This is a genomic window from Saccharothrix sp. DSM 118769 (assembly GCF_052936295.1).
In genome coordinates, this window is record NZ_CP193627.1 from 6,696,837 (window position 1) to 7,158,209 (window position 461,373).

The following is a 461,373-nucleotide window of genomic DNA, read 5'->3' on the forward strand; positions in this document are numbered from 1 at the left end:
CCGTCCACGTCGGCAGCGCGGCGGTGAGGCCGATGAGCGCCGACGCCACCAGCAGCGCGCCGCCCGCCCACCGCATCCGCTGCCCCGCCGAGCGCGGGTCGACCACGCCCCGGCTGAGGCGGACCTGGAACGCGACGATCAGCACGCCGTTGACGAGGATCACCGCGGTGATCGCCCAGCGCGGCACGGACGTGCTGTCCACGATCCACAGCGGCAGCGCGAAGCTGGGGATGGCCAGGTGCACGGACATCGCGCCGTTGACCAGCGTGATGGCCAGGTACGGCCGGTCGGTGAGCGCCACCCACCGCCGCTGGGTGGCCTCCACCGGCAGCGGCACGACGTGCGCGAGCCTGGTCAGGATCGCGCCGGACAGCAGGAACGTGGCCGCGCTGCCCAGGATCATGGCGACGTACACCGGCCCGGTGTCGAGCTGGATGCCGATGGTGGCGATCAGGATGCCCAGCATGACGCCGACGTTGGACACCGCGCGCTGGTAGGACAGGAACCACGTGGTGCGGTCGCCCGCCACCGCCCGGATCAGCGGTGCCCGGCTCGCCGAGCCGGCCGCGCCGACGAGCGCGGTCAGCAGCGACACCAGGGCCAGCGCCCAGAACGACCGCACGAACACGAACCCGGCGGTGGCCGCCGCGCCGCACAGCATCGTGGCGATGTGCACCTCGCGGGGCCCGCGGCGGTCGGCCGCGTGCCCGACCAGCGGTCCGGCGGCCAGCCCGACCGCCGCGCCGGCGGTGAGGCCGAACCCGACCTCGACCGGCGACATGCCGATGATCCGGGTCAGGTACAGGGTGCTGCTGCCCAGCAGCATCCCGCCGCCGGCGGTGACCGCGAAGACCGATCCCAGCAGGGCCCGCTGCGGCCCCGGTGGGGGCAGCACGCGCAGGACCGCCCGCCGGGCGCGGCCGAGCGGTCCCCCGCCCGGCCGCTCCCCGGTACCGGGTACCGGGTCGACGTCCTCCCGGTCGCTCATTCGCCGTCGTAGAGCCAGTCGCGGTACTCGCGCTCCGGCGCGCGCCTGCGCTCCAGCGCCCAGCGCTCACCGCTGGTGAGCCACGGCTCGGCCACCACGAGGCGCTCGGCGAACCACGCGCGCAGCTCCTTGACGCGCGCCTGGAACCGGTCGACGTCCTCCGTGACGAGCAGCAGCGCGCCGAGCATGTCGGCCGACGCGGAGAACTTGTCGGCCAGGGTGTGGCCCGGCGGCACGTACATCTGCGCGAACGCCACGTCGGGCTGGGCGATCAGCTCGTCGGCGGTCGGGTAGCCGATGACCGTTCCGGGCGGGCCGAACAGGCCGGCGCAGCCGACGACGTTCGGGTTGACCTTGACCTCGATCTCGGGCTGGCGGCCGATGGCGCACAGCAGGGCGGCCTCGCCGAGGTCGACGTTGAACTTCGCGAGCACCTGCTCCTGCGTCAGCGCGCCGCCGCGGCGGGCGGCGCACTCGCTGAACACGATCCGCCCGGTGCCCTCCTCCCGGAACATCTCCATGTGGAACACGCCGTCCCGCAGGCCCAGCACCTTGATCGCCTCGCGCACGACCGGGTCGGCGGCCTCGTACGCCTCCGGCTCCTGCACGGGGTCGAGCCGCCGCAGCGAGATCGGCTCCTGGCCGGTGATGGCGTCGAGGCAGGGCTGGGTGTAGGCGCCCAGGCCGAAGAACAGCACCTCGCCGTCGAAGGCCACGCCCTCGGCCATCCACTCGTCGCCCTCGACGAACTCCTCCAGCAGGAACGTCCGGCTGGTCTCCTTGGCCAGGCGGGCGGCCCGGCTCGCCGCCTCCAGGTCCTCGCGACCGCGCACCACGCTGGTGGACGTGGTCCCGCCGCCGGCGATGGGCTTGAGCACGGCGCGCTCGAACTCCAGCGGCACGTCGGCGACGTTGAACAGGTCCTCGACGACCTGGGTGCGGGTGACGGGCACGCCTGCCGCCCGCAACGCCGCCTTCTGCAGCGACTTGTCGCGGAAGAGCAGCGCGGTGCCCGGGTCGATCGTCCGGGTGCCCAGGGCGCGCCCGAGCACGGCCGCGGTCACCACGGCGTACTCCCAGGTGGTCTGCACGGCGAGGAACTCCCGGTCGCCCAGGCCCGCCCGGTGCAGGGCCGCCAGGCAGTCCTCCACGTTGGTCACGTCGTCGACGCGGATCAGCGTGCCGCCCGGCGGCAGCTGGACGCGGCCGGAGTCGTACGCCGACGAATTGCACAGCAGCACCGGCTCGATGTCGTGGCGCTGGCACGCCCGCAACACGTAAGGATCGGCACCGATCAACAGAACAGATGGCCTGCTCAAAGTCCCCTCCAGCATCCCCAGTTTCTCCGCTTCCGCGCGGAGCGACGCAACCGTAGCCCATTGCCCGCCGATTGACAGGATTTTTTCACATAACGAACTCGAATGGCCCCCATTGTCCGGACAAATGCGCAGGCTGACGCCGCGCCGAGCAGGCCGGCACCTCGCAGTATTCCACGTCTTCGCAGGTCAGCAAGGGGTTGACAGGGGGGCGTGCAGTCGCTCCGGGAAAGATTTCGCCGCGAATCGACCATTTTGGCAAGATTTTCCCCCGACCGCCCGGAGCGTCGTCGGCGATTTGGAATGCATTTCCAGCCTTTTCGGGGTCCCGATGCGCGATCACCGGCGCGTGCACGTGCAGATTCACGGGCAACCGCCGGAGAGCGCGGCGCGGCACCCAGGAAAACGACCGGCGGCGCGCCGGGCGCGGTTCAGGCGGGCAGTTCCGCGAACCCGGGCCCGCGGCTGTCGAGCGGCGCCGACCCGAGCGCGGTCAGCGCGTGCAGCGCCGTGCCGCCGCGGCGGGTGGTGACGACCAGGCCGGCCACCACCCGCAGCCGCCCCGGGTCCCCACCGTGAAGCGAACGCGCAACACCACGACCCCCGCACCACGTCGCGACCGCGGTGCGGCACACCCCCGGCGCACCCGGACCCCACCGCCGTCCACCCGGCACCACGTCCGGCGGCACGTCCCCCGTTACCGCTCCGCGGCCGGCGCCCCCGCCCCGGCGCCGGACGACGACCGGAAAGGGCTGCTCCGTCCGGCGGCGCACACCCGGGAGGACGACACCCGTCGCACCATCGGCCCACGTCACCCCGCACTCGCTACTCGATGTGGGGAATTCAGCTCCGATCAATACTCCGTTGTGCCACGATTGACCCGTTCGCGGCACGAGGGGGCCGTCGGACTGACTCAGCGAAGTCGGTTGAGTCGTTGCTCGATGGACTGGACAAGATCATTCAGGGGAGGAAGATCTCTTTGTCTACGACCACGGAGACCGAGTTCTTGGGGGAGGACGTCCCACAGGGCGTCACCACGCTGACGGACGTGCCGGAACAGCACGGCGAGCAGCAGGAACAGCAGAGCGGCACCGAGCAGTCGGAGGAGGGCGCGTCCACCGCCGAGTGCATCGGCGGCGGGTGCGTGGAAAAGGTCCCGGCCACCCAGCCCTGACCGTGAAAGGTGACAGCGCCCGCCGACCGGACCCCTGGTCGGCGGGCGTTGTCCCGTTCGGTCCTGTGATCTCATGGACGAGTGCCTGTGACCGCATTCCCGGCCGAGATCGCAGTGATCGACAAAGCGCGCGGACTGCACCGCGACGGAGTCGACGCGTCGTGCTCCGGGAGGCACCGGGAAGCGGTGAGACTGCTCCGCCGGGGGCAGAGCCTGACCGAGACGATCGACCCCGTCGACCCGGCCACCCGGTCCGAGTGGCTGGTGACCCGCATCCGGCTGTCGTCCACGCTGGCGACGCTCGCCGCGGAGAAGGCGGGACCCGCCGCGGGGCTCGACGGGCTGGCCGAGGTGCGCCGACTGGTCGACGAGGTGGTGGACCCCGAGGTCAAGGCGGAGCTGGACGGCACGATCGCGCACAACCGCGGCCTGCTGCTGCTCAACGCGGGGCTGATCGAGACCGCCGTCGCCGTGTTCGACTCGGTGATCGAGCACAAGGAACGCCGGCTCGCGGAGGGCACGCCCGAACCGCCGCTGGTCGAGTCGATCGTGAAGACGCTGTGGAGCAGGGGCACGGCGCACACCAGGCTCGGCGCGATCGGCGCGGCCCGGCACGACCTGACCAGGGCCGTCGCCCTGGCGACCGAGCACGGCCTGTCGGCCAGGGCGACCGACGCGAGCCACGCGCTGGGCGTGCTGGAGCTGCGCGTGGGCGACGTCCCGGCGGCCCTGCGCCGCTACGAGGACAGCGAGCGCTCCGCCCGGGGCCAGGGTCCCGACCTGCCGGTGCTGCTCGGCGTGGACCGGGCGCAGGCGCTGATGGCCGCCGGTCTCGCCGACGAGGCGGGCACCCAGCTCGACGGCGTGCTGGAGGTGCTGCGCGCCGAGCACGGCACCACCCGGTACCTGGCCAACGCGGAGCTGTACCGGGCGGCGGCGGCGTACCTGACCGGCGACCTGGACCTGGCCCGCCGGATGGCGAGCGCGGCCCGGCAGCGGATGCGCCGGTGGGGCTGCGAGAACTGCGTGGCCAACGCGACCCTGCTGGGCCTGCGGGTGGACACCGCGGTGGCCCTGCGCGCCGGCCGGGCGCCCCGGCCGCTCGTCAAGCGGACGCTGGCCTTCGCCGACGGGCTGCCCGTGCCCCGGCTGGCCGAGCAGGCGGCCGTGGCCCGGCTGCTGGCCGTGCGGCTGGAGGTCCGGCGCGGTGACCTCGACGCGGCGCGGCGCGTCCTCGACCGGGTGCCCCGGCCGGGCAGGCTCACCCCGGTCGAGCACCGGATGCTGCGCCGGCTGTGCCGCGCCGAGCTGGCCGTGGCCCTCGGCGACCGGTCGGGCGCGCTCGCCGAGATCAGGGCGGGGCTGACCGACCTCGGGCACGTGCGGGACCGGATGAGCGGCCTGGAGCTGCTGTCCGGGACGGCGCTGCACGGTCAGGACCTGGCCGAACTGGCCGTCACCCTGGTCCTGGAGGGCGGCGACGCCCGCCGGCTGTTCTCGTGGCTGGAGCGGACCCGGGCGCAGACGTACCGCTACGAACAGCTGACCCGCGTGGACGACCCCGAGCTGGCCGAGCGGATCGCCGAGGTCCGCAGCCTCGCGCAGTCGATCCACCAGGCCGAGCACGAGGGCCACCCGACGTCCGCGCTGCGCGGCCGGTACGCCGAGCGCCTCCGCGAGGCCAACCGGCTGGGCTGGCACGCCGGCAAGTGGGGCAGGCCGCGCCCGGTCGTCGGGTCGGAGGAGGTGCTGGCGCGGCTGGGCGACCGGGCGCTGGTCAGCTACGCGTCGTCCGGTGACGTCCTGGTCGCGGTCGTCGTGGTGGGCTCCGCCGTCCGGCTGGTCCGGCTCGGGTCGGCCGGCGCGGCGTCGGAGAGCGCCCGGATGCTCAACGCCGACCTCAACGCCCTGGCCCCCGACCGCCTGCCGGACCCGCTGGTGCGGGTGCTCGCGGCGTCGGCGCACAGGCAGGCGGACCGGCTCGACGCGCAGCTCGTCCGGCCGCTGGCGGAGCTGGTCGGAAACCGGGAGCTGGTGGTCGTGCCGACCGGCGCGCTCTACGCGGTCCCGTGGGGCGTGCTGCCGTCGCTGCGCGGGCGACCCGCGGTCGTGGCGCCCTCGGCGACCGCGTGGCTGGCCGCCGACCGCGCCGGGACCGGGGCGGACGGCCGGACCGTGCTGGTCCGCGGCCCCGAACTGCCCGCCGCGGTCGGCGAGATCGACCGGCTGGGCGCGCACCACCGCACCGCGTCGCTGCTGCACGGCGAACCGGCGACGGCGTCGGCGGTGCTGGCCGCGCTGGACGGCGCGGAGATCGCGCACCTGGCCGCGCACGGCGTCCACGAGCCGGAGAACGCCCTGTTCTCCCGCCTCCAGCTCAGCGACGGGCCGCTCTACGCGTACGAGCTGGCCGGCCTGGACCGCCCGCCGCGCCAGGTGGTGCTGGCCGCATGCGAACTGGCCCTCAACCGCATCCGCCAGGGTGACGAGCCGCTGGGGTTCGCCAGCGCGCTGCTGGCCGGCGGTTCGCGCACGGTGATCGCACCGCTGAGCCGGGTGGGCGACCAGGCGTGCGCCGCCGCGATGGACGACTACCACCGCAGCCTGGCCGCCGGCGCGCGACCGGCCGTGGCGCTGGCCGACGCGATCGCCGTGGACCCGCTGCGGCGGCCGTTCGTCTGCCTGGGCACCGGCTGACCGGGGCCGCGGGCCGTCACGGGTGGGAGAACACGGCCACCAGGTCGTCCAGGCGGGTGACGACCAGCACGCCGACGGCGGCCACGAGCAGCGCGACGAGCACGCCGCCGAGGTCGGCGGGCGGCGGCGTCGAGGCGACCGGGACGAGCAGCCCGGCGCAGGCCAGCACGAGGTTGCGCACCACGTGCGCCCGGCCGGGCGGCGTGGCCGAGGCGCCGAAGCACCGGCACGGCACCCGGCGACCACCGCGCACCGCCCGTGCGATCCCCACCCCGAACACCACCAGCAGCGCCGCCGCCGCCGCGAACCCGGCGGGCACCGTCGAGGGCACGGCCAGCAGCACCAGGACGGCGCCCTCCCCCGCCACCACGGCGGCGGCCACCACCCCGGAGGCGCGCCGGGAGGTCCCCAGCAGCCCGGCGACCGACCCCGAGAACGCCCCGGGGCCGCGCACCTTGCCGACCAGGGCGACCAGGAACACGCCGAAGAGCAGCGCCCGGCAGACGAGCACGAGGTGGGCCGCGGTCATCCCGTCCACCCCCGTCCCCCTCCGCCGCCGGTCCCCGGGACGGTAGCGGCACCGCCCGTCCCGGTGCGACTCACCGACCGAAGCTGCCGACCAGCACCTCGGGCGCGGCCCGCTCGGCGTGCAGCCGCCAGTAGTGGTCGGCGAAGACCTCGGGGGCCAGAACCTCCGGCTCGTACCCCGGGGGGCTCGCGGTGATCGCGCGGTGCGGGACGCTGCCCTCGATCAGCGCGCCGATGTTCACCGCGCCGACGTAGACGCCCTTCCCGGCGAGGGTGGCGTTGAGGTTGTGGACGTAGTTGCGCAGTGCGGCCTGGGCCATGCCGATGTTGCCCAGGAACGGGGTCGGGTGGAGGCCGGACTGACCGGCGGTGAACAGGACCGCGCCGTCGCCGCGCGCCTCCATGGCCGGCAGCACGGCGCGCACCAGGGCGACGGCGGGGACCACGAAGCGGTCCAGGACGAGGCGGAGGTTCTCCGGGGTGACGTCGAGCGCGGGCGCGATGCCCTCACCGAGATTCCCACCGCCCGGGTTGAAGGACACGACGTCGATCCGGCCGAAGCGCTCGGTGACGGCGGCGGCGGTGACGGCGATCTGGTCGTTGTCCTGGACGTCGGCGGTGAACCCGGCCGCCTCGACGCCGTCGGCCGCGAGTTCGGCGACGAGGCGGTCCAGGTTCGCCCTGGTCCGGGCGACGAGGGCGATCCGGAAGCCCTCGCGCCCGAAGCGGCGGGCGATGGCCAGGCCGAGGACGGGACCTGCTCCGAAGATGGCGAGGGTCTTGGCCATGTGCGCCGTCAGCTCCTTCGTGGTGCCAGAAGTTGAGGTCATCCTCAACTTCATTCGAGCATACACAAATCGAGGGGCACCTCAACTTCATTAGGATGGCCGCGTGACCACGCGACCCAAGCCGCTGCGCAAGGACGCCCGACGCAACCGGGAGCTGCTGGTCGGGGCGGCCCGCGAGCTGTTCGCCCGGCACGGGCTCGACGTGCCGCTGGAGGAGGTCGCCCGCACCGCCGGGGTGAGCATCGGCACGCTCTACAACCACTTCCCGCAGCGCGCCGACCTGGTCGACGAGGTGTTCGCCGACCGGGCGGAGACGGTCGTGCGGATCGCGGAGCACGCGCTGTCGCTCGCCGACCCGTGGGACGGCCTGGTGCACTTCCTGGAGCGCGTCTGCGAGCAGCAGGCGGCCGACCGCGGCTACAACGACCTGGTGTCGCGCCGGGTGCCGCAGGCCACGCCGACCGAGGAGTACCGGCGCGGGTACGAGTTGATGGTGAGGATCGTTGAACGAGCCCAGGAGAGCGGGGCGCTCCGGGCGGACGTCACCCTGGAGGACCTGGCGTTCGTGACCTGGGGGACGGCGCGCACGGTCGAGGCGGCGGGCGCGATCCGGTCCTCGCTGTGGCGCCGCCACCTGGCGATCCTGCTCGACGGGATGCGCGCCGACGCCGCCCACCCGCTGCCCGAACCGCCACTGCGGCCCGAGGAGCTGGCGCGGGCGATGAACCCGGACTGCTGACGGGTGCTCACCGCACCGGGCGCGCTCACCGGGCACCAGCCGGCGACGCGGGTCAGGGACCGAACGGCGACGCGGGTCAGGGACCGGACGGTGACGCGGGTCAGGGGCCGAACGGCGACGCGGGTCAGGGACCGGACGGCGACGCGGGTCGGGGGCCGAACGGCGACCCGGCGTTGACCGAGGCCACGTCGAAACCGCAGGCCACCGCGTAGCCGTCGACCAGCTCCCGCAGCTCGCGGCGGGAGAACGGCGGGTCCTGCTCGTCGAAGCCGTCCGGCGCGGCCCGGTGCGCCAGGTTCACCACGGCCTCCGGGCCGTACTCCCGGTTGGCGCGCTGGATGCGGGTCGTCACCGGGCGGCGGAGGCGTTCGTAGGCGGCGAGCCCGGCCGCCGGGTCGTCGGCGGTCAGGTGGTGGGCCAGGGCGCGGGCGTCGACGATCGACTGCGCGGCGCCGTTGGAACCCATGGGCACCATGGCGTGCGCCGCGTCGCCCACGAGCGTCGCGGTGGACACCGACCAGCCCTCGACCGGGTCGATGTCGGCCATCGGGTACTCCAGGACCACGTCGCTGCCGTTGATCAGGTCCGCCACGTCCACGTCGGCGAAGCACCACCCGGCGAACTGGTCGACGAACACCGACGCGGGCACCGGCCGGTTCCAGTCGACGACCCCGTCGCCGTGCGGGGACGGGGCGACCACCGCCCAGTTGACCACCGCGGTGCCGCCGGGCGCGGCCGTCGTCAGCGGGTACACGACGGCCTTGCGCTCCTCGTCGCCGCCGACGAGCATGGTGCGCCCGCCGGAGAACGGCGCGCGGTTCGCGGTGCCCCGGTAGATGGTCATGCCCAGCCGCCGCCGGGGGCCGGGGTGCTCCGGGTGCAGGATCTCCCGCACGGCGGACCGGATGCCGTCCGCGCCGACGAGGACGTCGGCCTCCAGCACCTCCCGCTCACCCGAGGGGCGCACGGCCACCACGCGCCACCGCCCGTCGCCGCGCTGGTCGAGGTCCGCCAGCCGCAGCCCGGTCGTGACGGCGCCGGGACCGAGCCGCGCCCGCACCGCGCCGAGCAGCACCGCCTGCAACGGCCCCCGGTGCAGGGACAGCTGCGGCCACCGGTACCCCGCCTCGACGCCGCGCGGCTCGCGCAGGACCAGACCGCCGCCCCGGTGGTGGTAGCGCAGCTCGGCGGTGGAGACGGAGACCCGCAGCAGCTCCTCCAGCAGGCCGAGCGCGGCCAGCTCCCGCACCGCGTTGGGCAGCACGTTGAGCCCGGCCCCGACCGGCCGCAGCTCCGCCGCCGCGTCGATCACGCGGACGTCGCGCCACCCGGCCCCGTGCAGGCTCAGCGCCGTGGTCAGCCCCGCTATCCCCGCACCCACGACCAGCACCCCGGGCACCGGCGACCTCCTCGCCTCGACACCTCCCGTCCTACCACTTCCGACGGACGGACGGAGACGGGACGGGAACAGGTGGTCGGGGGCGCGGCAGCGGTGGGCCCGCCCCCTGGGAGAGCGGGGGCGGGCCACCTCGGGGTACCGGTCCCCGACGCGGTTCAGCCCGCGTCGAGCGCGATGGCGACGTCGCTGATCCCCAGCGGGAACCGGCCCAGGCTCGTGGTGGCCCCGGTGAACGGGTTGACGCCGTAGAACGTCGACGAACCGCCCGCCGGGGTGAGGGTGGCGAAGAACGACACCGAGGTCGTCCTGCCGCCGGTCAGGTCGCTGTAGATGTCCAGGCCGGCGTTGGCCTGGGCGTCGAAGCCAAGTGAGCCGACCGCGGCCAGGGTGCCGTTGTTGGCCGGGGACTGGATGACGAGCTGGTCGGTGGCGGTGTTGATGTCGAACAGCGTGGTCGCGGTGCTCGCGTCCAGGTCGTTGTTGGTGTACGCGGCGGCCGAGACGCCCCGGGCCGGGCCGAGCGCGGGCGGCGTGGTGAGGACGGCGTCCTCGTCGGTGGCGTGGGTGGCGAGGTTGTGCCGCAGGTTCTGGCCGGTGTTGGCGACCACCCGCAGCCGGTCGGCGGCGGGGTTGAAGTCGACGCCGAAGTTGGTGCCGTACAACGCGACGCCCAGCTGCGAGACCTTCGTGACGACCACGTCGTCCGTCTGGGGCGGGGTGGTGATCGTGTAGATGCCGCCCTGGTCGCCCACGCCGTACATCAGGCCGTTCTGGACGCGGAAGTCGATGCCGATCAACGAGGTGTCGCCGCTGAGCCCCGTGATCTCCCTGACCCAGTCGAGCACGGTGGGCCGGTCCGTGGTGAACATGGTCATCACCTTGCCGTCCGTGCTGATCCCGAACGCCCGCAAGGCCAAGGGCTGTGCCCAGCCCGAGCCCGCCGTCCCCACCAGCGCCGCCGCGGTGGTGGCCACGACCGCCGCCGCGGCGATCCCTCTCGTGAACCGCGTTGTCATCAGTTCTCCCCCTCAGGAAGCGTCCTGCGCGGAATTCCCGGGCCGAAGCTAGGGGCGGTGACTGGACATCGGTTGGACATCGACTGGACCTCGGGCGCGGGCGCTTGCCGTCGTCGGAGCGGCGGCGGAAGAGTGGCCCCACGCGACGAGGGGGACGAAGGGGGACGACACGATGAGGACCGGGGTTCTGCTCGGGGTGCTCGTGATCTGCGGAACGGTGTCCGGCCCGGCGGCCGGTGCGGCGGTGTTCGGCGGGGCGGGGTTCGGTGCGGCGGTGGCCGATGCGGCGGTGGCCGGTGCGGTAACCGGTGGGGCGGTGGCCGGTGGGGCGGTGGCCGGTGCGGTAACCGTTGCGGCAGTGGGCGGTGCGGCACCGTCGACCGCCGCCCCCGCCGGGACCCCGGCGTGCGAGGGGGCGCTCGCGACCGCCGACCCGGTGGTCGTCCTGGACTACGAGGACCTGTGGACCTACCGCTACTCCCTCTCCTGGTGCGTGGTGGACGGGGGGATCACCTGGGTCGTCCCGCGGGTGACCCCGCTGGGGGTCGACCCCCGCTGCACGTGGGTGGGCAGCATGGAGGAGAAGGTGGCGCCGAGGCCGGGCACGAGCAGCTGGACCGCGTTCAACATGAGCGAGTTCTCGTGCCGCGTCGACGACCTGGGCACGGTCATGGGCGTGAACCCGTGGGCGGACGTCGTGGTCCACGCGGACCGCGCGCCGGAGGTGGTGGGCGAGGGCGTCACGGTCCAGCGGTAGCCCGGCGCGACGCCCGCCGCAGCACGGCCAGGGCCTGCGCCTCGCCGAGGCGGTGACCGGTCTCGCGGTGCACGGCGAGCGCCTGGCGGGCGTGCTCGGCGGCGTCCCCGGGGTGGTCCTGGAGCAGGCGGATGTCGGCCAGCACGCCCATGGCCTGCCCCACCAGCGCCCGGTAGCCGGCGTGCCGGGCCAGGGCGAGGGCGTGCCGGGCGTCGCCGATGCCCGCGGTGGCCGTCGCCAGGCCGATGAGGGCGTCCACCTCGGGGTAGCGGTCGCCGGTCTCGCGGATCAGGTCGAGCGCCTGGCGGTACCGGCGGACCGCGTCCGGCCGGTGGCCCAGTCGCCGGTGGACGGTGGCCAGCGCGGTGAGCGCCTCCGCCTCGGTCCGGGGGTCGCCCGCCTCCCGGGCCAGGGCCAGGCCGGCGCGCGCGTGCTCCAGCGCCTCGGCCGGGAGGTCGAGGTCGCAGCACGTCACGGCCAGCCGGCCGTGCGCCTCGGCCTCGCTGCCGCGGTCGCCCGCCTCGTGGTGCAGGTCGAGCGCCGAGGACAGCAGCTCGGCGGCCTCGGTGGGCAGCCCGCGGACGCGCTGCACCTGGCCCAGGTTGGCGAGGTTGATCGCCTCGCCGTGGCGGGACCCGATCCGCCGGTACCGGCTCAACGCCCGCGCGTAGTGCTCGGCGGCCCGCGCCAGCCGGCCCATCTCCCAGTGGACGAGGCCCAGGTTGCCCAGGGCGGCGGCCTCGCCCGCGGGTTGGCCGATGCCGCGGCTCAGCGCCAGCGCGCGGTCGAACCGGGCCGCGGCGGCGGTGAGCCGCCCGGCCTGCCAGTACACGCAGCCGAGGTTGCCGAGCACGGCGGCCTCGCCCTCGACCCACCCGGCCCGCCTGGACAGCAGCAGCCCGTGCGCGTGGTGCCGCACGGCCTGCCGGTAGCGGCCCTGCCGGAAGTGCAGGTCGGCGAGGCTGAGCCGGGCGGCGGCGGGTGCCCTCGGCTCGTCCGCGCCCTCGGCGGCGGCCAGTCCCGCCTCCGCCACCGCCAGCCACTCGACCCGGCGCGTGCTCATCCAGAAGTAGCCCCGCAGGGAGTCCGCGAGCAGCCACGCCACGCGGCGCGGTCCGGCCCGCGCCGCGTGCCGGACCACCGCGACGAGGTTGCCCAGCTCGGCGTCCAGCCAGTACGCCGCACCGACCCCGTCGGTGAGGCCCGAGGGCGTGCGGGCCCCGGTCGGGGGCACCGGCAGGCGCAGCAGGTGCGACGACAGCAGGCCGGCCGCGACGTCCACGGCGTTGAGGTGCCAGTCGTGCAGCCGCCGCAGCGCCGCGGCGCGCTCCTCCGCCGGTTCCCACCGCTCCGCCTGCTCGGCCGCGTAGCGGCGCAGCAGGTCGTGGAAGCGGTGGCGGCCGGGCGCGTGGTGCTCGACCAGGTGCGCGCCCGCCAACCGGTCCAGCAGCCGCGCCGCCCGCTCCGGCGTCACGTCGGCCAGCGCCGCCACCGCCTCGGTGCCGACGTCCGCGCCGGGCACCAGGCTCAGCAGCCGGAACAGCCGGCGCGCCGCGGGCGGCAGCGCCGCGCAGGACAGGTCGAAGGCGGTCCGCACCGCGGCCTGCTCGTCGCCCCGCATCGCCAGCGCGGCCAGCAGGTTGCCCGCCCGCAGCTCGGCGACGTGGTCCGCGATGCCCGCGCCGGGGTGCTCGGCGAGGTCGGCCGCCGCGATCCGCAGCGCCAGCGGCAGGTGCACGCACAGCTCGACCAGCTCGACCGCCGCCCCGGGTTCGGCGCGCACCCGCCGCTCCCCCAGCACGCGGGTCAGCAGCTCCAGCGCGTCGGCGCGGCCGAGCACGCCCAGGGTGAGCGGGCGGGCGCCGTGCACCGCGACCAGACCGCCCAGCCGGTCGCGACCGGTCACCACCACCAGGCACCCCGGGGCGGCGGACAGCAGCGGCCTCACCTGGTCGGGGTCGGCGGCGTTGTCCAGCAGCACCAACACCTTCCGGTCCGTCAGCAGGGAGCGGTACAGGTCCGACGCGCCCCCCACGTCGACGGGCACGCGCTCGGCGGGCACCCCCAGCGCGACCAGGAACCGGGCGAGGACCTCGATCGGCGTGGCCGGCGGGCCGTGGGCGTGCCCGCGCAGGTTCGCGTAGAGCTGCCCGTCCGGGAACCGGTCGCGCACCCGGTGCGCCCAGTGCACGGCCAGCGCGGTCTTGCCCACGCCCGCGGTGCCCGAGATCGCGACGACCCGCACCGCGCCGCCCGGTCCCCCGCCGTCCGCTTCCCCGCCCTGCTCCCCACCCTGTTCCCTGCCGGCCGCTCCCCCGCCGTTTGCTTCACCATCGGCCGCTCCACCACCGGCCGCTCCACCGCCGGCCGGCAGCAGGGCGTCCAGTTCGGACAGTGCCGCGGCCCGGCCGGTGAACCCGCCCGGGTCGGCCGGGAGCTGCCCCGGCGCACGCGGCGCACGCGGCGCGGGGCCGCCCACCGCGGGACCGGCCCGCGCCGGACCCGACCCGGTGACCGGGTCGTCGCGCAGCAGCGCCGCGTGCGCCGCGACCAGCTCCGGCCCGGGGTCCACGCCCAGCTCCTCGACCAGCCGGTCGCGCACCTCGTGGTAGACCTGGAAGGCCCTGGCCCGCTGCCCGACCGCGTGGTAGGCGCGGATCAGCCGGGCCTGGGCCGGTTCGTCCAACGGCTGCTCGGCGACGTCCGCGGCGACCTCGGGCAGCACCTCCGCCGCCGCGCCGACCTGGATCATCGCGTCGCCGTACCGGGCGAGCAGCTCCCGCCGCTCCGCGACCAGCGCCAGCACGCCCGGGTGCTTGGCCAGCACCGGGACGTTGGCGAGCGGGCGACCCCGCCACCACCGCAACGCCTCGCCCAGCAGCGACGCCACCCGCGCCGTGTCGCCGTCGCGGTGCGCGTCCTGCGCCTCGGCGACCAGGCGGCGGACGTGCAGCAGGTCCACGTCCACGACGTGGACCCGCACGGCGTAGCCACCGCCGACGTGCGGCAGCACCCCGCTGCCCGCGCGCGGCGGCCGGTCGGGCTCCAGGAGCCGGCGCAGGTGCTTGACGTGCGTCTGGAGCACGTTCAGCGCGCTGCGCGGCGGCCGGTCGCCCCACAGCGCGTCCACCAGCTCGCGGGTGGTCACCGCCTCGCCGCCGGCGAGCACGAGCAGCCCCAGCACCGCCCGCCGGCCCGGCGGTCCGAGGTCCAGCTCGTCGCGGTCGTGCCACGCCCGCAGCGAACCGAGCACCTGGATGCGCACGGACTTCAGCGCCACGGCGGGCTCCACGGTCGACGTATAGGCGGCGAACCTAGTCCACGGGCCGGTGGGGCACAAGAACGTTGCGCGCGAAGGAAATTACCGCACGCGGGGGGTTGGTCCGCTCAGCCCAGCGCCCGCTCGGCGTGCGCCCAGGCCGTCCAGCAGCCCCTGGATGCGGGCGGTGTCGTCGGGGCGGTCCTGGGCCTCGTAGGACTCCAGCGCCTCCTGCCACGCCGCGCGGGCCTCGTCCACCTGCCCCAGGGCGGCGTGCGGGTGGCCGAGGTGTTCGAGGGTGTCGGCGACCTGGTAGGTGTTGCCGATCTCGCGGAACAGCACCAGCGCCCGCCGGTAGTGCTCCACGGCCGGCGCGTGGTCCCCGGTGTGGTGGTCGATGTAGCCGAGGCTGTCGAGGGTGTCCGCCTCGCCCTCCGGGTTGCCGTGCCGCCGGTGCAGGTCCAGGGCGGCGCGGCAGTGCTCGCGGGCGCGGTCGTGCTGCCCCAGCTGCGCCGCGTACCAGCCGACCATGTTCAGCGCGTTCGCCTCCCACGCCGGGTTGCCGAGCGTGCGGTACAGGTCGAGCGCGCGGGTGGCGTGCTCCAGCGCCTTGCCGTCGTCGCCGCCGCGCGACCACGTCCAGGCCAGCACCTGGTGGACGTGCGCGTGGTTGACCGGGTCGTGCTCCTCGGCCAGGGCGAGCGCCACGTGCAGGTGGCGGACCGCGTCCTCGTGCTGCCGCAGGGCGGCGTGCGCGCGGCCGAGGTTGCGGTGCACCCGGATGCCGGCGGTCGGGTCGTCGAACCGCTCGGCGGCGGTCAGCCCGGCGTGCCACACGGCCAGCTGCTCGTCCAGGTGCCCGCGCCGGTTGTGGAACGTGGTCAGGTTCCACGCGAGCTGCCACACGACCCGGTGCAGGCCGTGGGACGCGGCGGCCTGCTGGGCGGCGAGCAGGCACGCGTGCTCGGTGTCCAGCCAGGCCAGCGCCTCGGCGGTGTCGGCCAGGGGCTGCGGTTCGCCGCCCGGTTCGGCCTCTTCCGGCTCGACCAGCTCGCGGTGCGGGTCCAGGAGGCGGTCCGCGGCGTGCGCGGTGCGCAGGTAGAAGTCGACGACCCGGCGCAGCGCGCGGCGGCGGACGGCCTCCGGCAGGCCGCGGGCGGTGTCGGCGGCGTAGGCGCGGATCAGGTCGTGCATCGCGTACCGGCCGCGGTCGTCGCGGGTGAGCAGCGACGCCTGCTCCAGCCCGCGCAGCGCCGCCGCCGCGCGGGCGGGCGGCAGGCCGGTGAGGGCCGCCGCGGCGGGCAGCGCGGTGTCCGGGCCCGGGGCGATGCCGAGCAGGCCGAACACCTCCCGCTCCTCCGGGGTCAGCGCCTGGTGGGACCAGGACAGCACGGTGGGCAGGCTGGCCGCGGGGTCGCTGTCGGCCAGCGCGTCCAGGCCCAGGTCGCGCAGCTCGGCGGCGAACGTGGCCAGCGGCATGCGGGGGTGCGCGCAGGCGCGGGCGGCGATGACGCCGAGGGCGAGCGGGAACCCCTTGCACAGGGCGATCAGCTCGTCCACGGCCCGCGCCTCGGCCTCGACCCGGGCCGCGCCCAGGCGGCGGGCCAGCAGGTCGCGCGACTCCTCGTTGGACAGCACGTCGAGGTTCAGGTGGCCGGCGCCGTGCGCGGTGGTCAGGCTGAGCAGCCTGCTGCGGCTGGTGACGAGCACGGTGCACGAGCGACCGCCGGGCAGCAGCGGCACGACCTGCGCCGCGCCGGCGGCGTTGTCCAGCACGATCAGCATCCGCCGGTCGGCGACCACGCCGCGCAGCAGCGCCGCCTGCGCGTCCGGGCCCGCCGGCATCCGGCCGGGCTCCACGCCCAGCGCGTCGAGGAACCCGCGCACCGCCACCGCGGGCGGCATGGGCTCGCTCTCCGGGCTGAACCCGCGCAGGTCCACGAACAGCTGGCCGTCGGGGAACCGGTGGACGTGCTGGTGCGCCCAGTGCAGCGCCAACCAGGTCTTGCCGATGCCGCCGGTGCCGCCGATCGCGGAGATCACCACGGTGCCGGCGTCGACGTCGTCCAGCGCGGCCGTGAGGGCGGCCAGCTCGTCGGCGCGGCCGATGAACGAGCGGGGCGGTGCGGGGAGCTGGCGCGGCACGACGGCCACCTGCCGCGGGGCGGGCGCGGCGGGCGCGGCGGGTCCCGCCGCCCCGACCGGTTCGGCCGCGAGCAGCCGCCGGTGCAGGTCGCGCAGCGCGGCGCCGGGGTCGGTGCCCAGCTCCCCGGCCAGCCGCGCGCGGACCCGCTCGTAGTGGGCGAGCGCCTCGGCCTGCCGACCGCCGAGGGCCAGGGCGAGCAGGTGCTGGGCGGCGACGCGCTCGTCCAGCGGGTGCTCGGCGGCGCGGGCGGCCAGCTCGGGCAGCAGGTCGGTGTGCCGCCCGAGGCGCAGCGCCAGGTCGGTGCGCTCCAGCTCGGCCGTCCACCGCTCGCCGTCGAGCATCTCCCGCGCCGCGACGACCCAGGGCGTGTCCAGCCCGCTGAACGCCTCGCCGTGCCACAGCCCGAGCGCCTCGTCGACGGCGGCCAGCCCCCGCGCGGGGTCGGGTGCCGAGCGGGCCCGGGAGAGCAGGGCGCGGAACCGGTGCAGGTCCACCCGCTCCGGGTCCACCTCCAGCACCCAGCCGCCGGAGCGGTGCACGATCGCCACGTCGCCCAGGTCGGCCAGGGCGGTGCGCAGGCGCGACACGTACGAGTGGAGGTTGCCCTTGCCGCGGTGCGGCACCCGGTCGCCCCACACGCGGTCGAGCAGCTGGTCCGCGGTCACCACGCGGTTGGCGTCGACCAGCAGCGCCGCCAGCACGCACTGCCGGCGGGCGTGGCCCACGTCCAGCCGCCGCCCCGCGGTCCACGCCTCGACCGGGCCCAGCACTCTCAGCTCTCCCACGACCGACCTCTCAGCGGTGATTACGCGCGTGCGCGTCAAGGCATATCAGGTCCCGGAGTTCCGGCGCGGGTCAGGCGGGCGGCAGGGCCCGCGATTCCTGCGAGAACACCGGACACCGGCCGAGTGTTCGAAAAATTTCGACTACTTTATCGCAATAGTTTCGACGGCCTCACTACGCCGATCGCACTATCCCCACACCACTCAAGAGTTAATCCCCAATCATCGAACACTACGTCTCAACTGGGCATACACGCAGCATCTCACTCTGGGAGCGATCCCGGACGCGCACCGGCAAACACCACGTAGAACACGATCCAGATCGGGTGCCGAGCCTTCTTGATCCGCAAAATACGGCTGGATCGACGCTTGCAAGACCTTGATGTTTCGGTCAATACTGCTAAAAGTTTCAGGGACTGGGCTGTCAATCCCCGACCAACCCACCTGGTGAACCAGCAGGTGCTCCCCCAGAAGGTGCCAATCATGAAGCTGACATCGAGGTCAGTGCTACGAGCCGCGCTCGTGTCGACCCTCGTCGCCGCCACGACCGGCGCGACGGTGCTCCTGGCCACGTCCGCCAGCGGCGCCGCCTCCACGCTCGCCGCGGCGGCGCAGCAGAGCGGCCGGTACTTCGGCACGGCCGTGGCGGCGAACAAGCTCTCGGACTCGACCTACGTGGGCATCCTGAACCGCGAGTTCGACATGGTCACGGCCGAGAACGAGATGAAGATGGACGCGACGGAACCCCAGCGCGGCCAGTTCAGCTACGCCAGCGGCGACCGGATCGTCAACCACGCCCGCAACCAGGGCATGCGCGTGCGCGGGCACGCCCTGGCGTGGCACTCGCAGCAGCCCGGCTGGATGCAGTCCATGGAGGGCTCCACGCTGCGCCAGGCGATGCTCAACCACGTCACCCAGGTCGCCACGTACTACCGCGGCAAGATCTACGCCTGGGACGTCGTCAACGAGGCGTTCGCGGACGGCAGCTCCGGCGGCCGGCGCGACTCCAACCTCCAGCGCACCGGCAACGACTGGATCGAGGCCGCGTTCCGCGCGGCGCGCGCCGCCGACCCGGGCGCGAAGCTCTGCTACAACGACTACAACACGGACGACTGGACCCACGCCAAGACCCAGGGCGTCTACCGCATGGTGCAGGACTTCAAGTCGCGCGGCGTGCCCATCGACTGCGTCGGCCTCCAGTCGCACTTCAACAGCCAGAGCCCGGTGCCGTCGAACTACCAGACCACGCTCCAGAACTTCGCCAACCTCGGCGTGGACGTGCAGATCACCGAGCTGGACATCGAGGGCTCCGGCAGCGCCCAGGCGGACAACTTCCGCCGGGTGACGCAGGCGTGCCTGGCCGTGGCCCGCTGCACCGGCATCACCGTCTGGGGCATCCGCGACACCGACTCGTGGCGCGCCTCCGGCACCCCGCTGCTGTTCGACGGCAGCGGCAACAAGAAGGCCGCGTACACGTCGACGCTCAACGCCCTCAACGCGGTCACCCCGACGGACACGACCACCACCACGACCACGACCACGACGACCACCACCACGACGACCACGACGACCACGACTCCCGACCCCGTGCCCGGCGGCTGCACCGCCTCGGTGTCGTTGAACTCGTGGAACGGCGGCTTCGTCGCCACGGTGAAGGTCACCGCGGGGTCCAGCGCCATCAGCGGCTGGACGGTGACGACCGCCCTGCCCTCCGGCGCCGCGGTCACCAACTCGTGGAACGCGCAGCGCAGCGGCACCTCCGGCAACGTCAACTGGACGAACGTCGCCTACAACGGCCGGGTCGCGGCCGGGCAGTCGACCGAGTTCGGCTTCCAGGGCACCGGCTCCGCCACCGGCCTGACGCCGACGTGCAGCGCCAGCTGATCCACCCCGCATGACCGAGGCCCGGCGCGGTCCCCCCGCGCCGGGCCTCCGCGTTCGACGCCGGGCGCGCCACCCCGACACGCCACCCCCGGCAGGCCACCACCGACACGCCACCCCCGGCACGCCACTCCCGACACGCCACCCCCGACGCACCGCACCGCACCGGGCGGCGGAGCGCGGGCGTGATCACTACGGTGTGGGGCAGGCGATCGACGAGGAGGCCGGAACCCATGCCCCGTGCGAAGTCCAACGGCATCGAGCTGGAGCACGACACCTTCGGTGACCCGTCCGACCCGACCCTCGTGCTGGTCATGGGCCTGCGGGCGCAGATGACCGCGTGGGACGAGCGGCTGTGCGGGCTGCTGGCCGCGGAGGGCTTCCACGTCGTCCGGTTCGACAACCGGGACTCGGGGCTGTCCACCCAGCTCGACCACCTGCCGGTGCCCGACTTCGCCGCCATCGCGGGCGGCGACCGGAGCACGGTGCCGTACCTGCTGTCCGACATGGCGGACGACCTCGTGGGCCTGCTCGACCACCTCGGCGTGGAGCGCGCGCACGTGGTGGGCGCGTCGATGGGCGGCATGATCGCCCAGCAGGCCGCGATCGGCCACCCGGAGCGGCTGCTCAGCCTCACCTCGATCATGTCGACCACGGGCAACCCGGCGGTCGGCCAGGCCACGCCGGAGGCGCGGGCGGTGCTGGTGCGCCCGCCCGCGACCAGCCGGGAGGAGGCGATCGAGAACGCGGTGGCGGGCTGGCGCGTCTTCGGCTCACCGGGCGCGGAGGGCGACGAGGAGGCCGTCCGCGCGAGGGCCGCCGCCGCGTTCGACCGCGCGTTCCGCCCGGCCGGCGGGGCGCGGCAGATGGCCGCCATCATCGCCTCGCCGGACCGGACCGCCGGTCTCCAGGGCGTCCGGCTGCCCACCCTGGTCGTGCACGGCATGGACGACGCGCTGGTGGGCCCCAGCGGCGGTCAGGCGACCGCCGCCGCCGTCCCCGACTCCGAGCTGCTGCTGGTCGACGGCATGGGCCACGACCTGCCCCCGGCGATCTGGCCGACGCTGGTCCGGGGTGTCCGGCGCAACGCCGACCGGGCCGCCGAGCGGGACCAGCCGGTCTAGCCGAGGTCGTGGACCGGCCGGCCGTCCCGATCGGGACGACCGGCCGGGGAACGCCCCGGTTACAGGGTGCGCTGGAGGTGGTCCGACAGCACGCGCACGAAGTGCGCCGGGTCCGGCAGGTCGCCGCCCTCGGCCAGCAGGGCCATGCCGTGCAGCAGCTCCACGGTGCCCTCCAGCCCGCTGTGGTCCTCGTTCCCGGCGAACGCCTGCTGCAGGCCGGTGACCAGCGGGTGCCCCGGGTTGATCTCCAGGATGCGCTTGACCGGCGGCAGCTCCTGCCCCATCGCCCGGTACATCTTCTCCAGGGTCGGGGTCAGGTCGTGGGCGTCGCCGACCACGCAGGCGGGCGACGTGGTCAGGCGCGAGGACAGCCGCACCTCCTTGACCCGCTCAGCCAGGGTGGTGGTCATCCAGGACAGCAGGTCGGCGAAGTCCTTGCGGCGCTCCTCGGCCTCCGCCTTCTCCTCCTCGGTCTCCAGGTCCACCTGGCCCTTGGCGATCGACTGGAACTGCTTGCCCTGGAAGCCGGGGACGGCGTCGACCCACATCTCGTCGATCGGGTCGGTCAGCACCAGCACCTCGAAGCCCTTGGCGCGCAGCGCCTCCAGGTGCGGCGAGTTCTCCACGGTGGCCCGCGAGTCGCCGGTCATGTAGTAGATGTGCTGCTGGTCGTCCTTCATCCGCTCCACGTACTGCGCGAGCGTGGTCTTCCCCTCGGCGTCGTGCGTGGAGTCGAACGAGCAGATCGCCAGGATCGAGTCGCGGTTCTCGGCGTCGGCGACCAGTCCCTCCTTGACCGCCGCGCCGAACTCGCGCCAGAACGTCGCGTACGACTCGGGCTTGTCCGCCATCATGGTCTTGACGGTGGACAGCACCTTCTTGACCAGGCGGCGGCGCATCAGCGCGATCTGCCGGTCCTGCTGGAGGATCTCCCGGGACACGTTGAGCGACAGGTCCTGGGCGTCCACGACGCCCTTGACGAACCGGAGGTACTCCGGCATCAGCTCTTCGCAGTCGTCCATGATGAACACGCGCTTGACGTAGAGCTGCACGCCGCGCTTGCGCTCGCGCATGAACAGGTCCATCGGGGCCTGGGACGGCAGGAACAGCAGCGCCTGGTACTCGAAGGTGCCCTCCGCCTGCATGCGGATGGTCTCCAGCGGCTTGTTCCAGTCGTGGCTGACGTGCCGGTAGAACTCGGCGTACTCGTCCTCGCTCACCTCGCTGGACGGCCGCGCCCACAGCGCCTTGCGCGAGTTGATCGTGGTCGGCTCGCCGCCCTCCTCCTCGGGCGCGAGCCTGACCGGCCAGGTGATGAAGTCGGCGTACCGCTTGACGATCTCGCGGACCTTCGCGGTCGCGGTGTAGTCCGCCAGGTTGTCCTCGGCGTCGGCGGGCTTGAGGTGCAGGGTCACCGCGGTGCCCTGCGGGACGTCGTCGACGTCCTCGATCGTGTAGGTGCTCTCGCCGCCGGACTCCCAGCGGACGCCCTTCTCCGAGCGCGGGTGCTTCGTCACCAGCGTCACCCGGTCGGCGACCATGAACGTGGAGTAGAAGCCCACGCCGAACTGGCCGATGAGGTCCTGCGGGGCGGCGGCCTCCTGCGACTCCCGCACCTTGCGCAGGAACTCGGCGGTGCCCGACTTCGCGATCGTGCCGATCAGGCCGATCACCTCGTCGCGGGTCATGCCGATGCCGTTGTCCCGGACGGTCAGCGTGCGCTGCTCGCGGTCGACCTCGATGTCGATGTGCAGGTCGGACGTGTCGACGACCAGGTCCTTGTCGCGGAACCCCTCCAAGCGCAGCTTGTCCAGCGCGTCGGAGGCGTTGGACACCAGTTCGCGCAGGAACGTGTCCTTGTTCGAGTAGATCGAGTGGATCATCAGCTGGAGCAGCTGACGCGCCTCTGACTGGAACTCGAGCGTTTCCACGTTCTCCCCTTCGTGTGCGGCATCCGTCGACCCCACATCGTATCGGGGCGGGGCGGGGTCACCCACCACCCGCGCACACCACCGCCCGGTGCCCGCGACCGCCCCGCCCCGCCCCGCCCGACGTGCCGACCACCCGGCCGACGTGCCGCCCCCGCCCGACGTGCCGACCACCCCGGCCGGCCGGCGGCGACGCGGGGACCGCTACCCGCAGTGCAGGCGCGCGTCGGCCCAGTCGGCGTGGTCGAAGTTCCGGCCGTCGCCGGCGTCGGTCGCCCGCAGGGTCAGCGTCCGCACGCCCGCCACGTCCACCGCGACGGCCCGCCCCGGCTCGCCGGAGCGCACGACACCGCTGTCGTGCAGCACCCGGCCGTCGCCGACCACCTGGAACACCACCGACCCCGGCGAGGTCGTCTCGTCGTCGAGCCCCAGCACCGCGCCGAACGACCGGCACGCGCCGCCGAGGTGCACGGTCACCTCGGACGGGGCGTGCGTGCCGAGCCCCTTGGCGTGCACGACGCCGCCGATGGTCAGCGGCCCGCCGTCGCCGGCCGGGTTCTCGCCGTTGGACCGGTCGCGCTCGACCGGCCCCCAGCCGTTGGCCTGGGTGAACGGCAGGTCGCTGACGTGCGGCGCGCCGGTCGGCGCGACGAACACCCGCACCGCCCGCTCGACGTGCACCACCGGGTGGCCGGGGACGCGGAACTCCGCCACCACCGGCACGTCGTGCGCGCCGACCGCCCCCGCCGCCGGGCGCACGGTCCACGTGCCGCCGATCGCCTCGCCCGCCCGCAGCGCGGCCCGCCGGACGGTCGGGCCGGTGACCTCCCAGCCGGCGGGCGCGGTCGCGGTGAGGGTGACGTCCGCGGTGTCGGCGGTGGCGGTGAAGCCGCCGGTCACCTCCACCGGCGTGCCCGGGAGGGCGTCGGCCTCGGCCGGGGTGGTGGTCAGGGTGCTGCCGGGCACCGGCACGACCGGTTCGTCGCACGTCGTGCGCCCCGGCCGGTGGGGGCAGGCCACCGCGGCGAACCCGCCGTGGCGCGGCACCGCCACCTCCAGCGCGTCCGAGGACCGGGCGACCCGGCTCTCCCGCAGCACGTCGCCGCGCACGGCGGCCGGGTCGTCGCGCAGCACCTCGACCAGCCACCGGCCGTCGCCCAGGAAGTCCAGCGACGCGCGCAGCGTGCGCGGGTCGCCCGTCGACACCGCGCCGACGAACCACCGCTCGCCCGACCGGCGCGCCACCACCGCGTGGTCCGCCGGGTCGCCGCCGAGCAGCCGGGTGTCGTCCCACACCGCCGGCACCTGGTCGAGGTGGCGCAGGGCGCGCGGGAACCGCTCGTACGCCTCGGGCTTGTCGGCGAAGTGCGTCCACCCCGACTCGTAGAGCACCGGCAGCGCGACCTCGTGCGCGACGGACGCCTCCCGCGTGCCGACCTCCAGCGACACCGGCGTGTAGTCCATCGAGCCGACCGCGTTGCGGGTGAAGAACTGCACCGGGTTGTTCGCGGCGGGCGGGGAGTTCTCCGCGCCGCGCACGGCCTCCATCGTCATCACGTGCGGCCAGGTGCGGGCCAGGCCGTGCGGGATGGTCGACCCGTGGAAGTTGACCATCAGCCGCAGCTCGGCGGTCTTCGCCAGGACCTCGTCGTACCACTGGTACCGGGCCCGCGAGTCGGACTCCATGAAGTCCAGCTTCACGCCCTTCACGCCCCAGTCGCGCACCCTCGGCAGCACGGTGTCCCGCTCGGCGGCGGTGTCCAGGTCGCTCCACCGGAACCACAGCAGCACCTCGACGCCCCGGGCACGGGCGTAGCGCACCAGGTCGGGCACCCACGCCTCCTGCCAGCCCTCGTCGACCAGGACGTACTCCCAGCCGTGCGCGGCGGCGAAGTCCACGTACCGCCGCTGCCGCTCGGGGTCGCCGGGGCTGGCGTGCTCGCTCAGCCACGACCAGGCGACCTTGCCGGGCCGCACCCACGAGGTGTCGGCGAGCCGGGACGGCGGCGCGAGGTCGTCCACGAGGGTGGACGCGCTCACGGTGGCCAGGTCGCCGACGATCGCCGTCCGCCACGGCGTGCGCAGCTCGCCCGCCGAGTCGGTGCGCTCGTCGGCGAGCACGACGTCGTAGCGCCCCGCCCCGGCGTGCCGCAGCCGCGCGCCGGGGTACCGCCCGTCCACGTCGGACTCGGTCAGCAGCGCCCAGTCCGCGCCGACCCGGAACAGCGACGGGTTGCCGTAGTCGCCGACCGCCGCGCCGCCGGCCGTGGTGCGCACGCGGTTCGCCTCGTACCAGGCGTTGTAGGGCAGCAGGTGGGCCGGCGCGTCGGCGGGCAGGGCGAAGGACGACGCCTCGCCGGTCACCACGACGGGTCCGGGCACCACGTACCGGTAGGCGACGCCGTCCGGCGCGGCGCGCACCACGAGGTCCAACCGCGCGTCGCCGGCACCCGCGAACGACAGCCGCGCCTCGGTCATCCGGTTGTCGCGGTGGAGCCGCTTGCCGGTGGTCGTGGTGTACCGCTCCCGCACGACCCGGTCGACGCGCCCGAGCGGGCGCAGCCCGGTGGTCAGGTCGGCGGCCTCGGTGCGCAGCCCGACGGGCGCGGGCGCCAGCACCGTGCGCCCGCCGCGCGTCACGGCGAGGGTGAGGGCGCCGCCCTCCAGGGCGACCCGCGCCGCCACGCCGCCCGAGGGGGCGGTGACCACCCACCGGTCGGGCGGTGCGGCGGTCGCCGGGGCGGGCAGCACCGCCACCAGGACCGCGGTCAGGGCCAGGACGAGCGGGCGAACCGATGACATCGTTGTCAAACCCCCGTGGTGCCGGTGCGGGCGGTGCGGCGGTCCTCCGATCATGGTCACCCCCGGGAGCGGCGGTCAAGGGCCCCGGCCTTCCCCCGACCGGCATGATGAGGTGTGGCACCGATCACACCCTGCCCCGGAGGTCGCCATGAACGCACGCCTGCGCCGCGCCCTGTCCACCGCCGCGGGGGTGGTCGCCGCCGCGGCGGTGGTCTTACCGGTGTCGCCGGTCGCGGCGGCCGGACCGCCGGCCTACGTCGCGCTCGGCGACTCCATGCCCTCCGGACCGCTGATCCCCACCCCGACCGGTCCCCTGGCCTGCGGCCGGTCCACGCACAACTACCCGCACGAGCTGGCGGCCCGGCTCGGCGCGGTGCTGACCGACGTGACGTGCGGCGGCGCGTCGAGCAGGCACCTGGCCGAGCCGCAGGAGCTGTCGCTGCTCGACCTCCCGGCCGGGACCGCGCCGCCGCAGTTCGACGCGCTGCGCCCGGACACCGACCTGGTCACGCTGACCATCGGCGGCAACGACGTCGGCCTGGTCGGCATCGCGCAGGACTGCGTGCGGCTCGACCCCGCCGCCGCGCCGTGCGCGGGCGAGCACGAGGCGCGCCTCGCCCAGCGGCTGGCCGAGTTCGCGCCGAAGCTGGCCGCCGCGCTGGACGCCGTGCACGCCAGGTCGCCGCGGGCGCGCGTCGTCACCACCGGCTACGGGCTCTACATCAAGGCGGGCGGGTGCTGGCCGGTCCAGCCGGTGCTGCCGGCGGACGCGGACTTCCTCCAGGGCGGCGTCGACCGGCTCAACGCGGTCATCGCCGAGCAGAGCGCGGCGCACGGCGCGGAGTACGTCGACCTGCGCACGCCCAGCGCCGGCCACGACGCCTGCCGGCTGCCGTGGGACAAGTGGGTGGAGGGGTACGTGCCCACCGACCTGGCCGCGCCGCTGCACCCCAACGGGCGCGGCGAGGCGAACTACGCGCGGATCGTCGCCGCCCACGTGCTGGGGGCCTGACATGAGGTTGCCCCTGGTCGTCCTGCTCGTCGCGGCGTCGCTCACCGTCGCCGCACCCGTCCGGGCGGTCGCCGCGCCCGCCGGCGGCTGCGACCCGCTCGGCGGCGGCGCGGAGTGCCTGCTGCCGTTCCCCAGCGACTGGCACACCCGGCCGGACCCGACCACCGGCACGGGTCGGCGGGTCGCGTTCGACTCCCGCGTCCTGCCGCGCAACGCGCTGGGCAGCGCGCCGTCCGCGACCGCGTGGAACCGGGCGGACGGCTTCTCCCCCGGCTCCGCGCTCGTCGCCCACGTGCCGGGCCTCGACCCGGTGGCCAGCGGGATGGCGCCGGTCACCGACATCGGCCGTTCGCTCGACGCCGACTCGCCCGTGGTGCTGCTGGACGCGGCGACCGGCGAGCGGTGGCCGCACTGGGCGGAGATCGACTCCAACGACCCGCTGCGGCGGGCGCTGCTGGTCCACCCGGCCCGCAACTTCCGCGACGGGCACCACTACGTCGTGGCGCTGCGCGGCCTGCGCGACGCGGCGGGCGGCGACCTCGCGCCGAACGCGGCCTTCGCCCGGGTCGCCGGGCCGGACCTGCCGGCGGACGACCCGCTGCACGCCCGGCAGCGGCAGCTGCGCCCCGCCCTGGACGCCCTCGCCGCGCACGGCGTCGCCCCCGGCACGCTCGACCTGGCCTGGGACTTCACCGTGGCGAGCACGCGCGGCCTGACCGGCGACCTGACCGCCATCCGGGACGACGCCCTGCGCTCCCTCGGCGCGCGGGCACCCGCGTCGACCGTCACCGGCGTCACCGACCTCACCCCCGAGCAGGACCCGCGCATCGCCCGCGAGATCACCGGCCGGGTCACCGTGCCGAGCTACCTGACGCTGCCCGGCGGCCTGCCCGGTTCGGTGCTGCGCCGCGCGGCGGACGGCACGCCGCGCCGCTCGCTGTTCGGCGACGTCGAGGCGGGGTTCCGCTGCGAGGTGCCCCGGTCGGCGTTCACCCGGCCCTCCTGGCCCGCCCTGTACGGGCACGGGTTGCTGGGCTCGCGGTCGGAGGTGGGCGCGGGCAACGTGAAGGCGATGGCGGCCGAGCACGGGTTCACCTTCTGCGCCACCGACTGGATCGGCATGGCGCGGGACGACATCCCGGTCGTGCTGGCCGCGCTCGCCGACATCGGCCTGTTCCCGGCCATCCCGGAGCGCTCGCAGCAGGGCGTCCTGAACGCGATCTTCGTGGGCCGCGCGCTGGCGCACCCGCAGGGGTTCACGTCGCACCCGGCGTTCCGCACCGACGACGGCCGCCCGCTGGTCGACACCACCCGTCCCCTGGTCTTCGACGGCAACAGCCAGGGCGGCATCCTGGGCGGCGCGCTGGTGGCCGCGTCGCCGGACATCCGCACCGCGGTCCTCGGCGTCACCGGGATGAACTACGGCCTGCTGCTCAACCGCAGCAGCGACTTCGCGCGGTTCCACCAGGTGCTCGACCTGTCCTACCCGGACCGGCTGCGCCAGCAGGTGGTGCTGCAACTGCTCCAAGTGCTGTGGGACCGGGGTGAGACCAACGGCTACGCCAACCACCTCACGGCGGGCGGGCGGCGCGTGCTCCTGCACATCGCGTTCGGCGACCACCAGGTCGCCAACGTCGCGGCGGACGTGCAGGCCCGCACGATCGGGGCCCACGTGGTGACGCCGGCGCTCGCGCCCGGCCGCAGCCCGGACCGGGTCCCGTTCGCGGGGATCGAGCCGGCGGTACCGCCGCACGCGGGGTCGGCGATGGTCGTGTGGGACAGCGGGACGCCCGCGCCGCCGACGACCAACACGCCGCCCACGGGACCGGAGTACGGGCGCGACCCGCACGCGGACCCGCGTTCCTCGGTCGACGCACGGCGACAAAAAGCCGTGTTCCTGACCACCGGGGTGGTGGTGGACGTGTGCGGCGGAGCGCCGTGCACCGCCCCGCCGGCGTAATTCGCCGACAACGGGAAAACCCCCGGCGGGCCGTTCGGGAGAACGACCCGCCGGGGCGGTGCGGTGGATCAGGTCATCAGGACACGGTGAACTCGTACAGCTTGGTCACCTGACCCGGCTTGAGCGTGCAGGCCGACGTGAAGGTGCCCAGGCCGGTGGTCGAGCCGTCGGCCTTCTTCGGGGTGAGCGTGGTGCTGAAGTTGCCCACCGTGATCGTGGTCTTGCCCGCCTTGGTCAGCGTGAGCGCCGGGGTACCGCCGGTGGCGACCGTGTTGAACGCGCCGGAGGTGGGCACGCTCGTCTTGGCCACGGTCAGGTTCGCCGTCACCGGCACCACGGTGCCCGCGTTGTCCACGCTGGTCGACGCGACCGCCGTGCCCTCCACCGTCTTGGCCCCGACCAGGGACAGGCCCATGGTCGCGGTGGCCGGCACGGTCGCGACGGCGGTCACGCCGGTGGGCGGGAGCGGCACGCCGACGGTGCCGGACGCGGGCAGGTTGGTGACGGTGATCTTCACCGACATGTCCTGCGCCCCGATCAGCGGGAACGGGCAGTTGTAGACGAGCGTCAACTGGGCTGACGCAGCGTGACCGATGCCCGTGCCGCCGAGGACGGCGGTGGTCGCGACCGCGGCACCGACCGCGAGCCCCTGGACGATCTTCCTGGACAGGGAGGTGCGCATGGACAATCTCCTCGTTGAGACCGGTGGGAATACGCGTCAGCGGCGGCGGCAACTCCTGACTACTTGTCAGTAATATACGGATCGCCAAAGACCCCTACAAGTACCGGATTCACATTTGCCGTAATTCCTGACGTCGGCGACAGAAAGTCCGAACGGGGTTGTGAGTGGTGTGACAAAAGTCGTTCACCCGAACGTGTCCGGGCGGGTGGGTGACGGCGCTTGGTACGGTGGCGGGGCAGTGATCGACCGGTGAGGGGACCAGCCGTGGCGGGTGAGGACGACATCTCCGGGTGAGCCCCGGGGTGCCGGCCACCGGTGGGCGTTCGCACGTCCCGCCGAGGTGGCCATGTCGTCGTCCCCCCAGTCATGCCGCGGCGTCGCGTCGACGCGCCCGCGCCACCCCCTCACGAGGTCCCCACCATGTCCGACGCCCCCGTCGTCTGCTCGGCCCTGTCCTTCTCCTGGCCGGACGACTCCCCTTTGTTCACCGACCTGTCCTTCAGCGTCGGCACCGGCCGCACCGGGCTGGTCGCCCCCAACGGCGCGGGCAAGAGCACGCTGCTCAGGCTGATCGCCGGCGAGCTGACCCCCACCTCCGGCAGCGTGACCGTCGACGGCACCGTCGGCTACCTGCCGCAGACCCTGCCCCTGACCGCCGACCTGACCGTCGCGGAGGTCCTGGGCGTCGCGCCCGCGCTGCGCGCGCTGCGGGCCCTGGAGTCCGGCGACGCCGCCGAGGAGCACTTCACCGCCATCGGCACCGACTGGGACGTCGAGGAGCGCACCCGCGCCCAGCTCGACCGCCTCGGGCTCGGCGACGTCGACCTGGACCGACCGCTCGGCACGTTCAGCGGCGGGCAGGTCGTGCGGCTCGGGCTGGCCGCCCAGCTGCTCAAGCGCCCCGACGTGCTGCTGCTCGACGAGCCGACCAACAACCTCGACCTCGACGCCCGGCGCGGGCTGCACGACGTGATCGACGGCTGGACCGGCTGCCTGCTGGTGGTCAGCCACGACCGCGTGCTGCTCGACCGGGTGGACCGCGTCGCCGAGGTCGAGCGCGGCTCGATCCGCTTCCACGGCGGGAACTTCACCGCCTACGAGGAGGCCGTCGCCGTCGAGCGGGAGGCCGCCGAACGCGGCGTGCGCCACGCGGAGCAGGAGGTCAAGCGGGAGAAGCGGGAGATGCAGCAGGCCCGCGAGCGCGCCGCCCGCCGCGCCGGGAACGCCGCGCGCACCCTCGGCAGCGCCGGGCTGCCGAGGATCTTCGCCGGGACCATGAAGCGCAACGCCCAGGAGTCGGCGGGCCGGGCGAACGAGGCGCACGCCGCCCGCGTCGACGGGGCGAGGGCGCGGCTGGACGAGGCGAGCCGCGCCCTGCGCGACGACCGGAGGATCGCGCTGGAACTGCCGGGCACCGCCGTGCCCGCCGGCCGCACGCTGTTCCTCGGCGAAGGGCTGCGGGTGCGGGTGGGCGGGCGCGACCTGCTCGCGGGCGTGGACCTGGCGATCCGCGGCCCGGAGCGGATCGCGCTGACCGGCCCCAACGGCGTCGGGAAGTCCACGCTGCTGCGCGTGCTCGACGGCGACCTGGAGCCGGCGGCGGGCGTGGTGAAGCGCGCCGAGGGCCGGGTGGCCCACTTGTCGCAGCGGCTGGACCTGCTCGACCTCGACCGCACGGTCGCGCAGAACCTCGCCGCCGCCGCGCCCGGCCTGCCCGAGGCCCGGCGGCTGACCCTGCTGGCCCGCTTCCTGTTCCGGGGCGCGCGGGCGCACCTGCCGGTCGGCGCGCTGTCCGGCGGCGAGCGGCTGCGGGCGACGCTGGCGTGCGTGCTGTTCGCCGAACCGGCGCCGCAGCTGCTGCTGCTCGACGAGCCGACGAACAACCTCGACCTGGTCAGCGTCGGCCAGTTGGAGAGCGCGCTGACCGCCTACCGGGGCGCGTTCGTGGTGGTGAGCCACGACGAGCGGTTCCTGACCGGGATCGGCGTGGACCGCCGGCTGCGGCTGGCCGACGGGCGGCTGTCGGGCGCGTGACGCACCCGGGCGCTACGGCAGCGGCAGCCACTCGGTCGACGTGGTCACCTCGGCCAGCGCGTCGGGCAGCGGCTCGACGCCCAGGCCGGGGCCGGTGGGCACGGGCAGGTGGCCGTCCCGCAGCACGAACGGCTCGGTGATGTCGGCCCGGTAGTAGCGGTCGGAGGCGGAGGTGTCGCCGGGCAGGGTGAAGCCGGGCAGCGCGGCCAGCGCGACGTTGGCCGCGCGGCCCAGGCCGCTCTCCAGCATCCCGCCGCACCACACCGGCACGCCGTGCGCGGCGCACACGTCGTGCACGCGGCGGGCCTCCAGGTAGCCGCCGACCCGGCCGGGCTTGACGTTGACCACCGAGCACGCGCCGAGCCGGATCGCGTCGGCGGCGGCGCGGGCCGAGGTGATCGACTCGTCCAGGCACACCGGGGTGCGGATCGCGCGGGCCAGGTCGGCGTGCCCCAGCAGGTCCTCCTCGTCGAACGGCTGCTCGACCAGCAGCAGGCCGAACGGGTCGAGGCGGGCCAGGTGCCCGGTGTCGGCGCGGGTGTAGGCGGTGTTGGCGTCGACCTGGAGCAGCACGCCGTCGCCGAACCGCTCGCGCACCGCGCGCACCGGCTCGACGTCCCAGCCGGGCCGGACCTTCAGCTTGATCCGGACGTAGCCGGCGTCGAGGTAGCGGGTCACCTCGTCGAGCAGCTCCGGCACGGAGTCGGCGATGCCCACCGACACCCCGCACGGCACGCGGTCGCGCACGGCGCCCAGCTCGCGCGCGAACGACCGGCCCGCGGCGCGCAGCTCGGCGTCCAGCACCGCCGTCTCCAGCGCCGCCTTCGCCATCCGGTGCCCCTTGAACGCGGCCAGCGCGGGCGCGACGGCGGTCGCGTCGGCCACCCGCGCGGCGGCGGGCACGAGGTAGGTCCTGAGCACGTGCTGCGCCGCCTCGACGTACTCCGACGAGTAGAGCGGGTCGGCCAGCGCGACGCACTCGCCCCACCCCTCCGCCTCGTCCGTGACGGCCCGCACCAGCAGGATGTCGCGGGTCGTCTCGCTGCCGAACGAGGTCCGGAACGGCGCCACCAGCGGCATCCGGACCCGGCGCAGCTCCACCCCGGTCAGCTTCACGGCCCCTCCACCAGGTACCCGTCGGCGCGGTCGAACCCGACCACCCGGCCGCCGGCCGCCAGCAGCGGCGCGAGGGCCGCGCGCACCGCCCGCCGCCAGTCCCCGGCCGCCTCCGGGGTGGCGGCGCGCAGGGCGGCCACGTCCGGCGGCACGGGCACCCGGGCGGTGCCCGCGGGCGGGGCGGCCGGTCCGGGCAGCGGCGCGCGGACGTCCCAGCGGACCAGCACCCGGTCGCTCTCGTCGTCGGCGTTGATGCCGTCGCGCATGGAGCCGTAGAAGTCGGGCAGGTACTCCACGACCTCCGCGCCGAGCTTGGTGAGGTTGAAGTGGGCGTTGCGGCTGACCAGCGGGTCGAACGTCCAGGTGATCGCGGCGACGCCGCGCGCCGCCGCCCACGCCCGCTGGTGCAGCTTCAGCGCGTACCCGACGCCGCGGCCCAGGGCGGTGGGCGCCACACCGGTGATGTGGCTGTGCAGGACGGCCTCGGCGGGCGGGCCGAAGAACCCGGCGGCGGCGCCGACGAGCGCGGTGCCGTCGTACGCGCCCGCCACGTAGTTCCCGGCCTTGGTCAGGGCGCGCATCAGCTCGGTGGTGATCGGCGGGTTCGCCGGGTCGGGCCGCCAGACGCCGTCGAACAGCCGCTGCACGGCGGCGAGGTCGGCCAGGTCGGTCAGCGCGCGGACCCGCACCCCGGCCGCGCGGGCGGCGGCCTCCGCCTCGGCGACGGGACCGGTCGCCACGTCGCGGGTCCCCGGACCGGTCGCCAGGCCGGTCCTCATGCCGATCACCGCGCCGGTCGCCGGGTCGTGCCCCGCGCCGGTTCCCGGACCGGTCACCACGCCGGTCCGGGAACCGGTTGCCGGGTCGGTCACCCCTCCGCCAGCAGGTCGGCGATCAGGGCCGCCACCAGGGCCGCGCGCGGGGCCAGTTCGTCCACCAGGACGTGCTCGTCGTCGGCGTGCGCGCCGCCGCCCACCGCGCCGAGGCCGTCGAGGGTGGGTGTGCCGACGCCGGCGGTGAAGTTGCCGTCCGAGCCGCCGCCGACGGCCACGCCCTCCAGCGGGGGCAGGCCGAGGCCGGCGGCCACCCGGGACGCGCGGTCGAACAGGGCCGCGGAGGCGGTGCGCGGCAGCGGCGGGCGGTTCGGGCCGCCGACGACCTCCAGGACCGCGCCGTCGAGCACCGGGCGCAGGGCGCGCACCGCGGCGTCCACGCGCTGCTGCTCGGCCGCGTCGCGGGCGCGCACGTCCACCTCGAACTCCCCCGCCGCGGGCACCGTGTTGGCCGAGCTGCCGGCGGAGAGCAGGGTCGGCGTGACCGTCGTGCCGCGCTCCGGGTCGCCCAGCGCGGCCACCGCGAGCACCTGGTGGGCCAGCTCCACGCTCGCGTTGACGCCGCGCTCGGGCTCCAGGCCGGCGTGCGCGGCCCGGCCGGCCACCCGCACCAGGTACCGGGACACGCCCTTGCGCTCGACCTTGAGCGCGCCGCCGGACGCGGACGCCTCCAGCACCAGGGCCGCCGCGCAGCCCGCCGCCTCGGCCTGGATCAGCTCCCGCGAGGACGGCGAGCCGATCTCCTCGTCCCCGGTGACCAGCAGCGTCACGCCGGTGCGGTCGGGCAGGGCGGCGAGCGCGTGGAACGCGGCCACCAGGCCGGCCTTCATGTCGAAGGAGCCGGGGCCGCGCAGCACGCCGTCGCGCACGGTGGCGGGGTGGGTGGCGAGCGAGCCGATCGGCCACACCGTGTCGTGGTGGCCGAGCACCAGCACGCGCGCCGGCCCGTCGCCGAACCGCCAGCGCAGGTGCGTGCGGCCGTCCAGCACGATCCGCTCGGGCTCGACGCCCAACCGCCCGGTCCCGATCCCGGTCACGAGGTCGGCGCTCGCGGCCACGGCCGCCAGGTCGCCCGACGGCGACTCGCAGGCCACCAGTTCCCCGATGTCGGCCAGCATCGCGGGCAGCGCGGCCCGCAGGTGTGCGACGAAGTCCACCCGAGGCAGCCTAGGGGTTCGCCACCCCCTCGCGGTCGGCTTCGCGGCGACTCCCGGGCCCGGCCGATGCCGTCACGCCCCGGCGAGGCGCCCGACCGGCCGCAGGGGAGGCAGCGACCGGTGCGTGTGCCGCCGCGCCGCCAACCGGTAGACGTGCTCGTAGCGGGCGGCCATCCGGTCGACGTCGAACCGCTGCTCGGCGGCGGCGCGGCAGGCGGCGGGGTCCAGCTCGCCCACCCGGCTCAGCGCGGCCACCAGCCCGTCGTGGTCGTCGCAGACGAACCCGGTCACGCCGTGCGCGACGACCTCCGGCACCGAACCCCGGCGCAGCGCGACGACCGGCGTGCCGCACGCCATCGCCTCCGCCATCACCATCCCGAACGGCTCGTCCCACTGGATCGGGAACAGCAGGCAGCGGGCCGCGCCGAGCAGCGCGAGCTTCTCCTCCCGGTCCACCTCGCCCAGCCACTCGACGTCGCCGGACCCCAGCAGCGGCTCGACCACCCGGTCGAAGTACTCCCGCTCCTCCGGGTCGCGGCACTTGGCCGCGATGCGCAGCCGCACGCCCGCCGCCGAGGCCGCCGCGACCGCCTCGGCGATGCCCTTGTCCGGGCTCACCCGCCCGAGGAACAGCGCGAAGTCCTCCTTGTCCCGCCGGCACGGCACGGTCCGCACGGGGATCGCGTTGTGCACGGTGCCCGTCCAGTCCAGGTGCGGCGCCAGGGCGCGCTGCGCGTCGGAGATGGCGACGAGGTGCACGCTGCCGCCCAGCCGCCGGTAGTACTCGCCCAGGTCGCCGGTGACGAGGCCGTGCACGGTGACCACGGTCGGCACCGGCCGCGCGCGGGCCTGGAGCGGGCCGGCCAGGCTGTGGTCGTGCACGACGTCGACGTCGAGGTCGGCGAGGATCTCGGGCAGCGCGGCGGCGTGCACCACCTCCGGGACGGCCTGCCCCAGGCGCTCGTGCTGCGGGTGCGGCGTGGTGGCCACGAAGTCGGCGGCCGTGCCGTTGCGGCCCACGCCGATCAGCGTGACCGCGTTGCCGCGGGCGACCAGCCGGTCCACGAGGTCGGCGCACACCGACTCGATGCCGCCGTAGGCGGCGGGCGGCAGCTCGAACCACGGCGGGGCGACCACGGCGACGCGCACGGTGTCCATCAGTCCCGCCTCCCGCCGGCCGGTTCGCGGATCAGCTCGACGTCGTCGGGCAGGCCGGAGACCTCCACCTCGTCGCCGTCGACGCGCAGCGACACGCGGGTGCCCGCGATCGGCACGCCGTCGAGGACCAGCGGCCCGACCGACGCCGGCAGCACGGGCGCCAGCCACACCCGGCGGCGCGGCGCGTGCGGCTCCACGCGCAGCAGCACGCGCAGCAGGTGCACCGGGGTGGCCGCCGCCCACGCCTGCGGCGAGCACGAGGTCGGGTACGGGACGGGCCGGCTGAACTCGGCGCGGTCGAAGCCGCACAGCAGCTCGGGCAGCCGCCCGTCGAACGCCCGCGCCGCGTCCAGCACGGCGGTGGCGACGCGCTGGGCGTGCTCGACGAAGCCGTACCGCATCAGCCCGGCCGCCACGAGCGCGTTGTCGTGCGGCCACACCGACCCGTTGTGGTAGCTCATCGGGTTGTAGGCGCCCATGCCGGTGGCGAGCGTGCGCACGCCCCAGCCGGAGAACATCTCCGGCGACAGCAGGGAGTCTGCGACCCGCTCGGCCTTGTCGTCGTCGACGATGCCGCTCCACAGGCAGTGGCCCTGGTTGGAGGCGAGGGCGTCCACGGGCCGCTTGTCGCCGTCCAGGGCGATCGCGAAGCGGCCCAGGTCGGGCAGCCAGAAGCGCTCGTTGAACGCCTCCTTCAACCCTGCCGCGCGGTCGCGCCACCGGCGTGCGCCGTCCGGGTCGCCGAAGTCGTCGCACAGGCAGGCCCGCGCCAGGTAGGCGGCGTAGGCGTAGCCCTGCACCTCGCACAGCGCGATCGGGCCGCGGGCGATGCTGCCGTCGGCGAAGTTCACCCCGTCCCACGAGTCCTTCCAGCCCTGGTTCACCAGGCCGCGCCCGGTGGCCCGCTGGTACTCCACGAACCCGTCGCCGTCGCGGTCGCCGTACCGCTCGACCCACTCCAGGGCGCGGTCGGCGTGCGGGAGCACCGCCTCCACCTGCTCGCGGCCGACGCCCCACCGGGACAGCTCGCCCAGCAGCACGACGAACAGCGGCGTGGCGTCCGCCGTGCCGTAGTAGACGTTGCCGCCGCCCAGGGCCAGCGAGGCGTCCGCGCCGAAGCGCATCTCGTGCAGGATGCGCCCCGGCTCCTCCTCGCTCTCCGGCTCGACCGCGGCCCCCTGGTGGTGGGCCAGGGTGCGCACGGTGCCCAGCGCCAGGTTCGGGTCGATCGGCAGGGCCATCAGGGAGGCCAGGATCGAGTCGCGGCCGAACAGCGTCATGAACCACGGCGCGCCCGCCGCGACGGCGGTGTCCTCGGGGCGCTCGGGGTCGAAGATGCGCAGCGCGCCCAGGTCCTGACCGCTGCGCCGGAGGGTCGCGACGAGGCTCGGGTTGCCCGCGTAGCGCAGCAGCGGGCCGACCTCGCGCCACCGCCGGGCGCGCTGGACGGGCAGCGACTCGTCGATGGGCCTGCCCGGCGGGAACATCGGCTCGACCGGCTCGCCGTCCACGACCGGCTGCACGGTCACGCACGTCGACCACTCGCCCTTGGGCGGGATCACCACCCGGAACGCGAGCGCGGACCGCGAGTACTCGGCGCCGTCCGCCCGCACCCGCACGCCCCGGCACCGGCCGTCGAGCAGCCGGTGCAGGCGCAGCCCGTCGTCGGAGACCTCCGCGCGGTGCTCGCCGCGCTCGCGCACCCGGCCCTCCTTGACCTCGAAGAGGTCGGCGAAGTCGGCCGCGACCGCGAGCGTCACCACGTGCGTCGCGGTCTCGCGGCCGAAGTTGCGCAGGACGAGGTCCTCCCGCATCCCCGAGCCGACGTAGCGCTCGCGGCGCACGAGCAGGGTGCTCTCCGCGCCCTGCCGCGCCGACCGGCCGCGACCGACGAACGTGGCCCGGAACGGGTCGGGGTCGAGGGTGGTGATGTGCTCGACCGGGACGCCGTCCACGCGCAGCCGCCACCCGGACACGATGCGGGTGTCCTGGAAGAACGCGCCCTGCGCCGCCGCGCCGTCCACCTCGCCGTCGCCGCCGCACACGCAGAACGACGTGCCGTGCACGAGCGTGACCGTGCTGGGGGCCAGGGTGACCGGCTCGCCGTCGAAGGTCCAACCGCCCTCCGCCATGCGCGCCTCCTCGGGGCTGGGCAACGGGGTCCGGCCCAGGTCGGGTGCCACCCGGGCCGATCGCCAAACACCACCCATCCCGCCGGGGGATGCCACGGACGGCGCAACGCGCGTTCACTCGGACGGCCGATCAAGATCGGCCGTCGGGCCGTCGATGATCGGGGTGGACGACGCGGTACCGCTGCGGTGAGCACCGGAGCGTCGTTCCCACTCCCCCTCGAACCGCGCCGCCGCGCTCCTGTGTCCCCCGTGCCCGGGTCACGCCCGGCGAGCCCCTGCGGCGGGTGCGCCTGCGCCGGGAACCGTCGTCACGCGTCGTGCGCGTCGAGGCGGACGACCGGTCACCCGACCCGCCGGTGCCGGGCGCGTCCAGGCACGGCGCGTCGCGCGGTCGGAGGGGTCGTGGCGGTCGCCGCCCTGGCCACGGCCCGGGATGCGCGCCGCGACCGCGGGGCGGCACGGTGTGGGCCGGTGTCGACCGCACGACCGGGTGACCCACCTTTCGGGTGACGCGGAGTAGTTGCACGGTGCCGGCCGGGGCCGTACGGTCGAGGTGGGTCGACGTCCACACGTCCGTTCGCGCGGAGCGACGATACGGGTTGAAACACGAGCTCGGTTGCCGGTTCTCGTGGCTTGCCGAGAGGTGCCCCATGTCCGATGCCCACCCCGTGACCGCCCCCACCCTCCGCACCCTCGAACACGACGACATCCCGGTCGTCGCCGTGGCCGGCGAGATCGACGCCTCCACCGCGCACCCCGTCCGGGCCCGGTTGGCCGCCCTGCTCGACCGCCGGCCGTCCGGTCTCGTCGTGGACCTGTCCGACGTCGGCTTCATCGGCTCCACGGGCCTGCAACTGCTGCTGGAGGCCGTCCTGCGCTCCCGGCGGCAGGGCACCGCGCTGGTGCTGGTCGCCGCCCACCGCGCGGTGCTGCGCCCGCTGGAGATCACCGACCTGCACCACGCGGTCGCCGTGCACCCGTCGGTCGAGCAGGCCCTGGCGGCGGTGCGCGACCGGCTCGCCGGCGGTGGCGCGCAGCTCCCGCCGCCGCGCCACCGGCAGCGGTGACGGCCCGGCGGGCGTGACCGCTCGGGGCTGAGCGCCCGGGGCCGCCGGCTCAGCCCTCCAGCAGTTCGCCGACCTGCACGCGGAAGTGGAACGTGGACGTGCGGCCGTCCACGACCACCACGTACGAGTCCTCACCCACCCGGATGACCTGACGCGAGCGCACCGACCACGGGTAGGCGGGCACGTGCTCGCGCGCCAGCCTCAGCGCCTCGGCGCGGGCCGCCTCGCGGTCCGCCGAGGCCCAGGTGTGGGACAGCTTCCACTCCCGGCCCTCCCCCATGCCCCGCGCTTCCTCCAGGAGCACCCACCACCGCGTGTCGTCCACGTCACTGGGACGCCCACCGGTCGGGCCGGGTTCCGTCAACGCGGCGTCAAGGTCCCGGTCACGGGTGTCAAGGAGGCGTCAGGCCGCCCGGCGCGGCCCCCGTCCCGATGCACTCTTCCGGGCGTCGCGGTCCCGCGAACGGGGGACCGCCCGAGGCGTCTGGAAGGAGCACGCCCATGGCCGACCTGGCCTACGCGTCGCTGCTGATCGGGGTGTTCGCGCTGCTGGCGCTGACCGTGCGCGGACTGGAGCGGTTGTGAGCGGCACCGGGGTGGTGGCGAACGCCGTCGGCGGCGTGCTCGCCCTGCTGCTGCTCGGGTACCTGTTCGTCGCCCTCGTCCGGCCGGAGAGGTTCTGATGTCCCCGACCGCGGCCGGCCTGCTCCAGGTCGGCCTCCTGCTCCTCGCCCTGGCGGTCGCGCACCGCCCCTTCGGCGACCACCTCGCCCGCACCTACACCGACCGGGAGCACCTGCGGGTCGAGCGGGTCGTCTACCGCGCGGCCCGCGTCGACCCCGACTCCGAGCAGCGGTGGGGCACCTACGCCCGGGCCGTGATCGGGTTCTCGTTCGTCGGTGTGGTGCTGCTCTACGCGTTGCAGCGCGCGCAGTCGCTGCTGCCGTGGGACTTCGGGCGCGGGGACGTGCCGCCGGCGACGGCGTTCAACACCGCGGTCAGCTTCGTGACGAACACGAACTGGCAGTCCTACGTGCCCGAGACCACCCTGGGGCACGCCGTGCAGGTGGTCGGCCTGACGGTGCAGAACTTCGTGTCCGCCGCCGTGGGCATGGCCGTCGCGGTCGCGCTGGTGCGCGGGTTCACCCGCGAGCGCACCGACCGGTTGGGCAACTTCTGGGTCGACCTGACCCGCGGCGTCGTGCGCGTCCTGCTGCCGGTGTCGTTCGCGTTCGCGGTCGTGCTGGTGGCGGCGGGCGTGGTGATGAGCCTGCGGTCCGGGGTGGACGTGGACGGGCAGGTCGTCGCCACCGCGCCGGTCGCGAGCCAGGAGGCGGTCAAGCTGTTGGGCACCAACGGCGGCGGCGTGCTCAACGCCAACTCCGCCCACCCGTTCGAGAACCCGAGCGGCTGGTCCAACCTCGTGCAGGTCTTCCTGGTCCTGCTGATCCCCGTGTCGCTCACCCGCGCGTTCGGCACGATGGTCGGCGACCGCCGGCAGGGGCACGTGCTGCTCGGCGTGGCCGGCGCGCTGTGGGGCGCGGTGCTGGCGCTGGTCTGGGCGGCGGAGGCGAACGGCCTGCGGCCCCTGGAGGGCAAGGAACTGCGCTTCGGCATCCCGTCGAGCGCGTTGTTCGCCAACACCACCACGGCGACGTCGACCGGCGCGGTGAACTCGATGCACGACAGCTTCACCGGCCTGGGCGGCGGCGGTCTGCTGCTGAACATGCTGTTCGGCGAGCTGACGCCCGGCGGCGTGGGCACCGGCCTCTACAGCATCCTCGTGATGGCCGTGATCGCGATGTTCCTGGCGGGCCTCATGGTCGGCCGCACGCCGGAGTACCTGGGCAAGAAGCTGGGCCGCCGCGAGGTGACGGCCGCCGCGGTGTCGATCCTGGCCGTGCCGACCGTGCTGCTCCTCGGCGCGGGCGTGACCGCGGTCCTGCCGTCCACGCCGGGCGCGCTGGCCAACCCGGGCGAGCACGGCCTGTCCGAGATCCTCTACGCCTACGCGTCGGCGGCGAACAACAACGGCAGCGCGTTCGCCGGGCTCACCGCCACGAGCGACTGGTTCCAGGCGTCGCTGGGCGTGTGCACGGCCCTCGGCCGGTTCGTGCCGATCGCCGCCGTGCTGTGCCTGGCCGGTTCGCTGGCCGCGCAGCGGCGGGTCCCGGCCACCGCGGGCACGGTGCCCACGACCGGTCCGCTGTTCGCGACGCTGCTGGCCGGGGCGATCGTCCTGGTCGCCGCGCTCACCCACGTCCCCGCCCTCGCCCTCGGTCCCGTCGCGGAGGCCCTGCTGTGACCACCACCAGAGACCGTCCACTCCGGACGGTTCACCCGACGTCCCCCCGCCCGGTCGCGGCCGGCGCGTTCCGCCCGCGGCAGCTCCTCGCGGCGTTCCCCGACGCGCTGCGCAAGCTCGACCCGCGCCACCAGCTGCGCAACCCGGTGGTGTTCGTGGTCTGGGTCGGCTCGGCCCTCGTCACGGTGTTCGCCGCGACCGACCCGAGCGCCTTCACCGTCTCCGTGGCGGTGTGGCTGTGGCTGACCGTGCTGTTCGCGAACCTGGCCGAGGCGGTCGCCGAGGGGCGCGGCAAGGCACAGGCCGACTCGCTCCGGCGGGCCAAGACCGACGCGGTCGCCCGGTTGACCGACGGCCGCACCGTGCCGGGGACCGACCTGCGGGTCGGCGACCTGGTGGTCGTCGAGGCGGGCGAGGTGGTGCCGGGCGACGGCGACGTCGTCGAGGGCGTCGCCACCGTGGACGAGTCGGCCATCACCGGCGAGTCCGCGCCCGTGGTCCGCGAGTCCGGCGGCGACCGGTCCGCGGTGACCGGCGGCACGACCGTGCTGTCGGACCGGGTCGTCGTGCGCATCACCGCCGAGCCGGGCGAGACGTTCGTGGACCGGATGATCGCCCTGGTCGAGGGCGCGCGGCGGCGCAGGACGCCGAACGAGGTCGCGTTGACGATCCTGCTGTCCACGCTGACGATCACCTTCCTGCTCGCGGTCGTGGCGCTGCAACCGTTCGCGGTGTACTCGGGGGGCGAGCAGTCGGTGGTCGTGCTGACCGCCCTGCTGGTGTGCCTGATCCCCACCACGATCGGCGCGCTGCTGTCCGCCATCGGCATCGCGGGCATGGACCGGCTCGTGCAGCGCAACGTGCTGGCCACCTCCGGCCGGGCCGTGGAGGCGGCCGGCGACGTGGACACGCTGCTGCTGGACAAGACCGGCACCGTCACGTGGGGCAACCGGCGCGCCACCGGGCTGGTCCCCGCGCCCGGCGTGCCGCTCGACGTCCTGGTCGACGCGGCCCGGCTGTCGTCGCTGGCCGACGACACGCCCGAGGGCCGCAGCGTGGTCGAGCTGTGCGCCGCCGAGCACGGCCGGTCGCCCGGGGCCACCGCGCACGAGAGGACCGGCGAGTTCGTGCCGTTCAGCGCGCAGACCCGGGTGAGCGGCGTCGACCTCGACGGCCGCCGCACCCGCAAGGGGGCGGCGAGCGCGTTCACCCTGGACGAGCCGGTGAGGGCGGTGGTCGACGGGATCAGCGCGGCCGGCGGCACCCCGCTGGTGGTCGCCGAGGACGACGTGGTGCTGGGCGTCGTCCGGCTCTCCGACGTGGTCAAGCCCGGCGTGGCGGAGCGGTTCGGGCAGCTGCGCGCGATGGGCATCCGCACCGTGATGGTCACCGGCGACAACCCGCTCACCGCCCGCGCCATCGCCGCCGAGGCCGGGGTCGACGACGTCCTCGCCGAGGCCAGGCCCGAGGACAAGGTGGCGCTGATCCGGCGCGAGCAGGAGGGCGGCCGGCTCGTCGCGATGACCGGCGACGGCACCAACGACGCGCCCGCGCTGGCCCAGGCCGACGTCGGCGTCGCGATGAACACCGGCACCTCGGCCGCCAAGGAGGCCGGGAACATGGTGGACCTCGACTCCGACCCCACCAAGCTCATCGAGGTCGTGGAGATCGGCAAGCAGCTGCTGGTCACGCGGGGCGCGCTGACCACGTTCTCGCTGGCCAACGACCTGGCCAAGTACTTCGCGATCCTGCCCGCGATGTTCGCCTCGGTGCACCCCCAGCTCGGCCGGCTCGACGTCATGCACCTGGCCTCGCCGCAGTCCGCGATCCTGTCCGCGGTGATCTTCAACGCGCTGGTGATCGTGGCGCTGATCCCGCTGGCGCTGCGGGGCGTGCGCTACCGGCCGTCCGGCGCCGCCGCGCTGCTGCGGCGCAACCTGCTCGTCTACGGGCTGGGCGGCGTGGTCACGCCGTTCGCCGGCATCTGGTTGATCGACCTCCTCGTCCGCCTCGTCCCCGGGATCGCCTGAGATGACCTCGTTCGCCAAGCAGGCACTGGCCGGACTGCGCGTCCTGCTCGTGCTCACCGTGATCACCGGCGTGCTCTACCCGGCCGCGGTGTGGGGGGTGTCGCGCCTGCCGGGCCTGCACGACCGGGCCGAGGCGGTGGGCACGACCCTCGTCGCCGTGGACCGCGGGGACGACCGGTACTTCGCCCCCCGCCCCTCGGCCGCCGTGCCGCCCGCCTCGGGCGGCTCCAACAAGGGCGAGCGCAACGCCGAGCAGGACGCCGTCGTCGCCGGGCGCCGCACCGCCGTCGCGACGCGCGAGGGCGTGGGCGAGGACCGGGTGCCGCAGGACGCCGTCACCGCGTCGGCGTCGGGCCTGGACCCGCACATCAGCACGGCCTACGCCCAGCTCCAGGCGCCCCGCGTGGCGCGGCGGAACGGGCTGACCGAGGAGCGCGTGCGCGACCTGGTCGCCGAGCACACCGACGGCCGGTCGCTGGGCTTCCTCGGCGAGCCGGGCGTCAACGTCACCGCGCTGAACCGGGCGCTCGACGAGGCGCGCTGACACCGGCCGCACCACCAGGCCGCACCACCACCGGCCTCGCTGCCGGCAGCCGCAAGGCAGCAGCCTCGCCGGCACCGGCCGCGCCGCCGGTCCGCGTCACCTCGACCCCCGCGTCGGCCTCGCCGGCGCGGGGGTCACGCGCGGGAGGGTAGCGGGACATATCACCCCGGCACGCGTCACCGTTTCGTGGACAGGACCCACTCAGAGTGTCCTACGATGGCTCATACCCACCCGGACGGAGGACGTCGTGCTGAGTGCCGCCGCCGGGAGCGAGGTCGGGCAGCGCTACCGGGCCAACTACGACGCCTTCTCGCTCTCCACCGACCCGTTGCTGGCCGTCGTCGCGGACGGCATGGGCGACGGACCGGGGAGCGCGGTGGCGAGCCGCACGGCGGTCGACCTCGTGGTGCGGCGGGCGGCGGCGGGCAAGGAGGCCCTGCTGGACGCGGTGGCCGAGGCGCACCGGCTCGTCTTCGACTTCGGGCGCGAGCACGGGGTCCTCGCCGGGTGCACGCTGACCGCGCTGGCCGAGTGCCCCGACGGGTTCTGGCTCGTGCAGATCGGCGACTCGCGGCTGTACCGGTCGCGCGGCGAACTGCTGGAGCTGCTGACCGTGGACCACACGATGGCCTGGCTCGGCGCGGTGCACGGCTGGTACCCGTTCGACTCGGCCGAGGCCCGCGCGGCGCGGTACCACCTGACCCGGTTCGTCGGCCACGTCGACGCGCCGGCGCCGGACCTCGTCAAGGTGGAGGTGCGGCCCGGCGACGTGCTGCTGCTGTGCACCGACGGGGTCGCCGAACAGGTGCCGCACCACCGGGTGTCCGACGTCCTCGGGCGGGACGCGCCGCCGGGGGACGCGGTGCGCGACCTGCTCGCCGCCGCGGGGGCGGCCGGGGGACGGGACAACGCCACGGCGATCGTGGTGCGTTCGGCCTAACCCCCTTGGCCTCAGGGGGTTCGGAGGTTCCCCCGACTGCCGGGGTTTCTATATCGTCGCGCTTCGTGGTCACCACGCAGCGCAGTGGGGAGGAGACGTCCGGTGATCGGGCAGCCCGACGGACGTGACGTGCAGCGCTGGCGGACCTCGGACCGAACCTCGTCGCGGGAGGAGCTGGAGGTCGCCCTGAGCGCGTCGTCACCCTCGATCCGGTCGGTGTCCTCGGCCAGGTCGACACCCTCGGCCAGGTCGACGTCCTCGGCCCGGTTCTCGCCGAGGCCGCCCTCGGACGCCGAGCTGATCGACGCCGTGCGGGGCGGTGAACTGCGCGCCTACGGGCAGCTCTACGAGCGGCACGCGACGGCGGCGCGGACGTTCGCCCGGCAGCTGTCGCGGTCGGCGGTGGAGGCCGACGACCTGGTGTCCGAGGCGTTCGCCCGGGTGCTCGACGTGCTGCGGGACGGGCGCGGGCCGGACTCGGCGTTCCGCGCCTACCTGTTCACCGCGATCCGGCACACCGCCTACGACCGGCACCGGCGGGAGAAGCGGGTCGAGCTGGCCGACGACGTGTCCGCCGTCGCGCCCGAGGCGACCGTCGTGCCGTTCCACGACCCGGCGGTGGCGACGCTGGAGCGGTCGCTGGCCACGCGGGCGTTCGCGAGCCTGCCCGAGCGGTGGCAGACGGTGCTGTGGCAGACCGTGATCGAGGGCCAGTCGCACGCCGAGGTGGCCCCGCTGCTCGGGTTGACCGCCAACGGCGTGTCCGCGCTGGCCTACCGGGCGCGCGAGGGCCTCAAGAAGGCGTACCTCCAGGCGCACCTGGAGGACGTGCCGACCACCCGCTGCCGGGCGACCGTCGACCGGCTCGGCGCGTGGACCCGCCGGGGGCTGAAGGGCCGGGAGGCCGCGCAGGTCGAGACGCACCTCGACGGCTGCGTGCGGTGCCGGGCCCTGGCGGAGGAGCTGGCGGACGTCAACGGCGCGCTGCGCGCGGTCGTCGCGCCGCTGGTGCTGGGCGCCGGGGCGGCCGGTTACCTGGCGACCACGGCGGGCGCGGCGGAAGCGGCGGTCGGCGCGGCGGGCGCGGGCACGGCGGCGGTCGGCGCGGGTGCGGCGACGGGTCCGGCGGGCGGTACGGCCGTCTCGGTCCCGCAGTGGCTGGGCGCCGCGGCCTCCACCACGGCGCTGGTGGTCGCGGTCGTGTGGGGGGTGGGGTCGAGCGGGCTGGAGGCCGTGCCGCCGCCCGAGGCCCTGCCGCCCACGCTGAGCGCCGACCCGGGGCAGCCGGCGACGACGACGCCCGGCAACGCGGCGCCGCGGGTGACCGCGGCCCCCTCCGGCAGCGCGACGGCGGCGACGCCCACCGACCCGGGCGGGTCCTCCGGGGTCGTCACGACGCAGCCGGGGACGTCGACGTCCGACGAGCCGCCACCCGGGTCCGCGCCGGACGCGCTGGTGCCGCAGGTGCCGACGGACTTCTCGCTGGGCAGCGGCGGCCCGCCGGTCGACCTGCCGATCACCGTCCGCAACACCGGTTCGACACCCGCGGCGGCGCCCGCGCTCGTGCTGGCGCTGCCCGAGGGCTTCCAGGTGGTCGGTCCCGGCAACGGGCTGCGCGGCGCGCCGGTGGTGGCGTTCGACGGCGCGCGGGCGCAGGAGACCGTCCCCTGCCCGGCGGGCAGGGGCAGGGTGACGTGCACGGCCTCCGGGGAGCTGGCCCCGGGCGACTCGGTGCGGTTCGTGTTCCGGCTGCTCGCGGGTCCGAAGTCGAGCAGCGGCACGGCCACCGGCACGGTGACCGCCGCTCCCCTCCCCCAGGTGACCATCGGGTTCCCGGTGGCGGTGACGCCGAAGAAGTAGCGGGGCGGCCCGGACGCACGACTCGCCGCCGCCACCGCGCCGCGGCGACCCCTACGGCGTGGAGGCGGGAACGTGGAGCTGGAACTGACCGACCAGGGGTGGCACGCGCTGCGCGGCGCGCTCGCCGACGCGGCCGACCGGTTCGCGCGGCTCATCACCGACCGCTGGGAGCCGGGGCGGCGGGCGGTCGGCACGTGGTCGGTCGCCGAGACCGCCGCGCACACCGCGATCGTGGCGCACCTCGACGCGGGCCTGCTGGTCGACCCCGAGGCGGCCACGGGCGTGCCGGAGGTGGACGGGCTCGTCCCGGGCACCACGCTCGCCACCCTCGCGGACCTCAACGCCGCGGCGCTGGAGCGGTTCCCGGACCGGTCGCCGGACGGGATCGCGGACCACCTGCTCACCGGCGTGGCGACGCTGCTGGAGCGCAGCGCCGACCTCGACCCGCTCGCGCCCGCGACCTGGCTCGGCCGCTCGCGGCTCACCGTCGCGTCCCTGCTCGCCCACCAGCTCAACGAGATCCTGCTGCACGGGTTCGACATCGCCGGTCCGGGGTCGCGGGCGTGGCGCGTCCCCCCGGAGGAGGCGGCGCTCGCGTTCGACGTGTTCCTCATGCGGCTGCTCGGCACCGACGACCAGGGCGTGCTGTTCGGGCCGGGCGTGGGCGGCGGGCGGCGGGTGTCCGTGGAGCTGCGCTCCGACCGCACGACACCCGTCGTGCTCACCACCGGCGGGGGCGGGCGCACCACCGTCGAGCCGCCGGACGGCCGCGCCGACGCCCGCATCCGCTTCGAACCGGCGGCGTTCATGCTGACGACCTTCCGGCGCACCCGCCTCACCCGCGCCCTCGCCACCGGCCGGCTCGTCGTCTCCGGGCGACGCCCGTGGGTCGCGGTGGAGTACCTCAGGCGGACCCGGACCCCCTGACGGTGGTCAGGCGGCGCGGGCGGCGGCCACGAAGGCGCGCATCAGGCCGTGGTCCTTGACGCCCCGGCTCGACTCGATGCCGCTGGACACGTCCACGCCCCACGGCCGGGCCCGCCCGATCGCCTCGGCGACGTCGTCCACGCCGAGGCCGCCGGCGAGCAGCCACCGGCCCTCCGGGCGGGCGCCGTCCAGCGCGGCGAGGTCCCAGCGGTGCCCGGAACCGGCCTCGGGCGAGTCGAGCAGGAGCATCTCCTCGCCGAACGCGCCGACCCGCACGTCGGTGCCGGGGGTGAGCGAGACGGCGCGCAGCAGCACCAGGCCCGACCCGGCCAGCTCGTCGAACGCGGCGCGCGGGTAGTCGCCGTGCAGCTGCACGGCGCGCACGCCGGCCCGCTCGGCGACCCGGCGCACCTCGGCCGGCTCGACGTCCTTGAACACGCCGACCGCGAGCACGTGCGGCGGGACGCCGGCCACCAGCTCCCGCGCCGCGTCGGGGTCCACCCGGCGCGCGCTGGCGCTGAAGACGAACCCGACCGCGTCCGCACCCGCGTCGACCGCGACCGCCACGTCGTCCCCGGTGCGCAGGCCGCACAGCTTCACGTACATGCGGCAAACCCTAACGGCGGTGGCGGGCGGGGGCCGGCCCACCCACCACCGCCCCGGCTCACCGCGCGGCCGTGGCCCCGGTGGCGCTCCGGGTGGGCGCGGGGCCCGTGCCCACGAAGGACGTCGCGACGAGGCCCTGCGGGGTGCGCCAGGTGAAGATCGGCTTCCCGTCCGCCAGCACGGTGCCGGCCGGGTCGGTCGCGGTCTCCTCGAAGTAGCGCACCCGCCACTCGCCGAAGCCCGCGGCCGGCGCGAGCTGGCTCGCCTGGCGCACGTAGCCGTCGTCACCGCGCACGGCCAGCTCCACCAGGCCGCCGCCGGTCAGGACGGCGTCCGGCGCGCCGGGCGCGGTCAGCTCGCCCACCTGTTGCCACGTGCCGCCGAACGCGCCGCCGGCCTCCCGCTGGGTGAGCACCCGCCCGTCCGCGCCGCGCGCGAACACCTGGAGCTGCCCGTTGGGGTGCGCGACGGCCGAGGGCCGCGCGGTGGTGCCCGCGCCGACCACCCGCCACGCGCCGGGCGTGCCGTCGACCACGCGCAGCACCCGCGCCGAGCCGTCGGTGAACCGGGCCACCACGTCCAGCGCGGTCCCGTTGCGCAGCACCGCGAAGTCGGCGGTGACGCCGCCGGTCGCGATCCGCCGCCACGCCTCGTACCCGCCGTCCGCCGCGACCTGGCGGCTCTGCCACAGCCCGCCCGCGCCGTCGGCCGCGAACAGCGCCAGCGCGCCGGACGCCTCGGTGCCGACCACCGGGTCACCCGCCATCCAGCCCTCGTGGGCGGTCAGGCCGGTCCCCCACACGCCGTTGCGGACCTGCTGCACCTTGCCGCGCAGCCCCGCGTCGTCCGAGCTGTTGGCCAGCACCTCCAGCCGCCCGTCGCCGCGCACGCCCGCGCCCGGCCGGCCGGTGTGCAGGTGGTACTCGGGGAACGTGGCGTAGTCGAGCAGCCCGTAGTCGCCCGCGTAGCGCTGCTTGGCGGCGGTGAGGCCGCCGGCCGGGTTGACGTAGAAGAACGTCACCAGGCCGTCGGGTCCCTGCACCGGCGTGGTCGGCGCGTCGTAGCGCTGCGGCACCGCCGGGCGCTGCGGCACGGCGGCCCCCGTGACGCGGCACGCGTCGGACTGGCCCTCGACCTGCCAGTCGGGGAGCCAGCCGCCGTCGCCGACGATGCTGCCGGACGCCGCCGCCCACGTCCCGTCGCCCGTGTAGCGGTACCACTTCAGCTGCTGCGTGCCGCCGTTCAGGGCGTAGAACACGCCGCCGCCGACCGAGGCCACGTCGGTGAACTGGTTCCAGCCGGCCGCGCCGACCTGGGGGCCCTCGACCAGCCAGCGCCGGCTCTCCGCGTGGTAGGTGTACTGGTGCAGCGCGCCGGCGTGGGTGCGGGCGAACAGCACGCCGTCGCCCGAGGCCCACAGCATGGTGAAGCGCGACGCCCAGCCGACCGCCAGCGTGCGGTCGAGCGTCGTCCACGCGCCGTTGACCTTGGTGTGGCGGTACCAGTGCAGGTTGCCGTCCGGGGCGATGCCGTAGAAGTCGCCCTTGGCGTCGACCACGAGGGTGTCGCGCGACCACCCCGTCCAGCCGGTGCGCACGGTGTCGCCGACGCCGCCGTTCTCCCAGCCGGAGCCCAGCCAGCGGAACCGGCTGAGCGTCCCGTCGGGCGCCAGCTCGTACACGACGCCGTCCGGGCCGCCCAGGGTGATGCCGTCCCAGGCGAAGCCGTGGCTGAACTGCGTCCGCCAGCTCGGGTTCCCGTTCTCGGGCTCGTCGTGCTGGTAGAGGGTCAGGCTGGTGTCGGGCTTGCGCACGTGCAGGGGCGCGCTCGTGCTGCACTGGAAGGTCTCCGCCGCGCCGGCGGAGCCGGTGGCCAGGGGCGTGAGCGCGGTCGCCACGAGCACCGCGGCCAGGAGACCCGCGGCCCGGTTCACCGCCGCACCGCCGTGGTGCCTGCGTGGGTGGTCTGGGCGGCCGGGCTCTGGACGTACGAGGTGGCCACGAGGCCGCCGGGCGTGCGCCAGGTGAAGATCGGCTTGCCGTCCGCCAGGACCAGGCCCGTCGGGTCGGTCGCGGTCTCCTCGAAGTACCGCACGCCCCACTGGCCGAACCCGGCGGCGGGCGCCCCCTGGTCGGCCTGGTGCACGAACCCGTCCGCGCCGCGCGCGGCGAGCGCCATCAGGCCGTTGCCCTTCAGCACGGCCGCGGGCGAGCCGGTGGTGGCCAGGTCGCCGATCGCGGACCACGTGCCGGGGAACGCGCCCGCGCTCTCGCGCTGGGTGTGGACCAGGCCGTCGGCGCGGCGGGCGAACACCTGGAGGTCGCCGTTGCCGTGCGCGACGGCGGCGGGCCTGCCGGTCACCCCCGCGCCGACGGTGCGCCACGCGCCCACGACGCCGCCGGTGACGCGCGCCGCCCGTGCCGTGCCGTCGGTGAAGCGGGCCACCACGTCCACGGCCGTGCCGTTGCGCAGCACGGTGAGGTCGGTGCTCAGGCCGCCGGCGGCGATCGCGCGCCACGCGGCGTACGGGCCGTTGGGCGCGATCTGGGCGCGCCGCCACAGCGCGCCGGCCCCGTCGACCGCGAACTGGCTCAGCGCGCCGTCCGCCCCGGCGACGACGACGGGGTCGCCGAGCAGCCAGCCGCGGTCGGCGGTGACGGGCGCCGGGCCCCACACGCCGTTCTTGAGCTGCTGCACCTTGCCGCGGTACTCGCCGTCGTCGTGGCTGTTGGCCAGGGTCTCGAACCGGCCGTCCTGGCGCAGGCCCGCGCCCGGCTGCCCGGTGAAGTCGAAGTGCCCGGTGAACGTGCTGTAGTCCAGCAGGCCGTAGTCGCCCGCGGTGCGCTGCGCGGCGAGGCTCAGGCCGCCCTCGCCGTTGACGTAGAAGTACGACACCCGGCCGTCCGGCGCCTGGAGCACGGTGGTCGGCGCGTCGAAGCGCTGCGGCACGGCAGGTCTGGTCGGGAGGGCGTTGCCGGTCAGCCGGCAGCCGTCGGTGTCGGCGACCACGTCCAGCTCGCCGTACCAGCCCCAGCCGACGAGCTTGCCGACGTCGCGGCCGGTGTCCGCCCACGTGTCGGTGTCCTCGTGGTAGCGGTACCACAGCAGCTCGCCGCCGTTGTCGGCGCGCGTGGCGTACAGCACGTCACCGCCGGGCGAGAAGATGCGGTTGAACATGTTCCAGCCGAACCCCGCCGGCCGCGCGTGGTGCACGAAGCGGTCGGACGCGGCGTGGTAGCGGTACCGGAAGAGCTCGCCGCCCGGCTTGCGGGCGTACAGGACGCCGTCACCGGCGGCCACGACGAGGTCGTACTGGTCCCACCCGGTGTCGATGACCTTGCCGCTGCCGGTTTCCCCGCTCCACCAGCCGGTCGCGTCGTCGCCCTCCCAGACGAACACCTCCAGGTTCCCCTCGGGGGTGATCTCGTACAGGCGGCCCTTTTCGTCGACCGTCACCTTGTTGCGGTGCTCGGCCTGGCCGTAGCGGCCCCAGCCGCTGCCCACGACGCGGAAATGCGCGCCGTTCCACGAGTCCCAGTTCCCGGTGGTGTCGTTCCAGCGGAACCTGCGCAGGTCACCGGTGGCCGCGACCATGCTGTAGAGGACGCCGTCCGGCCCGGCCAGGGTGCGCCCGACGTCCCAGCCGCCCCCCACGGTCCGCTTCGTCCCCCAGTCGAAGTTCCCGTTCTCCGGGTCGTTGTGCGGGTAGGTGAAGATACTTCCTCCGGGCGTCACCCCGTACACCTTGACAGCGGTGTCGCAGACGAGTGCGGCGGCCGATGCGGAAATTTCCCCGTGCGCCGCCGGAACAGAAATCCCGGCCATCCCGAAAACCAGGGCGAGCACTGCTCCGGAACTGTTTTTGAGCAGGCTCGCGCTCACTCTTGACATGCACTTCCCCCTGGTCGAACTCGACGGTCGAGGGGACCGTAACGGACACCCGGCACACCGGCCAACCCCTTCACAGTTATCCCCACCAGCGGTAACGAGGTGACGGACGGTATCGCTGGGCGGGGTCCGCTAGGCCGAGCGAGTTAACCGGTGGTCTGCACCACGTCATGTGACGAACAGTCACTTGCCTTTTTTCGATCCGGGCTGGATGCTTCAGCCCGACACGGCCTAGGGGGGCCTGCGGTGGCACGACGGCACCGCGCCTGTCGACACGGGGGGATTCCGGACAATGACCGCTGGGCGTATTCGGCGTGCGCGCTCCAGGCTGCCGCGCTCACCGCGCGGGAGAATTCTGGCCGCGCTCGGCCTGGTGCTCGTGGTGTTCTTCGGCGCGGTCGCGCCGGACGCCGTGGAGCTCCTGCCGCGGTGGGGGTCCACCTCGTCGGACCCGGCCGCCGAGGCGGGCGCGCTCGCGCCCGACCAGCCGTGGGGGTCGGCCGAGGGGCAGGAGCACGAGGTGCGGGGGGAGGCGCCCAACCGCGCCCTGCCCCGCTCGGAGCTGGCCAAGCACCCGCAGCCGGACTTCCCCTCAGACGCGACGAAGCCCAACGAGGTCCGCGAGGTCGCGACCTCCTCGGACCCGACCGGGTTCGACCCGGCCACCAGCCGCGAGGACGAGGGCGCGCGGCAGGCGTTCTCCCGCACGTTCGTCAACGCCGACGGGACGCGGACCACCGAGTTCAGCCAGGCACCGGTCAACCACCGGCGCGACGACGGCTCGTGGCACCCGGTGGACACCGCGCTCGTGGCCGACGGCGACGGGTGGCGCAACGCCGCCGACCAGGTCGACACCCGGTTCGGCGCGACCGCCTCCGAGTCCCCCTTCGTGCGCGTGGCGCTGTCCGACGAGCACGAGATGGCGTTCGGCCTGGCCGGCACGGCCGCCGCGCGCGGTGCCGCGCAGGGCAGCCGGGTCACCTACCCCGGCGTGGCCGCGCACACCGACCTGCGGCTGGACGTGCTGCCCGGCGGGGTCAAGGAGACCCTGGTGCTGGCGTCGCCGGACGCGCCGCGCAGCTGGGTGTTCCCGCTGCGGCTCAAGGGCCTCACCGCGAAGCTGAACGAGGGCCAGGTCGAGCTGGTCGACGGCGACGGCCGCGTCCGGGGCGTCGTCCCGGCCGGGTTCATGACCGACTCGCACGCCGAGAACCCCGTCACCTCCCACGACGTGCGCTACGACCTGGTCGACCACGCGGGCGGCCCGGCGCTGCGCGTGTCCGTCGACGACGCGTGGCTGCGCGACCCGGCCCGCACCTACCCGGTGCTGGTCGACCCGTCGGTGCACGGCGCGACCGCGAACGCCGCCGTCGTCACCTCGGGCGGCACGCGCACCGGCGGCACGGAGCTGCACGTCGGCGGCGGCAGCGCGATGTACCTGAAGTTCGACGGCGTCTCCCAGGCGCTGGCCAACCACCGCGTCTTCGGCGCGCAGCTCTACCTGACCAGCTTCGACGCGCCCTCGTGCCGGCCCGAGCCGATCGTGGTGCAGCCGATCACCGCGGGGTGGACCGCGTCCGGCTCCGGCCACCCGCCGACCGGCGGCACCATCGGCACCGCGTCGTTCGCGCACGGCTACGTGGCGCTGGGCCAGTCGCACTCCGCCTGCCCGACCGCGGCCCACTCGATCGACCTCGGCGACGCGGGCCGCGACCTGGTGCACGGCTGGACGCACGGCCAGGCCAACAACGGGCTCGCGGTGAAGGCCGTCAGCGGCTGGAAGAAGTTCACCGGCGTGGGCACGGCCAACCCGCCGCGCCTGTTCGTCACGCACACCCCGTACGACGCGGGCTACCGCATCGAGCGCGGCGTGCCGGAACCGCCGGTGCTGCGCACCCAGGACGGCAAGGTCCGCATCGCGGTGACCAACCGCGGCTCCCAGCCGTGGACGCCGGGCGCCTACAAGCTGGCCTACCGGCTGTTCACCGCCGAGGGCAGGGCGGTGGACTCGCGGGAGTCCGCCGCGCTGGACCGCGTCGTGCCGGTGGGCGACACGATCACCCTGGACGCCACGGTGCACCGGGCCAACCCGGGCGACTACCTGCTCGACTTCAGCATGGTGCACAACAGCACCTACTTCACCGACGAGCAGATCCCGCCGGCACGGCTGTCGATGACCGTGTTCGAGGTCCCGCCGATCGTCAAGGCGCAGTACCCGCCGGCGGGACACTCCGCGCCGACGCTGACCCCGCAGCTGTGGGCCGACGCGGTGGACGTGGACGCGCCGCCGAACACGAACGTGCTCTACGAGTTCGAGGTGTGCGGCAGCACGGCGGACGGCACGCCCGACACCGGTTCGTGCCGGCTGTCGCCGCGCGGGGCGAGCCGGACGTGGACCGTGCCCAGGACGTGGTTGCAGTGGAGCGAGGCGTACCACTGGCGGGCGTTCGCGATCGACCCGAGCGGGACGCGCAGCGAGGCGCTGCCGTTCAGCGCGATCCTCACCGCGGTGCCGCAGCCGGACATCACCTCGCACCTGGGCGGCGCGCCGTACAGCGCGGGCGACCTGGACTTCGACCCGCAGATCGGCAACTACACCACCGGCGCGGTCGACGCGGCGATCGGCGTCACCGGCCCCGAGCTGAACGTCGCGCGCACCTACAACAGCCTCGACCCGCGCAAGGACCTGACCTTCGGCGCGGGCTGGTCCACCCGCTACGACATGCGCGTGGTGCCCGACCAGGACGGCTCGGGCAACGTCGTGGTCACCTACCCCGACGGGCAGCAGGTGCGGTTCGGCCGCAACGCCGCCGACGGCAGCTTCGACCCGCCCGCCGGCCGGTTCGCGACGTTCTACCAGGACTTCGGCCTGCCCACCCGCCCGTACGTGCTGGTGGACAAGTCCAACTCGGTCTACCGCTTCCGCGAGTTCGACGGCCGGCTGGTCACCGTGCACGACAACGCGGGCCGCGCCGTCGAGATGGACTACGGCCCGGACGGCAAGATCAAGAGGGCGATCAGCAGGCTCGTCCAGGACAACGCCGCCGCCGACCGCACGCTGTACTTCACCTGGACCGGCAACCACGTCACCGAGGTCCGCACGGACGCGCCGGTGGCCGGCGGCACGCCGATCAAGTGGACGTACAAGTACCTCGGGGACCGCCTCACCGAGGTGTGCGACCCCAAGGGCGGGTGCACGAAGTACGACTACGCCAACGGCTCGCACTACCGCAGCGCCGTCATGGACTCGCGCCCCGACTCCTACTGGCGGCTCGGCGAGGGCGCCGGCTCGTCCGACGCGGTCAGCCAGGTCGCCACGAACCTCGGCAAGGACGCGGGCGCGCACCGCGCCACCACGCTCGGCGCGCCGGGCGCGCTGGACGGCAGCCCGGACGCCTCGACGTCGTTCAACGGCACCGGCTCGTACGTGAAACTGCCCGACGGGGCGATCAAGAAGAGCCGCGACCTGTCGATCGAGCTGTGGTTCAGGACCACGAGCGGCGGCCCGCTGGTCGGCTTCCAGCACGCGCCGTTCGACCGCGCCCAGACCGGCGCGGTGCCGGTGCTCTACGTGGACCGCGACGGCAGGCTGCGCGGCCAGTTCTGGCACGGCCGGGTCGCGCCCATCACCAGCGCGGGCGCGGTGGACGACGGCGGGTGGCACCACGTGGTGCTGTCCGGTTCGCTGGCGACGCAGACCCTGTTCCTCGACGGCGCCAAGGTCGGCACGACCGAGGGCGAGATCGACGACAGCCTGCTCACCCACGGCCAGATCGGCGCCGCGCACGCCGTCGGCCCCGCCGACTGGGCGCCGCACGGCTGGTGGCCGGGCGAGGGCGTCAAGCACTTCTCCGGGCAGGTCGACGAGGTCGCGATCTACCAGCACCCGCTGGGCGAGGAGGCGGCCCGCGCCCACTTCCGGGCCCGCGAGCACGCCGACCAGCTGACCAAGGTCACCATGCCCAGCGGCCGCGTCGCCGCCGAGCTGACCCACGACACCACCAACGACCGGGTCAGCGAGTACACCGACGCCGACGGCGGCCACTGGGAGCTCGGCCTGCCGCAGGTCAGCGGCACCGAGGAGCAGGACGCGCAGGGCCGCACGGTCCGCAACCTGGTCCGCTCGATCCAGGTCACCGACCCGGGCAACCGGTCGCACTTCTTCGACTACGACCCGGTGCGCGGCCGGATCATCCGGTTCGTCGCGCCCCTCGGCACCGGCGTGCGGCTGGAGGACCGGCCCGACCCGTCGGTCGTGCCGACCACGCCGACGACCGCGCCGCCGTGCACCGCCGCCCCGACGCCCAACCCGGACGGCACGCCGTCGTACTGCGGCGGCACGGGCGTGAGCAACCCGGACTGGCAGGGCGGCCCGGTGCAGGGCGTGGGCGTGCGCACCTACGACTACGACGCCTCCGGGTTCCAGCAGACCATCACCGACGAGAACGGCCACCAGGTCGAGCTGCGCAACGACGAGCGCGGCAACGTGCTGTCGCGCAGGACGTGCCGCGACCCCGCGGTGTGCGACACCGAGCACTTCACGTACCACAAGCCCGCGCCGGGCAAGGTCAACGACACCGACCCGCGCATCGACAAGCAGCTCACCTCCCGCGACGGCCGCTCCTCCGGCCCGACCGACGACCGCTACCTGACGACGTCGGAGTACGACGCGCGCGGCGAGCTGGTCAAGCAGACGATGCCCGACGGCACCACCGTCCGGCACACCTACACCGACGGCACCACCGCGGCCGACGGCGGCGGCAACGAGCGCGCCGGCCTGCTCAAGACCACCACGGACGCGCGCGGCAAGGTCACCACCTACCGGTACTACGCCAACGGCGACCTGGCCTCCACCACCGAGCCGGGGCGCACCGACGCCGAGCCCGAGGGCCGCGTCACGAAGTACCGCTACGACCTGCTGGGCCGCAAGGTGTCCGAGACGGAGTTCTCCGACACCTACCCGCAGGGCCTGGAGACGAAGTTCGCCCACGACGAGATGAACCGGCCCGCCGAGGTCACCGACGCGCCGGTCACCAACGCCGTCACCGGCGTCCGGCACACCAAGTTCACCAGGACCACCTACAGCGCCGACGGCCAGCCCGAGAAGGTCGAGGTCTCCGACCTGGCCGGCGGCGACTCGACGCGCACCACGTCGTACACCTACGACGACCGGGGGCGGCAGGACTCCGTCACCGACGCCGAGGGCGCGAGGACCAGCTACGGCTACGACGCGTTCGGCAACCGCACGTGGACCGTGGACGCGAACGGCACGAAGGTCGAGTACGCCTACACGGCGCGCAACAAGGTCGCCGAGGTGCGGCTGCGCGGCTGGCACGGCAAGCCGGTGTCCGGCGGCGTGGGCGACGGCGAGACGCCGTCCGGCGGGTCCCTGCTGGTGCTGGAGGCCAACACCTACGACCTCGGCGGCCGGCTCGTGCGCAAGGTCGACGCCATGGGCCGCAAGACGCTCTACGAGTACACGCCGAGCGGCCTGGTGTTCCGGGTGCTGGCCGAGGTGGCGGCGACGGGCGGCGGCACCCGCCGGGTCGTGCTGGAGCGCAACGACTACGACGGCGCGGGCAACCTGGTCAAGCGCACCGGGCCCAACGGCAAGGTCACCCAGTACACCCACAACGAGGTCGGCCGCGTCACCGAGGTGCTGGCCGACCCGACCGGCCTGGCCCGGCGCACCAGCTACCGCTACGACGCCAACGGCAACGTCACCCAGGTCGCCCGTTCGGGCCAGGGCTCGAACACGCCGGGCGTGCAGTCGTCGGCCGGCTCGGTCGTCGACTACGCCTACGACAACGCGGGCAACCAGGTCAGCGAGACGGTCCAGCAGGTCAACCCGCCGCTGACGACGACCCGCCGGTACGACAAGCGCGGCCTGCTGGTCGCCGAGACCGACCCGCGCGGCAACGTGGCGGGCGCGAACGCGGCCGCGTTCACCACCGAGTTCCGCAACGACGAGAGCGAGCGGCAGGTCGCCGTGACGCTGCCCGCCGTGCAGGTGGAGACCGCGGGCGGCACGCCGGCGACCGCGCGGCCGGAGACCCTCGTCGGGTTCGACACCTTCGGCGACCAGGTCGAGGTGCGCGACGAGAACGGCCGGGTCACCCGGACGACCCACGACCGGGTCGGCCGCCCGGTGCGGGTGGAGACGCCCGAGTACACCGCGCCCGGCGGCACCGCGCCGGTCAAGGGCACCACGGTCACCGAGTACGACGCCGTCGGCAACGCGATCGCGGTGACCGGCGCGCGCGGCGCGGTCACCCGGTTCCGCTACGACCAGCTGGGCAGGCTCGTCGAGCGGCAGGACCCGAAGGCCGACGCCCCGACCGCGGTCGGCGGCGTGTGGCGGTACGCGTACACGCACAACGGCGAGCAGCTGTCCGCGACCGACCCGACGGGCGCGCGGGTGGAGTCCACCTACGACGAGCTGGGCCGCCAGGTGACCAGCACGCGCCTGGAGCGCAGGCCCACCGCGGCCGCGCACACCACGCGCCTGGAGTACAACGACGCGGGCGAGCTGCTGACGTCCACGTCCCCCTCCAACGACGTCACCCGGTACGGCTACGACGCGCTGGGCCAGCGGACCAGCGCGACCGACCCGGCCGGCGTCACCCTGCAACTGGGCTACGACGGCCTGGGCCGCTCGGTGTGGCAGCGCGACGCCCTGGGGCGCACCAGCTACCTGCGCTACGACGCCGCGAACCGGCTCACCGGCCAGTTCAGCCTCAACGGGACGGGCGGCGTGCTGCGCCGCACCTCCTACGCGCACGACCCGGTGGGCAACGTGCTCACCGCGACCGACGCGCTCAACCGCACCGCGCGTTACACCTACGACGCGGCGAGCAGGCTCACCCAGCAGGTCGAGCCGGTGTCGGACACCGAGTCGATCACGACGTCGTTCGGCTACGACGCGCGCGGCAACCGCACCCGCTACACCGACGGGCGCGGCAACAGGTTCGTCACCACCTTCAACGCGTGGTCGCTGCCCGAGTCGGTGGTCGAGCCTTCGACCACCGCGCACCCGGCCGCCGCCGACCGGACGTGGACCTCGGTCTACGACGTGGCCGGCAACGCGGTGAAGCTGACCGCGCCCGGCGGGGTGGTCCGCGACCGGCGGTACGACGCGCTCGACCGGCTGGTGTCCGAGACGGGTTCGGGCGCGGCGACGACGTCCGAGCGCGTGCGGTCCTACGACCTCGCGGGCCGGCTCACCGAGGTCGACGCGCCGGGTGGCCGCAACACCTACGCCTACGACGACCGGGGCGGCCTGCTGACCGCCACCGGCCCGTCCGGCGCCTCGTCGTTCGCCTACGACGGCGAGGGCCGCGTCACCAGCCGCACCGACGCCGCCGGCACCGCCGCGTTCGGCTACGACAAGGGCCGGCTCAAGACCGTCACCGACGGCGTGACCGGCGTCGCCCTGACCCACGACTACAACGAGGCCGGGCAGCTCAAGACGCTGAAGTACGGCACGTCCCGCACCCGCGCGTTCGACTACGACGCCCTGGGGCGGCAGAAGTCCGACGTGCTCACCGACGCCGCCGGCGCCACCGTGTCGTCGCTGGCCTACGAGTACGACAACAACGACCGGCTGACCCGGAAGGTCACCGCCGGCCTGGCGGGCGCTGGCGACCACACCTACACCTACGACCACGCCAACCGCCTCACGTCGTGGACGGTCGGCGGGACGACCACCGGGTACGCGTGGGACGCCTCGGGCAACCGCACGCGCAACGGCGCCAAGACCGCGACGTACGACGAGCGCAACCGGCTGCTGTCCGACGGCGACTACACCTACGCCCACACCGCGCGCGGCACGATGGCGTCGCGCACGTCGTCCGGTTTCACCGAGAACTTCTCGTTCGACGCGTTCGACCGGCTCGTGCAGGTCGGCGGCACGACCTACGCCTACGACGGCGCGGACCGGCTCGTCTCCCGGGGCTCCCGCGCGTTCTCCTACGCGGGCTTCGACATCGACCCGGTGTCCGACGGCGAGACGACGTACGGGCGCGGCGCGGCGGGCGAACTGCTGTCGCTGTCCTCCGGCGGCGCCCGTCGCCTGACCCTGTCGGACAAGCACGGCGACGTCGTCGGCGGCTTCGACCCGGCGGGCACCGGCATCGCGGACTCCACGTCCTTCGACCCGTTCGGCTCCGTGACCGCCTCCACGGGCGCGGCGCGCCGGGTCGGCTTCCAGGGCGACTGGACCGACCCGGACACCAAGCAGGTCAACATGGGGGCCCGCTGGTACCAGCCGGGCACCGGGTCGTTCGCCTCGCGCGACACGACGTCCGCCGCCTCCGGCCCGTCGGCCGCCTTCAACCGCTACGCCTACGGCGCGGGCCGCCCGCTCGACCTGGTCGACCCCGACGGCCACTGGCCCAACTGGGGCGCGGTGTGGAACGGCGTGAAGAAGGCGGCGTCGGTCGCGGTCGAGGTGGTCAAGGAGGTCTCCGGCTACAACGACATCGCGAACTTCATCCGCGAGCCGAGCTGGGGCAACTTCTTCTGGGCCGCGTCGAACTTCATCCCGTTCGGCAAGCTCGCGAAGGGCGCCAAGTACCTCTACAAGTACGGCGACGACCTGCTGGGCGGCGCGCGGCGCTACGGCGACGACGTGGCCTCGGGCGCCAGGCGCTACGGCGACGACGTGGCGGGCGGCGCGCGGAAGTACGGCGACGACGTGGCGGGGGCGGCCCGGCGCAACGTGGCCGACTTCGCCAAGACCGCCGGGCGTTCGGCGGCCCAGGTGGCGGCCCAGCGCGCCGCCGCGGCGGCCGCGGCGGCGGCGGCCCGACGTGCCGCGATGGAGGCGGTGACGAAGCGGGCGAAGGCGGCCATCGCGCACGCGGCGAAGAACAACCCCCTGCCGGTGCTGCAGGCCGCCCTGAAGCCGCGGATCGCGATGAAGGACCTGGTGTCGTCGGCGGCCAACGTGCCGGCGCGCAAGGTCGCGGCGGTGGCCGAGAACGTGCAGGACGTCAACAAGGTCTGGGAGACGGTCAAGGCGACCGTCATCAAGCCGGGGACGAGCGTCGTCCAGTCCGTCGGCGAGCAGGTCGTCTCGGACTTCGCGAACAGCCAGGTGCCGGGCCTGGGCGACCTGCTCAGCCTCGCGTCACCGTCCCGCAAGCGCGGCAACGGCGCGGCCCGCGACGCGGGCGACAGCTCGCGCGGCGAGGCGAGCGGCTCGTGCCCGATCTCGTTCGACCGGAACAGCTTCTCCGGCGAGACCCCGGTGCTCATGGCGGACGGGTCGCGCAAGCCCATCTCGGAGGTCGAGGTCGGCGACGAGGTCGTGGCCACCGACCCGACCACCGGCGAAACCGGCACCAGGACCGTCACCGACACCCGCTCGCACCAGGCGGAACGCCTGCTCTACGAGATCACGGTGGACACGGGCGGCACGGTGGTGGCGACCGACGAGCACCCGTTCTGGGTCGAGTCGTTGCAGAAGTGGGTGAACGCCGAGGACCTGGAGCCCGGCTACACCTTCGAGACGGCCGACCACCGGCCGGTCACCGTCACCGGCGTCCGGCCCCTCTCCCCCGACCGCGAGGTCCACAACCTCACGGTCGACGGGCTGCACACGTACTTCGTGGGTGTCGGTGCGGTCGCGGTACTGACGCACAACTCCGGCCCGAACACCGCGCCCGCCGGTTGTCCTGTCGGCACCTTCCAGGCGCTCAACGACTTCCGCGACGCCGAGACCGCCAAGATGGGGTCGAAGACCCAGCGGAGGAAGGTCTCCGTCGTCGTCGCCGGGATGGTCCCGGGCGGTGAGCCCGTGTTCGGCCGCTCCGACTGGGGCGACGGGTGCGCCGAGGACGACGTGTACAACAAGCTGTGCGCGGTCAACCCCGGCCTGGACCGCAAGGACGTGCTGTACTCCACCCCGATCAGGCCGAGGGACTACCAGCCCGCCGAGGTGTGCGCGGCGAACTGCCAGGAGAAGCTGGACCCGAACCAGTTCCCCCCTGGTACGACGCCCCAGGAAGGCGGCCGTTGGAAGGGGAAGAAGTCATGGGGGTGACGGAGACGGCCGACAGCGTCCTGCGGAACACCGCGTGGAGCGCGTTGCGCGGCCCCTCGCTGCCGGAGGGGGCCATGTCGGTGCCCGACGGGTTGAGGGCGCTCGGCTCGGCGGCGGACCGTGACGGGGCAGCTCGGGCGCGCACCGCCCTGAGCCACGCCGTCGTGCACCAGGGCAAGCTGTTCGAGATCACCTACCCCGCGGTCCGCGTGCTCGCCGAGTTCCTGACCGTGCCCGGCGACTGCGGTCGGGCGGAGGTGTACGACCTGCTGGAGGAGATCACGTACGGCTGGCCCAAGCCGGGGCAGGACGACTGGCGCAGGCCCGCGGACGAGATGCCGCACCTGGGGGACGCCTGTCGCCGGGTCGTCGGCGAGTACGTGGACGTCATCAGGCGGGACTGCCTGTCCGAGGACGTCCACGTCCGCGACTCGGCCATCGGGGTGCTGATCGCCACGTCGCCGGACCGGGACGCCCTGCCGGCGGAACTGGAGCGGTTCATCCGGCGCGAGCCGTCGGACGAACTGCGCGCGGACCTCGAAGAGACGCTGGACGACTTCGGCGCCGAGCCACTGATCCTCACGTCGTTCCGCGAATGGCTCGACCACCCGGCCTGACCACGCGGGCCGCACCACCGACCACGTCCTCCCGAACGAAAGTGACCCCGGGAACATGAGCACGAAGAACTCGTCGACCGCCTGTCTCGTCGCGGCAGTGGCGAGTGCCGCACTGCTGGTCCCGACCGGCACGGCGACCGCCGCCGACGAGGTGTTGCGGTGCGACACCTCCGTCTCCGTCTTCGCCGCCGCGCCCGACGGGACGCTGCGCCTCTACCAGCACGACGAGCCCGAGCTCGGCGAGCACCTGCGCGCCGGGTCCTCGATGATCGGCGGCGGGTGGACGGTGCCGATGGCGGTCGGCCAGGACGGGTACGTCTACCAGGTCCTCGACGGCGGCAACCTGCACCGCTTCCGGTGGACCGGGAGCGACTGGGAGCGGCCGGGGGGTGCGTGGTCGGTCAGGATCGCCGAGGACTGGGACGACTGGACGTCCGTGGCCTCGCGCAAGCGCGTGGCGGTCGACTCGAACGGGAACTTCTTCAAGTTCACCGCGAACGGCGAGCTGACCTGGGAGCGGTACGACGGGACGGCCTGGACGCGGCGCGTGCTGGAGACCGGGGCGGCGAACCGGTACGACATGGTGGTCGCGGCCGGGGACGGGGTGTTCTACGTGCGCGACCCCCACGTGCTCAACGGGGTGTTCTACCGCTACGAGTACCACGCCGCCTCGCAGCGGTTCCTCAAGCCGAGGCAGCTGGTGGCCCACAGCGGTGACGCGAACCTGCTCGACTCCGCGTTCTCCGCGGGCGGCGACGTGCTGTACGGCGTCGAGGGCGCCTGGATGTGGTGGTACCGCTACGACCCCGCCACCGGCGGCTTCGCGCCGCGCCGCCTGGTCGACACCGGCATCACGCCGGGCACGCAGTACGGCGCGACGACCGACTCGTGCGAACTGCTCGGCCGCGCCGCCCCCACCCGGCCGGTCGTGCCGGTGCGCCAGGACCAGCCGAACACCGCCGTCGTCACCACCGACGGGCTGGTCGACTACTTCTACGTCAACACCGCGGGCAACCTGACGTCGGCCAAGCAGCGCTACCGCGACGACTTCACGCTGCTGACCTACCAGTCGTTCGACGACACGACGACGCGCACGGGCGTCCCCGGCGCGGGGCTGCGCGCGGACGGCCGGGTCGAGGTGCTGGCCAACAGCCCGGACGACGCGGTGCTGCGCGGCAAGTCGCAGGCCGTGCGCAACGGCGTGTGGGGCACCGGGAAGGCCGTGCACGACGGCTGGCTCGTCGGCGACCCGGTGGTGGTCGCGGACTCGACCGGCGTCCTGGCGGTCTTCGGCGTCGACGCGCAGGGGTCGCTGTGGCGACGGCCGCAGGCCGCGCCGAACGGCGAGTTCCTGCCCTGGCAGCGGATCGGCGCGGCCGGCGCCACGGCGGACTTCACCGCCGTGCGCAACGGGTCGGCGGTCGACGTGGTGGCGCGCTTCGCCGACGGTTCGGCGCGGGTCGCCAGGTTCGCGAACGGCGCGCTCGGCGCGTGGCGCACGATCGGCGGCGGCTCCGACGTGGTCGGCGAACCGGCCGTCGTGGCGCACGGCGACGGCACGCTCCAGGTCGCGGTCCGCCGCGCCGGCGGCGGCGTGCACACGCAGCGCGAGGCGGCGGGCGCGTTCCCCGGCACGTGGCAGCGCGTCGGCGACGTGGTCGCGGACGGCGCCCCCGCGCTGGCCCTGGGCGCGGACGGCATGGTGCACGTGGCCGCCCGGGTGGGCGACCAGGTGTGGCGGGCGGGCCAGCTCGCCCCGGCGGGTCCGTTCGGGCCGTGGACGGCGGTCCTCTTCGAGGACACCGCGACCGACCCGAACGGGTACACCCTGGCCGACGGCGGCCCGGCCTTCGCGTGGCGCACGCCGGCCGGCCTGGTCGCGACCCTCTACACGGTGCCCGCGGCGGCGCGGTCGGCGGGCACGTCGTTCACCGGCGCGGTGGGGAAGGGCTGACGTGCCCGGTCGCCGGACGCGACAGGTGGCGGCGCTGGTGACCGCGGTGCTGGTGGCGACCGCGGCGCCGGCCCCCGCCGTGCCCGAGCCCGCGCGCACCACGCTCAGCTTCGTCGCCCACCAGGACGACGACCTGCTGTTCATGAACCCGGACGTCCTGTCCGACGTGCAGGCCGGGCACGCGGTGTGGGTCGTCTACCTCACCGCGGGCGAGCTGCCGTGCGGCGAGGGCTTCCCCGCCTGCGGCGCGGACTACGCGGACATGCGCGTGCACGGGGAGCGGGCCGCGTACGCGCGGGCCGCGAAGGTGCCGGACGACTGGGTGTACGAGGCCCTGTGGTTCAACGGCCACGAGGTGCCCACCAACCGGCTGGTGGGCACGGACGTCCGCCTCGTCTTCACCTTCGTCCACGCCGCCGGCGGCAGCGACCAGTGCGGCGACCTCTACCGGCTGGTGCACCAGCCCGGCTACGCGGCCCGGCCGATCGACGGGCGCGCGGCCTACACCAGAGCGTCGTTCGTGGGGATGCTGCGCGACGTCATCCGCACCGCGCGGCCCGACCTGATCCGCTCGCAGAGCAGCATCGGCCACCGCCAACCCGACCCGGACCACGTGGACCACGTCGCCGGCGCGGTCCTCGCCGCCGAGGCCGACACCGACGCGGCGGGGAACACGCTCGTCCGCCGGGACGAGTACGACGGCTACGTGATCAGGCAGTACCCGGACAACGTGTCCGGGTACTGGCGGGACGAGAAGACGGCCGTGTGGGACCGGTACTGGCCGCACGACCCGGCGCTGGGGCCGACCAGCTGGCGCGAGGTGATGGGCAGGCAGTACAGCCCCGACGGGCGCGTCTTCCACCCCGGCGTGCCGTGGGTGCCGCCCGGCGACATCCGCTGCTGACCGGGCCCCTCGGCGGGCGGCGTCCGCCGAGGGGCCCGGAGACCTGGCCACCGGACATCGTTGACACCCCGGGCGGGGCCGTGCCAGCGTGATCCGGCGTGGTCCCGCCGCCACGTCGTGACAACGTTGTCAGGAGGTCCCTGCCGCATGTCCCCGCCCCGCACGACCCGCCGCACCCGCGTGACCAGCCCGTTCCTCGTCGCCCTGCTCGCCGCCGGGCTGGTCACCGCCACCCCCGCCGCGGCGCAGGCCCAGGCCCAAGCGCCGGAAGACCCGACCACCCTGGTCAACCCGTTCGTCGGCACGCAGAACTTCGGCAACACCTTCCCCGGCGCGAGCGCGCCGTTCGGCATGGTCCAGGTCAGCCCGGACACCGGCGGCCAGGGCGGGTACGACTACCTCCAGGACCAGATCCACGGGTTCAGCCAGACGCACCTGTCCGGCGTCGGCTGCGGCGTCATGGGCGAGCTGCCGGTCATGCCGACCACCGGCCCCGTCGACAACGTTGACACCAACGGCTACCGGTCGGCCTTCTCGCACGACGACGAGGAGGCGAGCCCCGGCTACTACCGCGTGGGCCTGTCCCGCTACGGCGTCCAGGCGGAGCTGACCGCGACCGAGCGGACCGGCTGGCAGCGCTACTCGTTCCCGGCGACGGGCGAGGCGAACGTGCTGTTCAACACCGGCAAGGCCAACCAGCAGGTGCTCGACTCCGAGGTCCACGTGGTCGGCGACCGCACGATCGAGGGACGGGTGAAGGCCGGCCGGTTCTGCGCGGGCCACGACGAGCACACCGTGTACTTCACCGCGACGTTCGACCGCCCGTTCGCGCGCTTCGGCACGTGGCGCGGCAGCACGCGGTCACCGGGCGTGCCGGACGCGGCGGGCACCGGCGGCAACGGCGCGTGGGTCACCTTCGACGCGACCGCGGACCGGGACGTGGTGCTCAAGGTCGGCCTGTCCTACACCGGCGTCGAGGGCGCGCGGAAGAACCTCGCGGCCGAGACCGCCGACTCCTACGACTTCGACGCCACCCGCGCGGCCCTGCACGCGAAGTGGGTGGAGGCGCTGGGCTCCATCGCGATCGGGGGCGGCACGACCGAGCGCCGCACGGCGTTCTACACGTCGCTCTACCACTCGCTGCTGCACCCGAACCTGGCGGGCGACGTGGACGGCCGCTACGTCGGGTTCGACGGCGCGCCGCACGTGGCGGAGGGCTACACGCCCTACCAGAACCTGTCGCTGTGGGACACCTACCGACCGCAGAACCAGCTGCTGGAGCTGCTGCGCCCGCAGGTGGCGCGGGACGTCGCGCTGTCCGTGGTGGCGAGCGGTCGCGACGGCGGGTGGCTGCCCCGGTGGGCGCTGGCCAACAGCGAGACCAACATCATGACCGGCGACCCGGTGACCCCGTTCCTGGTCGAGGCGTGGTCCAAGGGCCTCCTCCAAGGCCACGAGCAGGAGGCGTACGAGCTGCTCAGGCGCAACGCCACCAGCACGCCGCCCGCCGACTCGCCGTACAACGGCCGGTCGGGCCAGGGGTTCTACGCCGAGCGCGGCTACGTCCCGTCCGGCCTGGTCCTGGGCACGGACTGCGCGCACAAGGGCGGTGACAACGACTGCGTGCACCCGGCGTCGGCGACCCTGGAGTACGCGGCGGCCGACGCGTCGCTCGCGCTGATGGCCAAGGGCCTCGGGCACGACGCGGACGCGAAGCTGTTCGCCGCGCGCGGGCAGTGGTACCGCAACCTGTGGGACGGCGAGCACTTCCGGCCGCGCACCGCCGAGGGCACGTGGGTGACGCCGTACAACCCGGTCGACGCCGGGCACCAGTTCCACGAGGGCGGCGCGTACCAGTACCAGTGGCTGGTGCCGCAGGACCCGAACGGCCTGGTCGAGCTGATGGGCGGGCGCAGGGCCACCGAGGAGCGGCTGGACGCGTTCTTCGCCTACGACAAGCTGCTCGCCGACCCGGTGGGCACGGTGCGCACCGACTGGATCACGCAGCCCTACGACTACTACGGCAAGCCCACGTACAACCCGAACAACGAGCCCGACCTGCTCGCGCCGTACTTCTACCTGTCGGTGGGCGCGCCGGCGAAGACGGCGACCGTGGTGCGCGCGGCGATGACGCTGTTCACCACCGGCCCGGACGGCATGACCGGCAACGACGACCTGGGCACGATGTCGGCGTGGTACGTGTTCTCCTCGCTCGGGCTGTACCCGACGATGAGCGGCGGCGACTTCCTCGCCCTGTCCAGCCCGCAGTTCCCGTCCGCCACCGTCCACACCGGACAGGGCCGGGCGCTCACCATCAGCGCGCCGGGCGCGAGCGACGCGAACCGGTACGTGCAGCGGGTGTCGCTCAACGGCCGCGACGTGCGGGACACGTGGCTGGACTGGGACGACGTGGCGCGCGGCGGCACGCTGGCGCACCGGCTGGGCACGACCCCGTCGAGCTGGGGCACCCGGCCCGGCGCCGAACCGCCCTCGGTGAACCGGGCCCGGCCGGACGACCGCAGGCACGTCGACGCGGCGCTGCGCGAGTCCTCGGCGGTGGTGCCGGCGAACGCGGCCGACCAGACGGTGGCGCTCACCCTGGACGTGCTGGCGCAGGCGCCCGGCGCGGTGCCGGTCACGTTCCGGCCGACCGCCCCGGCGGGGTGGGGGGTGACCGCGTCGCCCCGGTCCCCCGTGGTGATCCGCTCGAACCGAGCCCCGGTGCAGGAGACGGTCACGCTGACCGTGACCGTGCCCGGTGGCACGCCGGTCGGCTCGTACCCGGTGCGGGTGGCGGTGCGCGGGCCGAACGAGGTGGTCCGGGACGCCGTGGTGGAGGTCCGCGCGGCGGCCGAGTGCGCCGCCGTCGTGGGCGGGCAGTGCGCGGTGGACCTGGCGCGGGAGCTGAACCACGACGGCGCGGCCACCCCGGAGCGGTCCACCGAGGGGAACTTCGACGGCCAGGGCTGGAGCTACGACGCCGCGCTGCTGCCCACCGGCACGGTGACGTGGGGCGACACGGCGTTCGTCGCGCCCGACGCGTCGGGGACCGCGCCGAACTTCGTGGAGGCGCGCGGCCAGGCCGTGCTGCTGCCCGCCGGGTCCTACCGGGGCCTGCGGTGGGTGGCGGCGTCGCACAACGGCCCGGTGACCGCCGGCGTGCTCGTGCGCTACGCCGACGGCAGCACGGCGCAGGTGCCGGTGACCGTGCCGGACTGGGCGGGGTCGGGCGGCGCGGTCGCGCTCGACATGCCGCACCGCGTCAAGGCCGGGCAGGGCGTGGACGGCCCGCCGGTGCGCCTGTTCACCGGCTCGGTGCAGCTGGACCCGGCCAAGGCGGTGCACTCGGTGACGCTGCCCGACGACGCGCGGGTCGAGTTCTACGCGGTGACGCTCGTGTGACCGGAGGGGCGGCCGGTCCACCGGCCGCCCCTCCCCCCGACCCCGGTCAGGAGCCCGTCAGGAGCCCGGTCAGGACAGGGCGCGGAACACCATCGGCCGGGTGGACACCGGCTTGTACTGGTCGACGACGTTCTCGTTGGCGCCCCACCAGTGGCCGGTCGGGACATCGGCGGCGGTGGTGCTGATGAAGATCCAACCGCGGCCGACGCCGCTGTACTCGGTGGTGCCGACCGCCCGGGTGTCCGGGTAGGACTGGTACGGCGAGGAGGTGTTGGTGCTCGCGACGCCGTGCGGGTTGCTGGTGCTGTCGATCACGCGCACGGCCCACTCGCGGGTGGCGGCGTTGCCGTCGCGGTCGTACAGGTGCGGCGCGGCGGTGACGACCGCGACGTGCCCGGTGGCGTCGCCGGTGCCGCCCGCCGAGTCGGTGTACTTGACGGCGATGACGTCGCCGGGGACCAGCGAGGACACCGTCGTCTTGGCGGTGAAGTGCTCCGCGCCGGAGACGAACCCGTCGTAGTACTTGGCGGCGGTCGGGCTCTCGCTGGTGAACTCGGTGGTCAGGTAGGAGTCGGTGGCCCAGGAGAAGGTGTGCTTGAGCGCCTGCGTGAGCAGGGGGGCGCACTTGGCCTTGTTCTCGTAGGTCGTCGGGCTGCCCGGCGTGCCCCAGACGACGCTGGTGGCGACGTCGGCGTGCCCCTTCGCGCCGGGGTAGAAGTTGTAGGTGTCCTGCCCCGGCCACGCCAGGGAGTTGAGGTTGTCGGCCAGCTCGGCCAGCTCGGTGTGCAGCGCGGCCGACGTCGCGTGCGCGGGTGCGGCGGTGGCCAGCACGGCGACCGCCGCGACGGCGGAGGCGATCAGGGCGCGGAACGTGCGCATGGGTGCTCCCTCTCGAACGCGGTGCGGCGGCGGGGCCTCGTCGTCCGGCCGCCGGTGTTCCCGAGAATGGGGAGCGCCGTCGGCGTGCCCTGATACGGGTGCGGGCATGAGATTCGGTTCACGCTGACGCCGCCGCGTGTGGCACGTTGGTGGGGTGACCCTGGACATCCGGGTGCTGGGCGGGGTGGGCGCGGTGGCGGACGGCCGCCCGCTCGACGTCGGCGCGCCCCGGCAGCGGTGCGTGCTGGCGGCGCTCGCGGTGGACGCGGGCCGGGTCGTGCCGGTCGACCGGTTGGCGGAGCGGGTGTGGGGGGAGGCGCCGCCGTACCGGGCGCGGACGCTGCTCGTCGGGTACGTGTCGCGGCTGCGGCGGGTGCTGCGGCCCGCCGGCGCGGACGTCGTGCGGCAGGCGGGCGGGTACGCGCTCGTGGTCGAGGCGTCCGAGGTGGACCTGCACCGGTTCCGCGCGCGGCGGGCGCGGGCCAGGGGGCGGGACGACCGCACCGCGGCCGTGCTGCTGGCGGAGGCGGCGGCGCAGTGGCGGGGCGACGCGCTGGCGGGCGTGCGCGGCGCGTGGGCGGACGCCGAGCGCGACCGGCTGCACCGGGAGCGGCGCGAGGTCGAGCGCGCGCTGGCCGACGTGCGCCTGCGGCTGGGGCAGCGGTTCCGGCACGGCTTCGGGCTCGACGGGGAGCTGGTGGCCGAACCGGAGCCCGAACCCGGACCGGCCGCCGACGTGGACCTGTCCCGCCTGGACGAGGTCGCGCTGCGCCGCCTGGTCGACGCGCACCTGGGCACCGCGCTCGCCGCCGACCGCGTGCTGGACCCGCACCGCCCGCCGGTCGGCGTCCCCGCCGAGCCGCCGGCCGACCCGCACGCCTGGTTCGCCGGGGAGCACGCCGTGCTGCTGGCCGCGCAGCGCCTGGCGGTCGAGCGCGGGTGGCACGAACCGGCGTGGCGGCTCGCGTGGGCGATGGACACCTTCCACGCCCGGCAGGGCCACGACGCGGCGGACGACCTCGCCCGCACGCTGGTCCTCGCCGAACGCGCCGGCGACGACACCGCCCAGGCCCACCTGCGCCTGCTGCTCGCCCGCGCGTGGCAGGAGCGCGGGCACCCCGAGGTGGCGCTGGAGCACGCCACCGAGGCGCTGCAACGGGCCGGGTCGCCGCTGTGCCACGCGTACGCGCTGGTCGCCGTCGGAGTCGCCGAGGCGGGCGCGGGCCGCTTCGACCGGGCCCAGGTGCACTGCGAGGCCGCGCTCGCCCTGGCGCACGAGCACCCCGGCGTGGCGGCGGTGGCGCACGACGGGTTGGGCCGCACCGCCGACCTGGCCGGCGACCACGCCGCCGCCGTGCGCCACCACGAGCACGCCGCGTCCCTGCACCGGGACTCGTGCTGGGCGCCGGTCGCGCTGGAGCGCCTGGCGCACGCCCACCGCGCCGCCGGCCACCTCAACCAGGCGCGGGCGGCGTGGCGGCGGGCGGTCGACCTCTACCAGGCCCAGAAGCGCGACCGCGACGCCCTGCGCGCGCGGCAGCGGCTGGCCGCGCTCGGCTGAGCGGGCCGCTCCCGGGCGACCCCGGTCAGCCGGGGAGACCGGGCAGGGACGGCCCGAGGTCGAGGGGACCGCGGAGTCCCGCGACGGGTGGGTGTCGGTCGCCGCGGGGGCGGACGGCCGGGTGCGCGCCCTGCGGCTGGACCCCCGGATCTACCGCGCCCCCGGCGCCGCGCGGCTCGCGGACACCATCCGCGACACCGTGGCGGACGCCGTCGGGCAGGCGCGGCGGCGGGCGTTCGAGCTGCTGGCCCCGTTGCTCCCGCCGGGTTCCCGGGCCGAGGACGCCGACCTGGCGTTCGGCCCGGTCCTGCACGACCTCGCGACGCGGAGAGGGGCGACGGCCGACGCGATGGGCCGGCCGGCCGCCGCCGGGGCGCGGAAGGGCGCGGACCGGGGCGCGGTCAGCGCCGAACTGGACGGCCTGGCGGGACAGCTCGGGCGGGGCGAGCCGGGTGCGGCGTTCCTGGCGGGCTACCAGCGGCCGGCGGTCACCACGGCGGAGGCGGTCGAGGGCTGCTGCCGCGTGCCCGGCCTGCCGGCCGGGGCGGGTGACCGGTCGGTCGACGAGTACGCGTCCACCGACCAGCGCAACCGGGACCGCCTGGCCTCGGTCGACGCGCCCCCGTGACCGGCGCGCTCAGGCACCGCCCTCCGAACCCGTCACCTCCGGACCCGCCGCCTCCCGACCCGCCGCCTTCCGGTCGCTGTGCCCGAGGTCGCGGCCGGGTGCGACCCGGTCGCGCACGAGCTGCTTGAGCGCGGCCATCTCCGGGAACCCGCCCTCGGCCTTGCGCGACCACAGCAGCTCCCCGTCGAGCCGCACGTCGAACACCCCGCCGGTACCGGGCACGAGCGCCACCTCGCCCAGCTCGGTGGTGAACGTCGTCAGCAGCTCCTGCGCCGTCCACCCGGCGCGCAGCAGCCACCGGCACTGCGTGCAGTACTCCACCTCGACCCGGGGTCGCCTCGTCGTCACGGGGCCAGTATCACCACCGCGGGCAGGTCCCGGCCACGCGGGGAGTTCGCAGCGGAACCGGGTGGGCGACAGGTCCCCCTCCCCGGCCGCCGGTCCTGCCACAGGCGGAACGCGCCGCCCGAGGTGCGGTAACCGCCGCCGGGTCCCGGCGCGACCGCCGGTCCGCGTGACGCTCCGCGAGCGGTCAGCTCGTGCCGTCCCGCGCGACCACCTCCCGCGCGACCACCTCCCGCGCGACGCGGACCAGGTGGTCGCGCAGCTCCACCGGCGACACCACCTCGACGTCGGTGCCGAACGCGAGCAGCGGCTGGGCGGCGGCGAACGAGCTGAAGGCCAGTTCCAGCCGGTCGCCGTCCTCCGGCGGCGGGCACGTCAGGTCCGCGCGGTGCACGCGCACGAACCGCTCGAACGACCGCCGCCGCACGCGGACCACCACGCGGACGGCGGCGGTCGCGTCGTCGAACCGGCGGCTCAGGGTCTCCCAGACCTGGGCCAGTTCCACGTCGCGCCGCCGCACCGGCTCGTCGAGCACCGACCGCGCCACCACCCGGTCGGCGCGGAACATGCGCGGCGCGCCGCGGTGGTCGGCGACCAGGTACCAGACGCCCGCCTTGTTGACCAGGCCGTACGGGTCGACGGTGCGGGTGCGCACGTCGCCGTCCCCGTGCCGGTAGCGCAACCTGAGCCGCCGGTCGGTGAACACGGCGTCCTGGAGCGCGTCGAGGTCCGCGGTGGACCGGCCGCGCCACCGCACCGGGTCGACCAGGACGCGCCTGCTGACCCGGTCCGCGCCCTCCCGGTGCGGTGCGGGCAGGGCCGCCATCACCTTGCGCAGCGCCGAACCCAGGGCGCGCCCCAGTCCCAGGTCCGCGTGGGCGTGCCCGGTGATCAGCACGAACAGCGCGCGGGACTCGTCCGCGGTCAGGCCGGTCACGTCGGTGCGGTAGCCGGGCAGCAGCGCGATCCCGCCGTGCCGCCCGCGTTCGGTGTAGACGGGCACGCCCGCCGAGGACAGCGCCTCGACGTCGCGCAGGACGGTGCGCACCGACACCTCCAGGCGCTCGGCGAGCTTCGCCGCGGGCACCCGCCCGTGCGTCTGGAGGAGCAGGAGGATCGACAGCAACCGGTCGGCCTTCACCCGCTCAGGATGCCCGGGAAAACCTGACAGCAGGTGTCTTGTTCCCGGTGCACGCTCCTCCTCGCAAGGACATCCACGGAGAGGCACGAGCACATGACCGGCACCACCAGCCCAGCCCTGACGACGGCCCTGGCCCACCACCGCGCGTGGACCTCGGGCGACCTCGACGCCACCATGGCCCTCGTCGCGGACGACGTCGTCTGCGAGAACCCCAACGGCGTGCTGCGGGGCGCCGGGGCGTACCGGCGGTTCACCGAGGGCTTCACCGGGATGCTCACCGGTTCCGCCCTGGTCGCCGCGTTCGGCGACGACGGCACGGCCCTGCTCATGTACACCACGGACACCCCGAAGGCACCGGGTGCGACGGCCGCCGAGCACCTGACCGTCGTGGACGGTCGGATCACCGGCATCCGCATGGTCTTCGACCGGGCGCCCCACGCGTGAGCGGGAGCGGGGCGGGACCACGCCGGTCCCGCCCCGCGCGCGGTCAGCGCTTCCAGAACGGCGTGCGCCCGCGCGGCGCGGCCAGTGCCGCGAGCGTCGCCCCGGCGTGCCGGAACCGGCGGTCCAGCTCGGCGCGGTCGGCGGTCGGCACGGCCAGTTCCGCGGCCAGGTCGCGCAGCGCGCGGAGGGTGTCGGCCGGTTCGCCCGCCGCGCCCCAGGCCGCCTCGTGCCGGGTGATCGCCTCGTGCAGCCGGGTCAGGGCCGCCGCGTGGTCGGTCGCGGCGCGCAGCGCGGCCAGTTCGTCGGCCACGAACCGCGCCAGGTCCGGGGCGACCTGCTTCTTCGGCAGGTCGGGGCGGGCGCCGCGCAACCGCGGCGGGGCCCCCGCCGGCGCGGCCATCATCGGCGCGGCCATCGGGGCGGGCATGGGGGCCGGCATCGGGGCGTCGGCCATCGGGGCGGGCATCGCGCCGGCCGGGCGGACGGCGGCCCGGGGCGCCGCGCCACCCCCGCCGAACCCGCCGGCACCGGCCGCCCGGGGTGCCGCCCAGCCGTCCGGCGGCTCGACGGGCTGGGTGACGCGGTGCAGCTCCCCGGACTCGGTGACCACGCGCTGGTCCACCGCCACGAACGCGGTGAACCGGGACAGGACGCCGAACGCCAGCGACGTGTCGACGATCCGCCGCTCCAGCGCGTCGCGGTCGCCCGAGCCGACGACGTAGCGGTCCTCCAGGTCGCGCACCCGCGCCCGCGCCCACAGCGCCGACAGGCTCGGGTTGTCGCTCGGCACGGCGGTCACCCGCTGCCGCCAGCCACCGTCGCCGACCGCCTCGACCGCGCCCGACGCGGGACCGGTGAAGCGGCCGGTGACCACGACCGGCGCGCCGGGGAACAGGTCGGGCAGCGGCGCGGGGGCGAGGGAGTCCTGGTCCACCGCCAGGCCGTCCGGGCGCAGGGCGAGGCCGGTGAGCACGGGCGTGCCGATGCGCCGGTGGACCTGCCGCATGGCCTCGTCGAGCCGGTCCTCGGACTCGACGAGCTCGAACCGGCCAGTCGACCCGGCCAGCCGCTGGAGGAACGCCTCGTTCACGGCCCGGTCGACGCCCACGGTGTGCACCCGCACGCCCGCCAGTTCCGGGCCGAGTTCGCGCAGCAACCGGTCCTCGTCGCCGACCTGGCCGTCGGTCACCAGCACCAGCACCCGCTCGCGGTCGCCGGCGGCGCCGAGGGACCGGGCGGCGGCGCGCAGCGGCTCCAGCATCTCGGTGCCGCCGCGCGCGGCCAGGCCGGCCAGGAACTCCACGGCGCGGAAGCGGTTGCGGTCGGTCGCCTCGACCAGGTCCGGGCCCAGGCCCGGCGCGGTGTCCACGGAGTTGTCGAACGCCAGCACGGTGAACCGGTCCGCGGTGTCGAGCGAGTCGACGATGCGGGCCGCGGCACGGCGCGCGGCGACCATCTTCCAGCCGTTCATCGACCCCGAGCGGTCCAGCACCAGGACGACGTCGCGGCCCCGGGCCGGGACCGCCGCGCGGGGCGGCAGCACGGTCAGCGCGAACGTGCCGCCCCGCCCGTCGTCGTCCGGCCGCACGGCCAGGGACGTGCGGACCGCGTCCTCCTCGGCGAACCGCAGGCGCAGCAGGAAGTCCCGGTCCACGCGGGCGCCGGGCTCGACCCGGACCCGGAACCCGGTCGCGGTCTCCTCGGTGACGGTGGCGTGCAGGGTGGACGACGCGGTCGCGGGCGGCAGGCCCGCCGTGTCCACGTCGACCACGACCGACAGCCGCACGGGGTGCGCGAAGCCGGGCAGCAGCACGGGCGGGCTGATCCGGGAGGCGTCCGGCACCGCGTCGGTGTCCGCGGCGGTGCCGTCGCCGACCTGGTCGCCGGGCAGCGGCGCGCCGGGGACGTAGCGGGGCGCGACGACCAGCGGCAGCCGGTAGGTGGCCGCGTCGTCCTCGTAGGCCAGCGCACCGGCCAGGGTGAGGCGCACGGTGACCCGCTCCCCCGGCACGACGTTGCCGACGCGCGTGGTGAACACGCCGGGCCGCTCCTCCTCGGCGATGGCGGCCCGCCTGCCGGACGTGATGGCCCGGTCGTAGTCGGCGCGGGCCTGGCCGCGCTCCTTGAGCACGCCCTCCACCACGCGGCCGTCGGCCTCCACGCGCAGCGCCGTCACGGCCGAGCGCGAGGGCAGCGGGAAGACGTAGGTCGCCTCCAGCGGCACGTCGTGCGGGTTGTGGAACACCTGGGTGAGGACGGTGCGCGAGGCCAGGCCGGTGATCGCGGCCTCGACCTCGACCGCCTCTAGCGGCAGGTTGCCGCGTTCCGTGCGCAGGCAGCCGAGGCCGTCGTCCTCGGTGGGCGCGGTCACGCCGCCGACGGCCTCGATGACCTCGATGCGGGTGCTCATCCCTCGTCCTCTCCGGTGGTGGGGGCCAGGCCCATGCGGCCGAGCAGGTCGAGCAGCGGCGCCGCGGCGGCCTGGATGGCCGCCAGCTCGGCGTCGTCGGGCGCGCGGTCGGCGGCGTCGAGCACCACCGTGACGCCGTCACCGAGGCGCAGTCCCTGGACGGACCGCACGGTGACCGCGGCGGCGGGGGGTGGGGGCGCGGGCACCGCGGGTCGTTCCCGCCAGAACCCCTCCCGTCCCCGCCCCCGCGCCGGCGGCCGGGACGGGGCGACCTCGGGCAGCCCGGCCAGCTCGGCGAGCCCCCGGTCGGACGCGCCGACCGTCATGCCCTGGATCTCGGCGAGCGTGTGCCCGGCCGCCTGGAGCTTCTTGATCGCGACGACCTGGAGCAGGTGGCGCTGCCCGTACAGCGCCGTGCGCCCCCGGAACCCGGCGGGCCGGTCGACCAGGCCGATGGTGGTGTACCACCGGATGGCCCGCCCGTTCGGCAGCTCCCGCACCCGACCGTTGCGCTGCCCGTCGTAGTTCTCGGCCAGCAGCGCGGCGACCCGCTCCGGGAGCTGCTCGATGGTCCACAGCTCGTCGTCCACGCCGCCATCGTGCACTGCCACCGTGACACTGTCAATGTTGCAGTGTCACGGTGGCAGTGGAGGCGGTGGCGGCGTGGACGACGACAGTCGAGGCGATCCGGTCGGACAGCGGGCCGTTCGGGCTCAGCGGCCCAGGGCGGCGCGGACCCTGGTCACCGCGGCGTGCTCGTCGCGGCCCACGTGGCCGTCCGCGCGGGCGACTTCCGCGCACATCGCGACCACGGCCTCGGCGAAGGCGTCGGCCTCGGCGGCGGAGCGGTCGGCGAGGAAGGTCACCGAGGCGCGCAGGGCGGCGAGGACGCCGTGCTCCACGTCGGCCATGCCGCCGGCGGGCAGCTCGGGCGCGCCCGCGTCGACCGCCTCGCGCACCGCGGGCGGCAGGGCGGCCATCGCCCTGATGCCGGCGTGGCTCTCCCGGTCGAGCGAGCCCTCCTCCGCGACCGACACCAGCACCATGGCGCCGTAGACGGCGGTGCGGAGCGTGCGGCTTTCCTGGTCCGTGTAAGCGATCACGACCGCAACCCTAGAGGCGGCCACCGGCGGGGGCGCGCGGTCCGCCCTAGGATCGGTCGCGACCACCCCCGCGCTCCCCGCACCAGGAAGCAGGGCATGCCGCACCCACCGGACGCAGCCGACCCGTTCTCCCCGGACCCGTTCGCCGCGGTGCCCGACCCGGGTGGCGCCGGATCGCTGGACGACCTCGTGGAACGCCTGCGGCTGCTGAAGGTCTGGGCCGGCGACCCGTCCTACGAGGTGGTCAAGGACCGGGTCAACGCCGGGTGGGCGGCGACCGGGCGGCCCGCGTCGGACCTGGCGCGCAAGACGACCGTCGCGGACTGCTTCAAGCTCGGCAGGCGGCGGGTGAACACCGACCTCGTGCTGGCCGTCGTGCACGCCCTGCACCCGGACGTCGGGTACGTCGCGCAGTGGCGGCAGGCGCTGCGGGTGGTGGGCGGCGAGGCCGCGGCGGCGTCCCAGGTCCGCGTGCAGGACGTGCTGCCCGCCGACCCCGCCGGGTTCACCGGTCGCACGGCCGAGTCGGCGGCCCTGCGGCGCGCCCTGGAGGAGGGCGCGGTCACCGTGCTCGCCGGGATGGCGGGCGTCGGCAAGACGCGGCTCGCCGTGCGCGCCGCGCACCTGGCCCGGCGGGACGGCGTGGTCGACCGGGTGCTGTTCGTGGACCTGCGCGGGTTCCACCCCGACCCGGCGCAGCCGCCCGCGGACCCGGCGGCGGTGCTGGACGGGTTCCTGCGGCTGCTCGGCGTGCCCGGTCACGAGGTGCCGCACGACCTGCCGGGCCGCACGGCCGCCTACCGCGACCGACTCGCGGGCACCCGCACGCTGGTCGTGCTGGACAACGCCGCCACCACCGACCAGGTCCGGCCGCTGCTGCCCGCCACCCCGGGCTGCCCGGCGCTGGTCACCAGCCGGCGCGACCTGCCGGGCCCGGGGTTCGGGCACCTGGCCGTGGACGTGTTCGCCGCCGAGGAGGCCGCGTGCTTCCTCGGCGACGCGGTGCGCGGCGTCCCGGTCGGCGCCGACCCGCGGGCCGCCGCGCGCGTCGCCGACCGCTGCGGCCACCTGCCGCTGGCGCTGGACCTGGTCGTCGGGCACGTCCGCGCCACGCCCGGCTGGACCCTGACCGACCACGCGGACCGCCTCGACGAGCGCCACCGCGACCGCCGCCTGGACTCCGGCGTCGAACTCGCCCTGGACCTGTCGTACCGGCACCTGCCCGGGGACCGGCGGCGGCTGCTGAGGCTGCTCGCGCTGCACCCCGGGCCGGACGTCGACGGGCACGCCGCCGCGGCGCTCGCGGGCACGGACCTCGCCACCGCCCGGCGGCTGCTGGACGACCTGTGCGGCGACCACCTGCTCCAGCGGCCCGCGCCCGGCCGGTACGGCTTCCACGACCTGGTCCGCGCGCACGCCTCGGGCCGCGCGGTGGACGAGGACCGGCCCGCCGAGCGCCGGGCCGCGCTGACCCGGCTGTTCGACCACTACCTGGCCACGTCGGCGGCGGCGATGGACGTGCTGTCCCCGGCGGAGGCCGACCTGCGGCCCAGGGTCGGGCCGCCGTCGTCACCGGTGCCCGCCCTGGAGGACCGCGAGGCCGCGCGCGACTGGCTGGACGCCGAACGGCCCACGCTGGTCGCGGTGGCGGCGCACACGGCCGCGCACGGCTGGCCCGAGCACACCACGCGGCTGTCCACCACGCTGTACCGCTACCTGACCGGCGGGCACTGCGGGGACGCGCTGGCCGTCCACGGCCACGCCCACCGCGCCGCGGTGGACCTCGCCGACCCCACCGCGCAGGCCAACGCGCTGAGCAACCTGGGTACCGCGCACATGCAGCGGGGCAGCCACGAGTCGGCCGCCGACCACTTCCGCCGCGCCCTCGTCCTGTTCGAGCGGGTGGACGACCTGGTGGGGCAGGGCCGCGTGCTGCACAACCTGGGCATCGTGGAGGAGCGGCTCGGCCGCTGCGCCGCCGCCGTGGGGCACGCCCGGCGGGCGCTCGCGCTGTGCCGCCGCACCGGCGACCGCCTCGGCGAGGCGCACGGCCTCAACATCATCGCGCACCTGCTGGCCAAGCAGGGCGACCGGGCCGAGGCCGCCGAGCGCCACCGCGAGGCGTGGGCGCTGTTCCGCAGCACGGGCGACCGCACCGGCGAGGCGAACACGCTGCTCAACCTCGGCGAGGTCGAGTCGGCCCTCGGCCGGCTCGACGCGGCGGGCGAGCACCTGGGCCGAGCCCTGGAGCTGTACCGGGAGGTGGGCGACCACGACGGCGTCGCGTGGGTGCTCGACGGGCTGGGCACGCTGCACGTCCGCCTCGGCCGCCCGGACGAGGCGGCGGGGCACTACGGGCGGGCGCTGGACGCGCACCGCGACATGGGCAACCGGGACGGTCAGGCGTGGGCGCTCGCGGGTCTCGGCGAGGCGGCGCTGGCCGCCGGGCGACCGGCCGAGGCCGTGGCGCACCACGAGGCCGCCGAGGCCATCGCCGCCGACATCGGGGCGCGCGACCAGCGGGCCCGCGCGCACGCCGGTCTCGGGCACGCCCAGCGCGCCCTCGGCGACGAGGCCGGCGCGCGCGAGCACTTCGCCCGCGCGGCCGGGATGTACGCCGAGCTGGGCATGCCCGAGGCCGGGGAGGTCCGCGCCCACCTCACCGCCGGTGGTGCGTGATGGCGGTGGCCCGGCCGGTGCGTGCCCGGTCGGGCCACCGCCATCACCCCCCAGTCCACCTGGTGCGCGGGCGCGGCCCCCGAACGGCGGACCGCTCGTCGTCCGAGTGGCCCCACCGCGCCACCGATCCTGCGTGAACCGAGGAACGCTCGGGGAAATCCCGGACGATCCCGGACGCCGCCCGACGAGAGGGTCCCGGGACCCGGGAAATCCCGGCCCCGGGCCCCGTCTCAGCCGACGACCACGTCGGCGACGACGCAGACCACGTTGTCCGGACCGCCCGCCCCGTCGGCCGGCTCGACCTCCCCACCGGTCAGGGCGCGCACGAGCATCGACCGCTGCGGGTGGGTGAGCGCCTCCTCCCCGGTGAGCCCGCCCTCCGCGATCAGCGACCGCACGGCGGTGTGGTCGTGCGTGATGCGGAACAGCTCGCCGCCGCGCAGCGGGTACGCCCGCGCGTCGCCCACGTGCACCAGGCCCAGCCGCGAGCCGGACAGCACGAGCGCGGTGAGCGCGGTGCCGCTGCACTCGTCGACCGGGTCGGCCGACAGGTGGTCGCCGACGGCGCCCGCCGCCCGCCGCACGGCGTCGGACAGGGCGTTGAGCAGCTCCCCCGCCGGCACGGGGGCGTCCAGCGCGGCCGGCGCCCCGATCGCGGCCGTGCTGAGCGGTTCGCCCCTGGCGCCGAAGCCGTCGGCCACGGCGAGCAGCCGCTCGCCCGCGTAGCCGGATGCCGAGCCGGCGCAGCCACGCGACCAGGCGGGGCCGGTCGAGCTGGTCCGGCGAGTACAGCCGGTAGCCCGACAGCGGGTCCACCCTGGCGGGCGTGAGCAGCCCCGGCTCGTCGTAGAGCCGCAGCGCCTTGGGCGTCAGGCGGCAGGCCCGCGCGAACGCCCCGATGGTCAGCAGCTCCACGGCCCGCCCCTCCCCGGACCGGGCGCCTCGCCCGGTCCGCACCACCGTGGGGCTTCACCCGGGGTGAAGGTCAAACCCTCGGCAGCGCCTCGACCCGCGTCCAGGCCGGGTGCTTGCCGGCCCGGTCGTCGCCGGAGGAGCGCCCGCGCAGCCGGCGGGTGAGCCAGGGCAGCACGTGCTCGCGGTAGTACCTGGCCTCGGCGAGCGGGCCGCGCCGGGCGGGCGGGTCGGGGTCGAGGACCTCCGCCTCGGTGGCGTGGCCGAGGGCGGACAGCACGAGCGCGGCGACGCGCCGGTGACCGGCGGCGTTGAGGTGCAGCCGGTCCGGCGACCAGTAGCCGGGCCGGCGGATCTCCACGTCGTTGAACACGTCGACGAACGTCAGGTCGTGGCGGGACGCCAGCTCCGCGACGGCGGCGGTCAGCGCCACGCCCCGGCGGTGGACCGTGCGGCCGAACGGCAGCCGCTCCGACGGGTCGGCCCCGCTGAGCAGGACCAGGCGCACGCCCGCGTCGAGGCAGCGGCGCACGGCGCGCCCGGTCAGCTCCACGAGCTGCCCCTCGTCGACGCCGGGGCGCATCATGTCGTTGCCGCCGCCGTTGAGGGTGATCATCGTGGGCGGCGGGTCCAGCGCGAGGGCCGCGTCGAGCTGCTCGCCGACGATCGGCGCGAGCAGCCTGCCCCGGACGGCCAGGTTGGCGTACTCCACCGCCTCACCGCGCGCGGCGGCCAACCCGGTGGCCACGAGGTCCGCCCACCCGCGCGAGGACCCGTCGGGCAGGTCGTCCCCGAGCCCCTCCGTGAAGCTGTCGCCGATCGCCGCGTACCGCACCCGTCCCCGCCTCCCTGTAAGCCAACCCACCCAGCATATGAGGTGTCCTCGGCGGACCGGCGGGAGCACGTCCCCGCCGGTCGGCCACTCCACTGTGGACCGTCGCGGTGGTGGTGCGGAGCACAACCGGGCCACCGGGCGAAATCCCCCTTACGTGCGGTTTGCGGTCATCCGGTCGGAGCGCCGGGAACACCGCTCCCAGGAGTGCCGCGAGGGGAGAGGAACCCACGATGAAGACCCTGATCACCGCCGTTGCGACAGCGCTCGCCTGCACCGCCGCCGTCCCGGCCGCGGCGCAGGTCGCGATCCGCGAGGCGGCCGCCTGCGACACGTACGCGGCCGACCGCGCCACGTCCCGCAGCGAGGCCCAGGCGAGGGCGCAGTCGTGGATCGACGAGCGGGCGCCCTACGGCCAGGGCCGCTGCCACGGCAACCAGCACGGCAGCTACCGGTCGGACTGCTCGGGCTTCCTGTCCATGGCGTGGGGCCTGGCCGTGTCGCGCAACACGTCCTCGCTGGGCGAGGTGTCCACGCAGATCCGGCACGCCGACCTGCGACCGGGCGACGCGCTCAACCGCAGCACGCACGTCGCCCTGTTCATCCGCTGGGCCGACGCCGCGCGGACGCAGCCCGTCGTGCGCGAGCACACCGGCCCGGACGGCACGGCGCCCGTGGAGCGCACGTGGTCGGCGGAGACGGCGAGCGGCTACACGCCGATCCGCTACCGCAACATCGTCGAGGGCTAGCCGGGCGGGTCCTGACGGGGCGGGTCCTGGTGGGGTGGGTCCTGGTGGGGCGGGTCCCGGTCGGGCAGGCCCTGGTCGGCCAGGTCGATGCGCAGCGACGCGGCGCCGCGCAGGTCCAGCCACACCGCGCCCGGGCTCCGGTTGACCCGCAGCACGACCTCCTCGCAACCGGGGCACCGGGCGACCAGCGCCGGCGGTTGGCCGTACACCCTCAGGGCCGTCACCGGCCCCGTCGCGCCGCACGCGCCGCAGCGGGCCCGCGCGGCCGTCAGGTCGACCGCGAACACCTCCGCCAGCGGGCCCGCGAGCGCGTTGCCGTCCCCCACCTGGTCCACATCAGCCTCCGCTGGGTCCGAAGCGCCCGGTCCCGACCCGCCGGGTCGTGGTCGAGCGCGACGAGGATGTCCACCACCGCACCCACTGCCCCTCAGGGTGACTTCAGGGTAGCTCTGGGTGACACTCCCGATACGAGGGGTGCTCCCGTTCCCTAGCGTTGCCCTCATGCCGACGAACACCAGCTCGCTCACCCAGGTCCCCCGCCCGAGGCCGGCGGCGGGCGCGGCGAGGGTCACGACCGGCCTGCCCGCGCCCACCGGACCGCACCCCGTCGGCGTGACCGACCTGCACCTCGCGGACCAGGGGCGACCGGACCCTCGGGTGGCCGGCGCGCCGCGCGAGCTGGTCGTCAGCGTCCACTACCCGGCGCGCCCCAGCCTCGCCCCGCTCGCCCGGCTCACGGCGACGGCCGCCGCCGAGGCGCTGGGCGCCGCCGGGTCCGCCCCGGGGGCACCGACCCGCGGCCTCACCACCAACTCGCGCACGGACGCGCCGGCCGCCGGGGGGCGCTACCCCGTGGTGCTGTTCTCGCCCGGCGCGGGGCGGTCGCGCGCCGAGGGCACGCCGGTCGCCGAGGAGCTGGCCAGCCGCGGGTACGTCGTCGTCTCGGTGGACCACGTCTCGGTGGACCACGTCTCGGTGGACCACGCGCCCGAGCCGGCCGGGGTGCCGGCCGCGGTGCTCGCCACCAGGGTCGCGGACCTCCGCTCGGTGCTCGACCACCTGGCCGGCCTGACCCACCGGCTGCCGGTGGACCTGGCTCGGGTGGGCGTCCTCGGGCGCGCGGCGGGCGGCGTCGCGGCGGCCCGGACCGCGGGGACCGACCCGCGCGTCGGCGCGGGCGCGGGCCTGGACGACGGCACCGCGTGCGCGCGCACGGCCCGCAGCATCGCCACCACCTGCCCGGACCGGCCGTTCCTGCTGGTGAGCGCCGGTACCTGCGGCGGTGACGCCGACCTGTCCTGGCGCGAGCCGGGACGCCACGACCACCTGCGCCACGTGCACGTCGGGACGGACCCGGTGCGCGCGGCCACCGCGCGGCGCACCCACGTGGCGGCGTTCTTCGACCGGCACCTGAAGGGCTGAGCGCGGCCGTTGCCGGTCGGTGCGCCGCGCCCGCCGAAATCCAGGCGGGTCCGGCGCGCCGGCGCTGCTAGCGTCAGCCGACCGAGGAGGTGGGCGGTGGCGCGCGTGTACGTCACGACGAGCACCGGCCGACGCCTGCCGGACCTCGGGTACGCCCTGGGCGCCGTGCAGGCCGACGTGCTGGCCCGGCACCACCGGATGCGCGGCGACAAGGTCCGCTTCCTGACCGGCACCGTCGGCGCGGGCGGCGCGTTCGCGGCGCTGCGCGAGCCGCTGGCGCTGTCCACCACCGACTTCCTCGACGGCGACGACCCCCGGCACGCGGCGGGCGTCGAGCGGTTGCGGCGCGCGACGGGCGACGCGTCGCGGCACGTCGAACGGGTGCGCGGCCTCGCCGCGTCCGGCGCGCTGCGGATCGCGCCCACCGGTCCCCCGCCCGCCGGACCCGACACGCCCGGCGACCCCGACGACCCCGGCGAGGGCCACTGGGGGCCGCTGACCAGCCTCGGGTACGCCGCCGACGGGCCGAACTTCCGGCGCTGGTGGCTGGACGGCGACCGGCGCGTCCACGTGGTGGGCCGGGCCGAACTCGGGTTCCACGCCCTCACCTGGCCCGCGCTGCTGCTGTCGGCCGGCCTGCCGACGCCCACCGACGTGCTGGTGCACGACGACCTGGCCGGCTCGCCGCTCGACCCGCTCGACCTGGCCGCGCGGTACGGCGCGGACGCGGTGCGGTGGTGGCTGCTGCGCGAGGCGTCCGCCGACCCGGCGGCCTCCCGGCTCGTCACCGCCGCGAACCGGGACCTGGCGGGCACGCTCGGCAAGACCGTCGACCGGGCCGTGACGATGGTCCACCGCTACCGCGACGGCCGCCCGCCCGCGTCCACCACCGCCGCGCCGGGCGCGGACCGGCTCACCGCCGCCTGCCGCGACGCGCCCGACCTCGTGCACGAGGCGTTGACGGACTTCGACTTCCCGCGCGCGATCGCGGCGGTGTGGCGGGTCGTCGAGGAGTCCGACCGGTTCGCCGCCGAGCAGCACCCGTGGGACCTGGCCCGCGCCGAACGGGCCGGGGACCGGGGCGCGGGCGCGCGGCTGGACGCGGTGCTCGCCGCGCTCCTGACGGCCTGCCGCACCCTGGCCACCCAGCTGACCCCGTTCGTCCCGGCGCTGGCGGACCGCATCGCCGGGCAGTCGTCGGGCCTGTCCGGCGCCCTCGCCCTGCCGCAGGTGCTGTTCCCGCGACGGTGAACGACCACCCGAATCCACTGTGGACGAGCGAACACCCTTCCACCGAAGGGGAAAACGGGTGGCGGTCCCGCCCGGACCGCGTCAGGCTGAGGGGCATGACTTTCGACGACCTGGTGGCCGAGGGCGAGTCCGTCCCGGTCGAGGGCTGGGACTTCTCCTGGTTCGAGGGCCGCGCCACCGAGCAGCGGCCGTCGTGGGGCTACGCGCGGCTCCTCGCGGCGCGCACCGCCGAGGCGGGTGCCGTGCTGGACGTGCAGACGGGCGGGGGTGAGGTGCTGGCGACCGTTCCGCGCCCGCCGCGCGTGCTGGCGGCGACCGAGTCGTGGCCGCCGAACCTGGCCGTGGCGCAGCGGAACCTGGCCCCGCTGGGCGGGGTGGTCGTGTCCGCGCCGGACGACGGTCCGCTGCCGTTCGCCGACGCGGCGTTCGACCTGGTGGTCAGCCGCCACCCGGTGGTGACGCCGTGGGCCGAGGTCGCCCGGGTGCTCGCACCCGGCGGCACGTACCTGTCCCAGCAGGTCGGTCCGGGCTCGGTGCACGAGCTGACCGACTTCATCATGGGGCCACAGCCGATCGGCGACGACCGCGACCCCGACCGCACCGCCGAGGAGGCCCGCGGGGCCGGCCTGACCGTGGTGGACCTGCGCCCGGAGACGCTGCGCGTGGAGTTCTTCGACATCGCCGCCGTGGTCCACTTCCTGCGCAAGGTGATCTGGATCGTCCCGGGCTTCACCGCCGCCGCCCACCGCTCGCGCCTGGCCGACCTGCACGAGCACATCGTGCGCGAGGGCTCGTTCGTCGCCCACTCGACCCGGTTCCTGATCGAGGCGAAGCGCTGAGGCGTGCGCCGGGAACCGGCACGGCGCCCGCCACCGGGGTGGGTGCGGGCGCCGTGCCGGGATCAGGCGAGCTGGCGCACCGCGTCGATCGCGAGCCAGACGCCGAACAGGAAGAACAGGGCCGCCGCGCCGTAGCGGATCGCCTTCTCCGGCAGGTTGCGGCCCAGGGCGCGGCCCACCACGATCGCCAGCGCGTCCGCCGCCACCATGCCCAGGGTCGAGCCGACCCACACGCCGAACCAGCCGTGGTCGGTGGCCAGGGTGATGGTGGCGAGCATCGTCTTGTCCCCCAGCTCCGCGAGGAAGAACGCGGTGCCGACGGCGATCACCGCGGACTTCGTCACGCGCTGCGCCTTGGACTTCTCCTCCTCGGTGAGCGTGTCACCGCGCAGGGTCCAGAACCCGAAGCCGATGAACGCCAACGCCGCCACCAGGGCGATCCACCCGGTCGGCAACGCCGCTCCCAGGCCGTGGCCGATGCCGACCGACGCGAGGTGCACGAGCGCGGTGGCCAGCGTGATGCCGAGCAGCACGGGCCACACCTTGAAGCGGGTGGCGAACGTCAGGGCCATGAGCTGGGACTTGTCGCCCAGCTCCGCGACGAAGATCACCCAGAACGACAGCGTCGTGCCGACTAGCACTGCATCCATTGGAACCGGTCCCTCATCCTGCGGCCGGACCGGGGCGCGACGTGGGCGACCTCGACCCGGCACGTGTTGTGCCTGGATCGAAGGTCTCGCCCGCCCCGGTGACCGAGGCCGCCCGACCGGACCCGTGAACGGGTCAGTGTGTCGACCGGGACGTTGGGGGCTACTCCCCTTCGCTTGCGCCACGAAGCCTAGACGACGGGTCCTTCCGGGCCAAACCGTTGTGCGCCCGCTCACGCCCGGCGGTTTCGCGAACGCCGCGCGTGGGCACGCCCAGGGGTGATCAACCCTGAGGAGGGGACGTGGCGCGCGGTCGTCCGGGTGTGCTGGTGGCAGAGCGGTTCGCCGCGTCCCTCGTGGTGGCCGCGTTGGGGGGCACCGGTTTCGCCCTGGTGTTCCTGCTGGTGCGGTGGTCGCCGGCGGGCGGGGTGGACCAGTTGGTCGCCGACTGGGCGACCCGGGTCGTGGCGGCCGACGACGGGGTCGTCGGCGTGCTGGAGGCGCTGACGCGGCTCGGCGACACCTCGACGCTGATGTTCGTCGGCGGCCTCGGGGTGCTGTGGCTGCTGGTGCGCGGGCGGCGGCGGGAGGCGGTGTACGTCGCGGTGACCGCCCTGGGGGCCGGGGTGCTCGGCGTGGCGGTGAAGGAGGCCGTGGGGCGGTTGCGGCCGCTGGTCGAGGTGGTGGTGGCGTCCGCCCCCGGGCCGAGCTTCCCCAGCGGGCACGCGCTGGGCTCGCTCACCACGTACGGCGTGCTGCTGCTGGTCTTCGGGTCGGTGCGCCGGGTGCGGGTGGTGGCGGGCCCGGTCGTCGTGGCCGCGGTCGTGGTGGTCGGCGTGACGCGGGTGGCGCTGGGCGTGCACTTCGTGACCGACGTGCTGGCGGGCTGGCTGCTGGGCCTGCTGTGGCTGGGGTTGACGGCGGAGGCGTTCCGGCGGTGGCGGCGCGACGTCGGGCTGCCCGACGCGCCGCCCGTGCACGGCGTGGCACCGGACGCCGCCGACGACCTGAGGCCGGTGCCGCGCGGGCACGTGCCCGCGGTGGCGCACCCGTGGCGGGTGGCCGCCGAACTGCTGGTCGTGTGGGCGCTGCTGCTGTGCGCGCTGTTCGGCCTGGGCCGCCTGCTCACGGCGGCGGGACCGGACGCGCCGCCCGCGTTCGACCGGGCGGTGTCGGCGTGGTTCGCCGAACGCCGCACCCCGTTCTGGGACGCCGTGCTGATGCCGTTCGGCACGGTGGGCGGCACGTCGGCGGTGGTCGCCGCGGCGGTCGTGGTGTGCGTGACGTCGTTGGCCGTGGCCCGGGCGTGGCGGCCGGCGGTGGTCGTCGTGACGGGCATGACCGGTGAGATCACGCTGTTCCTGCTGACCACGGCGATCGTGGACCGGGCGCGGCCGGCCACCCGGTCGACCGACGACCTGCCGCCCACGTCGAGCTTCCCGTCCGGGCACGTGGCCGCGACGCTCGTGCTGGGCGCGCTGACGGCGTACCTGGCGGTGCGCGGCACGCGGCACTGGTGGCGGTGGGTGGTGGTGGCGCTCTGCGTCGCCGTGCCGGTCCTGGTCGCCCTGCAACGCCTCTACTCGGGCCTGCACCACCCGACCGACGTGCTCGGCAGCGCGCTGCTGGCCGCGGTGTGGGTGACCGCGACGATCGCGCTCACCGCGAACGGCACCCGCCGCGCGGCGGTGCCGGACCGCGACGCGCGAAGCCCGCGCTGAGCGCCGACCGCGGTCAGCACGGCCCAGTCGACACCGCCTGGTCAGCGCGGCCCGATCGACACCGCCCGGTCAGCGCGGCCTGGTCACCAGGGTCATCGCGACGCCGACCGCGGTCACCGCGCAGCCGATGCCGAGGGCGTTCGCCAGCGGCACGACCTCGGTCTGCCGGATGCCGTTCAGCCACGGGTTCGCGGCGATCCACCAGCCGGACAGGACGAGCACGGGCCCGGCCCAGCGGGCGTCCAGGGGCGCCATCATGCACACCAGGGACACCACCACCACGACCGCGCCCGCCACCACGGCGTCGCGGATGCCGTTGCGCTGGTCGGTGAAGCCCAGGCCGACCGCCACCGGGGACATGAGCTGCCACAGCCCCAGCAGGAACGCGGTCACCCCGAGCCACGACGCGAGCCGCCGCTTCACGCGCGCACCCCGCGGTCGGGGCGCAGGCCACAGATCGACACTTCCCAGCTTCCCATCGCCCGACCGCTCGCGGTACCGGTTCCCGCTGGGTGGTACTACGGCCGGCGCCCCCACCCGGTTCACCGCGAGGTGGAGATCCGCGCCAGCGCGCCGGTCTCCAGCGCCGCCCACAGCGCGCCGTCCGGGCCGAGCGCGATGCCGTGCGGCTCGGAACCGGGCGACGGCAGGTCGTGCGTCGTGACGACGCCGTCCGCGGTGACCGACCCGATCCGGTTGCCGCCCCACTCGGTGAACCAGCACGTGCCGCCGACCGCGGTGATCGCGTGCGGGCGGGCGGCCCGGTCGGGCAGCGGGAACTCGGTGACCTCGCCGTCGACGGTGATCCGCCCGACCTGCCCGGCGGCGATCTCGACGAACCACAGCGCGTCGGGCCCGGCCGTGATGCCGACCGGCGCGGCGGCGTCGGTGGGCAGGGGGTGGAGGGTGGTGTCGCCGTCGACGGTGATCCGGCCGATGGCGTTCGCCTGGTTCAGGGTGAACCACAGCGCGCCGTCCGGCCCGGCCGTGATGGCGGACGGGAACGCCCCCGCGACCGGCAGCGGGAACCCGGTGACCTCGCCGTCGACGGTGACGCGCCCGACGCGGTCGGCCGCCGACTCGGTGAACCACAGCGCGCCGTCCGGTCCGACCGCGAGCCCGAACGGCCCGCAGCCGTCCGCCAGCGGGAACCCGGTGACCTCGCCGTCGACGGTGACGCGCCCGATGCGGTGCGCGCCGTACTCGGTGAACCACAGGGCGCCGTCCGGCCCGGTGACCACGATCGTCGGCGCGCTGCCGGGTTCGAGCGGGAACCCCGCCACCTCGCCGCCCGGCACGAGCCGCCCGATGCGCGCGGCGTGCACCAGGGTGAACCACAGCGCGCCGTCCGGGCCGGCGGTCAGCGCGTACGGCCCGTCCCCGGCGCCTGCCACGACGTGCTCCTCGATCACGACCCGGTCCGCCACGCTCTCCCCCTCCGGACTGGCGATGATCAAGCAGGGTAACGGTTCGCCCCGACCGCCCGCACCGCCCCGGCGCGACCGGGGTGACCCGGGACGGGGTCGGGGGCGGGACAGGGCGGTGTCCGCGCCCGGCCGGCTCGTCCGGGTCGAGCGGCCGGCCGGTGAGCGGGCGGGGGCGGCGCTCACGTCGCCGGCGCGCGGGCGGAGGACAGGGTGGACCCGACGCTCGCCAGCACGACCAGGCCGATCGCGGCGACCGCGAGCGGACCGACGTGCTGGGACAGCGCGAGCGCGCCCACGAGCGTGGCGACGACCGGTTCGAGGCTCAGCAGCACGCCGAACACGGGGCGCGGCAGGCGGCGCAGCGCGGCCAGCTCCAGCGTGTACGGGATCACCGACGCCAGCACCGCCGTGCCCAGCGCCACGGCCAGCAGTCGCGGGTCACCCACCGCGCGCCCCGCGCCGCCGACGCCGAGGGGCAGCAGCACGGCGGCGGCGACCGCCAGGCCGACGACGAGCCCGCCCTGCCCCGGCACCACCGCGCCCAGCCGCGCGCCGGCCAGGATGTAGCCGGCCCAGAACACGCCCGCGACCAGCGCGAACACCACGCCGAGCGGGTCGAGGCCGCTCGCCGCGCCGTCCCCGGTCCAGCCGAGCGCCACCACGCCCACCGCGGCCAGGCCCACCCACGCCAGGTCGCGCGGGCGGCGGGACAGCGCGGCGGCCAGCGCGAGCGGGCCGAGGAACTCGACGGTGACCGCGACGCCCAGCGGGACGCGGGCGATCGAGGCGTAGAAGAAACCGTTCATGCCGGCCAGGGAGAGGCCGAACAGGACCGCCGCGAGCCAGTGCCGCCGGTCCCAGCCGCGCAGCGACGGCCGCACGACGGCGCACAGCACGGCGGCGGCCAGCGCGAGGCGCAGGAACGTGGCGCCCGCCGGACCGGCCACCGGGAACAGCTCGGCCGCCAGCGCCGCCCCGACCTGGAGCGACGCGCAGGAGCCCAGCACCATCAGCACCGCGGCGGCACGCCGTTCGGTGGGCGCGAGGGCGGTCACGCGGTGACCTGTGGCTCGAAGATCATGCGTCCACCCTCGGTCACCCGCACCCGTCGGTCCAGCGAACCTTCCTGCGCGATACTCGTCAGCAGAACCGCACGATCGCGGAGGTCCGGGTGCTCGACGTCCACCGGTTGCGGCTGCTGCGCGAGGTGCACCGGCTGGGCACGCTCGCCGCCGTCGCCCGCGCCCTGTCCTACAGCCCGTCCGCGATCTCCCAGCAGCTGGCCCAACTGGAGGCCGAGGCGGGGGTGCGGCTGCTGGAGCCGGTGGGGCGCGGCGTGCGGCTGACCGAGCAGGCCCGCGTCCTCGTCCGGCACACCGAGGTGATCCTGCACCGGCTGGAGCTGGCGCGGTCCGAGCTGGCGGCGTCGCTGGACGAGGTCACCGGCACCCTGCGGGTGGCGTCGTTCCAGACGGTCGTGCTCGCCCTCGTGCCCCGGGCGCTGACCCTGGTCGCCGAACGGCACCCCCACCTGCGCGTGGAGATCACGCACCGCGAGCCGGACGCCGCGTACGCCGGACTGCTGACCCGCGACCACGACCTCGTGCTGGGCGAGGAGTACCCCGGCCTGCCGGCGCCACCCGACCCGGGCGTGGAGACCGAGGACCTCGTCCACGACGAGCTGCGGATGGCCCTGCCCGCGCGCGGGCCGCACCGCCGCGCCACCACCAGGCCCGCCGACCTGGCTTCGGTCCCGTGGGTCCTCGAACCCGCCGGCACGGCGGCGGGCCGCTGGGCGCGGGCCGCGTGCCGCGCGCTCGGCTTCGAGCCCGACGTCCGCTTCGAGAGCCCCGACGCGCTGCTCCAGGTCCACCTCGTGGAGACCGGCCTGGCCGCGGCCCTGCTGCCGGACCTGCTGTGGACCGACCGCGCCCACGGCGTGCGCCTGCGGCACCTGCCGAGCCGCCCGCACCGCCGCCTGTTCACCGCGGTCCGCTCCGGCGCGACGACGCACCCGGCCGTGCGCGCCTTCCGCGAGGCCCTGCACCGGGCGCGCACCGGGTAGGCGGGCGCCGGGCGGGGCGGGCGCCGGCGGAAGCCGGCGTCAGCGGTGGCGCGTCAGCCGAGGCGGACGTCAGCGGTGGCGGGCCAGCCAGGTGCGCAGGGCCCACCACCAGCGCAGCGCGTCGAGCACCGCCGAACGGCCGCCGAACGCCGGGTGGTCGGTCGAGGTGCCGGTGACCTCCTCCAGCCGGTCGAGGCGGTAGCGGACCGTGTTGGGGTGGACGTGCAGGAACGCGGCGGTGCGGCTGAGCCGCCGGTCGTGGTCGAGGTAGGCCAGGGCGGTGCAGACCAGCTCGCGGTGGAACTCGTCGTCGTGGTCCAGCGCGGCGAGCAGGGTGTCGCCGAGCAGGCCGGCGAGCACGGGGTGGGCGGCCAGCGCCGTCTCGCCGGCCAGCTCGGTCAGGTCGCGGACGCCGCGCAGGCCGAGGTCCGCCGCGACGCGCAGGGCCGCCGCGCACAGGTGGTGGACGTCGTGCAGCGCGTCGAGGGGCACCGCGGGGGCGGCGACGACCAGGGTGTCCAGCGCGGCGGGCGGGTGCGGCGCGAGGCCGGTCAGGCGGCCCTCGACGATGCCGCAGACGCCGCCGTGCGCGAGCAGCCGCTCCTCCAGGGCACGGGCCTGGACGGGGTCGGTCACCGCGGACACCAGGCAGTGGTACCGGCCGTCGGGGCGCAGCCCGGCGCGGCGCAGCTCGTCGTCGGCGGGCGGTGGCGCGCCGTCGCGCAGCAGCAGCCGGCGCAGCAGCAGGGTCCGGGTGTCGCGGGTCGTGCGGGACAGCTCCAGCTCCGCGGTGTGGTAGCCGCTGATGACGTGCCGCTCCAGCGCGCCGGTGTAGCGGTCCAGGTCGAGGATCGCCTCCAGGATCACGTCGTCGGGCACGCCCGCCTCGCGGCAGCGGGAGATGGCGATCGCGGTGGCGCGGGTGCGGCCCGCCTGGACGCCGCGCAGCAGGCCGGCGATCGGCACGCCCTGCGCGGCCCGGTCGGAGCCGAGCGCCTCGGCCGCGGTGAAGTCCTGCTCGTCGGGGTCGCGCGCGCTGGTGAACGAGTCGAGCCCGGCGGCGAGCATGACGGCCACGTGCCGCCGGTTCTCCGCCTCGGGCAGCCTGGCGACGTCCGGCGCGTGGCTGCGCGCCTCCCGGACGAGCTGGTCGACGACGTCCTCGTCCGCGGCCATCCCCTTGAGGACGCGACCGATCACGCCGAGGCCGTGCACCGCGCCCATGCGGCCCTCCCCACCGGCGTTGTCGACGGGCCACAACGGGCCGGCCGCGCGTTGGTGCCGCGCCCCTACCCGGTGTGCGCCGTCTGTTGGTTACCTGTGGCTACCGCACGGTAACAGCACGACCGGCCCGCCGGGAGCCGCCGATCCCGGTCCACCCGCTCCGCGCCGTGCGCGTTCCCGCGTCCCGCCCGCGGTTCCCGCACGCGCGTGATGAACCCCTGCGTCCGGATTGGAGCCCCCGTGACAACGACGACACCCGCTCCGCGCCGAAGGCGACGTGCCCGACTCCTCGCGGTGCTCGGCGCGGGCGCGCTCCTCGCCGGGCTCGCACCCGCGAGCACGGCGGCGGCCGACCCCCGTGCCCTGCGCCAGGTCATGTTCGTCGGCAACAACTGGGAGGGCACCGCGGACGTCATCGCGCCCTCCGGCGACTTCGCGCGGATCGGCCGGCTGGACGTGGTGCCCGACCGCGACCAGCGGTTGGCGGAGATCTACCTCAACCCGATCAAGCTCGGCTTCTTCCTGGGCATCCGGCTCGGCCCCGGCGAGGGCCACGACCAGCTGATCGACGACATGTACACCACGCCGGACGGCTCCGCGCTCGTCGTGTCGCGCCCCAGCTTCGCCGACGTCGTGTCGATCGACCTGACCACCGGCGGCGTCCGCTGGCGGTTCCCGGTGTCGGGCTTCCGGGCCGACCACATGGCGGTGTCGCCGGACGGCACGCGCGTCGCCGTGTCGGCCTCGACGTCGAACACCGTGCACGTGCTGGACATCGCGACCGGGCGGCAGGTCGGCTCGTTCACGACCGGCGACAAGCCGCACGAGAACGTCTTCAGCGCCGACGGGCGGTACCTGTGGAACATGTCGATCGGCGAGGTGTTCACCGACCTCGACGACCCGTTCTGGGACTTCACCAAGGGGGACCGGAAGATCACCGTGGTGGACGCGACGACGTTCCGCGACGCCCGGGTGATCGACATGCGGCAGCGCCTCGACGCGGCCGGCCGACCGGACCTGTCGGACGCCGTGCGCCCGGTGTCGTTCACGCCGGACGGGTCGAAGATGTACTTCCAGGTCTCGTTCTTCCACGGCTTCCTGGAGTACGACGTCGCCGCCGACCGGATCACCCGGGTCAAGGAGCTGCCGAAGAACCCGGCGACGACCGACGACCGCACCGCGTACGTGAACGACTCGCGCCACCACGGCGTGTCGATGTCGCCGGCCGGGGACAAGCTGTGCGTCGCCGGGACGATGGACGAGTACGCCACCGTGGTGGACCGCGCCACCCTGGCCCAGGGTCCCCTGGTGCCGGCCGCCAAGCCGTACTGGGCCACGGTGAGCGGTGACGGCCGGGCGTGCGTCATCTCGGAGAGCAACGCCGACCGGGTGACCGCGATCGACTTCGCGACGGGCCGCAAGATCGTCTCGGTGCCGGTGGGCGACCACCCGCAGCGGGTGCGCGTCGGTCACGTGCCGGCGGGGTGGACCGGCCCGACCGGCCGCTGACCGACCCTTCCGCGGGAACACCCCCGCCTCGCGCGGGACCACCCCCGTCCCCCGTCCGGTTCGCGGAGCGCCCCCTCCGCGAACCGGGCGGGGGACGAGGTGTTCCGGGACCGCTTCCCGCCGGCCGCACCACCCGCTCCGGCCCGACCTGTCGCGGCCGGCGCGCCCGAGCGGGTCGGGTCGGTCCCGTCCCTCCCGGTGGTCCTCCGGACGTCGGCAACGGCTTGATGCCTCGTTGCGGTGAACCCGCCGGCAGCCCGCACGCCCTCGCACCAGGGGTGCGGGTCCCCCGTGGCGGTCACGCCACCACCGCCGCGGACCACGCACCGTCGCCACCGGCCGCGTCGGACCACACGTTGGTGGGGTCCGACGCCCGCGACCTGTCGGCACCGCCGTCGCGGTGCCACGATGCAATCAGCTCCCGATCCCGCGTGGCGCACAGTCCTGAGTGGACTGTCCTCCCGGCGCCGCCCGCACATCCACGGGAAGGACCCCCATGACCGCGGTCACCTCCGAGCAGGGCTCGCACGACCGGGTGCGCGCCCTCGTGGGCGAGTACTGGCAGACGCTGATGGACCTGGTGAGGCACAGGTCCACGGCCGAGCAGCCGGACCCGCCCCTGCTCACCACCGCCGAGAAGATCGCCGGGCTGTTCCGGGCGGTCGGCCTGGACGGGGCCACCGTCACCACCATCACCCACAACGGCAGGACCTCCGCGCCCCTGGTGCACGCCGACCAGCCCGCGCGGACCGGCGGCGCGCGGACGGTCCTGCTGTACGCGCACTACGACGTGCAACCCGCCGACGAGGCCAAGTGGAAGGTGACGAAGCCGTTCGTGCCCAAGGAGGTCGCGGTGGGCGGCGACACCCGGCTCTACGGGCGCGGCTCGGCCGACGACAAGTCCGGGGTCGTGATGCACCTGGGCGCGCTCAAGGCGCTGCGGGAGAAGTGGTCCGGGCTGCCGGTCAACGTCAAGGTCGTCGTCGAGGGCGAGGAGGAGAGCGGCAGCGTCCTGGACTCCTACCTGGCCGCCCACCCGGAGGACCCCCGGTTCAAGGCCGACCTGGTCATCGTCGCCGACACCGGGAACCTGGCGGTCGGCGTGCCCGCGCTCACCTCCACCCTGCGCGGCGTCCTGTCGGTGGACGTGACCGTCAGGACGCTCGCCAAGGAGGTCCACAGCGGCATGTACGGCGGGCCGGCGCCCGACGCGTTCATGGTGCTGGCGCGGCTGCTGTCGACGCTGCACGACGCGAACGGCGACGTGGCCGTGCCCGGCCTGACCCGCTTCGACCACGACTGGCCGGCCGTGCCGGAGGACGAGTACCGCAGGAACGCGGGCGTGGAGCCCGGGGTGGACCTGGTCGGCACCGGCACGCTCGCCCAGCGCCTGTTCGGCCGCCCCTCCGTCACCGTCGTCGGCCTGCGGAACGCGCCGAGCATGGACCGGCCCGCGAACGTGCTGCACCCGGAGGTGACCGCCCGGATCAGCGTGCGGCTCGCGCCGGACCAGGACCCGGACGCGGCGTTCAAGGCCCTCGACGCCCACCTCAGGGCCAAGGCCCCGAAGGGGGTCGTGCGCGGCATCACCCCGGTGAGCCTCGGCCAGGGCTTCGCCGCCCACGAGGGCCCGTACCACGCCGCCGTCGAGAGCGCGCTCAAAACCGCCTACGGGACCGGCTCGGTCGCGCACGCCGGCCAGGGCGGCTCCATCCCGCTGGTCTCCGCGCTGCACGCCGCCAACCCCGGCGCGGACATCGTGCTGTGGGGCTGCGAGGAACCGCTGGCCAACATCCACGGGGACGACGAGAGCGTCAGCAGGTCCGAGCTGGAGCACATGACGCTCGCCGAGGCGCTGCTGCTCGACGCGCTCGCCGGGCCCCACCGCTGAACGGCTCCCCGACCGGGGGGCGGACCACCACAGGAAGGCGACCATGACCATCGCAGACCACGCACTGGACCAGGCGCGCACGTCGGGCGCGGACTCCCCGCCGAGCCCGACGGACCAGGACTTCGCGCTCCCGGCCGAAGGCGTGCCCGAGCCGCAGCGCAAGGCGGTGCTGGACAAGCTGGAGAACTACTTCGCCGACCTCCAGGGCAGGTTCCTCGGCTACCAGACCAACGAGGACCTCAAGCTGCGCGAGCCGATGGCCCGGTTCCTCGACTACCACTTCAACAACGTCGGCGACCCGTTCGAGGACTCGCACTTCACGCTGCACACCCGCTGGGCCGAGCGCGCCGTCCTGGACTACTACGCCAAGCTGTGGCACGGCAAGCTGCGCACCCCCGTCGACGGCGAGGTGCCGAAGGACGCCTACTGGGGCTACGTGCTCACCATGGGGTCCTCCGAGGGCAACAACTACGCCCTGTGGAACGCCCGCGACTACCTCTCCGGCAAGACCCTCATGCGCGAACCGGCCAAGGACGGCGGCGCGCAGTACGTCTGGGTGCAGGACACCGCGCCCTCCGACAACCAGAACGCCTACTCCCCCGTGGGCTTCTACTCGCACGACACGCACTACTCGGTGGCCAAGGCGCTGCGGGTGCTGAACATCCCGAACTTCTACGAGGTCGGCACCAAGATGTACCCGTACGCCAACCCGCTGAACCCGGGGCAGCCGTGGGACCACGAGGTCCCGTCCACCGGCGGTGACGGCGGACCGGGCAGCATCGACGTGGACAAGCTGGCGAAGCTGGTGGAGTTCTTCGCGAGCATGGGTCACCCCGTGGTGATCAACCTCAACTACGGCAGCACGTTCAAGGGCGCCTACGACGACGTGGCGGGCATCTGCGACCGGCTGCGGCCGATCTTCGCCCGGTACGGGCTGGACAAGCGCAAGGTCCGCTACGGCCGCGACGAGAACGGCAACGAGCTGGTCGACGAGCGCACCGGCCACTGGATCCACGTCGACGGCGCGCTCGCCGCGACCTACGCGCCGTTCATCGAGAAGCTCGTCGACGCGGGCGAGATCACCCCGCCCGCCCCGCTGCCGAAGTTCGACTTCCGCATCCCGGAGGTCGCTTCGATCGTCACCAGCGGGCACAAGTACCCCGGCGCGCCCTGGCCGTGCGGCATCTTCATGACCAAGGCGAACCTCCAGATGCAGCCGCCCGATCAGCCCGCCGTGATCGGGTCGCCGGACACCACGTTCGGCGGGTCGCGCAACGCGTTCTCGCCGCTGGTCATGTGGCACTTCCTGGCCAAGCACTCCGAGCGCGACCAGATGACGATGATCCGCACCGCCCTGGAGGTCACCGACCACGCGGTGGAGAAGCTCAAGGCGGTGGGCGGCGCGTGGGAGGTCGCGCGCACACCACTGGCGCTCACCGTGCGGTTCAAGCAGCCGCCGGCCGACATCGTGCACAAGTACTCGCTGGCCACGATCCCGCTCAAGACGGAGAGCGGCACCGTCAACTACGCCCACCTGTACGTGATGCCGCACGTCACGAAGGAGGTGATCGACGCCCTGGCGGCCGACCTGGCCGAGACCGCCCCGACGAGCCTGCCGGTGCAGCGCGGCGGCGTGGACATGTCGGCGTACGTGGACGGCTCGGCCGACACCGGCGACATCGCCCGCCTGGCGCTGGTGCGCTTCTCCGACAACGCCTTCTGAGGAGGACCCGGTCATGACGAAGTCCCACGACGAGGAGCACCCGAGCACCCACGGTTTCGTGCTGATGGGCGAGGATGTCGTGCACGGCGGTCACCTGGCGATGTTCACCATGGCGGAGCACCGCTACCAGGTGGTCGCGACCTTCGGGTTCAGCGCCGAGGTCAAGAAGCGCTACGTCGACGCCCTGAGCGCCGCGCGGTCGGCGACGTTCGTCGTCGTCAACGACGAGGAGCTGCTGCTCCAGAAGATGGTCGGCGACCGGCGGTTCACCGGCTCGATCATCAAGGTGGTGGGCAACGACCTCGGGAAGCCCACGGTGATCGTGTCGGGCGTCCCGGTCGAGATCACGGCCGTGCTGCACAACCGGCCGTTCCGGGACACCGACGAGTACCCGCCGAAACCCCGGTACCTGCTGCTCGGGCAGGGCTCGGCGGCGCACGTCACGCACTACATGACCAGGAAGCCCGACTACCAGCTGCTGGCCGACGTGACCCTGGTCGAGTCGGAGCTCACGGCCGCGGAACTCGCGGCCGGCGTGCTCGTGGACCTCCAGGGCGTGGAGGAGGAGCACAGCCCCGCCACCACCCCGATCCCGCCGGGCACGACCGTGCAGGCCCTCAGCGCGCAGGGGAAGAAGGTCACCCTGAAGGTCGACGAGACCCGCTGGTTCGACACCAAGGAGCTCAACGGCTCGACCGACTACTCCGCCCGCCTGCTCGAAGCGCTGGCGGCGGCCGGCGTCTGACCGCGTGACGGGGTGGCGCCGGGTCGGCCGACCCGGCGCCACCCCGTCGTGCCATCACCTCATCGGGGCAGCGGTGCGGCGCGGACCGACCACCGGGGTCTGGCATGATGCCGTGCACCCCCCGCGCCGCCGAGAGAAGTTGGCCGACAGATGAGTTCCGACAGCGCGCACGACAAGCTGATCGCCCTGCTGGACGAGCACGACGCCACCTACCGGGTGATCGAGCACGCGCCGGAGGCCGTGACCGAGGTCGTCAGTCAACTGGCGGGGTACGACCAGCGGCAGGCCGCGAAGTGCATCGTCGTGATGGTCAAGGTGGGCAAGAAGGTCACCCGCTACGCGGCGGCCGTCATCCCGGGCCACAAGCGCGTCGACTTCACCAGGGTGAAGGCGCTGTTCGGCGGGACCTACGCCGGGTTCGCCTCGCCGGAGGCCGCCGAGGAGCTGGCCGGCACCCCGGTCGGGACGATCCCCCCGTTCTCGTTCGACGAGCGGATGGAGCTGTTCGTGGACCCCGAGGTGCTCCAGCACCCCGAGGTGTTCTTCAACGCCGCCCGGTTCGACCGCTCGATCGCGCTGGCGACGAAGGACTACGAGTCCATCGCCAAGCCCCGGGTCGAGCCCATCGCCCAGGTCTGAGCCGGCGCGTCCCGGAGCATTCCCGCAGCTTCGGGATCACGCACGGTCATCGTGCCACCGCGTCACCGGTCGCCCTTGTCAAGGGCACCCCTATGGCGCCCCCAAGACTTCTTGAATGCGCCGGGGTCCGGACAGCCGCTTGACGCGGCCGGGGCACGCTGCTACTTTCATTTATCGCGACATATATTCACATTTAAATACCGCAAGAGCTTTCTGACAGACATTTGTCAGCAGTCGGCGGCACATCGGGACAGCGGTGTCCTGGCGATTAACGGACACCCGCTCCGGTGCAGTGACCTTGAATTCGGTGCCCGACTTTTCCGCACGGGAAGAGGCCCGTCGATTTCGCGAGGGAGCTGTTGCTTGCTGCACGCCACGACAGGACCCAGCGCCACGAGCGGCGTCGAGGCCGTCGTCCTCGCCCGGCGCGAGGGCGCGGCACTGCGCCTGTTCGCGTTCCCGCACGCCGGCGGCGGCCACCAGGGCTTCGCCGACTGGCCGGACGGGCTCGCCGAGGACGTCGAGGTCGTCTCGTACACCCTGCCCGGCCGCGGCCGTGACCAGGGCGGACGACCCCACACCTCGTGGGCTTCCCTGGTCGGGGACCTCGCCGACCTCGTGACCCGGCACCACGACGGCGCGCCGTTCGCGTTCTTCGGCCACAGCTTCGGCGCGCTGGTCGCGTTCGAGGTGTGCCGCCGCCTGGCCGACGAGGGCCTGCGCACGCCCGAGGTGCTGTTCCTGTCCGCGCACCGAGCGCCGCACCTGTCGTGGGCGGGCCCGGAACGGCATTCCTTACCCGAGGCCGCGTTCCCGGACCTCGTGCGGGAATGGGGACTCGTGCCGGCGGACCTCCTGGCCGACGACGACCTGCTCCGGCTGATCCTGCCGCCCCTGCGGGCCGACCTGCGGCTGGACGAGGAGCACGTCTGCGGGACCGGCGACGCGACCGGTCGCCGGCTGCCCGTCCGGTGCGTCGTGTACGGCGGTTCCGAGGACCGCACGGTGACCGCCGGAGAACTCCGGGCGTGGCGGCAGCACTTCGACGGCGCGGCCGACTTCGACGTCGAGGTCCTTCCCGGTGGTCATTTTTTCACGATTGACTCGCGGGCCGCCCTGCTGGGCAGCGTCAACGCGCATCTCGATCAGGTTAAAAACAACCTCGGCCCGTCGGTCGCCATCACGGGAACGGCCTACCCGAACCCCGATCGGACGATCTGGGCGCGTTTCCAAGAACACGTGGCGTCACGTCCGGACGCACTCGCCCTCATTGATCACCCGAGGCAGTGGTCCTACCGCGAACTCGACGCGGACGCGACCGCCCTCGCCGCCGACCTGCGCGCCGCCGGGATCACGCGCGGTGACGTCGTCGGCCTGCTCCTCCCCCACTCGGCGGAGTACTGCGTCGGCCTGCTCACCTGCTTCGGCCTCGGCGCGCCGGCCTGCCTGCTGGAGAAGAACTGGCCGGCCTCCCTGCTGGCGCAGTTCCTGGAGAGCGCCGACGTCCGGGTCGTGCTGACCACCCCGGAGCTGGTGGAGCTGCTGCCGGCCGCGTTCCGGGAACCCGGGCGGGTGCTCGTGCTCGACCGGGACCGCCCGCCCGCGCGCGAACCGGTCGCCCCGGTGGGGTTCCCCGACGTCGCGCCGTCCGACATCGCCCTGATCTCGATGACCTCCGGCACGTCCGGCACGCCGAAGGCCGTGCTCAACAACCACCTGGGCTGCCTGTACTGCTTCGACGCGCGCTACGAGCTGTACCCCTACCGGGAGGACTCGCGCGAGGGCCTGAACGCGTTCTTCGCCTGGGAGTGCCTCCGGCCGCTGCTGGAGGGCAGGTCGGCGGTCGTCGTCCCGGACGACCACATCTTCGACCCGGTGCGGCTCGTGGACACGCTGGAGGGCTTCGGCATCACCCGCGCCGTGGTGCCGCCCTCGCTGTTCGAGAGCCTGCTCGACCACCCCGTCGTGGGCCCGACGCTGGTGGACCGGTTGGCGCACATGGAAGCCTGGTTCCTGATGGGCGAGGTCGTGCCCGCCCGGGTCGTCGACAAGGCCGCCGCCCTGCTGCCGCCGCACGTGCGGCTGGTCAACTCCTACAGCACGTGGGAGTGCCTGGACGTCTCCTTCGCCGACCTGCTCCCCCGGCCGGCGGGTGCCGTCCCGCGCTCCGCGTTCGCGCCGGTCGGGCGCGTCCTCGACGGCAGCGCGGCGGTCCTGCTCGGCGCCGACGGCGAACCGGTGCCCCTCGGCGCGGTCGGCGAGCTGCACTTCGCCGGTCCCGGTGTCGCGGACGGCTACCTCGACGACCCGGTGAAGACCGCCGAGCGCTTCGTGCCGTGCCCGCCCGCGCTCGCCGGCACGGCCTTCGCCGGGAGCACCTTCTACCGCACGGGCGACCGCGCGCGGTTCCTGCCGACCGGCGACCTGGAGATCCTCGGCCGCACCGGCGACCAGGTGAAGGTGCGCGGGTTCAAGGTGTCGCTGCGCTCCGTGGAGCACGTCCTGGAGGGCGAGGACGGCGTCTCGCGGGTGATCGTGCGCCCCCTGCTGGACAGCCGCACGAACCAGCCGACGGGCCTGCTGGCCTACGTCCTGGGCGAGGGGGGCCGCCCCTCGGAGACCGTGCTGGCCCGGACCCGGCGCAGGGCCGGGCGCGACCTGCCCGAGTACGCGCGGCCCCGGCACTTCATCGGCCTCGACTCGCTGCCGATCGGCAAGGGCGACTCGCGCAAGCTCGACCTGTCCGCCCTGCCCCCGCCGCCGGCGGAGGAGGACGCCGGGCCCGCCACCGGTGCCGCGCCCACCTCGATGGAGCAGCGCGTCGCGCGGGCGTGGCAGGAGGTGCTGGGCGTGCCGCGGGCCGAGCCGGACGACAACTTCTTCGACCTGGGCGGCGACTCGCTCAGCGCGGCCCGGCTGTCGGGCGTGCTGGCCGAGCGGTTCGGCATCACCCTGCCCGTCATCGACGTCTTCCAGCACAGCACCGTGCGCGCCATGGCGGAGCACTGCTCGCGGAGCGCGGCCGGCGTCGCCACCGCGCCCCGGCGCGCACCCCGCCCGGAGACCACCAGGCTGGCCGTCGTGGGCGTGGCGGGGCGCTTCCCCGGCGCGGCGGACGTGGACGCGTTCTGGGAGAACCTCAAGAACGGCGTCGACTCGCTGACCACGTTCCCCGCGCGGCGGTTGCGGGACAAGGGCGTCCCGGAGGACGTCCTGGCGCACCCGGAGTGGGTGCCGGTCGGCCAGGTGATCGACGACGCGGACAAGTTCGACGCGGGCTTCTGGGGCATCGGGCGGCGCGAGGCCGTCGTGATGGACCCGCAGCACCGGGTGTTCGTCGAGACGGCGTGGGCCGCGCTCGAACAGGCGGGCTACGCGCGGCGCGGCAACCCCTACGCGCGGCGCACCGGCGTGTTCGCGGCGTGCGGCATCGACGGGTACCTCATCCACCACCTGGAGGGCGGCGGCCTCAAGGACCCGCTGGACCCGGCCGGGCTGTTCCTCACCGAGATCGGCAACGAGAAGGACTACATCGCCACCAGGGTGGCCTACCTGCTCGACCTCGGCGGCCCGGCGGTGACCGTGACGTCGGCGTGCAGCAGCGCGCTGGTCGCGGTGGCCCAGGCCGCGCAGTCGATCACGTCCGGCCAGTGCGACATGGCGGTGGCGGGCGGGTCGTCGATCACCTTCCCGAACTTCGGCTACCGCTACGAGGACGGCCTGGTGGGCAGCGCGGACGGCCGCGTCCGGCCGTTCGACGACGCGGCGAGCGGCACCCTCTTCGGCGACTCGGTCGGCGCGGTCGTGCTCAAGCGGCTCGACCTGGCCGTCGAGGACGGCGACCACGTCTGGGCCGTGCTCACCGGCTTCGGCGTGTCCAACGACGGCCGGATGAAGGCCGGGTACGCCGCGCCGAGCGCGCGGGCGCAGGCCCAGTGCATCTCGGACGCGATCACCATGGCGGGCATCGGCTCCGAGCAGGTCTCCTACGTGGAGTGCCACGCGACCGCCACGCACGTCGGCGACGCCATCGAGGTCAAAGGGCTGCACGACGCGTTCGCCGAGCACCGGGGCGCCGACGTGCCCCCGGGCGCGCGCACCGCGCTGGGCAGCGTCAAGGGCAACATCGGCCACGCGAACTGCGCGGCGGGCATCACCGGGTTCATCAAGGCGGTGCTGTGCCTGCACCACCGGACGCTGGTGCCCACCGTCAACCACGAGACGCTCAACCCGAAGCTGGTCGACTTCGTGGACGCCGACGGGTCGCCGTTCACCGTGCAGCGGGAGCTGGCGGAGTGGACCGTGGCCGACCCGGCGACGCAGCTGCCCCGGCGCGCCGGGGTGTCGAGCTTCGGCATCGGCGGCACGAACGCCCACGTCGTCCTGGAGGAGGCGCCGCCCACCGGACCGGCGGGGACGCCCGACCGGCGCGCTCTGCACCTGGTCACGGTGTCCGCGCAGGCCGAGGGCGCGTTCCGGCGCAACGCCGACGCGCTGGCGCGGTTCCTGGGCGGGCTGCCCGCCGACGAGGTGGGCCCCGCGGTCCGGTCCCTGCACCTGCGCCGCGAGTCGCACCCGCTGCGCGCCACCGCCGTGGTCGCGGCGGACGACCTCGGGGCGCTGCGCCGGCTGCGCGACGAGCCGCTCGGCGCGCCCGTGCCGCCGGGGCGCGCGGCCACCGTGGCGTTCACGTTCTCCGGCCAGGGGTCGCAGACCGCCGGGATGGCGCGCGGCCTGTACCGGGGCGGGGCGGACGGCGGGCGGTTCCGCCGCCACTTCGACGCGGCCTGCGCGGAGCTGGGGCGCCACCTGCCCGACGACCCGGCCGCGCTGGTCCTCGGCGCGGATGACGCGTCGGTGGCGCGGCCGACGACGACGCAGTGCGGCCTGTTCGCGGTGGAGTACGCGCTCGCGAGCACCCTGGTGGACGTCGGCGTCACGCCGGTCGCCGTCGCCGGGCACAGCATCGGCGAGTACGCGGCGGCGGTGGTGGCGGGCGTGCTGGCGCTGGAGGAGGCGGCCGAGCTGGTGGCCGTGCGGGCGCTGGCCACCGAGTCCCTCGTCGGCGCGGGCGGCGGGCGCCTCGGTGGGATGCTCAGCGCGGTCGGCGACGAGGAGCGGATGCTGGACCTGGTCGACAGCCGGGAGGGCGTGTGGCTCGCCGCGGTCAACGCGCCCGGTCGGATTGTTCTGTCGGGGACAGAGCCCGCCATCCGGGAGATCGCGGAAGCGCTTGCGCGAATCGGCGCGACGTGCAGGGCGGTGCCCGTGTCGCACCCCTTCCACAGCGACCTGATGACCCCGGTCGCCGACCGGGTCGCCGCCGCGGCGGAGCGGTTCGACGCGCGCGTGCCCGCCGTGCCGCTGGCCGCCAACCTGACCGGCACCTGGCTCGACCCCCGCTACCGGCCCGGCGCGCACTGGGGCGCGCACGTGACGTCGACCGTGCGGTGGCGCGACGACGTGGCCGCGCTGCTGAAGTGGGAGCCCGACGTCGTCCTGGAGATCGGTCCGGGCGCGGTGCTCACCTCGTTCACGCACAAGCTGCTCAAGCACCGCGGCGACGCGTCGACGACGCCCGTCGCGACCCTGCCGGGGGCGAAGGACCCCGACGCGGACGACGAGGTGGCGTTCCTGGAGGCCCTCGGGCAGCTGTGGCGGCACGGCGTCGAGCTGGACTTCGCCGCGTTCCACGACCACCCGGGGGCGGGGCGGCCGACGCACCGCCCGCTGCCGACCTACAGCTTCGAGCGGACCAGCTTCTGGGTGAAGCCGGAGGCGTCGATCCACGTCGACGCCGAGGTGCCCGCGGCGGTGGCCGGGGACGCGCCGGGTCCGCTCGTCCGGTACGCCGCCAAGCCGGACGCGCGGGTCACCCTGTACTGCTTCCCCTACGCGGGCGGGGGCGCGACCGCGTTCCGGTCGTGGGCGGGGTCCGCGCCGGCGTGGCTGGACGTGGTCGCGGTCGAGCCGCCCCGGTCGGGCGACGACACCGCGGACCTGGCCGGGCTGGCCGCCGCGCTGCGGGCGGACGCGGGCCCGCGCGCGGTCGCGTTCTGCGGCCTGAGCTTCGGCGCGTCGCTCGTGCTGGACCTGCTGGGCGGGCCGCTCGCCGACTGGCGCGACCGGGTGCTGGCCGTCTCCGTCGTCGGCCGCGCGCCGATCACCGGCGAGGCGGGCGGGACGGACGCGGTGGACTCGGCGGACGTCGGGTCGTTCCTGATGGTCCCCGACGAGCTGCGCGAGGACGCCCGGTGGCGGCGGGAGGTCCTGCCGCTGCTGCGCGCCGACCTGGGGGCCGACGCCCGCGCGGCGCGGCGGGTGGCCGGGCGGCCCGGTCCGGTGCTCGACTGCCCGCTCCAGGTGCAGTGCGGGACGGACGACCCGTCGTTCCCCGCCGCGTCGGCGCACGGGTGGGCGAGCGCCACGACCAGCCCGGTCGTGGACGTGCGCCTGCACGAGGGCTCGCACGACTTCATGCTGCACCGGCGCGACCGCGTCCTGGCGGCGCTCGTCGCCTTCCTGGACCGCCTCGACCCGGTGGACACCACCTCCGGCGGGCTGCACGAGGTGCGCTGGACGCCCGTCGCGCCGACGGCCACCCCGACGACGACCACCCCGACGACGATCCCGTGGACCGACCTCGACCGCACGGGGACGGCCGCGACCACCCGGTTCCTGCTCGACGCCCTGACCGGCCCCGACGCCGGGGCGGCCGTGCTGCTGCGGCTCGCGCCGGACGTGCCGGCGGGGCGGCACTGCGCGCGGCTGCTGGACCTCGCGCGATCCCTGGTCACCGGCGGGGCCCGCGGCCGGCTGGTCCTGGTCGTGCCCGCGGAGCCGCACAGCGGCCTGGTGGCCGGCCTGACCCGGTCGCTCGTGCTGGAGGAGCCCGGCCTGGTCGTGCAGCGGGTCCACGTGCGCGGGTGGCCGGGGGACGACGACGTCCCCGCGCTGCTGCGCGCCGCGAGCCGGCACCCGGCGGAGACCGACCTGCTCACGGGCGGCGGCCACCTCGGCGGCCCCCTGCTGGGCCGACGCCTGCTGCCCGCCCCGCTGCCGGACCTGCCGCGCGGCGCGCTGGGCGCGACCGGGGGCGGCTACCTGGTCACCGGCGGCTCGGGCGGCATCGGCCGGGTCGTCGTGGACTGGCTGCTGCACCACCAGGGCGTCAGCCCCGACCGGGTGGTCGTGACCGGCCGCGCGGAACCCGACGACCTGCGCCGGGGCGTCCGGTTCGTCGAGGCCGACCTCACCGGGCCGCTCGACGCGGTGGCCGACGCGGTCGGGCCGCTGGCCGGGGTCGTGCACCTCGCGGGAGCGCTGGACGACGGCGTGCTGACCAACCTGGACGCCTCCCGGTTCGACGCCGTGCTCGCGCCCAAGCTCGCGCTGTCCGCGCTGGTCGACCTGGGCCGCGCGTGCGGCGCGCCGTGGATCGCCGCGTTCTCGTCCACCAGCGCCCTGCTCGGCTCGGCCGGCCAGGCCAACTACGCGGCGGCCAACGCCTGGCTGGACGCCCGCGCCGCGTGGCCGCCACCGGACGGCGGTCCGACCGTCGTGTCCGTCGCCTGGGGCACCTGGGGCGAGGTCGGCATGGCCACGCGCAGCGCCAGGGCCCTCGACGCGGCCCGGGACGGCGGCGAGGCGCCGTTGGGCACGGGCAGCGCGCTGGCCCTGTTCGGCCGGGTCGTCGGCTCGCTGCTGTCCGGCGCGCCCGCCGGCCGCTGCTTCGCGGCCTGCGACGTGGACTGGGACCGCACGCCGTGGGCGGGCACGCCGCTGCTGTCCGCCCTGCCCGCCGCGCGACCGGCCGCCCGGCCGCGCGCGTCCGGGGTCGTGCTCGGCGCGCCGAAGTCGCCCGCGCCGGTCGACGACCCCGTGCACGCGTTCCTCACCGGCTACGTCCACCAGTGGGACGAGTCGAAGCAGCTCGTCGACCTGGGACTGGACTCGCTGGACTTCGTCCGGATGCGCGGCGACTTCGCCCGCCGGTTCGGCAAGGACGTGCCGCTGACCGCGATAGCCAAGCCCGACCAGCGCCTCGGCGAGCTGCGCTCGCTCCTCTCGGACTACTGATCACGCGTACCCGCTTGCTGGGGGAAGGGGGCAGTTCATGCCCGTGAGCGACACGGAGCACCGGACCACGACGCGCGCCGCCGACGTGGCCCGCGCCTACGACGCCGCCGTGCGCCGATTACCGGACGCGGAGTTCGAGCGCCTCGCGGCGGCCTCGGCGCGCTACCGGTCGGCCGTCGGGGAGCACCTGTCCCTCGCGCTGCGGGACCTCGCCACGGACGGGGCGGTGGACCCCCGGCGGTTGCGCGCGCTGGCCGCGACGACGGCCCTCGACCCGCTGCACCGGGCGTTCGCCCCGGCGGACCCGCCGGCCGCGGAGGACGACGTGCTGGAGCGGCTGCGGCTGGTGCAGCGCGTGTGGGAACCGTTCGCGGACTGGTGGAGCGGCTACTTCGCCGACCGCGACGGCGCGACCGTGCCGCTGGTGGACCTGTGGCAGCTCTACCTGCCGTTCGCCCGGTGGATCGTGCGGGAGAAGCGCGAGCGCCGCCCCGACGGGCTGTTCGTGGTCGGCTTCAACGGCAGCCCCGGCGCGGGCAAGACGGTGCTCACGACGGCCCTGTCGGTCGTGCTCAACCAGCTCCTGGACCCCCGCGCCGAGGGACGGGCGGTCGCCCGCAGCGGCGACGACTGGTACCTCCGCCGGGCCGACCGGGAACCGCTGCGCGCCCTCGGCTACGACGCGGGCGTGCCGGGCGTGTCGAACCGGTCCCTGCCCGGGACGCACGACCTCGACTGGTTCCTGCGCAACCTGGCGGAGATGGAGCGCAGCGGCCACGACTCGGTCATCCGGATGGGCAACTTCGACAAGGGGACCGATGACCAGCCCACCGGGCCGGACGGGTGCTTCGAGGTGTGCGGCAAGGTCGGCGTCTTCCTGTTCGACCTGTGGTTCGCCGGCGCCGCGACCGACGTGGACCCGCTGGAGCTGCCCGAGGGCCTGCGCCGCCGGGTCGCGGAGCACCTGCGGCGCTGGGCGCCCGCCTTCGACCGGGTGGACGCGCTGTGGGCCTACGGGTGGGACTCCTACGAGCGGCTGCTGGCCGACCGCGAGGCGCAGGAGCGCCTGGTCGAGCAGCGGCGCGGCAGGCGCGGCATGAGCCGCGAGGACGTGCGCACGTTCATGGCCTACATGGTCGAGCGGGCCTGGGACTGGCGGACGACGTCCCCGCTCCCGGCGGAGGACGGGATCACCTTTCGCGCCTGGCGCGACACCAACCACCGCGTGATCGCGGTGCACCGAGGAGGTCGGGCTTCGTGACGCAGTCGTCTTCGCACCCGCCGGCGGGGCGGACGTTCGCCATGCCGGACGTGGTCCGCCAGTTCCGCGAGCTGGTCGAGGAGCAGTCGCGCGGGGACCGCGTCCACGACACCGTCGTCATCGGCGGCGGGGCGGCCGGCGCGGGCGTGCTGCGCGACATCGCCTCCCGCGGCAACGGCAGCGCCGTGCTGGTCGACCGCGGCCCGTTCGGCGGCGAGACGTCGAGCAAGACGGGCAAGGCGATCCACCCCGGCATCCGCTACCTGCGGATGTGCTTCCACCGCCTGCTGCTGGCGTTCGGCCTGCGCCGCGACCCGAAGATCAAGCAGACGCCGGTGCAGAACCTCCGCTCGGCCTGGCTGGACCTCAAGCTGGTCTGGTACGGCACGCGGGAGCGCAAGATCCTGCTGGACACGACCCCGGACACCGTCCAGGAGATCCCCAACGTCGTGTTCGTGCTGCCGGACAGCCCGGAGAAGAAGTGGGCGGTCTTCTTCGGCATCTCGCTCTACGACCTGTTCACCGCGCTGTGGGCGTGGGTGGGCCGCACACCCCGGGGCAGCCGGGTGAAGCTGTTCTTCGACAAGCGCGCGCTGCACCGCGAGCTGCCGCACCTGGCGGCCGACTCCCCCGCCCTGGCGGGCATCCAGTACTGGGACGGCAAGGCCAGCAACGACAAGGTGCTGGTGCTCAAGGCGATCCGCGACGCCTACTACCGGGGCACGGCGGCCAACCCGATCCGGGCGCTGAGCTTCGTCGAGGTCGAGCACTACGAGTGGCGGCCGGACGGCGGGCACTTCCTGGTGACCCTCGTGCGGCGCTTCGAGCACGACGAGCTGCCCGAGCGGGTCACCGTGAAGGCGCACACGATCACCAACGCCGCCGGCCCGTGGCTGGACCGGGCGCGCAACCGGACGACGGAGCCCGACGGCCGCACGTCCGTCGTGTACTCCCGGGGCTCGCACCTGGAGGCGACGAACCGGTTCATCCACGAGAGCCTGTCGGCGGACCCGAAGCTCCAGGTGGGCCTGGTGCCGCTGAACGCCGAGCGCCAGCACTACCTGCGCCCGTTCCACCAGAACGGCATCTGGTACGTCCAGTGCACGACCACCGACCGGCCGCACGCGGACCCGGACCTGGTCGTGCCGATGGAGGACGAGATCGAGGAGCTGCTGCACTCCTACAACGAGCTGGTCGACGACCGCTGGAAGATCACCCGCCGCGACGTCTTCCACGTGTTCTGCGGCATCCGGCCGCTGGCGGCGGCGGCCGGCGGCGAGATCGCGGTCAAGGACCTGACGCGCATGTTCCGCATCACCCGGCACGACCGGGGCGGCCCGGTGTTCGACATGGTCAACATCAAGCTGACCGAGTTCCGCTGGGCCGGCCGCGAGGTGGTCGGGCTGATCGCGAAGGAGCTGCGCCGCAAGGGCGTCAAGGCGCTCGGCGCGTCCACCACGCACCGGCTGCCGTTCCTCACCCTGGAGGGCGAGGGCAGGTTCGCGATCCACCGCGCCGACCACCCGCGCGGCGACCGGGAGTTCCTGCGGGAGAAGGTCGCGCACCACGTGGACCACCAGATGGTCAACAGCTACGAGGACTACCTGATGAACTCCGGCGGCATCCGGGACGCGGTGGTGTTCGACGAGGACGGTCGCTGCGACCTGGACCTCGGCGTGCTCGACCTCGTGCTGGCGGAGATGGCGGACCGGCTCGGCTGGGGCGCCGCGCGGCGCGACCGCGAGTGGGACCGGTTCGCCGAGGTCTACACCCGCAACATGGCGCACTGCGACCTGCGGGTCCGCGTGCGCGACCACCGGCGTCCCCGGGACGTCGCCGAGATGCAGGACGCCAACGCCGGCGCGGTCGACTGAGGAGCGGGCATGTACTTCGAGAAGGACGCGAGTCTGCACCACGTCGAGGAGGAGGTCGTGGCCGTCGTCGGCTACGGCATCCAGGGCAAGGCGTTCGCCGCGAACCTCCGCGACAGCGGGGTGCGGGTCGTCGTCGGCAACCGGGAGGACGAGTACCGGGAGGCCGCGGTCGCGGACGGCTTCGACACGCGGTCGATCGCCGAGGCCGCCGCCGCCGCGTCGATCGTGCTGCTGCTGATCCCGGACGACGCGCACCCGGCGGTGTTCGCCGAGGACGTCGCGCCGAACCTGCGCGACGGCGACCTGTTCGTCCTCGCGCACGGCTTCTCCATCCGGTTCGGCCGGATCACGCCGCCGGCGGGCGTGGACGTGGCGCTGCTGGCGCCGAAGATGTTCGGCAAGCCCATCCGGCAGCACTACCTCGACGGCTCCGGCGTGCTGGCGTTCCTCGACGTCGTGCGGGACGTGACGGGGTCGGCGCTGGCGCGGACCCTGTCCGTGGCCAAGGCCGTCGGCTTCACCCGCTACGGCGTGATGCCGGTGTCGCTGGCCACCGAGACCGAGCTGGACCTGTTCCAGGAGCAGTTCCTCACGCCGCTGCTGATCGACGCGGTCCGGATCGCCTACGAGGTGCTGGTCGAGTCCGGGTGCGAGCGCGTGCCGTCGCTGCTGGACATGCACGCCTCGGGCGAGATGGCCGAGATGCTCGTGGAGGCGATGTCGGCGGGCCTGTACGAGGTGATCGAGCAGCAGGGGTCGCCGACGTGCCGGTTCGGCGTGCAGCGGTACCTGGGCAAGCTGGTCGGCGACGACCTCAAGGCCAAGGGCCGGGAGATCCTCGCCGACATCAGGGACGGCGGTTTCGTCGCGGCGCTGGACGAGGAGGCCGGGGCCGGCTACCCGAGCCTCGACGACTACCGGGCGGCCTACCTGGCGAGTGACGTGACCAAGGCGCACGACGAGCTGCGGGCGATGCTCCGCTCCTCCTGAGGGAAGGCCAGGGACTTGTTACCAGACGTCCAGCACATCGGGCACGCCCTGCCCGACCACGAATCACTGGTGGCGCGGGACACCCGCCACGTGCTGCACCCGTGGGCCGACCTGTCGACCCTGGGCACGCAGGAGTCGCTGATCATCACCGAGGCGCACGGCATCGAGGTGTCCGACAGCAAGGGGAAGACGTACCTCGACGCCATCGGCGGCATGTGGTGCGTCACGGTGGGCTACGGCCACCCGGAGCTGGTCGGGGCGATGGCCGCCCAGGCGCGGAAGATGGCGTACTTCACGCCGTTCGGGGACGTCTCCAGCGAACCCGCCGCGCGGCTGGCCGCGATGCTCGCGGACCTCTCCCCCGGCGACCTCAACCGGGTGCAGTTCACCACCGGCGGCTCGACCGCGGTGGAGTCCGCGGTCCGGATCGCGCACTACTACTTCGCCTCGCGCGGGCAGGCGTCCAAGCGGCACGTGCTGTCCCGGGTGAACGCCTACCACGGCGGCACGTACCTGACGGCGTCGCTGTCCGGGAAGTCCGCGGACCGCACGCTGTTCCACTACGAGAGCGACTGGGTGCACCACCTGGAGAGCCCCGGCTACGACCCGGACACCTCGCCGGTGTCCGCGGCGGAGCGGCTCGACGGCCTCGTCTCCGGCATGGAGCGGGCCATCGCCGAGATCGGCGCGGAGAACATCGCGTGCTTCGTCGCCGAGCCGGTCCTCGCCTCCGGCGGCGTGCTCGTGCCCCCGCCCGGCTATCACGAGGCGACGCTGGAGCTGTGCCGCCGCAACGACATCCTCTACGTCTCCGACGAGGTGGTCACCGGCTTCGGCCGGCTGGGGCACTTCTTCTCGTCCGAGGCGCGGTTCGGCGTCGTGCCGGACATGATCGTCACGGCGAAGGGCCTGACCTCCGGCTACCAGCCGCTGGGCGCGGTGCTCGTGTCCGACCGCGTCGCCGAGTCCCTGGCCGCGCACGCCGACCGGGACAAGCCCGTGTTCTCCAACGGGTTCACCTACTCCGGGCACCCGGTCGCCTGCGCCACGGCCGTCGCGAACATCGAGGTGATGCGGCGCGACGACGTGTGCGGCCACGTGCGCGAGGTGGGCCCGTACTTCATCCAGCGGCTGCGCGAGCTGCGCTCCTCCCCGATCGTCGCCGCCGTGCGGGGCGACCACCTGATGGCGTGCGTCGAGTGCCACGTGCCGGGCGAGGTCGGCCCCACCGCCCGCAACCAGGCGCTGGCGCGCCGCGTCGACGCGCACTGCGAGGAGGCGGGCCTGCTCGTGCGGCCCTACGAGAACCTCTGCATCATGTCGCCGCCGCTGGTCATCACCCGCGGCGAGGTCGACCGGATCGTGGACATCATGGCCGACTCGCTGGCCCGCGCCGAGCACGACCTGCGGACCGGCGCGGTCGAGTAGCACCGGAACTCCCCCGACGAGACACCGGAAGACCTGGAAGTGGTGCCATGGAAGCATCCTCACCGACCCTCGACTGCCGCGGCCTGACCCCGGCGCTGACGGTGCTGCGGATCAAGCAGGCCATCTCCTCGGGCCGCGACGCGCACGCGCCCGTGCGGGTCGTGCTCGACTCGGGGTGCGGGCGCGACCACGTGTCCGGGGCCCTCGGCGAAGCCGCCGGGCGCCTCCGGTACGCCGACGACGACCCGGTCGCCGACCCGGCGCGGCCGTGGTGGCAGCGGCCCGACCTGCGCTACCGGGACGGCCGCCTGCACCTGGGCGGCACCGACGTGGAGGAGCTGGCCGAGCAGGTGGGCACGCCCGCCTACGTGCTGCGGGCCGACCGCGTGCGGGAGAACGTCGAGCGCCTGTCCGGCGCGATGGCCGCCGCCGGCCTGGACCACCGCGTCTACTACGCGATCAAGGCCAACCGGTCGCCCGGCCTGCTGTCCTACCTGCGCACCACGGGGCTGGTGGGCGTCGACGTCTGCTCCACCGGCGAGCTGCTGCACGTGCTCGGCGCCGGGTTCCCGCCCGACGCGGTCTCGTTCACCGGCACGTCCCTGTCCCGCCAGGAGGTCGAGGCGCTGGCCCGCTTCCGCGGCCTGCGCGTCAACTTCGACTCCGTGTCCTCCTTGGACGCCTACGGCCGGCTGCGGCCCGGGTCCGCGGTCGGGCTGCGGATCAACCCCGGCATCGGCGTCGGCTACCAGGGCAACGAGCGGCTGAACTACAGCGGCGCCCCGACCACCAAGTTCGGGATCTACCGCGAGCACGTGGACGAGGCGAAGGCCGTCGCCCAGCGGTGGGGCCTGGACGTCGTCCGGCTGCACTTCCACGTCGGGTGCGGTTTCCTGGACGCGGAGCTGTCCCAGTTGGAGGAGGCGCTCGACGCCGCCGACGCGTTCACCGCGCACTTCCCCGGCCTGCGCGAGATCAACCTGGGCGGCGGGCTCGGCGTGCCGCACACCGCGACCGACCGCGCGCTCGACCTCGACCGGTGGGCGGGCGCGGTGGCCCGCAGGTTCGCCGGGCGCGGCCTGCGGGTCGCGGTCGAACCCGGCGACCACCTCGTGAAGGACGCGGGGCTGCTGCTCACCACCGTCACCTACGTGGAGCAGCGCCGCGACGTGCTGTTCGCCGGCCTCGACGCGGGCTTCAACCTCGCCGTGGAACCGGCTTTCTACGGGTTGCCCTGCGAACCGGTCGCGGTCGTGCCGCGCCGGGACGAGGGCACCGAGACCTACACCGTCGTGGGCAACGTGAACGAGGCCCTCGACAAGTGGGCGTCCGACCACCGGATGACGCGGCTGCGGGAGGGCGACCACGTGGCGCTCATCAACTCCGGCGGCTACGCGGCGTCGATGCGCTCGGACCACTGCCTCCGCGGACAGGCCCGCGAAGTGCTGCTGATCGACTGAATCCACGACGGTCCCGCCGGCCGTCCGGCTCACTTGGGGGTCTACCAATGCGATCAGAGAGCATGCTGTCGGCGCGGGCGCACACTCCCGACGCCGCCGGTGACGTCGTGCCCAGTTTCGCCTTCAACCCGACCGACCCGTGGACGACGACGTTCCAGGCGGCCCTCGAACGCGCCGACCTCGCCGGCCGCCGCGTCTACGAGGTCGGGGTGGGCACCGGCACGAACATCGCGTTCATGCTTCAGAAGTGCGGCGCGTCCATGGTGCTGGGCAGCGACCTGGACCCGCGGTTACCGCTGCTCGCCCAGCGCCTCATCGGGGAGATCGCCCCCGACCTGCTGGAGCGGTTCCGCCCGATCGAGGGCTCGGTCAACCTCATCGACACGCCCGACGCGCGGGCGGAGGTGGCCCTCGCCGACGTCGTCGTGGGCTGCCTCCCCCAGGTGCCCGACCCGGACGACGCGATGTACCTGGACTTCCACGACGCCCAGCTGAAGAGGGCGGCGCTGGTGGGCGGGCGCACGGACGACCACATCGCGCACTACTACCCGTGGTCGGCGTTCAACGACTACCCGTTCAACGCGGTGGGCCTCGGGCTGATCGAGGCGCTGCTGCGGCGGGTCAGGGCGGCCTCGCCGACCGCCCAGGTCGTGCTGACCTTCGGGTGCCGGATCGGCCGGGCGCCCATCCTCCAGCTGTTCCGGGCCAACGGGTACCGGCCCGAGGAGCTGGTCTCGCGCGTGGTGCGGCAGAACGAGCGCACCGACATCTCGTTCTTCGTCGCCCTGGAGGCCGCCCTGCGGGGCACCGCCTACGAGGGCGACTTCACCTGCGAGTTCTACGCCGACCCCGACGGCCGGGTGCCCCTGTCGGCCCGCGAGGCCAAGGAGCGGCTGGACACCGACCCCGCGCTGCCGGTGTTCCACGAGATCTGCGTCCTGCGGGGCCACCCGGGGCTCGCCGCGGACTGACCAGTTGGAGGTATAGCTGTGGACACCAGATCAGGTAGCGGCGCGCCGGCCTTCCGCCTCGTCGAGCCCGGCCCGGCCTTCACCGTCCCGGTGCGCGGGCGCGCGTTCCTGGCCGGCTCGGCGCACCGGAACTTCCCGGAGACCGTGCCCGACGTGGGCCCGGTGCTGCCGACGCTCGCCGCCGACGGCGCCGGCCACCCGCCCGACGCGCTCGCCGCGGCGGTGCGGGACGTGGTGGACGAGGCGCTGCCGAAGTCCGGCGGGGTGCTGCTGCGCGGCCTGCCGCTGACCGACAAGGCCGGTTTCGAGGGGCTCATCGGCGGCCTGGGCTACGACCGCGCCGGGTACGAGGGCGGCATCGCCGTGCGCAAGCAGGACTCGGGCGCGGCGCTCAACGCCAGCCAGGAGGACCGCCGGATCACGCTGTCCCCGCACAACGAGATGGCCTACCTGCCCACGTACCCGCGGAAGATCTTCTTCTTCTGCGAGAGCGAGGCCACGTCGGGCGGCGAGGTGCCGGTCAACGACGTCCGGGAGACGGCCGCGATCATCCCGGACGACGTGAAGGACGCGTTCCGGGAGAAGGGCGTGCGGTACCACCGCAACCTCGCGAAGGAGTCCGGCAACGGCGAGATGGGCTGGGTCGACACGTTCCGCACCGAGGACCGGGCGGCCGTCGAGGAGCACCTGGTCGCCTCGGGGTACGAGTTCGCCTGGGACGCCGACGAGGGGCTGCGGTACCACTACGCGCGCGACGCGTTCACCGCCCACCCCGACACCGGCGAGGAGCTGTGGTTCAACCAGGTCACCGAGCTGCACTGCTCGTACTGGCGCTCCCACCCCGGTTTCCCACCCGACCTGCCCGACGACGCGTACCCGGCGACGACCACCTACGGCGACGGGTCCCCGATCGACGAGGACCTGATCTCGTACCTGCGCGGCGCGCTGTGGCGCACGGCGCGGGCGGTGCGGATGCGGCGGGGCGACGTGCTGGTGCTGGACAACCAGGTCTACCAGCACGGCCGCTTCGCGTTCGAGGGCCCGCGGCGGCACTTCGTCAGCCTCGCGCGGTAGCCGTCACGGGGTGCGCCACCGGCGGTCGTCCGGCGGCGCACCCCCTCCCGACCGCGCACACGACACCCTGGGGAAGACCTTGCAGTTGGCGAAACCGGCGCTCAAGCCCGCCCGGCCGTGGTTCTCGGCCGGGCCCTGCGCGAAGCGACCCGGCTGGGACCTCGACGCCCTGAAGGGGGCGTTCGTCGGCCGTTCGTTCCGCGGCCCGGAGGGTCGGGCCAGGCTCGCCGAGGTGATCGGGAAGTCCAAGGAGGTGCTGCGCCTCCCGGCGGACTACGAGGTCGCGATCGTGCCCGGCTCGGACACCGGCGCGGTCGAGATGGCGATGTGGAACCTGCTGGGGCACACCGGGGTCGAGGTGTGCTGCTGGGAGAACTTCGGCTTCACCTGGCTCGCGGACGTCGTGGACCAGCTGCGGCTGCCCGACGTGACCGTGCACCGCGCGGACCGGTACGGCGCGCTGCCCGACCTGTCCCGGGTGGACTTCGACCACGACGTCGTCTTCACCTGGAACGGCACCACGTCCGGCGTGTGCGTGCCCGACGGCGACTGGATACCCGCCGACCGCCGGGGACTGACGATCTGCGACGCCACGTCCGCGGTGTTCGGCATGGACGTCGACGTGGCCAAGCTGGACGTGATCACCTGGTCCTGGCAGAAGGCGCTGGGCGGTGAGGGCGCGCACGGCATGATCGCCCTGTCGCCCGCCGCCGTCGAGCGCCTGGCGGTGTTCCGGCCCGACCGGCCGCTGCCCAAGGTGTTCCGGCTGGCCAGGGACGGCCGGCCGCTCGACGGGCTGTTCGGCGGCTTCACCATCAACACCCCGTCCATGCTGGCCGTGGAGGACGCGCTCGACGCGCTGGACTGGTGCGCCGGGGTGGGCGGGCTGCCCGAGCTGGTCGCCCGTTCGCGCCGCACGCTCGACGTCGTCGCGCGGTGGGTCGGGGCGAGCCCGCACGTGGAGTTCCTCGCCGAGGACCGCCGCTCGACCTCGTCGACGAGCATCTGCCTGCGGTTCACCGACCCGTTCCTGGACGGGCTGCCCCCGGCGCGCACGGCGGCGTTCGTGGCGCGCCTGCTGGCCAGGATCGAGGAGAACGGCGCCGGTCACGACCTGGCCGCGCACCGGGAGGCGCCGCCCGGCATCCGGATCTGGGGCGGGCCCACGGTCGACACCGAGGACGTGGCGGCGCTGCTGCCCTGGGTCGACTGGGCGTTCGCGGAGACCCTGCACGAGTTCACCACCACCACGAGCACGAGGACCGGATGACCGACGCGCTCACCTCCGAGCTGACCCGCTTCGCCGAGCACCTCGCCGACGAGGCGCGCCTGCTGCTCTCCCGCGCGGCTGCGGAGCCCACCTCGGTGGACGTCAAGGCCGACAACAGCTTCGTCACCGCCACCGACCGGGCCGTCGAGGCGCGGTTGCGCGACCTGATCGGCGCCGCCTACCCCGACCACGGGATCGTGGGCGAGGAGTACGGCTCGTCGAACGCGGACGCGGAGGTGGTCTGGGTGCTGGACCCGCTGGACGGCACCGCGCCGTTCATCGCGGGCATCCCGGTCTACGGCACGCTGATCGGCGTGAGCAGGCGCGGCAGGCCGTGGATCGGGGTGATGGACTACCCGGCGACCGACGACCGGTGGGTGGGCGTGAGCGGGGCGTTCGCCGAGCGGAACGGGGTGAAGGTGGGTGCGCGGCGCTGCGCCGACCTCGCCTCCGCGCTGCTGACCTGCTCGAACCCGGACTTCTTCGGCCCGGAGGACCACGCGGCGCTGACCCGCGTCCGCGACCGCGCCCGGTACACCCTCTACGGGGGCAGCTCGTTCGCCTTCGGGGCGCTGGCGAGCGGCCGGACGGACCTCGCCGTCGACAGCGGGCTCAAGGTCTACGACGTGTTCGCGCCGGCGGCCGTGATCAGCGGGGCGGGCGGTGTCGTGACCGAGTGGTCGGGCGCCGAGCTGACCCTGACCTCGGGGACCCGGGTCGTCGCGGCGGGCGACCCCGGGCTGCACGCGCTGGCGCTGGCGCTGCTGGCCTGAGCCGTCACCGCTGGGGGCCGCCCGGCACCGGGCGGCTCTCCACGACCTGCTTCATGACCAGGGTGGACGTCAGGCGCTGGATGCCGGGCAGCGCGGCCAGGTGGTCGTCCTCCAGGCGCTGGTAGGCGGCGAGGTCCGCGGTGAGCACGCGCAGCAGGTAGTCCGGGTCGCCGAACAGGCGCTGCGCCTGGACCACCTGCGGTATGCCCGCGACGGCCTCCTCGAAGCGCAGCAGCGTGTCGCGGTCCTCTTGGCGCATGGTGACGAACACCAGCGCCTCGAAGGTCAGGCCGACCGCCTCCGGGGCCACGATCGCCCGGTAGCCGCGGATCGTGCCGCTGCGCTCCAGCTCGCGCAGCCGGCGGTGGCAGGGCGACACGCTGAGCCCGACCCGCGACGCGAGGTCGGTGACGGTCAGCCGCCCGTCGGCCTGGAGCTCGGCAATGATTTTCCGGTCGATCACGTCCACGTGGAAGATACTTCTGGTCGGCGGTCGGGATCACAACCACCGGTGACCGATCAGGCGTCGTACGCGCTCATCACGTGCTTGATGCGGGTGTAGTCCTCGAAGCCGTACACCGACAGGTCCTTGCCGTACCCGGAGTGCTTGAAGCCCCCGTGCGGCATCTCGGCGGCGAACGGGATGTGCGTGTTGATCCAGACGGCCCCGAAGTCGAGCCGGGCGGACAGCCGCACCGCCCGGCCGTGGTCGCGGGTCCACACCGAGGAGGCCAGCCCGTAGCGCACGTCGTTGGCGCAGGTCAGCGCGTCGGCCTCGTCGGTGAAGGTCTGCACGGTGATCACCGGCCCGAAGATCTCGGTCTGGCTGGCCTCGTCGCGCTGGCGCAGGCCGGAGACGACGGTGGGCGCGTAGAAGTACCCGCGGTCGCCGACGCGGGTGCCGCCGTGGTGCACGGTGGCGTGCTCGGGCAGCCGGTCGACGAAGCCCGCCACCCGGGCGAGCTGCTCGGCGTTGTTGAGCGGGCCGTAGGCGACGTCGGGGTCGTCCGGGCCGCCGGTGCGGGTGGCCCGCGCCTCCTCGGTGAGCGCGGCGACGAACTCGTCGTGCACCTCGGCGGCGACCAGGACGCGGCTCGCGGCCGTGCAGTCCTGGCCCGCGTTGAAGTAGCCCGCGGCGGCGATGCCCCGGGCCGCGGCGGCGAGGTCGGCGTCGGCGAAGACGAGGACGGGCGCCTTGCCGCCCAGTTCGAGGTGGGTGCGCTTGAGGTCGGCCGCGGCGGCGCCGGCGACCTCCATGCCGGCGCGGACCGAGCCGGTGATGGACACCATGTCGGGCCGGGGGTGCGCGACCAGCGCGCGGCCGGTGCCGCGGTCGCCGCAGACCACGTTGAACACGCCGGGCGGGAGGAACTCGGCGCACAGCTCGGCCAGCAGGGCGGTCGAGGCGGGCGTGGTGTCGGACGGCTTGAGCACGACGGTGTTGCCCGCCGCCAGCGCCGGCGCGATCTTCCACACGGCCATCATCAGCGGGTAGTTCCAGGGCGTGACCTGCCCGCACACGCCGACCGGCTCGCGCCGCACGTACGAGGTGAGGCCGGGCAGGTACTCCCCCGCCGAACGCCCTTCGAGGACGCGCGCCGCACCGGCGAAGAACCGGATGTGGTCGGTGCACGGCGGGACCTCCTCGGCGGCGGTCAGCGCGCGCGGCTTGCCGGTGTCGAGGCACTCGGCGTCGACCAGGTCGCCGGCCCGCGCGTCCATCGCGTCGGCGATCCGCAGCAGGGCGCGCTGCCGCTCGGCGGGCGTGGTCCAGCGCCAGGTCTCGAAGGCCCGCGCCGCGGCGTCCACGGCGGCGTCCACGTCGACCTGCCCGGACAGCGGCGACGTCGCGTAGACCTCGCCCGTGGTGGGGTCGACGACGTCCAGCTCCCGCCCGTCGGCCGCCGGGCGCTGCTTGCCGTCCACGAAGTTGGCGAACGCGGTCATGGGTTCCCCCTGCTGCCTCGGGTCCTGCTGCCTCGGGTCCTGCGCCGCGTCCGATTCCACCAGAGCGCCCGGCCCGGCGGTATCCGCGGATCAGCTCCGACCCGAAGGCTCGGGCGCTTCGGGCGCCCCGGCAGCTCCCGGTGCCCCGGCCGCCTCGGGTTCGCCGGCCGCTCCCGGTTCCCCGGCCGCTCCTGGTTTCCCGGCCGACCGGCCGCCGCGCCGGGCGCGGACCGCGTTGGCCGCCGCGAGCAGCGCGCCCAGGCCGAGCAGGACCAGGCCGCGCACCCACACCGCGCCGTCGATCTGCGTGAACAGCAGCAGGCACGAGGCCAGCGCCAGCCACGGGACGACGACCGGCACCCGGAAGTGGTCGGCCTCGCCGCCCTCCCGGCGGCGCAGCACCAGCACGGCGGCGTTGACGGCGGTGAACACGATCAGCAGCAGGAGCACCAGCGTCTCGGCCAGCGCGGCGACCTCGCCGGTCAGCGCCAGCACCAGGGACAGCGCCGAGGTCGTCGCGATCGCCACCCACGGCGTGCGCCGGCGGGGCAGGACGCGCGCCAGCGGCGCGGGCAGCAGGCCGTCGCGGGCCATGCCGTAGGCCAGCCGCGAGGACATGATGCCGGTGAGCAGCGCGCCGTTCGCCACCGCCACCAGCGCGACCACGCCGAACAGCCAGTCCGGCACGCCGCCGGCCAGCCGCACCACCTCCAGCAGCGGCCCGCTGGACCCGGCCAGCTCCTCCGTCGGCACGGACGCGCTGGTCACCAGCCCGATCAGCAGGTAGACCGCGCCCGCCGTGAGCAGCGCGCCGAACAGCGCCCTCGGGTAGGAGCGGCGCGGGTCCTCGACCTCCTCGGCCAGGTTCACCGACGTCTCGAACCCGACGAACGAGTAGTAGGCCAGCACCGTGCCCGCGAGCGTCGCCCCGACCAGGCCGTGCTCGGCCGTGCCCACCTGGCCGAGCCTGCCCAGGTCGGCGTCGCCGCGCAGCACCACCCAGGCGCCCAGGCCGATGACCAGCAGCAGCCCGCCGACCTCGATCGCCGTGGCCACCGCGTTCGCGCCCAACGACTCCTTCACGCCGCGCGCGTTGAGCAGCGCGAGGACGGCCAGGAACACGACCACCACCAGCAGCGTCGGCAGGGACACCAGCGCGCGCAGGTAGTCGCCCGCGAACGCGAGCGCCAGCGCGCCCACCGACACCACGCCCGCCGCGAGCATGCAGAACCCGACCAGCGAGCCCGCCGCCGGGCCGAACGCCGTGGTCGCGTAGTGCGCCGAACCGCCCGCGCGCGGGTAGCGGGTGGCCAGCTCGGCGTACGCCCCGGCGGTGAGCGCGGCCAGCACGAGCGCGGTCAGCAGCGGCAGCCACACCGCGCCGCCGGACTGCGAGGCGACCTCCCCCACCAGCACGTAGACGCCCGCGCCGAGGATGTCGCCCAGGATGAAGAGGTAGAGCAGGGGCGTGCCCACCGCCCGCCGCAACGAGGTCGCCATGCCCGCCCCTGTACCCACCGGGGACGGCGGCGAAGCGCGATCAGGCGGGTTGGCCGACCCGGTCGGCGGAGGTCCAGGTCAGGGCCTCGGTGAGGGTCGGGAACACCCGCAGCACCTGGGACACGCCGGTGATCTCCAGCGGCCTGAGCACGGCGCGGCCGGTGGCCACGAGCACCAGCTCGCCGCCCGAGCGCCGGACGTGCCGGTCGGCCTCCAGCAGCAGCGCCAGGCCGGACGAGCCGAAGAACCGCACCGCGGTCAGGTCCAGGACGACCACGGGCGGGGGCGGCGCGAGCAGCGCCTCCCGCACGCGCGGGGCGGTATCCAGGTCCAGTTCACCCGAAACGGTGACAACGACAACCCCGTCGGCGTGAACCACGTCGACGTCCAGGACGGGTGACGGGTGCTCGATCGGCTCGGCCACGGCGGCTCCTCGAGGTGCGTGCGGTCGTACAAGGCATTTATACCAACATCGGCAGGCCACGACCGCCGCTCAAGCCCGGTCACCCCGTCGGTCGACCCAGTCGGCGGACGGCGGCCACGATGTCGCTGTTGGGCACCCCCTTGAGGAGGTACTCCACCACGCCCGCGCGCCGGACCTCGCCGACGGCCGCCGAGTCGGCGTGCGCCGACAGCGCGAGGATGCCGGTGCGCGGCGAGCGGAGCCCGATCTCCCGGGCGGCGCGGCCACCGCCGCCGCCGGGCATCCGCACGTCGAGCACCACGACGGCCGGCTCGTGCCGCGCGGTCAGCTCGATGGCCTCGTCCGCGTCCCGGGCGACGGCGACGACCTCCAGGTCGGGTTCGGCGTCGAGCACCTCGCGCAGCGCGTCGCGGATCATCGGGTCGTCGTCCGAGATCACCACGGCGATCCTCGGTGCCCCGGTCACGGTTCCACCCGGACGTCGGGCGTGGGCACCCAGAACCGCACGACCGCGCCGCCGCCGGGGCGCTCGCCCAGGGTCCACCAGCCGCCGGAGGTCTCCGCGCGCTCGCGCATCTCGATGGTGCCGAAGTGCTCGGACGCGCGCCGCCCGGCGGGCGCGACGCCGCCGATGTCGTCGGGCGCCACGCCGCCGAGGCCCACGCCGTCGTCCGCGACCTCGACCAGGGTGCCCCGGTCCGCGGTGGTCAGCGAGACCTCGACGGCGGTGGCGCGGGCGTGCTTGCGGACGTTGGTCAGCGCCTCCTGGCAGATGCGGAAGATCGTGATGGCCACGTCGGCGGGCAGCTCGTGCGCCAGGTCGTGCCGCAGCCGGTAGGTCATGCCCCACTGCGCGGTGACGTCGGTGAGGTAGTGCTCCAGGGCCTCGCCCAGGCCGTGCCGGTCCAGTTCGGGCGGGCGCAGCCGGAACACCAGGTCGCGCAGCCGGCCGATGGACGTGCGCACCGCGTCGTCCAGCATGCGCACGGTGCCCACGTGCTCGTCGGGCACGCGGCTCGCGAGCAGCTGCAACCTCATGCCGACCGCGACCATGGCCTGGATGGAGTCGTCGTGCACGTCCCAGGCGATGCGGCGCCGTTCCAGCTCCTGCGCCTCGACGAGGTGGCCGACGAGCCTGCGCTGCTCGACCAGGGTCCGCTCGACGCGCCGGTGCTCGGTCATGTCCCGGGTCACCTTCGCGAAGCCCCGCAGCTCACCCGACTCGCCGAACAGCGCCGTGATCACCACGTTCGCCCAGAACCGCGACCCGTCGGCCCGCAGGCGCCACCCCTCGTCCTCGAACCGGCCGACCTCCGCCGCCACCTCCAGCTCACGCCACGGCTTCCGCGCCGCCAGGTCCTCCGGCGGGTAGAACACCGAGAAGTGCCGCCCCACCACCTCGTCCGCCGAATAGCCCTTGATCCGCTCCGCACCCGCGTTCCAGCTGATCACGCGACCACCCGGGTCCAGCATGAAGATCGCGTAGTCCACGACGCTCTGGACGAGCAGGCGGTAGGCGTCCTCGGGGGGAGGCGCGACGCCGCTGGCGGGGTCGACGGGCATGGCGCCACTGTGCACCACGAGCCCGGACCGGGCCGTGGGCGGTCGGTCAGGCCGCCGGGTCATCCTCCGCGCCCACCTCGGCGTCCACCTCGCACCACACGACCTTGCCGCCCGGCAGCGCGTCGACGCCCCAGCGCGCGGCGAGCCGGTCCACGACGACCAGGCCCCAGCCGCCGGCCGGCCCCGACTCGCGGGCGCGCGGCAGCAGCGGGCTGGCGTCGGGGGCCTCGACGCGCACCCCGCGCGCGTCGCAGACCAGCCGGAGGACCGGGTCGGAGGCGGTGTGCCGCAGGACGTTGGCGACCAGTTCGGAGGCGAGGAGCACGACGGCCTCGTGGTCACCGCGGAAGAGCCACTCGACGAGGGTCGTGCGGACGAACTCGCGCGCCCTGGCCGCGGCCCCGCCCCCGCGGGGCACGCCGAAGCCGGCCACCCGCGAAGACAAGGAGAGGTCCACGGTCACACCGTGGCGGAAGCGGCGTCGTCTGCCCAGACGCACCCACACCGGTCGGGCTGGTGCAGGTGCATCAGTCGAGCAGCCCGTCGCGCCGGGCGATGGCCACGGCCTCCAGCTTGGACCGCGCGCCCAGCTTCTCCAGCACCCGCTGCACGTGGTTGCGCACGGTGTTGCGGGCGACACCCATCCGCTCGCCGATCTCGTCGGTGCCGGCGCCCTCCGCGAGCAGCCCCAACGCCTCGCGCTCGCGCGCGGTGAGCGCGCCCCGGCCGCCCGGCACGCGCCCGGTCAGCTTGCCCAGCACGCCCGCCAGCACCCCGCCGTCGTACACGACCTCCCCCGCGGCCACCCGCAGCACGGCGTCGGTCAGCTCGTCCAGCCGCGCGGACTTCGACACCAGGCCGGCCGCGCCGCACTCCGCCGCCCGCACCGCCACGGACACGGTGACCTCGCCGGTCAGCACGAGCACGCGCGCGCCCGACTCGCCGAACTCCCCGATGGCGTCCAGCCCGTCCCCGTCGGGCAGGTGCCGGTCCAGCAGCACCACGTCGGGCCGCAGCCGCCGCACGTCGGCCACCGCGTCGGCCACCGACCCGGCGGTGGCGACGACCTCCACGACCTCGGCGCCCGACCAGGCCAGGCCGAGCGCCTCGGCCACCAGCCGGTGGTCCTCGACGAGGACCACGCGGACGGGTGCGGGCGGGGGCGTCATGCCGGGTGGTTCCTCGTCTGTGGACAGGCCCTCAACCCTAGTCGCCGTTACCAGACCCCTTCACCCGACCGGCTCCCCGCGCTGGGCCGATCGGCCGCCCGCACCGCCCGCCCGCGCCGTCGGCACCGTTCGCTCACCCGGACCGGTGATCATCCCGAGCGCCGCCACCGCGTCCACGTGCGGCGATGTCGCGGTCGCCCCGGGCACGTCCCCCGAAGGGGTGACCGGTGCGCGTCGACCGTGTTGGAACGGGCACCGGGTCGGGTGGACCCTGGTGCGCGGAGGTGGGCCGTGCGGGCGGTGGTCACGAGGCTGGTCCGGGGCGCGTTCCACCCCGGCAACGAACTGGCCGGGCGCGGTGACCGGCTCGAAGGGCTGACGCTGCTCCTGCTGGTGCTCTGCGCGGTGCTGGCGGTGCCGGTCGCGGCGGCGATCGGGTCCGAGCGGTGGGCGTCGGGGCGGGCGGAGGCCGAACGGCAGCTCGACGAGCACCGGACAGTGCTCGCCACCCTGGTCGAGGACGCGCCCGCGCCGCGGGTGAGCGACCGGGGCGTGGCGGCGGAGCTGCGCGCACCCGTGCGCGCCACGTGGTCCGCGCCCGGCGGCGGCGCGCGCGAGGGGCTGGTGCCCGCGTCGGCGGGGGTGCGGGCGGGCGGCTCGGTGCCGGTCCGGGTGGACGCGGACGGCTCCGTCGTGCGGACCCCGCTGACCCGCGAGGGCGCGGCGGTCGACGCGGTGGCGCTCGCGCTGGGCGTGTGGACGGCGGTCGTCGCGGTCACCGGCCTGCCGCACCTGCTGGTCCGCGGCGCGCACCGCGCCCTGCGCCGCCGGCGCTGGGAGCGCGAGTGGGCGCAGGTCGCGGCCGAGTGGAAGACCTGACGCCTCAGAACGCGTAGGTGACGACGAACGCCGGGTGGTCCGTGCGGTACATGGCGTGGGACGCCGTGGAGACGAAGGTCAGCGAGCGCGCGGTGACGTGCTGCACGTCGCCGTCCCCCTTGCGGAACCAGCCGGACGGCACGCAGTTCTGTGCGCTGGTGGACGAACCGGGGCTGTAGCGCAGGTTCAGGTCGCCCGCGACGACGTGCCGGGTGGTCGCCGAGCCGGTCGGGTCGAACGACAGCGGCATGGCCGGCAGCAGTTCCCGGCACTGCGCCAGCGCGGTGGTCGCCGAGGTGCTCAGGTGCGTGGTGCACGCGGTGAAGCCGCGCACGGCGCTGAGCGCACACCCCCACGCGCGCATCTCGGTGCCGCCGTCCTGCGCCGAGTAGACCCCGTTGCCCCCGGCGGCGATGCCCTCCTCGACGATGATCCCGCTCCCGTACGCCCCGCGCCCCGCCGTGCACTGGTAGTCCGAGCCGGTGGACCGGTTGCGCGCGGGCGCGAACCGGAACCCCGCCGCCGCACCGACGGCGGCCGTGAGGCGGGACATGTCGGACAGGCACACCTCGTTGACGGAGACCACGTCCGGCACCCGCCGCCCGATCACCACCACCGCCTCGTCCACCGCCCGACCGCCCTGGTAGCACCCCGCGACCCCGCTGTTGCACAGGTTCATCTGCACCACGACGAACGGCGTGGCGGCAGCGGCCGTGCCGGTGCCGGTGCCGGTGCCGGTGCCGGTGCCGGTGAGCAGACCGCAGAACAACAACGCGGCCACGACGAGCGACGTTCGGCGCGGGGTCCCCATGCGGCCATCGTCACGGCGGCGGGGTGCCGGGACAACCCCGGCACCCCACTGCTCCCGCTCAGAGCACCCCGCGCCGAACCCCGAGCACGAGGAGCGCGCCGAGCACGAACGCGACCAACCCACCCAACGCGAGCCACGTGACGTCGACCCCGGTGGCGGCCAGCCCGGCAGCCGAACCACCCGCCGTCCCGCTGGCCGCCGGACCCACCGGCGGGTTCGGCGGCCCCGCCGCGGGCGGTAGCGGTGGGTCCGGGTCGGGCTGGTGCTCGCCGGCCTCGACGTGCACGTCTCGCGGCCAGTCCTCCCGCCAACCGGCGGTGACCGTGAACTCGTCGCCGCCGAACACCGGCACCCATGGTCCGACGACACCGAAGTCGTGCAGACCGACGGGCACGTCGTAGAACGCGAACCACCCCGACGCACCGGTCGTCGCCCGTGCGATGACCGCACCGGTCACCTGATCCCGCAGGTACACCTTCACCCACGGGATCGGTCTCGTCGGGAAGACGCCGCCCTTGTGCGGCCTCACCAGGTAGCTCACCAGGGTCCCGGCCGCTTTCGCCACCCTGAGGCCGGGCACGCGTGCGATGGCCTCGCCCGACGCTTGCCCGGTGGTCCCCGGGCTCACGGCCAGGATGCATTTCACCCGCATGTACCCCTGTCGGGCGATCATGGCGTCCACCGGGAACGGCACCCGGAAGACCCGCGTGGAGCCCGGCGGCAGGATCGCCCCCCGCCCCTCGGGCGACAGGTCGCCCAGGTCGAGCGGGACCTGGCCGGCGCAGAACGCCCTCACGTCGGAGAGCAGCCTCTCCCCACCGTTGGTCAGGGTGATCGTCAGGCGCGCGACGTCCCCCTGCCCGTAGGTGGCGCGGTCGAAGGCCACCGCGGCGGTGACCGAACGGCCGAACGGAGCGATGCCGCGGACGAGCACGTCGGGGTCGTCGACGCCGGCGAAGTACCACCGGACCGCGGAGGGGAAGTGCCACTGTTCGGAGTGGACGTCGAGGGCGTAATCCCCGCTCGGCGCCCTCTCGAACACGAATCGCCCGTTCGCGTCCGTCACGGTGCCCAGCCTCATGTACGGCAGGTCGCGCCTGCTCCACGTGACCGAGACGTAGATCCCGACGAGCCCTTCCCCGGCGTCGACCGCCCCGTTCCCATCGGCGTCCCCGTAGACGGTGCCCGCCAAGGTGCCGCGGACGATCGTCATCAGGACGGAGGCGGTGGCCGTGTTGTCAGCCGGGTTCGCGTCCTCCACCTCGGTGCCCACGGTGACGACGATGGTCTGCACGTCGTCGGGGGCGGACAGGCTGCCGACGAGGTGCCCCTCGGAGGTCTCCCCCGGACCGATCGGTACGCCGACGGGGTCCCAGGTGCCCGCGTTCCACGACAAGCTGCCGGACAGCTCCAGCCGCGCGGGGCTCGCGGTCGTGGCGCCGGCGTTGGTGATCGAAACGGATGCCGTGATCGTCTCGTCGAGCGTGTAGGAGGTCTTGTCGAACGCGACGGCGACCCGGAGGTCCACGCTCGGTCGGCCGGGTTCCGGCGCCGTCGACGTGGTGGGCACCGGGTCGGGCACGGGAGCGACCGGTTCGGCAACGGCGGTCCCGGTGGTCGTGGCCGTCGGCTCGGTGGATGTGGCCGGCTCGGTGGGTACGAGGACCGGCTCGGTGGGCTCGGCGGTGGGCTCGACTTCCGGCTCAGCACTCGGAGGAGTCGGTTCGGTGCTCGTGATCGCGGGCTCGGTGGTCGTGATGGGTCCGGTGTCGTCGGCGGTGGCCGGGCCGGTGGACGTCGTCAAGCACAGGACGGTGGTCAGCAGCAACGCACCGGCGGACCTCGGTAATCGGTACATGACATCGCTTCTCTCGGTCTCCGTTCACGGCAGGACTGCGATCGTGGAATGCCGGGACAACCCCGGCACACCACCGCTCCAGGTCAGACCACCCCGCGCCGCACTCCGAGCACGAGGACCGCGCCGAGCACGAACGCGGCCAACCCACCCAGCGCGAGCCACGTGACGTCGACCCCGGTGGCGGCCAGTTCACCGGCCGCCCCCGCCGGCGGGTCCACCCCGCCCGGCCCCGACGCGGGCGGTGGCGGCAGCGGGGTTCGGGGGTCGGGTTGGTAGGGGCCCGGTTCGACGAACACCATCCGCAGCGGCGGTTGGTCGTCGTTCGCGCTCACCTCGAAGGTGGTCGAGAACATGATCTTCCACGGTCCGACGACGCCGATGTCGTGCCGACCGACGGGTACGTCGTGGAACGAGAACCTGCCCGTGTCCGCGGTCGTGGCCCGCGCGAGGACCGCACCGGTCGTCCGGTCCCGCAGGTACACCTCGCCCCCTGGCACCGGGGGCAGCGGGGACACCGGCCACGGTGGTGAGACGAAGAGGTGCCGCAGGGCGATTCCGTCGACCTTCTCCACCCTCATCCCGGGAACGCGTGCGAAGGCCGACGCGAACGCCGACCCGTTGTGGTGGGGCGGCGACCCGAACGTGCAAGCCACCTCCGTGTAGCCGCGGTGGGACGTGGCGGAACCGATCACGTACGGCACCTCGAAGATCCGCGTCGTCCCCGGCGGCAGGGTCACACCGGGGCCACCGAGCGCGAGAGCGCCGAGTTCGGACCCCGTCGGGCCGAGGTGCCCGCAGTTCGACGTGACGGCGGTGATCTGCACGGCGCCGCTGTTGGTCAGGGACAGGGTGAGGTGCGCGAGGTCGCCCAAGCGGTAGGTCTGCCGGTCGAGCACCGCCGACGCCGTCAGCTCTTCGCGGATCGGGTGGGCTCCGCGCACCACGACGTCCGGGTCGTCCACGCCGTCGACGGCGGTGTACCCGGAGAGGAAGACCCAGGGTTCCAGCACCGACCGGGTCCAGTAGTCGCCGCGGGGCAGGTCGTCGAACCGGAAGCGACCGCTGCCGTCGGTCACGGCGGCATGCGTGGTGAGCGGCCGGCCACCCCCTGTGGACACCTGGACCCCGGCGAGGGCCTCGCCGGGGTCCATCACCGCGTTGCCGTTCCCGTCGCCGTACACCGTGCCCGCGTACGTGCCGAGGACGACCGTGATCGAGGCGGCGGCGGTGGCGGAGTTGTCGGCCGGGTTCGCGTCGACCACGTTCGCGTGAGCCGTGACGACGATGGTGAGAACGGCGTCGGTCGTCGTCACGTAGTCGTTGAAGGTGCCCTCGTGGGTCTGCCCCGGATCGATCGGTCCGGGCACCCGCGGCAGGTGGACCGGGAACCCCTGGACCTCCAGCCACGCGTGGTCCGCGGTCGCGGTCCCGGCGTTGGTCAGCGTGACGGACCCGGTGACCTGTTCGTCGGCGAAGTAACCGGCCTTGTCGAAGGCGACGGTGACCCGCAGGTCGACCGTGCCCTCGGCGGGTTCGGCCGCGGCCGAGGAGGAGGGCGACACCGGGGTTGAGGTCACCGAAGTCGGCTCGGTGCTGGTGGGCGGGGACTCGGTGGTGTCCGCTGCGGCCGGGCCGGTGGACGTCACCAGGCAGAGGGCCGCGGTCAGCAGCAGTGCGCCGGCCGACCGCTGTAATCGGGACATGGGTCGCTTCTCTCAGGTCTCCGTTCACGGAGGAGCTGTGCCCCTGCCATCGCGGTGACCTTGAGGTTCGTTTCCCCGAGCCCCTACCCCGGACGGCGACCGGCAGTCCGGTCCGGCCGGCGGCGGTCAGGGCGTACGCGGTGCGCTGGGGCCGCGAGCCCTCGTGCGAGGTGCCCGACCACCGTGCGGAGCGAGCCGTGGGTGGACTCGGCGCTGCGCGCGTCCCCGTGTTCGCGCGTCCCGGCTCGGCTCGCGGGGGTGCGGCGCCCGCCCGGCCCGCTGTCCGCACGAGTGCGGTTGACGAGCGGCCGATCTGCTTAACATGGGTGTGGTGACCTCGGTGCGCGGCCGTTACGACTACACCGTCGAGTTGGTGTTCCACGACGCCGAGGCGGTCGCGCAGTACCGCCGCGACCGGTCGACCGTCCGGGCGGCCCTCGGTGGCCTGGACCACGAGGTCGAGCCGATCGGCAGCCGGCTCGTCCCCGGCATCTGGTCGAAGCCGATCATGGACCTGATGGTCCGCGTCGAGGAGCACGACCTCCTCCGCGCCGCCGTCCTGATGGCCGCGGAGGGCTTCCAGGCCATCACCATCGCCGAGCTGTCGCGCACCATGCTGCGCCGCTGCCGCCCCGGCACGACCGCACCGGACCTGCACGTCCACCTGGTCACCCCGGACGCGTGGTCGTCCAGCCCGGAACGCGCCTTCCACCGGATGCTGCACGAGCGCCCGGCCGTCGCCACCGCCTACTCCGCGGTCAAGCACCTGGCCCTGGAGCTGAGCGGTGGCGACCCGCAGCGCTACGGCACCGTCAAGGGCCGGTTCATCGAGTGGCTGGCGGAGGCCGACCACCCCTGACCGGCCGGACGGCGCACGCGCGCCGCTAGCCGAGCAGGTCCCACACCTGGTGGTCCGAGGAACCGACGGGCTGCTGCACGACGGGCGCGCCCGCCTCCCCGTCCACCGACAGCGCGAGCCCCGAGTGGGCGAACACGAGCCGGTAGCCGGCGGCGGGCGTGCCGCGCAGCCGGAGCGACTGGTTGACGTTGCCGGTGCGCTGGAACTGGATGGCCTGCACGTCCGGGTCGAGGCTGGAGGACGGCAGGTCGACCGCCTTCCCGCTCAGCTCCGACACCAGCTCCCAGCCCTGCGGGTTGGCCTCGAACCGCCACAGGTGGTCCCCGGTCCCGCCCGGTGGCAGGCCGACCAGCGGCGCCTCGTCGGCGGTCGACGCGTCCAGCACGGCCAGCTCCAGGCCCGTGGCCCGGTTGCGGACGGCGTGGTGGCTGCCCATCACCGGCCACGCCTCGGGCGCGTCGGCCACCGGCAGCGGCACGGCCAGGTCGCCGCGCCACCGCCGGTCCGCGCGGTACTGGCGGCTGAGCAGCTCGTCGTAGAACCCGCCCGGCGGCGGGCAGTCGACGCCACCGCCGGGGCAGATGTCCACGTCGTGCGCGGCGTAGGCGCGGAACGCGCGCCGCTTCAGGGCCGCGTCGCGGGGCCCGAGGTTCGGCGGCTCGTCGCGGATCGTGTAGTCGCGGTAGGCCACCAGCTCCGGTGCGGGCGAGTGCCCGACCAGGGCGGCCCTGGTCAGGCGCGCGGCGGCGACGTGGTCGCGGTGGAAGTAGAAGTCCTCCAGCGGCAGGTCGGCGGTGTGCTGCCGCTGGAGGTCGGCGGTCGGGTCGGTGGTGCGCACGACGTCCGGCGCGAAGTCCGCGACCACGGCGCGCAGGTGGTCGACGAGCAGTTCGCGGTCGACGGTCTGCGCGGGCGCGTGGTCGAGCGGCCGGCCGGTGACGGCCGCGTCGCGCGCGTAGAGCCGCCACAGGCGGTTGGCGGGCGCGGTCGCGTTGTCCGGTAACCGGTTCTCCAGGATCGACACCCGGTCGCCCAGCGTCCACAGCGTCGACGCGACCCCGCCGAACGACACCGCCCACGACCGCCACGGCGTGCCCGCCAGACCCGCCGCCTGCGCGTACGCCTCGCGCACGCCCAGCTCCCGGGCCAGCATGTAGTCCGGGTAGCCGTGGTAGTCCGACGCGACGAGGAAGACCGTGCGCACGACGGCCCGGTCGCGCAGGTCTCTCAGCAGGTCCGGGCTCAGGAACAGCAGGTCGTCGTCGTGGTGCGCGACGACGTTGAGCACCCTGGTCATCTCATCCCCCTCGGAAGTCCCCCAGTGCGGATGTCGTCCGCACGGCGCCCGACGTTAAGGGCCCGCGGCCCGCGGCGCGGGGGTGTTGGCGATGTCCACGCGGATGGTGTCCGTACCCCGCAGCGGGGTGGAGGTCAGCCGTCCGACCGGTGATCACCGATCACCGGTCGTCGGCGCAGGCGAACAGCCGCAGCGCGTCGTAGCGGTAGTGCGTACCGTTCACCCCTCGTCCACCGCGCTGCGCGGCAACCCACGTGTCAGGACCGAAGTGCCTGGACAGCGGCGAAGCGGTTCTTGACGTTGTCGGTGAGCCGCTTCAGGCCGAGCAGTTCCAGCACGGCACGCTGCAACGCCTCCTCACCGGTGCTGCCGTTCCGCCGCGCGACGTGGTCGAGGAGTGCGGCCAACTCGCTCGGGGGCACTTCTTCGAAAGATCGCGGTCCCAACTGGCGCATCCGCACCTCCGCCTGGTCGGGCAGACGGTACGTGCGCGGCTTGACCCCGCTCTCGCCGAGCGGGTTGTCCTCGACGAGCCGGCCTTCGCGCACCGCTTGGGCGATCGCCTTGTTCAACTCGCCCGCGATCGACTTGGTGACCCTGATGGAGCCCGAAGTCCGGACGTAGGCGGTGTGCAGCCGGCCGCCCAGCACAGGTCCCTCGGCCTCGACGAGGCGCACCAGGCCGTCGAGCAGCTCCCGCCGCGACGCCTCGGAGACCTGGACCACGGTTCCGTTGAACTGGCCGTACGCACCGAGCACGGAGGCCGGGGCGGGTGACGCCTGCTCCACGACCACCGCGGGAGACGGCTCGTCGAGGTGCTCCGCGACCACCGGCGCGTGCACGACCTGCTCCGGGACGACCGGCCCGGTGACGACCGGTTCGGGCGTCACCGGTTCGGGCACGACCGGTTCGGGCACCACGATCACCGGCGCAGGCTCGACGACGGGCACCACCCGGCCCTCCGCTGCTGTCGGCCGGTCGTCGACCTCCGACGTCCACCCGGAGGGGTGAACCTCCAGTTCGTGCAACGCGTCCCACAACCGAGCCATGACTGCGGGCCGGTCGGCGTAGAACTCCGACTCGCGGATGCGGAAGAACCTCCAGCCGCACCGCTCCAGGTCGCGCTGCCGTGCCATGTCGCGCTCGTACGCGTCGGGTCCGTGCCACGCGTCACCGTCGCACTCCACCGCGAGCCTGGCCTTGGCGCCCACGACCACCAGGTCGATCCGGTAGCCCTCGGCCGGGAACTGCGGCACGACGCTGTAGCCGCGGTCGACGAGGCGGTTGAACACCCGCTGCTCGAACAGCGAGTCGAAGGGCTCGACACGACGGTCCTCGGGCACGGCCGTGTGCCTGGCGTCGTCCACGCCGTCCACGCGCCCGGACAGCGCGTAGCAGTAGTCGAGCAATTGGAACCGCATGTCCTCGGGGTTGCCGAGGTCGGACAGGCGCAGGGAGTGGAACACCCACATCTGGTCCTTGGCGCGGGACGCGGCGACGTTGAAGCGCTGGACGTACAGGTCCTGGGTCAGCGCACCGATCCGCTTGCCGGGTTCAGCGGCCTTGACCATGGACAGGAACATCACGTCGCGCTCGGAGCCCTGGAAGTCCGCCGAATCGCCGCACCGCAGGTCGCGCGCCTTCCACTCCTCTGGCGGGATGCGCTCCAGCAGGCGCTTCTCGATCCTCTTCGCCTGGGCACGCCCGAGCAGCGACACGACGCCGAACGTCAGGCCGTCGTACCGCGGATCGGCGATGCACTTCTCGATCTGGTCGACGACGGCGTCCGCCTCGACCGGGTTGACCTTGTCGGTCACGCCGCGCTCGTAGCCGTTGTCGAGGAACACCGGCTTGATGGGCTCCAAGCGGTCCGCGCCGTACTGGCGCACGGGCACCAGCCGGATGCCGTCGGGCTCGTAGGCGATCCGGTTCGAGAAGCCGATGATCTCGGGCACGCAGCGCCGGTGCTCGACGAGCGTGGTCATGCCCTCGAAGCGCATCTTCGCCTCGTCGAACAGGCTGCGCTTGGGGTCCTGCCACGACGCGCGGTACGGGTCGTCCCACAGGTACTGCTCGGCGAGGTCGCGCAACTGCTGCTGGTCGGTACCCACAGCCGTGGGCGAGACCTGCTTGTCGTCGCCGATGACCACGATCTTGGGCGCGAGGTACTGGAGGAACGTCGCCTCCAGCCCCGCCTGGGACGCCTCGTCGACGATCACGACGTCGAACATGTCCGGCTGGACGCGGAACTGCTCGGCGATCCGGTAGACGGGCATGATCCACACCGGCACCGCCGGGCGGCAACGGTCCATGGCCGCCTTGATGTCGGCCCTGCGCTGGTTCGCGTAGACGCCGGTGCCCTTGCCGAGCAGCTTGACCAGCTGGGCGTACTGGAGCAGGTCGGCGCGGGCCTTGCCGGACAGCCGCTCCGGCGACACGGCGTGGCCCCAGGCGCGTTCGGCGGCCAGTCGTTCGACACGGCCGCGCACCTGCTCCTCGACGTGCAGCACCTCGGCTTGGAGGGCGTTGACGTCCTCGTGACCACGCCCGAGCACCCACGCCCGCACCACGGCCCACGCCCACGCGGCGTCCCAGTCGGCCAGCCGGGTCGCCCAGACCGGGTCGCGCGGGTTCGCGGACACCGCCTCGTGCACGCCGGGCAGCGCTTGGACCAGCGTCGCCGCGATCTCGTCCCGGCGACGCGCCAGCGCGGCAACCCCGGTCAGGCGAACCAACCTGTGGTGGGCTACCGCGTACGACTCGTGGTCGCGCTCCTCGGCGGCCCGGGCCAGGTGCTTCACGCACGGCGCGGCGTCCGCCCACCGCGCCACCTCGGCGATGGTCCCCACGACCTCCAGCAGCGGCACGGTCGCGGCGGTGCGCGCGTCGGACGCGGCGGCGGCGTCGACGAGCCGGGCGTAGGTCTGGACGGCGTCGAGGTCGGTCCAGTTCGGACGTGGGAGGCCGAGCCCCGCCAGGCCGCGCTCCTCCCCTTCGAGGGCCTCGCCCAACGCCAGCACGCGGCGCAGCTGCTCCAACTCGGTCACGTGCCACTGGAGCCGTTCGCTCAGCGTGTCCTCGGCCGGGACGTGCACGGAGTCGGGCCACGCCCGGTCCAGCGCGTCCAGCGTCCTGGTGGCGTCGGCCCACATGAGGAACGCGTCGAGCTGGTCGGCGCCGGTGGGCGGGACGCCGTTGACCCGCACCGCCTGGAACAGGGGGTGGGCCTGCTTCACGGCCTTCGGGGCGAACGCCCCCGTCTTGGGCGAGCCGTCCGGGTTGGTCTTGAGCTTGCCGCCGTCGCCGACGTGCGCGCGGAGCGCCCCGGCCAGGGCGACGAGCGCGCCCATGTCGGCCGGGCCGACGCGCACCTCGGTGAGCGGGCCGAGGCGATCGACGAGAGGACTGACGCGCCCGATGAGCCGGCCGATCTGCTGCCCGCGCGACCGCCAGTGGTTCGCCCGCCCGGCGAGCACGTCGGACAGCGCGTCGTTCATCCACTGCTCGCGCCGCCGCGACAGGTCCTCGGCCTCCCGCGCGAACTTGTTGAGCCGCTGCCGCAGCACCGTGCGCGTGGACTGGTCCAAGCGCCGGACGGCGTCGAAAGCTGTGTGCCGGGTCAGGCTGCTGTGCCCCTCCTCGGCCGCGATGGCTTGGCGCTCCGCGGTCACGAGGGCGAAGAACACCTCGGGAGCGGGCACGTCGGCGAGCGGCACGAGCTTGAGCCGCGATTCGGGCTCGTCGGCGTTCAACGCGTCGTCCACGACGCTCCGGTGCCACTCGACGATGTCACCAGCGGGCACCGGGGACGGGGCGACACCGATCACGGTGCTCAGGTCGGCCACCCAACCGAAGCGCTCCCGCTCCGCTTCCACGCGCTGCGCGAGGACGGCGAGCGTGCCCCGGTAGTCACCGACCGCGTGCTCGGCCACCTCTTCGCCACGCGCGTCGAGCAGGCGCCGGTACAGCCCCGCCCGTCGTAGGCGGAGTCCTTCGATCGCCGTGACGTGGTCCTCGACGGCCCGCCGCGCGGCCTCGGCGTCGTACTCACTGGCCACATGGCTGATCCGCTCCACGGCGACCTTGAGGTCGGCCAGGTCCGAGCGCGAGGAGCCGACGACCGAGACGGCCAGCGGCGCGATGGCCTCGGGCAGCTTCGCCCGCACCTCCTTCAGTGCCCGGTCGGTGTGCGCGGTGACGAGCACGCGCTTGCCCTGCGCGAGGAGGTGGGACAGCAGGGCTGCGACGGTGTGGGTCTTGCCCGTTCCGGGCGGACCTTGGACGAGGGTCTGGGCCTTCGCGTCGACCTGCGTGAGCACGCGCAACTGCCGGTCGTTGACCGGCAGTGGCAGGAAGAGGTCGTCGTCGAGCTCGACCAGGGCGCCGGCCTCGGGCGAGCGTTCCGCGGTCGGCCGGTGGTCCGGGTCGACGAGCGGGAGCAGCCCGTCCGGGACGACACCGGACTCGCCGAGTTGCACGGCGACCGAATCGAGGATGTCGACGATCCCCTGCCGCGAACGCCTGCGCAGGACGACGGCCGGTGCGAACGCCGCCACGGCGTGCGCACCGGGCTTCTGCGCGTTGTCCTCGTCCAGGTAGGCGGCCTCGCCGTCCAGGGCGTGCACCAGGCGGCGCAGCACGCCGCCCACCACGTCGCGGTCCAGGACGGCGGAGGTGACCTCGCGAGCCTCGTTCCTGATCTGCACGACGTGCTGCGGGTTGGCCACGCGACCCGGGTCGAGCATGTCCAGTTCGACGTTCAGACCATCCGCGACCTCGGCCTGCTGAAGGGTCAGCCGCCCGGTGGCGTCGTCGAAGTGGATCACGGCGGGCACGGTGGCGAGGTGCCGGCGCACGACGTAGTGGCCGGGCGGTGACCACGACAGGCAACCGACGCCGACGACGAGTTCGAGTTCCTCGGCGTGCCCGGCCGCGGTGACGTAGGCGGAGAACAACTCGTTGTAGACGTTCCGCGCCGGTCGATCGCGCAGTTCGCGCTCGGCCCACTCCGACCAGCGCGCCTCCCACCCGACGTGGGCCTCACGGATCTCGGGCGCGTCGTCGAGTGCGGTGCGCTGCTCACCCTCGCCGATCGACTCGCGCAGACGCGGAGGAACGCTCGGGTCGTCCCACTCCCCCTCCAGCCAGGGCCGCAGTTCGGCCTCCGGGTCGGGGGCCTCTTGGTGCGCGACCCGTTCGACCGTGAGCAGGGCCGTGCCGGGCTCAGGCGCGTCCTCTCGGTGCGCGGACCGGATGAAGGGGTGTTCGGGCAGCTGCCCGAACCACAGCACCGAGTCGTAGCTGTCGGTGGTGCGGGGTGGGTTCGACTTGAGCTGCTGGCTCCGCGCGAGGAACTCGAAAAGCCGTACCGCTCGATCAACCGCCGTACCCCGCGGATTCGGAGCAGCGCTGTTGTCCGCCACAGCCGTCCCCCCTTCTTCGCCACCACCGAACTGATCACGATGCTCATCGCCGGCGGGGCGTGCGGCGATACAGCCGACACCACACCGTTACGAAACCAGTCCGCACTTTTGCGGACAACTATCTTCGATGAGGGCCCGGACGCCAGGGAAACTGGTCCCACCGGCCTACCCGAAGAGCCCTTCGGCGTAGGGCGGGCACGACCTGATGCGGTGCCGAAAATATCGACGAACCATTTCACGACGGTCAACGCACGAATCACCCGACATTTCCCGCCGTACTCGTTCCCGAAGGGCAGGACCACGATCGGCCCACCGGGGCGGCAAGGATTTCCCCCGCCCGTGGTGACCTGTTCGCGCAGGACGACCGATCAGGCGTCCGCCGCCGACGCCTGCGCGCGCAGGCCCTGTCGGTAGCGCAGGGGGGACAGGCCGACCTCGCGCTTGAACGCGGTGCTGAACGCGCTCTCGGACGAGTACCCGAGCCTCGCGGCGAGGGCGCCGACCCGGACGTCGTCGTCGCGCAGCGCCCGTTGCGCGAGCAGCATCCGCCAGCGGCCGAGGTAGGTCAGGGGCGGGACGCCGGCCGCGGTCCGGAAGCGCTCGGCGAACGAGGTGCGCGACATCGCCGCGGCGCGGGCCAGTTCGTCCAGGCCCCAGGACCTGCCGGGGTCGGCGTGCATGAGCCCGATCGCCGGGCGCAGCCGCTCGTCGGTCAGCACCCGGAGCCACCCCGGGGGCGGTTCGGCCTGGTCGACGTAGGCGCGCACCACCTCCAGCACCAGGAGCTGCACCTGTTGGCGGATGGCGAACGCCGCGCCGATCCGGCGCGACCTCACCTCCTCGAACACCCGGTGGACGGTGCCGCGCAGGGCGCTCGTCCTGGCGGCCGACCCCCGGACGTGCGCGACCGGCGGGAGCGCCCGCGCCAGCAGCGCCCGGCCGGCCGGGTTGAGGTCGACCCGGCCGCCGACCAGGACGTCGTCGGTGGCGAAGTCGACGCCGGCGAGGTCGACGGCGGGGTCGTCGCCGGGCACGACCTCCCGGCGCGGCCCGTCGCCCGTGCCGCCCTCCAGCTCCAACCACGACCGGTCGTTCAGCACGACCACGTCGCCCGGTTCGAGTTCGACGGGCCGGTCGAGGCCGTCCGCGCTCAACCGCGCGCGACCGCTGACCAGGGCGAAGAACTTCAGCGGGGTGGTGACCTCCCCGCGCGAGACCCATGGGCCGCGCACCGCGAACCCGCCGGAGAGCACGCCGCGGACCTCGACGAGGTCGAACACCTCGGAAAGCTGGTCACCGTCCACCTCCGTACTATCGCGAAGGAAAAGCGGACTGACAACTATTCAGAGTCCGCACGGCGCGGAGCAGGCTGGACGCATGACGCCAAGCACCACGCACCGCCAACACCCCGTCGGGTCCGGCTTCACCGCCGCGTCGACGGTCGACGACGTCCTGGAGGGCATCGACCTCACCGGCCGGAACGTGGTCGTCACCGGCGGCCACTCCGGCCTCGGGCTGGTGACCACCCGCGCGCTGGCCGGGGCCGGGGCCTCGGTCACCGTCGGCTCCCGCGACACCGACCGCGCCGAACGGGCCCTCGCCGGGATCGAGGGGGTCGAGGTGCACCGGCTGGACCTGCTCGACCCGGCGTCCGTCGACGCCTTCGCCGACCACTACCTCGACACCGGCCGACCGCTGCACGTCCTGGTCAACAACGCGGCCTTCGCCTCCCCCGGCGGGCTCACCCGCGACGCGCGCGGCTACGAGGCGCAGTTCGCGGCCAACCACCTCGGCCACTTCCAGCTGACCCTGCGCCTGCACCCCGCCCTGCGCGCGGCGGGCGGCGCCCGGGTCGTCACCACCACCTCGGGCGCGCAGCGGGCGACCGACATCCTGTGGGACGACCCGCACTTCACCACCGGCCGGCACGACCCCGGCCTCGCCTACGCCCAGTCCAAGACCGCGAACGTGCTGTTCAGCGTCGAGCTGGACCGCCGCTGGGCCGCCGACGGCATCCGCGCCTACGCGCCGCACCCCGGCATCGTGCCCGCCACGGCGTTCAACAGGTCGGTGGGCGTGGAGGCTCAGCGGGCCATGGGCCTCGTCGACGAGGCGGGCCGGCCGGTCATCGACCCCCGCCGCGGGCAGAAGACGCCGGAGCAGGGTGCCGCGACGATCGTGTTCGCGGCCACCAGCCCGCTGCTCGCCGACGTCGGTGGCGTGTACCTCAACAACAGCGACGTCACGCCGCTGGACGAGGACCCGGCGCCGCTCGACCCGTTCGACCCCGGTCCGGACGGGATGCCGGTCGACGCCGTGCCGCACTCCGTCGACCCCGCGTCGGCCCGGCGGCTGTGGGAGCTGAGCGAGCGGCTGATCGGCGGGTCCGCGGGCTGACCCGCCGGGGCGGGGGTCAGGTCGAGTCGCGGACCACCAGCTCGGTCGGCAGGATCGCCGCCGCCGGCGGCTCGCCGTTCATCTGGTCCAGCAGCAGCCGGACCATCTCCCGGGTGATCCGGTCGAACGGCTGGCGCACGGTGGTCAGGGTGGGGCGGGTGGAGGTGGCGATGGCGGAGTCGTCGAACCCGCCCACCGCCACGTCCTCCGGTACCCGCCTGCCCGCGTCCTGGAGGGCGGTGAGCGCGCCCGCCGCCATCAGGTCCGAGGCCACGAACACGGCGTCCAGGTCCGGCGCCCTGGCCAGCAGCTCCGCCATGGCCGCCTCGCCGCCCGCCCGGCTGTAGTCGCCGTGCGCGATCAGCGCGGGGTCGGCGTCGTGGCCGACCACGTCGCGGTAGCCGGCCAGCCGCTCCACGCCGCCGGGGGTGTCGGTCGGGCCGGTGATGGTGGCGATCCGGGTCCGGCCCCGGGAGCGGAGGTGCTCGACGACCACCCGCGCGCCGGAGCGGTCGTCGGCCGCCGCATAGGCCACCGCGTTCTCGTGGCCCAGGGGCTTGCCGCAGGTCACCACCGGCACGCCCGACTCGCGCAGCTCCTCCAGCAGCGGGTTGCCGCTGTGCGAGGACACCAGCAGCACGCCGCCCACGTGGCCGGCCGCGATGAACCGGCTCGTCCGCTTGCGCTCCACGTCGGTGCCCGCGGTCATGAGCAGCAGCGGCACGTCGTGCTCGGCCAGCTCCTGCGTGCAGCCCTGGAGCAGGATGCTGAAGTTGGGGTCCTCGAACAGGCGGCTCTGCGGCTCGGTGAGCACGAACGCCACCGACGACGTGCGCTGGGTGACCAGGCTGCGGGCCGCCGGGTTGGCGACGTAGCCGGTCGTGCGCACCGCCTTGAGCACCGCCTCCAGCGCCGACGGGCTGACGTTGCGCCCGCCGTTGAGGGCGCGCGACACCGTGCCCCGGGACACCCCGGCCACGGCCGCCACGTCGTGGATGGTCGGCCGGGGTCGGGGCTTGCCGCGTTCGGTGCTCATAGGCCCTTCATGCTTTCACGGCCCCGGAGAGCAGGTCGATCCGCCAGTACCGCTGGAGGGTGAGGAAGAGCACGACCAGCGGCACCACGGACACCAGCGACCCGGTGATCGCCAGCGAGTACAGCGCCGGGACGGTGTTGCCCTGGTTGAGCAGCGTGTAGAGGCCGAGCGTGACCGGGAACTTCGTGTCGTCGCCGAGCATGATGAACGGCAGCAGGAAGTTGTTCCAGATGGAGACGAACTGGAACAGGAACACGGTGACCAGGCCGGGCAGCATCATCGGCAGGGCGATCGAGCCGAGGATGCGCCCCTCCCCCGCGCCGTCGGTGCGGGCGGCCTCCACCACGTCGTCGGGCACGGCCGCCGCCGCGTAGACGCGGGCCAGGTAGATGCCGTACGGGCTGACCACGCTGGGGATCAGCACGGACAGGTAGCCGTCGGTCAGCCCCACCTCCGACAGCAGCAGGTACTGCGGCACGGCCAGCACCACGGCGGGCACGAGCACGCCCGCGATGAGCGCGTTGAACAGCACCGACTTGCCGCGGAACTCGTACTTGGCCAGCGCGTACCCGGTAACGCCGGACAGCGCCGCCGACAGCAGCGCGCCGACGCCCGCGTACAGCGCGGAGTTGGCCATCCACGTCCAGAACAGGCCGTCGCGGTGGGCGAACAGCTCGCCGAGGTTGTCCGGGAGCGACCCGCCGACGGAGAACGTCGAGGTGGAGAACAGCTCGTCGCTGCTCTTGGTCGCCGCGACCAGCACCCACGCCACGGGGAACAGGCAGTAGGCCGCGCCGAGCAGCAGCACGGCGGTGGGGGCGCGCCTCACCGCAGCCCCCCGAACCGGCGGGTGACCCGCAGCAGGCCGAACGAGATCGCGAACATCACGGCGGCGATCACCACGGACGTGGCCGCCGCCGAGTGCGTGTCGCCGCGCGCGAACGCGTCCTGGTAGACCTTCATCAGCGGCGTCCACGTCCTCGACAGCGAGTTGGTCAGCGGCGCGAGCGTCGTCGGCTCGGCGAACACCTGGAGCGTCGCGATCACCGAGAACAGCCCGGTGAGCACGAGCGCGGGCGCGAGCAGCGGGACCTTGATGCGCACCGCCACCTGCCACGGCGAGCAGCCGTCGATGCGCGCCGCCTCGTACAGCTCGCGCGGGATGGACCGCAGCGCCGTGTGCAGGACGACCGCGTTGTAGCCGACCCCGCCCCAGACGGCGATGTTGGCCAGCGCGAAGTAGATGCCGGTCGGCGACAGGAGGTCCACGCCGGGCAGCGACAGCTCGCGCAGCAGCTGGTTGAGCGGGCTGGTGGCGGGCAGGTACAGGAAGCCCCACAGCAGGGTCGCGATGACGCCGGGGACCGCGTACGGCAGGAAGATCGCGAGGCGGGAGAACCCGCGCGCCCGCACCCGCTCCTCGTCCAGCAGCAGCGCGAACACCAGGGCCAGGCCGAGCATGGTGGGCACGAGCAGCGCGCCGTAGGCGAGCACCCGCAACGCGCCCGCGCCCAGCTCGGGGTCGGTGAGCGCGCGGGCGTAGTTGTCCAGCCCGGCGAAGACCTCGCCGCGGCTGCCCCTGCCCAGCCCGAGGCCCTTCACCTCGGTGCGGAACAGGCTCGTCCAGACCGTGTAGCCGATCGGCAGGGCGAAGACCAGCAGGAACAGCACGACGGCGGGCGCGACGAAGGCGTACGGCGCCACCCGGGGCGCCGTGCGTCGACCGGTCGGGGCCATGCCTCAGCCCACGACCGCGAAGCCGTTGGCCTTCAGGTCGCCCACGGTGGCCTCCTGCATCGCCGCCAGGGCGGGCACGAGGTCGCCGCCCGCCGTGATGGCCTCGCCGAAGGCGTTCTTGTAGGCGGTGTAGGCGACGTTGACGTTCGGGCCCCAGCTGAAGCCCGACGAGGTGGCCGCGATGTCGGCGGCGGTGGCGTAGAAGTCCGGCTGGTTGGGGAAGAACGCGGGCGGGGCGGCCAGCGCGGTCTGCGCGGCCTTCGACGCCGGGTAGACGCCGCTGGTGCCGACCAGGTCGGCCACCGCCGCCGGGTCGGTGTTGAGCCACAGGGCGAACTCGGTGGCCGCGTCCCGCTTGGCGGAACCGGCGGTCACGGCGGTGGTGGAGCCGCCCCAGTTGCCGGTCCTCGGCGAGGACGCGTCCCACTGCGGCAGCGGCGCCATGGCCCACTTGCCCCGCGTGGCCGCCGCGTTGCCCGCGAGCACGCCGGGCGCCCACACGGCGCTGACCCAGCCGATCTGGGTGCCGTCGTTGAGGGCCTTGTTCCACTCCGGGGTGTACATCGGGGACTTGTCGACCGCGCCCTCGGCGACCAGGCCGCTCCAGTACCCGGCGACCTTCCTGGTGGCCTCGTCGTCGATGGCGACCTTCCACGCCTCGCCCTCGACGGACCACCACTGGCCGCCGGCCTGCTGCACGAGGCCCGCGAACCAGCCCGGGTCGTTGGAGGAGAACGTGCCGAGGTACCTGTCCGGCGCCTTGGCGCGCAGGTCGCGGGCGGTCCGCGCGTACTCGTCCCAGGTCGTCGGCACGGTCAGGCCGTACTGCTCGAACAGGTCGGCGCGGTAGTAGAACATCATCGGTCCGGAGTCCTGGGGCACCGCGTACACGCCGCTGCCGCCCAGCGTGACCTGGTCCCACACGCCCGGCGCGAACTGGTCGCGCACGCCGGCGGCGGCCCCGGAGACGTCGGCCAGCACGTCGTTGCCGACCAGGGTGGGCAGCGCCTGGTACTCGACCTGCGCGAGGTCCGGTGGGTTGCCGCCCTTCGCGCTGGTCAGCAACTTGGTGACCAGGTCGTCGCCCTGCGCCTGCCCGCTCACCACGACCCTGGTGTCGGGGTGGGTCGCGTTCCACTTTTCCACTACCCGGTCGATGTTCGGCGCCCACGCCCAGAAGGACAGCTCGACGGGGCCGCCCTCCTCCTCCGCGCCGCTGCCGCAGCCGGCGAGCAGGGCGAGACCGAGTCCGACCGCAAGGGCTTTCCTGGCCAGGTCGAGTCGCATTGGTATCTCCGGGGGGGGTTCGCGTCGCTGACGCCGCTGCCAGCGGTAACCGCACTGTGAACGTGCACAGTAGTTGTGCGCATCAGTCGGCTGTCAACCACTTGATACCTGCTTTTATCTGCGCCGTAATCTCCATCGAGACCGTGCACGTTCACAGCGCAGGAGCTTCCATGACCTTCGTGGCACCACAGCCCGCCGACCTGGCCGATCCGTTCTGGCCGGTCGGCGTGGCCGGGGTGGTCTACGGCGGGGACTACAACCCCGAGCAGTGGCCCGAAGAGGTGTGGGCGGAGGACGCGGAGCTGATGCGGCGGGCCGGGGTGAACCTGGTCAGCGTCGCCATCCACTCGTGGGTGCTGCTGGAACCCCGGCCGGGCGGGTTCGACTTCGGCTGGCTGGACCGCCTGCTCGACCTGCTGCACGCCCACGGCGTCGCGGTCAACCTGGCCACGCCCACCGTCGTGCCGCCCGCCTGGCTGTACCGGGCGCACCCGGAGATCCGGCCCGTCACGCGCGAGGGCGTGGTGCTCGAACGCGGTTCGCGGGCCACGTTCTGCCCGTCGGCCCCCGCCTACCGCGAGGCCGCCGCGCGCATCGCCCGCGCGATCGGCGAGCGCTACGCCGCGCACCCGGCGCTGGCGATGTGGCACGTGCACAACGAGTACGGCGCGCCGGTCGGCGCGTGCTACTGCCCCGAGTCGGCCAGGGCGTTCCGCGACTGGCTGCGCGAGCGGCACGGGTCGCCGGAGGCGCTCAACGCGGCGTGGGGCACCAGCTTCTGGGGCCAGCGCTACGGCGACTGGGACGAGGTCGAACCGCCGCGCGCCACCGGCACGGCGGGCAACCCGGCGCAGGAGCTGGACTTCCTGCGGTTCTGCTCCGACGAGCTGCTGGCCTGCTACCGGGCCGAGCGGGACGTGCTGCGCGCCCGCTCGTCCGCGCCGGTGACCACGAACTTCATGACCACCAACTGCCGGTCCATCGACTACTGGCGCTGGGGCCGCGAGGTGGACGTGGTCGCCAACGACCACTACCTGACCGCCGAGGCGGACCGGAACCACATCGACCTGGCCATGTCGGCCGACCTGACCCGCGCGGTGGCGGGCGGGCGGCCGTGGATGCTCATGGAGCACTCGACGGGCGCGGTGAACTGGCAGCCCCGCAACATCGCCAAGCGGCCCGGCGAGCTGGCCCGCAACAGCCTCGCGCACGTGGCGCGCGGCGCGGACGCGGTGATGTTCTTCCAGTGGCGGGCCTCGCGCTTCGGCGCGGAGAAGTTCCACTCGGCGATGCTGCCGCACTCGGGCACCCGCAGCCGGGTGTGGCGCGACGTCGTGCGGCTGGGCGCGGACCTCGGGTCGCTGGCGGAGCTGCGCGGCAGCCTGGTGCGCGCGGACGTGGCCGTGGTGTGGGACTGGGAGTCGTGGTGGGCGCTGGAGCTGGCGTGGCGCCCGTCGGTGGACCTGGACTACCGCGAACGCGTCGCCGCGTTCTACGAGCAGCTCTGGGACGCCCACTTGACCTGCGACTTCGTCGCGCCCGGCCAGGACCTCGCCGGGTACCGGCTGGTCGTCGTGCCCTCGCTGTACCTGACCGCGCCCGGCACGGCGGCGGTGTTCGAGCGGTACGTGCGCGACGGCGGCACGCTCGTCGTGTCGTACTTCTCCGGCATCGTCGACGGCAACGACACCGTGCACCCGGGCGGTCACCCCGGCGCGCTGCGCGCGGTGCTCGGCCTGGAGGTCGAGGAGTTCCTGCCGCTGCGCGCCGACCAGCGCGTGACGCTGACCGGGGGTGCGACGCCGACCGGGGGCGCGACGGGCGACGTGTGGGCGGAGGACGTCCGCCTGCACGGCGCGGGGACCGTGCTGTCCTACGCCGACGGCCCGGCCGCGGGCGGTCCCGCCGTGACCAGGCACGCGTTCGGCGGCGGCAGCGCCTGGTACCTGTCGACCCGGCTGCGCGGCGACGACCTGGCGGGCGTGCTGCGCGAGGTCTACCGGGACGCGGGCGTCGAACCCGCCGACCTGCCCCGCGACGTGGAGGTCGTGCGGCGGCACGGCCCCGACGCCGAGTACCTGTTCGTGCTCAACCACACCGACGCCGACGCGCGGGTCGAGGCGTCGGGCACCGAACTGCTCACCGGCGAGCGCTGCGACGGGTGGCTGACCGTGCCCGCGGGCGCGGTGGCCGTGCTGCGCACCGGCTGAGCGGACCCACCCATCGCGTTCTCGACGAGGAGGACGAACGAATGTCCGCATCCCCCAAGCTGTTCGCCGTCGCGGTGCTCGCCGCGGCGGCGGTGGCCCTGCCACCCCAGGCGGTCGCCGCGAGCACGCTCACCAACCCCGGGTTCGAGTCCGGCGCGTCCGGCTGGACCAGCACCGGCGGCGCGTCGTTCACCGAGGCGGGCGGGCGCGGCGGCGGCACCCGGCTGACCCACTGGGCGTCCGGCGCCTACCAGGTCGAGACCAGGCAGACCCTGACCGGCCTGGGCAACGGCTGGTACACCGCGCGCGCCTGGGTGCGGTCGTCCGGGTGGCAGAACACCGCGCACCTGGCCCTGCGCGACTGCGGCGGCGCGGAGCAGCGCGTGCCGCTGCCGGTCAGCGCGGACGGCCTGTGGACGCGGGTCGCGGTGTCCGCCCAGGTGTCCGGCGGCCGGTGCACGGTCGCGGTGGTGTCCGACGCGCGGGCGGGCAACTGGGTCAACGTCGACGACCTGGAGTTCGTCGGTGGGCGGGCCGCCGTGGCGGTGCGCGGCGGCGACACCTCGACGTTGCCCAGGGCGGAGGCCAACGGCGGCGTGTACCGCACCACGTCCGGGCAGGCGCAGGACGCGTTGCAGGTCCTGAAGGCCAACGGCATGAACCTGGTGCGGCTCAAGGTGTGGGTCGACCCGGCCGACGGCTGGAACACCAAGGCCCGCGTGCTGGCCATGGCCAAGCGGGTCAAGGCGCTGGGCCTCCAGCTGATGATCGACTTCCACTACTCCGACGCGTGGGCCGACCCCGGTCAGCAGCGCAAGCCGGCCGCGTGGGCGGGGTACTCGTTCGCGCAGCTCACGAAAGCGGTCTACGACCACACCTACGACGTGCTCAACGCGCTCAAGGCGCAGGGCACGACGGCCGACTACGCGCAGGTCGGCAACGAGACCAACCCCGGGATGCTGCTGCCCGACGGGTCGTCGGACAACTGGGCCAACCTGTCCGCGCTGCTCAAGAGCGGGGTGTCGGCGGTGCGGGCGGTGTCGTCGTCGACCAGGGTGATGCTGCACCTGGCCAACGGCGCGGACCAGGGCACGGTGCGCTGGTGGTTCGACAACGCGGTGAGCCGCGGCGTGCCGTTCGACGTCGTGGGCCTGTCCTTCTACGGCTACTGGCACGGCACGCTCGGCGAGCTGCAACGCACCCTCTTCGACGTGCCCGCGCGGTACGGCAAGGACGTGATGGTGGTGGAGACCGCCTACCCGTTCACGATGGCCGACGCGGACTTCGAGCCGAACGCGTTCAGCGACCCCTCGAAGCTGCTGCCCGGCTACCCGGCGACCTCGGAGGGCCAACTGGCGCACTTCCGCGACGTGATCAGCGTCGTGCAGGCCGTGCCGCGCGCGCTGGGCGTCGTGTACTGGGAGCCCACCTGGTACGCGGTGCCCGGCAACGGCTGGGACCCGGACAACCCGGACTCGGGTGACGGCTGGGACAACCAGGCGCTGTTCGACTGGTCGGGCAGGGCGCTCCCGGCGATCACCGCGTTCCACCGCTGAGGCGGTGCCGCCGGTCCACGGGCGTGGACCGGCGGCCCGTTCGACACCGTGTCGTGCGCAGGACCCGATCACCGCGCGGGAGTGCGGTCCAGGTCACGCCGCCTTCCGGCACACAGGTTATAAGCTATGACCTGTCGTCGTCCGACCGGGAGGAGCGCCACCCCGTGCTGCCGGAACCAGCGCCCGTGTTCCAGACCAAGGCCGAGTTCGCCTACAACGAGGTGCGCCGGCGCGTGCTCTCCGGCGAGCTGGCGCCGGGTTCGGTGATCAACCAGGGGCCGCTCGCGCAGGAGATCGGGATCAGCACCACGCCGCTGCGCGAGGCGTTGAAGCGGCTCAAGGCCGAGGGCCTCGTGGAGCTGGGCGCGCACCGCGACGCGCGGGTGGCGGAGCTGCGCGCCGAGGAGGCGCGCGACCTGGTGGAGCTGCGCCGGGCGCTCGACCCGGTGGCCGTCGACCTGGCCGCGCGGCGGCGCACCGCCGACGACGTCCGCGAGATGCGCGAGGCGGCCGAGGGGCTGCGCGCGCTCACCGCCGACTCCGGCCTCGACGAGCTGGCCGTGCACCGGCGGTTCCACGCGGCGCTCTACCGCGCCTCGCACAACGCGCTGCTGGTCGAGGCGCTCGACGGGCTCTGGGACAAGACCGACCGCTACCGGCGGCTCGCGCTGGAGGTCGAGCGCGCCGAGGACGAGCGGGCCCGGAAGGACCGCGAGCACGCGGCGCTGCTGGAACTGGTGATCGCGGGCGACGGCGACGGCGCGGCGGCCGCGATGCGGGAGCACGTCGACACCAGCCTGACCGCGCACGCGGCGTGGCGGCTGTCGAAGCGGCCGTGAGGCGCACCGCGACCGTCGCCCTGTTCGGCCACGCGGTCCTCACCCAGGTCGTCACGTTCGTGCTGCGGCCCACCGCGTCCTACCGGGCGCTGGAGCTGGACGTGCCCGCGTCGTGGCTGGGCGCGCTGTCGGCGTGCTTCGCGCTCGTGCCGCTGGTGCTGGCGCTGCCCGCCGGGCACCTGGTGGACCGGGTCGGCGAACGGCGCGTGCTGGTCGCGGGCAGCGTGCTGATGACCGGGGCCACGGCGGTGTTCGTGCTCCTCGACGACGGCCTGCCCGGTCTGCTGGCGGGCAGCGTCCTGCTCGGCACGGCGCACCTGTGCTGCGTGGTGGGCCAGCAGGCGCTGGTGGCCAACGCCGCCTCGGGCGGCAGCCTGGACTCCGCGTTCGGCTACTACACGTTCGCCGCCTCGCTCGGCCAGCTGCTCGGGCCGCTGCTGATCCCGCTGTTCGGCGGCGGCGGGTCCATCCCGGACACCGGGCCGATCTTCCTGGGCACGTGCCTGGTCAGCACGCTGCTGGTGGTGTGCGCGGTGCCGCTGCGGAGCAGCCGGACCACCCGCGACCGGTCGTCGGGCGAGGCGGTGGGCCTCGGGGCGCTGCTGCGCCTGCCGGGCCTGGCCAGGGCGCTGACCACGAGCTGCGTGGTGATCGCCGCGGTGGACATCTCGCTGGTCTACCTGCCGGCGCTGGGCGCGGAGCGCGAGCTGTCCGCGGGCCTGGTCAGCGCGCTGCTGGCGCTGCGGGCCGCCGCGTCGATGGTGTCGCGCGTCCTGCTGGGCAGGCTCAGCGCGGCCCTGGGCCGCAAGCGGCTGCTGATCGGCGGCGTCGCGACGGCCGCGGTGGGCCTGGCGTGCTGCGCCGCGCCCGTGCCGGTGTGGGCGCTGGTGGCGGCGGTGACGGTGGCCGGGCTCGGCCTGGGCGTCGGCCAGCCGCTGACGATGTCGTGGCTGGCGGGATCGGCCCCGCCGGGCGCGCGCGGCCGGGCGATGTCGCTGCGCCTGACCGGCAACCGCGCGGGGCAGGTCGTGGTGCCCGCCGCGGTGGGCGCGGTGGCCGCGGGCCTGGGTGCGGCGGGCGTGCTGGGCCTGACCGCCGTCACCCTGGCCTGGACCGGTTACCTGGCCCGCAAACTGTCCGTCGACTGACAGCGGCGGGCCAGGTCCCCCGGGATCGGCGCCTTCCCCGGCGCGGTCGGACCACTACCCGACCGGCATGCCGACCACGTCCTCCACCCCGGGACCCGCCACCCCGGCGATGTCCGCCCCGGCGGCGTCCGGCCCGGTCCGGCACAGCACGCGGTCGAGCGCGGCGTGCAGCGAGCCCGGGTCCGTGCCCCGCCACGCGGCGAACCCGTCCGGCCGCACCAGCACCGCCCCGTCCGCCGCGACGAGGTCCGGCGCGGACCGGCAGGTGATCGGCACGACGGCCCGCGCCGCGGCCTCCTCCCAGCCCCGCGCCGCCGCGCCGGTCAGCAGCGCCCAGCCGCCGAGCAGGTCCGCCGCCCCGGCCACCCGGGTCGAGCGGGGGTGGTCCGGGTCCGGGACGAACGCGCCCTCGGCGTAGGCGCACTCGAACATCAGCCGCCCGCGCCGGGCGCCGTTCGCCGCGGCGTCGCCGGGACCGCCGTTGAGCACCCGGTACCGCTCGACGCACAGCGTCGTCGTCGCCCACGCCACGGGCAGCCGCTCGGCCTCGTAGCTGGCCATCAGCTCCTCCCCCGCCACGCCGCGGTGCACCAGGCCGAGCTTCCAGGCCAGGTTGAACGCGTCCTGCACGCCCGTGGCCACGCCGAACGACCCGACCGGCGGCATGGTGTGCGCCGCGTCCCCGGCCAGCAGCACGCGGCCCACGCGCATCCGGTCCGCGACGCGGCCAGCGACGTCCCACGTGGTGCCGGCGACGCGGTCCACGGTCACCGGCAGCCCGTCCACGCCGATCGCGGCCCGCACCAGGTCGGCGCACCGCCGCTCGGTGAAGTCCGCGGCGGTCTGACCCGGTTCGAGGGAGATCGCGAACCGCCACCGCCGCGCGCCGTCCACCGAGGTGAGGAAGCCGCGCACGGCCGCGTTGGCGACGGTCAGCGCGACGACCCTGCGCCCGGCCAGCGGTGCGCTCAGGTCGGCGGTGAAGCGCACGTCGAGCTTGCGCGCGACCGTGCCGGGCCCGCTGTGCCCGATGTCGAGCAGGCGGCGCAGCGGGCTGTGCGCCCCGTCCGCGACCACCAGGTGCCCGGCGTGCACCCGCACGTCGCCATCGCCGTCGCCGCCCGAGCGCAGCGTCACGAGCACCCCGTCGGGCACCTGCTCGACCGCGACGACCTCGGTGCCGTAGCGCACGTCCGCGCCGCTCGCGCGGGCGTGGTCGCGCAGCACCGGTTCGAGCTGGTCCTGGTCGATGGGCGCCCACTCGCCGGGGCCGCCCGCCGTGCCCCGCTCGGGCAGCCGCACCCGCTCGGGCCCGGCCACGCTCTCCGCGTGCGCGACGACGGTGTGGTCGGCGATGGGCGAGCGGACGGCGCGGATCGCCCGCTCCAGGCCGACCGCCCGGTACAGCTCCACCGTGGGCGGGTTGAGGGAGCGGGCCCGGGGCTCGGCGAGCGGCCCGGACCGGCGTTCGGCGAGCAGGCAGGGCACGCCGGCGTGGGCGAGGAACACCGCGGCGGACAGGCCGACCACGCCGCCGCCCGCGATCAGCGCCGGGACGCGCAGCGGCTCAGGCACGACGCTCCCAGTGGTAGAACTCCTCCGCCATCGCGTCCTTCGGCTCCCGCCACGCCTGCGGGTCGTAGGGCGAGACGAACGGCCGCAGGTCCTCGCTGATCCGCCGGAACTCCGGGTGGTAGCGGTGCGCGGACACGGCCTCCTCCAGCGGGCGCTCGCCCTCGATGAGGTGCAGGTACAGCTCGCCGAACCGGAACAGGGTGCGGGAGCGGACGCCGATCACCTCGGCGAGGTCCGTGCGGTGGTCGGACTCGGAGAACACGCGCGCCACCTGGTCGGCGGCGTCGGGGGCCATCCTGGCCACGATCAGGGTGCGGTGCACGCGACCTCCTCGACCTTCCGCTTGATCAGGGCCATCTGCACGGGCGTGTTCTCGTCGATGCGCCGCGCCATCCCGGCGTCGTCGAGGGGCGCGCCCGGTTTCATCGCGAAGTCCTGCACCCACCGCATGAGCACGCCGCCGTCGACCTGCTCGTAGGTCCAGCGGATGTCCATGCGCTCGAACGGCCCGGTCTCGACGCGGCGCGCGGTGACGGTCCGGGTGACCGGGTCGGCGACCCGCTCGGACACCCAGCTCCAGACCTTCCCGTCCGGGTCGGGGTGCGTGGTGAGGCGGAACAGCACGCGGTCGCCGTCGCGCTCCAGCACCTCCGCCGACGCGTACTCGCTGAACAGCCCGGGCCAGCGCTCGACGTCGTTGGTGCGCTCCCACACCACGTCCATCGGCGCGTCGATCAGGACCTCGTTCTCGGTGTGCCCGGCCATGCTCACGCCCTCCCGGTCAGCGCCGTCAGCAGCTCGCCGGTCGGCTGCTCGGCGTCCAGGTCCACGTCCTGGGGCAGGCCGTGGTGGCGCTTGAGCTCGGCGAGCACGCCCATCAGGCCCAGCGAGTCCACGCCGAGGTCGGCGAACGTCGCGCGCCCGTCGGTGAGCTGGTCCCCGGTGACGGCCACCCCCGTGCAGCGGCTGATCAGCGCCGCCAGGTCGGTGGGCGAAGGTGTGGTGTCCACGTCAACTGCCTCCTCGGGTCGGTTCGGGACGTCGCAGGACCAGGGCCGAGTTGCCGCCGTGCAGACCTCGGGCCAGGACCAGCGCGGTGCGGGTGTCGAGCGGGCGGGCCTCGCCGGTGACCAGGTCGAGGTCGAACCGCCAGTCGCGGACGCCGGGCGTGGGCGGCACGGCGCCGTGCTCGACGGCCAGGACGGCGGTCGCGACGTCGAGCGGCGCGGCGCCCGCGTAGCAGCGGCCGTACCCGGTCTTGGGCGCGGTGACCGGGACGGCGCGGTCACCGAAGAGCAGGTGCAGCGCCCGCGCCTCGGCCTCGTCGGCGCGCGGGTCGCCCAGCGCGTCGAGGAACACCGCGTCGACCTCCGCCGGGTCGACACCGGCCTGCGCCAGCGCGGTCCGGGCCGCCCGCGCCAGGCCCTCGGCGGAGTCGCCGAAGCGCTGCGGGCCGGTGAACGTCGCGCCGTGCCCGGCGATGACGGCCCGCGCGGCGGCACCCCGGTCGCGGGCGGCGTCGGCGTCCTCGACGACGAGCACCGCGCCGCCCTCGCCGGGCGCGAACCCGGCGGCCCGCGCGGTGAAGGGCAGGTAGGCCGTGCCGGGGTCCTCGCCGGTGCTGAGCAGGCCCAGGCCGAGCTGGCAGCACATCGCGTAGGGGCAGAACGGCGCCTCCGCGCCGCCCGCGAGCATCGCCCGCGCGCCCCGGGCCAGCTCGTCGCGCGCGGTGGCGAACGCGTCCAGGCCGCCCGCCTCGTCCGCGACCAGCACGCACGACGGGCCGCGCAGGCCGCGGCCGATGGACACCTGGCCGGTGCTCGCCGCGTAGAACCAGGCGATCGACTGGTAGGGGCCGACGTGCTGGGGGCCGTGCCGCCACAGCGCCTCGATCTCGCGCTGGCCGAACTCGACGCCGCCGGAGTAGCTCGCGGTCACCACGCCGAACCCGAAGTCGGGCACGGTCGCCGGGTCCAGGTCGGCGTCGCGCAGCGCCAGGTCGGCGGCGGCGAGCGCGAAGTGCGTGAACCGGTCGGTCTGCACGGCGACGCGCGGGTCGACCCACCCGTCCGGCCCGAACCCGTCGACCTCGCCCGCCACGACCACCGGGTACGGGTGGGGCCCGAAGCGGCGCAGCGGGCCCAGCGCGCGGCGGCCCGCGCGCACGGCGGGCCAGAAGTCCGCGCCGGTGCCGCTCGGGGCGACCGCGCCGACGCCCGTCACCACGGCGGTGCTCACGACCGCCCTCGCGCGGCGTGGGTGAGCACGACCGCGGACTGGAACCCGCCGAACCCGCTGCCCACCGACAGCACGGCGCGCAGGTCGAGCTCCCGGGCGGTGTGCGGCACGTAGTCCAGGTCGCACTCCGGGTCGGGGGTGTCGAGGTTGGCCGTGGGCGGCACGACGCCGTGGACGAGCGCGAGCACGCAGGCGGCCAGCTCGATCGAGCCGATCGCGCCCAGCGAGTGGCCGACCATGGACTTGATGGAGCTGACCGGCACCGCGCGCGCGTGCTCGCCCAGGACCCGCTTGAACGCGGCCGTCTCGTGCCGGTCGTTCTGCCTCGTGCCGGAGCCGTGGGCGTTGACGTAGTCGACGTCGGCGGGCGCGACGCGGGCCTGGTCCAGGGCGAGGCGGGCGGCCTCCGCCATCTCCACGCCGTCGGGGCGCAGGCCGGTCATGTGGAAGGCGTTGCTGCGGGTCGCGAAGCCCGCGACCTCGGCGAGCACCACGGCGCCCCGGCGGCGGGCGTGCTCGCGCTCCTCCAGCACCAGCACGGCGGCGCCCTCGCCGAGCACGAACCCGTCCCGGTCCAGGTCGAACGGCCGCGCGGCGTGCTCCGGGTCGTCGTTGCGGGCCGTGGTGGCGCGGATGGCGTCGAAGCAGGACACCGCGATCGGCGAGATCGGCGACTCCGCCCCGCCCGCGAGCACCACGTCGACCACGCCGTCCTCGACCAGCCGGGCGGCGTGCCCGACCGCGTCGAGACCGGCCGTGCAGCCGGTGGAGACGGTGCGCACCGGTCCGCGCGCCCCCACCCGGTCAGCGACCTCGGCGGCCAGCATCGCGGGCGACAGGGCGTGGTGCAGGAACGGCGACGCGGCGGCCGGGTCGACCAGCCACCGCGCGCCCCGGTCGGAGGTGGCCGCGTAGTCGCGTTCCAGCAGGGTCGTGCCGCCGACGGCCGAGCCCATCGACACGCCCACCCGCCACGGGTCGGCGACGTCCAGCTGGGCCTGCGCCCACGCCTCGTCGGCGGCCACCGCGGCGAACTGGGCGTAGCGGTCCATCCGGGCGACCTCGGCCGCGCTCAGCCCGGCCTCGGCGGGGTCGAAGTCGCACTCGGCGGCCACCCGCGACCGGAACCCCGACGCGTCGAACAGCGAGATCGCGCGGGTGGCGGTGCGGCCCGCGGTCAGCAGCTCCCAGAACGCCTTCACGCCGGTGCCGCCGGGCGCCACCACGCCGATGCCGGTCACCGCCACCCGGCGGGTCACGGCGTCGGCTCCGTGTCCACGTGGCCCAGTTCGGGGCGGGGCGCGAGCGGGCACAGGTGGAAGACCAGGCGCGCGGGCGCGGCGGAGGTGTTGCGGACCCGGTGCCGCACGCCCTTCGGGACCAGGATCGCCCGGTCGGCGGCCAACGGGTGCGGCACGTCGTCGAGGTCCAGCTCCACCTCGCCCTCGACCACGTACAGGTACTCGTCGGAGTAGGGGTGGTAGTGCTCGGTGACCCGCTCGCCGGGCGCGAGCGCCAGCACGCCGAGGAACCCGCTGGTCGAGCCGACGGTCGCCGGGCCGAGCAGGACGCGGACGTCGCCGCCGCGGTGCAGCAGGGGCGTGACGTCGGCCGGGCCCACCGCCCGGTGCAGCTGCCCGGTCACGCCACCGCCTCCGCCACCCGGTCGGTCACCAGCGCCATCGGCCGCGCGAGCCGCACGAGCGGGGCGAGCAGGCCCGCCAGCGGCACCGGCGGCGAGTCGGCCGCCCCCGGCCCGGACTCGGCCAGCCGCACCACGAGGTCGTGCCGGCGGAACACGGTGGCGCCGCCGTCGGTGGGCGCCGCGGCGAGCAGCCTGGCCACCTCGCGGCCCCTTCCCGGCAGCGCCAGGTAGAGCGCCGCGGTCCGGGGCGCGCCGCGCTCGACCGCACCGCGCCGACCGGCCACCCGCATCGCGGACGTGGCCAGGAAGCGGCGGCGGTCGCCCTCGTCGGACAGGTCGCGGGGGTGCGCGAGGTACGGCCGCAACCGATCCTCCACGGCCCTGACCTGCGGTTGACCGGCCAGGTGCCGGACGGCCTCGGCGGGCGGGCAGGTGATGTCGACGACCCGGACGACGGTCGCGCCGGCCATGAACACCGAGGTGCGGTCGAGCAGGGTGCGCGGCGGGCCGCCGGCCGACGTGCCCGGCGGGGGCCGGTGGTAGTCGGACAGGATGGCGGCGACGGCGTCCTCGGACCCCGGCCGCACGGCGAACGTCAAGGCGTAGCGGTTCACGGCGTGCCTCCCACTTCCTGTCGTCGTGGTGCGCGGGTGGTCGCCCGGACGAGGTAGCGCCGGGACTCGCGCTCGGTCACGCAGGCCATCAGCGGCGCGGCGAGGGCGCGGTGCCCGGCGGTGGCCTCCCAGGTGGCGAAGTGCCCGGGGCTCTCCCACTCGCTGGTGATGACCCACTCGTCCGGGTCGTGCGCGGACTGGCACAGCTGGTCGCCGAGGTAGCCCTCGACGCGGGCGACCTCGTGGCGGATGCGCTCGTAGGCGTCGCGCAGGCGTTGCCCGGCGCCCGGCGCGGCGCGCAGCCGGAAGATCACCCGCAGGGCGTCGGTGTGCTCCACCGCTACTCCTCCGGGTAGGAGGCGATGCGGCACGCGTGCCGGGCGACGTCGCCCTCCACGCCCTCGCGGTGGAGGATGCCCCGGCACTTCCGGACGTCGTCCGGGAGACCGGTCTTGGCGATCTTGCAGGCGCGCAGCACCGCGTCGGTGGCCTCGTGGCCGTGCTCCATGACGTGGTCGATGCAGATGCCGGGGTCGGCGCGGGCGGGTTCGGCGAAGAGGACCGCGGTCACGAGGGCCGCGGCGGTCAGCGCGGCGGCGCGGAGTGTGCTCGACATCGGTGGTCGCTCCCTGACGGCGGGGTTGGTCGCGGTCGGGTTCCCCACGTTCCGGGTCGGACCCCGCGCTGTCCACCGCACAACCACCCCGGGGGTGCGGACCACTCGAACGGGTAAAACGCTTGTCGCACTTCGTGTTCCCGTTCCCCGCGTGGCGCGGTACCGCACTCCACTGTGGAGCGAACGCCGCCGGCGGGGCCGGGCCGGTTTCGCGAACGGCGGCTCGTGGCATAGAACAGAACCCGACAGCGGGCATCGAGGAGGATCTACGTGGCTCAGACGGTTCGCGGTGTGGTCGCACGGGGCAGGGGTGCCGCGGTCGAGGTGGTGGACGTCGTGGTGCCCGATCCGGGGCCCGGTGAGGCCGTGGTGGCGGTGCGGGCCTGCGGGGTCTGCCACACCGACCTGCACTACCGGGAGGGCGGCATCAACGACGAGTTCCCGTTCCTGCTCGGGCACGAGGCCGCCGGCGTGGTCGAGGCGGTCGGGGAGGGCGTGGTCGACGTCGCGCCCGGCGACTTCGTCGTGCTCAACTGGCGCGCGGTCTGCGGCCGCTGCCGGGCCTGCCTGCGCGGCCGGCCCTGGTACTGCTTCGACACCCACAACGCCGCGCAGCCGATGACCCTGGCCGACGGCACCCCGCTCTCCCCCGCCCTGGGCATCGGCGCGTTCGCCGAGAAGACCCTCGTGCACGCCGGCCAGTGCACCAAGGTCGACCCGCAGGCCTCCCCCGCCGTCGCCGGGCTGCTCGGCTGCGGCGTGATGGCCGGCTTCGGCGCCGCGGTCAACACCGGCAACGTCACCCGCGGCGACTCCGTCGCGGTCATCGGCTGCGGCGGCGTCGGCGCCGCCGCGGTCGCCGGCGCGCGCGTCGCCGGCGCGACGACGATCGTCGCCGTGGACCTCGACCCCCGCAAGCTGGAGTGGGCCACCGGGCTGGGCGCCACGCACACCGTGCACGCAGGCTCCGAGGACGTCGTGGCGCGGGTGCGCGAGCTGACCGGCGGGTTCGGCGCCGACGTCGTCATCGACGCCGTGGGCCGACCGGAGACCTGGGAGCAGGCGTTCTACGCCCGCGACCTCGCCGGCACCGTCGTGCTCGTCGGCGTGCCCACCCCGGAGATGCGGCTGGAGATGCCGCTGATCGACCTGTTCTCCCGCGGCGGCGCGCTCAAGTCGTCGTGGTACGGCGACTGCCTGCCCTCCCGCGACTTCCCCTACATGATCGACCTGTACCGGCAGGGCCGCCTGGACCTCGACGCGTTCGTCACCGAGACCATCGCCCTCGACCAGGTCGAGGACGCCTTCGCCAGGATGCACCACGGCGACGTGCTCCGCTCGGTGGTGGTCTTCTGATGACCCGCGTCGACCACACCACCACCCGGGGCACGTTCAGCCTCGACGGCCAGACCTTCGACGTCGACAACAACGTCTGGGTGATCGGCGACGACACCGAGTGCGTCGTCGTCGACGCGCCGCACGACGTGGACAGGATCATGGGGGTGGTGGGCGACCGCGCGGTGAAGGCGATCCTGGCCACGCACGCCCACGACGACCACGTCCGCGTCGCGCCGGAGCTGTCGCGGCTCACCGGCGCGCCCGTGCTGCTGCACCCGGACGACCTGGTCGTCTGGCGGCTCACCCACCCGGACACCGACCCCGGCGGCGACCTCGCCGACGGCCGGGTCATCGAGGTCGCGGGCACCGCGCTGCACGTCCTGCACACCCCCGGCCACGCGCCGGGCGCGGTCTGCTTCCACGCCCCCGACCTGGGCGCGGTGTTCACCGGCGACACCCTGTTCCACGGCGGACCGGGCGCCACCGGGCGGTCCTACTCGGACTTCGCCACGATCATCGAGTCGATCCGGACCCGGCTGCTCACCCTGCCGCCGGACACGGTCGTGCACACCGGCCACGGCGACGACACCACCATCGGCACCGAGGCGCCGCACCTCGCGGACTGGATCGCCCGGGCCGGCTGACGGGTGCGGGCGGGCCACCGGCGGTGACCCGCCCGCACGCCGCTACCCGATGTGCTGGTCGGTGCCCGGCACGTCCGCGCCCGCCGTCACCGCGACCGGCGTGGCGGCGTCGAACGAGGCGGCGTCCCGGTACCAGACCTCCCGGCGGGGGTCCCGCTCGACGACCCGGAAGTGGAGCTTGACCTCCTGGGTGTTGAGGCCCGGCACGATGTAGCCGAAGCCGTAGTTGGTGGTGGCGACACCGGCGACGTCACCGGTCCGGGCGTTCACCGGCGTCACCTCGACCCAGCCGAACTCGTCGCCGTCCACGGACGTCGCGCCGCTCACGCTGCCCGCCGGCACGAGGGACTCGTCGTGCGCGACCTCGCGCCCGGCGCGCACCGCGACCGGCGCGGCACCGAAGCGGTCCGCCGCGCCGCCCGACCACTGCCAGGCGTACTCGCCCGGGGCGTGCGCGAACTCCAACGGCCAGCGGTACGGGCCCAGGCCGGTGAGCCGGTAGGCGCCGTTCCCGTCGGTGCACGCGTCGCCGTAGGCGCTCGTCGTGGCGTACGCGAAGACGCACGCGCCCTCGACCCCGGCGCCGGTGGCCCCGTCCCGCACCACACCGGTCACGGTGCCCGCGCGGTCCAGGCGGATCGGCGGCAGGTCCGTCCACCGCCCCGGCGTCGCGTCGAGCACCCGCGCCCGGCGCTGGTCGCCGGTGCCGCCGAGCCACCCGACCCACTGGAGGCCGTGCGGTTCGGCGGGCCGGGCCAGCAGTCGGTAGGCCGCGGGCGCCAGCGGGCCGAGGGTGACCGCGCCGGAGGCGTCGCTGCACCAGTCGGACGCGAACTCGCCGGACACGCCGTGCCCGGCGACCGCGACCGGTTGCACGCAGGTCCCGGCCACGGGCGCGCCGGTGCGCGCGTCCCGGACGGTCGTGCGGATCGCGACCCCGGGCTTCACCCGGGCCACCACCCGCGTGGTCTCACCGGAGCGGACCACCACATCGCGGTGGTCGACCCCGAAGTGGGTCCTGCCCGGCGTGACGTGGAGCGTGTACGTGCCCCGGTTGAGCGGGTACGAGACCCGCCCGTCCGTCGTGCACGGGCGGTCCGCGCCCACGCCCGGCGTGAAGACGCAGAAGTCCCGGACCGGCGCGCCGGACACCTCGTCCACCACGGTCAGGTCGACCGTGCCCGGCGGGAGGGTCCGCTCGTCGACGACGGTCTCGACGTCGCCGGCCACGACGACCGCCTCGGCCCCGCTGTTCGCCTCCTGCCGGGGGTACCACTGCTCGCCGTCGTGGGGCGAGCGGAACTGGATCTTGTAGTGGCCGGGCCACAGCCCGGTGAACCGGTAGGTCCCGTCGGCCGCCGTGCTGGTCGACGGACCCCAGTGGCCGCCGTCGACGTCGACGACCTGCACCGACGCGTACTCGATCGGCGCGCCGGCCGAGGTGGTCAGCGTCCCGCGCAGCACGCCGACGCCCGGCGGTCGCAGCCCCAGCTCGTGCCGGGGGTCGCCGGTGTAGACCGGGTCGGCCGACGCGAAGTCGCGCGCGTCCACCCCGGAGTGCCGGGCGTACCAGGTCTCGGCGTACCCCTCGGCGGTCGTGCGCAGCTTGAACGGCCCCCACGAGCCGGTCGGGACGCTCACCGAGTAGTGGCCGGCGGCGTCGGCGCAGTCCTGGGCGACCTGGACCTGGTTCGCGTCGAAGGCGGTCACGCACGCGCCGGGCACCGGCTGACCGGTGAACCGGGCCGTGACGATGCCCTCGGACAGCACCGGATCGGCGCTCGCCGTGCCCGCGAACGGCACGAGCACCGCGCACGCCGCGACCAGCGCCGCAAGACGACGTCTCATTCTTCCCCTCCACGTGGGCGTGCGGGCGCGCGAGGACGAGGCGGGTGAGCCCACCGGATTTCCCCCCGAGCGTGCCCCGGCACGCTATTCCACGCGGAATGTACTGACCGCCGGTGGCGCTGTCACCGGCTTTGTCCCTCGGTGAGCCGGCGGTCACGGGCCGGGGCCGGACCGCAGAACTGCGTGCGCCGCCCGCCGGGGTGCCCGCATCATTCGCTCATTCCTCCGGCGCGAGGGGACGGGATGGACATCCGGCGCGGGCGTCGGCCCCGGCGGGCGTTTTTGATCACGTCGGCGTTCGACCAGAAGTACTGGGTCGCGGAGTTCGTGCAGCGGCTGCACGGCGTGCTGGACCGGGGCGGCATCGACCTGGTGCTCAAGGTGCCCGACCGGGACTACGACTCGGCGGCGCAGGCCCACCACCTGCGGCGGGTCCTGGCGAGGCGGCAGGACTACCTGGGCGGGTTCGTGGCGGCCACCGAGGTGCACCGGCTCCAGCCGGACCTGGTGGCGTTCTGCGCCGAGCTGGCGCGGCCCGTGGTGTTCATGGACATAGAGCCGTTCGACGAGAACCGGTACCCGCGCGGCTCGGCGTTCGTCGGCTACCTCAGCTCGGACATCGGGGCGCTCGCGGGCCGGTGGCTGGTCGGGTGGCTGGAGCGGTCGGGACGGCCGGCGCACGTGCTGGTCGTGGCCAGTCGCGAGCACCGCGCTCGGCAGGTGTGGTGCGCGCAGGTGCTGCGGGCCGGGTTGGCCGGGGTGTCGATCGAGGTGAACGACCGCTGCGCGTTCCAGCGGGTGCGCGCGTTCGACGCGGTGCGGGCGCACGTCCGCGAACTCGACGGGCGGACGGCGCTGGACGCCGTGTTCTGCACCAACGACGAGATGGCGCTGGGCGCGGTGGACGCGTTGCGGGCCACGCCCTCGCCGTCGACCGGGGGCACGGTGGTGGTCGGCGTGGACGGCATCGCGGAGGCGCGGACCCTCGTCGACCGGGGCACCAGCCCGCTGCGCGCGACCGTGGTGCAGGACTCGCACCGCCTCGCGCAGAGCGCCGTGCACGCGCTCGTGAAGCTGCACGAGGGGCGCGAGCAGGTGACCCGGACGATCCTGCACCCCGAGGTGCGCGAGACCCGGTGACGCCGTGCCGCTCGTGCCGCCCGCCGCCGTCAGTCCGCCGCCGTCAGTCCGCCGGCGGCCGGTCCAGGCGGTCCAGGCGGGCGAGGTGGGTGGTGTCCAGGCGCAGGGCCGCCGCGGCCACGTTCTCCTCCAGGTGCTCGATCCGGGAGGTGCCCGGGATCGGCACGACCACGGGCGAACGGTGCAGCAGCCAGGACAGGGCGACCTGTGCCGGTGTGGCGCCGAGTTCCGCGGCCACCTCGGCGATCACCGCGGGGGCGCCGGCCGCGCCCGCCACCGGTCGCCAGGGCAGGAAGGCGATCCCGGCGGCCTCGCACGCCCGCAGCACCGGCTCGTGGCCGCGTTCCAGGAGGCTGTAGCGGTTCTGCACGCTCGCGACGTCCACGACCTCGCGGGCCCGGGCCAGGTCGTCGGTGGTGACCTCGGACAGGCCGACGTGGCGGACCTTGCCCTCCGCGCGCAGGTCCCGCAGCGCCCCGAACTGGTCGGCCGGCGGCACGTCGGGGTCCACGCGGTGCAGTTGCAGCAGGTCGACGCGGTCGACGCGCAGCCGCCGCAGGGCCTCGTCGACCTGGCGGCGCAGCGAGTCGGGACGGCCGTCGCACCGCCACTCGTCGCCCGCCCGCCGGATGCCGACCTTGGTGGCGACGACCAGGCCCTCCGGGTACGGGTGGAGGGCCTCGGCCAGCAGTTCCTCGTTCGCGCCCCAGCCGTACATGTGGGCGGTGTCGACCAGCGCCACGCCGAGTTCGACCGCGCGCCGCGCGACCGCGATCGACGCCTCGCGCGCCGGGCCGGGAGCGGTCGGCAGCCGCATGGCGCCGAACCCGAGCCGGCCCACCTCCAGGTCTCCGCCGATGCGGAAGGTCGTGATCACGGGACCGACCCTAGCGCCGGGTGAGCGACCCCAGGGCGATCCGGGCGATCGGCAGGTAGGCCAGCACGACCGGAGCCGGTCCGCGCACGACCAGCCAGGTCGCCCCGTCCGGTTCGACGCCGTGGCGCAGGTGCAGCCGGAGCGGTCCCAGCCGCGCGTCCCACGCCCAGGTGCGGGCGACCGGGTCCACCTCGGTCACGGTGAACGCGACCCGCACGCCCAGCGGGCCGCGGACGCGACCCGTGACGCCGGGCGCGATGCGCGGTGCCGACGCCTCGACGCCGGTGATCTGCGGCGCCCAGCCCGGCCACCGCGCCGGCTCGGCGTAGCGCTCCCACACCACCGCCGCCGGCGCCCGGCCCGGTGCGCTCGTCCTGCCCTCCACTCCCCCATCGTCGCCGAGGAGCCGCGCGAGCGCCGGGTGGCGAGCGCCGGGCGGCGGGCGGCGGTCCCCGGTCGGTGTCCGGTCCGGTCACGCGGCGCGCGGCGTGCCGCTGCGCAGCAGGTGCATCGCGCGGTGGGTGCGGGACTTGACCGTGCCGGCCGGGATGTCCAGCGCGGACGCCGCCTCGGCGACCGTGTCGCCCCGCAGGTAGACCAGCTCCAGGACGCGGCGCAGCTCGGTGGGCAGCCGCAGCAGGGCCTCGCCCACGACGACGTCGGCGACCACCCGGTCCGCGTGGTCGGTGGTCACCGCGGGCGCGGTGCGCGCGTCGTCCACCTCGACCGGTCGCACCCGCCGCGCCCGCGCCCGGTCGAGGACGATGTTGCGCACCACGGTCAACAGCCACCCCCGGACCGGGCCGCCGTCGTCGAGCAGCTGGTCCGCGTGCCGCCACGTGCGGATCATCGCCTCCTGCACGACGTCCTCGGCGGCGTGGTGGTCGCCGGTCAGCCGCCTGGCGTGGGCCAGCAGCAGCAGCCGGTGCTCCAGGAACACCGATCGCGTGAACTCGTCACCGGCCGCGGACGTCACGGCCCCGACGCTAGGAACCCGAAGTGCACAACAAGTGAACGTCCCGGGGAGCCGTCGTCAGGGGGTGAGCTTGGCGCGCAGGTCGTCGGCCCTGGGCAGGCCCAGCTCCTCGAACACGGCCAGCGAGGCGCGCCAGTGGTGGGCGGCGAGGTCCGGGCGGCCGGCGGCGGCCTCGGCGTCGCCCAGCCGTTCGCCGGTGTCGGCCAGGGCGTAGCGGATGCCCAGCTTCCCGTAGCCGGCGAGCGCCGCGCGGTAGTGCTCGACCGCCTCGTCCAGCCGGCCCAGGTTGGCCAGGGCCAGGCCGATGCTGTCCCGCAGGTCGGCCAGGCCGTAGTCGTCGTCGGGCGAGGTCAGCGCGAGGCCCTCGCGGCAGTGGGCCAGGGCCTCCTCGTGCCGGCCGAGCAGGCCGAGGTACCAGCCCACGGCGTTGAGGGCGCGGGCCAGGCGGGCGTTGTCCGTGCCGAGGCGTTGCAGCCGCAGCGCCTCGCTCGCGTGGTCGAGCGCCCGCACGTGGTCGCCCGCGCCCTCGTACAGCCACCCGGCGAACCGGTGCACGTCGGCGAGCAGCCGCGGCTCGGCCACGTCGGCGAGCACGGTCAGCGCCTGCTCGCCGGTCGCGCACGCCACGTCGACGCGCCCCAGGTCGGCCTCGGCCCGCGCCAGGCCGACCAGCCCGTGCCCCTCGCCCAACCGGTCGCCGACGCGGCGCGCCGAGGCGATGGCCACCCGGCTGGTGGTCACCAGGTCGTCCCAGTGGCCCGCCCGGTCGAGGTGGTGCGCCAGGGACCAGCCCAGCCGCCAGGCGACGTCGTGCCGCCCCCGCTCGGCGGCCCGCGCCTGGGCGGCCAGGAGCACGCGGCGCTCGGCGGCGAACCAGGCGGCGGCCCGGGCCCCGTCGGCGAAGGCGAGCGGGCGCGCCGCCGCCGGGGGCGGGTCGAGCGGGATCGGCACCCGTTCCGGGGAGAGGGCCAGGGCCGCCGCGCACGCGGTGTGCAGGTGGTGGTCCAGCACCGCGTCGACCACCGCGTCCCGCTCCGCCGCGCTCTCGTGCTCGTGGACCAGCTCGGTGGCGTACGCGCGCAGCAGGTCGTGCGGCGAGTACCGGCCGGGCGCGTGCTCGGTGAGCAGGTGCGCGGCGCACAGCTCGGCGAGCAGGCGGCGCGCGCGGGACGGCTGCTCGCCCAGGGCGGCGGCCACCGCCGGCACGCCGACGTCGTCGCCGGGCAGCAGCGCGAGCAGCCGGAACAGCCTGGCCGCGGCGGGGCTCAGCGCGTCGCAGGACCAGGAGAACACCGCCCGCACGTCGAGCGCGACGTCACCGGTGGACAGCGCGTCCAGGCCGCCTCGGGTGTCCGCCAGGTCGTCGGCCAGCGTCGCGAGGCTGAACGAGGGCCGGGTCGCGGCGCGGGCGGCCACCACGGCGAGCGCCAGCGGCAGCCGCGCGCAGGCGGCCAGGATCGCGCCCACCACGTGCTCCTCGGCCCCGACGCGCCGCTTGCCGAGCCGGCGGACCAGCACCTCCCGGGCCGCGCCCTCGTCGAGGACGTCCAGCCGCACGGCGTGGGCGTTGTGCGAGGCGACGAGGCCCGCCAGGTCGTCGCGGCTGGTGATCACGGCCAGGCTGCCCGCGCCGGGCAGCAGCGGCCGGACCTGCTCGGCGTCCCGGGCGTTGTCCAGCAGCACGAGCGCGCGGCGGCCGGCGAGCAGGCTGCGGAACAGCCCGGACCGCGCCTGCTCGCCGTCCGGCACGTCCGCCGGCCGCACGCCCAGCGCGTGCAGGAAGTCGCCCAGCTGCGCGGCCGGGTCCACCGCTTTGTCGTCCGGGTGGAAACCGCGCAGGTCGGCGTGCAGCAGGCCGTCCGGGAAGTGCCCGGACACCTGGTGGGCCAAGTGGACGGCGAGGGTGGTCTTGCCGATCCCGGCCATGCCCGTCACGGCGATCAGCCCGGCCCCGTCGGCGGCGGCCGTCGACAGCGCCTCCACCTCGTCCTGCCTGCCCACGAACGCGTCGAGCGGGCGCGGCAGCTGCGCGGGCCGCACCACGGGCTCGGTGGCGTGCGCGACGAGCACGGCCCGGTGCGCCGCCCGCAGCGCCTCGCCCGGGTCGAGCCCCAGCTCGTCGGCCAACCGGGCGCGCACCGCCTCGTAGGCGTCGAGCGCCTCGGCCTGGGACCCGGTGGCGGCCAGCACCCGCACCAGGTCGGCGTGCAGCGCCTCGTCCAGCGGGTGGCCGTGCGCCACGCGCCGCAGCGCGGGCAGCACGGCCCCCGGTTCGCCGCAGTCGAACGCGAGCCGCACGGCCCGGCGCACGGCGGCCACCCGCTCGTGCTCGACCGCCACGAACTGCGCGCCGGACCGGATCTCCTCGGCGATCCCGGACGCCACCGGCCCGCGCCACAGCTCCAGCGCGGCGAGCAGCGAGGCGAGCCCGGCGCGCGGGTCCGCGTCGTCCGCCGCGCGCACCAGCTCGCGGAACCGCAGCAGGTCCAGGACCTCCGCGTCGAGCACCGGCTGGTAGCCGCCCGGCACGGGCAGCAGCCAGCGACCGGTGGCGCGGCGCGGCAGGTCCGGTTCGACGACCCGGCGCAGCGCGCCGACGTACCGGTGCACGACGTTGGCCGCGCTCGGCGGCGGGTCGGCGGGCCACAGCGCGTCGACGACGGCGGACATCGGCACGGGTTCGCCCCCGGCCACGACCAGCAGCGCGAGCACCGCCTGCTGCTGCGGAGGCCCGAGGGCCACCTCCGCGCCGTCGACCCGTGCGCGCAGTGGTCCCAGGACGGACAGCCGGACGTTCTTGCCGATCAGGGCGGCCCCTCGATCACTGGTCGGTGGGCCGGCCAGTCTACCGCCGACCGGCCCCGCGCGCGGATCACCGATCGGTGGGCACCGCGATCTCGCCGTCCTCGCCGATGAGGCGGTCCAGGACGTCGTCGGGCAGCCACACGCGCAGCGGGTAGCCGGTGCCCCACGAGTTGAGCACCGGCACGGCGCCCAGCTCGTCGGCGCGCTCGTTGCCCAGCAGGGCGTGCACCTCGTCGACCGTCCTGGCCCAGCGGAACGCGGCGAGGCCGTGCCCGCCGTCCGGCGCGTACCCGGAGCGCGTGCGCCAGTCGTGGGCGGCGTACTCGTCCTGCCAGGGCACGTGCCCCAGCTCGACCAGCGCCTCGGCCGCCGCGCGCACCGACGTGCCCTCGTTGTCGCCGGGGTTGGTCTCGGACCACTCGTCGCGCTCCTTGGCCCGCGACCACAGCCAGCGCGCCGAGTAGAGCCCGCCGTTGAGGATCGACATGGCGCGCGACCAGCCGAACCCGACGCACGCGCCTTCGGTGCCCTGGTCGTAGAACGCGCGCCACGCCTCCTGGTCCGGGCCGCCGCCCGGTTCCAGGCACACGCAGTGCCCGCCGCGGATGCGGGTCAGCGACCTCGCCCCGCCGCGCGCGATGAAGTGCTCGCCGCTGGTCTCGTCGCGCACCGGGCCGTCCATCTCCCGGTACCAGTTCACGCCGATCACGACGGGCCGCCGCGAGGGCTGCTCCGCCAGCGCGGTCAGCGGGTAGTTCTCGACGTGCCGCCAGTCGTCCGGCACGAACCGGCCCAACCTCGGGTCCTCCGGCTCACCGTCCATCGGTCGATAGCGCATGGCGTCCCCTTGCCTCGACTGCTACCCGTGGGGTCGTCCGGCGCGGCACCCGGGTTAGCGGTCGCCGCCGAACGTCCCACGGACGGCGCAACGGGGTCAGGCGGGGGCGCGCACGACGTCGGCCAGCGCGGTGGCGGGGTGCCCGGTGAGGCGGCGCACGTGGTCGGTGACGCCGGCCAGCTCGCCGCGCGCGACGGCGGTGTAGGTGGAGACCCAGGCGTCGAGCTGCCAGTCGGGCGCGACGTGGTGGGCGCGCGACCGGTACGCCTCCTCCACGGTCTCGGGGTGGTAGGTGACCTCGCGACCGGTGACGCGGGTGAGCACCTCGGCGACCTCGGCGAAGGTGAGGGCCTCGGGGCCGGTGAGGTCGTAGGTCGCGCCCGCGTGGTCGGCGGCGGCGGTGAGCACGGCGGTGGCGGCGTCGGCGATGTCGTCCTGGGCGACCACCGCGACCCGCCCGTCGCCGGCCGGGCCCCGGATGACCCCGTCGTCGCCGACGAGGCCGGGGGTGAAGTCGGCGTACAGGTTGTCCCGCAGGAAGGTGAACGGGAGTCCGCTCGCGCGGACGTGCCGCTCGGTGGCCCAGTGGTCGCGGGCCAGCGTGAACGCCGCGTCGGGGGCCGCGCCGCAGAACGAGGTGTAGACCAGGTGCCCGACCCCGGCCTCGGCGGCGGCGTCCACGAACGCCCGGTGCAGGTCGACCCGGTCGGGGGTCTCCGAGGCCGAGACCATCAGGACGACGTCGACGCCGCGCAGGGCGTCGCGGACGGCGTCGCGGTCGGTGAACGCGGCCCGGACCACGTGCGCGCCGGGCAGCCCGGGGGCGCGGGCCGGGGCGCGCACCAGCAGGGTCTGCGGCAGGCCCGCGGCGGCCAGGCGCCGGGCGACGCGCCCGCCCAACCGGCCGGTGGCCCCGGTGACGGCGATGGCGGGGGTGGTGCTGCCGGTCATGGGCGGCTCCTGTCGTGGGTGATCACGGCGCACAGCATCGCCCACGCCCGCGCCGCCCGCCCGCGCTGCCCGCACTGCCCGCCCGCGCTACCGCGAGGACGGCGGGCCGGACTGGGGTGCGCCCGACTGGGGCGGGCTGGGCTGAGGTGCGCCCGACTGGGGCGCACCGGATTGGGGCGCGCCGGACGGCTGCCCGTCGCTGCCCGGCCGGGTGCCGCCGCCGGTCGGGGTGGTCGTGGTGTCGACACCGACCGCGAGGGTCACCTGGAACCCGCCGGACACGTCGCCGGTCACGGTGGCCAACTGGGTGACGCCGCCGTCGTCGCCGAAGACGTTGTCGCCGTCGAGCGTGACCTTCTTCAGGTTGTCCACGGACGCCTCGTAGCCCTTCTCCGCGTAGACCTTCTCGCAGGCGTCCTGGGGCAGCGCGACCTGCGAGGTGGCGATGACCTTGGTGACGTCGGCGATGCTCGCCAGGTCCGGGTAGACCTCGAAGTGGACGTGCGGCCAGCGCCCCGCGTAGCAGGCGGGGAAGACGCTGGTGAAGCTCACCTTCCCGGAGCTGTCCGCGACCTGCACGCCGCGCAGGTAGTTCTCCTGCTCGATGCCCTCGCTGTAGAGCGAGTAGCCGCCCTCGCGGGTGCAGTGCCACACGTACACCGCGGCGCCCTCGAACGGCTCGCCGCCCTTGGCGAGGTCGCTGACCACCAGGTCCAGCGTCATCGGCACGCCCTCGGCCCTGCCGGTCGGTCCGCCGAAGCTGGTCCGGATGTCGCCGCGCACCACCTCGCCCCGGTCGAGCACGTCCGGTCCGTTGGAGCCGTCGCCCGGGTACGGCCCGGCGGTCTCGTCGGGGATCTCCTGGAGCAGCTGCGCGGTCGACGTCGCGGTCGAGCCGGACGTCGCCGTCGTGCCGGACGACCCGGACGAGCCGCCCGAGCACGCGGCCAGCCCCAGCGCCGCCGCGCCCAGGCCGAACGCGCGCAGCGCCAGCCGCCTGCTCAGCAGGGTGCCGAGGTCGAAGCCCAAACCCTGGTCCACCGGTTCCTCGTCCGGGCGCGGCAGCGGGCGCCCCTCGTAGGACGGCACCCCGTCGTTGCTCATGCGACCTCCAGCCGTGCGGTTCCGGGCCACGCTAGGGCGGCCCCTCCCCGGTCGCACGCCGGTTCGCGCGCGGTCACCCGATCCGGTCGAGCCGCACCGGCAGGCCGTCGCGGGGCACCGGCAGGGCGGAGAAGTCGAACGCGGTCTCGTAGCCGGGTTCGACGCTGATCCGGAAGCGCTGGAGCAGCTGGTGCAGCAGCGCTTTGACGTGCACGTCGGCGAACCGCTCCCCCGCGCACTTGTGCACCCCGCCACCGAACGGCGCCCACGCGTAGCGGTCCACCCGCGCCGGCCCGGCGAACCGCAGGGGGTCGAACCGCTCCGGGTCCGGCCAGAGCTCCGCGAGGTGGTGGTTGACCAGCGGCGTCACCGTCACCAGGGTGCCCCGGGGCAGGTGGTGGCCCAGGACCTCGGTGTCGCGCGCGGTCCAGCGCGGGTAGACCGGGATGGGGGTGACGAGCCGCAGCGCCTCCTTCGCCACGAGGTCGAGGGCGCGCAGGCGGGGCAGGTCGTCCCAGCCGGCGAACCGAGTGCCCAGCGCCCGCGACTCCGCCCGCGCCCGGTCCTGCCACTCCGGGTGCTTGGCCAGCCGGTACAGCGCCGAGTTCAGCGCGACGGTGGTCGTGTCGTGCGCGGCGAGCAGCAGGCCGATGACGTGGTCGACGACCTCGGTGTCGGTGAACCGCCGCCCGTCCTCGTCGCCGGCGCGGCAGAGCAGGCCGAACAGGTCGGTGTCGTCGCCCGCGCGCTTGGCGGGCAGCCGGTCGAGGCAGAACCGCTCCAGCACGCGCCTGCCGGCCAGGCCGCGCGCCCACCGGGTGCCCGGCGCGCCGACGCGCACGTAGGCGGTGACGGCCCTGGTCATGTCGACGAACGCCGCGCCGACCGCGTCGGCGGTGCGGCCCAGCGCGAGCCCCAGGAACACGTCCGCGGCCAGGTTCAGCGTCAACCGCCTCACGGCGGGCAGCAGCGGGAACGGGTCCGCCGGCCGCCACCCGCGCAGCCCGGCGTCGATCACGCGGTTCATCCGGTCCAGGTAGCCGCGCAGGCGGTTCGGCGTGAACGCCTGCTGCACGACCCGCCGCTGCCGCAGGTGCTCCTCGCCGTCCAGGGTCAGCAGCCCGCCGCGGAAGAACGGCCCCAGGAAGAACTCCCACGCCTGGCGGTTGGCGAACGCCCGGTCCCGGTTGACCAGCACCACCTCGGCGGCCTCCGGGCCCACCAGCGACACGATGCGCCGCCCGAACCCGCAGGACCAGCTCACCGGGCCGTACCGCGCCAGTCGGCGCGCACCCCACTCGACCGGGTCACGGATCGCCGCGAACGTGTGACCCACCACCGGGCAGCCCGCGTTCCCCGGCACGGTCCGCAACCCGCTGCCGGGCGGCGCGGCGGGGAACGGACCGGGCACCGCGAGCAGCTCCCGCGCCCGTGCGAGCCGACCGCCGGACGGCACGTGCGCCTCGGCGACCACGGACGGCCCACCCCCCTTCCCTCTGGTCCGTCCAGTGTGGACCCGGGGTGGGCACGGCGACCAGTGCGCGGACAGGTGACGCGCGGAGCGCGGGGGCGCGTCCCGGGACGCGCCCCCGCGCGGCTCAGCCGCCGATCGCGTCGAGTTCGGCGACCACGTCGGCGGGCAGCTCCAGCGCGCCCGCGGCGACGTTCTCGCGCAGGTGCGCCACCGACGACGTGCCGGGGATCAGCAGGACGTTCGGCGACCGCTGGAGCAGCCACGCCAGGGCGACGGCCATCGGGGTCTCGCCCAGCCGCCCCGCCACCGCGTCCAGGGCCCCGGACTGGAGGGGGCTGAACCCGCCCAGCGGGAAGTACGGGACGTAGGCGATGCCCTGGGCCGCGGTCAGCTCCACGAGGGCGTCGTCCTCGCGCCGGGCGATGTTGTACATGTTCTGCACGCACACGACGGGCGCGATCGACTGCGCCTCGGCGAGCTGGTCGGCGTCGACGGTGCTCAGGCCCAGGTGCCGGATCAACCCCTGCTCCCGCAGCTCGGCGAGCGCGCCGAACTGCTCGGCGATCGAGCCCGGCTCGGGCGTTTCGAGGCCGCCGACGCGCAGGTTCACCACGTCGAGCGCGTCGAGCCCGAGCCGCCGCAGGTTGTCGTGGACCTGCTCGCGCAGCTCGTCGGGCGTGCGGGCGGGCGGCCACCCGCCCTGCTCGTCGCGGCGGGCGCCCACCTTCGTGACGACGTGCAGGTCGTCCGGGTACGGGTGCAGCGCCTCGCGGATGATCTCGTTGGTGACGTGCGGCCCGTAGAAGTCGGCCGTGTCGATGTGCCGGATGCCCAGGTCGACCGCGGTGCGCAGCACCTCGACCGCGGCCGCGCGGTCCTTCGGCGGCCCGAACACACCGGGGCCGGCCAGCTGCATGGCGCCGTAGCCGACCCTGGTGAGGTCCAGGTCGCCGACGCGGTACGCGCCACCGGGCAGATCGTGGAGAGCCATCGTTCCCTTCCCGCTCGCCCGCGTCCGCGGCGAGCTGCGTCCACTGTGCACCCGTCCGGCCGGCGCGGTCAGCACCCCGTCGTCCCCGGGGGTGGCAGGACCAGGACCGGACCGGGCCGCCGACGTACGATGGTGGCGTGACCAGGTCGAACGCGCTGGGCGAGTACCTGCGTGCGCGGCGGGAGCTGGTGGACCCCGCGGACGCCGGGCTGCGCGTCGTCGGTGTCCGGCGGACCCCGGGGCTGCGCCGCGAGGAGGTCGCCACCCTCGCCGGCATCAGCGCCGACTACTACCTGCGCCTGGAGCAGGGCCGGGACCGCAACCCGTCGCCGCAGGTGCTGGAGGCGCTGGCCCGCGTCTTCGGGCTCGACGCGAGCGCGACGGCCTACCTGCTGGGCCTGTCCCCCGCCCGGCCCGCGCCGGCCAGGAGGCCGCGGCGCGAGGTCGTGCCCGACGGCATCCGCCAGTTGCTCCACACGATCGGGCTGCCCGCGTTCGTCGAGAGCCGCGCGTTCGAGGTGCTCGCCGCCAACCGGCTCGCGACCGCGCTGTCGCCGGGCATCCGGCCGGGGGACAACCGGCTGCGGTCGGTGTTCCTCGACGAGGCCGAGCGCGAGCTGAACCCCGACTGGGAGCAGCAGGTCGGCGGCATGGTCGCCGCGTTCCGCGCCTCGATCGGCACCGACGTGGACGACCCGCGCACCGCCCAGCTGGTCGGTGAGCTGTCGCTGGCCAGCGAGCTTTTCCGGCGGCTGTGGGCGCGGCACGACGTCAAGCCGCTCGCCGGGGGCGCGACCCGGCTGCGCCACCCCGTGCTGGGGATGCTGGAGCTGCGCCGGGAGAAGCTGCCGATCGGCGACTCCGGCGGCCAGCTGCTGGTCGTCTACCACGCCGAACCGGGCTCGGCGAGCGCCGAGGCGCTCACCCGGCTCGGCGAGATCGCCGGCGACGGCGACACCCCCGGCGGCGACACCGGCGGAGGGGACGCGCGCCGGCCGGCCTCCCACCGCCGGTAGCGGGGCGTCGGCCCGGTCAGGGGGCGACGCGCAGCACGACCTTGCCCCGCACGCGGCCGGTCTCCAGCAGCTCGTGCGCCCGCGCGGCCTGCTCCAGCGGGAACACCGCGGCCACCTCGACCTCGACGACGCCCTTGTCGATCAGCTCCGCCAGGCGGGTGAGGGCGGTGCCGTCCGGCTCGACCAGGAACGAGCGGGCCCGCACGCCCCGGTCGTGCGCCGCCCGGGCCAGCTCGGGCGACACGCCGCTGGGGACGGCGACCAGCAGCCCGCCGGGGACCAGCGTCGACAGCGACCGCGTGCTCGTGCCGTCGACCTCGTCGCCGACCAGGTCCACCACCACGTCGACGTCGCGCACGGCGGTCTCGAAGCGGGTGGTGGTGTAGTCGACGACCTCGTCCGCGCCGAGCCCGCGCAGCCAGTCGTGCTTGTCGGCGCGGGCGGTGCCCACGACGTGCGCGCCCAGGTGCTTGGCGACCTGCACGGCGAAGTGCCCCACGCCACCGGCGGCGGCGTGCACCAGCACCCGCTGACCGGCGCGGAGCCCGGCCGCGTCCACCAGGACCTGCCACGCGGTCAGCGCGGCCAGCGGCACGGCCGCCGCCGCGTCGTGGTCGAGGCTCGCGGGCTTGCGGGCGAACTGCCGGGCGGGCGCGGTGACGTACTCGGCGTAGCCGCCCGCGGCGCGCGGGAACCACGGCATCCCGTAGACCTCGTCGCCGACCTCCAGCGTGTGCACGCCGAAGCCGACCTCCTCCACCACGCCGGAGACGTCCCAGCCGACGGTGAACGGCGGCTCGCCCAGCACACCGGCCATCCCGCCGCCCGCCCTGGTCTTGTGGTCGACCGGGTTCACCCCGGCGGACACGACGCGGACCAGCACCTCCGTCGGCAGCGGCGCCGGCTTCGGCACCTCGGCCACCCGCAGGACCCCCGGACCGCCGAGGACGTCCTGGACGACGGCGCGCATGGTGCTCATCTGCTTCCTCCCACCCGGCCGGGCCCCGCGCCCGGCGACGGGCCGAACGCTACGCCGAAGGGAGTAGTAACCCGCAAGGGAGTCTACTATCCATCGGGAAGCATGCAGTTCAGAGCGACGAGGAGAGCGGTTGTGACGGCGACCTGCGCCACCGGGCAGCACGACAAGCACGACGTGTACGCCGCCCAGTGCCCCTGCCGGGACGTGCTGGACCTGCTGGCCAACAAGTGGGCGGCGCTGGCCATCGGCGCGCTGGAGGACGGGCCGCGGCGCTTCGGCGCGGTGCAGCGGCAGTTGGAGGGCGTGAGCCCCAAGGTGCTGACGAACACGCTGCGCAGGCTGGAGGAGGGCGGGTTCGTCGACCGCACGGTCTACCCGGCCGTGCCCCTGCACGTCGAGTACGCGCTGACCCCGCTGGGCCGCGGCGTCGCCCGGCCGCTGGGCGCGCTGCGCGACTGGGTCGAGGAGCACCTGCACGAGATCGGCCCCGCCTGAGGCCGGCCGGGTCCGACCGACTCGGGCTGGGCAGGGCAGGCCGGGTCGGGTCGGGCAGGTCGGGTCGGGTCGGGTCGGGCAGGCCGGGTCGGGCAGGCCGGGCGATCGTCCGCGGGCGACACCCGCTCCGGGGCCCTTCCGCAGGTGGGAGCCCCGGCGCCGGGCGGGGAGGCTACCCTGGGCGCATGCGGAGATCCGGGCTGGTGACGCGCACGCGTGGGCTGGGTGCCCACGACCACGTGTGCTGGCGCTACGACGACCCGCGCGACTTCCACGGGCACGTCCGCGAGTTCCTCGCCGAGGGCATGGCCGAGGGGCAGCGGGTCTGCTACGTCGGCACCGGCGACGTCGCCGACCTCGTCGGGCACCTGCGCGGCGTCGAGGGGGTCGACGAGGCCCTGCGCTCCGGCGCGGCCGCGGTCGCCTCGTTGGACGCCACCTACCCCGTGGACGCGGTGATCGAGCCCTCCGCGCAGGTCAGGACCTACGCCGAGGCCACCCGGGCCGCCCTGGCCGCGGGGTTCACCGGCCTGCGCGTCGCCGCCGACTGCACCTCCCTGGTGCGCACCCCCGAGCAGCTGGCGGCCTTCGCCCGCTACGAGCACCTGATCGACCGGTACATGACCGGGCACCCGTTCTCGGCGATGTGCGCCTACTCCGGCGCGGAGCTGGAGGACCGGGCGATCGCGGAACTGGCCTGCATGCACCCGAACACCAACAGCTCCTCCGCCGGTTTCCGGCTGCACGCCGCCGAGGGCGGGGTGGTCGTCCTGGGCGGCGAGGTGGACCTGTCCAACGGCGACCTGTTCACCCTCGCCCTGACGCGGGCCGCGCTGCGCCCCGACGGGGGGCGGCTCGTGGTCGACGCGAGCGAGCTGGCGTTCCTGGACCACCGCGCCCTGCTGCACCTGGCGGACCACGTCGCCGACCTGGGCGCGACCGCCGTGCTGCGCGCGCCGTGGCCCGGGATCGACACGCTCGTGGACCTGCTCGACATCACCGGCGTCCGGGTGGAGCGCGCCGCATGACGGTCACCGAGCTGCCGCCGGCGGGCGACTTCGTGCACCCTGCCCTGTTCTACGGGTCCGACGAGGAGTACCTGCGGGTGCTCGTGCCCTTCGTCACCGACGGCCTGGCGCTGGGCCACCCGGTCGCCGCGGCGGTCCCCGGCGAGCGGGTGGCGCTGCTGCGCGAGGCCCTGGCCGACGCCGCCGACGACGTGCTGCTGCTCGACATGGAGGTCGAGGGCCGCAACCCCGGCCGGATCATCCCGGGCGTGCTGCGCCGGTTCGCCGACGGCCACCCCGACGCGCACGTGCGGATCATCGGCGAGCCGATCTGGGCGGGGCGCTCCGCCGACGAGTACCCCGCCTGCGCCCAGCACGAGGCCCTCATCAACCTCGCGTTCGCCGGGCGCGACGTCAGCATCGTGTGCCCCTACGACACCACCGCGCTCGACGAGCGCGTGCTGACCGACGCGCTGGCCACCCACCCCGAGGTGTGGGAGGCGACCCGGCGGTACGGCAGCGGCCACTACGCCCCCGACGCCGTCGTCGGCCGCTACAACGAGCCCCTCGACACCCCCGCGGACGCCGCGGCGCTCGACGCGGCCACGACCGCCGACATCCGCGGCGCGCGGCGGTTCGCCACGGCGGAGGCGCAGCGCCTCGGCCTGACCGCCGAACGGGTCGCCCAGGTCGCGCTGATCGTCACCGAGCTGGTGACCAACAGCCTCCGGCACACCGGCGGCGGCTGCCGGCTGACCGTCTGGCGCGACCCCGGGCACGTCGTCTGCGCGGTTCGCGACGGCGGTCACCTCACCGACCCACTGGCGGGCCGCCGACCGGCCGGCGCCGACCGGTCCGGCGGGCGCGGCCTGCTGGTCGTCAACCACCTGGCGGACCTGGTTCGCACGTACACCACCCCGCACGGCACGACCGTGCGCGCCTACCTGCGCACGACCCCCTGACGGGACGCGACCGCCGGGTCAGGCCGGCCGGACGCGGCGCAGGGCGTCGAGGTACTCGGTGATCGCGTCGCGGTTGCGCACGAGGCTGCGGATGCGCCGGTCCATCTGGTCGCGCTCGTGCTCCAGCTGGGCGATCATCTCCGGCGTGGTCTCGGGGTCCGCGAACGAGTGGATGTCCCGGGGCGTGGTCAGGCACGGCAGGATCTGCTTGATGATGCGGGTCGGCAGGCCGGCGGCGAGCAGCTCGCGGATCTGGAGGACGCGGTCGACGTCGCCCTCGGCGTAGTCGCGGTACCCGTTGGGGTTGCGCGCGGCCTTGATGAGGCCCTGCTCCTCGTAGTAGCGCAGCAGCCGGCGGGACGTGCCCGTGCGCTCCGACAGGCACCCGATGCGCATGTGACCCACCCCATGTCGTGCCGGCTTGACCCTCACACCGGTGTGAGGGTTCGAGCATACGATCATGGCGAACCCCCGCACCGCACCACCGGGCCGCACCACCGCGGCACGGGGTGGCGAACTGCCCCTGTCGGCCCTGACCGCCCTGTCCACGGCGGCCTTCCTGGCGATCCTGACCGAGGCCCTGCCCGCCGGCGTGCTGCCGGCGCTGAGCCGCGACCTGTCCGTCGGCGAGCCGGCCGCGGGGCAGGCGCTGACGGTCTACGCGGTCGCGACCGCCCTGTCCGCGATCCCCCTGTCCGCGCTCACCGCGACGTGGCGGCGCAAGCCGCTGGTGCTGGGCGCCGTGGCCGGGTTCGCGGTCGCCAACACGGTCACCGCCCTGTCCTCCGACTACGCCCTCACCCTGGTGTTCCGCTTCGCCGCCGGGGTGGCCGCCGGGCTGGTCTGGGCGCTGCTCGTCGAGTACGCCCGCGGCATGGCACCACCGCACCTGCAGGGCCGCGCCATCGCGGTGACCATGGCGGGCGTGCCGCTCGCGCTGTCGCTGGGCATCCCCCTGGGCACGTTCCTCGGCGAGGTGTTCGGCTGGCGGCTCGCGTTCCACCTGGTGACCGCGACCGCGGTCCTGCTGCTCGGGTGGATCGCGCTCGTCGTGCCCGACCTGCCGGGGCGCGGGCGCGGGACGCGGGCGCCGTTCCGGCAGGTCCTCGCGCGCCCCGGCGTGGCGGCGGTGCTCTTCGTGGTGGCCGCGTGGGTGTTGGCGCACAACGTGCTCTACACCTACGTCGCCACGTTCCTCGCCGACCGGGGCATGGGCGACGCGGTCGACGTCGTGCTGCTGGTCTTCGGCGTCGCCTCCCTGGTCTCCATCTGGGTCACCGGCGCGGGGGTGGACCGCCGGCTGCGGCACCTGACGATCGCGAGCGCCTGCCTGGTCGCGGCGGCGGCCTCGCTCCTGGCGGTCCTCGCGGACGTGCCCGCCCTCGTGCACGTCGCGGCGGCGCTGTGGGGCCTGGGCTGGGGCGGCGTCACGACCCTGCTCCAGACCGCGGTGACCGACGCGGGCGGTGACGAGGCGCAGGCCCTGCTGGTCACGACGTGGAACGCCGCCATGGCCGCGGGCGGCGCGGTCGGCGGCGTCCTGCTCGACGCGCTCGGCCCGCGCTCGTTCCCGTGGAGCGTGCTCGCGCTGGTGCTGCCGGTGCTGCTGGTCGTCGTGCTGGGACGCGCGCACGCCTTCCCGCCGCACCGGCCGGGGACCGCCGCCGGGCCGGTCAGCGCACGCTGACCGAGCCGTCGCCGGAGCGGGCGCACGCCACCGAGCGGGTGGTCGCGGTGGCCGCCCCGGCGAGGCACCGGCCGAGCACCTCGTGACCGGACGCGTTGGGGTGCCAGGACTCCTGGCAGGTCTGGAAGTGCTGCACGCAGGTCTGGGCGATCCGCTGGACGGCGATCTTGTCGCGGCCGGCGAGGCTGGTGACGAACACCCCGCTCGGGCCGTCCTGCAACCGGATGGGCGTGGCCAGGGCGTTCGCCGGGCTGCCGGGCTGCTCGCACAGCCGCGCGCCGTCGAAGGCCCGCTGCACGTCGAGGTGCACCAGGTCGGCGCCGGGGAACTCGGCGGACAGCGCGGTGTGCGCGGACCGGACCACGGTGCCCAGCCCGGCGGAGAACACGTGCCCCGGCGCGAGGCTCGCGCGGTGCACGGGGCAGCCCGCCGCGTACCGCTCGGCGCCGAGGTCGCGGAACTTGTCCCGGGTGTCGCTGCGCCCGTCCTCCTCGTGGTACTGGGCGGCGATGTCGAGCGGGAGCGGGTTGGTGTAGTCCTGGAGGACGACCCGGTGCCGCCCGTCGGCGTCGACCTGCGCCAGGGTGGTCAGCAGCAGGCGCAGCGCCGCGGTGGTCTCGGCCGTCGCCGCCGCGATCTCGGCGTCGGTGGCCAGGTCGGACACCGCGCACGGCTCCTGCGGCACGTCGCCCGCCCAGAACTCCCACCAGCCGGTCCAGGCGTCGGCGATGAAGCGGTTGGCGCACAGCGAGGCGACGTCGCCGAAGGTGAACGCGCTGTTGTTCGAGCCGAGCCCGACCAGGACCAGGTCCACGTCGTGCGTGCTCGCGACGGCGCGGAGCTGGTCGAGCTGGGAGGCGACGGACCGGCCCTTGGCCCGGTTCGCGGAGGGGTTGGCGATGTCGTGCGGCTGCCCGCCGGAGCACGCCAGGTTGACCCTGGCCTGGATGCCGGGCAGGTCGGCGCGGTGCAGGGAGGCGTTGGCCGAGCGGTGGCAGAAGAACGCGTTGGCGTTGGGCGCGGACCAGCCGGGGAAGCCCTGCGGCACGCCGTCGACGTCGGTCACCGGCAGGTAGTCGCCCGCGCCCTCGCCGCTGACGAAGCTGTCGCCCAGCGCGACGGCCGCGGTCGGCAGGGCGGCGGCCCCGACGTCCGGGGTGGCGGGGGCGGCGGTGGCGCCCTGGGCGCCGGACCAGGCGAGCGCGACGGCCAGGACCGCCGCGGTCGCGGAGCAGCGGAGCAGGGACACCACGGCCTCCTCGATGACACCGCGCTGACGTGAAAAGATTTCGAGTCGCATGGCAGCACAGGGCGGTGCGACCGTCAAGGCGGCGCGGGGCCGTCGCCGGCCGTTCCCGCCGGGTGGACGCGCAGACCTTCGGCAACCCGTCCGGCGGCGCGGGCGAACGCGGCGGTGGCGCGGCTGCGGGACCCCTCCGGCCAGGCCACCGCGATCGTCGTGAGCGGACCGTCCGGCACCGGGACGGCGACCACGCCCTCGACCAGGTGCCGCCGCGCCGACGCGGGCAGCACGGCCGCGGTCCGGCCCAGCGCGATCAGCTGCATGAGCTGCCCGGCGTCGCGCACCACCGGCCCGCTCCCCCGCGCACCGGGGTGCCCCCCGCCGGCGGCCCCCTCCGCCCCCGCCCAGCGGGGCAGGCGCTCCCCCGCCAGGTCGGCCGGCGTGACCGCGGACCGACCGGCCAGCGGGTGGGTCGCGGGCAGCACCGCGACCGCGGGCTCCACGAGCAGCGGTTCGGTGTCGAACCCGGTGACGTCCTCGTGCGGCAGGTGCAGGATGCCGACGTCGGCCCGCCCGTCGCGCAGGATGCCCGCCGCCTCGCCGATGCCGCACACCAGCACGTCGACCGGGAGGGCGTCCGGCTCGGTCGCGTAGGCGTCCAGCAGCGGGCCGAGCAGACCTCCGTCGCCGCCCGGTTTCGTCACCAGCACCAGCTCGGGTCGCGGCTGCCCGGCCCGGGTGGCCCGCCTGCCCGCCGCCGCCACCGCGTCCAGCGCCCGGCGCGCGCCGTCCAGCAGCACCTCGCCCGCGGCGGTCAGCTCCACCCTCCGGCTGGTCCGCTCGAACAGCGCCACGCCCAGCCGGTGCTCCAGCCGCCGGATCGCGCGGGACAGCGGCGGCTGCGCGAGCCCGAGGCGGCCGGCGGCGCGGCCGAAGTGCAGTTCCTCGGCCACCGCGACGAAGTAGGCCAGCTCCCGGGTCTCCAGGTCCACACCCCCAGGGTATTGATCGAGACCGGAGTCGTCATCGCCCCGACCGGGCCGCCCGTGGTGGGGTCGGTGGCATGACCGACAACAGGATCGCGCTCGTCACCGGCGCCAACAAGGGCATCGGCTACCGGATCGCCGAGCAGCTCGCCGGGCTCGGCCTGACCGTGCTGCTCGCCGCCAGGGACCGGCGGCGGGGCGAGGAGGCCGCCGCCGCGCTCGGCGTCCACCCGATCGTCCTCGACGTGACCGTCCCCGCCACCGCCACCGCCGCGGCGGCCGAGGTGGAGCGGCGGTTCGGCCGGTTGGACGTCCTGGTCAACAACGCCGGGATCACCGGCCCGCACGGGCAGGCGCCGGGCGCGGTCGGCCTCGACGTGGTGCGGGAGGTGTTCGAGACGAACGTCTTCGGCGTCATCGCGGTCACCGACGCGATGCTGCCGCTGCTGCTGCGCTCACCGGCCGCGCGCGTCGTGAACGTCTCCAGCGGGGTGGGGTCGCTGACCGCCCTGGGCGATCCCGGGCACCCGCTGGCCGCCCTGCCGGCGGGCCTCGCCTACCCGCCGTCGAAGACCGCGCTCAACGCCGTCACCGTGCAGTACGCCAAGGCACTCGCCGACCGGGGTGTCCTGGTCAACGCCGTGGACCCCGGCTACTGCGCCACGGACCTCAACGGCCACCGCGGCTCCCGCCCGGCGTCTTTGGGCGCGGCGGTCGCCGTGCGCCTGGCGACCCTGGGCCCGGACGGCCCCACCGGCGGTTTCCACGACGAGGACGGACCGGTCGCCTGGTGAGGTGACGCCGAGCGGGTCGGCGTCACCTCGGCGGGGTCGCGTCGGCGGGGTCGCGTCGGCGGGGTCGCGTCGGCAGGGGCGCGTCAGCAGGGGCGCGTCAGCAGAGGCGCGTCAGCAGGGTCGCGTCGGTGGGGTCGCGTCGGTGGGGTCGCGTCGGTGGGGTCGCGTCGGTGGGGTCGCGTCGGTGGGGTCGCGTCGGTGGGGTCGCGTCGGTGGGGTCGCGTCGGTGGGGTCGCGTCGGTGGGGTCGCGTCGGTGGGGTCGCGTCGGTGGGGTCGCGTCGGTGGGGTCGGGTCGGTGGGGTCGCGGCCCGCGCGCCGGCCTGGGTCCCGCGCCGGTCACACCCCGACCGGGTCGAGGTAGCCCACGAGCCGCTCGGCCAGTTCGACCGGGTGGCTGGTGGCGACGCAGTGCGCGCCGTCGATCTCGTCCGGCTCCAGCCCGAGCCGCTCGCGCGCCACGCGGCGCTGGAAGTCCGGCGTGAAGAACCGGTCGTCCCGGCACAGCAGCACGCGCGTCGGCACGTCGGGCAGCGCGTCCAGCGGCCACGGCTCGCCGTACTCGGCGCTGACCTGCGGGCGGCCGTGGGCGAGTGCCCGTGCCGCCACGTCGGCCGGGACGCCGGTGAAGAACGTCTCGGCGTCGCTGAGCCCCTCCGGTCCGGCGAAGCCGGTGTTCGCCCACCAGTCGCCCGGCGCCTCCCCCGGCGACGGGATCATCCCGGCGAGGAACACCAGCAGCCGCGCGGGCAGCTCCGCGCACACCAGCGGCGCGGTGAAGCCGCCGTAGGAGTGGCCGACGACGACCAGGTCCCGGCGGTCGCCGATCGCGTCGACCGCGGTCCGGGTGAACTCCGCGAACCCGGCCGCCGGGTCCTCGATCGGCAGGTCGGGCGCGACCACGTCGTGCCCGCGGCGGCGCAGCTCCGGTTCGAGGAGCTCGAAGTCGTGACGGCTGCCGCCCCCACCGTGGACCAACACGAAGGTGCTCATGGGGCACAGCGTGCCAAAGGGGTCCGACAGCGGACCGGAAACGGCGGGAACGCTCGGCCCGGCCGCCGCTGGGCGGCAGCCGGACCGGGCCTCGCAGGCCCCCTCGCGGGAGGCGGGCTACAGGGGCGCGGGACCGCGCACCGGCCGGGAAAGCGGGAGCCGCCCGGATCGGTTCCCCGATGGGCGGCTCCCGTCGACACGACCTGGTGCGGGTCAGGGCGGGGAGACCGCGCAGGTTCGCGGGCACCGGCGCACGACGACCGGGTGGCAGCGCCGCGCGCCCCGCTCCCGCGTTCCCGTCATGACCGGCTCCTCGTCCCCGTTCCTTCGCACGGCGAAGTATGCGCGACGCCGGAACGGCCTCGCAATCGCATTTCCGTCCCGGGTGGACCGGTGGACGGGGCAGGTGGGGTGAGCGGGGTGGACGGGTGGTCCGGTGACGCCGTCGCGATGACCGCGCACTCCCGACGCCCTCGCTGCGCCGGGACGCACCGCGCCGCCCGTGCCGCTCCGGCACGGGCACCGCCGGTCACGCCGCCGACCGGGCGACACCGGACCACCCTCTCCCACTCCCCGCCCGCTCCCGGCCAGTCGGGAGCGGACACCCGCACGGCACGTGACCGGCCCGGCGCACCACAGGTACCGCGGGAAGATCAGTTCTAAGCGCACCGCCCACCGCGACCACCCGATCGTGTCCACCTCGCCGGCGGTGACGCGGAGCGCCCCCTGCCCCTACGCTCGCCCCCACGACCGACCGCCCGGCCACCCCACCAGGAGGGGACGGGCCCGGAAGGAGGCGGGCACCACGTCCACCCCACCCGGCGCACCGCGCGACGACCCCGACCTCACCGTGCCCTCGGCCGCCCGCGCCTACGACTACTTCCTCGGCGGCGCGCACAACTTCGCCGTCGACCGCGCGTTCGCCGAGGGGGTGCTCCGGATCGCGCCCTCGGTGCCCGCCGTCACCCGGCTCAACCGCTCCTTCCTGCGCCGCGCGGTCACGTTCTGCCTGGACCAGGGCATCCGCCAGTTCCTCGACCTCGGCTCGGGCATCCCGACCGTCGGCAACGTGCACGAGATCGCCCGGCAGGTGGACCGGCTGTCCCGCGTCGTCTACGTCGACCACGAGCCGGTGGCCTGCGTCCACGCCCGGCGGCTGCTGGCCGGCGACCCGCTCGCCACGATCGTCAAGGCCGACATCCGCGACCCCGCCGCCGTGCTCGACCACCCGGACACCCGACGGCTCCTCGACTTCACCGAGCCGATGGCGCTGCTGATGGTCGGCGTGCTGCTGTTCGTCGCCGACGAGGACCGCCCCGGCGACCTGGTCGCCACCTACCGGGAGCGGTTGGCGCCCGGCAGCCTCCTGGCCATCTCGCACATCGCCGACGAGCACGCCGCGCCGGAGCTGCGGGCCGAGGTGGCGCGCCTGGTCGACGCCTACGCGGCGGCCGACGAGTACGTCCACGTCCGCACCCGCGCGGAGGTCCTGGCGTGGTTCGGCGGCGCGGACCTGGTCGAGCCCGGCCTGGTGTTCCTGCCGGACTGGCGGCCCGACACCCCGTCGGAGCTGGACAGCCCCGCCAGGGCGCTCGGGTACGGCGGCGTGGCCCGGATCGGTCACCCGGCCGGTCGGGAGCGCCGGTAACCGGGGCGGACTCAGCGAGCGCGGCGGACGCGGCGAGCGCGGCGGACGGCTCAACGTTGAAACGTACCAGCGCGGAACCGCACCGCGGGAACACCTCCCACTACGGTGCCGCAACGATGAACTCCGCATCTCGGGGAAGTTGCCGGAGGACCGTTGACGCTCACGCGAACTGCACCTAACCTCGCGCTTCATCACCTCTTTGAAACATTTCAGCGCGGGAGGTCGCGGATGGGCCCGGAGCGGGCGGCTCCACTGCTGGAGGTGCGCGACGTCGCCAAGTCGTTCGGTGCGGTCGCGGCGGTCCGCGGCGTGTCGTTCCCGCTGTTCGGCGGTGAGGCGCACGCGCTCGTCGGGGAGAACGGGGCGGGCAAGTCGACCGTCGTGAAGGTGCTGGCCGGCGTGCACGAGCCCGACTCGGGCGCGGTCGTGCTCGACGGCGAGGAACTGCGGCTGACCGGACCCGCGTCCGCGCGGGAGGCGGGCATCGCGGTGATCTACCAGGAGCCGACGCTGTTCCCGGACCTGTCGGTGGCCGAGAACATCTTCATGGGCCGCCAGCCGCTGGGCGGGTTCGGCCGGATCGACCGGGCGGCGGTCAGGGCGGGGGCGGTGCGGCTGTTCGAGCGGCTCGGCGTGCGCCTCGACCCGGACCGCCCCGCGCGCGGCCTGTCCATCGCCGACCAGCAGCTGGTGGAGATCGCCAAGGCGCTGTCGCTGGACGCCCGGGTGCTGGTGATGGACGAGCCGACCGCCGCGCTGTCCGGGGTCGAGGCGGAGCGGCTGTTCGCCGTCGTCCGGGCGCTGTGCGCGCAGGGCGCGGCGGTGCTGTTCATCTCCCACCGGTTCGACGAGGTGTTCGCGCTGTGCGAGCGGATCACCGTGGTGCGGGACGGCGCGTGGGTGTCGACCGACCGGGTCGCCGACGTGACCGTGGACCAGGTGGTGCGGCGCATGGTCGGCCGCGACGTCTCCGCGCTGTTCCCCAAGGAGGACGTCGAGCCCGGTGACGTCGTGCTGGAGGTCGACGGGCTGACCCGGCACGGCGTGTTCGCCGACGTCTCCTTCTCCGTGCGGGCGGGCGAGATCGTCGCGCTGGCGGGCCTGGTGGGCGCCGGGCGCAGCGAGATCGTGCGCGCGGTGTTCGGGGTCGACCGCTACGACGCGGGCGAGGCGCGGGTGGACGGGAAGAAGCTGCCGGTCGGCTCCCCCGCCGCCGTGGTCGCCGCCGGTGTCGCGCTGGTCCCGGAGGACCGCCGCCAGCAGGGCCTGGTGGTGGAGATGTCGATCGAGCGCAACGCGACGCTCACCCGGCTCGGGCCGCTGGCGCGGCTGGGCCTGCTGGGCGGGCGCGCCGAACGCCGTGCCGCGCGCGAGTGGACCGAGCGGCTGCGGGTGAAGTACGGGCGGCTGTCGGACGCCGTCGGCACCCTGTCGGGCGGCAACCAGCAGAAGGTGGTGCTGGCCAAGTGGCTGGCGACCGGCCCTCGGGTGCTGATCGTCGACGAGCCGACCCGCGGCATCGACGTGGGCACGAAGGCCGAGGTGCACCGGCTGCTGTCGCGCCTGGCCGCCGACGGCGTCGCCGTCCTCATGGTGTCCTCGGAACTGCCCGAGGTGCTCGGCATGGCCGACCGGGTGCTGGTCGTGCACGAGGGGCGGATCACCGCCGAGCTGTCCCGCGCGGAGGCGACCGAGGAGTCCGTCATGTTCGCGGCGACCGGGCAGGTGGCCGCGTGAGCACCGCGCGGGGCGGGGACGTGCCGCGCGACGGGGCCGCGCGGTTCGCGCGCCGGCTGTGGGCCGTGCGCGAGGTCGGCATCGTGGTGGCCCTCGGGCTGCTGGTGCTGGTCACCACCCTGGACAACCCGGGTTTCCTGTCGCCGCAGAGCCTGCGGGACCTGCTGCTGGGCGCGGCGGTCCTGGTGGTGCTCGCGGTCGGGCAGACCGCGGTGGTCGTGTCCCGCAACATCGACCTGTCGGTGGGCGCGGTGCTGGGGCTGTCCGCGTTCGCCACCGGCACGCTGCTCAGCTCCGCGCCCGGCACGCCGATCGTGCTCGTCGTGCTGGTGGGGCTCGGGCTCGGCGCGCTGTGCGGCGTGGTCAACGGCGTGCTGGTGGCCGCCGCGCGGGTGCCCGCGCTGGTGATCACGCTGGGCACCCTCTACGTCTTCCGCGGCGTGGCCCACTCGTGGGCCGGGGGCCGGCAGGTCAACGCCTCCGACATGCCCCGCGACTTCCTGCGCCTGGGCACGTCGACCGTGCTCGGCGTGCCGGTGCTGGCGCTCGTCGCGCTGGTCGTGGTGGTCGTCGTCGGGTACTACCTGCGCTCCTACCGCGGCGGGCGGGAGCTGTACGCGATCGGCTCCGAACCGGCCGCCGCCCGGCTGTCCGGCATCCCGGTGGGCCGGCGGGTGTTCGGCGCGTTCGTCGCCTGCGGCGCGCTGGCCGGGCTCGCCGGGGTGCTGTACGCGGCGCGCTTCGGCACCCTCGACGCCACCGTGGGCACCGGCATCGAGCTCCAGGTCGTCGCCGCGGCCGTGGTCGGCGGGGTGGCGATCTTCGGCGGCAGCGGGAGCGTCTACGGGGCGGCGCTCGGCGCGCTGCTGCTCACCACCATCGGCAGCTCGCTCGCGGTGCTGCGGATCAACCCGTTCTGGCAGCAGGCGGTGGTCGGCGCGCTGATCCTGGCCGCCATCGGCATCGACCGGTTGCTCGCGCTGCGCGCGGCGAACCGCCTGCGGGGGAGGTCTTCCCATGGCGCCTGACACCGGGCGGCGGGACGTGCTGCGCTCCGCCCTGGCCCGCTGGGACGTGCTGCTGCTCGTGGTGCTGGCCCTCGTCGCGGTGGTGGCCGGGCTGCTGGTGGACGGCTTCGCCAGTGGCCGGAACCTCCAGTTCCTGCTGCTCGACGTGGTCGCCGTCGCGCTGATCGCCCTGCCGCTGACGCTCATCGTCGTCACCGGCGAGATCGACCTGTCGGTGGCCAGCACGCTCGGCCTGTGCAGCGCCGTGATGGGGCGGCTGTGGGTGGCGGGCCTGTCGCTGGAGGTCGTCGTCGTGCTCACCGTGCTGCTGGGCGCGGTGCTCGGCGCGGTGAACGCCGTGTTCGTCACCCGGTTCGCGCTGCCCTCGCTCGCGGTCACGATCGGCACGCTCGCCGCCTACCGCGGCCTGGCGTTCGTCGTGCTGGGCGACCAGGCGGTGGCGGACTTCCCGTTCAGCTGGACCGGCGCGGCGAGCAGCACGGTCGGCGGCGGCGCCGTGCCGTGGGCGGTGGTGGTGGCGCTGGTGCTCGCGGTCGTGTTCGGCGTCGTGCTGCACGCGACCCCGTTCGGCCGGTCGCTGTACGCGATGGGCAACAACGCCGAGGCGGCCTCGTTCGCGGGCATCCGGGTGGCCAGGGCGAAGTTCCTGCTGTTCGTCGTGTCCGGCGCGGTGTCCGGCCTCGCGGGTGTCTACTGGACGCTGCGGTTCGCCAGCGCGCGGGCGGACAACGCCGCCGGCCTGGAGCTGGCGGTGGTGGCCGCCGTGCTGCTCGGCGGCGTCTCGATCTTCGGCGGGCGCGGCACCCTGCTCGGGGTGCTGGCCGGGGTGCTGCTGCTCGGCGCCGTCCGCAACGCCCTCCAGCTCGCCGACGTCGCCGCCGACACGCTCAACGTGGTCACCGGCGGCCTGCTGATCGCCTCGGTCGTGGTGCCCAACGCGGTCGGCCTCGGCCGCGCCCGGTGGCGGCGACGACGGCGCACGGCCTGACCCGGCCCTGCCCTGCACCACCTCCGCCCTGCACCACCTCTGCTCAGCGCCACCTCTGCTCAGCACCACCTCTCTCCGCACCACCTCTCTCTCCGCACCGACGACGAAGTCACCTGCCGAGAAAGGACAGCCGATGTCACAGCCCAAGCGCACCCCGCGCCTCGGCATGATCGCGACCGCGCTGGCGGTCGTGCTGGTCACCGCCGCGTGCGGCGGCACGACCCGGGGCTCCGAGGAGGACGCCCCCGCGGGCAACCGGGCCACCGGGCAGGCCGACCCGGACGCGCCGCTGACCGAGGGCCTGGACGTGGCGTTCCTGCCCAAGCAGGTGAACAACCCGTACTTCACCGTCTCCGACGGGGGCGGCAAGTCGGCCGTCGAGGAGTTCAAGGGCTCCTACAAGGAGGTCGGCCCCTCCGAGGCGAGCGCCTCGTCCCAGGTCAGCTACATCAACACGCTGACGCAGCAGGGCACGGACGTCATCGTGACCTCCGCGAACGACCCGAACGCGATCTGCGGCGCGCTCAACGGCGCGCGCCAGGCGGGGGCCAAGGTCGTCACGTTCGACTCCGACACCAAGCCCGAGTGCCGCGACGTGTTCGTCAACCAGGTGACCGGCGAGGGCATCGCCAAGACCCAGGTCGAGCTGATCTCGGAGCAGATCGGCGGCGAGGGCAAGATCGCGATCCTGTCGGCCACGCCGAACGCGACCAACCAGAACGCCTGGATCGAGCTGATGCGCGCGGAGCTGGGCAAGCCCGAGCACAGCGGGATCGAGCTGGTCACCGTCGCCTACGGCAACGACGAGGACCAGAAGTCGTTCCAGGAGACGCAGGGCCTGCTGCGGTCCTACCCGGACCTGAAGGGCATCGTCTCCCCCACCACGGTCGGCGTCGCCGCGGCGGCCCGCTACCTGTCCGGCTCGGAGTACCGGGGCAAGGTCGCGCTGACCGGGCTCGGCACGCCGAACCAGATGCGCGAGTTCGTCAAGGACGGCACGGTGCGGTCCTTCGCGCTGTGGAAGCCCGCCGACCTGGGCTACCTGGCCGCCTACGCGGGCGCGGCGCTCGCGTCCGGGCAGATCACCGGCAAGGAGGGCGAGAAGTTCAAGGCGGGCAGGCTCGGCGAGTACACCGTGGGGGCGGACGGCGTGGTCGTGCTCGGCCCGCCGACCGTGTTCGACGCGGCCAACATCGACGAGTTCCGGTTCTGAGCGGGCGGGGGACGTCGGTGCACCGCGTGTGCTTCACGCTCCGGGTGGACCCGGAGCGGCTGGACGAGTACCGGGCCCGGCACGCCGAGGTGTGGCCGGAGATGCTGGCCGCGCTGCGGGACGCCGGGTGGCGCTCCTACACGCTGCACCTGGCCGACGACGGCCTGCTGGTGGGCGTGCTGGAGACCGACGACTTCGCGGCGGCGCGGGCTGCGATGGAGGCCACCGACGTGAACCGGCGGTGGCAGGCGGAGATGGCGGGGTTCTTCCCGGACCTCGCGGACGGCCGCGCGGACCGCGGGGTGCGGGTGCTGGACGAGGTGTTCGACCTGGACGCGCAGCTCGCCCGGCACGGCGGGGCGACGACGTCGTGACGACGCGGCCGGTCGGCGTGCCGAGGTGCGCCGACCGGCCGCGGTCGACCGGCCGCGGGCCGGGCGATGGCGAGCCGGGTGGTCGCGGATCGACCGGGAGAGGACCGATCGCCGGCGGGTCAGCCGATGGCGCTCGCCGGGCGGGTGCGGGTGGACTCGCGCATGACCAGCTCCGGTTCGAACACCCGCCGCTGGTGGACGTGCCCGCCCGGGTTGCGCGCCTCGTCCAGCAGCAGTTCGGCCGCCGTGCGCCCGAGGAGCTGCCGGGGCTGGGCCACCGAGGTCAGCGGCACCGCCGCCGCGGCGGCGAACTCGATGTCGTCGTAGCCCACGATGGCCAGGTCGTCGGGCACCCGCAGGCCGAGCCGCACGGCCTGCTGGAGCAGCCCGAGCGCGAGCATGTCGTTGGCGCAGAAGGCCGCCGTGGGACGCCGCGCGGTGGGCAGCCCGGCCAGGCGCTGACCGGCGCGCCTGCCCTCGGCCACGTCCAGCCGGTCCGTCTCCAGCACGGTGAGCGGTTCCGCGCCCGCGCGGGCGAGGGCCTGCTCGGCGCCCGCCACCCGGTCGGCGACCTGGCCGATGGAGCGCGGGCCGCCGACGAAGGCGATCCGGCGGTGGCCGGTGTCGAGCAGGTGGGAGACGGCGAGGTCGCCGCCGAGCACGTCGTCGACCGACACCGAGCACCGGTCGGGCCCCGCGCCCCGGTCGACGAGCACGACGGGCGTGCCCCGCGCCGCCAGCGCCGCGATGCGCGGGTCGTCCTCCTGGACGGGGGTGATCAGGATGCCCTCCACCCGCTGCTGCTCCAGCAGGTCCAGGTAGTGCACCTGGCGGTCGCGGTCCTCGCCGCCGTCGCACAGGAACAGCGCGAGCCCGGCCTCGTCGGCCACCCGCTGCGCGCCCGCGGCCACGTCGGTGAAGAACGGGTTGCGGGTGTCCAGCACGACGTAGGCGAGGGTGCGGCTGGTGCCGCCGCGCAGCTGCCGGGCGGACTCGTTGCGCACGAACCCCAGTTCGGCGATCGCGTCCAGCACCCGCCTGCGGGTCCGGTCGGACACCATCTCGGGGCGGTTGAGGACGTTCGACACCGTGCCCAGCGCGACCCCGGCGCGCGCGGCGACGTCCTTCATGCTCGGTGCCGACACCGCGTTCCCTGCCCCTCCGGACGACGTGGGTGCGGGCTGAAACGTCCAGGCACCCGGTGGTCACAGGAGCCTAGCAGGCGAAACGCACCGCGCTCGGCCACACGGGGATCTTCGGGTGACACTGTTGTGAAACGTTCCAAAAACAGCTACCGTCCGGGTGGCCGGAACCCCACCGCGGTCGAGAGGAACGACGTGTGATGTCCCCACAGGAGGTCCCACCGGAGGCCCTGTCCGGCCTCGACGGGTTCACGATCGAGGTGCCCAGCTGGGCGTACGGGAACTCCGGCACCCGCTTCAAGGTGTTCACCACGCCGGGCACGCCGCGCGACCCGTTCGAGAAGATCGCCGACGCCGCGCGGGTGCACGCGCTGACCGGCCTGGCGCCGCGGGTGTCGCTGCACGTCCCGTGGGACCGGGTCGAGGACTTCGACCGGCTGCGCGCGCACGCCGAGGGCCTGGGCGTGCGGATCGGCGGCATCAACTCGAACCTGTTCCAGGACGACGACTACAAGCTCGGCTCGCTGACCCACGTCGACCCCCGCGTGCGGGCCAAGGCGGTCGCGCACCACCTCGACTGCGTCGACGTGATGCGCGCGACCGGCTCGACCGACCTCAAGCTGTGGCTGCCCGACGGCACGAACTACGCGGGCCAGGACTCGTTGCGCGGCAGGCAGGACCGCCTGGCCGAGTCGCTGCGCGAGATCTACGCGGCGCTCGACCCCGAGCACCGGCTGCTGGTGGAGTACAAGTTCTTCGAGCCGTACTTCTACTCGATGGACATCCCCGACTGGGGGACCGCGCTGCTGCACTGCCAGGCGCTGGGCGAACGGGCGCAGGTCGTGCTGGACACCGGGCACCACGCGCCGGGCACCAACATCGAGTTCATCGTGATGCAGCTGCTGCGGGCCGGGCGGCTGGGCGCGTTCGACTTCAACTCCCGCTACTACGCCGACGACGACCTGGTCGTGGGCTCGGCCGACCCGTTCCAGCTGTTCCGGATCATGGTCGAGATCGTCGCGCAGGGCGCGCACCGCCCGGAGTCGGGCGTCAACTTCATGCTCGACCAGTGCCACAACATCGAGGACAAGATCGCGGGCCAGGTCCGGTCCGTCCTCAACGTGGAGCAGGCGCTGGCCAAGGCACTGCTGGTGGACGCGGAGGCGCTGGCCGCGGCGCAGGGGGCGGGCGACGTGATCGGCGCGCACGACGTGCTGATGGACGCCTTCGACACCGACGTGCGCGGCGCGCTCGCCGACCGCCGCGAGGCCAGGGGCCTCCCCCGCGACCCGATGGCCGCCTACCGCGCCTCCGGCTACGCCGCGGAGATCGCCGCCGAACGCGTCGGCGGCACCCAGGCCGGCTGGTCCTGACCACCTCCCCCTCCCCGAGGAGCTCCACCGCATGACCGACAACACGACCGCGCCCGACGACACCGCGGCGCGGCTGGTCGAGCGCTCGAACCGGCTGGGCGCCGACCCGCGCACCACCAACTACGCCGGGGGCAACACCTCCGCCAAGGGCACGGGGACCGACCCGGTGACCGGCGGGCCGGTCGACCTGCTGTGGGTGAAGGGCTCGGGCGGCGACCTGGGCACGCTCACCACCGACGGGCTGGCCGTGCTGCGCCTGGACCGGCTGCGCGCGCTGGCGGGCGCCTACCCCGGCGTGGACCGCGAGGACGAGATGGTCGCCGCGTTCGACCACTGCCTGCACGGCAGGGGCGGTGCCGCGCCGTCGATCGACACCGCCATGCACGGCCTGGTCGACGCGCCGCACGTCGACCACCTGCACCCGGACTCCGGCATCGCGCTGGCCACCGCCGCCGACGGCGAGGAGCTGACCGGGCGGTGCTTCGGCGGCCGGGTCGTCTGGGTGCCGTGGCGGCGTCCCGGTTTCCAGCTGGGCCTGGACATCGCGGAGGTCGCGCGGGCCAACCCGGACGCGATCGGCTGCGTCCTGGGCGGGCACGGCATCACCGCGTGGGGCGCCACCTCCGAGGAGTGCGAGGCCAACTCGCTGGAGATCATCCGCACGGCGGAGGAGTTCCTGGCCGAGCACGGGAGCCCGGAGCCGTTCGGCGCGGTCGTGCCGGGCAACGAGCCGCTGCCCGAGGCCGAGCGCCGGGCCAGGGCCGCCGCGATCCTGCCGACCGTGCGCGGCCTGGCCTCCACCGACCACCCGCAGGTGGGGCACTACACCGACTCCGACGTGGTGCTGGACTTCCTGTCCCAGGAGAAGCTCGGGGCGCTCGCCGGGCTGGGCACGTCGTGCCCCGACCACTTCCTGCGCACCAAGGTCAAGCCGCTGGTGGTCGACCTGCCCGGCACGGCCACCGTCGAGGAGGTGGTGGCGCGGCTCAAGGAGCTGCACGCCGCCTACCGCGAGGACTACCGCGCCTACTACGAGCGGCACGCCGACGCCGACTCGCCGGCGATGCGCGGCGCGGACCCGGCGATCGTGCTGGTGCCCGGCGTGGGCATGTTCTCCTTCGGCCGCACCAAGCAGACCGCGCGGGTCGCGGGCGAGTTCTACGTCAACGCCGTCAACGTCATGCGCGGCGCGGAGTCGGTGTCGACCTACCGGCCGATCCCGGAGTCGGAGAAGTTCCGCATCGAGTACTGGGAGCTGGAGGAGGCGAAGCTGCGGCGGATGCCGAAGCCGAAGCCGCTGGCCGCGCGGGTCGCGCTGGTGACGGGCGCGGCCTCGGGCATCGGCCGGGCCATCGCCGAGCGGCTGGCCGCCGAGGGCGCGTGCGTGGTCGTGGCCGACCTGGACGCGGCGAGGGCGGCCGAGGTCGCCGCCGCGATCGGGAACGCCGACGTGGCGATCGGCGTGGGCGCGGACGTGTCCGACGAGGACGCGGTCGAGCGGGCGTTCGCCGAGGCCGTGCTCGCCTTCGGCGGCGTGGACCTGGTGGTGAACAACGCCGGGCTGTCGATCTCCAAGCCGCTGCTGGAGACCACCGTGCGCGACTGGGACCTCCAGCACGACGTGATGGCGAAGGGCTCGTTCCTGGTGTCGCGGGCCGCCGCGCGGGTGATGGTCGAGCAGGGCACGGGCGGCGACGTCGTCTACATCTCCAGCAAGAACGGCGTGTTCGCCGGGCCCAACAACGTCGCCTACGGCGCGACCAAGGCCGACCAGGCCCACCAGGTCCGCCTGCTGGCCGCCGAACTGGGCCCGCACGGCATCCGCGTCAACGGCGTCAACCCGGACGGCGTGGTGCGCGGCTCGGGCATCTTCGCCGGCGGTTGGGGCGCGCAGCGGGCGGCCGTCTACGGGGTGAAGGAGGAGGAGCTGGGCGCCTACTACGCCAAGCGCACCCTGCTGGGCCGCGAGGTGCTGCCCGAGCACGTCGCCGCCGCGGTGTTCGCGCTGACCGGCGGCGACCTGTCCCAGACCACCGGGCTGCACGTCCCGGTCGACTCCGGCGTCGCCGCCGCCTTCCTGCGCTGATGGACGGGGGTGCGGTCCGGGTCGCGGCGGTCGACCTCGGCGCGTCCAGCGGGCGCGTCATGGCCTTCGACGTGGCGCCCGACCGGGTCACGTCCACCGAGGTGCACCGGTTCCCCAACGGGCCGGTGCGCCTCGGCGGCACGCTGCACTGGGACGTGCTGGGCCTGTACCGGGGCGTGCTGGACGGGCTGCGGGCGGCCGGCCCGGCGCTGGACGCGGTGGGCGTCGACTCGTGGGCGGTGGACTACGGCCTGCTCGACGCCACCGGGGCGCTGCTGGGCAACCCGGTGCACTACCGGGACGGCCGCACCGACGGGGTGCCCGAGGCCGTGCACGCGCGTGTCCCGGCGGCCGAGCTGTACGGCGTCACCGGCTTGCAGGTGCTGCCGTTCAACACCGTGTACCAGCTCGCCGCGGCCTCGGGGACGCCGCAGCTGGCGGTGGCGCACCAGCTGCTGCTGATCCCCGACCTCCTCGGCCACTGGCTGACCGGGGCGCGGGTCGCGGAGGTCACCAACGCCTCCACCACCGGCCTGCTCGACGCGCGGTCCCGGACGTGGTCGGCGCACCTGATGACGCGGCTGGGCCTCGACGCCGGGCTGTTCCCGCCCCTGGTGGAGCCGGGCGCGGTGGTCGGCGAGCTGCTGCCGCACGTGCTGGCCGGCACCGGCCTGACCGGGCCGGTGCCGGTGGTGGCGGTCGGGTCGCACGACACCGCGTCCGCCGTGGTCGGGGTGCCGGCCGCCGGGCCCGGCTTCGCCTACGTGGCCACCGGGACGTGGTCGCTGGTGGGGGTGGAGCTGGACGCGCCGGTGCTGACCGGGGCGGGCCGCCGGGCCAACTTCTCCAACGAGCTGGGCGTCGACGGCACGGTGCGCTACCTGCGCAACGTGATGGGCCTGTGGCTGCTCCAGGAGTGCCTGCGCGAGTGGGGCGACCCGGAGCTGGGTCCCCTGCTGGCCGCCGCGGCCGGCGAACCCGCCCTGGCCGCCGTGGTCGACGCGGGCGACCCGGCGTTCATCCCGCCCGGGGACATGCCGGCCCGCATCGCCGCGGCGTGCGCCCGGACCGGACAGGAACCGCCGCGCACGCCCGCCGCCGTGGTGCGTTGCGTGCTCGACAGCCTCGCCCTGGCCCACCGCCGCGCCGTGCGGCAGGCCGCCGAGCTGTCCGGCACCCCGGTCGAGGTGGTCCACGTCGTCGGCGGCGGCGCGCGCAACGCACTGCTGTGCCGGCTGACGGCGGACGCCTGCGGCCTGCCCGTCCTGGCCGGCCCGGTCGAGGCGGCGGCGTTCGGCAACGCCCTGGTCCAGGCCCGCGCGCTCGGCGTCGTCACGGGCGGGCTCACCGAGCTGCGCGAGCTGGTGCGCGCCTCCACCGACGTGGTCCGCTACGAGCCGACCGGCTCCCCCGCCGCGTGGGACGAGGCGGAGGGCCGCCTCTGAGGCGGGTCACCGCGCGCGGCCGGCGAGCAGGGCCCGGGTGTTGGCGAACACCACGTACAGCAGCGGGGCGCAGGCCACCAGCAGGCCCGCTACGGGTTGGAGCAGCACGGCGAGCGCGGCCAGGCCCAGCACTGCCGCGTTGACCGCGGCCAGGTACCAGCGGCGGGCCACCAGGACCAGGCACGGCCACAGCAGGTCGCGCAGCCGGGCGGTCCCGGTGGACGCGGCCACGAGCACCGCCACCACCGTGCCCACGACGAGCACGGCCGCGGTGGCGAACAGCGGCACGACCGCCGGCCCCCACGCCGTGCGCGACACGACGACCGCGTCCACCCCGAGCACGACCAGCAGGGCCGCGCCGCCGTACCACGCCGCCAGCGCGCGCCCGGCGGCCCGCCGGTAGGCGGCGGCGAACGGCCGCCACACCGCGCCGTCGTCGAGCGCGGCGAAGCAGCCGAACACCCCGGCCAGCGCCGGGGCGCAGCACCCGGACAGCACGGCGAAGAACGGCCACGACGCCACCGGGTCGCGCACGACCGCCAGCGCCAGCAGCAGCGGCGAGCAGGCGAGCGCGAGCAGGACGTTCGCCACCAGGGCCGCGTGGACGAGCCCGAACACCCTCTCGTAGGTCTGCTGGGAGGCCGGGCGCAGCAGCCGGGCGACCACCGCGCTCACCCCTTCAGCCCGGTCGTGGCGATGCCGCGGATGAAGTACCGCTGGCCCAGCAGGAACACCGCGAGGATCGGCAGCACCGACAGCACCGCGCCGGTCATGATCATGGCGTACTCGGCGTCGTACTGGCCGACGAACGAGCGCAGTCCCAGTTGGACGGTCCACAGGTCGTTGCTCGTCAGGTAGATGAACGGCCCCATGTAGTCGTTCCAGGTGTTGACGAACGTCAGCAGCGCCAGGCTCGCCAGCGCGGGCCTGGACAGCGGCAGCACGATCCGCCGGTAGATGCCGTACTCGCTCAGGCCGTCGATCCGCGCGGCCTCGCACAGCTCGTCGGGGATGGACGCGTAGTACTGGCGCATCAGGAACACGCCGAACGCGCCGAACGCCTGGAGCAGGATGATCGACCAGTAGGTGTTCGTCAGCTCCAGCCGCTGCATCATGATGTACTGCGGCACCATGTACGCCTGCCACGGCACGGCGATCGTGGCGATGTAGGCCAGGAACAGCGCGTCGCGGCCGGGGAACCGCACCTTGGCGAACCCGTAGGCGGCGAAGCTGCCGGTCAGCACCTGGAGCGCGGTGATCGACACCGACAGCAGCAGCGAGTTGCCGAGGTAGGCCGCCAGCGGGACGCGGTCCCAGATCTCGACGAAGTTCGACCAGCGCAGCTCGTCGGGTATCCACTGGACGGGCACGGTGAACACCTCGTTGTCGCGCTTGAGCGAGGCGGACACCATCCAGGCGAACGGCACGAGCACCAGCAGGGCGACGGCGGTCAGCGCGGCGTAGGCCACGACCGGGCGGAGCAGGCCGGGACGGCGCCGGGGCCCCGCCCGCGGCGGGTCGACCGGGTGGGCGGCGGGCGGCGCCGGGTGCAGCGCGGTCATCGGGCGTTCCTCCGCTCGTTGAACCGGAACTGGGCGACGGTGACGGTCAGCACGACGACGAACAGCACCAGCGCGATGGCCGACGAGTAGCCGAAGTGGCCCTGGACGATGCCCTCCCGGTACACGAGCTGGGCGAGCACCAGCGTGCTGCGGCCCGGACCGCCGTCGGTCATCACGACGATCAGGTCGAGCACCTTGAAGCTCTGGATGGTCAGCATCACCAGCACGAAGAACGTCGTCGGCCGCAGGCACGGCAGGGTGATGTGCCGGAACCGGTGCCACGCGTTCGCGCCGTCGACCCGCGCCGCCTCGTAGTACTCCTCCGGGATGGCCTGGAGGCCCGCGAGGTAGAGCACCATGTAGTAGCCCATGTCCCGCCACACGCTGGTCACGATCACCGCGGGCATCGCCCAGTCCGTGCTGGCCACCCAGCCCGGCGGGTCGTCGACGCCGAGCGCGCCGAGGAACTGGTTGACCGGCCCGGACGTGGGGTTGAACAGCATGTTCCACACCACCGCCACGGCCACCAGCGACGTGACGTAGGGGAAGAACGCCGCCGTGCGGAAGAAGCCGACGCCGCGGAGCTTGCCGTTGAGCACGACCGCCAGGCCGAGCGCGGCGACCAGCGTGAGCGGGATGTGCCCGGCCGCGTAGTACAGCGTGTTGCCCAGGGCGACCCGGACGTTCTCGTCCTCCAGCATTTCGGCGAAGTTGTCCAGGCCGACCCACTCGGGTGCCCGGTAGGAGTCCCACTCGGTGAACGCCAGGGCGAACGCCGCGAGCACCGGCACGAGGGTGAACAGGGCGAAGCCGAGGAAGTTCGGCAGGATGAAGCTCCACCCGACGAGGGCGTCGCGCCGCGCGCGCCGCCGCCGGGCCGGGGTGCGGGGCGGCACGACCGGTGCCCGCCGCGTCGCTGCGTCGGCCACGCGCGTCAGTCGACGACGTCGCGGACGCGGTCGCGCATGGACCGGATGCCGTCCTCGACCGACTTGTCACCCACCATGATCAGCTCGTGCTCCTCCTCCAGGATCGCGTCCACGTCGGAGGTGTGCTCGCTGACCGGCATCTCCAGGGCGATCTCGTCGGGCTTCAGTGCCTTGGCGGTCAGCTCGTCGGTGGGCATCCCCTCCAGCGAGGCGTACCGCCGGGTGATCTCGGGGCTCTGGAGGGCGGGCACGACGCCGACCCCGGTGATGGCCTCGGCGCCCTCCGCGCTCGCGGCGAACTCGACGAACCGGCGCGCGGTGGCGCTGTGCCGGGCGTTCCCGTTGACCGCGAACGCGGTCGGCGACCCGAACGTGGTGACGCCGGACGCGCCGGGCCGCTGCGGCAGGGGCGCCAGGCCCCACTCCACCCGGGTGTCGCCCTTGGCCTTCGCGGCGAGGACGCCCGCCACGTACCAGGTGCCCATGGGCATCATCGCGGTCTTGCCGCTCTCGAACGCGGTGCGGTAGCTCGCCTGCTGCGAGGTGGCGGTGCCGAAGTCGAGCGCGGCCCCGGCGCCCTGGACGTCCAGCGCGGTGCGGTACTGGTCGGCGAAGAACCCGAAGTCGCCGTTGACCTGGTCGCCGCCGGTCTGCGCCGCCGCGACGGCCTGCACGACCGAGCGCCACGTGTGGTGGTAGGTGCCGTGGACCTTGTCCGCGCCCTCGCCGCCGGTCAGCTCCTTGGCCAGCTCGGCGTACCGGTCCCAGGTCAGGTTCTCCGGGTGGGGCACGCCGGCCTGGTCGAAGAGGGTCTTGTTGTAGTAGAGCACCCAGAAGTCGTGCCGGTAGGGCAGGGCGAAGAACCTGCCGTCCACGTCGAACGCGTCCAGGCCGGCGAGGGCGGCGGCGTCCTTGCCGCGCGCGGCGTCGGTGAGGTCGGCGAGCTGGCCGCGACCGGCGTAGCGGGCGTAGTCGGTGACGTTCTTCATGGTGATCACGTCGGTCTCGTCGCCGCCGGCGAGCATCGTCGTGACCTTCTCGGGGTAGTCGTCGGCGAGGATGTCGACCGGCTCCACCGTCACGTCGGGGTTGGCCCGCTCGAAGGCGTCGAACAGCGCCTGGAACTCGGGCGTGCCGGCGAGGTTCCACACCGACACGCTCAGCGTGACCGGTCCGCTCTCGTCGACCGCGCCCCCGGAGCCGCAGCCGGTCGCGGCGAGCGACAGCGCCGCGAGGACGGTCAGCACGCCGCGGAACCGGCCGCGCCGGTTCCCGGGTCGGAGTGTTCTCGGAGTCACCGTTGATCCCCTCTCCTGTGCTTGGTCAGTCGTGCGGCAGGTCGACCGCGGTGGGGGTCCCGTCGGGCCAGCGGACCACCACCCGGCCGGCTCGCGGGTCGAGCGCGACGTCCGGGGCGTCGCCGGGGAGCGCGTCGCCGTGCAGCCCGATCGCGGCGACCACCCACCGGCCGGGTGCCACGGGGCCCTCGGCGAACGGCGTGGCGGTGTGCGGTCCGAGCGGGCCGGCGTCGTCCTCGCGGTGCACGCCGACGCGGTAGAGGCCGTGGGCCGCGACGACCACCGAGCGCAGGCCGCCGGCACGCGCTTCGGCGCGGTCGGGTGCGGTGGCCGTGACCGGGCCGGTAGTGGCGGGGTCGGTGGCGGGGTTGGTCGCGGCGGGGCCGGTCGTGGTCGGGGCGGTCGTGGTCGGGGCGGTCGCCAGTGGCCAGCCGCCGAGGCGCAGGGAGGTCGCGTCCAGGGGCACGCCGGGCAGCGGGTCGACGCGCGCGCACCGCACCTCCCACGCGCCGCGCACGGCGGACAGCGTCGTGACCAGGGCGACGTCGCGCGCCGTGCCCCGGCGTCCGGAGCCGTGGTCGCGCTGGCCCGGGTCCGGGTCCAGCCGGTGCGCGCGGGCGACCGAGGCGCCGACCAGGACGTCCCCGGCGTCCCGCACGAACAGCGTGCGCATCCCCGCCCGGTGGGTGGCGGCACCCGCCTCGTCCAGCAGCACCACCGACTGGTCCACCGGCGAGGTCCAGGCCCGCTCCGACAGCAGCGGGGCCGTGGCGGTCGAGTAGCCCAGGCGGGCGTAGAGCGGGGAGTCGCCGGCGGACGAGCCCTCGACCTCGTGGTCGGTGCCGTGGTTGACCACCCGGACGACGCCGTCGGCGCGGGTGGCCGAGACCAGCCAGCCCGGCGCGGCGGCGACCCACGTCCGGTCGCCCCGCTCGACGGGCAGCGGCTCCTCGACCGCCGTCCACACCGGGTGGTCGGCCGGGAGCGCCAGGCCGAGCAGCCCCTTGGCCGCCCAGTACGGCGAGGACGGCCCCGAGTAGTCCTGCGCCAGCCGCGGCCACTCGTGGTGCCAGCCCAGCGTGAGCAGGCCGCGGTGGTCGGGCGCGCCCCGGTCGGCGAAGTGCGCGACGATCCCGGACGCGGCGCGGCGCAGCAGGCCGGGCCCGGTGGAGGTGACGCCCGCCAGCGCGCCCACCCACAGCGGCGCCGCCGCCGCGAACCGGTAGACGAGGCTGCGGCCCTGGACCAGCGGCCCGCCGTCCGCGCCGATCAGCCGCACGTGGTCGGTCAGGTAGCGGTCCAGCCTGGCCGTGTCGAGCGCGGTCCGGTCGGCGAGGTCGGCGGCGCCGCGCATCCGCGCCCACAGCACCGGGTACAGGTGCAGCGCCCAGCCGCCGTAGTGGTCGAACGAGCGCTCGTCGCCGTCGGCGAACCAGCCGCCGCCCCGGTGGAACGAGTCGTGCGCGGCCAGGTCGGCCTCGACGTCCTCGGCCCGCCACGGCCCGCCGACCGACCGCAGGAAGGTCTCCACGACGACCCGGAACCACACCCAGTTGCAGCGCGGGTAGGTGTCGTCGCCGACCACGGCGGACAGGTAGTCGACGACGCGGTCGCGCACGGCGTCGTCCAGGCGGTCCCACAGCCACGGCCGCGTCAGGTCCAGGACCAGGGCGATGGACGCGGCCTCGACCTTGGCCTGCGCGTGCTCCTCCGGGCGCGGCCAGCGCTCGGCGGAGGCCGGGTCGGTGCCCGCCGCCAGCCCCTCGGCGTACCAGCCGGCGAGGCCGAGCGGGTCGCGGCCGTCCTCGCCGGCGAGCCGGAAGCCCGCCGCGAGGAACGTGCGGGCGAAGCCCTCCAGCCCGTCCACGTCCGCGCCGTAGCCGCCCGCCGGGCCGGGTGGCGCGATGCGGGCGCGGTGCGGCGAGGCGTGCGGGCGGACGGCGAGCAGCAGCCGGTCGGCCAGCGCGGCCCAGTGCTCCCGGGTCCAGCCGGTGATCGGCGAGGCGTTCACGCGCTCATCCCGAACGTGTCGGGCGTGACGGCGGCGCGCGGCGGCAGGCCGGTCAGGTGGCGTTCCAGCTCGTCGATCGCGCTGTCGCTCATCCGCCGGGCCTCCGGGCCGAGCGACCCCGCGACGTGCGGGGTGATCATCACGTTGGGCAGGTCGTAGAGCACCGAGTCGGCGGGCAGCGGTTCGGGGTCGGTGACGTCGAGGATCGCGTCGAGCCGGCCGGCGGCGCACTCGCGCTCCAGGGCGGCGGTGTCCACGACCGCGCCGCGCGCGGTGTTCACGACCGTCGCGCCGTCGCGCAGCAGCGCCAGTTCGGCGGCCCCGATCAGGTGGTGGGTGGAGCGCAGGGCGGGCACGTGCAGGCTCAGCACGTCGCTGGCGCGCAGCAGGTCGGGCAGCTCGACCAGCCGCGCGCCGGCGGCGGCCACCCGGACCGGGTCGGCGTAGGGGTCGGCCACCAGGACGCGCACGTCGAGCGTGCGCAGCCGGTCCACCACGCGGCGGCCGACGCGGGAGAAGCCGACGACGCCGATGGTGCGGTCCCGGTTGGACAGCTCGCCGCGCGCGGTGGCGTAGGACCAGTCGTCGCGGTGCCGGCGGGCGTCCTGGGCGAGGAAGGGCGCCTTCTTGCCGGCGAAGACGATCGCGGCGAGGGTGAACTCGGCGACCGGGATGGCGTTCTCGTCGGCGGCGTTGGTGACCAGGATGCGCCGCCGCCACACCTCGTCGGTGACGAACGGGCGGACCGTGCCGGCGCAGTGGAAGACCGCGCGCAGCTCCGGGGCGGCGGCGAGGCGCTCGGCGGTCAGCGGCGGGCAGCCCCACGAGGTCAGCAGGACGTCGACGTCGCGCAGCCTGCGGCGCACGGCGGGCGAGTCGAGCTCGGCGGTGCAGGTCGGGTCGCCCAGGTCGACGAGCCGGGCGAGCCGGTCCAGCTGCGGTCGCTGGAACTGGGAGCGGAAGTGCTCCGGTGCCATGACCAGGAGCGCCTGCGGTCGTCGTGGTCGGTCGGTCACGAGGAATCCTCCTCAGCCGGCACGCGCGGGCAATCCGATCGATCATGTGTGCTCGGAGTTGAACAAGTCAAGACCGGATTTGTTCGGTTATGATCAGTTCGATCATCACGGCGGAGCGTGGAGGCAAGCGCGTGACGACCCCCGAACCGCCGGCCCCGCTGCCCTCGGAGCGGCGCGCCCGGCTCGTCGAACTGCTGCGCAGGCGCGGCACCGTGCGCGTGCGCGACCTCGCCGACGAGCTGGACGTCTCGGCGATCACCGTGCGCCGCGACATCACCCTGCTCGCCGGGGAGGGCCTGGTCCGGCGCGTCCGCGGCGGCGCGGCGAGCGCGCCCACCGCGGCGAACGGCGTGCCGCGCGTCGCCGAGCCCCTCGCGGCCGACCCCCGGACCCGGCTCACCGTCGGCATGGTCGTGCCGTCGCTGGACTACTACTGGCCGGACGTGGTCAGGGGCGTGCGCGAGGCGGCAGCCGGGGCGGACGTGCGGGTCGTGCTGCGCGGCGCCACCTACGAGGCCGCCGACGAGCGCCGCCAACTCGCCCGGCTGGTGGAGGCGGTCGGCGTGGACGGCCTGCTGGTGGCACCCACCACCACCGGCGACGAGGGCGAGGCCCTGGTGCGCTGGCTGCGGTCGGTCGACGTGCCGGTGGTGCTGATCGAGCGCACGCCCGCCGACAGCCACCGCGAGCCGGTCGAGTCCGTGGTCAGCGACCACCCGCGCGGTGCCGCGATGGCCGTGCGGCACCTGGCCGAGCGCGGCCACCGCCGGATCGGCGTGAGCACCACCGTGACCAGCCCGACCTCGCCGCACGTCCGGCGGGGCTGGCGGGAGGCGTGCGAGCAGCTCGGGCTGCCGGTGGAGGGCGTGCCGGACGTCGGCACGGTGGACCGGCGCGACACCGCCTGGCCCGCCGCCCTCGACGACCTGCTCGACGCGTGCGTCGCGTCCGGCACGACGGCGCTGCTCGTGCACTCCGACCCGGAGGCGATCTCGCTGGTGGAGCGCTGCCAGGAACGCGGGATCGGGGTGCCGGGGGACCTGGCCGTCGTCACCTACGACGACGAGGTGGCCGAGCTGTCCGACCCGCCGCTGACCGCGGTCCGGCCGCCGAAGGCCGCCGTGGGGCGCGCCGCCGTGGCGCTGCTGGCCGCGCGGCTGCGCGACCCCGACCCGGACCGACCGGCGCACCGGGTCGTGGTCGAGCCGAGGTTGATCGTGCGCTCCTCGTCCTGACCGGCACCGATCAGGACCGATCACCCGGTTCACCCTCCCGGTACGGCCACGCCGTCGGCGGTGCCGCGGGCCGGTGACGTAGGGTTCGCGAGCAACCCTCGCTTTGACCCGTGACTGGAGTGCCCGTGGCCAGGTCCGCCGCCGTTGACGCGCAACGACTCGACCGCGAGGCGCACGAGCTGTTCAAGCAGCTCGGCGTGGTCCCGACGACGGGCCAGGACAAGGACGGCCGCACGATCACCATCACGCCCGGTGAGCGGTTCACCGAGATCAACCGCCGGGCGCGGCTCATCGCCGTGAGCGACACCCTCGCCCAGGCCGTCGCCCACCTCCTGACCACCCGGGGCGTGCGGGCCGAGGTGGACCAGGTCCGGGTGGACCCGGCCGCCGAGGGCGACGAGCAGGTCATGGCCCTGCGGGTGACCGCGGCCGGCGCCGACGCGGTGATCCCCCTCCGCCCGGCCACCACCCGGCTCCGCGCCTACCCGCCCGCGCCGGACATCGACCTGACCGGCCACACCCCGCTGGCCGAGTTCGACCTGGCCCCGGGCGCGGACGGCTGGGTGACGGCGGACGCCATCGCCGACGCCCTCCTCCCCCACCTGGCCGGGGCGGCGGCCCCCGCCGATACGGCACCCGCCGACGCCGCGCCCGCCGACGCGACGCTCGCCGACGCGGCACCCGTCACGGCCTGAGGCGGGCCGCGCCGACCGCGCGCCGGCCCGCGTCAGGTGGTCGCGGCCGCCCTCCGCTGCCACAGCAGCTGGATCTTCGACCCCATGAGCGCGGCCATCTCCGGCCTGCGCTCGTCGATGAAGAAGTGCCCGCCGTCGAACTCGGTGGTGTCCACGCGGTGCTCGGTGTAGCGCTGCCACCCGTCCGTGACGACCCGGTCGTCACGGCCCTCCATCAGCACGACCGGGCACCGCAGCCGCTCGAACGCCGACTCCTCGTAGCCCCCCAGCAGCCTCAGGTCCGCCGCGATGACCGGGGCGAAGTAGTCCATGAAGTCCCGGTCGGCGAGGTTCTCCTCGCCGAGCCCGCCGTAGTCGCGCAGGACCTGCTTGAGGCCTTCCGGCGTGTCGAGGTCGGCCACCGCCCCGAACCTGCTGTCGCACGGCGCGGCCGACCCGGAGCTGAAGAACACCAGCGGCGGGTTGTCCAGGCGTTCCTGGCAGAGCTTGGCGACCTCGTAGCCGACGACGCTGCCCATGCTGTGCCCCCAGATGGCGTACGTCCCCCGGAAGGAGTCGACCAGCTCCGTGAAGATGTCCCGGGCGAGCAGGCGCAGCGACGACGGCATCGGCGTGGTCGTCCGCTGCTCGCGCAGCGGGTACCGGGCGATCCGGACGTCGATGCCGTCGCCGAACGCGGTCTTCCACTTGCTGTAGTACAGCGACCCCGCGCCCGCGTGCGGGAAGCACACGAGCGGGAGCCCGCCGTCCAGGACGCCCACCGGCCTCACGCCCTTTCCAGGAACCGCACGGCGCCGAAGAAGCCGACCACGGTCCACGCGCCGAGGATGATGTAGCTGATCGGCTGCGCCTCGAACGTCGTGTGGGCCAACGACGCCCTCATCACCTCCGCCATGTGGTAGATCGGCAACACCTCGTGCACGGCCTGGACCCAGCCGGGCAGCCGCTCGATCGGGAAGTTGATCGGCGAGAACATCAGCGAGATGAACGCGATCAGCTGCGACAGCGCCATCGCCGGCTCGGCCGGGATGACGAACGAGTAGCCGTAGCCGATGGCGAAGCAGGACAGCACCATGAGCACGAACGCGGGGATGATCGTCCACGAGATCGCGTAGCCGGGCTCGAAGATCAGGTGCGCGACGAAGACCGAGATGGCGATGGCCGGGACGGTCACCATCGCCCAGATGCCGACGTCGGCGATCAGGAACAGCTTGCGGCTCACCGGCAGCGACTTCACGAAGTCCATGTAGCCGGTCATCTTCGCGCCCGCGTTCTGCATGGGCACGGTCACCAGGGCCGTCATGATCAGCACGATCGTCGGCGCGCCGGTCGCCAGGTACAGCATGCCGCCGCCCTCCGGCGACGCCATGAGGTAGGAGAAGCCGATCGCCACGCCGAGGGCGATCACGACCATGATGATCGAGAAGACGACCAGGTAGCTGCCCTGCTTGCGGGCCTGGAGTTCGATCACGTACTTGAGCTTGCTACCGGTGGGCACCTTCGACCGCTCCCCTGGTTCCGACGAGTTCGATGTACATGTCTTCGAGGGTGATCTCGGTGAGGGAGTACTCCGCCAGCAGGCCGCGGTCGCGCTGCTCGGCGGCCCACTTCAGGGCGTCGGAGGCGAGTTCGCGCTCGAACGTGAGGGTCAGCTCCGCGTGCGAGACCTTCAGGTTCTCGCCCCACGCGGGCTTCTCGAACTGCTCCTCGGACGCCTTGGCGACGGCTTCCAGCTTCATCAGGTTGCCGGCCGCCTCGCCCCTGATCCGGCGCGCGTTGCCCTGCTTGAGCACCTTGCCCTCGTTGAGCACGGCCATGGTGTCGACCGTGTTCTCGGCCTCCCGGATGTTGTGCGTCACCACCACGACGGCCGTGCCGTCCTTGGCCAGGTCGCGGATCGCGCTCCACAGGAAGCGCCGGCGGACCGGGTCGACGTCGTTCGTCGGCTCGTCCAGGATCACCGCGCGACCGGGCGCGACGGCGGCCATGCAGAACCCGGTGAGGCGCAGGACGCCGCCGGAGAGCTTGGTGCCCTGCACGTCCGCCCACTGCATGATGTCGAGCTTCTCGAACAGCTCCGTCGTGCGCCGGTCCACCTCCTCGGGGCTGATGCCGCGGAGCTGGCCCATGACGCGGGTGACCGACCGGGGGGTCAGCTCACCGAGCGGCGTCTTGGACTGGGGCTGCACCGAGCAGAGGTAGCGCCCCAGGTTCCGGTTCTTCACGATGTCCTGGCCGGCGATGACGATCGACCCCGAGTCGGGCTTGAGCAGCCCGAGCAGTTGGTTCACGATCGTCGTCTTGCCCGCGCCGTTGTGGCCGAACAGGCCGAACACCTCGCCCTCGTCGACGTGCAGGCTCACGTCGTCGTTGGCCAGTGTCCGACGACCCCTGGACTTGTACGATTTCGTTACGTGGTCCAACTCGATCACAGCCATTGTCAACCTCCTTCGAAAAATTAACGTATCACCCTGCGTCGACACGCCTGGTCAAATACTCGACTTCGTCATCCAGAATTCGCACGATATCGTCCGGATCGTCCACCCACTTGCTCAGGACGAGCAGGTCCAATCGCCCGTTGCCGACTTTCGACACGCCGTAGCAGTCCGCGTAGTCCAGCTTCCCCTGGTCGTCGGACAATTGCGCGAGCGTCATGTCCCAAATCGCGTCGTACTCGTCCTCGACGTTTCCGACGAAGTTCAGCAGGCATGTCGGCCGGAGCGTCTTGCCCATCACCGAGAGGACTTTCCGGTGCTTGACGATCGACCGGAAGCTCTGGACCAGGTTGAGGAAGCTGACGTTGTTCTTGTTCATCATGCGGACCTTGTCGGTGATGATCCCGTCGAGGTCGCGCATCGTGTCGCGCTCCCCGGGCACCAGCACGGGCAGGCTGCCGAGGACCATCCCCATGACCTCGGAGTAGTCCTCGTCCTCGAACACGCGCGACTGGAACAGCATGATCAGCGCCACCTTGTCGATGCCGAGCAGGCGGGAGACCACTCGGGCGTAGAGGTGCACGACCAGGTAGAACAGGTCGACCTCCGTGCCGTCGGCGGCCCGGAGCCGGTCCAGGTCGAGGGAGTAGCGGACGTCCCGGATGCGGCTGTTCGCGAACCGGGCGGACTTCTCCTGAATGATCTTCGCATACCGGACGTAGTCGACAAGGTCGAACTTCTCGATCAGTTCGTCCGGGGTGATGCCGACCGGGCCCTTGGCGATCTGGTCCTGGAGGTGCCGGTAGCTCTTGGCGATCGGCATCGCCCGCCCCGTGCCCGCCGTCAGCTCCTCGTAGCGCTTGAGCAGGTCGCCCCGGAACAGCTGGCCGGACGCCGCGTCGAAGATCGAGTGGTCGAACTGGAAGAGCAGGTCGTGCGAGCGGTCGTTGTACTTGATCAGGACGACCTGGTACATCGGCTTGTCGACGACCTTGAAGTCCATGTTCCACTCGCGCTTGACCAGCTCCGCCCGCAGCTCCTCCTGCTCGCGGGGCTCCAGGCCGGACAGGTCCAGCCGCGGCAGGGCGATGGTCTCCGGCGCCTCGAACTCCTTCCACCGGAAGCGCCCGAACGATCGGCTCAGGAAGCTGCGCATGAGCCCGTGCCGCCCGATGACGTCGCACAGCGCCTGCTGGAGGACGTCGAGGTCGACGAGGTCGTGGAACTGGATCAGGTAGAGCTGGAGGCGCGACTCGGTGGCGAAGTGCTGCTTCTGCATCGCGCTGATCGGGTACGTCCACTTCACCGGCCGGGCCCCGATGGACCGGCGCAGCTCCTCCTGCCGGCGGTCGATCTCGTCGAAGACCTCCGAGTAGCCGCCGTCGTGGGACGGCAGGCCCGCGCTCGCCTTCAGCGTGGCGAAGTCCAACGCCGTCCCGAGTTCCTCCCCGCCGGCCGGGACGACGTAGTGGGGCACGAACTCCGCGGGCACCCGCAGTTCGCCGAACTCCCGGACGACCCTCTTCTTCAGCGCGTCGTCCAGCCCGGTCACGAAGAGCACGACGAGCGCGTCCTCGTCCCGCCCCGACTTCACCTCGCGGAAGGCGCAGGGCGTGCCGAGGCGTTGTTCCAGCACCGCCGCGAGGCCGTCGAACGACAGGTCCTCCGCACCGCCGCGCCTGGCCGTCCGCTCGATGAAGGCGGCGAGCCCGGCGACCGTCGGGTGGTTGTAGACCTCGTTGGCGAGGACCTTGTAGCCGTTCTTCTCCAGGGCGTTGGTGAACTGCACCAGCTTCACCGAGTCGAGGCCGATGTCGAAGATGTCGGCGCGCTCGTCGATCTCGCTGAAGCCCAGCAGCGTCCGGACCTCGCGCTCGACCACGGCCGCGATCGCCTGCCGCTCGTCGCCGCGGTCCGGCTCGTCCTCGACGTCGACGACCTTGGCCGCCGCCTGCGCCCGCAGGGGGTCGAGCCCGTGGTAGGCCGTGCCGATGCCCGCTTCGCGCACCCGGGGCAGCAGGTCCAGCACCGACCGGCCGTCCTCCTGCACCGCCGCGAACGAGTAGAGCCGGGTGAGGCCGGCGCTCGCGCCGTCGTCCTCGTTCCCGGCGAACCAGGTGGTGACGTCGCTGTCCCACCCACCGCGGTCCAGCCCCGGCCGGGACAGCACGTGGCACGGGACGCGCCGCTCGCGGCCCAGTCCCGCCACCAGGCCCAGCAGGGCGCGCCGGTCCACGCCGTCGGGGCCGGCCCCCCGGGCGGGCGCGTCCCACAGCACGACCTCGTCGACCCCCGGCAGCGCGCGCACGCCCGCCGACAGCCGGGCGGACAACGCCTCCCAGGTCGACCCGACGACCGCGGGCAGCACGGTGACGCGCTCGTCCACCGGCCCGACCCGCGTCGGCGGGCCGTCCGCGCCCAGGTCGAACGGCAGCACGTCGAAGGTCCGGGCGGTGTGCGCGCCCGCCAGGTCCCGCACCACGCCCTCGACGTCGCGGGTGCGGCTCAGGACGACCGTCCGCGCGGGCCGACCGGGCGCCGGGTGGCCGCCGTCCAGCGGTACCGCCCTGGGCACGAGCCGCCGGCCCCGTTCGTAGCGGACCGCGACGTCGTCGGGCCGGTGCGCCTCCAGCTCCGCGCGCAGGCACTCGCGCCACACCTCCCCGCCGCGGCGGTCGGCGAGGGGCGCGTCGCACCGGACGGCCCTGACCCGGAACCCCGGGTGCTCGTGGTTGACGCCGATGAGCAGCGGCAGGAAGTCGCCGCGGGTGGCCAGGAAGTCGCCGGTGTCCAGCACCACGACGTCCTTCACGCACCGCTCCCGCATGTCGGGGACGGCCGCGCAGAGCCCGCGCAGGGTCGCCACCGCCGACGCGTGGTCCGCGCGGTCGACCACGATCGTGTCGCCCGCGAGGGCGTGCCGCTCCAGGTCGTCCAGCAGCCGCCGGAGGTCGTCCTCGTGGCCGGGACGGACCACCGCGCCGGACTGCCGGTCGAACCGGTACGCCGGACCGGACGAGACGTAGAGCGCCCGCCAGTGCGCGACCCCGTCCAGCACGCGCTTGAGCCGGCGGCGGTCGTCGGTGAGCACGACCAGGACCCTCGGCTGCTCCTTGCCGGTCGAGGAGGGGCGCACGGATCGCGACCAGGTCAGCCACGAGGCCGGCGCCGGCGCGTGGACGACGGTCCCCGTGACGGCCTGCCGCGCGGGCCGCACGGCGACGGCGCGCGTGCCGCCCCCGGACGGGCCGTCCAGCAGCCGCTGGAACTCCTCGACGTCGACCGGGTACTCGACCCTCTCGAACGGGTACAGCGGGAGCTTCACCTTGCGCGGCTCGCGGCCCCGGTGGAACGCCTTCCAGTCCAGCGGGACGCCGTTCTCCCACAGCTTCCCGACCGCGCGCGCCAGGTGCTCGTCGTCCCCGACCGCCTCCAACCGGTGGCGCAGCGCGTTGATCGCGGTGACGCCGGCGTCGCGGCCGATGGCGCGCACGAACGACGACAGCGACTTCCCCGGCCCCACCTCGACGAACAGGGTTCCGCCCCGCTCCAGGACCGCTTCGACGCCGTCCTTGAACCGGACCGTCTCGCGGGCGTGCGAGCAGTAGTAGTCGCGATCGGTGGCCTGCGCGGTGGTGATCCACGCCCCGGTCACGTTCGACGCGTACGGGATCTTCGGCGGGTGCAGGGTCACCCCCTCCAGCACCTCGCGGAACCGGCCGAGCATGGAATCCATGTACTGCGAGTGGTAGGCGTGGTCGGCCTCGACGTGCGCGAACTCGACGCCCCGCTCGGCGCACCGCCGCTCCAGCTCGGCGACGGCCGCCGGGGTGCCGGACACGGTGCAGTCCGCCGGGCCGTTCACCGCGGCGACGGCCAGCTCGTCGGTCAGCATGGACCGGACGACGTCCTCGGGCGCCCGCACGGAGGTCAGCGCGCCCTCGACCGTGGTGTCCATCAGGCTGCCCCGCGCCTGGACGAGGCGGATGCCGTCCTCCAGCGAGAACACGCCGGCCACGCACGCCGCCGCCAGCTCACCGGTGCTGTGCCCGACCATGCCCTTGGGCTTGAGGCCCCACCCGATGAGCGTGCGCGCCATCGAGGTCTCCAGCATGAACAGCAGGACCTGCGTGGTCTCGATGTTGTTCAGCCGCGCCCCGGTCTCCGGGGAGTCGCCGAAGAAGACCTCGCGGGGCACCTCGCTGCCCAGGGCGGTGCTGATCGTGAAGCACTCGTCCAGGTGCGCCCGGAAGGCGGGCTCCTTCTCGTAGAGGTCGCGGGCCATGCGCGGGTGCTGCGCGCCCAGGCCGCTGAAGAGGAAGTGGACGTCGCCGCGCGCGTTCTTGTGGACGCGCGCGGACGGCTCCTCCGCGTCCAGCGACTCCTGGAGGCGCTCGCGGAGCTGCCCGACGTCCCCGAACGCCACGGCGTAGCGGTGGGCGAGGCGGCGCTGGCGGTTCTGGAGCGTCCACGCCAGGTCCGCGCCGTCGACGTCCGGGTGCGCCGCCAGGTGGTCCACGAGGTTCCGCTTGATCCGCCGGACCGCGTCCTCGGACGTGCCCGACACGACGAGCGTGTTGTGCGCCCGGCCCTTGCCCGAGACCGGCCGCGCCGGGGGCGCCTCCTCCAGCACCACGTGGGCGTTGGTGCCGCCGATGCCGAACGAGCTGACGCCCGCGCGCAGCGGCAGGACCTCGTCGTCCGCCGACCGCTTCGGCCGCAGCTCCTGCTTCTCCGCCACGACGTAGAACGGGCTGCCGTCGAGGTCGATGTTCGGGTTGAGCTCGGTGAAGTGCAGGCTCCGCGGCACGGTCCGGTGTTCGAGGATCTTGCAGGTCTTGATCAGGGAGGCGACGCCCGCGCCGGTGTCGAGGTGGCCGATGTTCGCCTTGAGCGAGCCGATGCCCGTCGAGCCCGGCGACCCCGCCCCGAACGCCTTGCGCAGCGCCTCGACCTCGATCGGGTCGCCGAGGGCGGTGCCGGTGCCGTGGGTCTCGACGTAGGACACCTCGGCGGTGGGCACGTTGGCGACGCGGTACGCCTTGCGGATGACCTCGGCCTGTCCCTCGATGCTCGGCGCGGTGTAGCCGACCTTGCGGTTGCCGTCGTTGTTGACCGCCGAGCCCTTGATCACCGCGTGGACGTGGTCGCCGTCCCGGAGCGCGGTCTCCAGGCGCTTGAGCACCACGACGCCGACGCCGTTGCCCTCGACGGTGCCGCCCGCGTCCTTGTCGAACGGGCGGCAGCTCCCGTCCGGCGAGTGGATCATGTTCTCCTGGTGGCGGTACCCGTTCTTGTGCGGCAGCGTCAGCCCGCTCCCGCCCGCCAGCGCGATCTGGCACGCCCCGGTCCACAGGTTGCGGCACGCCACGTCGATGGCGACCAGCGACGTCGAGCACGCGGTGTGCAGGGTGAACGCGGGGCCCTTGAGGTCCAGGGCGTACGCGATCCGGGTGGCGGCGAAGTCCTTGTCGTTGAGCTGCATGCCGGTGAACGTCATCCCCGACTCCAGGATGTGCCTGGTCAGGGTGTGCGTCTCCCACGCGAGGTTGTTCGTCGCGCCGAGGAAGAGGCCGATGGCCTCGGGCCGCCCCTCCGCCGAGTAGCCCGCGTCCTCCAGGGCGTGGAAGACCTCCTCGTGCAGGGCGCGGACCTGGGGGTCGATCAACGTCGCGTCGGCGGGGGCGTAGCTGAAGAACTCCGCGTCGAAGTGCTCGACGTGCGGGAACACCCCCTTGGCCCGGACGTAGTTCGCGTCGTCCAGCGCCGCCCGGGTCACGCCCGCGTCGAGCAGTTCGTCGTCGGTGAAGCGGGAGACGGCCTCGACGCCCTCGACCAGGTTGGCCCAGAACCGGTCGACGTCCTCGGCCTGCGGGAACCGGCCGGCCATGCCGATGACGGCGATCTCCAGCCCGGTCTCCCGGCGCTTGACGGCCTTGTTGTCCGGCATGGTCAGAACTCCTCTCCCAGCTCGGCGGCCAGCTCCTCGGCCAGTTCCTCGGCGAGTTCGTCCGCGATCTCCCGCAGCAGCGCGCCGGCGCTGAAGGCCCGCTCTTCCTCCTCCTGCTCGGCGAAGGCGTCCTCGGGTCCGGTCTCGTCGGGTCGGACCCCGGGTTCGTCGGCGCCGGTCCTGCCGTCGAGGTAGGCGGCGAGCGAGGCGATCGACGTGTGCTGGAAGAACTGCACCAGCGGCACGTTGCGGTCCAGCGCCTTGCGCAGCCGGTTGTTGATCGTGAGCAGGTTGAGCGAGTTGATGCCCAGGTCGAAGAAGTTGCGGTCGACGTCGATGGACTCGGCGGGGACCAGGTCGGCGATGATGTCGAAGAGGACCCGCGCCGCGCCGGACGCCGGGCCGAGGTCCGGCGCCTCCCGGCGGGCTTCCGGCTCGGGGCGGATCTCCGCCAGCCGCGCCCGGTCGACCTTGCCGCTCTTGTTCAGCGGGATGCGGTCGAGCCGCACCAGGGCCGCGGGCACCACGTACGGGGCGACCAGCTTGACCATCGCCTGCCGCACCGCGTCCGGCGCGACCGGCTCGCGGGAGACGTAGTAGCCGCGCAGGCTCTTCTCCCCGTCCACCTCGACGCAGACGACGGCGGCGTCCTCGACGTGGTCGAGGGACCTCAGCACGCTCTCGACCTCGCCCAGCTCGACCCGGAAGCCGCTGATCTTGACCTGGTCGTCGACGCGGCCGAGGTAGTCGAGCGTGCCGTCGGGCAGCTCGCGGACCAGGTCGCCGGTCCGGTAGAGCCGGCGACCGGGCAGCGCGGGCACCGTGACGAAGCTCGTGAGGTCGAGGTCCGGCCGGTTGTGGTAGCCGGTCGACACGCCGTCGCCGCCCACGCACAGCTCGCCGACCGCGCCGGGCGGCAGGGGGTTCAGGCCCCGGTCCAGCACGTGGGCCGAGGAGTGCGCCAGCGGTCGCCCGATGGGGACGCGCTCGCGGCGCAGGTCCTCGGCGCGGATCTCGTGCGTCGTGGAGAACGTCGTGTTCTCGGTGGGGCCGTAGCCGTTGGTGATCCGCAGGTCCGGGCAGGCGTCGCGGACCCGCTCCAGGTGCCGGACGGACAGCGCGCTGCCGCCGACGAGGAGGTGGTCGAGCCGGTCGAAGATCGCCGGGTCGTAGGCGCACAGCTGGTTGAACAGCGGCGACGTGAGCCACATGCCCGTCACCTGGTGGCGCTTGACCATGTCGCGCATCAGGTCGCCGTCGAGCACGTCGAGTTCGTCGGCCAGCACCAGGGTCGCCCCGAACAGCATCGTCCCCCAGATCTCGAACGTGCTGGCGTCGAACGCGGGCGAGCCGGTGAACATGACGACCTGGCGGTCGTGGAAGTCGAAGAACTCCTGGTCGGCGACCAGCCGCAGGATGTTGCGGTGGGTGATGCGGCAGCCCTTGGGGTTGCCGGTGGAACCCGACGTGTACATGAGGTAGGCGGTGGCGGCGTTGAGGTTGCGCCGCCGCGGGAACGGCGGCACGTCGGCCGGAGGGAGCTGCGCGACCAGCAGCACCCGGGACGACGCCGGCGCCTTGTCGGCGTGCTCCGGCACCGTGCAGAGGTGCTCCACGCCCGCGTCGGCGACGATGTGCCCGATCCTGGGCCCGGCGTCCTTGGTGTCGATCGGGACGTAGGAGTTGCCGTTCTTGAGCAGGCCGAGGATCGCCGCGAGCAGCTCCGGGCGGCGGTCCACGAGCACGCCGACCGCCGTGCCGGGGACGACGCCCCGTTCCCCCAGCTCCCAGGCGACCGAGTCGGACCAGCGGTCCAGCTCCGCGTAGCTGTACTCCCTGCCCCGCCACACGAGGGCGGTCTTGTCGCCGTGGGTCGCGACGACGCCGGCGAACACGTCCACCACGGACGAGTCCAGGATGGACGGACCCGCTGCCGCCGAACCCGGTGCGGTGGAACCCGGCGCGGTCGAGCCCGGCACCGCCGAACCGGACTCGGCCGGGGCGTCCTCCGCCCGGCCGACACCGAGCGCGAGGTCCGCGACCAGCACCCGCGGGTCGGCCGCGACCGCCGTGAACACGCGCACGAGGCAGCGCTCCAGCTCCCGGACCAGCTCCGGCGCGTAGTGGTTCGCGTTGTAGGCGAACGTGACCGCGAAGTCGCGGCCGGGGTTGACCACGACGTGCAGGTCGTAGCTGGTCCGCTCGAAGACCTCGACGCCCTCGAACGCGATCCCCTCGCCCGTGTCGCCGCCGAAGTCGCGCAGCTGCTCGGACAGCGGGTAGTTCTCGAAGGCGACCACGTGGTCGAGGAGCTTGTTCTTCAGCGGGGTGACGCCCTGCACGTCGTGCAGGGCGTAGTCCTCGAAGGCGCTGGCCCGCAGGTAGGACTCCTGCACGTCGCGGCACAGCCCGGCGAAGTCCTGGTCCGCCGCGGTCGTCACGCGGACCGGCTGCGTGTTCGCGAACAACCCCACCGCGTCGCCGATGCCGGCCAGCTCGGAGCCGCGACCGGACACGACGCTGCCGAAGACGACGTCGTCGGCGTAGTTGAACTTCTGCAGCACGACGCCCCAGGCGGCCTGGAAGACGGCGCTCTGCGTCACGCCGGTCTCCTGCGCGAACCGCTTCAGCCCGTCGTGCAGCCCGGCGGGGAGGGTGAACCGGTGCGCGGCCCCCCGGTAGCCGCCGGGGCGCGGGTCGGCGGGCAGGACGGCCGCGTCCTCGTAGCCGTCGAGCACCTCCGCCCAGTACCGCCGGGCGTCCTCGCCGCGCCGCCGCTCGTGCCACGCGATGTAGTCGCGGTACGGCAGCGCCTCGGTCCTCGGCCGGAACGAGCCGGTGCCGGTCAGCTCCTCGTAGTACCCCATCAGCGTCGCGAACAGCGGGCCGAGGGACCAGCCGTCCAGGATGATGTGGTGGAACGTGAACACCAGGCGCCAGCGCCGGTCGCCGACCCGGATCAGGGTCGCCCGCAGCAGCACGTCCGCGCTGAGGTCGAACCCCTTCGCGCGGTCGGCGACCTTGAACTCCTCGACGTCGCGGTCGAGGTCGGGCCGGTCGCGGTAGTCGCGGACGTCGAGGTCCGGCGCCCACTCCTTCAGCACGACCTGGTACGGCTCGTCGGTGTTGCGGTAGGAGAAGATCGTGCGCAGGGCGCTGTAGGTCCGGGACACGCCCGCGAGCGCCGCGCGCATGTGCCCGGCGTCCACCTCGCCCGCGATCGCGAAGTCGAACTGCTCCACGTAGGCGTCCGAGCCCGTGTCCACCGCGTGGCTGAAGAGCATGCCCTCCTGCATCGCGGCCAGACCGGAGATGGACTCGATGTTGTCTTTGTCAATCATGAACCAGGCTCTCTGCTTCGCCCTGACGCGGTGATCGGGTCGTGGTGGCCGGCGGGCCCGTGCTGGGGTGCGGTGGTCGTCATGGCGCCGATCGGTCCCCGCCCGCGACGTCCAGCAGGATGTCGGCGAGCACGTCCCGGTGGATCGGCGACGACACCCGGAAGCCGCGCGGCGCGGCGGACCGCAGGGCGTCGCGGACCTCGTGGAACGACCTGTCCACGGCCGCCGCGACCCGCCCGGCCACGCCGCTCCGCTCCCACGTGCGCGGGTGGCGCACCTCGACCAGGAGGTCCCGGCCGCTGCGGGACGCGACGACGTCGAGGACGTGGGGTGAGCGCAGCTCCGCGTCGGTGGTGATGTCCGCCGGGAGGTGGGTGACGGCGATGCCGTCGGTGCCGTCCTGGCCACCCAGGTAGTTGAAGCAGACCCGCGGTCGGACCGCGGCCAGCGCGTCCCGGTCCCCGCCCAGGCCGGTGTCGAACCGGAGCAGGGGGCCGAACCCGGCGCCCTTGTCCGGCAGCCGCTCGAACGAGCGCCGCACGGCGTCCAGGGTGTCCTCGACGGTGGGCGCGACCTCGACCAGGTGCGGGAACGTGCTGGTGAACCAGCCCACCGTCCGGCTGAGGTCGTGGTCGCCCGCGATGGGCTCGCGGCCGTGCCCCTCCAGGGTGAACAGCACCCGGTCCCGGCCGGTCACCGAGGCCAGCGCGCGCGCCACGACGGCGAGGACGGTCTCGGCGGCGCTCGCGCCGTGGGCCTCCCGGGCGGCGTCGAGGAACGAGAAGTCGTCGGTCTCGGCCAGCCGGACGACCGTCGCGGCGGTCTCGGACCGCTTCAGGCCGCCCTCCTCGAACACCTCGCCCGCGTCGCCGGCGGCGCGGGCCAGGTCGAGCCAGTAGGGCAGCTGCGGGCGGAAGGCGCCGTCCCGCGCGCGCCGCTCCACCTCGGCGGTCCACGCCGGGAACGGCATGGTCTTGGCCGGCAGCACGGCGTCGGGGTGCGCGAGGCAGGTGAGCAGGTCCTCCAGCAGGACGCCCCACGACACGACGTCCACGGCCAGGTGGTGGATGGCGACTGCGAACTGCCGGCGCCCCTCCCCCAGCCCGGCGGCCAGGCCGACGACCGGGCCGCCCCGCACGCCCACCCGGGCCTGCACCGTCCTCAGGTACTCCGCGAGGTCCGCCCCGGACAGCCCGTCCGGCGCCTCCTCGCCGTGCACGAGCGACGGCGCGTCGACGTCCCGCAGGCTCAGCCCGCCCCGGTCGTCCACCTCGACGCGCAGCAGGTCGTGGTGGCGCGCGAGCCGTTCGGCGGCCCGCACCAGCAGGTCGAGCGTCGTCGGCTCGGTCGGCGTGACCAGCAGGCACTGGGTGAACACCCGGTCGAGGTCGGCCGGGTCGTCGAGGAACGCCCGCTGGACCGCGCTCGGCGTGATCGGGCCGGACAGCGGCGCCGGGTCGTACGCACCCGGCCCGGACCCGGCGTCGGCGGCCCCGGCCAGCTTCTCGTCCAGCGTCCGGAGGGTCGCGTTGCCGAGCAGGTCCGCGACCCGGACCGGGACGTCCCGCTCCTTGAGCCGGGCCACGATCTGGATCGCCTTGATCGAGTCGCCGCCCAGCGCGAAGAAGTTCGCGTCGATGTCGTCCACCGGGACGCCCAGCACGTGCCGCCACGCGTCGGCGAGCACCCGCAGCGAGTCGGTCGCCGGCATCGCGGCCGACGCGCCGGCCGTGAAGTCGGGCTTCGGCAGCGCCGCCACGTCGACCTTGCCGCTGGCGTTCAGCGGCAGCTCGTCCGCCCGGACGATGAAGGACGGCACCATGTAGTCGGGCAGTCGCCGCGCCAACGCCGCGCGCAGCACCGGCTCGTCGTGCTCCCGGCCCTCCTGGTAGCCCACCCAGAGGCACAGGCTCCGGCCGCCCCCCGCGGTCTCGTGCAGGCCGGCGTGCGCCCAGCGGACGTAGGGCTCGTCGAGGGCGACCTGGATGACCTCGGCCAGCTCGATGCGGTAGCCCCTGAGCTTGACCTGCTGGTCGACGCGCCCGGTGTAGTAGAGCAGCCCGTTGCTCTTGAAGGTGACGATGTCGCCGGTCCGGTAGAGCCGCTCGCCCGGCACCGCCGGCACGTGCACGAACCGCTCGGCGGTCAGCTCGGGCTTGTTGAGGTACCCGTCGGCCACGCCCGCGCCGCCGATGTACAGCTCGCCGCTGACGCCGATCGGCACCGGCCGCCGCTGCTCGTCGAGCACCCACAGCGAGGTGTCGTTGACGGGCCTGCCGATCGGGACGGCGTCGTCGGGGTCCAGCGCGTCGAGCGTGTGCACGGTGGCGAAGACCGTGGTCTCCGTCGGGCCGTAGGCGTGGCCGATCCGGCCGGGCCCCAGCAGGTCGAACGCCCGCTTCACGTGCACCGGCGAGGCGATCTCCCCGCCGAAGACGACCTTGCGGACGCTGCCGAGCGAGCCCGGCACGTGGTCGACCACCGCGTTGAACATCGCCGTGGTGATGAAGAAGCGGGTGACCCCGTGCCGCTCGATCGCGGCGCCGAGCCGGTCGAGGTCCAGCACGGACTCCTTGTCCAGCAGCACGAGCGCCGCGCCGTTGGTCAGCGCGCCGAACAGGTCGTAGACGGAGCCGTCGAACGAGTAGTCCGAGATCATGAGGAACACGTCGCTCGGGTCGGCGGCGTGGAAGACGGACCGGTGGACCACGCGCAGCACGCTCCGCTGCCGGATCACCGACCCCTTCGGCACGCCGGTGGTGCCCGAGGTGTACATGACGTAGACCTCGTCGGCGCTGCTGCCCGGCAGGTCCGGGTCGTGGCTGCCGGCGTTCGACCCGGCGAGCGCCCCGACGTCCGCGACGCGGAGCCGCTCGGAGATCAGCTCCGCGGCCTGCTCGCTGCGCGCGGCGGTCGTGAGGAGGGTGCCGGCGCCCGCGTCCTCCACCATCACCCGCAGGCGTTCGACGGGGAAGTCGGTGTTCAGCGGCACGTAGTAGCACCGCGCCTTCAGCACGCCGAGGACGGCGACGACCAGGTCGGCCGAGCGGTCCACGAGCAGCGCCACCGGCGAGCCTGGCGTCACCCCCAGCCGGAGCAGGCCGTGCGCGACCCGGTTGGCCCTGGCGTTCAGCTCCCCGTAGGACAGGCGCTGGTCGTCGGTGATCAGCGCCGTCCGGTCCGGGTCGGCCGCGACGTGCTCCTCGAACAGCCGGGCGATGCCCCGGTCGTCCACCGGCGGCGCCTCGACCGTCGCGAACGCCCGGATCAGCTCGGCCTCCCGGGCGGGCAGCAGGTCGAGCGCGCCCACCGGGTCGTCGTCCGCGGCGGTGACGAACGAGGCGAGCAGCGTCGCGTAGCGCTCCGCGTAGAGCGCCACGGTCTCCTCGCGGAACAGCGCGGTGGAGTACTCCCACTCCAGCAGCAGCGCGCCGTCGGCCTCCCTGGTGCTGAGCGTGATGTCGTACTTGGCGCTGCCGTCGTCGAACGGGACGACCCGCTCGTCGTCGGGCTCCAGCCCCATGTCGGTGTTCTGGTGCACGAAGCAGACGTCGAACAGCGGGCGGCGGCCGGGAACGCGCGGTGGGTCGAGCTCCTCGACCAGGGACTCCAGCGGGTACTCCTGGTGCTCGAAGGCCTCCAGCACGGTCGTGCGCAGACCGGCGACGAAATCGCCGACCCGGGTCGTGGGCGCGGCGGTGACCCGGATGGGCAGCGTGGTGACGAACATGCCCACGAGGTCCTGGTAGGACAGGTCGGGCCGACCCATCACCGGCGCGCCGACCACCACGTCGCCCTGCCCGCTCAGCCGGGACAGCAGCTGCTGGAAGACGCCCAGCAGCACCACGTAGAGGGTGACGTCGTGCTCGCGCGCCCAGCGCTTGGCGGCCTCCAGCAGCTCCCCGTCGACGGACGCGAACAGCGTCGCCCCCGCCGCGGTGACCGCCTCCGACCGCTGCCGGTCCGTGGTGAGCTGGAGCGTCGGCGCGCCGTCGGCGAACCGGGAGACCCAGTAGTCGCGGTGCGGGCGCATGGCGGGGCCGCCCTGCCGCTCCAGCAGGCCGCGGACCGCCGAGCGGTGGTCCCGGCGCAGCGGCGGCAGCGGCGTCCCCGCGGCGATCGCGGCGAGGTCGCGGAACAGGATGCCCATCGAGGTGCCGTCGGTGACGATGTGGTGGATGTCGATCGCCACGCAGGACACGCCGTCGTCGAACTCGAAGCAGCCGACGCGGAACAGCGGCGCGGTGTCGAGCCGGAACGGCCGGACGAACCGCGCCATCTCCCGGCGGGCCGCGCCCTCGTGGTTCTCGCCCGCCGCGGGCGCGCCGAGCCGCCGGTGCTCGACGGCGACCGGCACCTCCTCGTGCACGCGCTGGAACGGCACCCCGTCGCGCAGGTGGAACGTCGAGCGGAGGCCGGCGTGCCGCCGCACCAGCGTGCGCAGCCACCCCTCCAGCTCGGCGACGTCGGGCGCGCCGGCGCGGATCGTCAGGCCGCTGACGTTGTACGCCACCGAGTCCTCGTCCACCTGGCCGGAGACGAACATGCCGCGCTGCGACGCGGTCAGCGGCAGCTCGTAGGACTCGACGACCTCGGCCGCCGGGACCGGGCGGGCGGCGGCCAGCCGCGACCGGACCAGCCGCTCGTCCAGCCGGAAGTCGCCGATCACCGCGTCCGCGAACTCGTCGAACGACGGTGTCGCCAGCAGCGTGGTCGGCGGGATGTCGAGGTCGAGCACCGCGTTGAGCAGCTGCGTGATCTTCACCGACGAGACGGAGTCGCCGCCGAGGGCGAAGAAGTCGTCCGCGCCGCGGATGACCGGGTAGCCGAGGACCTCGGACCACACGCCGGCGATCACCGTGCGGGGCACCGCGTCCTCGGCCGACTCGTCGAGCCCGTCGAGGTGCGCGGGACGCGCCAGGATCGCGCGGAGCAGGTCGACCGGGTCGGTCGACGCCCGCTGCTCGACGCCGGCCGCCGGCCGCGCCCGGACGGTCTCGTCCCACAGCCGCACGTGGTGGAACAGCTGGGGCGGCAGCGGCACCCGCCGCACGCCCGCGTCCCGGTCGAGGCCGGCGAACGGCCGCGCGCGGCCCGCGAGGAAGGCGGTGGCGGCGTCGCCGAGGTGCCGGGAGCCGCCGAGCGGGGACGACGGCGGCTCGCGCAGCACGAGGCCGCCGTCCACCAGGGGCGAGTCGTCCGCCCGCGCCGGGTCCAGCAGCCGCCGCAGCCCGTCGCGCAGGCCCTCCCGGGTCTCGCACAGGACGACCGCGCGGACCGCCTGGTGCTCGCGGCCCACCTGCATGGTGAAGCACACGTCGGCCAGGTCGTGCCCGGGGTGGCGGTCGAGGTGCGCCAGCTGCGCCGCGGCGGTCCGGGCCAGCAGCTCCTCGGTGCGCGCCGAGATCGGGTAGAGCCGGGGCGCGCGGTCGGCCGCCGTCCGGTCGGCCGCCGCGCGGGCGGGTGCCTCCTCCAGCACCACGTGGCAGTTCGTCCCGCTGAGGCTGAAGCTGCTCACGCCCGCCCGGCGCGGGGTGTCGGCGGCCTCCCACGGGGTGAGGCGGTCGGCGACGTAGACCGGCGCGGTGACCAGGTCGAGGAGCTGGTTCGGCACGTCGAAGTGGATCGACGGCGGGATGGTCCGGTGCTCCAGGCACAGCAGGGTCTTGATCAGCGACGCCAGGCCCGCGGCGCCGACCGCGTGCCCGATGTTCGTCTTCACCGAGCCGAGCGCGCAGAACTGCCTGCGGTCGGTGAACTCGGCGAACGCGCTGGTCAACCCCTTGATCTCGATCGGGTCGCCCAGGGTCGTGCCGGTGCCGTGCGCCTCGATGTAGGACACCGACTCCGGCGCGATGCCGGCCCGCTTCCACGCGCTGACCAGCAGGTTCTTCTGCGCCTGCGCGTTCGGGGCGGTGAGGCCGTTGCTGCGGCCGTCGTTGTTGACCGCGCTGCCGAGGAGCACGCCGTAGACGTGGTCGCCGTCGGCGAGCGCGCGCGACAGCGGCTTGAGGTAGACCCCGGCCACCCCCTCGCTCCACACCGTGCCGTCGGCCGCGGCGTCGAACGCCCGCACCCGGTGGTCGGCGGACTCGGTCTCGTTGCCGAGGCTGGACGGCGACAGGAACAGGTTGATCGCGGCGACGAACGCGGTGTCGCAGTCGCCGTCGCGCAGCGCCTTGATCGCCGCGTCCACCGCGACCAGGCCGGACGAGCACCCGGTGTCGATGACGGAGGCGGGTCCGCGGAAGTCGAGCAGGTACGACAGGCGGCTGGCCAGGATGCCCGACCACGAGCCGGTGATGGCCGAGAAGTCCAGCTCCGAGAGGAACGGCAGGTAGGACGTGATCAGCCGGTGCGTGTGGTCGTTGCCGACGAACACGCCGGTGTTGGACCCGTACAACGCGCTCTTGGCGTACCCGGCGTCCTCCATCGTCTCGACCAGCACTTCGAGGAGGTTGCGGTGGTACGGGTCGAGCTGCGTCGCCACGTGCGGCGGGATGCCGAAGTACTCGGCGTCGAACAGGTCGACCCGGTCGAGGTAGCCGCCCTTGCGGACGGCCGAGGTGCCGCCCTCGACCCGCCGCAGGTCGTCCAGCCGCAGCGGCGGGAAGTCGCCGATCGACTCGCGGCCGTCGACCAGGTTGCGCCAGAACTGCTCCTTGTCCGGCGCGCCGGGGAACCGGCAGGCCATGCCGATGACGGCGACGCGGTCGTCGTCCCGGCCGGAGTCCCCGATCGCGCGGATGAACTCCTTCGCCCGGTCGACGTCCAGCGCCTCCTGCTTCACCTGCATGAGCAGGTACCGCAGCAGGTCCTTCTTCAGCTCCGCGGTCGGCTTCATGCCTGCGCCCTCCCGGCACCGTCGGCGTCGGCGGCGAACATGGTCATCAGCTCGGCGTCGCCGATCTCCTCCAGCACGTCCTGGAGCGACCGGTCCACGCCGGGGTCCGCCACCCCGGCACCGGCCGCCTTGGACCCCGCCGCCTTGGACCCCGCTGCCCCGGACTCCGCCGCGATGCGCTCGTCGACGTAGTCGGCGAGGCTGGTGACGGTCGCGTAGGAGTACAGGTCGGCGATGTCGATGCGGCCGGGGTAGACGTCCTCGACCTTCTGGAGCAGCTGCGCCGTCATCAGCGAGTTGCCGCCCAGGTCCTGGAAGCTGGCGTGGACGTCGACCTCCGCCAGGCCGAGCACCGCGCCGTAGACGGCGCCGATCCTCAGCTGGGTCTCGCTCGGGTCGGACAGGCCGACGAGGCGCACCTCGGTCACCCCGTCACCGGTCGCCGGGGCGCCCGTGCCCGCCCGCGCGACGGCGTCGGCGACGGCGTCCTCCACCAGGAAGGGCATCTCGCCCAGGCGTTCCCGCAGCACCCCGAGGTCGAACGCGGCCGGGACGACGCCGTCCGCCGGGTGGCGCAGGAAGTGCGCCAGCCAGGCCAGGCCGTCCTTCACGGTGAGCGCGCGGAACGGCGCGTCGCCGTCGCCGACCCCGTACCGCACGGCCATGCCGACCTCGGACCACGTCGGCCAGTTGACCGACAGCGCGCGGACCCCCTCGGCCCGCGCCCGCACGGCCAGGGAGTCCGTGAACGCGTTGGCGGCGCAGTAGTCGCCCTGCCCCTGCCCGCCCGTGATGGCGGTGATGGACGAGAAGAACACCAGGAACGCGCCGGGGTGCTCCTTCGCCAGCTCCACCAGGGCCAGGCTCCCGTCGACCTTCGGGGCCAGCACGGCGTCGAAGGTCGAGCGGGACTTGCCGGCCAGGAACCCGTCGCCCGCCACGCCCGCCGCGTGGACGATGCCGTCGAGGGTGACGTCCTCCTCCCGCAGCCGCTCGGCCAGCCCGCGCACGTCGGCCTCCCGCGACACGTCGCACACGACGTGCTCGGCGGCGGCGATGCCCGCGACGCGCCGGGCGGTCGTCTCGTCCAGGGGCCTGCGGCCGAGCAGGATGATCCGCTCGGCGCCCTCGCGGGCCATCTCCTCGGCGACGGCGAGCCCGAGCCCGCCCGCGCCACCGGTGACCACGAACGTCCCGCCCGCGTACAGCGGCCCGGCCGCCTCCTCCCCCTCCGGGTCCACCCCTTCCGGGTCCACCCCTTCCGGGTCCACCCCTTCCGGGTCCACCTCGGCGTACCGCAGGCGCCGCAGGTGGGTCTCCTCGCCCCGGACGGCCCGCGGCACGCCGCCGGCCCCGCTCAGGGCCTCGGGGAGGAGGAAGCCGAGGTCCGCGTCCGCGCTCGCGTCCACCACGTCCACCAGCAGGTGCCGGTGCTCCTGCCCGACCACCAGCGCGAGCGCCTCGGTGGCGGCGGAGTGCGGGTCGGTGGCGCCGTCGCCCGGCACGACCCGCCAGGCGTCCCGGCCCAGCACCTTCAGGCCGTGCGGGAGCTTGACCCGGTGCGACACGAAGGCGCGGTACAGCTCGAACAGGGCGTCCACGCCGGTGGCCCGCCGCCGGTCGGTCGGCCCGTCGGGCGCGGTGGAGTCGGGCGAGGTGAAGTCGGTCGCGAACAGCACGCCCTCGACCCCCTCCTGCCGCAGCCGCTCGGCGAGCAGGCCCGCGCCGTGCTCGTCGGGGGCGTACACGTGCCGGGCGGGGTCGGTCCGCTCACCCAGGTAGCACGGCACGACCCGGTGCCCGAGCGCCTCGACCCCGGCGGCCAGCCGCCGGCCCCGCGCGGTGTCCAGCACCACCGGTGCCCACACCGCGGGCGCGCCGACGTCGGCCCGCGGCCGGGGCACGGGCAGCCACTCGACCTCCAGGTACCGGCGCGGCCCGGCCAGGTCGAACCGCCGCCAGTCGACCTTCTTCACGGTGTAGTCGGTGATCCGCCCGAACGGCCGGCCGTCGACGTCGAGGAGGTCCACGTCGTAGGTGATCGTCTGGCCGTCGCGGCTGTCGTCGCGGACCGTGCGGATCAGCGAGTAGAACGTCTCCGGCATGGGCCGGTGGAGCACGAAGCCCTTGTAGACGTAGGGCAGGAACGTCTCGCCGCTGTTCTGCGAGATGAGGTTCACCGCGTTGTCGAGCTTGGCCGGGTGCAGCCCGAAGGTCTCGCTCGGCACGCCCTCCGGCAGCCGCAGCAGGGTCAGCGCGCCGGTCTCGTGCCTCCACACCGCCCGGACGTTGTCCCAGCGCGGGCCGAACTGGAACACGCCGGTGTCGGTCTCGGTGGGGTAGGGGTCGGTCACCTCGACCGCCGCCGCCTTGAGGGCGTCGACGTCGACGGGGTCCGCCGGGGCGTCGTCGTGCGACGCGCTGATCCGGCCCTCGACGTGCACGACCCACTCGCCGTCCCGCGAGCCGGCCACCTGGAACGAGTAGCCGTGCCCCACCCGCTCCAGGCTGGTGCGCACGGTCGCCCCCTCGCCCTCCTCGACGGCGAGGGGCACGAGGAAGAACACGTTCTCGAACCGCACGGCCGGCGCGTCCTCCACGGCGGCCAGCGCGGCGCGCGCCATCTCCAGGTACGTCGTGCCCGGCACCACGGGCCGGCGCTCGATCCGGTGGTCGGAGAGCACCCAGTGCCGGTCGACCGACAGCGTGTTCTCGAACACGACCCCGGCCCCGGAGCGGCTGACCTCCTCGCCCAGCAGGGGGTTGGCCTCGGCGGTGGCGAAGCCCCGCACGCTCGTCCGCAGGGGCTTGGCCCAGTGGCGGGTCCGCTCGAACGGGTAGGTGGGCAGCGGCACGCGGCGGCGCGGCTCGTCGGCGTAGAACGCGGCGAAGTCGACGCGGGCGCCGCGGACGTACGCGGTCGCCAGCTCGGTGAGCGCGGCGCGGTCGCCCCGCGCGCGGTACTCGGCGAGCTTCGCGTTGGCGGAGTCGGAGAGCCGCTTGCCGGTCTGCGCGGTGATGTCGCCGGGGCGCAGGTCGCCCCTCTTGTCGCTGACGACGGCGTGCACGCCGTGGAAGACGCCCCGCTGCTCGTCGGTGCCGGGGCCGCGCTCCCGCAGCCGGTCGACCGACTCGGCCAGCTGCTCCTTCGTCGCGGCGACGACCACGACGCGGTGCTCGTGGTGGCCGCGGCCCACGTTGGACGTGTAGCAGATGTCGGCGAGCGACCACGGGCTGTCCGCCAGCACGGCCGCGTACCGGTCCAGGAGCCCGGTGAGGGCCGCCTCGGTCTTCGCGCTCGCGGTGAAGCAGTAGCGCTCCCGCAGCTGCGGCTCGGCGCGGTACCGGGGCGCCTCCTCCAGGACCATGTGGCAGTTCGTGCGGATGAAGCCGAACGAGCTGATCCCGGCCCGCCGGGGCTCGCCGCCGGTGTCCCACTCCACGAGCCGGTCGTTGACGTACAGCGGGCCGTCGGTGAAGTCGATGTACGGGTTGGGCACCTCGAAGTTCACCGAGGGCGCCAGCAGGCCGGATTCGAGCGACTTCACGACCTTGGCCAGCGAGGCCGACCCGGAGGCCGCCACCATGTGGCCCATCGTGGTCTTGAGGGAGCCGATGCCGCAGAACTGCTTGCGGTCGGTGTGCCGGCGGAACGCGTTGGTCAGGCCCTTGACCTCGATCGGGTCGCCGAGCACGGTCCCCGTGCCGTGCGCCTCGACGTACGTGATCGTCTCGGGCGGGACGCCGGCCTTGGCCCAGGCGTCGAGGACGACCCGCTCCTGCATCAGCGCGTTGGGCGCGGTGATGCTGTTGGACGTGCCGTCGTTGTTGATGGCGGAGCCCTTGATGACGGCGCGCACGTGGTCGCGGTCGGCCAGCGCCTTGCGCAGCGGCTTGAGCAGCACGATGCCCGCGCCCTCGCCCCACAGCGTGCCGTTCGCGCGGGCGTCGAAGGTGCGCACGCTGTCGTCGCCCGAGACGACGTTGTCCATCGTCGCGCCGGACAGGAAGCTGGTCTTCGGCTCGCCGCCGGAGGACAGGTTGATGCCGCCCGCCAGCGCCATGTCGCACTCGCCGAGCAGCAGCGACTGGATGGCCTGGTGCACGCTGACGCTGCCCGCGGAGCACGCGGTGTCGGTCATGACGCAGGGGCCCTTGAGGTCGAGCACGTAGGAGATGCGGCTGGCGACCATCCCCTCCCAGGAGCCGGACAGCTGCATCGGGTGGCGCTCGGAGAACATGCGGTAGTACGAGTAGTTCGACTGGTCGCGGCCGAGGAACACCCCGGTCCGCGACCCGACCGCGGCCTCGCCGCCGTAGCCCGCGTTCTCCAGCGCCTCGTACGCCACCTCCAGCGCGATGCGCTGGTTCGGGTCCATGTAGTCCGCTTCGAGCGGGGGGATGCCGAAGAAGCGCGAGTCGAAGTGGTCGATGCGGTCGAGGTACCCGCTCACCGAGTAGAGCCGGTCGAGGTCGGCCTCGGCGACCGGCCGGCCCAGCAGGACCTCCGCGTAGTACGGGTTGCGGAGGACGTCGTACATGTCCTCCTTGCGCGACCGGGGGTAGTCGCGGATGCAGTCCCGGCCCACCTTGAGGAAGTCCCAGAACTGGTCGACGTCCGTGGCCTCGGCGAAGCGGCCGGCCAGGCCGATGACCGCGATGTCCTCGTGCGCGTTGGCGCCCGACAGTTCGAGCAGCAGCCTCTTGGTGCGGTCGCGGTCGATCTGCTTGTTGACGAACTGTTCGAGGATGAAATCCTTCACGCTGTCCATCTGGTGTCCGTCTCCTCGACCGTGATCGCGCCCTGCTCCAGCAGGTCCAGCAGCTTGTCGATGTCGCCCTCGTCGGCCTCGGCGGCGGGCGGCGGGCCCGCGTCGGCCGGTTCGCCCACGCGCAGCCTGGACCTGAGGCAGTCCACCTGGGCGGCGACGGTGGTGAAGCGGAAGAGGTCCGTGATGTCGACCAGGCCCGGGTAGCGCTCGTCGTAGAGCTTGAGCACCTGCGCCGTGAGCAGCGAGTTGCCGCCCAGGTCGCCGAACTCCTCGTGCGCGTCCAGCACGTCGAGGTCGAGCGCCTCCGCCCAGATCCCGGCGACGGCCCGTTCGAGGTCGCCGACGGGGTCCAGCCCGCGCAGCTCGACGGCCCGCGCGCCCGTGCCCCGGTCCGCCTCGCGCGGCGCCTGCCGGGTCGGTTTCCGCATCCGGCCGGGCATGAGCACCGGCGCGGGGGCGCCGGACGTCATGAGGGCGTCGAGCAGGTCCACCGCCTCGGCGGTGTCCAGCGGCGGGAACAGCTCGTCCTCGTCGGCCGCGCCCATGCGCTCGGCGATCCCCGTCTCGCGCCACGCGGGCCACTGCACGCTCAGGCCGGGCAGGCGCTCGCGGTCGCGGTGCTGGGCCAGGCTGTCCAGCACCAGGTTCGCGGCCGTGTAGTCGGTCTGGCCCTGGTCGAGCAGCAGCCCGGCGATGCTGGAGAACGCGACGAAGTAGTCGGGCCGGTCGGTCAGCGTGGCCTCGTGCAGGTGCACCGCGCCCAGCGCCTTGGGCCGGTACACCTCCCGGAACTCGTCGACGCCCTTCGTGACCAGGAAGCCGACCCCGGGACGCCCGGCGAGGTGCAGGACACCGGAGATCCGGCCGTGCCGCTCGCGGAGGTCGCGCACGGTCCGCTCGACCGCCCGCCCGTCGCCCAGGTCGAGCCGGACGACCTCGAACACGTCCAGGTCGCGCTCGAACTCCGCCCAGTCCGGGCGGGTCGCGTCCGCGCGGTCGGACCCCAACAGGACGAGCTTGCGCACGCCGCGCCGCACCAGGTGCCGGGCCACGGCGGTGCCGAGGTCGCCCGTGCCGCCCGACACGAGGGTCACGCCGTCACCGGGCAGCGGCGCCCGCGCGCCGTCCCGCGACGGGACCGGCTGCCGCTTCACGTGCGGCTCGTGCGGCCGGCCGTCCCGGTAGAGCAGGAACGGCGGCCGGTCGGCGCCCGTGGCCTCGGCCACCAGCGCCGCCGGGGCGGTGCGCTCGTCGCTGTCGACGCAGCGGATGCCGAGGGCCTTGTACTCCAGCGCCGCGACGCGCATCAGGCCGAGCACCCCGGCCTGGCCGGGGTTCACCGAGGTCTCGTCGCCGGTGACCGCGAGCGCGTTGTGCGTCAGGACCAGCAGGCCGTCCGCGAACGCGAGCCGCCGGTCCGAGACGAGCCGGAGCAGGTCCAGCGCCCGTTCGACCGGCTCGCCGGTGGCCTCGGCGAGCGAGGCGTCCCCGGCGGGCAGGCAGGCCAGCACGCCGAACGCGAACGCGCGGCCCTCGCCCACCCGCTCGTCGGCGTCCCCGGCGCCCGGCAGCGGGACGCAGTCGTAGCCGGCGGACTCCAGCTCGCCGCGCACGCCGTCGAGGGCGGTGCCGAAGTCGCCGCAGAGCAGGACGGTGCCGCCGCCCCGCCGCAGCGGGGCCGGCGGGGCGACGGGCCGGTAGCCCTGGGCGTAGCCGTACTCGCCGGACCCCCGCACGTCGAGGTCGACCGCCGACTTGACGCAGTAGTTGTCCACCGTCAGCAGCACCCGGCCGGTCGGGTCGACCACGGTCACGTCGAACGCGTACAGCGCGCCGTCCACGGACTCGGGCCGCTTGCGGAAGTGGGCGAGCACGCGGGCGGGCAGGGAGTCGCGGACGGTCAGGACGCCGTACGAGAACGGCAGGTACAGCCGCTCCTGGTCGTAGACGTTGCTGGGCGCGTTGACCACCGTGTCGAACAGCGAGGGGTGCAGGACGTAGTCGGCCAGCTCGGACCGGTACCGCCGGGGCAGCTCGAACTCGTAGAGCAGCTCGGTCGCGCCCTCGTCGGAGCACCCGTCGCCCAGCGTCGCGGTCCAGCGGTCGCTGACGTCCAGCCCCTTGGCGCGGTCGGAGCCCTCGGGCTCGCGCAGCGGGCGGTCCAACCGCCGGCGCAGGTCCTCGACGTCGAGCGGCGCGACCGCCGCGGCCACGGCGTCGGGCACCAGCTCGGCCCGCGCGTTCTCCAGCCAGTCACCACCGGCGTCGCGGCTGGCGATGGTGACGGCGCTGACGTCGCCCCTGGCCTCGAAGATGACGTGCACCTCCTTCTCCTCGCCGTCGGCGACCGCCAGCGGCGCGGCGAAGAAGACGTCGCGCAGCGTCGCCCCGGCCCCGGACAGGCCGAGCCGGCGGGCCGCCGACACGACCAGCTCGACCAGGCCGGTGCCGGGCAGGACGCCCACGCCGTGGATGCGGTGCTCGGCCAGCTCCCAGTGGCGCTCCGGGGCGAGCCGGCACACGACGGTGTCGCGGCGCAGCGAGCGCACGACCTCGGCGTCGTCGACCAGGCCCCGGCGGCCCCGCTCGACCGGGTCGACCCAGCACCGGGACCGCTCGAACGGGTAGGTGGGCAGCGACGTGCGGCGGGCCCCCTCGGGCGCGACCCGCCGCCAGTCGACCTCGGCGCCGCGGGCGTAGAGGGACGCCAGCCGGCGCAGGGCCGCGCGGTCGGCGGTCGGGGCGGCCTCGGCCGCGGCCTCCCGGGTCAGCCCGTCGCGCTCGGCGTGGGTGAGGTCGTGCGGCTCGCGCTTCGCGCCCTCGTCCGGCACCAGGCGGAACGACCCCCGGCTCACGTCCGGGTCGTCGGCGGAGCCGTCGACGTCCTCGACGAACCGCGCCAGCAGCGCGTCCAGCTCGGCGCGGCTCCCGAAGACGAACGCGGCGCGCACGCCGTGGTGCAGCCGGCCGACCGACGCGGTGAAGGCGAGGTCGGCGAGGTCGACCTCGTGGCGCGGCAGGAAGTCGCGGTAGCGCTCGGCGAGCCTGGCCAGCGCCCGGGGGCTCCGGGCGCTGAGGGGCAGCAGCGAGCAGGACGGGCCCGCCCCGGCGCTGTCGCGGGCCGGGAGCGGGTCCGCACCGCGCAGGACGAGGTGGCAGTTCGTGCCGCTCAGCCCGAAGCTGTTGATGCCCGCGTACAACGTCTCCCGGTCGTCGTCGGACCAGGGCACGGTCCGGTCGTTGACGAACACCGGGGTCTGCGCGAACGCGATGTTCCGGTTCGGCTCCTCGAAGTTGAGGCTCGCCGGGAGGACGCGGTGCTTGAGCGACAGGACGAGCTTGGCCAGCCCGACGAGGCCGGACGCGTTGTCCGTGTGGCCGATGTTCGTCTTGACCGTGCCGATGCCGCAGAACTGCTTGCGCGCCGTCTGCCGGGAGAACGCCCGGTCGATGCCGCTGACCTCGACCGGGTCGCCGAGCCTGGTCGCGGTGCCGTGCGCCTCGATGAAGCTGATCTGCTCGGCCCTGACCCCGGCGTCGGCGAGGGCGTCGGTGATGAGGTCGGCCTGCGCGTCGGCGTTGGGCGCGGTGATGCCGTTCGACGCGCCGTCCTGGTTGACCGCGCCGCCCATGATGACCGCGTGGACGTTGTCGCCGTCGCGCCGCGCGCGTTCCAGGGACTTGAGCACGAACACGACGCAGCCCTCGGCGGTGCTGGTGCCGTCGCCGCGGTGGTCGAACGTCCGGGTGCGGCGGTCGCCGGACAGCGTGTCCTGGATGTCCTTGATGCCGATGCCGGACTCGTCGGCGTCGACCGGGAGCAGGTCGGTCTTCACCGCGCCGACGATCGCCATCGAGCACTCGCCGTTCTGGATCGCGCGGTAGGCCGTGTAGGCGGCCACCAGGCCCGACGAGCAGGCCGTGTCGACCAGCAGCGACGGCCCGCGCAGGTCCAGCAGGTAGGCGATCCGGCTGGCGATCATCGAGCGGATGTTGCCCGCGACCGCGATCTCGGGCGCGTCGGGGTCGACGGCCTGGATCATCGACCGGTAGTCCTCGCCGAAGTCGGCCGACATGCCCGCGTAGACGCCGACCTTCGCGCCGGCGAGGTCCGCGTTCAGGTAGCCGGCGTCCTCCAGCGCGGCCCAGGCGGTCTCCAGGAAGATCCGCTGGTTCGGGTCGATGGACTTGGCCTCCTGCTTGGACAGCGAGAAGAACCGGTGGTCGAACCCGGACACGCTGGGCAGGCGGGCGCCGCCGGAGTAGCGCTCGGCCGCGATGGGCAGCCGCACGCCGCGCGCGGCGAGGTGGGCGTCCACGTCGGCGCGCCGTTCGGCCGACAGGTCGCGGTACCCCTCCTCGCCGCGCACCAGGCCCGACCAGAACTCGTCGAGGTCCTCCGCCTCGCCGACCCGGCCGCTCATCCCGATGACGGCGACGGGTCCGGCCTTCTTGCGCGGGCTGGAACGGGTGACGCGGACGTCGGAGTCGTCCGGGAGCCGCGTCAGGTCCAGGTCGTCGAGACCGAGCAGGGAGCTCATGTGGCGAGTGCCCCCGCGATCGTCCGGAGGCCGGTGTCGCCGGTGCGGCGCAGGATCGACTCGACGCGGTCCCGCTGCTCGGCCTCGGGGACCCGCTTGGTCCTCATGATGGTCAGCAGCAGGTCCAGCGCGGCCTGCTTCCGCTCGTCGGGCAGGGTCGCCTGGTCGAGCTTGGACAGGTCCTGGAGCTCGCGGTACGGCAGGACGACGCCGCGCTGGTACTCCTCGGCGTCGAAGTTCCGGTTCCGGGTGGCCGCGGCGGCGCCCAGGAACAGCCCGACCAGCCCCGGTTCGCGCTTCTTCAGCTCGACGAGCCGGTCGATCACCGCGTCGACCCGCTCGCGGTCCTCGTCGAGGTTGTGCACCTCGCCCGCGCCGACGACGCCCGTCAGCATCTTCTTGAGCACCTGCTTCGGCCCGACCTCGATCCACACGGCGGCCTTGCGGTCCACCAGGGACGCCACGATGCGGCTCCAGCGGACCGGGCTGGTCAGCTGGACCGCGAGGGCTTCCCGGATGGCCTCGGGGCCGCCGTGCGCCTCGCCGGTGACGTTGCTGTAGACCGGCACGGACGGCTCGGTGAACCCGACCGCGTCGAGCGCCTCGGTGTAGGCGGGCACCGCGTCCGCCATGTACGTGCTGTGGAACGCGCCGGCCACGTTCAGCCTGACCACCTTCGCCCCGCGGTCCTCCAGGTGGGCGGTCACGCCCTTCAGGTCGTCCAGCGTGCCCGACAGCACCGTCTGGGTCCCGGTGTTGTAGTTGGCCACCTGCACGTGGTGGCCGGCGGAGTTGAAGTCCTCGACGCACTCCTCCACGTCGGCGACCGGCAGCCGCACGGCGGCGACCATCCCCGTGCCGCCCTCGGCGACGCAGTCCTCCATCGCCTCGCCGCGCGCCTTGACCAGGCGCACCGCGTCCTCGAACGACAGCGCGCCCGCCGCGAGCAGCGCGGTGATCTCCCCCAGGCTGTGCCCGGTCATGCACGACACCGGGACCTCCCGGCCCTCGGTCATCACCTCGTACATCGCGTAGCCGAGCACCAGCAGCGAGACCTGGGCGAACCTGGTCCTGGTCACCTCCGCGGGCGGCGCGGTGAAGCAGAGGTCGGCCAGCGAGTAGCCGACGATGTCGGACGCCTGCGCGAAGCGGTCGCGGACGCCGCGGTTCTCGTCGAACCACGTCCTGCCCATGCCCGCGAACTGGGAACCCTGTCCCGGGAACACGATCACGAGATCCTTCATGACTGCACCTTCTCCTTCGACGCGGGCGGGGCCAGGACTCCGAGGAGCTTCACGTGGCCGCCCAGCAGCTGTTCCACCCGCGCGGGGTCCACCTCGCGGGCGTGGTCGATCCGGACCGCGACGGCGTCGGGCGCGACGTCCACGGCGAGCACGAGGTCGAAGTGGCCGAGGAGGTCGGCCTCCTCGGCCTGCCGAGCACGGCCGCACGCGACGGACACCGTGCGGTCGACGCCGCGGCAGGCGACGAACCGTTCGAGGTCGATCCGGTCGTTGCGGTCGAGCTGCCGCCGGTAGTCGTCCAGGACCTCGGCGAGGTCGGCCTTCCCGGCGAAGTCGAACCGGACCACGACCACGCGGCCGTCGTCGGCCACGACGCACAGCGAGACGTCGTCCTCGCCGAGGAGCTTGTTGAGCGTGACCGCGAGCGCGACGTGCGCCAGGTCCTCCGGCTCGTGCGCCCCGCCGTCCCGCAGCCGTTCCAGGGTGGCCCTGGTGCGCTCGGGCAGCACGGCCTCCACCCGGCCGTCGGTCTGGGCGCCGCTCGTGAACCACGACCCGGGCAGCCGCACGCCGAACCCGGTGACCAGCGCGGCGTCGCGGCGGGCGAGCCCGGCCTCCAGGTGCTTCTGCAGCTTGCCGATCGTCGGGTTCGCGAACAGGTCGCTCACGTCCAGCAGGCCGGGGAACCGCCGGTGCAGCTCCTCCAGCAGCAGGACCAGGCTGAACGAGTTGCCGCCGAGGTCGAAGAAGCTCTCGTCGTAGCCGATCGGGACGTCGCCGAGGACCGTGCGCCACGCCGCGACCAACTCCTGCGCCACGCCCGTGCGGCGCTCGTCGGCGGGTGCGGCGACCACCGGCCGGTCGGCCCGCGCCTCCAGCGCCCTGCGGTCGACCTTGCCGCTCGTCGTCATCGGGATGTCCGGCACCGGCGACAGGGTCGCGGGGACCATGTAGTCGGTCAGGCGCTCGGCCAGCCAGTCCTTGAGCACCTCCGGCGCGAGGTAGGCGCCCTCGCGCACCTGGTAGAAGCCGCGGATGACCTGGCTGCCGCCCGGCAGCCGGTGGACGACCACCGCCGCGCCGGTCACCAGGTCGTGCCCGGTGATGGCCAGCTCGACCTCGCCCAGCTCGACGCGGTAGCCGCGGATCTTCACCTGGTCGTCCACCCGGCCCAGGCAGTGGACCTCGCCGTCGCGCCACAGCGCGCGGTCGCCGCTGAGGTAGATCCGGCCCTCCCCGAACGGGTTGGCGCGGAACCGCTCGCGGGTCAGCTCGGGGCGGTGGAGGTACCCGGGCGACACGCCGAGCCCGCCGATCCACAGGTCGCCGGCCACGCCCTCGGGCACCAGCCGGAGGGCGTCGTCCAGCACGAGGAACGTGGTGTTGGCGATCGGCGTGCCGATGGTGACGTCGCCGGTGGCGCCGGTGAGGTCCTTGGCGCTGGACCAGATGCAGGTCTCGGTCGGGCCGTAGACGTTGTGGACGGTCAGCGACGCGTGCTCGGCCAGCCGGGGCAGCAGGTCCTCCGGGAACGCCTCGCCGCCGACGACGAGCTTGTCCAGCCGCGCCAGCGCGCGGTGGGCGGCCCCGGGGTCGGCGAACAGCAGGCGCAGCCGGGTCGGCGTCACCTGGAGGTACTCGACACCGTTGGCCGTGACGAACTCCGCGATCTCGGCGGGGGTGCGGACCTCCGACCCGGCCGCCACCACGACGGTGCCGCCCGTCGCGAGGGTCAGCAGCGTCTCCAGCAGGAAGATGTCGAAGGACGGGGTGGTGAGGCAGCCCACCACCTTGTGCTCGGCCCACCCGAGCGCCTCGGGCATCCCGGCGAGGAAGTTCGCCAGCGACCCGTTCGTCACCGTGACGCCCTTCGGCGTCCCGGTCGAACCGGACGTGAAGATGACGTACGCGAGGTCGTCCGGCCCGGCCGGCGTCGCGCCGGTCGCGCCACCGTCGAGCGGGTCGTCCTGCCGCAGCACCAGCGCGCGGTCGCCGAGGTCCGCGGCGGCGGCCGACTCCGCGGTGCAGACGACCTTCGCCGGGGCCGCGGTGTCGATGACCAGCCGCAGCCGCTTCGCCGGGTCGCCCACGTCCATGGGGAGCCACGCGGCGCCGATGCGGTTGACCGCCAGCATCGACACCACCAGGTCGGGCGTCGGCGGCAGCAGGAGCCCCACCAGGTCGCCCGCGCCGAGGCCGTGCGCGCGCAACAGGCCGGCGCACCGCTCCACCCGGTCGGCCAGCTCGGCGTAGGTGACGTCCTCGCCGCCGAAGCGGATCGCGGGTCGTCCCGCGTGGTCGCGCAGCGCCGTGCCGAGCACCTCGGCGAGCGGCGGCACGTCCGCGACGACCGGCCCGGTGCCCCACCGCAGCAGCCGGTTCCTGCTCTCGTCGTCCAACCGGGACAGCTCCTCGACCGTCCGGTCCGGCTCGCGCACGACCCGGGCGAGCAGCTCCGCGTACTGCTCGACCAGCTCGGTCATCCGCCGCTCGCCGTAGACGGCGGAGAAGTTCAGGTCGCCGAACAGGCCGCCGTCGCGCTCGGTCAGCTCCAGGGAGAGCGCGAACATCGAGCGCGGCACGGCGACGTCCTCGGACGTGCCCACGACGTCGCCGAACCGGTGCACGCGGTCGCGGGCGTTGGTGAAGGTGAACATCACGTCGAACAGGGCGTTGCGCCCGAAGTCCCGGTCGAGGTCCAGCTCCTGGACCAGGGTCTCGTAGGAGTACGCCGAGTGGTCCACCGCCGCGAGGCTGGTGTCGCGCACCGCCCGGAGCAGGTCCGGGAAGCGGGTGTCACCGGTCGGGCGGACGCGCAGCGGCAGCGACTGGGCGAACATACCCACGGTGCCCTCGAACGAACCGATGATGCGCTGGTCGAGGGGGACGCCGACGCACAGGTCGGCGGAGCCCGCGGCGTTGGCCAGCAGCACCGACCACAGCGACAGGTGGAAGATGAACGGCGTGGTGCGGTACCGCTCGATCACCGCCTGGGCGGCCCGGTGCAGCTCGTCGTCGACCCGGAAGTGGTGGTGCGTCCCGGCGAAGTCGTTCACCGGCGGGTGCGGCGAGTCGGTCGGGAGGCCCAGCGGCGGCGGGACGGTCTCGAACTCGCGCAGCCACCACCGCCGGTGCTCCTCGTACGAGGGCGAGCCGGCGGACCGCGCCTGCGCCCGCACGAACTCCGGGTAGCCGTCGGACCGCACGTCCGCCAGCTCCCCGCGCGCGAGGTGGTCGGCGAGGTCGCCGAGGACGATGTCGATCGACGCGCCGTCGGCGACGATGTGGTGCAGCGAGATCACCAGGTGGTGGGTGCCGTCGGCGTCGACGACGATCCCGCAGCGCCACAGCGGCGGGCGCGCCAGGTCGAACGGCCGGTTCATCACCGCGACGACGTCCTCGGTCCGCAGCCCCGGGTCGCGCCGGTGGTCGAAGACGTGGAACTCCGGGGTGACGTCCGGCGCGACGCGCGCCTTGACGCCGGTCGCGTCGATCTCGTAGTGGCCGCGCAGCTTCGGGTGCTTGCGCGCGATGGCCCGGAACGCCCCGGCGACCCGCTCCGGGTCGAGCGGGCCGTCGAAGCGCAGGCCGGTCAGGATCTGGTACGCCTCGTTGCCGCCGCGCATCCGCGACAGCACGTAGACCCGCTTCTCCTGCTCCGACACGGCGGTGTCGTCGAGCGGTTCGGGGGCGGTGCCCCGCTGTGCGCCGGGCGGCAGGCCGCGCGGCGCGGTCGACGTCGACCGCCGGAAGTCGAACCCGCCGGCGCGCAGCGCCTCGACGCTGGTGCGGATGACCTCGAAGATGCGGTCCTGGTGCTCCCGCGTGTGCGCCAGGGAGAAGTAGGCGGTCCTGCGCTCCCACACGTAGACGCCGTGGAACACCATGAGCTTGAAGAACAGGTTCAGCGTCAGCGACATGTGCGCCATGTCGCGCGGCACGACCGTCTCGTACTTGTAGAGCGACGCGAAGTGCGACACCTTCAGCGGCACTTCCTCCGCCTCGAAGTAGTCGTTCACGCGCCGCGCGAAGTCCGCCGTGAGCCGGTTGACGGCCGCGAGCCGCTCGGCGCCGTGCTCCCGCAGGTAGGACAGCGCGGCCTTGCAGGCGGCCATCGTCAAGGGGTGCTTGCAGAACGTCCCGGCGAAGAACGTCGTGGGCACGGCGGGCTTGGAGTCGTCCACGTCCGACCACGCGCCGCCGTCCACGGCGTCGAGGTACTTGCCCTTGCCGGCGATGATGCCGATCGGCATCCCGCCGCCGACGAGCTTGCCGTACAGCGACATGTCCGACTCGACGCCGAAGTGCTCCTGCGCGCCGCCCAGCGCGATCCGGAACCCGACGATCATCTCGTCGAAGATCAGCGCGATGCCGTGCTCCGTGCAGATCTCCCGCAGCTCCCGCAGGAACCCGGTGGGCTGGAGCGTGGGGTTGCGCGACTGGACGGGCTCGACGAGCACGGCGGCCAGCTCGGCACCGTGGCGCCGGATGCGCTCCAGCGACTCGGCGCTGCCGTAGGTGAGCACCATCGTGTCGTCCACCGCCGACTGCGGGATGCCGATCGAGGTGGGGATGCTGTCCTCGCCGTCGGCCTCCGCGAGCACGGCGTCGTAGCTGCCGTGGAAGGAGGTGAGGAAGCGTGCCACCTTGTCCCGGCCGCTCACGGCCCGCGCCAGGCGCACCGACACCATCACGGCCTCGGTGCCGGTGTTGCAGAAGGCGACCCGCTCGGCGCCGGTCATCTCGTGGACCAGCTCCGCGACCTCGCCCGCCACCCGGTTCTGCGGGCCCAGCTCGTAACCGCGGTCGAGCTGGTCGCGCACGGCGTCGACGATGAAGTCGGGCTGGTGGCCGAAGAAGTGGACGCCGTAGCCCATCGCGGTGTCGACGTACCGGTTGCCGTCCACGTCCCAGAACTCCGCCCCGCGCGACCGGGCCGACACGACGGGGTAGACGGTCTCCTTGATGCTGGGGTTGAAGTTGAGCGAGGCGATCCAGTCCGCCAGCACCTCGCGGTGCTCGCCGGCGTACGCCTTGGAGGTCGGGGTCTTCGCGGTGAACCGCGCCACGAAGTCGCGGATGAACGCGCCCTGCTCGTCGGTGAGCCGGTCATCGGTCAGCTCGATGTCGTTGGTGTGCGTGCCGACCTTGCGGGCCGGGGTCGCGCGGCGCTTCCCCTTGCCCGGCGCGACCGGGGGCTCCGCGACGACCGGCGTGCCCGTCGTGCCGCCCGACAGCAGGGTCAGCTGCTGCCGCATGATCTCCAGCTGCGAGCGGACGATGTCCTCGACGCCGGGTGGCGGCGCGGGGGCGGTCCCGGGCGCGGGGGCGGTCCCGGGCGCGACGGTCGTTCCGGGTGCGTAAGCCCGCGGTGACGGCGTCGGCGTGGCGGCGGGCGCGGGCGGGGCCTGCGGGGCGAGTTCGGCGGGTCGGTGCTCCAGGACGAAGTCGGCCAGCAGGCCGGGCGTGTAGAGGGACTCGAAGAACGCCTTGATCGGGATGTCGACGGCGTACTCGGTCTCGACGCGCTTGCCGAGCTGGACGAGCATCAGGGAGTCGATGCCCAGCGCGAACAGCTGGACGGACTCGTCGATCGCGTCGACGGCGACACCGGTGACCTGGCCGATGCACTGCTTGACGAACGCGACGACCGCGTCCCGGTCGTCCGCGCGCGTGTCCCGGTCGACCACGCGCCCGACCGGGGCGGCCTCCGGCTCGGCGACGACGGGCCGCGTCACCGCGCCGCCCCCCGCGCCGCCCACCGCGCCGCGGTCGGAGTACCAGGTCCGCCGCCGGTCGAACGGGGTGCGCGGCAGGTCGCGGACGAGGTCGCCGGACCCGCCGGGGAGCCGGCCCCACTCCAGCGACCGGCCCAGCTCCCACAGCGCGCCCGCGCTCTCCAGCAGCTGCCGGGTGTCGGAGCGCCCCTTGCGCAGGCTCGGGAGGACGACGGCGTCGTCGCCGAACTCCTGGGCGATCAGGCCGCCGACCGTGGCCGTGGCGCCGATCTCGACGAAGACGCGCGCGCCCAGGTCGACCGCGGTGCCGACGGCCGCCCGGAACAGGACGGGCTCGACCAGGTGCCGGCTCCAGTACGACGCGTCGATCGGCGAGTCCGCCGGGACGACCTCGCCGGTCACCGCCGAGATCCACGGCAGGGCGGGCGGGTCGAACACGTGGTGGCGGACCTGCTCGTGCAGGTCGTCCGCCGCCTGCGCCATCAGCGCGGAGTGGTACGGGTGCGAGACGTCCAGCCGCTCGGTGAAGACCCGCTGCTTGCGCGCGGCCCTGAGCACCGCCGCCAGGCTCTCGGCGGCACCGGCGACGGTGGTGTTCTCGGCCGCGTTCACCGCGGCGACGGAGACGTCCGGGTGGTCGGCCAGCAGCTGCTCCGCCCGCTCCCGCGAGCACAGCAGCGTCGCCATGGAGCCGTCCGCGGAGGAGGCGTTCACGACGCGCGCGCGGCGCGTCACCAGGTCGACCGCCTGGGTGAGGGTCATGACCGACGCGAAGCAGGCCGCCGCGTACTCGCCGACGCTGTGGCCGATCACGGCCGAGGGCGTGACGCCGAGCGACCGCCAGTACCGGGCGAGGGCCAGTTCGACCGCGAAGATCATCGCCTGGGTGTGGAGGGGCGACCGGAACGGCTCCTCGTCGTCGCCGAACATCGCCTCGACCGGGGAGACGTCGCCGATCCGGCGGAACACCCGGTCGATCTCGTCCAGCTCGTCCCGGAAGACCTCGGCGTGCTCGTACAGCTCGCGCGCCATGCCCGGGTACTGCGTGCCCTGGCCGGAGAACACGAACACCTGGCCCTCGCCCGCCCGGTCGCGGGCCGGGAGGGAGCCGAGCGCGGCCTCGACCGCGGCCGGGATGCCCGCGACGGAGTCGCAGACCAGCGCCGCCCGGTGCCGCAGGGCCGCGCGCCGCTCCCCCAGCGTGTGGGCGACGTCGGCGAGGTCGGCGGTCGTGCCCCCGCTCCACGCGGCCAGGTTGCGCAGGGCGGTGCGCAGCGCCGCGTCCGACTTCGCCGAGACGGGCAGCAGGCGGGCCGGGCCGGGCGTCGGCCGCGCGGGCTTCGGCTTCGGCCGGTACTCCTCCACGATCATGTGGGCGTTGCTGCCGCTGATGCCGAAGGAGCTGATCCCGGCGCGGCGCAGGCCGCCGACCGGCTCCCACGGGACCTCCTCGGCCACCACCTCGATCGGGACGGCGTCCCAGTCGATCAGCCGGTTGCCCTCGCGGAAGTGCAGCGTGGCCGGGAGCCTGCCGTGCCGCATGGACACGATCACCTTGCACAACGCCGCCATGCCCGCCGCGGACTCCAGGTGCCCGAGGTTGGACTTGACGCTGCCGACGCGCAGCTTGCCGCGCCTGCCCGCGAAGACCCGCGCCAGGGCGTTGACCTCCTGCGGGTCGCCGATCGGCGTGCCCGAGCCGTGCGCCTCGACGTAGGAGACGTCCTCGATGCCGACCCCGGCCTCGGCCATCGCGGCCTCGACCACGCGCTGCTGCGCGGTGCCGCTCGGCACGGTGAACCCGCCGCCCTGGCCGTTGTGGTTGACCGCCGAGCCGCTGATCACGGCCAGCACGTCGTCGCCGTCGCGCTCGGCGTCCGACAGGCGCTTGAGGACGACGACCGTGCCGCCCTCGCTGCGGATGTAGCCGTCGGCGCCGTCGTCGAAGCTGCGGCACCGGCCGGTCGGGGACAGCGCCTGCAACCGCGACCACGACACGTGGCCCTCCGGGCTGAGGATCAGGTTCACCGCCGCGGCGACGACCACGTCGCAGCCGCCCTGCCGCAGCTCCCGGCCGGCCTGGTGCAGCGCGTACAGCGAGGACGCGCAGGCCGCGTCGATCGCCTGGCTGGGGCCTTCGAAGCCGTAGGTGTAGGAGATCCGGCCGGCCGCCGAGTTGGCCATGTTGCCGGTGTAGCTGTACCGCTCGGCCGGGTGCCCGAGGTTCTTCCCGACCTGCACGTAGTCGTTGGTGTAGATGCCGACGAACACGCCGACGCGCCGGTCGCGCCCCGCCGCGGTCGGGTCCATCCCCGCGTCTTCGAGGGCTTCCCACGTCAGCTCCAGCAGCAGCCGCTGCTGGGGGTCGATCGACTCGGCCTCGGTGGGCGAGATGCCGAAGAACAGCGGGTCGAAGCCGTCCACCTGGTCGAGGTAGCCGCCCTGGGTGGTGGTCACCTCGCCGGTGTCGAGGTCGCTGTGCGACCACCGGTCGGCGGGCACCTCCCGCACCACGTCGACCTTGCCGCTCAGGGTCTCCCAGAGCTGGTCCTCGGTGCTGATGCCGCCGGGGAGCCGGAACGCCAGGCCCACCACGGCGAGGGGTTCGGTGGAGAACGCGGCCACCGGCGCCGGGTCGGGGCGCGCGGCGGCCGGCGCGCGGTCCTCGCCGACGCGCCGGGTCAGCTCGGTGGTGAGCGCGTCCGCGGTGGGGTGGTCGATGATGAACGTGCTCTCCAGCGAGACGCCCAGCTCGCGCGCCAGGCCGCTCTGGAGCTTGATCAGCTGCACCGACGTGCAGCCCAGCTCGAACAGGCTCCTGGCGTAGTCGTCCTGCCGCAGCTCGGTGCCGATCCCCAGCACCTCCGCGACGTGCTGGGACACCAGCTCCGCCAGCGGGGCGCCGTCGGCGGCGGGCCGGGTCGGCGAGGTGCCCGCCCCGGGGCCGGCCGCGGTGGGCGCGTCCAGGTCGGGCAGGTCGACCACCCGGCCGCGCCCGGCGAGCACCGGCTCCCAGTCCACCGCCAGGCCCCGCACGTGCGCCTCGGCGAGCGAGGTGAGGAAGTGGTCCAGGTGCTGCTCGTCGCGGCGCAGGGAGTTCAGCACCGGCACCGCCGAGCCCAGCGCCTCCGCGGTCTGCCGCATCGCCAGGGTCAGCACCGGGTGCACGCTGACCTCGACCATCGCCTGGTAGCCGTCGGCCAGCAGGGCCCTGGTCGCGCTCTCGAAGAGCATCGGCCGGCGCAGGTTGCGGTACCAGTACTCGGCGTCCAGCCCGGCGGTGTCGAACGCCGCGCCGGTCATGCCGGAGTAGAACGGGACCTCCGACGCGCGCGGGGTGATCGACGCGAGCGAGGTCAGCACCGCGTCGCGCACCTCCTCGACCCGCGGCGAGTGGGCGGCCAGGGGCACGGACGTCACGTGGGCGTACACGCCCGCGGCGCGCAGCTGCTCGGCGGCGAGCGCGAGCACGTCGCCGTCGCCGGAGACGACCACCGTGCGCGGCGCCATCACGCCCGAGACGTCGACGTCGTGGCCGTGCTCGGCGAACCACGAGGTCACCTCGTGCACCGGCAGCGCCACCACGGCCATGCCGCCACGGCCGGCCAGCACCGACTGCGCGCGGCTCCACAGCACGGCCGTCTTCGCGGCGTCGTCCAGCGACAGCGCGCCGGACACGAAGGCCGCGGCGGCCTCGCCGATGCTGTGCCCCACCACGGCGTGCGGCCGGACGCCGTGCGAGCGCCACAGCTCGGTGAGCGCCACCATGATCGAGAACAGCACCGGCTGCACGACGTCCGTCCGGTCGTACAGGTCCGTCGCCCCCGACCTCAGCACGTCGACCAGCGACCAGTCCACGTGCGGGGCCAGGGCGTCGGCGCAGTCGCCGATCCGCCGGGCGAACACCGGCGAGGAGTCGAGCAGCTCGGCGGCCATGCCCGGCCAGATCGCGCCCTGGCCCGGGAAGACGAACGCGGGGCGCGTCACCTCCACGGCCGTCCCCTCGACCACGTGCGGGCCGGGCCGTCCCAGGGCGAGCAGGTCCAGCGCTCCGGCGAGGTCGTCGCCGCGGCCCAGCAGCACCGCGCGGTGCGCGTGCGGCGGTCGGGTCGCGAGCGTGCGGGCCACGTCCTCGGGGTCGGCGCCGCCGGCGACGAGGTCGCGCAGCCGCCCGGCGACGTCGCGCAGCGCCCGTTCGCCCGGCGCGCCCAGGATCAGCGGGATCGTCATCGCCACCTCACCACCCCGGTCACGCGGGATGCCTGCCATGACGACCTCCGGGGTGCTCGCGACGCGCGGGACCTGACACGGTTCATTGCCCTAGTTCTTCCTGGCGTGCTTCTTGTAGCCGAAGTCGGCGATCATGACCTGCTGCAACTGGGAGGTGCCCTCGATGACCTCGAGGATCTTCGCCTCCCGGAACAGGCGTTCCGCCGGGAAACCCGACCAGCACCCGTTCCCGCCGAGCACCTGGACCGCGTCCGACGTCGCGCGCTGGGCGATCGTGGACGAGAAGTACTTCGCGATGTTGGTCTCCATCGCCGCGTCGGCGCTGCGCGCCGCCAGGAAGCGGCCCGCGCGCCGGCACAGCTCCCTGGCCGCGGCGACGTTCGTGACGGCGTCCGCGACCATCTTCTGCACCAACTGCTGCGTGCCGATCTTGACGCCGAACTGCTCGCGGCGCGTGGCGTAGGAGCACATCTCCTCCAGCGCCGCCTGGGCCAGCGCGACCCCCGCCCACGCGATGCTGTACCGACCGTGCAGCAGCGCCGTGTTCACCACGAAGCCGAAGCCCGCGCCGATGCCCGCGACGAGGTTCTCCGCCGGCACCTCGACGTCGGTGAGGACGACCTCCGCGATGTGCGTCGCCCGGTTGCCCAGGAACCCCGACATCGGTCGGGTGTCCACGCCCGGCGCGTCCCGCTCCACGACGAACGCGCTCGTGACGCCGTCGTCGGAGGCGATCACCAGGAACAGGTCGGCGATCCCGGCGAACGAGGTCCACTTCTTCCGCCCGTTGAGGACGAACGCGTCGCCCTTCCTGGTGTAGGTCGTGGCCACCGCGGCGGCGTCGGACCCGGCGTCCTCCTCGGACAGCGCGAAGCAGGCGATCCTCTCGCCGCGCGCGAGCGCCGGGAGGTACTTCTCCTTGAGCCGCTTCGACGCCAGCTCCACCAGCGTCCCGGCCACGATGGACGTGTGCACGGTCAGCAGCGCCCGCGTGGAGGCGCACGCCTTGCCGATCACCTCGGTGAGTTCCCCGTACTCCAGCGGGTCCAGGCCGAGGCCGCCCCACTTCTCGGGGATCGACGCGCCGAGGAACCCCTCGTCCGCCATCCTCTTCACGACGTCGGGCGGCAGGTGCTCGTCGCGGTCGAACGCGGCGGCCCTGGGCGCCAGCTCGGTGTCCGCGAACGACCTGGCCCTCGCGAGGACGTCGGACCGGTCGACGTCACCCACCCGACGGGCTCTTCAGGTCGGCGACCATGTCCGCGAGGCGGCGGACCGAGCTGAAGTTCCGCAGCACGATGTAGTCGTCGGGCACCTCCACGTCGAACGTCGACTCGACGTGGTGCAGGAGCTGCATGGCGAACAGCGACGTGAAGAACCCCCGCTCGAAGATGTCGTCGTCGTCGTGGAGCTCGACGTCCTTGAACGCGGTCATGTTCTCCCGCAGGTAGGCCCGGATGTTGGCCGCGGCGTCCGCCACCGTGACGTCTGCCATGTTCACCACCGCCTCGTCACGCATCGATCTCGACCTTGATGTACTCGGGGTACTCCTGGCGCACCGCGAGGTCGTTCTCGTACAGGTGGTCGCTGCCCTCGCTGCTCACCACGCGGAAGTTCGCCAGCTGGTAGGTCACCAGCATCTGGCGGTTGCGGTCCGTGCGGCGGAAGCGGGCGAACAGGCGCTTGCCGTCCTCGGCCGCCCGCTTGACCAGGAAGGACAGCAGGACCGTGCCCACGCCCTTGGACACCGTGCGGCAGGACATGAGCAGGAGGTTGATCGTCCAGCGGTCGTCCTGCTTCTCCACCAGCGCCATGCCGATCTTGCCGTAGGAGCCGTAGCGGTCGGTCAGCTCGCACACCCACAGGTCGTGGTCGGCGCTGCGCACGAGTTCGTCGAGCTGCTCGTGCGAGTACTGGATGCCGGTGGAGTTCAGCTGGTTGGTGCGCTCGGTCAGCTCTTCGAGCCGCAGCAGGTCGTCGTCCTTCGCCCGGGAGACGGTGAAGACCATGCCCAGGCCGGCCAGGAACTCGTCCGCGGCGCCCCGGTGGTCCAGCTCGGCCTCCCGGCGCGCCCGGTCCTCCAGGTACATGAGCCGGCGGCGGCTCGCGTCGGCGGTCACCACCCCGGGGCTGAGGCGCGGCATGGAGAGCAGGGTGGCCAGCAGCGCCGAGTCGACCGTCTCGACCTCGGGGTGGGCGAAGGCGACCTCGTCGCGCTCGAACGGCTGGTCGTCCACGAACATGATCGTGTCGATGCCGATGTTGAGCTTCTCGCGGATCGCGGCGACGGAGCTGGACTTGCTGTTCCAGTTGATCTGCGGGTACAGGAAGTACTCGGCGAGGCCCAGCGCCTCCAGCTCGCGCATCGCGTCGTCGTGGTTGTTCTTGCTGGCGACCGACTGGAGGATGCCGCGGGCGTCCAGGGTCTTGACCAGGTCCACGACGCCGTCGCGCGGGACGAGGTCGTCGCCCGCCGACAGGGTGCCGTGCCACAGCGTGTCGTCGAGGTCCCACACGACGCACTTGACCATCTTCATGAATCGACGTCCCCCAGGGTGTTCGCTGCCGCTGCCGTTCTCGTGGGTCAGCGCTTCGAGTACGTGTAGAACCCCTGGCCGCTCTTCCGGCCGAGCAGACCGGCGGCGACCATCTTCTTCAGCGTCGGGCAGCACCGGAACTTGCTGTCCTGGAACTCCTCGTAGAGCACGTTCAGGGAGTTGACGACGGTGTCGAGCCCGATGAGGTCGGCCGTCTCCAGCGGCCCCATCTTGTGCCCGTAGCCGAGCTTGAAGATCGCGTCGACCTGCTCGGGCTCGGCGACGCCGTCGTGCACCAGGAAGGCCGCCTCGTTCATGAAGAGGTGCGACAACCTGTTGGACACGAACCCGGGCGCGTCGTTGACCACGATGGACTGCTTGCCCAGCGAGCCGACGAACTCCTCCGCCCGCTTGACCGTGTCGTCGGAGGTGTGGAAGCCGCGCACGACCTCCGCGCACCCGAGCAGCGGCACGGGGTTCATGAAGTGGATGCCCACGACGTCGGCGGGCCGTGCCGTGCACGCGGCGAGCTTGGTGATGGAGATGCAGCTCGTGTTCGCGGCGATCTTCGCGTCCTCGCCGCAGACGTCGCGGAGTTCGAGGTACAGCCGCTCCTTCGCGGCGAGGTCCTCGACGATGTTCTCGACGATCCAGTCCGCCCCGGCGAGGTCGCCCAGGTCCGCGCTGAAGCGGATGCGGCCGAGGACCTCGTCGGCCTTCCACGAGGCCGTGGTCGGGGACATCATCCGGAACTGCCGGACGAGCCCGCGGACCTCGCGGGGCGCCGCGGCCAGCACCTCGGGGTCGTGGTCGGACAGGACGACGTCGTAACCGTTGGCGGCGCAGGTGATGGCCACGTCCTTGCCCATCACACCCGCGCCCACGACCCCTACTACTGCCATCCCCAGCCGCCCCCGCGTGTAACGAATGGTGCGCGCAAAGCGCGCGAACGTCCCGCACATTCTTTTCGCGCACGTCACCCACCGACGACATGCCAAAGCCGGCACAACGTCGGGAACGGGCTTCGCGCCGATTTCACCGTTCTTCGGGTGCGGCCACCCGAAAAATCGGGCGCAGCGTGCCCGAACCGTGCGAGGTCAACCCCTACTGGCCACTGTCGCCCGAGAAGAGGCTTTCACTACGCCGTTTGCGCGCTACGTCCGGTTCGCACCTTCCGTGCGAGGGACAATACACAGAACGCCGCAGAAGCGTAAAGGTTTCACCGAAGCTACAGCAGGTAGTCGAGTGCTCGCTGACCGTGCACGGCCGGACATTTCCGCACTTACCGGGAAGCGGGGCGGATAACGCTTCGCAGCCGATCACCACGATGCATCGACCCCGGTCGCCGGCGTCGGGTATTGCCGCCTCCGACCCCGACGAGGATCGCGCGCGAGGGGGAGTACCGCCCGCGCGCATCGGCGAACCAGCACGCCGCGGGACATTCCCGCGAACCCGACAGCCCGTCGACCACCCTCGCCGCCAGGGCACCTCACAGCGATGCGACCTGCGCAGATGAGCGCGAAGCGCTCCGCACGGCGCGTTTTCGGCCGTCCCGCGCCCGGCACCGCACGGGGTGCCCGAAAATTTGACGGAAATTTCGCGTGAAGTTAAGGCAAGACCGATGGAACCGCTCCCAGACGGTCCCCCCAGTACAGCCGAAAGCGACTGCGGTCACTACGTGGTACCGCATCGGAGGGCCACCGTCTCATTTCGCGAAGATTCCCCGACAAATTACGAGGATCACTCGTTTCGCAGGTCTGCCGGTTCCTGGAGACCTGTTCCGCAGGCGTGGACCGGGACATCTCGGAAACCGCTGTAAATCCGTTCCGGGGACGGGGTCGAACGTACCCTTGTCGCTTCCGGGGGCACCGTCTAACATGCCGGGAAGCCGATGGGGGCAATGCGGGTTCTGCGCGCGGCCCGGGCGTGCCCGGCACTGGATTCGTCGTCCGCCGATTCGCCTCGGCGAAACTCCCGACCACCAGGGGACAACCGTGGACAGAACGTTTGCCGAAGACGTCGGCGAGTGGCTCGTCGCCCAGGCCGACGACCTCCTGAAGGTCGGCGGCACGAAACAGCTCATGGGTTTGGACTGGACCGTCCTGCCCGAGGTGTGGCCGCCCGACCCGGCGACCGAGGTGTTCACCTCCGCCCTGCCGTTCGGCCCCGGCACGCGGTTCCTCGAAATCGGGTGCGGCGCCGGCGTGACGAGCGTGGTGGCCGCCCGGAGCGGGTGCCGGCGCGTCGTCGCGGCCGACATCAGCCCGGCCGCCGTCGCCAACACCGAGCTGAACGCCAAGGCCCACGGCGTCGAGCACGAGGTGGAGGCGCTGACGAGCGACCTGTTCCACGAGTTCGGGCCGACGGACGTGTTCGACCTGGTCGTCTCCAACCCGCCCCTGGTCCGGGCACGCGTGGACCGCACCTACGACCGGCTGATCGAGCGGTCGGTGTTCGACCCGGGGTACGCCCTCCACCAGCGGTTCTTCCACGAGGTGAAGCCGCACCTCGCCGAGGGCGCGCGCATCTTCATGAACACGAGCGACACGATGGGCGACCCGAAGTCGATCGTGGCCCTCGCCGTGCGGATGGGCTTCGCCGTGCGGAAGCACCACTCGAACCGGATCGAGATCCCCGGCTCGCTGATCGGCTGGACCCCGGCCATCGCCGCCGCCGCGGACGAGCACGGCATGGTCCACATCGAGTCGTCGATCTACGAGTTCCAGCTGATCTGACCGGACCCCGTGCGGCGACCGTCCACTTCGGAGTGCGGCGGCCACGGCCCCTCCCGGGGCGTGCGCCGGCGTCCCCGGCGGGTGCGGACAGGTACCCGGCCGGGGAGGCCGGCAGCGTCACCCGACCCCGGTCCGCCCCTCCCGCCCCCCGGCGGCGTCCCGGGCGAGGCGTTCGTTCGCCCGGCCGGCGGCCTCGGTGAGCCCGGCCAGGAAGGCGATGACGACGCGCAGCTCGTCGGGGTCGGCGGCGCGGAGGGTCGCCGCGACCTCGGTCCCCGCGAAGGCGAGGAACCCGCGCACCCGTTCGCGCGCCGCCGGGTCGGGGCGCAGGGTGACCCGGCGGCGGTCGGCGCTCTCGCGGCTGCGGTGGACGTGACCGGCGGTTTCGAGCCGGTTCAGCAGCACCGTCGTCGAGCCCGAGGTCATGCCGATCCGCCGGGAGAGCCGGGCGGGCGACAGCGGCGCGCCCGCCTCGGCCGCCCAGATGACGTGGCTCAGGGCGTTGGCGTCGGAGACCGGCAGCCGCAGCCAGGTCGCGAGGTGCCTCGTCAGCCCCTCCAGGCCGACCACCAGGTCGCGCAGGCGGTGCACCACCTCCACCCGGTCCGCCGGCCAGTCGAACGTCAGCGGGTCGACCTCTGTCACGCACACCCCTTCACCGCGAAGTAGCTTCACCGTAAAGCACGGCATCCGGTCGTGCGATCACACCGGAGCAGGGCATGACCACACCGCACGCGGTGGTTTCCGGCGCGAACATCGCCGGCCTCTCGGCCGCCCACTGGCTGCGGCGCACCGGGTGGGACGTCACCCTGCTCGAACGCGCGGCGGCGTTCCGCGACGGCGGGCAGAACGTCGACCTGCGGGGCGTCGCCCGCGAGGTGCTCGACCTGATGGGGCTGACCGAGGCGGTGAGGGCGCAGAACACCACCGAGACCGGCACGGTCCTGGTCGACGGCTCGGGCGGCGTGGTCGCGGAGCTGCCGTCCGACGGCCCGGACGGCGCGACCGCCGAGTTCGAGGTCCTGCGCGGCGACCTCGCCCGCACCATCCTCGAACACCTGCCCGCGGGGGTCGAGGTCCTCTACGGCGACACCGTCGCCGAGGTCGACAAGGACGCCGACGCGGTCACCGTGACCACGGCGTCGGGCCGCACCCTGCGCGCCGACCTGCTCGTCATCGCCGAGGGCGTCCGCTCCGCGACCCGCGACCGGCTGTTCGGCGACGCGGTCGACCGCCGCGAACTCGGGATCACCATGGTGTTCGGCACGATCCCGCGCACGCCGGGCGACGACGACCGGTGGCGGTGGTACAACGCCGTGGGCGGGCGGCAGGTCCACCTCCGGCCGGACAACCACGGCACCACCCGCGCCATCCTCGCCCACGCGCGCGGCGACGACCTCGTGGACCTCGACCGCGCGGACACCCTCGCCCGGCTCCGCGACCGCTACGCCGACGCCGGCTGGGAGGCGCCCCGCGTCCTCGACGCCTTCGGCACCTCCGACGACGTCTACGTCGACCGCCTCACCCAGGTCCGCATGCCCACCTGGCACCGCGGGCGGGTGTGCGTCGCGGGGGACGCGGCCTGGTGCGTCACCCCGCTGGGCGGCGGCGGCGCGTCGCTGGCCCTCGTCAGCGGGTACGTCCTGGCCGCGTGCCTGTCCACCGCCGAGCACCCCGGGAGCGCGCTCACCGCGTACGAGGAGTGGATGCGCCCCCTCGTCGACGACGTCCAGCGGCTCCCGCGCGGCCTGGAGCGCGTCGCCTTCCCGCGGACCCGGTTCGGCCTGGCGCTGCGCGACCTGGTCGCCAAGGCCCTCACCTCACCGCCGCCGGCGTCCCTCACCGCGAGGATCGGCCGGGTCGCCGCCACCGACCGCGCGCTGCCGCGCATCGCACCGGCCGGGGCCTGACCGGTCCGGGCCTGGTGGTCAGGGCCTGGTGGTCGGGGCCCGACGGTCCGGGCCTGGTGGTCGCGGGCCGACGGTCCGGGACCACCGCCCGCGACGCCTGTTCAGCGGTCGTGGCCCCGGCCCGGCGCGAGGAGCCTGGGCCCATGGGACCTCGATACAGCAGGCGCTTCACCGTCGCCGTGGTCTGCACCGCGCTGTCCGGCCTCCTCGTCGGGGTGGGCGTCGCGTACGGCGGCGCGGTGGTCGTGCTGCCGGCCGTGCTGTGCACCCTCGTCTTCACCGTGCTGGCCGCCCTGTGGCAGCACGACGCGCCGCACCGCGGGCGGACCCGCTGAGCCCGGGGTGCGGCGCGCGCCGCGCGGTGTGACCATGAAAGCCGACCCGGGAGGGAGGTGGGCGTGGGAGCACGGCAGTGGCTTGCGGGGTGGCCGGTGTTCCGGCAGCTCACCGGCGAGGACCCGCTCGGGCGGGGCGAGGCCGCGCAGTCGCCCCGGTCCGCCGGCCTGGTGGCGCGCACCGCCGGCGCCGACCGCGTGGCCAGGTCGGTCTGCCCGTTCTGCGCCGTCGGCTGCGGCCAGCGGGTGTACGTCGCCGACGACGAGGTGCTCCAGGTCGAGGGCGACCCGGACAGCCCGATCTCGCGCGGCCGGCTGTGCCCGAAGGGGTCGGCCAGCACGCAACTGGTCACCGGCCCGCAGCGCGCGCGGAAGGTGCTCCACCGCCCGCCGCACGGCACCGACTGGGAGGAGCTGGACCTCGGCACGGCCATGCGGATGGTGGTCGACCGGGTGCTCGACGCCCGCGCCAAGGGCTGGCAGGACGTCGACGAGAACGGCGCGCGCGTGCGCCGCACCCTCGGTTTCGCCAGCCTGGGCGGCGCGACGCTGGACAACGAGGAGAACTACCTCATCAAGAAGTTGTTCACCGCGCTCGGCGCGCTCCAGATCGAGAACCAGGCCCGCATTTGACACTCCGCCACGGTTCCCGGTCTGGGGGCCTCCTTCGGTCGCGGCGGCGCGACGGACTACCAGCAGGACCTGATCAACTCCGACGTCATCGTCATCATGGGCTCCAACATGGCCGAGGCGCACCCGGTGGGGTTCCAGTGGGTGATGGAGGCCAAGGAGCGCGGCGCGAAGGTCCTGCACGTCGACCCGCGGTTCACCCGCACCAGTGCCCACGCGGACGCCCACGTGCCGCTGCGCGCGGGCACCGACATCGCGTTCCTGGGCGGGGTGATCAACCACGTCCTGAGCAACGGGCTGGACTTCCGCGAGTACGTGGTGCCCTACACGAACGCCTCGTTCCTGGTGAGCGAGGACTTCCGGGACACCGAGGACCTCGACGGGCTGTTCAGCGGCTACGACCCGGGGACCGCCTCGTACGACCCGACGTCGTGGCAGTACGAGACGGTGGACGAGGACGAGTCCGCCGAGCAGCACCGCGGCGCGGGCGCGAAGGAGCGGTCCACGCCGTACCAGCACGGCTCGGGCGGGCCGAAGGTCGAGGGCGGCAGCGGCCGGATCGCCGCCGACCCGACCCTGGAGCACCCCCGGTGCGTCTACCAGGTGCTCAAGCGGCACTACGCCCGCTACACGCCGGAGATGGTGGCGCGCGTGTGCGGCGTGTCCGAGGAGCTGTTCCGGGCCGTCTGCGACGCGTGGACGGCGAACTCCGGCCGCGAGCGGACCGGCGCGCTGGTCTACAGCGTCGGCTGGACCCAGCACAGCACGGGCGCGCAGTGCATCCGCGCGGGGGCGATCGTCCAGCTGCTGCTGGGCAACATCGGCCGGCCCGGCGGCGGCGTGTTCGCGCTGCGCGGGCACGCGAGCATCCAGGGCTCCACCGACATCCCGACGCTGTTCAACCTGCTGCCCGGCTACCTGCCGATGCCCACGCCCGAGCACACCGACCTGGCGGCCTACGTCGACGACATCCGGGCCGAGCACCAGAAGGGCTTCTGGCACGACGCCGACGCGTACACCGTGTCGCTGCTCAAGGAGTACTGGGGCGACAAGGCCACCGCCGACAACGACTACTGCTTCGACTACCTGCCCCGCGTCACCGGCGACCACGGCACGTACCGCACGGTCATGGACATGGTCGACGGCAAGGTGTCCGGCTACTTCCTGCTCGGCCAGAACCCGGCGGTCGGCTCGGCGCACGGGAAGCTCCAGCGGCTCGGCATGGCGAACCTGGACTGGCTGGTCGTGCGCGACCTGACCATGATCGAGTCGGCGAGCTTCTGGAAGGACTCCCCCGAGGTCGAGACCGGCGAGATCGTGCCCGAGGAGTGCCGCACGGAGGTGTTCTTCTTCCCCGCCGCGTCGCACGTGGAGAAGGAGGGCACGTTCACCCAGACCCAGCGGATGCTCCAGTGGCGCGAGAAGGCCGTGGAGCCGAAGGACGACCAGCGCTCCGAGCTGTGGTTCTTCTACCACCTGGGCCGGATGCTGCGGGAGCGGCTCGCGGGGTCCACCGACGAGCGCGACCGGCCGCTGCTGGACCTGTGGTGGGACTACGCCGTGGTAGGCGACGAGCCGCAGGCGGACGACGTGCTGCGCCGGGTCAACGGCCTGGACCTGACCACCGGCCGACCGGTGAACGGCTACACCGAGCTGAAGGCGGACGGCAGCACGGCGGCGGGCTGCTGGATCTACAGCGGCGTCTACGCGGACGGCGTCAACCAGGCCGCCCGCCGCAAACCGGGCCAGGAGCAGGACCTCTACGCCACCGAGTGGGGCTGGGCGTGGCCGATGAACCGCCGCGTGCTCTACAACCGGGCCTCCGCCGACCCGGACGGCCGGCCGTGGAGCGAGCGCAAGGCGCTGGTCTGGTGGGACGCCGACCGGGGCGAGTGGACCGGCCACGACGTGCCGGACTTCGAGCGCACCAAGCCGCCGGGCCACCGGCCGCCCCCGGGCGCGGTGGGACCGGAGGCGCTGCACGGCGACGACCCGTTCGTCATGCAGGCGGACGGCAAGGGCTGGCTGTTCGCGCCGAGCGGCCTGGCCGACGGGCCGCTGCCCACCCACTACGAGCCACACGAGTCGCCGGTGCCCAACCCGGTCTACCGGCAGCAGGCCAACCCGACCCGCAAGGTCTACGGCCGGGCGGACAACCCGTCGAACCCGTCGCCGCCCGAGGCGCACGGCGAGGTGTTCCCGTTCGTGCTGACCACCGCGCGGCTCACCGAGCACCACACGGCGGGCGGCATGAGCCGGACCGTGCCGCACCTGGCGGAGCTGCAACCCGAGCTGTTCGTCGAGGTCTCGCCGCGGTTGGCCCGCGAGCGCGGCCTGGAGCACCTGGGCTGGGCGCACGTGGTCACCAGCCGGGCGGCGGTGGAGGCGCGCGTGGTGGTCACCGACCGGATGTCGCCGCTGCGCGTGCACGACCGCCTGGTGCACCAGGTGTGGCTGCCCTACCACTGGGGCGCCACCGGCCTGGTCACCGGCGACTCGGCCAACGACCTGTTCGGCGTGGTGGTCGACCCGAACGTGTTCATCCAGGAGACCAAGGTCGCCACCTGTGACGTGCGACCGGGTCGTCGCCCGCGCGGACCGGCGCTGCTGGAGTACCTGGCGGGGTACCGGCGGCGCGCCGGGATCACCGCCGAGACCGGCACGCACGTGCTCACCGGAGGACCCGCGCACACCGAGGAGGAGCCGTGACCGGGAACAGCTTCCACGGGCCGCTGCACGACGTGGCGGGCGAGGCCGGGTACGTCGACCACCCGCCGCGCGTCGGGTTCTTCACCGACACGTCGGTGTGCATCGGCTGCAAGGCGTGCGAGGTGGCCTGCAAGGAGTGGAACCACGTCCCCGCCTCCGGCTTCGACCTGCTGGGCATGTCGTTCGACAACACCGGGCACCTCGGCGCGGACGCGTGGCGGCACGTGGCGTTCGTCGAGCAGCAGCGGCCCGCGCCGCCGGGGCCGGCCGCGCAGGACCTGGGGATGCCGTCGTTCGACCGGCCGGGCACCTCGACCGACCCGGCGGCCCGCACGGACTTCCGCTGGCTGATGGCGTCCGACGTGTGCAAGCACTGCACGCACGCGGGCTGCCTGGACGTGTGCCCGACCGGGGCGCTGTTCCGCACCGAGTTCGGCACGGTCGTGGTGCAGCAGGACATCTGCAACGGGTGCGGCTACTGCGTGTCCGGTTGCCCGTACGGGGTGATCCAGCGCCGCGAGGGCGACGGGCGGGCCCAGAAGTGCACCCTGTGCTACGACCGGCTCAAGGTGGGTGAGGAACCGGCGTGCGCCAAGGCGTGCCCCACCGACTCCATCCAGTTCGGCGAGCTGGACGTGCTGCGCGAACGCGCCGCCGCCCGCGTGGAGACCCTGCGCGAACGCGGCGAGGAGGGCGCGCGGCTCTACGGCGCGGACCCGGGCGACGGGGTCGGCGGCACCGGGGCGTTCTTCCTGCTGCTGGACGAGCCGGAGGTGTACGGCCTGCCGCCGGACCCCGTGGTGCCGACGCGCGACCTGGCGGCGATGTGGAAGCGCGCGGGCCTGGCGGCGGTCGCGTTCGCCGCCGCCGCGGTGGTCGCGTTCGCCGGGGGCCGCTGATGGGCCGCCGCCGCGACGACCAGGTGGTGCCGGGGGCGGACTTCCGCTCGTACCACGGCCGCCAGGTGCTCCAGACGCCCGCGTGGGAGTGGCCGGTGCCCGCGTACCTGTTCGCGGGCGGGGTGTCGGCCGGCTCGACGCTGCTCGCGGTGGGCGCGGACCTGACCGGGCGGGCCGCGCTGCGGCGCGCGGGACGGCTGGGTGCGCTGGTGTCGCTGGGCGCGGGCATGGTGTTCCTGGTCGCGGACCTGGGTCGCCCGGAGCGGTTCCTGCACATGCTGCGGGTGGCCAAGCCGACGTCGCCGATGAGCGTGGGCACGTGGGCGCTCGTCGCCTACGGCCCGGGGGTGGCCGCGGCCGCGGCGGCGGAGGTGCTCCCCGGCCGCTGGTGGTGGTCGCGGCTGCTCAAGCGGGCCGCGCGGCCGGCCGCGGTGTCGTCGGCGGTGGTCGCGCCCGCCATCGCCTCCTACACGGCGGTGCTGCTGTCGCAGACGGCCGTGCCCGCGTGGAACGAGGCGCACCCGCACCTGCCGTTCGTGTTCACCGGGTCCGCCGCGGCGGCCTCGGGCGGGCTGGGCATGGTGTTCGCGCCGGTGGCCGAGGCCGGTCCGGCGCGGGCGTTCGCCGTGCTCGGCGGTGTCGGCGAACTGGTCGCGTCGCGGGTGCTGGAGCGGCGGCTGGGCCTGGTGCGCGAGGCGTACGCGACGGGCCGGGCGCACCGGCTGCGGCGCTGGTCGGAGGTCCTCACCGCGGGCGGCGTGCTGGGCGCGGCGCTGGGCGGGCGGGGCGGGGCGCTGGGCGGGCGGGGCGGCCGGGCGGTGGCGGTGCTGTCCGGGCTGGCGCTGCTGGCGGGCAGCGCGTTGCAGCGGTTCGGCGTGTTCGAGGCCGGCGTGGCGTCCACCCGGGACCCCAAGTACGTCGTGGTGCCCCAGCGGGAGCGGGTGTCACAGGACGACGCGCGTGTCGTCCGGGAGGCGGCGCGTCAGGCCGAGTGAGTCGAGCAGCTCCAGCAGCGGCACCGCCACGCGGCGGGTCGTGCCCAGCGCGGCCTTGGCCCGGCTCGTGGTGAACGGCCCGTCGAGCCCGGCGAGGACCGCGGCGGCCCGCTGCGGCGCGTCGGGTGCGAGCACCACGCCGTCGGCGACGCGCACCAGCCTGCCCACCCGCACCGCCGCCGCCAGCTCCCGCGCGCCCAGCCCCAGCTCGGCGAGCCGGTTCGCGTCCGGCGCGGCGAACGGCGCGCGCGCCAGGTCGGCCTCCACGGCGGCCACCGCCCGCTCCACCGGCGCGGGCAGCGCGGCGGCGGTGGGCACCTTGCCGTCCACCACGTGCAGCCCGGCCTGGTCGAGGACGGCCGCGACCAGCTCGTGCGGCACGTCGAGCCGGCGGGCCAGCACCTCGGTGGGCATCCCGGCGGCCAGCGGCTGCTCCGCCCGCCACGCGGCGACCGCCTCGGGCGCGCGGCGCACCAGCTCGACCCAGTGGTCGGGATCGGCGCGCCACTCCCCCACCGGCACGCCCGCGTCGCCGAACCCGAGCGAGCGCAGCTCCCGCGCGGTCACCAGGCCGCGGTGGCGCAGGTGGGAGGCGGCCACGTCGCCGGTCAGGTCCAGGCCGCGCAGCCGCGCCGCGCCCCGGCGGGTCAGCGCGGGCGGGCGCACGTCGAGCACCAGCACGCCGGCCGCGATCCGGTGCAGGCCGGGGTCGCGCAGCAGGCCGCGGTCGCCGGCGCGCAGCGGCAGCGGGCGCGCCAGGACCAGCCGCGCGGTACCCGGGCCCAGCGGTCGCACGTGGGCCGGGACGGCGGCCGAGCCCACGTGCAGCACGAGCCGGGCGGGCACCTCCGCCGCGCCCAGCCGCACGTCCAGCTCGCGCACCACCGGCCACGCGCCGGGCGCGAGCAGCGCGTCGCCGCGGCCCACCCGGTCGCGATCCACGCCGCGCAGGTTCACCGCGACGCGGGCCACGCCGCCCACCCGGTCGACCGGTTCGCCCAGCGCCTGCAGGCCGCGCACCGGCACGCGCCGCCCGTTGAGCTCCAGCTCGTCGCCGACCGCGACGGTGCCCGCGCCGAGGGTGCCGGTGACGACGGTGCCCGCGCCGCGCACGGTGAACGACCGGTCCACCCACAGCCGCACGTCGGCCGCCGGGTCGGGTTCGGGCAGGCCGCGGGCCACCTCGTCCAGCGCGGCGCGCAGCCCGTCGAGGCCCTCGCCGGTGCGCCCGCTGACCACCACCGACTGCACGCCGCGCAGCGACGTGCCGTCCAGGTGCAGCCGGGCCTCCTCCAGGGCGGTGGCCGGGTCCGCCAGGTCCGCGCGGGTGACGACGAGCAGGCCGTGCCGCACGTCCAGGCCGTCGAGCGCGGCCAGGTGCTCGGCGGACTGCGGCATCCAACCCTCGTCGGCGGCGACCACGAGCATCGCGGCGGGCACCGGTCCGACGCCCGCGAGCATGTTGGTGGTGAACCGCTCGTGGCCGGGCACGTCGACGAACGCCACCGGCCCGCCGGGCAGCGTGGTCCAGGCGAAGCCGAGGTCGATGGTCAGGCCGCGGCGGCGCTCCTCGGCCCACCGGTCGGGTTCCATGCCGGTCAGCAGCCGGATGAGCGTGGACTTGCCGTGGTCGACGTGCCCGGCGGTGGCGATCACCCGCATCGCAGCACGGCTCCCCGCAGCGCGCCGTCGTCGGCGGGGTCCACGGTGCGCAGGTCCAGCAGGCACCGGCCGCGCTCGACCCGGCCCACGACCGGCGGCCGGCCGGCGCGCAGCCGCGCCGCGTAGCGCTCCGGCAGGCTGACCGCCGCGCTCGGCAGCTCCACGCCGGGCGCGCCGCCACCGCCGACGGCCGCCGCGCTCGCCGCGGCCCGCGCGTCCAGCCCGGCCGCGGCGAGGGCGGCGACCAGGTCCTCGGCCCGGGCGCGCAGCGCGGCCGGGTCGGCGTCCAGCGCCGCCGCCACGGGGGCGGGCGGGCCGAGCAGGGTGGCCTCCAGCGCGGCCAGGGTCAGCTTGTCCACGCGCAGGGCGCGGGCCGCCGGGTGGCGGCGCAGCCGGTGCACGAGGTCGGCGTCGCCGAGCAGGAGCCCCGCCTGCGGCCCGCCGAGCAGCTTGTCCCCGGACGCCGTGACGAGGTCCGCGCCCGCCCGCAGCGCGCTCGCCGCGTCCGGTTCGCCGGGCAGCAGCGGGTGCGGCGCGAGCAGGCCCGAGCCGATGTCGACGACCAGCGGCACGCCGAGGCCGGCCAGCTCGGCGACGTCCGGCGCGCTGGTGAAGCCGGTGACGCGGAAGTTCGACGGGTGCACGCGCAGCACGAACCCGGTGTCCGGGCCGATCGCGTCGGCGAAGTCGCGCAGGTGGGTGCGGTTGGTGGTGCCGACCTCGCGCAGCCGTGCGCCGGTGGAGGCCAGCAGGTCGGGGATGCGGAAGCCGTCGCCGATCTCGACCAGCTCGCCCCGGCTGACCACGATCTCGCGGCCCGGCGCCAGGGCCAGCGCGCACAGCAGCAGCGCGGCGGCGTTGTTGTTGACCACGTGCACGTCGCCCGCGTCCGGCACGGCGGCGGCCAGGGCGGCCAGCGCGCCGCGCCCCCGCCGGGCCCGCGCGCCGGTCGCCAGGTCGAACTCGACGTCCGTGCAGCCCGCGGCGTCGGCGACCGCGGCGACGGCGGCCCGGGACAGCGGCGCGCGGCCGAGGTTCGTGTGCACGACGACGCCGGTGGCGTTGAGCACGGGCCGCAGCGACGAGGCGCGGGCGGGCAGCGCGGCGAGCACGTCGTCGACCACGCCGGCCGGCGCGACCAGCCCCTCGCGCACCCGCTGCTGGGCCTGCACCACGGCGGCCTTGACCAGGGACCGGCCCAGTTCCGCCACGGCGGGGGCCAGCCTCGGGTCGGCCAGCACCAGGTCGGTGCGCGGGACCGCGCGCCGGAGGTCCGTCACCGGTCCCCCGGCCCTTCGGCCCCGCCGTGGCGGAGGCGGACGGGAATCGAACCCGCCAGCGACAGGTCCTGCCGCTCAACGGTGTTGAAGACCGCGCCGGCCACCAGGCCGGGTACGCCTCCTCGTGCCATCGCCCAATCCTGCCAGGCCCGCCCGGCGGGTGCGCGGCGCCACGCCACCGGGCACGCTGGGGAGGTGATCAGGTTGACCCAGTACGCCCGCGGCGGCGGTTGCGCCTGCAAGATCCCTCCCGGTGAGCTGGAGGAGGTGGTGCGCGGCCTGACCGGCGTCGTGCCCCGGGACCCGCCCGGCGAGCTGCTGGTGGGCCTCGACCACGGCGACGACGCGGCCGTGGTGCGGGTGCGCGACGGCCTCGCGCTGATCGCCACCACCGACTTCTTCACGCCCGTGGTGGACGACCCGTTCGACTGGGGGCGCATCGCCGCGGCCAACGCCCTGTCCGACGTCTACGCCATGGGCGGGCGGCCGGTGGTGGCGCTGAACCTGCTGTCGTGGCCGCGCGGCGTGCTGCCGTTCGAGCTGGCGGCCGAGGTGCTGCGCGGTGGTCAGGAGGTGTGCGCGGAGGCCGGCGCGCACCTGGCCGGCGGGCACAGCGTGGACGACCACGAGCCCAAGTACGGCCTCGCCGTGACCGGGATCGGGGACCCGGACCGCCTGCTGCGCAACGACACCGGCCGGCCGGGCGTGCCGCTGTCGCTGACCAAGCCGCTGGGCATCGGCGTGCTCAACAGCAGGCACAAGGCGACCGGCGAGGTGTTCCCGCAGGCGGTCGAGGCGATGACGCGGCTCAACCGCGACGCCTCCCGGGCCGCCCTGGACGCCGGGGCGGTGTGCGCGACCGACGTCACCGGTTTCGGGCTGCTCGGCCACCTCTACAAGCTGGCGCGGGCGAGCGGCGTGACGGCGGTCGTGGACGCGGCGGCCGTGCCGTACCTGGAGGGCGCGCGGGAGGCGCTGCGGGACGGCCACGTCAGCGGCGGCACGCGGCGCAACCTGGACTGGGTGCGCCCGCACGCCGACCTGGGCGCGGTGGACGAGGACGAGGCGCTGCTGCTGGCCGACGCGCAGACCTCGGGCGGCCTGCTGGTCGCGGGCGAGGTCCCCGGCGCGCCGGTGGTGGGCGAACTCGTGCCGCGCGGGGAGCACGTGCTCGTCGTCCGCTGACCGCTACCCGCGCGGGTAGCCCGCACCCCGGCCCGCGCGGGTTGCACGCCGTCCGCGGTGTGGGCTACCCTGAACACGTCTACCCCTCGTGCACGCCGGTGGCCCCGCCCCCGTCCCGAGGTCCCAGCACTCCCCGCGCATCACACCGGACGTGGCGTCGCACGACGTCTTACCCGGAGCCGGGAGTCCCGTCCGCCGGCGGTCGCCGCGCGTTCTCCCACACCCCGAGGAAGCACACCATGACCACGAACACCACCGTCCCGCGCCTCACCACCGGAATCCTCGACGTGGTGGGCGAACGCGCCGTGCTGCGCGCGGACGGCTACCTGCCCGGCCCCGACGACGTCGCCGTGCCCGGGAACCTCGTGCGCAGGCACGGCCTGCGCCGCGGCGACGCGGTGACCGGCCCCGTCCGCCACGAGCGCGACAAGTCCACGTTGGACGGTGTCGACACCGTCAACGGCATGCACCCCAGGCATTCCGCGGGGCGGCCCGCGTTCACCGACCTGGTGCCCGTCCACCCGGACGAGCGCCTGCGGCTGGAGACCGACCCGCACGAGCTGACCACCCGCGTCGCCGACCTCCTGATGCCCCTGGGCAAGGGGCAGCGGGCGCTGGTCGTCGCGCCGCCCAAGGCGGGCAAGACGTCCGCGCTGCGGGCCATCGCGCACGGCATCGCCAAGAACCACCCCGAGTGCCACGTGATGCTCGTGCTGGTCGGCGAACGCCCGGAGGAGGTGACCGACCTGTCGCGCGCCGTGCCGGCCGAGGTCGCCGCCGCCACGTTCGACCGACCACCCCGCGACCACACCGCCCTCGCCGAACTCGCGATCGAACGCGCCAAGCGCCTCGTGGAGCTGGGCCGGGACGTGGTGGTGCTGCTCGACTCCATCACCCGGTTGGGCCGCGCGCACAACCTGATCGCGCCGGCGTCCGGCCGCACCCTCTCCGGCGGTGTCGACTCGGCGTCCCTGGTGGCGCCCAAGCGCTTCCTGGGCGCGGCCCGCAACGTCGAGGGCGGCGGTTCGCTGACCGTCATCGCCACCGCGCTGGTGGACACCGGCTCGCTCGGCGACGCGCTGATCTTCGAGGAGTACAAGGGCACCGGCAACGCCGAGCTGCGGCTGGACCGCAAGGCGGCGAACCGCCGCGCGTACCCGGCCGTCGACGTCGCCCAGTCCGGCACCCGCCGCGACGACCTGCTGCTGACGCCCGCGGAGGCCGCCGCGACCCGCCTGCTGCGCCGCGCCCTCGACCGGCGCGAGGACGCCCTGGACGTCCTGCTCGACGGCCTGCGCAAGACCCGCGACAACGCCGAGTTCCTCACCCGGCTCACCGCGACCACGCCCCGCTGACCCGGGTCCCGCGCTGACGGGAACGCCTGGTCACGGGCCTGCCGCCGCTCCGCGCGGCGGCCCCGGCCCACCCGGCCGCGCAACGGGGTGGTTGAGCGGCGATCCGGTCGGGTAACCCTCCCCCAGAAGGCAATCGACCACCAGGAGGGTGACGTGATCGGGTTCATCGTCGCCGGGTTGATCATCGGTGCGCTCGCCCGCCTGATCAAGCCCGGCAAGCAGAACCTCGGCATCGTGGCGACGCTGCTGCTGGGGCTGGTCGGCTCCGTCATCGGCGGGACCATCGCCAACCTGCTCGGCACCGGCGACATCTTCGAGCTGAACGTGCTGGGCTTCATCATCGCCGTGATCGCCTCGGTGCTGCTCATCGGCGTCGCGGAGGCCGTCGCCGGTGGCCGCCACCGCCCCAGCGTCCGGTAACCACGACCAACCAGACCCAGAACGGCCCCGTCACCCACCCGGGTGACGGGGCCGTTCCGCGTCGCGGTCGCCGGAAGGACGCGTCGCGGTCGCCGAGGGGGCCGTGCCCGGCCGCCGCACGGGTCAGTAGGCGGAGGCGCGGACCGCGAAGACGGAGCGGCTGCCCGCGTACTCGGTCAGCGACCAGAGCTGCCCCTTGGCGGGCCAGTAGGAGAAGTCCTCCGGGCCGATCGGCAGCACGTCGTGCCGCACGGTCACCGAGCCGCCGGGCGTGAAGGTGGCCAGGTCGCCCGCGTTGCCGCTGCCGTCGCTGGTGGACAGGTAGTACTTGCCGTTGATCGCGGTCGCGCCCTGCATGCTCTGCACCGACACCTCGTACGCCTCGACGGCCCTGGCGTAGCCGTCGGACGACTCGGTGAGCATCCGGTCGGTGTGGTCGATCGGGAAGCGGAACAGCCTGCTGCCCGTGCCCGGGTTGGCGTACTCGCCCACGACCACGCTGTCCGGGGTGCTGGTGCGGTCGAGCGAGGCGAACGAGAAGCGGATGGCCGCCCGGCCGCCGGTGGTGGACTGGTTGTAGGCGAACGCCTGCGGCAGCACGTACTTGTAGCCGTACGCCTGGTAGCTGCCGTCGGCCTGGCGGCCGATCGCGGAGCCGTTCGTGGTGCTGGTCTGCCAGATGTGCCGCACGTCGAACACCCGGAAGCCGGTGCCGGTCGCGGCGACGTAGAGGTGGTGGCCGTACCAGAACACGCCGCCGGCGTGCAGGTTCACCGGCCGGAACGACGCCTGGCCGGTGCCGGTGGCGACCGGCTCGACCAGCAGCACGTGGCGGTAGGTGGGCGCGGACGGGGTGGAGTAGTCGACGAACGAGACCCGGGTTCCCCGGTCCACGCCGTCCGTGCCGTTGTCGTACCAGCTGACCAGGACCGCGGTCGCGCCCTCGTAGGTGGCCTCGCCGTAGGCGTCGGCGGTCGTGGTGATGCCCTGCGGGACCCAGTAGGCGACGTCGTCGTCGCCGCTGTTCCAGCAGAACGCGGCGACCCGGTTGGCCGCGGCGGGCGAGCAGGCGGTGGCGGCGCGGTTGCCGTCGCCCACGACCGTCGGCACGCTCACGTTCGGCAGCGCGGCGTCCAGGTCGTCGATGAGGCCGGAGTAGGCGGTCGCCCTGAGCCGGAAGTCCGCCGCGGGCAACGTCGTCGCCGCCTGCGCGGGCACGACCGGCACCACGACCGCGAGCCCCGCGACCAGTGCGACGACCAGTGATCGGTACTTACCCACTGAATTACCCCCAGTGTGGTTGAGAACCAACGAACGGTCATCATGGCGGCACCCGGCACCCCGATCAACACCCCTGCCCGGGGGCGCACCGGTCAGCCGTGCGGCGCGTGCAGCTTGTCCACGCCGATGACCAGCACGAGGCGCTGCTGGTCCCGGCCGCCGAACCAGGGGTAGGGACGCCCCAGGTACTTGTGGGACAGCTCGTCGACGTGCTCCGCCGCGCCCTCGACCGTGGCCGACAGGACGCGGCCCCGGATCGCCCAGTAGCGCGCCGGGGAGGCCGGGTCCGCGATGGCCACGGCGACCCGCGGGTCGCGTTCGACGTTGCGCGCCTTCTGGTGCGTGGTCACCGTGTTGACGACGACGTTCTCCCCGTCGGTGTCCACCCAGGTCTCGGTGATCTGGGGCGAGCCGTCCGGCATGAGGGTCGTCAGGAAGCAGAGGGCCGGCGCGCGCAGGACGTCCAGCAGGTCATTCGGGAGCGGCACGGGGTACGACCTTCTCGTCGGGTGTTGCGGGTGGGACGCCGTAGAGGCGGTCGATGACCTGTTCGTCCGGCGGCGTGCCGGGCAGTTCGGCGTGGCGGAGCCCGGCGAGCGCCACGGTCAGGGCGCGCCGCCAGAGGTCGGGGTCCACCCCCCGGGCGGCGTCGACCACCGCGCCGACCATCAGGTGCACGGCGACGAAGTCGCCCGGGACCACCCCGGCGGACAGCTGCCCGGCGGCGATCGCCCGGTCGACCAACCGCGCCACGAGCGGGGTGATCCGGGCCCGTCCCCGCACCACGAGGTCCGACGCCTGCCCCCCGCCGCGCAGCAGCTCGCCGAGGCCCCGGTTGCCGGCCTCCAGCTCGAACTGCCGCGTCATGAACCAGGTGAGCCCCTCCCACGGGTCCTCGACCAGGCTCGCCCGCCGGGCGAGGTCGACCACGGCGTCGACGTGCTCGGCGAACAGGGCGTCCACCAGGGCCGACCGCTCGGGGAACCGGCGGTACACGGTGCCCGTGCCGGTGCCGGCCTCGCGGGCGATCTTCTCGTACGGCACGCCCAGGCCCTCCCGGGCCATCAGGGCGAGGGCCGTGCGCAGCAGGAGCTGCCGGTTGCGCTCCGCGTCGCGGCGCAGCGGACGTTCTTCCACGTGGCGAACCTAGCAAGTGGAAGAACGGTTCTCAAGTTGAATCCAGATTCCACTTTCTTGCTACGCTGCGGTCCCGACATCCCCTGGAGGCCCCGTGTCCCGATCGACCACGACCGTCGAACCGTTCCGCATCGCGGTCGACGACGCGGAGCTCGACCGACTCGCCCGCCGGCTCGCCGACACCCGCTGGCCCGACCGGGAGACCGCCGCCGACCAGGGTCCCGGGCTGGACCGGGTGCGCGCGCTGTGCGAGCACTGGGCCACCGGCTACGACTGGCGGCGCTGCGAGCGGGAGATCAACGACATCGGCTCGTTCCGCACCGTCCTGGACGGGGTGGGCGTCCACTTCCTGCACGCCCGCTCGCCCGAGCCGTCGGCCCTCCCCCTCCTGCTCTGCCACGGCTGGCCCGGTTCCGTGCTGGAGTTCCGGCGCCTGGTGGGCCCGTTGACCGACCCGGTCGCGCACGGCGGGCGGGCCGAGGACGCGTTCCACGTCGTCGTCCCGTCCATGCCGGGGTTCGGCTTCTCCGACAAACCGACGACCACCGGCTGGGGGCCGTCGCGGATCGCCGACGCGTGGGTCGGGCTGATGCGCCGGCTGGGCTACGACGAGTGGGTGGCGCAGGGCGGCGACTGGGGATCGGCGGTCGTGGAGGCGATCAGCCGCGAGGCGCCCGCCGGGTTCCTCGGCATGCACGTCAACCTGCCGATGGTGTTCCCCACCGAGCGCGAGGTGGCCGAGGCGACGCCGGACGAGCAGCGCATGATCGAGCGGGCGCGGCACTACGAGGCCGTGCAGGACGGTTACGCGCGGGAGCAGTCCACGCGACCGCAGACGATCGGCTACTCCCTGGCCGACTCCCCCGTCGGCCTGGCCGCGTGGATCTACACGCTCTTCCAGGACGTCGCGGACCACGACGGCGACCCCGAACTGGTCGTCGACCGCGACGAGATCCTGGACGAGGTGATGATGTACTGGCTGCCCAACGCCGGTGCCTCGGCGGCGCGGCTGTACTGGGAGGCGCGGCGCGAACCGCGGCCGTCCCCCGGGCCCAACCCCACGCCGGCCGGGTTCAGCGTGTTCCCCGGCGAGGCCGTCCAGGCGTCGCGCCGGTGGGTCGAGCGGCGCTACACCGACGTCCTGCACTACCGGCGACTCGACCGCGGCGGGCACTTCGCCGCCCTCGAACAACCCGCCGCCCTGGTCGAGGAGGTCCGGACGACGTTCCGTTCGGTGCGCCCGGACCGCTGAGGGCCGGCACGTCGCCAGGCCCTGCTAGTCGACGGGTCCGCGCAGGGTCAGCACGACCCGCAGCACGTGCTCCACGGCGGACGGGAACACGGCCCCGCGCAACTCGCCGCGCGTGGCGAGGTTGCGGGAGGCGAACTCCAGCATCCGGTCCTCGCCCACCCGGCGGACGACGAGCGAGGCGATCTCCTCCAGGTCGAGACCGGGGTTGTCCAGGCGGGTCAGGGCGAACTCGACGACCAGCTCCTCGTCCGTCATGCCCTCTCCTCCCGACCCGGCGCCACCAGCCTAGCCACGCCACGCGTCCGGCACCCGACGACAACGCGCACCGCCCGGCAGGCGGGGACGCCGTCCGGCGGGTAAGGACGCGGGCGCGGCCGGCGGCGCGGGCGCGACCCGGCGGGTGCGGCCCGGCGGGTGCGGCCCGGCGGGTGCGGCCCGGCGGGTGCGGCCCGGCGGGTGCGGCCCGGCGGGTGCGGCCCGGCGGGTGCGGCCCGGCGGGTGCGGGTGTCAGCCGGCGAGGCGCGCGGGCAGGTGTTCGTAGCCGCGCAGGATGCGGGTGTCGCGGCGCGACGCGCCCGGCAGCAGGCGGAGCCGGGGGAAGCGTTCGGCCAGCACCCGCAGGCCCACCTCGCCCTCCATCCGGGCCAGCGCCGCGCCCAGGCAGTAGTGCCGCCCCGCCGAGAACGAGACGTGCTCGCGGGCGTTGGCCCGGCGCACGTCGAACCGGCCGGGGTCCTCGAACACCCGCGGGTCGCGGTTGGCCGCGGCGAGGATCGTGGTGACCAGCGCGCCCGCCGGCACCTCGACGCCCGCCACGGCGGTGGCGCGCACGCTCGTCCGGCCGGTCAGCAGCACGGGCGGGTCGACGCGGAGCACCTCGTCCACCGCGTTCGGCCACGCCGAGGGGTCCTGCGCGAGCACCTCGCGCTGGTCGGGGTGGTCGTGCAGCAGGGCGATGCCGTTGCCGAGCAGGTTCACCGCGGTCTCGAACCCGGCCGCGAGCACCAGCCCGGCGGTGGCGCGCAGTTCGAGGTCGTCCAGGCCGACGCCGTCCTCGCGGGCGGCGACGAGTTCGCTCAGCAGGTCGTCGCCGGGGTCGGTCCGCAGCCGGCGCAGGTGGTCGGCGAGCCAGGCGTCGAACTCGGCGAGCGCCGCCTCGACGGCGCGGAACCGCCGCCACGGCAACCCCATGTCGAGGCTCGGGGCCGCGGCGGCGCCCAGCTCCAGCACCCGCCGCCGCTCCCCCGGCGGCACGCCGAGGACCTCCGCGATCACCGTGACGGGCAGCAGGGCGCAGTACGCGTCGACCAGGTCCACGGGCCCGGCGGGGTCGATCGCGTCGAGCAGCCCGTGGGCGGTGCGCTCGGTGAACGCGCGCAGCCGCTCCACCGCCCGCACGGTGAACACCCGGGTCACCAGCTTGCGGTAGCGGGTGTGCGCGGGCGGTTCGCTCACCAGCAGCGAGGGCGGCGCCATCGGGTGCAGCACGGTGGAGGCGGACCAGTGGGACAGCCGCGCCCACGCCCCGTCGCCCGAGGGGCCGACGCCGCTGCGGAAGTCACCGCCGGTCAGCACCTCCTTGACCGCGGCGTGGCTCGCGGTGAGGTGGGAGAAGCGGCCCCGGACGAGGGGTCCCCGCGCGCGGATGTCGTCGAACAGCCCGCTCAGCTCCGCCGCGGACGACGTGCCCGACTCCACGAACAGGCGGGCCTGGGGGTCACCGCGCCGGGCGGCGGCACGCAGGGCGGCGCGCGGCACGCCGTGCCCCAGTCCCCACCGCACGACCGGTTTGACCAGCTCGGCCCCTGACGGGAGCTTCACGACCGCCACCCCGCACCCCCACTTCTGGCACTGGCTAGTACCCGAAACCCTAGCCCGACGCCGGGGGCCCGCCCAGTACCGGGAACCCCCGCGTTCCGTCAAATGCGACACGGTCACCCGTCAGCGTGCACTTTCTCTTACGCACCGCGATAACCGCAGCTCAAAGCACTGCTCGGGGTGGGTGACAGCGTCACTCGATGGTCCATCCGGCCGGTGGACGCGGCCCGGCGGGGTGACGATCGGACCGCATGGCGACATGCGACAACGAGGAGGTTCTCCATGCGCAACACGATCCGGCTCATCGCCGCGTTCACCCTGTCCGTGCCGTTCCTGCTGGGCGCCGCCGGGCTCGCGTCGGCGCACGCCGACGAAGCGTCGTACGAGCACCACGTGTCGGTGGCGACAGCCGAGGGCGCCGGGTTCCACGGCGTCTGGTCGGGCACCGACGGCGAGGGCGCGTACTACTACGAGGCCGAGGCGTGGGCCGACGAGAACGGCGCGTACAGCAGCGAGACGGGCGCGGTGGCCGGCGGCTGGCACGACGACGGGCCCGGGTGGGGCGGCGACGCGCACTTCTGGAACGAGGTGTCCTACGCGGGCGAGGAAGGCGCCTACCACGAGAGCACCCACAGCAGCGCGGGATGACCTCCGCGCGATGACGCAGTGACCTTGCCGGGTGGTCCGCCGCGCCCGCGGGACGCGGCGGACCACCTCGCGGTTCAGGGGGACGGCGTCCGGAAGCCGGGCAGCAGGGCGGCGAGCCGGTCGTGGTCCGGGACGACGAGGACGCGGCTGCCGTCGGTGCGCGCGACGAGGCCGCGGGCGACCAGGGCGTCCAGCACGGCCGCCCCCAGCGCGCCGCCCAGGTGGGGCAGGCGGTGGGTGCGGTCGAGGCACGCGGTGGCGAGCTTGCGGCGGCCCGGGTCGAGCGCGGCCGGGTCGACGCCCAGCTCGGCGAACGCGGCGGGGTCCGGGCCGGACGACAGCTCGTCGCCGAGGCCGTCCGGCGCGGTCAGCGCGCCGCGCTCGACGAGGGTGGCGAGCACCGTCACGCCCAGCCGGCCCGCGGCGTGGTCGTAGCAGGTGTGGGCGAGGTCGGCGGGTGACGGGGCGCGGCCGGGCGCCGGGACCGCGTGGGCGTAGCGGGCCAGGGCGGCGAGCACGTCGCCCAGGCCGGGGGCGGCCCGGTACACGGCGTGCCGGCCGGTGTGCTCGACGGAGACCAGGTCGCGGGCGCGCAGCCGGGCCAGGTGGTTGCCCAGGCGGGAGGCGCTGACGCCGATCGCGTCGGCGAGCTGGCTCGACGTGTGCGGCCCCTCGGCGGCGAGCAGCTGCAACGCGGTGAGGCGCACCGGGTCCGCGAGTTCGGCGGCCAGCCCGGTGACCGCCGCGACCACCCCGTTCCCCGGGTCCACCCACCCCGTCACACCCGGCACGTTACCACCCTTCAGGTGGACATGAATGGTGACCACGACCTACATTCACCATTCAGGCTTCGATGAAGGGTGGGTTTGTGGACGTCGAGCTGTGGCTGCGCCGCCTGATGTGGGGCCGCGGCGTGTCGGCCGCGGGTGACGGCCTGTGGTTCACCACGTGGGCGCTGTACTTCACGCGCGTCCAGGGCCTGTCCCCCGTGCTGGTGGGCGTGGCGATGGCCGCGGCGGGCGCGGTCGGGCTGGCCGCGGCGGTGCCGCTGGGCGCGCTGGCCGACCGGTTCGACGCGCGGCACGTGCTGGCGGCCACCACCACCGTGCGCGGCCTCGCCGCGGCCGGCTACCCGTTCGCCGCGGACACCTGGGCGTTCGTGCTGGTCACCGTCGTGTTCGTGGCCCCGGTGAACGGCGGCAACGCGGCCCGCACCGCGCTCGTGGCCGGCCTGGTGCCCGACGAGGCGCGGCGGGTCGCCGCACTGGCCCGGCAGCGGGTCGCGCAGCACGTCGGGTACGCCGCGGGCGCGGGTGCGGGCGCGCTCGTGCTGACCGCCGACGACCCGGCCGCCTACCGCGCGGCGATCGTGGCGAACGCGCTGACCTTCGCCGTGCTCACGGCCGTGGCCCTGTCCGCCCCGGAACCCGCGCGGCCCGCGCCGCCCGGGGACGGCGCCCGGACGCGCTCACCGCTGCGCGACGGCCCGTACCTGGCGGTGGCCGCCGCGACCGCGGTGCTGTCGCTGTGCTGGGCGATGCTGTCCACCGGCCTGCCGCTGTGGACGTCCCGCTCGCTGCCGCTGTGGCTGAGCGGCGTCGTGGTCGTGGTCAGCTCCGTCGGCATCGCCGCGCTCCAGGTGCCCGCGACCCGCCTGGCGACCACCACGTCCCGGGCGGCGCGCACCGCCGCCGCGTCGGGTGCGCTCCTGGCCGCCGCCTGCGTGCTGCTGGCGACGACCGACCTCGTCCCGAGGACGGCGGGCGTCGTGGTCGTGGTGGTCGCGGGCCTGCTGCACCTGGCCGGCGAGCTGGGCTGCGTCACGGCGGGCTGGCGGCTGTCGCTGTCCCTGATGCGCGAGGAGGCGCGGGGCGCCTACCAGGGCGTCACCGAGGCGGCGACGGCCACGGCGCAGGTGGTCGGCCCGGCGTTCTTCACCCTGGGCCTCGGCGCGCTGGGCGCCGGCGGCTGGCTCCTGGCCGCCGCGGTGTTCCTCACCGCGGGCGCCGCCGTCCCGCCGCTGGCCCGCCGCGCCGCCGCTACGCGGGGTTGCGCGGGGCCTTCGCCAGCGCTTCCTCGACCGAGCCGACCACGGTGAGCACGCGGCTCAGGGCGGTCAGCCAGAGCAGGCGCGCCAGGCGGTGCTCCTCGGGCAGCACGACGACCAGTTCGAGACCTTCGTCACGGGTGCGGTTGTGCGCCTTGATCAGCGAGGACAGGCCGGCCGAGGCGACGAAACCGACCTCCTGGAGGTCCACCACGACCAGCAGGGCGCCGTCGCCCTTGGCCTTGGTCACGCCGTCGTCGAGCGCCTGGTCCAGCGCTTCGACCGTGCTCTGGTCGACGTCGCCGCCGACACCGACGAGGACCGCCTGGTCGTCGGCCAGTGGTTCGACCCGCGTGCGCAGGCCCGCTTCCGGGGTTGTCACGGCTCCACTCAACCACGTCCGCGCGGCGTCGGCGCGCCGGTCGCGGACCTCAGTCGTCCACTTCGGCCGCCACCCCGACGTCCTGGTCGGGCGGCACGGTGGCCAGGTAGGACCGCAGGGCGGCGGTCGTGCCGACGTCGCGGCCGGCGTGCTCGGACAGGTACCAGCGGTGCACCAGCACCTCGTGGAACAGCTCCGCCGGGGACAGCACGCCGAGCAGGTCGGGCGGCACCGCGGCCACCACCGGGTCGTAGACCTGCGCGCGCCACAGGTGCGCGGCGGTGGCGTCGGGCACGGGGTGGCCGTCGCGCTGCTCCAGGTAGGCGCGGAACGAGCGCAGGTCGTTGAGCAGCCGCAGGGCCTGGTTCTCCTGGGCCTCCAGGCCGGTGAGGCGGAACAGCTCGCGGCGGTGCTGGCCGACCTCGGCGACGCGGATGTCCACCCGCAGCCGCGCGCCCCGCTCCGAGGTGGTCAGCTCGACCTCGTCGACGTCGAAGCCCAGGTCGTTGAGGCGGCGCAGGCGCTCGGCGACGCGGTAGCGCTGCTCGTCGAGGCGGAAGAACTCCTCGCGCGTCACCTCCTCCCACAGGGCGGCGTACCGCTCGGGCACGCTGTCGGCCACCTCGACGGGGTCGATGTCGGCGTGCAGCACGCCGCCCGCCTGGAGGTCGAGCAGCTCGCCGCCGATGCGCTCGCGGGCCAGGTCCACGTCGTAGGTGCGCTGGCCGGTGGACAGCGCCGGGTGCCGCTCCACGGTCTCGGCGTCCACGAGGTAGGCGGCGAGCTTGCCCGCGTCCAACCGGAACAGGGTGTTCGACAGCGAGCAGTCGCCCCAGAAGATGCCCGCCAGGTGCAGCCGCACCAGCAGTTCCACCAGGGTGCCGACCAGGCGGTCCGCGGAGTGCTCGCCGCGCGGGCTGGAGAACAGGTACCGGTAGGACATGCTGTGCTCGAGGTAGCGCGTGACCAGGATCGCCTGCTGGTCGTCGGGCCGGTCCACGCACAGCCCGAGCACCGTCACGGTGGGCAGGCCCTCGTGCTCGAAGTCGCCCAGCAGGGCGTACTCGTGGCGCGCCAGCGGCTCGGCGATCTCCTTGAGCGCGTAGACCCGCCCCTCGCTGGCCACGAACCGCACGACGTGCCGCGAGATGCCCCGCTGCGGCACGGTCAGCAGCAGCTCCTCGTCCCACTCCTCCAGGGGCTGCGCCCACGGGAGCGACAACAACCCGCCCGCCTCGGTGGCGGGCGGGCGGAACAGGAATCGCATGGGGCCTCCCGCTGTGCGCCGACGCCCGGACGCTACCCGGCGACGTCACCCGAGCGGGTGGACCTAGGGCGTCACCGTGAGGAACAGGAAGGCGCTGAACACCACCAGGTGCACCGCTCCCTGGAGGACGGTGGCCCGCCCGGACACCACGGTGAGCGTGCCGACGGCGGCGGTGAGGGCGAGCAGCACCAGCTCCTTGCCGCCCAGGCCGAGCACGAGGGGACCGCTCATCCAGATCGAGGCGACCGCGATGGCCGGGATGGTCAGCCCGATGCTGGCCATCGCGGAGCCCAGGGCGAGGTTCATGCTGACCTGGAGCCGGTCGCGCAGGGCGGCCCGCACGGCGGCCACCGTCTCCGGCATCAGCACGAGCAGCGCGATCAGCACGCCGACCAGGGACAGCGGCGCGCCGATGGCCTCCACGGCGGACTCCAGCGCCGGTGACGCGGCCTTCGCCAGCCCCACCACGGCGACCAGGCACACCAGCAGCAGGCCGAGCGAGGTCAGCGCGGTCCGCCCGGACGGGGCGGCGGCGTGGTCGTCGCGGGTGGCGGTCTCCTCCCGGGGCAGGAAGTAGTCGCGGTGCCGCACGGTCTGCACGAACACGAACACCCCGTACAGCACCAGCGACATCACGCCCGCGAACGCGAGCTGCGCCCCGGAGAACGTGGGCCCGGCGGAGCTGGTGGTGAACCCCGGCAGCACGAGGCTGAGCGTGACCAGGGCGAGCGTCACGGCGAGCGCGCCGCCGGAGGCGTAGGAGCGGAAGCGCTGCACGCGGTGCCGCAGCGAGCCCGCCAGCAGCGCCAGGCCGACGATGCCGTTGCAGGTGATCATGACGGCGGCGAACACCGTGTCGCGGGCCAGCGTGGCCGCCTTGTCGCCGCCGGAGGACATGAGCGTGACGATCAGCGCGACCTCGATCACGGTGACCGCGACGGCGAGGATGAGCGTGCCGAACGGTTCGCCGACGCGGTGCGCGACCACCTCGGCGTGGTGCACCGCGGCGACCACGCCGCCGCCCAGCCCCGCGCACACGAGGACGAGCAGGACGGCGTCGAGGTCCCGCCCCCAGGACACGACCAGCGCGACGAGCCCGAGGACGGGCAGCGCGACGCTCCACTTCGGCAGGGTGGCGTCCCCCGCGGCCCGCTCGCTCACGACCCCCCTCCCGAGGTCGTGCCGTCCCGTCCGCACACCGTCACCCTCAAGCCGCGCCTCCGTCGTCTCCGCCGGTCAGGTCGCCGTCAACCCTAGGCCAGAGGTGCGGTGGCCGCCCGGTCACGGCGAGTAGGGGACCTCGCCCTCGAAGATCACCTCGCCGTTCCCGTCGAGGACCCTGATGCGCAGTTCGGTGACCTCGGGCACGAGGGTGGTGCCGGGCGGCACTTCGAGCACGAACGTGCCGTCCGCCACCACCGCCCCCACCGGTTCGCCGCCGTCGACCGCCGCGGTCATCGCGGCGGCGTCGGCGGGCACCTGGCCCGCCAGGACGTGCCGCGCCACGGTGATGCGGCCGTCGTACCGGAAGCGGACGGGGAGGCCGACGGGCTCCAGGACCGACACCCGCCGCGACGCCGTGTCCGACGTCTCGGGGCGGCAGACGACCAGGCGGGTGGCGCTGCGGCCGACGACGAGGCCGTCGACGTGCGCGCCTGGCCGGTAGGAGTCCGGGTCGACGACGGGGGTGGACGAGTCGGCCAGGCAGTCGCCCAGCAGGCGCCCCGCCTCGGACGCCCGGTCGGGGTCGGGCCCGTCGGGCCGGTCGCGGAGCACCACCGCCGGGGTGCCGGCGGCGGGCAGCGGCTCGCGGTCGACGGTGATGGACGTCCCGGCCGGGTTGGTGTGGGTCATCGCGACGTAGAGGTGGTCGGCGACCTCGGTCCCGACGTCGTAGGAACCGTGCCTGCCGGTGCCGGAGACCACCGGGGCCGCCGCGTCGGTGGTGCCCGCGACGACGCCCTCCCGGGTGACCAGCAGGCCGTTCAGGTCCGACACGGTGGTCGTGGTGGACGTGGTCTGGCAGAACAGGGGCTCCCCCGCCGCGCGGACCGCCACCACGTCGACCTCGGGGCGGTCCTCGCCCAGCACCGGGGTCCAGCGGGAGCGGTCGGGGTAGTCGTCGGCGAGCCCCCGCGCGCGGAGCGCGGACCAGCAGCGGTCCAGCGCCACGCCGGTCGCCACCGCGCCGAGCGAGCCGCGCGGGCCGTCGGCGGGCGGCGTGGTGGCGGACCGGACGTCGGGCGCGTCGCGCAGCACGACCACCGCGCCCACGACCAGAGCGGTCACGGCGGCGGCCGCGGCGGCGGTCAGCGCGGGCGGTGTCCGGCGGCGGGGGCGGTCGATGCCGTCCTCGAAGTCGGCGCGCAACCGGGCCCGCAGGTCGGGCGGCAGCGGGCGGTGCTCGGGCAGGCCGGGGATGGTCACGGCTGGTCCTCCGTCACGGCTGGTCCTCCGTCGCGCCCGGGCCGGGTGGTGGGGCGAGGTCGCGCAGCCGGGCGCGGGCGCGGGACAGGTTGGCGCGCACGGTGACCTCGGCCAGCCCGAGCTGCGCGGCGGCGTCGGCGACCGGCAGGCCGCCGAGCAGGCACAGCTCCGCCGCCCGCCGCTGGGCGCGGGGCAGGCGGCGGACGGCCTCGACGACCCGCCGCAACCGGTCCCGCTCGTCGAGCCGGTGCACGACGGCGTCGGCGTGGTCGGGCTCGGCGACCGGCCCGGCGACCCGCCGCAGCAGCCGCGTGCGGCGGGCGGAACCCCGGTGCGCGGTGCGCGCGACGTTGCCCGCCATGGTGAAGAGGAGGGGCAGCGCGCTGTCGCGGACCAGTTCGACGTCGGCGCGGGTGCGCCAGGCGGTGAGGAACGTGGCCGACGTGACGTCCTGGGCCTGCTCCCACGACCCGGTCAACCGGTACGAGTGGTTCCACACGGCTTCGACGTGCCGCTCGAACAGCACGCCGAAGGACTCCCGGTCACCCCGCCGCCACAGCTCGGCGTCGGCGGGGCCCGGCGGCGGGTCAGTCCCGTCCGCCGTCACGACGGCGCCCGGATCGGCATCGGTGCTCACGTGGACGAGGTGCCGGCACCCGCCCGAGTGTTGCAGTCCGGGTGTTGCAGTCCGGGTGTTGCAGTCCGGGTGGGGTCAGCCGGCGAGGGCGAGCACGGCGTTGCTGCGCTCGGGGTCGCGCAGCAGCCGCAGCGACTCCTTCTCCAGCTGGCGGATGCGCTCCTTGGTCAGGCCCAGCTCGCGCGCGACCTCCTGGAGGGTGCACGGGCGGCCGTCGTTCAGGCCGTAACGGCGGCTGATGATGCGCGCCTGCCGCTCGGGCAGGGTGTTCACCAGGGTGCGCAGCTCGGCGGTCAGCTCGGCCTGCTCGACGACGTCGTGCGCCTGCACGCCGTCGGTGTCCTCGATGAGGTCGGCCACGGACGTGGTGCCGTCCTGGCCCACCGGGGTCTCCAGGCTGATCGCGTCGCGGCTCGCGCGGCGCAGGTCCACCAGGCGCGCCACGGCCATGCCGGTGGCCTCGGCGACCTCCTCGACGGTCGGGTCGCGGTCCAGCTCGCCGCGCAGCCGCCGTTCGACCTTGGCCGCCTTGTTCAGCTCCTCGACCACGTGGACGGGCAGCCGCACCGTGCGGGTCTGCTCGGCCAAGCCGCGCTCGATGGCCTGCCTGATCCACCACACGGCGTAGGTGGAGAATTTGAAGCCCTTGGTGTAGTCGAACTTCTCGACCGCGCGGATCAGGCCGATGTTGCCCTCCTGCACGACGTCGAGGAAGGGCAGGCCGCGCCGGGAGTGCTTCTTGGCGACCGCGACGACCAGGCGCAGGTTGGCCCGCACCATGTGGTCCTTGGCGCGCCCGCCCTCGTGCACGACGGTGCGCAGCACGCGGCGGCGCTCGGCGTCGAACGGGGCGGTCTCGCCCGCGTCGGCGGCGCGCAGCAGCTCGGCGGCGTACACGCCCGCCTCGATGCGCCGGGCCAGCCGGACCTCCTCCTCCGCGGTGAGCAGGGCGGTCGAGCCGACCTCGCGCAGGTAGTGGCCCACCAGGTCCTCGTCCTGGGTCCACTGACGGCGGGACGGGGCGGTCTGGGTGGTCGACGGCACAGCGGTCTCCTTCACCTGGGGTCGCGCGACGAGGGCGTGGACGGGCGACCTGCGACTGTCGAGGAGGTTCGCCCTGTGCCCCGGATCGGGGCTGCACCCTGTCCAACGAAACCCAACCGGTCCGTATTCCGCCCCGGGGGTGGGGGCGATCACGTGTGGTGACCGCCCCCACCGGGTCAGGCCCGTTCGAGCCGTTCCAGGCGCTCGACCAGCGGACGCAGCTCGCGCTGGACCACGGCCGCGACGAGGGCGGCCGGGTCCTGGCCCGCGGTGGCCGTGGCGGCGCGCAGGTGGGCGTAGCCGACCAGGGCGGCGGCCACGGCGCCGCGCGCGGCGCGCGGGTCCACGCCCAGGCCGCGCAGCGCCGCGCCGCCCGCGCCGCCCGGTTCGGCCACCAGGCCCAGCAGCAGGTGCTCGCACCCGACGTAGTTGTGACCGAGCGTGACCGCCTCGACGACGCTCAGCTCCAGCGCCGCCGCCGCGTCGGGGCCGAACGAGGTGGGCTCGCCCTCGCCGGTGGTCGTGGGCAGCGACGCCGCCACCCGACCCGGCTCGACCTCCAGCACCTCCAGCACGCGCAGCGCCAGGTTGCCGCCCTCGTCGAGGACGCCGCCCAGCAGGTGCTCGGTGCCCACCTGCGCCGAGCCCGCCGCGCGGGCGCGGTCGACGGCCAGCCGGAACACGGCCCGCACCCGGTCGGTGACGCGCGTCGCGCGGGCCGCCCGCTCCAGCGAGTCCGGGTCGTCGAGCCGGACGGCCCGGATGGCGGCGATCCGCCGCACGGCCTGCTCCAGCGCGCGCTGGCAGACCGCCGACACCGGCACGCCCGCGTCCTTGACCTGCTCGGCCAGCTCGTCCGGCAGGTACACGTTGATCTTCGGCACTGCGCCTCCCCCTCGGGAGTATTGGATAACCCCATGTGTACCCCCATGAAGGGTTACAGGCAAGGTGTGACCGGCGTCATAAGGCTCGCGTTCAACGTGGCGCGTCCTCCAGGGGGTTTCCGGTCCGCAACCGACACAGCGGCAGAAGGGGGGCGACGTGCGGGACGGCTTCGACGAGTTCGTCACCGATCGCCTCGATCGGCTCTTGCGCTACGCCACGGCGCTGACCTGCGACAGGCACCTGGCGCAGGACATCGTGCAGGACGTGCTGCTGCGCGTTCGGCAGAAGTGGGACCGGATCGGGGCGGTCGACGCCCCCTACCCGTACGTGAAGCGGATGGTGACCAACGACTACCTGTCGTGGCGCCGCCGCCGCGCGGCCCGCGAGGTGTCCGCGACGCACGCCGGTCTCGACGACCTGGGGCCCGCGGTGGCCGACCCGGCCGACCGGCACGCCGAGCGGGACGCGATGCGCGCCCGGATCGCCGTGCTGCCGCGCAGGCAGCGCGCGGCGATCGTGCTGCGCTACTACGAGGACAGCACCGACGCGGAGATCGCGCGGGTGCTCGGCTGTTCCGAGGGCACGGTGCGCAGCCACATCTCCCGCGCGCTCAAGACGCTGCGGGTCACCGGTACGACACGTACGGAGGTGCTGCGATGACCGAGCAGGAGTTCCTGATCCGCGAGGCGCTCGCGGACCAGGCGGAGCAGCGGGTGGACCACCGCGAGGTGCTGGCGCACCTGCACCGCGCCCAACGGCGGCGCCGCCCGCTCGCGCTGGTCGCGGTCGGGGTGCTCACCGCGGCCGCCGCCGTGGCCGCGGTGGCGATCCCGTTCGCCGTGGACCGCACGGCCGCGCCCGACGACCAGGCGCGGGTCACCCCGACCACCGGGCAGACCGTCCTGCTGCTGGGCCTGGACGACGGGGCGCCCGGCGCGGCGCGACCGGACGCCCTGGTGCTGCTGCGGCTCTCCCCCGACGGCTCGACCAGCGCCGTGTCGCTGCCGCGCGACACCCGGGTGGAGGTCCCCGGCGCGCAGCCGGCCAAGCTCAACACCTTCTACGGCACGGCCCACGAGCGGGCACTGGCCGAGGGGCGCGACCCCGACCTCGCGGGCGCGGAGGCCACGGTCGACGCCGTCGAGGCGCTCACCGGTGTCGCGGTGGACCACTGGGCGGCGGTCGGCACGGGGCGGTTCGCCGAGCTGAGCACCGCGGTCGGCGGGGTGGAGGTCTGCCTCGCCGCCGACGCCCACGACACCGTGACCGGCTTCGCGCTCCCCGCCGGCCGCCACGTGCTGGCGGGCGAGCAGGCCCTCCTGTACCTGCGCCAGCGGACGGGGACGCTGTCCGGCGACCTGCAGCGCGTGACGCGCCACCAGGCTTTCCTGCGCGGCCTGCTGGACCGGGTCGGCAGCCCGGAGGTCGTCGGCGACCCGGCGGCGCTGGCCCGGGTGGTGGCCCTGGCGCACGACGCCGTGCGCACGGACGAGGGCTGGGACGTGGTGGCCGCCGTGCGGCTGCTCGCCGGCGACGGGAAGCGGCGCTTCACGAGCTTGCTGGTCGACCCGGTCGCACCCGGCGTGGACGCCGACCCGGCCCGGGTGCACCAACTCCTGGAGAGGGCGCTGCGCGACCCGGCGCCGCCGACCGGACCCACGGACCCCGGGGCGCCGTCCTGGGCGCCGGGGTCCGAGGAGACGGTGCCCGCCTGCGTCCCGTAGGCGGTCCTCTGTGGACGGGGGAGCGACCCGGAAACGGTTCGCTCCCCCGTGGATACTCGGGGTGTGGAACGGACGCGGGTGGGGCTCGTCGGTGTCGGCACGATCGCGCGCACGCACCTCGCGGTGCTCGGCGAGCGGTCCGACGTGGACCTGGAGTTCACCGCGGACCCGGCGGCCCCCGGCCCCGGACCCGGTCCCCACTACCCGGACCTGTCGTCCGCGCTGGAGGCGCACCGGCCCGACCTGGTCGTGATCGCCACCCCCTCGGGCTCGCACGCCGACCTGGCCGCGCTCGCCCTCACCGCGACCGACGCCCGGGTGCTGGTGGAGAAGCCGCTGGTGCTCGACCCGGCGTCGCTGGACCGGCTGCGGGCGCTGGACACCCCGCGGCTGTTCACCGCGCACCACTTCGCGTTCTCCCCCGAGGTCGCGTGGGCGGCGGCCCTGCCGTTCGGCCCGGTCACCGGTGTCACGTCGGCGTTCTGCGACCCGTACGTGCTCAAGGGCGAGCAGGCGTTCGCCTCGTACACCTCGCCGTGGGCGGACTCGGGCATCAACCAGCTGACCGTGCTGGCCCGCCTGGTCGACCCGGTCGCGGTGACGTCGCTCGTGGAGGAGGACCTGGGCGCGTGGGCCACCGTCGACTACGCCTCGGCGGGCACGACCGGCCTGGCGCGGCTGCGCGTCGACTGGCGGACGGGGGCGAGCAGCAAGTCCACCGCCGTGTCGCACGGCGACGTGGAGGTCTGGCTCGACCACACCGCGATGACCGGTTTCGCGTTCCGCGGCGGCGAGCTGCTGGCGTCGTTCGGCACGGACGGCCGCACGCCGCGCAAGGTCGCCCACTACCGGCCGCTGTACGAGAGCCTGCTGTCGTCCTCACCGGACCCGGTGCTCGGCTTCGACGTCGCCGCCCACCTCGCCGGCCTGCACGCCTCGCCGGGGACCCGGTCGTGACGCCCCTGCGCGTCGTCGTGCTCGGCGTGAGCGGCGCGGGCAAGACCACGCTCTCGCGCCGACCGGCCCCGCTCGTCGGCGGCCCGCACGTGGAGCTGGACGGCATCCGGCACCGCGCCGACCTGCTGGTGTGGCTGGACCAACCGCTGCGCGTCGTCGTCCCGCGGCGGCTGCTGTTCCGCAGCCTGGGCCGGATCGCGCGCCGCACGGAGCCGTGGAACGGCAACCGCGAGAGCCTGAAGACCCTGCTGGGGCGCGACTCGGTGATCGCCTGGGCGGTCGCGCAGCACCGCGGCCGGCAGGCCGGCTACCCGTCCCGGCTCGCCGGCCTGCCCCACGTCCGCCTCCGCTCGACCGCCGAGGCGGACCGCCGGCTGGCCGGCTTCGGCGTCGCGGCACGCCGTCCCCCGGGGCCCGCCGCCCCGTGACGCGGGTCCCGGGCGCCGGGCGCGACCTCCGGGGCCTACCCCTCGCCGCGCGGTTCAGGGGCGATCAGCGAGACTTGACCCATGAACGACGAACCCGACGACCGGATCAGCTTCACCGACCTCGGGTTGCGCCCCGAACTGCTCCGCGCCCTGTCGGGCCTGGGTTACGAGGAGCCGACCCCGATCCAGCGCGAGGCGATCCCTCCGCTCACCGAGGGGCGCGACCTGCTCGGCCAGGCCGCGACCGGCACCGGCAAGACGGCGGCCTTCGCGCTGCCCGTGCTGGAGCGGCTGGCCGCGGCGGGCGAGCGGACCGACCGCGCGCCGTTCGCGCTGGTGCTGGTGCCGACGCGCGAGCTGGCCGTGCAGGTGTCGGAGGCGGTGCACCGGTACGGGCGCGACCTGGGCGCGCGCGTGCTGCCGATCTACGGCGGTCAGCCGATCGGGCGACAGCTGCGGGTGCTGGAGCAGGGCGTGGACGTCGTGGTCGCCACGCCGGGCCGGGCCGTGGACCACCTCCAGCGGGGCACGCTGAAGCTGGAGGGCCTGAAGGTCGTCGTGCTCGACGAGGCCGACGAGATGCTCGACATGGGCTTCGCCGAGGACCTGGACACGATCCTGGCCGAGACGCCCGACGAGCGGCAGACCGTGCTGTTCTCCGCGACGATGCCCTCGCGCATCGACCGCCTGGCCCGCCAGCACCTGACCGACCCGGTGCGCATCACGATCAGCCGCGAGCAGCCCGAACCGGGCGAGGCCCCGAAGGTGCGGCAGAGCGCCTACGTCGTGCCGCGCGCGCACAAGCCCGCCGCCCTCGGCCGCATCCTCGACGTGGAGGCCCCGACCGCGGCGATCGTGTTCTGCCGCACGCGCGACGAGGTCGACCAGCTCACCGAGACCCTCAACGGCCGCGGCTACCGGGCGGAGTCGCTGCACGGCGGCATCAGCCAGGAGCAGCGCGACCGGGTGATGGGCCGGCTGCGCAACGGCACCGCGGACCTGCTGGTGGCCACCGACGTCGCCGCCCGCGGCCTCGACGTGGAGCAGCTCACGCACGTCGTGAACTACAACGTGCCGTCCGCGCCGGAGTCCTACGTGCACCGCATCGGCCGGGTCGGCCGGGCGGGCCGCGAGGGCGTGGCGATCACGCTGGCCGAGCCGCGCGAGCACGGCATGCTCAAGACCATCGAGCGCGTCACCAAGCAGCGCATCCAGGTCGAGAAGGTGCCGACGGTCGCGGACCTGCGCACGCGCCGGCTGGAGCTGACCCGCGCCGCGCTGCACGAGAGCCTGCTGGAGGACGACCTGGAGGGCTTCCGGGTCGTGGTCGAGACGCTGGCCGACGAGTTCGACGTGATGGAGGTCGCGCTCGCGGCGGTGAAGCTGGCGCACGAGGCCAGCGGCGCGGCGGCCGACGAGGAGGAGATCCCGGAGTACGTGCCGCGCAGCGGCGGCGACCGGCGCGGCCGGGACGGCGCACCCGGTGGCGAGCGGCGCGAACGGCGCCCCCCGAGGCGGCCGACCGCGGGCATGACTCGCCTGTTCGTGGGCGCGGGCCGCAGCTCGGGCATCCGGCCGCAGGACCTGGTGGGCGCGATCGCGGGCGAGGCGCAGCTCAACGGCCGCGACATCGGCGCGATCGAGATCGCCGACCGGTTCTCCCTGGTCGAGGTGCCGGAGACGGCCGCGCAGCAGGTCATCGCGTCCCTGCGGGGCGCCACGATCAAGGGCCGCAAGGTGACCGTGCGGCGGGAGCGCGACGACCCGAGGTGACCGGACCGGGCCCGGCGGCCGGCCCGGTCGCCGTGCCGCGGTCCCGAGCGCAGTCCTGAGCGCCGCCCGGCATGTGGACGTGGTGGCGCGCCCGCCCTCCCCGTGGTTGGTTCGATGACGAACGAACTACGAGGAGGGTGCGATGACGACCACGGAGGACCTCGCCGCCGACTGGGCGCGGTGGCGCGAGGAGCGCGACGAGGGGTTGCGCGCGCCGCACGGCTGGCTGTCGCCGACCGCGCTGCACTGGCTCGACGGCACCCCGCGCGCGTTCCCCGGCGTGCCGGGCGAGTGGAGCACCGACGGGGAGGTCGCCCGCGACGGCACGGCCGAGCACCGGGTCGCCGAGGCGGGGTCGCTGCTGCTCGACGGCGAGGGCGGCACGAAGGTCGAGGTCGTCCTGCGCACCGGCCGCTACGCGATCCGCCTGCGCGACCCGGGGGCGCCCGCCCTGGCCTCGTTCACCGGGGTTCCCACGTTCGAGTGGCGTCGCGAGTGGGTGGTCGACGCGGAGTTCGAGGCGTACGACCCGCCGCGACCGGTCGTGGTGGACGGCGCGGTCGAAGGGCTGGAGCACCACCTGAGCGCGATCGGCGCGGCCCGGTTCGAGGTCGGCGGGCAGCCGCAGGAGGTGGTGCTGCACCACGGCCACGACGGCCGGCCGCAGCTGCTGTTCCACGACCCGTCCAACGGCGGCGCCACGGCCGGGTGGCGCGTGCTGTCGGCCGACGCGCCGGTCGACGGGCGGGTGCGGCTCGACTTCAACCGGGCGGTGAACCTGCCGTCCGCGCTGACCCCGTACGGCACGTGCCCGAAACCGTTGCCGGGCAACAGGGTCACGGTCCCGGTCGAGGCGGGTGAGCGCCGGGTCCGGTGACGACGCGGTCCACGGGCCGGTCGGGGTCGCCGCGGCGACCCCGACGCCCCGGAACCGCCCCACGCCGCGCCGCCGGGGACTAGCCTGCCACGATGGGTGATCCGCTGAACGCCGGGGACGACGCGGTCGAGGCGCTGGGCATGGTGGCCCGCGCCGCCCGCCCCTACCTCGACGCCCTCCCCCACCTCCCGGTGCGCGACGCCGCGCACGTCGACCTGCTCAAGGACCTCGACGGTCCGCTGCCGGAGTCCGGCGACGGCACCATGACCGCGATCGCCGACCTGCTGCGCATCGGCACCCGGGCGGCCACGCACTCGTCCGGGCCGAGGTTCTTCCACTTCGTCGTGGGCGGGTCGACCCCGGCCGCGCAGGCGGCGGACTGGGTGACGTCCCTGCTGGACCAGGCCGCCGGCCTGTGGCTCACCTCGCCGTTCGCCACGCAGGCCGAGACGGTCGTGCTGCGCTGGCTCAAGGAGCTGTTCGGCCTGCCGCCCACCCACGGCGGGGTGCTGACGCCCAGCGCGACGTTCGCGAACCTCACCGGCCTGGCGTGCGCCCGGTACTGGTGGGCGCGGCGGCACGGCGTGGACGTGACCTCCGAGGGGCTGGTCGGCCTGCCGAGGATGCCGGTGTTCTCCAGCGGCTACGTGCACGCCAGCAGCCGCAAGGCGTTGCAGCTGCTGGGCCTGGGCCGCGACTGCGTGCGCACGCCCACCCGTGACGACGCGGGCCGGCTGGACCTGGACGCCCTGGACCGCGAGCTGGCCTCGTCGGGACCGGCCGTGCTGATCGGCAACGCGGGCGAGGTCAACGGCGGCGACTTCGACCCGATCGACGAGATGGCCGACCTGGCCGCGCGGCACGACGCGTGGCTGCACGTGGACGGCGCGTTCGGCCTGTTCGCGGCCCTCTCGCCGCTCACCTCGCACCTGGTGCGCGGGGTGGAGCGCGCCGACTCGGTGGCGGCGGACGGCCACAAGTGGCTCAACGTCCCCTACGAGAGCGGGTTCGCGTTCGTGCGGGACCCGGCGCTGCTCGGGCACGCGTTCGGCGCCTGGAACGCCCCGTACCTGCCCCAGCCGGACGAGGAGCGGGTCAACTACAACAACCTGGGCCCGGAGTCGTCCCGGCGCGCCCGCGCCCTGCCGATCTGGGCGACCCTGCGCGCCTACGGCCGCGAGGGCCACCGGGCGATGGTCGAGCGCCACCTCTCCCTCGCGCTGCGCCTGGGCCGGCGCATAGCCGAGTCCCCCGACCTGGAGCTGCTGGCCCCGGTCACCCTGTTCATCGTCTGCTTCCGCTACCACCCGGCGGGCGCGGACCCCGCCACCCTCGACGACCTCAACCGCCGCCTCGGCGAGGACCTGGTCGAGGACGCCCGCGTCTACGTCGGCACCACCGTCTACCGGGGCGTCGTGGCCCTCCGCCCGGCGATCGTGAACTGGCGCACCACCGAGGACGACATCGACCTCCTGGTCTCCGTAATCCGCGAACTGGCCCCCCGCCCCCACCCCTGACCCCCGCGAGTCATGCGCTCGCGACCCGCGAGTCATGCGCTCATGACCCATGAGTCCGACATTCGCGCTCGACCCGCGCGTCACGAATGCATGACACACCGGGCGCGAGCGTCTGACTCGCGGGTCATGAGGGCATGACTCGCGGGGTATTTAGGCTTTGGGGGTGCGCAACGCGATCACGGACGTGCCCGGGGTGCTGGTGGGGCACGCCACGCGGATCGGCGGCGGTGCGCTGACCGGCACCACGGTGGTGGCGTTCCCGCACGGGGCGCTGGTCGCGGTGGACGTGCGCGGTGGCGCGCCGGCCACGCGGGACACCGCCGCGCTCGACCCGCGGTACGGCGGGCGCGAGGTGCGCGGGATCGTGCTGACCGGCGGCAGCGCCTACGGGTTGGCCGCGGCCGACGGCGCGGCGGACGTGCTGGGCGGGTTCGTACCTGCCGCCGCGCTGTTCGACCTGGGCCGGGGCGGGGACTTCGCCGCACGGCCGGGTGCCGCCGAGGGCGCGGAGGCCGCGCGCGACGCCGGGGTGCTGGTGCCGCAGGGCAACGTCGGCGCCGGCACGGGCGCGCTCAACGCCACGTTGAAGGGCGGCCTGGGCACCGCCTCGACGGACCTGGGCGACGGGGTCGTGGTGGGCGCGGTCGCGGCGTTGAACGCGGTCGGCCCGTCGGTGGACGTCACCACCGGCCTGCCGTTCGCGCACGCCCTCGGCCTGCCCGGCGAGTTCCCCGCGTTCCGCGACGACGACCCGGCCGCCGCCGCACGCCTCCACGGCCCCGCCGCGCCGTTCGACGCCGACCCGTCCAGCGCCCCACCGTTCAGCGCCGACCCGTTCAACGCACCACCGTTCAACACGGTGATCGGCGTGGTGGCCACCAACGCCCGCCTCCCGCACCCCTACGCGCAGGCCGCCGCGGCGCAGGACGGCCTGGCGCTGGCGGTGCGGCCCGCGCACGGCATGACCGACGGCGACACCGTCTTCGCCGCCCGCACCGGCGACCGCGACGCCGACCCCGACCGGGTGCTCGACGCCGCGCGCGCCACGTTCGCCCGCGCGCTCGTGCACGCCCTGCTGAGCGCCGAGTCCGTCACCACCGAGTGGCACGCGCTCCCGGCCTACCGGGAGCTGTACCCGCACACCACCGCCGCCTACCGGGGGAACTGAGATGCACGCGATGCAGTACGAGATCACCATGCCCGCCGACTACGACATGGGTGTCATCCGCCACCGGGTCGCCACCCGGGGCTCGGCGCTGGACACCTTCCCCGGCCTGGGGCTGAAGGCGTACTGCGTGCGCGAGCGCGGCGTGGACGGCTCGCCGGTCAACCAGTACGCCCCGTTCTACCTGTGGCGCACCACCGAGGGCATGAACAGCTTCCTGTGGGGTCCGGGCTTCAAGGGCATCCGCGACGACTTCGGCCGCCCCGTCGTGCGCAACTGGGTGGGCCTCGGGTTCGACCGCGGCCCGGCGGACGGCGTCGCGCACCTCACCCGCCGCACCGTCGACGTGCCGCCGGACACCACCCCGAACGACCTCGTCGACGAGGCGCTGGCGGAGTCGGCGAAGCTCGCCGAGCACCCCGGCGTGTACGCGAGCGCCGTGGCGATCAACCCCGACCGGTGGGAGCTGATGCACGCCACCCTGTGGCAGGACGCCCCCGAGGCGGAGGGCACGCGCTACCGCGTGCTCCACCTGTCCCGGCCGGAGGTCGACGGGCTCAGCGCGGGCCGCCACTGGTAGGTCGCGGCAGGCGGGCGCGCTCGGCGAACGGCACGGACACGTAGCCGACGAGGTCGAGCACCCCGCCGCTGCTGCGGTCCAGCTCCCGCGCCAGGCGCAGCACGTCGCGCTCCACCCGGCCCATCAGCCACGCCAGGAGCACGACGACGACGTCGGAGAGCAGCCCCACCTGGAACGGCATGTCCTCGCGCCGCCCGGCGGTGACGGCGCTGGCGAAGTCGGTCATGCCGCGCTCGGTCAGCTCGAACGGCCCGGTCTCGATGGCCCGCTTCATCGAGTCGACGACCAGCGGCACCAGCGACGCCCACACCTCGCGCGGGGCGACCTCGCAGATCAGGCCGCCGCACAGCGCGGTCGTCCACAGCGCCTCGGGGTCGCCCGCCCGCACCGCGCCCACGGCCAGGTGGGGCAGCAGTTCGGCGCCGCGCTCCCACGCCCCGGTCGCCACGAGCTTCTCCACGGCGTGCCGGTAGTGCTCCAGCGCCTTGGCGTGCTCGCCGCGCGCGGCGAACAGCCCGCCGAGGTCGTCGTGGAAGGTGGCCACCTCGGCGGCGGCGCCGAGCTGCTCGGCCCGCGCCAGGCCCACGGAGGCGTAGTGCCGCGCGGTCTCCAGCTCGCCCCGGTCGCGGTGGCAGCCGCCCAGCAGCCGCAGCGCCACCAGCTCCTGCCGGCCGTCGCGCTCGGCGCGGAACAGCTCCAGGGCCAGCGCGCCGGCCTCGACGGCGGCGTCCGGTGCCCCGGCGGCGCGGTGCCGCGCGCACTCGTCGAGCTTGAACGCGGCCTGCCGCGCCCGGTCGCCCAGCTCCGCGGCGAGGTCGTGCCCCTCCGCGGCGTAGCGCAGACCGGTGTCGGGGTCCTCCCCCCCGATCCCGGTGAGCACGGTGATCGACTCCAACCGGCCGGCCAGGTCCCCGTGCACGCGGTGCTCGTCGTACGCGGTCACCGCAGCCTGCCTCGCCTCGTCGGTCCTGCCCTCGTGCATCAGCAGCCTCGCCATCCTCAGCAGGACGTCCGCCCGGTCGCGGCACGCGTCGCCCAGCCCAACACAGCGTTCGAAGTCGTCGAGCGCCGCCCCGTGTTCCCCGCGCGCTTCGGCGCGGGACCCGGTGATCGTCCACCGGGTGGCCCAGCGGGCCTCGACCTCCTCCTCGGGCAGGTCGAGGGTGGGCAGCACGGCGTCGAGGCGCGCCAGCAGCGCCTCGGCCCGTGCGTCGTCCGGCTCCAGCGCCAGCTCGGCGAGCAGCGCGTCGGCGTAGGACGGGGTGTCGGTGGCGCCGCCGGCCTCGGCGGTCCGGCGCAGCGCGGCGATCTCGCGGTGCAGCACGCGCGCCAGCGGTTCGGGCAGGTCGCGGTCGTGCGCGAGGGCGGCGAGCAGCTCGCAGCCGGTGAGGGCGGCCTCGGCGTCGGTGGTGGACCGGTCCCGCCACTCGTCGAGCCGCCCGTTGACGGTGCCCGCGTACAGGTAGGAGCGCTCGATGCCGCCGGGGGTGCCGGTGTTGACGATGGCGTGCGCGGCGGGCGACTCCTCGGCGGTGAGCCGCCGCACCGCGGTGTGCGCGAAGCCGGCAGCCAGGCCGGCCGGGATGGTCCACAGGGTGCCGATGTAGCCGCGCGCGCCGGCGCGGACGAACTCGCGGGCCAGCGCGGTCCAGGGCCGGCACGAGTTGTTGAACACGATCGGGCGGTGCCGCAGGTCCAGCGGGACGTCCTGCTCGGGCAGCTCCCGCCCGCCCAGCACGATCACGTCGTCGGCGTCGTGGCTGTTGAGGAACACCAGCTCGACGGGCAGCCGCTCGACCAGGGTGCGCAGCAGGTCGAGCGGGGCGTCCTCGCCGGGCAGCACGATCGGGTGGGTGTGGTGGCCGAGGGAGGCGGTGGTGGCGGGCAGTTCGGTGAACGCGCCGGGGTCGACCACGACGCTGAACGCGGCGGGTTCGCGCGCCACGCCCGCCCGGTGCAGCTCGGTGAGCACGACCAGCGTCGGGTCGGCGACGACGTGCCCGACGGGCTTGCGCGCCCAGTTCACGTCGGCGGTGCGCACGAACGGGTAGGGCAGGCCGGTGGTGAACGCGGTCAGCCGCCGCTCCCCCACCGCCTCGACGGCCTCCTCGGGCACCTGCGCGGTGACGACGGCCTCGACCGCCGCGTACGGGTCGTGCCCGCCGGTGGACAGGTAGCGCCACAGGGCCTCGACGAACCCGATGCCCTTGACGGCGTCGCCGATGGCCCCGGCGGCGGCGGTGACCCGTTCCTGCTCCTCGGCGACGACGCGGTGCACGGCGTCCAGGTCGGGCGCGGGCACGACGACCAGCCGCGCGCCGCGGTGCCGCGCGTAGAGGGCGGCGACGAGGTCGGCGGCGGTGCCGGTGCGCTCGACGAGGACGGCCTCGTCGCCGTCGGGCTCGTCCGGCGGGAGCAGGGGCGGTGCGTCGTCGTCGACCCGCAGGGCGGCGCCGGCGCGCAGGGCGGTGACCAGGGCGGTGACGGGGTCGGCGTCGGGCGGGACGTCGAGCGTGCGCCCGGGTTCGCCGCCGCGCAGCAGCTCCCACGCCTTCGCGGTGAGCCCGACCGGGTCATCGCACGGCAGGTGCAGGCGCTCGGGCAGGTCGGGCAGCACCGCCGGGTCGGGTTCGTCGAGGAACACGGCGCGCCGCACGCCCGTGGCCGCGAGCAGGCCGGCGACCAGCGCGTCGTGGCGGTGCGCCGACCCGCCGGGCGCGGGGGTGAGCAGGGGCGTGAACCGGTCGGCGGGCAGGCAGGACAGCACGACGGCGGCCTCGCGCGCCTGGTCGGCCCGGCACACCACGACGGTGTCGCCGACGTCGAACACGGGGTCGCTGGTCACGGTGAGGGTCAGCTCGGAGCACCCGGCGGGCAGCTCGGCGGTCACGCCGCCGTCGTGCGCGGCGCACGGCGCGGTCCCGGAGACCCGCAGCGTCACCGAGCCGGGCAGGGTGAACTCGACGCCGTCGGGGCGCTGGGCGGCGGGCGCGTCGACGGCGAGCCGCCAGCGGGCGGGTGCGGGCAGGTCGAACACCTGCCGCAACACGGCGCGCACGTGCCCGTCGCGGGTCTCGTCGACCACCAGGTCGCGCGCGCCGGCCTCGGCGGTGAGGTGCTCGACGGCGTCCACCGGCGGTTTGCGGTGCACGTCGAGCAGGACCGCGCGCAGCATCCCCGCCTCGAAGCGGAAGCGGATTCCGTGCGGGGCACCGAGGTCCACTGGTTCACGCCCCTCGCGATGACCGGTGACCTGGGTGGTGGTGACCGGGGTTGGTGGTGACGGCAGGAAACTACGCCACCGGGGCGCCGAGTCGTAGCCGATCAGGCGCGTACGTCCCGTTGTTGCACACCCGCAACGGGACGTCGGGTCCGCGTGGCGGGCGGCCGGTGCGACCGGCGGTGCGCCCCGGCGGCCCGCACCTGGTCGCGGCCGAGGCGCTTGGCCTCGTAGAGGGCCCGGTCGGCGGCGGCCAGCAGCCCCTCCAGGGTGTCCTCGGCGACCTCCGGCCACACCGCGGTGCCGATGCTGACGGTGAGGCCGCCCACGGTGCCGCCCGCGCCGTCGTCCACGAGGACCCGGTGGACCTCGGCGCGCACCCGTTCGGCGATGGCCCACGCCTCGTCGGGGCGCACGTCCGGCAGCAGCACGGCGAACTCCTCGCCGCCGAAGCGGCCCACGGAGTCGCCCCGGCGCACGGCGCTCTCCAGGGCCGCGGCTATCCGGCGCAGCACGAGGTCGCCGGTCTGGTGGCCGTGGGTGTCGTTGACGTCCTTGAAGTGGTCGACGTCGATCATGAACAGGCCGACCGCCGCGCCGGGCGGCTGCTGACGGGCGCGCTGGAGCTCCAGGCGGGCCTGGAGGTGCCACGCCTCGGCGTTGAGCAGGCCGGTCTTGGTGTCGGTGCGGGCGGCCAGCTCCAGCTGGTGGATCAGCACGGTGCGGTGCAGGGCGACCGCGGCGACGACCATGGGCAGCGCGAACAGCGGCGACCAGGCGACGGCGAGCGCGACGAACCCGCCCAGGGCCAGCTGGCCGGCCTCCAGCAGGTTGTCCGCGGCGCTGCCCACCGAGTCCTTCACCGAGCGGGGCCGCACGGTCAGCAGGATCACCGCCGCCACCAGGACGGTGTTGACGAGCCACTGGGCGGCGCCCGCGCCGACGAGGCCGACGAGGTCCAGCGCGCTGCCGGGGTCGCCCGCCCGGAGGTGCCCGCGCAGCCCGGTGAGGCCGGCGACGGCGCTCGCGGCGAGCGTGGCCAGCACCATCATCGAGGTGGTGAACACGCACCGGTGCGGCGGTCGGGAGGCGTCCCAGCGGCCGACGACCCACCAGCGGTGCAGGTAGATCAGCACGGTGTGGGCCACGGCGAGCAGGGGCGGCAGCACGAGGGCGCCGGCCACGATCCAGATGCTGCACAGGTCGACGTGCGGCAGGTGGCTGTGGTCGCGGCGGACGCGCTCGATCCAGCGCGAGCAGTGCAGGTGCAGCGCCGCGCAGCCGGCCAGGACGGCGAACGGGGTCCACGAGCCGGCGGGGACGGGCCACGCGGTGGTCGCGGCGACGGCGGCCACCGCCAGCAGTTCCACCGACAGCACGTACGCCAGGGCGCGTCCGGGCAGGGACCATAGCTTCCAGCGTCGATCGCCCGACGACGCCGAACGCGCTCTGCCCATGGTGCCTCACGACCGTCTACCCCGGACCGCCGAAGTGCCCGGACGGACCGTCACAGTAATGGTGACCTGGGCCGATGTCAGCCGCTACCGGGGTGACCCGGAGCACGGGAGGTGATCGCGGTGCGCGACAAGATCTGGTGAAAGCGTTGTCCGCAGATCCGTTCGAGACGGCCGGCGACGCCGCCGCGCACGACGAGACCGAGGGGAGGTGCGCCGCCATGCGCGACAAGATCTGGTGATGCCCGGCAGCGGCCGCAACGATCCGGTACCGACCCGGAGACGGGGGCGCGGGCCGCGGCGCGGGCCGTCACCGCTCCGCGGCCGGCGCGGACACGTCCACGCCGACCAGCCACAACGCGCCCGCCGCCGCCCCGATCCCGCTGAGCACGAGCGTCGCGGGCAGCCCGACGAGGTGGCCGAGCAGCCCGCCGACGAGGGCACCGGCGGGCGCCGTGCCCCACACGGCGGTGCGGATGGTGGCGTTGACCCGCCCGTGCAGCGCGGCGGGCGTGCGCTCGTGGCGCACCGGCACCTGGTGGACGTTGTAGACCTGGAGCGCGAACCACATCAGGGCCACCGCGCCGATCACGAACTGGTCCACCGGCACCAGCGCCTGCCCGCCACCCGCCGCCACGACGGCGACGGCCATCGTCCGGCGGCGGCCCCACCGCCGGCCCAGGCGCGCGGCGAGCAGCGCGCCGAACAGCCCGCCGACCGCGCCGACCGACAGCGTCGCGCCGATCGCGGCGGGTCCCCTGTCCCGGGCCAGGTGCAGCACGACGACGGCGGTGAAGGCGTTGAACCAGAACACGTGCGTGGCGCTGCACAGCGTGACGCGGCGCAGCGCGCGGTCGCCGAACACGGCGGTGACGCCGGCCGCGACCTGCCGGCGCAGCCCGCGTTCGGCGGCACCGGGCCGTTCCTCGACCCGCAGCACCGCGACGGCGACCGCGACCACCAGGAAGCTCAGCGAGTCGACCAGCACCGCGCCCGCCGCGGTGAGCACCCCGGCCAGCCACCCGCCCAGCGCGGGCCCCACGACCTGCCCGGTGGCCTGACCGACCTCCACCGCCCCCTGGGCGCGCGTCAACTGCCCGCGCGGCACCACGGACGGCACCAGGGCCACCCCGGCGACGTCGCCGAACACCGCCAGCGTCCCGGCCCCGAACGCCACCGCGGCCACCAGCGGCACCGACAGCACCCCGGCCAGCGCCGCCCCCGGCACCACCGCCAGCACGACGGCCTGCCCCACCGAGCACCACACCACCACCGCCCGCCGCCGCACCCGGTCCACCCACACCCCGGCGGGCAGCCCGAACACCACCTGCGGCACCCGCCCGCAGGCGGCGACGACGCCCATCTCCCACGGCCCGGCGCCCAGCCCGAGCACGGCGACCAGCGGCACGGCGACCGCGCTCACCTGCGTCCCGACCAGCGACACCGACTGCCCGAGCCACAGCAGCAGGAACCCGCGGTTGCGCCGCAGGGGAGGCACCTCCGCCGGGTGCGGCACCGCTCAGCCGACCGCCGCGGCGGACACGCGGGACCACGCGGCGGTCGCGGCGAGGGCCAGGGCGGCGCCCGCGAGGCCCGCCAGGCCGACGGCGGACGCGACGGAGCCGGTGGCGGTGGCCAGCAGGCCGCCCGCGGCCACGCCGAGGCCCTGGGTGGCGACCAGGCCGCTGCGGGCGAAGCCGAGGGCCTGGCCGCGCTGGTCGTCGGGCACCAGGCGGACGAACGTGGCGCCCGCCGTGACCTGGTAGGCGCTGAACACGCCGCTCAGCGCCAGCAGCGCCAGCGCCGCCACGAGGCCGGGCGCGAAGAGGTAGCCCACCAGCGGCACGGCGGTGGCCACCGCGAGCAGGCCGAGCAGCCGCACGCGCCGCGCCGCGGGCAGCAGCCGCAGCAGCACGGTGCCCAGCACCATCCCGGCGGGGTCGGCGGCCAGCAGCAGCCCCACCCCGGCCGCGCCCGCGCCGACCTCGGCGGAGAACGGCACGGCCAGCCCCTCGGGCACCACGGTGAACAGCGCCAGCCAGCCGATCGCGACCAGCAGCCGCAGCCGCCGGTCGCGCCACACCAGCAGCGCGCCCGCGCGGACCTGGAGGTGCGGCGCGGGCACGGACCCCGGCGCGGGCCGGGCGGCCAGGCCGAAGCGCAGCACCAGCGCCGACAGGGCGAACGTGGCGGCGTCGGCGAGCAGCGCGCCCGACGTGCCCAGCCACGCCACGGCCAGGCCGCCGACGACGAACCCGAGCAGCAGGCCCGCCTGGTGAGTGATCAGGTGCACCGACTGCCCGGCCTCGTAGTGCTCGCCCAGCACGGTCGGCAGCAGCGCGCCCTGCGCGGCGGCGAACGGCGGCTCGGCCAGCTGGGCGGCCACCAGCAGCGCCGCGACCAGCGGCAACGGCACGCCGGGGATCGCCATGAGGGCCAGCAGCGCGGCGCGCACCACGTCGGCCACGACCATCACGGTGCGGCGCGGGAACCGGTCGGCCAGCCCGGTGAGCAGCACGCCCGACACGAACGCCGGCAGCATGGTCAACGCGTAGGTCAGGGCCGTCCACGCGGCCGAGCCGGTGCGCTGGAACACCAGCACCGACAACGCGACCCGGGCGAGCTGGTCGCCGACCGCGGACAGCGCCGCCGCCGACCACAGCACCCGGAACTCCGGCGTCGCGAACGCCGCGCGCACCCCCGTCAACGCACACACCCCCCACGGGTCCGATGAGTTTTCCGGCGAGGTCCCGTCTCAACGTTCGTCCGGCGTGCGACCGGCACGCCACCGTACAAGTCCGGAGGGTCACCATGGACGCGGTACCGGGGATCACGGTCGACTTCACCCGTGAGGTCGAGCGCTACCGCCACGAGCTGCGCGTGCACTGCTACCGGCTGCTCGGCTCGTTCGACGAGGCCGAGGACCTGGTGCAGGAGGCGTTCCTCAAGGCGTGGCGGTCGCGGGACGCGTTCCGGGGCGAGTCGTCGTTCCGGGCGTGGCTGTACCGGATCGCCACCAACGCGTGCCTGGACGCGATCTCGCGCCGCCCGGCGCCCGGCACGACGGAGGCGATGCCGGCGGCGGACGTGCCGTGGCTCCAGCCGTTCCCGGACGCGCTGCTCGACCAGGCGGGGCCGGACGCGGAGGTGGTGGCGCGGGAGACGATCGAGCTGGCGTTCCTGGCCGCGGTGCAGCACCTGCCGGCGAAGCAGCGGGCGGTGCTGGTGCTGCGCGACGTGCTGGGCTGGCGGGCGAGCGAGGCGGCGGCGCTGCTGGACGACACCGTGCCCGCGGTGAACAGCGCGCTGCAACGGGCCAGGGCGACGATGCGCCGGCACCTGCCGCAGCGGCGCGCGGACTGGTCGGGCGAGCCGTCGGCGCGGGAGCGGGAGGTGGTGCGCCGGTTCGTCGAGGCCACCGAGCGCGGCGACATGGAGCTGCTGGCCTCGACGCTGCGCGAGGACGCGACGTGGACCATGCCGCCGCAGCCGGAGTGGCACCGGGGGCGGGACGTGCTGATCGGCATCTGGGCGCCGGCCATGGTGGGCCCGGGGTCGTTCGGCGAGTGGCGGGTCCTGGAGACGCGCGCCAACCGGCAACCCGCGCTGGCGAACTACGTGCGCAAGGCCGGCGGGGAGGTGTTCGAGCCGGCGGCGCTGGACGTGCTGCTGGTGCGCGACGGCGCGGTCGAGCAGGTCGTGACGTTCGGACCGGACCGCTTCCCGCTGTTCGGCCTGCCCGCGTCGCTGTGATGTTCGACGTCCGCGTGGTCGTGGTGGCGGGCGAGCGCCGCTACGACCCGGCCGAGTGGCGCGGCGCGCTCGTGGTGGTCCTCGACGGGGTGCTGGACGTCGACGGCGAGCTGTTCGGACCGGGCGCGGTGCTCGCGCTGACCGGGCTGCGCGCGGGGGTGCTGCGGCAGCACGGCGGGCGGCCCGCCGTGCTGTCCGCCACCACCAGGTCAGCTCCCCGTCAGGACGTGCCGGGCGTGGGCGACGAGTTCGGGGGACGCCGTCTCGGGCGACCCGGAGTCGTAGGGCGGCCGGGGGTCGTACTCGATGACGAGCTGGGTGAACTCGGCCCGCTCGTCGCCCCAGATCAGCCCGGTGAGGGTGAGGGCCATGTCGATGCCGGCGGACACCCCGGCGGCCGTGACGACGGACCCGTCGACCACCACGCGGTCGGTGCTGACGACCGCGCCGAGCTTCGCCAGCTCGTCGCGCAGCGCCCAGTGCGTGGTGGCAGGCCGGCCGTCGAGGATGCCCGCCTGCGCCAGCAGCGTCGACCCCGAGCACACCGACGTCGTCCACGTCGCCGTCGGGTGCACCTTCCGCAGCCACGCGGCGACCACGCCGTCGGCCAGCACCCGCGCCCAGCCGCCCCCGCCGGGCACCACGACCAGGTCGGCCCGGTCCAGCGCGTCGAACGTCGTCGTCGGCACGACCGTCAGGCCCGAGTCGGCGCGCACCGGGTCGAGCGTCTCGGCCACGAAGTGCGCGGTCACGCCCGGTTGCGCGGCCAGCACCTCGTACGGGCCGACCAGGTCCAACGACGTCATGTCCGGGTAGAGCACGAGAGCGAGTTCCACCGCTTCCCCCTGTTCCTAAGCCGCACCGGTGGTGCGGAACCTGTCCCGGTAGCCGCCCGGCGTCACGCCGAGCACCCGCTGGAAGGCCCGGCGCAACGTCTCCGCCGAACCGAAACCGCACCTGCGGGCGACGACGTCCAGCCCCTCGTCGCCCGACTCCAGCACCCCGGCCGCCGCCTCGACCCGCGCCCGCTCCACGTACCGGGCGGGCGGGACGCCGACGCGGTGCGGGAACACCCGCGCGAGGTGCCGGGGGCTCATCGCCGCGCGCCGCGCCATCGACTCGACGGTCCAGGGCGCGGCCGGGTCGTCGGCGATGGCGTCGAGCAGGTCCCGCAGCCCCCGCTCGCGCACCGGCGGCACCCGGGCGCGGACGCTGAACTGCGACTGGCCGCCGGGGCGCTGGAGGAACACCACCATCCAGCGCGCGACCAGCCGGGCGAGCGGCGCGCCGTGGTCCTGCTCGACGAGCGCCAGCGCCAGGTCGATGCCCGCGGTGACCCCGGCGGAGGTGGCCAGCGCGCCGTCGCGCACGAAGATCGCGTCCGGCACCACCCGCACCGACGGGTTCTCGGCGGCCAGCCGGTCGCAGAACGCCCAGTGCGTGGTGGCCCGCGCCCCGTCCAGCAGACCGGCGCCGGCCAGCACGAACGCGCCCGTGCAGACGCTGCCGACCCGGCGCGCCCCGGCCGCCACCCGCCGCAGGTGGCCGCGCAGCTCGGGGTCGGCCGCGGCGTCCTCGAACCCCGTGCCGCCGACCACCAGCACCGTGTCGACGCCCGCCCCGACGTCCCGCAGGTCCTCCGCCTCCATCCGCAGGCCCCCGCTGACGCCGAACCCGCCGCCCACCGCCGCCAGCCGCACCCGGTAGCCGCCGCACACCCTGCCCGCGCCGTCGAACACGTCGACCGGCCCGGCGATGTCGGTCAGCACCGCGCCCTCGTAGCCGACGACCAGCACCTCTCGTTCCACAGCACCACCCTCCCGACCCGCGCCGCCGGCGGCAACGACACGTGACCCTCGATTCCCGCCGCGCTACCGTCGGCCGGTGCTGAGGATCGAGATCGACGGCGGCCCCGCGACCGCGGAGCAGCTCGCGGCCGGCCTGCTGGGCAACTACGGCCACTTCACCGCGATGCAGGTCCGCGACCGCCGCACCAGGGGCCTGGACCTGCACCTGCGCCGCCTCGACGCGGCCAACCGCGAGCTGTACGGGACGGGCCTGGACGGCGAGCGGGTGCGCGGCCTCGTCTCGCGGGCGCTGGGCGACGACGTGCGCGACGCCGCCGTGCGGGTCGTGGTGTTCGGCGTGGGCGCGCCGCGGGTCCTGGTCGCCGTGCGACCGCCGTCCACGCCCCCGGCCGGCCCGCGGCGGCTGCTGCCCGTCGACTACACCCGGCCGCTGCCGCACGTGAAGCACCTCGGCGGGTTCGGCCAGCTCCACCACGGCAACGTCGCCGAACGCGCCGGGTACGACGACGCCCTGCTCACCACGCGCGACGGCGTCGTCGTCGAGGGCGCCATCGCCAACATCGCGTTCCTCGACGCCGACGGCGGCACCGCCTGGGCGCAGGCCGACTGGCTGCACGGCATCACCATGCAGCTGCTCGAACGCGTCCTGCCCTCGCGCCGCGAGGTCGTGCGGCTGGCCGACGTGCCCCGCTACCGGGGCGCGTTCCTGACCAACTCCATCGGCGTGGTCGCCGTGTCGGCGATCGGCGACACCGAGCTGGCCGTGGACGAGGCCGCGATGACCCGCGTCCGGGCCGCCTACGACGCCGTGCCCGCCGACCCGTTCGACTAGGCGACGCCCCCGCCCGGCGGTGCCCGCCTAGACCGCGGGCGGCCGGTCCTCGTACGGGGTGGAGAGCACCACGGTCGTGCGGGTGGAGACGTTCGCGGCCTCCCGGACCTGCCGCAGCAGCTCCTCCAGGGCCTTCGGCGACGCCACCCGCACCCGCAGCACGTAGGAGGCGTCGCCCGCCACCGAGTAGCACGCCTCGATCTGCGGCAGGTGCTCCACGCGCTTGGGGTAGTCGTCCGGGGCCGCCGGGTCGATCGGGGTGAGCGAGATGAACGCCGTCAGCGGCAGCCCCACCTCGTCGCCGTCCAACCGCGCCGCGTACCCGCGCACCACGCCCCGCTGCTCCAGCCGCCGCACCCGCTGGTGCACGGCCGACACGCTCAGCCCCACCCGCTCGGCGAGGTCGGTGAAGCTGCACCGGCCGTCCGCGGCCAGCTCGCGCAGGATCGCCCGGTCGATCGGCTCCAGGTTCGTCACGCCGGCAGCACCACCAGCTCGTGCGGGCGGGTGTTGACGCTCTCCGCGCCGTCCTCGGTGACGACCACGATGTCCTCGATCCGCGCGCCCCACCGGCCCGGCAGGTAGATGCCCGGTTCGACGCTGAACGCCATGCCCGGCTCCAGCGGCAGGTCGTTGCCGCCCACCACGTACGGCTCCTCGTGCACGTCCAACCCGATGCCGTGCCCGGTGCGGTGCACGAAGTACTCGCCGAAGCCGGCGTCCGCGATGACCTCGCGCGCCGCCGCGTCGACCGCCTCGCACGCCACGCCCGGCCGCACCGCGTCCACGGCCGCCGCCTGCGCGGCCTGGAGCACCGCGTAGGTGCGCGACACGTCGTCGTGGCGCGGCTCGCCCAGCACGTAGGTGCGGGTGGAGTCGGAGCAGTAGCCCTCCGCCACCGGTCCGCCGATGTCGACCACGACCACGTCCCCGGCCTCGATCACCCGGTCGGACAGGTCGTGGTGCGGCGAGGCGCCGTTCGGGCCCGAGCCGACGATGACGAACTCCGCCACCGCGTGCCCCTCGGCCACGATCGCCTCGGCGATGTCCGCGCCCACCTCGCGCTCGGTGCGGCCCGCCCGCAGCCACTCCGCCATCCGCGCGTGCACCCGGTCGATCGCCGCGCCCGCCTTGCGCAGCGCGGCCACCTCGGTGGCGTCCTTGCGCATCCGCAGCTCCCGCAGGACCGGCCCGGCCAGCACCTGCTCGCCGCCGAGGACGTCGCGCAGCCGCAGCGCGTGCAGGGCGGGCGTCATGTCCGACACGGCGTGCCGGCCGCCCGCGAGCGCCCGGGCGACCAGCGCGTACGGGTCCTCCCCGTCCACCCAGGTCGCGACCTCGACGCCGAGGGCGTCCGTCGGCACGCCCGCGTAGCCGGGGTGCTCCAGCTTCGGCACCACCAGCAGCGGCGTGCCGCCGACCGGCACCACGAGGCACGTCAACCGCTCGAACGACGACCCGCCCGCGCCGATGAGGTAGCGCAGGTCCGAGCCGGGCGTGACGAGCAGCCCGTCCAGGCCGGCGGTGGAGGCCGCGGCGGTGGCCCGGTCGAGTCGCGCGCGCAACGCGTCCACGTCGACGGGCCCAACTTGGGTCGACATGCGGGTGAGCCTAGTCGCGGTGGGCCGGGCGGGCCTCACCCCGACCGGCGGGTGTCGCGCGTCCCGGAACACGACCCGACCCCGGCGCTCCCGCGGGCGGCCCCCGCCCGACCCGACCTGTCGGTGCCCTCTGGCAAGCTCTGCGGCGTGAGCACCCCGCTGGTCCTGATGGACGCCGCGAGCCTGTACTTCCGGGCGTTCTACGCGCTGCCCGAGTCGATGACCGCCCCGGACGGCACCCCGGTGAACGCGGTGCGCGGGTTCGTCGACACCATCGCCAAGGTCGTCACCGACCGGAAGGCGAGCCGCCTGGTCGCGTGCCTGGACGCCGACTGGCGGCCGGAGTTCCGCGTCGCCGCCCTGCCGTCGTACAAGGCCCACCGCGTCGCCGAGGGCGGCGCGGACGGCGAGGAGGACGTGCCGGACACCCTCACCCCGCAGGTCCCGATCATCCTCGACGTGCTCGACGCGGTCGGCATCGCCACCGCCGAGGCCGCCGGCTACGAGGCCGACGACGTGATCGGCACCCTCGCCGCCCGGGAGACCGCCGACCCGGTCGAGGTGATCACCGGCGACCGCGACCTGTTCCAGGTCGTGCGCGACACCCCCACCCCCGTGCGCGTGCTCTACCTCGGCCGCGGCTGGGCGAAGGCCGAGCTCCTCGGCCCGGAGGAGCTGGCCGCCAAGTACGCCCTGCCCGTCCACGACGCCGGCGCCGCGTACGCCGGGATGGCCGTGCTGCGCGGCGACCCGTCCGACGGCCTGCCGGGCGTCGCGGGCATCGGCGAGAAGACCGCCGCGAAGCTCATCAGCGAGTTCGGCTCCCTGCGCGCCGTCCTGGACGCCGTCCACGACGGCCGGGACCGCAAGCTCACCACCCGCGCCCGCACCGCCCTGCTCAACGCCCAGGACTACCTCGCGGTCGCGCCGACCGTCGTCGACGTGGCCACCGACGCGCCCGTCACCGTCGACCGCGACGACGCCGTGCCCGCCGCGCCCGTCGACCCCGAACGCGTGGCGGAGCTGACGAAGCGCTGGGGCCTGGGCAGCTCCCTGCCGCGCCTGCTGACCGCCCTGGAACGCCGCTGAACGGCGCCCGCCGGCCCACCGGGCTCAGAGGCCCACCGGGCTCAGAGGCCCACCGGGCTCAGAAGTACGTCCCGCTCCACGGCACCTCGTCCACCCCGAACACCGCGTCCGCCCGGACCGCCGCCCCCGGCGTCCCCACGACCAGGCGACGGGTGCCGGCCAACGCCCGGAAGCTCACGTCACCCAGGTACACCGAGGCCAGCGCGTCCACGTCCAGCGTCACGTCGGCGGCCTCCCCCGTCCTGACCACGCCCTCCGCCGACACCCGGTACGACCCCGAGTTCTCCGGCAGGTACGCGTCGCGCACCCCCACCACGACCGGCGGCGCGTCGCGGTACGCGCGCGCCGCCAACGCGGCCGGCACGTCCAGCAGGCGCAACCAGCTCTCGTCCTCCAGGTCGACCACCCGGCACGCGCGCCGGTCGCCCAGCAGCCACTCCACCGGCTCGTCCACCGGCCGGCCGAACGCGACCACCTCGCGCACCAGGTCGACCCCCAGCACGAACAACCACAGGTCGGCCCACGCCTCCGCCGACCCCGCCCACAGGTCCAGCACGGAGAGCGAGGTCGGCTTCTCGTCCGACGCCTCGTGCACCCCGGGCGTCACCTTGTAGATCACGTACCCGTCGTCCACACCCCCGGACGACCGCACCGCGACCCGCAGGTTCTCCTCGTCCGCCGTGCGCCGCACGTTCAACGCCCACCACCCGGGCCACCGGGCGATCGTCCCCGCCCGCCGCGGCGACAACCCGGCGAACAGCTCCCGCGCGACCCGCTCCCCCTCCTCGGCCCCGACCAGCCGCACCCGCCCCGCGACCCGCGACCGGGGCGCGGCACGACGGCGGTCGACCTTCAGCAGCTTGTAGCGCGACGCCACCCCGTACCCGTAGCGCCCGTAGATCTCGGTCTCCGACGCCCGCAGGCTCGCCACCACGTCACCCGCCGACCGCAACGCCGACAACTGCGCCCGCTGGAGCGCGTTGAGCACCCCGCGCCGCGTCCAGTCCGCCCGCACACCCACCCGCGACACCGCCGCGTGCGGCACCACCGCGCCACCCGGCACGGCCATCGCGGACGGGAACGACTGCACCGTCCCGATCATCTCGCCCTCGGCGAACGCCCCCAGCGCCCGCCCCGCGTCGTACGACTCCCGCGCGAACTCCCACTGCTCGTCGGGCGCCGGCCCGTGGTGCAGCGTGCCCCGGAACAAGGTGTGCGCGGTCCGGTACTGCGAGTCGTCGAGGACCCGGACGTCGTGGTCTGTCACCCCCGCATGATCCCCCGAGATCGCAAGCCCCGCTAACGAGTTTCCCCCCGCAGACGACTGTGGCCACCCCCGGCGAGGAGGTGGCCACGAAGCGTCACGACGAGGCTCAGCCGGCGGGCTGACCCACCTCGTACTCACCGTCGTCGGTCTTCACCGTGATCTTCACCGTCTTGTCCTTGCCGCCGACCTTCACCGTGCACTCGAAGGTCGTGTTCGGCTTGACCTCGCGGTCCGCCGGGCAGGTCGCGCTCTCCACGTCGGAGATCTTGTAGTCGTCCTTGAGGATGCGCACCACACCCGACTGCACCGACGCGTTGTCGAACACCTTCTTCTTGAAGAAGCCCGGCGTCACGAACCCGGTGATGCCCACGGCCGCCACCACCAGCACGACCAGCGCCACCACGACCCACAGCACCGCGCCGTTCGACTTCTTCGGCGGCTGCTGACCGTACTGACCCGGCTGCCCGTAACCCGGCTGCCCGTACCCGGGCTGCCCGTACTGACCGGGCTGACCGTACTGGTCCGGCTGGCCGTACTGACCCGGCTGACCGGGCTGCCCCGGCTGCCCGTACCCGGGCTGACCCGGCTGCCCCTGCTGCGGCTGGCCGTACGGGTTGGACTGCGGGTTCGGGTCGTACCCACCCGGGAACTGCTGCGTGTACGGCTGCTGCTGGGGCTGCTGCCCCCACTGCTGCTGCTGCTGCTGCGACGGGTCCGGCTGCCCGTAGGGGTTGGGCTGCTGAGCGGGGAAACCACCCGACGGCGTGCCGGGGTACCCACCACCGTAGGGCTGCTGCTGCTGGCCCCACTGCTGCGGGTCGTTCCCTCCGGACGGTCCGTACGGACTGGTCATGCTCGGCCTCCGACGGTCGGTCTGGACAAAGTGTTCAAGGCTTGCGGGCGCGATCAAACCACAGGAGCGCAGGCGAGACCCACGCACCCCGCAAAGCTTTGTCAAACGGTGGCCATCGCCACCACCCCGCGACGCAGCGCGTCCACCGCCTTCCGGGCAGCCGCCCCCACCGGGTCACCACCGCCGACCACGTCGCGGATCTGGTCCAGGAAGTCGATCACCTGCCGGCACCAGCGCACGAAATCACCCGCGCCCAGCTCGTTGCCGTTCTCCTCCGCCGACGACAGCACCTTCTCCAACGACTCGCCGCGCGCCCACCGGTACACCGGCCACGCGAACCCCGGATCGGGCTGACGCGTCCGGTCCAACCGGTGACGCCGCTCGTCGTCCTCCAACTCCGCCCACAACCGCGCCGTCGCCATCAACGCGTCCGACACCTTCCCCGGCGGCAACCGCGTCTCCATCGGCCCGTCCCGACGCGCCTCGTACACCAGCGCCGACACCACCGCCGCCAGCTCCGCCGGCTCCAACCCCCGCCACACCCGGTGCCGCAGGCACTCCGCCGCCAACAGGTCCGACTCGCTGTAGAGCCGCGTCAACCGCATCCCGTGCTCGGTGACCTCCTCACCCGGCCCGCTCTCCTCCGCGTGCAGGTAACCCCGCTCGCGCAGCAACGCCCGGATGCGGTCGAACTCCCGCGCCAACGAGTGCGTCGTCGCCGCGACCTTGCGCTCCAACTGCTCCGTCTCCGCCAACAACCGGTGGTACCGCTCACCCCACCGGGCGTGGTCCTCGCGCTTCTCGCACCCGTGGCACGGGTGCGCGCGCAACGCACGGCGCAACGTCGCCAACTCCGCGTCGTCGTCCGCGTTCGAACGCCGCTTGCGCACCGCCGGCGCCACGATCCCCGTGCTCCGCAACGACGACGCCAGATCACGCCGCGACCTCGGCGACCGCGTGTCCACCTGCTTCGGCAGCTTCAGCCGACCCAGCACCTCCACCGGCACCGGGAAGTCCGCCGACGACAGCCGACCCGCCCACCGGTCCTCCGTCACCACGAACGGCCGCGCCTCGCCCAACGGCTCCAACCCCGGGTCGACCACCACCGCCAACCCCGACCGCCGCCCCGACGGCACCGCGATCACGTCACCCTTGCGCAACCGCTCCAGCGACGCCGCCGTCTCCGCCCGCTTCGTCGACGAGTTCTGCCGCGCCAGCGCCTTCTCCCGGTCCGCCACCCGCCGCCGCAGCGACGCGTACTCCGCGAAGTCGCCCAGGTGGCACGTCATCGCCTCCGCGTACCCGCCCAACGCCTCCCGGTTGCGCTCGATCCGCCGCGCCGACCCCACCACCGACCGGTCCGCCTGGAACTGCGCGAACGACTGCTCCAGCAGGTCCCGCGCCGACGCCGCGCCCAACTGGTGCACCAGGTTGACCGCCATGTTGTAACCCGGCCGGAACGACGAGCGCAGCGGGTACGTGCGCGTCGACGCCAGGCCCGCCACCGCCTTCGGGTCCACCCCCGGCTGCCACACCACGACCGCGTGGCCCTCCACGTCGATGCCCCGCCGCCCCGCACGGCCCGTGAGCTGCGTGTACTCACCGGGCGTCAGGTCGACGTGCGCCTCGCCGTTGTACTTGACCAGCTTCTCCAGCACGACCGTCCGCGCCGGCATGTTGATGCCCAGCGCCAGCGTCTCGGTCGCGAACACCACCTTCACCAGACCGCGGACGAACAGCTCCTCCACCGTCTCCTTGAACGCCGGCAGCAGCCCCGCGTGGTGGCTCGCGATGCCCCGCTCCAGCGCCTCCCGCCACTCCCAGTACCCCAGCACCATCAGGTCGCCCTGCGGCAGGTCCTTCGTCTTCTCCTCGATGATGTCGCGGATCAGCTCCACCTCGTCGGCCGAGTTCAACCGCAGACCGGAGCGCACGCACTGCTGCACCGCCGCGTCGCAGCCCGCCCGGCTGAACACGAAGTCGATCGCCGGCAGCAGCCCCGCGCCGTCCAACCGCTGCACGATGTCCACCCGCGACGGCGGCTTGAACCCCGTCGACCTCGGCCGACCGCTCCGCTCCTTGTTGCCGCGCCCCCGGCTCCACGGCACGTGGTAGCGCTGGAGGTCCTCGGTGTGCCGCAGCAGCTGCGGGTTGATCCGGTTGTGCCCGTCCGGGCCGTCGCCCGCGAACAGGTCCAGCATCCGGCCACCGGCCATCATGTGCTGCCACAGCGGCACCGGCCGGTGCTCGTCGACCACGACCGTCGTGTCACCGCGCACCTCGACCAGCCACTCGCCGAACTCCTCGGCGTTGCTGACCGTCGCCGACAGGCCCACCAGGCGCACCGACTCGGGCAGGTGCAGGATGACCTCCTCCCACACCGGGCCGCGGAACCGGTCGGCCAGGTAGTGGATCTCGTCCATCACCACGTAGGCGAGGCTGTTCAGCGTCGAGGAGCCCGCGTACAGCATGTTGCGCAGCACCTCGGTGGTCATGACCACGACCGGCGCGTCCCCGTTGACCGAGGTGTCGCCGGTGAGCAGGCCGACCTTGCTCGCGCCGTAGCGGGCGACCAGGTCGGCGTACTTCTGGTTCGACAGCGCCTTGATCGGCGTCGTGTAGAAGCACTTGCGGCCCTCGGAGAGGGCCAGGTGCACGGCGAACTCGCCGACGATCGTCTTGCCGGCACCGGTGGGGGCGCACACCAGCACGCCGTGGCCGTCCTCCAGCGCCTCGCAGGCGCGCTCCTGGAACGGGTCGAGCTCGAACGAGATCACCGAGAGGAAGTCGGTCAGCTTGGGCCGGGAACTGCGACGGCGGAAGTCCGCGTACGAGTCGGCCGGGGACCGCGGAGCGCTTGACACCTCTCCAGGCTGTCACATCGGACCGACAAAATCGCTTCAGATCCGGCGCGGCCCGCCGAGCGGTGCATTCGGGTGACACTGAAGTAATAGGGACCACCGGTACCGATCCTGCGGCACACTCGGGCACGTGGCGGTGATTCCTCTGGCGGACGGCGACCTCCGGTGGGTGTTCCCCCACCTGGCGGACGTCGAGGCGGTCCTCGACGTCCTGACCGGCGCATCGGCGCTGGTCGAACGGCTGGGCGCCCACCTGGGCAGACCCGGCACGCTCGCGTTCGACCACCTGCCGGGCGCGCCCTACGCGGGCATGTCGGGCGTCGTGCGCACCGACGAGGTGACCTTCGAGGTGCGCCTGCTGGTACCGCGGGACCCGCACGACCGGGTGCTCCGGGCACCGCCGCCGTGGCAGGTCACGGGTGAGGTCTCGGTGCGCTGCGACTCCGTCCGCGACTGCGGCAGGCACGAGATCGAGACGGTCGAGGCGGAGTGCGCGACCCCGGCGGACACGGCCAAGGGGGTGTTGTCGGTCGCCGAGTGGCTGCTGGAGCGCGGCACCGCCGTGCCGCCGACGGCCTGGCGCGAGCGGGACGTGCTCAGCCGGCACCGCTGACCGCGGGGCCGCGGCCACCGGCGGTCGGCACGCGCCCGGCCGGCACACGGCTGGCCAGCACCCGCCCGGCCGGCACACGGTCAGCCGGCACCCGCCCGGCCGGCACACGGTCAGCCGGCACACGGCCGGTCAGCACACGGCGGTCAGGGCCCCCGGCACGCACTCCACGTCCAGCGGCACCTCGCGGACGCGTTCGCCATCGGCGTAAGCGACCCACGACGGTCCGGTCAGCCGCACCGACCGGGCCCGGAGCGTGCGCACCGCCGGGTGCTCGACGTGCCGCCCGGTGCGCAGCGTGGGCAGCATCCGCAGCAGCGCGCGGCGCGGCGCGGCGGCCACCACGGTCAGGTCGAACAGGCCGTCGGCGGTCGAGGCGTCCGGGCACACCGGGATGCCGCCGCCGTAGCTCGTGGTGTTGCCGACCGCGACCAGCAGGGCGTCCAGCTCCACGACGGTGTCCTCGGTCTCCACGACCAGGTGCTCGGGGCGCAGCGCGGCCAGCTCGGCCAGGATCGCCAGGTCGTAGCGGCGGGGGCCGGAGGGCCGGCGCATCGCGTTCGCCCGCTCGTTGACCGCCGAGTCGAACCCGGCGCACAGCACGGTCGCGAACCACGGCCCGCCGCGCACCCGCCCCAGGTCCATCGACCTGCGGGAACCCGCGCGCAGCGCGGCCACCACGTCGTCCACCGAGGTGGTGCCGAGCGCGCTGGCCAGGTCGTTCCCGGTGCCCGCGGGCACCACGGCCAGCGCGGTCGCCGTCCCGGCGCACGCCTGCACGCCCAGGTGAGCGCCACCGTCACCGCCGAGCACGACGAGCACGTCCACCCCGTCGGCCACCGCCCGCCGCGCCGCCTCGGCCGTGCCCGCCGCCGAGCCGGCCACGTGCAGGTCGAGGTGGTCGACGGCGGCGCGCAGCCGTTCGGCGACGGTGCCCGCCACGCGCGCGGCCCGCCCCCCGCCCGAGGCGGGGCACACCAGCAGGGCCGCACGCGTCGACGTCGTCATGGTCGGCAAGCGTACGGATCAGGTCGCGTCGTCGTACCGGACCCGGTCGCGTTCCGGGGTGGCCACCGGCGCGGGCTCGGGGTCCTCGATCGAGGACGGCGCGTAGTCGAACGGCGCGGCCTCGTCGTCGGCCAGCTCGTCCAGGCCCTCCGCCTTGCGCTTGCGCTCGGCGCGCCTGTCGTGGACCCGGGCGACCTGGATGGCCAGCTCGAACAGGATCGCCAGGGCGATGGCCAGGGCCACCATCGAGATCGGGTCGGTGCCCGGGGTCGCGACGGCGGCGAAGATGAACAGGGCGAACACGATGCCGCGCCGCCACTTGCTCAGCTTCTCGTAGGTGAGGATGCCGACCTGGTTGAGCATGATCACGACCAGCGGCAGCTCGAAGCTCACGCCGAAGATCAGCAGCAGCGTCAGCACGAAGTCGATGTACTCGCCGCCGGACAGCGCCGTGAGGAACTGGTTGTCGCCGAACCCGACCAGCACCGACAGGCCCTGCGGGACCACGTAGAACGCCAGCGCCGCGCCGGCGGCGAACAGCACCGAGGCGACGCCGACGAAGGTGAGGGCGAAGCGCCGCTCCTTGGCGTACAGGCCCGGCGCGATGAACCGCCACACCTGGTAGAGCCACAGCGGCGCGGTGAGCGCCATGCCCGCCGCCGCGCCGACCTTCAGCTGGATCATGAAGGCTTCGAACGGCTTGGTCTGGAGCAGCTGGCACTTGCCGTCCTGGCTGAACCGGTCCGCGGCCGGGATGGCGCAGTACGGCGCGGTGACGATCTCGCCGAGGCTGTGCCAGCCGAAGAGGTGCCAGCCCCACCAGAAGAAGCCGAAGATCGCGCCGACCGCGATGAACAGCAGCCCCAGCCCGAGGCGGTGCCGCAGGTCGTACAGGTGGTCCTTCAACGACATGGTGCCGTCGGGGTTGCCCCGACGGCTGTGCAGCTTGCGGCGCTCCCGGCGCTGGGACCACCACCGGACCGGACTTGCCCCCACCGTGCGGACCGTCCTTCGGCTAGTCGGTGTTGCTCGCGGCTAGTTCTGCTTGTTCTGCGAGGTCTGCTCGATGGGCGGCGCGACCTGCGGCTGCTGCACCGGCGGCTGGACCACCTGCGGCTGCTGGACCACGGGCTGCTGGACCACGGGCTGCTGGACCACCGGCTGCGCGGGCGGCAGCTGCTGCGGGGCGGCGACCGGCGGCGGCACGTCCTGCTTCTGCTGGTCGTCGTCGTCGCGCAGGCCCTTGGTCTCGGCCTTCAGGATCTTGGCCGAACGGCCGAGCGAGCGCGCCATGTCGGGCAGCTTCTTCGCACCGAACAGCAAGATGATCACCACGGCGATGATGATCAGCTCAGTAGCTCCGAGGTTACCCACGGTGATCCTCCTGTCTCCCCCGGTCCACCGATGGTACGCGGGGCTCGCCCTGCCGGGCCCGGTCCGGACGCCGTGCGGCTACGGCCACCCCGAGCGCGGCGAAGCGCGCCCGCAGCAGACCGACGCCGTCGCCGACCCTGTCACCCACCAGACTGCTTGCCGCGCGGAAGCGGCGCAACGATCCGATGACTCGGACGCCGACCACGACGAGGACGACCACCCCGAGCGCGATCAGCAGCAGGGTCGGCAAGTACGGCACGACACCACCGTATAGGTCCTAGGTTGCCGGGAGGTGATCCGCCCGGCGCAACGCCGCCTCCGCCTGCCGGGCGACCTCCGCCACCAGGTCGGACGGCTGCTCGACGTGCACCTCGCCGCCCAGGCCGAGCAGCAGCCGCACCATCCAGGCGGGGTCGGCGTAGCGCATCAGCACCCGTGCCCGGCCGTCGCCCAGCTCCACCAGGCCGTCGGTCGGGTAGTACTCGGCCACCCACCGGGCGTCCGGTTCGAGCACCAGCACGGCCGTCCGCTGCGACGGGTCGGGCTGGAACAACCCCTCGGACGTGTCGGTGGGCGTGGCGTGCGGCGGCGGGCTCGCGGGCTCGTCCAGCACGTCCACGGCGTCGATCCGGTCGAGCCGGAACAGCCGCACGCCGTCGGCCTTGTGGCACCACGCTTCGAGGTAGCTCCGGCCCTCCACCAGCAGCAGGCGCATCGGGTCCACCCGGCGCTCGGTGATCTCGTCGCGCGACGGGGTGTAGTAGCGCAGGTGCAGGGCACGGCCGCGGCGCACGCCGTCGGACACCGCGTCGCGCACGCGCGCCGTCTCCGGGTGCTCCCGCACGGCGAGGCCGACGGCGACGCCCGCCGGCTGCGCCTGGCCCACCGCGGCCTCGATCTTGGCCACGGCCCGCTGCACGGCCGCCTTGTCCGCGACGCCGGGCGTCTCGGCCAGCGCGCGCAGCGCCACCAGCAGCGACGTGGCCTCGGCGGCGGTCAGGCGCAGCGGCCGGCTCATGCCCGCGTCGAACGTGACGGTGACCGTCTCGCCCTCGAAGGACAGGTCGATCAGGTCGCCGGGGCCGTAGCCGGGCAGACCGCACATCCACAGCAGTTCGAGGTCCTTGCGGATCTGCTTGGGCGTGACCTCGAAGTCCTCGGCGACCTCGTCGATGGGGATGCCGGGCCGGGCCAGCAGGTAGGGCACGAGGGCCAGCAGCCGGGGCAGCCGGTCGGTGGAGCCGCTCACGCGCGCACCCCCGCGCCGCGCAGCGCGCCGACGAGCTTCTCCCGGACGGTCTTGGCCAGCACCTCGGGTTCGAGGACCACCACGTCCGCGCCGAACCCGGCGATCCAGGTGGCGGCCGAGTCGGGGAAGCGCAGGTTGACCTCCAGCAGGTCGCCGGGCTCGCCGTCGAACTCCCGGCTGCCGACGACGCGGCCCCGGCGGCGCAGGCCCTGCGCGCCGCCCCGGGCGACCCAGAGCGTGGCGGTGGCGGGCTGGTCGGTGGCGGGCCGGTTGTTGCGGGCGACGAACGACAGCAGGTCGATCTCGTCGGGCCGCTGCACGGCGCCGGGCTTGCCCAGCGCGCGGACGTCGCCGACGATCCGGGACAGCCGGAAGCAGCGGGGCGCGCCCCGGTCGCGGTCGTGGCCGACGAGGTACCAGCGGCCCCGCCAGGCGACCACGCCCCACGGCTCGACCGTGCGGGTGCGGACCTCGACCGGCGCGGGGCGGCGGTAGTCGAACTCCACGACCCGCCCCTCCTGCACGGCGGTGAGCAGCGGCGGGAACGCGGGTTCGCTGGTGCGCACCTTCGGCTCGACCGGGACGTGCACGTCCTGGTCGACGTCGACGCCGGCCGCGCGGAGCTTGATCAGGGCGCCGTGGGCGGCGCCGGTGAACTGCGGCGAGTCCCACAGCCGGGCGGCCAGCGCCACGGCGGCGGCCTCGTCCGGTTCCAGGTCGATGTCGCCGAGCTCGTAGTCGCGACGGGCGATGCGGTACCCGTCGACGGAGTCGAAGCCCGTGCTGCGGCCGGTCTCCAGGGGCACGCCGAGGTCCCGCAGTTCGGTCTTGTCGCGTTCGAACATGCGGAAGAACGCCTCGTCCGTGGGTGCGTCGGCATAGCCGGGGACGATGGCGCGGATGCGCTCGGCGGTGAGGTACTGGCGGGTCGAGAGCAGGCACAGCACCAGGTTGACGAGCCGTTCGGCACGTGCGATGGCCACCTGAGAACCCTAACCCCGCCGGCGTGCCCCGTGACGCCCATCCCCGTCGCGGGTCCGGGTGAATGGACCATTCACCCGGACTCCGAGCCCCGGGCCAGCGCAAACGCGCCGCTCCACACCGTTCAAAGCCGTTCCGGGGCGCACCCGACCAAGCTTCTTACCTCGCAAGTTGTGCACCCAACTTGGGCCTTCAACTCGCTATTACGCCGCTCATCAGCCCGCCACGCCGGAGCGCCCACGGCGAGGGGAGGGCCCGCGAAGACCCTCCCCCGCCGGGACACCGCTAGAGGGACGAGATCAGCCGCTCCACGCGCTCGTCCACGGCGCGGAACGGGTCCTTGCACAGCACGGTGCGCTGCGCCTGGTCGTTGAGCTTGAGGTGCACCCAGTCGACGGTGAAGTCGCGGCCCGCGGCCTGCGCGGCGGCGATGAAGTCACCGCGCAGCTTGGCCCGCGTCGTCTGCGGCGGGGTGTCCTTGGCGGCCTCGATCTCGCCGTCGTCGGTCACCCGGTCGACCTGGCCCTTGCGCTGGAGCAGGTCGAAGATGCCGCGACCGCGGCGGATGTCGTGGTAGGCGAGGTCGAGCTGGGCGATCCGGGGGTTGGACAGGTCCATGTCGTGCTTGGCCTGGTACCGCTGCATGAGCCGGTACTTGATGGCCCAGTCGATCTCCCGGTCGATCTTGGACAGGTCCTCGGCCTCGATCGCGTCCAGCGTGCGGCCCCACAGCTCCAGGACGCGCTCGGCCATCGGGTCGGGGGCGCGCTTGGCCACGTGCTCGACGGCGCGCTCGAAGTACTCGCGCTGGATGTCCAGCGCGGACGCCTCCTTGCCGCCCGCCAGGCGGACGGTGCGGCGGCCGGTCAGGTCGTGGCTGATCTCGCGGATCGCCCGGATCGGGTTGTCGAGGCTGAAGTCGCGGAACTGCACGCCCTGCTCGATCATCTCCAGCACGAGGTTGGCGCTGCCCACCTTGAGCAGGGTCGTGACCTCGGACATGTTCGAGTCGCCGACGATGACGTGGAGCCTGCGGTAGCGCTCGGCGTCGGCGTGCGGCTCGTCGCGGGTGTTGATGATGGGCCGCGACCGGGTGGTGGCGCTGGACACGCCCTCCCAGATGTGCTCGGCCCGCTGCGACAGGCAGTAGACCGCTCCGCGCGGCGTCTGGAGCACCTTGCCCGCGCCGCAGATGAGCTGCCTGGTCACCAGGAACGGCAGCAGGACGTCGGCGATGCGGGAGAACTCCCCCGCCCGCGCGACCAGGTAGTTCTCGTGGCAACCGTAGGAGTTGCCCGCGGAGTCGGTGTTGTTCTTGAACAGGAAGATGTCGCCGCCGATGCCCTCGTCGGCGAGCCTGCGCTCGGCGTCGACGAGCAGGTCCTCGAGGATGCGCTCGCCCGCCTTGTCGTGCGTGACGAGCTGCGCGAGGTCGTCGCACTCCGCGGTCGCGTACTCGGGGTGCGACCCGACGTCCAGGTAGAGCCGTGAGCCGTTGCGCAGGAAGACGTTCGACGAGCGTCCCCACGAGACGACCCGGCGGAACAGATAACGCGCGACCTCATCCGGGGACAGCCTGCGCTGCCCGTGGAAGGTGCAGGTCACCCCGAACTCAGTCTCAATGCCGAAGATCCGCCGCTGCATCCCTCAACAGTAGGCGCATTCGGCGCTTTCCTCAGTGATCCAATCGGGCGTCGCGTCGTTTTCGCCGATAACGTTCCCGTGTGCTCCGACGAGTGAACAGCCTGGACCAGGCCCTCATGAGGCGATCCGGCGCACTGCGCGCCACCCCCGCCGACGGTGGTCTCAAACGCCTGTCGAGGGCCGCGAACCACAGTGCGCTGTGGCTCGTGCTGGCCGGCGCGCTGGCCGCCCGCAAGGGCGTGACCAGGCGCGGGGCCCTGCGCGGGGTGGCCTCGATCGCCGGGGCGAGCTTCAGCGCGAGCCTGGTGGCCAAGCGCCTGTTCCCGCGCCGCCGACCCGCCGCGGAGCTGGTGCGCGAGGACCGGCGGCTGGCCAGGCGGCCCACGTCGTCGTCGTTCCCGTCCGGTCACGCCGCGTCGGCGGCGGCGTTCACCACGGCCCTGGCGATGGAGTCGCCGGGGCTGGCGGTGGCGGTCGCCCCGCTGGCCGCGGCGGTGGCGTACTCGCGGGTGCACACGGGCGTGCACTGGCCCTCGGACGTGGCCGCGGGGGCCGCGATCGGCGCGGGGGCGGCCCTGCTCACGCAGCGCTGGTGGCCCCGGCACCGGGCGGACGCCGCCACGGCCCGCGAGAACGCCGCCCTGGACCCGCTGGTCGACGGCGAGGGCCTGGTCGTGGTGGTGAACCCGGGCGCGGGCGTGGGCGCGGGGCTCGGCGGGGTGGACCCGACCGAGGCCGTCGTCGCGGAGTGGCCGAAGGCGACCGTCGTGGGCATCGAGGACCTGGGCACGGTGATCGCCGACCACGCGCCGCGCGCCCTGGGCGTGGCGGGCGGCGACGGCTCGGTGGCCGCCGTCGCCGCCCTGGCCGCGGCCAACCGGCTGCCGCTGGTGCTGGTCCCGGCGGGCACGCTGAACCACTTCGCGCGCGACGTCGGCGTGGCGGGCCTGGACGACACGGCGCGGGCGGTCGCGGACGGCACGGGCGTGCTGGTGGACCTGGCGGCCGTGTCGGTGGACGGCGCGGGCCCGCGCTGGTTCGTCAACACCGCGAGCCTCGGCGGCTACCCCGACATGGTGCGGCTGCGCGAGCAGCTGCAGGGCCGGTGGGGCAAGTGGCCGGCCGCCGCGATCGCCATGTTCCGGGTCCTGCGCACGTCGCGGCCCCTGCCGGTGGAGATCAACGGCGAGCGGCACCTGATCTGGATGCTGTTCGTCGGCAACGGCCCGTACCGGCCGAAGGGCTTCGCCCCGACGATGCGGCCCGCGCTGGACGCCGGCCTGATGGACGTGCGCTACATCCGCGCCGACCGCCGCTGGTCGCGCACCCGCTTCTTCGCCGGCGCGCTCCTCGGCTCGCTGCACCGCAGCCGCACGTACCGGCACCAGGAGACGCGCTGGCTCGACGTGACCGTGCTGCGCGGCTCGGTGGCCATCGCGACGGACGGCGAGGTCGGCCCCACGGGTTCCAGCTTCGAGTTCCGCTCCCGGCCGGCCGCGCTGGGCGTCTACCGCACGCAGGGCTGAGGTCGGTCCCGCCGACGGCGTCGCCGGACCCGTGACCGCCCGGACGAGCGGGCCGACCGCCGCCCGGTTCGACTTCCGCACAGTTCGACATGGTCGAACGGCCACGGGGTAGGGTTGGGTCGTGCCCGGTCCGATCCAGTCCATCGAGCGGGCAGCCGCGGTGTTGCGGCTGCTGGCCAGCGGCGCGCGCCGGATGGGGGTCGCGGAACTCGCGCGGGCCCTGGAGCTGCCCAAGCCGACCGTGCACGGCATCCTGCGGACGTTGCAGCTGGTCGGGTTCGTCGAGCAGTCGCCCGACACCGGCAAGTACCAGCTCGGCCCGGCGCTGTTCCACATCGGCAGCAGCTACCTCGACGGCAACGAGCTGCGCACCAGGGCGCTCAACTGGTCGGACTCGCTGGCCGCGCGCAGCATGGAGTCGGTGCGCATCGGCACGCTGCACGACAACCAGGTGCTGGTGGTGCACCACGTGTTCCGCCCGGATAACTCCCGCCAGGTGATGGAGGTCGGCGCGCTGCTGCCGGCCCACGCGTGCGCGCTGGGCAAGGTGCTGCTCGCCGACGACCCGGTCGGCCGGTCCGACGACGAGCCGCTGAAGGGCTACACCGCCGGCACGATCACCGACCCGGACGCGCTGGGTGAGGCGTTGGAGCAGGTCAGGGAACGCGGCTGGGCGGCGGACGTGGAGGAGCTGGTCGAGGGCGAGGTGTCGCTCGCGGCCCCGATCCGGGACCGGCGGGCGGTGACGGTCGGCGCGGTCGGGATCTCCGGGCCGGTCGAGCGGTTGTGCGACGGCGACAAGCGACCGCGCACCGAGCTGGTGTCCTACGTCCGCGAGGCCGCGCGGTCCATCTCGCGCGAACTCGGCGCCATCCCCTGGTAAGAGCCCGGGAGGGTTGACATCTCGTGGGGCCGGGCACAGGATGCGCTCGAACCGTACGACATTGTCGAACGGCGTTCAGAACGGCATCGGAGCCGGAGAGGGTGCGCGGATGACCAACCAGTCGATCTTCATCGGGGAGTTCCTGGGCACCGCCCTGCTGTTGCTGCTCGGCAACGGCGTGGTGGCGGGCGTCGTGCTGGCCAGGTCCAAGTCGAACGGCGCGGGCTGGGTGGTGGTCACGTTCGGCTGGGGCTTCGCCGTCCTCGCCGGCGCCTACGCGGTGGCCCCGCTGTCCGGCGCGCACCTCAACCCGGCCGTCACCGTCGGCCTCGCCATCCACAACGGCGACTGGTCCACCGCCCCGGTCTACCTCGCCGCGCAGTTCCTCGGCGCGTTCACCGGCGCGGTGCTGTGCTGGCTCGCCTACTACGGCCAGTTCCGCGAGGGCAACGGCGACGTGCTCGGCGTGTTCGCCACCGGCCCCGAGATCCGCAACCCCGTGCAGAACCTCGCCACCGAGGTGATCGCCACGTTCGTGCTGGTGTTCGTCATCCTCGCGACCGGCCAGACCAAGGGCCTGGAGACCTCCGGCACGGGCGCGCTGATCGTCGCGCTGCTGGTCGTCGGCATCGGCATGTCGCTGGGCGGCCCCACCGGCTACGCCATCAACCCCGCGCGCGACCTCGGCCCCCGCGTCGCGCACGCCGTCCTGCCGATCCCCGGGAAGGGCGGATCGGACTGGGGCTACGCCTGGATCCCCGTCGCCGGTCCGCTGCTCGGTGGAGCGCTGGCCGGCCTGGTCGACATCGCCGTCTACTGAGGAGAACCCCCGTGACCACCCACTCCACCCGCCCTTACGTGGCCGCGATCGACCAGGGGACCACCTCCTCCCGGTGCATCGTCTTCGACCACGGCGGCGCGATCGTGTCCGTCGCGCAGAAGGAGCACCGGCAGGTCTTCCCTCGCCCCGGCTGGGTCGAGCACGACGCCGAGGAGATCTGGGCCAACGTCCTGGACGTCGTGCACGGCGCCCTCCAGAAGGCGTCGCTGAGCCCGCACGACCTGGCCGCCGTCGGCATCACCAACCAGCGGGAGACGACGCTGGTGTGGGACCGGAAGACCGGCAAGCCGGTGCACAACGCGATCGTCTGGCAGGACACCCGCACCGACCAGCTGGTCCGGGAGCTGGGCGACCAGGACCGGTTCCGCGAGAAGTGCGGCCTGCCGCTGGCCACCTACTTCGCCGGGCCGAAGGTGCGCTGGCTGCTCGACCACGTCGACGGCCTGCGCGAGCGCGCCGAACGCGGCGAGGTGCTGTTCGGCACCATGGACACCTGGCTGATCTGGAAGCTCACCGGCCGCCACGTCACCGACGTGACCAACGCGAGCCGCACCATGCTGATGAACCTGGAAACGCTCGACTGGGACGACGAGCTGGTCGAGGCGATCGGCGTGCCGCGCGCGATGCTGCCCGAGATCCGCTCCTCCGCCGAGGTCTACGGCACCGCGACCGGCACCCTGGAGGGCGTGCCCGTGGCGTCCGCGCTGGGCGACCAGCAGGCGGCGCTGTTCGGTCAGACCTGCTACTCGCCCGGCGAGGGCAAGTGCACCTACGGCACCGGCAGCTTCCTGCTGGTCAACACCGGTGACAAGCCCGTCGTCTCGGAGAACGGCCTGCTCACCACGGTCGGCTACAAGATCGGCGACCAGCCCGCGTCGTACGCGCTGGAGGGCGCGATCGCGGTGACCGGCGCGCTGGTGCAGTGGTTCCGCGACAAGATGGGGCTCATCGGCAGCGCGCCGGAGATCGAGACGCTGGCGCGGTCGGTGGACGACAACGGCGGCGCGTACTTCGTGCCCGCGTTCTCCGGCCTGTTCGCGCCGCACTGGCGGTCCGACGCGCGCGGCGTCATCGCCGGCCTGACCGCGTACACCGGCAAGGGGCACATCGCGCGCGCCGTGCTGGAGGCCACCGCGTGGCAGACGCGCGAGGTCGTGGACGCGATGAACGCCGACTCGGGCGTCGAGCTGACCACGCTCAAGGTCGACGGCGGCATGACCGCGAACAACCTGCTCATGGGCTTCCTGTCGGACGTGCTGGACGTGCCGGTGGTGCGGCCGATCGTCGCCGAGACCACGTGCCTGGGCGCGGCCTACGCGGCGGGGCTCGCGGTCGGCTACTGGCCGGACACCGACACCCTGCGCGAGAAGTGGCACAAGGCTGCCGAGTGGCTGCCGACCATGGACCAGCGGACCCGCGACAAGGGCTACCGCAAGTGGAAGAAGGCGGTCGAGCGGACCGTCGGCTGGATTGACGAGGACGACAACGATGAGTGAGCAACGGGCACGTGCCCGCGAGGCCCTGGGGCACGGCGCGTTCGACCTGGTGGTGATCGGCGGCGGCGCGCTGGGCATCGCCACCACGTGGGCGGCGGCACGGGCCGGCCTGCGGGTCGCGCTGGTGGAGGCGGGCGACTTCGCGGGCGCCACGTCGAGCGCGTCGTCCAAGCTGGTCCACGGCGGCCTGCGGTACCTGGCGATGGGACCGAGCGCGGTGCCGATGGTGCGCGAGAACCACGCCGAGCGGCGCGCGCTGGGCGACCACCTCGCGCCGCACCTGGTCCGGCCCCTGCCGTTCCTGGTGCCGGTCTACCGGGGCGGGCCGCACTCGCGCCCGGTGCTCGGCGCGGGCGTGGTGCTGTACTCGGCGCTGTCCGGGTTCGGCGACGGGCTGGGCAGGGTGCTGTCCGCGCGGCGCGCCGTCGAGTACGTGCCGCACCTGCGCACCGAGGGCCTGCGCGGGGCGGCGCTCTACCACGACCACCAGATGAACGACGCGCGCGTGGCGATCACGGCGGCCCGCGCGGCGGCGGCGGAGGGGGGCGTGCTGCTCAACCACGTCGAGGTCGTCGGGGTGCGGAAGAGCGGGTCGCGGGTGACCGGCGTCGAGCTGCGCGACCGGGTGGACGGGTCGTCGTTCGGCGTGGACGCGGCGGTCGTGGTGAACGCGACCGGGCCGTGGCTGGACGTGCTGCGGCGCATGGAGGACCCGTCGGCCGCGCCGAGCGTCCGGCTGTCGAAGGGCGCGCACCTCGTGCTGCGGACCGACTCGCCGTGGCGCGCGGCGATGACGATCCCGGTGGACGACGTGCGCGTGTCGTTCGCGATCCCGTGGGAGGGGCAGCTGCTCCTGGGCACGACGGACGAGGCGTACGAGGGCGACCCGGCCGACGTGCGGTGCACGGACGCCGACGTGGCGCAGATCCTGGGCGAGGCGTCGACCGGCATCTCCGCCGAGGCCCTGGACCGGTCGCGGATCGCCTACTCGTTCGCCGGCCTGCGCGTCCTGCCGGGCGGTTCGGGCGACACGAGCCACGCCAAGCGCGAAACGGTGATCACCGCGGGCCGCGGCGGCATGATCAGCGTGGCGGGCGGCAAGTGGACGACGTTCCGGCGCATCGGGGCGCAGGTGCTGGCCCGCGTGGGCGAGTCCCTGGGCCGCGACCTGTCGGGGGCGTTCTCCGACGGCGTCCCGGCCACCCTGCCCGGCGCGGCCCTGCCCGATCGCGTGACGGCGCAGCTGGGGCGCGAGCTGCCCTCGCTGCCGGACGACGTGCTGGCGCACCTCGCCACCCACTACGGCACGGTGAGCCACGAGGTGCTGGCCCTGGCCGCGGACGACCCGTCGCTGCTCGACCGGGTGCACCCGGACGGGCCGGACATCTGGGCGCAGGTGGCGCACGCCGGGCGCTTCGAGTGGGCCACCGAGGTGGACGACGTGCTGCGGCGCCGGACCACGGTGGTGGTGCGCGGGCTGGACACGCCGGCGGTGCGGGAGCGGACGGGCGAGCTGCTGGCGCTGAGCGCCTGACGCCCGCGGGGAAGGGGCACCCGGACCACTCCGGGTGCCCCTTCCCGCGTCAGCCCCGCGCTCCGGTCCTCTCCCCGGGACCGAAGGCGCGGCGCACGATCAGCGCGACCAGGACGAACAGGCCGATCTGACCGCCGACCAGGCCGACTGCGGCCCACACCGGGAAATCCACCGGGACTCCCCTGAGCGTGAGCGCGGGGCAGACCACGGCACCGATGAGGACCAGCGCGAGCACGGCGGTGGTGAGCAGGCGGGGCGCCTGGGCGGAGGGCACCGCCACTTCCACCCTGAGTCCCGCCTTCTCCACGCGCACCCGCGCCTCACGACTGGGTTCGCCCCAGTCCGCGTCGTTCCCGGACGCGGGGACACCCCTGTCCGGCAGTGCAGTACCCATGATGTGCGCCTTCCTTCCGACCGGACGCGTGAGCGGTCCGCCTCCGTCCCCTCGACGGAGACCGGCCACTCGCCCCTTGCTTGCCCCCCACGGGCATCCGATCGGTGCAGCGTCACCACGAGCACCTGGAGCACCCACCTGGCAGGTGGGCCACTTCACACAGTACACCGCTGCGGAAGCGATTCGCCACACTTCCCACACAGAAAATGTGTAGCAGCGGTGTACCCTGAACAGTGGCCGGTGGCGGTACGCCGGCGGAGAAGAGGTGCGCGATGTCGTCGGTCGAGAAGGGCGCAGCCGACCGGCCCGCGGTCGTGGACCGGGTCAACGTCGCGTTGATCGCGGAGGCCGTGGAGGCGTTGGCGAAGTTGCAGGGGCGCACCGGCCTGAAGAAGGTCGACCTGGTCAACCGGGCGCTGCTGGTCTACGAGTTCGTGGACGAGGAGCTGCGCGCGGGCAACCAGGTGGTGCTCCGGGACGCCGAGGGGCGCGAGCAGCTGGTCAAGATCTTCCTCTGACCACGCGGAAGGCCCCCGGTCGCGGTGACCGGGGGCCTTCGACGTGCGCGTGGATCAGGGCTTGTCGTCGTTCGGCGGCAGGTCGACGTCCGTCACCGGCTTCTTCTTGACCGCCGCACCCGTCTTGCCCGCCGGGGCCTCCGGCTCCGGGGCCGGTTCGGCTTCCGCGGGCAGCAGGTCGGTCAGCGCGGCACCCGTGATGCGGCGGAACGCGCGCCTCGGGCGGTGGCGCTCCAGGACGGCCACCTCCAGCTTGGCGCCGTCCAGCAGGTCCGGCTTGCCGTTGCCCGTGCTGGTGGAGCCCGCGCTCAGCGCCTTCACGGCGACCTGCACGGCCTCGGCCAGCGCCAGGCCCTCGGCGTAGGCCTCCTTCAGGGCGTTGCCGGTGGCCTCGGCCTGGCCGCCCATCACGCTGTACAGCGGCTCCTCGACGATCGAACCGTCGTAGGTGAGGCGGTACAGCGTGTCCTGCTCGGGCGTGTGCCCGACCTCGGCCACGCAGATCTCGACCTCCAGCGGCTTGATCTGCTCGGTGAAGATCGAGCCCAGCGTCTGGGCGTAGACGTTGGCCAGCGACCGGCCGGTGACGTCGCGCGGGTCGTTCTGGTACCCGCGGATGTCGGCGAACCGGATGCCCGCCTGCCGCAGGTTCTCGAACTCGCTGTACCGGCCGACCGCGGCGAACCCGATGCGGTCGTAGATCTCCGACACCTTGTGCAGCGTGCTGGACGGGTTCTCGGCCACGAACAGCACGCCGTCGGCGTAGCGGAGCACCACGACGCTGCGGCCGCGGGCGATGCCCTTGCGGGCGTACTCCGAGCGGTCGCGGAGCACCTGCTCGGGTGAGGCGTACAACGGCATCGTCACTGGTGCGGCTCCCGGGCTCGGCGGATGCGGGTGGGGGTGGGGTCGAAGTCGGTCACGGCTCAGCCCGCCGGGCGGGTCCGCCGACCCTCGACGACGGCCTCGGCCTGCGCCGCGGTCTGCTCGTCGGGCAGGTGCGCGGCGCCGTCCGCGGTGATCGTCACGACGACCGGGTAGATCCTGCGGATGACGTCCGGGCCACCGGTGCCCGAGTCGTCGTCCGCCGCGTCGTACAGCGCCTCGATCGCCGCCCGGACGGCACCCTCGGCGTTCGCGTCCGGGTCGTAGAGCTTCTTGAGCGCCGACTTCGCGAACAGCGAACCGGACCCCACGGCCTGGTAGCCCTGGGACTCCTCGTAGCGACCGCCGGTCACGTCGTAGGAGATGATGCGGCCCGCGCGCTCCGGGTCGGTGGCGTCCACGTCGAAGCCCGCGAACAGGGGCACGACGGCCAGGCCCGCGAGGGCCGCGTCGAGGTTGCCCTTGATCATCGCGGAGAGCCGGTTCGCCTTGCCGTCCAAGGACAGCGAGACGCCCTCGATCTTCTCGTAGTGGCGCAGCTCGACGGCGTAGAGCCGCACGATCTCGACCGCGATGCCCGCCGTGCCCGCGATCCCCACCGCCGAGTAGTCGTCGGTGATGAACACCTTCTTCATGTCGCGCTGGGCGATCACGTTGCCCATGGTGGCGCGCCGGTCGCCCGCGATCACGACGCCGCCGCGGAACGTGAGCGCCACGATCGTGGTGCCGTGCGGGGCCTGGACGGTGCCCTCGGGGAACTTGCCGGACGAGGGCAGCAGGTCGGGCGCCTGGGCGCGGAGGAAATCGGTGAACGACGAAGACCCCGGCCTGAGGTAGGCCGGGGGCAGCGACGCGGCCGGGTAGCGCCCGGTCGAGCTGTGATCCATGTGTGCTTTCTTCTCCTGTCCCGCCGCGGCCTACTCGCCGCCCTTTTGCACGTACGCGCGGACGAAGTCCTCGGCGTTCTCTTCCAGCACGTCGTCGATCTCGTCCAGGATGGCGTCGACGTCCTCGCCGAGCTTCTCCCGGCGCTCCTGGCCGGCGGCCGCCGCGCCGTCACCGCCGTCGTCGCCGTCACCGCCGCCTTGCTTCTGGACCTGTTCCTGGGACATGACGACCCTCCCGCCTTCTCGGTCCTAGGGGTTCAACACTACCCACCAGGCACGACGATGTGTGTCTGCCACTCGGGTCTGTTGATCAGCCCCTGGTGAGCGCCTCGACCAGCTGTTCGGCCGTGTCCGACGCCTCCAGCAGGGCCCCGACGTGCGCTTTCGTGCCGCGCAGCGGTTCCAGGGTGGGGATGCGGACGAGCGATTCGCGACCGAGGTCGAAGATCACCGAATCCCACGAGGCCGCGGCCACCGAGGTGGGGTAGCGCTCCAGGCAGCGACCGCGGAAGTAGGCGCGGGTGTCCTCCGGCGGCGCCAGCACGGCCGCGCGCACCTCCTCCTCGCTGACCAGGCGCTTCATCGAGCCGCGGGCCACGAGCCGGTTGTAGAGGCCCTTGTCGAGGCGCACGTCGGAGTACTGGAGGTCGACCAGGGACAGCCGGGGCGAGCCCCAGGCCAGGCCGTCGCGGGCCCGGTAGCCCTCCAGCAGCCGCAGCTTCGCCACCCAGTCGAGGCGGTCGGCGCACTCCTGCGGGTCGCGGGCCAGCGCGTCGAGCACCTCGCCCCACACGCGCAGCACGTCGCGGTCGCCGTAGCCCTCCTTCTCGACGAACTCGGAGGCGCGCTCGTAGTAGGCGAACTGGATGTCGAGGCCGGTGAACTTGCGCCCGCCGGCCAGCTCGACGCGGGTCTTCAGCGTCGGGTCGTGGCTGATCCGGTGCACGGCGCGGACCGGGTCGAGCAGCCGCAGGTCGTCGAACCGGCGGCCCGCCTCGATCATGTCCAGCACCAGTGAGGTGGTCCCGCACTTGAGGTAGGTCGAGTACTCGGCGAGGTTGGCGTCGCCGATGATGACGTGCAGCCGGCGGTACTTGTCGGCGTCGGCGTGCGGCTCGTCGCGGGTGTTGATGATGCCCCGCTTGAGCGTGGTCTCCAGGCCGACCTCGACCTCGATGTAGTCGGAGCGCTGCGACAGCTGGTAGCCGGCCTCCTCGCCCGCCGGGCCGATGCCGACGCGACCGGAACCGGTGATGACCTGCCGGGACGCGAAGAACGGCGTGAGGCCCGCGATCACGGCCGTGAACGGCGTGCTGCGCTGCATCAGGTAGTTCTCGTGGGTGCCGTAGCTGGCGCCCTTGCCGTCGACGTTGTTCTTGTAGAGCTGGAGGCGGGGCTGGCCGGGGACGGTGGCCGCCTTCATGGCCGCCTCCTCCATGATCCGCTCCCCCGCCTTGTCCCAGATCACGGCGTCGCGCGCGTTGGTGACCTCGGGCGCCGAGTACTCCGGGTGGGCGTGGTCGACGTAGAGGCGCGCGCCGTTGGTCAGGATGACGTTGGCCGCGCCGAGGTCCTCGACGTCGTTGTCGCCGGGGTGGTGGCCGGGCGCGCCGAGGTCGAAGCCGCGCGCGTCGCGCAGCGGCGACTCGACCTCGTAGTCCCAGCGCGCCCGGCGCGCCCGCGGTATGTCGGCGGCGGCCGCGTAGGCCAGCACCACCTGTGTCGAGGTGAGCACCGGGTTCGCCGTCGCGTCACCCGGCACCGAGATGCCGTACTCCACTTCGGTCCCCATGATCCGCCGCATACGTCGCAGCCTACGACCTGACACCACCACCACGCCGGTACCCAGGTCACTTTTCAGCCGGCGGCGAGTCCGGCGGCGGGTCGGATGCGCGCCGCGCCGCGGGCCGGCCCCAGGGCGGCGAGGACCGCCAGGGCGACCACGCCGAGGCCCCCGAGCAGCAGCGGCGCGAGGGCCGCGGTGGGCCACACGAACAGCCCGACGGCGGCCAGCGTCAGCTCGGCGTAGACGAGACCGAACAGACCCCCGCCCAGCACCCCGACCAGCGACAACAGCACCGCTTCGGCCAGCACGCCACCCTGGAGCCCGCCCTTGGTGACGCCGAGGGCGCGGCGCAGCGCCAGCTCCTTGCGGCGCTCCTGCACGGAGATCGTCAGGGCGGTGCCGATACCGGTCACGGCGACCGCGACGGACAGCCCCAGCAGCACCATCAGCAACACGATCCCCAGGTCGAGATAACGTTGGTTCTGCGCGCTCTCGGCCGCCCTCGTGTTCACCAGGACGGTGGGCGACGCGGGCAGCGCGGCCTCCACCGCGGCCTGGTAGGCCGCCGGGTCGGCGCCGTCCCGGAGGACGACCAGGACCTTCGAGGCGGGCGCGAGGCCGGGGTCGGGCAGCACCACGTCCGCGTCGTCCAGCAGCGACCCGGCGTAGGTGCCGGCGACGGTGGCGGTGCGCGCCCCGCCCGGCAGGCCCTCCACGGTGAACGGCTCGCCGACGCGCGCCCCGAAGCGCTCGGCGTACCAGTCGCTCAGCAGCACCCCGCCCGGCCCGAACCCGCCGGCGTCGACGCCGCGCGCGCCCAGCCAGTCCCGCAGGGCCGCCGGGTCGACGCCCGCGACCTGCGTGGGGAACCCGTAGCCCTCGGGGTCGCGCTGCTCGACCTCGACGCCGTGCACCACGACGGTGCGCGCGGCCTGCGGCTGGTTGACCGCCGCGCCGACGTCACCGGCCAGCGGGCGCCAGGCGGAGTCCACGACCACCGCGTCGGGCTTGGGCTCCTGGTCGAACTCCTCCTCCATCCGCTGCGCGGACCCGACCGTGACGGCGAAGAACGTGACCATCGAGGCGGCCAGCAGCAGCGGCATCGCCACGGACGCGGACCGCTGCGGCACCCGCCGCACCTCGGCCGCGGCGAGCTTCCACTGCGCGCCCCCGAAGCGGCTCGCGACCGACCCGAAGACCCGGCCCAGGCCGGGCACGACGACCGGCCCGAGCACCCCGAACAGGCCGAACACGGCGGTGATGCCGGAGAACAGGACGAGGAAGATCGCCGCGATCGAGCCCTGGGCGAGGACGCCGAGCGCGCCCAGCACCGCGGCCAGGACGACGAGGACGACACCGAACACGCGACGGCGGCGGACGACGGCCGCGTCCGGCGTTTGCCCTTCGGAGGTCCGCAGCGCGGCCAGCGGCGAGACCCTGGACGCGGCGAGCGCGGGCCGCACGGCGGCGAACGCGCTCAGCGCGGCGGCGGTGACGACACCGGTGGTCAACTGGACCGCGTTCGGCAGCAGGGCCGGGCTCAGCGCCACCGCGCCCATGATCGAGGACAGGCCGGTGACGTCGAACAGCCTGGCCAGCAGCCACGCCACCGCGCCGCCGAGCACCGCGCCGACCGCGCCCGCGACGGCGCCCGTCAGCAGCGCTTCGAGCAGGTTCGCCCGGACGAGTGGTCCTCGGTGGGCGCCGAGGCAGCGCAGCAGGGCGGTGTGCCGCTGCCGCTGGAGGTAGACGGCGCGGTAGGTCGCCGAGGCGACGAAGACGGACGTGGCCAGGGCCAGGATGCTGAACGGCAGGAGCATCAGCGCGATGTCCTGGCCCGGCTCCTCGGCGGAGACCGAAGCGGCGGTGTCCACCCGGAAGCCCTGCCCCGCGGCGGCGGCCACCGCGGCCGCGTCACCGCCGGTGACGTGCAGCGACAGCACGCTCGGCGTCGGGTCGAGCTTCGCCGCGAGGTCCTCGCCGACCACGATCACCGGCTCCTCGGCGAGCGAGCCGCGCTTGGTGACGCCCCGGACGACGACGTCGAGCGCCCGCCCCTCGGCGTCGGCGACCCGCACCGCCGACCCCGGCGCGAGACCGTGCTCGTGGGCGGTGACCCGGTCGACGGCGATCTCCCCGTCGCGCCCCGGCGTGCGGCCCTCCAGCAGCGGCACGCGCCGCTGGTCCGCCCGGTCGACCTCGACGTCGGCGTCGCTGCGGCGCGCCCCGGCCCGGCCGTCGAGCAGCAGGTCGACGCGCACCTGCCGGACCTGCCGCACCGAGGTCACCCCGGCGACGCCCGCGACCCGGTCGGCGACCGAGCCGTCCAGCACGGCGTCGTCGTGCGGCGCCGGGCGGACCACCAGGTCCACCCCGGGCGGCACGACCGGCGCGCCCTCGGCGGTCGCGCGGACCATGGCGTCGCTGAGCATCAGGGCGGCCAGCAGGCACGCGACGCCGACGACCAGGGCGACACCGGGCAGCACGGCGCGGCCGGGACGGTCGCGGAACTCGGCGACCGCGAGCCGCAGGGATGTGGGCACAACTCCTCCTCGTGACGCGAACGGCACGACGGTAGGAACAGCGGGTGTCGGCGGGCGTCGGCCCGGAGTAGCACCCGCCGGTACGACCTGGGGAGGATCACCGCGTGGAACAGGTGCAGATCGTCGACCCCGACGGCAACCCGGTGGGCTCGGCGTCGCGGGCGCGGGTGCGGGCCGAAGGGCTGTGGCACGCGTGCGCGGCCGTCGTGGTGCGGTCAACCGACGGCGAACGGGTGTACGTGCACCGCCGGACCGACACCAAGGACGTCTACCCCGGCCTGTACGACCCGACGTGCGGCGGCGTGGTCGCGGCGGGCGAGGCGCCCGGCGAGTGCGCGGCGCGCGAGCTGGCCGAGGAGCTGGGTGTGCGGGCCGTCCCGGCGTTCCGGTTCCGGACGACGTTCACCGATGGAACCATCCGGTACGTCGCCCACGTTTACGAGGTGCGCAGCGACGGCCCGTTCACCCACCAGCCCGAGGAGGTCGCGTGGGGCGGGTGGGTGGACCTGGCGGAGGTGCGCGCGAAGGCGGACGACCCGGACTGGCCGGTCGTCCCGGACGGCCGGTTCCTGGTCAAGGAGTGGTTCGCGTGGGTGTCGGGATGATGTTCGCGATGTCCATCCCCGGGTTGGCCGTGCTGCTCGTCGTGCTGGCGGCGGTCGAGCGCGCCGTGCGGTGGGCGCGGCGGCGCAAGGGCCACCCGGTGGCGGTCGCGGCGGGCGTGGACCAGTTCACCACCCTGTTCACCGGCGGCAAGCAGGTCGAGCTGGACCAGCGGCAGACCGAGCTGGTGCTGCGCGACGACGAGGAGGTCGGCGCCCCGCCGCGCGGCCCGATCGACCTGGCGTCCGGCTCCGTGCGGCTCACCCCCAGGCCAGGGACGCCCGAGTAGCCCAGTACCGCTCGGCGGGCTCGGCGAGGCCGGCCAGCTCGTCCGGGTCCAGCTCCACCTCGCCCGCCCGCAGGTTGGCGTGCAGCTGGTCGACGCTCGCCGCACCGGACAGCACCACGTCCACCCACGGCTGGGCGCGCACGGCGGCCAGCGCGACGGCGTCCGGGCCCACGCCGTGCCGGTCGGCCAGCTCCCGCACCCGCGCGGGCGGGTCCACGGCGAGGCGGCCGTTGGCCATGCCCTCCTTGACGAACACCTCCGCACCGGCCGCGCCCGCCGCCGCCAGCGCCTCGCCGGCGGACGTCTCCAGGACGTTCCAGGTGGACTGCACGGCGTCGAACAGCCGCCGCCCCTCGACCTCGATGTCCAGGGCGCGCCGCACGGTCTCGGCCTGCCGGGGACCGGAGGTGGAGAAGCCCAGCCGGACACCGGAGTCGCGCAGCTCCCCCAGCGCCACGAGCAGGTCGACGTCGCCGAACAGCGGGCTGTCGTCGGTCAGCGAGTGCACTTTGTACAGTCCGACGTGCGCGCCGAGCAGGTCCCGCGTCTCCTGCCACTGCCGGGTGAAGCGGGCGCGGGAGTGCTCCTTGACCTCGTGCACGTCGGCGTCGCGCCGCCAGTCCGCGACGTAGGCGTACCCCCACTTGCTGGACACCCGCACGTCCCGGTGGCCGCGGTCGGCCAGCCACCCGGCCAGGAACTCCTCGGCGCGGCCGTACGAGCGGGCCGCGTCGACCCGCCGCACGCCCGCCCCGTAGGCGGCGTCCAGCACCGCGTGGCACTGGGCGCGCATGGCGTCCACGTCGCGGTGCTCCGGGAGCGCGCCGTCCCGGCCGAGGTTGATGTAGGCGGGGCGGCCGAGGGCGGCGAGTCCTAGGGCGAAGTCGGGCACCCGGACACGGTAACCGCCGGTCCCGGGGGACCGCCGTCCACGCGCCCGGCAGCCGGTCGACAACACCCGACAGCGCGTCCGGGCGCCCTGCCGGGGTGTTCCGGCACCTCAGGCGGTCCGGCACCGGTCCCGGACCTCGGGGAGCCGCCGGAAGCCGGCCGACTCGTAGGTGGCGACGGCCCCGACGTTGGCGCTCGGGGTGCAGACGAGCGCGCTCGACGAACCGAGCCGCCGGAGCGCGGCCGCCGCGGCGACGGTGATCGCCCTGCCGTGGCCACGGCCGCGGTGTTCCCGGTGCACGCCCATCGGTTCGAGCAACCCCGGCCTCCCCGGCCCGGCCGACCACACCGTCACCGCCGCCACCGCCTCGCCCCCGTCGTCGTACGCGACCAGGCACCGGGCGTCGGAGTACGGCACCCCGGCCGCCATCGCCCGCCACCGCTCGTCGGTGAACGTCGACCCGTCGAACGACGCCCGCTGCACGGCGGCCCGCACCCGCGCCCGCTCCGGTCCGACCACCTCGACCCGCACCCCCGGCTCCCCCACCGGCTCCGCGAGGTCGCGGCGCAGCGGCGTCCACGGCTCGGCGACACCCCACCCCTCCCGGGACAGCAGGTCGTGCACCAGCGCGCCCACCGGGGCCTCCACGCCCACCCCGCCCGCCGGGAGCACGCCGCGCTCCGGGTCGGCCACGTCCTCGACCACCCGCCGCGCCAACTCCTCGTCCCGCAGCGCGTCCGGCGCGACCGTCAACCGCACCAGCTCGGCACCGTCCAGCAACCCGACGGCGAGCACCCGCCCGTCCCGGCTCCACGTCCGGACCGCCGCGGCCGTCGCCTCCGCGCCGAACCGCCAGAACCAGCCCAGGTCCCCCGGGTGCAACTGCGCGGGCGCCCCGTCGTGCTGCCACTCCCGCAGCACGCCCGCGACCTCGCCCAGCCCGTCGACCCCCGGCGTGCCCAGCACGATCGTCATGCCCCCGATCACACACCACCGCCCCGACGCCCCGCACCCGGTTTCACGCGTCCCGGCGCAGCAGGGCTGTCGCGCCGGCTCCCAGGACCAGGACCAGGTAGACGACCATCGTCAGGGCCGCGGCCGAGGGCGTCAGCGGGGGTTCGGGGACCGTCCCCGCCAGTTGGGGGGCCAGGTTGGGCAGCATGACCGCGTAGACCCGTTCGTTCCACGGTGGGGGCAGCAGGAGGGTCACCACCGGGAGGATGAACAGGAGGGCGCACAGGGTCACCAGGGCGCCCGCTGTCGAGCGGAGCAGGAAGCCCAGGCCCAGGCCCACCAGGGCGAGCAGGACCAGGGAGGCCGTGTCGGCGAGCAGGGTCGGCAGGGCGTCGCCCAGGGAGGCGTGGGCGGAGATCGGCTCGGGGCGGTCGCCGGTGATCAGTTCGCCCGCCGCGTAGGACGCCCCCACCGCCAGGGCTCCCACGACCAGGGCCACCGCGGCCACCACGGCGGTCTTGGCCAGGAGGAACGCCCCTCGCCTCGGGACCGAGACCAGCGCCGCCCGGATCATGCCGGTGCCGTACTCGGAGGTGACGGCCAGCGCGCCCAGCGCGCCCAGGCAGAACTGGGCGAACGGGACGACGATCACGCTCGGGTCGGCGCGGTCGAACCGCTGCTGCCGGTCGGGTGGGGCGGTGTCCCAGTCGGCGGTCATCAGGTAGGAGATCACCGCGCCCGCGAGCAGGGTCAGCGCGATGGCCAGCAGCAGGTAGGTCGTGGAGCGGACCGACCTGATCTTCAGCAGTTCCGAGCTCAGCACGCCGGTCATCGCGCGCCCTCCTTCGTGCGGTATTCCGCGCTGTCCTCGGTCAGTTCGAGGTAGGCGTCCTCCAGCGACGCGCTGCGCGGGGTCAGTTCGTGGACGGGGATCTGCCGCCGGGCGGCGAGGTCGGCGATGCCGGGCGCGTCGAGCCCGTGCACGAGCAGGGCGCCGTCCTCGTCCTCGGTGACCGAGGCGCCCGCCTCGGCGAGGACGCGGAGCAGGGCGTCCGCCCTGGGCGAGCGCACCAGGACGTCCCTCTTGAACTTCTCCTGGAGGTCCTTCATGGACGCCTCCAGGATGAGCCTGCCCCGCCCGACCACCACGACCCGGTCGGCGGTCAGCGCCATCTCGCTCATCAGGTGGCTGGACACCAGCACGGTGCGGCCCTCCCGGGCCAGGTCGCGCATCAGGTGCCTGATCCAGCGGATGCCCTCCGGGTCGAGCCCGTTGACCGGCTCGTCGAACAGGAGCACGCCCGGGTCGCCCAGCAGGGCCGCCGCCACGCCGAGGCGCTGCCGCATGCCCAGCGACAGGGTGCCGACCCGACGCTTCGCGACGCTCGCGAGACCCACCTGTTCGAGGGTCTCGGCGGCCCGGCGGTCCGGGATGCCGTTGCCGCGGGCCAGCACCCGCAGGTGGTCGTACGCCGTTCGGCCGCCGTGGACGGCGCCCGCGTCGAGCAGCGCGCCCACCTCGTGCACGGGTCTGCGCAGCGCGGCGTAGCGCCGGCCGTTGACCAGCGCCTCGCCGCTGGTCGGCCGGTCCAGGCCGAGGATGGCGCGCATGGTGGTCGACTTGCCCGCGCCGTTCGGGCCGAGGAACCCGGCGACGTAGCCGGGCTCCACCTCGAAGCTCAGGTCGTCGACGGCCCTCGTGCTGCCGTACCGCTTGGTCAAGTGCCTGACTTGGATCATGGGGTGAAGCTTGCCGAGGCGGGTGGGGTGGGCGGATCGGACGAGGGTCCGGTCTCTCGGATCGGACCGTGGTCCGATGCCCCGGCCGGCGGACCCCGGTTACGGTTCGGCCCGTGAAGTCCCGCCTGCTGCGCCTGCTGCCCACCGCCTACCCGTACCTGTTGGACGTGGTGGTCTCGGTGGTCTTCGTGCTGGCCTACCTCAGCTTCGCCGAGATGAGCACCGCCCCCCTGTGGCTGGGCTACCCGCTCGCGGTGCTCGTGGGCGCGCCGCTGGCGATGCGGCGCGGCCGGCCGCTGCTCACCCTCGGCATCGTGCTCGTGGCGCAGAACGTCGCCACGATCGCCCACATCACCCTGGAGCCCTACGGGGCGACGGCGTTCGCGATGTACATGGTGGCGGCGACGAGCCCGCGCCGGGTCGCGGTGTGGTCGCTGGTGGTGTCGCTGGGCCTCGCGGCGGGGGCCATCACGATCGGCGAGCCGTGGCCGGACGACATCGGGCTGGTCCTGTTCGCCTCGCTGTGCGTGGGCACGGCGTGGGCGCTGGGCCGGGTGACGCGGGTCCGGCGCGCCTACGAGGCGCGCAGGGCGGCCCAGGCGGCGTCGAGGGCGGTCATCGAGGAGCGGATGCGGATCGCCCGCGAGCTGCACGACGTGGTCGCGCACAGCCTCAGCCTCATCGCGGTCCAGGCGGGCACCGCCGCGCACGTGCGCGACCCGGCGGTGTCCGAGGAGGCGCTGCGGGTGATCGAGACGGCCTCGCGCGGCACCCTGGTGGAGATGCGCCGGCTGCTCGGCGTGCTGCGCTCGGAGGACGCGGAGGCGGAGCTGGCGCCCATGCCGAGCATGACCGACCTGCCGGAGCTGGTGTCGCGGGCCTCGCTCGCCGGGGTGACCGTCGACCTGTCGGTGCGGGGGGACGTACCGGAGGTGCTGGCGCTCACGGTGTACCGGATCGTGCAGGAGTCGATCACGAACGTGGTCAAGCACGCCGCGCCCGCGTCGTGCGCCGCCGAAGTCGAGGTGTCCGGTTCGTCCGTGTCGGTGGCGGTGGTGGACGACGGCCCCGGCGAGCGGATCGCGACCGGCCGGGGCGAGGGCCACGGGCTGATCGGGATGCGGGAGCGGGTGGCGGTGTACGGCGGGACGTTCTCGGCCGGGCCGCGGACGGGCGGCGGCTTCGAGGTGCGGGCGGAGGTGCCGCTGCCGTGATCGACGCCGACGTGATCGATGCCGCCGTGATCGACGTGGTGGTGGTGGACGACCAGGCGCTGCTGCGCGGCAGCTTCCGGGTGCTCGTGGACTCCGCGCCCGACCTGCGGGTCGTCGGCGAGGCCGGTGACGGCGCGGAGGCCGTGTCGGTGGTGCGGCGGACCTCGCCGGACGTGGTGCTGATGGACATCCGCATGCCGGGCGTGGACGGCATCACGGCCACCCGCGAGGTGGTCGCCTCGACCTCGGCCAGGGTGTTGATCCTGACCACCTTCGACCTGGACGAGTACGTCTACTCGGCGCTGCGGGCCGGGGCGAGCGGGTTCCTGCTCAAGGACACTCCCCCGGCCGAGCTGCTGGCCGCGATCCGGGTCGTGGCGGCGGGCGACTCGCTGCTGTCGCCGTCGGTGACCAGGCGGTTGGTGGCGGAGTTCGCGCGCGCCCCCGAGCAGCGGGAGGTCCGGCTGGAGGGCGTCACCGAGCGCGAGCGGGAGGTGCTGCTCCTCATCGCGCGGGGGCTGTCGAACACCGAGATCATGGCCGAGCTGCACCTGTCGGCGGGCACGGTGAAGACCCACGTGGGGCGGCTGCTGCACAAGCTCCAGGCCCGCGACCGGGCCCAGCTCGTCATCGCGGCGTACGAGTCGGGCCTGGTCACCGCCCGGTCCTAGCCGGTACACCCGGCGTTGGCCGGTCCGCCACCCGCGCCCGGTAGGTGTAGTGGTGGAGAAGTGGCGGGAGCCCGCCCGGCACGGTGGCCGGACGGGCTCCTCGTCGGTACCGACGTTCGGTGGAGCGGCCCTACAGGTACTGACCGGTGTTGGTGGCGGTGTCGATCGCCCGACCCGACTCCTGGTTCTTGCCGGTCACGAGCGTGCGGATGTAGACGATCCGCTCGCCCTTCTTGCCCGAGATCCGCGCCCAGTCGTCCGGGTTGGTCGTGTTGGGCAGGTCCTCGTTCTCGGCGAACTCGTCGACGATCGCGTCGAGCAGGTGGCGCACCGACAGGCCCGGCTGCTTGGTGTCCAGCAGGCTCTTGATGGCCGCCTTCTTGGCGCGGTCGACGATGTTCTGGATCATGGCGCCGGAGTTGAAGTCCCGGAAGTACAGGACCTCCTTGTCACCGTTGGCGTAGGTGACCTCCAGGAACCGGTTCTCCTCGGACTCCTCGTACATCCGCTCGACGGTGTGCTGCACCATGCCGTCGATGCACGCCACCGGGTCGCCGCCGAACTCGGCGAGGTCGTCGGCGTGGATCGGCAGGTCGGGCGTGAGGTACTTGTTGAAGATGTCCTTCGCGCCCTCGGCGTCCGGGCGCTCGATCTTGATCTTCACGTCGAGCCGGCCGGGACGCAGGATGGCCGGGTCGATCATGTCCTCGCGGTTGGAGGCGCCGATCACGATCACGTTCTCCAGGCCCTCGACGCCGTCGATCTCGCTGAGGAGCTGGGGCACGATCGTGGTCTCGACGTCGGAGGACACGCCCGAACCGCGGGTGCGGAAGATCGAGTCCATCTCGTCGAAGAACACGATCACCGGGGTGCCCTCGGACGCCTTCTCGCGCGCCCGCTGGAAGATCAAGCGGATGTGCCGCTCGGTCTCGCCCACGAACTTGTTGAGCAGCTCGGGGCCCTTGATGTTGAGGAAGTAGCTCTTGGCCTCGCGGTGGCCCTCGCCGCGCGCGGCGAAGACCTGCTTGGCCAGGGAGTTCGCCACCGCCTTGGCGATGAGCGTCTTGCCGCACCCGGGAGGGCCGTACAGCAGCACGCCCTTGGGCGGGCGCAGCTTGTACTCGCGGAAGAGGTCGGCGTGCAGGAAGGGCAGCTCCACGGCGTCGCGGATCTGCTCGATCTGCCGGAACAGGCCGCCGATGTCCTCGTACTTGACGTCCGGCACCTCCTCCAGCACGAGGTCCTCGACCTCGGCCTTGGGGACCCGCTCGTAGGCGAACCCGGCCTTGGAGTCGACCAGCAGCGAGTCGCCCGCCTTGAGCGGCGAGTCCATCAGCGGCTGGGCGAGCCAGACGACCCGCTCCTCGTCGGCGTGGCCCACGACCAGGGCCCGACCGATCGTGGTGTCGGCCTCTTCCGACTCGAGGACCTCGCGCAGCGTGCAGACCTCGCCGGTCCGCTCGAAGCCGCCGCCCTCGACCACGGTCAACGCCTCGTTCAGGCGCACCGACTGGCCCAGGACCAGCGACGACGTCTCGACCGCGGGCGAGACCGACACCCGCATCCGACGGCCTGAGGTGAACACGTCCACCGTGCCGTCCTCGAACCGCGCCAGGTACACGCCGTAGCCGCTGGGCGGCTGGGCGAGGCGGTCCACCTCCTCGCGCAGCGCGAGCAGCTGGCTCCGTGCTTCTCGAAGGGTGTCGATGAGCTTCGTGTTGCGCTCGGTCAGTTGGCTGACGCGCTCCGTCGCCTCCGCCAACCGCTGCTCCAGCAGGCGGACGTGTCGTGGGGATTCCGTCAACTTGCGGCGCAGCAACGCGATCTCGTCCTCGAGGAACCGGATCTGCGCAGTCAGCTCACCAGAGTTGTTGCCCTTGTTCAGCTCGCCGCCCTCATCGGGCTGGCTGCCGGGATGACCGTGCTGCATGTCGGCACCCTCCTCCCGTGTACGTACGACAACGGTACCGGCGATCACCGACAAAAGCCGCCACCCTGCGAGTTCCCGGGCGTCGCGTGATCACGCATTCCGCCCGCTCGGCCGGATGAACTGCTCCATACCGGTGTCAGCCGGAACCTCCTACCCGCTACGGTGCGTCTCTAACACGAGTGCCACGTGCGTGGTCCGGGCAGTCTCCACTGCCACCAGCGCAAAGTTCTAGGAGAACGTGATGTCCGTCCCGCCGCAGCAGCCGGAACCCCACGGTCAGCAGCCGGGTCCATTTGGCCAACAACCAGGCCAATTCGGTCAGCAGCCGGGGTACGGCCAGCAGCCCGGCGGGTACCCGCCACCGCCCCAGGGCTTCCCACAGGGTGGACAGCAGCCCGGCTACGGGACCCCGCCGGCCGGGCAGCCGCAGCCCGGCTACGGCCCTCCGCCCGGCGCCCACGGGCAGCCCCAGCAGCCCGGACAGCCCGGTTACGGCCAGCAGCCGTACGGACCGCAAGGCCAGTTCAACCAGCCCGGTTACGGCCAACCGGGTGGTTTCGGCGACCCGTACGGCGCGCCGCCCAAGAAGAGCCCGCTGCCGTGGGTCCTCGGGGGCGTCGGCGCGCTGGTCGTCATCGGCGTGGTGGTCACGTTGGTGCTGACGCTGGGCGGCGGGAGCAACGGCACGGCCAAGGACGCGGCGGACGGCTTCGCGGCGGCCGTCTCGGCCAAGGACTACGAGAAGCTCGGCAAGCTGACCTGCGCCGAGGACCAGAAGGACGTCGAGGACCTGAAGAAGGCGTTCGACCCGGACGCGATGAGCGCCGAGATCGACAAGCAGCTCGAAGGCCTGCCCGAGGAGGCGAAGGAGCAGGCCAGGAAGATGCAGGAGGCGATCAAGGACATCAAGATCGTCGCCACCGTCGACAAGGTCGAGGAGAAGAGCGACACCCAGGCCGAGGCGACCATGACCATCAAGCTGGAGGGCATCCCCGGCGACATGCAGGGGATGATGAAGGACTCGCAGACCGACACGGTCTCGTTCACCAAGACCGACGACGGCTGGGTCGCCTGCGGCAACTGAACCCCGCCGCGACCGGCCCCACGACGTCCGACGGCCCCGCCCACCACCTGGTGGACGGGGCCGTCGTGCCTGGTCAGCCCTTGGACGGCCGGCGCTGCGGGCGGGGCGGGGTGACGCCGTCGGCGAGCCTGCGGGTGGTCAGCAGGAACGCGGTGTGGGCGATCATCCGGTGCTCGGGCCGCACGGCCAGGCCCACCGAGTGCCACGGCCGCACGAGGGTCTCCCACGACTGGGGCTCGGTCCAGTGCTGCTGCTCCCGGATGGCCTCGGTGACCTTGGACAGCTGGGTCGTGGTCGCCACGTAGACGACCAGCACGCCGCCGGGGATCAGGTTCTTCGACACGGTCGGCAGCACGTCCCAGGGGGCGAGCATGTCGAGGACCACCCGGTCGACCTCGCCCTCGTGCTCGACGAGGTCGCTCACGGTCAGCGACCAGTTGCCGGGCCGCTCGCCGAAGAACTGCTCGACGTTGCGGATCGCGTGGTCGGCGTGGTCCTGGCGCACCTCGTAGGAGATCACGCTGCCCTTCTCGCCGACCGCGCGCAGCAACGAGCAGGTCAGGGCCCCGGAACCGGCGCCGGCCTCCAGCACCCGGGCACCGGGGAAGATGTCGCCGTACATGACGATCTGGGCGGCGTCCTTGGGGTAGATCACCTGGGCGCCCCGCGGCATGGACAGCACGTAGTCGGCCAGCAGCGGTCGCAGGGCCAGGAACGACGTGCCGCCGACGGAGACCACCACCGACCCCTCGGGCTGCCCGATCAGCTTGTCGTGCGGCAGGGCACCGCGGTGGGTGTGGTACTCCTTGCCCGGTTCGAGCACGATGGTGTAGTGCCGTCCCTTCGGGTCGGTCAACTGCACCCGGTCTCCGGGCTGGAACGGACCACTGGCGGTGCTCACCGCGGCGAACCTCCTGCTTGGACGCGCGTCAACAGCGCACGATCGTCGCACGGCCGCCGCGGCGCGCTACCGGCGGGACTTCCCGGTCTCGGTGAACGAGTGGTGTACCGGCCAGCCGAGCAGCCAGATGATCCCGACCACGGTCATCACGCCCATCTGGTCGAGCAGCGTCCCGGTGCGCTCCGGCGTCGAGACGACGTGCACCAGCAGCAGCACGACGGCGCCCGCGATGGCCCAGGCCAGCGCGAACTTGCCCCACTCGCGCCACTCGTAGCGCACCTTCGCCGGGCCGCGCTTGGGCGGCTTGACCGGCGGCGGACCGCCCGCGAAGCGGTGGTGGAAGCGCTGGTCGAGCCAGCGCAGCCCGCTGTGCCCGAACGCCACGCTGATGCCCAGGTAGATGGCGGCCAACCCGTGCGCCGCGTTCCCCTCACCCCCTCTCCTCAGGTCGACGACGGTCGCGACCAGCAGCACCACGTCCACCAGGGGGGTGCACACCAGCAGGACCGAGCTGAGCCTGCGCATCCGCAGCACGTACCGGGCGAACAGGCCGGCTACCAGCACGACCCAGAACCCGATCTCGCACGCCACAATGATGACCAACAACGGTTCGACCACGGTCCCAGCGTGGTCGTGCGCGCCGGCGGGCGCGTCGTCGGTGCGACCCACCCGGGTGTCATCACTTCGTATGACGCCCCCGTCCGGGTGCTGTGCTGTGATGGCGGCGTGCAGCTCCAGCGGATCCGCCGCGACCTGCTCACCGCGGTGGCGTTCTTCGCCGTGGGGCTGGTCCTCCACCTGCTCAACATCGACCTGGTGCTCGGCGGCCGGGACGCGGACGTACCCCTCGGCACCCGGCTCGCCGTGCTCGGCGTGGCGTGCGCGGGCCAGGTGTTCCGCCGCACGGTGCCCGTCGCGGCCCTCGTCGTGGTCTTCGCCGCGACGGCGGTCGACCTGTCCCTGGGGTTGCGGCTCTCGGTGGTGCTGGTGTGCGTCGACGTGCTGTTCGCGGCGGCGCTGCACGGCCCGCGGCGGCTGCACCAGGTGCTCGTGGGCGCGGTCGGCGCGCTGACCCTGGGCACCGCGGCCGTGGTCGCGGTGGTCGGCGACTGGCGGTCGTCGTTCTACGCCGGCCTCCAGGTGTTCTCGCTGCTCGTGGCGCCGGTGTGGTGGGCGACGAACGTGCGGCAGCACCGCGAGGGGGCCGAGCAGGTCGCCCGGATCGCCGAGCTGGACCGGCGGGCGGCGGTGGGTGCCGAGCGCACCCGCATGGCCCGTGACCTGCACGACGTGGTCGCCGGGCACCTGTCCGCCATCGCGATCCAGTCCGAGGCGGTGCTCTCGCTGCGCGACGGCGACCCGGAGACCGCGCGCACGGTGCTGAAGTCGGTCCGCGAGAACAGCGTGCGCGCCCTGGAGGAGATGCGGATGATGATCGACGTGCTGCGCGCGGAGGAACCGCTGGACGCGCCGGTCGCCGTGCGGCTGTCCGACGCGGACCGCCTGGTGGAGTCGGCGCGGGCGGCCGGGCTGGACGTGGAGTTCCGGGGCGCGGACGTCGACGACCTGCCGGTGGCGGTGGACGTCGCGGCCTACCGGATCGTGCAGGAGGCGTTGACCAACGCGGTGAAGCACTCGTCCGGCGCGCACGCGTCGGTGGAGCTGGAACGGCAGGTCAGGCGGTTGGTGCTGGTCGTGCGCAACCCTGCGGACGAGGTGGAGCCGGGCACCGGGACGGGGTTGGTGAGCATGGCGGAACGCGCTCAGGCGGTGCTCGGGTCGTTCTCGGCGGGCCGCGACGGCGGCGAGTGGGTCGTGCGGGCGGAGCTGCCGCTGTGATCCGGGTGCTGGTGGCCGACGACCACGCCGCGATCCGGGCCGGGCTCGTGATGATCCTGGGCGGCGCGGACGGCGTCGAGGTGGTCGGCGAGGCGGGTGACGGCGCGACGGCGGTGCGGATGACCCGGTCGCTGCGGCCCGACGTGGTGCTGATGGACATCCGGATGCCGGGCACGGACGGCATCGAGGCGACGCGGCAGATCGGCGACGTGGCGGACGTGCTGGTGCTGACGACGTTCGACCTGGACGAGTACGTGTCCGGGGCGCTGCGGGCGGGCGCGGCGGGGTTCCTGCTGAAGTCCGTGGAGGCGCCCGCGCTGGTGGAGGCGGTGCGGCGGGTCGCGGCGGGTGACGGCGTGCTCGCGCCCAGCGTGACGCGGCGGGTGATGCGGGAGTTCGCCTCGGCCGCGCCCCGGACCCGCCCGGCGGGCCTGGACTCGCTGACCGAGCGCGAGGTCGACGTGCTGCGCTGCCTCGGCGAAGGGCTGTCGAATCACCAGATCGGGCGAAAGCTGCACATCGGCGAGACGACGGTGAAGACGCACGTGTCGCGGGTGCTGACGAAGCTGGACCTGCGGTCGCGGGTGCAGGCGGCGATCCTGGCCCAGGAGGCGAACCTGCTCAGCGGCGGTCGGTAGGCGGTCCGGGCCGACAGCGGTCCGGGCTCAACGGCGGTCCAGGGCGGCCTTGAGGTCCTCGCGCCGCAGCACGCCCGCGGGCCTGCCCTCCAGGTCGACGACCAGGTACTCCCAGGCCGCGGTGCCGCGGACGCGCTCGACCACCTCGTCGCCGCTCTCGTTCTCCAGCAGCACGGTCTCCGGCCGGATCGGCACGGCGGCCTGCTCGGCGGGCGCGTGCGGCGAGGTCGAGGCGAGCTGCCGGGCCATCTCCCGGTCGAGCAGGCCGGCCGCGACGCCGTCCGCGCGGACCAGCACCACGCCCCGGCCCGCGGACGCGGTCAGCGCGCCCGACACGGGGCTCTCGGCGGGCAGTTGCAGCACGGGGCGGACCAGCTCGGTGAGCGTGAGGCCCTCCGGCCAGGTCCGCCGGTGCTCGGCGGCCAGCTCGCCGCGCGCGCCGGCCAGCACGAACCAGGCCGTGAGCAGGCACACGCCGAACCTGATCCAGCGGTCCTCGGCCCCGTCGAACAGGCCCCACAGCGCCCACGCCACCAGCAGCGCGGCCACCGCCCCGCCGCCGACCACCGCGGCCCTGGTACCCGCCGCTCGGCGGCCCGTGACGGCCCAGACGCCGGCGCGCAGGATGCGCCCGCCGTCCAGCGGCAGCCCCGGGAGCAGGTTGAACACCGCCACGGCGGCGTTGGCGAACGCGGTCTGCGCGATCAGCAGCCACACCGCGTCGGGTCGCGGGATCGCGGCGGCGGCCAGCGCGAACGCCCCCGCCAGCACGATCGAGACCACCGGTCCGGCCGCGGCGATGGCGCCCTCGTGCGCGGGTTTGGCGGGGGTGCGCATCACCTCGGACACGCCGCCCAGCAGGAACAGCCGCAACCGGCGGACCGGCAGGCCCAGGTGCAGCGCGACGAGGCTGTGGCCCAGCTCGTGGGCGAGCACCGACAGGCCCAGGAAGACGGCGAACGTGGCCGCGAGCAGCACGCCGGTGATCCCGCCCGCGCCGGGGGCGAGGCGCCCGACCATCGGGGCGTAGAGCACGACGATGGCCGCCGACCCCAGCCACCACGACGGCGCGAGCAGCACCGGTATCCCGGCCGCGCGGAACAGCGGCAGCCCACCGTCCCGGCCGACCTGCCGTCGCCAACCCGTCGTCGCCACGTCCAGAGCCTAGGTGCCCCGGTGTATCAGCGCTGTGATCCCGACCAGGGCGTTTGGAGGTGATCTTGTCGGTGGGGTGGCCTATCGTTCCCGCCATGGCAGTGCCGACAACCGAGCGCCCCGTTCGCAGGCCAGCGCTCTCCCCGTCCCGTGCGGGCGACTTCAAGCAGTGCCCGCTGCTCTACCGGTTCCGCGCCGTCGACCGGCTGCCGGAGAAGCCGACCAGGGCGCAGGTGCGGGGCACGGTGGTGCACGCGGTGCTGGAGGACCTGTTCGGGCTGCCCGCCCGGGAGCGGGTCCCGGAGCGGGCCCGCGAGCTGGTGGGCCCCGCGTGGGAGCGGGTGCGGGCGGAGCGGCCGGAGTTCGCCGGGCTGTTCGAGGCCGACGACCCGGAGCAGGAGACGTGGCTGGCCTCCGCCGAGGGGCTGCTGGACGGCTACTTCGGGTTGGAGGACCCGCGCCGGTTCGACCCGGACGCCCGCGAGCTGCTGGTCGAGTGGGAGCTGCCGTCCGGGGTGCTGCTGCGCGGCTACGTCGACCGGGTGGACGTGGCGCCGACCGGCGAGATCCGGGTGGTCGACTACAAGACGGGCGCCGCGCCGCGCGAGGTGGGCGAGGCCAAGGCGCTGTTCCAGATGAAGTTCTACGCGCTGGTGCTGTGGCGGCTGCGCGGCGAGGTGCCCCGCCAGCTGCGGTTGATGTACCTGGCCGACCGGCAGGCGCTGGCCTACCAGCCGGACGAGGCGGAGCTGGCCCGGTTCGAGCGCACCCTGGAGGCGATCTGGGACGCCATCCTGCGCGCGGCGAAGACGGGCGACTTCCGGCCGAACCCGAGCAAGCTGTGCTCCTACTGCGACCACAAGGCGCTGTGCCCGGCGTTCGACGGCACCCCGCCGCCCTACCCGGGCTGGCCGGAGCCGGACGCGGGCGTGGAGACGGTGCTGGACAGGGCGGACTAGTGGCGTTCTACGAGCGGCTCGACGAGGGCCGGTTCGCCTCGACCCCGCACACGTCGGGTCCGTGGTCGGGCGAGAGCCAGCACCTCGGGCCGCCGTCGGCGCTGCTGGTGCGGGCGGTGGAGTGGCGGTCGGTCGGCGGCGCCTTCGGGCCGGGCGACGCCGTGGTGTGGGCGCGACCGCGGGTGCCGGTGGTGGCGGGCGAGGAACCGACCGCCCTCCAGCGGCTGTTCGCGATAGCCGACTCGGCCGGCGGCGTGTCGAGCCGGCTGGACGTCGCGAAGTGGTACTCGATCAACACCGACCTGACCGTGCACCCGCACCGGGAGCCGGTCGGCGAGTGGTTCGCCCTCGACGCGCGCACGGTGATCGGCCCGGCGGGCGTCGGCGTGGCGACCAGCGAGCTGCACGACGAGTCGGGTCCCGTGGGTCGCGGCGCGCAGTCGCTGTTCGTGCGGGAGCGCTAGGGCGCGTCGAGCGCGCGGTAGTGCTCGACGGTCGGGAACGGGTCGTAGAAGTGGTGCAGCAGCGCCTTCCACCGCGGGTACAGCGGGCCCTGCCGGAAGCCGACCGTGTGGTCCTCCAGGCGTTCCCACCACACCAGCAGCAGGTAGCGGGACGGCTGCTCGACCGACCGCCGCAGGTCCAGCGAGACGAAGCCCGGCGAGGTGGCGACGACGTCGCGGGCCTCGGCGAACGCCCGCTCGAAGTCCGCCTCCAGGCCGGGGCGGACGTCGAGCGTCGCGGTTTCCAGGATCACAGGTGCTTGTAGACGTCTTCGAGGGTGAGGCCGCGGCCGAGCATCAGCACCTGCACGCGGTACAGCAGCTGCGAGACCTCCTCGGCGAGCCGCTCGTCGGACTCGTGCTCGGCGGCGATCCACACCTCGCCGGCCTCCTCCAGCACCTTCTTGCCCTGCGCATGCACCCCGGCCTCCAGAGCCGCGGCGGTGGCGGAGCCCTCAGGGCGGGTGCGTGCGCGTTCGCTCAGCTCGGCGAACAGCTCGTCGAAGGTCTTCACGGGGTCTGATCCTCGCATCCCCCGAACGGCGGCAGGCCGGTGGGGACCCCGGTTCAGCCGACCGGGACGCGGGTCCGGGCGCGCAGCCCGACGACCTGCGCCACCACCGACGCCGCGGCGAACAGCACGCCCAGCCCGGGGCGCGGCACCGCCACCGGGACGACCCCGGCCCAGGACGCGCCGTCGTACCCGGACGCCACGAGCACCGCCGCCGCGAGCGCCACCGCGCCCACGACCAGGCCGGGCACGGGGCCGGACCGGGCGGGCAGCAGCGCGCACGCGTGCAGCAGCGCCGCCGCACCGAGGTAGAGCCACCACCGGGGCAGCCGCGACAGCTCGACGTCGACCTGCCCGTAGTGCGACCACGGCACGAGCACGGCCAGCACGGTGAGGCTGAGGGCGACGACGGTCCACTTGGCGAGCGGGCTCACCCCGCGAACCCTAGATGCCGTAGCGCGGGGCGGTGAACGGCCACGCCTCGGCGATCCACTTCGGCACGAACGCGTCGAGCGCGCGCTCCAGGTCGGTGCCGACCTTGTCGTCCACGACCCACCAGGAGATCAGCGCCTCGGTGCCCTCCGGGTCGATGTAGACGCACCCGTACAGCTCGGTCTCGTCGGCGTTGAACAAGGCGTAGTTGAACGACAGGTGGTCGTTCTGCTCCTGCTCGTGGCGGGCCAGGTCGACGCGGTCCTGCTCGCGGGTCATGGTGGCGGGCGGCCAGCCCCACGCCTCGCCGTAGAGCGACCAGAGCCGTTCCCGCGACCCCACCACGGCCGGGAAGTCGATGTCCACATCGGACTCGCGGATGGGTCGCAGGTGGTGCTCGGCATCGAGCGGCACGCGGTTCGGGTGGACGAAGTCAGCGGGGAGCCAGGCCATGCGCGGGATTCTGCGTGGCCGGCCGCCGGGCGCGCCACCGAAAATCCGTTGGCACGCGACGTGACCGGGGCCACACTGCTGCGGTGACCTCCCTGGACGGCCTCGTGCTGCGGACCGCGCGCCCCGACGACCTCGACCGGATCGGCGCGCTGCTGGCGGACCGGGGCGACCCCGCGGACGCCGTGGACCACCTGCTGGTGGTGGAGGACCCGGACGCCGGGTGGGAGTCGTGCGCGGTCGTCGTGGACGGCGACCGGGTGGTGTCCACCGCGACCCTGCTGGACGAGACGCTGGTGCTGGCCGGGCTGGAGATCCCGGCGGGCCAGGTCGAACTGGTCGCCACCGATCGCGACTACGAGGGCCGCGGCCTGGTCCGGGCGCTGATGGGCTGGGCGCACGAGCGGTCCGCCGCCCGGGGGCACCTGGTGCAGGTCATGCTCGGCATCCCGTACTTCTACCGGAAGTTCGGCTACACCTACGCGGTGCCGATCGCGGCGACGCGCCCGGTGACCGGCCACCCGGCGGCGGGGGCGCACGCGATCCGCGAGGCGACGGTCGACGACATCCCGGCGATGGCCCGGCTCCAGGACGCCGAGCAGGCGCGCGCCGACCTGTCCATGCCGCACTCCCCCGCCCTGTGGCGCTGGCTGATCTCCCGCGACGGCAGCACCCAGTGGCTGGTCGAACGGGACGGCGTGCCGGTCGCGACGGGCCGCACCACCCCGCCCGACGAGGGCCTGCGGCTGGCCGAGGCCGCCGCGACCGACGAGGCCGCCGGGCACGCGCTGCTCGCGCTGACCGGCGCGCGGGAGGCCACCGAGCGGCCGGGCACGGTGGCGGGCGCCGCGCTGGAGCCGTTCCTGGCGCCGGCCGCCGAGGAGACCAACTCCCACTACGTGCGGGTCGCCGACCCGGTCGCCCTGCTGGAGCACCTGCGGCCGGTGTTCGGGGCGCGGCTCGCGGCGTCGGGGGCGTTCGCCGACCGGGAGGGCGAGGCCGTGGTGTCGTTCTACGGGTCGCACGTGCGGCTGCCGTTCACGGCGGGCGAGGTCGGCCCGGTCGTGGCGGGCGGCACGATGCAGGCACCGGGGGCGGCGGGCGGCGCGGGCGTGGCGCCGGACCTGCTGGCGTCGCTGCTGTTCGGCCCGCACGGCCTCAAGGGCCTCACGGCCCGCCACCCCGACGTCTACCCGGGCCCGAACGCGGACCTGATGCACACCCTGTTCCCGCCGGTGCGCGCCGACATCATGACGTTCTACCTGCCCTGAGCCGCTACCACCCGTACCCGGCGAACTCCACGCCCAGCGCCACGCCCGCGAGCACCAGCAGCACGCCCGCGCAGGCCAGGGCACGTCGGTAGCCGGTGTCGCCGAGCCGGCGCCTGCCCCGCGCGACCAGGAGCGCGATCAGGACCTTGCCGCCGACCAGGGTCAGGTAGAAGCCGACCAGCAGCGCCACCGCCGCCGCGGACGACGTGCGCCACGTGCTGACGGTCAGCGGGCCGAGGGCGGTCGCCCACGCCACCCACGGGTGCGGGCTCAGCACGTTGACCAGCACCGCCCGCCGGAACGCCGGGGGTTCGCCGGTCGCGCCGAGGGTCGCCGACCGCGACTCGCGGACGGTCCGCACCCCGCTCCACACCACGAACACCGCGCCGACGACGCCGAGCACGCCCAGCGCGCGCGGCGGCAGCCGGTCCAGGAGCAGCAGGGTCGTGGCGACGACGACGGCGTCGGACAGCAGCGGGGCGCACGCCGCCGCAGCGCCCGCGCGCCACCCCGAGCGCAGTGCCGACGTGACGACCAGCACCAGCAGCGGTCCGGGGCTGATGCTCGCCGCCAGGCCGAGGGTCAGGCCCAGCCCCAGGGAGTCCACGCCGGGCAGACTAGGTCACGTGCCCGAGTACGCCCGAGTCCTGGCCACCCTGCGACGGGTGCGCGGCCTGAGCCCCTTCTTCGCCCTCGACGTCGGCCGACCCGACGAGGGCTGGCACGACGGGGACGCGCTGCCGTCCGGTCCCGCGCTGCCCGACGCGCTCGACCGCGTCGCCGCCCGCTACCGCACCGCCGAGCCGCGGGTGGCGGCGTCGCTGTTCTTCCTCGGCTGGACGGCCCGGCTGCTGAGCCCGGTGGTGGCGGCGCGGGCCGTCGACGGCGCGGTGCCGGACGTGCGGCCGGGCAACGTGTGGTGGCGCTACGGCCCCGACGGCCTCCAGGTGCGGTTGAAGGAACCCCTGGTGGGGGTGGGTCTCGTCGAGTCGCTCGCGCCCGTGGTCGACGCGGTGCGGGCGGTCGCGCCGGTCGCGCCGGGGCTGCTGTGGGGCAACGCGGCGTCGTCCGCGGCGGGTGCGCTGCGGGTCGTGGCGCGCACCGGCACGGCGAGCGCCGAGGCGTGCGTGGAGCTGGGCGGGGAGCTGTTCGCCGAACCGCCGCTGCGGGGCACCGGCGAGTTCGTGCCGTTCCCCGGCGAGGTCGCGTTCCGGCGGCGCAGCTGCTGCCTCTACTACCGGCTCGACGGCGGCGGGACGTGCGGCGACTGCCCGCTGCCCGCCCGCTGACCACGTGGGGCGAGGCGCACGACAACTCGTCCGGCCGGTTGTGCCCGACCACGATCCACACCTACCGTGCGGGCGCCGCGGCGGACGGGGAGCCGGTGGGAATCCGGCGCGGTCCTCGCCACTGCGACCGGGGAGCCGACCCGCCGAGAACGTCACTGGCCGCGCAGCCCGCCCCGATCCACGTGCCCAAGTGGGCCTACGCCGTCGCGCTGCTGGTGACCTGGGTGGTGCTCCAGGAGAACGGCGTCGCCCTCGGCCACGCCGCGGAGACCGTCCACGAGTTCTTCCACGACGGGCGCCACGCGCTCGGCGTGCCGTGCCACTGAGGCCGGGCGTGCCCACCCGGACGACGTGCCCAGCGGGGTGCTGTGGGACTTCCGGTTGGCCTCCGCCGAGACGGCCACGTTGTGGCTGGGTCTGGGCGTGGTGTTCGGCCTGCTGGTCGCCCCTGCCGCGCACCGGGTGAACACCGCCGTCGCGGCCCGACCCGGGGTCACGAACGCAGAACTCGGGGGTCCTGAGCGTAGGACTCGGGGGTCCTAAGCGTAGGACTCGGGGGTCCTGAGCGTAGGACTCACCGGTCCTGAGCGTAGGACTCGCCGGGTCTGGGCGTTGGACTCTCGGGGGTGGGCGGGTGGGGGGTGGGGCGGGTCAGGGGAGGAGGGCGGTTAGGGCGGGCAGGTCCACGCCGGTCAGGGAGTCGCGGAACACGCGGCGCTCGCCCTGGTCCACGGGGACCTCGCACGGCACGACCAGGACGGTGCAGCCGGCGGCCACGGCGGCGGCCACGCCGGTCGGCGAGTCCTCGACCGCCACGCAGCGCGCCGGGTCGGCGCCCAGCAGGCGGGCGGCCTTCAGGTAGGGCTCGGGCAGCGGCTTGTTGCGGCCGTCGACCTCGTCACCGCAGACGACCACGTCGAACAGGTCCCGGCCCAGGGTGTCCAGGGCCACCTCGGTCAGCCTGCGCTCGGTGGAGGTGACCAGCGCCATCGGCACGCCCGACGAGCGCACCGCGCGCAGCGCGTCCTGGGCGCCCGGCCGCCACGGCAGCCCGGCCCGGAACACCTCCTCGGTGCGGCGCGAGATCCAGGCCGCGCCGTCCGCGGCGTCCTCCTCCGTCGGCACCAGGCCGACCTCGCCGAACAGCAGCGCCATGGTCCTGGGCACGCTCGACCCGACCAGTGATCGCCGGGTCTCGGCGGACAGCTCGCCACCCAGCTTCCCCACGAACTCGGCGAGCGGGACGTCCCACAGCTTCTCCGAGTCCAGCAGCGTGCCGTCCATGTCCCACAGCACAGCCTCGACCGTCATCTCCACCCTTCCGAAGCGGCCCCGGCGCGGGGTTCGGCACCCCGAACACGCCGTGACCTGCGAAGTCGCCCGGGGTCGGAGACGTGGTCGGCACACCTCCGCCCGCCACGGGCGCGTCGTCGGCAGCCGTCCCCGGCGGCACCGGCGGGACACGGGCCGACATGCGCCAAGCCTACGGCGTCGGGTCCGCGCCGGGGGTCGTAGTCTGACGCCGTGACCGATCCGGACCAGGCCGCCCAGACCCCCTCCAACCCCGGCAAACCGCTCACCAACCCGATCTTGGTAGCGGCCTTCGAGGGGTGGAACGATGCCGGTGACGCCGCCAGCACCGCGATCGAGCACCTGCAACTGACGTGGGACGCGACGCCGCTGGCGGAGATCGACCCGGACGACTACTACGACTTCCAGGTGACGCGCCCCACGGTCCGGATGGTCGACGGCATCACCCGGAGGGTGGAATTCCCGACCACCCGGCTGTCCGTGTGCCGCCCGCCCGGCTCCGCCACCGACGTCGTCCTGGTGCACGGCATCGAGCCCAACATGCGGTGGCGGAAGTTCGCCGCCGAGCTGCTGGGCCACATCGAGGACCTGGGTGTGACCACGGTGGTCACCCTGGGCGCACTGCTGATGGACACCCCGCACACCCGGCCGGTGCCGGTGACGGGCACGGCCTACGACCCGGCCGCCGCCGCCAAGTACGGGCTGGAGCGGTCCCGCTACGAGGGGCCCACGGGCATCGTCGGCGTGTTCCAGGACCTGTGCGTGCAGGCGGGCGTGCCGGCGATCTCGTTCTGGGCGGCCGTGCCGCACTACGTGTCGCAGCCGCCGTCCCCCAAGGCCACCCTGGCGCTGCTGCACCGCGTCGAGGAGGTCCTGGACGTGGAGGTGCCGCTCGGGGCGCTGCCGGAGCAGGCCGAGGAGTGGGAGCGCACGGTCAGCGAGATGGCCGACGAGGACGAGGACGTGCGCAACTACGTGCGGGCGCTGGAGGAGCGCGGCGACGCGGAGATCCAGATCACCGAGGCCAGCGGTGACGACATCGCCGCTGAGTTCGAGCGCTACCTGCGCCGGCGCGGTCGCGGACCGGGTCGCGGGCCGACCGGGATGTGACCCGGCTCCGGCTCGCGGCGCTGCACGCGGGCGGGTTCCTCGGGCCGTTCGGCGGCGCGATGACCGCCTCGGTGCTGCCCGGGGTCGGTGCGGACTTCGGCACGTCGGCGGGCGCCGCGGCGGCCACGCTGACCGGCTACGTGCTGCCGTTCTCGCTGCTCGTGCTCGTGTCCGGCACGCTGGGCGGCCGGTGGGGCGCGTCCCGGTCGGTGCGGCTGGCCCACGTCGCGTACGCGGTGGCGTCGGTGCTGTGCGCGGTGGCATGGTCGCTCCCGGCGGGGCGGGCGCTCCAGGGCGCGGCGAACGCGTTCACCACTCCCCTGCTGCTGGCCGCGGTCGCGGCGGTGGCCCCGCGCGAGCGGCTGGGGCGCTCGCCGGGGCTGTTCGCGTCGATGCAGGCCACCGGGCAGGCGTTCGCCCCGCTGCTCGGCGGGGTGGCGGCCGAGGTGTCGTGGCGGTGGGCGTTCGTCGGCGCGGCGGTGGTGGCGGTCGTGCCGGCCGCGATCGGGCTGCCCGACGCGCCGGCGCGCGGCGGGGACCGGCCGCCGCTGCGCAGCGCGTGGCGGGCGGGGACCTTGCTGCCGGCCGCCGCGGGGTTCGTGGCGTGGGGCTGCCCGGGCGGGGTGTCGTTCCTGGTGGCGCTGCGGCTGGGGAACTCGTTCGGGTTGGGCTCGGGGCGGCGCGGGCTGGTGCTGACCGGGTTCGGGCTGGTCGCGATCGTGACGGCGCGGGTCACCGGGTGGCTGGTCGACCGGGTCGGGGCGCGGCGGTGCGCGCTGGTCGGCGCGGTCGCGGGCGGTGTGCTGCCAGCCGGGGTCGGCGTGCTGCCGTCGGTGGTGGCCGTGGGCGCTGTGGGCGGTGACGGGCGCGTTCAGCCAGGCGGTCGTGGTCGGCCTGAACGCGCTGGTGCTGTCGACCGAGGAGGGCAACCCCGGCGGCGCGGTGTCGGTGGTGCAGTCCCTGCGGTTCCTGGGCGCGGCCCTGTCACCGGTGGCGTTCGTGCCGCTGTACCACCTGGACCCGCTGACCGCGTTCCTGGTGCCCGCGGCCCTGGTGCTGACCGTCCCCGCCGCGCTGCTTCACCCGAAGGTGTCACGGCGCGGCACCGCCCCGACGGCCCCCTGATACTCGGTGGGGTGAACGAGGACTCCTGGGACGCGGAGGTCCACCGGGTCGCGGCCCTGCGGGCGATGCGCCTGCTCGACACGCCGCGCGAGGAGCGGTTCGACCGGATCACGCGCATCGCGGGCGACCTGCTGGACGCGCCCATCGCGCTGGTGTCCCTGGTGGACCTCGACCGGCAGTGGTTCAAGTCGTGCGTCGGGCTGTCCGAGGAGCAGACGCCGCGCGGGGTGTCGGTGTGCTCGTGGGCGATCCGCGGCGACGACGTGTTCGAGGTGCCCGACCTGCTCGCCGACGAGCGGTTCGCGGACTTCCCGATCGTCACCGACCACGGCGCGCGCTCCTACGCCGGGCACCCGCTGCGCGCGCCGTCCGGGCACCGGATCGGCACCCTGTGCGTGCTGGACCGGCGGGTCCGCCGGCTGTCCGACGCGCAGCGCCGGCAGCTGCGCGACCTGGCCGCGTGGGCCGAGCTGGAGTGCGCGGTCGTGCAGTCGACGCTGGCCGCGCGGGACGCCGAACGGGCCAAGCAGGACTTCACCGCGCTGGTCAGCCACGAGCTGCGCACGCCGCTGACCTCGGTGCACGGGTCGCTGGAGCTGCTGGCGTCCGGCCGGTTCGGCGAGCTGCCGCCGCAGGCCGGGCGGTTGCTGACCATCGCGGTGGACAACACCGACCGGCTGGTGCGGCTGGCGAACGACGTGCTGGACCTGTCGCGGGTGCAGAGCGGGCGGCTGCGGCTGCGGCCGGACGACGTGGAGCTGGGGGAGGTGGTCCGGCAGGCGGTGCACGCCGTGGAGGGCACGGCGGAGCGCGGCGGGGTGCGGCTGGAGGCGGAGTGCGCGCGGGTGGGGGTGCGCGGTGACGCCGACCGGCTCGTGCAGGTGGTGACGAACCTGCTGGCCAACGCGGTGAAGGTGTCGCCGCCGGGCGGGGTGGTGCGGGTGCGGTGCGAGTCCGGCGGGGCGCACGCGCTGGTGCACGTGTCCGACCGGGGCGGCGGTGTGCCCGCCGATCAGGTCGAGCGGATCTTCGAGCCGTTCGTGCAGCTCGGGCCGGGCGGGGCGGGGTTGGGGCTGACGATCACTCGCGGCATCGTGGACGCCCACGGCGGCACCGTGTCGGTGCGGTCGGGCACTGGCGGCAGCACGTTCACCGTGAGCCTGCCGGCGGCGGGGCCGCAGGTGGACCGCCCGTGGTGGTGACCCAGCCGAACCGGCGGCCGACCTGCTCGCCGATGCCCAGCGGGTCGAACGGCTTGGCCAGCACGGCCAACGCGCCCAGCGCGACGAGCTCGGCCTCCAGCACCGGGTCGCGGGCGGCGGCGGTGATGACCACGACGGGCACGCGCCCCGCCAGGGCCAGCAGCACGTCGCGCCCGGACAGGCCGGGCATCTCCAGGTCGAGCAGGATGCCGTCGACGCGGTCCGCGCGGGCCAGGGCCTGGTCGCCCGCGCCGACGGAGTCCACCTCCCAGCCGGTGCCGAGCAGGGACAGCACGAGCAGCTCGCGCACGTCCGGGTCGTCGTCGACGACGAGCAGCCGGGTCACCGGAGGAGGTCCTGGTTGACCCGGTAGCCGACGCCGCGGACGGTGGTGATCACGTCCCGCGCGCCGGCGGCGGCGAGCTTGCGGCGCAGGTTGGACAGGTGCACGTCGACGGCGTGGTCGTCGGCCAGCCAGTCCTCGCCCCAGGCGCGGCGGCGCAGCTGCTCGCGGGTGCGCACCTGGCGCGGGTGCTCGGCGATGGCGGCCAGCAGCTCGAACTCGATCCGGGTGGTGGGCACGCGGGTGCCGCCGACGACGACCTCGCGGGCGTCGAGGTCGACCTCGACCGGGCCCAGGACGCGCCGGTCGGCGGGCGGGGCGGCCGGTTCCGGCGCGGTGCGGGGGCGGCGCAGGACGGCGTGGACGCGGGCGACCAACTCGCGCGGCGAGAACGGCTTGGTCAGGTAGTCGTCGGCGCCCGCGGACAGGCCGACGAGCTTGTCCACCTCGTCCGCGCGGGCGGTCAGCACGATCACGTAGGCGGTGGAGAAGTGGCGCAGCCGGCGGCACACCTCCAGCCCGTCCGGGCCGGGGATGTTGAGGTCCAGCACCACCACGTCCGGGTCCCACGAGCGGGCCAGCGCCAGCGCGGTGTCGCCGTCCTCGGCGGCGCGCACGTCGAACAGCGCGTCGAACAGCGCCAGCTCGACCACGAGCCGGATCTCCGGCGTGTCCTCGACGACCATCACCTTGGCGGCGCCCACACCGTCCAGTGTGGTGGGTCGCGCCGGCGGTGGCATCACCGCGCGGGCCTCAGCAGGGCGCGCTTCGCGGCCACCAGCAGGGCCAGTCCGATCAGGACGATGAGCGCGACCTCGACGCCGGCGTACCGGCCGAGCAGGGCCGCCCGGCCGGCGAACGGCACGTCACCGACGGCGACCGGGACGGTGTCGGAGACGATGCGCAGCGCCTGCGGGTCGGCCGCCTCGTTCGCGTCGCCCTTGGTGCGCACGACGACGGCGCCGCTGGAGGTGTCCTTCGAGATCACCCGATGGGCGTACCTCTCGCCCTCGGCGTCGGGGCGGGGCAGCACCACGACGTCGCCCACCTCCACGTCGGCCGCCGGGACGGCCCTGGTGACGAGCAGCGCGCCGGGGGCGAAGTCCGGTTCCATGCTGGGCGAGAGCACGGGGGCGAACCCGACGTGCAGCACCACCACGAGCGCCGAGGCGACGACCGCGCCCAGTGCGGCGGTGGCGAGCACCAGGTTGGACAGCAGGCGCACGACCGGCTCCTCAGGACTGGGTGGTGGTGGCCGCGCGGACGTGCGCGCGGGTGGTGGCGACGGACAGCGAGACCGACATGCCGATCCCGGCGGGCAGCGTGAGCCGGAGGCCGACGGCGGCGCCGGGCGCGACGGGCAGGGCGGCGGTCGCGCCGCTGGTGATCGGCACGACCTGACCGCCGGGGCACGTGCCGTTCTGCCACGGGCCGGACGTGCAGGCGTTCAGGGACGCGCCGGAGAGCACGAACCCGGAGCCGGTGACCGAGTACACCTGGCCGGTCAGCGCGGCGGTGCCGGTGTTGCGGCTGGTCAGGTAGGTGGTGAAGGGCGCCAGGGAGGTGTAGTTGGCGGTGTGGGGCCGGCCGGTGAGCAGCGTGCCGCCCGGGTCGGTCAGGGTGGCCGACCAGCTCAGCGTGCCGGTGGCGGACGCGGCGGCGGCCGACGCCGTGACCGCCGCGTCCGCGGCCCCGGTGCCCAGCAGGCAGGCGATGGCGGCGCCGCCGAGCACCGCGCTCGCGCGTCGCCGGGTGGTCGCCGTCATCGTCTCCCCCGTTCGGGTGGGCGGGTCAGGAGTTGGTGGTGGTCGCGGACCGCTGGGTCTCGCTGAAGGTGTAGGTCAGGTTCACCGACTGGCCCTGGACGGTGTTGGCGGGCAGCACGCCGTTGACCGTGGTCTCGTTCTGGTCGGGCAGCTGCACGGAGACCTGGAGGTTCTGCACCTCGCCGGCGGTCGTGACGGCGGGCAGCAGGGACGCGGCGGAGGCCAGGCCGCTCAGCGGGGTGGCGGTCAGCAGCACGGACTTGGTGCCGCCGCACGCGCCGGTGTCGGGCGTCCACGCGCCGCCGGTGCACTTGGTGATCGTGACCCGCAGGGCCTTGCCGGTGGCGCCGTCGGCGATGAGCGCCGACGAGCCGGTGGCGGCGACCTGCACGGTCAGCGCCTGCGCGTCGAGGCTGCCGCTGTTGGTCAGCGTCACGTAGCGGTTGACCACGTCGCCGGGGGCCAGGTTGGTGATGCTCTGGCCGAAGCCCGCGCCGTTGTTGCCGAGGGCCAGCTTCAGCGTGCCGCTCGTGACCTGCTCGGGGGTGACGTTCGCGGCGGTCGCGGTCAGGGTGGCCCAGACGCCGACGCCCATGGCGACGAGGACGGACCCGCCGATGGCGGCGAGGGCGATCGGGCGCCAGACCGGACGACGGCGGTTCTCCTGCATTTCGTGCTCCTCACTCGGTGGTGGTACCGAGCGTGGAGCGCGGACCTCCGTCGTTCCTCAGCGCTTCCTCAAGGTCGGCTCAAGGTTCTCCCGGGTCCTCCCGGGTCCTAGCGGCCGACGTCCCGCCGGCGGAACGCGACGAGCCCGACCGCCACCAGCGCCGCGGCGACGAGGGTGAGCCACAGCAGCGGCGCGGCGGCCGGCTCGGCCCCCGGCACCTTCGGGACGTGCGTGAACGGCGAGAGGTCCAGCGCCCACGGGTCGAGCTGGAGCAGCGGACCCAGCTGGCCCAGCACCAGGCACACCACCAGCACCGCCCAGCTCGCCGACGACAGCTTCGGGACCAGCGCGAACAGCACCAGCGTCACGCCCGCGACGACCCACACCGCCGGCGCGTGCGCCAGCGAGGCGCCCACCAGCCGGACCACCTGCCCGCCGACGTCGCCGACGCGCGCGCCGTGCACCAGGCCCGCGCCCAGCCCGGCGGCGGCCAGCACCACGGCCGTGCCGACGACCGCGAGCACCAGGTGCCCGCCGACCCACGCGTACCGGCTGACGGCCGTGGCCAGCACCGGCTCGGCGCGGTTCCCGGTCTCCTCGGCGCGCAGCCGCAGCAGCGCCTGCACCGCGTAGACCGCGCTGAACAGGCCGATGATGCCGAGGACCGCGGCGAGGTAGGCGTCCACGACCACGTCGGACCCGCCCATGCGGTCGATCACGCCCGCCAGCGCGGGGTTGTCCGCCAGCATCTGCTCGACACCCCGGGCGACGGACCCGTACACGCCGCCGAGCACCAGCAGGGCGAGCGCCCAGCCCAGCAGCGCCCCCCGCTGCAACCGCCACGCCAGGCCGAGCGCGCCGCCCAGCGACGCGGGCGCGCGGGCCGGTCCCGGGCGGGTCGGCAGCAGGCCGCCGCCGAAGTCGCGCCGGGCCACCAGCACCGAGGCGACCGCCAGCAGGACCGCGCACAGCGCGAGCGGCAGCAGCGGCACCCACCAGCGCTCGTCGGCGAACGGCCTGGTCAGGCTCGCCCACCCGAGCGGGGACGTCCAGGTGAGCCAGGTCGGGCCCCGGTCGCCCGCCGCGTCGCCGACCGCGCGCAGCAGGTAGGCCAGGCCCAGCACCGCGCCGGAGACCGCGTTGGCCGCGCGGGCGCTCCCGGACAGCTGGGCGGCGACCGCGGCGACGCCCGCGAACGCCCAGCCGACCGTCGCGAACGACGCGCCGAACGCGACCGACCCGGCCGCCCCCTCCCCCAGGCCGACCAGGCCGAGCGCGATCAGCAGGCCGATGGCGGTGTTCGCCAGCAGCGCGGTGAGGACGCCCGCGGCCAGCGGCGCGTGCCGCCCGACGACGGCCGAGCCGATCAGCTCCGCCCGGCCCGTCTCCTCCTCCGCCCTGGTGTGCCGGACGACGGTGAACGTGCTCATCAGGGCCGCGAGGAGCGCGCCGAAGACGCCCCAGCGCCAGGCCAGCAGGCCGCCGAGGGTGGAGGCGTCGTGCAGCGGGCCGATCAGGGCGAGGAACGCGGGGGTGACCGCCGCGGTGGCCTGGAGCTGCTGCCGCGACTCGACCGCGCCGTACAGGTCGGCCATGGCCGAGGCGGTGGCCAGGGTGGTGCCGACCAGGCCGAGCACCCAGGCCGCGAGCAGCACCCGGTCGCGGCGCAGCGCCAGGCCGAGCAGCGGCCCGAGGCCGGTCAGCGGGCCGGTCACGACGACACCTCGCGCAGGTCGTCCCGGTAGTGGCGGAGGAACAGCTCCTCCAGCGTCGGCGGCCGGCTGGTGAGCGTGCGCACACCCGCCTGCACGAGGCGGCGCAGCGCCCCGTCGAGGTGGTCGGTGTCCACCTCGAACCGGACGCGCGAGCCCTCCACCGCGACGTCGTGCACGCCGGGCAGGTCGGCCAGGCCGTCGGGCGCGGCGACGAGCTCGGCGGACACGCTGGTGCGGGTGAGGTGGCGCAGGTCGGCGAGCGTGCCGGACTCGACCGCGCGGCCGTTGCGGATGATGCTGACCCGGTCGCACAGCGCCTCGACCTCGGCCAGGACGTGGCTGGACAGCAGCACGGTGCGCTCGCCGCGCAGCTCGTTGACGCAGTCCTGGAACACGGCCTCCATCAGCGGGTCCAGCCCGGAGGTCGGCTCGTCCAGGATCAGCAGCTCGACGTCGCTCGCGAGCGCGGCGACCAGGGCGACCTTCTGCCGGTTGCCCTTGGAGTAGGTGCGGCCCTTCTTGCGCGGGTCCAGCTCGAAGCGCTCCAGCAGGTCCGCGCGGCGCTTCTCGTCGAGCCCGCCGCGCAGCCTGCCGAGCAGGTCGATGACCTCGCCGCCGGTCAGGTTCGGCCACAGGTCCACGTCGCCGGGCACGTAGGCCAGCCGGCGGTGCAGCGCGGCGGTGTCGCGCCACGGGTCGCCGCCCAGCAGCGACGCGGAGCCCGCGTCGGCCCGCAGCAGCCCCAGCAGGACCCGGATGGCGGTCGACTTGCCCGCCCCGTTGGGGCCGAGGAAGCCGTGCACCTCCCCCTGCCGGACGGTCAGGTCCAGACCGTCCAGCGCGCGTGTCGAGCCGAAGGTCTTGACCAGGCCCGACACGGATATCGCGGATGTCATGACCAGCAAGTTACAGTGCTTTCAGAAAGTCGTGAAGTTAAGGAAGCGTATAAACTCCCCCCGTTCCGCCGCCCCGGGGAAGGATGATGCGCCAGTGGCCGACGTGCCCGAGCGTGACGACGAGGCCGTGCTGCGGTTCGTCGAGCGCTTCGCCGCGGTGTTCAACGAGGCCGGTGTGCCGAGGATGCCCGCCCGCGTGTTCACCGCCCTCCTCGCCTCCGACCGCGGGCGCATGACCTCCGCCGAGCTGGCCGAACTCCTCCGGGTGTCGCCCGCCGCGATCTCCGGGGCCGTCCGCTACCTCGACCAGGTGCGCCTGATCGGCCGCGAGCGCGAGACCGGCACCCGCCGCGACGTCTACACCGTGCTCGACGACGTCTGGTACGAGGCGCTGTTCCGCCGCGACGACATGTTCCGCCGCTGGGAGGTGCCGCTCAAGGAGGGCGTCGCGACCCTCGGCGAGCACACCACGGCCGGTCGCCGCATCGCCGAGATGCGGGCCTTCTTCCAGTTCGTCCACAGCGAGCTGCCGACCCTGCTGGAGCGCTGGCGCGCGCACCGCGAGGAGAAGTTCGGCCCGAACCGACCCCTGTGATTCGGAATATTTACGACTAACGGCGCTACTGCCGGGCCGTTTTTGTCCCGATCATGCTTGTGACCAGGTCGCAACACCCCGTTCGCGCGAACGTCCCCATCCCTGCACGCTCGCACCGACCGGCACCCCGCCGGCGCGGTCGAGCAGCCCTGCCCGAGGGAGACCCCGTCATGGGAGACGCCCGCACCACAGGAAGACTCGCCGTCCTCGGCCTGGCAGCGGTCTCGGCCGCGGCCCTGGCCTTCGCCAACACCGGCGTCGCCGCCGCCGCCGAGGGCCCCGTGCTCGGCGCCGAGCGCGCCGACGCCGTCGCCGGGTCGTACATCGTGGCCCTGAACGACTCCGCCTCGCCCAGGTCCGCCTCGGCCTCGACGGCGTCCTCGCTCGTCGCCGAGTACGGCGGCCAGGTCCGCGTGGCCTGGCAGCACGCCCTGAACGGCTTCCACGCCTCGCTGTCGGAGGGCCAGGCCCGTCGCCTGGCCGCCGACCCGCGGGTGGCGTTCGTGCAGGCCGACCTGCCGGTGAAGCTGAACGCCCAGCCCAACCCGCCGTCGTGGGGCCTGGACCGCATCGACCAGCGCGACCTGCCGCTGGACAACAACTACGCCGACGGCTCGGCGCCCAACGTGCGGGCGTACATCATCGACACGGGCATCCGGACGACCCACTCCGACTTCGGCGGGCGGGCGACCTGGGGCACCAACACCGTCGACACCAACAACACCGACTGCAACGGCCACGGCACGCACGTCGCCGGCACGGTCGGCGGCACCCTGCACGGCGTCGCCAAGGGCGTGCAGCTCATCGCCGTGAAGGTGCTCAACTGCGCGGGCTCGGGCACCACGGCGGGCGTCGTGAACGGCGTCAACTGGGTCACCCAGAACGCGGTCAAGCCGGCCGTCGCGAACATGTCGCTGGGCGGCGGCGTGGACACCGCGCTCGACACCGCGGTGCGCAACTCCATCGCGTCGGGCGTCACCTACGCGGTGGCCTCGGGCAACTCGAACGCCGACGCGTGCAACTTCTCCCCGGCCCGCGTGGCCGAGGCGCTGAGCGTGAACGCGTCGGCCAACACCGACGCGCGCGCCTCGTTCTCGAACTACGGCACCTGCACGGACATCTTCGCGCCGGGCCAGAACATCACCTCGACGTGGAGCACCAACGACACCGCGACGAACACGATCAGCGGCACGTCGATGGCGGCACCGCACGTCGCCGGCGCGGCGGCCCTCTACCTGGGCGCCAACCCGACGGCCACCCCGCCGACGGTGAACGCGGCGATCGTCGCCGCCGCGACGTCCAACAAGATCACCTCGCCCGGCACCGGTTCGCCGAACAAGCTGCTCTACACCGGCACCTCGGCCCCCGGCGCCCCGGCCGTGACCAACCCGGGCAACCAGTCCACCACCGTCGGCACCGCCGTCAGCCTCCAGCTCACGGCCACCAACGGCACCGCGCCGTACTCGTTCTCGGCGACCGGCCTGCCCGCCGGCCTGTCGATCAGCGCGTCCGGCCTGATCTCCGGCACGCCCACCGCCACCGGCACCTCGTCGGTGACCGTGACCGTGACGGACTCGGCGGGCCGGACCGGCACCGCCTCGTTCACCTGGACGGTCACCGCCGTCGGCGCGGGCTGCGACCCGGTCACCAACGGCACCGACGTCGCGATCGGCGACAACAGCACGGTGAACAGCCCGATCGCCCTGACCTGCTCGGGCACGGCGTCGGCCACCACCACGGTGCAGGTGAACATCGTGCACACCTACATCGGTGACCTCGTCGTGGACCTCGTCGCGCCCGACGGCTCGGTCTACAACCTGCACAACCGCAGCGGCAGCAGCACCGACAACATCAACCGCTCCTACACGGTGAACGCGTCGTCCGAGACGGCGGCGGGCACCTGGCAGCTCCGGGTGCGCGACGCCGCGTCCCTGGACACCGGCTACATCAACAGCTGGACGCTCGACGCGTGACCTGAGCGAGGGGCCGTCACCCGTCCAGCGGGTGACGGCCCCGTCCGTCGACTACAGCTCCACGGCTTACAGCTCCACGCCCAGCAGCGAGTCGACCGCCGCCCGGAACAGGGTCGGGCCCGTCGCGTCCGGACCGCCCGACGACAGGGCCTCCGCCGCCCACCCGTCGAGGGCCGCCAGGGCGCGCGGCGTGTCCAGGTCGTCGCCGAGGTGGTCGCGCAGGCGGGCCACGGTGCCCTGGGCGCTCGGGCCCGTCGCCAGGGCCGCGGCGCGCCGCCAGGTCGCCAGGCGGGCCTCGGCGGACGCCAGCAGCTCCGCGCTCCACGGCCGGTCGGTCCGGTAGTGGCCGGCCAGCAGGGCCAGGCGGATCGCGTTCGGGTCCACCTTCTCCGCGCGCAGCTTGGAGACGAACACCAGGTTGCCCCGCGACTTGGACATCTTCTCGCCGTCGAGGCCGATCATGCCCGCGTGCACGTAGTGCCGCGCGAACGGGTGCTCGCCGGTCAGCGCCTCGGCGTGGGCCGCCGAGAACTCGTGGTGCGGGAAGATCAGGTCCGAGCCGCCGCCCTGCACGTCGAACGACGTGCCCAGGCGGTTGAGGGCGATGGCGCTGCACTCGACGTGCCAGCCCGGGCGACCCGGGCCCAGCTCCGTGGTCCACGAGGGCTCGTCGGGGCGCGCGGAGCGCCAGAGCAGGGCGTCGAGCGGGTGGCGCTTGCCCGCGCGGTCGGGGTCGCCGCCCCGTTCGGCGAAGAAGCGGGCCATGGTGCCGGCGTCGTAGTTCGACTCGTAGCCGAAGCGGCCCGAGGCGGCGTGGTCGAAGTACACGTCCGGGAACTCGGCGTCGTCGACGCGGTACGCGTGGCCGTCGGCCAGCAGCTTGGCGATGGTCTCGACGATCTCCGGGATCGCCTCGACCGCGCCCACGTAGTCGCGCGGCGGCAGGACGCGCAGGGCCACCATGTCCTCGCGGAACAGTGCGGTCTCCCGCATCCCGAGGACCACCCAGTCGTCCTGGTCGCGCTCGGCGCGCTCCAGCAGCGGGTCGTCGATGTCGGTGACGTTCTGCACGTAGTGCACGTCGTGCCCGTTGTCCAGCCACACCCGGTGGACCAGGTCGAACGCCAGGTAGGTCGCCGCGTGGCCGAGGTGGGTGGCGTCGTAGGGGGTGATGCCGCAGACGTACAGCCTGGCGGTGTCGCCGGGGGCGGTCGGGCGCACCTCGCCGGTGGCGGTGTCGTACAGCCGCAGCGGGCGCGGCTCGCCCGCAACCCGCGGGACGGGGGTGGATGACCAGGTCTGCATGCCCTCGACCCTAACTCGCGGGTCGGGCGGGGGAAGAACGTCCACCTGCCGGGAAGCCCCGGACACCCCCGGGAGCGCGATTGCCCCGTGCCCGGCGACGGAGGAGCATGTGGCGCGGCTCACGTCGTCGGACGAGGGAGGCGGTCATGACCGCGCTCAGGCCGGAACCCGTGGTCGTCCACCCCGGCGCGGCGCGCCGCCGGCCCAAGGGCGCGGTGCTGCTGGGCCTGCTCCGCACCACCGACCCGAAGCAGATCGGGCTGCTGTACCTGGTGACGTCGTTCTTCTTCTTCATGGTCGGCGGCCTGATGGCGCTGCTGGTCCGGGGCGAGCTGGCCCGGCCGGGGCTCCAGTTCCTGTCCACCGAGCAGTACAACCAGCTGTTCACCATGCACGGCACGGTCATGCTCCTGCTCTACGCCACCCCGATCCTGTTCGGGTTCGCGAACTACGTGCTGCCCCTCCAGATCGGCGCGCCGGACGTGGCGTTCCCGCGGCTCAACGCGTTCTCCTACTGGCTGTTCCTGTTCGGCGGGCTCACCGTGCTGTCCGGGTTCCTCGTGCCGGGCGGCGCGGCGGACTTCGGCTGGACCGCCTACACGCCGCTGAGCAGCGCGGTGCACTCGCCGGGCGTCGGCGCGGACCTGTGGATCATGGGGCTGGCCGTGTCCGGCCTCGGCACGATCCTCGGCGGCGTGAACATGGTGACGACGGTGTGCTGCCTGCGCGCGCCCGGCATGACCCTGTTCCGGATGCCGATCTTCACCTGGAACATCTTCGTCACCTCGATCCTGATCCTGCTGGCGTTCCCGATCCTCACCGCGGGCCTGCTGGGGCTGGCCGCCGACCGCCACCTGGGCGCGCACGTGTTCGACCCGGCCAACGGCGGGGTGATCCTGTGGCAGCACCTGTTCTGGTTCTTCGGTCACCCGGAGGTGTACATCGTGGCGCTGCCGTTCTTCGGCATCGTCAGCGAGATCTTCCCGGTGTTCAGCCGCAAGCCGCTGTTCGGCTACAAGGGGCTGGTGTTCGCCACGTTCGCGATCGCGGCGCTGTCGGTGGCGGTGTGGGCGCACCACATGTTCGCCACCGGCGCGGTGCTGCTGCCGTTCTTCTCGCTGATGACGTTCCTGATCGCGGTGCCGACGGGCATCAAGTTCTTCAACTGGATCGGCACCATGTGGCGGGGGCGGATCACGCTGGAGTCGCCGATGCTGTTCAGCGTCGGGTTCCTGGTGACGTTCCTGCTCGGCGGCCTGACCGGCATCATCCTGGCCTCGCCGCCGCTGGACTTCCACGTCACCGACACCTACTTCGTGGTGGCGCACTTCCACTACGTGCTGTTCGGCACGATCGTGTTCGCCACCTACGCGGGGATCTACTTCTGGTTCCCGAAGATGACCGGGCGGATGCTGGACGAGCCGCTGGGCAAGCTGCACTTCTGGACCACGTTCCTCGGCTTCCACCTCACGTTCCTCATCCAGCACTGGCTGGGCAACATGGGCTTCCCGCGCCGCTACGCCGACTACCTGCCGTCCGACGGGTTCACCCTGATGAACACCATCTCCACGATCGGGGCATTCCTGCTGGGTGCCTCGGTGCTGCCGTTCGTGTGGAACGTGTTCCGCAGCTACCGGTTCGGCGACCCGGCGGAGCACGACGACCCGTGGGGCTTCGGGAACTCGCTGGAGTGGGCGACCTCCTGCCCGCCGCCGCGGCACAACTTCACCGAGCTGCCCCGCATCCGCAGCGAGCGCCCGGCGTTCGAGCTGCACTACCCGCACATGGTGGAGCGGATGCGCGACGAGGCCCACTTCTCGCTCTCCCGCTCCCGCGCCGCGCACCGCGCGGGCACCGACCCGGCCACGGAGAAGGCACTGGCCCCGACCGACCGCGAGTCCGGCTGACCACGAGGCCGGCCGACCGGCGGCCCCGCGCCGGCGACGGCCGACCGGGGCCGGTGAGGTCGATCAGCGACCGGCCCTTCCGGTCCGCCGGTCCTCCTCGGCCCTGCTGCGCCAGTGGACGAGGTTGCTGCGGGTGGTCCGGATGCTCCTGTGCTCGTGCCCCAGCGCCCGCAGCCGATCCGCGAGCAGCAGCTCGAAGTCGGCCGCCGCGCCGGCGGGGTCACCGGCTTCGCCGCGCCACCGCGCCAGGTGGCCGCGAGTGGTGAACGTGCTCGGGTGGTCCGGGCCGAGGGTGTCCCGCTGGTCGTCGAGCAGGTGCCGCAACAGCAGCACCGCTCCCGTCAGGTCCCCGGCGGCCCGCTGCCAGAACGCCAGGTTGCTGCGGGTGGCGAGGGTGTCCGGGTGCCGCGGGCCCTGGACGCGCTCCTGGTCCGCGACCAGGACCCGCAACGCGTTCGCGGCACCCGCGGGATCGCCGACCTCACCCGGCAGGCCCTCGCCCGTGAAGAAGGTCAACTCGTTGCGGGTGGCGAGGGTGTCGGGGTGGTCGTGTCCCAGCACCCGCTGCCGGTCGGCCAGCAACGCCTCGAACGCGGACCGGGCCGCGCGGCGGTCCCCGGCTTTGTCCAGCCACCGCGCGAGACGACCGCGGGTGGTCAGGACGGCGGGGTCGTCGGGGCTGAGCACCGTCGACTGCACCCGCAGCAGGGCCTCGTGGGTCGACACGCTCAACGAGACGTCGCGCGTGGACTGGTCGCCGCCCCGCCCCCGGGTGAGCGGGTGGTCGGGCCCCAGGGCCGACGTGTGGTCGGCGAGGAACCGCCGGAACGCGTCGGCGGCCTCGGTCGCCCGGTCCGCCTCGGCGAGGTGGTGGGCGAGGTCGCCGAGAGCCGCCAGCGTCTCGGGGTGGTTCGGCCCCCGCAGCGCGAGCAGCGCGGCGAACCACCGCTCGTGCGCGGCCACGGCCTCCGGCCTCCCGGCTTCGGCCAGCCAGAAGGCCAGGTCGCCCAGCGTCGCCACGGTGTCGGGGTGGTACCGGCCCAGGTGGTGCTCGGCCTCCGCGAGCAACTGCTCGAAGTAGTCGCACGCCGCGCCGACCAGCCCGCTCCCGCCCAGTTCGGCGCCGGCCCTGGCGAGCAACGAGTGCCTGCCGTCCTGCCACAACCCGTCCCCGGCGGCGGCGCGCACGGCCGCGGCGTTGGCCCGGAACGACCGGAGGAGCGCGGCGTCGACCACCGAGGGCCACCTGTGCAACAACGCGTCCGCCGCGACCGTGGACAGCGCCACCAGGCGCTCGCGGGGGCACCGATCGCGAACGGCGCGCTGCACCAGGGCGTGGACGGCGACCTCGACGTGGGGGGCGGCGGGGCCGAACGTGATCAGGCTCAGGCGGTCCAGGCAGGTCAGCGCGTCCCTGGCCTGCTCCTCGGTCACCTGGTCCCCCGTCACGCCCCGGAGGTGGAACAGCACGGCCGGCCCCGTGAGCACGGCTACCGGTATGCCGTTGGGGTCGAGCAGCGCCATCACCTCCAGCAGCGGGGCGGCCAGGCCCGCGGGCTGGAGCTGGTCGGCGATGTCGACGGACAGGGCCCACGTCGTGGCCACCGTGTCGCGGTGTTGATCGGGCAGCGCCCGCGGATCGGGCAGCAGCCCGCGCAGCTCACGCCGCCGGTCCTCGAACCGCTCCAGGTATTCGGTGCAGGTCAGACGCCGGTCCAGGAGGTAGGTGGCGGCTTGGGCCAGCGCGAGCGGCAGGTAACCCAGCGCGTCGGCGAGCTCCCCGGCCCCGCCGGCCGCGGCGACCGGGTCGGCGAGTTTCACCTCCAGGTACGCCTTCGCCTCCGCCGGGGTGAACAGGCCGACGTCGACCAGCAGGCGCCCGTTGCCGCGCAACGCGGCGTCCCGGCGCCGGGTCGTCACCAGCACCCGACCGGAGTCGGTGCGCGGCGGCCACAGGTCGTGCAGGTCGGCCGGGTCCTGCACGTCGTCCAGGACCACCAGCCAGGACCTCGGTGTCGTCGCCAGCCACGCGAGCAGCCGGTCCGCACCCGTCTCCGGGTCGTCGTCCTCGACCGCGGTGACGTCCGCGGCCAGTCGGGCGAAGTCCCCGACCACCGCCTCCCGCGACGACGCGGTCACCCACACCAGCAGGTCGACCGCGCGGTCCGCCCAGACGCGCTCGGCGTAATCGGCCGCCAGCTGGGTCTTGCCCACTCCCCCCATCCCGGAGAGGACGTGGACGTGGTGCCGGGGGTCGGACCCGGCCGGGCCGATGTCGGTGCCGCGCACCTGGAACGCGTCCGCGAGCAGGGGCACCCGGCCGAACCTGCGGGGGAACCGCCCCTCGTCGGGGGTCCCGGGCGCCGGGGCGCCGTAGTGGTGGACGCCCCCGTTGACGACGCCCGCTTGCACGACCCGGGCGTGGGGGCCGGTGCCGTCGAAGGAGTTCGACGCGGCCCCGACGGGCGCCGGGCCGGCCGGCGCGGGGGCGGGATCGCCCTCACCGCGTCCGACCGGCCCCGCTCGTCGAGGTTCCACGCACCCGATCATCCCGCACCGGCGGCCTCCCGGCCGTCAGCGGCGCTTGCGGGACCTCAGGTAGTCGCTCACCACGGCCGCGCCCAGCCCGTCCTCGTCCGGGGCCACGACGCGACCGCCCGAGCGGCGGGCCACCGTGTCCACGAACCTGGTCAGGCGGGGGTCGTCACCCAGCCGGAACACGGTGATCGACGCGCCCAGCCGGGCCAGGTTGTCGACCTCCACCAGGGTCTTGCCCAGCGTCCGGTCCAGCGGCGGGTAGTGGAACTCGGCCTCGCCGGTCGCCTCCAGGTGCGCGGTCGGCTCGCCGTCGGTCACCACCAGCACCACCGGTTGGGCGTCGGGGTGGCGGCGGACGTGCCTGCCCGCCAGGAGCAGCGCGTGGTGCAGGTTGGTGCCCTGCTCCCACACCCCCTCCAGGGCGGTGAGCTGCCCGATGTCGACCGCCTCGGCGTGCCGGCCGAACGTGATCAGCTCCAGCGCATCGGTGCGGAACCTGGTGCGCACCAGGTGGTGCAGGGCCAGCGCGGTGCGCTTCATCGGCACCCACCGGCCGTCCTGGACCATCGACCACGACGTGTCGACGCACAGCGCCACCGCCGCCCTCGACCGCTGCTCGGTCTCGCTGACCTCGACGTCGACCACGTCCAGCGACACCGGTCCGCCCGCCGAGCGCAGCACGGCGTTGGTGACGGTGCGCGGCACGTTCCACGGCTCGGTGTCGCCGAACGCCCACGGCCTGGTCGAGCCGATCAGCTCACCGGCCGCGCCCGCCGACCTGTTGTCCCGCTGCCCCTGCGCCCGCACGCCGTCGACGACGCCGCGCAGCGCCGTCTCCCCCAGCCGCCGCAGGGCCTTGGGGGTGAGCCGGAGCGAACCGTCGGGCGCGCGTTCCAGCAGGTTCTGCGACCGCAGCTCGCGCTCCAGCTCGGCCAGCCTCCGGGCGTCCACGCCCGCCTCGGCGCCGAGCTGGCGGACCAGGGCCTCCACGTCGATGTCCTCCAGGCCGGCGCCCGGGTAGGACTGGGCGAGCTGCTCGGCGAGCGCGTCCAGCTCGGCCAGGTCGGCCATCGCCTGGGCGCCCTCGCCGAGTCCCATCGGGGTGTTGCCGCGGAAGCGCGCCGAGCCGTTCCAGTCCTCGCCGGGCCGCATGCCCTGGAGGAGCGAGTCGAGCCGGCCGAGCTGGGAGCCGATCCCGGAGTCGCCGAACGCCTGCTGCGACAGCTGGGCCAGCTCCTGCCGCTGCTGCTCGGTCATCGAGTTCATCACCCGCTGGGCGGCGGCCGCCCGGGCGGCGAGCGCGTCGACCAGCTCGTCGACCGTCCTCGGGTTCTCCGGGAAGAACTCGCCGTGCTCCCCCATGAACTCCTGGAACCGCTCGGTGGTGTCCTCGCCCCGGGCGTGGGCGGCGAGCAGGTCGTTGAGGTCGCGCAGCATGTCCTGGATGCGCCGCACGTCCTCGGGGCCGACGTTCGCCATGGCCTGCTTCATGCCCTGGAAGCGCTGGTCCATCAGCTCCCGGCCGAGCAGGTCCTGGATCTTGCCGTACGACTCGCGCGCCTGCGGCGAGCGCCAGTCGTACTCGGCCAGCTCGCGCACGGCCGCCGCCGTGGACTGCGGCAGCGCGTCGAGCACGGCCTCGCGGAAGCGGGCGTCGTCGTCCGGGTCGGGGAACAGCGCCGTCCGCTCGGCCTGGACGGCCTCCTGGAGCAGCCGCTGGACCTCCTGCAACGTGCCGTCGAGGCGGTGCCGCCGGGTGATCGCGGACCGCTTCCGCCACAGCCGCGCGGTCAGGTCGTCCAGGCCGCGGGTGCCCGACACGCCCCGGCGCAGCAGCTCGCGCAGCGCCGACTCGGGCGAGGAGCCCTCCATGACCTCGCGGCCCAGCTCGTCCACCGCCGCGCGCAGGTCGGTCGGCGGTGCCAGCGGGTCGGGGCCGTCGACGTACCGGCCGTAGCGGTAGCCGCTCATCCGTACACCGATCGGTCGTCGTCGCTGTCCTTGGCCAGCTGACGGGTGAGGTAGAGCGATTCCAGGGCCAGCTCCACGCCCGAGGCGATGCGGCCGGCCGGGTCCTTGGGGCCCGCGCCGACGCGCTGCGCCACCTCGTGCAGCACCGGCAGCTCGGGCAGCGCGCCGAGCAGGTCGCCCGCGTGCACGCGTTCGCCGGTGGCCACCGGGTGGCCGTCGGACACCAGCTCGGCCAGCGGCCGCAGGTTCAGGCCCGCGAACGTCGAGCGCGCCGTGTCCGCCACGGCCCGGCGCAGCAGGTGGGTCAGCACCTCCTGCTCGCGGCCCTCCTCGCCGGCCTCGAACTCCAGCTTGCCGCGCAGCACCTCGGGCACCGAGTCGAGGTCGACCGGGCGCGCGACGGCCGGCGTCTCGCCGATCAGGGCGCTGCGGCGCAGGGCGGCGGCGGCGACCGTCTCGGCCGCGGCGACCGCGAACCGGGCCGACACGCCGGAGCGCTGGTCGATCGCCGACGACTCGCGCAGGTGCCGCACGAACCGGGCGATGACCTCCAGCAGGTGGTCGCCGACCTCCGCGACCAGGTCGGCCTCCTGGCGCACGAGGTCGATCTCGGTGGAGACCTCCAGCGGGTAGTGCGTGCGGATCTCGGCGCCGAACCGGTCCTTGAGCGGGGTGATGATCCGGCCGCGGTTGGTGTAGTCCTCGGGGTTGGCGGTGGCGACGAGCAGCACGTCCAGCGGCAGCCGCAGCGTGTAGCCGCGGATCTGGATGTCGCGCTCCTCCATCACGTTGAGCAGCGACACCTGGATGCGCTCGGCCAGGTCGGGCAGTTCGTTGACGGCGATGACGCCGCGGTGGGAGCGGGGCAGCAGGCCGTAGTGGATGGTCTCCGGGTCGCCGAGGCTGCGGCCCTGGGCGACCTTGACCGGGTCGACGTCGCCGACCAGGTCGCCGACGCTCGTGTCGGGCGTGGCCAGCTTCTCGGAGAACCGCTCGTCGCGGTGCTTCCAGACCACGGGGAGGTCGTCGCCCAGTTCGGCGGCGCGGCGCTTGGAGGCGGGCGTGATGGGGTCGAGCGGGTGCTCGTTCAGCTCGGCGCCCTCGATGACGGGGGTCCACTCGTCGAGGAGGCCGACGACGGTGCGCAGCAGCCTGGTCTTGCCCTGGCCGCGTTCGCCGAGCAGCACCACGTCGTGCCCGGCCAGCAGGGCGCGCTCCAGCTGCGGCAGCACGGTGCGGTCGAAGCCGACGATCCCGGGCCACGGGTCGCGGCCCTCGCGCAGGGCGGCCAGCAGGTTCTCGCGGATCTCGGCCTTCACCCCGCGCGGCAGGTGGCCTGCCGCGCGGAGGGCGCCGGCGGTGGTGGGGAGCTGAGGGGTCACCCGGTCGAAGTTACGCCTGGTCCGGGCACCGGTCGACGTGGAGCGACTCCACCACCTCGAAGGGGCCGGGCCCGCTCGGATGTGGGACAATGGCGGCGCGCGGGCCCTCGTCACGGCCCGGTCGCCCCACCCTCCCGCACCGCTCGGCGGTGGTCCGGGACCGCGCGGACGCGCCGGCCACCTCGGCGGAACCCCCCGAAAAGCGGACAGCACCGGCCGGACCGGCGGTATGCAGGAATCCGGGCCGGCGGTATGCAGGGATGAGGGCCGAGCGCGGAGGCGGTGCTCATGGGGGTGTCGGGGGACGGCCGCGCGGGGCGCCGCGCCGAGGACGAGCGCAAGCGGCAGGAGGAGTACTGGCTCCGGGCCGCCGCCGCGGCGGGCTTCCGGGCGCGCACCGGGTTCGGGATCGCTCCGGGCGCGGGGCCGGGCGTCGCGGTGCCGGACATCGCGGTGCACGGCCTCGCCGACACCGCGATCGGGCTCGGGGCCGGTCGCCTCCCGCCGGGCCGGGTGGCGCGCGGGACGGTCCGGGCGCACCGCGCGGGCTGGCTGCCGCTGTGGTTCTCCGGGGCCGACCGCTCCCCGTCGTGGTTCCACCGGGTGCCCTCGGTCGGCTGCAACAGGACCTCCTGGGACGACGTGCCCCGCCGCGGCGCGCTGACCGCCACCGGGCTCCGCCGGGTGGCCGAGGAGCGGTGCGACGTGCTGACCTTCGACCGTTGCCCCGACGGGGGGTCGACCCCGTGCGGCCGGTCCCACCCGTACCTGCGCCCGTGGCCCGGCATGAAGGTCGACGACGTGGCCGAGCAGGTCCCGGCCCGCGAGGCCGTGCTGCTGGCCCCCGTCCCGGACCGGGTCTACCTCGTCCCGGTGCGCGACCTGGCGCGCTTCCGGGAGATGACCGGCGGGCGCGGCGCGTACGAGCCCGCCGGGGAGGCGCGCGGCGCCGGCGCCGGTCCCGAGCGGGTGCACCGGTGGTGCGCGGCGTGCGGCAACCCGCTGCTCTACCTGCGCCCCGGGCGCGACCGGTGCGAGCGGTGCCGGTCCGGGACGCGGGAGCCGGTCAGCGGGCCAGGGTGAGGAGTTCGGTGCGCGCGGTCTCGTCGTCGAGGTGGGCCAGGGCGTTCACCGGCGCGAGGGCGCGGGCGCGGGTCGATCGCGACCGGGCCGCGCGGGCCCGGCAGGGCGGCGGTCCGGGTGGCGAGGACGTCGGCGTCGGGTGATCTCGTCCACGTCCACGGCGGACACCCTGGGCGTACGCCCGCGGGCGGTGTCCGTCGTGGACACCGCCCGCGGGCTGTTCAGTTGTGGTTCAGGAGGTCGTCACAGCGCCGGGTAGGCGTTGCGCATGAGCTCCTGGAACTGGGCCGAGAACCAGTGGCCCGACACCGGGGCGTCCGCGAGGGCGCCCGAGAGGTTGTTGCCGTTGCGCACGTTGCCCTCGTAGGTCGGGTCGCACATGCGGTCGAAGCCCTTGCCCTCGTCGTTCGGGATCGCCTTGCTCGAACCGTCGGACTCACCCGGCGGCTTGATCCAGACGTAGGCGTCGATGTTCGGCTTCGGCGCGGCCTTCGGCCGCTCGCCCAGACCGGCACCGGCCTGGTTGCACCAGTTGCCCTTCTGGTGGCGGCGGTCGATGCGCGACTGGTTGACGTAGTCGTCCGCGTTGGTCGCGGTCGACTTGCCGGTCGGCCGGTTGGGGCCGCCCCAGCCGTTGCGCGAGGTGTCGATCAGCATGCCGATGCTGCTGTCGAAGCCCTGCTTGACCAGCTCGGCGCGCATCGCCGTGGCAAAGCCCAGCTCACCGTTGAAGTCGTTCCAGTCGACCCACTTGGCGTTCTCCTTCACCGGGCGACCGCCGACGAGGTCGTCGACCGTCCAGTACGGCTCCTCCAGCGCGGAGTAGTTCGCCGTGTTGGTGACGAAGCCGTGGATCTTGTCCTTGGTGACGCCGTTCTTGCCCAGGATGGCAGCGAACTGCTTCGCCGAGGCGTAGAAGTTGTCGTACTCGGGAACGGTGTCGCCCCACCCGATCCAGCCGTGGTGGCCGGAGTCGATGTAGTTGTAGACGTTCCCGATGGCGCCGAGCTTGCCGACGGCGTACGAGACGCCCTCGACGTAGTTGCCGTTCGCCTTCATGACGTCGCAGTTCGGCGTGGCCGTGGCCCGCGGCGAGACGTTGGTGACGAGGTTCGGCAGCGAGTCGATCTCGATGACCGGGACGATGCGCAGCTTCGAGTACTTCGCGTCGCTGACGATCGAGACGATCTTGTCGATGTAGTCGGTCTTGTACTTGCCGATCTCGTCGGCCTTCAGCTCACCGTTGGAGGCCAGCGCGGCGCAGTCGCGGCCGGGCAGGTTGTAGACGACGAACTGGAAGACGAGCTGACCGTCCGAGCGGGCGGCGCGCTGGCGCTCCGCCTCGTCGAGGTGGTCGGCCAGGCCCATCGAGCCGGTCGTCGGCGAGTCGTTGCCGTCGATCGCGCTGATCCGGTCCAGCCACACACCGGTCGGCTGGTTCGCGATCCGCGAGCCACCCGGCTCCGCGGCGGCCAGGCGCGACCACTGCGGGTTGACGTACACGCCGGCGCCCACGTACGGGTTGTCCACCCTGGTGCCGGGGTTGCCGCCACCCGTGGTCGTCGTGGTGGTCGTCGTGCTCGTCGTCGTCGTGGTGGTGGTCGTGGTCGTCGTGGTGGTGTCGACCGAACCCGTGCAGACCGTCCCGTTCAGGCGGAACGAGGTCGGCACCGGGTTCGAGCCGTTCCACGCGCCGTTGAAGCCGGGCGCCACCGACGCGCCGGTGCCCAGGTTCGGGCTCCACGACGGGTTCTTGACCGACACGCGGGCACCGGACTGCGAGAAGACGCCGCCCCAGCCCTGCTGGATGCTCTGGCCGGCGGCGAAGTCCCACTCCAGGGTCCAGCCACCGCTGATCGCGTCGCCCAGGTTGGTGACCTGGAGGTTGGCGCCGAATCCACCGGGCCACTGGTTGCTGATCGAATACGAGACCCGGCATCCGGGTGCCGCGTTGGCGGTGGCGGTGCTAGCCACCACCCCGGCTGCGGACAGGGCCGCCACCGAGGTCACCGCCAACGCGCCGGCCACCTTTCGGGACCGAACGAACGTGCGCAGACTCATGCATCGCCTCCTTGCGAGCAAATCGCCATCTGGGAGCGCTCCCAGGCCATGTCACCGCACCGGGATTCGACGCAGAACCGGAAGGGTGACTGGGAGCGCTCCCAGACGAACGGTAACGCATGACACGCGGTGTTGACGAGGGGTTGACCTGGAGATAATCCCAGCCTATACCCGCGTGCGAAGCGATTCAAAGCACGCTGACCTGCGGTTTCACTACTTCCGTCTCAAATGGATTCCACAGCCCGCGTCCGGTCCGGATCGATTCGGAAGGCAAACGGAAGCAACCGGTGTCACCTGTTCAGCGGAATGTCCTCGGCGTACGAGCACCCTCCCGGCGTCGAATATTCGATTCGACGCCGGGAAAGAAAGATTGCGCAATTTCGACGTTCACCGAAGCATTGTCGAAACCATTCGACAGCGCGTACGCCTCAATGGCGGCCGGCACCCTGATCCGAAAGCACGCGCACCGCTTCGTCCACCGCCGCCAGCCGCGCCCGCCGCACGGCCTCGGACAGCGGTCGCAACGCCTCGTCCCGGGCCCTCGTCGCGGTCGCCGAGACGGCCCCGCCGGGCGCGTCGGACGCGGCCACCTCCAGGATCGCGGCGACCTCGGCCGCCCGCTGGAGCACGCGCAGCGCGCGCGGCGGCATCCCGTCCGGCCACGACAGCTTCTGCTGCTCCGCCGACAGCGCGGCGATCTCGGCGCGCACGTTCGGCCGGTGCCGGGCCACGTCGAGCGTCACGAGCGCCGTGGCGGCCTCGCGCATCGCCGACGCCAGGCCGTGCTCGGCCTCCCCGATCGGCACGTGCTCGCCGGGCGACGACGACGGCAGGTCGAACACCGTCCACCGCAGCACGCCGTCGGCCACCAGCGCGGGCACCAGGCCGACGCCGACGTCCGGCAGCACCACCGCCTGCCCCGCCCGCAGCGCGCACTTGACCAGCGGCCCCTGGCCGCCCAGGCCGCGCACGTCGCCCGGCACGGGCAGCACGAGCCGGGCGGTGGTGGCCGAGGCGCGCCTCAGCGACGCCAGCAGCAGGGCGGGCCCCACCGGGACCTCGTCGGGCCCCGGCAGGTCGAGGGCCGTGGCGGTGCCGTCGTCGTCGGCGACCACCTCGTGCAGCCCGGCCCAGAACCCCAGGGCGTCCAGGACGTCGTCCGCCGGGGCCGCGCCGTGCAGCCAGGCAGAGGTCCAGACGACCAGCGTCGCACTCGCACTTGACACGCCTGCCGAGGGTACGCGCGCGGTTCGGGGGGTCAGGCGGCCGGTCCGACGTGCTCCGCCAGCAGCGACCGGAACCTCGCCACGTCGTCGTCCCCGGCGAACGCCCGGTGCGGCACGGCGTACATCGCGGTCGTCGCGGTCCGCAGCACGAACCCGCGCCCGGTCTCCGCCCAGCCCGGCAGCTCGTCCCAGTTCAGCTCGCTGCGGGCGGCCTCGCCGACCGACATGCGCAGCGAGTGGGCGTCCGCCGTGCCGGTGACGGTCTTGGCCGCGAGCGGGTGGTTGTGGAAGTTCACCGCCGTGCCCACGGGCACGAGCGCGGCGATGACCGCGGCCAGGGCGAGCGCGAACACGCCCGCCCACGTCATGCCCAGCACCAGGACGACGACGCCGAGCACGGCGAGCACGGCGGCGAACCACGGCGCCCACCGGTACAGCGGCACGGCGGTCCGCAGCGCGTCCCGCCAGTCCGCGGGCCTCGGTGACCAGCTGAAGTCGACGCTCACGTCGCGGGTCCCCGCGCCGGGCGCTTCGCGGGCTCGCAGCACAGCACCGCGCACGGCGCGCCGTTCACCGTGCAGCCGGCGAGCGGGAAGTCCGACAGCTTGCGGACCGGCGCGTCGGCCAGGTGCTCGGCGACCAGCTCGGCGACGAGCCGGGCGAACCGCGGGTCGTCGTTCGGCGTCGTGGCGCGGGCGAAGCCCATGCCCAGCTCGCGCGCCCGGTCGCGGGCCTCGGTGTCGAGGTCCCAGACCACCTCCAGGTGGTCGCTGACGAACCCGATCGGGCACACCACGACGTTGGCCACGCCCTTGGCGTGCAGGGTGTCGAGGTGGTCCACGACGTCCGGTTCGAGCCACGGCACCTGCGGCGGGCCGGACCGCGACTGCCACACCACGTCGTGCTCGGGCGCGCCCACGGCGGCGGCGACCAGCCGGGACGCCTCCTCGACCTGCCGCGAGTAGCGGTGGCCGCCCTCCTCGGGCGGTCCGGACGCCTTGTCGGCCGAGAGCGGCACCGAGTGCGCGGTGAACACCAGGCGGTAGTCGTCGAAGTCGGCGGCGGCGGCGCGCACGGCGTCCGCGAAGGACTCGACGAACAGCGGGTGGTCGAAGAACTGGCGGATCTTCACCAGTTCGGGGGCGTCCTCGACGGCGGCGCGGGCGCGCGTGATGTCCTCGTCGTACTGGCGGCACGCCGAGTAGCCGCCGTAGGCGCTGGTCGGGAACACCAGGGCGCGCTTCACCCCCGCGGCCCTCATCTCGGCCAGGGTGTCCTCGACCATCGGGTGCCAGTTGCGGTTGCCGAAGTAGACCGGCAGCTCCACCAGGTCGCGCACCGCCTCGATCGCGCGGCGGTTGAGCGCGTTGATCGGCGACACGCCGCCGAAGTGCTGGTAGTGCTGCTCCACCTCGTCCAACCGCTCGGGCGGGACACCGCGACCGCGGGTCACGTTCTCCAGGAAGGGGCGGACGTCCTCGGGTCCCTCCGGGCCGCCGAAGGACAGCCAGAGCAGCGCGTCGTAACTCACCCGGACATCCTCGCGCCGACGCGCCCGGGGCGCACAACCGGGTCGGCGTGACCAGCGGCACGCCGACCCGGACGGGTCAGATGCCCAGGAAGTGCATGCCGCCGTCGACGAACACCATCGAGCCGGTGGTGGCCGGGAACCAGTCGGACAGCAGCCCGCACACCGACCGGGCGACGGGGGTGGGGTCGGCCACGTCCCAGCCGAGCGGGGCGCGCTCGCCCCACACGGCCTCCAGGTCGGCGAAGCCGGGGATGGACTTGGCGGCCATCGTGCGCACCGGGCCGGCCGAGACCAGGTTGACCCGGACGCCCTGCGGGCCGAGGTCGCGGGCCATGTACCGGTTGATCGACTCGAACGCCGCCTTGGCCGCGCCCATCCAGTTGTAGGCGGGCCACACCTGGCGGGCGTCGAAGTCCAGGCCGACGATCGAGGAGCCGCGGCCCAGCAGCGGCAGGGTGGCCTGCGCGAGCGCCTTGTACGAGTACGCCGAGACGTGCATCGCGGTGGCCACGTCCTCCCACGGCGCGTCCATGAACGGCGCGCCCAGGCACGACGGCGGGGCGTAGCCGATGGCGTGCACGACGCCGTCGAGGCCGTCGACGTGCTCGCGGAGCCGGTCGGCCAGCGTGTCCAGGTGCTCCTGGTTCTGCACGTCCAGCTCGACCACGGGGGCGGCCTGCGGCAGGCGCTTGGCGATCCGCTCCACGAGGCTGAGCCGGCCGAAGCCGGTGAGCACGACCTGGGCGCCCTGCTCCTGGGCGACCCTGGCCACGTGGAAGGCGATCGACGCGTCGGTGATCACACCGGTGATCAGCAGTCGCTTGCCTTCGAGCAGTCCCGTCACGGGTTGTTCCTCCGAAAGTGTTGTGCCGAGGGGAAGGTCGGTGCCGGGTCCTCAGTGACCCATGCCGAGGCCGCCGTCGACCGGCAGCACCGCGCCGGTGATGTAGGCGGCGGCGTCGGAGGCCAGGAACGTGACGGCGGCGGCGACCTCGTCGGTCGTGCCGTACCGGCCGGACGGCACCTGGGCGAGGATCTGCTTCTTGCGCTCCTCGGGCAGGGCGTCGGTCATGTCGGTGGTGATGAAGCCGGGCGCGACGACGTTCGCGGTGATGTTGCGGGAGCCCAGCTCGCGGGCGATGGAGCGGGCCACGCCGACCAGGCCGGCCTTGCTCGCCGCGTAGTTGACCTGCCCCGCGCCGCCCATGAGGCCGACCACGGAGGAGATGAGCACGATCCGGCCGTAGCGCTTCTTCAGCATCCCGCGCGAGGCGCGCTGGGCGACCCGGAACGCGCCGGTCAGGTTGGCGTCGAGGACGCGGCCGAACTGCTCGTCGGTCATCCGCAGCAGCAGGGTGTCGTCGGTGATGCCGGCGTTGGCCACGACCACCTCGACGGGGCCGTGCGCGGCCTCGACCTCGGTGAACGCCGCGTCCACCTCGGCGGCGCTGGTCACGTCGCACTTGACGCCGAGCAGGCCCTCGGGCGCGCCGGACCCGCGGTGGGTCACCGCGACCTTGTCGCCCTGCGCGGCGAACGCCCGGGCGATCGCCAGGCCGATGCCCCGGTTGCCGCCGGTGACCAGTACGGACCTCGACACGCTAGCTCCCATCGCTGCTGGTTGATGCGGTGCGAGGCTATCGGCTACCCCTAAGTACCCCACCATCGGCCGGGCGTGGATCACAATTGCGCGGGTGACCGGTTTCGCAGGACTGCTCCGCGCCGCGGTGGACGGCGACGTGCTCACCGACCGCGCCACCCGGGCCGTGTACTCGGTCGACGCGTCGAACTACCGCCACGTGCCGCTGGTCGTGGTGCGGCCCCGGTCGGTGGACGCCGTGCTGGCGGCGGTCGCGCTGGCGGCCGAGCACGGCGTGCCGATCACGAGCCGGGGCGCGGGCACGTCGGTCGCGGGCAACTCGGCGGGCGACGGGGTGGTGCTGGACTTCTCCCGGTACCTCGACCGGGTGGTGTCGGTGGACCCGGACGAGAAGGTCGCGGTGGTGCAGCCGGGCGTGGTGCTGGACCGGCTCAACGACGCGGCCCGGCCGCACGGGCTGCTGTTCGGGCCGGACCCGTCGACGCGCTCGCGGTGCACGATCGGCGGGATGATCGGCAACGACGCGTGCGGCGCGCACTCGGTCGCGTGGGGGCGGACGGGCGACAACGTGCGGGCGCTCGACGTGCTGCTGCCCGACGGGCGGCGGTTCGACACGCGCACCCCGCCGCCGCTGGACCTGCCGGAGGTGGACCCGGCGTGGTTCCCGGCGCTCGACCGGCGGGTGTCCGGGTACCGGCTGGACGCGCTGCCGGACCTGACCCGGGCGCTGGTCGGGTCGGAGGGGACCTGCGCCGCGGTGCTGGGCGCGACCGTGCGGCTGGTGGAGGCGCCGCCGCGGCGGGTGCTGGCGGTGCTCGGCTTCGACGGGCCGTACGACGCCGCCGACCTGGCGCCGGAGCTGCGCGAGCTGGACGTGCTCACGGTGGAGGGCCTGAACGCCGAGCTGGCGCGGCACGCGGGCGACGCGCGGGCGCTGCTGCCGCGCGGGCGGAGCTGGCTGTTCGTGGAGGCGGTCGAGGAGTCGGTGGCGCACCGGGCGGCGGCGCTCGCGCCGCACTCGGCGGTGGTGACCGACCCGGCCCGGCAGCGCGCGCTGTGGCGGGTCCGGGAGGACGGCGCGGGCCTGGCGACGCGCATGTCGGACGGCGGCGAGGCGTGGCCGGGCTGGGAGGACGCGGCCGTGCCGCCCGAGCGGCTGGGCGCCTACCTGCGGGAGTTCGACGCGCTGCTGGCCGGGCACGGCAGGCGGGGCGTCACCTACGGGCACTACGGCGAGGGCTGCCTGCACGTGCGGGTCGACTTCGACCTCGCGCGCGGGTTCCGGTCGTTCCTCCAGGACGCGGCGGACCTGGTGGTGGCGCACGGCGGGTCGCTGTCCGGCGAGCACGGCGACGGGCAGGCGCGCTCGGAGCTGCTGCCGCGGATGTACCCGCCGGCGGCGATCACCGCGTTCGGCCGGTTCAAGGCGGCGTTCGACCCCCGCGACCTGATGAACCCGGGCCGCATCACGGCGCCGGTGAAGCTGGACGACGACCTGCGGGTGCTGGTCGCTCCCCCGGTGATCCCGACCCGGGCGAAGCTGGCCCTGCACGCCGACGGCGGCGACCTGGGCGCGGCGTCGCGGCGGTGCGTGGGCGTGGGCAAGTGCCTGAACACCCGGGGCGGCGTGATGTGCCCGAGCTACCGGGTGACGCGCGAGGAGAAGCACTCCACGCGCGGCCGGGCGCGGCTGCTGTTCGAGATGCTCGGCGGGCAGGTGGTGCGCGACGGGTGGCGCTCGGCGGAGGTGCGCGAGGCGCTCGACCTGTGCCTGGGCTGCAAGGGCTGCAAGCGGGACTGCCCGGTGGACGTCGACATGGCCACCTACAAGGCGGAGTTCCTGCACCACCACTACCGGGGGCGGCGGCGACCGGCCGCGCACTACTCGATGGGGTGGTTGCCGCTGTGGCTGCGGTTGCGCCTGGTGAACCGGGTGAGCGCCCGGTTCGCCCGGTTCGGCGGGGTGGACCCGGCGCGCCCGCTGCCGGTGCCGGTGCGGTCGTTCCAGTCGAGGTTCACCCCCTCGGGGGACGGCGGGGAGCGGGTGCTGCTGTTCCCGGACACGTTCACCAACCACTTCGAGCCGGGCATCGGCCTGGACGCGGCGGTGGTGCTCGACCACGCGGGGCAGGCGGTGGAGGTGCCGCGCCCGGCGGTCTGCTGCGGCCTGACCTGGTACTCGACCGGGCAGCTGGACGTGGCGCGGCGGGTGGTCCGGCGGACGGCGCGGGTGCTGCGGCGGTGGACGCGCGAGGGCGTGCCGGTGGTCGGGTTGGAGCCGAGCTGCACGGCGTTCCTGCGGGGCGACGCGCTGGAGGTCGCGGGCGACGACCCGGACGTGGCGCGGCTGGCGGCGTCGGTGCGCACGTTCGCCGAGCACGTCTCGCCGCTGCTGGGGCCGTGCGCGCCGGGCGGTGACGCGGTCGTGCAGCCGCACTGCCACCAGTACGCGGAGGGCGGCCTGGACGCCGACCGGGAGCTGCTGGCCAAGGCCGGGGTGACCGCGTCGCTGCTGGAGGGCTGCTGCGGGTTGGCGGGCAACTTCGGGTTCGAGCGGGGCCACCACGAGGTGTCGATGGCGGTGGGCGAGCTGGCGCTGTTCCCGGCCGTGCGGGCGGCGGCGGGCGGCACGGCGGTGGTGGCCGACGGCTTCAGCTGCCGCACGCAGGTCCGGCACGGCACGGACGCGGAGCCCGTGCACACCGCGACGCTGCTGAGGCGTCGGCTCGGCGTGTAGCCGTGGCCGGCCGCCGGTGTGTCGCGGACGCCGCTACGCGCGGGTCTCCTCGGTGACCCAGGCGAGGTAGTCCACGTTGCCGCCCAGCACCGGCAGGGCCAGCACCTCGGGCACGTCGTAGGGGTGGTGCGCCTTGACGAACTCGGTCAGCTCGTCCACCCGGTCGTAGGCGGTCTTGATCCAGAGCTGCCACTCCCGGTCGTCCCGGACCTCCCCGTCCCACCGGTAGACGCTCCGCACCGGGCCGCTGACCTGGACGCACGCCGCGAGGCGCGCCTCCACGACGGCCCGCGCCAGGCTGCCCGCCGCGTCCTCGCCGTCGGTGGTGGTGATGACCACAACGTGGTTGTCGCTCATCCGCCGGAGCGTAGCCACGGCACCGCCTGCCGCACCCCGGGGCGCACCCGCACCACCTCCGAGCGCTCCCCGTGCCGCAGCACGACGGACCGCGCCGTGCGCGAGGTGAGCGCGACCGACGTGGGTTCGCCGTCCCGCCAGCGCAGGTCGACGGTGAGGCCGCCGCGCGCCCGCAGGCCGGTGACGCTCCCCCGCCGCCACGGGGCGGGCAGCGCGGGCAGCAGCTCGACCTCGCCGGTGTGGCTCTGCACCAGCATCTCGGCCACGGCGGCGGGCAGGCCGAGGGAGCCGTCGACCTGGAACGGGTTCGCCGCGACCAGGTTCTCGCAGCGCGGCATGGCGGCGAGCAGGGACGCGGCGCGCGTGCCGTCGCCCAGGCGGGCCCACAGGGCGGCCTTCCAGGCGTGCGACCACCCCGGGCCGTCGTCGCCGCGGTCCTCCAGCACCAGGCGCGCGGCCTCGGCCTCCGGGGTGCCCCGCCGGATGCGGCGGCCCGGGTAGAGGCCGACCAGGTGGGAGACGTGCCGGTGGCGCGGCTCGGGTTCGGGCGCCTCGCGGGACCACTCCAGGAGCCGGCCGCGCGAGCCGACGGGCAGCGGCGGCAGGCGGTCCAGCAGGGTGGTGTCCACCGGCAGGCCCAGCACCTCGCCGGCCTCGCGCAGGCGGGTGAACAGCTCCCAGACCAGGGTGAGGTCCATCGTGGAGCCGACGCCGACGGCCACCGGGTTGCCGGACGGGCTCTCGTAGTGGTTCTCCGGCGAGGTGGACGGCGCGGTCGTCAGGACGCCCTCGTGCTCGAACACCCACGACCGGCAGAACTCGGCCGCGCCCAGCATCAGCGGCCAGGCGCGGGCGCGCAGCCACTCCACGTCGCCGCCGTGCTCGAAGTGCTCCCACAGGTGCAGGCACAGCCACACGCCGGCCATCGGCCAGTTCGCCCACGCCGGGTCGCCCTGCACGGGGGTCGCCAGGAACCACGGGTCGGTGTTGTGGTGCGCGCACCACCCGTCCGCGCCGTAGAGCGACCCGGCGACCTCCGCGCCGCTCCGGGCCAGGCCGTCGACGAGGTCGAACAGCGGCTCGTGGCACTCGGGCAGGCCGGTGGGCTCGGCGGCCCAGTAGTTCATCTGGGTGTTGATGTTGAGCGTGTAGTTCGACCGCCACGGCGGGTCGGTGCGCGGGTTCCAGACCCCCTGGAGGTTGGCGGGCAGCGTGCCGGGCCGGGACGACGAGATCAGCAGGTGGCGGCCGTACTGGAACAGCAGCGCGAGCAGCGCCGGGTCGTCGGCGGGCCACTCGTCGGTGGGCAGGTCCGGTTCGGGGCCGAGGTCGAGCGAGACGCGGTCGAACAGCGCCCGGTGGTCGGCGACGGCCCGGTCGCGGAAGACGTCCCACGGCGGCGGGTCGGTCAGGCCGACGCAGAACACGACCGCGCCCGGCTCCTCGACCCGGACGAGGGGCAGCGCCCGGTCCACCTCCGCCGTCACGTGCGGCGCGCCCTCGACGCGCACGGCCAGCGCGTGGTGCTCGGCGGAGCACACGGCGTACTGCCGCACCCCGGGCGAGTACCGCACGGCCGCCACGCCGGTGCGCAGGTCGAGCGACCGCTCGTAGCCCTCCCCCGGTTCGAGGCCGCGCAGCCGGAGCGTGCCCAGCGGCTGGTAGACGCCGGTGTCCGGCCCCTGGACCGACCGGAGCAGCTCCTCGGCACCCTCCGGGTCGCCCGCCAGCACGGCCCGGCGCGCGGCGAGCACCCGGTCCACGCCGTCGACCGGCCGGGCCGGGCCGCCGCGCCACACCCGGTCGTCGTTGAGGTCGAACCGGCCGGTGCCCCAGCACACCGCGCCGAACCGGCCGCCGCCCAGCGGCAGCGCGCCCTCCCAGCGCTCAGCCGGAGCGCGGAACCAGAGCCGAGGCACCGAACCTCCCCAGGGTCAGCGAACCGGTCACGGTCGCGCCGGACAGCAGGTCGTCGTGCGTCCCCGGCACGTCCACCCGCGCCTCGGCCGCACCGTGGTTGACCAGGAACAGCACCTCGCCGCGGCGCACCGCCTCGACGCCGCGCGGCACGGCGAGCACCGGGTCGACGCCCGCCTCCGCCAGCACCCGGTCCAGCAGCGCGCGGGTGCCGACCGGTGACGGCCGGGTGCCGACGTACCAGGCCGCGCCCGCGCCGAAGCGGTTGCGCAGCACGACCGGCGCACCGCCGTCCACCAGCGACGCGATCACCTCGGCCCCCTCGGCGCGCAGGTCGTCGTACCAGAAGTCGGCGGTGAACCCGCCCAGCGACGCCGAGGCGCACGCCACCTCCTCGTCCGGGCCCAGCGGCACCACCTCCTCGACGCGCAGGCCGAGCAGCTCGCGGAACGGGGCCGGGTAGCCGCCCAGGCCCACCCGGTCGTGCTCGTCGACCACGCCGGAGAAGAAGCCCATGACCAGCGTGCCGCCGCGTTCCACGTAGGACACCAGCGGCGCGGGGTCGCGCACCAGGTACAGGTTGGGCACGACCACCAGCCGGTAGCGGGTCAGGTCGGCGGCGGGGTGGGCGAAGTCGACCGCGACGCCCGCGTCGAACAGCGGCTCGTAGAAGTCGCGCACGCGCCGCAGCACGTCGAAGTCGGCCGACGGGTGCCCGTCCAGCCGGGCCGCCCACCAGCTCTCCCAGTCCAGCACCACGGCCACCGACGCGGCGACACCCGTCCCGGCGACCGGCGCGAGGGCCTTCAGGTCCGCGCCCAGCGCCACGACCTCGCGGAACACCCGGCTGTCCGGGCCCGCGTGCGGCACCATCCCGGAGTGGAACTTCTCCGCGCCCCCCGCGGAGGCGCGCCACTGGAAGAAGCACACCGCGTCCGCGCCGCGCGCCACCGCCTGCACCGACTGGGCGCGGAGCTGCCCGGCGGGCTTGGGCGGGTTGCGCCGCCGCCAGCTCACCGCGCCGGCCGCCTGCTCCATGAGCAGCCACGGCCCGCCCTTCAGCGACCGCATCAGGTCGAACCCGAGCGCGCTGACCACGTGTGAGGTCGGGTCGGCCGGGTCGGGGTACCAGTCGTGCGAGACGACGTCCTCCTCGCGCGCCAGCGCCCAGTAGTCCAGCGGGGCGTCCAGGCCCATGAAGTTCGTCGTCACCGGCACGTCCGGGGTCCGCCGGCGCAGCACGTCGCGCTCGGCGGTGAAGTGCGCCAGCAGCGCGTCGGAGCAGAACCGGGCGAAGTCGAGCCGCTGGCCCGGGTTGATCAGGTAGGGGGCCCGGCGCGGCGGCACGACCTCGTCCCACTCGCCGTAGCGCTGGCTCCAGGCCGCGGTGTGCCAGGCCGCGTTGAGCGCGTCCAGCGAGCCGTGCCGGTCGCGCAGCCACGTGCGGAAGTGCTCGGCGGTCACGTCGCAGTGGCATACCTGGCCCAGCTCGTTGCCGACGTGCCACAGCGCGAGCGCCGGGTGGTCGCCGTACCGCGCGGCCAGGTCGTCGACCAGCGCCAGCGCGTGCTCCCGGTACACGGGGGACGACGGGCAGAACTGGTTGCGCGAGCCGTAGGACAGCCGGTGGCCGTCGAAGTCCACCGGCAGCGTCTCCGGGTGCCGGTGCCCGAGCCACGGCGGCGGCGACGCGGTGGGCGTGGCCAGGAAGACCTCGATGCCGCCGCCGTGCAGCAGGTCGAGGACCCGGTCCAGCCAGCCGAAGTCCCGCTCCCCCGGCCGCGGCTCGATGCGCGACCAGGAGAACACGCCCACGGTCACCGTGGTCACGCCCGCCTCGCGCATCAGCTCGACGTCGCGCGGCCAGACGTCCTCCGGCCACTGCTCGGGGTTGTAGTCGCCGCCGTAGCGCAGGCCCGCCGAGCCCAGACCCGTCGAACGCAGACCCGTCGAACGCAGGCCGGTCATCCCTTGACCGCCCCCACGATCACGCCCTTGGTGAAGTGCTTCTGCACGAACGGGTACACGACCAGCACCGGCACGATCGCGATCACGACCACCGCCATCTTCACCGCGAGGGTGGCGACGAGCCCGCCCGTGCCGTCCAGCGTGGAGTCCGCGTGGCTGGTGCCGGGGATGGGCTGCCCCTGGAGCACGTAGGTGCGCAGCACCAGCTGCAACGGCCACTTGTCGGTGGAGTTGAGGTACAGGAAGGCGTTGAAGAACGCGTTCCAGTAGCCGACCGCGTAGAACAGCGCGATCACCGCGGTGACGCCCTTGGACAGCGGCAGCACGATCCGGGTCAGCACCCGGAAGTCGCCCGCGCCGTCGATGCGGGCGCTGTCCACCAGGTCCTGCGGGATGTTCATGAAGAACGACCGCAGCACCACCAGGTTGAACGCGGCCACCGCGCCGGGCAGCACGAGCGCCGCGTAGGTGTCGAGCAGGCCGAGGGACTGCACCAGCAGGTAGGTGGGGATGAGGCCCGGTCCGAACAGGAACGTCAGCAGCACCGTGAACAGCAGCGGCCGGTGCGCGAACGACCCGGGCCGCGACAGGCCGTAGGCGGCGAGCAGCGTCACGACCACGCTGAACAGCGTGCCGACCGCGGTGATGCCGGTGCTGACCAGGACCGACCGGGTGACGGTGCCGCCGGAGAGCAGCTCGGCGTAGGCGCCGAGGGTGAACCCGTCCGGCACCACCACGAGCCCGCCGGCCTCGGTGATCGCCGACGACGGCGACACGCTGGTCAGCACGACCACCCACAGCGGGAACAGCACGGCCAGCAGCACGAGCCCGACCAGCACGGCCTTGGCGGCCTGGCCGAGCCGCGTGGGCGCCTCGTCCCAGGCGGGGCGCACGGCGGTCGTCATCGCGAGTACACCCCCTGCTCGCCGGCCAGGTGCGCGACCTTGTTGGCCGCCAGCACCAGCGCCAGCCCGACGAGGCCCTTCGCCAGGCCCGCCGCGGCGGCGTAGGAGAAGTCGGAGTTCACCACGCCGGTGAAGTACACGTACGTGTCGAGGACCTCGGCGGTGGCCGCGCCCACGGCGTCGCGCTGCAGCAGGAACTGCTCGAAGCCGACGGTGAGCGCCTCGCCCAGGCGCAGGATGAGCAGCAGCACGATCACCGGGACCAGCGCGGGCAGCGTCACGTGCCACATGCGCCGCCACCGGTTCGCGCCGTCCACGGCCGCCGCCTCGTAGAGCGAGGTGTCCACGGTGGCCAGCGCGGCGAGGAACACGATCGCGCCCCACCCGGCGTCCTTCCACACCGACTGGGCGGTGACCAGCACCAGGAACAGGTCCGGGTCGGTCATCACGTCCACCGGGGAGGCCCCGCGCTCGCGCAGGAACTGGTTGAGCACGCCCGCGCCGCCCAGCACCTGCTGGAACAGGGTGACGACCAGCACCCAGGAGAAGAAGTGCGGCAGGTAGACGACGCTCTGCACGAACATCCGCAGCCGCGGCGACAGCAGGCTGTGCACGAGCAGGGCCAGGCCGATGGGGACCGGGAAGAAGAACACGAGCTGGAACGCGGTGATCGTGAGCGTGTTGGCGGTGGCGTCCCAGAACGCGGGGTCGCCGACGATCCGCGCGAAGTTCGAGAACCCGACCCACTGGCTGCCCGCGATGCCCACGTACGGCGAGTAGTCCTGGAACGCGACCGCGTTGCCCAGCAGCGGCACGTAGTGGAACACCACCAGCAGCAGCACGGCGGGCGCCACCATGACCAGCAGGGCCCAGTCGCGGCGCAGCCGGCGCACCCAGGACGCGCGGCGGGGTGGGGAGGCCGGGCGGCCCGCCGAGAGGGCGGGCCGCTCCAGCAGGTCAGCGCCCGGCATCGGAGAGCGCCTTGTCGTAGAAGGCCCGCAGGTCGTCGCCGCCGGCCTTGCGCCAGTCCTCGGCGAGCTTGCCGACCTCGGAGACCGGCGTGCGCCCGCGCAGGATGTCGTTGGTGCGGTCCTCGAACTGCTTGGGCAGCTTCGAGTGCTCGGCGGGCTCCTCGATGCGCAGCCCGAACGTCAGCGGCTTGACCTGGTGCTCGTGGGCGTCGGCCAGCCAGCCGTGCAGCGACGTGACGTAGTCGGGGTACTGGGCGTCCACGATGGCGTCCGGCGGCGAGGCGAGGAAGCCGTAGGTGAGCGTGATCTCCTTGCGGCCCAGCTCGTTGAGGTCGGGCGCGCCGCCGGCCCCGCGGGCGCTGTGCTCGCCCTCGGTGCCGTAGCGCAGCAGGAAGTGCTCCTCGGTGCCGATGGGCGCGGCGGCGAAGTTCGCCACGCGCAGCAGCTCGCGCACCCGGTCGTCGGGGACGTCCTTGCGGATCAGGGTGACCATCGCGGTGGGCGGGCTGACCGGGTAGCTCGGCTCGCCGCCGTCGTGCGCGAACAGCGGGAAGGCGTCCATGCGGAAGCCGGGGTTGGTGGGCCGCTGCTGGGCCAGCGCCTCGCGCCACGCGCCCAGGCCGTCCTGGTAGACGAGCATCTGCCCGCCGGCGAACAGCTCCTTGACGCGGGTGGTGCTGCCCGCGACGAGGTCGGGGTGCACGTACCCGGCGGCGTACAGCGACTGGGTGAACTTGACCGCCTCGGCGTACGCCTCGGTCTCGATCTTGTTGACGACCTTGCCGGAGGGGTCGCGGCTCCAGTCGCCCGGGTCGCCGAACATGCGGACCATCGAGCGGAACACGTCGCCGACGGCCCACCGGTTGGCGCCGGGGTCGTTGACCTGCTTGCACAGCGCCACGAACTCGTCGGCGTTCTTCGGCGGTTCCACGCCGAGCTGCTCGAACACGTCCGAGCGGTAGAACAGCGCTTCGGGGAACGGCTTGTCCGGGAACGGCACGCCGTAGAGCCGCCCGCCGTAGACGCACGCGTTCCAGGCGTCGGTGGGGATGTTGGCGAGCAGCGGGTAGTCCTCGACCTTGTCCCCGGCGAGGAAGTCGGTCAGGTCGCGGAACACCTCACCGACGCCCTCGCTGAAGCGCGGCGGGATGGTGAACGTCGGCATGACGGTCATCTCCGGCACGTTCTTGCCCGCCATCATCGCGGCCAGCTTCGCCGCGTAGTCGCTGCCCTGCACCAGGTCGAACTTGACCACGCCGCCCAGGCGCTCGTTGACCGCGTCGTAGTAGGAGTTCTCGCCCAGGCCCGGCGGCACGGGCCAGAAGGCGGGGGTCATGGCGGTGACCTCGCCGCCCTTGAGCGGCTTCTCCCCCACCGCCGCGACGAGCTTGTCGGGGAACGACAGGTAGCCGGGCGAGGAGCCGTTGACGCCGGGCAGGTCGGGCTTGGCGAACTCGACCGGGATGTGCGCGGGCAGCACCTTGGCCAGGGCGTCGGCGCCGAGCGCGCTGCCGGTGTGCTGGGCGGCGGTGCCGCCGCAGCCCACCAGGAACGCGCCGCCGACCGCGGCCGAGAAGCCGAAGAAGCCTCTGCGGGTGAGGTTGTCCATCGTGGGAACGCCCCTTTGCGTCGGGTCAGAAGGGTTGTGCGCCGTCGCGCACGAAGAGTGGGATGCGGTGCAGCGGCGCGTCGGCCAGGACGGTCCGCCCGCCCTCGTGGACCTCGCCGGTCGCGTGGTCGGTCCACCGCGCGCCCGCCGGCAGGCGCACCTCGCGGGACCGCTCGCCGTGCCGGCACACCGGGGCGACGAGCAGGTCGGGGCCGAACAGGAACTGGTCGTCCACCGCCCAGGCCGCCTCGTCGTGGGGGAAGTCGACGAACAGCGGCCGCATGGGCGGCAGGCCGGTCCCGGTGGCGACGCGCATCTGCTCCAGCACGTAGGGCCGCAAGCGCTCGCGCAGCCGCATCGCGGCGGTGATGTGCTCGTACGCCTCGTCGCCGTAGGACCACACCTCGTTGGGGCCGCCGGTCATGGTGGGGTGCAGCGGCACGTCGGGGTCGCGGAAGCCGTGCAGCCGGAACAGCGGGCACAGCGCCCCGTACTGGAACCAGCGGACGATCAGCTCGCGGTACTCGGGCGAGTCCTGGTCGCCGCCGTGGAAGCCGCCGATGTCGGTGGTCCACCACGGGATGCCGGACAGCGCCACGTTGAGACCCGCGCGGACCTGCGCGGCCAGCGACTCGAACGTGGCCGGGATGTCGCCGGACCACAGGGCGGCGCCCCAGCGCTGGCTGCCCGCCCAGGCCGAGCGGTTGAGCGTGATGATCTCGGTCTCGCCCTCGGCCCGCATGCCCTCGTAGAACGCGCGGGCGTTGTTCACCGGGTAGGCGTTGAGCACTTCGGGACCGGGGCCGTCGTGGGTGAGCAGGTTCTCCGGCGTGCCGGGCTTCAGCTCGGGCTCGCACGCGTCGAGCCACCACACGCGCGCGCCGAGGTCGTAGTAGTTGCGCTTGACCCGGTCCCAGACGAACGCGCGGGCCTCCGGGTTGGACGCGTCGTAGAACGACACGCCCACCTCGCCCACCACGCCCTTGTCGGGCCAGTCGGCGTGCACCGGCGGTCCCTGCTCGGTGGCGATGAACAGGCCCCGCTCCAGCATCACCGGGTAGTTCTCGGACAGCGGGCTGACCGAGGGCCACACGGAGACCATGAGCTTGACGCCCATCCCGTCCAGCTCGCGGATCGCGGCGGCCGGGTCGGGCCACTCGGCGGGGTCGAAGCGCCACTCGCCCAGGTGCGTCCAGTGGAAGAAGTCCACGACGATCACGGACAGCGGCAGGCCGCGGTCGCGGTACTCGCGGGCGACGGCCAGCAGCTCCTCCTGGGAGCGGTAGCGCAGCTTGCTCTGCCAGAACCCGGCCGCCCACTCCGGGAAGTCGGGTGCGTGGCCGGTGGCGTCGGCGTAGTTGCGCAGCACGTCGGCCGGGTCGCCCGCGGTGAGCCAGTAGTCGATCTGCCGCGCGCTGTCGGACACCCAGCGGGTGCCCGTGCGGCCCAGCTCGACCCGGCCCACGGCCGGCGTGTTCCACAGCAGCCCGTAGCCCTGGCTGGACACCAGGAACGGGATGGTCACCTCGGCGTTGCGCTGCACCAGCTCGACGACCGCGCCCTTCTGGTCGAGCAGGCCGTGCTGGTGCTGGCCGAGGCCGAAGAGGCGCTCGCCGTCGTAGGCGCGGAAGTTCTGCGAGATGCGGTGGTAGCCGTTGCCGGTCGAGGTGAACAGCCGCGAACCGGGCCACCAGAAGTGGATGCGCTCCTCGGCCAGCAGCTCGGTCTGGGTGTCCTCGCGGACGAACCGCAGCAACCCCTCGCCCAGCTCGACGCGCAGCCGGCCGTTGACCAGGACGGCGCTCTCCTCGCCCACCTTCACGTCGACCTCGGCGTCGGGCCGCTCGCCCAGCGCGCCGGGCACGTCGTCGCGCACGCCCGTCAGGCCCACCCGCACCCGGACGGCGTCGGGGCCCCACGCCTCGACCCGCACCACCTGGTGGCCGTCGCGCCAGTCGAACCCGCCGCTGATCTCGCGCAAGCCCATCCGGTGTTCCTCCTGTTGAGTTCGAAGCGCTTCGACGTGGTCGGGAGCGGACCCCGGGGACCGCGCGGTGGCGCGGCCCCCGGGACCGCGGTCAGCGCGTGGTGCTGGCCCGCTCGGTCAGCCGCGGCGGCAGCAGCGTGAGCGGTGGTGTCGGGGTGCGGTCGAGCTTGGCCATCAGCAGCGCCACCGCGTGGTGGCCCAGCTGCTCGGCGGGCACCGCCACCGAGGTCAGCGGCGGCATCAGCCGCTCGGCCTGGTCGTCGGGGCAGATCGCGATGACCGCGATGTCGTCGGGCACCTTGCGGCCCAGCGAGCGCAGCACCTCCACCACCGAGGGCAGCGCGGCCTCGTTGTGCACGACCAGGCCGGTGACGGCGGGGTGCCGGTCCAGCAGGCCGGTGATGGCCACCCGCACCGACTCGTGGTCGGTCTCGGTGGGCAGGGTGGTGGAGGCGACGCCGCGGCGCATGGCGGCGGCGCTGAACCCGGCCATGGTGCGGTGCGCGAACCCGGTGTCGCGCTGGTAGACCGCGCGGGGCGCGCCGACCAGCGCCACGTAGGTGTGCCCGAGGTCGGCCAGGTGGTCGACGCACCGCGCGCCCGCCTCGGCGAAGTCCAGGTCCACGCAGGTCAGGCCGGCCGCGTCGGCGGGGAAGCCGATGAGCACCGAGGGCCGGTCCAGTTCCCGCAGCACCGGTACGCGCTCGTCGTGCATCTCCACGTCCATCACGAGCAGGCCGTCGACCTGGGCGCTGCCCGCCACCCGGCGCAGCCCGGCCGCGCCCTGGTCGGCGGTCACCAGCAGCACGTCGTGGTCGTGCCGCCGGGCCGCGTTGGCGACCGCCACGACGAACTGCATCAGCACCGGCATGTGCATGCCCTCGCGCATCGGCAGCACCAGCGCGAGCACGTTCGCCCGGTTGCTGGCCAGCGACCGGGCCCCCGCGTGCGGGTGGTAGCCCAGTGCCCGCACGCTCGCCTCGACCCTGGCCTTCGTGGCCGAGGAGATCGAGCGGCGCCCCGTCAGCACGTACGACACGGTGCTGGGGGCGACCCCTGCGTGCCGCGCGACATCGGCGATGGTGACCACGTCAACGCACCTCCCTCACCCGCACGCCCGCCGCCGCGGCGGTGAGCACCAGCGACGCGCCGTCGCGCCGCGAGACCCGCGTACCCGGCGGCGCGGACCGCTCGCCGTCCACCACGTCGTGGAACGCGATCCAGCCGCCCTCGCGGGTGAACTCCACCTCGTCGTCCACCAGCCGCACGCCGTCGCAGTCGTCGAAGTCGACCGCGCGCAGCACACCGGTGCGCGGCGCGATCACCTCGCCCTCGACGTCGACGTCGAGGCGTGCCCTGATCTCCCGCGACGAGGAGCCGACCGCCAGCTCGTACCGCCCGGTCTCCACGACGCGGCGGCCGGTGGTGACGTCCCAGTGCCACAGGTGCTCCACGGGCAGCTCGACGGTTACGCCCTCCCCCGGTTCGAGGTGCACGCGCCGGAACGACTGGAGCCTGCGCACCGGCTGCCGCACCCGCGACCCGGGGGCCGACGAGTACAGCTGCACGACCTCCGCGCCGGGGACGAGACCGGTGTTGGTGACCGTCACCCGGGCCGTGCCGCCCTCGTGGGTCAGGTCCGAGTAGTCGAACGTGGTGTAGCCCAGGCCGTGCCCGAACGGGAACAGCGGCTCGCCGGTGAAGTACAGGTACGTGCTGCCCGCGCGGATGACGTCGTAGTCGAGGATGTCGGGCAGGTCGTCGTCGGAGCGGTACCAGGTCTGCGGCAGCCGGCCGGACGGCGAGAACGCGCCGAACAGCGCCTCGGCCACCGCGCGGCCCTGTTCCTGGCCGCCGTGGGCGGTCCACAGGATCGCCCGCAGCCGCTCCTCCTCGCCGTCCAGGGCGTACGGGTAGCTGCTGACCAGCACGAGCACGGTGTTCGGGTTGGCCTCGCGGACGGCCCTGACCAGGTCGAGGTTCGGCAGGCGCAGCGTGGTGCGGTCCTGGGTCTCGCGGCCGTTGACGTGCGGGTCGTTGCCGAGCACGAGGACGGCGACCTCCGCCCGTGCCGCGACCTCGGCCGCCGCGGCGGTGCCGTCCACGACCAGCTCGACGGTGAACGGGCCGGTGTCGGTGCCCTGGACCTTGTTGCGCAGCACGACCTCGTCGCCGGTGAACCGGGGCTCGAACAGCTCGCGCACGTCCCACCCGCCGGGCGTCTCGGCCTCCGCGACCACCGTCCCGCCCGCCGTCACCCCGAGGTAGCGGCGCGACGCCACGTCCCGCAGCGCCCACACCCCGTCGCCCCAGTCGAACCGGTCGAACAGCGCCCGGTCGCCGAGGCCCACGACGCCGCCGCGCACGCCGAGGTAGCGGCCGTCCGCCGCGCGCAGCGCGATCCGGTCGACCCCCTCGTGGTGCGCGACGGTCGCGAACTGCTCCAGTCCGCGGCGGACGGTCACCCGGTACGGCAGCGTGCCGCTGTACCAGTCCTCGAACACGGTGTCGGCGTGCGTGCCGATGACCGCGAGGTCCACCCCGGACCGCAGCGGCAGGAGGGAGTCGTTGCGCAGCAGCACGACCGCCCGCCGCGCCGCCTCCAGCGCCAGCTCCCCGTGCGTGCCGATGACGTCGGCGGTGATGGACGCGTAGGGGTTCCCGCGGGCGGGGTCGTCGGCGGTGTTCCCGTCGGCGGGCGGGTCGAACTCGCCCAGCCGGAAGCGCAGCGCCAGCACCCGGCCCACCGCGCGGTCGACGACCACCTGCTCCAGCAGGCCGTCCTTGAGCGCGGTGGTGACGCTCTCCACCGTCAGCGTCGGGTCGGCGTCCTGGTCGGTGAAGCTGTCCAGGCCCGCGTGCAGCATCGCGGCGTGCGCCTCGGGGTGGCCGGGCAGGTACGCCTGCACCCCGGCCACGTTGGACGGCGCGTAGGCGTCGCTGACCGCGACCAGCCCGTCCGGCGCGCACGGCCGCAGCTCGCGGTCCAGCAACGGGGTCAGGTGCGCGGGGCGGCCGTTGACCAGGTTGTAGGCCAGCATCACGGCCACCGCCGCGCCCGACCGGACCGGGCCGAGGAAGCACGGCAGCTCGTACTCGTGCAGCACGCGCGGCCGCAGGTCCGACGACGTCGTGCAGCGGTCGTCCTCGTTGTTGTAGCCCAGGAAGTGCTTGAGCGTGGGCGCGGTGCGCAGGTAGCGCGGGTGGTCGCCGCGCAGGCCCCACGCGTAGGCCGTGCCCATCTCGGCGGTGAGCACCGGGTCCTCGGAGTAGCCCTCCTCGTTGCGGCCCCAGCGCGGGTCGCGCAGCGGGTTGACCACCGGCGCCCACGCGTTGAGGCCGTGCGCGACGGGGTCACGGTGGTGGAACCCGCGCGCCTCGACGCCGGTCGCCTCGCCGACCCGGCGCACCAGGTCGGTGTCCCACGTCGCGCCCAGGCCGACCGCCTGCGGGAACACCGTGGCCCGGCCCAGCCAGGCGACGCCGTGCAGCGCCTCCAGGCCGGTGCGGAACTCGGCGAGGCCCAAACGGGGCACGGCGGGTTGGCGCTGGTGGAGCATCGCCACCTTCTCCTCGGCGGTCAGCCTGCCCAGGAGGTCGGCGACCCTGGCCTCCACCGGGAGCCCCGGGTCGCGGAACGGCAGCGGGTCCACGGCACACCTCTCGCGCTCGTCGAATTCGTCGAATGTCCAGGTATGTGAATCGAAACGATTCGATTCGCGATCGGAGATCACCCCGTTCGGCTCAGCGGCGGGGGTGCCAAAAATGTGGCACAGGTCTCCAAGCCGCGTCAACACCGAAGTTTCGCGAATGTTTCGATTCGCTGGATTCGAGTCGAATGCGTTCGACAAATGAGACGCGTTGTCGTGACCACGCCGAACACCCCCCTCACCACGTTGTGAGGGGGGCGACGACGACCTTCGGTTTGTCCTAGCCGAACAGCTCCACGTGCAGCTGGAACGCCGTGGCGATCTCAGCTTGCGCCCAGAACCGGTGGTAGGTGAAGGTCGGTGCGGGGCCGCCGTCCAGGTATGCCTGGACCTTCGGCCAGTCCGGGTCCTGCTTGAACATCGAGCGCATGTCGACGAACGAGACGCCCGGGCGGATCTGGTCACCGTTGGGCATGGTGCCCGACCAGCCCGTCGGGACGTACGGGCCTTCGCGCGTCGACGTGTTGTAGGTGTCGTCGAAGCGGTTGTAGTCCGCCCGCGTCTCCGGCACCGCGATGCCCTTGTCGTCCTCGTGCGCCAGCAGCGCCGTCAGGAGGCCCTCACCGACGGTCTTCGCCTGGGCGTTGCCCGACTCGGCCGCGTAGTTGAGGAGCGTCTTGGCGTAGGACGCGGCGATGCCGACGTCCTGGCTGTGGTTGAGCACGCGCACGCGCAGGTTCGCGTTGGCGCCCGGGTTGGTGGCGTTCCAGGTGTCCGGCGCGCCGGTCCACTCCATGTCGGAGGGGATCTGGAAGGCGCCGCCCGTGCCGACGGTGGTGTTCGCGATGGCCCAGGGGACCCACTTGTCGAGGATCTTCTTGGCCGCCGGGTTGCCCGTCTTCTCGTACAGGGCCGCGGTGCGCTCCATCTGCCACGCCTGGAAGCCGAACCAGCGGTTCGACGGCGGGTCGCGCCACACCGGGTGGGCGTCGTAGTACATGCCGTAGAACGTCGGCGTGCCCGCCGGCGGGGCGGCGTACTGGCCCTCCCAGCTGTTCGTGACACCACCGGCGATGGCGCCGTCGGCGGACTGGAGCCACTGGAGCAGCTCCAGCTGCCGGGTCATCGACGTGGCCCAGTCCTGCTGGCCGGTCGCCGACTTCGGCTTCAGGGCCGGCTCGTTCGCCAGCGCGTACGCGGCCAGCGGGTTCTGGTAGCCCTGGTGCGACGCGCCGTCACCGATGCGCCACGCCCAGCCCGCGGACGTGTCGGTCGCGCCGCCCCACGCGTAGTACCAGGACATCAGGTAGTGCGCGCTGTCCTTGCCGGTACCCGCCGGGCAGGAGGTGCTGGCGCAGTTGCCGATCTTCTTGAAGTACTTGTCGAACATGGCGTACCGCAGGTAGTCGCCCATCTTGGCGGCCTTGGCCACCTCGGGCGCGACCTCGCTGGCCTTGCCCTGCTCGGTCGCCCACTCCTGGGCCAGCAGCGCCACCTGCACCGCACGCGCGTCGGCGTCCGGGGCGTTGGTGTACTTCCACTGCTTGGCGTAGCTGGCGTCCTTGGTGAACAGGTCGAGGAAGCCGTTGGGGCCACCGTGCGCGAACGTGTCGCAGGACGGCTGCGGGATGGTCTCCCACACCGACTCCGAGGAACCGCGCTGGTAGGTGTTGATGTACGCGGGCAGGGCGTCGGACTCGTCGCCGCACCGGCCGAAGCCGTAGGTGTTGTCGACGTCGAGCAGCCAGTGCATGCCGTAGACGTCGTCGGTCCCGTAGGCCGACTTCAGCTCGGCCGCGATCGGGTCGCGACCGATCGGCACGTTGGAGTCCAGCACCGACGGGTACTGGTCCATCCGCGGGTGCTCGGGGGCGTACGTCGCCGGCTTCGACGGGTCGTACTTGTTGTTCGTCGGCTGGTCCGCCGTGGCCGGGATGATGTACTTCTCCATCGCGGCCCAGGACTTCTTGAACGAGCTCCAGTCACCGGTGATCTTGCCATAGCTCGCCTCCAGCCACAGGTAGTAGCTGAACGCCTCGGACGTGGTCTGGTGACCGTGGTCCGGGGCCTCGACCATCAGGGTCTCGATCGAGTGGTACGGGACCTTCAGGCCGTCGGAGAACGTCCGGAAGTAGCCGCTGGCCGGGTCGTGCAGCTTCGCGTACTGGTCGAGGAACGCCTGCTCGAAGTCCGACGCGGAACCGTCGATCTCCTTGACCTCGACCGTGGCCGGCGTGACGCCCGTGGAGCTGACCGTGAACGTGGCCGTGCCCAGGTCGCCGCCGTTGTTCGCCGAGGTGACCGTGACGTTCTGCTTGGTCGCCCAGTTCGACGGGGTGAAGGTCAGCGACGCGGGACCGGCCATGAGGTCGGTGCTGCCCGCCGAGCGGGAGACCGCGACGGTCACGTTCGCCGTCGGCGCGGTCGCCAGCGAGACGCCGAAGGTGCCGGTGGTGCCCTGCCGCACGCTCAGCGAGTTCGGGCTCACCTGGACGGCCTGGCCCGCGAGGACCCGGATGCCCACGGCGGTCGAGTTGCCGACGCCGCCCTTGTCGTCGGTGGCGCGCGCCGTGATGGCGTGCTCACCGGCGGTCGCGCCGGTCCACGAGCCGGTGAACGGCGCCGAGGTGTCGGTCGCGACGACCGCGCCGTCGGCGAGGAAGTCCACCTTGGCGACGGTGCCGTCGGTGTCGGCGGCGGTCGCGGCCAGCGGGATCGCCGCGCCGGTCTGGAACGCCTGACCCGCCGTCGGCGAGGTCAGCGAGACGCTCGGCGCGGTGTTGGGACCCGTGCAGGGCGTGCCGTTGAGCGCGAAGTCGGTCGGCGGGGTGTTGCTGCCGGTCCACGTGCCGTTGAAGCCGACCGTGGTCTGCGCGCCGGACGCGAGGTTGGGCGACCAGGTCGGGGCGGCCACGGTGACCACCGAACCGCTCTGGCTGAACGTGCCGCTCCAGCCCTGCTGGACGCGCTGCCCGTTCGGGAAGGTCCACGTGAGGCGCCAGTTGTTGACCGCGTCACCCTGGTTGCGGATGGCCACGCTGGCGCCGAAGCCGCCCTGCCACTGGTTCGTGACCTGGTAGTTGACCGTGCACGTCACGGCCGCGTTCGCCACGGGGGCGACGAACGGCATTACCCCCGCGGCGGTCGCTGCCGCGGCTATCAGCGCGAGCGGTCCGGTGCGCAACCGTCCCGCTCTGGTGCGGTACCTCATGCGTCCTCCTCCTGCACGGGTCAGCCATTGACCCGCGAGCTTCCAAAGGGCGGCGGTGTGGGGCGGGAGCTGGGTTCGGCACGGGACGCCTGGGCGCGCAGAACGCCCCGTGCCGGGTCTCGGGGCCTAGGGTTCGACGCCCCAGGCGAGGGTGGTGCCGGTGTAGGCGGTCACCCGGTCGAAGTCGGCCAGCGCGGTGGTGGCGCGGTAGCTGTGGTCGTTGGTCTGGTCGAACGCCGACCAGTCGGACTTGGCCACCCGCAGCTGGACGTCGCCGGTGCTCGCGCCCGGCGCGAGGGAACCCGCGGTGAAGGTGACCTGGAGGTAGGAGTCGGCGCCCGGCCGTGCGGTGGGCAGCTTCACGACGGTGGCGCGCACGTTCGCGCAGCCGACCACCGCCCAGTCGCAGAACACCTGGTGGCCGGCCGAGGCGCTGTCGCCGGTGAACCAGTACCGCAGGGACACCGTCGACCGGTCGACCGCGGCGGCACCCCGGTTGACCGCGGCCAGGGCGACGCCGATCTGGTTGACGCTCGCGCCACCGCCGCCGCGCTGCTGCGCGACCACCGGACCGGTCGGGCCGGTGCCGCCGGCCCGCGTCCGGAAGGTCACCGCGGTGCTCGCCGCCGAGGTGTTGCCCGCGCCGTCCCGGGCCCGGACGGTGAACGCGTGGGCGGTGTCCGGGCTGAGCCCGGTGAGCTGGAACGCCGGGGTGGCCGGGGCACCTGCGACCGTGCCGTCCGCCCGGAGCACGTCGTAGCCGACCACCCCGACGTTGTCCGTGGACGCCGACCAGCGCAGCGTCGCGCCGCTGCTGGTGACGTCGGAAACCGACAGTCCACCGGGGACCGAGGGCGTCTCGCGGTCCTCGACCGCCGGGCCGGGTTCCCGGCCCCACACGACCGCGCCGTCCTGCACCAGGGTGAGGCGCTCGGTGCGCGCGACGGTGTTGCCGGAGCCCAGGCCCTCGTAGGACCAGTCGTCGGTCGGGTCCCACGAGCCGGTGCTGGTGATGCGGAACTGCACCTCGTGCCGGTGCGCGGACTGCCCGCCCGGGTACACCCCGGGGCACGGCACGTCCACGTAGTACACCCGGCCGCTGTGCTGCCGGGGCGCGCCCGGCGTGCCGCACTGGTTGTAGTTCGTGGTGACGGTGACCTGGTCGGGCGTCGTCGTGCCGTCGAGGGTGAAGTAGTAGCGCAGCGAGCCGGTGAACGTCCGGGCGGGCCACGCCGACCTGTTCAGGACGAACGACTTGACCTCGGTGAAACCGGCCGCGCTCTGGTTGACCGACGCCTCCACCGTCAGCTCGGGGCCGTCCGGGGCCTCGGCGACGGGGAAGCCCGCGAGCGGCGTGCCGCCGTACTCGCCGTACAGCCGGGCGAGAGCGCCGGTGAAGCCCGCGTTGTAGTCGAGCGCGACCTCGTTGGCGATGAAGTCGGTGCGGTCGTCGGTGTAGGCGTCGTTGTTCGTGCTCGGGCCGCCGACCAGCGCGCCGTACAGGACGTGCCTGCTCGCGACCGGTTCCCGCATGGTGTCGGCCCACGCGCCGTGCGCGGTGCGGTGGTGCGGGTTGCGCGGCGGGTTCGCGCCGAAGCCGACGACGAAGCTGGAGTTGCGCGGGTTGTCGCCGAGCGCGTAGTTCACCTGCCGCACGCCGAAGTCGTGGTAGGTGGTGGCCCGGACCGGGTCGGTGGCGCGCAGCCAGTCGGCGTGCGTCAGCGCGACGAACGCGGTGTTGGCCGCGTAGCGCAGCGAGCCCCACGTGTCGAGCACGGCCTGCCCGCCGGGCGAGTAGCGGACCCGGTTGCCGTTGTACCCGGTGGTCCAGTAGTCCAGCCAGCGGTTCGTGTCGTCCACGTACTGCTGCTCGCCGGTCAGCTTCGCCATCAGCGCGTAGGCGCCGTAGGACTTGTCGTCCCAGGCGATCGTCCACCGGTAGGACCGGGTCGTGCTCTGCGGTTCGGTGGACAGCTTCGGGTACTCGGCCTTCGCCTTGGCGAGGTAGGCCGCGTCACCGGTGGCGCGGTGCAGCCAGACCGCGCCCCACACCAGCTCGTCCTGGTAGCCGCTGTGGGAGTTGTAGAACTTCGCCGCGTCCGTGATGCAGGAGCTGTACTTGCCCCGGTAGGTGTCGGCGAAGGAGTAGAGCTGCTTCGCGTGCGCCAGGAGGGTGTCGGCGTAGGTCGGGTCGGACTGCCGGAAGACCATGGACGACGCGGCCATCGCGGCGGCGTACTCGCCCGCGAGGTCCGAGCCGGGGCAGGACGCGTCGACCTTGTACGACGGGCGGGCCATCTGCATGACCTCGGCGGCGCCCCACCACTTGTGGTCGTCGTCGCCCGCGCCGACCTGCCCGTAGACCACGTTCGGGCTCGGGTGCGCCTTGATGATCCAGTCGGTGCCCCACTTGAGGTTCGACAGGAGGTGCCGCAGCTGACCGGAGTTCTCGTAGGCGGCGCGGTTCTCCACCGCACCCCACGCGAGCACGGTCATGCTCGCCGCGAACGGCAGGCCGAACTTGACGTGGTCGCCCGCGTCGTAGAAGCCGCCGGACAGGTCGAGGCCGACGTCGGAGCCGTCGCGCAGCGCCGAGTCGCCGCGCCAGTTCACCCGGTTGTCCGCCGGCAGGTCGCCGGACCGCTGGGCGTCGTAGAACCAGATCGACTTCTGGAGGGCTTCGCCGTAGTTGAACGCCGGGGCGGCCTCGGCGTTCGCGTGCGCCGGGACCTGGGCGGTTGTCAGCGTCGCGGCGCTGACCAGCACGGCGAGCGTGCTCGTCAGCACTCCGGACATGCGTCGTCGCATGCGTTTCCTCCGAGGGGCAGGGCGGTGGAGGTTTCTGGGAGCGCTCCCAGTGCGGGACTGTAACGGCATCGAAACACCGTGAAAAGAGGGGTCGGCCACAAACCCTTGACAAATTCGGCCGAGCCGGTCCCGATTGGTGGGCCGAACGTTCGCCGACGCTGGGCCGGATGCCGCAAGCGGGGGATCGCGCCGGAGAGTCACCTGGTCGTGCGAGCCGGTCGTCGCGCGGGTCCCGGACCACCGCCGATCTCCCGCACGGCGTCGCGTCCACGCGCACACGTGCCCGAGGTGCACCGATTCAGCCGTCCGGCAACGGCGCGAGGCCGAGAACGTCCCTTTTTACCGGTGTGGCCGGGCCGAACGGCCCTGCGCGCGATCGGCCCACCGGCGTAATTCGACGGGATTTCGACATCAACTTCACAGTCGGTCGAGAACGCGCACCGCTCACTCGATCAGACCAATAACCCGATAGATCGGACACCGAACGTGTTCGAGACCGCATTTTTGCGCCTAGCACACCGAACGAGACGAGCCCGAACAGCGGCTTCGAACACGCACAGTAACTGGGTTTTCGGGGACCTGCCGGTGACGCCCTCTTTTCCGCACGGTTTCCGAGTGGCTACAGTCCTGCCACCTGGGAGCGCTCCCAGGTCGTTCGGACTCCCGCTCAGACCCCCGTTGCACCGACGCTGCGAGGACCTGCTGATGCACTCACCACAAGCCCACACCACCGGCCGCCGGGCCCGCCCCAGGGGCAGGACGGCCGCCGCGGGCGCGTTGTCCGGCGCACTGGTCGCGAGCGCCGCGGCGCTCGCCCTCGGCGGCGGCGCGACCGTCGCCCGAGCCGCGGACTCCGCGTTCTACGTCGTGCCCGACACCTCCGCGGCGCGGTGGGTCGCGCAGAACCAGGGCGACTCGCGGGCCGCGGTGATCCGCGACCGGATCGCGAACGTGCCCCAGGCCCGGTGGTACACCACGACCAACACCTCGCAGGTCCGCGCGCAGGTCGACTCGTTCGTCGGCGCCGCCGCGGCGGCCGGGAAGATCCCGATCATGGTCGTCTACAACATCCCGAACCGCGACTGCGGCGGGGCCAGCGGCGGCGGCGCGCCGTCGCACTCGGCGTACCGGGCGTGGGTGGACGAGGTCGCGGCCGGTCTCGCGGGGCGCCCGGCGTCGATCATCCTGGAGCCGGACGTGCTCCCGATCATGACGAGCTGCCAGGACGCGGGCCAGCAGGCCGAGACGAAGGCGTCGATGGCCTACGCGGGCAAGAAGCTCAAGTCCGGCTCCTCGCGGGCGAAGGTGTACTTCGACATCGGCCACTCCGCGTGGCTCACGCCGGGCGAGGCCGCCAACCGGCTGCGCGGCGCGGAGATCTCCAGCAGCGCCGACGGGATCGCCACGAACGTGTCGAACTACCGGTACAGCCGGGACGAGATCGCGTTCGCCAAGGCGACCCTCAACGCGTTGGGCGACAGCAGGCTCAAGGCCGTCATCGACACCAGCCGCAACGGCAACGGCCCGCTGGGCAGCGAGTGGTGCGACCCGGCCGGGCGCGCGATCGGCACGCCCAGCACCACCGACACCGGCGACGCGCAGATCGACGCGTTCCTCTGGGTGAAGCTGCCCGGCGAGGCGGACGGCTGCATCGCGGGCGCGGGCCAGTTCGTGCCGCAGCGCGCGTACGACATGGCGGTGGCCGCGGGCCCGACCAGCACCACCACCTCCAGCACCACCAGCACGACCAGCACCACTTCGACCACTTCGACCACCACGTCGACCACGACGACGACCACCACGCCACCCGCGGGGACCGGGTGCCGGGTGAGCCATCGCGTGATCAGCCAGTGGTCCGGCGGTTACAGCGGCGAGATCGTCATCGAGAACAGGGGTCCCGCAGTGGAGTCCTGGACCCTGGCGTTCTCCGCACCCGGTGTGACCGTTTCCCAGGGCTGGAACGGGACGTGGACCGACACGGGCGACACCGTCCGCGTCGTCAACGCGTCCTGGAACGGCAGGCTCGCCACCGGCGGTACCGCGACCGTCGGGTACAACGCGAGCTTCAGCGGAAGCACCCCGCCGTTCGGTTCTCCCACCGTGAACGGTGCGGCGTGCACCTGATGCCGTGACCAGCCCGCACCGGAGCGACCCGCCTCCCCGACCCGGCAGTCGTCGGGAGGCGGGTCGCTCCTCCTTATACCCTGGGGGCGTGACCGAACCGATGTCCGCAGAAACCCTCGCCGCGCTGGCCGACGACCCGCGTCCGGACATCCGCGCGACCCTGCTCCTCGACCCCGACGTGCCCGCCGGGCTGCGCTACCAGGTGCACGCGGCGCTCTCCGCCGAGGCCGCCGCCGGCGACCGCGAGGCCGAGAGCGCCCTGGCGTGGGTCCGCTTCTCCCGGTCCGGTCGCACCGCCTGCGACCGTCCCGAATGACCACCGCCTGCCCGTGCGGGCTGGGTGACCCGTACGAGCACTGCTGCGGCCCGTACCACGAGGGGCGCAAGAAGCCGCCGACGGCGGAGACCCTCATGCGGTCGCGCTACAGCGCGTTCGCCGTGCGCGACGAGGACTACCTGCTCGCCACCTGGCACCCCACCACCCGTCCCGACTCCCTGGACCTGGACCCGGACCAGCGCTGGAGCCGCCTGGAGGTCCTGGCCCGCACCGGCGGCACCCTGTTCCAGACGACGGGCACCGTGGAGTTCCGCGCCCACTACCGCCTGCGCGGCACGCGGGACGTGCTGCACGAGAACAGCCGCTTCGTGCGCGAAGACGGCACCTGGCTCTACGTGAGCCCCCTCTAACCCCGAGAGTCCAACCCCCAGGTCCCGAGAGTCCAACCTCCAGGACCCCTGAGTTCTGCGTTCGGGCCCTCCGGCAGGCCGACCTGAACGGAGAACTCAGGGGTCCCGAGCGTTGGACTCTCGAGGTCTGAGCGTTGGACTCTCGAGGCCTCGGCGTTGGACTCTCGGGGTCTGAGCGTTGGACTCTCGGTCAGCGGGGGGCGTTCTGGGCTCCTCGGACGCCCGTGGCGGAGCCGCGGGGCAGGGTGCAGGCGGCGTCGGTGTTGAAGGTGCCCGGGGTGGTGTCCAGGCCCGGCTTCTTCCGCGTGCCCTCGTAGCCCGCGTGGCACGGCGGGGGGTCGAAGAACGTCAGCGCCAGGCCGAACGACGCCTGACCGCCGCGCACCGCCGACGCGCCCACCGACACCGCGTCGGGCACGGTCACCAGCACCTGCTCCAGCTGCCCCTGCCGGGTGACCAGGACGTCCGCCGTCGTCAGCAGGTTGGACAGCAGCACGCCCAGGTTCGGCCCCGAGTCGCGCAGCAGGGCGCTGACCTCGCCGGCGGCCCCCGGGGCGGCGGCGATCAGGCGCCTCAGGTCGCCGTCCGACGCGCGCAGCCGCTCGGCCACCAGCAGGGCGCTGTCGGCGAACGAGTCGATCGCCGCCGAGTGGTCCAGCTGGGTCTGGAGCACGGTCACCGAGTCGTCCAGCAGCTCCACGGTCTGCGGCAGGTGCTCCCCCGCCTCGGCGACGAACCGACCGGTGGCGTCGAGCAGCGCCTGCAGGTCGGGCCCGGTGCCGCGCAACGCCTGGTCCAGCTCGTCCACGACGGTGCGCAGCGAGTCGACCGGCACGGACCGCGCCAGCTCGTCGAGGTTGGTCAGCACCTGCTCCACGGGCAGCGGCAGCCTCGCCCGCGCCTCGGGGATGACGGAGCCGTCCACCAGGTACGGTCCGCCCGCGCCGCGCGGGCGCAGGTCGACGTACTGCTCGCCGACCGCCGACCGGTTGGCCACCACGGCCTCCAGGTCGGCCGGGATCGGCGGCGCGCCGGCCGCGATGCGCAGCCCGACCTCCACCCGGCGGTCCACCAGGCGGACCGGCCCCACCCGGCCGACGGGCACGCCCCGGTAGGTCACCTCGCCGCCGGTGAACAGGCCGCCGGTCCGGGGCAGTTCGAGCCGCACCTCGTACCCGTCGTCCACGACGGTCAGCCCGGCGTACTCCGCGCCGACGTAGCTGACGCCGAGCAGCGCGATGACGGTGAACAGCGCGACCTGCGCGCGCACCCGCCGGGTGATCATCAACGGCCTCCCGGCTTCAGGGTGAGGTAGGTGTTGAGGTAGTCGCCCTTGATGCCGTCGAGCACGGCGTCGGTGAACGGGAACGTGAGCAGGAGCTCCAGCGACTGCGGCAGGTCCTGACCGGACTCGGCCAGCTTCCGCAGCGTCGGCTCCAGCGCGCGGAGGTCGGCCACCAGGTCCTCGCGCCCGCGCTCGACCACGTCGGTGGCGACGGTGGACAGCTGCCCCAGCGAGTCCAGCAGGCCGACGAGCTGCCCGCGCTGCTCGTGCAGCACCTCCAGGCCGGGTTCCAGGTCGTCCAGGACCACGCCGATGTCGGCCTTGCGCGACTCCAGGGACGACGCGAGCCGGTCCATCCCCTCGAGGGCGCGGGTGATCTCGCCCTTGTGCTCGTCCAGCGACCCGACGAAGGTGTCCACAGTGGACAGCAACGACCTCACCGCGGCCTCGTTGCCGGACAGCGCCGCGCTCAGCTCCCGCGAGATGTCCTGCACCTGCGCGATGCCACCACCGTTGAGCAGCATGGACAACGCGCCGAACACCTCCTCCACCTCGGGGTTGCGGTCGGTCCGGGTGACCGGGACGACCGCGCCGTCCACGAGCGGCGTCGACGAGCGCTCGGACGGCGGCGCGAGTTCCACGTACTTCTCGCCCAGCAGGCTGGACTGGCGCAGCCGGGCCAGGACGTTGGACGGCAGCAGCACGTCGCCGCGCACGACCACCCGCACGAGGGCCGTGGAGCCGTCCTCGGACAGCCCGATGTCCTCGACCTCGCCGACCGCGACGTCGTCGACCTTCACGCCGGCGTGCGGCACGAGGTCCAGCACGTCGTCGAACTCGACCACCACCCGGTACGGCCGGTCGCCGAGGTCCGCGCCGCCGGGCAGCGGCAGGTCGTAGGCGCTCGGCAGGGTCGAGCAGCCGGTGAGCAGGACGACGGAGGCCACCGCGAGGACCCGCCGCACCGGACCCGCACCGGTGACCGGACCCGCCCCCGCCACCGGACCCGCACCGGCCGCCGGACCCGCCGCGGTCACCGGGGACCCCCGGGCACGCTGAGCAGGTCGGCGACGAACTCGTTGAGGTTGGCGCGGGCGTTCAGCGTGCCGGTCGCCGGGTCGTAGGCGGCGACCACGTTGTGCAGCGCGACGGGTGCCACGTCGAGCACCTCCGAGAGCGACTGCTGCTGCCGCACCAGGGAACCGGTGAGCACGGCCAGGTCCTCCACGGAGGTCTTCACCCGGTCGCGGTTGTCCCGCACGAACGCGCGCACCCGTTCCAGCGCGCCCGCCAGTTCGCCCAGCGCCGTGCCGAGGTCGTCGCGCTCGGCGGCGAAGAACCCGGTCACGTCGGCGAGCTGGTCGGCGAGCCTGCCCACCTGCTCGTCGTTCGCGGCGAGCACCCCGGTGAACGACTGGAGGTTGTCGACCGTGCCGAACAGGTCCTCGCGCGACCCGGCGAGCGTCGTGGCCGCGTCGGCGAGCTGCCGGATCGTCGCGCCGAGCGCGCCGCCGTTGCCGTCCAGCGCGTCGGCGCCGGTGCGCAGCAGGTCCGACAGCGCGCCCCCGCGGTTGGCCCCGTCCGGGCCGAGCGCGGTGAGCAGGCTGTCGAGGCTGCCGTACAGCTCGTCCAGCTCGACCGTGCCCGCGGTGCGCGCGCTGGTGATGACGGCGCCCGGCGCCATCCGGTCGCCCCCGGTGTAGGCGGGCGCGAGCTGCACGTACCGGTCGGCGACGACGCTGGGCGCGACGACGGCGGCGCGGGCGTCGGCCGGCACGTCGACGCCGTGGTCCAGCTCCAGCTCCACCCGGACGGAGCCGCCGTCGGGCAGCACGCCGACGACCCGGCCGACGGGCACGCCGAGCACCCGCACGTCGGAGCCCTCGTAGACGCCGACCGCGGCGGTGAAGTAGGCCGTCACGCGGGTGGGCGCGGGGCGGAGGAAGACCCACCACGCGGCGACCACCGCCACCAGCACCAGCACGAGTGCCTGGGCGAGCCCGATGACGAGCCGCCGGTGGTTCCTGGTCCGGACGAACATCAGCGGCCTCCCGGTGGGCAGTCGCGCCCGCCACCGGGCTGCGCGACCAGCCCGCACACGTAGGTGTCGACCCACTCGCCGTTGCCGAGCGCGTTGGTGAGCACGCGGTAGTAGGGCCCGGCCAGCGCGAGGCCCCGTTCGAGCGACTCCTGGTTGTCCCGCAGCACGTCGGTGACGCGTTCGAGCTGCTCCAGGGCGGGCCGCAGCTGCTCGGCGTTGTCCTCGACGAGGCCGGAGAGCTGCCGGGACATCTCGCGCGTGCCGTCGAGCAGCTCCGCGATGGCGTCGCGGCGGCGCCCGACCTCCTCCAGCAGCAGGTTGCCGTCGGTGATGAGCGCGGCGAAGTCGGTGTTGCGGTCGGCGAGCGCCCCGGTGACCTTGTTCGCGCCCGCGACCAGCGACGCGAGCTGCTCGTCGCGGCTGGAGACGGTCTTCGACAGCGCGGACAGGCCGTCGAGCGCCTGCCGCACGTGCTGCGGCGACTCGCGGAACGCGTCGCTGAGCGCCTGGAAGCTCCGCGCCAACTGGTCGGTGTCGATCGCGGTCAGCGTGGTCGACAGCCCGTTGAACGCCTCCACGACGTCGTAGGGCGAGGTGGTGCGCTCCAGCGGGATGGTGCCGGTGAGCGGGTCGCGGCCCTCGGGGTCGACCGCCAGGTACTTCTGCCCGAGCAGCGTCTTGATGCGGATCCCGGCGCGGCTGCGGTCACCCAGGTGGACGCCGGACACCCGGAACGCGACCCGCACCACCCCCTCGTGCAGCCCGACGTCGGTCACGGTGCCCACCTTGAGGCCCGCGACGCGGACCTCGTCGTCCACGCGCAGGCCGGCCGCCTCGGCGAAGTCGGCGGTGTGCCTCGTGCCGCCGCCGACGAACGGCAGGTCCTCCAGGAAGAAGGTGAGCGCGGCGGTGACGGCGAGGACCAGGAGCCCGACGGCCCCCAGCAGCACCGGTCTGCGCGTCATCGGCGGCACCTCGGTTCGGTGATGGGGAGTCCGACCGGTCCCCCGCCGGGCGCGGGCTCCGCCTCGGACGAGGCGTAGCAGAGGTAGAAGTTCAGCCACGAGCCGTAGGAGGCGGTGCGGCCGATCGCGTCGAACTTGACCGGCAGGTTGCGCACGAACGGTTCCAGCTCCGGCGCGGTGCCGAGGGTGCCGGCGAGCAGGCCGAGCGCGGCGATGTCGTCCTTGAGCGGTTGGCGGCCCTGCTCCAGCAGGGACGCGGTGCTGTCGCTCAGGGCGGCCAGGCCGGCGACGGCGTTGCCGATGGGCTCGCGGTCGGCGGCGAACCCGGACACGAGCTGCCGCAGCGACGTCAGCAGCGAGCCGAACCGGTCGTCGCGCGAGTTCACCGTCTCCAGCACCGCGTTGAGGTTGTCGACGACGCGCCCGATCACGTCGTCCTCGGCGGCGAGGGCGGTGGTGAGCGACGCGGTGTGCGCGAGGAGGCTCTCGACCGTGCCGCCCTCGCCCTGGAGGACCTGGACGATCTCGTGGGACAGCTTGTTGACGTCCTCCGGGTCGAGCGCCTGGAACAGCGGCTTGAAACCGTTGAACAGGGTGGTCAGGTCGAGGGCGGGCACGGTGCGCTCCACCGGGATGAGCCCGCCGCGGGGCAGCGCCTCCCCCACCCGACCGGCGGGTTGTTCGAGGGCGACGTACCGCTGGCCGACCAGGTTGCGGTACTTGATGGTGGCGGTGACGCCGGCGGACAGGCTGCGGCCCTCGACGACCGAGAAGCCGACGTCGACCAGTTCGTCGTCGACCAGGGTGAGGGACTCGACCTGGCCGACCTTCACCCCGGACATGCGCACGTCGTCGCCCTCGGCCAGGGCGGTGACGTCGGTGAAGCGGGCGGTGTAGTCGGTGGTGGAGCCGATCCGGCTGCCCGCGACGGTGGCCGCGAGGAACCCGGTGGCGGCGACCGTGACGACGACGAACACCAGGAACTTGGTCAGCGGCGCGGCGACGCCCCTCATCGGGCCCCCATGAGCAGGCCCGCCCAGTCGGGCACCCGGTCGGGCGCGACGGCCTCGACGGGCCCCGCCGGGCAGTGCGGCGCGCCGCCCCGGCGCTGGACGGGGTCGTCGCGGCCGGGCCGGTAGCCCTCGCCCGGCGGCACCACGGTGACCTCGGCGTGCATCCCGGGCTGGTCGGTGCCCTTGCCGAGCGCCTCGTCCACGCGGGGGCGCAGCGCGTTGACGGCGTCCAGCACGCACGGGAACTCGGGCGAGTAGCCGGCGAGCAGCTCCAGGGTGGGCCGGGACCGGTCGGCGAGCCCGACGACGACCTCGCCGTTGGCGCGCAGGAACCCGGTCAGGTCGGCCGACGCGGTGGTGAGGCTGGTGTAGACGGCGTCGAGGTCGGCGCGCTGCTCGGCGAGGGTGCGGCTGACCGCGGTGGCGTCCGCGAGCGCCCGCACGAGGTCGGGGCCGGCGTCGGCGTAGAGGTCGGCGACGTCGGCGAACTTCGTGATGCCCTCCTTGAGGGCGGGCAGCCGGGGGTTGAACTCGCGCAGGTACGCGTCGAGCTGGACGATCGTCCGGCCGAGGGTCTCGCCGCGCCCGTCCAGCGCCTGCGCCACCGAGGTGAGCGCGGAGGCCAGCTTGTCCGGCCGCACGGCCTGGAGCGTGGGCATCAGGTCGGCGAGCACCCGTTCCAGTTCGATCGCGCCGGACGTGCGGTCCTGCTCGATCACGTCGCCCTCGGCGAGCGAGCCGCGCGGGTCGTCGGGGGGCTCCAGGCTGACGAACCGCTCGCCGAACAGCGTCTTCGGCAGCAGCCGGGCCGACACGTTCGCCGGGATGAGGTCCACCTGGTCGGGGCGCAGGGCCAGTTCCAGCTCGGCGCCGTCGCCGCTCGACCGGATGGCGCGCACCTCGCCCACGAGCACGCCGAGCAGCTTCACGTCCGACTCGGCCTGGAGCTGGTTGCCCACGTGGTCGGTGCGCAGCAGGACGGTGACGCGGGGCGTGAAGACCTTCTGGTAGGCGGCGACCGACAACCCGCACAACGCGAGCAGGAGTACCGCGAAGAGCAGCCCCGACAAGCGCCGTCGCAATGTCACGAGTATTCTCCGGAAAAGGTTGTGAATGCTTCACAGTTACCTGTTACCGGCGAGTACGTTACTCATCGTCGCCGTGGTGCACAAGCAGTCTAAATGCTTGTCATTCGCATGACAAAAACACTTCCGGGAACACTCACCTGGATACAAAAAGATGACCGGGCCCTGGCGTCCCGGCCGGCGTTGCGGCTACCAATGTCCCCACCGCGGACGAATCGGGGGTGGTCACGTGGGCCGGTTGGAGCAGCGCCCCGGTGCCGCGTTGCGCCGCTCCGGTGCCCGGTCACCGCGCCGGTTGACAGGTTTTCATGATCAAAAATACAGTGTTCGGTATCACACCCGATCGTTTGGTGGTGGGCGAACAGCATGAACAGGACCGGTGAACTCACGGCCGCCGAATTACCCCTCATCGGCAATTCGGACCTCTGGGAGCAGTTGCCCGCCGAACTCGCGCCGAAGTTCCGCGCGCGGGCCGGCGACGTCGCCGTCGACATGGTCCGGGAGATCCAGCACCAGATCGCCGAGTACTCCCAGAAGCTGGAGGGCATGTTCGGCCAGGTGGTGGTGGAGGGGGTGGAGCAGGCGATCCACCAGTTCATCGACCGGATGGTCGACCCGACCGCGGAGCGGGAGGACCGCGCCAAGCTGTTCCGCCTCCTCGGCAAGCTGGAGGTGAGCGCGGGCCGCAGCCTCGACCTGCTCCAGACCGCCTACCGGATCGGCGCGCGGGTGGCGTGGCGGCGCATCTCGGAGTTCGGCCAGACCGAACGCGTGCCGCTGGCGACCATGTGCCTGATCGCCGAGGCGATCTTCGCCTACATCGACGAGCTGTCGCTGCGCTCGATGGAGGGCTACGCCGAGGCGCAGGCCCGGCACGCGGGCGCGGTGCAGCGGCGGCGCAAGCGGTTGCTGGAGCTGATCCTCGGCGAGCCCGGCTACCACCCGAACGCGCTGGCCGACCTCGCCGAGGCCGCGCACTGGCCGGTGCCGGACCGGGTGCTGGTGGTGGCGCTGGAACGGCGCACCGACCAGCACCAGCTGCCGATCCCGGTGCTGCACGAGGACATCCTGATGGACCTGGAGGGCGGCGAGCCGTGCCTGCTGCTCACCGACCCGGAGCGGCAGCTCGTCGCGCTGGAGCACAAGCTGGGCGGGTGGCGCGCGGCGGTGGGCCCGGTCGTGCCGCTGGCGTCGGCCCGGCAGTCGCTGCGCTGGGCCCGCCGCACGATCACGCTCATCCAGTCAGGTGTCATCCCGGACAGACCCATGGTGGACACCACCGAGCACCTGTCCACGCTGCTGCTGCTCGGCGACGAGGACCTGGTGCACGAGCTGGTGAAGCGGGCGCTGGCGCCGCTGGAGGGGCTGACGCCCAAGCAGCAGCAGCGGATGCGGGAGACGATGACCGCGTGGGTGGAGACCCGGGGCAGCGCGCCCGAGGTCGCGGCGGGCCTCGCCGTGCACCCGCAGACCGTGCGCTACCGGTTGCGGCAGCTGGAGGAGCTGTTCGGGGAGAAGCTGCACGACCCGGACGCGCTGTTCGACATGGGCATCGCGCTGCGGGCGTTGCGGCTGCTCACAGCTGCGCGGTCAGCGTGAGGTCGAGGAGGTTGTCCGGGCCCGAGACCAGGCCGGTCATCAGCGGGTCGAGGTCCTCCCCGCCCCGGCAGCCCCCGAAGGGCGGGATCGCGTAGGCGGCCTTCATCCTGATCACGGCGAGGTCGAACGGGCCGGTGAGGTCGACCGACGCGGGCGCGGTGGTCAGGCACGCCTGCCCGACGTCGAGCGGTTGCGAGTTCACCGCGACCTCGCCGAGCCCGATCGTCAGGTCGGCGTGCGCGGTGATCTCGCCCTCCCGGATGCGACCGGTGACCCGGCCGACCGGGACCAGGTCGGTGCGCGCGGTGGTCGGCACGAAGCCGAAGACGACGAAGTAGCCGTGCGCGGGCGGCAGCCGCAGGTCGCCGGTGATCGTGCCCTCGATCAGGTCGATCTCGGCGACCAGGGTGCCGGGGCCGATGGCGAGGTCCGACCCGAGCTTGGCGATCCGGCTCACCGCGTCCACGCGGTAGGTGATCGTGATGCCCGCCGCGCGCGCCGGGTCGGGCCGCTCGGCGGGGCGGCGCACCACCCAGCCGGGCGCCGGCAGCGCGCCCAGCAGGACCGCGACCGCCGCCAGGACCACCAGCGCGCTTCTCACCCACCACCTCCGGCCATTCCCCGAAAGTACTTTCACCCCTCTTCGGGCACAAGCCGTCGAGGATGATTTGTCATGCGCGTGATAAAGCTCGGAAGTGATTTTGTAGCCCTTCGACAGCGTGCCGGAAAAAATGCGAACAATGCTTGCAGCCACTGGTGGCCAAAGCTACTTTACTGACCAGTAGCCATGGCATTCGTGTTTTCGCACTGCTCTCGACGAGGAGACGCACATGCTGAAACGGACTGGTCGGACGGCGTTCGGCGGACTCGCGGTCGCGGCGGCGGTGGTCGGGTCGGTGGCGTTCGCGGGCGCCGGGGCCGGTCAGGCCGCCGAGGCGAGCCTGACCCTGGTGTACAGCTGCCCGTTCCCGCTGATCGGCACGCAGGACATGAGCGTGCGGATCGACGTGGCGGACCTGCCGGACTCGGCGGTGGTGGGCGTGGAGACGCCCGCGACGCGGGTGACCGCGACCGCCACCGTGCCGCCGACCGCGACGCAGGGCCTGGCCCTGGTCGGCGCGGCCACCGTGGAGGGCACCGCGCGGGCGCGGACCACGATCGACAACGCGGGCGCCGTGCTGGAGGTCGTGCCGGACCTGGTGGTGGCCAAGACGGCCGTGCCCGCCTCCGGGGCGTTCGACACCGTCGCGACCGGCGGCACCCCGCCGGTGACGTTCGCGAACGCGGGCGCCACCACCATCTCGGTCGGCGACTTCAGCACCACCCTGACCCCGCGCAAGGCCGACGGCACCGAGACCGGCCTGGGCACCTTCACCTCGGACTGCACGCTCAAGCCGGGCCAGGACACGCTGCTGCACGAGTTCACCGTCGCGCCCGCCACTGGCCCGACGACCACCACCACGACGACCACGACCACCGCGCCGACGACCACCACGACCACGTCCGCGCCGAACGAGCCGCTGGAGATCACCTACGACGTCAACGGCACGTCGACGATCAAGAAGCTCGGCTCGGACCTGCCGCTCGGACCGGGCACCCTGGCCACCGAGGTCGACCTGCTCGGCGGCACGTTCTCCGGTGACCTCGCGCTGCCGGACGCGCGGGGCGACTTCGCCCTGTTCGGCTTCGTGCCCACCACCGCGACCGTCCGGCTGGTGCCGCAGGGCAGGACCACCGGCACCATCACCGCCGGCGCGGTGACCGCGCGGACCACCGCCGGCATCAGGCTGACCGACGTCCGGGTGCTGGGCATCCAGGTCGTGAAGCCGACCGACCGGTGCGCCACGGTGACGCCGAGCACCATCGACCTCGTCTCGAAGCCCGGCTTCGACCCGCTCAACGGCGGCGGCCTCACCGGCGGCTACGCGATCGCGAGGTTCGAGGGCTGCGGCCTGGTGACGCCGGTCGTCAACCTCAGCATCCCCGGCCCCGGCAACACGCTCGACCTGGCCATCGCCAGGAAGTGACACCCACCCCCACCCAGGCGGGTCGGCGCGCGTGCGCCGGCCCGCCCGGGTCGTTCCCAGGAGAGAACCTGACATGAGAGTGCGACACCGGGTGGCCGCGGCGGGTCTCAGCGCGGTCGTGGTCGGCGGCTCGGCCCTGCTCGGCGCGGGCGTCGGCACCGCCGCCGCGGCGGAGCTGACGCTGGTCTACAACTGCCCGTTCCCGCTGATCGGCGCCCAGGACATGAGCGTCCGGATCGTGGTGGAGGACCTGCCCGACGACGCGGTGGTGGGCGAGGAGCAACCGGCGACGCGGGTCACCGCGACCGCCACCGTGCCGGACCTGGCCACGCAGGGCCTGGCGCTGGTGGGCGCGGCGACCGTGGAGGGCACGGCGAAGGCGCGGACGAGGATCGACAACGCGGGTTTCGTGCTGGACCTCGTGCCGGACCTGGCCGTGGCCAAGACCCCGGTGCCGCCGTCGGGCGCGTTCGACACCGTCGCGACCGGCGGCACCCCGCCGGTGAGCTTCCCCAACGCGGGCCGGACCACGATCACCATCGGCGACTTCGAGACGACCCTGACCCCGCGCCGGGCCGACGGCACCGAGACGGGCCTGGGCACATTCACCTCGCCGTGCACGCTCAACCCCGGCCAGGACACGCTGCTGCACGAGTTCACCGTCCGGCCGAACACGCCGACCAGCACCACCACGACCACCACGACGACGACCACGACCGATCCCACGACCACCACCACGGAACCGACCACCACGACCGAGCCGACGACGACCACCACCGACCCGACCACGACGACCACCGACCCGACGACGACCACCACCACGACGGACCCGACGTCGACCACGACGAGCACCACCACCACGTCGCCGACCACGACCACGACCACCACGACCAGGCCGACGACGACCACGACCACGTCGACCACGACGTCCGGCGGCACCACCACCACGACGACGCCGACGTCCACCACGACCACCACCGGCGGTGCGACGACCACGACCGCCCCGACGACCACGACCGCCCCGACGTCGAGCACCACCACGACCACGACCACGCCGGTCGTGGTGCCGCCCGCACCGGGCGGCGGCGGCCGGCTCGCCGACACCGGCGCGTCGGTCCGCGGTCCCCTGGTCCTCGGCGGCGCCCTGCTCGCCCTGGGCGCGGGCGCCCTGCTCCACCTGCGCCGCACGCGCCGGCGCGGCTGACCCGGACCCGGCCGACCCGGACTCAGCCGACCCGGACGAGGGGCCGGCCCGCGGGCTTCCCGCGGGCCGGCCCCTCGCGCGGTCCTAGCCCGGCAGCGACGGCAGCTGGCCGACCTGCTCCGGCGCGGGCGGGGTGATGTCGACCGGCGCGCCCCAGTCGCGGTAGTCCGCCACGACGTCCACCGCTCCCCCGCCCTCGACCGGCGTGCTCACCTCGGTCCTCACCGGCAGGTCCTGCTCGTCCACCCACAGCTTGAGCACCGAGGCCCGGCCGTCGGCGGTCACGTGCGCGGTGTACCGGACGGTCTTCTTCCCGGCCACCTCCTCCTCGGCCTTGTCCACGATCCGCGCGCCCTCGGGCAGCGCCTTGCGGATGTCGGCGGCGTCGCGGATGTGCACGGCCACGGCCGCCATCGCCCTCCCCAGGGCGTTGGCCGGGTCGTCCGGGTCGAGCTTGAGCCACGGCTTGTCCGGCTGCGGGGCCTGCCCGGCGGGGATGCGCACGTAGATGCCGTCCGGCACCATCACGTACGCGACCTCGTCGGCGTCGGCGGTGGAGATCCGGCAGGAGGCCGCGAAGTCGTCGGTGCGCAGCCCGCAGCTGCCCTTCCCGTTGGTGGCGAGGTCCAGGTCCACGGTCACCGAGCCCTTGGCCTCGGCCGCCACCAGGCTGGCCTCGCCCAGCGCCTGCGGCGTGTCGAACGTCTTGGCCGCCGGCGCCGGCGGCGCCGGCTCACCGGTGCACGCGGACAGCGCGGCGGTGACCACGGCGGCACAGCCCACCAGGGCGACGCGGTTCTGGCGCATGCTCCTCCTCGGACCAGTAATGGGGAAATGGGCTTTCCACAGACACTGTAACCAGCGGGAGAAGATTTCGAACCGGTCGATCCGCGGCTGTTGCCGAAAAACGAAAAACGCGAATCCCTTTTGTCAGGCGGGTGACAAATCAGGGTCGGCGCACGGACGCCAGCAGGTTGCGGGCGACCTCGCGCAGCTTGGTGTTGTGCCGCTGCGACTCGGCGACGAGCCGGGCGAACGCCTCGCCCTCGTCGATGCCGTGCGCGGCCATGAGCACGCCCTTGGCCTGGTCGATCTCGGCACGCGACTCCAGCGCCGCCTGGAGGTGCCGCACGAGGGCCCGCGACCGGTCGTAGCGGCGGAACCCGGTGATGGTGGTGGACGCGGCCGTGACGAACAGCCGCAGCAGCGCCTCGTCGAACGGGTCGAACGCGTGGTCGGCGCCGCTGTAGAGGTTGAGCGCCCCGATCGCCTCGTCGTCCACGACGAGCGGGGCGGACAGGTAGGCGCGCACGCCGATCCGCTCGACGGCGCGGGCGAACTCCGGCCACTTCTCGCGACCGCCGTGCAGGGTCGCCCGCACGGGTCTCCTGGTGCGCGCGGCCTCCAGGCACGGCCCGTTGCCCGCCTCGTACTGCTCGGCGTCGATCGTGCGGACCTTCTGGTCGGTCGCGGCCGGCGTGTGCGGACCGGTTGAGCCCAGGACCGTCACCGACACGTTGTCCGCGTCGGGGATGACGCGGGACACCGACTCGACCAACTGCTGGAGCGCGTCCTCCAACGATTGGTCGCCCGCCAGTACGCCCGCCAGTTCCTCCAGCGCCTCGCTGGCCTCGTCCAGCTGGCTCGCCGGGAGCTGCTCCTGAATGCTCACGCCCCATTGTCTACACCCAGGGGACGATAATCGCCGCAACCGAAGGGGGTGACGCTGTGCGGGTGCTGCTGGTCGAGGACGACGACGGGGTCGCCGGGGCACTGGTGGCGGCGTTGGTGGACAACGGGCACCGCCCCGGTCGGGTGAGCCGGGGCGCGGACGCGCTGCTCTCGCACCGCGGCTTCGACCTGGTGCTGCTGGACCTGGGCCTGCCCGACATCGACGGCCTGGACGTGCTGCGCAAGGTGCGGCGGGTCTCGCCGGTGCCGGTGCTGGTGCTGACCGCGCGGGGTGACGAGCGGTCGGTCGTGCGCGGCCTGCGCCTGGGCGCGGACGACTACCTGGTGAAACCGGTGCGCCTGGGCGAGCTGCTGGCCCGGATGGACGCGGTGGCGCGGCGCAGCGCGGCGGTGGCCGGGCCGGCGGACCGCACGGTGCGCGTCGGCGACGTGGAGGTCGAACTGGAGGCCAGGCGGGTGCTGGTGGGCGGCGTCGAGGTCGCGTTGACCACGAAGGAGTTCGAGGTGCTGGCGGTGCTGGCCGCGCGGGCGGGCACGGCGGTGAGCCGCCAGCAGGTCATGGACGAGGTGTGGGGCGACGCGTACCTGGCCGTGTCGCGGTCGCTGGACGTGCACGTGGCGGGCCTGCGGGGGAAGCTGGGCCGGCCGGGCCTGCTGACCACGATCCGCGGTTTCGGCTACCGGTTGGGCGAGTAGGTGCGCCGCCGCCTGCTGCTGGTGCTCCTGCTGTTCTCCGCCGCGGCCGTGGCCGGGTTCGCCGTGCCGCTGCTGTCGGCCACGTCCACCGAGCGCACGCAGCGGTTCGTGCTCAGCCGCACCGCCGACCTGGACCGGTTCGCCGTGCTCGCGCAGCACGCCGAGACCACCCGGGACGACGCGGCGCTGGAGGACGAGGTCGGCGCGTACTTCGCCCTGTACGGCGAGCCGGTGGTGGTGGTCGACGCGCGGCGGCGGCCGGTCGCCCAGGCGGGTCTGCCCGCCGGCGACCCGCTGTTCGCGCAGGCCCTGGACGCGGCGCTGCGCAACCAGCCCACGCCGTCCGTGGCGACGCTGACCCCCTGGTCGTCCGGGCACGTGGTGTTCGCGCGCCCGGTCGGCACCGGCACGCGGGTCGCGGGCGCGGTCGTGCTGCGGGCGTCGGTGGAGCGCGCGGCGGCGGACGTGACGGAGCGGTGGCTGTGGGTGCTCGGCGGCGCGCTGGCCGCGGCGGCCGTGTCGGTGCTGCTCGTGCAGGTGGTGGCGCGGTGGCTGCTCGAACCGCTGGCGGAGCTGGCGATCGGGGTGCGCGCGGTGGCCGCGGGCGAGCGGCGGGCGCACGTGCCGGGCAGCAGCGGCCCGCCGGAGGTGCGGGAGCTGTCGGAGTCGTTCAACCGGATGTCCGACGCCGTCACCGAGGCCGCCGACCAGCAGCGCCGGCTCATCGCGGACACCTCGCACCAGCTGCGCAACCCGATGGCGGCGCTGCGGCTGCGGATGGACGCGCTGGGTGCCCAGGTGACACCGGACGGCGTGGTCGCCTACACGGCGGGCGTCACCGAGATCGAGCGGTTGGAGTCCCTGCTGGACGGGCTGCTGGCGCTGGCCGCGGCGGAGAGCACGGCGACGGAGGTGGCGGCGGGCGGGCGCGAGCCGGAGCTGACCGACGTGGGCGCGGTGGCGGTGGACCGGGCCGGGTTCTGGCAGGTGCCGGTGCCGCCGGTGCCCGACCTGGCGGTGCTGGTGCGCTGCCCGGAGTCCGACCTGGCGCAGGTGCTGGACGTGCTGCTGGACAACGCGGTGAAGTACGGGGGCGCGGTGCGGGTGGCGCTGGGCGCGGACCGGGCCGCCGGGACGGGGTGGGTCGAGGTGCGCGACGACGGGCCGGGCATGACGGAGCGGGAGCTGGCGATGGCCACCGCGCGGTTCTGGCGCGGCCGGTCCGACCGGCCCGGCACGGGGCTGGGCCTGGCCATCGCCGACCAGCTGGTGCGCGCCCGGGGCGGGGCGCTGGCGCTGTCGTCCGACCGCGGCCTGACCGCGCGGGTGACCCTGCCGCTGGAGCCGGCGCTGTGAACCGCCGGGCGTTCCTGCTGGGCCTGCTCGCCACCGGGTGCGCGACCGGCTGCACGGCGGGTGAGCCGTCCCGCGAGCTGGCCGTCGCCGGCGGTGAGCGCGGCGGCATGTACTTCGACTTCGCCACGCTGCTCGCCGGCCGGCTGACCGGCGTGCGCGGCCGGGTGCTGGAGACCGAGGGCAGCCTGGCGAACCTGGACCTGCTCGCCGAGGGCCGGGCGGACCTGGCGCTGACCCTGGTCGACGCCGCCCACGTCGCCGACCCGGCCCTGGAGCTGCGCGCGCTGGGCCGGGTGTACGAGAACTACCTGCAACTGGTGGTCCGCGAGGACGACCCGGCGCGTGCCGCCGCCGACCTCGCCGGGCGGACCGTGTCGCTGGGCGCGGCCCGGTCGGGCGCGTCGCTGACGGGGTGGCGGATGCTCGACGCGCTCGGCCTGCGCGACTCCGTGCGGGTGGTGCACCACCGGCTCGGCGACGCGGCGGCGATGCTGGCCGACGGGCGGATCGACGCCGTGCTGTGGTCGGGCGGCGTGCCCACGCCCAGGCTGGAGGACCTGTCCCGCATCCGGCTGCTGCCGCTGGCCGAGCTGGTGCCGGGCCTGCGGGACGCACACGGCTCGGTGTACGAGCAGGTGGCGGTGCCGGTCGGCGTGTACGGGGCGGGGCGCGAGGTGCCCACGATCGGCGTGGCCAACCTGCTGGTGGGGAGGGCGTCGCTGGACGGGGAGGCCGCCGCCGCCGTCACCCGCACGCTGGTGTCGCGCGCCGCCGAGCTGGTCCCGGAGCAGGCGCTGGGCACCCAGTTCCTCGACGTGCGCAGCCTCATCGGCACGGTCGGCGTGCCCCTGCACCCCGGTGCGGCGGCCGTCTACCGCGACCTGCACGGGTGAGGCACGGGGTCGGTCACCCGCCCCCGTGCCTCACCCGTCAGGGCAGGCGTTGCCCGAAGACCAGCGCGCCCGCCACGGCCAGCAGGCCCAGCACGGTGCCCAGCGCGACCCACGGCCGGGACGCGTCGGACTGCTTCTTCTCGTAGCCGATCTGCTCGCCGAGCGTGTCGTAGACCCGCCGCAGCTCCTCGGCGCTGGCCGCCTTGAAGAACTCGCCGCCGGACAGCTTGGCGATCTCCTTCATGGAGTCGTCGTCCACCGGCACGTCCTGGCGCCGCCCCTCGATCTCGACGACGCCCTCCTCGGTGCCGAACGAGATCGTGGAGATCGGGATGCCCGCCTTCTTGGCGTCCTCGGCCGCGTCGAACGCCTTGCGCGTGCCGACGGTCTCCTTGCCGTCGGTCATCAGCACGACGCGCGCCGGCGGTGGGCCGTCCGCGCCGCCGACGACCTTGCCGAACGAGTCGATCGCCGCGAGTGCCGCCACGATCGCGTCACCGGTCGCGGTCGACTGGGCGAGCTTGAGCCCGTCGATGCTCGACGTGACCGCGCCCCGGTCGGTGGTCGGCGCGACCAGCACCGTGGCCGACCCGGCGAACGAGATCAGGCCCAGGTTGATGCCCGGGGTGAGCCCGTCGGCGAACGACTTGGCCGCCACCTGCGCGGCCTCCAGGCGGGACGGCTTGACGTCGGTGGCCTTCATCGACAGCGACGTGTCGATCACCAGCATCACGGTGGCGCGGTTGCGCGGCACCTTCTGCTCGGCGGTCGGCCCGGCCAGCGCCACGGTCAGCAGGATGAACGCGACCAGCAGCAACGCCGCCGGCACGTGCTTGTACCAGCCCTGCCGCTTCGGGGCGACCTTCTCCAGCATCGACAGGTTGGCGAAGCGCAGCGTCCGCTTGCGCAGCACGCGCTGCAGCACGACGTACAGCGCGGCGACCGCGGCGACCGCGACCAGCAGCAGGAACCACCACGGCGCGGTGAACCCGGACAGGCTCATCAGGCCACCCCTCCCGACCAGCGGCGCTTGCGGGCGACGACGAACCGCACGGTGTCGGCGATCCAGTCGGAGTCGGTGCGCAGCACCAGGTGGCCCGCGCCCGCCTGGCGCAGGCCGGCGGCCACCCCGGCGCGGTGCTCGGAGGCCGCGGCGGAGAACTCGCGGCGCAGCAGCGGCGAGGCGACGACCTCGCGCTGGCGGCCCGTCTCCGGGTCGGCGAGCACGACCGTGCCCACGTCGGGCAGGTCGATGTCGCGCGGGTCGAGGACCTCGATCGCGACCAGGTCGTGCCGGGCGGAGAGCGCCTTGAGGGGCCGCTGCCACTCCATGCCGCCGAGGAAGTCGGAGATCACCACGACCAGGCCGCGGCGCCGGGGCGGGCGGCGCAGCTGCTCGACCACCTCGGCCAGCGAGCCGCGGGTGCCCTCGGGGGCGCGCGGCGTCTCGGCGACCTTGCGGATGAGGCCGCGCGAGTGCGCGAGGCCGCCGCGCGCGGGCACCCGGACGAGCTGGTCGCCGGTGGACACCAGCGCGCCGATCCGGTTGCCGCCGCCGCGGGTCAGGTGCGCCACGGCCGCGGTCGCGGCGACCACCAGGTCGCGCTTCTCGCACGCCGCCGTGCCGAAGTCGAGGCTGGGCGACAGGTCGATCGCGAGCCACGTCTCCAGCTCGCGGTCGGCCACGGTCTCGCGGATGTGCGGCACGGTGGTGCGGGCGGTGACCGCCCAGTCCATCCGCCGCACGTCGTCACCGGGCTGGTAGGGCCGCGCCTCGCCGGGCTCCGAGCCCGGCCCGGGGACCAGGCCCAGGTGGTTGCCCTGGAGCAGGCCGTCGAGCCGGCGGCGGACCTCCAGTTCGAGCGTGCGCAGGGCGGCCTCCATGCGGCCACCGTGCAGGACCGGCGGCGCCCAGTTCGGGCGGGCGTCGGCGGCGTCGTCCTCGGTGTTCCCGGTCACGGCCTGCCCGCGGGCTGCGGCGACGACGGGCGGGCGGAGACCTGCGGCAGCGGCACGGTCTGGAGCACGCGCGTGATGATGTGGTCCAGCGGCACGCCGTCGGCCAGCGCGTCGTAGGACAGCACCAGGCGGTGGCGCAGCACGTCCGGCACGACGTCCACGACGTCCTGCGGCAGCACGTAGTCGCGACCGCGGACCAGCGCGAGGGCGCGGGCGGCGGCGATGATGCCGAGGCTGGCGCGCGGCGAGGCGCCGTAGGCGACCCACCCGGCGACGTCGGTGAGCTGGTGCTCCTTGGGCGCGCGGGTGGCGATGACCAGCCGCACGACGTAGTCGACCAGCGCGTGGTGCACGAAGACCCGGGAGGCCACGCCCTGGAGGCGGACCAGCTCGTCCGGGCCGAGGACCTGGGCGGGCACCGGCGGCTCGACGCCCATCCGGTAGACGATCTCCCGCTCCTCCTCGGCCGTCGGGTACTCGACCTGGATCTTGAACAGGAAGCGGTCGCGCTGCGCCTCGGGCAGCGGGTAGACGCCCTCGTTCTCGATCGGGTTCTGGGTGGCCAGCACCAGGAACGGGGTGGGCATCGGGAACGTCTTGCCGCCGATGGACACGTGCCGCTCGGCCATGACCTCCAGCATCGCCGACTGCACCTTGGCGGGCGCGCGGTTGATCTCGTCGGCGAGCACGAAGTTCGCCACGACGGGGCCCAGTTCGACGTCGAAGGTCTCGCTGCCCTGGCGGTAGATGCGCGTGCCGAGGATGTCCGCGGGCACCAGGTCGGGGGTGAACTGGACGCGCGAGAACGAGCCGCCGACGACGTTGGCGAAGGTCTCCACGGCCAGCGTCTTGGCGACGCCCGGCACGCCCTCCAGCAGCAGGTGCCCCTTGGCGAGCAGGCCGACGAGCATCCGCTCGACCAGCCGGTCCTGACCGACGATCACCCGCTTGACCTCGAACACGGTGCGCTCGAGCAGCTGGGCGTCACGAGCCGGCGTGGTGGGCGCCTCGGCGGCGGGCTCGGACAAGGGTCCTCCTCGAACAGGGTTGTGCGACTGTTCCCAGTCTCCCCTGCCGGCGGTATGGACCTTGTAAAGGGTCTACAGGTCGGCGGGCGTGTCCACGTCACGGGCCTCGCCGGCCAGCGCGGGCACGAGGACGGGGCGCAGCGGGTCGAGCACCGAGCGCGCGGAGGCGTCGCGGGGGTCGGCGGGCAGGGCCGCGCGCAGGCGGTCGACGCGCCACGCGCCGGTCAGCCACTGCGCCCGGCCACCGGCGTCGACGAGCACCGCGCCCGCGTTGTCCGCGTTGTCCACGGCGGACCTGAGCCGGTCCACTGTGGACCTGGTGAGGCCGGGCTGGTCCACCGCCAGCACGACCACGACGTCCGCGGTGACGTGCGCCAGCCCTGCGGCGAGCCCGGCGACCGGCCCGCCGCCGGGCGGGTCCTCACGCGCCCACAGCACGCCCGAGAGGTCCAGGCCGGGAACGTCCCGGAGAGGTCCGACGACCACCGTCTCCCGGGCACCCGCCACGGCGTCGAGCACGCGGTCGAGGAGCGTGCGGCCGTCGACCACGACCGACGCCTTGTCGACGCCGCCGAGCCTGCTGCCCCGCCCACCCGCGAGCACCACCGCCGACCACACGCGGCCCACGGTAGCGGCTGGGCCGGGTCGCGGGGGCTCGGGTCGTGGGTGGCCGGGACGCGGGGGCTCGGGTCGCGGGGGCCGGTTCAGGCGGGCTCGCCGACCGCGTCGTCGCCGGAGGTGAACAGCATCCACAGCAGCACGGCCACGACCAGGCCGCTGGTCACGAACACCGGGAACACCAGGTCGAACACGGTGCTGCCCTGCGGCGCGGCCAGCGTCGGGTCGCTCGTGACGGTCACCGCGGCCATGCCGGTGTAGTGCATGCCGGTGACCGCGACGCCCATGATCAACCCGGCCGCGACGGTGGCCTGCGCGGTCTTGACGACCAGGGTGAACCAGAACGCCGCGGTGGCCGCGACGACGGCGATCGCGCAGGAGGCGACGACCAGCACCGGGTCGTAGCCGATCTCGCCCTTGAAGCGGAGGGCCGACATGCCGATGTAGTGCATGCCCGCCACGCCCAGGCCGGCCAGGGTACCGGCGAGGAGCAGCCGCATCCGGGTGAAGCGGACCAACGTGACCAGGGACAGCCCGAGCCCGACCACGCCGACCGCGACGACGGCGGACAGGGCGGTCAGCGGCGCGGAGTACTTGACGACGGCGCCGGGCACGTCGAAGCCGAGCATGGCGACGAAGTGCATGAGCCAGATCGCGATGCCACCGATGGCGAGTGCGCCGAACACCGTCCAGCGGACCTTCACCTGCCGTTGCCGCTCGGTGCGGGCGCGGGCCATGCAGGCCAGGCCGATCAGCGAGCCGACGACGGCGACCACGTAGGCGACGACGAGGGTGGAGAGGTCTCCGGAGGAGTGCATGAGGTCGTGGTTCACGGGGGCACCGGTTCCTGGGGTCGGGAGGCCCCTTTACTAACCCGCTGTCACCAAGTTCTCCAGGTACGGCCGGTCGAGTTCATGAACTTGAGACCTGTTCACCTCTGTTTTCTACTTTGAGTAGTCATTGACGCGGCATTCAGCTCAACGTCCCCCCATGCAGGTGACCCAAAAGAATCGTCACCCCTCGTAACCACCCAAACGCACGGCGACGCACTCCTCGCCCACCCCCTCACCCGCGCCGCACTACCACCCGATCATCGCTGTAGGATCGTTCAACAATCCTACATTCTCCATCGTACCGGGGTCGGCGCGACCGACGACGGCGGCGGTCAGCGGCGGTCAGCGGCGGTCAGCGGCGGTCAGCGGCGGTCAGCGGCGGTCAGCGGCGGTCAGCGGCGGTCAGCGGCGCTGGGCGGGCGGGTGAGTGAGCGGGCGGGCGGGTGAACAAGTGGGCGGGTGAGTGAGCGGGCGGGCGGCGGGCGGGCGGGTGAACAGATGAGCAGGTCAGGGTGTGCACGCCCAGCGCCCCACCACCCGGTTGCGGCCCGCGTCCTTGGCTTCCAGCACGGCGACGCTGGCCTGCTCCACCGCCTCGGTGACCGACGCGCCCGGCGCGACCTCGACCGCGCCGATCGAGACCGTCACGACGCCCTCCGGCGTGCCCCGGTGCTCCACGCCCAGGCGCTCGACCGCTCGCCGGACGCGTTCGGCCAGGGCCAGCGCGCCGTCCAGCCTGGTCCCGGGCAGCAGCACGGTGAACTCCTCACCCCCGTAGCGGTAGGCGCGGTCGCCCGCCCGGGCCGTGCCGCTGATGGCCTGGCCGACCGCGCGCAACGCCTCGTGCCCGGCCAGGTAGCGGTAGAGGGTGTTGTAGCTGTGGAAGCGGTCGATGTCGATCAGCAGCAGGCTGTACGGCTCGCCCGCGCGGTTGCGGCGCTGGTGGTCGGCGTCGAACGTGGCCGCGTTCGGCAGACCGGTGCGCTGGTCGGTGGTCGCCGCCTCGGCCAGCGCCCGGTTCTCGGCGCGCAGCTGCGCGAGGCGTTCGGCGAGGAGGTCGACCTGCTGCTTGCGGGCCAGCGCCCAGTCCTCCAGGCCGTCGTCGTAGACGGTCACCGGGCCGACCGCCTTCGCCCGGTACATCGCCAGGTCGGCCTGGTGCAGCAGGTCCTCCGCGCCGCGGCCGGGGCGCACGAACGTCAGGCCGGCCGACACCGACACCCGCACCACGTCGTCGCCCACGACCAGCGGTCCGCCCATCGCGGTGAGGATCTCGTGCGCGGCGGCGACCGCCTGGTCCTCGTCGAGCCGGTCGAGCAGCACGGCGAACTCGTCGCCGCCCAGCCGCGCCGCGGTGCCCCGGCCGTCGACCGCGGCGTGCAGCCGGGCCGCCACGAGCCGCAGCACGTCGTCCCCCGCGGCGTGCCCGTGGCGGTCGTTCACCTCCTTGAACCGGTCGAGGTCGAGGCACACCAGCACCGGTCCGGGCGCGCCGCGCACCGCCTGCTCCAACCGGGGCAGGAAGCCGGTCCGGTTCGCCAAGCCGGTCAGCGCGTCGGTGTTGAGCCGCCGGCCCAGCTCGGCGGTCGTCTCCGCCCACCCGGTGACGTCGAGCGCGACCACCACGAGCCCGCCCACGTCGGGTTCCTCCGCCAGGTCGCGCACGACCAGGTCGACGCGCCGGTGGGCCGAGCCCTCCACGGGCACCGCGCACGTGCAGCGGGACGCCCCCGCGCTGCCCGCCGCGTGCAGGAACGTGCCGACGGACGCCGCGTCGGCGGGCGCCACGAGGTCCGGCAGCGGGCCGGACGCGCCGCGGAACAGCCGCCGCGCCGCCGGGGACGCCCACCGCACCCCCAGGTCGTGCCGGTCGACCACGAGCACGGCGGCGTCACCCCGTTCGAGCACCGCCCGGTACAGGTCCCCGGTCATCGCGCTCGTCCGCCGTGTGGTGATCCGTCGTGTGGTGATCCGCCGCATGGTGATCCGCCGTTGTCGGGAATCGCGAAATCGGTCGTCATGGTCCCCCCTGGACGTGACTTCCCCTGGTGTTCGACGCTACCGAAAATCACGTTCGGGCGGATCGGTTATCCGGTGGACCCCCGGGTGGCGCAACTCCCCTCCCGGCGGGGCCGCCGCCACCGATCGAGACGCACGACCCCACGAGGTCGGAGGAATGCGGCAGAGTGAATATTCACCCCATTACCGCGACAATCCTTTGTGGACTCCCGCGAGCTCCCGACCGGGTGAACCGGCTCAAGCCGGACCACCGGTACGCCGATGGGCCCGACGTCCCCCGGTGTGCGAAGAAGGAGTTCGGCGTGGTGCTGCGCGAACGGGTCCGCGACGTCGTGGACGGCAAGCGCTTCCAGCGCTTCGTCATCGGCGTCATCGTGGTGAACGCGATCACCCTCGGCTGCGAGACGTCGGCCACCGCGGTCGCGGCGTACGGCGGCGCGCTGTCCGCTGTGGACACCATCGCGCTGGCGGTGTTCGTGGTCGAGCTGGCCGCCCGCCTCTACGCGCACCGCCTGGCGTTCTTCCGCGACCCGTGGAACTGCTTCGACCTCGTCGTCGTCGGCGTCTCCCTGCTGCCCGCCGCGGGTCCGCTGTCGGTGGTGCGGTCGCTGCGCATCCTGCGCGCCCTGAGGCTCATCGCGATGGTGCCGAGCATGCGCCGCGTGGTGAGCGCCCTGGTCAGGTCGATCCCGGGCCTGCTGTCGCTGTCCGGCCTGCTGCTGCTCGTGCTGTACGTGGGCAGCGTCGTGGCGGTCAACCTGTTCCGCCCGAGCGGCGACCCGCGCTTCGCGGACCTCGGCGCGACCGTGCTCACCCTGTTCCAGATCACCACGGGCGACGGCTGGTCGGACGTGATGCGGGACCTGATGGTCACCCAGCCGCTGGCGTGGCTGTTCTTCGTGGTCTACCTGCTGGTCGGCACCTTCACCATGCTGAACCTGTTCATCGCCGTGGTGTGCAGCGCGATGGAGCCCGACACCCCGGCCGCCACCGACGCCCCCGCGGGCACCGACACCCCCGCGGGCACCGACGACCGGGTTCTCGCCGACGAGATCAGGGCCCTCCGCGAGGAGATCCGCGACCTGCGCCTGGAGCGCGTCGGCCGGTGACCCGCTCCCGGGTCACCGGCACGCGGTCAGAGCAGGCGGGTGGCGAAGGGCATGATGCCGCCGTAGCGCACCGGGGCGATGCGGACGGACGAGCCCGAGTACGGCGCCTCGACCATCATGCCGCCGCCGAGGTAGAGGGCCACGTGGGTGCCGCCCCCCGGCCCCCAGAACAGCATGTCGCCGCGCCGCGCCTGGGACAGCGGCACCTTGCGGCCCGCGTTGTACTGGTAGCCGCTGTAGTGCGGCAGGTAGATGCCGACACCCGCGAACGCGTACATCATCAGTCCCGAGCAGTCGAAGCCGACGCTGTAGTAGTCGCCGTGCGAGTCGCCGACGCCCCAGTCGCGGATGCCGACCGTGGGGCCGTCGTAGTTGCCGCCGCCCCACGAGTAGCGCACGCCCAGGTGCTGCACGGCGCGCGCCACGACGGTCTCCACGCCGCCGCCGACGGGCGCGGCCACGACGGGGTCCGGCCGGGCGGCCGGGGCCTGCGGCTGCTGCGCGGCGGCCAGGGCGGCCTGCCGGGCGGCCTCCTCGTCCTCGCGGCGCTTGTCGTCGAGCCACCGGTCGTAGCGGGCGCGCTGGTCCTCCAGGCCGTCCACGGTGCCGAGCGCCTCGTCCAGCTCGGCCTGCACGCGGGCCACGTCGTCCTGGGCGGCCTTCGCGGCGGCGGCCTGGCCCTGCTGCGCCAGCGCGGCACCGGCCTGGGCGGCGTCGGCGTCGCGCTTGGCCTGGTCGGCGGCGGCCTCCTTCCGGTCGGCCAGGTCGAGCGCGGCACGCGCCGCGGCGTCCTTGTTGCCCATCTCGGCACGGGTGCGCTCGACGTCCTCCAGGGCGTCGAGGCTCGACGCGCCGACGGCCTCCAGCAGCTGGGCGCGGGCGAGCAGGTCCTCGGGACTGGTCGCACCGAAGTACGCCGAGACCGAGCCGACGGTGCTGCCCTGCTGGAAGCTGGCGGCGGCGAACTCGTCGAGCGCGGTGCGGGCGTCCTCGACGGCGCGGGCGGCGGCGTCGGCCTCGACGCGCGCCGCGTCCGCCCCCCGCCGCGCCTCGTCCGCCTCGGTCCGCGCGGTCTCCAGGTCGACGCGCGCCTTGTTGGCCAGCTCCATCGCGTGCGCCACGTCGTCGGTCAGCTGCCGGAGCCTGGCCTCCGCGTCGGCGAGCCGACCGGTCAGCTCGCCGACGCGGGCCGCCTTGGCGTCGGCGTCGCGCCTGCTCTCGTCGATCTCCGCGTCGCTCGGGTTGGGCGGTGGCGGCGGCACGGCGACCGCCGACCCCACCAGGGCGAGCACCGCGGACACCACGAGCACGACGAAGACCACCCACCGAGTCACGACACCCGCCTCCCGCCGTTCGGCTCACCGCGTTGCGCCGGACGGCGGCACGCGATCACGTGCCGGAACGATGCCACCACCGCCGCGTCGCCACCACTCGACCCGGGCGCACCATCAGCCACACGGGTCACACGGGTTTCGCGGGCGCGACATCAGTTCACCCCGCGCTCCCGGTCCGCCCAGTAGGGCTCGCGCAGCTTGAACTTCTGCACCTTGCCGGTCGCGGTGCGCGGGATGGCGTCGCGGAACTCCACCGACGTCGGCGCCTTGTACCCGGCCAGCCGCGCCTTGCAGTGGGCGATCAGCTCGGCCTCGGTGACCTCCGCCCCCTCGGCGGTCACGACCAGCGCCTTGATCGTCTCGCCCCACTTCTCGTGCGGCACGCCGACGACCGCCGCCTCGGCCACGGCGGGGTGGCTGAACAGGGCGTCCTCGACCTCGATGGACGACACGTTCTCGCCGCCGGTGATGATCACGTCCTTCTTGCGGTCGGAGATCGTGAGGTGGCCCTCGTCGTCGAGCGCTCCGCCGTCGCCGGTGTGGAACCAGCCGCCGTCCAGCGCCTCGGCGGTCGCCCCCGGGTTGTCCCAGTAGCCGTCCATGACGACGTTCCCGCGGGCCAGCACCTCACCGCTCTCCGAGATCCGCAGCCGCACGCCGAGGCCGGGCGCGCCGGCCCGCGACAGCTTGCGGGCGCGCTCCTCCGGGGCCAGGTCGTCATCACCCGGTCGGGTGCGGTTGAAGGTGAGCAGGGGCGAGGTCTCGGTCAGGCCGTACAGCTGGAGGAACTCCCAGCCCAGCTCCTCGGCGACGCGCGCGATGGTGCGGCTGGGCGGCGGCGCGCCGGCGCAGACGATCCGCACCCGGCCGCGGCCCGGGACCTCGCCGTCCCAGTCCCGGGCGGCGTCGAGGACCGCGTTCCACACGGCGGGCGCGCCGCACATGAGGGTGACGCCGTGGTCGCGGACCCGCCGCAGGATCTCGGTGCCGTCGACCTTGCGCAGCACGACCTGCGGCACGCCGAGCCCGGCCAGGCCGAACGGCATCCCCCAGCCGTTGCAGTGGAACATCGGCAGCACGTGCAGGTACACGTCGCGCTCCCACACGCGGGCGTGCAGGGCGAACGTGACGGCGTTGAGCCAGGTGTTGCGGTGGGTCATCCGCACGCCCTTGGGGCGGGCCGTGGTGCCGGAGGTGTAGTTGATCGTCGCGGTGGCGTCCTCGTCGGGCGCGCCCCACGGCCGGGGCTCGGCGTCGAAGCGCATCAGCGCCTCGGACTCCTCGCCGAGGGTGAACCGGTGCCGGGCGGTGACGCCGGGCAGGTCCAGCTCGGGGTCGACGAGCAGCACCGACGCGCCGCTGTGCCCGACGATGTAGGACACCTCGTCGGGCCGCAGGCGGAAGTTGACGGGCACGCAGACGCGCCCGGACGCCGGGACGGCGTGCAGCAGTTCGAGCAGCCGGGCCGAGTTGTGGCTGACCACGGCCACCCGCTCGCCCTCGCCGACGCCGAGCGCGTCGAACCCGGCCTGCCAGGCGCGGACGCGGTCGGCGAACGCGCCGTAGGTCGTGGCCGGCACGGGCGGCGCGGGCTGGTCGGGCTCGTCGACGACGGCGGTGGTCCCGGCGAAGACCTGCTCCGCCCGGTGGAGGAAGTCGGCGACGGTCAGGGGTACGCGCATGCGAACCGACCTTATGGGCCGTTCCGCGGGCCGGCTAGGCCGCGGGACGGTCCCGCGCGCCCACCGCTTCGCGTGTCCGCGCCGGGGCCCCGCCGGGCGGGCCGGCGGTCACCAGGTGCTCGGGTCGCCCCACGTGCGCACCGGCCCGGTGGCGGTCACCGGCACGGCCACCAGCTCCGGCAGCGCCTCCTCGGCCGGCGCGCGCACCACGGCCGCCGCCAGGTCGTCGCACGGCGTGGGCCCGGGGTTGACCACCACCACGGCCGCGCCCGCCCGCGCCGCGAGCGCGACCAGGTCCGAGGCGGGCGACACGGTCAGCGACGTGCCGACCGCGAGCAGCGCGTCGCAGTCCAGCGCGGCGGCCCTCGCCGCGCGCAGCACGGGGTCGGGCACCGGCTCGCCGAACGCCACCACCGCCGGTCGCGGCACGCCGCCGCACACCGCGCACACCGGGGTGGCCGCGCCCGCGCGCACCTGCGCCAGGGCCTCCTCCACGGGCGCGCCGGCGCCGCACGACACGCACACCACGCGCGCCATCGACCCGTGCAGCTCCAGCACCTCCGCCGACCCGGCCCTCCGGTGCAGCCCGTCGACGTTCTGCGTCAGCAGCGACCGCACCCGCCCGGCGCGCTCCAGCTCCGCCAGCGCGAGGTGGGCGGCGTTGGGTCGGGCGGTCCACATCGGATCATCCAGCCAGGACCGCCACGCCGAGCGCCGCGCCGCCGCCGAGGCGAGGTAGGCCGAGGCGCTGAAGGAGAACCGCGCCACGCCCGACGGGAACGACACGCCCGCGCCGGTGAGCACGGTGATCCGCCGCGCGACGGCCATCACGTCCCGTGCACCCATGCCACCACCGTCCCACACGCCTGCGAGCATGGCGCGGTGCGCAGGACGTGGACGGGTGTCGGGCTCGGGTCTGTCGGGTTGATCACAGCCGTGGTGGGGACGTTCCTGCCGTGGCTGCGCTCCGGGACGGTCGACAGGACGAGTTACGAGGTGCTCGCGCTCCGTGGTTTCGCCGGGTTGGACGGTGTGCCGGGCGAGGTGGTGCGGGGGCTGTGGGTGGGTTTGATCCCCCTGGCGGTGTGCGCGATGGCCCTGTGGGTGATGCGCTTTCCCCGAATCGGTGCTTGTCTCGCGCTGATTTTTGGCACCATCACGGGAACGGTGGCGGCTCTCGCCGCCGTCCAAGGGGGCGACGGGGCGGCACTGGTCGGGATCAGCTCGACGGGACCGGTGGTGAGCCTCGGTGGTGCCGTGCTGGGGATCGCGGGGGCGATCACCGTGCTCACCGCGAAAACCCGCACAGCGAACAGCAGTCCAGGAGGATCTCCGTGACCCACCCAGGTGGCGGCGGCGGCGAGTGGCCGCCGCAGAACAACCCCTACGGCCAGCCCCAGCAGCCCGGCTACCCGCAGGGCGGCTACCCGCAGCAGCAGCCCGGGTACCCGCAGACCGGCCCGCAGGGGTTCCAGCAGCCCCAGCAGGGTTTCCCGCAGCAGGGTTTCCCCCAGCAGGGCTTCCCGCAGCAGCCCTACGGCCAGCAGCAGCCCTACGGGCAGCCGCCGGTCGGCTACGGCGCCGAGCCGCCGAAGAAGAAGCGCACCGGCCTGGTCGTGACCGCGATCGTCGCCGTCCTCGTGCTCGCCGCGGGCACGGTCGGCACGGTGTGGGCGCTGCGCAGCTCCGACGACGTCGCGGCGGGCTCGGAGAGCCCCTCCACCGCGGCGAACAACCTGCTCAGCGCGCTGGGCAGCGGTGACGTGCTGGGCATCATGAACGGCCTGGCGCCCGCCGAGGCGGCGCTGAGCAAGGACTACACCGAGGCCACGGTCAGCGAGGCCAAGCGGCTGGAGATCCTGAAGAAGGAAGCCGACCCCAACAAGGTCAGCGGCGTCGAGATCAAGAGCGAGGGCATCAAGTTCGACGACGCCGCCGCGGAGAAGGTCAACGACCACCTGACGATCAACAAGGTGGTCGAGGGCAGGATCACGATCACCTCGGACGTCAAGCAGATCCCGTTGACCGACAAGCTGGTCGACGCGCTCGGCGCGGAGCTGGACCGGGCCGCGCCGCAGACCGAGACGCTGGACTTCGCGAAGGTGAAGGCCGACCGCAAGGGCAAGCCGATCGGCATCGCCACCATCAAGGTCGGGGACGACTGGTACCCGAGCCTCTTCTACACCATCGCGCACGCCGCGCTGGAGGAGGAGGACCTGAAGTGGCCCGCCAAGGGCATCGCGCCCGCCGGCGCCGGTTCGGCCGGCGACGCCGCGAAGCAGCTCGTGGAGAAGGCGCTCGACGGTGACCTGGAGGGTGTCATCGCCCTGCTGCCGCCGGACGAGATGGGCGTGCTCCAGGACGTCGGCCCGGTCCTCCTCGACCAGGTGGGTCGGACGGCCGCGAGCGGCGCGAAGCTGATCGACCTGGAGACGGACACGAAGGACGTCACCGGCGGCGTGCAGGTGACGGTCCGCAGGCTCGTGCTGGAGGTCAACGGCGAGCAGGGCGAGATCACCCGCGACGGCGACTGCTACACGGCCAAGGCCGAGGGCGAGACGCAGCGGCTGTGCGCGGACGAGATCACGCAGCTGGTGGAGCAGCAGGGCGGTCGCGACATCCCCGCCGCGGCGATCGACGTCATCGGCCGGGTCGGCGCGCAGGTGCTCAAGGACGGCGTCGGCGTGGTCGCCACCGAGGTGGACGGCAAGTGGTACGTCAGCCCGTTCCGCACCTACAGCGAGATCTTCCTGACGCTGATGCGCGGCCTGGAGCCGAAGGACCTGGACGAGCTGATCAAGGCGGTCAAGTAACACCACGCGGGACCTCTCGGCCCCCGTCGCGGACTACCCGCGGCGGGGGCCGAGCGCCGTGCCGAGCCAGGTCGCGGCCACCACGAGCAGCGCGGCGACCACGCCGGAGAGCGCGAGGGCGCCCACGACGCCGTCCTGGTGGGAGAGCGACCACAGCACGTTGCCCACGGGCGGGGTGCGGCCGAACAGGAGCACGAGCACGACGAGGGCGGTCGCCGCGAGCACGGACCAGCCGGCCTGGCCGATCACCGGCCGCGCGCACAGCAGGCCCAGGCCGACGCCGGCCAGCGCGCACACCGCGAGCGCCGCGAACCCGGCGAGCACGGTCGACGGCGGGTAGGGCCGGGGTTGGGTGAGCACCGGGACCAGCGCGGCGACGGTGGCCACGGCCAGGGCGGCCAGCGAGGCCAGCACCGCCACGGCGGCCTGCACGCGGGCCCAGCCGCCGGCCGCGACGACGGTGACCGAGCGCCGCACCGGGTCCTCGGCGCTCGCGACGACCACGGTCAGCCACACCGACACCGGGTGGACCAGCACGCACGTCCCGGCGTACGCGGGCAGCGGCGGGCCGGCGTCGGAGGCGTAGAGCATCCCGAGGACGGCCGCGAACAGCAGCAGCGGGGGCAGCCAGCGCTGGGTCCGCAGCACGTCGGCGAGCAGGTACCGCACCAGCGCGATCACGACCGCACGCTCCGCACCGAGCAGCCCAGCCGCAGCGCCTCGGCGAGGACGCCGTCGCTGTACCCGGACCGCACCTCGACCCGCGCGCCACCGCCGACCGCCTGGGCCACCGACACCCCCTCCAAGCCGCTGATCAGCGGGAACGACTCGCCGACCCGGTCCAGTTCGATCACCACCGCGCCCGCGCGCACCGCGCCCAGGGACACCTCGCGCATCCCGGGCACGACGTGCCCGTGGTGGTCGGTGAGCACGACGGCCGCCCCGGAGGAGGCCACCAGCTCCCCCAGCACCGCGCCCGCCGCCGCGTCGAGGCCGGACCACGGCTCGTCGAGGACCAGCAGGTCGGCGGCGTGCAGGGCCTGGGCCAGCGCGACCTTCTGCGCGTTGCCCTTGGACAGGGTGGCCAGCGGCGCGTCCGGGTCGCCGACGAACCCCAGGTCGTCCAGCAGGTCCCGGCGCACCGGCACGCCGCGCACGGCGGCCAGGTGGCGCAGGTAGTCGCGGGCGGAGAGCCGCACCCCGGTGGGGAAGCGCTCGGGCACGTACCCGACCGACGGGCCGCGCTCGACGCGCCCGGCCGACGGGGCGGTCACCCCGGCCGCGACGCGCAGCGCGGTGGACTTGCCCGACCCGTTCCCGCCGCGCAGCGCGACCACCTCGCCGGGGCCGACGTCCAGCGTGAAGTCGCGCAGCACCCACGGCCCGCGCCCGTAGCGCTTGCCGATTCGATCAAGACGCACCACGGGTGTGATGATGCCCGGACCGGGGTGGGGCCGGGTTGAAGCCGCATACAGGACAAGCGTACTGTTTGGGGTAGGAGGGCACCGCGCCGACAGGTGCGGGAGACTCGGCAGCAGTTCCGAACAAGCAGTTCCCAACCGACTTTGCGCGTCACCAGATGTCACCAGATGGAGTTCCAGTGACTGCACCAGCGAGCAAGGACAGCTTCGGCGCCCGCGGCACGCTCACCGTCGGCGACGCCTCGTACGAGGTGTTCCGGCTGAGCGCCGTCGAGGGCGCGGAGCGCCTGCCGTACAGCTTGAAGATCCTGCTGGAGAACCTGCTCCGCACCGAGGACGGGGCGAACATCACCGCCGACCACGTGCGGGCCCTCGGCAGCTGGGACCCGTCGGCCGAGCCGAACACGGAGATCCAGTTCACCCCCGCCCGCGTGGTGATGCAGGACTTCACCGGCGTGCCCTGCGTGGTCGACCTGGCCACCATGCGCGAGGCCGTCACGCAGCTGGGCGGCGACCCGACGAAGGTCAACCCCCTCGCCCCCGCCGAGCTGGTCATCGACCACTCGGTGATCGCCGACATCTTCGGCCGCCCGGACGCGTTCGAGCTGAACGTCGACCTGGAGTACGAGCGCAACAGGGAGCGCTACCAGTTCCTGCGCTGGGGCCAGACCGCGTTCGACGAGTTCAAGGTCGTCCCCCCGGGCACCGGCATCGTGCACCAGGTGAACATCGAGCACCTGGCCCGCGTCGTCATGGTCCGCAACGGCCAGGCGTACCCGGACACCCTGGTGGGCACCGACAGCCACACCACGATGGTCAACGGCATCGGCGTGCTCGGCTGGGGCGTCGGCGGCATCGAGGCCGAGGCCGCGATGCTCGGCCAGCCCGTGTCGATGCTGATCCCGCGCGTGGTCGGCTTCAAGCTGCACGGCGAGCTGCCCGCGGGCGCCACCGCCACCGACCTGGTGCTGACGATCACCGAGATGCTGCGCAAGCACGGCGTGGTCGGCAAGTTCGTCGAGTTCTACGGCTCGGGCGTCGGCGCGGTGCCGCTGGCCAACCGCGCCACCATCGGCAACATGAGCCCGGAGTTCGGCTCGACCTGCGCGATCTTCCCGATCGACGGCGAGACCATCGACTACCTGAAGCTGACCGGCCGCTCGGCCGAGCAGCTGGCGCTGGTCGAGGCGTACGCCAAGGAGCAGGGCCTGTGGCACGACCCGGCCGTCGAGCCGGTGTACTCGGAGTCGCTGGAGCTGGACCTGTCGACGGTCGTGCCGTCGATCGCCGGCCCGAAGCGCCCGCAGGACCGCATCGAGCTGGTCGCCGCCAAGACGGCGTTCCGCGAGGCGCTCGGCGCGTACGTGTCGAACACCGAGCAGACCTCCGAGTCCAGCGTGGACGAGGCCGTCGAGGAGACGTTCCCGGCCAGCGACCCGATCTCCCCCGCCGACGGCGACAACGGCGGCGCGCCGCGCGTGGTGCACACCGCGGCCGAGGGCGCCGAGGGCCGCCCGTCCAACCCGGTCAAGGTGAGCCTGGACGGCGCCGAGTTCGAGCTGGACCACGGCGCGGTCGCCATCGCCGCGATCACCTCGTGCACCAACACGTCGAACCCGTCGGTGATGATCGGCGCGGCGCTGCTCGCGAAGAAGGCCGTGGAGAAGGGCCTGGAGCGCAAGCCGTGGGTGAAGACCACCCTGGCGCCGGGCTCCAAGGTCGTCATGGACTACTACGAGCGCGCGGGCCTGCTGCCGTACCTGGAGAAGCTGGGCTTCCACCTGGTCGGCTACGGCTGCACCACGTGCATCGGCAACTCCGGCCCGCTGCAGGAGGAGATCTCCGCGGGCATCAACCACGGCGACCTGGCCGCCGTGTCGGTGCTGTCCGGCAACCGGAACTTCGAGGGCCGGATCAACCCCGACATCAAGATGAACTACCTCGCGTCCCCGCCGCTCGTGGTGGCGTACGCGCTGGCCGGCTCGATGGACAAGGACATCACCACCGAGCCGCTGGGCACCGACCAGAACGGCGAGCCGGTGTACCTGGCCGACATCTGGCCGTCGCCGCAGGAGGTCTCCGAGGTCGTCGCCGCGTCGATCTCCCCGGAGGGCTTCACCAAGGGCTACGCCGACGTGTTCGCGGGCGACCAGCGCTGGCAGTCGCTGCCCACGCCGACCGGCAAGACGTTCGAGTGGGCCGAGGACTCCACCTACGTGCGGAAGCCCCCGTACTTCGAGGGCATGCGGATGGAGCCGTCCCCGGTGACCGAGATCGGCGGCGCGCGCGTGCTCGCGCTGCTGGGCGACTCGGTGACCACGGACCACATCTCCCCGGCCGGCGCCATCAAGGCCGACTCGCCCGCGGGCAAGTACCTCACCGAGCACGGCGTGGAGCGCAAGGACTTCAACTCCTACGGCTCGCGGCGCGGCAACCACGAGGTCATGATCCGCGGCACGTTCGCCAACATCCGGCTGCGCAACCTGCTGCTCGCCGACGAGAACGGCGGCCAGGGCGTGCAGGGCGGCTTCACCCGCGACTTCCTGGCGGAGGGCGCGCCGCAGACCACGATCTACGACGCGTCGGTCGCCTACGCGGAGGCCGGTGTGCCGCTGGTCGTGCTGGCGGGCAAGGAGTACGGCTCCGGCTCGTCGCGCGACTGGGCCGCGAAGGGCACCTCGCTGCTGGGCGTGCGCGCCGTCATCGCCGAGTCGTTCGAGCGCATCCACCGCTCCAACCTCATCGGCATGGGCGTGCTGCCCCTCCAGTTCCCGAACGGCGAGACCGCCTCGTCGCTCGGCCTGGACGGCACGGAGACGTTCGACTTCACCGGCATCACCGCGCTCAACGACGGCGACACGCCGCGCACCGTGCACGTGACCGCCGCGAAGCAGGACGGCTCGAAGGTCGAGTTCGACGCGGTCGTCCGCATCGACACCCCCGGCGAGGCGGACTACTACCGCAACGGCGGCATCATGCAGTACGTGCTCCGCAAGATGGTCCGCAGCTAGTCCGGACCGGGAGCGCAGGGGCCGTCCACCTCCGGGTGGGCGGCCCCTGCCGCGTTTCAGCGCCCGAACCGGGAGCGCAGGCCCCGGACGAACTTCTGCGACCATTCGGCGGCCATTTTCCCGGCGACCCGGAATGCTTTTCCGGACACATACGTGAAACGCCGTCGAACAAACCGTCGAAAACTGTCGAAACTGTCGAACAGGTCCACGGTTGTGAATTTGGTTGACATCCGCGAACCGACCCCCTGAAAGTGGCGACATCGCCGCCAGCGTGCCCAACCCACGTACAGCCGACGACGAGGTCGGCCCAGGTCCAACGGAGGACTTCGTGAGGAGAACACCCGCGTTAGCGATTGCCGCGACGCTCATCGGCGGTATCACCACGGCCATCACCGCGACCACGCCCGCCGCCGCCGCGGAGGCGTCGCCGATCGGCTTCGCGTCGGTCAACGCCCTCGGCCAGAACGGGACCACCGGTGGCGCGGGCGGCGCGACCGTGACGGTCGGCAGCGCGTCGGCCTTCATCACCGCCGTCAAGAGCACCGCCCCGCTGACCATCCAGGTCAACGGCACGATCCCGTTGAGCGGCATGCAGGACGTCGCCTCGAACAAGACCATCGTCGGTGTCGGCACCGCCGGCCGGATCACCGGCGGCGGCCTGGACGTCGACGGCACCAGCAACGTCATCATCCGCAACCTGACCTTCACCGGCGCGGGCGACGACGCGATCAACATCACCGACGGCGCGCACCACGTGTGGGTCGACCACAACGACATCTCGGGCGCGGCGGACGGCGCGCTCGACGTGAAGCGCGGCTCGGACTACGTCACGGTTTCCTGGAACAAGTTCCACGACCAGACGAAGAACTCGCTCGTCGGGCACTCCGACGGCAACGGCAGCCAGGACCGCGGGAAGCTGCGCATCACCTACCACCACAACTTCTTCGACGGCACCGCCGAGCGCAACCCGCGCGTCCGGTTCGCCGACCCCGTCCACGTGTTCAACAACTACTACCGCAACATCCAGGGCACCGATTCCTACGGCGCGGCCACCGCGATGGACGCGGGCGTGCTGGTCGAGGGCAACTACTTCGACAACGTCGCCGCGCCGACGAAGACCCAGATCTTCGAGTCGGACCCGGGTCGCCTGGTGCAGCGCAACAACGTGTTCGTGAACTCGGGCGCGCCCCAGTCCGCCGGCACGGTCGTCGAGCCGCGCACCTACTACCAGTACTCGGTGGACGACCCGAACTCCGTGCCCGCCTCCGTCACGGCCGGCGCGGGCGTCGGCAAGCTCACCCCGCCGACCCCGGACACCACCGCGCCCAGCTCCCCCGGCGGCCTCCTGGCGAGCGCCGTGTCCGCGAGCAGCGTCACGCTGGCCTGGACCGCGTCCACGGACAACGTCGGCGTCGCGGGCTACACCGTGTACCGCGGCGGCGCGCAGGTCGGCACGTCAACCACGCCCGGCTTCACCGCCACCGGCCTGAGCCCGAACACGTCGTACACCTTCCACGTGGTGGCGCGGGACGCGGCCGGGAACAGCTCCGCCCCGTCGGCGACGATCACCGCGCGGACGAACGACGACACCGCGCCGCCCACCGGCGGCCCGGTCGGCTTCGCGTCGGTCAACGCCCTGGGCCAGAACGGCACCACGGGCGGCGCGGGCGGCCCGGAGGTCACCGTCACCACCGCCGCCGACTTCATCGCCAACATCAAGGCCGACGGGCCGCGCGTGGTCCGCGTGCAGGGCCTCATCACGCTGCCGGCCGGCATGTACGACGTGTCGTCCGACAAGACGATCATCGGCGTGGGGTCGGCGTCGGGCATCACCGGCGGTGGCCTGAACATCGGCCTGCCGGTCAGCAGCGTCACCACTCCCCCGGCGAACGCCGTGCACAACGTCATCGTCCGCAACATGGTGTTCAAGGGCGCGAGCGACGACTCGATCAACGTGCAGATGTTCAGCCACCACATCTGGATCGACCACAACGACCTGTCGGCCGGCTACGACGGCCTGATCGACATCAAGCGCGGGTCGAGCTACGTGACCGTGTCGTGGAACCACACGCACCACCACACCAAGAACATGCTGCTGGGCCACGACGACTCCAACGGCGCCCAGGACATCGGCTACCTGAAGGTCACCTACCACCACAACTGGTTCGACAAGACCCCGCAGCGCAACCCGCGCGTGCGGTTCGGCAACCCCGTCCACGTGTTCAACAACTACTTCTTCGACAACAGCGACGTCGGCGTGGCCTGCCAGGCGCAGTCCGGCTGCTGGGTCGAGGGCAACCACTTCGACGACGTCGAGGAGCCCATGACGACCAGCTACGCGGGTCCGAAGGGCAACATCGTGCAGAAGGACAACCTGTTCACCGGCGAGTCCGGTGCCCCGGTGGTGGGCGGTTCCGTGCAGGACCCGCGCACCTACTACCAGTACACCGTCGACCCGGCGGCGAACGTGAAGGCGCTCGTCACCGCGGGGTCGGGCACCGGCAAGATCTGACCGCCGCCGCGCACGGGCCGTCCACGACGAGGTGGGCGGCCCGTGCCGTGCGGTCAGACGTCGTAGTCGCCGTCCTTGACGCCCGCCACGAACACCGCCCACTCCTCGTGCGTGAACACCGCCGTGCCCGCGTCCGGCCGCAGGTTGTTGCGCACCTCGACCGCGTCCCCGGTGAACTTCGTCTCCACGCACGTACCGCTGTTGGTGGTCCGCCGGGGCAGGAACCATTCGTCCGTCTTCAGAGGCATGCACCGAGTATTTCGGTGCTCGCCTCTCTGCTCAATGCCATGCCCTTCATCAGGTCCAGGTGGTGGGTGGCGCGTTCCACCACTTGCGGGCGGTCCTGGATCGTCTCCCGGCCGTAGCTGTCGGTCAGCAGGATGTCCGGTGCGGGCGGCGGGAACCGGTGCAGGGTGGCGAGCACACCCCGGAAGGCGTGCGGACCGCCGTCGTAGGGCATCACCTGGATCGTGACGTTCCCGGTGGTGGTGTTGAGGGCGATCAGGTGCTCGATCTGCTGCCGCATCACGGCCCTGTCGCCCACCACGGTGTGCAGCGCCCCTTCGCCGAGGATGCACCAGTAGCGCAACGGCGGCCGGTGGGTCCGGGTCAACAGCTTGCCGCGCTCCATGCGCAGGGCGAGCAGCTTCGCCGCCTCCTTGCCCTGCCAGGACCAGTCGAGCAGCGCTTTGGCGTAGGGCTCGACCTGGAGGATGCCGGGGACGAGTTCGCCGGAGTAGCAGAGCGAGGACACCGCCTGCGCCTCCAGGTCCACGATCCGGCGGTGGTTGTTGGGTACGGTGGCCGCCGTGTACGGGCCGGGTGGCCGGCGTCCGCGCGAGGTGCGGGCGAACTCGATCAGCTCGGCCCGCTCGTCCCCGGTCACGCCGAAGTGGTCGAGCAGGCGTTCCAGCTCGACCGGCTTGGGCTTGGAGCGCCCCGTCTCCAGGTCGCCGATCTTGGAGATGGTGCAGCCCAGCAGGACGGCGGCCCCCTCGCGGCTCACCCCGGCCTGCTCCCGCATCCGGCGCAGGGTCGCGGCGATCTGGACGTGCTCGGTCTGCACGCGGCGCTGGACCATGTCCCACCTTCCGTCGGAAATCGAAGGCTAGTGGGCAATTCCGCTGCGTAAAGTCACCCGACTGTGTAGATGTGCACTTTTACGTGCGTAGATACGTTGTGTGGCACCAACTCGCAACGGGAGGCACGACATGACCGCGAGCACGACGACGAAACCGGTCCGGGGCTCGACCTGGCTCAGCCTGGACGACACGCACCAGGTGACGTGCACCGTCGACCACGACGAGGACGTGGCGCGGGTAACCGTGTTCGGCCCGATCGAGGTCGACCTGGAGATGCCGCGCGAGGTGGCCCGGCGCTGGCGCGACGTGCTCGACGCCGCGCTCGCCGAGGCGCGATGAGCACCCTGGAGCAGCTGGAGGGCGTCGACTGGGGCGACCCGCCCGCCGACGCCACCCACCTGGTCGGCGCGGTGCACCGGTTGCGGCGCAAGCCGGTCGCGGAGCTGGGGACCGAGGACCTGCGCGTCCTGATCGGTCAGCAGGTGGGCCTGCGGTGGCTGGTGCCGCGCGCGCTGGAGGTGCTGCGCGACGACCCGCTCGCCGAGGGCGACCTCTACCCCGGCGACCTGCGCGACGCGGTGCGCCGCCTGGACGACGCGTTCTGGGCCGCCCACCCGGACCTGACGCGCCCCTGACCGCCCGCCGGTCCCACCTCGTTAGGGTGTGCGCCCTTGGGGGGTGGTGCCGGTGTTCGAGGTGATCCGGTTCCTGGTCGGCGCGGGCCTGGCGGTCGGCCTCGTGGTGTGGACGTGGCGGACGCGCGACGCCGTCGCGGGACCGACGGCGGTGGTCGGGCCGCTCGACGCGGAACACCGGCGGGTCCACCCGGCGGTCTGGTCCGTGCCGCTGGTCGCCGGCGCTGCGCTGCTCGCGGGACGGCTGGTGCACGGCTGGGCGCACCGGCCGCGACCGGGCGCGTACGTCGTCTCCCGGGCCCACGAGGGTCCCCTGGAGATCGAGCCGCACCACTACGCGGCCGTGTTCGGCAACGACCTGCTCGACGGCGACCTCGACCACGTGGCCCTAATGGTGCTGCTCGCGCTCGGCGTCGTCGCGGTCACGACGGCCGTGCCGGGGAGGCGGCTCCCGTGGTCGAGGTGATCCGGTACCTGGCCGGCCTGGCGCTGGCGATTGGCCTGGGGCTCCGGGCGTGGCGGACGCGCGACGCGGCGCTGGGGCTGTCGGCGGTCGCCTACCTGGCGGCGGTGCAGTACCTGCGGGTGAACCCGGAGCTGGTGCTCGCCGCCGGCGCGGTCGTCGCGCACGCCCTGGCCACCCGGCCCCGACCGTGGCACGCGGTGGTCGTCGCGGGGCTGCTCGGCGCGCTGTGGCAGCCGGTGGCGCTGGTTCTGGTGCTCGCGGGTGTGGTGCTGGCCGGGTCCGAGCGGCGCGCCACCCGACCGGGCGCGTGGTTCCCGCCGCTGGTGGCGGGCGCGGCGCTGGCGGCCTGGCGGCTCGTCGACGACTGGGCGCGCCGGGTGTCCCCGCCCGAACCGCCCGCCCCGGTCTTCCCGCCGGGCTCGATCACCCAGACGCTGTCCGGCCTCGCGCCGCCGGCGGCGGAGTCGGGGTCCGTGACGCTCTACGCGGTCACCTCGGAGGACCTGTTGGCGAGCTACGCCCACGCGGTGTCCCCCGGGACCGTCGACCACGATGTGGTGGCGCTGGCGGTGGCCGTGGCGCTCGCGCTGGGCGTGGTGGCGTGGCGGCGGCGGTCGGCCCACCTGCTGCTGACCGCCGCCGCCTACCTCTGCGGCACGTGGGTCGCCGAGACCACCGGGCTCCCGTGGTGGCGCGGCGACCCGCCGGTGGAGCTGGTCCTGCTGGCGGGAGCGGCCGTCGCGTTCACGACGGCCGCTCCCGACCCGGTCAGAAGGGCTGGGCGTTGGGCTGGAAGACCTGGCCGTCGGCCGGGGCCTTGAGGTTGACCAGGTAGTCGGTCACCAGGGTGTCGACGCCCGCGCTGTCGCCGAGGATGCAGTGCCCGAACGCGTCCACGCTGATGAGCCGCGCGTTGCCGAGCTGCTTGGTCATCCGCTTGGAGAACTCGTACTGCGTGGCCGGGTCGTAGTAGTTGCCCACCACGACGACCGGGTTCGGCGTGCGCTTGTTCCACGGGCCGGCCCAGCGGTCCGGGCGGGGCACCGGCCACGTCGGGCAGGTCAGCAGGTCGGACGCGGCCTGGTAGCGGCCGAACGTGGGCGACTCGCGCTCCCACTTCGCGGCCAGCACCGGGAACAGCTGCGGGATGCGCAGGAACGGCTTGTCGGTGCAGTTCACGCCGTAGTACGAGTCGTCGTACTCGTACGGGGTGTCGCCGGTGACGCCGGCGCGGATGTCGGCGATGCCGCCCTTGTTGTTGAGCGGCGGCAGCAGCGCGGCCTGCTCCTGCGCGGAGAACGTCGCCGCACCGGGGTGCAGCACCGCGTAGACGCTCTGGAGCCACGCGGCGAGCGCCTTGAAGCGGGTCGGCGCGTACAGGTCGCTCGCCACCCGGCCGACGTAGTCGGCCAGCGTCACGACCTCGCCCGAGGGCAGCGTGAGGGGCTGCGCGCGCAGGTGGTCGCGGACCTCGTCGAACTTGGCCCGCGGGTCGCCCTCGCTGTAGGCGCACTTGTCGCCCTCGGCGTCGCAGCGCTTGAGGAAAGCGTCGAGCGCCAGCTCGAAGCCGCCCTTGGCGCGCTGCCGGTCGTACTCGGGACCGTTGGACGTGCGCAGCGCCGGGTCCACGTTGCCGTCCAGCACCAGGGCGCGGGACTTCGACGGGAAGATGTTGGCGTAGGTCGCGCCGAGCAGCGTGCCGTAGGAGAAGCCGACGAAGGTCAGCTGCCGGTCGCCCACGCCCTGCCGGAACAGGTCGAGGTCGCGCGCGACGGCCTCGGTGGACATGTGCTGGAGCAGCGGACCGGCGTTGCGGGCGCACGCGTCGGTGTAGTCGACGGTGGCGGCCATCGTGTCGCGGATCTCGGTGCGGGTGATCGGGATGGCCGACATGCGGCCGAACACCTCGTCGGCCTCTTCCAGGGTCTGGAAGCAGCGCAGCGGCGTGCTGCGGCCGACCCCGCGCGGGTCGAAGCCGATGAGGTCGAAGCGCCGCATGACCTCGGGCTGGAAGAACGAGCTGCCGTAGGCGGAGTAGATCAGGCCCGCGCCACCCGGACCGCCCGGGTTGATGAACAGCGAGCCGACCTTGTTGGCCTGGTCGTCGGCCGGGCGCTTCATCAGCGCGACGGTGATCTTGGGGCCGCGCGGCCTGGCGTGGTCGAGCGGCACGGGGTGGTTGGCGCAGCTGACCTTGTCGCGCTGCGCCGCGGGGATCTCGGCGAGCACGTCGTCGGCGCAGGTCGACCACTCGATCGGTGCGGCGCCCTGGGCCTGCGGTGCGTCTTGCGCGGCGGCGGAGCCGGTTCCGACCAGGCCGGACAGGGCGGTGCCCGCGGCCACGGTCAGAGCCAGCGCTCTGAATCGGAGTTGCATCGGGTGGTGCTCCCTCGCTTCACTCGGCGTCGCCCCTCGGGTGACCCGCGACGCCACCGCGCGAGGCTTTCACTCGTTCGTGTTCGGCAACACCCGCAGAACGGAGGATTCGTGTCCGGCGAACAGTTCCTTCCCGGCCTCGAACTGTCCCGGCGCTTCTACCGCGAGGCCGTCGAACCGCTGGTCCGCGAGCACTTCGGGGAGGTGCCGCACAGCGCGGCGCGGATCGGCCCCGGCTCGGAGGTGCTGGGCTTCGACACCGAGCGCTCCGCCGACCACGAGCGGGGGCCGCGGCTCCAGCTGTTCCTCGACCCGGACGACCGGCGCGCACCGCGCTGACCTGGTACCCGGACGACGTGTGGCGGCACGTGCCGGCCTGCCGGTGGCTGCGCGTGTCGCAGGAGGAGGCGTTCGTGGGCCGCTGCGGCGAGGTGGGCGACGAGCTGGGCTCGGCGGTCGTCGCCGCCCGGCTGGTGCGCGACCTGGTGCGGCTGCTGCTGGACCGCCGCCGGCCGCCGTGCCCGAAGTGGCCGGGCAGCGCGTTCGCCCGGTACGCCGACCTGGTGCCGGTGCTGCGGGCGGTGCCGACCACGCGCCCGGACCGGACCAGGGCGCTGACCGGGGCGGGGCGCTGACCGGGTAAACCGGTTGCCCGGCGAACCCGCGGCGTTAGGCTCCGGGCAATGACCGAGAACGCGCTGACAGCGGCCGGGCAGGACTGGGAGGAGCAGGCGGCGAACTGGATCGCCTGGGTGCGCAGGCCCGGGTTCGACTCGTACTGGCGCTACCGGGACGCGTTCTTCGAGCTGGTGCCCGACCCCGGCCGGGCGACCCTGGACCTCGGCTGCGGCGAGGGCCGGGTGTCCCGCGACCTCGTCGGACGGGGGCACCTGGTCACCGGCGTCGACGCCTCGCCCGCGCTGCTGGCGGCGGCGCGGCAGGCCCACCCGGAGGGGCGGTACCTGCCGGCCGACGCGGCGGACCTCCCGTTCCCGGACGGCGGCTTCGACCTGGTCGTCGCCTACAACGTGCTGATGGACGTCGACGACATGCCGGGCGCCGTCGCCGAGGTCGGCCGGGTGCTCGAACCGGGTGGCCGGCTCTGCCTGGCGATCACCCACCCGATCACGAACACCGGCAGCCGCCGCGACGGCGTGTTCGTCCTCGACCGCCCGTACTTCGGCCGCCACCGCTTCGAGGACGAGGTCGAGCGGGACGGGATGCGGATGAGGTTCACCGGCTGGAACTACCCGCTGAGCGCCTACACCGAGGCCCTGGAGGCGGCCGGCCTGCTCGTCGAGGCCCTCCGGGAGCCGCGGGTGGGCGACGACGCGGTCCCGTGGCACCTGTGGATCAGGGCGGTGCGCCCGCGCTGACGGGGTGCCCGGTGGTCCCCGCGCGGGGCGGGGACCACCGGGCGGGTCACCGGGCGGGGACCGCCGGGCCTGCCACCGGGCGGGTCACCGGGCGGCGCGGGCCAGGGACAGCGCGAACCGGCCCGGGGCGTCGGTCCACCAGCGGTGCAGCTCGAAGCCGGCGGAGGCCAGTTCGCGCTCCACCCCCTCGCGCCGGAACTTCGCCGACACCTCGGTGCGCAGCTCCTCACCCTCGGCGAACGCCACGTCGAGGTCGAGCGCGGCCACGTGCGCCTTGACCGGGCGCACCGCCCGCAACCGCATCTCGACCCACTCCTCCCGCGCGTTCCACAGCGCGACGTGCTCGAAGTCGGCCGGGTCGAAGTCGGCGCCCAGCTCCCGGTCGAGGACGCGCAGCACGTTCCGGTTGAACTCCGCCGTCACCCCCTGCGCGTCGTCGTAGGCGCGGACCAGCACGTCCGGGTCCTTGACCAGGTCGGTGCCCAGCAGCAGCCACTCCCCCTCGTCGAGCACGTCGCGCACCGAGGCGAGGAACTTCGCGCGCTCCTCCGGGATCAGGTTGCCGATCGTGCCGCCGAGGAACGCCACCAGCCGCGGCGAGGTGCCCGGCAGCAGGTCGAGGTGCTCGGTGAAGTCGCCGACCACGCCGTGCACGTGCAGGCCCGGGTAGTCGGCCAGGATCGCCCGCGCCGCCTCGACCAGCGCCGACGGCGACACGTCGAGGGGCACGAACTCGCGCAGCGAGCCCTGGTCGCGCAGCGCGCTCAGCAGCAGCCGCGTCTTCTCCGACGACCCCGACCCCAGCTCGACGAGGGCGTGCGCGCCGGTCGTCGCCGCGACCTCCGCCGCCCGCTCGACCAGGATCTCCCGCTCCGCGCGGGTCGGGTAGTACTCGGGCAGGCGGGTGATCTCCTCGAACAGCCGGCTGCCGACCGCGTCGTAGAACCACTTGGGTGACACCCACTTGGGGTCCGCGGTCAGCCCGGCCCTCGCCTCCGCGCGCAGCGCGAGCGCCGCGTCCTCGGGCGTCAGGTGCACGTCCAGCACAGGCTCGGTCATCCTCGTCCAATCGGTTGAACGTCCACTGTAGACACATCAGCCGCGACGACGCACCCGTCGGGGACCTCGCGCCAGCGCGGGTCGTCGTCGAGCGGCTCGGAGGCGACGGTCACCGCGCCGTCACCCGCGCGCACCCACAGCGAGTGGGTCCACGTGGTGCCGACGAGCGCGGTGCCGTCGGTGAGCAGCAGGTTGAGCCGCGAGCCGGGCGCGGCGGCGGCCACCTCGGACACCACGCCGGCCAGCGCGGCGGCGGGCTCCGCGCCCGCCGCCAGCCGGGACCGCACCAGCGCCCACAGCAGCGCCGAGTCGGTCGGCGCGTCCAGCGTCAGCAGGTCGGTCGTGGGCAGGGTCCCCGCGACGCCCGCGACGGACCCCGGCCAGTCGGCGACCCGGCCGTTGTGGCTGAACAGCCACCGGCCGTCGGTGAACGGCGCGCACGCCGTGTCGACCACCGGCATCCCCACCGTCGCCGACCGGACCGCGGCCAGCACCGCGCCCGACACCGAGACCCGGCACAGCTGCGCCAGGTTCTCGTCCGACCAGATCGTGCCCGCCCGGCGGTAGCGCACCGCCGGACCGCCCGGCGCGGGGTACCAGCCCACGCCGTAGCCGTCCACGTTGACCGTGCCGCCCCCGCGCATGTCCCCCGGCGCGTACGACTGCCGCACCAGCGAGTGCGGCGGGTCGTGCACCAGGGCGGCGACGGGCACGGCGGGGCCCAGGTAACCCAGGTGGCGGCACACCGTCAGGTCAGCTCGTCCCGCTCCGCGTCCCGCGCGCAGCGGAACCCCGCGAAGACCTGCCGGCGGATCGGGTAGTCCCAGTTGCGGAACGTCGAGCGCACCGCGGACGGGTCGCTGCCGAACGAGCCGCCGCGCAGCACTTTGTAGTCGGGTCCGAAGAAGACCTGCGAGTACTCGGCGTACGGGAACACCTCGAAGCCCGCGTAGCCGCGGAAGTCCGAGCTGGTCCACTCCCACACGTCGCCGATGAGCTGGTGCACGCCCAGCGCCGACGCGCCCGCCGGGTACGCGCCGACCGGCGCGGGCGACAGGTGCCGCTGACCGAGGTTGGCGTGCTCCTCGGTCGGCTCCTCGTCACCCCACGGGTAGCGGCGCGACCGGCCGGTGACCGGGTCGAAGCGGGCGGCCTTCTCCCACTCGACCTCGGTGGGCAGCCGCTTGCCCGCCCACCGCGCGTACGCCTCGGCCTCGTGGAAGCAGACGTGCACCACGGGCTGGTCGGGGTCGACCGGCGCGGTGACGCCGAACGCGGTGCGCAGCCAGCCGTCGCCGTCGCGCCGCCAGAAGCGCGGCGCCTCCAGGGACGCCTTGCGGACGTGCGCCCACCCGGCCTCGCTCCACCAGCGCGGGTCGCGGTAGCCGCCGTCGGCGATGAACGCGGCGTACGCGCCGTTGGTGACCGGAGTGGTGTCGATGAAGAACGGGTCGGTGACGACCTGGTGCGCGGGCCGCTCGTTGTCCAGCGCCCACGCCTCGGTCGACGTGCCCATGGTGAACGGGCCGCCCGGCACCAGCACCTCGGCCGGTCCGACCGGCCCGCCGCGCGGCGGTGGCGGGGCGTCCAGCACCGGGTCACCGACGCGCAGCTGGTGCGTGGCCAGCATCGTCTCGTCGTGCTGCTGCTCGTGCTGCACGATCATGCCGAACGCGAAGCCGCCGTCCAGCAGCCTGCCGCCCTCCAGGGGGGTGCGCTCCAGCACGTCGAACACCTTGTCGCGGACCTCGCCCACGTACCGCCTGGCCTCGGCGGGGCCGAGCAGCGGCAGTTCGGGCCGGGCCGAACGGGCGTGCTTGAACGCGTCGTACAGCTCGTCGATGTCCTGGCGGACCGGTTCGCGACCGCCCACGTCGCGGACCAGCCACAGCTCTTCCTGGTTGCCGATGTGCGCGAGGTCCCACACCAGCGGGGACATCAGCTTGGAGTGCTGGCGCACGAGGTCGTGGTCGTCGACGGCGTCGGTGAGGAGCCTGCTGCGCTCGCGCGCCCTGGTGAGCTGGGCGGCGACGAGGTCGCGCAGGGCCTCGGTGCCCGTGTCGCCGCCCGCATTGCCTCTATTGCCCGGTTCGGTCGTCTCCTGCGTGGTCATGAACGGCCCCCTCCGGTCTTCTCGTCGAGCGTGCGGTGCAGTTCGGCGGTGATGGCCGCGGCCTGCTCGTCGGTCAGGTCGGTGTGGTGCAGCGCGGCGCAGCCCAGGTCGACGACGTCCCGCGCGGCGCGCGCGAGCACCGGGTCGTCCAGGCCGTAGCGCGCGGCGGCGAGCCAGCGGCCCGCGGCGGTCTCGGTGGCCGCCAGCACGGCGTCCACGGTGTCGGACGTGCTGAACAGCGCGGCCATCAGCACCACCGGCGGCAGCCACTGGCCGTCCGGCGGCGTGTCGAGGTAGCGGACCTCCAGGTAGCCGCGCGGCCGGACCGGCGGGAACTGGAGCGTCAGGTGGTAGTCCAGGTCGTCGCGGGTGGCCGGCCGGTCCAGCGCGCCCGCGACCCAGTCGGCGAAGGTCAGCGGGTGCGGTGGTGTCCAGTCCGGCCCGGGTCTGCGGATCGCGATGACCGGTGTGTCGAGGACGCGCCGCGCCCACGCCCCGGCCGGGTCCGCGCACACCGCGGCGGGGCGGGTGCGGACGGGGTCGGTGGCGTAGAGCGTGCGCATCCGGGCGCTGGCCCAGTCCGTGCGGCGGCCGTTGACGCCGGGCGAGTTGGCGAACAGGGCGTTGAGGACGGGGCCGAGGGCGTGCACGGCGGCCCAGCGCTTCGGCAGGTCCTCGGCGTGGCCGAAGTCCAGGCAGACCTGGAGGCCGGCCGTGCTGCACATCATCGTGATGCCCTCGGGGCCGAGCGGGGCGAAAGCGCGTTCCATCGCGGCGTAGCGGGGTACCTGGAGCACGCGGCGCGGCGGGCGGAACGGGTCGGCGCCCCGGTGGCCGAGGCGCAGGCCGGAGGGTTCCAGCAGTTCCCGGAGGTGGGTGACGTCCGCGGCGACGATGGCGAGGAGGTCGGTCAACGACTCGCGGGGCGGGGTGGAGATCTCGACCTGTCCGCCGGGCTCCACGGTCAACGGGGTGCCGGAGGGCAGCGGCCGCTGGGGGCTGTCGGGGACGAGCGTCGGTGGTGCGTGCTTGCCGAGCGCCGCCGCGAGGGTCTTGGCGTCGAGCGGTCTGGCCGGGTCTTCGGCGTGGTGGACGGTGAACTCGATCTCCACTCCGAGCAGCCGCGGAGGTCCGTGCTTGAAGCAGACCGAGGCGACGTAAGCCTCGGCTTCGGCGCGGTCCCGGAACACCGCCGGTGTCGGACCGGGGGCCGGTGTGTTACGGACAGCAGTCAATGGTGGCACTCCCCGTGATCATCCTCGTGCGTCCGACGCTACACGGGGGGACTGACACTCGCAGGGGTCGAAACCCTTGCGGATCAACGACATGCCGGTGGGCGCGGCCGGCCGGGGGCGGGGCGGTCGGGCGAAACGGAATTGTCGGGCGCGGGTGGGAGGATGGACATCGGGGGTTCCCCGGTGGGGGACGCTCGGTCGAGCGTGCCGTTCACCAGCGGTGATCAGGCCGGCGGCGATCGGGGCCAGCGATGATCCGGGTCGGGGGTAGTCAGGGCGGGGTGATCGGGGCCGGGGCGGCGCGACGGGCCGGGTTACCGGTCGGTACCTCGCACGCTCGCGCACTTCGCGGGACCGAACGAGACCTGCTGGCGTCCGCTCCCCCGCCGTCCGTGCCCCCCGCCGTCCGCGTCTCCGCTGTCCGCGCCTCCGCTGTCCGCGCCTCCGCTGTCCGCGCCCCCGCTGTCCGCGCCCCCCGCCGTCCGCGCCCCCGCCGTCCCCGCCCCCGCCTTCCGCGCCCCCGCCGTCGGTGCTCCCCGCTTTTCGTGGTTCTACATGGGGATTGTTGAACGATCCCGGTAGAAGGAGGCCCGCGTCCGGAAGGCTCGCTTCGACGCCGCCGCGTCCAGGGCGATCCGGTTCACCAACGCGCCCTGCGGGCCGCCTCGGGGCTGGGTGAACGACGAGCGCAGCAGCGCGCCATGACCTGCCGCGAAGGGGACCAGGCGCACCAGCACGCCCTCCGCGTCGGCCAGGGCGTCGCACTGGTCGGCCATCACCTCCGCGCCACCGACCTCGGCGTGCAGCGCGGCCTCGTGCAGGAAGTACCTGACCGGGCCGGACGGAACGGGATCGGTGCGGTCCTCGCCCAACGCCGTCGCGTACGCCGGGGTGCGCAGCGCGGCCGGTACGCACAGGGTCTCGAAGACCACGTGCTCGACGCCCGTCACCCACGGGGCGCTCTCGGGCACCGGGGCCGGGCGGGCACCCACCAGGCCGACCAGGTCGATCAGGTCCGGGCCGCACCGGGCGCGGTCCACCGTGGACGGTCCGCCCCGCGCCCAGCCGAGGCCCGCCACCAGGCGCAACGACGGTCGGGCGTCCTCACCAGCGGTCACGGTGGGTCACCGTAGTGGGGGTGACCAGGGGATTCGACCCGAGTTCCGCAAATCCACACCAAAGGGGACATGCCCAAGCCGTACGTACTGATTGGATTTCACACTCCGCTACTGGCAACATCGACCGGTGCCCAGGGTCAGCCAGGACCACCTCGATGCCCGTCGCCGCCAGATCCTCGACGGCGCGCGTGCGTGTTTCGCGCGCTTCGGTTACGAAGGCGCGACCGTCCGCCGCCTGGAAGAGGCTACCGGCCTGTCCAGGGGCGCGATCTTCCACCACTTCCGGGACAAGGAGTCGCTGTTCCTCGCGCTCGCCGAGGACGACGCCCTGCGGATGGCGGAGGTCGTGGCCGAACAGGGCCTGGTGCAGGTGATGCGCGACCTCCTGTCCGCGCCCGGTCCCAACGCCCACGGCACCAACGCCGCCAACGCCGCGGCGTCCACCACCTCGGGGCCCACCACCCCGGCGTCCACCACCCCGGGGCCCAACGCCTCGGGGTCGAGCGAGGCCGAGCACCCGGCCGACTGGCTGGGCACGCGCCTGGAGGTGTCACGCCGGCTGCGCACGGACCCGGAGTTCCGGGCCCGCTGGGCGGAGCGGTCGCGGCAGTTGACCGACGCGACCCGGCAGCGGTTGCTGCGCCAGCGCGAGGCGGGCAACCTGCGCGACGACGTGGACGTGGACGTGCTGACCTCGTTCCTCGAACTGGTCCTGGAGGGGCTGGTGTCGCACCTGGCGATGGGCCTGCCGGCGGACGACCTGGAGCCGGTGCTGGACCTGGTCGAGGAGAGCGTCCGGCGGCACCGCCGCACCGGGTGACCACTCGGAGCAGTCACCGCTAGGCCGACGCCGCACGAGCGTGTGACGCCCTAGTATCGCGCGCATGGCTGACCCGCGACCTGCCCACGTGCACCGGGTGCGGGTGCGCCCGGTCGACTGCGACCGCCAGGGGATCGTCCACGCCTCGCGCTACGCGGTGTTCTTCGAGGCGGCGATGGTGGAGACGCTGAGGTCCCTGCTCGGCTCCTACCGGGAGCTGGAGAGGCACGGCGTGGACTTCGTGATGGCCGAGACGTCGATCCGCTACCTGAGCCCGGCGCGGTTCGACGACCTGCTGCGCATCGGCGTCCGCGTCCGCACGCTGGGCACCACGACGCTGACCATGGGCTTCGACGCGGACGTGGACGGCACGCCGGTCGCCACGGGCTGGAACCGGTACGTCTCGTTCGGCACGCCGGAGCTGCGCAGCACGCCGATCCCGGACGACTTCCGCAAGGTCCTCGAACGCCGCCCGGCGCCGAGCCGCCCCCAGCGGGCCGCGGAACGGTCCACGACGCAGCGGACCACGGCGGAGCGGACCACGGCGGAGGGGACCGCTAGGTCCGTGCCCGCACCCCGGGGCTGACCGGCCGCACGGCGTGCCCCGCGCCCGGCCCTTCGGCGCGGGCGACCACCCGTCCGGCCTCGACGCGCACCGCGACCTCGGTCTCGTCGCTCACCGCGGGCACGCCGGCCGCGCGCGCGAGCGCCCCGGTCTCGTCGCACACCACCGCGACGCGGGGCCAGGCCGCGACCGGGAACGCCTGGCGCAGGCACGAGGTCAGCTGCGTGACGGCGAAGCGGGTCAGCGGCGCCAGCTCGTCGGGCGCGCTGGTGACGACCGCCGCCGTGACCGGGGCACCGCCGCGCGCCGCGTCCTCGACCGAGGCGAGGCGGTTGAGCCCGACCACGACGACCACGCCGTCGGGGCCGGGCACGAGGGGTCCGCCGCGCACCAGGTCCACCTGCGCGGGCGGGTCCCACGGCTCGTCGCACGCGGTCACCGGGGGCGCGGCCGGCGGCACCCACCAGTCGTCGAGCTCCAGCCCCGCGAGCTGCTCGCACGCGCTGACCACGTCGAACGGTTCGCCGAAGCCGGGTGCGGCGCCGGCGAGCTGGGCCGCGCCGTGCAGGGTCGTGAGGACCACCCCGGACTGGCGGAGGAGGCGGGGGTGCGCCGCGCCCGGCGCGCGGGTGACGGGGTCGAGGGCCTCCATGGCCAGGGAGAGCAGCAGCGAGTCGAGCCAGAGGAGCCGGCTGAACGGTCGCCGCGTCGCCTCCTCGGCGATCACCTCGGGCAGGAGGTCGCGGTGCAGCGGGTCGTGGGCGAGCGAGGTGACCCACGCGCGGGCCAGCCCGCCGAGTGAGCCGCGCAGGTCGTGGCCGGGCCTGGCGTCGGGCGGGGCGGGCACGCGCTCGGCGAGGTCGGCGAGGACCGCGAAGTAGAGGGCGCGCTTGCCCGGGAAGTTCGAGTACACCGCGCCCCGGGTCAGCTCGGCCCGCTGGGCGATGGCGTCGACCTTGGCCTCGCGGAAGCCGCGCTCGGCGAACTCCTCGCACGCCGCCACGAGCACCCGAGCCCGGTTGCGCTCCTGCGTCTCCGCCCTGCTCAGCCGCACTTGCCCACCCCTCGCCCGAGACGTCCCGCTGCGACACGATAACGTCAGCGTTCAGATGATAAGAACATCTGATCTGAACATCCGGAGGATGCGGTGACCGTTCCCGAGATCGACCCGACCGACCACGCCGTGCTGCTCGACCCCTTCACCGCCTACGACGGGGCGCGGGAGGACTCCCCCGTGGCGCGGATGCCCGTGCCCGGGATGGGCTCGCTGTGGATCGTCACCCGGCACGAGGACGCCCGCGCGATGCTGACCGACCCGCGCTTCGCGATGAGCTCCAAGAGCTACCTGCGCCCGCCCGGCATCCCCGAGCACTGCCTGCGGTACCTGCGCACGATGTCCGAGCTGGACGGTCCCGAGCACGTCCGGCTGCGCCGCCTCGCCTCGCCCGCGTTCACCGCGCGGCGGGCGAACGCGTTCCGGCCCCGCGTCGAGCGGATCGTGGAGGACCTGGTCGACGCGCTGCCCGAGGGCGACACCGTCGACCTGCACGACCACGTCGCCCGCCCCCTGCCCGTGGAGGTGATCTGCGAGCTGGTCGGCATCCCCGAGGCCGACCGCCCCCGGTGGCGGGAGCACGGCGCGGCGATCGCGGCGGGCCACGGGGCGGCGTTCGTCGCCGCCGTCCCGGAGATCGTCGAGGGCGCGAAGGAAGCCGTGGCGCGGCGGCGGGCCGAGCCCGGCGACGACCTGATCTCCGAGCTGCTGCGCTCCGGGGCCGAGGACGGCGACCGGTTCACCGACACCGAGCTGGTCACCCTCGTGTGGCACCTGGTGCTGGCCGGGCAGACGCCGGCGAACCTCATCACCAACTCGCTGGCCGCGCTGCTCACCCACCCCGACCAGCTCGCCGCGCTGCGCGCCGACCCCGGCCTGCTGCCCGGCGCGGTGGAGGAGCTGACCCGGTTGGTGGGGCCGCAGCTGCTCACCACCCCCCGCTACACGACCGAGGAGGTGACGATCGGGGACGTCGTGATCGGCGAGGGCGAGGCGGTGACGGCGGCGATCGTGGCCGCCAACCGCGACCCGCGCGCGTTCGACTCGCCCACCGAGCTGGACGTCACGCGCACGCCCGGCACCGGGCACCTCGCCTACTCGCACGGCCCGCACTTCTGCCTGGGCGCGGCGTTCGCGCGGGTCCAGACCGAGGTGGCGCTGGACGTCCTGCTGCGGCGGTTCCCGGACCTGGCCCTGGCCGAGGAGCCCCGGCCGATCCCGGACGGCGGCACGTGGCGGCTCGCGTCGCTGGTGGTCACCCGCTGACCCGGCCGGCCGGGGTCGGGAACGCGGTCGCGGCGGCCCGTTCCCGACCCCCGCCCCTCCCCGAACCCGCGGCCCACAGCCCACAGCCCGTGAACCGCAGCCCGTGGGCCACAGCCCTTGAACCGCACCCGCGTTCACGCCACCGTGGACGACATGTCCCCCGCCGTGAAGAACGCGTTGCTGCTCCTCCTCGGCCGGACCGTCGTGCGGGGCCAGGCCCTGCTCGGCGACCCGGCCGCCAGGCTGTTCGGGCCGACGTCCCGGCGCGACCCGTACGCCGACTACGAGCGGTTGCGCGACGCGGGCACGCTGGTGCGCAGCCGGATGGGCCTGTACCTCACCGCGTCGCACGAGCTGTCGTCGTCGCTGCTGCGCGACCCCGGCTTCGGCGTGGTCGCGCCGAACGAGCTGGCGATCATCGACACCTCGGCGCGCGTCGACGGGCGCGTCCTGGTCAACCCGGTCGAGCAGTCGTTCCTGGTGCGCAACCCGCCCGACCACACCCGGCTGCGGCGGCTGGTGGCGCCCTGGTTCACGCCGCGCGGGCTGCGGGCGCGGGCCGCGACCGTCGAGCGGGTCGTCGACCGGTACCTGGACGAGGTGGCGGGGCGCGGGACGTTCGACCTGGTGGCCGACTTCGCGACGCGCGTCCCGATCCGGGTCATCGCGGACCTGCTCGGCGTGCCGGGCGCGGACCACGCGTCGTTCGCCCGGTGGGCCAACGCCCTGGTGGCCGTGCTGGACGGCGTGCGGGACGTGCGCGAACTGCGCGAGCTGCACGTGGCGCTGCGCGAGTTCGAGGCGTTCGTGGACGACCTGGTCGCGCTCCGCCGCCGCGAGCCCGGCGACGACGACGTCGTCACGGCGCTCGTGTCGCACGAGGACCTGAGCCGCGAGGACCTGATCGCCACCACGGAACTGCTGCTGCTGGCCGGGTTCGAGACGACCTCCAACCTGATCGGCAACACCGTGCTGGCCGTGCTGGCCGACCCCGCCCTGCGCGAGCGCCTGGTCGCCGACCCGTCGTGCGCGGAGGCCGTCGTCGAGGAGACGCTGCGCCTGGACCCGCCGGTGCAGTACACGGTGCGCGTGCCGTTCACGGCGACGCGGGTGGCGGGCACCCCGCTCCCGGCGGGCACGCCCGTCGTGCTGCTGCTGGCCGCCGCGAACCGCGACCCGGCCGTGTTCGCCGACCCGCACCGCTTCGACCCCGACCGCGAGGACGTGCGCGAGCACCTCGCGTTCTCCTCGGGCATCCACTACTGCCTCGGCGCGGGCCTGGCGCGGATGGAGGCGGCGGCGGCGCTGCGCGGCCTGTTCACCCGGTTCCCGGACCTGCGCGCGGCCGGCCCCGTGCGGCGGCGGCCGTCCCGGCTCATCCGCGGCGCGAGCCGGATGCCCGTGACGACCGGCGGTGGCCGTTCGGGCGCAACGAATCGACACCCGATAGGTCGAAACACCCGCTGAACGCCGGGTTCGTGGTGCAGACTGTGCACCAGCGAGCAGACCCGCCGCACCGCCGCCGCGGCGGGTCCTCGCTTTCCCCCGACTCTCCGCAGCGGTGCGGAGAACCCTTCGCCCGATCGGGCACACCTCCGCCCCGCGTTGCACGTTCGCACCGCGCCGCGCCCCCTGACGGGCATGACGGACAGAACACACCGCGGTGGGCACACCGCACTGGCGGTCAACGGCCTGCTCGGCGGCGCGGGATCGCTCTACCTGGTGACCGGCTCCGGCGTCACCACGACGGTCGTCACCGCGCTGGCCGTGCTCCTCGCGGTGGTGCTGTCACGGGGTAGCGGACGTGACCGCTGACGCGATGAACGGGACGTCCTCCCTCCTCGCCGCCCGGAGCAGCACTCCCGTGGACCCGCCGCAGGACTTCACCGCTTTCTTCAGGGACGAGTACGCCTCGGTGGTGGCGTTCCTGCGCAAAGCGGGGTTCGCGCACGACGTCGCGGACGAGGCGACGGCCGAGTCGATGGTGGCCGCGTACCGCTCGTGGGACGCCATCACCTCGAACCGGCGGGCCTGGGTGCGCACGGCGGCGCGCCGGGCCGCGGTCAGGCTGAAGACGGCCGCGCGCGACGAGGCGCGGCGACTGGTCGAGGAGGGGCGCGGGCTCGTGGCGCGCGACGGGGCGGCGGCCGGGGACGACGCGGGTCAGGACCTGTTGGCGCACCTGCTCGGCGCGCTGCCCACGAGGCAGCGGCTGGTCGTGGCCTGGCACCTGGACGGCTTCACGAGCGAGGAGGTCGCCACCGCGACCGGGTGGAGCGCGGGCACCGTGCGGTCGCACCTGCGCCACGCGAAGGACAGGTTGCGCAGGCTCGTGGAAGCGGCGCGGAGCGAGGAGGTGGACCGGTGAACGACACCGAGCTGGACGAGTGGCTGCGCGGGCGGGACGCGGCCTTCACCACGCGGGTCGCGCGGGAGGTGGACGTGGAGGCCCGGTTGCGGGAGGTGCTGACCACCGCCGGGGCGGTCCACCGCCACCCCGCGCCCCGGGAACGCGGCAGGGCCTTCCTGGTCAAGCTGGCGACCGCGGCGGCAGCGGCGGCGGTCGCGATCGTCCCCGCCTGGGTGCCGGGGACGCAGGTCGCCGCACCGCCGCCCCCGACGAGCACGGACGTGGCCCCGGCGACACCGTCCCCGGCCACCGCGGTGACGCCGCCCGAGCCCGAGCACCCGGTCCCGACGGGCGGGTCGGCGGGCGACCCGGTCACCACCGGGGCGACGACCGCGCTCCCGGGCGGAGCGGCGCGGGACCGCACCGCGGTGGCGACCCGGCTCGCCCAGGTGGTCACCGACCCGGCGGTCGTCCCGCACCTCGTGCTCGCCGACGTCCACGCCGGGGAGGTGGTGACCCTGGTGTGCGCGGCCACCGTGTCCGGCGTCCCCTGGGCGCGGGTGTGGACGGACGGCGGGACCGGGTGGGTCGAGGTGGGCTCGCTGCGCGGGGCCGACGACGAGCACCCGCCCGCGTGCCGGCCGGGGTGAGGCCGTGGCGGGCGGTCCGGCGGGACCGCCCGCCCGCTCCTAGTCCACGCCCCTCATCAGGCCGTGGATCGACTTGGCGGACGCGACGAGCGCCACGCCCAGCAGGATCGCCACGCCGCCGAGCACGCCGAAGTAGGTCACGGCCGTCTCGTCGCGGTAGAAGCGGACCACGATCGCACCCACGCCCTGGCCGGCGGCCGTGGCCAGGAACCACAGGCCCATGGTCTGCGACGCGAACGCGCGCGGCGCGAGCTTGGTGGTCACCGACAGGCCCACCGGGGACAGCAGCAGCTCGCCGCACGTCATCACCAGGTACATGAGCACCAGCCACAGGAAGCTCACGCGCACCGCCGGGTCGCCCTGGCTGGCGACCATCATCAGCAGGAACGACAGGCCGACCAGCAGCAGCGCGTAGCCGAACTTGCGCGGCGTCGCCGGCTGGCGGTTGCCCAGCTTCACCCACAGCAGCGCGAACAGCGGCGCGATCGCGATGATCATCACCGGGTTGATCGACTGGATGAACGACGGCGGGAACGTCAGGCCCAGGAACGCGTTGTCCACGCGCGTGTCGGCGAACGCGGCGATCACCGTGGCGCTCTGCTCGAACAGCAGCCAGAACATGGCCGCCGCGACGAACAGCGGGATGTAGGCGATGACGCGCGAGCGCTCGACCGGCGTGGTGCGCGGGCTGCGGATCATCACCGTGAAGTAGCCGATCGGCAGCAGCACGGAGAACAGGCTGATCAGGTTGATCACGCCCTCCGCGCCCAGCACGCCGAGCACCACCAGCAGCGCCACCACCGCCACCGCGCCGAGGCCGATCGCGGTGATGCGGCCGATGACGCGGGCGCGGTCCTCGGCGGGCAGCGGGTTCGGCGGCTCGGCGGCCGAGTCGCCCAGGCCGCCCCGGCCCAGCCGGTAGACGACCAGGCCGAGCGCCATGCCGACGGCGGCGGCGCCGAAGCCCAGGTGCCAGTCGTAGGTCTCGCCCAGGAACCCGCACACCAGCGGCGCGAGGAAACCGCCGAGGTTGATGCCCATGTAGAAGATCGTGAAACCGGCGTCGCGGCGCGGGTCGTCCTTGGCGTAGAGGCCGCCGACGACCGTGGAGATGTTCGGCTTGAGCAGGCCGGTGCCGAGCACGATCAGGACCAGGCCCGCGTAGACGCCCGCCACGCCGATCGGGATCGCCAGCGCGACGTGCCCGAGCATGATGAGCACTCCGCCGTAGAAGACGGCGCGCTGGCCGCCCAGCACGCGGTCGGCCAGCCAGCCGCCCGCCACGCCGGACATGTAGACGGCGGCGCCGTAGATCGCGACGAGCGACAGCGCGAAGCTCTTGTCGAGCCCCAGCGCGCCCTCGGCCGTGGACCGGTACAGGTAGTAGGCGAGGATCGCCTTCATCCCGTAGTAGGAGAAGCGCTCCCACAGCTCGGTGAAGAACAGCGTGGACAACCCCCGGGGGTGGCCGAAGAAGCCCCGCTGCGGGGTGGATGCGGCGCTCGTGGCGCTCACTGGGTCCTCCTGGTGTCAACGATGTCACCCGCGCGTTCCGGGCCACGTTACGCCGTACGGGTGTACTGCGGAAAATCGGCGTGCCGCCGAGTGGCCCAGCGCACGCGCTCGGGGTGCGGGGCCGGTCGACCTTTGGTGCACTCGGGGGGTGGATCTGATCGAGGCTCACGGACGCGCGATGACGGAGTTCGACTCACGGGTGCGGCAGGTGCGCCCCGGGCAGTGGGACCGGGGCACGCCGTGCGCGGGGTGGTCGGTCCGCGACCTGGTCAACCACCTCGTGCAGGAGCAGCTGTGGGCACCCGAGCTGCTCGTCGGCTGCACGGTGGAGCAGGTGGGCGACCGGTTCGAGGGCGACCGGCTCGGCGTCGACCCGCTGCACTCGTGGGTGCTGGCGGCCGGCGCGGCGCGCGAGGCGTGGATCGAACCGGGGGCGCTGGCGAAACCGGTGCGGCTGAGCCAGGGCGAGTCGACCGCCGAGGAGTACGGCTGGCAGATGACGTCGGACCTCGCCGTGCACGCGTGGGACCTGGCCCGCGCCGTCGGGGCGCCCGAGCGGCTCGACCCGGACCTGGCCGAGGCGGTGCTGGAGTACGTCGAGCCGCACGCGGCGGAGTGGTCGGCGGCCGGGCTGTTCGAGGACCCCGTGCCGGTGGCCGACGACGCGGACGCGCAGACCCGCCTGCTCGCGCTGCTCGGCCGCCGGCCCTGAACGGCCGCCCCTGGACCGACCGGCCCTGACCCGGCCGGGTCACGTCACGGGCCGGTGACGCCCGGTTCCCAGCTCTCCGGGCGGCCCGACTCGGTCAGCAGCAGCTGCCAGTCGCCGAACCCCATCGGCGCGTCGTGGTGCCACGGGAACTTGCCGTCCGCGGTGGGCAGGACGATCTGGAGCGCGGCGAAGTCGCCCTTGCCGTAGAGCAGGAACGCGCTGCCGAAGAACTCCGGGTAGAAGCCCTTGAAGACGCGCTCGAAGGTGACCGGCACGCCCTCGAAGAAGTCCCAGTACAGCTTGCCGGGCACGAACCGCTCCCCCTGCCGGGCGCGGTCGACGTAGGCGCGGATGAGCACCTGGGCGTGCTCCGGCGGCAACCCGAGGACGACGGCCTCGGCGACGCCGAACCGCCGCCACGCGCCGACCGAGAACGCGTAGCCCGCGCCCTCGGCGTCCTCCGGCACCGTGACCACGGCGTGGCCGTGCAGCTCGGCCTGCTCCAGCAGCCAGTTGCGCAGGTTCAGTTCTTGGGGGGTGGGAGCGGTCACCACCCCATTGTGCCCGCCGCCGCGTCAACCCCGGATGTGCCGCGACCCCCGCACCGGGGCCGGCACGGGGGTCGCGGGACGGGCGCCGGTCAGCCGACCTCGGCCATGACCTCGTCCGACACGTCGAAGTTGGCGAAGACGTTCTGCACGTCGTCGCAGTCCTCCAGCGCGTCGATCAGCTTGAAGATCTTCCGCGCGCCCTCGGCCTCCAGCTGCACCGTCACCGACGGCAGGAAGTTGGCCTCGGCCGACTCGTAGTCGTAGCCCGCGTCCTGGAGCGCCTTGCGCACCGCCACCAGGTCACCGGCCTCGGACACGACCTCGTAGGACTCGCCGAGGTCGTTGACCTCCTCGGCGCCCGCGTCGAGGACGGCCATGAGGACGTCGTCCTCGCTCAGCTCGCCCTTCGGCACGATCACGACGCCCTTGCGGCTGAACATGTACGACACCGAGCCCGGGTCGGCCATCGAGCCGCCGTTGCGGGTCATCGCGACGCGCACCTCGGTGGCCGCGCGGTTGCGGTTGTCGGTGAGGCACTCGACCAGGACCGCCACGCCGTTGGGGCCGTAGCCCTCGTACATGATGGTCTGCCAGTCGGCACCGCCGGCCTCCTCGCCGCCGCCGCGCTTGCGGGCGCGCTCGATGTTGTCCAGCGGCACGGAGTTCTTCCGCGCCTTCTGGATGGCGTCGTAGAGCGTCGGGTTGCCGTCCGGGTCACCGCCGCCGGTGCGGGCCGCCACCTCGATGTTCTTGATCAGCCGTGCGAAGAGCTTGCCGCGCTTGGCGTCGATTGCGGCCTTCTTGTGCTTGGTGGTCGCCCACTTTGAGTGGCCGCTCATTTCTCCTCCGTCGAATCACTCAGCCCGCGGCACGGACCATGTCCACGAAAAGGCGGTGCACCCGCCCGTCACCGGTCAGTTCCGGGTGGAACGAGGTGGCGAGCACGTGCCCCTGCCGAACCGCGACGATCCTACCGGCGGCCTCGCCCGCGTCCTCGGATTCGGGGACCCGGGCGAGTACCTCCACGTCGTCGCCCGCGGACTCGACCCACGGCGCGCGGATGAACACGGCGTGCACGTCGCCCACGTCGGTGAAGTCCAGCTCGGCCTCGAAGGAGTCCACCTGGCGGCCGAACGCGTTGCGCCGGACGACGATGTCGAGCCCGCCGAGCTGGTGCTGGTCGGGCCGGCCGTCGAGCACGGTGTCGGCGAGCAGGATCATCCCGGCGCACGACCCGTAGGCGGGCATGCCCTCCCCGATCCGGGCCCGCAGGGGTTCGAGCAGGTCGAACGTGGCGAGCAGCCGGCTGATGGTCGTCGACTCGCCGCCGGGCAGCACCACGCCGTCCACCTCGGCCAGCTCCTCCGGCCGGCGGATCGGGCGGGCCAGCACGTCGGCCTCGGCCAACGCGACCAGGTGCTCACGGACGTCGCCCTGGAGGGCGAGGACACCGACGACGGACACGGCTTGCTTCCTCCTCGTGCAGATCCCCACCAGCCTAGGTGACCGGGCCGGGCGGCTGCTCGTGGCACCCGCCCGGCCCGGTCGGCCTTCCCGCGGGGCGCTAGTCGCGCCCCACGACCCGCTCGGCGGCCTGGTGGGCCGCCGAACGACGGGACTGGACGGCTCGCCAGCCGACGAACAGCACGACGGCGAGCACGGGGATGGACCAGAACGCGATGCGCTCGGCCGGTCCGGCGAAGGCCATCAGCACGATGACCAGGGCGAGGAAGACGAGGGTCGCGTAGCCGGTGTAGGGGGCGCCGGGCATCCGGTAGGCGGGGCGCTCCAGCTCGCCGCGCAGCGCGGCCCGCCGCATCCGCAGCTGGGCGACGATGAGCGTGGCCCAGGTCGCCACCACGCCGAGGGAGGCGACCGCGATGGCGATGTCGAACGCCTCCTTGGGCACCAGGTAGTTCAGCACCACGCCGAACAGGTAGGCGACCGAGGTGAACAGGATGCCGCCGAACGGGACGTGCCTGCTGTTCATCCGGCCGGTGAACGCGGGCGCCTCGCCCTTCTGCGCGAGCGAGCGCAGGATGCGGCCGGTGGAGTACAGGCCCGAGTTGCACGACGAGAGGGCGGCGGTGAGCACGACGGCGTTCATCACGTCGCCGACGCCCGCGATGCCGAGCGCGGAGAACACGGTGACGAACGGGCTCTCGGCGCCGCTGTAGAGGTTCCAGGGCAGCAGCATCGCGAGCAGCAGCACGGAGCCGACGTAGAAGACGCCGATCCGGTAGATGACGCCGTTGATGGCCTTGGGCAGCACCTCGCGGGGGTTGGCGGTCTCCCCCGCCGCGATGCCGACGAGCTCGATGGCGGAGTAGGCGAAGATGACGGCCTGGAGGGTCATCAGCGCGATGCCGACGCCCGCCGGGAACATCCCGTCGTGGTCGACCAGGTTGTGCACGCCGGCCGGCGACCCGCCGACGTCCGCGCCGCCGATGACGAGCGCGATGCCGGTGAACAGGAACACCACGATCGCGGTCACCTTGATGACCGAGAACCAGAACTCCAGTTCGCCGAACAGCTTCACCGAGAGCAGGTTGACGAGGACCAGGAAGCCGAGGGCGACGAGCGCGGTCACCCACTGCGGCAGGTCGGGCAGCCAGCGGTGCACGTAGATGGCGACGGCGGTGATCTCGGCGATGCCGGTCATCGCCCAGTTCACCCAGTACATCCACCCGGAGGTGAAACCGGCCCACGGCCCGATGAACTCGCGGGCGTATTCCACGAAACTGCCGGCCGTGGGTCGGTGCAGCACCAGTTCGCCGAGCGCGCGCATCACGAAGAACGCGGCCAGGCCGCACAGCGCGTAGGAGAAGACCAGCGAGGGACCGGCCTGGGCGAGCTTGCCGCCCGCGCCGAGGAACAGCCCGACACCGATCGCGCCGCCGATGGCGATCATCTGCACCTGGCGCTTCGTCAGCGCTTTGGTGTAGCCGTCGGCGTCCGGCTCCACAGCCTTCTGTTCGTTCATGGCGGCCGAACGTTAGTGCGTCTCCGCCAACGCGCGAAAATCGCTTGGGGAAGATTTGATGTAATGCCTCTCACAAGGCCCGGAAAGGGCCTGGTCGAGATCGTCCCAGAGGTCTTCGACGTCCTCCAGGCCCACGCTCAGGCGCAGCAGGTTCGCGGGGACGCCGGACGCCTCGCGGGCCGCGCGGGGCACGAGCCGGTGGGTGAGCGCGGCGGGGTGCTCGATCAGCGTGTCGACCGACCCGAGGCTCACCGCGGGGGTGACGAGGCGGAGCCGGCGCACGACGGCGGCGGGGTCCTCGCGGGTGGCGAGGGCGAGCACCGCGCCGGGGCCGCGCATCTGGGTGCCGACGAGGCCGGCGGGGTCGGCGCCGGGCAGGCTCGGGTGCCGGGCGGACTCGACGGCGGGGTGCGCGGCGAGCCGGCGGGCGAGTTCGACGGCGCCGCGCTGGGCGGCCTCGACGCGCAGCGGCAGGGTGGCCAGGCCGCGGTGCATGAGGTAGCCGCCCAGCGGGTGCAGGACGGCTCCGGTGGCGATGCGGACCTGCCGCAGCGGCCCGGCGTGCTCCTCGGCGCAGGCCACGACGCCGCCGAGCACGTCGCCGTGCCCGCCGAGGTACTTGGTGCCCGAGTGCAGCACGTAGGTGGCGCCGAGCGCGGCCGGGTTCTGGAGCACGGGGGTGGCGAAGGTGTTGTCCACGACGACCGGCACGCCGCCCGCCGCGGCCACGACGGCGGCGACGTCGAGCAGGTCGAGGGTGGGGTTGGCGGGCGTCTCGACCACGACGAGCCCGGTGTCGGGGGTGATCGCGTCGGCGACCCGGTCGGCGGCGGCGTAGGTGGTGCGCACGCCCAGCAGGCCGGAGGACAGCAGGTGGTCGGTGCCGCCGTAGAGCGGGCGCACCGCCACCACGTGCGGTTTGCCGGTCAGCGCGCACGCGGCCTGCACCACGGCGGTGACGGCGGCCATGCCGCTGCCGAACGCGACGGCGGCGTCGGTGCCCTCCAGCGCGGCCAGGGCCCGCTCGAACCGGGCGACGGTGGGGTTGTGCAGCCGCGCGTAGACCGGGGAGCCGGCGTGGGCGGCGCCGTCGGCGAGGGCGTGCAGCGCCTCGCCGCCCTCCACCTGGTCGGGTACCGGGTAGGTGGTGGAGAGGTCGATCGGAAGGGCGTGCACGCCGAGGGCCGCGAGGTCGTCGCGCCCACCGTGCACCGCTGTCGTTCGCAACCGCGTCATGGCCCGATCGTGGACTTCTCGCCACCGTTCGGGGGAAACTTCCGCAGGCTGTTCGGTGGACGAGGGAGTTCGGCTTGCTCGATTCGGTGGACGCGGCGATCGTCCAGGAGCTCCAGAAGGACGCTCGGCTGCCCAACAAGGACCTGGCCGACCGGGTGAACGTGGCGGCGTCGACGTGCGTGGTGCGGCACCGGGCGCTGCGCGACCGGGGGGTGATCACCGGCTACCACGCCGAGGTGGACATGGCGGCCGTCGGGCGGCCGGTGCAGGCGATGATCGCGGTGCGCGTGCGACCGCACACGCGGGCGATCGTGGAGCCCTTCATGGAGTACGTGCTGTCGCTGCCCGAGGTGCTGGCGCTGTCGCACGTGGCGGGCCCGGAGGACTTCCTGGTGCACGTGGCGGTCGCCGACACGGCGCACCTCCAGCGGCTCGTGCTGGACCGGTTCACCACCCGGCGCGAGGTCAGCGAGGTGCAGACGAACCTGCTGTTCGAGCACGTCCGGAAGCACACCGTTCCGCCGGTCGGGTGACGGACACCACTCGTCAACGGGGTTACCGGCGGGTATCCCCGGTGTCCTGAGGCAGAACGGGGGTCACGACGTGGTGAACCGGACCGAGGCGCTGCGGGAGCTGCTCGACGGGCACTGGGCCGAGCTGCGGCGCTCCTCGCTCGACCTGCTGGGCAAGCTGGACCCCGTGCACGACCTGCCGCGCGAGGAGCACCGGGCGTGGGTGCTGGAGCAGCTGCGGGTGCTCGCGGCGGGCGGCCACCCGCTGACCGGCTTCCCCGTCGAGCAGGGCGGGCACGGCGACGTGGGCGGCTCGGTGGTGTCGTTCGAGGTGCTGGGCTTCGGCGACCTGTCCCTCATGGTCAAGGCGGGCGTGCAGTGGGGCCTGTTCGGCGGCGCGGTGCAGGCGCTGGGGACCAGGGAGCACCACGCCCGCTACCTGCCGCCGATCATGTCGGCGGAGCTGCCGGGCTGCTTCGCGATGACCGAGACCGGGCACGGGTCGGACGTGCAGCACCTGCGCACCACCGCGACCTACGACCCGGCGACGCGGGAGTTCGTCGTGCACACGCCGGACCGGGACGCGCGCAAGGACTACATCGGCAACGCCGCCCGCGACGGCCGGCTCGCCGCGGTGTTCGCGCAGCTCGTCACCGGCGGCGAGGAGCACGGCGTGCACGCGGTGCTGGTGCCCCTCAGGGACGACGACGGCAACCCCCTGCCCGGTGTGACCATCGAGGACTGCGGGCCCAAGGCCGGGCTCAACGGCGTGGACAACGGGCGGCTGTCGTTCGACCACGTGCGCGTGCCGCGGGAGAACCTGCTCAACCGGTACGGCGACGTCGCGCCGGACGGCACGTACTCCAGCCCGGTCGAGGGCGCGAACCGCCGGTTCTTCACCATGCTCGGCACGCTGGTGCGCGGCCGGATCAGCGTCGCGGGCGCGGCGGGCAGCGCCACGAAGAAGGCGCTGGCCCTCGCGGTCCGGTACGCGGAGAAGCGGCGGCAGTTCACCCGGCCCGGCACCGGCGAGGAGGTCGTCCTGCTGGACTACCTGGCGCACCAGCGGCGGCTGCTGCCCGCGCTGGCGCGGTCCTACGCGCTGCACTTCGCGCAGGAGGAGCTGGTGCACGCGCTGCACGACGCGCACGGCGGCGAGCGCGACGACCGGCGGCAGCGGGAGCTGGAGTCGCGGGCGGCGGGCCTGAAGGCGGTCGCCACGTGGCACGCCACGCACACCATCCAGACGTGCCGCGAGGCGTGCGGCGGCGCCGGGTACCTGGCCGAGAACCTGATCGCCGGGCTGAAGGCCGACACCGACGTGTTCACCACGTTCGAGGGCGACAACACCGTCCTGCTGCAACTGGTCGCGAAAGGGCTGCTGACCAGCTACCGGGACCACGTGGGCGACCTGGACCCGTGGGGCATGGCGCGGTTCGTGGCCGACCAGGCGGTGAACGTGGTGATCGAGCGGACGGCGGCGCGGGCCATCATCGGCCGGCTGGTGTCCGGCAGCTCCGACGCGCTGCTGGACCGGGGCTGGCAGCTGCGCCAGTTCGAGGACCGCGAGCGGCACGTGCTGGAGGGGCTGGCGCGGCGGCTGCGGCGCGCGTCGGAGGGCGACGCGTTCGAGGTGTTCAACGCCGCGCAGGACCACGTGCTGCACGCGGCCCGCGCGCACGTCGACCGGGTGGTGCTGGAGGCGTTCGTGGCGGCGGTCGACCGGTG

373 protein-coding genes, 1 tRNA gene and 4 pseudogenes (2 of these 378 running past the window's edge) are annotated in these 461,373 nt (G+C 74.2%); 159 read left to right on the forward strand and 219 right to left on the reverse strand.

Annotated features, from left to right (window positions below):
* Both ACRAKJ_RS27850 and ACRAKJ_RS27855 read right to left on the reverse strand, forming a co-directional pair.
* A protein-coding gene (locus ACRAKJ_RS27850) for an MFS transporter (RefSeq protein WP_438921600.1) crosses the window boundary here: on the reverse strand, positions 1-988 show its 5' portion. Its footprint begins 320 nt before the window's first position; only the first 988 of its 1,308 coding nucleotides appear in the window; it begins with the start codon at positions 986-988; its stop codon lies beyond the left edge, outside the window.
* A complete protein-coding gene (locus ACRAKJ_RS27855; RefSeq protein WP_438921601.1) occupies positions 985-2,265 on the reverse strand; it encodes an ATP-grasp domain-containing protein in 1,281 nt (426 codons plus the stop codon). The genes ACRAKJ_RS27850 and ACRAKJ_RS27855 overlap by 4 nt, the downstream gene beginning before the upstream one ends.
* 1,018 nt (positions 2,266-3,283) lie before the next feature.
* Between ACRAKJ_RS27855 and ACRAKJ_RS27860 the strand changes: the two genes are divergently transcribed.
* Both ACRAKJ_RS27860 and ACRAKJ_RS27865 read left to right on the forward strand, forming a co-directional pair.
* Entirely contained in the window at positions 3,284-3,478 is a 195-nt protein-coding gene (locus tag ACRAKJ_RS27860) for a hypothetical protein (RefSeq protein ID WP_438921602.1), read from the forward strand.
* Positions 3,479-3,565: 87 nt separating this feature from the next.
* Positions 3,566-6,175: a CHAT domain-containing protein gene (locus ACRAKJ_RS27865; RefSeq protein WP_438921603.1), complete on the forward strand. Its 2,610-nt coding sequence runs from the start codon at positions 3,566-3,568 to the stop codon at positions 6,173-6,175.
* A 16-nt stretch (positions 6,176-6,191) separates the two neighbouring features.
* On the opposite strand, the gene ACRAKJ_RS27870 is transcribed toward ACRAKJ_RS27865, so the two are convergent.
* The gene (locus tag ACRAKJ_RS27870) at positions 6,192-6,704 is read right to left on the reverse strand and encodes a MauE/DoxX family redox-associated membrane protein (RefSeq protein ID WP_438921604.1); all 513 of its coding nucleotides are present in this window, start codon (positions 6,702-6,704) and stop codon (positions 6,192-6,194) included.
* 70 nt (positions 6,705-6,774) lie between these two features.
* A complete protein-coding gene (locus ACRAKJ_RS27875) occupies positions 6,775-7,533 on the reverse strand; it encodes an SDR family NAD(P)-dependent oxidoreductase (protein ID WP_438921605.1) in 759 nt (252 codons plus the stop codon).
* Positions 7,534-7,594: 61 nt separating this feature from the next.
* On the opposite strand from ACRAKJ_RS27875, the gene ACRAKJ_RS27880 reads away from it, so the two are divergent.
* A complete protein-coding gene (locus ACRAKJ_RS27880; RefSeq protein WP_438921606.1) occupies positions 7,595-8,230 on the forward strand; it encodes a TetR family transcriptional regulator in 636 nt (211 codons plus the stop codon).
* A 124-nt stretch (positions 8,231-8,354) separates the two neighbouring features.
* Here the strand turns inward: ACRAKJ_RS27880 and ACRAKJ_RS27885 are convergent, their stop codons facing one another.
* Both ACRAKJ_RS27885 and ACRAKJ_RS27890 read right to left on the reverse strand, forming a co-directional pair.
* Positions 8,355-9,629, reverse strand: a complete 1,275-nt coding sequence (locus tag ACRAKJ_RS27885; RefSeq protein ID WP_438921607.1) for an FAD-dependent monooxygenase — start codon at positions 9,627-9,629, stop codon at positions 8,355-8,357.
* Between the two features lie 155 nt (positions 9,630-9,784).
* Positions 9,785-10,645, reverse strand: a complete 861-nt coding sequence (locus tag ACRAKJ_RS27890; protein ID WP_438921608.1) for a DUF4394 domain-containing protein — start codon at positions 10,643-10,645, stop codon at positions 9,785-9,787.
* Positions 10,646-10,817: 172 nt separating this feature from the next.
* On the opposite strand from ACRAKJ_RS27890, the gene ACRAKJ_RS27895 reads away from it, so the two are divergent.
* A complete protein-coding gene (locus tag ACRAKJ_RS27895; protein WP_438921609.1) occupies positions 10,818-11,402 on the forward strand; it encodes a hypothetical protein in 585 nt (194 codons plus the stop codon).
* On the opposite strand, the gene ACRAKJ_RS27900 is transcribed toward ACRAKJ_RS27895, so the two are convergent.
* A complete protein-coding gene (locus ACRAKJ_RS27900) occupies positions 11,386-14,682 on the reverse strand; it encodes a BTAD domain-containing putative transcriptional regulator (RefSeq protein ID WP_438921610.1) in 3,297 nt (1,098 codons plus the stop codon). The two genes, ACRAKJ_RS27895 and ACRAKJ_RS27900, sit on opposite strands and share 17 nt — an antisense overlap.
* Positions 14,683-14,763: 81 nt before the next feature.
* Positions 14,764-17,592: a BTAD domain-containing putative transcriptional regulator gene (locus tag ACRAKJ_RS27905; protein ID WP_438921611.1), complete on the reverse strand. Its 2,829-nt coding sequence runs from the start codon at positions 17,590-17,592 to the stop codon at positions 14,764-14,766.
* Positions 17,593-18,072: 480 nt separating this feature from the next.
* On the opposite strand from ACRAKJ_RS27905, the gene ACRAKJ_RS27910 reads away from it, so the two are divergent.
* Together ACRAKJ_RS27910 and ACRAKJ_RS27915 are read left to right on the forward strand one after the other, a co-directional pair.
* A complete protein-coding gene (locus ACRAKJ_RS27910; RefSeq protein ID WP_438921612.1) occupies positions 18,073-19,473 on the forward strand; it encodes an endo-1,4-beta-xylanase in 1,401 nt (466 codons plus the stop codon).
* A gap of 230 nt (positions 19,474-19,703) precedes the next feature.
* Positions 19,704-20,594: an alpha/beta fold hydrolase gene (locus ACRAKJ_RS27915; RefSeq protein WP_438921613.1), complete on the forward strand. Its 891-nt coding sequence runs from the start codon at positions 19,704-19,706 to the stop codon at positions 20,592-20,594.
* 59 nt (positions 20,595-20,653) lie between these two features.
* Here the strand turns inward: ACRAKJ_RS27915 and htpG are convergent, their stop codons facing one another.
* Positions 20,654-22,525 carry a molecular chaperone HtpG gene (htpG, locus tag ACRAKJ_RS27920; protein WP_438921614.1) on the reverse strand — a complete coding sequence of 624 codons (1,872 nt, stop codon included), beginning with the start codon at positions 22,523-22,525 and terminating at the stop codon, positions 20,654-20,656.
* A 201-nt stretch (positions 22,526-22,726) separates the two neighbouring features.
* A complete protein-coding gene (locus ACRAKJ_RS27925; RefSeq protein WP_438921615.1) occupies positions 22,727-25,324 on the reverse strand; it encodes a glycoside hydrolase family 97 catalytic domain-containing protein in 2,598 nt (865 codons plus the stop codon).
* 148 nt (positions 25,325-25,472) lie between these two features.
* Between ACRAKJ_RS27925 and ACRAKJ_RS27930 the strand changes: the two genes are divergently transcribed.
* A complete protein-coding gene (locus ACRAKJ_RS27930; RefSeq protein WP_438921616.1) occupies positions 25,473-26,336 on the forward strand; it encodes a GDSL-type esterase/lipase family protein in 864 nt (287 codons plus the stop codon).
* Position 26,337: 1 nt separating this feature from the next.
* Positions 26,338-28,296, forward strand: coding sequence for a hypothetical protein (locus ACRAKJ_RS27935; protein ID WP_438921617.1), 1,959 nt, complete (start codon positions 26,338-26,340; stop codon positions 28,294-28,296).
* A 76-nt stretch (positions 28,297-28,372) separates the two neighbouring features.
* Here ACRAKJ_RS27935 and ACRAKJ_RS27940 read toward each other — a convergent pair whose 3' ends face one another.
* Positions 28,373-28,978 (reverse strand): DUF6801 domain-containing protein, encoded by a 606-nt coding sequence (locus tag ACRAKJ_RS27940; RefSeq protein WP_438921618.1) that lies wholly within the window; start codon positions 28,976-28,978, stop codon positions 28,373-28,375.
* Between the two features lie 420 nt (positions 28,979-29,398).
* Between ACRAKJ_RS27940 and ACRAKJ_RS27945 the strand changes: the two genes are divergently transcribed.
* A complete protein-coding gene (locus ACRAKJ_RS27945) occupies positions 29,399-31,012 on the forward strand; it encodes an ATP-binding cassette domain-containing protein (protein ID WP_438921619.1) in 1,614 nt (537 codons plus the stop codon).
* A 12-nt stretch (positions 31,013-31,024) separates the two neighbouring features.
* Here ACRAKJ_RS27945 and menC read toward each other — a convergent pair whose 3' ends face one another.
* From menC to ACRAKJ_RS27970, 5 genes are all read right to left on the reverse strand, one after another.
* Positions 31,025-32,128 (reverse strand): o-succinylbenzoate synthase, encoded by a 1,104-nt coding sequence (gene menC / locus ACRAKJ_RS27950; protein WP_438921620.1) that lies wholly within the window; start codon positions 32,126-32,128, stop codon positions 31,025-31,027.
* Positions 32,125-32,907 (reverse strand): GNAT family N-acetyltransferase, encoded by a 783-nt coding sequence (locus ACRAKJ_RS27955; protein ID WP_438921641.1) that lies wholly within the window; start codon positions 32,905-32,907, stop codon positions 32,125-32,127. Before ACRAKJ_RS27955 ends, menC begins: the two co-directional genes overlap by 4 nt.
* Before the next feature lie 89 nt (positions 32,908-32,996).
* Positions 32,997-34,079, reverse strand: coding sequence for a M20 family metallopeptidase (locus ACRAKJ_RS27960; protein ID WP_438921642.1), 1,083 nt, complete (start codon positions 34,077-34,079; stop codon positions 32,997-32,999).
* 111 nt (positions 34,080-34,190) lie between these two features.
* The gene (locus ACRAKJ_RS27965; protein ID WP_438921621.1) at positions 34,191-35,276 is read right to left on the reverse strand and encodes a glycosyltransferase; all 1,086 of its coding nucleotides are present in this window, start codon (positions 35,274-35,276) and stop codon (positions 34,191-34,193) included.
* A complete protein-coding gene (locus ACRAKJ_RS27970; RefSeq protein ID WP_438921622.1) occupies positions 35,276-37,408 on the reverse strand; it encodes an amylo-alpha-1,6-glucosidase in 2,133 nt (710 codons plus the stop codon). The genes ACRAKJ_RS27965 and ACRAKJ_RS27970 overlap by 1 nt, the downstream gene beginning before the upstream one ends.
* 650 nt (positions 37,409-38,058) lie before the next feature.
* Between ACRAKJ_RS27970 and ACRAKJ_RS27975 the strand changes: the two genes are divergently transcribed.
* Positions 38,059-38,475, forward strand: coding sequence for an anti-sigma factor antagonist (locus ACRAKJ_RS27975; RefSeq protein ID WP_438921623.1), 417 nt, complete (start codon positions 38,059-38,061; stop codon positions 38,473-38,475).
* A 49-nt stretch (positions 38,476-38,524) separates the two neighbouring features.
* On the opposite strand, the gene ACRAKJ_RS27980 is transcribed toward ACRAKJ_RS27975, so the two are convergent.
* Complete coding sequence (locus tag ACRAKJ_RS27980) at positions 38,525-38,800, reverse strand: hypothetical protein (protein WP_438921624.1); 276 nt, start codon at positions 38,798-38,800, stop codon at positions 38,525-38,527.
* 107 nt (positions 38,801-38,907) lie between these two features.
* Between ACRAKJ_RS27980 and ACRAKJ_RS27985 the strand changes: the two genes are divergently transcribed.
* The 8 genes from ACRAKJ_RS27985 to ACRAKJ_RS28020 all read left to right on the forward strand — a co-directional run bounded on the left by ACRAKJ_RS27985 (position 38,908) and on the right by ACRAKJ_RS28020 (position 47,081).
* On the forward strand, positions 38,908-39,060 hold the full coding sequence (locus ACRAKJ_RS27985) for a hypothetical protein (protein WP_438921625.1): 153 nt from the start codon (positions 38,908-38,910) through the stop codon (positions 39,058-39,060).
* A complete protein-coding gene (gene kdpF, locus ACRAKJ_RS27990) occupies positions 39,057-39,158 on the forward strand; it encodes a K(+)-transporting ATPase subunit F (protein ID WP_438921626.1) in 102 nt (33 codons plus the stop codon). Before ACRAKJ_RS27985 ends, kdpF begins: the two co-directional genes overlap by 4 nt.
* The gene (kdpA, locus tag ACRAKJ_RS27995) at positions 39,158-40,780 is read left to right on the forward strand and encodes a potassium-transporting ATPase subunit KdpA (protein WP_438921627.1); all 1,623 of its coding nucleotides are present in this window, start codon (positions 39,158-39,160) and stop codon (positions 40,778-40,780) included. Before kdpF ends, kdpA begins: the two co-directional genes overlap by 1 nt.
* Positions 40,777-42,810, forward strand: coding sequence for a potassium-transporting ATPase subunit KdpB (gene kdpB, locus ACRAKJ_RS28000; protein ID WP_438921628.1), 2,034 nt, complete (start codon positions 40,777-40,779; stop codon positions 42,808-42,810). Before kdpA ends, kdpB begins: the two co-directional genes overlap by 4 nt.
* 1 nt (position 42,811) lies before the next feature.
* On the forward strand, positions 42,812-43,354 hold the full coding sequence (locus ACRAKJ_RS28005) for a potassium-transporting ATPase subunit C (RefSeq protein ID WP_438921629.1): 543 nt from the start codon (positions 42,812-42,814) through the stop codon (positions 43,352-43,354).
* A 247-nt stretch (positions 43,355-43,601) separates the two neighbouring features.
* Positions 43,602-44,294, forward strand: coding sequence for a protein phosphatase 2C domain-containing protein (locus ACRAKJ_RS28010; protein WP_438921630.1), 693 nt, complete (start codon positions 43,602-43,604; stop codon positions 44,292-44,294).
* A gap of 102 nt (positions 44,295-44,396) precedes the next feature.
* Positions 44,397-46,154: a sigma-70 family RNA polymerase sigma factor gene (locus tag ACRAKJ_RS28015; RefSeq protein WP_438921631.1), complete on the forward strand. Its 1,758-nt coding sequence runs from the start codon at positions 44,397-44,399 to the stop codon at positions 46,152-46,154.
* Positions 46,155-46,226: 72 nt separating this feature from the next.
* Positions 46,227-47,081, forward strand: a complete 855-nt coding sequence (locus ACRAKJ_RS28020) for a maleylpyruvate isomerase N-terminal domain-containing protein (RefSeq protein ID WP_438921632.1) — start codon at positions 46,227-46,229, stop codon at positions 47,079-47,081.
* Positions 47,082-47,087: 6 nt separating this feature from the next.
* On the opposite strand, the gene ACRAKJ_RS28025 is transcribed toward ACRAKJ_RS28020, so the two are convergent.
* From ACRAKJ_RS28025 to ACRAKJ_RS28035, 3 genes are read right to left on the reverse strand one after another with little or no spacing between them, the layout of a single operon-like run.
* Complete coding sequence (locus ACRAKJ_RS28025; RefSeq protein ID WP_438921633.1) at positions 47,088-47,687, reverse strand: phosphoribosylanthranilate isomerase; 600 nt, start codon at positions 47,685-47,687, stop codon at positions 47,088-47,090.
* A gap of 58 nt (positions 47,688-47,745) precedes the next feature.
* Entirely contained in the window at positions 47,746-49,620 is a 1,875-nt protein-coding gene (locus ACRAKJ_RS28030; protein ID WP_438921634.1) for a tachylectin-related carbohydrate-binding protein, read from the reverse strand.
* The gene (locus ACRAKJ_RS28035) at positions 49,617-51,422 is read right to left on the reverse strand and encodes a tachylectin-related carbohydrate-binding protein (RefSeq protein ID WP_438921635.1); all 1,806 of its coding nucleotides are present in this window, start codon (positions 51,420-51,422) and stop codon (positions 49,617-49,619) included. The genes ACRAKJ_RS28030 and ACRAKJ_RS28035 overlap by 4 nt, the downstream gene beginning before the upstream one ends.
* 445 nt (positions 51,423-51,867) lie before the next feature.
* On the opposite strand from ACRAKJ_RS28035, the gene ACRAKJ_RS28040 reads away from it, so the two are divergent.
* From ACRAKJ_RS28040 to ACRAKJ_RS28060, 5 genes are all read left to right on the forward strand, one after another.
* A complete protein-coding gene (locus tag ACRAKJ_RS28040) occupies positions 51,868-61,620 on the forward strand; it encodes an RHS repeat-associated core domain-containing protein (protein ID WP_438921636.1) in 9,753 nt (3,250 codons plus the stop codon).
* Positions 61,611-62,237: a hypothetical protein gene (locus tag ACRAKJ_RS28045; protein ID WP_438921637.1), complete on the forward strand. Its 627-nt coding sequence runs from the start codon at positions 61,611-61,613 to the stop codon at positions 62,235-62,237. The genes ACRAKJ_RS28040 and ACRAKJ_RS28045 overlap by 10 nt, the downstream gene beginning before the upstream one ends.
* Before the next feature lie 55 nt (positions 62,238-62,292).
* A complete protein-coding gene (locus tag ACRAKJ_RS28050) occupies positions 62,293-64,191 on the forward strand; it encodes a tachylectin-related carbohydrate-binding protein (RefSeq protein WP_438921638.1) in 1,899 nt (632 codons plus the stop codon).
* A 1-nt stretch (position 64,192) separates the two neighbouring features.
* On the forward strand, positions 64,193-65,095 hold the full coding sequence (locus ACRAKJ_RS28055) for a PIG-L family deacetylase (protein ID WP_438921639.1): 903 nt from the start codon (positions 64,193-64,195) through the stop codon (positions 65,093-65,095).
* A 147-nt stretch (positions 65,096-65,242) separates the two neighbouring features.
* The gene (locus ACRAKJ_RS28060; RefSeq protein WP_447008733.1) at positions 65,243-68,497 is read left to right on the forward strand and encodes a GH92 family glycosyl hydrolase; all 3,255 of its coding nucleotides are present in this window, start codon (positions 65,243-65,245) and stop codon (positions 68,495-68,497) included.
* 69 nt (positions 68,498-68,566) lie between these two features.
* On the opposite strand, the gene ACRAKJ_RS28065 is transcribed toward ACRAKJ_RS28060, so the two are convergent.
* Positions 68,567-69,376: a hypothetical protein gene (locus tag ACRAKJ_RS28065; protein WP_438925031.1), complete on the reverse strand. Its 810-nt coding sequence runs from the start codon at positions 69,374-69,376 to the stop codon at positions 68,567-68,569.
* Between the two features lie 154 nt (positions 69,377-69,530).
* On the opposite strand from ACRAKJ_RS28065, the gene ACRAKJ_RS28070 reads away from it, so the two are divergent.
* A complete protein-coding gene (locus ACRAKJ_RS28070; RefSeq protein WP_438925030.1) occupies positions 69,531-70,937 on the forward strand; it encodes a winged helix-turn-helix domain-containing protein in 1,407 nt (468 codons plus the stop codon).
* Between the two features lie 67 nt (positions 70,938-71,004).
* Positions 71,005-71,565: pseudogene (locus tag ACRAKJ_RS28075) on the forward strand (YbaB/EbfC family nucleoid-associated protein); the annotation flags it as partial.
* 9 nt (positions 71,566-71,574) lie between these two features.
* Here ACRAKJ_RS28075 and ACRAKJ_RS28080 read toward each other — a convergent pair.
* A complete protein-coding gene (locus ACRAKJ_RS28080) occupies positions 71,575-71,913 on the reverse strand; it encodes a SelT/SelW/SelH family protein (RefSeq protein WP_438925029.1) in 339 nt (112 codons plus the stop codon).
* 184 nt (positions 71,914-72,097) lie between these two features.
* A complete protein-coding gene (locus tag ACRAKJ_RS28085; protein WP_438925028.1) occupies positions 72,098-73,051 on the reverse strand; it encodes a WYL domain-containing protein in 954 nt (317 codons plus the stop codon).
* Positions 73,052-73,144: 93 nt separating this feature from the next.
* Between ACRAKJ_RS28085 and ACRAKJ_RS28090 the strand changes: the two genes are divergently transcribed.
* Complete coding sequence (locus ACRAKJ_RS28090; RefSeq protein WP_438925027.1) at positions 73,145-73,495, forward strand: nuclear transport factor 2 family protein; 351 nt, start codon at positions 73,145-73,147, stop codon at positions 73,493-73,495.
* Positions 73,496-73,538: 43 nt separating this feature from the next.
* On the opposite strand, the gene ACRAKJ_RS28095 is transcribed toward ACRAKJ_RS28090, so the two are convergent.
* From ACRAKJ_RS28095 to ACRAKJ_RS28105, 3 genes are all read right to left on the reverse strand, one after another.
* On the reverse strand, positions 73,539-75,905 hold the full coding sequence (locus ACRAKJ_RS28095; RefSeq protein WP_438925026.1) for a VIT domain-containing protein: 2,367 nt from the start codon (positions 75,903-75,905) through the stop codon (positions 73,539-73,541).
* On the reverse strand, positions 75,902-76,516 hold the full coding sequence (locus ACRAKJ_RS28100) for a MerR family transcriptional regulator (RefSeq protein ID WP_438925025.1): 615 nt from the start codon (positions 76,514-76,516) through the stop codon (positions 75,902-75,904). Before ACRAKJ_RS28100 ends, ACRAKJ_RS28095 begins: the two co-directional genes overlap by 4 nt.
* 102 nt (positions 76,517-76,618) lie before the next feature.
* Complete coding sequence (locus ACRAKJ_RS28105; protein ID WP_438925024.1) at positions 76,619-77,008, reverse strand: hypothetical protein; 390 nt, start codon at positions 77,006-77,008, stop codon at positions 76,619-76,621.
* Between the two features lie 96 nt (positions 77,009-77,104).
* Between ACRAKJ_RS28105 and ACRAKJ_RS28110 the strand changes: the two genes are divergently transcribed.
* Complete coding sequence (locus tag ACRAKJ_RS28110; RefSeq protein ID WP_438925023.1) at positions 77,105-79,687, forward strand: tetratricopeptide repeat protein; 2,583 nt, start codon at positions 77,105-77,107, stop codon at positions 79,685-79,687.
* Between the two features lie 230 nt (positions 79,688-79,917).
* Here ACRAKJ_RS28110 and ACRAKJ_RS28115 read toward each other — a convergent pair whose 3' ends face one another.
* The 3 genes and pseudogenes from ACRAKJ_RS28115 to ACRAKJ_RS28125 form a co-directional block, all read right to left on the reverse strand.
* Positions 79,918-80,388 (reverse strand): PP2C family protein-serine/threonine phosphatase, encoded by a 471-nt coding sequence (locus tag ACRAKJ_RS28115; RefSeq protein ID WP_438925022.1) that lies wholly within the window; start codon positions 80,386-80,388, stop codon positions 79,918-79,920.
* A gap of 79 nt (positions 80,389-80,467) precedes the next feature.
* Positions 80,468-80,647: pseudogene (locus tag ACRAKJ_RS28120) on the reverse strand (MerR family DNA-binding transcriptional regulator); the annotation flags it as partial.
* A gap of 25 nt (positions 80,648-80,672) precedes the next feature.
* Complete coding sequence (locus tag ACRAKJ_RS28125) at positions 80,673-81,434, reverse strand: GDSL-type esterase/lipase family protein (protein WP_438925021.1); 762 nt, start codon at positions 81,432-81,434, stop codon at positions 80,673-80,675.
* Positions 81,435-81,664: 230 nt separating this feature from the next.
* On the opposite strand from ACRAKJ_RS28125, the gene ACRAKJ_RS28130 reads away from it, so the two are divergent.
* Positions 81,665-82,180 (forward strand): hypothetical protein, encoded by a 516-nt coding sequence (locus tag ACRAKJ_RS28130; protein ID WP_438925020.1) that lies wholly within the window; start codon positions 81,665-81,667, stop codon positions 82,178-82,180.
* Here ACRAKJ_RS28130 and ACRAKJ_RS28135 read toward each other — a convergent pair.
* Complete coding sequence (locus ACRAKJ_RS28135; RefSeq protein ID WP_438925019.1) at positions 82,177-82,515, reverse strand: DUF6510 family protein; 339 nt, start codon at positions 82,513-82,515, stop codon at positions 82,177-82,179. The two genes, ACRAKJ_RS28130 and ACRAKJ_RS28135, sit on opposite strands and share 4 nt — an antisense overlap.
* 166 nt (positions 82,516-82,681) lie before the next feature.
* Between ACRAKJ_RS28135 and ACRAKJ_RS28140 the strand changes: the two genes are divergently transcribed.
* The 3 genes from ACRAKJ_RS28140 to ACRAKJ_RS28150 all read left to right on the forward strand — a co-directional run bounded on the left by ACRAKJ_RS28140 (position 82,682) and on the right by ACRAKJ_RS28150 (position 85,692).
* Positions 82,682-83,602 (forward strand): alpha/beta hydrolase, encoded by a 921-nt coding sequence (locus ACRAKJ_RS28140; RefSeq protein ID WP_438925018.1) that lies wholly within the window; start codon positions 82,682-82,684, stop codon positions 83,600-83,602.
* Between the two features lie 96 nt (positions 83,603-83,698).
* Positions 83,699-84,853, forward strand: a complete 1,155-nt coding sequence (locus ACRAKJ_RS28145; protein WP_438925017.1) for a class I tRNA ligase family protein — start codon at positions 83,699-83,701, stop codon at positions 84,851-84,853.
* A gap of 95 nt (positions 84,854-84,948) precedes the next feature.
* Positions 84,949-85,692 (forward strand): methyltransferase domain-containing protein, encoded by a 744-nt coding sequence (locus ACRAKJ_RS28150; protein WP_438925016.1) that lies wholly within the window; start codon positions 84,949-84,951, stop codon positions 85,690-85,692.
* 62 nt (positions 85,693-85,754) lie between these two features.
* On the opposite strand, the gene ACRAKJ_RS28155 is transcribed toward ACRAKJ_RS28150, so the two are convergent.
* Positions 85,755-86,342 (reverse strand): TMEM165/GDT1 family protein, encoded by a 588-nt coding sequence (locus ACRAKJ_RS28155; RefSeq protein ID WP_438925015.1) that lies wholly within the window; start codon positions 86,340-86,342, stop codon positions 85,755-85,757.
* A 299-nt stretch (positions 86,343-86,641) separates the two neighbouring features.
* On the opposite strand from ACRAKJ_RS28155, the gene ACRAKJ_RS28160 reads away from it, so the two are divergent.
* A complete protein-coding gene (locus ACRAKJ_RS28160) occupies positions 86,642-88,060 on the forward strand; it encodes a phosphatase PAP2 family protein (protein ID WP_438925014.1) in 1,419 nt (472 codons plus the stop codon).
* Between the two features lie 69 nt (positions 88,061-88,129).
* On the opposite strand, the gene ACRAKJ_RS28165 is transcribed toward ACRAKJ_RS28160, so the two are convergent.
* The 3 genes from ACRAKJ_RS28165 to ACRAKJ_RS28175 form a co-directional block, all read right to left on the reverse strand.
* The gene (locus ACRAKJ_RS28165) at positions 88,130-88,483 is read right to left on the reverse strand and encodes an SPW repeat domain-containing protein (protein ID WP_438925013.1); all 354 of its coding nucleotides are present in this window, start codon (positions 88,481-88,483) and stop codon (positions 88,130-88,132) included.
* A gap of 119 nt (positions 88,484-88,602) precedes the next feature.
* Entirely contained in the window at positions 88,603-89,487 is an 885-nt protein-coding gene (locus ACRAKJ_RS28170) for a virginiamycin B lyase family protein (protein WP_438925032.1), read from the reverse strand.
* A gap of 179 nt (positions 89,488-89,666) precedes the next feature.
* On the reverse strand, positions 89,667-90,542 hold the full coding sequence (locus ACRAKJ_RS28175) for an EamA family transporter (RefSeq protein WP_438925012.1): 876 nt from the start codon (positions 90,540-90,542) through the stop codon (positions 89,667-89,669).
* Positions 90,543-90,658: 116 nt separating this feature from the next.
* Here ACRAKJ_RS28175 and ACRAKJ_RS28180 point away from each other — a divergent pair, with 116 nt between their 5' ends.
* Positions 90,659-91,552 (forward strand): LysR substrate-binding domain-containing protein, encoded by an 894-nt coding sequence (locus ACRAKJ_RS28180; protein ID WP_438925011.1) that lies wholly within the window; start codon positions 90,659-90,661, stop codon positions 91,550-91,552.
* Positions 91,553-91,621: 69 nt separating this feature from the next.
* On the opposite strand, the gene ACRAKJ_RS28185 is transcribed toward ACRAKJ_RS28180, so the two are convergent.
* Positions 91,622-92,776 (reverse strand): helix-turn-helix domain-containing protein, encoded by a 1,155-nt coding sequence (locus ACRAKJ_RS28185; RefSeq protein WP_438925010.1) that lies wholly within the window; start codon positions 92,774-92,776, stop codon positions 91,622-91,624.
* 240 nt (positions 92,777-93,016) lie between these two features.
* Here ACRAKJ_RS28185 and ACRAKJ_RS28190 point away from each other — a divergent pair, with 240 nt between their 5' ends.
* The 15 genes from ACRAKJ_RS28190 to ACRAKJ_RS28260 all read left to right on the forward strand — a co-directional run bounded on the left by ACRAKJ_RS28190 (position 93,017) and on the right by ACRAKJ_RS28260 (position 118,463).
* Entirely contained in the window at positions 93,017-94,285 is a 1,269-nt protein-coding gene (locus ACRAKJ_RS28190) for a YncE family protein (protein ID WP_438925009.1), read from the forward strand.
* Positions 94,286-94,781: 496 nt separating this feature from the next.
* Entirely contained in the window at positions 94,782-96,176 is a 1,395-nt protein-coding gene (locus ACRAKJ_RS28195; RefSeq protein ID WP_438927028.1) for a M20/M25/M40 family metallo-hydrolase, read from the forward strand.
* 43 nt (positions 96,177-96,219) lie between these two features.
* The gene (locus tag ACRAKJ_RS28200) at positions 96,220-97,899 is read left to right on the forward strand and encodes a hypothetical protein (RefSeq protein WP_438927029.1); all 1,680 of its coding nucleotides are present in this window, start codon (positions 96,220-96,222) and stop codon (positions 97,897-97,899) included.
* Between the two features lie 13 nt (positions 97,900-97,912).
* Positions 97,913-98,644: a hypothetical protein gene (locus ACRAKJ_RS28205; protein ID WP_447008734.1), complete on the forward strand. Its 732-nt coding sequence runs from the start codon at positions 97,913-97,915 to the stop codon at positions 98,642-98,644.
* Positions 98,645-98,794: 150 nt separating this feature from the next.
* On the forward strand, positions 98,795-99,283 hold the full coding sequence (locus tag ACRAKJ_RS28210) for a YbaK/EbsC family protein (RefSeq protein ID WP_438921202.1): 489 nt from the start codon (positions 98,795-98,797) through the stop codon (positions 99,281-99,283).
* Between the two features lie 363 nt (positions 99,284-99,646).
* Positions 99,647-107,362, forward strand: coding sequence for an alpha/beta fold hydrolase (locus ACRAKJ_RS28215; RefSeq protein ID WP_438921203.1), 7,716 nt, complete (start codon positions 99,647-99,649; stop codon positions 107,360-107,362).
* A gap of 37 nt (positions 107,363-107,399) precedes the next feature.
* Positions 107,400-108,623, forward strand: a complete 1,224-nt coding sequence (locus tag ACRAKJ_RS28220; protein ID WP_438921204.1) for a hypothetical protein — start codon at positions 107,400-107,402, stop codon at positions 108,621-108,623.
* Entirely contained in the window at positions 108,620-110,497 is a 1,878-nt protein-coding gene (locus ACRAKJ_RS28225; RefSeq protein WP_438921205.1) for an FAD-dependent oxidoreductase, read from the forward strand. The genes ACRAKJ_RS28220 and ACRAKJ_RS28225 overlap by 4 nt, the downstream gene beginning before the upstream one ends.
* A gap of 9 nt (positions 110,498-110,506) precedes the next feature.
* Positions 110,507-111,487 (forward strand): NAD(P)-binding domain-containing protein, encoded by a 981-nt coding sequence (locus tag ACRAKJ_RS28230; protein ID WP_438921206.1) that lies wholly within the window; start codon positions 110,507-110,509, stop codon positions 111,485-111,487.
* A 15-nt stretch (positions 111,488-111,502) separates the two neighbouring features.
* Positions 111,503-112,915, forward strand: a complete 1,413-nt coding sequence (locus ACRAKJ_RS28235; protein ID WP_438921207.1) for an aminotransferase — start codon at positions 111,503-111,505, stop codon at positions 112,913-112,915.
* 47 nt (positions 112,916-112,962) lie between these two features.
* Positions 112,963-114,375 (forward strand): diaminopimelate decarboxylase, encoded by a 1,413-nt coding sequence (locus ACRAKJ_RS28240; protein WP_438921208.1) that lies wholly within the window; start codon positions 112,963-112,965, stop codon positions 114,373-114,375.
* 47 nt (positions 114,376-114,422) lie between these two features.
* Complete coding sequence (locus ACRAKJ_RS28245; RefSeq protein ID WP_438921209.1) at positions 114,423-115,346, forward strand: hypothetical protein; 924 nt, start codon at positions 114,423-114,425, stop codon at positions 115,344-115,346.
* Positions 115,347-115,364: 18 nt separating this feature from the next.
* On the forward strand, positions 115,365-116,420 hold the full coding sequence (locus ACRAKJ_RS28250; protein ID WP_438921210.1) for a TauD/TfdA family dioxygenase: 1,056 nt from the start codon (positions 115,365-115,367) through the stop codon (positions 116,418-116,420).
* A gap of 79 nt (positions 116,421-116,499) precedes the next feature.
* Positions 116,500-117,690: a phosphoserine transaminase gene (locus tag ACRAKJ_RS28255; RefSeq protein ID WP_438921211.1), complete on the forward strand. Its 1,191-nt coding sequence runs from the start codon at positions 116,500-116,502 to the stop codon at positions 117,688-117,690.
* Positions 117,687-118,463 carry an inositol monophosphatase family protein gene (locus tag ACRAKJ_RS28260; RefSeq protein WP_438921212.1) on the forward strand — a complete coding sequence of 259 codons (777 nt, stop codon included), beginning with the start codon at positions 117,687-117,689 and terminating at the stop codon, positions 118,461-118,463. Before ACRAKJ_RS28255 ends, ACRAKJ_RS28260 begins: the two co-directional genes overlap by 4 nt.
* Positions 118,464-118,467: 4 nt before the next feature.
* Here ACRAKJ_RS28260 and ACRAKJ_RS28265 read toward each other — a convergent pair whose 3' ends face one another.
* The 8 genes from ACRAKJ_RS28265 to ACRAKJ_RS28300 all read right to left on the reverse strand — a co-directional run bounded on the left by ACRAKJ_RS28265 (position 118,468) and on the right by ACRAKJ_RS28300 (position 125,066).
* Entirely contained in the window at positions 118,468-118,932 is a 465-nt protein-coding gene (locus tag ACRAKJ_RS28265; RefSeq protein ID WP_438921213.1) for an Lrp/AsnC ligand binding domain-containing protein, read from the reverse strand.
* A gap of 50 nt (positions 118,933-118,982) precedes the next feature.
* Positions 118,983-120,410 (reverse strand): gamma-aminobutyraldehyde dehydrogenase, encoded by a 1,428-nt coding sequence (locus ACRAKJ_RS28270; protein WP_438921214.1) that lies wholly within the window; start codon positions 120,408-120,410, stop codon positions 118,983-118,985.
* A gap of 90 nt (positions 120,411-120,500) precedes the next feature.
* The gene (locus ACRAKJ_RS28275; RefSeq protein ID WP_438921215.1) at positions 120,501-121,910 is read right to left on the reverse strand and encodes an amino acid permease; all 1,410 of its coding nucleotides are present in this window, start codon (positions 121,908-121,910) and stop codon (positions 120,501-120,503) included.
* Between the two features lie 40 nt (positions 121,911-121,950).
* A complete protein-coding gene (locus tag ACRAKJ_RS28280; protein WP_438921216.1) occupies positions 121,951-122,334 on the reverse strand; it encodes an anti-sigma factor antagonist in 384 nt (127 codons plus the stop codon).
* A gap of 79 nt (positions 122,335-122,413) precedes the next feature.
* Positions 122,414-122,800: a response regulator gene (locus ACRAKJ_RS28285; protein WP_438921217.1), complete on the reverse strand. Its 387-nt coding sequence runs from the start codon at positions 122,798-122,800 to the stop codon at positions 122,414-122,416.
* Positions 122,797-123,897 (reverse strand): PAS domain S-box protein, encoded by a 1,101-nt coding sequence (locus ACRAKJ_RS28290; protein ID WP_438921218.1) that lies wholly within the window; start codon positions 123,895-123,897, stop codon positions 122,797-122,799. Before ACRAKJ_RS28290 ends, ACRAKJ_RS28285 begins: the two co-directional genes overlap by 4 nt.
* Positions 123,898-123,943: 46 nt before the next feature.
* Positions 123,944-124,354, reverse strand: coding sequence for an ATP-binding protein (locus tag ACRAKJ_RS28295; protein ID WP_438921219.1), 411 nt, complete (start codon positions 124,352-124,354; stop codon positions 123,944-123,946).
* A 70-nt stretch (positions 124,355-124,424) separates the two neighbouring features.
* Positions 124,425-125,066 carry a response regulator gene (locus ACRAKJ_RS28300; protein ID WP_438921220.1) on the reverse strand — a complete coding sequence of 214 codons (642 nt, stop codon included), beginning with the start codon at positions 125,064-125,066 and terminating at the stop codon, positions 124,425-124,427.
* Positions 125,067-125,357: 291 nt separating this feature from the next.
* On the opposite strand from ACRAKJ_RS28300, the gene ACRAKJ_RS28305 reads away from it, so the two are divergent.
* Positions 125,358-125,945: an Rv1733c family protein gene (locus ACRAKJ_RS28305; RefSeq protein WP_438921221.1), complete on the forward strand. Its 588-nt coding sequence runs from the start codon at positions 125,358-125,360 to the stop codon at positions 125,943-125,945.
* Positions 125,946-125,949: 4 nt separating this feature from the next.
* On the opposite strand, the gene ACRAKJ_RS28310 is transcribed toward ACRAKJ_RS28305, so the two are convergent.
* The 3 genes from ACRAKJ_RS28310 to ACRAKJ_RS28320 form a co-directional block, all read right to left on the reverse strand.
* Positions 125,950-126,756: an endonuclease/exonuclease/phosphatase family protein gene (locus ACRAKJ_RS28310; RefSeq protein WP_438921222.1), complete on the reverse strand. Its 807-nt coding sequence runs from the start codon at positions 126,754-126,756 to the stop codon at positions 125,950-125,952.
* Positions 126,757-126,814: 58 nt separating this feature from the next.
* Positions 126,815-128,614 carry a hypothetical protein gene (locus tag ACRAKJ_RS28315; RefSeq protein WP_438921223.1) on the reverse strand — a complete coding sequence of 600 codons (1,800 nt, stop codon included), beginning with the start codon at positions 128,612-128,614 and terminating at the stop codon, positions 126,815-126,817.
* Positions 128,615-128,697: 83 nt separating this feature from the next.
* A complete protein-coding gene (locus ACRAKJ_RS28320) occupies positions 128,698-130,317 on the reverse strand; it encodes a hypothetical protein (RefSeq protein ID WP_438921224.1) in 1,620 nt (539 codons plus the stop codon).
* A 331-nt stretch (positions 130,318-130,648) separates the two neighbouring features.
* Between ACRAKJ_RS28320 and ACRAKJ_RS28325 the strand changes: the two genes are divergently transcribed.
* Positions 130,649-131,176, forward strand: a complete 528-nt coding sequence (locus tag ACRAKJ_RS28325; RefSeq protein WP_438921225.1) for a GrpB family protein — start codon at positions 130,649-130,651, stop codon at positions 131,174-131,176.
* 25 nt (positions 131,177-131,201) lie between these two features.
* On the opposite strand, the gene ACRAKJ_RS28330 is transcribed toward ACRAKJ_RS28325, so the two are convergent.
* From ACRAKJ_RS28330 to ACRAKJ_RS28340, 3 genes are all read right to left on the reverse strand, one after another.
* The gene (locus ACRAKJ_RS28330; RefSeq protein ID WP_438921226.1) at positions 131,202-132,473 is read right to left on the reverse strand and encodes an RICIN domain-containing protein; all 1,272 of its coding nucleotides are present in this window, start codon (positions 132,471-132,473) and stop codon (positions 131,202-131,204) included.
* Between the two features lie 257 nt (positions 132,474-132,730).
* Entirely contained in the window at positions 132,731-137,764 is a 5,034-nt protein-coding gene (locus ACRAKJ_RS28335; RefSeq protein WP_438921227.1) for an AAA domain-containing protein, read from the reverse strand.
* Positions 137,765-138,264: 500 nt separating this feature from the next.
* Positions 138,265-139,200, reverse strand: a complete 936-nt coding sequence (locus ACRAKJ_RS28340) for a cupin domain-containing protein (protein ID WP_438921228.1) — start codon at positions 139,198-139,200, stop codon at positions 138,265-138,267.
* A gap of 73 nt (positions 139,201-139,273) precedes the next feature.
* Here ACRAKJ_RS28340 and ACRAKJ_RS28345 point away from each other — a divergent pair, with 73 nt between their 5' ends.
* Positions 139,274-140,293, forward strand: a complete 1,020-nt coding sequence (locus ACRAKJ_RS28345; RefSeq protein ID WP_438921229.1) for an SDR family NAD(P)-dependent oxidoreductase — start codon at positions 139,274-139,276, stop codon at positions 140,291-140,293.
* A 16-nt stretch (positions 140,294-140,309) separates the two neighbouring features.
* On the opposite strand, the gene ACRAKJ_RS28350 is transcribed toward ACRAKJ_RS28345, so the two are convergent.
* Genes ACRAKJ_RS28350 through ACRAKJ_RS28365 form a run of 4 tightly spaced genes read right to left on the reverse strand, consistent with a single transcriptional unit; the run spans position 140,310 to position 144,353 of the window.
* Positions 140,310-141,329, reverse strand: a complete 1,020-nt coding sequence (locus ACRAKJ_RS28350; protein WP_438921230.1) for a substrate-binding domain-containing protein — start codon at positions 141,327-141,329, stop codon at positions 140,310-140,312.
* Positions 141,330-141,336: 7 nt separating this feature from the next.
* Positions 141,337-142,158, reverse strand: a complete 822-nt coding sequence (locus tag ACRAKJ_RS28355) for an ABC transporter permease subunit (RefSeq protein WP_438921231.1) — start codon at positions 142,156-142,158, stop codon at positions 141,337-141,339.
* Positions 142,155-143,033, reverse strand: a complete 879-nt coding sequence (locus tag ACRAKJ_RS28360) for an ABC transporter permease subunit (RefSeq protein ID WP_438921232.1) — start codon at positions 143,031-143,033, stop codon at positions 142,155-142,157. Before ACRAKJ_RS28360 ends, ACRAKJ_RS28355 begins: the two co-directional genes overlap by 4 nt.
* Positions 143,034-143,069: 36 nt before the next feature.
* Positions 143,070-144,353 carry an extracellular solute-binding protein gene (locus ACRAKJ_RS28365; RefSeq protein WP_438921233.1) on the reverse strand — a complete coding sequence of 428 codons (1,284 nt, stop codon included), beginning with the start codon at positions 144,351-144,353 and terminating at the stop codon, positions 143,070-143,072.
* A 170-nt stretch (positions 144,354-144,523) separates the two neighbouring features.
* Between ACRAKJ_RS28365 and ACRAKJ_RS28370 the strand changes: the two genes are divergently transcribed.
* From ACRAKJ_RS28370 to ACRAKJ_RS28385, 4 genes are all read left to right on the forward strand, one after another.
* Positions 144,524-146,563: a beta-galactosidase gene (locus tag ACRAKJ_RS28370; protein ID WP_438921234.1), complete on the forward strand. Its 2,040-nt coding sequence runs from the start codon at positions 144,524-144,526 to the stop codon at positions 146,561-146,563.
* Between the two features lie 41 nt (positions 146,564-146,604).
* Positions 146,605-148,119 carry a glycosyl hydrolase 53 family protein gene (locus tag ACRAKJ_RS28375; protein ID WP_438921235.1) on the forward strand — a complete coding sequence of 505 codons (1,515 nt, stop codon included), beginning with the start codon at positions 146,605-146,607 and terminating at the stop codon, positions 148,117-148,119.
* Between the two features lie 164 nt (positions 148,120-148,283).
* Complete coding sequence (locus ACRAKJ_RS28380) at positions 148,284-148,958, forward strand: FCD domain-containing protein (RefSeq protein ID WP_438921236.1); 675 nt, start codon at positions 148,284-148,286, stop codon at positions 148,956-148,958.
* Entirely contained in the window at positions 148,955-150,106 is a 1,152-nt protein-coding gene (locus ACRAKJ_RS28385; RefSeq protein WP_438921237.1) for an MFS transporter, read from the forward strand. Before ACRAKJ_RS28380 ends, ACRAKJ_RS28385 begins: the two co-directional genes overlap by 4 nt.
* Positions 150,107-150,160: 54 nt before the next feature.
* On the opposite strand, the gene ACRAKJ_RS28390 is transcribed toward ACRAKJ_RS28385, so the two are convergent.
* The 10 genes from ACRAKJ_RS28390 to ACRAKJ_RS28435 are packed head-to-tail and all read right to left on the reverse strand — an operon-like array spanning position 150,161 to position 156,794.
* Positions 150,161-151,681, reverse strand: coding sequence for an FAD-dependent monooxygenase (locus ACRAKJ_RS28390; RefSeq protein ID WP_438921238.1), 1,521 nt, complete (start codon positions 151,679-151,681; stop codon positions 150,161-150,163).
* On the reverse strand, positions 151,674-152,003 hold the full coding sequence (locus ACRAKJ_RS28395; RefSeq protein ID WP_438921239.1) for a TcmI family type II polyketide cyclase: 330 nt from the start codon (positions 152,001-152,003) through the stop codon (positions 151,674-151,676). The genes ACRAKJ_RS28390 and ACRAKJ_RS28395 overlap by 8 nt, the downstream gene beginning before the upstream one ends.
* Entirely contained in the window at positions 151,988-152,446 is a 459-nt protein-coding gene (locus ACRAKJ_RS28400; RefSeq protein WP_438921240.1) for an SRPBCC family protein, read from the reverse strand. Before ACRAKJ_RS28400 ends, ACRAKJ_RS28395 begins: the two co-directional genes overlap by 16 nt.
* 2 nt (positions 152,447-152,448) lie before the next feature.
* Complete coding sequence (locus ACRAKJ_RS28405) at positions 152,449-152,691, reverse strand: phosphopantetheine-binding protein (protein WP_438921241.1); 243 nt, start codon at positions 152,689-152,691, stop codon at positions 152,449-152,451.
* Between the two features lies 1 nt (position 152,692).
* Positions 152,693-153,919 (reverse strand): beta-ketoacyl synthase N-terminal-like domain-containing protein, encoded by a 1,227-nt coding sequence (locus ACRAKJ_RS28410; RefSeq protein WP_438921242.1) that lies wholly within the window; start codon positions 153,917-153,919, stop codon positions 152,693-152,695.
* Complete coding sequence (locus ACRAKJ_RS28415; protein ID WP_438921243.1) at positions 153,916-155,178, reverse strand: beta-ketoacyl-ACP synthase II; 1,263 nt, start codon at positions 155,176-155,178, stop codon at positions 153,916-153,918. Before ACRAKJ_RS28415 ends, ACRAKJ_RS28410 begins: the two co-directional genes overlap by 4 nt.
* Positions 155,175-155,564, reverse strand: coding sequence for a cupin domain-containing protein (locus tag ACRAKJ_RS28420; protein ID WP_438921244.1), 390 nt, complete (start codon positions 155,562-155,564; stop codon positions 155,175-155,177). Before ACRAKJ_RS28420 ends, ACRAKJ_RS28415 begins: the two co-directional genes overlap by 4 nt.
* Positions 155,561-156,178 carry a SchA/CurD-like domain-containing protein gene (locus ACRAKJ_RS28425; protein ID WP_438921245.1) on the reverse strand — a complete coding sequence of 206 codons (618 nt, stop codon included), beginning with the start codon at positions 156,176-156,178 and terminating at the stop codon, positions 155,561-155,563. Before ACRAKJ_RS28425 ends, ACRAKJ_RS28420 begins: the two co-directional genes overlap by 4 nt.
* Positions 156,175-156,516, reverse strand: a complete 342-nt coding sequence (locus ACRAKJ_RS28430) for an antibiotic biosynthesis monooxygenase (protein WP_438921246.1) — start codon at positions 156,514-156,516, stop codon at positions 156,175-156,177. The genes ACRAKJ_RS28425 and ACRAKJ_RS28430 overlap by 4 nt, the downstream gene beginning before the upstream one ends.
* 2 nt (positions 156,517-156,518) lie before the next feature.
* Positions 156,519-156,794 (reverse strand): hypothetical protein, encoded by a 276-nt coding sequence (locus tag ACRAKJ_RS28435; protein ID WP_438921247.1) that lies wholly within the window; start codon positions 156,792-156,794, stop codon positions 156,519-156,521.
* A gap of 270 nt (positions 156,795-157,064) precedes the next feature.
* On the opposite strand from ACRAKJ_RS28435, the gene ACRAKJ_RS28440 reads away from it, so the two are divergent.
* Positions 157,065-158,150, forward strand: coding sequence for an S-(hydroxymethyl)mycothiol dehydrogenase (locus ACRAKJ_RS28440; RefSeq protein ID WP_438921248.1), 1,086 nt, complete (start codon positions 157,065-157,067; stop codon positions 158,148-158,150).
* Positions 158,150-158,776, forward strand: coding sequence for an MBL fold metallo-hydrolase (locus tag ACRAKJ_RS28445; RefSeq protein WP_438921249.1), 627 nt, complete (start codon positions 158,150-158,152; stop codon positions 158,774-158,776). The genes ACRAKJ_RS28440 and ACRAKJ_RS28445 overlap by 1 nt, the downstream gene beginning before the upstream one ends.
* 42 nt (positions 158,777-158,818) lie before the next feature.
* Here the strand turns inward: ACRAKJ_RS28445 and ACRAKJ_RS28450 are convergent, their stop codons facing one another.
* The gene (locus ACRAKJ_RS28450; protein WP_438921250.1) at positions 158,819-160,624 is read right to left on the reverse strand and encodes a carboxypeptidase regulatory-like domain-containing protein; all 1,806 of its coding nucleotides are present in this window, start codon (positions 160,622-160,624) and stop codon (positions 158,819-158,821) included.
* A 243-nt stretch (positions 160,625-160,867) separates the two neighbouring features.
* Here ACRAKJ_RS28450 and ACRAKJ_RS28455 point away from each other — a divergent pair, with 243 nt between their 5' ends.
* Positions 160,868-161,764, forward strand: a complete 897-nt coding sequence (locus ACRAKJ_RS28455; RefSeq protein WP_438921251.1) for a substrate-binding domain-containing protein — start codon at positions 160,868-160,870, stop codon at positions 161,762-161,764.
* Between the two features lie 43 nt (positions 161,765-161,807).
* Here ACRAKJ_RS28455 and ACRAKJ_RS28460 read toward each other — a convergent pair whose 3' ends face one another.
* The 9 genes from ACRAKJ_RS28460 to ACRAKJ_RS28500 all read right to left on the reverse strand — a co-directional run bounded on the left by ACRAKJ_RS28460 (position 161,808) and on the right by ACRAKJ_RS28500 (position 171,780).
* The gene (locus ACRAKJ_RS28460; RefSeq protein ID WP_438921252.1) at positions 161,808-162,641 is read right to left on the reverse strand and encodes an aldo/keto reductase; all 834 of its coding nucleotides are present in this window, start codon (positions 162,639-162,641) and stop codon (positions 161,808-161,810) included.
* Between the two features lie 10 nt (positions 162,642-162,651).
* Positions 162,652-163,026 carry an SRPBCC family protein gene (locus ACRAKJ_RS28465; protein WP_438921253.1) on the reverse strand — a complete coding sequence of 125 codons (375 nt, stop codon included), beginning with the start codon at positions 163,024-163,026 and terminating at the stop codon, positions 162,652-162,654.
* A gap of 87 nt (positions 163,027-163,113) precedes the next feature.
* Positions 163,114-163,617 (reverse strand): sigma-70 family RNA polymerase sigma factor, encoded by a 504-nt coding sequence (locus ACRAKJ_RS28470; protein WP_438921254.1) that lies wholly within the window; start codon positions 163,615-163,617, stop codon positions 163,114-163,116.
* 57 nt (positions 163,618-163,674) lie between these two features.
* Positions 163,675-166,359: a BTAD domain-containing putative transcriptional regulator gene (locus ACRAKJ_RS28475; RefSeq protein WP_438921255.1), complete on the reverse strand. Its 2,685-nt coding sequence runs from the start codon at positions 166,357-166,359 to the stop codon at positions 163,675-163,677.
* A gap of 130 nt (positions 166,360-166,489) precedes the next feature.
* On the reverse strand, positions 166,490-167,260 hold the full coding sequence (locus ACRAKJ_RS28480) for a hypothetical protein (RefSeq protein WP_438921256.1): 771 nt from the start codon (positions 167,258-167,260) through the stop codon (positions 166,490-166,492).
* 96 nt (positions 167,261-167,356) lie between these two features.
* A complete protein-coding gene (locus tag ACRAKJ_RS28485; RefSeq protein ID WP_438921257.1) occupies positions 167,357-168,211 on the reverse strand; it encodes an NmrA family NAD(P)-binding protein in 855 nt (284 codons plus the stop codon).
* Positions 168,212-168,298: 87 nt separating this feature from the next.
* Positions 168,299-169,315, reverse strand: coding sequence for an intradiol ring-cleavage dioxygenase (locus ACRAKJ_RS28490; protein ID WP_438921258.1), 1,017 nt, complete (start codon positions 169,313-169,315; stop codon positions 168,299-168,301).
* A 73-nt stretch (positions 169,316-169,388) separates the two neighbouring features.
* Positions 169,389-170,789, reverse strand: a complete 1,401-nt coding sequence (locus tag ACRAKJ_RS28495; protein ID WP_447008735.1) for a cytochrome P450 — start codon at positions 170,787-170,789, stop codon at positions 169,389-169,391.
* Positions 170,790-170,913: 124 nt separating this feature from the next.
* Complete coding sequence (locus tag ACRAKJ_RS28500; protein ID WP_438919085.1) at positions 170,914-171,780, reverse strand: oxidoreductase; 867 nt, start codon at positions 171,778-171,780, stop codon at positions 170,914-170,916.
* A gap of 137 nt (positions 171,781-171,917) precedes the next feature.
* Between ACRAKJ_RS28500 and ACRAKJ_RS28505 the strand changes: the two genes are divergently transcribed.
* Entirely contained in the window at positions 171,918-172,796 is an 879-nt protein-coding gene (locus ACRAKJ_RS28505; RefSeq protein WP_438919084.1) for an MmyB family transcriptional regulator, read from the forward strand.
* Positions 172,797-172,812: 16 nt separating this feature from the next.
* Here the strand turns inward: ACRAKJ_RS28505 and ACRAKJ_RS28510 are convergent, their stop codons facing one another.
* The gene (locus ACRAKJ_RS28510) at positions 172,813-173,766 is read right to left on the reverse strand and encodes a zinc-binding dehydrogenase (RefSeq protein WP_438919192.1); all 954 of its coding nucleotides are present in this window, start codon (positions 173,764-173,766) and stop codon (positions 172,813-172,815) included.
* A 141-nt stretch (positions 173,767-173,907) separates the two neighbouring features.
* Here ACRAKJ_RS28510 and ACRAKJ_RS28515 point away from each other — a divergent pair, with 141 nt between their 5' ends.
* The 3 genes from ACRAKJ_RS28515 (at position 173,908) to ACRAKJ_RS28525 (ending at position 176,239) form a co-directional block, all read left to right on the forward strand.
* The gene (locus tag ACRAKJ_RS28515) at positions 173,908-174,270 is read left to right on the forward strand and encodes a winged helix-turn-helix transcriptional regulator (protein WP_438919083.1); all 363 of its coding nucleotides are present in this window, start codon (positions 173,908-173,910) and stop codon (positions 174,268-174,270) included.
* Between the two features lie 185 nt (positions 174,271-174,455).
* Positions 174,456-175,298 carry an MEDS domain-containing protein gene (locus ACRAKJ_RS28520; RefSeq protein ID WP_438919082.1) on the forward strand — a complete coding sequence of 281 codons (843 nt, stop codon included), beginning with the start codon at positions 174,456-174,458 and terminating at the stop codon, positions 175,296-175,298.
* Positions 175,295-176,239, forward strand: coding sequence for an anti-sigma factor RsbA family regulatory protein (locus ACRAKJ_RS28525; protein ID WP_438919081.1), 945 nt, complete (start codon positions 175,295-175,297; stop codon positions 176,237-176,239). The genes ACRAKJ_RS28520 and ACRAKJ_RS28525 overlap by 4 nt, the downstream gene beginning before the upstream one ends.
* 18 nt (positions 176,240-176,257) lie before the next feature.
* Here ACRAKJ_RS28525 and ACRAKJ_RS28530 read toward each other — a convergent pair whose 3' ends face one another.
* Positions 176,258-176,635 (reverse strand): MerR family transcriptional regulator, encoded by a 378-nt coding sequence (locus ACRAKJ_RS28530; RefSeq protein ID WP_438919080.1) that lies wholly within the window; start codon positions 176,633-176,635, stop codon positions 176,258-176,260.
* A 64-nt stretch (positions 176,636-176,699) separates the two neighbouring features.
* On the opposite strand from ACRAKJ_RS28530, the gene ACRAKJ_RS28535 reads away from it, so the two are divergent.
* Positions 176,700-177,926 (forward strand): MFS transporter, encoded by a 1,227-nt coding sequence (locus tag ACRAKJ_RS28535; protein ID WP_438919079.1) that lies wholly within the window; start codon positions 176,700-176,702, stop codon positions 177,924-177,926.
* Here ACRAKJ_RS28535 and ACRAKJ_RS28540 read toward each other — a convergent pair.
* Together ACRAKJ_RS28540 and ACRAKJ_RS28545 are read right to left on the reverse strand one after the other, a co-directional pair.
* On the reverse strand, positions 177,913-179,175 hold the full coding sequence (locus ACRAKJ_RS28540; RefSeq protein ID WP_438919078.1) for a hypothetical protein: 1,263 nt from the start codon (positions 179,173-179,175) through the stop codon (positions 177,913-177,915). The genes ACRAKJ_RS28535 and ACRAKJ_RS28540 overlap by 14 nt on opposite strands.
* A gap of 74 nt (positions 179,176-179,249) precedes the next feature.
* Positions 179,250-180,161, reverse strand: a complete 912-nt coding sequence (locus ACRAKJ_RS28545) for a LysR family transcriptional regulator (protein WP_438919077.1) — start codon at positions 180,159-180,161, stop codon at positions 179,250-179,252.
* A gap of 71 nt (positions 180,162-180,232) precedes the next feature.
* On the opposite strand from ACRAKJ_RS28545, the gene ACRAKJ_RS28550 reads away from it, so the two are divergent.
* Complete coding sequence (locus tag ACRAKJ_RS28550; protein ID WP_438919076.1) at positions 180,233-180,949, forward strand: SDR family oxidoreductase; 717 nt, start codon at positions 180,233-180,235, stop codon at positions 180,947-180,949.
* Between the two features lie 337 nt (positions 180,950-181,286).
* On the opposite strand, the gene ACRAKJ_RS28555 is transcribed toward ACRAKJ_RS28550, so the two are convergent.
* Positions 181,287-181,940 carry an alpha/beta fold hydrolase gene (locus ACRAKJ_RS28555; protein ID WP_438919075.1) on the reverse strand — a complete coding sequence of 218 codons (654 nt, stop codon included), beginning with the start codon at positions 181,938-181,940 and terminating at the stop codon, positions 181,287-181,289.
* 691 nt (positions 181,941-182,631) lie between these two features.
* On the opposite strand from ACRAKJ_RS28555, the gene ACRAKJ_RS28560 reads away from it, so the two are divergent.
* The 6 genes from ACRAKJ_RS28560 (at position 182,632) to ACRAKJ_RS28585 (ending at position 188,928) form a co-directional block, all read left to right on the forward strand.
* Positions 182,632-183,588, forward strand: coding sequence for an SAM-dependent methyltransferase (locus tag ACRAKJ_RS28560; protein ID WP_438919074.1), 957 nt, complete (start codon positions 182,632-182,634; stop codon positions 183,586-183,588).
* Between the two features lie 228 nt (positions 183,589-183,816).
* On the forward strand, positions 183,817-185,325 hold the full coding sequence (locus ACRAKJ_RS28565) for an ATP-binding cassette domain-containing protein (protein WP_438919073.1): 1,509 nt from the start codon (positions 183,817-183,819) through the stop codon (positions 185,323-185,325).
* Positions 185,322-186,353: an ABC transporter permease subunit gene (locus tag ACRAKJ_RS28570; protein WP_438919072.1), complete on the forward strand. Its 1,032-nt coding sequence runs from the start codon at positions 185,322-185,324 to the stop codon at positions 186,351-186,353. The genes ACRAKJ_RS28565 and ACRAKJ_RS28570 overlap by 4 nt, the downstream gene beginning before the upstream one ends.
* On the forward strand, positions 186,343-187,341 hold the full coding sequence (locus tag ACRAKJ_RS28575; protein ID WP_438919071.1) for an ABC transporter permease subunit: 999 nt from the start codon (positions 186,343-186,345) through the stop codon (positions 187,339-187,341). The genes ACRAKJ_RS28570 and ACRAKJ_RS28575 overlap by 11 nt, the downstream gene beginning before the upstream one ends.
* A 133-nt stretch (positions 187,342-187,474) precedes the next feature.
* Positions 187,475-188,554 carry a rhamnose ABC transporter substrate-binding protein gene (gene rhaS / locus ACRAKJ_RS28580; RefSeq protein WP_438919070.1) on the forward strand — a complete coding sequence of 360 codons (1,080 nt, stop codon included), beginning with the start codon at positions 187,475-187,477 and terminating at the stop codon, positions 188,552-188,554.
* A gap of 26 nt (positions 188,555-188,580) precedes the next feature.
* Entirely contained in the window at positions 188,581-188,928 is a 348-nt protein-coding gene (locus tag ACRAKJ_RS28585) for an L-rhamnose mutarotase (protein ID WP_438919069.1), read from the forward strand.
* Between the two features lie 119 nt (positions 188,929-189,047).
* On the opposite strand, the gene ACRAKJ_RS28590 is transcribed toward ACRAKJ_RS28585, so the two are convergent.
* The gene (locus tag ACRAKJ_RS28590) at positions 189,048-190,058 is read right to left on the reverse strand and encodes a substrate-binding domain-containing protein (protein WP_438919191.1); all 1,011 of its coding nucleotides are present in this window, start codon (positions 190,056-190,058) and stop codon (positions 189,048-189,050) included.
* Positions 190,059-190,270: 212 nt separating this feature from the next.
* Here ACRAKJ_RS28590 and rhaI point away from each other — a divergent pair, with 212 nt between their 5' ends.
* The 3 genes from rhaI to ACRAKJ_RS28605 are packed head-to-tail and all read left to right on the forward strand — an operon-like array spanning position 190,271 to position 194,974.
* Positions 190,271-191,443 carry an L-rhamnose isomerase gene (gene rhaI, locus ACRAKJ_RS28595; RefSeq protein WP_438919068.1) on the forward strand — a complete coding sequence of 391 codons (1,173 nt, stop codon included), beginning with the start codon at positions 190,271-190,273 and terminating at the stop codon, positions 191,441-191,443.
* 31 nt (positions 191,444-191,474) lie between these two features.
* Positions 191,475-193,529: a bifunctional aldolase/short-chain dehydrogenase gene (locus ACRAKJ_RS28600; protein ID WP_438919067.1), complete on the forward strand. Its 2,055-nt coding sequence runs from the start codon at positions 191,475-191,477 to the stop codon at positions 193,527-193,529.
* Positions 193,529-194,974 (forward strand): FGGY-family carbohydrate kinase, encoded by a 1,446-nt coding sequence (locus ACRAKJ_RS28605; protein ID WP_438919066.1) that lies wholly within the window; start codon positions 193,529-193,531, stop codon positions 194,972-194,974. Before ACRAKJ_RS28600 ends, ACRAKJ_RS28605 begins: the two co-directional genes overlap by 1 nt.
* Positions 194,975-194,980: 6 nt before the next feature.
* On the opposite strand, the gene ACRAKJ_RS28610 is transcribed toward ACRAKJ_RS28605, so the two are convergent.
* The 6 genes from ACRAKJ_RS28610 to ACRAKJ_RS28635 are packed head-to-tail and all read right to left on the reverse strand — an operon-like array spanning position 194,981 to position 201,790.
* A complete protein-coding gene (locus ACRAKJ_RS28610; protein ID WP_438919065.1) occupies positions 194,981-195,649 on the reverse strand; it encodes a hypothetical protein in 669 nt (222 codons plus the stop codon).
* Positions 195,646-196,536: an ABC transporter permease subunit gene (locus ACRAKJ_RS28615; protein ID WP_438919064.1), complete on the reverse strand. Its 891-nt coding sequence runs from the start codon at positions 196,534-196,536 to the stop codon at positions 195,646-195,648. The genes ACRAKJ_RS28610 and ACRAKJ_RS28615 overlap by 4 nt, the downstream gene beginning before the upstream one ends.
* On the reverse strand, positions 196,533-197,465 hold the full coding sequence (locus tag ACRAKJ_RS28620) for an ABC transporter permease subunit (protein ID WP_438919063.1): 933 nt from the start codon (positions 197,463-197,465) through the stop codon (positions 196,533-196,535). The genes ACRAKJ_RS28615 and ACRAKJ_RS28620 overlap by 4 nt, the downstream gene beginning before the upstream one ends.
* 5 nt (positions 197,466-197,470) lie before the next feature.
* On the reverse strand, positions 197,471-198,763 hold the full coding sequence (locus tag ACRAKJ_RS28625; RefSeq protein WP_438919062.1) for an extracellular solute-binding protein: 1,293 nt from the start codon (positions 198,761-198,763) through the stop codon (positions 197,471-197,473).
* 25 nt (positions 198,764-198,788) lie between these two features.
* Positions 198,789-200,774, reverse strand: a complete 1,986-nt coding sequence (locus ACRAKJ_RS28630; protein WP_438919061.1) for a DUF2264 domain-containing protein — start codon at positions 200,772-200,774, stop codon at positions 198,789-198,791.
* On the reverse strand, positions 200,771-201,790 hold the full coding sequence (locus ACRAKJ_RS28635) for a hydroxyacid dehydrogenase (protein ID WP_438919060.1): 1,020 nt from the start codon (positions 201,788-201,790) through the stop codon (positions 200,771-200,773). Before ACRAKJ_RS28635 ends, ACRAKJ_RS28630 begins: the two co-directional genes overlap by 4 nt.
* Before the next feature lie 131 nt (positions 201,791-201,921).
* On the opposite strand from ACRAKJ_RS28635, the gene ACRAKJ_RS28640 reads away from it, so the two are divergent.
* Positions 201,922-203,025, forward strand: a complete 1,104-nt coding sequence (locus ACRAKJ_RS28640; RefSeq protein ID WP_438919059.1) for a substrate-binding domain-containing protein — start codon at positions 201,922-201,924, stop codon at positions 203,023-203,025.
* Between the two features lie 110 nt (positions 203,026-203,135).
* Positions 203,136-203,720, forward strand: coding sequence for a hypothetical protein (locus tag ACRAKJ_RS28645; RefSeq protein ID WP_447008736.1), 585 nt, complete (start codon positions 203,136-203,138; stop codon positions 203,718-203,720).
* Between the two features lie 32 nt (positions 203,721-203,752).
* Here the strand turns inward: ACRAKJ_RS28645 and ACRAKJ_RS28650 are convergent, their stop codons facing one another.
* From ACRAKJ_RS28650 to ACRAKJ_RS28715, 14 genes are all read right to left on the reverse strand, one after another.
* A complete protein-coding gene (locus ACRAKJ_RS28650) occupies positions 203,753-204,490 on the reverse strand; it encodes an alpha/beta fold hydrolase (RefSeq protein WP_438919057.1) in 738 nt (245 codons plus the stop codon).
* Positions 204,487-205,218, reverse strand: coding sequence for an ABC transporter permease (locus tag ACRAKJ_RS28655; RefSeq protein ID WP_438919056.1), 732 nt, complete (start codon positions 205,216-205,218; stop codon positions 204,487-204,489). Before ACRAKJ_RS28655 ends, ACRAKJ_RS28650 begins: the two co-directional genes overlap by 4 nt.
* On the reverse strand, positions 205,205-206,158 hold the full coding sequence (locus ACRAKJ_RS28660) for an ATP-binding cassette domain-containing protein (protein WP_438919055.1): 954 nt from the start codon (positions 206,156-206,158) through the stop codon (positions 205,205-205,207). The genes ACRAKJ_RS28655 and ACRAKJ_RS28660 overlap by 14 nt, the downstream gene beginning before the upstream one ends.
* 28 nt (positions 206,159-206,186) lie before the next feature.
* Complete coding sequence (locus tag ACRAKJ_RS28665) at positions 206,187-212,105, reverse strand: beta-ketoacyl synthase N-terminal-like domain-containing protein (protein WP_438919054.1); 5,919 nt, start codon at positions 212,103-212,105, stop codon at positions 206,187-206,189.
* Between the two features lie 2 nt (positions 212,106-212,107).
* Positions 212,108-215,446 carry an amino acid adenylation domain-containing protein gene (locus tag ACRAKJ_RS28670; RefSeq protein WP_438919053.1) on the reverse strand — a complete coding sequence of 1,113 codons (3,339 nt, stop codon included), beginning with the start codon at positions 215,444-215,446 and terminating at the stop codon, positions 212,108-212,110.
* Between the two features lie 79 nt (positions 215,447-215,525).
* Positions 215,526-222,290 (reverse strand): amino acid adenylation domain-containing protein, encoded by a 6,765-nt coding sequence (locus ACRAKJ_RS28675; protein ID WP_438919052.1) that lies wholly within the window; start codon positions 222,288-222,290, stop codon positions 215,526-215,528.
* On the reverse strand, positions 222,287-227,062 hold the full coding sequence (locus ACRAKJ_RS28680) for an SDR family oxidoreductase (protein WP_438919051.1): 4,776 nt from the start codon (positions 227,060-227,062) through the stop codon (positions 222,287-222,289). The genes ACRAKJ_RS28675 and ACRAKJ_RS28680 overlap by 4 nt, the downstream gene beginning before the upstream one ends.
* On the reverse strand, positions 227,050-231,603 hold the full coding sequence (locus tag ACRAKJ_RS28685) for an SDR family NAD(P)-dependent oxidoreductase (RefSeq protein WP_438919050.1): 4,554 nt from the start codon (positions 231,601-231,603) through the stop codon (positions 227,050-227,052). Before ACRAKJ_RS28685 ends, ACRAKJ_RS28680 begins: the two co-directional genes overlap by 13 nt.
* Entirely contained in the window at positions 231,600-232,847 is a 1,248-nt protein-coding gene (locus ACRAKJ_RS28690) for an acyltransferase domain-containing protein (protein WP_438919049.1), read from the reverse strand. The genes ACRAKJ_RS28685 and ACRAKJ_RS28690 overlap by 4 nt, the downstream gene beginning before the upstream one ends.
* A complete protein-coding gene (locus ACRAKJ_RS28695) occupies positions 232,844-242,815 on the reverse strand; it encodes an amino acid adenylation domain-containing protein (RefSeq protein WP_438919048.1) in 9,972 nt (3,323 codons plus the stop codon). Before ACRAKJ_RS28695 ends, ACRAKJ_RS28690 begins: the two co-directional genes overlap by 4 nt.
* Before the next feature lie 90 nt (positions 242,816-242,905).
* On the reverse strand, positions 242,906-244,045 hold the full coding sequence (locus tag ACRAKJ_RS28700) for an acyl-CoA dehydrogenase family protein (RefSeq protein WP_438919047.1): 1,140 nt from the start codon (positions 244,043-244,045) through the stop codon (positions 242,906-242,908).
* The gene (locus ACRAKJ_RS28705) at positions 244,038-244,334 is read right to left on the reverse strand and encodes a phosphopantetheine-binding protein (protein ID WP_438919046.1); all 297 of its coding nucleotides are present in this window, start codon (positions 244,332-244,334) and stop codon (positions 244,038-244,040) included. Before ACRAKJ_RS28705 ends, ACRAKJ_RS28700 begins: the two co-directional genes overlap by 8 nt.
* Complete coding sequence (locus ACRAKJ_RS28710; RefSeq protein ID WP_438919045.1) at positions 244,327-245,352, reverse strand: HAD-IIIC family phosphatase; 1,026 nt, start codon at positions 245,350-245,352, stop codon at positions 244,327-244,329. Before ACRAKJ_RS28710 ends, ACRAKJ_RS28705 begins: the two co-directional genes overlap by 8 nt.
* A 47-nt stretch (positions 245,353-245,399) precedes the next feature.
* Positions 245,400-246,254 (reverse strand): 3-hydroxyacyl-CoA dehydrogenase NAD-binding domain-containing protein, encoded by an 855-nt coding sequence (locus ACRAKJ_RS28715; RefSeq protein WP_438919044.1) that lies wholly within the window; start codon positions 246,252-246,254, stop codon positions 245,400-245,402.
* 1,092 nt (positions 246,255-247,346) lie between these two features.
* Here ACRAKJ_RS28715 and ACRAKJ_RS28720 point away from each other — a divergent pair.
* A complete protein-coding gene (locus ACRAKJ_RS28720; protein ID WP_438919043.1) occupies positions 247,347-248,087 on the forward strand; it encodes a methyltransferase in 741 nt (246 codons plus the stop codon).
* Between the two features lie 117 nt (positions 248,088-248,204).
* Here the strand turns inward: ACRAKJ_RS28720 and ACRAKJ_RS28725 are convergent, their stop codons facing one another.
* Positions 248,205-248,732 carry a MarR family transcriptional regulator gene (locus tag ACRAKJ_RS28725; protein WP_438919042.1) on the reverse strand — a complete coding sequence of 176 codons (528 nt, stop codon included), beginning with the start codon at positions 248,730-248,732 and terminating at the stop codon, positions 248,205-248,207.
* 74 nt (positions 248,733-248,806) lie between these two features.
* Between ACRAKJ_RS28725 and ACRAKJ_RS28730 the strand changes: the two genes are divergently transcribed.
* The 5 genes from ACRAKJ_RS28730 to nrfD all read left to right on the forward strand — a co-directional run bounded on the left by ACRAKJ_RS28730 (position 248,807) and on the right by nrfD (position 255,565).
* A complete protein-coding gene (locus ACRAKJ_RS28730) occupies positions 248,807-249,997 on the forward strand; it encodes an FAD-dependent monooxygenase (RefSeq protein WP_438919041.1) in 1,191 nt (396 codons plus the stop codon).
* Positions 249,998-250,140: 143 nt separating this feature from the next.
* Positions 250,141-250,332: a hypothetical protein gene (locus ACRAKJ_RS28735; protein WP_447008737.1), complete on the forward strand. Its 192-nt coding sequence runs from the start codon at positions 250,141-250,143 to the stop codon at positions 250,330-250,332.
* A gap of 63 nt (positions 250,333-250,395) precedes the next feature.
* Entirely contained in the window at positions 250,396-253,671 is a 3,276-nt protein-coding gene (fdh, locus tag ACRAKJ_RS28740) for a formate dehydrogenase (protein ID WP_447008738.1), read from the forward strand.
* Entirely contained in the window at positions 253,668-254,570 is a 903-nt protein-coding gene (locus ACRAKJ_RS28745) for a 4Fe-4S dicluster domain-containing protein (protein WP_438926827.1), read from the forward strand. Before fdh ends, ACRAKJ_RS28745 begins: the two co-directional genes overlap by 4 nt.
* Positions 254,570-255,565, forward strand: coding sequence for an NrfD/PsrC family molybdoenzyme membrane anchor subunit (gene nrfD, locus ACRAKJ_RS28750; RefSeq protein ID WP_438926826.1), 996 nt, complete (start codon positions 254,570-254,572; stop codon positions 255,563-255,565). Before ACRAKJ_RS28745 ends, nrfD begins: the two co-directional genes overlap by 1 nt.
* Here nrfD and selB read toward each other — a convergent pair.
* The 3 genes from selB to ACRAKJ_RS28765 all read right to left on the reverse strand — a co-directional run bounded on the left by selB (position 255,515) and on the right by ACRAKJ_RS28765 (position 258,629).
* Positions 255,515-257,227, reverse strand: a complete 1,713-nt coding sequence (gene selB / locus ACRAKJ_RS28755; RefSeq protein WP_438926825.1) for a selenocysteine-specific translation elongation factor — start codon at positions 257,225-257,227, stop codon at positions 255,515-255,517. The genes nrfD and selB overlap by 51 nt on opposite strands.
* Positions 257,218-258,507 (reverse strand): L-seryl-tRNA(Sec) selenium transferase, encoded by a 1,290-nt coding sequence (gene selA / locus ACRAKJ_RS28760; protein WP_447008739.1) that lies wholly within the window; start codon positions 258,505-258,507, stop codon positions 257,218-257,220. The genes selB and selA overlap by 10 nt, the downstream gene beginning before the upstream one ends.
* 27 nt (positions 258,508-258,534) lie before the next feature.
* A tRNA-Sec gene (locus ACRAKJ_RS28765) sits at positions 258,535-258,629 on the reverse strand.
* Positions 258,630-258,702: 73 nt separating this feature from the next.
* On the opposite strand from ACRAKJ_RS28765, the gene selD reads away from it, so the two are divergent.
* From selD to ACRAKJ_RS28780, 3 genes and pseudogenes are all read left to right on the forward strand, one after another.
* Positions 258,703-259,692 carry a selenide, water dikinase SelD gene (gene selD / locus ACRAKJ_RS28770; RefSeq protein ID WP_438926754.1) on the forward strand — a complete coding sequence of 330 codons (990 nt, stop codon included), beginning with the start codon at positions 258,703-258,705 and terminating at the stop codon, positions 259,690-259,692.
* Between the two features lie 194 nt (positions 259,693-259,886).
* A pseudogene (locus ACRAKJ_RS28775) lies at positions 259,887-261,047 on the forward strand (transcription termination factor Rho, short form); the annotation flags it as partial.
* Between the two features lie 153 nt (positions 261,048-261,200).
* Complete coding sequence (locus ACRAKJ_RS28780) at positions 261,201-261,467, forward strand: GlsB/YeaQ/YmgE family stress response membrane protein (RefSeq protein ID WP_438926753.1); 267 nt, start codon at positions 261,201-261,203, stop codon at positions 261,465-261,467.
* A gap of 123 nt (positions 261,468-261,590) precedes the next feature.
* Here the strand turns inward: ACRAKJ_RS28780 and ACRAKJ_RS28785 are convergent, their stop codons facing one another.
* From ACRAKJ_RS28785 to ACRAKJ_RS28795, 3 genes are all read right to left on the reverse strand, one after another.
* Positions 261,591-262,748, reverse strand: coding sequence for a hypothetical protein (locus ACRAKJ_RS28785; RefSeq protein ID WP_438926752.1), 1,158 nt, complete (start codon positions 262,746-262,748; stop codon positions 261,591-261,593).
* 92 nt (positions 262,749-262,840) lie between these two features.
* On the reverse strand, positions 262,841-263,236 hold the full coding sequence (locus ACRAKJ_RS28790) for a TIGR03618 family F420-dependent PPOX class oxidoreductase (protein ID WP_438926751.1): 396 nt from the start codon (positions 263,234-263,236) through the stop codon (positions 262,841-262,843).
* Positions 263,220-263,885 carry a TetR family transcriptional regulator gene (locus ACRAKJ_RS28795; protein WP_438926750.1) on the reverse strand — a complete coding sequence of 222 codons (666 nt, stop codon included), beginning with the start codon at positions 263,883-263,885 and terminating at the stop codon, positions 263,220-263,222. Before ACRAKJ_RS28795 ends, ACRAKJ_RS28790 begins: the two co-directional genes overlap by 17 nt.
* A 94-nt stretch (positions 263,886-263,979) precedes the next feature.
* Here ACRAKJ_RS28795 and ACRAKJ_RS28800 point away from each other — a divergent pair, with 94 nt between their 5' ends.
* Positions 263,980-265,137, forward strand: a complete 1,158-nt coding sequence (locus tag ACRAKJ_RS28800) for an alpha/beta fold hydrolase (RefSeq protein WP_438926749.1) — start codon at positions 263,980-263,982, stop codon at positions 265,135-265,137.
* Positions 265,138-265,161: 24 nt separating this feature from the next.
* Here ACRAKJ_RS28800 and ACRAKJ_RS28805 read toward each other — a convergent pair whose 3' ends face one another.
* Entirely contained in the window at positions 265,162-265,392 is a 231-nt protein-coding gene (locus ACRAKJ_RS28805) for a hypothetical protein (RefSeq protein WP_438926748.1), read from the reverse strand.
* Between the two features lie 252 nt (positions 265,393-265,644).
* The gene (locus ACRAKJ_RS28810) at positions 265,645-266,958 is read right to left on the reverse strand and encodes a cytochrome P450 (RefSeq protein WP_438926587.1); all 1,314 of its coding nucleotides are present in this window, start codon (positions 266,956-266,958) and stop codon (positions 265,645-265,647) included.
* Positions 266,959-267,237: 279 nt separating this feature from the next.
* Here ACRAKJ_RS28810 and ACRAKJ_RS28815 point away from each other — a divergent pair, with 279 nt between their 5' ends.
* The gene (locus ACRAKJ_RS28815) at positions 267,238-267,603 is read left to right on the forward strand and encodes a hypothetical protein (RefSeq protein ID WP_438926586.1); all 366 of its coding nucleotides are present in this window, start codon (positions 267,238-267,240) and stop codon (positions 267,601-267,603) included.
* 74 nt (positions 267,604-267,677) lie between these two features.
* On the opposite strand, the gene ACRAKJ_RS28820 is transcribed toward ACRAKJ_RS28815, so the two are convergent.
* Positions 267,678-268,385, reverse strand: a complete 708-nt coding sequence (locus ACRAKJ_RS28820; protein ID WP_438926585.1) for an ArsR family transcriptional regulator — start codon at positions 268,383-268,385, stop codon at positions 267,678-267,680.
* A 71-nt stretch (positions 268,386-268,456) separates the two neighbouring features.
* Between ACRAKJ_RS28820 and ACRAKJ_RS28825 the strand changes: the two genes are divergently transcribed.
* Complete coding sequence (locus ACRAKJ_RS28825) at positions 268,457-269,701, forward strand: MFS transporter (protein ID WP_438926584.1); 1,245 nt, start codon at positions 268,457-268,459, stop codon at positions 269,699-269,701.
* Here the strand turns inward: ACRAKJ_RS28825 and ACRAKJ_RS28830 are convergent.
* From ACRAKJ_RS28830 to ACRAKJ_RS28860, 7 genes are all read right to left on the reverse strand, one after another.
* On the reverse strand, positions 269,643-270,032 hold the full coding sequence (locus ACRAKJ_RS28830; protein WP_438926583.1) for an STAS domain-containing protein: 390 nt from the start codon (positions 270,030-270,032) through the stop codon (positions 269,643-269,645). The two genes, ACRAKJ_RS28825 and ACRAKJ_RS28830, sit on opposite strands and share 59 nt — an antisense overlap.
* 49 nt (positions 270,033-270,081) lie before the next feature.
* Positions 270,082-271,299 carry a DUF4032 domain-containing protein gene (locus ACRAKJ_RS28835; protein ID WP_438926582.1) on the reverse strand — a complete coding sequence of 406 codons (1,218 nt, stop codon included), beginning with the start codon at positions 271,297-271,299 and terminating at the stop codon, positions 270,082-270,084.
* 63 nt (positions 271,300-271,362) lie between these two features.
* A complete protein-coding gene (locus ACRAKJ_RS28840; RefSeq protein ID WP_438926581.1) occupies positions 271,363-272,460 on the reverse strand; it encodes a calcium:proton antiporter in 1,098 nt (365 codons plus the stop codon).
* A 120-nt stretch (positions 272,461-272,580) separates the two neighbouring features.
* Positions 272,581-273,726, reverse strand: coding sequence for a hypothetical protein (locus ACRAKJ_RS28845; RefSeq protein ID WP_438926580.1), 1,146 nt, complete (start codon positions 273,724-273,726; stop codon positions 272,581-272,583).
* A 13-nt stretch (positions 273,727-273,739) separates the two neighbouring features.
* Complete coding sequence (locus tag ACRAKJ_RS28850; protein ID WP_438926588.1) at positions 273,740-274,333, reverse strand: sigma-70 family RNA polymerase sigma factor; 594 nt, start codon at positions 274,331-274,333, stop codon at positions 273,740-273,742.
* Positions 274,334-274,438: 105 nt separating this feature from the next.
* Complete coding sequence (locus ACRAKJ_RS28855) at positions 274,439-275,407, reverse strand: sigma-70 family RNA polymerase sigma factor (RefSeq protein ID WP_438926579.1); 969 nt, start codon at positions 275,405-275,407, stop codon at positions 274,439-274,441.
* 176 nt (positions 275,408-275,583) lie between these two features.
* Positions 275,584-276,291 (reverse strand): Clp protease N-terminal domain-containing protein, encoded by a 708-nt coding sequence (locus ACRAKJ_RS28860; protein WP_447008740.1) that lies wholly within the window; start codon positions 276,289-276,291, stop codon positions 275,584-275,586.
* Between the two features lie 157 nt (positions 276,292-276,448).
* Between ACRAKJ_RS28860 and ACRAKJ_RS28865 the strand changes: the two genes are divergently transcribed.
* From ACRAKJ_RS28865 to ACRAKJ_RS28905, 9 genes are all read left to right on the forward strand, one after another.
* Complete coding sequence (locus tag ACRAKJ_RS28865) at positions 276,449-276,952, forward strand: SigE family RNA polymerase sigma factor (RefSeq protein WP_438926888.1); 504 nt, start codon at positions 276,449-276,451, stop codon at positions 276,950-276,952.
* Positions 276,949-278,016: an LCP family glycopolymer transferase gene (locus ACRAKJ_RS28870; RefSeq protein WP_438926887.1), complete on the forward strand. Its 1,068-nt coding sequence runs from the start codon at positions 276,949-276,951 to the stop codon at positions 278,014-278,016. The genes ACRAKJ_RS28865 and ACRAKJ_RS28870 overlap by 4 nt, the downstream gene beginning before the upstream one ends.
* Before the next feature lie 63 nt (positions 278,017-278,079).
* Positions 278,080-278,973 carry a Gfo/Idh/MocA family oxidoreductase gene (locus ACRAKJ_RS28875; RefSeq protein WP_438926886.1) on the forward strand — a complete coding sequence of 298 codons (894 nt, stop codon included), beginning with the start codon at positions 278,080-278,082 and terminating at the stop codon, positions 278,971-278,973.
* On the forward strand, positions 278,970-279,401 hold the full coding sequence (locus ACRAKJ_RS28880) for a hypothetical protein (protein ID WP_438926885.1): 432 nt from the start codon (positions 278,970-278,972) through the stop codon (positions 279,399-279,401). The genes ACRAKJ_RS28875 and ACRAKJ_RS28880 overlap by 4 nt, the downstream gene beginning before the upstream one ends.
* 81 nt (positions 279,402-279,482) lie before the next feature.
* A complete protein-coding gene (locus ACRAKJ_RS28885) occupies positions 279,483-281,174 on the forward strand; it encodes a DEAD/DEAH box helicase (RefSeq protein ID WP_438926884.1) in 1,692 nt (563 codons plus the stop codon).
* Positions 281,175-281,316: 142 nt separating this feature from the next.
* Complete coding sequence (locus ACRAKJ_RS28890) at positions 281,317-282,051, forward strand: DUF1684 domain-containing protein (RefSeq protein ID WP_447008741.1); 735 nt, start codon at positions 281,317-281,319, stop codon at positions 282,049-282,051.
* A 92-nt stretch (positions 282,052-282,143) separates the two neighbouring features.
* The gene (locus ACRAKJ_RS28895; RefSeq protein WP_447008742.1) at positions 282,144-283,568 is read left to right on the forward strand and encodes a pyridoxal phosphate-dependent decarboxylase family protein; all 1,425 of its coding nucleotides are present in this window, start codon (positions 282,144-282,146) and stop codon (positions 283,566-283,568) included.
* 163 nt (positions 283,569-283,731) lie between these two features.
* Complete coding sequence (locus ACRAKJ_RS28900; protein ID WP_438920588.1) at positions 283,732-284,736, forward strand: P1 family peptidase; 1,005 nt, start codon at positions 283,732-283,734, stop codon at positions 284,734-284,736.
* A 1-nt stretch (position 284,737) separates the two neighbouring features.
* Entirely contained in the window at positions 284,738-285,313 is a 576-nt protein-coding gene (locus ACRAKJ_RS28905; protein ID WP_438920587.1) for a DUF4865 family protein, read from the forward strand.
* On the opposite strand, the gene ACRAKJ_RS28910 is transcribed toward ACRAKJ_RS28905, so the two are convergent.
* The 4 genes from ACRAKJ_RS28910 to ACRAKJ_RS28925 all read right to left on the reverse strand — a co-directional run bounded on the left by ACRAKJ_RS28910 (position 285,291) and on the right by ACRAKJ_RS28925 (position 292,694).
* Positions 285,291-288,536: a hypothetical protein gene (locus ACRAKJ_RS28910; RefSeq protein ID WP_438920586.1), complete on the reverse strand. Its 3,246-nt coding sequence runs from the start codon at positions 288,534-288,536 to the stop codon at positions 285,291-285,293. The genes ACRAKJ_RS28905 and ACRAKJ_RS28910 overlap by 23 nt on opposite strands.
* Before the next feature lie 101 nt (positions 288,537-288,637).
* On the reverse strand, positions 288,638-289,990 hold the full coding sequence (locus ACRAKJ_RS28915) for a diguanylate cyclase (protein ID WP_438920585.1): 1,353 nt from the start codon (positions 289,988-289,990) through the stop codon (positions 288,638-288,640).
* 307 nt (positions 289,991-290,297) lie between these two features.
* The gene (locus ACRAKJ_RS28920) at positions 290,298-291,485 is read right to left on the reverse strand and encodes an MFS transporter (protein ID WP_438920584.1); all 1,188 of its coding nucleotides are present in this window, start codon (positions 291,483-291,485) and stop codon (positions 290,298-290,300) included.
* 21 nt (positions 291,486-291,506) lie between these two features.
* On the reverse strand, positions 291,507-292,694 hold the full coding sequence (locus tag ACRAKJ_RS28925) for an MFS transporter (protein WP_438920583.1): 1,188 nt from the start codon (positions 292,692-292,694) through the stop codon (positions 291,507-291,509).
* A 104-nt stretch (positions 292,695-292,798) separates the two neighbouring features.
* On the opposite strand from ACRAKJ_RS28925, the gene ACRAKJ_RS28930 reads away from it, so the two are divergent.
* Positions 292,799-293,740, forward strand: coding sequence for an RNA polymerase subunit sigma-70 (locus ACRAKJ_RS28930; RefSeq protein WP_438920582.1), 942 nt, complete (start codon positions 292,799-292,801; stop codon positions 293,738-293,740).
* A gap of 40 nt (positions 293,741-293,780) precedes the next feature.
* Here the strand turns inward: ACRAKJ_RS28930 and ACRAKJ_RS28935 are convergent, their stop codons facing one another.
* The 3 genes from ACRAKJ_RS28935 to ACRAKJ_RS28945 are packed head-to-tail and all read right to left on the reverse strand — an operon-like array spanning position 293,781 to position 295,548.
* Positions 293,781-293,945, reverse strand: coding sequence for a hypothetical protein (locus tag ACRAKJ_RS28935; protein WP_438920581.1), 165 nt, complete (start codon positions 293,943-293,945; stop codon positions 293,781-293,783).
* Between the two features lie 4 nt (positions 293,946-293,949).
* Complete coding sequence (locus ACRAKJ_RS28940; protein WP_438920580.1) at positions 293,950-294,576, reverse strand: DJ-1/PfpI family protein; 627 nt, start codon at positions 294,574-294,576, stop codon at positions 293,950-293,952.
* A gap of 15 nt (positions 294,577-294,591) precedes the next feature.
* Positions 294,592-295,548: a DJ-1/PfpI family protein gene (locus ACRAKJ_RS28945; protein ID WP_438920579.1), complete on the reverse strand. Its 957-nt coding sequence runs from the start codon at positions 295,546-295,548 to the stop codon at positions 294,592-294,594.
* Positions 295,549-295,624: 76 nt separating this feature from the next.
* Here ACRAKJ_RS28945 and ACRAKJ_RS28950 point away from each other — a divergent pair, with 76 nt between their 5' ends.
* Complete coding sequence (locus ACRAKJ_RS28950; protein WP_438920578.1) at positions 295,625-296,380, forward strand: aminotransferase class IV; 756 nt, start codon at positions 295,625-295,627, stop codon at positions 296,378-296,380.
* 27 nt (positions 296,381-296,407) lie between these two features.
* Here the strand turns inward: ACRAKJ_RS28950 and ACRAKJ_RS28955 are convergent, their stop codons facing one another.
* A complete protein-coding gene (locus ACRAKJ_RS28955) occupies positions 296,408-296,857 on the reverse strand; it encodes a winged helix-turn-helix transcriptional regulator (RefSeq protein ID WP_438920577.1) in 450 nt (149 codons plus the stop codon).
* Positions 296,854-297,981, reverse strand: a complete 1,128-nt coding sequence (locus ACRAKJ_RS28960) for a M24 family metallopeptidase (protein ID WP_438920576.1) — start codon at positions 297,979-297,981, stop codon at positions 296,854-296,856. Before ACRAKJ_RS28960 ends, ACRAKJ_RS28955 begins: the two co-directional genes overlap by 4 nt.
* 168 nt (positions 297,982-298,149) lie before the next feature.
* Between ACRAKJ_RS28960 and ACRAKJ_RS28965 the strand changes: the two genes are divergently transcribed.
* Positions 298,150-299,070 (forward strand): 5'-3' exonuclease H3TH domain-containing protein, encoded by a 921-nt coding sequence (locus ACRAKJ_RS28965; protein WP_438920594.1) that lies wholly within the window; start codon positions 298,150-298,152, stop codon positions 299,068-299,070.
* 58 nt (positions 299,071-299,128) lie between these two features.
* Here ACRAKJ_RS28965 and ACRAKJ_RS28970 read toward each other — a convergent pair whose 3' ends face one another.
* The 3 genes from ACRAKJ_RS28970 to ACRAKJ_RS28980 all read right to left on the reverse strand — a co-directional run bounded on the left by ACRAKJ_RS28970 (position 299,129) and on the right by ACRAKJ_RS28980 (position 304,054).
* Positions 299,129-300,337: a GNAT family N-acetyltransferase gene (locus tag ACRAKJ_RS28970; RefSeq protein ID WP_438920575.1), complete on the reverse strand. Its 1,209-nt coding sequence runs from the start codon at positions 300,335-300,337 to the stop codon at positions 299,129-299,131.
* A 106-nt stretch (positions 300,338-300,443) separates the two neighbouring features.
* On the reverse strand, positions 300,444-301,190 hold the full coding sequence (locus tag ACRAKJ_RS28975; RefSeq protein WP_438920574.1) for a DUF4333 domain-containing protein: 747 nt from the start codon (positions 301,188-301,190) through the stop codon (positions 300,444-300,446).
* Positions 301,191-301,291: 101 nt separating this feature from the next.
* Positions 301,292-304,054 carry a DEAD/DEAH box helicase gene (locus ACRAKJ_RS28980; protein WP_438920573.1) on the reverse strand — a complete coding sequence of 921 codons (2,763 nt, stop codon included), beginning with the start codon at positions 304,052-304,054 and terminating at the stop codon, positions 301,292-301,294.
* A gap of 127 nt (positions 304,055-304,181) precedes the next feature.
* Here ACRAKJ_RS28980 and ACRAKJ_RS28985 point away from each other — a divergent pair, with 127 nt between their 5' ends.
* Positions 304,182-304,664 carry a hypothetical protein gene (locus ACRAKJ_RS28985; RefSeq protein WP_438920572.1) on the forward strand — a complete coding sequence of 161 codons (483 nt, stop codon included), beginning with the start codon at positions 304,182-304,184 and terminating at the stop codon, positions 304,662-304,664.
* A 129-nt stretch (positions 304,665-304,793) separates the two neighbouring features.
* Here ACRAKJ_RS28985 and ACRAKJ_RS28990 read toward each other — a convergent pair whose 3' ends face one another.
* The 7 genes from ACRAKJ_RS28990 to pafA all read right to left on the reverse strand — a co-directional run bounded on the left by ACRAKJ_RS28990 (position 304,794) and on the right by pafA (position 310,917).
* Positions 304,794-305,669, reverse strand: a complete 876-nt coding sequence (locus tag ACRAKJ_RS28990; protein WP_438920571.1) for a diacylglycerol kinase family protein — start codon at positions 305,667-305,669, stop codon at positions 304,794-304,796.
* Positions 305,670-305,687: 18 nt separating this feature from the next.
* Positions 305,688-306,581 (reverse strand): twin-arginine translocase subunit TatC, encoded by an 894-nt coding sequence (tatC, locus tag ACRAKJ_RS28995; protein ID WP_438920593.1) that lies wholly within the window; start codon positions 306,579-306,581, stop codon positions 305,688-305,690.
* Positions 306,582-306,704: 123 nt separating this feature from the next.
* On the reverse strand, positions 306,705-307,004 hold the full coding sequence (tatA, locus tag ACRAKJ_RS29000; RefSeq protein WP_438920570.1) for a Sec-independent protein translocase subunit TatA: 300 nt from the start codon (positions 307,002-307,004) through the stop codon (positions 306,705-306,707).
* Positions 307,005-307,035: 31 nt separating this feature from the next.
* Entirely contained in the window at positions 307,036-307,302 is a 267-nt protein-coding gene (locus ACRAKJ_RS29005) for a bacteriophage holin (RefSeq protein ID WP_438920569.1), read from the reverse strand.
* 18 nt (positions 307,303-307,320) lie between these two features.
* Positions 307,321-308,292: a WYL domain-containing protein gene (locus ACRAKJ_RS29010; protein ID WP_438920568.1), complete on the reverse strand. Its 972-nt coding sequence runs from the start codon at positions 308,290-308,292 to the stop codon at positions 307,321-307,323.
* On the reverse strand, positions 308,289-309,275 hold the full coding sequence (locus ACRAKJ_RS29015) for a WYL domain-containing protein (RefSeq protein ID WP_438920567.1): 987 nt from the start codon (positions 309,273-309,275) through the stop codon (positions 308,289-308,291). Before ACRAKJ_RS29015 ends, ACRAKJ_RS29010 begins: the two co-directional genes overlap by 4 nt.
* 283 nt (positions 309,276-309,558) lie before the next feature.
* Positions 309,559-310,917 carry a Pup--protein ligase gene (gene pafA, locus ACRAKJ_RS29020; protein ID WP_438920566.1) on the reverse strand — a complete coding sequence of 453 codons (1,359 nt, stop codon included), beginning with the start codon at positions 310,915-310,917 and terminating at the stop codon, positions 309,559-309,561.
* Positions 310,918-310,997: 80 nt separating this feature from the next.
* Between pafA and ACRAKJ_RS29025 the strand changes: the two genes are divergently transcribed.
* From ACRAKJ_RS29025 to ACRAKJ_RS29045, 5 genes are all read left to right on the forward strand, one after another.
* The gene (locus ACRAKJ_RS29025) at positions 310,998-312,443 is read left to right on the forward strand and encodes a phosphatase PAP2 family protein (RefSeq protein ID WP_438920565.1); all 1,446 of its coding nucleotides are present in this window, start codon (positions 310,998-311,000) and stop codon (positions 312,441-312,443) included.
* A 121-nt stretch (positions 312,444-312,564) separates the two neighbouring features.
* A complete protein-coding gene (locus ACRAKJ_RS29030) occupies positions 312,565-313,326 on the forward strand; it encodes an IclR family transcriptional regulator domain-containing protein (protein WP_438920564.1) in 762 nt (253 codons plus the stop codon).
* Positions 313,327-313,435: 109 nt separating this feature from the next.
* A complete protein-coding gene (locus ACRAKJ_RS29035) occupies positions 313,436-314,146 on the forward strand; it encodes an MIP family channel protein (protein ID WP_438920563.1) in 711 nt (236 codons plus the stop codon).
* 11 nt (positions 314,147-314,157) lie between these two features.
* Positions 314,158-315,663 (forward strand): glycerol kinase GlpK, encoded by a 1,506-nt coding sequence (glpK, locus tag ACRAKJ_RS29040; RefSeq protein ID WP_438920562.1) that lies wholly within the window; start codon positions 314,158-314,160, stop codon positions 315,661-315,663.
* Complete coding sequence (locus ACRAKJ_RS29045) at positions 315,656-317,197, forward strand: FAD-dependent oxidoreductase (RefSeq protein ID WP_438920561.1); 1,542 nt, start codon at positions 315,656-315,658, stop codon at positions 317,195-317,197. Before glpK ends, ACRAKJ_RS29045 begins: the two co-directional genes overlap by 8 nt.
* Positions 317,198-317,246: 49 nt before the next feature.
* Here ACRAKJ_RS29045 and ACRAKJ_RS29050 read toward each other — a convergent pair whose 3' ends face one another.
* Positions 317,247-317,591 (reverse strand): hypothetical protein, encoded by a 345-nt coding sequence (locus ACRAKJ_RS29050; protein ID WP_438920560.1) that lies wholly within the window; start codon positions 317,589-317,591, stop codon positions 317,247-317,249.
* Positions 317,592-317,863: 272 nt separating this feature from the next.
* Between ACRAKJ_RS29050 and ACRAKJ_RS29055 the strand changes: the two genes are divergently transcribed.
* Entirely contained in the window at positions 317,864-318,109 is a 246-nt protein-coding gene (locus ACRAKJ_RS29055) for a hypothetical protein (protein ID WP_438920559.1), read from the forward strand.
* Positions 318,110-318,163: 54 nt separating this feature from the next.
* Here ACRAKJ_RS29055 and prcA read toward each other — a convergent pair whose 3' ends face one another.
* The 5 genes from prcA to ACRAKJ_RS29080 form a co-directional block, all read right to left on the reverse strand.
* Positions 318,164-318,976, reverse strand: coding sequence for a proteasome subunit alpha (gene prcA, locus ACRAKJ_RS29060; RefSeq protein ID WP_438920558.1), 813 nt, complete (start codon positions 318,974-318,976; stop codon positions 318,164-318,166).
* Between the two features lie 59 nt (positions 318,977-319,035).
* On the reverse strand, positions 319,036-319,881 hold the full coding sequence (gene prcB, locus ACRAKJ_RS29065; RefSeq protein WP_438920557.1) for a proteasome subunit beta: 846 nt from the start codon (positions 319,879-319,881) through the stop codon (positions 319,036-319,038).
* 30 nt (positions 319,882-319,911) lie between these two features.
* Positions 319,912-320,106: a ubiquitin-like protein Pup gene (locus ACRAKJ_RS29070; RefSeq protein ID WP_310307956.1), complete on the reverse strand. Its 195-nt coding sequence runs from the start codon at positions 320,104-320,106 to the stop codon at positions 319,912-319,914.
* An 85-nt stretch (positions 320,107-320,191) separates the two neighbouring features.
* Complete coding sequence (gene dop / locus ACRAKJ_RS29075; protein ID WP_438920556.1) at positions 320,192-321,685, reverse strand: depupylase/deamidase Dop; 1,494 nt, start codon at positions 321,683-321,685, stop codon at positions 320,192-320,194.
* Positions 321,686-321,738: 53 nt separating this feature from the next.
* Positions 321,739-324,210 carry an FtsX-like permease family protein gene (locus tag ACRAKJ_RS29080; protein ID WP_438920555.1) on the reverse strand — a complete coding sequence of 824 codons (2,472 nt, stop codon included), beginning with the start codon at positions 324,208-324,210 and terminating at the stop codon, positions 321,739-321,741.
* 104 nt (positions 324,211-324,314) lie between these two features.
* On the opposite strand from ACRAKJ_RS29080, the gene ACRAKJ_RS29085 reads away from it, so the two are divergent.
* Both ACRAKJ_RS29085 and ACRAKJ_RS29090 read left to right on the forward strand, forming a co-directional pair.
* Positions 324,315-324,815, forward strand: coding sequence for an NUDIX domain-containing protein (locus tag ACRAKJ_RS29085; protein ID WP_438920554.1), 501 nt, complete (start codon positions 324,315-324,317; stop codon positions 324,813-324,815).
* Entirely contained in the window at positions 324,800-325,102 is a 303-nt protein-coding gene (locus ACRAKJ_RS29090) for a DUF6191 domain-containing protein (protein ID WP_438920553.1), read from the forward strand. Before ACRAKJ_RS29085 ends, ACRAKJ_RS29090 begins: the two co-directional genes overlap by 16 nt.
* On the opposite strand, the gene ACRAKJ_RS29095 is transcribed toward ACRAKJ_RS29090, so the two are convergent.
* The 4 genes from ACRAKJ_RS29095 to ACRAKJ_RS29110 form a co-directional block, all read right to left on the reverse strand.
* Complete coding sequence (locus tag ACRAKJ_RS29095) at positions 325,074-325,994, reverse strand: aldo/keto reductase (RefSeq protein WP_438920552.1); 921 nt, start codon at positions 325,992-325,994, stop codon at positions 325,074-325,076. The two genes, ACRAKJ_RS29090 and ACRAKJ_RS29095, sit on opposite strands and share 29 nt — an antisense overlap.
* Before the next feature lie 108 nt (positions 325,995-326,102).
* Entirely contained in the window at positions 326,103-326,969 is an 867-nt protein-coding gene (locus tag ACRAKJ_RS29100; protein ID WP_438920551.1) for a GNAT family N-acetyltransferase, read from the reverse strand.
* A gap of 43 nt (positions 326,970-327,012) precedes the next feature.
* Entirely contained in the window at positions 327,013-327,780 is a 768-nt protein-coding gene (locus ACRAKJ_RS29105; RefSeq protein WP_438920550.1) for an ABC transporter permease, read from the reverse strand.
* Positions 327,777-328,688, reverse strand: coding sequence for an ATP-binding cassette domain-containing protein (locus ACRAKJ_RS29110; RefSeq protein ID WP_438920549.1), 912 nt, complete (start codon positions 328,686-328,688; stop codon positions 327,777-327,779). The genes ACRAKJ_RS29105 and ACRAKJ_RS29110 overlap by 4 nt, the downstream gene beginning before the upstream one ends.
* A 113-nt stretch (positions 328,689-328,801) precedes the next feature.
* On the opposite strand from ACRAKJ_RS29110, the gene ACRAKJ_RS29115 reads away from it, so the two are divergent.
* Positions 328,802-329,902: a histidine kinase gene (locus ACRAKJ_RS29115; protein ID WP_438920548.1), complete on the forward strand. Its 1,101-nt coding sequence runs from the start codon at positions 328,802-328,804 to the stop codon at positions 329,900-329,902.
* Between the two features lie 26 nt (positions 329,903-329,928).
* Positions 329,929-330,573, forward strand: a complete 645-nt coding sequence (locus tag ACRAKJ_RS29120) for a response regulator (RefSeq protein WP_438920592.1) — start codon at positions 329,929-329,931, stop codon at positions 330,571-330,573.
* Positions 330,574-330,703: 130 nt separating this feature from the next.
* Here the strand turns inward: ACRAKJ_RS29120 and arc are convergent, their stop codons facing one another.
* Positions 330,704-332,503, reverse strand: a complete 1,800-nt coding sequence (gene arc / locus ACRAKJ_RS29125) for a proteasome ATPase (protein ID WP_438920547.1) — start codon at positions 332,501-332,503, stop codon at positions 330,704-330,706.
* Between the two features lie 241 nt (positions 332,504-332,744).
* Between arc and ACRAKJ_RS29130 the strand changes: the two genes are divergently transcribed.
* The gene (locus tag ACRAKJ_RS29130; RefSeq protein ID WP_438920546.1) at positions 332,745-333,587 is read left to right on the forward strand and encodes a hypothetical protein; all 843 of its coding nucleotides are present in this window, start codon (positions 332,745-332,747) and stop codon (positions 333,585-333,587) included.
* 73 nt (positions 333,588-333,660) lie between these two features.
* Here the strand turns inward: ACRAKJ_RS29130 and ACRAKJ_RS29135 are convergent, their stop codons facing one another.
* Both ACRAKJ_RS29135 and ACRAKJ_RS29140 read right to left on the reverse strand, forming a co-directional pair.
* A complete protein-coding gene (locus ACRAKJ_RS29135; protein WP_438920545.1) occupies positions 333,661-334,488 on the reverse strand; it encodes a tRNA (adenine-N1)-methyltransferase in 828 nt (275 codons plus the stop codon).
* A 66-nt stretch (positions 334,489-334,554) separates the two neighbouring features.
* Positions 334,555-335,106: a hypothetical protein gene (locus ACRAKJ_RS29140; protein WP_438920544.1), complete on the reverse strand. Its 552-nt coding sequence runs from the start codon at positions 335,104-335,106 to the stop codon at positions 334,555-334,557.
* A 108-nt stretch (positions 335,107-335,214) separates the two neighbouring features.
* Here ACRAKJ_RS29140 and ACRAKJ_RS29145 point away from each other — a divergent pair, with 108 nt between their 5' ends.
* Positions 335,215-336,327: a histidine kinase gene (locus ACRAKJ_RS29145; RefSeq protein WP_438920543.1), complete on the forward strand. Its 1,113-nt coding sequence runs from the start codon at positions 335,215-335,217 to the stop codon at positions 336,325-336,327.
* Positions 336,324-336,965, forward strand: a complete 642-nt coding sequence (locus ACRAKJ_RS29150) for a response regulator (protein WP_438920542.1) — start codon at positions 336,324-336,326, stop codon at positions 336,963-336,965. Before ACRAKJ_RS29145 ends, ACRAKJ_RS29150 begins: the two co-directional genes overlap by 4 nt.
* Before the next feature lie 27 nt (positions 336,966-336,992).
* Here ACRAKJ_RS29150 and ACRAKJ_RS29155 read toward each other — a convergent pair whose 3' ends face one another.
* Complete coding sequence (locus ACRAKJ_RS29155; RefSeq protein ID WP_438920541.1) at positions 336,993-338,120, reverse strand: site-2 protease family protein; 1,128 nt, start codon at positions 338,118-338,120, stop codon at positions 336,993-336,995.
* Positions 338,121-338,215: 95 nt separating this feature from the next.
* On the opposite strand from ACRAKJ_RS29155, the gene ACRAKJ_RS29160 reads away from it, so the two are divergent.
* Entirely contained in the window at positions 338,216-339,079 is an 864-nt protein-coding gene (locus ACRAKJ_RS29160; RefSeq protein ID WP_438920540.1) for a PD-(D/E)XK nuclease family protein, read from the forward strand.
* A complete protein-coding gene (locus tag ACRAKJ_RS29165) occupies positions 339,079-339,543 on the forward strand; it encodes a hypothetical protein (RefSeq protein ID WP_438920539.1) in 465 nt (154 codons plus the stop codon). The genes ACRAKJ_RS29160 and ACRAKJ_RS29165 overlap by 1 nt, the downstream gene beginning before the upstream one ends.
* On the opposite strand, the gene ACRAKJ_RS29170 is transcribed toward ACRAKJ_RS29165, so the two are convergent.
* The 4 genes from ACRAKJ_RS29170 to ACRAKJ_RS29185 are packed head-to-tail and all read right to left on the reverse strand — an operon-like array spanning position 339,540 to position 340,978.
* Positions 339,540-339,836: an antibiotic biosynthesis monooxygenase gene (locus ACRAKJ_RS29170; protein WP_438920538.1), complete on the reverse strand. Its 297-nt coding sequence runs from the start codon at positions 339,834-339,836 to the stop codon at positions 339,540-339,542. The genes ACRAKJ_RS29165 and ACRAKJ_RS29170 overlap by 4 nt on opposite strands.
* On the reverse strand, positions 339,833-340,096 hold the full coding sequence (locus ACRAKJ_RS29175; RefSeq protein WP_033434999.1) for a phosphoribosyl-ATP diphosphatase: 264 nt from the start codon (positions 340,094-340,096) through the stop codon (positions 339,833-339,835). Before ACRAKJ_RS29175 ends, ACRAKJ_RS29170 begins: the two co-directional genes overlap by 4 nt.
* A 53-nt stretch (positions 340,097-340,149) precedes the next feature.
* A complete protein-coding gene (locus tag ACRAKJ_RS29180) occupies positions 340,150-340,527 on the reverse strand; it encodes a hypothetical protein (RefSeq protein WP_438920537.1) in 378 nt (125 codons plus the stop codon).
* Positions 340,528-340,537: 10 nt separating this feature from the next.
* Entirely contained in the window at positions 340,538-340,978 is a 441-nt protein-coding gene (locus tag ACRAKJ_RS29185; protein WP_438920536.1) for an N-acetyltransferase, read from the reverse strand.
* 83 nt (positions 340,979-341,061) lie between these two features.
* Here ACRAKJ_RS29185 and ACRAKJ_RS29190 point away from each other — a divergent pair, with 83 nt between their 5' ends.
* Positions 341,062-342,246 (forward strand): GNAT family N-acetyltransferase, encoded by a 1,185-nt coding sequence (locus ACRAKJ_RS29190; protein ID WP_438920535.1) that lies wholly within the window; start codon positions 341,062-341,064, stop codon positions 342,244-342,246.
* 4 nt (positions 342,247-342,250) lie between these two features.
* Here the strand turns inward: ACRAKJ_RS29190 and ACRAKJ_RS29195 are convergent, their stop codons facing one another.
* Positions 342,251-342,853, reverse strand: coding sequence for a LysE family transporter (locus ACRAKJ_RS29195; RefSeq protein WP_438920534.1), 603 nt, complete (start codon positions 342,851-342,853; stop codon positions 342,251-342,253).
* A gap of 19 nt (positions 342,854-342,872) precedes the next feature.
* On the opposite strand from ACRAKJ_RS29195, the gene ACRAKJ_RS29200 reads away from it, so the two are divergent.
* Positions 342,873-343,535 carry a (2Fe-2S)-binding protein gene (locus tag ACRAKJ_RS29200; RefSeq protein WP_438920533.1) on the forward strand — a complete coding sequence of 221 codons (663 nt, stop codon included), beginning with the start codon at positions 342,873-342,875 and terminating at the stop codon, positions 343,533-343,535.
* Positions 343,505-343,861: a hypothetical protein gene (locus ACRAKJ_RS29205; RefSeq protein WP_438920532.1), complete on the forward strand. Its 357-nt coding sequence runs from the start codon at positions 343,505-343,507 to the stop codon at positions 343,859-343,861. Before ACRAKJ_RS29200 ends, ACRAKJ_RS29205 begins: the two co-directional genes overlap by 31 nt.
* A 325-nt stretch (positions 343,862-344,186) precedes the next feature.
* Here ACRAKJ_RS29205 and ACRAKJ_RS29210 read toward each other — a convergent pair whose 3' ends face one another.
* Entirely contained in the window at positions 344,187-344,846 is a 660-nt protein-coding gene (locus ACRAKJ_RS29210) for an HAD-IA family hydrolase (RefSeq protein WP_438920531.1), read from the reverse strand.
* Positions 344,847-345,059: 213 nt separating this feature from the next.
* Here ACRAKJ_RS29210 and ACRAKJ_RS29215 point away from each other — a divergent pair, with 213 nt between their 5' ends.
* The 4 genes and pseudogenes from ACRAKJ_RS29215 (at position 345,060) to ACRAKJ_RS29230 (ending at position 348,283) form a co-directional block, all read left to right on the forward strand.
* The gene (locus ACRAKJ_RS29215; RefSeq protein WP_438920530.1) at positions 345,060-345,956 is read left to right on the forward strand and encodes a PAC2 family protein; all 897 of its coding nucleotides are present in this window, start codon (positions 345,060-345,062) and stop codon (positions 345,954-345,956) included.
* A 59-nt stretch (positions 345,957-346,015) separates the two neighbouring features.
* Positions 346,016-346,732, forward strand: a pseudogene (locus tag ACRAKJ_RS29220) (MFS transporter); the annotation flags it as partial.
* 82 nt (positions 346,733-346,814) lie between these two features.
* Positions 346,815-347,081 carry a hypothetical protein gene (locus tag ACRAKJ_RS29225; protein WP_438920595.1) on the forward strand — a complete coding sequence of 89 codons (267 nt, stop codon included), beginning with the start codon at positions 346,815-346,817 and terminating at the stop codon, positions 347,079-347,081.
* 11 nt (positions 347,082-347,092) lie between these two features.
* Positions 347,093-348,283 carry an ATP-binding protein gene (locus ACRAKJ_RS29230; protein ID WP_438920591.1) on the forward strand — a complete coding sequence of 397 codons (1,191 nt, stop codon included), beginning with the start codon at positions 347,093-347,095 and terminating at the stop codon, positions 348,281-348,283.
* On the opposite strand, the gene ACRAKJ_RS29235 is transcribed toward ACRAKJ_RS29230, so the two are convergent.
* The 7 genes from ACRAKJ_RS29235 to ACRAKJ_RS29265 form a co-directional block, all read right to left on the reverse strand.
* Positions 348,231-348,629 carry a response regulator gene (locus tag ACRAKJ_RS29235; protein WP_438920529.1) on the reverse strand — a complete coding sequence of 133 codons (399 nt, stop codon included), beginning with the start codon at positions 348,627-348,629 and terminating at the stop codon, positions 348,231-348,233. The genes ACRAKJ_RS29230 and ACRAKJ_RS29235 overlap by 53 nt on opposite strands.
* Complete coding sequence (locus tag ACRAKJ_RS29240; RefSeq protein WP_438920528.1) at positions 348,626-349,330, reverse strand: response regulator; 705 nt, start codon at positions 349,328-349,330, stop codon at positions 348,626-348,628. The genes ACRAKJ_RS29235 and ACRAKJ_RS29240 overlap by 4 nt, the downstream gene beginning before the upstream one ends.
* A 35-nt stretch (positions 349,331-349,365) precedes the next feature.
* The gene (locus ACRAKJ_RS29245) at positions 349,366-349,851 is read right to left on the reverse strand and encodes a signal peptidase I (RefSeq protein WP_438920527.1); all 486 of its coding nucleotides are present in this window, start codon (positions 349,849-349,851) and stop codon (positions 349,366-349,368) included.
* Positions 349,852-349,861: 10 nt separating this feature from the next.
* Positions 349,862-350,392: a hypothetical protein gene (locus tag ACRAKJ_RS29250; protein ID WP_438920526.1), complete on the reverse strand. Its 531-nt coding sequence runs from the start codon at positions 350,390-350,392 to the stop codon at positions 349,862-349,864.
* A gap of 25 nt (positions 350,393-350,417) precedes the next feature.
* Positions 350,418-351,062: a TasA family protein gene (locus ACRAKJ_RS29255; protein WP_438920525.1), complete on the reverse strand. Its 645-nt coding sequence runs from the start codon at positions 351,060-351,062 to the stop codon at positions 350,418-350,420.
* 107 nt (positions 351,063-351,169) lie between these two features.
* The gene (locus ACRAKJ_RS29260) at positions 351,170-352,777 is read right to left on the reverse strand and encodes an ABC transporter permease (protein ID WP_438920524.1); all 1,608 of its coding nucleotides are present in this window, start codon (positions 352,775-352,777) and stop codon (positions 351,170-351,172) included.
* Positions 352,774-353,673: an ABC transporter ATP-binding protein gene (locus tag ACRAKJ_RS29265; RefSeq protein WP_447008743.1), complete on the reverse strand. Its 900-nt coding sequence runs from the start codon at positions 353,671-353,673 to the stop codon at positions 352,774-352,776. Before ACRAKJ_RS29265 ends, ACRAKJ_RS29260 begins: the two co-directional genes overlap by 4 nt.
* 94 nt (positions 353,674-353,767) lie before the next feature.
* On the opposite strand from ACRAKJ_RS29265, the gene ACRAKJ_RS29270 reads away from it, so the two are divergent.
* Complete coding sequence (locus ACRAKJ_RS29270; protein WP_438920523.1) at positions 353,768-354,268, forward strand: MarR family transcriptional regulator; 501 nt, start codon at positions 353,768-353,770, stop codon at positions 354,266-354,268.
* 170 nt (positions 354,269-354,438) lie between these two features.
* Entirely contained in the window at positions 354,439-356,241 is a 1,803-nt protein-coding gene (locus ACRAKJ_RS29275) for a S8 family serine peptidase (protein ID WP_438920522.1), read from the forward strand.
* Between the two features lie 66 nt (positions 356,242-356,307).
* Here ACRAKJ_RS29275 and mshC read toward each other — a convergent pair whose 3' ends face one another.
* Entirely contained in the window at positions 356,308-357,546 is a 1,239-nt protein-coding gene (gene mshC, locus ACRAKJ_RS29280; RefSeq protein WP_438920521.1) for a cysteine--1-D-myo-inosityl 2-amino-2-deoxy-alpha-D-glucopyranoside ligase, read from the reverse strand.
* Between the two features lie 146 nt (positions 357,547-357,692).
* Between mshC and ctaD the strand changes: the two genes are divergently transcribed.
* Complete coding sequence (gene ctaD / locus ACRAKJ_RS29285) at positions 357,693-359,453, forward strand: aa3-type cytochrome oxidase subunit I (protein ID WP_438920520.1); 1,761 nt, start codon at positions 357,693-357,695, stop codon at positions 359,451-359,453.
* Between the two features lie 63 nt (positions 359,454-359,516).
* Here ctaD and ACRAKJ_RS29290 read toward each other — a convergent pair whose 3' ends face one another.
* From ACRAKJ_RS29290 to ACRAKJ_RS29300, 3 genes are read right to left on the reverse strand one after another with little or no spacing between them, the layout of a single operon-like run.
* Positions 359,517-361,991, reverse strand: coding sequence for a tetratricopeptide repeat protein (locus ACRAKJ_RS29290; protein ID WP_438920519.1), 2,475 nt, complete (start codon positions 361,989-361,991; stop codon positions 359,517-359,519).
* A 36-nt stretch (positions 361,992-362,027) separates the two neighbouring features.
* Positions 362,028-363,962 (reverse strand): vWA domain-containing protein, encoded by a 1,935-nt coding sequence (locus tag ACRAKJ_RS29295; RefSeq protein WP_438920518.1) that lies wholly within the window; start codon positions 363,960-363,962, stop codon positions 362,028-362,030.
* Positions 363,959-365,344: a sigma 54-interacting transcriptional regulator gene (locus tag ACRAKJ_RS29300; protein ID WP_438920517.1), complete on the reverse strand. Its 1,386-nt coding sequence runs from the start codon at positions 365,342-365,344 to the stop codon at positions 363,959-363,961. The genes ACRAKJ_RS29295 and ACRAKJ_RS29300 overlap by 4 nt, the downstream gene beginning before the upstream one ends.
* A gap of 288 nt (positions 365,345-365,632) precedes the next feature.
* Here ACRAKJ_RS29300 and ACRAKJ_RS29305 point away from each other — a divergent pair, with 288 nt between their 5' ends.
* Complete coding sequence (locus tag ACRAKJ_RS29305; RefSeq protein ID WP_438920516.1) at positions 365,633-366,427, forward strand: hypothetical protein; 795 nt, start codon at positions 365,633-365,635, stop codon at positions 366,425-366,427.
* Between the two features lie 8 nt (positions 366,428-366,435).
* Positions 366,436-366,570, forward strand: a complete 135-nt coding sequence (locus tag ACRAKJ_RS29310; protein WP_447008744.1) for a hypothetical protein — start codon at positions 366,436-366,438, stop codon at positions 366,568-366,570.
* 100 nt (positions 366,571-366,670) lie between these two features.
* Here the strand turns inward: ACRAKJ_RS29310 and ACRAKJ_RS29315 are convergent, their stop codons facing one another.
* From ACRAKJ_RS29315 to fabG, 6 genes are all read right to left on the reverse strand, one after another.
* Complete coding sequence (locus ACRAKJ_RS29315; protein WP_447008745.1) at positions 366,671-368,488, reverse strand: glycoside hydrolase family 6 protein; 1,818 nt, start codon at positions 368,486-368,488, stop codon at positions 366,671-366,673.
* Between the two features lie 428 nt (positions 368,489-368,916).
* A complete protein-coding gene (locus tag ACRAKJ_RS29320) occupies positions 368,917-369,714 on the reverse strand; it encodes a hypothetical protein (protein WP_438923400.1) in 798 nt (265 codons plus the stop codon).
* A 32-nt stretch (positions 369,715-369,746) separates the two neighbouring features.
* A complete protein-coding gene (locus ACRAKJ_RS29325) occupies positions 369,747-370,220 on the reverse strand; it encodes a YcxB family protein (protein ID WP_438923401.1) in 474 nt (157 codons plus the stop codon).
* A complete protein-coding gene (locus tag ACRAKJ_RS29330) occupies positions 370,217-371,245 on the reverse strand; it encodes a ferrochelatase (RefSeq protein WP_438923402.1) in 1,029 nt (342 codons plus the stop codon). The genes ACRAKJ_RS29325 and ACRAKJ_RS29330 overlap by 4 nt, the downstream gene beginning before the upstream one ends.
* 76 nt (positions 371,246-371,321) lie before the next feature.
* On the reverse strand, positions 371,322-372,089 hold the full coding sequence (gene fabI, locus ACRAKJ_RS29335) for an enoyl-ACP reductase FabI (protein WP_438923403.1): 768 nt from the start codon (positions 372,087-372,089) through the stop codon (positions 371,322-371,324).
* A 51-nt stretch (positions 372,090-372,140) separates the two neighbouring features.
* Positions 372,141-372,845: a 3-oxoacyl-[acyl-carrier-protein] reductase gene (fabG, locus tag ACRAKJ_RS29340; protein WP_438923404.1), complete on the reverse strand. Its 705-nt coding sequence runs from the start codon at positions 372,843-372,845 to the stop codon at positions 372,141-372,143.
* A 94-nt stretch (positions 372,846-372,939) separates the two neighbouring features.
* Here fabG and ACRAKJ_RS29345 point away from each other — a divergent pair, with 94 nt between their 5' ends.
* On the forward strand, positions 372,940-375,582 hold the full coding sequence (locus tag ACRAKJ_RS29345; RefSeq protein WP_438923405.1) for an FAD-binding protein: 2,643 nt from the start codon (positions 372,940-372,942) through the stop codon (positions 375,580-375,582).
* Between the two features lie 33 nt (positions 375,583-375,615).
* Here ACRAKJ_RS29345 and ACRAKJ_RS29350 read toward each other — a convergent pair whose 3' ends face one another.
* The 11 genes from ACRAKJ_RS29350 to ACRAKJ_RS29400 all read right to left on the reverse strand — a co-directional run bounded on the left by ACRAKJ_RS29350 (position 375,616) and on the right by ACRAKJ_RS29400 (position 394,965).
* On the reverse strand, positions 375,616-375,939 hold the full coding sequence (locus ACRAKJ_RS29350; protein ID WP_438923406.1) for a divalent cation tolerance protein CutA: 324 nt from the start codon (positions 375,937-375,939) through the stop codon (positions 375,616-375,618).
* On the reverse strand, positions 375,936-377,858 hold the full coding sequence (locus tag ACRAKJ_RS29355; RefSeq protein WP_438923407.1) for a glycosyl hydrolase family 95 catalytic domain-containing protein: 1,923 nt from the start codon (positions 377,856-377,858) through the stop codon (positions 375,936-375,938). The genes ACRAKJ_RS29350 and ACRAKJ_RS29355 overlap by 4 nt, the downstream gene beginning before the upstream one ends.
* Positions 377,827-379,824 (reverse strand): beta-galactosidase, encoded by a 1,998-nt coding sequence (locus tag ACRAKJ_RS29360; RefSeq protein WP_438923408.1) that lies wholly within the window; start codon positions 379,822-379,824, stop codon positions 377,827-377,829. The genes ACRAKJ_RS29355 and ACRAKJ_RS29360 overlap by 32 nt, the downstream gene beginning before the upstream one ends.
* Positions 379,821-380,729 (reverse strand): ABC transporter permease subunit, encoded by a 909-nt coding sequence (locus ACRAKJ_RS29365; protein WP_438923409.1) that lies wholly within the window; start codon positions 380,727-380,729, stop codon positions 379,821-379,823. The genes ACRAKJ_RS29360 and ACRAKJ_RS29365 overlap by 4 nt, the downstream gene beginning before the upstream one ends.
* Entirely contained in the window at positions 380,726-381,700 is a 975-nt protein-coding gene (locus tag ACRAKJ_RS29370; protein WP_438923410.1) for an ABC transporter permease subunit, read from the reverse strand. Before ACRAKJ_RS29370 ends, ACRAKJ_RS29365 begins: the two co-directional genes overlap by 4 nt.
* Positions 381,687-383,309 carry an extracellular solute-binding protein gene (locus tag ACRAKJ_RS29375; protein WP_438923411.1) on the reverse strand — a complete coding sequence of 541 codons (1,623 nt, stop codon included), beginning with the start codon at positions 383,307-383,309 and terminating at the stop codon, positions 381,687-381,689. The genes ACRAKJ_RS29370 and ACRAKJ_RS29375 overlap by 14 nt, the downstream gene beginning before the upstream one ends.
* 25 nt (positions 383,310-383,334) lie before the next feature.
* On the reverse strand, positions 383,335-385,296 hold the full coding sequence (locus ACRAKJ_RS29380) for a TIM-barrel domain-containing protein (RefSeq protein ID WP_438923412.1): 1,962 nt from the start codon (positions 385,294-385,296) through the stop codon (positions 383,335-383,337).
* A 91-nt stretch (positions 385,297-385,387) separates the two neighbouring features.
* Entirely contained in the window at positions 385,388-386,386 is a 999-nt protein-coding gene (locus ACRAKJ_RS29385) for a substrate-binding domain-containing protein (protein ID WP_438923413.1), read from the reverse strand.
* Between the two features lies 1 nt (position 386,387).
* Positions 386,388-388,949, reverse strand: a complete 2,562-nt coding sequence (locus ACRAKJ_RS29390; RefSeq protein WP_438923414.1) for a glycoside hydrolase family 3 C-terminal domain-containing protein — start codon at positions 388,947-388,949, stop codon at positions 386,388-386,390.
* A gap of 277 nt (positions 388,950-389,226) precedes the next feature.
* Complete coding sequence (locus tag ACRAKJ_RS29395; protein ID WP_438923415.1) at positions 389,227-392,157, reverse strand: glycoside hydrolase family 48 protein; 2,931 nt, start codon at positions 392,155-392,157, stop codon at positions 389,227-389,229.
* Between the two features lie 126 nt (positions 392,158-392,283).
* Positions 392,284-394,965, reverse strand: a complete 2,682-nt coding sequence (locus tag ACRAKJ_RS29400) for a glycoside hydrolase family 9 protein (RefSeq protein ID WP_447008746.1) — start codon at positions 394,963-394,965, stop codon at positions 392,284-392,286.
* A gap of 705 nt (positions 394,966-395,670) precedes the next feature.
* On the opposite strand from ACRAKJ_RS29400, the gene ACRAKJ_RS29405 reads away from it, so the two are divergent.
* The 3 genes from ACRAKJ_RS29405 (at position 395,671) to ACRAKJ_RS29415 (ending at position 397,776) form a co-directional block, all read left to right on the forward strand.
* Positions 395,671-397,089: a glycoside hydrolase family 6 protein gene (locus ACRAKJ_RS29405; RefSeq protein ID WP_438923417.1), complete on the forward strand. Its 1,419-nt coding sequence runs from the start codon at positions 395,671-395,673 to the stop codon at positions 397,087-397,089.
* 88 nt (positions 397,090-397,177) lie between these two features.
* Complete coding sequence (locus tag ACRAKJ_RS29410; protein ID WP_438923418.1) at positions 397,178-397,405, forward strand: hypothetical protein; 228 nt, start codon at positions 397,178-397,180, stop codon at positions 397,403-397,405.
* Positions 397,402-397,776 (forward strand): YchJ family protein, encoded by a 375-nt coding sequence (locus ACRAKJ_RS29415; RefSeq protein WP_438923419.1) that lies wholly within the window; start codon positions 397,402-397,404, stop codon positions 397,774-397,776. Before ACRAKJ_RS29410 ends, ACRAKJ_RS29415 begins: the two co-directional genes overlap by 4 nt.
* Positions 397,777-397,966: 190 nt before the next feature.
* On the opposite strand, the gene ACRAKJ_RS29420 is transcribed toward ACRAKJ_RS29415, so the two are convergent.
* The 6 genes from ACRAKJ_RS29420 to ACRAKJ_RS29445 form a co-directional block, all read right to left on the reverse strand.
* The gene (locus tag ACRAKJ_RS29420; RefSeq protein ID WP_438923420.1) at positions 397,967-399,061 is read right to left on the reverse strand and encodes an MCE family protein; all 1,095 of its coding nucleotides are present in this window, start codon (positions 399,059-399,061) and stop codon (positions 397,967-397,969) included.
* Positions 399,061-400,008, reverse strand: coding sequence for an MCE family protein (locus ACRAKJ_RS29425; RefSeq protein WP_447008747.1), 948 nt, complete (start codon positions 400,006-400,008; stop codon positions 399,061-399,063). Before ACRAKJ_RS29425 ends, ACRAKJ_RS29420 begins: the two co-directional genes overlap by 1 nt.
* An 86-nt stretch (positions 400,009-400,094) precedes the next feature.
* Positions 400,095-401,102 (reverse strand): MCE family protein, encoded by a 1,008-nt coding sequence (locus ACRAKJ_RS29430; protein WP_438923422.1) that lies wholly within the window; start codon positions 401,100-401,102, stop codon positions 400,095-400,097.
* On the reverse strand, positions 401,102-402,067 hold the full coding sequence (locus ACRAKJ_RS29435; protein WP_438923423.1) for an MCE family protein: 966 nt from the start codon (positions 402,065-402,067) through the stop codon (positions 401,102-401,104). Before ACRAKJ_RS29435 ends, ACRAKJ_RS29430 begins: the two co-directional genes overlap by 1 nt.
* The gene (locus tag ACRAKJ_RS29440; protein WP_438923424.1) at positions 402,064-403,080 is read right to left on the reverse strand and encodes an MCE family protein; all 1,017 of its coding nucleotides are present in this window, start codon (positions 403,078-403,080) and stop codon (positions 402,064-402,066) included. Before ACRAKJ_RS29440 ends, ACRAKJ_RS29435 begins: the two co-directional genes overlap by 4 nt.
* Complete coding sequence (locus ACRAKJ_RS29445) at positions 403,077-404,168, reverse strand: MCE family protein (RefSeq protein ID WP_438923425.1); 1,092 nt, start codon at positions 404,166-404,168, stop codon at positions 403,077-403,079. Before ACRAKJ_RS29445 ends, ACRAKJ_RS29440 begins: the two co-directional genes overlap by 4 nt.
* A gap of 363 nt (positions 404,169-404,531) precedes the next feature.
* Between ACRAKJ_RS29445 and ACRAKJ_RS29450 the strand changes: the two genes are divergently transcribed.
* Entirely contained in the window at positions 404,532-405,764 is a 1,233-nt protein-coding gene (locus ACRAKJ_RS29450) for a helix-turn-helix domain-containing protein (RefSeq protein WP_438923426.1), read from the forward strand.
* Here the strand turns inward: ACRAKJ_RS29450 and ACRAKJ_RS29455 are convergent.
* On the reverse strand, positions 405,742-406,365 hold the full coding sequence (locus tag ACRAKJ_RS29455) for a hypothetical protein (protein WP_438923427.1): 624 nt from the start codon (positions 406,363-406,365) through the stop codon (positions 405,742-405,744). The genes ACRAKJ_RS29450 and ACRAKJ_RS29455 overlap by 23 nt on opposite strands.
* A gap of 229 nt (positions 406,366-406,594) precedes the next feature.
* Here ACRAKJ_RS29455 and ACRAKJ_RS29460 point away from each other — a divergent pair, with 229 nt between their 5' ends.
* On the forward strand, positions 406,595-407,791 hold the full coding sequence (locus tag ACRAKJ_RS29460; RefSeq protein WP_438923428.1) for a DUF6801 domain-containing protein: 1,197 nt from the start codon (positions 406,595-406,597) through the stop codon (positions 407,789-407,791).
* Positions 407,792-407,864: 73 nt separating this feature from the next.
* Entirely contained in the window at positions 407,865-408,995 is a 1,131-nt protein-coding gene (locus ACRAKJ_RS29465) for a DUF6801 domain-containing protein (RefSeq protein ID WP_438923429.1), read from the forward strand.
* An 84-nt stretch (positions 408,996-409,079) separates the two neighbouring features.
* On the opposite strand, the gene ACRAKJ_RS29470 is transcribed toward ACRAKJ_RS29465, so the two are convergent.
* Positions 409,080-409,802 carry a hypothetical protein gene (locus ACRAKJ_RS29470; RefSeq protein WP_447008748.1) on the reverse strand — a complete coding sequence of 241 codons (723 nt, stop codon included), beginning with the start codon at positions 409,800-409,802 and terminating at the stop codon, positions 409,080-409,082.
* A 139-nt stretch (positions 409,803-409,941) separates the two neighbouring features.
* Entirely contained in the window at positions 409,942-410,667 is a 726-nt protein-coding gene (locus ACRAKJ_RS29475) for an ANTAR domain-containing protein (RefSeq protein WP_438926298.1), read from the reverse strand.
* 56 nt (positions 410,668-410,723) lie between these two features.
* Between ACRAKJ_RS29475 and ACRAKJ_RS29480 the strand changes: the two genes are divergently transcribed.
* The 3 genes from ACRAKJ_RS29480 to ACRAKJ_RS29490 are packed head-to-tail and all read left to right on the forward strand — an operon-like array spanning position 410,724 to position 413,632.
* The gene (locus ACRAKJ_RS29480) at positions 410,724-411,383 is read left to right on the forward strand and encodes a response regulator (protein WP_438926297.1); all 660 of its coding nucleotides are present in this window, start codon (positions 410,724-410,726) and stop codon (positions 411,381-411,383) included.
* Positions 411,384-412,739, forward strand: coding sequence for an ATP-binding protein (locus ACRAKJ_RS29485; protein WP_438926296.1), 1,356 nt, complete (start codon positions 411,384-411,386; stop codon positions 412,737-412,739).
* Positions 412,736-413,632: a TAXI family TRAP transporter solute-binding subunit gene (locus ACRAKJ_RS29490; RefSeq protein WP_438926295.1), complete on the forward strand. Its 897-nt coding sequence runs from the start codon at positions 412,736-412,738 to the stop codon at positions 413,630-413,632. Before ACRAKJ_RS29485 ends, ACRAKJ_RS29490 begins: the two co-directional genes overlap by 4 nt.
* Before the next feature lie 37 nt (positions 413,633-413,669).
* On the opposite strand, the gene ACRAKJ_RS29495 is transcribed toward ACRAKJ_RS29490, so the two are convergent.
* The 6 genes from ACRAKJ_RS29495 to ACRAKJ_RS29520 form a co-directional block, all read right to left on the reverse strand.
* Entirely contained in the window at positions 413,670-414,635 is a 966-nt protein-coding gene (locus tag ACRAKJ_RS29495; protein ID WP_438926294.1) for a VWA domain-containing protein, read from the reverse strand.
* Positions 414,635-415,516: a DUF58 domain-containing protein gene (locus ACRAKJ_RS29500; protein WP_438926300.1), complete on the reverse strand. Its 882-nt coding sequence runs from the start codon at positions 415,514-415,516 to the stop codon at positions 414,635-414,637. The genes ACRAKJ_RS29495 and ACRAKJ_RS29500 overlap by 1 nt, the downstream gene beginning before the upstream one ends.
* A 71-nt stretch (positions 415,517-415,587) precedes the next feature.
* Positions 415,588-416,619: an AAA family ATPase gene (locus ACRAKJ_RS29505; protein ID WP_438926293.1), complete on the reverse strand. Its 1,032-nt coding sequence runs from the start codon at positions 416,617-416,619 to the stop codon at positions 415,588-415,590.
* Positions 416,620-416,691: 72 nt separating this feature from the next.
* Positions 416,692-417,246, reverse strand: a complete 555-nt coding sequence (locus ACRAKJ_RS29510) for an NTP transferase domain-containing protein (RefSeq protein ID WP_438926292.1) — start codon at positions 417,244-417,246, stop codon at positions 416,692-416,694.
* A 77-nt stretch (positions 417,247-417,323) separates the two neighbouring features.
* Positions 417,324-418,070: an MHYT domain-containing protein gene (locus tag ACRAKJ_RS29515; protein WP_438926291.1), complete on the reverse strand. Its 747-nt coding sequence runs from the start codon at positions 418,068-418,070 to the stop codon at positions 417,324-417,326.
* Positions 418,071-418,577: 507 nt separating this feature from the next.
* On the reverse strand, positions 418,578-420,002 hold the full coding sequence (locus ACRAKJ_RS29520; RefSeq protein ID WP_438926290.1) for a diguanylate cyclase domain-containing protein: 1,425 nt from the start codon (positions 420,000-420,002) through the stop codon (positions 418,578-418,580).
* A 389-nt stretch (positions 420,003-420,391) separates the two neighbouring features.
* Here ACRAKJ_RS29520 and ACRAKJ_RS29525 point away from each other — a divergent pair, with 389 nt between their 5' ends.
* Entirely contained in the window at positions 420,392-421,198 is an 807-nt protein-coding gene (locus tag ACRAKJ_RS29525) for an ion transporter (RefSeq protein WP_447008749.1), read from the forward strand.
* A 26-nt stretch (positions 421,199-421,224) separates the two neighbouring features.
* Here the strand turns inward: ACRAKJ_RS29525 and ACRAKJ_RS29530 are convergent, their stop codons facing one another.
* The 3 genes from ACRAKJ_RS29530 to ACRAKJ_RS29540 all read right to left on the reverse strand — a co-directional run bounded on the left by ACRAKJ_RS29530 (position 421,225) and on the right by ACRAKJ_RS29540 (position 425,060).
* Positions 421,225-422,532 (reverse strand): NlpC/P60 family protein, encoded by a 1,308-nt coding sequence (locus ACRAKJ_RS29530; protein WP_447008750.1) that lies wholly within the window; start codon positions 422,530-422,532, stop codon positions 421,225-421,227.
* A 152-nt stretch (positions 422,533-422,684) separates the two neighbouring features.
* Positions 422,685-424,214 carry an AMP-binding protein gene (locus tag ACRAKJ_RS29535; RefSeq protein WP_438926207.1) on the reverse strand — a complete coding sequence of 510 codons (1,530 nt, stop codon included), beginning with the start codon at positions 424,212-424,214 and terminating at the stop codon, positions 422,685-422,687.
* Between the two features lie 108 nt (positions 424,215-424,322).
* Positions 424,323-425,060 (reverse strand): Sir2 family NAD-dependent protein deacetylase, encoded by a 738-nt coding sequence (locus ACRAKJ_RS29540; RefSeq protein WP_438926206.1) that lies wholly within the window; start codon positions 425,058-425,060, stop codon positions 424,323-424,325.
* Between the two features lie 93 nt (positions 425,061-425,153).
* Between ACRAKJ_RS29540 and ACRAKJ_RS29545 the strand changes: the two genes are divergently transcribed.
* The gene (locus tag ACRAKJ_RS29545) at positions 425,154-425,552 is read left to right on the forward strand and encodes a hypothetical protein (protein ID WP_447008751.1); all 399 of its coding nucleotides are present in this window, start codon (positions 425,154-425,156) and stop codon (positions 425,550-425,552) included.
* Complete coding sequence (locus ACRAKJ_RS29550) at positions 425,549-427,027, forward strand: flagellar basal body protein FliL (protein WP_438926204.1); 1,479 nt, start codon at positions 425,549-425,551, stop codon at positions 427,025-427,027. Before ACRAKJ_RS29545 ends, ACRAKJ_RS29550 begins: the two co-directional genes overlap by 4 nt.
* A gap of 33 nt (positions 427,028-427,060) precedes the next feature.
* On the opposite strand, the gene ACRAKJ_RS29555 is transcribed toward ACRAKJ_RS29550, so the two are convergent.
* A complete protein-coding gene (locus tag ACRAKJ_RS29555; protein ID WP_438926203.1) occupies positions 427,061-427,708 on the reverse strand; it encodes a hypothetical protein in 648 nt (215 codons plus the stop codon).
* Entirely contained in the window at positions 427,705-428,448 is a 744-nt protein-coding gene (locus ACRAKJ_RS29560) for an ATP-binding cassette domain-containing protein (protein WP_438926202.1), read from the reverse strand. The genes ACRAKJ_RS29555 and ACRAKJ_RS29560 overlap by 4 nt, the downstream gene beginning before the upstream one ends.
* A gap of 179 nt (positions 428,449-428,627) precedes the next feature.
* Between ACRAKJ_RS29560 and ACRAKJ_RS29565 the strand changes: the two genes are divergently transcribed.
* Positions 428,628-431,459: an aconitate hydratase AcnA gene (locus ACRAKJ_RS29565; protein ID WP_438926201.1), complete on the forward strand. Its 2,832-nt coding sequence runs from the start codon at positions 428,628-428,630 to the stop codon at positions 431,457-431,459.
* Positions 431,460-431,515: 56 nt separating this feature from the next.
* Here the strand turns inward: ACRAKJ_RS29565 and ACRAKJ_RS29570 are convergent, their stop codons facing one another.
* A complete protein-coding gene (locus ACRAKJ_RS29570; protein WP_438926200.1) occupies positions 431,516-431,668 on the reverse strand; it encodes a hypothetical protein in 153 nt (50 codons plus the stop codon).
* 119 nt (positions 431,669-431,787) lie between these two features.
* Here ACRAKJ_RS29570 and ACRAKJ_RS29575 point away from each other — a divergent pair, with 119 nt between their 5' ends.
* Positions 431,788-433,971 carry a pectate lyase family protein gene (locus ACRAKJ_RS29575; protein WP_438926199.1) on the forward strand — a complete coding sequence of 728 codons (2,184 nt, stop codon included), beginning with the start codon at positions 431,788-431,790 and terminating at the stop codon, positions 433,969-433,971.
* A 53-nt stretch (positions 433,972-434,024) separates the two neighbouring features.
* Here ACRAKJ_RS29575 and ACRAKJ_RS29580 read toward each other — a convergent pair whose 3' ends face one another.
* Entirely contained in the window at positions 434,025-434,219 is a 195-nt protein-coding gene (locus ACRAKJ_RS29580; protein WP_438926198.1) for a DUF397 domain-containing protein, read from the reverse strand.
* On the reverse strand, positions 434,210-435,052 hold the full coding sequence (locus ACRAKJ_RS29585) for a Scr1 family TA system antitoxin-like transcriptional regulator (protein ID WP_438926197.1): 843 nt from the start codon (positions 435,050-435,052) through the stop codon (positions 434,210-434,212). Before ACRAKJ_RS29585 ends, ACRAKJ_RS29580 begins: the two co-directional genes overlap by 10 nt.
* A gap of 130 nt (positions 435,053-435,182) precedes the next feature.
* Between ACRAKJ_RS29585 and ACRAKJ_RS29590 the strand changes: the two genes are divergently transcribed.
* The 4 genes from ACRAKJ_RS29590 to ACRAKJ_RS29605 are packed head-to-tail and all read left to right on the forward strand — an operon-like array spanning position 435,183 to position 436,975.
* Positions 435,183-435,392 (forward strand): hypothetical protein, encoded by a 210-nt coding sequence (locus ACRAKJ_RS29590; protein ID WP_438926196.1) that lies wholly within the window; start codon positions 435,183-435,185, stop codon positions 435,390-435,392.
* A complete protein-coding gene (locus ACRAKJ_RS29595) occupies positions 435,389-435,688 on the forward strand; it encodes a contact-dependent growth inhibition system immunity protein (protein ID WP_438926195.1) in 300 nt (99 codons plus the stop codon). Before ACRAKJ_RS29590 ends, ACRAKJ_RS29595 begins: the two co-directional genes overlap by 4 nt.
* 52 nt (positions 435,689-435,740) lie before the next feature.
* The gene (locus ACRAKJ_RS29600) at positions 435,741-436,154 is read left to right on the forward strand and encodes a hypothetical protein (protein ID WP_438926194.1); all 414 of its coding nucleotides are present in this window, start codon (positions 435,741-435,743) and stop codon (positions 436,152-436,154) included.
* A complete protein-coding gene (locus tag ACRAKJ_RS29605; protein WP_447008752.1) occupies positions 436,142-436,975 on the forward strand; it encodes a hypothetical protein in 834 nt (277 codons plus the stop codon). The genes ACRAKJ_RS29600 and ACRAKJ_RS29605 overlap by 13 nt, the downstream gene beginning before the upstream one ends.
* Here ACRAKJ_RS29605 and ACRAKJ_RS29610 read toward each other — a convergent pair.
* Complete coding sequence (locus ACRAKJ_RS29610; protein WP_447008753.1) at positions 436,923-438,530, reverse strand: alpha/beta fold hydrolase; 1,608 nt, start codon at positions 438,528-438,530, stop codon at positions 436,923-436,925. The two genes, ACRAKJ_RS29605 and ACRAKJ_RS29610, sit on opposite strands and share 53 nt — an antisense overlap.
* A 111-nt stretch (positions 438,531-438,641) precedes the next feature.
* On the opposite strand from ACRAKJ_RS29610, the gene ACRAKJ_RS29615 reads away from it, so the two are divergent.
* From ACRAKJ_RS29615 to ACRAKJ_RS29625, 3 genes are read left to right on the forward strand one after another with little or no spacing between them, the layout of a single operon-like run.
* The gene (locus ACRAKJ_RS29615; protein ID WP_438927053.1) at positions 438,642-438,869 is read left to right on the forward strand and encodes a hypothetical protein; all 228 of its coding nucleotides are present in this window, start codon (positions 438,642-438,644) and stop codon (positions 438,867-438,869) included.
* A gap of 17 nt (positions 438,870-438,886) precedes the next feature.
* Entirely contained in the window at positions 438,887-439,165 is a 279-nt protein-coding gene (locus ACRAKJ_RS29620; protein ID WP_438927052.1) for a DUF4037 domain-containing protein, read from the forward strand.
* A gap of 48 nt (positions 439,166-439,213) precedes the next feature.
* Positions 439,214-439,906 (forward strand): methyltransferase domain-containing protein, encoded by a 693-nt coding sequence (locus tag ACRAKJ_RS29625; protein WP_438927051.1) that lies wholly within the window; start codon positions 439,214-439,216, stop codon positions 439,904-439,906.
* Between the two features lie 84 nt (positions 439,907-439,990).
* Here the strand turns inward: ACRAKJ_RS29625 and egtD are convergent, their stop codons facing one another.
* The 5 genes from egtD to ACRAKJ_RS29650 all read right to left on the reverse strand — a co-directional run bounded on the left by egtD (position 439,991) and on the right by ACRAKJ_RS29650 (position 445,431).
* On the reverse strand, positions 439,991-440,965 hold the full coding sequence (gene egtD, locus ACRAKJ_RS29630) for an L-histidine N(alpha)-methyltransferase (protein WP_438922872.1): 975 nt from the start codon (positions 440,963-440,965) through the stop codon (positions 439,991-439,993).
* Complete coding sequence (egtC, locus tag ACRAKJ_RS29635; RefSeq protein ID WP_438922871.1) at positions 440,962-441,711, reverse strand: ergothioneine biosynthesis protein EgtC; 750 nt, start codon at positions 441,709-441,711, stop codon at positions 440,962-440,964. Before egtC ends, egtD begins: the two co-directional genes overlap by 4 nt.
* A 2-nt stretch (positions 441,712-441,713) precedes the next feature.
* Entirely contained in the window at positions 441,714-443,078 is a 1,365-nt protein-coding gene (gene egtB, locus ACRAKJ_RS29640; RefSeq protein ID WP_438922870.1) for an ergothioneine biosynthesis protein EgtB, read from the reverse strand.
* Complete coding sequence (locus ACRAKJ_RS29645; RefSeq protein WP_438922869.1) at positions 443,075-444,313, reverse strand: glutamate-cysteine ligase family protein; 1,239 nt, start codon at positions 444,311-444,313, stop codon at positions 443,075-443,077. Before ACRAKJ_RS29645 ends, egtB begins: the two co-directional genes overlap by 4 nt.
* Positions 444,314-444,864: 551 nt before the next feature.
* Positions 444,865-445,431 (reverse strand): Scr1 family TA system antitoxin-like transcriptional regulator, encoded by a 567-nt coding sequence (locus ACRAKJ_RS29650; protein ID WP_438922868.1) that lies wholly within the window; start codon positions 445,429-445,431, stop codon positions 444,865-444,867.
* A gap of 127 nt (positions 445,432-445,558) precedes the next feature.
* Here ACRAKJ_RS29650 and ACRAKJ_RS29655 point away from each other — a divergent pair, with 127 nt between their 5' ends.
* Both ACRAKJ_RS29655 and ACRAKJ_RS29660 read left to right on the forward strand, forming a co-directional pair.
* A complete protein-coding gene (locus ACRAKJ_RS29655; RefSeq protein ID WP_438922867.1) occupies positions 445,559-446,251 on the forward strand; it encodes a helix-turn-helix domain-containing protein in 693 nt (230 codons plus the stop codon).
* Positions 446,252-446,315: 64 nt separating this feature from the next.
* A complete protein-coding gene (locus ACRAKJ_RS29660; protein WP_438922866.1) occupies positions 446,316-446,837 on the forward strand; it encodes a hotdog domain-containing protein in 522 nt (173 codons plus the stop codon).
* On the opposite strand, the gene ACRAKJ_RS29665 is transcribed toward ACRAKJ_RS29660, so the two are convergent.
* Positions 446,809-447,870, reverse strand: coding sequence for a TetR family transcriptional regulator (locus tag ACRAKJ_RS29665; RefSeq protein WP_438922865.1), 1,062 nt, complete (start codon positions 447,868-447,870; stop codon positions 446,809-446,811). The two genes, ACRAKJ_RS29660 and ACRAKJ_RS29665, sit on opposite strands and share 29 nt — an antisense overlap.
* 93 nt (positions 447,871-447,963) lie before the next feature.
* Between ACRAKJ_RS29665 and ACRAKJ_RS29670 the strand changes: the two genes are divergently transcribed.
* The 5 genes from ACRAKJ_RS29670 (at position 447,964) to ACRAKJ_RS29690 (ending at position 452,136) form a co-directional block, all read left to right on the forward strand.
* Complete coding sequence (locus ACRAKJ_RS29670; protein WP_438922864.1) at positions 447,964-449,136, forward strand: cytochrome P450; 1,173 nt, start codon at positions 447,964-447,966, stop codon at positions 449,134-449,136.
* A gap of 153 nt (positions 449,137-449,289) precedes the next feature.
* The gene (locus ACRAKJ_RS29675) at positions 449,290-450,603 is read left to right on the forward strand and encodes a cytochrome P450 (RefSeq protein ID WP_438922863.1); all 1,314 of its coding nucleotides are present in this window, start codon (positions 449,290-449,292) and stop codon (positions 450,601-450,603) included.
* 174 nt (positions 450,604-450,777) lie between these two features.
* On the forward strand, positions 450,778-450,951 hold the full coding sequence (locus ACRAKJ_RS29680) for a hypothetical protein (protein WP_438922862.1): 174 nt from the start codon (positions 450,778-450,780) through the stop codon (positions 450,949-450,951).
* Positions 450,941-451,504 carry a sigma factor-like helix-turn-helix DNA-binding protein gene (locus ACRAKJ_RS29685; RefSeq protein ID WP_438922861.1) on the forward strand — a complete coding sequence of 188 codons (564 nt, stop codon included), beginning with the start codon at positions 450,941-450,943 and terminating at the stop codon, positions 451,502-451,504. The genes ACRAKJ_RS29680 and ACRAKJ_RS29685 overlap by 11 nt, the downstream gene beginning before the upstream one ends.
* Positions 451,501-452,136, forward strand: coding sequence for a hypothetical protein (locus tag ACRAKJ_RS29690; RefSeq protein ID WP_438922860.1), 636 nt, complete (start codon positions 451,501-451,503; stop codon positions 452,134-452,136). The genes ACRAKJ_RS29685 and ACRAKJ_RS29690 overlap by 4 nt, the downstream gene beginning before the upstream one ends.
* A gap of 39 nt (positions 452,137-452,175) precedes the next feature.
* Here the strand turns inward: ACRAKJ_RS29690 and ACRAKJ_RS29695 are convergent, their stop codons facing one another.
* Positions 452,176-453,651, reverse strand: coding sequence for an oligopeptide:H+ symporter (locus tag ACRAKJ_RS29695; RefSeq protein WP_438922859.1), 1,476 nt, complete (start codon positions 453,649-453,651; stop codon positions 452,176-452,178).
* A 178-nt stretch (positions 453,652-453,829) separates the two neighbouring features.
* On the opposite strand from ACRAKJ_RS29695, the gene ACRAKJ_RS29700 reads away from it, so the two are divergent.
* The gene (locus tag ACRAKJ_RS29700; protein WP_438922858.1) at positions 453,830-454,363 is read left to right on the forward strand and encodes a TIGR03086 family metal-binding protein; all 534 of its coding nucleotides are present in this window, start codon (positions 453,830-453,832) and stop codon (positions 454,361-454,363) included.
* A 44-nt stretch (positions 454,364-454,407) separates the two neighbouring features.
* On the opposite strand, the gene ACRAKJ_RS29705 is transcribed toward ACRAKJ_RS29700, so the two are convergent.
* From ACRAKJ_RS29705 to ACRAKJ_RS29725, 5 genes are all read right to left on the reverse strand, one after another.
* On the reverse strand, positions 454,408-454,914 hold the full coding sequence (locus ACRAKJ_RS29705; RefSeq protein ID WP_438922857.1) for a DUF4262 domain-containing protein: 507 nt from the start codon (positions 454,912-454,914) through the stop codon (positions 454,408-454,410).
* A gap of 89 nt (positions 454,915-455,003) precedes the next feature.
* Positions 455,004-455,753 (reverse strand): YebC/PmpR family DNA-binding transcriptional regulator, encoded by a 750-nt coding sequence (locus ACRAKJ_RS29710; RefSeq protein WP_438922856.1) that lies wholly within the window; start codon positions 455,751-455,753, stop codon positions 455,004-455,006.
* A gap of 19 nt (positions 455,754-455,772) precedes the next feature.
* A complete protein-coding gene (gene pdxT, locus ACRAKJ_RS29715) occupies positions 455,773-456,378 on the reverse strand; it encodes a pyridoxal 5'-phosphate synthase glutaminase subunit PdxT (RefSeq protein WP_438922855.1) in 606 nt (201 codons plus the stop codon).
* Between the two features lie 100 nt (positions 456,379-456,478).
* Positions 456,479-457,897, reverse strand: a complete 1,419-nt coding sequence (locus tag ACRAKJ_RS29720) for an amino acid permease (protein WP_438922854.1) — start codon at positions 457,895-457,897, stop codon at positions 456,479-456,481.
* Positions 457,898-457,909: 12 nt separating this feature from the next.
* Positions 457,910-459,133 carry an aminotransferase class I/II-fold pyridoxal phosphate-dependent enzyme gene (locus tag ACRAKJ_RS29725; RefSeq protein WP_438922853.1) on the reverse strand — a complete coding sequence of 408 codons (1,224 nt, stop codon included), beginning with the start codon at positions 459,131-459,133 and terminating at the stop codon, positions 457,910-457,912.
* Positions 459,134-459,207: 74 nt separating this feature from the next.
* Here ACRAKJ_RS29725 and ACRAKJ_RS29730 point away from each other — a divergent pair, with 74 nt between their 5' ends.
* Both ACRAKJ_RS29730 and ACRAKJ_RS29735 read left to right on the forward strand, forming a co-directional pair.
* The gene (locus ACRAKJ_RS29730) at positions 459,208-459,666 is read left to right on the forward strand and encodes an Lrp/AsnC ligand binding domain-containing protein (RefSeq protein WP_438922852.1); all 459 of its coding nucleotides are present in this window, start codon (positions 459,208-459,210) and stop codon (positions 459,664-459,666) included.
* Positions 459,667-459,736: 70 nt separating this feature from the next.
* On the forward strand, positions 459,737-461,373 hold the 5' portion of the coding sequence (locus ACRAKJ_RS29735) for an acyl-CoA dehydrogenase family protein (protein WP_438922851.1). The gene runs 235 nt beyond the window's last position; 1,637 of the gene's 1,872 nt are visible here — the first part of the coding sequence; it begins with the start codon at positions 459,737-459,739; its stop codon lies beyond the right edge, outside the window.

Bases quoted from the DNA above. Each gene is read 5' to 3' on its own strand.
- ACRAKJ_RS27870 (WP_438921604.1), bottom strand. From the start codon at position 6,704: ATGACCGCGGCCCACCTCGTGCTCGTCTGCCGGGCGCTGCTCTTCGGC.
- ACRAKJ_RS27875 (WP_438921605.1), bottom strand. From the start codon at position 7,533: ATGACCTCAACTTCTGGCACCACGAAGGAGCTGACGGCGCACATGGCC.
- ACRAKJ_RS27890 (WP_438921608.1), bottom strand. From the start codon at position 10,645: ATGACAACGCGGTTCACGAGAGGGATCGCCGCGGCGGCGGTCGTGGCC.
- ACRAKJ_RS27895 (WP_438921609.1), top strand. From the start codon at position 10,818: ATGAGGACCGGGGTTCTGCTCGGGGTGCTCGTGATCTGCGGAACGGTG.
- ACRAKJ_RS27910 (WP_438921612.1), top strand. From the start codon at position 18,073: ATGAAGCTGACATCGAGGTCAGTGCTACGAGCCGCGCTCGTGTCGACC.
- ACRAKJ_RS27915 (WP_438921613.1), top strand. From the start codon at position 19,704: ATGCCCCGTGCGAAGTCCAACGGCATCGAGCTGGAGCACGACACCTTC.
- ACRAKJ_RS27925 (WP_438921615.1), bottom strand. From the start codon at position 25,324: ATGTCATCGGTTCGCCCGCTCGTCCTGGCCCTGACCGCGGTCCTGGTG.
- ACRAKJ_RS27930 (WP_438921616.1), top strand. From the start codon at position 25,473: ATGAACGCACGCCTGCGCCGCGCCCTGTCCACCGCCGCGGGGGTGGTC.
- ACRAKJ_RS27935 (WP_438921617.1), top strand. From the start codon at position 26,338: ATGAGGTTGCCCCTGGTCGTCCTGCTCGTCGCGGCGTCGCTCACCGTC.
- ACRAKJ_RS27940 (WP_438921618.1), bottom strand. From the start codon at position 28,978: ATGCGCACCTCCCTGTCCAGGAAGATCGTCCAGGGGCTCGCGGTCGGT.
- ACRAKJ_RS27945 (WP_438921619.1), top strand. From the start codon at position 29,399: ATGTCCGACGCCCCCGTCGTCTGCTCGGCCCTGTCCTTCTCCTGGCCG.
- ACRAKJ_RS27955 (WP_438921641.1), bottom strand. From the start codon at position 32,907: ATGAGGACCGGCCTGGCGACCGGTCCGGGGACCCGCGACGTGGCGACC.
- ACRAKJ_RS27960 (WP_438921642.1), bottom strand. From the start codon at position 34,079: ATGCTGGCCGACATCGGGGAACTGGTGGCCTGCGAGTCGCCGTCGGGC.
- ACRAKJ_RS27965 (WP_438921621.1), bottom strand. From the start codon at position 35,276: ATGGACACCGTGCGCGTCGCCGTGGTCGCCCCGCCGTGGTTCGAGCTG.
- ACRAKJ_RS27970 (WP_438921622.1), bottom strand. From the start codon at position 37,408: ATGGCGGAGGGCGGTTGGACCTTCGACGGCGAGCCGGTCACCCTGGCC.
- ACRAKJ_RS27975 (WP_438921623.1), top strand. From the start codon at position 38,059: ATGTCCGATGCCCACCCCGTGACCGCCCCCACCCTCCGCACCCTCGAA.
- ACRAKJ_RS27985 (WP_438921625.1), top strand. From the start codon at position 38,908: ATGCACTCTTCCGGGCGTCGCGGTCCCGCGAACGGGGGACCGCCCGAG.
- kdpA (WP_438921627.1), top strand. From the start codon at position 39,158: ATGTCCCCGACCGCGGCCGGCCTGCTCCAGGTCGGCCTCCTGCTCCTC.
- ACRAKJ_RS28005 (WP_438921629.1), top strand. From the start codon at position 42,812: ATGACCTCGTTCGCCAAGCAGGCACTGGCCGGACTGCGCGTCCTGCTC.
- ACRAKJ_RS28025 (WP_438921633.1), bottom strand. From the start codon at position 47,687: ATGTACGTGAAGCTGTGCGGCCTGCGCACCGGGGACGACGTGGCGGTC.
- ACRAKJ_RS28040 (WP_438921636.1), top strand. From the start codon at position 51,868: ATGACCGCTGGGCGTATTCGGCGTGCGCGCTCCAGGCTGCCGCGCTCA.
- ACRAKJ_RS28045 (WP_438921637.1), top strand. From the start codon at position 61,611: ATGGGGGTGACGGAGACGGCCGACAGCGTCCTGCGGAACACCGCGTGG.
- ACRAKJ_RS28050 (WP_438921638.1), top strand. From the start codon at position 62,293: ATGAGCACGAAGAACTCGTCGACCGCCTGTCTCGTCGCGGCAGTGGCG.
- ACRAKJ_RS28060 (WP_447008733.1), top strand. From the start codon at position 65,243: ATGTCCCCGCCCCGCACGACCCGCCGCACCCGCGTGACCAGCCCGTTC.
- ACRAKJ_RS28065 (WP_438925031.1), bottom strand. From the start codon at position 69,376: ATGCGCACGTTCCGCGCCCTGATCGCCTCCGCCGTCGCGGCGGTCGCC.
- ACRAKJ_RS28090 (WP_438925027.1), top strand. From the start codon at position 73,145: ATGACCGGCACCACCAGCCCAGCCCTGACGACGGCCCTGGCCCACCAC.
- ACRAKJ_RS28095 (WP_438925026.1), bottom strand. From the start codon at position 75,905: ATGAGCACCCGCATCGAGGTCATCGAGGCCGTCGGCGGCGTGACCGCG.
- ACRAKJ_RS28110 (WP_438925023.1), top strand. From the start codon at position 77,105: ATGCCGCACCCACCGGACGCAGCCGACCCGTTCTCCCCGGACCCGTTC.
- ACRAKJ_RS28130 (WP_438925020.1), top strand. From the start codon at position 81,665: ATGAAGACCCTGATCACCGCCGTTGCGACAGCGCTCGCCTGCACCGCC.
- ACRAKJ_RS28140 (WP_438925018.1), top strand. From the start codon at position 82,682: ATGCCGACGAACACCAGCTCGCTCACCCAGGTCCCCCGCCCGAGGCCG.
- ACRAKJ_RS28150 (WP_438925016.1), top strand. From the start codon at position 84,949: ATGACTTTCGACGACCTGGTGGCCGAGGGCGAGTCCGTCCCGGTCGAG.
- ACRAKJ_RS28155 (WP_438925015.1), bottom strand. From the start codon at position 86,342: ATGGATGCAGTGCTAGTCGGCACGACGCTGTCGTTCTGGGTGATCTTC.
- ACRAKJ_RS28185 (WP_438925010.1), bottom strand. From the start codon at position 92,776: ATGGGCGCGGTGCACGGCCTCGGCGTGATCGGTCGCGTCCTCAAGGGG.
- ACRAKJ_RS28195 (WP_438927028.1), top strand. From the start codon at position 94,782: ATGACCGCGGTCACCTCCGAGCAGGGCTCGCACGACCGGGTGCGCGCC.
- ACRAKJ_RS28200 (WP_438927029.1), top strand. From the start codon at position 96,220: ATGACCATCGCAGACCACGCACTGGACCAGGCGCGCACGTCGGGCGCG.
- ACRAKJ_RS28205 (WP_447008734.1), top strand. From the start codon at position 97,913: ATGACGAAGTCCCACGACGAGGAGCACCCGAGCACCCACGGTTTCGTG.
- ACRAKJ_RS28210 (WP_438921202.1), top strand. From the start codon at position 98,795: ATGAGTTCCGACAGCGCGCACGACAAGCTGATCGCCCTGCTGGACGAG.
- ACRAKJ_RS28220 (WP_438921204.1), top strand. From the start codon at position 107,400: ATGCCCGTGAGCGACACGGAGCACCGGACCACGACGCGCGCCGCCGAC.
- ACRAKJ_RS28230 (WP_438921206.1), top strand. From the start codon at position 110,507: ATGTACTTCGAGAAGGACGCGAGTCTGCACCACGTCGAGGAGGAGGTC.
- ACRAKJ_RS28240 (WP_438921208.1), top strand. From the start codon at position 112,963: ATGGAAGCATCCTCACCGACCCTCGACTGCCGCGGCCTGACCCCGGCG.
- ACRAKJ_RS28245 (WP_438921209.1), top strand. From the start codon at position 114,423: ATGCGATCAGAGAGCATGCTGTCGGCGCGGGCGCACACTCCCGACGCC.
- ACRAKJ_RS28260 (WP_438921212.1), top strand. From the start codon at position 117,687: ATGACCGACGCGCTCACCTCCGAGCTGACCCGCTTCGCCGAGCACCTC.
- ACRAKJ_RS28270 (WP_438921214.1), bottom strand. From the start codon at position 120,410: ATGACCGCGTTCGCCAACTTCGTGGACGGCAAGCAGCGCCCGGCGGCC.
- ACRAKJ_RS28275 (WP_438921215.1), bottom strand. From the start codon at position 121,910: ATGGCGACCTCGTTGCGGCGGGCGGTGGGCACGCCCCTGCTCTACCTC.
- ACRAKJ_RS28290 (WP_438921218.1), bottom strand. From the start codon at position 123,897: ATGCCCGTCGACCCCGCCAGCGGCGTCGCGCCTCCCCCCGAGGACGCC.
- ACRAKJ_RS28300 (WP_438921220.1), bottom strand. From the start codon at position 125,066: ATGACGCCCCCGCCCGCACCCGTCCGCGTGGTCCTCGTCGAGGACCAC.
- ACRAKJ_RS28310 (WP_438921222.1), bottom strand. From the start codon at position 126,756: ATGGGGACCCCGCGCCGAACGTCGCTCGTCGTGGCCGCGTTGTTGTTC.
- ACRAKJ_RS28315 (WP_438921223.1), bottom strand. From the start codon at position 128,614: ATGTACCGATTACCGAGGTCCGCCGGTGCGTTGCTGCTGACCACCGTC.
- ACRAKJ_RS28320 (WP_438921224.1), bottom strand. From the start codon at position 130,317: ATGTCCCGATTACAGCGGTCGGCCGGCGCACTGCTGCTGACCGCGGCC.
- ACRAKJ_RS28330 (WP_438921226.1), bottom strand. From the start codon at position 132,473: ATGACCAGGGTGCTCAACGTCGTCGCGCACCACGACGACGACCTGCTG.
- ACRAKJ_RS28345 (WP_438921229.1), top strand. From the start codon at position 139,274: ATGACGCCAAGCACCACGCACCGCCAACACCCCGTCGGGTCCGGCTTC.
- ACRAKJ_RS28350 (WP_438921230.1), bottom strand. From the start codon at position 141,329: ATGAGCACCGAACGCGGCAAGCCCCGACCCCGGCCGACCATCCACGAC.
- ACRAKJ_RS28365 (WP_438921233.1), bottom strand. From the start codon at position 144,353: ATGCGACTCGACCTGGCCAGGAAAGCCCTTGCGGTCGGACTCGGTCTC.
- ACRAKJ_RS28370 (WP_438921234.1), top strand. From the start codon at position 144,524: ATGACCTTCGTGGCACCACAGCCCGCCGACCTGGCCGATCCGTTCTGG.
- ACRAKJ_RS28375 (WP_438921235.1), top strand. From the start codon at position 146,605: ATGTCCGCATCCCCCAAGCTGTTCGCCGTCGCGGTGCTCGCCGCGGCG.
- ACRAKJ_RS28400 (WP_438921240.1), bottom strand. From the start codon at position 152,446: ATGGCCGGGCACACCGAGAACGAGGTCCTGATCGACGCGCCGATGGAC.
- ACRAKJ_RS28435 (WP_438921247.1), bottom strand. From the start codon at position 156,794: ATGTCGAGCACACTCCGCGCCGCCGCGCTGACCGCCGCGGCCCTCGTG.
- ACRAKJ_RS28445 (WP_438921249.1), top strand. From the start codon at position 158,150: ATGACCCGCGTCGACCACACCACCACCCGGGGCACGTTCAGCCTCGAC.
- ACRAKJ_RS28450 (WP_438921250.1), bottom strand. From the start codon at position 160,624: ATGAGACGTCGTCTTGCGGCGCTGGTCGCGGCGTGCGCGGTGCTCGTG.
- ACRAKJ_RS28455 (WP_438921251.1), top strand. From the start codon at position 160,868: ATGGACATCCGGCGCGGGCGTCGGCCCCGGCGGGCGTTTTTGATCACG.
- ACRAKJ_RS28480 (WP_438921256.1), bottom strand. From the start codon at position 167,260: ATGCGCTATCGACCGATGGACGGTGAGCCGGAGGACCCGAGGTTGGGC.
- ACRAKJ_RS28485 (WP_438921257.1), bottom strand. From the start codon at position 168,211: ATGACCGGCAGCACCACCCCCGCCATCGCCGTCACCGGGGCCACCGGC.
- ACRAKJ_RS28490 (WP_438921258.1), bottom strand. From the start codon at position 169,315: ATGAGCAACGACGGGGTGCCGTCCTACGAGGGGCGCCCGCTGCCGCGC.
- ACRAKJ_RS28500 (WP_438919085.1), bottom strand. From the start codon at position 171,780: ATGGCTCTCCACGATCTGCCCGGTGGCGCGTACCGCGTCGGCGACCTG.
- ACRAKJ_RS28510 (WP_438919192.1), bottom strand. From the start codon at position 173,766: ATGCGCGCCGTCGTCCAGGACGTCCTCGGCGGTCCGGGGGTCCTGCGG.
- ACRAKJ_RS28520 (WP_438919082.1), top strand. From the start codon at position 174,456: ATGCGGAGATCCGGGCTGGTGACGCGCACGCGTGGGCTGGGTGCCCAC.
- ACRAKJ_RS28525 (WP_438919081.1), top strand. From the start codon at position 175,295: ATGACGGTCACCGAGCTGCCGCCGGCGGGCGACTTCGTGCACCCTGCC.
- ACRAKJ_RS28530 (WP_438919080.1), bottom strand. From the start codon at position 176,635: ATGCGCATCGGGTGCCTGTCGGAGCGCACGGGCACGTCCCGCCGGCTG.
- ACRAKJ_RS28535 (WP_438919079.1), top strand. From the start codon at position 176,700: ATGGCGAACCCCCGCACCGCACCACCGGGCCGCACCACCGCGGCACGG.
- ACRAKJ_RS28550 (WP_438919076.1), top strand. From the start codon at position 180,233: ATGACCGACAACAGGATCGCGCTCGTCACCGGCGCCAACAAGGGCATC.
- ACRAKJ_RS28555 (WP_438919075.1), bottom strand. From the start codon at position 181,940: ATGAGCACCTTCGTGTTGGTCCACGGTGGGGGCGGCAGCCGTCACGAC.
- ACRAKJ_RS28565 (WP_438919073.1), top strand. From the start codon at position 183,817: ATGGGCCCGGAGCGGGCGGCTCCACTGCTGGAGGTGCGCGACGTCGCC.
- ACRAKJ_RS28575 (WP_438919071.1), top strand. From the start codon at position 186,343: ATGGCGCCTGACACCGGGCGGCGGGACGTGCTGCGCTCCGCCCTGGCC.
- rhaS (WP_438919070.1), top strand. From the start codon at position 187,475: ATGTCACAGCCCAAGCGCACCCCGCGCCTCGGCATGATCGCGACCGCG.
- ACRAKJ_RS28590 (WP_438919191.1), bottom strand. From the start codon at position 190,058: ATGAAGGACGTCGCCGCGCGCGCCGGGGTCGCGCTGGGCACGGTGTCG.
- rhaI (WP_438919068.1), top strand. From the start codon at position 190,271: ATGTCCCCACAGGAGGTCCCACCGGAGGCCCTGTCCGGCCTCGACGGG.
- ACRAKJ_RS28600 (WP_438919067.1), top strand. From the start codon at position 191,475: ATGACCGACAACACGACCGCGCCCGACGACACCGCGGCGCGGCTGGTC.
- ACRAKJ_RS28605 (WP_438919066.1), top strand. From the start codon at position 193,529: ATGGACGGGGGTGCGGTCCGGGTCGCGGCGGTCGACCTCGGCGCGTCC.
- ACRAKJ_RS28615 (WP_438919064.1), bottom strand. From the start codon at position 196,536: ATGACCGCGCTGCACCCGGCGCCGCCCGCCGCCCACCCGGTCGACCCG.
- ACRAKJ_RS28660 (WP_438919055.1), bottom strand. From the start codon at position 206,158: ATGGCTGTGATCGAGTTGGACCACGTAACGAAATCGTACAAGTCCAGG.
- ACRAKJ_RS28665 (WP_438919054.1), bottom strand. From the start codon at position 212,105: ATGCCGGACAACAAGGCCGTCAAGCGCCGGGAGACCGGGCTGGAGATC.
- ACRAKJ_RS28670 (WP_438919053.1), bottom strand. From the start codon at position 215,446: ATGATTGACAAAGACAACATCGAGTCCATCTCCGGTCTGGCCGCGATG.
- ACRAKJ_RS28675 (WP_438919052.1), bottom strand. From the start codon at position 222,290: ATGAAGCCGACCGCGGAGCTGAAGAAGGACCTGCTGCGGTACCTGCTC.
- ACRAKJ_RS28680 (WP_438919051.1), bottom strand. From the start codon at position 227,062: ATGGACAGCGTGAAGGATTTCATCCTCGAACAGTTCGTCAACAAGCAG.
- ACRAKJ_RS28685 (WP_438919050.1), bottom strand. From the start codon at position 231,603: ATGAGCTCCCTGCTCGGTCTCGACGACCTGGACCTGACGCGGCTCCCG.
- ACRAKJ_RS28690 (WP_438919049.1), bottom strand. From the start codon at position 232,847: ATGAAGGATCTCGTGATCGTGTTCCCGGGACAGGGTTCCCAGTTCGCG.
- ACRAKJ_RS28695 (WP_438919048.1), bottom strand. From the start codon at position 242,815: ATGACGATCCCGCTGATCCTGGGCGCGCCGGGCGAACGGGCGCTGCGC.
- ACRAKJ_RS28705 (WP_438919046.1), bottom strand. From the start codon at position 244,334: ATGCGTGACGAGGCGGTGGTGAACATGGCAGACGTCACGGTGGCGGAC.
- ACRAKJ_RS28710 (WP_438919045.1), bottom strand. From the start codon at position 245,352: ATGAAGATGGTCAAGTGCGTCGTGTGGGACCTCGACGACACGCTGTGG.
- ACRAKJ_RS28715 (WP_438919044.1), bottom strand. From the start codon at position 246,254: ATGGCAGTAGTAGGGGTCGTGGGCGCGGGTGTGATGGGCAAGGACGTG.
- ACRAKJ_RS28730 (WP_438919041.1), top strand. From the start codon at position 248,807: ATGACCACACCGCACGCGGTGGTTTCCGGCGCGAACATCGCCGGCCTC.
- ACRAKJ_RS28735 (WP_447008737.1), top strand. From the start codon at position 250,141: ATGGGACCTCGATACAGCAGGCGCTTCACCGTCGCCGTGGTCTGCACC.
- nrfD (WP_438926826.1), top strand. From the start codon at position 254,570: ATGGGCCGCCGCCGCGACGACCAGGTGGTGCCGGGGGCGGACTTCCGC.
- selB (WP_438926825.1), bottom strand. From the start codon at position 257,227: ATGCGGGTGATCGCCACCGCCGGGCACGTCGACCACGGCAAGTCCACG.
- ACRAKJ_RS28805 (WP_438926748.1), bottom strand. From the start codon at position 265,392: ATGACGGACGAGGAGCTGGTCGTCGAGTTCGCCCTGACCCGCCTGGAC.
- ACRAKJ_RS28815 (WP_438926586.1), top strand. From the start codon at position 267,238: ATGCGCAACACGATCCGGCTCATCGCCGCGTTCACCCTGTCCGTGCCG.
- ACRAKJ_RS28825 (WP_438926584.1), top strand. From the start codon at position 268,457: ATGAAGGGTGGGTTTGTGGACGTCGAGCTGTGGCTGCGCCGCCTGATG.
- ACRAKJ_RS28835 (WP_438926582.1), bottom strand. From the start codon at position 271,299: ATGCGATTCCTGTTCCGCCCGCCCGCCACCGAGGCGGGCGGGTTGTTG.
- ACRAKJ_RS28870 (WP_438926887.1), top strand. From the start codon at position 276,949: ATGACCGAGCAGGAGTTCCTGATCCGCGAGGCGCTCGCGGACCAGGCG.
- ACRAKJ_RS28885 (WP_438926884.1), top strand. From the start codon at position 279,483: ATGAACGACGAACCCGACGACCGGATCAGCTTCACCGACCTCGGGTTG.
- ACRAKJ_RS28890 (WP_447008741.1), top strand. From the start codon at position 281,317: ATGACGACCACGGAGGACCTCGCCGCCGACTGGGCGCGGTGGCGCGAG.
- ACRAKJ_RS28895 (WP_447008742.1), top strand. From the start codon at position 282,144: ATGGGTGATCCGCTGAACGCCGGGGACGACGCGGTCGAGGCGCTGGGC.
- ACRAKJ_RS28905 (WP_438920587.1), top strand. From the start codon at position 284,738: ATGCACGCGATGCAGTACGAGATCACCATGCCCGCCGACTACGACATG.
- ACRAKJ_RS28915 (WP_438920585.1), bottom strand. From the start codon at position 289,990: ATGGGCAGAGCGCGTTCGGCGTCGTCGGGCGATCGACGCTGGAAGCTA.
- ACRAKJ_RS28930 (WP_438920582.1), top strand. From the start codon at position 292,799: ATGGACGCGGTACCGGGGATCACGGTCGACTTCACCCGTGAGGTCGAG.
- ACRAKJ_RS28960 (WP_438920576.1), bottom strand. From the start codon at position 297,981: ATGTCGACCCAAGTTGGGCCCGTCGACGTGGACGCGTTGCGCGCGCGA.
- ACRAKJ_RS28965 (WP_438920594.1), top strand. From the start codon at position 298,150: ATGGACGCCGCGAGCCTGTACTTCCGGGCGTTCTACGCGCTGCCCGAG.
- ACRAKJ_RS28975 (WP_438920574.1), bottom strand. From the start codon at position 301,190: ATGACCAGTCCGTACGGACCGTCCGGAGGGAACGACCCGCAGCAGTGG.
- ACRAKJ_RS28990 (WP_438920571.1), bottom strand. From the start codon at position 305,669: ATGACGACGTCGACGCGTGCGGCCCTGCTGGTGTGCCCCGCCTCGGGC.
- tatC (WP_438920593.1), bottom strand. From the start codon at position 306,581: ATGTCGTTGAAGGACCACCTGTACGACCTGCGGCACCGCCTCGGGCTG.
- pafA (WP_438920566.1), bottom strand. From the start codon at position 310,917: ATGCAGCGGCGGATCTTCGGCATTGAGACTGAGTTCGGGGTGACCTGC.
- ACRAKJ_RS29035 (WP_438920563.1), top strand. From the start codon at position 313,436: ATGACCAACCAGTCGATCTTCATCGGGGAGTTCCTGGGCACCGCCCTG.
- ACRAKJ_RS29045 (WP_438920561.1), top strand. From the start codon at position 315,656: ATGAGTGAGCAACGGGCACGTGCCCGCGAGGCCCTGGGGCACGGCGCG.
- ACRAKJ_RS29050 (WP_438920560.1), bottom strand. From the start codon at position 317,591: ATGGGTACTGCACTGCCGGACAGGGGTGTCCCCGCGTCCGGGAACGAC.
- ACRAKJ_RS29055 (WP_438920559.1), top strand. From the start codon at position 317,864: ATGTCGTCGGTCGAGAAGGGCGCAGCCGACCGGCCCGCGGTCGTGGAC.
- prcB (WP_438920557.1), bottom strand. From the start codon at position 319,881: ATGGATCACAGCTCGACCGGGCGCTACCCGGCCGCGTCGCTGCCCCCG.
- ACRAKJ_RS29070 (WP_310307956.1), bottom strand. From the start codon at position 320,106: ATGTCCCAGGAACAGGTCCAGAAGCAAGGCGGCGGTGACGGCGACGAC.
- dop (WP_438920556.1), bottom strand. From the start codon at position 321,685: ATGCGGCGGATCATGGGGACCGAAGTGGAGTACGGCATCTCGGTGCCG.
- ACRAKJ_RS29100 (WP_438920551.1), bottom strand. From the start codon at position 326,969: ATGACGATCGTGCTGGGCACGCCGGGGGTCGACGGGCTGGGCGAGGTC.
- ACRAKJ_RS29105 (WP_438920550.1), bottom strand. From the start codon at position 327,780: ATGACCGGCGTGCTGAGCTCGGAACTGCTGAAGATCAGGTCGGTCCGC.
- ACRAKJ_RS29110 (WP_438920549.1), bottom strand. From the start codon at position 328,688: ATGATCCAAGTCAGGCACTTGACCAAGCGGTACGGCAGCACGAGGGCC.
- arc (WP_438920547.1), bottom strand. From the start codon at position 332,503: ATGCAGCACGGTCATCCCGGCAGCCAGCCCGATGAGGGCGGCGAGCTG.
- ACRAKJ_RS29130 (WP_438920546.1), top strand. From the start codon at position 332,745: ATGTCCGTCCCGCCGCAGCAGCCGGAACCCCACGGTCAGCAGCCGGGT.
- ACRAKJ_RS29160 (WP_438920540.1), top strand. From the start codon at position 338,216: ATGGCAGTGCCGACAACCGAGCGCCCCGTTCGCAGGCCAGCGCTCTCC.
- ACRAKJ_RS29185 (WP_438920536.1), bottom strand. From the start codon at position 340,978: ATGGCCTGGCTCCCCGCTGACTTCGTCCACCCGAACCGCGTGCCGCTC.
- ACRAKJ_RS29210 (WP_438920531.1), bottom strand. From the start codon at position 344,846: ATGACGGTCGAGGCTGTGCTGTGGGACATGGACGGCACGCTGCTGGAC.
- ACRAKJ_RS29250 (WP_438920526.1), bottom strand. From the start codon at position 350,392: ATGACGGCGACCACCCGGCGACGCGCGAGCGCGGTGCTCGGCGGCGCC.
- ACRAKJ_RS29255 (WP_438920525.1), bottom strand. From the start codon at position 351,062: ATGCAGGAGAACCGCCGTCGTCCGGTCTGGCGCCCGATCGCCCTCGCC.
- ACRAKJ_RS29265 (WP_447008743.1), bottom strand. From the start codon at position 353,673: ATGACATCCGCGATATCCGTGTCGGGCCTGGTCAAGACCTTCGGCTCG.
- ACRAKJ_RS29275 (WP_438920522.1), top strand. From the start codon at position 354,439: ATGGGAGACGCCCGCACCACAGGAAGACTCGCCGTCCTCGGCCTGGCA.
- mshC (WP_438920521.1), bottom strand. From the start codon at position 357,546: ATGCAGACCTGGTCATCCACCCCCGTCCCGCGGGTTGCGGGCGAGCCG.
- ctaD (WP_438920520.1), top strand. From the start codon at position 357,693: ATGACCGCGCTCAGGCCGGAACCCGTGGTCGTCCACCCCGGCGCGGCG.
- ACRAKJ_RS29295 (WP_438920518.1), bottom strand. From the start codon at position 363,962: ATGAGCGGCTACCGCTACGGCCGGTACGTCGACGGCCCCGACCCGCTG.
- ACRAKJ_RS29305 (WP_438920516.1), top strand. From the start codon at position 365,633: ATGGGGGTGTCGGGGGACGGCCGCGCGGGGCGCCGCGCCGAGGACGAG.
- ACRAKJ_RS29315 (WP_447008745.1), bottom strand. From the start codon at position 368,488: ATGAGTCTGCGCACGTTCGTTCGGTCCCGAAAGGTGGCCGGCGCGTTG.
- ACRAKJ_RS29350 (WP_438923406.1), bottom strand. From the start codon at position 375,939: ATGAGCGACAACCACGTTGTGGTCATCACCACCACCGACGGCGAGGAC.
- ACRAKJ_RS29360 (WP_438923408.1), bottom strand. From the start codon at position 379,824: ATGACCGGCCTGCGTTCGACGGGTCTGCGTTCGACGGGTCTGGGCTCG.
- ACRAKJ_RS29365 (WP_438923409.1), bottom strand. From the start codon at position 380,729: ATGACGACCGCCGTGCGCCCCGCCTGGGACGAGGCGCCCACGCGGCTC.
- ACRAKJ_RS29370 (WP_438923410.1), bottom strand. From the start codon at position 381,700: ATGCCGGGCGCTGACCTGCTGGAGCGGCCCGCCCTCTCGGCGGGCCGC.
- ACRAKJ_RS29375 (WP_438923411.1), bottom strand. From the start codon at position 383,309: ATGGACAACCTCACCCGCAGAGGCTTCTTCGGCTTCTCGGCCGCGGTC.
- ACRAKJ_RS29380 (WP_438923412.1), bottom strand. From the start codon at position 385,296: ATGGGCTTGCGCGAGATCAGCGGCGGGTTCGACTGGCGCGACGGCCAC.
- ACRAKJ_RS29395 (WP_438923415.1), bottom strand. From the start codon at position 392,157: ATGAGGTACCGCACCAGAGCGGGACGGTTGCGCACCGGACCGCTCGCG.
- ACRAKJ_RS29400 (WP_447008746.1), bottom strand. From the start codon at position 394,965: ATGCGACGACGCATGTCCGGAGTGCTGACGAGCACGCTCGCCGTGCTG.
- ACRAKJ_RS29405 (WP_438923417.1), top strand. From the start codon at position 395,671: ATGCACTCACCACAAGCCCACACCACCGGCCGCCGGGCCCGCCCCAGG.
- ACRAKJ_RS29415 (WP_438923419.1), top strand. From the start codon at position 397,402: ATGACCACCGCCTGCCCGTGCGGGCTGGGTGACCCGTACGAGCACTGC.
- ACRAKJ_RS29420 (WP_438923420.1), bottom strand. From the start codon at position 399,061: ATGATCACCCGGCGGGTGCGCGCGCAGGTCGCGCTGTTCACCGTCATC.
- ACRAKJ_RS29430 (WP_438923422.1), bottom strand. From the start codon at position 401,102: ATGTTCGTCCGGACCAGGAACCACCGGCGGCTCGTCATCGGGCTCGCC.
- ACRAKJ_RS29435 (WP_438923423.1), bottom strand. From the start codon at position 402,067: ATGACGCGCAGACCGGTGCTGCTGGGGGCCGTCGGGCTCCTGGTCCTC.
- ACRAKJ_RS29440 (WP_438923424.1), bottom strand. From the start codon at position 403,080: ATGAGGGGCGTCGCCGCGCCGCTGACCAAGTTCCTGGTGTTCGTCGTC.
- ACRAKJ_RS29450 (WP_438923426.1), top strand. From the start codon at position 404,532: ATGAACAGGACCGGTGAACTCACGGCCGCCGAATTACCCCTCATCGGC.
- ACRAKJ_RS29460 (WP_438923428.1), top strand. From the start codon at position 406,595: ATGCTGAAACGGACTGGTCGGACGGCGTTCGGCGGACTCGCGGTCGCG.
- ACRAKJ_RS29465 (WP_438923429.1), top strand. From the start codon at position 407,865: ATGAGAGTGCGACACCGGGTGGCCGCGGCGGGTCTCAGCGCGGTCGTG.
- ACRAKJ_RS29470 (WP_447008748.1), bottom strand. From the start codon at position 409,802: ATGCGCCAGAACCGCGTCGCCCTGGTGGGCTGTGCCGCCGTGGTCACC.
- ACRAKJ_RS29495 (WP_438926294.1), bottom strand. From the start codon at position 414,635: ATGAGCCTGTCCGGGTTCACCGCGCCGTGGTGGTTCCTGCTGCTGGTC.
- ACRAKJ_RS29500 (WP_438926300.1), bottom strand. From the start codon at position 415,516: ATGGAGGCCGCCCTGCGCACGCTCGAACTGGAGGTCCGCCGCCGGCTC.
- ACRAKJ_RS29520 (WP_438926290.1), bottom strand. From the start codon at position 420,002: ATGACCGGGGACCTGTACCGGGCGGTGCTCGAACGGGGTGACGCCGCC.
- ACRAKJ_RS29535 (WP_438926207.1), bottom strand. From the start codon at position 424,214: ATGCGCGTACCCCTGACCGTCGCCGACTTCCTCCACCGGGCGGAGCAG.
- ACRAKJ_RS29540 (WP_438926206.1), bottom strand. From the start codon at position 425,060: ATGGGTGCACGGGACGTGATGGCCGTCGCGCGGCGGATCACCGTGCTC.
- ACRAKJ_RS29580 (WP_438926198.1), bottom strand. From the start codon at position 434,219: ATGCCTCTGAAGACGGACGAATGGTTCCTGCCCCGGCGGACCACCAAC.
- ACRAKJ_RS29585 (WP_438926197.1), bottom strand. From the start codon at position 435,052: ATGGTCCAGCGCCGCGTGCAGACCGAGCACGTCCAGATCGCCGCGACC.
- ACRAKJ_RS29590 (WP_438926196.1), top strand. From the start codon at position 435,183: ATGACCGCGAGCACGACGACGAAACCGGTCCGGGGCTCGACCTGGCTC.
- ACRAKJ_RS29595 (WP_438926195.1), top strand. From the start codon at position 435,389: ATGAGCACCCTGGAGCAGCTGGAGGGCGTCGACTGGGGCGACCCGCCC.
- ACRAKJ_RS29610 (WP_447008753.1), bottom strand. From the start codon at position 438,530: ATGCAACTCCGATTCAGAGCGCTGGCTCTGACCGTGGCCGCGGGCACC.
- ACRAKJ_RS29625 (WP_438927051.1), top strand. From the start codon at position 439,214: ATGACCGAGAACGCGCTGACAGCGGCCGGGCAGGACTGGGAGGAGCAG.
- egtD (WP_438922872.1), bottom strand. From the start codon at position 440,965: ATGACCGAGCCTGTGCTGGACGTGCACCTGACGCCCGAGGACGCGGCG.
- egtB (WP_438922870.1), bottom strand. From the start codon at position 443,078: ATGACCACGCAGGAGACGACCGAACCGGGCAATAGAGGCAATGCGGGC.
- ACRAKJ_RS29660 (WP_438922866.1), top strand. From the start codon at position 446,316: ATGGCTGACCCGCGACCTGCCCACGTGCACCGGGTGCGGGTGCGCCCG.
- ACRAKJ_RS29675 (WP_438922863.1), top strand. From the start codon at position 449,290: ATGTCCCCCGCCGTGAAGAACGCGTTGCTGCTCCTCCTCGGCCGGACC.
- ACRAKJ_RS29680 (WP_438922862.1), top strand. From the start codon at position 450,778: ATGACGGACAGAACACACCGCGGTGGGCACACCGCACTGGCGGTCAAC.
- ACRAKJ_RS29700 (WP_438922858.1), top strand. From the start codon at position 453,830: ATGACGGAGTTCGACTCACGGGTGCGGCAGGTGCGCCCCGGGCAGTGG.
- ACRAKJ_RS29710 (WP_438922856.1), bottom strand. From the start codon at position 455,753: ATGAGCGGCCACTCAAAGTGGGCGACCACCAAGCACAAGAAGGCCGCA.
- ACRAKJ_RS29720 (WP_438922854.1), bottom strand. From the start codon at position 457,897: ATGAACGAACAGAAGGCTGTGGAGCCGGACGCCGACGGCTACACCAAA.
- ACRAKJ_RS29725 (WP_438922853.1), bottom strand. From the start codon at position 459,133: ATGACGCGGTTGCGAACGACAGCGGTGCACGGTGGGCGCGACGACCTC.